The sequence below is a fragment of the Shewanella frigidimarina NCIMB 400 genome (assembly GCF_000014705.1).
In the GTDB taxonomy this organism is placed as follows: Bacteria; Pseudomonadota; Gammaproteobacteria; order Enterobacterales; family Shewanellaceae; genus Shewanella; species Shewanella frigidimarina.
The window spans coordinates 3,056,296-3,517,668 of sequence record NC_008345.1; the positions used below are offsets into that span (position 1 = coordinate 3,056,296).

At 40.6% G+C, this 461,373-nt stretch carries 374 protein-coding genes, 28 tRNA genes, 1 other RNA gene, 6 pseudogenes, 1 riboswitch and 1 other annotated feature (2 of these 411 cut by a window edge); of the genes and pseudogenes, 173 read left to right on the forward strand and 236 right to left on the reverse strand.

Annotated features, from left to right (window positions below; all coding sequences use genetic code 11):
• Positions 1–57: the final stretch of a D-alanine--D-alanine ligase gene (locus SFRI_RS13085; protein WP_011638001.1), read on the forward strand. Its footprint begins 954 nt before the window's first position; only the last 57 of its 1,011 coding nucleotides appear in the window; its start codon lies off the left edge, out of view; it ends in the stop codon at positions 55–57.
• Between the two features lie 80 nt (positions 58–137).
• Here the strand turns inward: SFRI_RS13085 and SFRI_RS13090 are convergent, their stop codons facing one another.
• The 7 genes from SFRI_RS13090 to SFRI_RS13120 form a co-directional block, all read right to left on the reverse strand.
• Positions 138–737 carry a cytochrome c3 family protein gene (locus tag SFRI_RS13090; protein ID WP_011638002.1) on the reverse strand — a complete coding sequence of 200 codons (600 nt, stop codon included), beginning with the start codon at positions 735–737 and terminating at the stop codon, positions 138–140.
• A gap of 8 nt (positions 738–745) precedes the next feature.
• Positions 746–1,216 (reverse strand): nitrate reductase cytochrome c-type subunit, encoded by a 471-nt coding sequence (locus SFRI_RS13095; RefSeq protein ID WP_011638003.1) that lies wholly within the window; start codon positions 1,214–1,216, stop codon positions 746–748.
• Positions 1,217–1,227: 11 nt separating this feature from the next.
• Positions 1,228–3,717, reverse strand: coding sequence for a nitrate reductase catalytic subunit NapA (napA, locus tag SFRI_RS13100; RefSeq protein ID WP_011638004.1), 2,490 nt, complete (start codon positions 3,715–3,717; stop codon positions 1,228–1,230).
• 2 nt (positions 3,718–3,719) lie between these two features.
• Positions 3,720–3,977 (reverse strand): chaperone NapD, encoded by a 258-nt coding sequence (locus tag SFRI_RS13105; protein WP_011638005.1) that lies wholly within the window; start codon positions 3,975–3,977, stop codon positions 3,720–3,722.
• Positions 3,978–4,010: 33 nt separating this feature from the next.
• A complete protein-coding gene (locus tag SFRI_RS13110) occupies positions 4,011–4,169 on the reverse strand; it encodes a periplasmic nitrate reductase, NapE protein (protein WP_011638006.1) in 159 nt (52 codons plus the stop codon).
• Between the two features lie 392 nt (positions 4,170–4,561).
• On the reverse strand, positions 4,562–5,470 hold the full coding sequence (locus SFRI_RS13115) for a class I SAM-dependent methyltransferase (RefSeq protein WP_011638007.1): 909 nt from the start codon (positions 5,468–5,470) through the stop codon (positions 4,562–4,564).
• A 40-nt stretch (positions 5,471–5,510) separates the two neighbouring features.
• On the reverse strand, positions 5,511–6,725 hold the full coding sequence (locus SFRI_RS13120; RefSeq protein WP_011638008.1) for an AI-2E family transporter: 1,215 nt from the start codon (positions 6,723–6,725) through the stop codon (positions 5,511–5,513).
• 158 nt (positions 6,726–6,883) lie between these two features.
• On the opposite strand from SFRI_RS13120, the gene folX reads away from it, so the two are divergent.
• Together folX and SFRI_RS13130 are read left to right on the forward strand one after the other, a co-directional pair.
• The gene (gene folX, locus SFRI_RS13125) at positions 6,884–7,252 is read left to right on the forward strand and encodes a dihydroneopterin triphosphate 2'-epimerase (protein WP_011638009.1); all 369 of its coding nucleotides are present in this window, start codon (positions 6,884–6,886) and stop codon (positions 7,250–7,252) included.
• 81 nt (positions 7,253–7,333) lie between these two features.
• Positions 7,334–8,233, forward strand: a complete 900-nt coding sequence (locus SFRI_RS13130) for a TIGR01777 family oxidoreductase (protein WP_011638010.1) — start codon at positions 7,334–7,336, stop codon at positions 8,231–8,233.
• Positions 8,234–8,291: 58 nt separating this feature from the next.
• On the opposite strand, the gene SFRI_RS13135 is transcribed toward SFRI_RS13130, so the two are convergent.
• Positions 8,292–9,191, reverse strand: a complete 900-nt coding sequence (locus SFRI_RS13135; protein ID WP_011638011.1) for a LysR family transcriptional regulator — start codon at positions 9,189–9,191, stop codon at positions 8,292–8,294.
• Between the two features lie 315 nt (positions 9,192–9,506).
• On the opposite strand from SFRI_RS13135, the gene SFRI_RS13140 reads away from it, so the two are divergent.
• A complete protein-coding gene (locus SFRI_RS13140) occupies positions 9,507–10,010 on the forward strand; it encodes a lactoylglutathione lyase family protein (RefSeq protein WP_011638012.1) in 504 nt (167 codons plus the stop codon).
• Positions 10,011–10,099: 89 nt separating this feature from the next.
• Here SFRI_RS13140 and SFRI_RS13145 read toward each other — a convergent pair whose 3' ends face one another.
• Complete coding sequence (locus SFRI_RS13145; RefSeq protein WP_011638013.1) at positions 10,100–10,789, reverse strand: pseudouridine synthase; 690 nt, start codon at positions 10,787–10,789, stop codon at positions 10,100–10,102.
• A 148-nt stretch (positions 10,790–10,937) separates the two neighbouring features.
• Positions 10,938–11,801 carry a DUF4010 domain-containing protein gene (locus SFRI_RS13150; RefSeq protein WP_011638014.1) on the reverse strand — a complete coding sequence of 288 codons (864 nt, stop codon included), beginning with the start codon at positions 11,799–11,801 and terminating at the stop codon, positions 10,938–10,940.
• A 439-nt stretch (positions 11,802–12,240) separates the two neighbouring features.
• On the opposite strand from SFRI_RS13150, the gene SFRI_RS13155 reads away from it, so the two are divergent.
• Positions 12,241–12,495, forward strand: a complete 255-nt coding sequence (locus tag SFRI_RS13155) for a TIGR03643 family protein (RefSeq protein ID WP_011638015.1) — start codon at positions 12,241–12,243, stop codon at positions 12,493–12,495.
• Between the two features lie 66 nt (positions 12,496–12,561).
• On the opposite strand, the gene SFRI_RS13160 is transcribed toward SFRI_RS13155, so the two are convergent.
• Entirely contained in the window at positions 12,562–15,045 is a 2,484-nt protein-coding gene (locus SFRI_RS13160; protein ID WP_011638016.1) for an ABC transporter permease, read from the reverse strand.
• Positions 15,045–15,794: an ABC transporter ATP-binding protein gene (locus tag SFRI_RS13165; RefSeq protein WP_011638017.1), complete on the reverse strand. Its 750-nt coding sequence runs from the start codon at positions 15,792–15,794 to the stop codon at positions 15,045–15,047. The genes SFRI_RS13160 and SFRI_RS13165 overlap by 1 nt, the downstream gene beginning before the upstream one ends.
• 61 nt (positions 15,795–15,855) lie before the next feature.
• Between SFRI_RS13165 and SFRI_RS13170 the strand changes: the two genes are divergently transcribed.
• Positions 15,856–16,413: an arylesterase gene (locus SFRI_RS13170; protein WP_041413097.1), complete on the forward strand. Its 558-nt coding sequence runs from the start codon at positions 15,856–15,858 to the stop codon at positions 16,411–16,413.
• Positions 16,414–16,588: 175 nt separating this feature from the next.
• A complete protein-coding gene (locus tag SFRI_RS13175; protein ID WP_011638019.1) occupies positions 16,589–17,656 on the forward strand; it encodes a DUF3083 family protein in 1,068 nt (355 codons plus the stop codon).
• Positions 17,657–17,743: 87 nt separating this feature from the next.
• On the opposite strand, the gene sohB is transcribed toward SFRI_RS13175, so the two are convergent.
• Together sohB and SFRI_RS13185 are read right to left on the reverse strand one after the other, a co-directional pair.
• Entirely contained in the window at positions 17,744–18,754 is a 1,011-nt protein-coding gene (gene sohB, locus SFRI_RS13180) for a protease SohB (RefSeq protein WP_011638020.1), read from the reverse strand.
• Positions 18,755–18,876: 122 nt separating this feature from the next.
• The gene (locus SFRI_RS13185; protein WP_011638021.1) at positions 18,877–21,366 is read right to left on the reverse strand and encodes a VolA/Pla-1 family phospholipase; all 2,490 of its coding nucleotides are present in this window, start codon (positions 21,364–21,366) and stop codon (positions 18,877–18,879) included.
• 259 nt (positions 21,367–21,625) lie between these two features.
• On the opposite strand from SFRI_RS13185, the gene SFRI_RS13190 reads away from it, so the two are divergent.
• The gene (locus tag SFRI_RS13190; RefSeq protein ID WP_011638022.1) at positions 21,626–22,363 is read left to right on the forward strand and encodes a YciK family oxidoreductase; all 738 of its coding nucleotides are present in this window, start codon (positions 21,626–21,628) and stop codon (positions 22,361–22,363) included.
• Between the two features lie 89 nt (positions 22,364–22,452).
• On the opposite strand, the gene SFRI_RS13195 is transcribed toward SFRI_RS13190, so the two are convergent.
• The 6 genes from SFRI_RS13195 to pspA form a co-directional block, all read right to left on the reverse strand.
• Entirely contained in the window at positions 22,453–22,791 is a 339-nt protein-coding gene (locus SFRI_RS13195) for a ComEA family DNA-binding protein (protein WP_011638023.1), read from the reverse strand.
• Positions 22,792–22,931: 140 nt separating this feature from the next.
• On the reverse strand, positions 22,932–24,023 hold the full coding sequence (locus tag SFRI_RS13200) for a TIGR01620 family protein (RefSeq protein ID WP_011638024.1): 1,092 nt from the start codon (positions 24,021–24,023) through the stop codon (positions 22,932–22,934).
• Positions 24,024–24,058: 35 nt separating this feature from the next.
• Positions 24,059–25,501: a YcjX family GTP-binding protein gene (locus tag SFRI_RS13205; protein ID WP_011638025.1), complete on the reverse strand. Its 1,443-nt coding sequence runs from the start codon at positions 25,499–25,501 to the stop codon at positions 24,059–24,061.
• 53 nt (positions 25,502–25,554) lie between these two features.
• Positions 25,555–25,950 carry an envelope stress response membrane protein PspC gene (gene pspC, locus SFRI_RS13210; protein WP_011638026.1) on the reverse strand — a complete coding sequence of 132 codons (396 nt, stop codon included), beginning with the start codon at positions 25,948–25,950 and terminating at the stop codon, positions 25,555–25,557.
• Positions 25,937–26,176 carry an envelope stress response membrane protein PspB gene (pspB, locus tag SFRI_RS13215; protein WP_086019761.1) on the reverse strand — a complete coding sequence of 80 codons (240 nt, stop codon included), beginning with the start codon at positions 26,174–26,176 and terminating at the stop codon, positions 25,937–25,939. Before pspB ends, pspC begins: the two co-directional genes overlap by 14 nt.
• Before the next feature lie 19 nt (positions 26,177–26,195).
• Entirely contained in the window at positions 26,196–26,879 is a 684-nt protein-coding gene (gene pspA / locus SFRI_RS13220) for a phage shock protein PspA (RefSeq protein ID WP_011638028.1), read from the reverse strand.
• Positions 26,880–27,071: 192 nt separating this feature from the next.
• Between pspA and pspF the strand changes: the two genes are divergently transcribed.
• The 7 genes from pspF to fabV all read left to right on the forward strand — a co-directional run bounded on the left by pspF (position 27,072) and on the right by fabV (position 34,854).
• The gene (pspF, locus tag SFRI_RS13225) at positions 27,072–28,151 is read left to right on the forward strand and encodes a phage shock protein operon transcriptional activator (RefSeq protein ID WP_011638029.1); all 1,080 of its coding nucleotides are present in this window, start codon (positions 27,072–27,074) and stop codon (positions 28,149–28,151) included.
• An 83-nt stretch (positions 28,152–28,234) separates the two neighbouring features.
• On the forward strand, positions 28,235–29,860 hold the full coding sequence (locus tag SFRI_RS13230; RefSeq protein ID WP_011638030.1) for an ABC transporter substrate-binding protein: 1,626 nt from the start codon (positions 28,235–28,237) through the stop codon (positions 29,858–29,860).
• On the forward strand, positions 29,861–30,892 hold the full coding sequence (locus SFRI_RS13235; RefSeq protein WP_011638031.1) for an ABC transporter permease subunit: 1,032 nt from the start codon (positions 29,861–29,863) through the stop codon (positions 30,890–30,892). It begins immediately after the preceding gene.
• Positions 30,879–31,769 carry an ABC transporter permease subunit gene (locus SFRI_RS13240; RefSeq protein WP_011638032.1) on the forward strand — a complete coding sequence of 297 codons (891 nt, stop codon included), beginning with the start codon at positions 30,879–30,881 and terminating at the stop codon, positions 31,767–31,769. Before SFRI_RS13235 ends, SFRI_RS13240 begins: the two co-directional genes overlap by 14 nt.
• A 3-nt stretch (positions 31,770–31,772) precedes the next feature.
• A complete protein-coding gene (locus SFRI_RS13245) occupies positions 31,773–32,780 on the forward strand; it encodes an oligopeptide/dipeptide ABC transporter ATP-binding protein (protein ID WP_011638033.1) in 1,008 nt (335 codons plus the stop codon).
• Positions 32,761–33,546, forward strand: coding sequence for a peptide ABC transporter ATP-binding protein (locus SFRI_RS13250; RefSeq protein WP_011638034.1), 786 nt, complete (start codon positions 32,761–32,763; stop codon positions 33,544–33,546). Before SFRI_RS13245 ends, SFRI_RS13250 begins: the two co-directional genes overlap by 20 nt.
• 105 nt (positions 33,547–33,651) lie before the next feature.
• The gene (gene fabV / locus SFRI_RS13255; RefSeq protein WP_011638035.1) at positions 33,652–34,854 is read left to right on the forward strand and encodes an enoyl-ACP reductase FabV; all 1,203 of its coding nucleotides are present in this window, start codon (positions 33,652–33,654) and stop codon (positions 34,852–34,854) included.
• A 171-nt stretch (positions 34,855–35,025) separates the two neighbouring features.
• Here fabV and SFRI_RS13260 read toward each other — a convergent pair whose 3' ends face one another.
• Positions 35,026–36,792, reverse strand: coding sequence for a flavocytochrome c (locus tag SFRI_RS13260; protein WP_011638036.1), 1,767 nt, complete (start codon positions 36,790–36,792; stop codon positions 35,026–35,028).
• Positions 36,793–37,062: 270 nt separating this feature from the next.
• Here SFRI_RS13260 and SFRI_RS13265 point away from each other — a divergent pair, with 270 nt between their 5' ends.
• From SFRI_RS13265 to SFRI_RS13275, 3 genes are all read left to right on the forward strand, one after another.
• Positions 37,063–38,118: a porin gene (locus tag SFRI_RS13265; RefSeq protein WP_011638037.1), complete on the forward strand. Its 1,056-nt coding sequence runs from the start codon at positions 37,063–37,065 to the stop codon at positions 38,116–38,118.
• 212 nt (positions 38,119–38,330) lie between these two features.
• Complete coding sequence (locus SFRI_RS13270) at positions 38,331–39,212, forward strand: LysR family transcriptional regulator (RefSeq protein WP_011638038.1); 882 nt, start codon at positions 38,331–38,333, stop codon at positions 39,210–39,212.
• Between the two features lie 96 nt (positions 39,213–39,308).
• Complete coding sequence (locus SFRI_RS13275) at positions 39,309–40,541, forward strand: DUF819 family protein (RefSeq protein WP_011638039.1); 1,233 nt, start codon at positions 39,309–39,311, stop codon at positions 40,539–40,541.
• A gap of 127 nt (positions 40,542–40,668) precedes the next feature.
• On the opposite strand, the gene SFRI_RS13280 is transcribed toward SFRI_RS13275, so the two are convergent.
• The 11 genes from SFRI_RS13280 to SFRI_RS13330 form a co-directional block, all read right to left on the reverse strand.
• Entirely contained in the window at positions 40,669–41,574 is a 906-nt protein-coding gene (locus tag SFRI_RS13280) for an AraC family transcriptional regulator (protein ID WP_011638040.1), read from the reverse strand.
• Positions 41,575–41,697: 123 nt separating this feature from the next.
• Positions 41,698–42,312: a pentapeptide repeat-containing protein gene (locus SFRI_RS13285; protein WP_011638041.1), complete on the reverse strand. Its 615-nt coding sequence runs from the start codon at positions 42,310–42,312 to the stop codon at positions 41,698–41,700.
• An 80-nt stretch (positions 42,313–42,392) separates the two neighbouring features.
• The gene (locus SFRI_RS13290; protein WP_011638042.1) at positions 42,393–44,270 is read right to left on the reverse strand and encodes a SurA N-terminal domain-containing protein; all 1,878 of its coding nucleotides are present in this window, start codon (positions 44,268–44,270) and stop codon (positions 42,393–42,395) included.
• 216 nt (positions 44,271–44,486) lie between these two features.
• A complete protein-coding gene (gene hupB, locus SFRI_RS13295; protein WP_011638043.1) occupies positions 44,487–44,762 on the reverse strand; it encodes a nucleoid-associated protein HU-beta in 276 nt (91 codons plus the stop codon).
• A gap of 261 nt (positions 44,763–45,023) precedes the next feature.
• Entirely contained in the window at positions 45,024–47,375 is a 2,352-nt protein-coding gene (lon, locus tag SFRI_RS13300) for an endopeptidase La (RefSeq protein WP_011638044.1), read from the reverse strand.
• Between the two features lie 131 nt (positions 47,376–47,506).
• Complete coding sequence (gene clpX, locus SFRI_RS13305) at positions 47,507–48,787, reverse strand: ATP-dependent protease ATP-binding subunit ClpX (protein ID WP_011638045.1); 1,281 nt, start codon at positions 48,785–48,787, stop codon at positions 47,507–47,509.
• Positions 48,788–48,917: 130 nt separating this feature from the next.
• Complete coding sequence (clpP, locus tag SFRI_RS13310; RefSeq protein ID WP_011638046.1) at positions 48,918–49,529, reverse strand: ATP-dependent Clp endopeptidase proteolytic subunit ClpP; 612 nt, start codon at positions 49,527–49,529, stop codon at positions 48,918–48,920.
• A gap of 90 nt (positions 49,530–49,619) precedes the next feature.
• Positions 49,620–50,924 carry a trigger factor gene (tig, locus tag SFRI_RS13315; RefSeq protein ID WP_011638047.1) on the reverse strand — a complete coding sequence of 435 codons (1,305 nt, stop codon included), beginning with the start codon at positions 50,922–50,924 and terminating at the stop codon, positions 49,620–49,622.
• Between the two features lie 394 nt (positions 50,925–51,318).
• Positions 51,319–51,394: transfer RNA gene (locus SFRI_RS13320), tRNA-His, on the reverse strand.
• A gap of 8 nt (positions 51,395–51,402) precedes the next feature.
• Positions 51,403–51,479: transfer RNA gene (locus tag SFRI_RS13325), tRNA-Arg, on the reverse strand.
• A gap of 85 nt (positions 51,480–51,564) precedes the next feature.
• Positions 51,565–51,641 (reverse strand) — tRNA-Pro (locus tag SFRI_RS13330).
• Between the two features lie 291 nt (positions 51,642–51,932).
• On the opposite strand from SFRI_RS13330, the gene folD reads away from it, so the two are divergent.
• A complete protein-coding gene (gene folD, locus SFRI_RS13335) occupies positions 51,933–52,787 on the forward strand; it encodes a bifunctional methylenetetrahydrofolate dehydrogenase/methenyltetrahydrofolate cyclohydrolase FolD (protein ID WP_011638048.1) in 855 nt (284 codons plus the stop codon).
• Between the two features lie 99 nt (positions 52,788–52,886).
• Here folD and cysS read toward each other — a convergent pair whose 3' ends face one another.
• Complete coding sequence (gene cysS, locus SFRI_RS13340) at positions 52,887–54,269, reverse strand: cysteine--tRNA ligase (RefSeq protein ID WP_011638049.1); 1,383 nt, start codon at positions 54,267–54,269, stop codon at positions 52,887–52,889.
• 143 nt (positions 54,270–54,412) lie between these two features.
• Between cysS and SFRI_RS13345 the strand changes: the two genes are divergently transcribed.
• Positions 54,413–54,907: a peptidylprolyl isomerase gene (locus SFRI_RS13345; RefSeq protein WP_011638050.1), complete on the forward strand. Its 495-nt coding sequence runs from the start codon at positions 54,413–54,415 to the stop codon at positions 54,905–54,907.
• A 2-nt stretch (positions 54,908–54,909) separates the two neighbouring features.
• Positions 54,910–55,635 carry a UDP-2,3-diacylglucosamine diphosphatase gene (locus SFRI_RS13350; protein ID WP_011638051.1) on the forward strand — a complete coding sequence of 242 codons (726 nt, stop codon included), beginning with the start codon at positions 54,910–54,912 and terminating at the stop codon, positions 55,633–55,635.
• Between the two features lie 65 nt (positions 55,636–55,700).
• On the opposite strand, the gene miaE (SFRI_RS13355) is transcribed toward SFRI_RS13350, so the two are convergent.
• Positions 55,701–56,369, reverse strand: coding sequence for a tRNA isopentenyl-2-thiomethyl-A-37 hydroxylase MiaE (gene miaE, locus SFRI_RS13355; RefSeq protein WP_011638052.1), 669 nt, complete (start codon positions 56,367–56,369; stop codon positions 55,701–55,703).
• Positions 56,370–56,490: 121 nt separating this feature from the next.
• Here miaE (SFRI_RS13355) and SFRI_RS21040 point away from each other — a divergent pair, with 121 nt between their 5' ends.
• Positions 56,491–58,044, forward strand: a complete 1,554-nt coding sequence (locus tag SFRI_RS21040; protein WP_011638053.1) for a DUF3987 domain-containing protein — start codon at positions 56,491–56,493, stop codon at positions 58,042–58,044.
• Between the two features lie 282 nt (positions 58,045–58,326).
• On the opposite strand, the gene SFRI_RS13370 is transcribed toward SFRI_RS21040, so the two are convergent.
• From SFRI_RS13370 to SFRI_RS13390, 5 genes are read right to left on the reverse strand one after another with little or no spacing between them, the layout of a single operon-like run.
• Positions 58,327–59,316, reverse strand: coding sequence for a hypothetical protein (locus SFRI_RS13370; RefSeq protein ID WP_011638054.1), 990 nt, complete (start codon positions 59,314–59,316; stop codon positions 58,327–58,329).
• 9 nt (positions 59,317–59,325) lie between these two features.
• On the reverse strand, positions 59,326–62,589 hold the full coding sequence (locus SFRI_RS13375; RefSeq protein WP_011638055.1) for a type I restriction endonuclease subunit R: 3,264 nt from the start codon (positions 62,587–62,589) through the stop codon (positions 59,326–59,328).
• A gap of 9 nt (positions 62,590–62,598) precedes the next feature.
• Positions 62,599–63,744: an FRG domain-containing protein gene (locus SFRI_RS13380; RefSeq protein ID WP_011638056.1), complete on the reverse strand. Its 1,146-nt coding sequence runs from the start codon at positions 63,742–63,744 to the stop codon at positions 62,599–62,601.
• Positions 63,745–65,133 carry a restriction endonuclease subunit S gene (locus SFRI_RS13385; RefSeq protein WP_011638057.1) on the reverse strand — a complete coding sequence of 463 codons (1,389 nt, stop codon included), beginning with the start codon at positions 65,131–65,133 and terminating at the stop codon, positions 63,745–63,747. It lies immediately after the preceding gene.
• Complete coding sequence (locus tag SFRI_RS13390) at positions 65,133–67,184, reverse strand: type I restriction-modification system subunit M (protein ID WP_011638058.1); 2,052 nt, start codon at positions 67,182–67,184, stop codon at positions 65,133–65,135. Before SFRI_RS13390 ends, SFRI_RS13385 begins: the two co-directional genes overlap by 1 nt.
• Before the next feature lie 239 nt (positions 67,185–67,423).
• Between SFRI_RS13390 and SFRI_RS13395 the strand changes: the two genes are divergently transcribed.
• The gene (locus tag SFRI_RS13395) at positions 67,424–67,912 is read left to right on the forward strand and encodes a hypothetical protein (protein WP_011638059.1); all 489 of its coding nucleotides are present in this window, start codon (positions 67,424–67,426) and stop codon (positions 67,910–67,912) included.
• A 2-nt stretch (positions 67,913–67,914) separates the two neighbouring features.
• On the forward strand, positions 67,915–68,766 hold the full coding sequence (mobV, locus tag SFRI_RS13400) for a MobV family relaxase (RefSeq protein ID WP_011638060.1): 852 nt from the start codon (positions 67,915–67,917) through the stop codon (positions 68,764–68,766).
• A 120-nt stretch (positions 68,767–68,886) separates the two neighbouring features.
• Here mobV and miaE (SFRI_RS13405) read toward each other — a convergent pair whose 3' ends face one another.
• The 3 genes and pseudogenes from miaE (SFRI_RS13405) to miaE (SFRI_RS21300) all read right to left on the reverse strand — a co-directional run.
• On the reverse strand, positions 68,887–69,648 hold the full coding sequence (gene miaE, locus SFRI_RS13405; protein WP_011638061.1) for a tRNA isopentenyl-2-thiomethyl-A-37 hydroxylase MiaE: 762 nt from the start codon (positions 69,646–69,648) through the stop codon (positions 68,887–68,889).
• 1 nt (position 69,649) lies between these two features.
• Positions 69,650–71,410, reverse strand: coding sequence for a recombinase family protein (locus SFRI_RS13410; protein WP_049763544.1), 1,761 nt, complete (start codon positions 71,408–71,410; stop codon positions 69,650–69,652).
• 46 nt (positions 71,411–71,456) lie between these two features.
• A pseudogene (miaE, locus tag SFRI_RS21300) lies at positions 71,457–71,582 on the reverse strand (tRNA isopentenyl-2-thiomethyl-A-37 hydroxylase MiaE); the annotation flags it as partial.
• A 359-nt stretch (positions 71,583–71,941) separates the two neighbouring features.
• Between miaE (SFRI_RS21300) and SFRI_RS13415 the strand changes: the two are divergent.
• The gene (locus SFRI_RS13415) at positions 71,942–72,538 is read left to right on the forward strand and encodes a Yip1 family protein (RefSeq protein WP_011638064.1); all 597 of its coding nucleotides are present in this window, start codon (positions 71,942–71,944) and stop codon (positions 72,536–72,538) included.
• Positions 72,539–72,606: 68 nt separating this feature from the next.
• Here SFRI_RS13415 and glnS read toward each other — a convergent pair whose 3' ends face one another.
• The 15 genes from glnS to SFRI_RS13490 all read right to left on the reverse strand — a co-directional run bounded on the left by glnS (position 72,607) and on the right by SFRI_RS13490 (position 92,522).
• On the reverse strand, positions 72,607–74,277 hold the full coding sequence (gene glnS / locus SFRI_RS13420) for a glutamine--tRNA ligase (protein ID WP_011638065.1): 1,671 nt from the start codon (positions 74,275–74,277) through the stop codon (positions 72,607–72,609).
• Positions 74,278–74,435: 158 nt separating this feature from the next.
• On the reverse strand, positions 74,436–76,748 hold the full coding sequence (gene feoB, locus SFRI_RS13425; protein ID WP_011638066.1) for a Fe(2+) transporter permease subunit FeoB: 2,313 nt from the start codon (positions 76,746–76,748) through the stop codon (positions 74,436–74,438).
• Positions 76,741–76,980, reverse strand: a complete 240-nt coding sequence (locus tag SFRI_RS13430; RefSeq protein ID WP_011638067.1) for a FeoA family protein — start codon at positions 76,978–76,980, stop codon at positions 76,741–76,743. Before SFRI_RS13430 ends, feoB begins: the two co-directional genes overlap by 8 nt.
• 200 nt (positions 76,981–77,180) lie before the next feature.
• Positions 77,181–77,717: a GNAT family N-acetyltransferase gene (locus SFRI_RS13435; protein ID WP_011638068.1), complete on the reverse strand. Its 537-nt coding sequence runs from the start codon at positions 77,715–77,717 to the stop codon at positions 77,181–77,183.
• A 69-nt stretch (positions 77,718–77,786) separates the two neighbouring features.
• Positions 77,787–78,065 carry a peptidylprolyl isomerase gene (locus SFRI_RS13440; RefSeq protein ID WP_011638069.1) on the reverse strand — a complete coding sequence of 93 codons (279 nt, stop codon included), beginning with the start codon at positions 78,063–78,065 and terminating at the stop codon, positions 77,787–77,789.
• Between the two features lie 93 nt (positions 78,066–78,158).
• Complete coding sequence (locus tag SFRI_RS13445; RefSeq protein WP_011638070.1) at positions 78,159–79,988, reverse strand: DUF885 domain-containing protein; 1,830 nt, start codon at positions 79,986–79,988, stop codon at positions 78,159–78,161.
• A gap of 576 nt (positions 79,989–80,564) precedes the next feature.
• Positions 80,565–81,812 (reverse strand): tetratricopeptide repeat protein, encoded by a 1,248-nt coding sequence (locus SFRI_RS13450; protein WP_011638071.1) that lies wholly within the window; start codon positions 81,810–81,812, stop codon positions 80,565–80,567.
• Positions 81,812–82,432 carry an energy transducer TonB gene (locus SFRI_RS13455; protein WP_011638072.1) on the reverse strand — a complete coding sequence of 207 codons (621 nt, stop codon included), beginning with the start codon at positions 82,430–82,432 and terminating at the stop codon, positions 81,812–81,814. Before SFRI_RS13455 ends, SFRI_RS13450 begins: the two co-directional genes overlap by 1 nt.
• Position 82,433: 1 nt before the next feature.
• A complete protein-coding gene (locus SFRI_RS13460) occupies positions 82,434–82,838 on the reverse strand; it encodes an ExbD/TolR family protein (protein WP_011638073.1) in 405 nt (134 codons plus the stop codon).
• A 13-nt stretch (positions 82,839–82,851) separates the two neighbouring features.
• Positions 82,852–83,379 (reverse strand): MotA/TolQ/ExbB proton channel family protein, encoded by a 528-nt coding sequence (locus tag SFRI_RS13465; RefSeq protein ID WP_011638074.1) that lies wholly within the window; start codon positions 83,377–83,379, stop codon positions 82,852–82,854.
• Positions 83,379–84,734 (reverse strand): MotA/TolQ/ExbB proton channel family protein, encoded by a 1,356-nt coding sequence (locus tag SFRI_RS13470; protein WP_011638075.1) that lies wholly within the window; start codon positions 84,732–84,734, stop codon positions 83,379–83,381. Before SFRI_RS13470 ends, SFRI_RS13465 begins: the two co-directional genes overlap by 1 nt.
• Positions 84,734–85,516 (reverse strand): DUF3450 domain-containing protein, encoded by a 783-nt coding sequence (locus SFRI_RS13475; RefSeq protein ID WP_011638076.1) that lies wholly within the window; start codon positions 85,514–85,516, stop codon positions 84,734–84,736. Before SFRI_RS13475 ends, SFRI_RS13470 begins: the two co-directional genes overlap by 1 nt.
• 384 nt (positions 85,517–85,900) lie before the next feature.
• Positions 85,901–86,860 carry a class I SAM-dependent methyltransferase gene (locus SFRI_RS13480; RefSeq protein WP_011638077.1) on the reverse strand — a complete coding sequence of 320 codons (960 nt, stop codon included), beginning with the start codon at positions 86,858–86,860 and terminating at the stop codon, positions 85,901–85,903.
• 99 nt (positions 86,861–86,959) lie between these two features.
• Entirely contained in the window at positions 86,960–89,566 is a 2,607-nt protein-coding gene (locus tag SFRI_RS13485) for a TonB-dependent receptor domain-containing protein (RefSeq protein ID WP_011638078.1), read from the reverse strand.
• Between the two features lie 577 nt (positions 89,567–90,143).
• Positions 90,144–92,522: a DNA polymerase II gene (locus SFRI_RS13490; RefSeq protein ID WP_011638079.1), complete on the reverse strand. Its 2,379-nt coding sequence runs from the start codon at positions 92,520–92,522 to the stop codon at positions 90,144–90,146.
• Between the two features lie 135 nt (positions 92,523–92,657).
• Between SFRI_RS13490 and dinG the strand changes: the two genes are divergently transcribed.
• The 6 genes from dinG (at position 92,658) to SFRI_RS13520 (ending at position 98,230) form a co-directional block, all read left to right on the forward strand.
• Complete coding sequence (dinG, locus tag SFRI_RS13495) at positions 92,658–94,733, forward strand: ATP-dependent DNA helicase DinG (protein ID WP_011638080.1); 2,076 nt, start codon at positions 92,658–92,660, stop codon at positions 94,731–94,733.
• An 8-nt stretch (positions 94,734–94,741) separates the two neighbouring features.
• Complete coding sequence (locus SFRI_RS13500) at positions 94,742–95,515, forward strand: TSUP family transporter (RefSeq protein WP_011638081.1); 774 nt, start codon at positions 94,742–94,744, stop codon at positions 95,513–95,515.
• The gene (locus tag SFRI_RS13505) at positions 95,512–96,174 is read left to right on the forward strand and encodes a primosomal replication protein (RefSeq protein WP_011638082.1); all 663 of its coding nucleotides are present in this window, start codon (positions 95,512–95,514) and stop codon (positions 96,172–96,174) included. Before SFRI_RS13500 ends, SFRI_RS13505 begins: the two co-directional genes overlap by 4 nt.
• Positions 96,175–96,183: 9 nt before the next feature.
• Positions 96,184–96,906, forward strand: a complete 723-nt coding sequence (locus SFRI_RS13510) for a DUF2057 domain-containing protein (RefSeq protein WP_011638083.1) — start codon at positions 96,184–96,186, stop codon at positions 96,904–96,906.
• Complete coding sequence (locus tag SFRI_RS13515; protein WP_011638084.1) at positions 96,906–97,829, forward strand: histone deacetylase family protein; 924 nt, start codon at positions 96,906–96,908, stop codon at positions 97,827–97,829. Before SFRI_RS13510 ends, SFRI_RS13515 begins: the two co-directional genes overlap by 1 nt.
• Before the next feature lie 98 nt (positions 97,830–97,927).
• Complete coding sequence (locus tag SFRI_RS13520; protein ID WP_011638085.1) at positions 97,928–98,230, forward strand: late competence development ComFB family protein; 303 nt, start codon at positions 97,928–97,930, stop codon at positions 98,228–98,230.
• Between the two features lie 168 nt (positions 98,231–98,398).
• On the opposite strand, the gene ffs is transcribed toward SFRI_RS13520, so the two are convergent.
• Positions 98,399–98,495, reverse strand: an RNA gene (ffs, locus tag SFRI_RS21130) — signal recognition particle sRNA small type.
• A gap of 619 nt (positions 98,496–99,114) precedes the next feature.
• Here ffs and SFRI_RS13525 point away from each other — a divergent pair.
• The 8 genes from SFRI_RS13525 (at position 99,115) to panP (ending at position 112,800) form a co-directional block, all read left to right on the forward strand.
• The gene (locus tag SFRI_RS13525) at positions 99,115–101,289 is read left to right on the forward strand and encodes an OmcA/MtrC family decaheme c-type cytochrome (RefSeq protein WP_011638086.1); all 2,175 of its coding nucleotides are present in this window, start codon (positions 99,115–99,117) and stop codon (positions 101,287–101,289) included.
• Positions 101,290–101,576: 287 nt separating this feature from the next.
• Positions 101,577–103,538 (forward strand): OmcA/MtrC family decaheme c-type cytochrome, encoded by a 1,962-nt coding sequence (locus SFRI_RS13530; RefSeq protein WP_011638087.1) that lies wholly within the window; start codon positions 101,577–101,579, stop codon positions 103,536–103,538.
• Between the two features lie 97 nt (positions 103,539–103,635).
• Positions 103,636–104,625, forward strand: a complete 990-nt coding sequence (locus SFRI_RS13535) for a DmsE family decaheme c-type cytochrome (protein WP_011638088.1) — start codon at positions 103,636–103,638, stop codon at positions 104,623–104,625.
• Between the two features lie 12 nt (positions 104,626–104,637).
• Complete coding sequence (locus SFRI_RS13540; protein ID WP_011638089.1) at positions 104,638–106,725, forward strand: MtrB/PioB family decaheme-associated outer membrane protein; 2,088 nt, start codon at positions 104,638–104,640, stop codon at positions 106,723–106,725.
• Between the two features lie 368 nt (positions 106,726–107,093).
• Positions 107,094–108,251, forward strand: a complete 1,158-nt coding sequence (locus tag SFRI_RS13545; protein WP_041413104.1) for a sugar diacid recognition domain-containing protein — start codon at positions 107,094–107,096, stop codon at positions 108,249–108,251.
• A 129-nt stretch (positions 108,252–108,380) separates the two neighbouring features.
• The gene (locus SFRI_RS13550; RefSeq protein WP_011638091.1) at positions 108,381–109,739 is read left to right on the forward strand and encodes a GntP family permease; all 1,359 of its coding nucleotides are present in this window, start codon (positions 108,381–108,383) and stop codon (positions 109,737–109,739) included.
• Between the two features lie 20 nt (positions 109,740–109,759).
• Positions 109,760–110,929 (forward strand): glycerate kinase, encoded by a 1,170-nt coding sequence (locus SFRI_RS13555; RefSeq protein ID WP_011638092.1) that lies wholly within the window; start codon positions 109,760–109,762, stop codon positions 110,927–110,929.
• Between the two features lie 230 nt (positions 110,930–111,159).
• Positions 111,160–112,800, forward strand: a complete 1,641-nt coding sequence (gene panP, locus SFRI_RS13560; protein ID WP_011638093.1) for a pyridoxal-dependent aspartate 1-decarboxylase PanP — start codon at positions 111,160–111,162, stop codon at positions 112,798–112,800.
• A 720-nt stretch (positions 112,801–113,520) separates the two neighbouring features.
• On the opposite strand, the gene SFRI_RS13565 is transcribed toward panP, so the two are convergent.
• Positions 113,521–114,564, reverse strand: coding sequence for an IS110-like element ISShfr3 family transposase (locus SFRI_RS13565; RefSeq protein ID WP_011635888.1), 1,044 nt, complete (start codon positions 114,562–114,564; stop codon positions 113,521–113,523).
• 296 nt (positions 114,565–114,860) lie between these two features.
• Here SFRI_RS13565 and SFRI_RS21305 point away from each other — a divergent pair, with 296 nt between their 5' ends.
• A complete protein-coding gene (locus SFRI_RS21305; protein ID WP_279625715.1) occupies positions 114,861–115,070 on the forward strand; it encodes a phage integrase N-terminal SAM-like domain-containing protein in 210 nt (69 codons plus the stop codon).
• Positions 115,071–115,088: 18 nt separating this feature from the next.
• On the opposite strand, the gene SFRI_RS13570 is transcribed toward SFRI_RS21305, so the two are convergent.
• The 14 genes and pseudogenes from SFRI_RS13570 to SFRI_RS13650 form a co-directional block, all read right to left on the reverse strand.
• Entirely contained in the window at positions 115,089–116,756 is a 1,668-nt protein-coding gene (locus SFRI_RS13570) for a hypothetical protein (protein ID WP_011638095.1), read from the reverse strand.
• Positions 116,757–116,808: 52 nt separating this feature from the next.
• Entirely contained in the window at positions 116,809–117,012 is a 204-nt protein-coding gene (locus tag SFRI_RS21900; RefSeq protein WP_049763545.1) for a helix-turn-helix domain-containing protein, read from the reverse strand.
• An 858-nt stretch (positions 117,013–117,870) separates the two neighbouring features.
• A tRNA-Leu gene (locus SFRI_RS13585) sits at positions 117,871–117,956 on the reverse strand.
• Positions 117,957–118,005: 49 nt separating this feature from the next.
• Positions 118,006–118,079: transfer RNA gene (locus SFRI_RS13590), tRNA-Cys, on the reverse strand.
• Positions 118,080–118,120: 41 nt separating this feature from the next.
• Positions 118,121–118,196: transfer RNA gene (locus SFRI_RS13595), tRNA-Gly, on the reverse strand.
• A 316-nt stretch (positions 118,197–118,512) separates the two neighbouring features.
• Positions 118,513–119,061 carry a CDP-diacylglycerol--glycerol-3-phosphate 3-phosphatidyltransferase gene (gene pgsA, locus SFRI_RS13600; RefSeq protein ID WP_011638096.1) on the reverse strand — a complete coding sequence of 183 codons (549 nt, stop codon included), beginning with the start codon at positions 119,059–119,061 and terminating at the stop codon, positions 118,513–118,515.
• Positions 119,062–119,105: 44 nt separating this feature from the next.
• A complete protein-coding gene (gene uvrC, locus SFRI_RS13605) occupies positions 119,106–120,938 on the reverse strand; it encodes an excinuclease ABC subunit UvrC (protein WP_011638097.1) in 1,833 nt (610 codons plus the stop codon).
• Positions 120,939–120,982: 44 nt separating this feature from the next.
• Complete coding sequence (uvrY, locus tag SFRI_RS13610; protein WP_011638098.1) at positions 120,983–121,627, reverse strand: UvrY/SirA/GacA family response regulator transcription factor; 645 nt, start codon at positions 121,625–121,627, stop codon at positions 120,983–120,985.
• Positions 121,628–121,877: 250 nt separating this feature from the next.
• Positions 121,878–122,297: a secondary thiamine-phosphate synthase enzyme YjbQ gene (locus tag SFRI_RS13615; RefSeq protein ID WP_011638099.1), complete on the reverse strand. Its 420-nt coding sequence runs from the start codon at positions 122,295–122,297 to the stop codon at positions 121,878–121,880.
• Between the two features lie 510 nt (positions 122,298–122,807).
• Positions 122,808–124,643, reverse strand: coding sequence for a PKD domain-containing protein (locus SFRI_RS13625; RefSeq protein WP_011638100.1), 1,836 nt, complete (start codon positions 124,641–124,643; stop codon positions 122,808–122,810).
• A gap of 421 nt (positions 124,644–125,064) precedes the next feature.
• The gene (gene ptsG / locus SFRI_RS13630) at positions 125,065–126,816 is read right to left on the reverse strand and encodes a PTS glucose transporter subunit IIBC (protein ID WP_011638101.1); all 1,752 of its coding nucleotides are present in this window, start codon (positions 126,814–126,816) and stop codon (positions 125,065–125,067) included.
• A 37-nt stretch (positions 126,817–126,853) separates the two neighbouring features.
• Positions 126,854–127,915: pseudogene (gene ptsP / locus SFRI_RS13635) on the reverse strand (phosphoenolpyruvate--protein phosphotransferase); the annotation flags it as partial.
• 201 nt (positions 127,916–128,116) lie between these two features.
• Complete coding sequence (locus SFRI_RS13640) at positions 128,117–130,261, reverse strand: putative bifunctional diguanylate cyclase/phosphodiesterase (RefSeq protein ID WP_011638103.1); 2,145 nt, start codon at positions 130,259–130,261, stop codon at positions 128,117–128,119.
• A 1,152-nt stretch (positions 130,262–131,413) separates the two neighbouring features.
• Positions 131,414–131,503 (reverse strand) — tRNA-Ser (locus SFRI_RS13650).
• A 275-nt stretch (positions 131,504–131,778) separates the two neighbouring features.
• Here SFRI_RS13650 and SFRI_RS13655 point away from each other — a divergent pair.
• Positions 131,779–133,518: an AAA family ATPase gene (locus SFRI_RS13655; RefSeq protein WP_041413633.1), complete on the forward strand. Its 1,740-nt coding sequence runs from the start codon at positions 131,779–131,781 to the stop codon at positions 133,516–133,518.
• Positions 133,519–133,593: 75 nt separating this feature from the next.
• The gene (gene fabA / locus SFRI_RS13660; protein WP_011638105.1) at positions 133,594–134,109 is read left to right on the forward strand and encodes a bifunctional 3-hydroxydecanoyl-ACP dehydratase/trans-2-decenoyl-ACP isomerase; all 516 of its coding nucleotides are present in this window, start codon (positions 133,594–133,596) and stop codon (positions 134,107–134,109) included.
• A gap of 96 nt (positions 134,110–134,205) precedes the next feature.
• Here the strand turns inward: fabA and rmf are convergent, their stop codons facing one another.
• From rmf to rlmKL, 5 genes are all read right to left on the reverse strand, one after another.
• The gene (gene rmf / locus SFRI_RS13665; RefSeq protein ID WP_011638106.1) at positions 134,206–134,382 is read right to left on the reverse strand and encodes a ribosome modulation factor; all 177 of its coding nucleotides are present in this window, start codon (positions 134,380–134,382) and stop codon (positions 134,206–134,208) included.
• 251 nt (positions 134,383–134,633) lie between these two features.
• Positions 134,634–136,523 (reverse strand): DUF3466 family protein, encoded by a 1,890-nt coding sequence (locus SFRI_RS13670; RefSeq protein ID WP_011638107.1) that lies wholly within the window; start codon positions 136,521–136,523, stop codon positions 134,634–134,636.
• A gap of 25 nt (positions 136,524–136,548) precedes the next feature.
• Positions 136,549–138,465 (reverse strand): ABC transporter ATP-binding protein, encoded by a 1,917-nt coding sequence (locus SFRI_RS13675; protein ID WP_011638108.1) that lies wholly within the window; start codon positions 138,463–138,465, stop codon positions 136,549–136,551.
• A gap of 1 nt (position 138,466) precedes the next feature.
• Positions 138,467–138,703, reverse strand: coding sequence for a glutaredoxin family protein (locus SFRI_RS13680; protein ID WP_011638109.1), 237 nt, complete (start codon positions 138,701–138,703; stop codon positions 138,467–138,469).
• Positions 138,690–140,828: a bifunctional 23S rRNA (guanine(2069)-N(7))-methyltransferase RlmK/23S rRNA (guanine(2445)-N(2))-methyltransferase RlmL gene (rlmKL, locus tag SFRI_RS13685; protein ID WP_011638110.1), complete on the reverse strand. Its 2,139-nt coding sequence runs from the start codon at positions 140,826–140,828 to the stop codon at positions 138,690–138,692. Before rlmKL ends, SFRI_RS13680 begins: the two co-directional genes overlap by 14 nt.
• A gap of 295 nt (positions 140,829–141,123) precedes the next feature.
• Here rlmKL and SFRI_RS13690 point away from each other — a divergent pair.
• The 6 genes and pseudogenes from SFRI_RS13690 to SFRI_RS13710 all read left to right on the forward strand — a co-directional run bounded on the left by SFRI_RS13690 (position 141,124) and on the right by SFRI_RS13710 (position 141,969).
• Positions 141,124–141,199: transfer RNA gene (locus tag SFRI_RS13690), tRNA-Met, on the forward strand.
• Between the two features lie 45 nt (positions 141,200–141,244).
• Positions 141,245–141,320, forward strand: a tRNA-Met gene (locus SFRI_RS13695).
• Positions 141,321–141,365: 45 nt separating this feature from the next.
• Positions 141,366–141,441 (forward strand) — tRNA-Met (locus tag SFRI_RS13700).
• A 46-nt stretch (positions 141,442–141,487) separates the two neighbouring features.
• Positions 141,488–141,563: transfer RNA gene (locus SFRI_RS13705), tRNA-Met, on the forward strand.
• A gap of 46 nt (positions 141,564–141,609) precedes the next feature.
• A pseudogene (locus SFRI_RS21545) lies at positions 141,610–141,705 on the forward strand.
• A 188-nt stretch (positions 141,706–141,893) separates the two neighbouring features.
• Positions 141,894–141,969, forward strand: a tRNA-Met gene (locus SFRI_RS13710).
• A gap of 390 nt (positions 141,970–142,359) precedes the next feature.
• Here the strand turns inward: SFRI_RS13710 and SFRI_RS13715 are convergent.
• The 7 genes from SFRI_RS13715 to prmB form a co-directional block, all read right to left on the reverse strand.
• Positions 142,360–142,722: a rhodanese-like domain-containing protein gene (locus SFRI_RS13715; RefSeq protein ID WP_011638111.1), complete on the reverse strand. Its 363-nt coding sequence runs from the start codon at positions 142,720–142,722 to the stop codon at positions 142,360–142,362.
• A gap of 381 nt (positions 142,723–143,103) precedes the next feature.
• Complete coding sequence (locus SFRI_RS13720) at positions 143,104–143,646, reverse strand: RNA methyltransferase (protein WP_011638112.1); 543 nt, start codon at positions 143,644–143,646, stop codon at positions 143,104–143,106.
• A 23-nt stretch (positions 143,647–143,669) separates the two neighbouring features.
• Positions 143,670–143,948 carry a YfcL family protein gene (locus SFRI_RS13725; protein WP_011638113.1) on the reverse strand — a complete coding sequence of 93 codons (279 nt, stop codon included), beginning with the start codon at positions 143,946–143,948 and terminating at the stop codon, positions 143,670–143,672.
• Between the two features lie 3 nt (positions 143,949–143,951).
• A complete protein-coding gene (locus SFRI_RS13730; RefSeq protein WP_011638114.1) occupies positions 143,952–145,103 on the reverse strand; it encodes an ATP-NAD kinase family protein in 1,152 nt (383 codons plus the stop codon).
• A 70-nt stretch (positions 145,104–145,173) separates the two neighbouring features.
• Positions 145,174–146,346, reverse strand: a complete 1,173-nt coding sequence (locus SFRI_RS13735) for an MFS transporter (protein WP_011638115.1) — start codon at positions 146,344–146,346, stop codon at positions 145,174–145,176.
• Positions 146,346–147,440: a chorismate synthase gene (aroC, locus tag SFRI_RS13740; RefSeq protein WP_011638116.1), complete on the reverse strand. Its 1,095-nt coding sequence runs from the start codon at positions 147,438–147,440 to the stop codon at positions 146,346–146,348. Before aroC ends, SFRI_RS13735 begins: the two co-directional genes overlap by 1 nt.
• A 56-nt stretch (positions 147,441–147,496) precedes the next feature.
• Complete coding sequence (gene prmB / locus SFRI_RS13745) at positions 147,497–148,441, reverse strand: 50S ribosomal protein L3 N(5)-glutamine methyltransferase (protein WP_011638117.1); 945 nt, start codon at positions 148,439–148,441, stop codon at positions 147,497–147,499.
• Positions 148,442–148,520: 79 nt separating this feature from the next.
• On the opposite strand from prmB, the gene smrB reads away from it, so the two are divergent.
• The gene (smrB, locus tag SFRI_RS13750; protein ID WP_011638118.1) at positions 148,521–149,048 is read left to right on the forward strand and encodes an endonuclease SmrB; all 528 of its coding nucleotides are present in this window, start codon (positions 148,521–148,523) and stop codon (positions 149,046–149,048) included.
• Between the two features lie 92 nt (positions 149,049–149,140).
• On the opposite strand, the gene sixA is transcribed toward smrB, so the two are convergent.
• Positions 149,141–149,614 (reverse strand): phosphohistidine phosphatase SixA, encoded by a 474-nt coding sequence (gene sixA, locus SFRI_RS13755; RefSeq protein ID WP_011638119.1) that lies wholly within the window; start codon positions 149,612–149,614, stop codon positions 149,141–149,143.
• Between the two features lie 188 nt (positions 149,615–149,802).
• Here sixA and SFRI_RS13760 point away from each other — a divergent pair, with 188 nt between their 5' ends.
• From SFRI_RS13760 to SFRI_RS21045, 3 genes are all read left to right on the forward strand, one after another.
• The gene (locus SFRI_RS13760; protein WP_011638120.1) at positions 149,803–152,592 is read left to right on the forward strand and encodes an insulinase family protein; all 2,790 of its coding nucleotides are present in this window, start codon (positions 149,803–149,805) and stop codon (positions 152,590–152,592) included.
• A 247-nt stretch (positions 152,593–152,839) separates the two neighbouring features.
• Positions 152,840–157,195, forward strand: coding sequence for an EAL domain-containing protein (locus SFRI_RS13765; RefSeq protein ID WP_011638121.1), 4,356 nt, complete (start codon positions 152,840–152,842; stop codon positions 157,193–157,195).
• A 22-nt stretch (positions 157,196–157,217) separates the two neighbouring features.
• Positions 157,218–158,099 (forward strand): hypothetical protein, encoded by an 882-nt coding sequence (locus SFRI_RS21045; RefSeq protein WP_011638122.1) that lies wholly within the window; start codon positions 157,218–157,220, stop codon positions 158,097–158,099.
• 763 nt (positions 158,100–158,862) lie between these two features.
• Here the strand turns inward: SFRI_RS21045 and fadJ are convergent.
• Positions 158,863–160,989: a fatty acid oxidation complex subunit alpha FadJ gene (fadJ, locus tag SFRI_RS13780; RefSeq protein ID WP_041413635.1), complete on the reverse strand. Its 2,127-nt coding sequence runs from the start codon at positions 160,987–160,989 to the stop codon at positions 158,863–158,865.
• Positions 160,990–160,994: 5 nt separating this feature from the next.
• Positions 160,995–162,305 (reverse strand): acetyl-CoA C-acyltransferase FadI, encoded by a 1,311-nt coding sequence (gene fadI / locus SFRI_RS13785; protein WP_011638126.1) that lies wholly within the window; start codon positions 162,303–162,305, stop codon positions 160,995–160,997.
• A gap of 249 nt (positions 162,306–162,554) precedes the next feature.
• Here fadI and SFRI_RS13790 point away from each other — a divergent pair, with 249 nt between their 5' ends.
• From SFRI_RS13790 to SFRI_RS13860, 15 genes are all read left to right on the forward strand, one after another.
• Positions 162,555–163,511: an AAA family ATPase gene (locus SFRI_RS13790; RefSeq protein ID WP_011638127.1), complete on the forward strand. Its 957-nt coding sequence runs from the start codon at positions 162,555–162,557 to the stop codon at positions 163,509–163,511.
• A 41-nt stretch (positions 163,512–163,552) separates the two neighbouring features.
• Complete coding sequence (locus SFRI_RS13795) at positions 163,553–164,488, forward strand: DUF58 domain-containing protein (RefSeq protein ID WP_011638128.1); 936 nt, start codon at positions 163,553–163,555, stop codon at positions 164,486–164,488.
• Positions 164,489–165,037, forward strand: a complete 549-nt coding sequence (locus tag SFRI_RS13800) for a DUF4381 domain-containing protein (RefSeq protein ID WP_011638129.1) — start codon at positions 164,489–164,491, stop codon at positions 165,035–165,037.
• A complete protein-coding gene (locus SFRI_RS13805) occupies positions 165,031–166,035 on the forward strand; it encodes a vWA domain-containing protein (protein ID WP_011638130.1) in 1,005 nt (334 codons plus the stop codon). Before SFRI_RS13800 ends, SFRI_RS13805 begins: the two co-directional genes overlap by 7 nt.
• Positions 166,035–168,140, forward strand: a complete 2,106-nt coding sequence (locus tag SFRI_RS13810) for a VWA domain-containing protein (protein WP_011638131.1) — start codon at positions 166,035–166,037, stop codon at positions 168,138–168,140. The genes SFRI_RS13805 and SFRI_RS13810 overlap by 1 nt, the downstream gene beginning before the upstream one ends.
• Positions 168,134–169,768, forward strand: a complete 1,635-nt coding sequence (locus tag SFRI_RS13815) for a BatD family protein (protein ID WP_011638132.1) — start codon at positions 168,134–168,136, stop codon at positions 169,766–169,768. Before SFRI_RS13810 ends, SFRI_RS13815 begins: the two co-directional genes overlap by 7 nt.
• A 101-nt stretch (positions 169,769–169,869) precedes the next feature.
• Positions 169,870–170,433 carry a sigma-70 family RNA polymerase sigma factor gene (locus tag SFRI_RS13820; protein WP_011638133.1) on the forward strand — a complete coding sequence of 188 codons (564 nt, stop codon included), beginning with the start codon at positions 169,870–169,872 and terminating at the stop codon, positions 170,431–170,433.
• Positions 170,426–171,133: a DUF3379 domain-containing protein gene (locus tag SFRI_RS13825; protein WP_011638134.1), complete on the forward strand. Its 708-nt coding sequence runs from the start codon at positions 170,426–170,428 to the stop codon at positions 171,131–171,133. The genes SFRI_RS13820 and SFRI_RS13825 overlap by 8 nt, the downstream gene beginning before the upstream one ends.
• 134 nt (positions 171,134–171,267) lie before the next feature.
• Positions 171,268–172,728 (forward strand): sodium/proline symporter PutP, encoded by a 1,461-nt coding sequence (gene putP / locus SFRI_RS13830; RefSeq protein ID WP_011638135.1) that lies wholly within the window; start codon positions 171,268–171,270, stop codon positions 172,726–172,728.
• A 421-nt stretch (positions 172,729–173,149) separates the two neighbouring features.
• Complete coding sequence (locus SFRI_RS13835; protein WP_011638136.1) at positions 173,150–174,433, forward strand: OmpP1/FadL family transporter; 1,284 nt, start codon at positions 173,150–173,152, stop codon at positions 174,431–174,433.
• A 200-nt stretch (positions 174,434–174,633) separates the two neighbouring features.
• Positions 174,634–175,695, forward strand: coding sequence for an efflux RND transporter periplasmic adaptor subunit (locus tag SFRI_RS13840; protein WP_011638137.1), 1,062 nt, complete (start codon positions 174,634–174,636; stop codon positions 175,693–175,695).
• A gap of 5 nt (positions 175,696–175,700) precedes the next feature.
• Complete coding sequence (locus SFRI_RS13845) at positions 175,701–178,961, forward strand: efflux RND transporter permease subunit (protein ID WP_011638138.1); 3,261 nt, start codon at positions 175,701–175,703, stop codon at positions 178,959–178,961.
• A gap of 44 nt (positions 178,962–179,005) precedes the next feature.
• Positions 179,006–179,218 carry a YgaP family membrane protein gene (locus SFRI_RS13850; RefSeq protein ID WP_011638139.1) on the forward strand — a complete coding sequence of 71 codons (213 nt, stop codon included), beginning with the start codon at positions 179,006–179,008 and terminating at the stop codon, positions 179,216–179,218.
• 13 nt (positions 179,219–179,231) lie between these two features.
• Positions 179,232–179,609 (forward strand): rhodanese-like domain-containing protein, encoded by a 378-nt coding sequence (locus SFRI_RS13855; RefSeq protein WP_011638140.1) that lies wholly within the window; start codon positions 179,232–179,234, stop codon positions 179,607–179,609.
• 475 nt (positions 179,610–180,084) lie between these two features.
• Positions 180,085–182,529: a S8 family serine peptidase gene (locus SFRI_RS13860; protein ID WP_041413117.1), complete on the forward strand. Its 2,445-nt coding sequence runs from the start codon at positions 180,085–180,087 to the stop codon at positions 182,527–182,529.
• Between the two features lie 81 nt (positions 182,530–182,610).
• Here SFRI_RS13860 and SFRI_RS13865 read toward each other — a convergent pair whose 3' ends face one another.
• The 5 genes from SFRI_RS13865 to SFRI_RS13885 all read right to left on the reverse strand — a co-directional run bounded on the left by SFRI_RS13865 (position 182,611) and on the right by SFRI_RS13885 (position 186,049).
• Complete coding sequence (locus SFRI_RS13865) at positions 182,611–183,213, reverse strand: CBS domain-containing protein (RefSeq protein ID WP_207892977.1); 603 nt, start codon at positions 183,211–183,213, stop codon at positions 182,611–182,613.
• Between the two features lie 232 nt (positions 183,214–183,445).
• Entirely contained in the window at positions 183,446–183,982 is a 537-nt protein-coding gene (locus SFRI_RS13870) for a YaeQ family protein (RefSeq protein ID WP_011638143.1), read from the reverse strand.
• A 79-nt stretch (positions 183,983–184,061) separates the two neighbouring features.
• Complete coding sequence (locus SFRI_RS13875; protein ID WP_011638144.1) at positions 184,062–184,973, reverse strand: precorrin-2 dehydrogenase/sirohydrochlorin ferrochelatase family protein; 912 nt, start codon at positions 184,971–184,973, stop codon at positions 184,062–184,064.
• An 8-nt stretch (positions 184,974–184,981) separates the two neighbouring features.
• A complete protein-coding gene (locus tag SFRI_RS13880; RefSeq protein ID WP_011638145.1) occupies positions 184,982–185,341 on the reverse strand; it encodes a rhodanese-like domain-containing protein in 360 nt (119 codons plus the stop codon).
• Positions 185,342–185,728: 387 nt separating this feature from the next.
• Positions 185,729–186,049: a putative signal transducing protein gene (locus tag SFRI_RS13885; protein ID WP_011638146.1), complete on the reverse strand. Its 321-nt coding sequence runs from the start codon at positions 186,047–186,049 to the stop codon at positions 185,729–185,731.
• Positions 186,050–186,255: 206 nt separating this feature from the next.
• Here SFRI_RS13885 and SFRI_RS13890 point away from each other — a divergent pair, with 206 nt between their 5' ends.
• Entirely contained in the window at positions 186,256–186,657 is a 402-nt protein-coding gene (locus tag SFRI_RS13890; RefSeq protein ID WP_011638147.1) for a DUF3224 domain-containing protein, read from the forward strand.
• Positions 186,650–186,862 carry a hypothetical protein gene (locus SFRI_RS21550; protein ID WP_145991533.1) on the forward strand — a complete coding sequence of 71 codons (213 nt, stop codon included), beginning with the start codon at positions 186,650–186,652 and terminating at the stop codon, positions 186,860–186,862. The genes SFRI_RS13890 and SFRI_RS21550 overlap by 8 nt, the downstream gene beginning before the upstream one ends.
• Positions 186,863–186,924: 62 nt before the next feature.
• Here the strand turns inward: SFRI_RS21550 and secF are convergent, their stop codons facing one another.
• From secF to SFRI_RS13920, 6 genes are all read right to left on the reverse strand, one after another.
• The gene (gene secF / locus SFRI_RS13895; protein WP_011638148.1) at positions 186,925–187,872 is read right to left on the reverse strand and encodes a protein translocase subunit SecF; all 948 of its coding nucleotides are present in this window, start codon (positions 187,870–187,872) and stop codon (positions 186,925–186,927) included.
• 14 nt (positions 187,873–187,886) lie between these two features.
• Complete coding sequence (gene secD / locus SFRI_RS13900) at positions 187,887–189,737, reverse strand: protein translocase subunit SecD (RefSeq protein WP_011638149.1); 1,851 nt, start codon at positions 189,735–189,737, stop codon at positions 187,887–187,889.
• 17 nt (positions 189,738–189,754) lie between these two features.
• Positions 189,755–190,087: a preprotein translocase subunit YajC gene (gene yajC, locus SFRI_RS13905; protein ID WP_011638150.1), complete on the reverse strand. Its 333-nt coding sequence runs from the start codon at positions 190,085–190,087 to the stop codon at positions 189,755–189,757.
• A gap of 25 nt (positions 190,088–190,112) precedes the next feature.
• Positions 190,113–191,237 (reverse strand): tRNA guanosine(34) transglycosylase Tgt, encoded by a 1,125-nt coding sequence (tgt, locus tag SFRI_RS13910; protein WP_011638151.1) that lies wholly within the window; start codon positions 191,235–191,237, stop codon positions 190,113–190,115.
• A 142-nt stretch (positions 191,238–191,379) separates the two neighbouring features.
• Entirely contained in the window at positions 191,380–192,420 is a 1,041-nt protein-coding gene (gene queA / locus SFRI_RS13915; RefSeq protein ID WP_011638152.1) for a tRNA preQ1(34) S-adenosylmethionine ribosyltransferase-isomerase QueA, read from the reverse strand.
• A gap of 68 nt (positions 192,421–192,488) precedes the next feature.
• Positions 192,489–192,677 (reverse strand): hypothetical protein, encoded by a 189-nt coding sequence (locus SFRI_RS13920; protein WP_041413120.1) that lies wholly within the window; start codon positions 192,675–192,677, stop codon positions 192,489–192,491.
• A gap of 194 nt (positions 192,678–192,871) precedes the next feature.
• Here SFRI_RS13920 and SFRI_RS13925 point away from each other — a divergent pair, with 194 nt between their 5' ends.
• From SFRI_RS13925 to SFRI_RS13935, 3 genes are all read left to right on the forward strand, one after another.
• Complete coding sequence (locus SFRI_RS13925) at positions 192,872–193,468, forward strand: acyl carrier protein phosphodiesterase (RefSeq protein WP_011638153.1); 597 nt, start codon at positions 192,872–192,874, stop codon at positions 193,466–193,468.
• A gap of 29 nt (positions 193,469–193,497) precedes the next feature.
• On the forward strand, positions 193,498–194,079 hold the full coding sequence (locus tag SFRI_RS13930) for a protein disulfide oxidoreductase (protein ID WP_011638154.1): 582 nt from the start codon (positions 193,498–193,500) through the stop codon (positions 194,077–194,079).
• Between the two features lie 151 nt (positions 194,080–194,230).
• Positions 194,231–194,884, forward strand: a complete 654-nt coding sequence (locus tag SFRI_RS13935) for a pseudouridine synthase (protein WP_011638155.1) — start codon at positions 194,231–194,233, stop codon at positions 194,882–194,884.
• Positions 194,885–195,341: 457 nt separating this feature from the next.
• On the opposite strand, the gene sstT is transcribed toward SFRI_RS13935, so the two are convergent.
• The 6 genes from sstT to SFRI_RS13965 form a co-directional block, all read right to left on the reverse strand.
• A complete protein-coding gene (gene sstT / locus SFRI_RS13940) occupies positions 195,342–196,583 on the reverse strand; it encodes a serine/threonine transporter SstT (RefSeq protein ID WP_011638156.1) in 1,242 nt (413 codons plus the stop codon).
• Positions 196,584–197,087: 504 nt separating this feature from the next.
• On the reverse strand, positions 197,088–197,990 hold the full coding sequence (locus SFRI_RS13945; protein WP_011638157.1) for a chemotaxis protein CheV: 903 nt from the start codon (positions 197,988–197,990) through the stop codon (positions 197,088–197,090).
• A gap of 498 nt (positions 197,991–198,488) precedes the next feature.
• The gene (locus SFRI_RS13950; RefSeq protein WP_011638158.1) at positions 198,489–198,968 is read right to left on the reverse strand and encodes a protein-tyrosine phosphatase family protein; all 480 of its coding nucleotides are present in this window, start codon (positions 198,966–198,968) and stop codon (positions 198,489–198,491) included.
• Positions 198,969–198,979: 11 nt separating this feature from the next.
• On the reverse strand, positions 198,980–200,266 hold the full coding sequence (locus tag SFRI_RS13955; RefSeq protein WP_011638159.1) for a DEAD/DEAH box helicase: 1,287 nt from the start codon (positions 200,264–200,266) through the stop codon (positions 198,980–198,982).
• Positions 200,267–200,338: 72 nt separating this feature from the next.
• Entirely contained in the window at positions 200,339–200,890 is a 552-nt protein-coding gene (locus SFRI_RS13960; protein WP_011638160.1) for a methylated-DNA--[protein]-cysteine S-methyltransferase, read from the reverse strand.
• 4 nt (positions 200,891–200,894) lie between these two features.
• Positions 200,895–202,430 carry an AlkA N-terminal domain-containing protein gene (locus tag SFRI_RS13965; RefSeq protein WP_011638161.1) on the reverse strand — a complete coding sequence of 512 codons (1,536 nt, stop codon included), beginning with the start codon at positions 202,428–202,430 and terminating at the stop codon, positions 200,895–200,897.
• 212 nt (positions 202,431–202,642) lie between these two features.
• Between SFRI_RS13965 and SFRI_RS13970 the strand changes: the two genes are divergently transcribed.
• A complete protein-coding gene (locus SFRI_RS13970; RefSeq protein ID WP_011638162.1) occupies positions 202,643–204,472 on the forward strand; it encodes an ABC transporter ATP-binding protein in 1,830 nt (609 codons plus the stop codon).
• 232 nt (positions 204,473–204,704) lie between these two features.
• On the opposite strand, the gene SFRI_RS13975 is transcribed toward SFRI_RS13970, so the two are convergent.
• From SFRI_RS13975 to SFRI_RS14000, 6 genes are all read right to left on the reverse strand, one after another.
• Positions 204,705–204,780, reverse strand: a tRNA-Val gene (locus SFRI_RS13975).
• 34 nt (positions 204,781–204,814) lie between these two features.
• Positions 204,815–204,890, reverse strand: a tRNA-Val gene (locus tag SFRI_RS13980).
• A gap of 27 nt (positions 204,891–204,917) precedes the next feature.
• A tRNA-Val gene (locus tag SFRI_RS13985) sits at positions 204,918–204,993 on the reverse strand.
• A 41-nt stretch (positions 204,994–205,034) separates the two neighbouring features.
• Positions 205,035–205,110: transfer RNA gene (locus tag SFRI_RS13990), tRNA-Val, on the reverse strand.
• A 32-nt stretch (positions 205,111–205,142) separates the two neighbouring features.
• Positions 205,143–205,218, reverse strand: a tRNA-Val gene (locus SFRI_RS13995).
• A gap of 39 nt (positions 205,219–205,257) precedes the next feature.
• A tRNA-Val gene (locus SFRI_RS14000) sits at positions 205,258–205,333 on the reverse strand.
• Positions 205,334–205,589: 256 nt separating this feature from the next.
• On the opposite strand from SFRI_RS14000, the gene gltX reads away from it, so the two are divergent.
• The 14 genes from gltX to SFRI_RS14070 all read left to right on the forward strand — a co-directional run bounded on the left by gltX (position 205,590) and on the right by SFRI_RS14070 (position 215,679).
• Entirely contained in the window at positions 205,590–206,999 is a 1,410-nt protein-coding gene (gene gltX, locus SFRI_RS14005; protein WP_011638163.1) for a glutamate--tRNA ligase, read from the forward strand.
• Positions 207,000–207,103: 104 nt separating this feature from the next.
• Positions 207,104–207,179, forward strand: a tRNA-Ala gene (locus tag SFRI_RS14010).
• A gap of 278 nt (positions 207,180–207,457) precedes the next feature.
• Positions 207,458–207,533: transfer RNA gene (locus SFRI_RS14015), tRNA-Glu, on the forward strand.
• Positions 207,534–207,665: 132 nt separating this feature from the next.
• Positions 207,666–207,741 (forward strand) — tRNA-Glu (locus SFRI_RS14020).
• A gap of 310 nt (positions 207,742–208,051) precedes the next feature.
• A tRNA-Glu gene (locus SFRI_RS14025) sits at positions 208,052–208,127 on the forward strand.
• A 132-nt stretch (positions 208,128–208,259) separates the two neighbouring features.
• A tRNA-Glu gene (locus tag SFRI_RS14030) sits at positions 208,260–208,335 on the forward strand.
• Between the two features lie 131 nt (positions 208,336–208,466).
• A tRNA-Glu gene (locus SFRI_RS14035) sits at positions 208,467–208,542 on the forward strand.
• Positions 208,543–208,674: 132 nt separating this feature from the next.
• A tRNA-Glu gene (locus SFRI_RS14040) sits at positions 208,675–208,750 on the forward strand.
• A 36-nt stretch (positions 208,751–208,786) separates the two neighbouring features.
• Positions 208,787–208,862: transfer RNA gene (locus SFRI_RS14045), tRNA-Ala, on the forward strand.
• Between the two features lie 402 nt (positions 208,863–209,264).
• The gene (locus tag SFRI_RS14050) at positions 209,265–210,284 is read left to right on the forward strand and encodes a TRAP transporter substrate-binding protein (protein ID WP_011638164.1); all 1,020 of its coding nucleotides are present in this window, start codon (positions 209,265–209,267) and stop codon (positions 210,282–210,284) included.
• A gap of 65 nt (positions 210,285–210,349) precedes the next feature.
• Positions 210,350–211,009, forward strand: a complete 660-nt coding sequence (locus SFRI_RS14055; RefSeq protein ID WP_041413121.1) for a TRAP transporter small permease — start codon at positions 210,350–210,352, stop codon at positions 211,007–211,009.
• Positions 211,009–212,406: a TRAP transporter large permease gene (locus tag SFRI_RS14060; protein ID WP_011638166.1), complete on the forward strand. Its 1,398-nt coding sequence runs from the start codon at positions 211,009–211,011 to the stop codon at positions 212,404–212,406. Before SFRI_RS14055 ends, SFRI_RS14060 begins: the two co-directional genes overlap by 1 nt.
• 100 nt (positions 212,407–212,506) lie before the next feature.
• Positions 212,507–214,303: a sensor histidine kinase gene (locus SFRI_RS14065; RefSeq protein ID WP_011638167.1), complete on the forward strand. Its 1,797-nt coding sequence runs from the start codon at positions 212,507–212,509 to the stop codon at positions 214,301–214,303.
• Between the two features lie 2 nt (positions 214,304–214,305).
• A complete protein-coding gene (locus SFRI_RS14070) occupies positions 214,306–215,679 on the forward strand; it encodes a sigma-54-dependent transcriptional regulator (protein ID WP_011638168.1) in 1,374 nt (457 codons plus the stop codon).
• On the opposite strand, the gene SFRI_RS14075 is transcribed toward SFRI_RS14070, so the two are convergent.
• From SFRI_RS14075 to tesB, 3 genes are all read right to left on the reverse strand, one after another.
• Complete coding sequence (locus SFRI_RS14075) at positions 215,676–216,911, reverse strand: MFS transporter (protein WP_011638169.1); 1,236 nt, start codon at positions 216,909–216,911, stop codon at positions 215,676–215,678. The two genes, SFRI_RS14070 and SFRI_RS14075, sit on opposite strands and share 4 nt — an antisense overlap.
• A gap of 102 nt (positions 216,912–217,013) precedes the next feature.
• Positions 217,014–217,415, reverse strand: coding sequence for a YbaY family lipoprotein (locus SFRI_RS14080; protein ID WP_011638170.1), 402 nt, complete (start codon positions 217,413–217,415; stop codon positions 217,014–217,016).
• A 9-nt stretch (positions 217,416–217,424) separates the two neighbouring features.
• Entirely contained in the window at positions 217,425–218,285 is an 861-nt protein-coding gene (gene tesB / locus SFRI_RS14085) for an acyl-CoA thioesterase II (RefSeq protein WP_011638171.1), read from the reverse strand.
• A gap of 207 nt (positions 218,286–218,492) precedes the next feature.
• Between tesB and SFRI_RS14090 the strand changes: the two genes are divergently transcribed.
• Positions 218,493–219,386: a 1,4-dihydroxy-2-naphthoate polyprenyltransferase gene (locus SFRI_RS14090; protein WP_011638172.1), complete on the forward strand. Its 894-nt coding sequence runs from the start codon at positions 218,493–218,495 to the stop codon at positions 219,384–219,386.
• A gap of 70 nt (positions 219,387–219,456) precedes the next feature.
• Here SFRI_RS14090 and gndA read toward each other — a convergent pair whose 3' ends face one another.
• Together gndA and SFRI_RS14100 are read right to left on the reverse strand one after the other, a co-directional pair.
• On the reverse strand, positions 219,457–220,986 hold the full coding sequence (gene gndA, locus SFRI_RS14095; protein ID WP_011638173.1) for an NADP-dependent phosphogluconate dehydrogenase: 1,530 nt from the start codon (positions 220,984–220,986) through the stop codon (positions 219,457–219,459).
• Positions 220,987–221,239: 253 nt separating this feature from the next.
• A complete protein-coding gene (locus SFRI_RS14100) occupies positions 221,240–223,156 on the reverse strand; it encodes a propionyl-CoA synthetase (RefSeq protein WP_011638174.1) in 1,917 nt (638 codons plus the stop codon).
• A gap of 318 nt (positions 223,157–223,474) precedes the next feature.
• Here SFRI_RS14100 and SFRI_RS14105 point away from each other — a divergent pair, with 318 nt between their 5' ends.
• The 8 genes from SFRI_RS14105 to SFRI_RS14140 all read left to right on the forward strand — a co-directional run bounded on the left by SFRI_RS14105 (position 223,475) and on the right by SFRI_RS14140 (position 232,092).
• Positions 223,475–223,885: a MerR family transcriptional regulator gene (locus tag SFRI_RS14105; protein WP_011638175.1), complete on the forward strand. Its 411-nt coding sequence runs from the start codon at positions 223,475–223,477 to the stop codon at positions 223,883–223,885.
• A gap of 125 nt (positions 223,886–224,010) precedes the next feature.
• A complete protein-coding gene (locus SFRI_RS14110) occupies positions 224,011–225,180 on the forward strand; it encodes an isovaleryl-CoA dehydrogenase (protein WP_011638176.1) in 1,170 nt (389 codons plus the stop codon).
• 88 nt (positions 225,181–225,268) lie between these two features.
• A complete protein-coding gene (locus SFRI_RS14115) occupies positions 225,269–226,876 on the forward strand; it encodes a carboxyl transferase domain-containing protein (protein ID WP_011638177.1) in 1,608 nt (535 codons plus the stop codon).
• A 38-nt stretch (positions 226,877–226,914) separates the two neighbouring features.
• On the forward strand, positions 226,915–227,727 hold the full coding sequence (locus SFRI_RS14120) for an enoyl-CoA hydratase-related protein (protein WP_011638178.1): 813 nt from the start codon (positions 226,915–226,917) through the stop codon (positions 227,725–227,727).
• A 2-nt stretch (positions 227,728–227,729) separates the two neighbouring features.
• Positions 227,730–229,760, forward strand: a complete 2,031-nt coding sequence (locus SFRI_RS14125; protein ID WP_011638179.1) for an acetyl/propionyl/methylcrotonyl-CoA carboxylase subunit alpha — start codon at positions 227,730–227,732, stop codon at positions 229,758–229,760.
• Positions 229,761–230,651 carry a hydroxymethylglutaryl-CoA lyase gene (locus SFRI_RS14130; protein WP_011638180.1) on the forward strand — a complete coding sequence of 297 codons (891 nt, stop codon included), beginning with the start codon at positions 229,761–229,763 and terminating at the stop codon, positions 230,649–230,651.
• Positions 230,652–230,717: 66 nt separating this feature from the next.
• A complete protein-coding gene (locus SFRI_RS14135) occupies positions 230,718–231,422 on the forward strand; it encodes a CoA transferase subunit A (RefSeq protein WP_011638181.1) in 705 nt (234 codons plus the stop codon).
• A gap of 13 nt (positions 231,423–231,435) precedes the next feature.
• The gene (locus SFRI_RS14140; RefSeq protein ID WP_011638182.1) at positions 231,436–232,092 is read left to right on the forward strand and encodes a 3-oxoacid CoA-transferase subunit B; all 657 of its coding nucleotides are present in this window, start codon (positions 231,436–231,438) and stop codon (positions 232,090–232,092) included.
• A 138-nt stretch (positions 232,093–232,230) separates the two neighbouring features.
• Here SFRI_RS14140 and SFRI_RS14145 read toward each other — a convergent pair whose 3' ends face one another.
• Entirely contained in the window at positions 232,231–233,112 is an 882-nt protein-coding gene (locus tag SFRI_RS14145; protein WP_011638183.1) for a universal stress protein UspA, read from the reverse strand.
• A 1,231-nt stretch (positions 233,113–234,343) separates the two neighbouring features.
• Here SFRI_RS14145 and SFRI_RS14150 point away from each other — a divergent pair.
• From SFRI_RS14150 to SFRI_RS14205, 10 genes are all read left to right on the forward strand, one after another.
• Positions 234,344–234,895, forward strand: coding sequence for a Na+/H+ antiporter subunit E (locus tag SFRI_RS14150; RefSeq protein ID WP_011638184.1), 552 nt, complete (start codon positions 234,344–234,346; stop codon positions 234,893–234,895).
• 244 nt (positions 234,896–235,139) lie between these two features.
• Positions 235,140–235,352, forward strand: coding sequence for an MrpF/PhaF family protein (locus SFRI_RS14160; RefSeq protein ID WP_244262831.1), 213 nt, complete (start codon positions 235,140–235,142; stop codon positions 235,350–235,352).
• Complete coding sequence (gene mnhG, locus SFRI_RS14165; protein WP_011638186.1) at positions 235,339–235,638, forward strand: monovalent cation/H(+) antiporter subunit G; 300 nt, start codon at positions 235,339–235,341, stop codon at positions 235,636–235,638. Before SFRI_RS14160 ends, mnhG begins: the two co-directional genes overlap by 14 nt.
• Positions 235,626–235,958 carry a Na(+)/H(+) antiporter subunit B gene (locus tag SFRI_RS14170; RefSeq protein WP_011638187.1) on the forward strand — a complete coding sequence of 111 codons (333 nt, stop codon included), beginning with the start codon at positions 235,626–235,628 and terminating at the stop codon, positions 235,956–235,958. Before mnhG ends, SFRI_RS14170 begins: the two co-directional genes overlap by 13 nt.
• 173 nt (positions 235,959–236,131) lie before the next feature.
• The gene (mbhE, locus tag SFRI_RS14180; protein WP_011638188.1) at positions 236,132–236,788 is read left to right on the forward strand and encodes a hydrogen gas-evolving membrane-bound hydrogenase subunit E; all 657 of its coding nucleotides are present in this window, start codon (positions 236,132–236,134) and stop codon (positions 236,786–236,788) included.
• A complete protein-coding gene (locus tag SFRI_RS14185) occupies positions 236,788–237,096 on the forward strand; it encodes a Na+/H+ antiporter subunit C (RefSeq protein WP_011638189.1) in 309 nt (102 codons plus the stop codon). Before mbhE ends, SFRI_RS14185 begins: the two co-directional genes overlap by 1 nt.
• 289 nt (positions 237,097–237,385) lie before the next feature.
• Positions 237,386–238,834, forward strand: a complete 1,449-nt coding sequence (locus SFRI_RS14190) for a complex I subunit 5 family protein (RefSeq protein WP_011638190.1) — start codon at positions 237,386–237,388, stop codon at positions 238,832–238,834.
• Entirely contained in the window at positions 238,831–240,324 is a 1,494-nt protein-coding gene (locus SFRI_RS14195) for a complex I subunit 5 family protein (RefSeq protein WP_011638191.1), read from the forward strand. Before SFRI_RS14190 ends, SFRI_RS14195 begins: the two co-directional genes overlap by 4 nt.
• Positions 240,324–241,625, forward strand: coding sequence for a proton-conducting transporter transmembrane domain-containing protein (locus SFRI_RS14200; protein WP_011638192.1), 1,302 nt, complete (start codon positions 240,324–240,326; stop codon positions 241,623–241,625). The genes SFRI_RS14195 and SFRI_RS14200 overlap by 1 nt, the downstream gene beginning before the upstream one ends.
• 530 nt (positions 241,626–242,155) lie before the next feature.
• On the forward strand, positions 242,156–243,946 hold the full coding sequence (locus SFRI_RS14205) for an acyl-CoA dehydrogenase C-terminal domain-containing protein (RefSeq protein ID WP_011638193.1): 1,791 nt from the start codon (positions 242,156–242,158) through the stop codon (positions 243,944–243,946).
• 74 nt (positions 243,947–244,020) lie between these two features.
• Here SFRI_RS14205 and SFRI_RS14210 read toward each other — a convergent pair whose 3' ends face one another.
• The 4 genes from SFRI_RS14210 to SFRI_RS14225 all read right to left on the reverse strand — a co-directional run bounded on the left by SFRI_RS14210 (position 244,021) and on the right by SFRI_RS14225 (position 248,691).
• Positions 244,021–244,599, reverse strand: coding sequence for a thymidine kinase (locus SFRI_RS14210; protein WP_011638194.1), 579 nt, complete (start codon positions 244,597–244,599; stop codon positions 244,021–244,023).
• A gap of 159 nt (positions 244,600–244,758) precedes the next feature.
• Complete coding sequence (locus SFRI_RS14215) at positions 244,759–246,318, reverse strand: Na+/H+ antiporter NhaC family protein (protein ID WP_041413127.1); 1,560 nt, start codon at positions 246,316–246,318, stop codon at positions 244,759–244,761.
• Positions 246,319–246,398: 80 nt separating this feature from the next.
• Positions 246,399–246,615, reverse strand: a riboswitch (Lysine riboswitch).
• A 401-nt stretch (positions 246,616–247,016) separates the two neighbouring features.
• The gene (locus SFRI_RS14220; RefSeq protein WP_011638196.1) at positions 247,017–247,940 is read right to left on the reverse strand and encodes an electron transfer flavoprotein subunit alpha/FixB family protein; all 924 of its coding nucleotides are present in this window, start codon (positions 247,938–247,940) and stop codon (positions 247,017–247,019) included.
• Between the two features lies 1 nt (position 247,941).
• Positions 247,942–248,691, reverse strand: a complete 750-nt coding sequence (locus SFRI_RS14225; protein WP_011638197.1) for an electron transfer flavoprotein subunit beta/FixA family protein — start codon at positions 248,689–248,691, stop codon at positions 247,942–247,944.
• A 435-nt stretch (positions 248,692–249,126) separates the two neighbouring features.
• Between SFRI_RS14225 and SFRI_RS14230 the strand changes: the two genes are divergently transcribed.
• The 5 genes from SFRI_RS14230 to SFRI_RS14250 all read left to right on the forward strand — a co-directional run bounded on the left by SFRI_RS14230 (position 249,127) and on the right by SFRI_RS14250 (position 253,446).
• On the forward strand, positions 249,127–249,537 hold the full coding sequence (locus tag SFRI_RS14230; protein WP_011638198.1) for an H-NS histone family protein: 411 nt from the start codon (positions 249,127–249,129) through the stop codon (positions 249,535–249,537).
• Positions 249,538–249,699: 162 nt separating this feature from the next.
• Positions 249,700–250,095 (forward strand): Rcs stress response system protein RcsF, encoded by a 396-nt coding sequence (gene rcsF / locus SFRI_RS14235; protein ID WP_011638199.1) that lies wholly within the window; start codon positions 249,700–249,702, stop codon positions 250,093–250,095.
• Between the two features lie 152 nt (positions 250,096–250,247).
• A complete protein-coding gene (gene tsaA, locus SFRI_RS14240) occupies positions 250,248–250,997 on the forward strand; it encodes a tRNA (N6-threonylcarbamoyladenosine(37)-N6)-methyltransferase TrmO (RefSeq protein WP_041413643.1) in 750 nt (249 codons plus the stop codon).
• Positions 250,998–251,001: 4 nt separating this feature from the next.
• The gene (locus SFRI_RS14245) at positions 251,002–251,616 is read left to right on the forward strand and encodes an acyltransferase (protein WP_011638201.1); all 615 of its coding nucleotides are present in this window, start codon (positions 251,002–251,004) and stop codon (positions 251,614–251,616) included.
• 114 nt (positions 251,617–251,730) lie between these two features.
• Positions 251,731–253,446, forward strand: coding sequence for a proline--tRNA ligase (locus tag SFRI_RS14250; RefSeq protein WP_011638202.1), 1,716 nt, complete (start codon positions 251,731–251,733; stop codon positions 253,444–253,446).
• Positions 253,447–253,511: 65 nt separating this feature from the next.
• On the opposite strand, the gene SFRI_RS14255 is transcribed toward SFRI_RS14250, so the two are convergent.
• A complete protein-coding gene (locus SFRI_RS14255) occupies positions 253,512–254,876 on the reverse strand; it encodes a sensor histidine kinase (protein ID WP_041413644.1) in 1,365 nt (454 codons plus the stop codon).
• Positions 254,877–254,886: 10 nt separating this feature from the next.
• On the reverse strand, positions 254,887–256,449 hold the full coding sequence (locus SFRI_RS14260; RefSeq protein WP_011638204.1) for a response regulator: 1,563 nt from the start codon (positions 256,447–256,449) through the stop codon (positions 254,887–254,889).
• Between the two features lie 357 nt (positions 256,450–256,806).
• Between SFRI_RS14260 and SFRI_RS14265 the strand changes: the two genes are divergently transcribed.
• From SFRI_RS14265 to SFRI_RS14295, 7 genes are all read left to right on the forward strand, one after another.
• Positions 256,807–257,940, forward strand: a complete 1,134-nt coding sequence (locus SFRI_RS14265) for a patatin-like phospholipase family protein (protein WP_011638205.1) — start codon at positions 256,807–256,809, stop codon at positions 257,938–257,940.
• Positions 257,941–258,241: 301 nt separating this feature from the next.
• Positions 258,242–258,673 (forward strand): copper resistance protein NlpE, encoded by a 432-nt coding sequence (locus tag SFRI_RS14270; RefSeq protein WP_011638206.1) that lies wholly within the window; start codon positions 258,242–258,244, stop codon positions 258,671–258,673.
• Positions 258,674–258,746: 73 nt separating this feature from the next.
• Positions 258,747–259,634, forward strand: coding sequence for a glucose-1-phosphate thymidylyltransferase RfbA (rfbA, locus tag SFRI_RS14275; RefSeq protein WP_011638207.1), 888 nt, complete (start codon positions 258,747–258,749; stop codon positions 259,632–259,634).
• A complete protein-coding gene (gene rfbC, locus SFRI_RS14280; protein WP_011638208.1) occupies positions 259,621–260,190 on the forward strand; it encodes a dTDP-4-dehydrorhamnose 3,5-epimerase in 570 nt (189 codons plus the stop codon). The genes rfbA (SFRI_RS14275) and rfbC (SFRI_RS14280) overlap by 14 nt, the downstream gene beginning before the upstream one ends.
• Positions 260,187–261,218 carry a dTDP-glucose 4,6-dehydratase gene (rfbB, locus tag SFRI_RS14285; protein ID WP_011638209.1) on the forward strand — a complete coding sequence of 344 codons (1,032 nt, stop codon included), beginning with the start codon at positions 260,187–260,189 and terminating at the stop codon, positions 261,216–261,218. The genes rfbC (SFRI_RS14280) and rfbB (SFRI_RS14285) overlap by 4 nt, the downstream gene beginning before the upstream one ends.
• A complete protein-coding gene (gene rfbD / locus SFRI_RS14290) occupies positions 261,215–262,117 on the forward strand; it encodes a dTDP-4-dehydrorhamnose reductase (protein WP_011638210.1) in 903 nt (300 codons plus the stop codon). Before rfbB (SFRI_RS14285) ends, rfbD (SFRI_RS14290) begins: the two co-directional genes overlap by 4 nt.
• 154 nt (positions 262,118–262,271) lie before the next feature.
• Positions 262,272–262,433, forward strand: coding sequence for a hypothetical protein (locus SFRI_RS14295; RefSeq protein WP_041413129.1), 162 nt, complete (start codon positions 262,272–262,274; stop codon positions 262,431–262,433).
• Positions 262,434–262,587: 154 nt separating this feature from the next.
• On the opposite strand, the gene SFRI_RS14300 is transcribed toward SFRI_RS14295, so the two are convergent.
• Positions 262,588–263,985 carry a magnesium transporter gene (locus SFRI_RS14300; RefSeq protein ID WP_011638212.1) on the reverse strand — a complete coding sequence of 466 codons (1,398 nt, stop codon included), beginning with the start codon at positions 263,983–263,985 and terminating at the stop codon, positions 262,588–262,590.
• Positions 263,986–264,135: 150 nt separating this feature from the next.
• Here SFRI_RS14300 and SFRI_RS14305 point away from each other — a divergent pair, with 150 nt between their 5' ends.
• Positions 264,136–264,621: a glutathione peroxidase gene (locus tag SFRI_RS14305; RefSeq protein WP_011638213.1), complete on the forward strand. Its 486-nt coding sequence runs from the start codon at positions 264,136–264,138 to the stop codon at positions 264,619–264,621.
• A gap of 2,360 nt (positions 264,622–266,981) precedes the next feature.
• On the opposite strand, the gene SFRI_RS14310 is transcribed toward SFRI_RS14305, so the two are convergent.
• From SFRI_RS14310 to SFRI_RS14330, 5 genes are all read right to left on the reverse strand, one after another.
• Positions 266,982–268,763, reverse strand: coding sequence for a M1 family metallopeptidase (locus SFRI_RS14310; protein WP_011638214.1), 1,782 nt, complete (start codon positions 268,761–268,763; stop codon positions 266,982–266,984).
• A gap of 562 nt (positions 268,764–269,325) precedes the next feature.
• Positions 269,326–270,297, reverse strand: coding sequence for a PstS family phosphate ABC transporter substrate-binding protein (locus tag SFRI_RS14315; protein WP_011638215.1), 972 nt, complete (start codon positions 270,295–270,297; stop codon positions 269,326–269,328).
• A 475-nt stretch (positions 270,298–270,772) separates the two neighbouring features.
• Positions 270,773–272,068: a phosphate regulon sensor histidine kinase PhoR gene (gene phoR / locus SFRI_RS14320; RefSeq protein WP_011638216.1), complete on the reverse strand. Its 1,296-nt coding sequence runs from the start codon at positions 272,066–272,068 to the stop codon at positions 270,773–270,775.
• Positions 272,069–272,244: 176 nt separating this feature from the next.
• A complete protein-coding gene (phoB, locus tag SFRI_RS14325; RefSeq protein WP_011638217.1) occupies positions 272,245–272,934 on the reverse strand; it encodes a phosphate regulon transcriptional regulator PhoB in 690 nt (229 codons plus the stop codon).
• 570 nt (positions 272,935–273,504) lie between these two features.
• Complete coding sequence (locus SFRI_RS14330) at positions 273,505–274,449, reverse strand: porin (RefSeq protein WP_011638218.1); 945 nt, start codon at positions 274,447–274,449, stop codon at positions 273,505–273,507.
• A 316-nt stretch (positions 274,450–274,765) separates the two neighbouring features.
• Here SFRI_RS14330 and rdgC point away from each other — a divergent pair, with 316 nt between their 5' ends.
• Both rdgC and SFRI_RS14340 read left to right on the forward strand, forming a co-directional pair.
• Positions 274,766–275,677, forward strand: coding sequence for a recombination-associated protein RdgC (gene rdgC / locus SFRI_RS14335; protein ID WP_011638219.1), 912 nt, complete (start codon positions 274,766–274,768; stop codon positions 275,675–275,677).
• 17 nt (positions 275,678–275,694) lie between these two features.
• Positions 275,695–276,252 carry a glutathione S-transferase family protein gene (locus SFRI_RS14340; RefSeq protein WP_011638220.1) on the forward strand — a complete coding sequence of 186 codons (558 nt, stop codon included), beginning with the start codon at positions 275,695–275,697 and terminating at the stop codon, positions 276,250–276,252.
• 90 nt (positions 276,253–276,342) lie between these two features.
• On the opposite strand, the gene SFRI_RS14345 is transcribed toward SFRI_RS14340, so the two are convergent.
• Positions 276,343–278,169, reverse strand: coding sequence for a M61 family metallopeptidase (locus SFRI_RS14345; protein WP_011638221.1), 1,827 nt, complete (start codon positions 278,167–278,169; stop codon positions 276,343–276,345).
• A gap of 201 nt (positions 278,170–278,370) precedes the next feature.
• Here SFRI_RS14345 and SFRI_RS14350 point away from each other — a divergent pair, with 201 nt between their 5' ends.
• From SFRI_RS14350 to SFRI_RS14370, 5 genes are all read left to right on the forward strand, one after another.
• Positions 278,371–280,527 (forward strand): tetratricopeptide repeat protein, encoded by a 2,157-nt coding sequence (locus SFRI_RS14350; RefSeq protein ID WP_011638222.1) that lies wholly within the window; start codon positions 278,371–278,373, stop codon positions 280,525–280,527.
• 201 nt (positions 280,528–280,728) lie between these two features.
• Complete coding sequence (locus SFRI_RS14355) at positions 280,729–282,285, forward strand: sensor domain-containing diguanylate cyclase (protein WP_041413131.1); 1,557 nt, start codon at positions 280,729–280,731, stop codon at positions 282,283–282,285.
• A 62-nt stretch (positions 282,286–282,347) separates the two neighbouring features.
• Positions 282,348–283,712 carry a nucleotide 5'-monophosphate nucleosidase PpnN gene (gene ppnN, locus SFRI_RS14360; protein WP_011638224.1) on the forward strand — a complete coding sequence of 455 codons (1,365 nt, stop codon included), beginning with the start codon at positions 282,348–282,350 and terminating at the stop codon, positions 283,710–283,712.
• Positions 283,705–284,472 (forward strand): flap endonuclease Xni, encoded by a 768-nt coding sequence (gene xni, locus SFRI_RS14365; protein WP_011638225.1) that lies wholly within the window; start codon positions 283,705–283,707, stop codon positions 284,470–284,472. The genes ppnN and xni overlap by 8 nt, the downstream gene beginning before the upstream one ends.
• Positions 284,473–284,719: 247 nt before the next feature.
• Positions 284,720–285,118 (forward strand): DUF3192 domain-containing protein, encoded by a 399-nt coding sequence (locus SFRI_RS14370; RefSeq protein ID WP_011638226.1) that lies wholly within the window; start codon positions 284,720–284,722, stop codon positions 285,116–285,118.
• Between the two features lie 95 nt (positions 285,119–285,213).
• Here the strand turns inward: SFRI_RS14370 and SFRI_RS14375 are convergent, their stop codons facing one another.
• Positions 285,214–288,081, reverse strand: coding sequence for a S9 family peptidase (locus tag SFRI_RS14375; RefSeq protein WP_011638227.1), 2,868 nt, complete (start codon positions 288,079–288,081; stop codon positions 285,214–285,216).
• Between the two features lie 439 nt (positions 288,082–288,520).
• Here SFRI_RS14375 and SFRI_RS14380 point away from each other — a divergent pair, with 439 nt between their 5' ends.
• On the forward strand, positions 288,521–289,531 hold the full coding sequence (locus SFRI_RS14380; RefSeq protein ID WP_011638228.1) for an isocitrate dehydrogenase: 1,011 nt from the start codon (positions 288,521–288,523) through the stop codon (positions 289,529–289,531).
• Positions 289,532–289,633: 102 nt separating this feature from the next.
• On the opposite strand, the gene rlmM is transcribed toward SFRI_RS14380, so the two are convergent.
• From rlmM to SFRI_RS14400, 4 genes are all read right to left on the reverse strand, one after another.
• The gene (rlmM, locus tag SFRI_RS14385; RefSeq protein WP_011638229.1) at positions 289,634–290,722 is read right to left on the reverse strand and encodes a 23S rRNA (cytidine(2498)-2'-O)-methyltransferase RlmM; all 1,089 of its coding nucleotides are present in this window, start codon (positions 290,720–290,722) and stop codon (positions 289,634–289,636) included.
• 96 nt (positions 290,723–290,818) lie between these two features.
• Positions 290,819–291,199 (reverse strand): DUF423 domain-containing protein, encoded by a 381-nt coding sequence (locus SFRI_RS14390; protein ID WP_011638230.1) that lies wholly within the window; start codon positions 291,197–291,199, stop codon positions 290,819–290,821.
• A 175-nt stretch (positions 291,200–291,374) separates the two neighbouring features.
• Positions 291,375–292,085 carry an alpha/beta family hydrolase gene (locus tag SFRI_RS14395; protein WP_011638231.1) on the reverse strand — a complete coding sequence of 237 codons (711 nt, stop codon included), beginning with the start codon at positions 292,083–292,085 and terminating at the stop codon, positions 291,375–291,377.
• Entirely contained in the window at positions 292,066–292,977 is a 912-nt protein-coding gene (locus SFRI_RS14400; protein WP_011638232.1) for a transcriptional regulator GcvA, read from the reverse strand. The genes SFRI_RS14395 and SFRI_RS14400 overlap by 20 nt, the downstream gene beginning before the upstream one ends.
• 179 nt (positions 292,978–293,156) lie before the next feature.
• Between SFRI_RS14400 and SFRI_RS14405 the strand changes: the two genes are divergently transcribed.
• The gene (locus SFRI_RS14405) at positions 293,157–293,381 is read left to right on the forward strand and encodes a hypothetical protein (protein ID WP_011638233.1); all 225 of its coding nucleotides are present in this window, start codon (positions 293,157–293,159) and stop codon (positions 293,379–293,381) included.
• Positions 293,382–293,572: 191 nt separating this feature from the next.
• On the opposite strand, the gene thiI is transcribed toward SFRI_RS14405, so the two are convergent.
• From thiI to pomA, 3 genes are all read right to left on the reverse strand, one after another.
• On the reverse strand, positions 293,573–295,027 hold the full coding sequence (gene thiI / locus SFRI_RS14410; RefSeq protein ID WP_011638234.1) for a tRNA uracil 4-sulfurtransferase ThiI: 1,455 nt from the start codon (positions 295,025–295,027) through the stop codon (positions 293,573–293,575).
• A 362-nt stretch (positions 295,028–295,389) separates the two neighbouring features.
• Positions 295,390–296,316, reverse strand: coding sequence for a flagellar motor protein MotB (locus SFRI_RS14415; RefSeq protein WP_011638235.1), 927 nt, complete (start codon positions 296,314–296,316; stop codon positions 295,390–295,392).
• 3 nt (positions 296,317–296,319) lie between these two features.
• Positions 296,320–297,087: a flagellar motor protein PomA gene (pomA, locus tag SFRI_RS14420; protein WP_011638236.1), complete on the reverse strand. Its 768-nt coding sequence runs from the start codon at positions 297,085–297,087 to the stop codon at positions 296,320–296,322.
• A gap of 339 nt (positions 297,088–297,426) precedes the next feature.
• On the opposite strand from pomA, the gene xseB reads away from it, so the two are divergent.
• From xseB to dxs, 3 genes are read left to right on the forward strand one after another with little or no spacing between them, the layout of a single operon-like run.
• The gene (gene xseB, locus SFRI_RS14425) at positions 297,427–297,663 is read left to right on the forward strand and encodes an exodeoxyribonuclease VII small subunit (protein ID WP_011638237.1); all 237 of its coding nucleotides are present in this window, start codon (positions 297,427–297,429) and stop codon (positions 297,661–297,663) included.
• Between the two features lie 39 nt (positions 297,664–297,702).
• Positions 297,703–298,584 (forward strand): (2E,6E)-farnesyl diphosphate synthase, encoded by an 882-nt coding sequence (ispA, locus tag SFRI_RS14430; protein ID WP_011638238.1) that lies wholly within the window; start codon positions 297,703–297,705, stop codon positions 298,582–298,584.
• Between the two features lie 22 nt (positions 298,585–298,606).
• Entirely contained in the window at positions 298,607–300,472 is a 1,866-nt protein-coding gene (dxs, locus tag SFRI_RS14435; protein WP_011638239.1) for a 1-deoxy-D-xylulose-5-phosphate synthase, read from the forward strand.
• Between the two features lie 182 nt (positions 300,473–300,654).
• Here the strand turns inward: dxs and grpE are convergent, their stop codons facing one another.
• A complete protein-coding gene (grpE, locus tag SFRI_RS14440; RefSeq protein WP_011638240.1) occupies positions 300,655–301,260 on the reverse strand; it encodes a nucleotide exchange factor GrpE in 606 nt (201 codons plus the stop codon).
• Positions 301,261–301,423: 163 nt separating this feature from the next.
• On the opposite strand from grpE, the gene nadK reads away from it, so the two are divergent.
• The 3 genes from nadK to SFRI_RS14455 all read left to right on the forward strand — a co-directional run bounded on the left by nadK (position 301,424) and on the right by SFRI_RS14455 (position 307,181).
• Positions 301,424–302,302, forward strand: coding sequence for an NAD(+) kinase (gene nadK / locus SFRI_RS14445; protein WP_041413134.1), 879 nt, complete (start codon positions 301,424–301,426; stop codon positions 302,300–302,302).
• A gap of 330 nt (positions 302,303–302,632) precedes the next feature.
• A complete protein-coding gene (locus SFRI_RS14450; protein ID WP_011638242.1) occupies positions 302,633–304,285 on the forward strand; it encodes an L-lactate permease in 1,653 nt (550 codons plus the stop codon).
• 91 nt (positions 304,286–304,376) lie between these two features.
• Positions 304,377–307,181: an FAD-binding and (Fe-S)-binding domain-containing protein gene (locus tag SFRI_RS14455; RefSeq protein ID WP_011638243.1), complete on the forward strand. Its 2,805-nt coding sequence runs from the start codon at positions 304,377–304,379 to the stop codon at positions 307,179–307,181.
• A 183-nt stretch (positions 307,182–307,364) separates the two neighbouring features.
• Here SFRI_RS14455 and SFRI_RS14460 read toward each other — a convergent pair whose 3' ends face one another.
• The 3 genes from SFRI_RS14460 to SFRI_RS14470 form a co-directional block, all read right to left on the reverse strand.
• Positions 307,365–308,453 (reverse strand): CobW family GTP-binding protein, encoded by a 1,089-nt coding sequence (locus SFRI_RS14460; RefSeq protein WP_011638244.1) that lies wholly within the window; start codon positions 308,451–308,453, stop codon positions 307,365–307,367.
• Positions 308,450–309,721: a DEAD/DEAH box helicase gene (locus SFRI_RS14465; RefSeq protein ID WP_011638245.1), complete on the reverse strand. Its 1,272-nt coding sequence runs from the start codon at positions 309,719–309,721 to the stop codon at positions 308,450–308,452. Before SFRI_RS14465 ends, SFRI_RS14460 begins: the two co-directional genes overlap by 4 nt.
• A gap of 141 nt (positions 309,722–309,862) precedes the next feature.
• Positions 309,863–312,925, reverse strand: a complete 3,063-nt coding sequence (locus tag SFRI_RS14470; protein ID WP_011638246.1) for an EAL domain-containing protein — start codon at positions 312,923–312,925, stop codon at positions 309,863–309,865.
• A 403-nt stretch (positions 312,926–313,328) separates the two neighbouring features.
• Between SFRI_RS14470 and yiaY the strand changes: the two genes are divergently transcribed.
• Both yiaY and SFRI_RS14480 read left to right on the forward strand, forming a co-directional pair.
• Positions 313,329–314,477, forward strand: a complete 1,149-nt coding sequence (gene yiaY / locus SFRI_RS14475) for an L-threonine dehydrogenase (RefSeq protein WP_011638247.1) — start codon at positions 313,329–313,331, stop codon at positions 314,475–314,477.
• 268 nt (positions 314,478–314,745) lie between these two features.
• Complete coding sequence (locus SFRI_RS14480) at positions 314,746–315,111, forward strand: hypothetical protein (RefSeq protein WP_011638248.1); 366 nt, start codon at positions 314,746–314,748, stop codon at positions 315,109–315,111.
• A gap of 140 nt (positions 315,112–315,251) precedes the next feature.
• Here the strand turns inward: SFRI_RS14480 and SFRI_RS14485 are convergent, their stop codons facing one another.
• The 5 genes from SFRI_RS14485 to SFRI_RS14505 all read right to left on the reverse strand — a co-directional run bounded on the left by SFRI_RS14485 (position 315,252) and on the right by SFRI_RS14505 (position 319,080).
• Positions 315,252–315,620: an acyl-CoA thioesterase gene (locus tag SFRI_RS14485; protein ID WP_011638249.1), complete on the reverse strand. Its 369-nt coding sequence runs from the start codon at positions 315,618–315,620 to the stop codon at positions 315,252–315,254.
• A gap of 236 nt (positions 315,621–315,856) precedes the next feature.
• Positions 315,857–316,867 carry a low-specificity L-threonine aldolase gene (ltaE, locus tag SFRI_RS14490; protein WP_011638250.1) on the reverse strand — a complete coding sequence of 337 codons (1,011 nt, stop codon included), beginning with the start codon at positions 316,865–316,867 and terminating at the stop codon, positions 315,857–315,859.
• A 46-nt stretch (positions 316,868–316,913) separates the two neighbouring features.
• Positions 316,914–317,507 carry a thiol peroxidase gene (tpx, locus tag SFRI_RS14495; protein ID WP_011638251.1) on the reverse strand — a complete coding sequence of 198 codons (594 nt, stop codon included), beginning with the start codon at positions 317,505–317,507 and terminating at the stop codon, positions 316,914–316,916.
• 66 nt (positions 317,508–317,573) lie between these two features.
• The gene (locus SFRI_RS14500; RefSeq protein WP_011638252.1) at positions 317,574–318,407 is read right to left on the reverse strand and encodes a mechanosensitive ion channel family protein; all 834 of its coding nucleotides are present in this window, start codon (positions 318,405–318,407) and stop codon (positions 317,574–317,576) included.
• A 25-nt stretch (positions 318,408–318,432) separates the two neighbouring features.
• Positions 318,433–319,080 (reverse strand): OmpA family protein, encoded by a 648-nt coding sequence (locus SFRI_RS14505; RefSeq protein WP_011638253.1) that lies wholly within the window; start codon positions 319,078–319,080, stop codon positions 318,433–318,435.
• Between the two features lie 533 nt (positions 319,081–319,613).
• Here SFRI_RS14505 and SFRI_RS14510 point away from each other — a divergent pair.
• A pseudogene (locus tag SFRI_RS14510) lies at positions 319,614–321,126 on the forward strand (peptide MFS transporter).
• Positions 321,127–321,503: 377 nt separating this feature from the next.
• Here the strand turns inward: SFRI_RS14510 and SFRI_RS14515 are convergent.
• Positions 321,504–322,625, reverse strand: coding sequence for a response regulator (locus SFRI_RS14515; RefSeq protein WP_011638254.1), 1,122 nt, complete (start codon positions 322,623–322,625; stop codon positions 321,504–321,506).
• Between the two features lie 46 nt (positions 322,626–322,671).
• A complete protein-coding gene (locus SFRI_RS14520; protein ID WP_425271586.1) occupies positions 322,672–323,406 on the reverse strand; it encodes an MlaA family lipoprotein in 735 nt (244 codons plus the stop codon).
• Between the two features lie 388 nt (positions 323,407–323,794).
• Between SFRI_RS14520 and SFRI_RS14525 the strand changes: the two genes are divergently transcribed.
• Positions 323,795–325,924, forward strand: a complete 2,130-nt coding sequence (locus SFRI_RS14525) for a hypothetical protein (protein ID WP_011638256.1) — start codon at positions 323,795–323,797, stop codon at positions 325,922–325,924.
• A gap of 11 nt (positions 325,925–325,935) precedes the next feature.
• Positions 325,936–326,247 carry an EscU/YscU/HrcU family type III secretion system export apparatus switch protein gene (locus SFRI_RS14530; protein WP_041413136.1) on the forward strand — a complete coding sequence of 104 codons (312 nt, stop codon included), beginning with the start codon at positions 325,936–325,938 and terminating at the stop codon, positions 326,245–326,247.
• A gap of 42 nt (positions 326,248–326,289) precedes the next feature.
• Here SFRI_RS14530 and SFRI_RS14535 read toward each other — a convergent pair whose 3' ends face one another.
• Entirely contained in the window at positions 326,290–326,631 is a 342-nt protein-coding gene (locus tag SFRI_RS14535; RefSeq protein ID WP_011638258.1) for a hypothetical protein, read from the reverse strand.
• A gap of 785 nt (positions 326,632–327,416) precedes the next feature.
• Between SFRI_RS14535 and SFRI_RS14540 the strand changes: the two genes are divergently transcribed.
• Positions 327,417–328,385 carry a DUF3187 family protein gene (locus SFRI_RS14540; RefSeq protein WP_011638259.1) on the forward strand — a complete coding sequence of 323 codons (969 nt, stop codon included), beginning with the start codon at positions 327,417–327,419 and terminating at the stop codon, positions 328,383–328,385.
• 142 nt (positions 328,386–328,527) lie between these two features.
• Here SFRI_RS14540 and SFRI_RS14545 read toward each other — a convergent pair whose 3' ends face one another.
• The 4 genes from SFRI_RS14545 to SFRI_RS14560 form a co-directional block, all read right to left on the reverse strand.
• Positions 328,528–329,475: a diguanylate cyclase gene (locus tag SFRI_RS14545; RefSeq protein ID WP_011638260.1), complete on the reverse strand. Its 948-nt coding sequence runs from the start codon at positions 329,473–329,475 to the stop codon at positions 328,528–328,530.
• A 3-nt stretch (positions 329,476–329,478) separates the two neighbouring features.
• Positions 329,479–334,377 carry a PAS domain S-box protein gene (locus SFRI_RS14550; protein WP_011638261.1) on the reverse strand — a complete coding sequence of 1,633 codons (4,899 nt, stop codon included), beginning with the start codon at positions 334,375–334,377 and terminating at the stop codon, positions 329,479–329,481.
• Positions 334,378–334,923: 546 nt separating this feature from the next.
• Complete coding sequence (locus SFRI_RS14555) at positions 334,924–336,066, reverse strand: L-dopachrome tautomerase-related protein (protein WP_011638262.1); 1,143 nt, start codon at positions 336,064–336,066, stop codon at positions 334,924–334,926.
• Between the two features lie 11 nt (positions 336,067–336,077).
• Positions 336,078–336,722: a peroxiredoxin-like family protein gene (locus tag SFRI_RS14560; protein ID WP_011638263.1), complete on the reverse strand. Its 645-nt coding sequence runs from the start codon at positions 336,720–336,722 to the stop codon at positions 336,078–336,080.
• A gap of 127 nt (positions 336,723–336,849) precedes the next feature.
• Between SFRI_RS14560 and SFRI_RS14565 the strand changes: the two genes are divergently transcribed.
• Entirely contained in the window at positions 336,850–337,416 is a 567-nt protein-coding gene (locus SFRI_RS14565; RefSeq protein WP_011638264.1) for a TetR/AcrR family transcriptional regulator, read from the forward strand.
• A 442-nt stretch (positions 337,417–337,858) separates the two neighbouring features.
• On the opposite strand, the gene SFRI_RS14570 is transcribed toward SFRI_RS14565, so the two are convergent.
• Both SFRI_RS14570 and SFRI_RS14575 read right to left on the reverse strand, forming a co-directional pair.
• Positions 337,859–340,327, reverse strand: a complete 2,469-nt coding sequence (locus SFRI_RS14570) for an alpha/beta hydrolase family protein (RefSeq protein ID WP_011638265.1) — start codon at positions 340,325–340,327, stop codon at positions 337,859–337,861.
• A gap of 261 nt (positions 340,328–340,588) precedes the next feature.
• Positions 340,589–342,664, reverse strand: coding sequence for a TonB-dependent receptor plug domain-containing protein (locus tag SFRI_RS14575; RefSeq protein WP_011638266.1), 2,076 nt, complete (start codon positions 342,662–342,664; stop codon positions 340,589–340,591).
• 76 nt (positions 342,665–342,740) lie between these two features.
• On the opposite strand from SFRI_RS14575, the gene SFRI_RS14580 reads away from it, so the two are divergent.
• The 3 genes from SFRI_RS14580 (at position 342,741) to SFRI_RS14590 (ending at position 345,834) form a co-directional block, all read left to right on the forward strand.
• Positions 342,741–343,130 (forward strand): Cd(II)/Pb(II)-responsive transcriptional regulator, encoded by a 390-nt coding sequence (locus tag SFRI_RS14580; protein WP_011638267.1) that lies wholly within the window; start codon positions 342,741–342,743, stop codon positions 343,128–343,130.
• A gap of 625 nt (positions 343,131–343,755) precedes the next feature.
• Positions 343,756–345,321, forward strand: coding sequence for an MBL fold metallo-hydrolase RNA specificity domain-containing protein (locus SFRI_RS14585; protein WP_011638268.1), 1,566 nt, complete (start codon positions 343,756–343,758; stop codon positions 345,319–345,321).
• Between the two features lie 129 nt (positions 345,322–345,450).
• The gene (locus SFRI_RS14590; RefSeq protein ID WP_011638269.1) at positions 345,451–345,834 is read left to right on the forward strand and encodes a four helix bundle protein; all 384 of its coding nucleotides are present in this window, start codon (positions 345,451–345,453) and stop codon (positions 345,832–345,834) included.
• 298 nt (positions 345,835–346,132) lie between these two features.
• Here the strand turns inward: SFRI_RS14590 and glmM are convergent, their stop codons facing one another.
• The 34 genes and pseudogenes from glmM to SFRI_RS14760 form a co-directional block, all read right to left on the reverse strand.
• Positions 346,133–347,485, reverse strand: coding sequence for a phosphoglucosamine mutase (gene glmM / locus SFRI_RS14595; RefSeq protein WP_011638270.1), 1,353 nt, complete (start codon positions 347,483–347,485; stop codon positions 346,133–346,135).
• 378 nt (positions 347,486–347,863) lie between these two features.
• Positions 347,864–348,751, reverse strand: coding sequence for a UTP--glucose-1-phosphate uridylyltransferase GalU (gene galU, locus SFRI_RS14600; RefSeq protein WP_011638271.1), 888 nt, complete (start codon positions 348,749–348,751; stop codon positions 347,864–347,866).
• 66 nt (positions 348,752–348,817) lie between these two features.
• On the reverse strand, positions 348,818–349,891 hold the full coding sequence (gene wecA, locus SFRI_RS14605) for a UDP-N-acetylglucosamine--undecaprenyl-phosphate N-acetylglucosaminephosphotransferase (RefSeq protein WP_011638272.1): 1,074 nt from the start codon (positions 349,889–349,891) through the stop codon (positions 348,818–348,820).
• A gap of 133 nt (positions 349,892–350,024) precedes the next feature.
• Entirely contained in the window at positions 350,025–351,104 is a 1,080-nt protein-coding gene (wecA, locus tag SFRI_RS14610) for a UDP-N-acetylglucosamine--undecaprenyl-phosphate N-acetylglucosaminephosphotransferase (RefSeq protein WP_011638273.1), read from the reverse strand.
• A gap of 515 nt (positions 351,105–351,619) precedes the next feature.
• A complete protein-coding gene (locus SFRI_RS14615; protein WP_011638274.1) occupies positions 351,620–352,675 on the reverse strand; it encodes a DUF1972 domain-containing protein in 1,056 nt (351 codons plus the stop codon).
• Positions 352,672–353,220 (reverse strand): dTDP-4-dehydrorhamnose 3,5-epimerase, encoded by a 549-nt coding sequence (rfbC, locus tag SFRI_RS14620; RefSeq protein WP_011638275.1) that lies wholly within the window; start codon positions 353,218–353,220, stop codon positions 352,672–352,674. Before rfbC (SFRI_RS14620) ends, SFRI_RS14615 begins: the two co-directional genes overlap by 4 nt.
• A complete protein-coding gene (rfbD, locus tag SFRI_RS14625) occupies positions 353,221–354,096 on the reverse strand; it encodes a dTDP-4-dehydrorhamnose reductase (protein ID WP_011638276.1) in 876 nt (291 codons plus the stop codon).
• A 2-nt stretch (positions 354,097–354,098) separates the two neighbouring features.
• The gene (rfbA, locus tag SFRI_RS14630; RefSeq protein WP_011638277.1) at positions 354,099–354,968 is read right to left on the reverse strand and encodes a glucose-1-phosphate thymidylyltransferase RfbA; all 870 of its coding nucleotides are present in this window, start codon (positions 354,966–354,968) and stop codon (positions 354,099–354,101) included.
• Positions 354,968–356,062: a dTDP-glucose 4,6-dehydratase gene (gene rfbB / locus SFRI_RS14635; protein ID WP_041413140.1), complete on the reverse strand. Its 1,095-nt coding sequence runs from the start codon at positions 356,060–356,062 to the stop codon at positions 354,968–354,970. Before rfbB (SFRI_RS14635) ends, rfbA (SFRI_RS14630) begins: the two co-directional genes overlap by 1 nt.
• A 24-nt stretch (positions 356,063–356,086) precedes the next feature.
• Positions 356,087–356,902 carry a motility associated factor glycosyltransferase family protein gene (locus SFRI_RS14640; RefSeq protein WP_011638279.1) on the reverse strand — a complete coding sequence of 272 codons (816 nt, stop codon included), beginning with the start codon at positions 356,900–356,902 and terminating at the stop codon, positions 356,087–356,089.
• The gene (locus tag SFRI_RS14645; protein WP_011638280.1) at positions 356,899–357,762 is read right to left on the reverse strand and encodes a glycosyltransferase; all 864 of its coding nucleotides are present in this window, start codon (positions 357,760–357,762) and stop codon (positions 356,899–356,901) included. Before SFRI_RS14645 ends, SFRI_RS14640 begins: the two co-directional genes overlap by 4 nt.
• Complete coding sequence (locus SFRI_RS14650; RefSeq protein ID WP_011638281.1) at positions 357,749–358,924, reverse strand: hypothetical protein; 1,176 nt, start codon at positions 358,922–358,924, stop codon at positions 357,749–357,751. Before SFRI_RS14650 ends, SFRI_RS14645 begins: the two co-directional genes overlap by 14 nt.
• 33 nt (positions 358,925–358,957) lie before the next feature.
• A complete protein-coding gene (locus tag SFRI_RS14655; protein ID WP_011638282.1) occupies positions 358,958–360,175 on the reverse strand; it encodes an oligosaccharide flippase family protein in 1,218 nt (405 codons plus the stop codon).
• Between the two features lie 79 nt (positions 360,176–360,254).
• Complete coding sequence (locus SFRI_RS21050) at positions 360,255–362,027, reverse strand: HAD-IIIC family phosphatase (protein ID WP_011638283.1); 1,773 nt, start codon at positions 362,025–362,027, stop codon at positions 360,255–360,257.
• The gene (locus tag SFRI_RS14665; protein ID WP_011638284.1) at positions 362,028–362,789 is read right to left on the reverse strand and encodes an SDR family NAD(P)-dependent oxidoreductase; all 762 of its coding nucleotides are present in this window, start codon (positions 362,787–362,789) and stop codon (positions 362,028–362,030) included.
• A gap of 13 nt (positions 362,790–362,802) precedes the next feature.
• Positions 362,803–363,744: a phosphoglycerate dehydrogenase gene (locus SFRI_RS14670; protein WP_041413142.1), complete on the reverse strand. Its 942-nt coding sequence runs from the start codon at positions 363,742–363,744 to the stop codon at positions 362,803–362,805.
• 9 nt (positions 363,745–363,753) lie between these two features.
• Positions 363,754–364,452, reverse strand: coding sequence for an acylneuraminate cytidylyltransferase family protein (locus tag SFRI_RS14675; protein ID WP_011638286.1), 699 nt, complete (start codon positions 364,450–364,452; stop codon positions 363,754–363,756).
• Entirely contained in the window at positions 364,409–365,353 is a 945-nt protein-coding gene (locus SFRI_RS14680; protein ID WP_011638287.1) for a glycosyltransferase family 2 protein, read from the reverse strand. Before SFRI_RS14680 ends, SFRI_RS14675 begins: the two co-directional genes overlap by 44 nt.
• A 5-nt stretch (positions 365,354–365,358) precedes the next feature.
• The gene (locus tag SFRI_RS21055) at positions 365,359–366,228 is read right to left on the reverse strand and encodes an SMP-30/gluconolactonase/LRE family protein (RefSeq protein WP_011638288.1); all 870 of its coding nucleotides are present in this window, start codon (positions 366,226–366,228) and stop codon (positions 365,359–365,361) included.
• A 359-nt stretch (positions 366,229–366,587) separates the two neighbouring features.
• Positions 366,588–367,568 (reverse strand): Wzz/FepE/Etk N-terminal domain-containing protein, encoded by a 981-nt coding sequence (locus tag SFRI_RS14690; protein ID WP_011638289.1) that lies wholly within the window; start codon positions 367,566–367,568, stop codon positions 366,588–366,590.
• A 183-nt stretch (positions 367,569–367,751) separates the two neighbouring features.
• A complete protein-coding gene (locus SFRI_RS14695; protein ID WP_011638290.1) occupies positions 367,752–368,129 on the reverse strand; it encodes a four helix bundle protein in 378 nt (125 codons plus the stop codon).
• 158 nt (positions 368,130–368,287) lie between these two features.
• Entirely contained in the window at positions 368,288–371,020 is a 2,733-nt protein-coding gene (locus SFRI_RS14700) for an SLBB domain-containing protein (protein WP_011638291.1), read from the reverse strand.
• Between the two features lie 539 nt (positions 371,021–371,559).
• Positions 371,560–372,072 carry a transcription/translation regulatory transformer protein RfaH gene (rfaH, locus tag SFRI_RS14705; RefSeq protein ID WP_011638292.1) on the reverse strand — a complete coding sequence of 171 codons (513 nt, stop codon included), beginning with the start codon at positions 372,070–372,072 and terminating at the stop codon, positions 371,560–371,562.
• A 590-nt stretch (positions 372,073–372,662) separates the two neighbouring features.
• Entirely contained in the window at positions 372,663–373,220 is a 558-nt protein-coding gene (locus tag SFRI_RS14710; protein ID WP_011638293.1) for a DUF4136 domain-containing protein, read from the reverse strand.
• A 318-nt stretch (positions 373,221–373,538) separates the two neighbouring features.
• A complete protein-coding gene (locus SFRI_RS14715) occupies positions 373,539–375,284 on the reverse strand; it encodes a sugar phosphorylase (RefSeq protein WP_011638294.1) in 1,746 nt (581 codons plus the stop codon).
• A 26-nt stretch (positions 375,285–375,310) separates the two neighbouring features.
• Positions 375,311–376,531 carry a glycosyltransferase family protein gene (locus SFRI_RS14720; RefSeq protein WP_011638295.1) on the reverse strand — a complete coding sequence of 407 codons (1,221 nt, stop codon included), beginning with the start codon at positions 376,529–376,531 and terminating at the stop codon, positions 375,311–375,313.
• Between the two features lies 1 nt (position 376,532).
• Positions 376,533–377,393 carry an HAD-IIB family hydrolase gene (locus SFRI_RS14725; protein WP_011638296.1) on the reverse strand — a complete coding sequence of 287 codons (861 nt, stop codon included), beginning with the start codon at positions 377,391–377,393 and terminating at the stop codon, positions 376,533–376,535.
• 1,260 nt (positions 377,394–378,653) lie between these two features.
• Positions 378,654–379,073: a Holliday junction resolvase RuvX gene (gene ruvX / locus SFRI_RS14730; protein WP_011638297.1), complete on the reverse strand. Its 420-nt coding sequence runs from the start codon at positions 379,071–379,073 to the stop codon at positions 378,654–378,656.
• Positions 379,074–379,252: 179 nt separating this feature from the next.
• The gene (locus SFRI_RS14735; protein WP_011638298.1) at positions 379,253–379,813 is read right to left on the reverse strand and encodes a YqgE/AlgH family protein; all 561 of its coding nucleotides are present in this window, start codon (positions 379,811–379,813) and stop codon (positions 379,253–379,255) included.
• 33 nt (positions 379,814–379,846) lie between these two features.
• Positions 379,847–380,176, reverse strand: coding sequence for a stress response translation initiation inhibitor YciH (yciH, locus tag SFRI_RS14740; protein ID WP_011638299.1), 330 nt, complete (start codon positions 380,174–380,176; stop codon positions 379,847–379,849).
• 254 nt (positions 380,177–380,430) lie between these two features.
• Positions 380,431–381,444, reverse strand: a complete 1,014-nt coding sequence (gene hemH / locus SFRI_RS14745) for a ferrochelatase (RefSeq protein ID WP_011638300.1) — start codon at positions 381,442–381,444, stop codon at positions 380,431–380,433.
• A 252-nt stretch (positions 381,445–381,696) separates the two neighbouring features.
• Complete coding sequence (locus tag SFRI_RS14750; RefSeq protein ID WP_011638301.1) at positions 381,697–382,230, reverse strand: glutathione peroxidase; 534 nt, start codon at positions 382,228–382,230, stop codon at positions 381,697–381,699.
• 128 nt (positions 382,231–382,358) lie between these two features.
• Complete coding sequence (locus SFRI_RS14755) at positions 382,359–383,462, reverse strand: hypothetical protein (RefSeq protein WP_011638302.1); 1,104 nt, start codon at positions 383,460–383,462, stop codon at positions 382,359–382,361.
• A 238-nt stretch (positions 383,463–383,700) separates the two neighbouring features.
• Positions 383,701–384,423 (reverse strand): annotated as a pseudogene (locus tag SFRI_RS14760) (ATPase, T2SS/T4P/T4SS family); the annotation flags it as partial.
• Positions 384,424–384,485: 62 nt separating this feature from the next.
• Between SFRI_RS14760 and SFRI_RS14770 the strand changes: the two are divergent.
• Positions 384,486–385,573, forward strand: a protein-coding gene (locus tag SFRI_RS14770) for an IS3-like element ISShfr8 family transposase (RefSeq protein ID WP_086019764.1) whose coding sequence is annotated in 2 segments (ribosomal slippage) — positions 384,486–384,747 and positions 384,747–385,573 — 1,089 coding nt in all. Because the reading frame shifts where the segments join, the coding sequence is not laid out codon by codon here.
• Here SFRI_RS14770 and SFRI_RS14775 read toward each other — a convergent pair.
• Positions 385,574–386,017 (reverse strand): annotated as a pseudogene (locus tag SFRI_RS14775) (pilus assembly protein PilU); the annotation flags it as partial.
• A 12-nt stretch (positions 386,018–386,029) separates the two neighbouring features.
• Positions 386,030–387,067: a type IV pilus twitching motility protein PilT gene (locus tag SFRI_RS14780; RefSeq protein WP_011638307.1), complete on the reverse strand. Its 1,038-nt coding sequence runs from the start codon at positions 387,065–387,067 to the stop codon at positions 386,030–386,032.
• 27 nt (positions 387,068–387,094) lie between these two features.
• Here SFRI_RS14780 and SFRI_RS14785 point away from each other — a divergent pair, with 27 nt between their 5' ends.
• The 8 genes from SFRI_RS14785 to SFRI_RS14820 all read left to right on the forward strand — a co-directional run bounded on the left by SFRI_RS14785 (position 387,095) and on the right by SFRI_RS14820 (position 394,663).
• Positions 387,095–387,781 carry a YggS family pyridoxal phosphate-dependent enzyme gene (locus tag SFRI_RS14785; RefSeq protein WP_011638308.1) on the forward strand — a complete coding sequence of 229 codons (687 nt, stop codon included), beginning with the start codon at positions 387,095–387,097 and terminating at the stop codon, positions 387,779–387,781.
• Between the two features lie 303 nt (positions 387,782–388,084).
• Positions 388,085–388,903: a pyrroline-5-carboxylate reductase gene (proC, locus tag SFRI_RS14790; protein ID WP_011638309.1), complete on the forward strand. Its 819-nt coding sequence runs from the start codon at positions 388,085–388,087 to the stop codon at positions 388,901–388,903.
• 235 nt (positions 388,904–389,138) lie between these two features.
• Positions 389,139–389,687 carry a YggT family protein gene (locus SFRI_RS14795; RefSeq protein ID WP_011638310.1) on the forward strand — a complete coding sequence of 183 codons (549 nt, stop codon included), beginning with the start codon at positions 389,139–389,141 and terminating at the stop codon, positions 389,685–389,687.
• A 20-nt stretch (positions 389,688–389,707) separates the two neighbouring features.
• Positions 389,708–390,022 (forward strand): DUF167 family protein YggU, encoded by a 315-nt coding sequence (yggU, locus tag SFRI_RS14800; RefSeq protein WP_011638311.1) that lies wholly within the window; start codon positions 389,708–389,710, stop codon positions 390,020–390,022.
• Positions 390,023–390,096: 74 nt separating this feature from the next.
• Positions 390,097–390,519 carry a DUF4426 domain-containing protein gene (locus tag SFRI_RS14805; protein WP_165872337.1) on the forward strand — a complete coding sequence of 141 codons (423 nt, stop codon included), beginning with the start codon at positions 390,097–390,099 and terminating at the stop codon, positions 390,517–390,519.
• A gap of 268 nt (positions 390,520–390,787) precedes the next feature.
• Complete coding sequence (gene rdgB / locus SFRI_RS14810) at positions 390,788–391,462, forward strand: RdgB/HAM1 family non-canonical purine NTP pyrophosphatase (RefSeq protein WP_011638313.1); 675 nt, start codon at positions 390,788–390,790, stop codon at positions 391,460–391,462.
• Positions 391,463–392,602 (forward strand): radical SAM family heme chaperone HemW, encoded by a 1,140-nt coding sequence (gene hemW, locus SFRI_RS14815; protein WP_011638314.1) that lies wholly within the window; start codon positions 391,463–391,465, stop codon positions 392,600–392,602. It abuts the gene before it with no gap.
• 204 nt (positions 392,603–392,806) lie between these two features.
• The gene (locus SFRI_RS14820) at positions 392,807–394,663 is read left to right on the forward strand and encodes a DUF885 domain-containing protein (protein WP_011638315.1); all 1,857 of its coding nucleotides are present in this window, start codon (positions 392,807–392,809) and stop codon (positions 394,661–394,663) included.
• A gap of 455 nt (positions 394,664–395,118) precedes the next feature.
• On the opposite strand, the gene SFRI_RS14825 is transcribed toward SFRI_RS14820, so the two are convergent.
• From SFRI_RS14825 to trmB, 5 genes are all read right to left on the reverse strand, one after another.
• Positions 395,119–396,060: a LysR family transcriptional regulator gene (locus tag SFRI_RS14825; protein WP_011638316.1), complete on the reverse strand. Its 942-nt coding sequence runs from the start codon at positions 396,058–396,060 to the stop codon at positions 395,119–395,121.
• Between the two features lie 410 nt (positions 396,061–396,470).
• On the reverse strand, positions 396,471–397,283 hold the full coding sequence (locus tag SFRI_RS14830) for a YggN family protein (protein WP_011638317.1): 813 nt from the start codon (positions 397,281–397,283) through the stop codon (positions 396,471–396,473).
• A 227-nt stretch (positions 397,284–397,510) separates the two neighbouring features.
• Entirely contained in the window at positions 397,511–398,425 is a 915-nt protein-coding gene (gene glsB / locus SFRI_RS14835) for a glutaminase B (RefSeq protein ID WP_011638318.1), read from the reverse strand.
• Between the two features lie 6 nt (positions 398,426–398,431).
• On the reverse strand, positions 398,432–398,758 hold the full coding sequence (locus tag SFRI_RS14840; RefSeq protein WP_011638319.1) for a YggL family protein: 327 nt from the start codon (positions 398,756–398,758) through the stop codon (positions 398,432–398,434).
• Positions 398,759–398,793: 35 nt separating this feature from the next.
• On the reverse strand, positions 398,794–399,510 hold the full coding sequence (gene trmB, locus SFRI_RS14845) for a tRNA (guanosine(46)-N7)-methyltransferase TrmB (protein WP_011638320.1): 717 nt from the start codon (positions 399,508–399,510) through the stop codon (positions 398,794–398,796).
• Between the two features lie 249 nt (positions 399,511–399,759).
• Here trmB and mutY point away from each other — a divergent pair, with 249 nt between their 5' ends.
• Together mutY and SFRI_RS14855 are read left to right on the forward strand one after the other, a co-directional pair.
• Positions 399,760–400,833: an A/G-specific adenine glycosylase gene (gene mutY, locus SFRI_RS14850; protein ID WP_011638321.1), complete on the forward strand. Its 1,074-nt coding sequence runs from the start codon at positions 399,760–399,762 to the stop codon at positions 400,831–400,833.
• Positions 400,834–400,867: 34 nt separating this feature from the next.
• Complete coding sequence (locus tag SFRI_RS14855) at positions 400,868–401,146, forward strand: oxidative damage protection protein (protein ID WP_011638322.1); 279 nt, start codon at positions 400,868–400,870, stop codon at positions 401,144–401,146.
• 90 nt (positions 401,147–401,236) lie between these two features.
• On the opposite strand, the gene SFRI_RS14860 is transcribed toward SFRI_RS14855, so the two are convergent.
• On the reverse strand, positions 401,237–401,812 hold the full coding sequence (locus SFRI_RS14860) for a YceI family protein (RefSeq protein WP_011638323.1): 576 nt from the start codon (positions 401,810–401,812) through the stop codon (positions 401,237–401,239).
• A gap of 103 nt (positions 401,813–401,915) precedes the next feature.
• Entirely contained in the window at positions 401,916–402,473 is a 558-nt protein-coding gene (locus SFRI_RS14865; protein ID WP_011638324.1) for a cytochrome b, read from the reverse strand.
• Positions 402,474–403,448: 975 nt separating this feature from the next.
• On the opposite strand from SFRI_RS14865, the gene SFRI_RS14870 reads away from it, so the two are divergent.
• Together SFRI_RS14870 and SFRI_RS14875 are read left to right on the forward strand one after the other, a co-directional pair.
• A tRNA-Phe gene (locus tag SFRI_RS14870) sits at positions 403,449–403,524 on the forward strand.
• 6 nt (positions 403,525–403,530) lie between these two features.
• Positions 403,531–403,606 (forward strand) — tRNA-Thr (locus SFRI_RS14875).
• 147 nt (positions 403,607–403,753) lie between these two features.
• On the opposite strand, the gene SFRI_RS14880 is transcribed toward SFRI_RS14875, so the two are convergent.
• The 3 genes from SFRI_RS14880 to SFRI_RS14890 all read right to left on the reverse strand — a co-directional run bounded on the left by SFRI_RS14880 (position 403,754) and on the right by SFRI_RS14890 (position 406,399).
• Positions 403,754–404,455 (reverse strand): SapC family protein, encoded by a 702-nt coding sequence (locus tag SFRI_RS14880; protein WP_011638325.1) that lies wholly within the window; start codon positions 404,453–404,455, stop codon positions 403,754–403,756.
• Between the two features lie 240 nt (positions 404,456–404,695).
• On the reverse strand, positions 404,696–405,982 hold the full coding sequence (locus SFRI_RS14885) for an NAD(P)/FAD-dependent oxidoreductase (protein ID WP_011638326.1): 1,287 nt from the start codon (positions 405,980–405,982) through the stop codon (positions 404,696–404,698).
• A 78-nt stretch (positions 405,983–406,060) separates the two neighbouring features.
• The gene (locus tag SFRI_RS14890) at positions 406,061–406,399 is read right to left on the reverse strand and encodes a P-II family nitrogen regulator (RefSeq protein ID WP_011638327.1); all 339 of its coding nucleotides are present in this window, start codon (positions 406,397–406,399) and stop codon (positions 406,061–406,063) included.
• A 424-nt stretch (positions 406,400–406,823) separates the two neighbouring features.
• On the opposite strand from SFRI_RS14890, the gene SFRI_RS14895 reads away from it, so the two are divergent.
• Positions 406,824–407,345, forward strand: a complete 522-nt coding sequence (locus SFRI_RS14895) for a GspH/FimT family pseudopilin (RefSeq protein ID WP_011638328.1) — start codon at positions 406,824–406,826, stop codon at positions 407,343–407,345.
• 498 nt (positions 407,346–407,843) lie between these two features.
• Positions 407,844–408,356, forward strand: a complete 513-nt coding sequence (locus tag SFRI_RS14900; protein ID WP_011638329.1) for a GspH/FimT family pseudopilin — start codon at positions 407,844–407,846, stop codon at positions 408,354–408,356.
• Positions 408,357–408,375: 19 nt separating this feature from the next.
• Here the strand turns inward: SFRI_RS14900 and SFRI_RS14905 are convergent, their stop codons facing one another.
• The 11 genes from SFRI_RS14905 to murJ form a co-directional block, all read right to left on the reverse strand.
• Entirely contained in the window at positions 408,376–408,792 is a 417-nt protein-coding gene (locus SFRI_RS14905; protein WP_011638330.1) for a type IV pilin protein, read from the reverse strand.
• Positions 408,793–408,794: 2 nt separating this feature from the next.
• A complete protein-coding gene (locus SFRI_RS14910) occupies positions 408,795–412,409 on the reverse strand; it encodes a pilus assembly protein (RefSeq protein WP_011638331.1) in 3,615 nt (1,204 codons plus the stop codon).
• 1 nt (position 412,410) lies between these two features.
• The gene (locus SFRI_RS14915) at positions 412,411–412,863 is read right to left on the reverse strand and encodes a pilus assembly PilX family protein (protein WP_011638332.1); all 453 of its coding nucleotides are present in this window, start codon (positions 412,861–412,863) and stop codon (positions 412,411–412,413) included.
• A 33-nt stretch (positions 412,864–412,896) separates the two neighbouring features.
• Complete coding sequence (locus tag SFRI_RS14920) at positions 412,897–413,919, reverse strand: PilW family protein (protein ID WP_011638333.1); 1,023 nt, start codon at positions 413,917–413,919, stop codon at positions 412,897–412,899.
• Positions 413,919–414,467, reverse strand: coding sequence for a type IV pilus modification protein PilV (pilV, locus tag SFRI_RS14925; RefSeq protein ID WP_011638334.1), 549 nt, complete (start codon positions 414,465–414,467; stop codon positions 413,919–413,921). The genes SFRI_RS14920 and pilV overlap by 1 nt, the downstream gene beginning before the upstream one ends.
• Positions 414,468–414,751: 284 nt before the next feature.
• A complete protein-coding gene (gene ispH / locus SFRI_RS14930) occupies positions 414,752–415,681 on the reverse strand; it encodes a 4-hydroxy-3-methylbut-2-enyl diphosphate reductase (RefSeq protein WP_180957059.1) in 930 nt (309 codons plus the stop codon).
• 42 nt (positions 415,682–415,723) lie between these two features.
• Complete coding sequence (gene fkpB, locus SFRI_RS14935) at positions 415,724–416,167, reverse strand: FKBP-type peptidyl-prolyl cis-trans isomerase (protein ID WP_011638336.1); 444 nt, start codon at positions 416,165–416,167, stop codon at positions 415,724–415,726.
• A gap of 2 nt (positions 416,168–416,169) precedes the next feature.
• Positions 416,170–416,673, reverse strand: a complete 504-nt coding sequence (gene lspA, locus SFRI_RS14940) for a signal peptidase II (RefSeq protein ID WP_041413659.1) — start codon at positions 416,671–416,673, stop codon at positions 416,170–416,172.
• A gap of 22 nt (positions 416,674–416,695) precedes the next feature.
• Positions 416,696–419,518, reverse strand: a complete 2,823-nt coding sequence (ileS, locus tag SFRI_RS14945) for an isoleucine--tRNA ligase (protein ID WP_041413147.1) — start codon at positions 419,516–419,518, stop codon at positions 416,696–416,698.
• Positions 419,519–419,551: 33 nt separating this feature from the next.
• Entirely contained in the window at positions 419,552–420,487 is a 936-nt protein-coding gene (gene ribF / locus SFRI_RS14950) for a bifunctional riboflavin kinase/FAD synthetase (protein WP_011638339.1), read from the reverse strand.
• A gap of 136 nt (positions 420,488–420,623) precedes the next feature.
• Positions 420,624–422,183, reverse strand: coding sequence for a murein biosynthesis integral membrane protein MurJ (gene murJ, locus SFRI_RS14955; RefSeq protein WP_041413149.1), 1,560 nt, complete (start codon positions 422,181–422,183; stop codon positions 420,624–420,626).
• 258 nt (positions 422,184–422,441) lie between these two features.
• On the opposite strand from murJ, the gene rpsT reads away from it, so the two are divergent.
• The gene (gene rpsT, locus SFRI_RS14960) at positions 422,442–422,708 is read left to right on the forward strand and encodes a 30S ribosomal protein S20 (protein WP_011638341.1); all 267 of its coding nucleotides are present in this window, start codon (positions 422,442–422,444) and stop codon (positions 422,706–422,708) included.
• 675 nt (positions 422,709–423,383) lie between these two features.
• Here rpsT and SFRI_RS14965 read toward each other — a convergent pair.
• Complete coding sequence (locus SFRI_RS14965) at positions 423,384–423,680, reverse strand: ArsR/SmtB family transcription factor (RefSeq protein ID WP_011638342.1); 297 nt, start codon at positions 423,678–423,680, stop codon at positions 423,384–423,386.
• Positions 423,681–423,812: 132 nt separating this feature from the next.
• Here SFRI_RS14965 and SFRI_RS14970 point away from each other — a divergent pair, with 132 nt between their 5' ends.
• Complete coding sequence (locus SFRI_RS14970) at positions 423,813–425,258, forward strand: M20/M25/M40 family metallo-hydrolase (RefSeq protein ID WP_011638343.1); 1,446 nt, start codon at positions 423,813–423,815, stop codon at positions 425,256–425,258.
• Positions 425,259–425,349: 91 nt separating this feature from the next.
• Here the strand turns inward: SFRI_RS14970 and yaaA are convergent, their stop codons facing one another.
• The gene (yaaA, locus tag SFRI_RS14975; RefSeq protein ID WP_011638344.1) at positions 425,350–426,126 is read right to left on the reverse strand and encodes a peroxide stress protein YaaA; all 777 of its coding nucleotides are present in this window, start codon (positions 426,124–426,126) and stop codon (positions 425,350–425,352) included.
• Positions 426,127–426,227: 101 nt separating this feature from the next.
• A complete protein-coding gene (locus SFRI_RS14980; protein ID WP_041413660.1) occupies positions 426,228–427,664 on the reverse strand; it encodes an alanine/glycine:cation symporter family protein in 1,437 nt (478 codons plus the stop codon).
• Positions 427,665–428,187: 523 nt separating this feature from the next.
• On the opposite strand from SFRI_RS14980, the gene SFRI_RS14985 reads away from it, so the two are divergent.
• From SFRI_RS14985 to SFRI_RS15005, 5 genes are all read left to right on the forward strand, one after another.
• Positions 428,188–430,554 (forward strand): phosphoketolase family protein, encoded by a 2,367-nt coding sequence (locus SFRI_RS14985; RefSeq protein WP_011638346.1) that lies wholly within the window; start codon positions 428,188–428,190, stop codon positions 430,552–430,554.
• Between the two features lie 395 nt (positions 430,555–430,949).
• Positions 430,950–432,068, forward strand: a complete 1,119-nt coding sequence (locus SFRI_RS14990; RefSeq protein WP_041413151.1) for an OmpA family protein — start codon at positions 430,950–430,952, stop codon at positions 432,066–432,068.
• A gap of 296 nt (positions 432,069–432,364) precedes the next feature.
• Positions 432,365–433,318 carry a transaldolase gene (gene tal / locus SFRI_RS14995; protein ID WP_011638348.1) on the forward strand — a complete coding sequence of 318 codons (954 nt, stop codon included), beginning with the start codon at positions 432,365–432,367 and terminating at the stop codon, positions 433,316–433,318.
• Positions 433,319–433,333: 15 nt separating this feature from the next.
• Positions 433,334–434,971, forward strand: coding sequence for a glucose-6-phosphate isomerase (gene pgi / locus SFRI_RS15000; protein WP_011638349.1), 1,638 nt, complete (start codon positions 433,334–433,336; stop codon positions 434,969–434,971).
• A gap of 179 nt (positions 434,972–435,150) precedes the next feature.
• Positions 435,151–435,336 (forward strand): DUF3545 family protein, encoded by a 186-nt coding sequence (locus SFRI_RS15005; RefSeq protein ID WP_011638350.1) that lies wholly within the window; start codon positions 435,151–435,153, stop codon positions 435,334–435,336.
• A gap of 127 nt (positions 435,337–435,463) precedes the next feature.
• Here the strand turns inward: SFRI_RS15005 and SFRI_RS15010 are convergent, their stop codons facing one another.
• The 4 genes from SFRI_RS15010 to thrA form a co-directional block, all read right to left on the reverse strand.
• Positions 435,464–436,006: a hemerythrin domain-containing protein gene (locus SFRI_RS15010; RefSeq protein WP_011638351.1), complete on the reverse strand. Its 543-nt coding sequence runs from the start codon at positions 436,004–436,006 to the stop codon at positions 435,464–435,466.
• Between the two features lie 184 nt (positions 436,007–436,190).
• Positions 436,191–437,474 (reverse strand): threonine synthase, encoded by a 1,284-nt coding sequence (gene thrC / locus SFRI_RS15015; protein WP_011638352.1) that lies wholly within the window; start codon positions 437,472–437,474, stop codon positions 436,191–436,193.
• A 46-nt stretch (positions 437,475–437,520) separates the two neighbouring features.
• Complete coding sequence (gene thrB, locus SFRI_RS15020; protein WP_011638353.1) at positions 437,521–438,480, reverse strand: homoserine kinase; 960 nt, start codon at positions 438,478–438,480, stop codon at positions 437,521–437,523.
• The gene (gene thrA / locus SFRI_RS15025) at positions 438,477–440,942 is read right to left on the reverse strand and encodes a bifunctional aspartate kinase/homoserine dehydrogenase I (RefSeq protein WP_011638354.1); all 2,466 of its coding nucleotides are present in this window, start codon (positions 440,940–440,942) and stop codon (positions 438,477–438,479) included. The genes thrB and thrA overlap by 4 nt, the downstream gene beginning before the upstream one ends.
• 726 nt (positions 440,943–441,668) lie before the next feature.
• Between thrA and slyD the strand changes: the two genes are divergently transcribed.
• Together slyD and SFRI_RS15035 are read left to right on the forward strand one after the other, a co-directional pair.
• Positions 441,669–442,235: a peptidylprolyl isomerase gene (gene slyD, locus SFRI_RS15030; RefSeq protein WP_011638355.1), complete on the forward strand. Its 567-nt coding sequence runs from the start codon at positions 441,669–441,671 to the stop codon at positions 442,233–442,235.
• A 246-nt stretch (positions 442,236–442,481) separates the two neighbouring features.
• Positions 442,482–442,859, forward strand: a complete 378-nt coding sequence (locus SFRI_RS15035) for a hypothetical protein (RefSeq protein ID WP_011638356.1) — start codon at positions 442,482–442,484, stop codon at positions 442,857–442,859.
• 253 nt (positions 442,860–443,112) lie between these two features.
• Here SFRI_RS15035 and trpR read toward each other — a convergent pair whose 3' ends face one another.
• Positions 443,113–443,391, reverse strand: a complete 279-nt coding sequence (gene trpR, locus SFRI_RS15040) for a trp operon repressor (protein ID WP_011638357.1) — start codon at positions 443,389–443,391, stop codon at positions 443,113–443,115.
• A gap of 314 nt (positions 443,392–443,705) precedes the next feature.
• On the opposite strand from trpR, the gene SFRI_RS15045 reads away from it, so the two are divergent.
• Positions 443,706–444,155 carry a c-type cytochrome gene (locus SFRI_RS15045; protein WP_011638358.1) on the forward strand — a complete coding sequence of 150 codons (450 nt, stop codon included), beginning with the start codon at positions 443,706–443,708 and terminating at the stop codon, positions 444,153–444,155.
• Positions 444,156–444,289: 134 nt separating this feature from the next.
• Here SFRI_RS15045 and SFRI_RS15050 read toward each other — a convergent pair whose 3' ends face one another.
• Positions 444,290–444,955 (reverse strand): cytochrome b/b6 domain-containing protein, encoded by a 666-nt coding sequence (locus SFRI_RS15050; protein ID WP_011638359.1) that lies wholly within the window; start codon positions 444,953–444,955, stop codon positions 444,290–444,292.
• A gap of 438 nt (positions 444,956–445,393) precedes the next feature.
• Between SFRI_RS15050 and hpf the strand changes: the two genes are divergently transcribed.
• Together hpf and pheA are read left to right on the forward strand one after the other, a co-directional pair.
• The gene (gene hpf / locus SFRI_RS15055) at positions 445,394–445,747 is read left to right on the forward strand and encodes a ribosome hibernation-promoting factor, HPF/YfiA family (RefSeq protein WP_011638360.1); all 354 of its coding nucleotides are present in this window, start codon (positions 445,394–445,396) and stop codon (positions 445,745–445,747) included.
• A 123-nt stretch (positions 445,748–445,870) separates the two neighbouring features.
• Positions 445,871–445,992: a sequence feature (Phe leader region), on the forward strand.
• 58 nt (positions 445,993–446,050) lie between these two features.
• Positions 446,051–447,997, forward strand: a complete 1,947-nt coding sequence (gene pheA / locus SFRI_RS15060) for a prephenate dehydratase (RefSeq protein WP_011638361.1) — start codon at positions 446,051–446,053, stop codon at positions 447,995–447,997.
• Positions 447,998–448,104: 107 nt separating this feature from the next.
• On the opposite strand, the gene SFRI_RS15065 is transcribed toward pheA, so the two are convergent.
• From SFRI_RS15065 to ffh, 8 genes are all read right to left on the reverse strand, one after another.
• Entirely contained in the window at positions 448,105–448,449 is a 345-nt protein-coding gene (locus SFRI_RS15065) for a hypothetical protein (protein WP_011638362.1), read from the reverse strand.
• A gap of 130 nt (positions 448,450–448,579) precedes the next feature.
• A complete protein-coding gene (gene tyrA, locus SFRI_RS15070; protein WP_041413153.1) occupies positions 448,580–449,719 on the reverse strand; it encodes a bifunctional chorismate mutase/prephenate dehydrogenase in 1,140 nt (379 codons plus the stop codon).
• Between the two features lie 11 nt (positions 449,720–449,730).
• Positions 449,731–450,822, reverse strand: a complete 1,092-nt coding sequence (locus SFRI_RS15075; RefSeq protein WP_011638364.1) for a 3-deoxy-7-phosphoheptulonate synthase — start codon at positions 450,820–450,822, stop codon at positions 449,731–449,733.
• A gap of 504 nt (positions 450,823–451,326) precedes the next feature.
• Positions 451,327–451,680, reverse strand: a complete 354-nt coding sequence (gene rplS, locus SFRI_RS15080) for a 50S ribosomal protein L19 (RefSeq protein ID WP_011638365.1) — start codon at positions 451,678–451,680, stop codon at positions 451,327–451,329.
• Positions 451,681–451,713: 33 nt separating this feature from the next.
• Positions 451,714–452,460: a tRNA (guanosine(37)-N1)-methyltransferase TrmD gene (gene trmD, locus SFRI_RS15085; RefSeq protein ID WP_011638366.1), complete on the reverse strand. Its 747-nt coding sequence runs from the start codon at positions 452,458–452,460 to the stop codon at positions 451,714–451,716.
• Positions 452,461–452,475: 15 nt separating this feature from the next.
• The gene (gene rimM / locus SFRI_RS15090) at positions 452,476–453,006 is read right to left on the reverse strand and encodes a ribosome maturation factor RimM (RefSeq protein WP_011638367.1); all 531 of its coding nucleotides are present in this window, start codon (positions 453,004–453,006) and stop codon (positions 452,476–452,478) included.
• A gap of 21 nt (positions 453,007–453,027) precedes the next feature.
• Positions 453,028–453,279, reverse strand: a complete 252-nt coding sequence (rpsP, locus tag SFRI_RS15095) for a 30S ribosomal protein S16 (protein ID WP_011638368.1) — start codon at positions 453,277–453,279, stop codon at positions 453,028–453,030.
• Between the two features lie 229 nt (positions 453,280–453,508).
• The gene (gene ffh / locus SFRI_RS15100) at positions 453,509–454,882 is read right to left on the reverse strand and encodes a signal recognition particle protein (protein ID WP_011638369.1); all 1,374 of its coding nucleotides are present in this window, start codon (positions 454,880–454,882) and stop codon (positions 453,509–453,511) included.
• 282 nt (positions 454,883–455,164) lie between these two features.
• On the opposite strand from ffh, the gene SFRI_RS15105 reads away from it, so the two are divergent.
• Together SFRI_RS15105 and SFRI_RS15110 are read left to right on the forward strand one after the other, a co-directional pair.
• Positions 455,165–455,953: a cytochrome C assembly family protein gene (locus SFRI_RS15105; protein ID WP_011638370.1), complete on the forward strand. Its 789-nt coding sequence runs from the start codon at positions 455,165–455,167 to the stop codon at positions 455,951–455,953.
• A 152-nt stretch (positions 455,954–456,105) separates the two neighbouring features.
• A complete protein-coding gene (locus tag SFRI_RS15110) occupies positions 456,106–457,386 on the forward strand; it encodes an HlyC/CorC family transporter (protein ID WP_011638371.1) in 1,281 nt (426 codons plus the stop codon).
• Between the two features lie 61 nt (positions 457,387–457,447).
• Here SFRI_RS15110 and SFRI_RS15115 read toward each other — a convergent pair whose 3' ends face one another.
• The 6 genes from SFRI_RS15115 to rnc all read right to left on the reverse strand — a co-directional run.
• The gene (locus tag SFRI_RS15115; RefSeq protein ID WP_011638372.1) at positions 457,448–457,972 is read right to left on the reverse strand and encodes an Mpo1 family 2-hydroxy fatty acid dioxygenase; all 525 of its coding nucleotides are present in this window, start codon (positions 457,970–457,972) and stop codon (positions 457,448–457,450) included.
• A gap of 305 nt (positions 457,973–458,277) precedes the next feature.
• Positions 458,278–458,658, reverse strand: coding sequence for a holo-ACP synthase (gene acpS, locus SFRI_RS15120; protein WP_011638373.1), 381 nt, complete (start codon positions 458,656–458,658; stop codon positions 458,278–458,280).
• Complete coding sequence (gene pdxJ / locus SFRI_RS15125; protein WP_041413155.1) at positions 458,658–459,395, reverse strand: pyridoxine 5'-phosphate synthase; 738 nt, start codon at positions 459,393–459,395, stop codon at positions 458,658–458,660. The genes acpS and pdxJ overlap by 1 nt, the downstream gene beginning before the upstream one ends.
• A gap of 109 nt (positions 459,396–459,504) precedes the next feature.
• The gene (gene recO, locus SFRI_RS15130) at positions 459,505–460,218 is read right to left on the reverse strand and encodes a DNA repair protein RecO (RefSeq protein ID WP_041413156.1); all 714 of its coding nucleotides are present in this window, start codon (positions 460,216–460,218) and stop codon (positions 459,505–459,507) included.
• A 45-nt stretch (positions 460,219–460,263) separates the two neighbouring features.
• Positions 460,264–461,268: a GTPase Era gene (gene era, locus SFRI_RS15135; protein ID WP_011638376.1), complete on the reverse strand. Its 1,005-nt coding sequence runs from the start codon at positions 461,266–461,268 to the stop codon at positions 460,264–460,266.
• On the reverse strand, positions 461,265–461,373 hold the final stretch of the coding sequence (gene rnc, locus SFRI_RS15140; RefSeq protein ID WP_011638377.1) for a ribonuclease III. The gene runs 572 nt beyond the window's last position; only the last 109 of its 681 coding nucleotides appear in the window; the start codon falls outside the window, past its right edge; the stop codon is at positions 461,265–461,267. Before rnc ends, era begins: the two co-directional genes overlap by 4 nt.

The following is a 461,373-nucleotide window of genomic DNA, read 5'->3' on the forward strand; positions in this document are numbered from 1 at the left end:
CATAATTTCACTGAATATTTAATTGATGTGATTGGACAACAGGTTGATTTAACGTAATCAATTTTAGTACAAAATGCATAAAACAAAAGGCCAGCAAATTTGCTGGCCTTTTCTATACACTTACAATGTTAAACAGTTTAGAACCCTTCTACGCCCGCCATATCAGGTAATTGGTGTGCAATACCTTTATGACAATCGATACAGGTTTTTTCGCCGCTAGCCAGTGACGTTGAATGCATTTGTGATGCACGCTTAGACTGGCGAGTAAAATCCATATAGTCGAAGTTATGACAGTTACGGCACTCTAAAGAATCGTTAGCTTTGAGTCGGTTCCATTCGTTTTCAGCCAAATGGCGACGCTTTGCTTCAAACTTTTCACGAGTATTAATGGTGCCGAATATTTTGCCCCACACTTCTTTAGATGCTTGCATTTTACGGGCAATTTTGTCAGTCCAGTTGTGTGGCACATGGCAATCAGGACAGGTTGCACGCACACCACTTCGATTAGTGAAGTGAATGGTGGTTTGCAGCTCCTGATAAACGTTGTTTTCCATTTCATGACAACCAATACAGAATTGCTCACGGTTAGTCAGTTCCAGCGCGGTGTTGAATCCGCCCCAGAAAATAACCCCTGCGATGAATCCACCAATGGTTAAGAAGCCAAGGCTGTAATGGACACTCGGACGACACAGCACTTTCCACACTATTTTTAGTTGCTCAAACAATTTTGCAATCATAGTGACTCCTAGTGCTTAACTGGGGCTTTCGCCTTCATTAAGTGATCAATATCGACAAAGTCATTTTCAACTAATAACTTGGCATCTAACTGCGGTGCATGACACTGAGTACAGAAATAACGACGTGGTGATAAATCAGCCAAGAAATTATTATCACGGTCCATATAGTGAGTCACGCTCACCATTGGAGCCTGTGAATGACCAGTACTGGTACGGGCATGACACTGGATACACTTGTTCACTTTAAGATCGATTTGATAACCATCAATCTTGTGCGGGATCACCGGTGGCTGCATTGGGTAATTACGTACCTGCTTAACATCGGTATTGATCACCGCTTGCATTGCAGGCGGTGTCGGTTCTACGTTAATTGGCGCTAAACGTAATGTGTCGATTTTGTCTTCAGGTACACTGGTAGCCATTACACTTACAGAGAAACCTAATAACGCGATAATCGATAATAATTTACCTGTTTTCATGGTCTGTCTCCTTAAGCCTTAACAATCTTTACAGCACATTTTTTATAGTCAGTTTGTTTTGACAAAGGATCTGTCGCATCTAACGTCACTTTATTAATGAGCTGACTAGCATCAAACCAAGGCACAAACACTAAGCCAACAGGCGGCTTATTACGTCCACGCGTTTCAACTCGGGTTTTAATTTCACCACGACGAGAGACGATTCTAATTTCATCACCACGGCGTAAACCGCGCTTTTTAGCATCTTCTGGGTGCATAAAACACACTGCATCAGGGAAGGCTTTATAAAGCTCAGGTACACGCTGTGTCATAGAACCAGAGTGCCAATGTTCAAGCACACGACCTGTTGATAACCAAATATCAAACTCTTCATCTGGTGATTCAGCTGCTGGCTCGTAAGGCAATGCGAAGATAACCGCACGACCATCTGGCTTACCATAGAACTCAAAGTCTTTACCGGCTTTAACGTATGGATCTGACCCTTCACGGAAACGCCATTTGGTTTCTTTGCCATTAACAACAGGCCAACGTAAACCGTGTTCTTTATGGTATACATCAAAGTCTGCTAAATCATGGCCATGACCACGACCAAAGGTAGCGTACTCTTCGAATAAACCTTTTTGAACGTAAAAACCAAAATGCTTAGCTTCGTCATTTAAGTACTTAGGATCGGCATCACTTAACGGGAACTTCTCAACGTTGCCATTTTGATAAAGTACTTCATATAAGGTTTTACCTTTAAATGAAGGATTAGCAGCTAACACATCGGCTGGCCAAACTTCGTCGGTAGTGAAACGCTTAGAGAATTCCATTAACTGCCATAAGTCTGAACGTGACTCGCCTGGCGCAGTAACCATTTGGTGCCAAAATTGAGTACGGCGCTCTGCATTACCATAAGCACCTTCTTTTTCTACCCACATAGCTGTTGGTAAAATCAAATCGGCAGCTTGAGTCGTCACGGTTGGGTAAGCGTCTGACACTACGATGAAGTTTTCTGGATTACGGTAACCCGGTAAACCTTCTTCGTTAATATTGGCGCCAGCTTGGATATTGTTGTTCACTTGAACCCAGTAGCAATTTAGGTCGCCATCTTTTAAGCGACGGTTTTGCTCTACCGCATGGTAGCCAGGTTTAGGAGGAATAATACCACTCGGAATACGCCAAATTTCTTCAGCATGTTTTCTGTGCTCAGGGTTAGTCACCACCATGTCAGCAGGTAAGCGATGTGAGAATGTACCCACTTCACGTGCTGTACCACAAGCAGAAGGTTGACCCGTTAATGAGAATGGGCTGTTACCTGGAGTAGAAATTTTACCGACTAACAAGTGAATGTTATAAATCAGGTTATTACACCACACACCACGAGTATGTTGGTTAAAGCCCATGGTCCAGAATGAAGTCACTTTACGATCTGGATCAGCATAAAGCTCTGCCAACTCGATAAGCTTATGTTCTGGTACACCAGACAACTTACTGACAGATTCAACATCATAATCAGCCACAAATTTAGCAAATTCGTCAAAATCAATCGGTGTAGAGTCACCTGCTGTCGCAACGTTTTTAGCTTTCATTTCTAATGGATGCGTTGGACGTAAACCATAGCCAATATCAGTGGTTCCCTTGCGGAAGTTAACATGCTTTTTGATGAAATCTTTATTCACTTTGCCATTTTGGATAATGTAATTGGCAATAAAGTTAAGCATCGCCAAATCAGTTTGTGGCGTGAATACAATCGGTAAATCAGCAAGGTCAAATGAACGATGTTCAAAGGTCGACAACACAGCAACTTTAACGTGTGGAGCACTTAAACGACGATCGGTTACACGAGTCCACAAAATTGGGTGCATTTCTGCCATGTTTGAGCCCCAAAGCACAAACGCATCAGCCGCTTCCATATCGTCATAACAACCCATTGGTTCATCAATGCCGAAGGTACGCATAAAGCCACCTACCGCAGATGCCATACAATGACGTGCGTTTGGATCGATGTTGTTTGAACCAAAGCCAGCTTTCATTAACTTAACGGCTGCATAACCTTCCCATACGGTCCACTGACCAGAACCAAACATACCAACTGCAGTTGGGCCTTTGGCTTTTATGGTCGCTTTCCAACGTTCGGCCATAGTGTCGAACGCTTTTTCCCATGTAATAGGAGTGAATTCGCCATGCTTGTCATATTTACCATCAGTCATACGCAACATTGGCGTTTGCAGACGATCACGACCATACATAATTTTAGAAAGGAAATAGCCCTTAATGCAGTTTAAGCCGCGGTTAACTTCACTTTTGGCATCACCATGAGTTGCAACAACTTTACCGTCACGGGTGGCAACCATAACTGAACAACCTGTACCGCAAAAACGACAAGGTGCTTTGTTCCATTCTAATTTGGTTTGTTCTGAGCTAGTGATCAGGTTGCTTGCACTTGTAGGTAGTGCTAATCCTGCAACACTTGCCGCTGCGATAGCGGCATTTGCTTTCATAAAATCGCGTCTATTCATTTTCATACTTCACCTTCTTCAAGCTCTTCACTTTGGTGATACACCATGGTGGCAGTCAACACACCCGGAATGGCATTAATTGTTGATATATCATCCATCAACGATCGTTGGCTCGGACCTTCAACGACAACAACTAACTTAACGTCATTATTAGCTGACAACTCAGCATTTTTGATGGCCATAATTTTTTGTCTTACTTCAGCCATTTGCTCAGGGTGTACTTGGACAATTAGGCTGGTTACGTGAAGTTCATTGCTCATACATCGTTCTCACATTGTTTATTATTTTTAGGATTAGCCTGCGCCTGGAGGCCCAGTTAAAATTTGGCTAAACCAGATAGTAAAACCTAGTGCGCTAACCAGTAAGACAGATAAAATTGGGGCTAGAAATACAGTCAAAAAGATAAAAATCTTTAGCTCTAAACCCTTTTTACTTTCAGTTTCATTACTCATGGACCCTCCAAGAGTGGGGATAAAAACAACAAATCATCATCGCTTCATTGCTTCTTTATTACGACTCGGGTGAATTTTATCGTTAATGCAGTAACAATCTATATACTCACAAATTGGTAAAACGAGGTTAATATGATCTAGATCATCAATTTAAATAAATCATTAGCTAGATCAGGCTTATCAAGCATAAATACCGATTAAATAAAGGATTATTTAACGGCTTTTTGAGCAGTATTCTCTTTGATTGGTATCAAGTATAAGACACTAAAAACAACTTGCACGACCAAGATGTTATTAAGGGGTTAATCATGATATATGCCTTGGCATTTTTTACAGCCATAAAAAAACCGACAGCCACATGACTGTCGGTTTAGGTGTAACTCGTGAACAAATTAGCTCATGCGGTAACGTAATACTTTTAATGATTTCTGTTCATCAATATCAGCAAATACGGACGGATTAGCAATTCGCTCAACATAAGATAATTGTGGCGCGGTATTAGCCACTTGTTGCATTAAAAAATCACAACCAAGTTCAGGGGCATTTAAGCACAGCAACACTTCACCTTGCGGGGCAAGCAAATCCGGCAGACGTTTCAATAAGCGCTCATAATCTTTAGTGGCCACAAAACTGCCACGTTGATTACTGGGTGGATCGGCCACAATCAAATCATACGGTCCAAGCTTAGTTAACTTGCCCCAAGATTTAAAAATATCGTGGCCTAAATAACGCGCACCTGCGGGTAAGTCATTTAATACATGGTTTTGCTTACCAATGCTTAACGCGCCTTTACTCATGTCCATGTTGACCACTTCATCTGCGCCGCCTTGCAAAGCCACTACCGAAAATCCGCAAGTATAAGCAAATAGATTTAGCACTTTCTTATGTTTTGCATGTTGTTTCACCCATGCTCGGCCATTGGCCATATCTAAGAATAAACCGTGGTTTTGTCCGCGTAATAAATGAACTAAAAAACGCGCGTCATTTTCAGTTACTATATGCTGTTCTGGTACTTCGCCATGCAATAACTCACTGAATGTTTGGCCACCGTGACGGTATTGGTACACCAAATTAAGTGTTTCAGTTGGTCGTTGTTGCTGCCAAAGGGCCTTTATTGCAATCACTAATTCATCCAGTTGTTCGGTTTCGAGCATCTTAAAACTGGTGAGCAATAATACTGGCTTATACCAATCTAAACACAGGTGTTCATCGCCCGCGAATAATCCGCCACGGCCATGAAATAAACGGCAAACATCATCACCGAACGTCAAATTTGGAACTATTTGTAAAAAACCTTTCATACACTCTCTTAACTCAATAAACTAAATACAATCAATAGGGTTATGCATTGGTGGTTGATGACTTAGCTTTAGCGTCACTGTCCACGCTATGGTCATTATCAACGTCACTACTGACTCCACTATCAACGTCATTATTAACCTTTTCGTCATCGTCATTTGTGTGTTCATCTTCAGCTGCAATTTCGGCTTCTGCTTTAACACTATTAGCGGATTCATTAAATGAGTCATCACTATCATCCGACAACAAAATTGCCAGCCAATTGCCCGAGTCGCTCGATTCAAGACCAATCTTAACAATCATGGTTAAGGGTACCGACAGCAACATGCCGACAGAGCCAAGCAGCCAACCCCAAAAAATCAATGATAAAAAAACCACTAAGGTAGACAAGCCTAAACCACGCCCCATAAAACGGGGTTCAACCATGTTACCCATCACCATATTGGTACCCACATACAATAAACCGGTAATACCTGCAGCCCCTGGGCCCATTTGGATAAAAGCCAATAACACAGCAGGAATTGCGGCAATAATAGAACCAATATTAGGAATATAATTAAACAGAAAAGCGATGACTGCCCATAACAAAGCATAGTCAACGCCAATGATTGTCAAACCGATACCAACAACCACTGCTGTTGCTAAACTGACAAGGGTTTTAATCACCATATATTGATTAACCGACTGCAAGAATTTGTCGATTTGCTTTAAACGCTTATCTGGAGCATCAAGGGCTAAATGAAACTTTCTAGGCATTGATTGCGCTTCAAATAACATAAATACGATAGTCAAAATAATCAGGAATAAATTAGCCATCACATTGCCAACACCAGACAACATATTGGTGGTCATGGATAACGCCATGCCGGGGTCAAAATAATCGAGTACTTTTTGTTGAGAAATCTGGATATTAAAATCTTGCAGTTTTTCAAGGATCCACGCAAATTGTTCAATCAATTGCTCCCGATACTTGGGCATTTCTTTGGAAAACTCAGTTACCGAACTGCCCACTAAACTGGCCAGCCACAAGCCCATTAACACAATAAATCCCATCATTAAGATGATCGATAACCATTTAGGAATACGGTAGCGCGTCATCAACACAATAGCAGGATTACAAATAACCGCTAAAAATGCAGATAATACAAACGGCACCACTATTGGGCTGGCCGTTTTAATTCCAGCCAAAATAATCACTACGCAAGCCATCACCACAAAACTTCGTACAGCCATGGGCGATTGTTGTAATCCATTCATAGAACTAAAAATCCTTATTATTGCTTATTAAAATGATTCTATATGCTAAGCTAAACTCAGTAACATATTGCAAACTAAGTTAAAATTCATTGTCGATTCATATATCAATTGATGACAATATTGGCTTACAACTACTTTTAGGGATCCACTCACTCAATATGAAACCAGAAACCGCTATTATACGCATTAAAAACTTACGTTTACGCACCTATATCGGCATTAAAGAAGATGAAATCAATAACCAACAAGATGTCATCATCAATGTGGTTATCCATTATTGTGCCGACAAAGCGCGAAACAGCAACAATGTCGCTGATGCGTTGAATTATCGCACCATTACTAAAAAAATCATTGCCTTGATTGAAAATAATCGTTTTTCTTTACTGGAAAACCTAACAAACCAAACTCTTGCCATTGCTAGCGAACATGATTGGGTTGAATTTGCCAGTGTTGAAATAGATAAACCCCATGCACTGCGCTTTGCAGACTCAGTGTCGATGGAATTATGCTATCAAAAACCGCAATAACAGACATGTTACGTGCAGTATTTGTGATCATTTTTTAAGGTTACCATCGTATATTGTTCTAATGAGTAAAGGGGAGCTTAGATGAAAATATTAATCACAGGTGCAACAGGGTTTGTTGGCCGACGCTTAGTTAAATCGCTTAGTGAGCATCAACTGATCATATTGACGCGAAATATTAATAACGCTAAAAATAATCTTGGTAGCCATCATCAATATTGGCAAACCCTTACTGATAAATCAGACCTTAACGATATTGATGCAGTGATCAACCTTGCCGGCGAACCGATAGTCAATAAACGTTGGAGTAACAAGCAGAAAAAACTGATATGCGACAGCCGTTGGGACATCACGGCAGCGTTAACTCAGCTTATTAGTAAAAGTACCACGCCACCGCATACGTTTATTAGTGCCTCAGCAGTAGGTTACTATGGCCGACAAGACCAAAATCCAGTTGATGAAACGAGTGGTTTTCATGCAGAATTTAGCCATGATATATGCCAAAAATGGGAAGATCTCGCACTTCAAGCCCAGTCACAACAGACCCGAGTGTGTATTACTCGCATAGGTATTGTGCTTGGGAAGAATGGCGGCGCATTAGCAAAAATGTTACCTCCATTCAAACTTGGTTTAGGCGGTCCAATAGGCAGTGGCGAGCAAGGTATGAGTTGGATCCATGTTGATGATTTAATTTCATTGATGGCCTACTTACTCAGCAACACAGATTTACAAGGCATTTTTAATGCTACCGCACCTCAGCCTGTTAGCAATGCCAAATTTGCTAAAGCATTAGGTAATGCGTTAAACCGTCCGGCCAAAATAACCACACCACCATTGGCTCTAAGACTAGCAATGGGTGAAATGTCAGAGTTGCTTACTACCGGTCAATTTGTGTTACCTAAACGAACTTTAGCAGCTGGCTTTGAGTTTAAATACTCTGATATCAACAGCGCATTAGATCATATTACTCACTCAGCGAACTGACTCAAAGTGCTAGCTCAAAGTACTAAGTCACTGAGCTAAGTCACCTGGCTAATGGGCATCACTTAACCAACTGTTTAATTTTGTCGATTATCGGTCCATAGCGACGCGCAAGTGGTCGGTGTTTTTTGTAAATAATGAACAATGGCTCACTGACCACCACATTGTTGGCTTGCTCGGTGGTAAAAGATGCTACGCGGATATGCTGTTGTTGGCCAAAATGGTCAACAGCAAATTGTGGTAGTACAGCAAATGCCAGCCCTTTAGCCACTGGCACAAGAATTTGGTTCAACTGATTAACGTAACTGCGAATGGGCACCTGCAATGCCAACGCTTGTTTTTTAGTAAAATACTGGCCGACTATTTGCGACCAATAATGCATCGCATCAGGGTGGCTCACCATTCCAAGCTCCATGAGCTGTTCAAATGTAACCGATTGATGTAAGTACGACTGAGGTAACACCAGACACAGAGACTGCGCAGCTAATGGAGTCACCACCAGCTCATCCATATTAATCGGCTGCGTAATTATACCCACATCAATGGTATTGGTCATAACACTGTCAATAATGCGTTTATTAGGCGCCGCTTCCAGATAGATTTGTAATTGACTATATGGCAACTGATAGTCAATAAGGTGAGGATATAAAAGCAACGCCATCGATCCCGAACACGCTAAACGGCAATCGCCGACATGCTCATCATCAACCGCTAATTGCGACAAAACTTGCTGTTGCTGCTGCTGCCAAACTAATGCTTGTTGATACAACACTATTCCAGCTTCAGTTAGCTCAAAGCTTTTTCCAATTCTAATGAGTAAATCAACACCCACTTGCTGCTCGAGCTTTTTAATGTGCTGACTCACGCCAGGTTGCGTCATAAAAAGTTGCTCTGCAGTATGAGTAAAATGCCCAACTTCGACGAGTTTAATAAATGTTGTTAACCATTGTTGATTTAACATGTCACGCCTCTACTCTGCCCCAAATATTGATTTCTCACCCATGACACAATCACGGATGGCTTTAATCTGAATGTTATTCACCTGAATGCTATTAACTTAAGTGCTGTTAATTTAAGGACTATTAACCGAAACGATAAAACTACAACGCTATCATAACAATTCTTAATATTATAGCGACACGATTAATAACTAAAAATTATCATTATGAGTATTTTTGATAATTTAACATTCATGTCTGAACTTCCTATACTGACATTATCAACTCGGAATGACGAGCTACATGGCAACACACAAATTCAGTGTAAAGAGGTTAAAATGAGTAATACATATCCACGCAGTTTTTCCCACATCGGTATCTCGGTTCCAGACTTAGACGCCGCCGTTAAATTTTATACCGAAGTATTAGGCTGGTATTTAATTATGCAGCCTACAGAAATAGTTGAAGAAGACACGCCTATCGGCGAAATGTGTACTGACGTATTTGGTGCAGGTTGGGGATCATTCCGTATCGCTCACCTTTCAACTGGTGACCGAATCGGTGTCGAATTATTCCAATTTACCAATCAGGAAAATCCAAAGGATAATTTTGAATACTGGAAAACAGGCATCTTCCATTTTTGCGTGCAAGACCCAAATGTTGAAGAACTCGCTGAAAAAATTGTTGCTGCTGGCGGTAAAAAACGCATGAAAGCACCACGTTATTACTACCCAGGTGAAAAGCCATATCGCATGATCTACATGGAAGACCCATTTGGTAATATTCTAGAAATCTATAGCCACAGCTACGAGCTACATTATGCTAGCGGTGCTTATAATTAACCTGTGTTAATTAGCCAACATAAGTTGCGCTTAATGCTGCTAGGTTGCGCCTCAGAACGATACTAACACTGTCGTTCTGCGGCGATCTTTTATGTATAAAAAGACTGAACTTCATCTACACTTAAATAACGCCACTCCCCTTCGGCTACATCGACACTCACAGCACCAATACTTTCACGATGCAGTGACACCACTTTATTGCCCACCGCAGCAAACATTCTTTTTACTTGATGAAACTTACCTTCAGTTAAGGTCAGTAATACTTCTTGTGGTGTGATAATTTGCAACTGTGCCGGTAATGTCAGCTCTTGCTCCCCTTGCAAAGCAATGCCTTGTAAAAAAGACTCTCCGGCATCTGCTGCTATCGGCTTAGCTAATTTAACCCGGTAAACTTTATGGCATTGTCCAGACGGGGACGTGATAGCAAATGTCCAACGGCCATCATCGGTAATAAGCACTAACCCAGTTGTATTGGCATCTAACCTTCCGGCAATATGCAACTCAGATGGTCGTTCGACGTCAATTAATGAGAATAGCGACGGATAGACACCATCGACATTAGAACAAAGAGTATTGGCAGGTTTATTGATTAACATATAACGAAACGCTCGAGCTGCAAGCTTTTGACCGTTTAAGCTGATGTCATTATTTTCATGAACTTGAACAGCTTCATTCCTGACAACCACACCATTAACGAACACCTCACCATTATGAATTAGCTGGATCGCGTCATACTTTACTAGCTCAGTACTTTTACAAATAAATCGATCAAGACGCATAAATAACCTTAACTTGGGATAATCATTTATTATTGGCTACTTAAGCGGATATTATGCTTTGTCTCGTCAAATATGCAGTCAATGGTGGAGGGTATTATGTCACAGACGTAAAGTGCGCTTTGTTTTATTATGGAGAATCGCAAACACATTACTCAAGTAAAAAAGAGTAAAAAAACGTAGCACCGACACTTAACGCAAACCCCACAAACATCATCGCAATAAAAAACCATTTGTGAGAAAAATTGCTTCCTTTAAATACCAAGTACGATTTACTGATGGTGTTACCGAGTAAAATTAACAACAATAAATTGATTAAATCAATATCCTTTGGATTCATAGACCATTCGGTCATCACCGATACAAGAATGGCATGAGCTTCAAAAAATGATACCAGTAAAGTACTGATCCCTCGCGAGAGACCGAGTTCACTGCCGATAAAATGCATGGCATATACAAGTCCGAGAATAAAAATAGATAGCTTAGCAACATTTTTCCAATTTATCGGATGATCAATTAATAACTCAATATCAACTGTTGGTTGCCCTGATTGGTTACTTAAAAAAAGTAAATTGGAGTGAAACTGCGCATATATTATCGCCGTAATAAAAAACAATAATTGCGTGACAAAGGGAATATAAAAAATAAAGGGTAATTGGTCTGCCAAAAAAAAGATAATAAATAGGCATTCCAGTAACATAGAACATAAAGCAAACAACAATGTCAGTAGCAAGTCACGCTCACTTGTTGATGCAAATTTTTTATCATTCAATATTTGTAAAAAAACAGCCGTGCTGGAAATAAATCCCCCCAGAAAACCCTGTAACTGGAAGCGACTGCGCTTTGCTAGCAAGTGAAAACTAAAAAAGCTGAATAACTCTAGACAGGCAACCAAAGGAACAATTTTTAATAGAGGGACGTAGGCTGCCACCACGAACAAAGCCGCCAACATGGTCATGTCAAACCATATATGTTTGTCTTTAAAATGATATGAGAGTGGTGTCTTATGTTCCATCGACAATATTTGCCTCTACAACTATGTATCGTGGTGGACTAAATTATGAATCTTCAGCACTTACACTTTGTCACAAAATTAGCCCTACACTCCACGAGATCGGTTCGGAGCACTATTCAATATAACTTAACTATACAGTAAACCAACTTAAAAACGATTAAGAGATAAAACAAGTGCTTGCCCTGCTGAGTAATCCGAAGCTAATGTGACTTGGTATATTTTATAACACTGTTTGGCGGGTGAAATAATATTAAACCTACCGCACTCATCATCGATAATGAGCAACAACCTAGTAATGTCAGCATCTAACTGTCCGCTAATATGCTGTTCAGATAATCATTCAACATCCAATACGCTAAACACATATTCTAAATTGATTAATCTAAATTCTGATAACTCACGTACTAAGGTGCAAACCCAATAAATATTATCAAACGCCATGCTATCACCGCACGAGACTTCAAGGATTATTGAAATGGCATGGGAAGACCGAACGCCATTTGAAGCTATTGAACATCTTTACGGTTTAAATGAATCGAATGTGATTAAACTTATGCGCAATTCACTTAAATCCAGTAGTTTTAAATTATGGCGTGCACGAGTCAGTGGCCGTAAAACTAAACACCTTAAATTACGACCTGAAGGTACTGATAGAGCGTATTGTCCAACCCAATATAAAATGCGATCAAAGTAGCCATATCAACTAATGTAAAAAAGGGAGATGACTAAGCATCTCCCTTTTATACTTTTAGCCGGTGTTTTAACCCGCTTTTAGCATCTCACTGCAAGACATATTCAATAACTGTCGACAACGCCAAACACCTAAAATAGCCACAATTACCGCCCCTGCGACTGGAGTAATCGCCCACCACGGCCAATGCATATATACAACCAGCTCAAACACTTGAGTTTTTAACATGTATAAAGCAAATTCTGCCACAATCACCGCTAATAAACCGGCAATTGCACCAAGCAAAGCAAACTCAATTCCAGTAGAAGCACGAAGTAACCAACCCGATGCGCCAAAAGTTCGCAACACCGCGAGTTCTCGTTGTCGAGTCGCCATGCCAGCTTCCGTTTGCGCAATCAACACCAAAGCACTGGCCAACAACACTAATGCCAACACCAATGACAATGACAACGACACTTGATCGATAATTTGTCGCAACTGCTCAACCATCGCCCCAACATCAATAATCGATATTGTTGGAAATTGTTGGATTAGTTGTAATACCACTTGATTGGCGCTCAGTAAGCTACCATCCGCCGCTAATTGCGCATCATTAAGGTGAAAACTGGCCATCGAAGTATAGGCAAATGGCGCCAACGCTTCAGGGGTGAATATCATGTAAAAGTTAGGTTGTAGGGTTTCCCACTGGACCTGTCTAATACTGGCAACCTTCACCGAAAATGATTGATTATCGATGCTATAAGTGAGCTTGTCGCCAAGTATAATTCCTAGCCTATCAGCGACACCGGACTCAACCGAAACATCATCAGCAGCTTGATTAAACTTGCCCTCAAGCAACTTATTATTTGGCGGTAAAGTATCTCGATAGGTCAAGTTTAGTTCGCGAGAAATCCCCACTCGCCCTTCAGCACCGTTTTCAGCTTGTTTACCTGAAATCAATTCTTCGTCATTTATATGAGTGAGTCGACCGCGCACCACAGGATAAATATCAGTCGCGTTAATATGATTTAGGCTTAAAAAGTCGTTTAACGGCTTAGCATCCTCAGGGGCAATATTAACTAGAAAGTAGTTAGGTGCATTTTCTGGTAACTGCTTTTGCCATTCATTGAGTAAATCTTGACGCAAAGCCAAGATGGTTAGCAATAATACCAATGCACTGCTAAATCCAACCAATTGCACAGCATTTTGACGAGCTCGACGACGCAGACCGGCTAGTGCTAATTGAAAAGGATTGGTGGTTTTCATGCCAATGCCATGACCAAAACGGATCATCACAAAGCCCAGCACACTGAGTAAAAAACCTAACAATAATACTGCAAGTACCACTGTCATCGTCAATGCTAAACTTCTTGAATACAAATACCCCAACAAGGCCATTGCGGCCAAGCTTAATAGTAAATGGAGCCACATGCCCAGCTGCAAGCCTTCTAATTGGCGCTGCAATACTCTTAATGGCGGAATGGCTAACAGCCGCATTAACGGATAAGCAGAAAACATAAATGCACTGATCAGTCCCGTGCTTACACCTAATAAAACAGGGCGTAAATACGGTGGAGAATAAGCTGCTATTTCTGGTGGTAAAAATGCCGTAATGCCAATGTCGAGCAATAACCCGCCCAGTAACCCCAGTACAATACCCAACAAGGTCACTAACGACAAATGCAGTCCGAATAACACCCGAATTTGCTTGCCTGAAGCGCCAAAGGTTTTCAGCATGGCCACAACATCATAATGGCGTTGGCAGTAACGCTGTGCTGCAATACCAATGGCAGCGCACGCCAAGGCAATCCCAAGTAAACTGGCTAGCAGTAAAAAACGCTCCGCACGTTGCACAGCTGAAGCTATCGGGGAATCTCCCGATTGCACATCGACCCAACGTTGACTGTTATTGAGCAAAGGTTTAGCTTGCAGTTCAAATGCGGTTAATTGCTCTGCATTACCAGTAAATTGGTATAAATACGTCACCCGACTACCGGGTTGAATAATACCCGTCGCCGCCACATCATCTAAACGGATGAGTAATACTGGTGAAGACGCAAACGGATTAAACCCCGCATCCGGTAAACGACTAATCTCTTCGGTTAGCGATAACTCACTATTACCCAATTCAATGCTTTTAGGGTAGCCAAGCAAACCACCTAAGCGATTTTCAAACCATGCTTGTCCCTTGCTTGGTAATGCTCGAGTGACACCGTTACTCAGCTCTATATCGCCTTTTAACGGATAGCCCTCACCTACTGCTTTAACGGTCACTAATTGAAATTTATCGCCCGAATACACCATCGAGTTAAATTGCATGTTAGTGACGTGGGCAAGGCCTAACTCATCGGCAACAGTAAGGACTTGTGAATCAAGTTCAACCGGAGAGTCAATAATACGGTCAGCGGCAATAAAGTTAGAGGCTTCGCCATTAATGGCCACTTGTAAACGCTCACTAACCCGCGCTAGCCCGGTAACGGACAACACCGCTAACGTAATAGCCAACACGATAAGAATTAATTGCCCTTGAGCGAGTTCACGTTTAAACAATCTCCACGCAATTTGCCACTCCATTAGTTAACCTCCTCAGCATGTTCCGCGCTCACATGGGCAGCCTTCAGATTATCTGCGTATGGTTCAGATAAATGACCATTCTCCATCACTAATTGGCGTGCGCAACGTTTTGCTAAATGCAAATCATGAGTCACTAACACCAACGTGGTGTCACTTTCTTGGTTTAACGCAAACAACATATCAGCAATTTTATCGCCATTTACACTGTCTAAGTTGCCTGTTGGTTCATCTGCAAACAGCACTTTGGGTTCACAAATAAAAGCTCTGGCAATCGCCACACGTTGCTGCTCACCACCCGATAATTGTTTAGGTAAATGATTTAATCGATGAGATAAACCAACGCGATTAAGCATGGTTTGGGCTTTCTGCTTGGCATCTTTCACCCCAGCAAGCTCTGCGGGTAGCATAACGTTTTCAAGCGCGGTTAAGGTATCAACCAACATAAATGACTGAAAAATAAAACTGACTTTTTGCTTACGAAGCGCTGCTTTTTGCTCTTCATTTAATCCAGATAATGCCACGCCATCTAACACTATCTCACCAGAGGTAGGAGTATCTAATGCTGCAAGTAACCCCAATAGTGTCGACTTACCTGAACCTGATGGCCCCAAAATGGCGATACTGTCTCCTTGCTTGACTTCTATATTAATGCCGTTGAGGATAGTCAACTCTCCCTCTTGGGTCACGACAGTTTTATTGAGGTTAGTTACAGTAATGGCACTGGTATTTCGATCGATATTATTAGACATACAATCCTTCTTATATTCGTCACTTAAACGCGTGCTTACCAGCGTGTTTATACTGATAGTTATGAGTGTACCAACCTATGCTGCCACGATTTTGATATTAGGTGATAGCTTAAGTGCAGGTTATGGCATGCCAGAAGATCAGGGATGGGTACAATTGTTACGTAACCAGTTGCCTCAACATCAGGTAATTAATGGTTCTGTTAGTGGTGAAACAACGGCGGGAGGATTGCGTAGACTCCCGAGTTTACTGGCCTCAAGCAAACCTGATCTGATTGTCATTGAACTAGGTGGTAACGACGGACTGCGAGGTTTTCCGCCTAATAAACTGAAATCAAATCTTACAAAAATCATTACCCTATCGCAGCAACAAGGCGCCAAAGTGTTATTAACTGAGATTATGGTACCACCGAATTACGGCCCTAGGTATGCCAAATCTTTTACTCAGATTTACCATCAACTGGCCGAACAATATACAATTAAGTTGATCCCTTTTTTCATGCAAGATATTGCCACCGACAAAGCACTTATGCAGCGCGATGGAATTCATCCAAATGAACAAGCTCAAGACACTATTACGCTGTTAATGTTACCTTGGATCACACAAGCTTTATCCGAGTAAATACTTAAATTTGAACAAGTTTTGTTCAACATGTTAAAAACATTTTAATAAAGTGATCGAAAGTCATTTTAATTTAAGCATCAATGTTTAAAATGGACACTCAGCAAGCGCATTAAATAAGCATAAACATATAACGATAAACTTTAGACAACAACAAAGGCAATAAGGAAATAATATGTCCGTCAGTCGTCAAAAAAAAGTATACCTGCCAACAGCAACACGTAAAAATCAATACATTACCATTGGTTTTCCGTTAACTGATGAATATCTTAATGCATACAGTGATTTAGAAACTTGTTATGATGAGTTTAGTAAACTTGTCTATCAACTAGCCGAAAAACAAGAATTGTACAACGTTCACGTTGTCACCACTGATAAATTACCTATGGTCCGCTATCACAGTGAGGCTTATTGCTTAACCACAGACGAGCAATTACGTTTTTTCTATAACCCTGCACACCATGAAGCTAACCGTTTACACAGCGTTGCAGGCTTTAGAGCTAGAAAACTTAGAATTGTATTTTTAGCCACAGGCAATGACCTTCGCAGTAATTCGGCGGAATTTCACTCGCATGTGAAAAAATTTATAGCTGAATTAAAACCATTATTACCTGTTAAAAATGTGCCAATTAAAGTCCGTGACCACCAGCATATTTCTTATGACTTCTTTGCCAAAGCCAAAGGACTAAAAGAAACCTACGGTTATAAATTACGTGCTGTTGATAGTCGCTATCACCGACGTCATTGCGAGCTTCCAGAAAATGTCAGCACGCTCAATTATGTCACCATTAACATTCCAGTTGATCGTCGTATCAAGAAGCAGTTACTTGCAAATGATACCACCGACTTTACCAGTGTTTATCAAAAGGTATGTGACAAATTTATCGAAGCGACAAAAAGCAAACAGCTTAATCGTGTTGCAGTAGTTGCTAATGGTAAAATACCGCTAGTACGTAACAGTAAGTATGAGCAATTAACCAGTACAAATGAGTTTCAGATGGTCGGGTTTGATCCTCATGCCGAATCACCTGAGCCAATTTGTCACTGGGATGCGAACAAGCTTGTAGACGTTTTCCGATTTGTGATTGTCGCAGGTAAAAGTGATGAAACAGATGAAGGTTATGGTCGGTTTATGAATCAAGTTGAAGAAGCTATACGTGTATTTACCAATGAGTTCGACATTGATAAAGAACACGCCGATGTCATTTTACGTTTCCATCAACACATCAGTTACAAAGCTTAGTCACTCATAAGCTTTGCAATATAAAAAACGACAGCCAAGGCTGTCGTTTTTTTCTTTAATCAATTGCGTTGTACTGCTGTTACTGTACTACACCGATTGATTACGCTCCGCAAAACGATTCATCATAGTGGTCACTGATAGTGAAACGCCATGAGCAATTTTATCCGCTAGCTTTTTCTTCATTTGATATTGAATTTTAATCACTTGATGGGTATTCACCAAGTCTAAAATTACATCATCGCTGGTAGAAACCGCATCAATAAGCCCTAAATCAATTGCTTGTTGGCCATACCAATGTTCACCAGTGGCGACTTTAGCAATGTCCATATTAGGACGATAACGGCCGACAAACTCTTTAAAAAGCACGTGAGTTTCTTCTAATTCCTGTTGAAACTTAGCTCTGCCTTCATCAGTGTTTTCACCAAAAACGGTTAAGGTACGTTTAAAGTCACCAGCAGTGTGCTGCTCATAATCAATATCATGATTTTTTAGCAGACGATTAAAGTTGGGGATTTGCGCAATCACCCCAATTGAGCCCACTATCGCAAACGGTGCGGCGTAAACCTTATTAGCCACACACGCCATCATATAACCACCACTTGCAGCCACTTTATCTACGCAAATAGATAACGGGATATTGGCTTGACGCAAACGGTCTAACTGGCTTGAAGCGAGGCCATATCCATGAACCATGCCGCCACCACTTTCAACATTGACCAACACTTGGTCGTCTTTATCTGCGATGGTTATAATTGCGGTCACTTCTTGGCGTAATGACGAGACTTCATTGGCATCTATACTGCCTTTAAAATCGATAACGAATACTTTGCCTTTGGTTAAGTTTTGTTTCTCAGCAGCTTTTTCGGCTGCTTTTACTTGCTTTTCATAGGCTTTAAATTGCTTTTTAGGCAGTAACTCTTCTTTCAACTGATGCTTTAACTGCATAAGTTCATCTGAAATATCAGTCAGTCTTAGCTCACCTTTATCAGATTTATTTTTCATGCTAGCCGCCAGCACAAATATTACTACCGCTAGAATAGCGACAACAATGGTTACCGCTTTTGCTAAAAATAGGCCGTATTCATATAAAAATTCCAAAACTCGCTCCATACAGGGATGACAATCTCGCGGTATTTTAACAGTAATAACTAATAAGTAGACAATAAAAAACCCAGCTAATTGCTGGGTTTTTTAAGATATTGCGCACTAATTAGTAAGCATTAGTTACAGCTTTGGATCACATCGCTATTAGTCACAACAATCGTTGCTTGTCCTAATCCCGTTGATTTTGCAAAACCTGCAACTTGAGACTGTATTTCAACAGTCGCGGCAGCAGCCATACCGTCGGTAACGCCATCTACTTCACCAGGGCTAACAATCGAACTATGATGACCTTTAGAGAAGCGTACAGCACCAGAACCTGGTGTAGTTGTATCTACACATCCTAGCGCCAGCGAGGCAATTAACGGTTCAGTACCCGATAATGGGAAACCTTCAACGCTGTTAGGTAATGTTTGGTCACCTAAGTTACCTGCACCGTCGCCAACTATTTCAACTAAATGCACAGGTAAACCAGTAGCAGCTAATTTTTCGCCATGGTTAATTGGGTCAGCAGAATCGACTGCTGTTTGCACTGCAAAAGCAAATGTCGGTATAAATTCAGCATACACAGCTTGAACTAAAGCAGCATACTCGGCGCTACCTTCCTCATAACCTGCAGTATTTGCAGCAGTAACGAGAGCGGCAAACGTACTAGAGGCTGTGACATTGGCAAATAACTGTGGACCAAATGCAGCAGAACCCGCAAATGCTCCAGCTAAACCACCAGCAGGTGCGACTAACGATGCTGCATTAATTGCATAAGCGTTAGGCAAAGCATCACCCGTCATAGGATTAACTAATCCAGTACTGGCATAAGTAGAGAACGTAGTGCCCACAATGCCACCTAAACTCAAACCTTGAGCACTGATTTTAGACACATCAAATACTTGAGGTTGATTTGCCGCAGCGAGTTGTTGCGCCATTCCAGTCAATAATAATCTTAAACCTAAATGGTCTAAAGTTGCTTGACGGAAATTGTCACGCACAGTTAATGTGCTGGCAATGTTAACAAACACTAATGGATTACCATTCGTGAACGCATCAGGTGTACCTACTACAGGACCAAATGCAGGGGCTGTTGCAGAGATTTCATAAGTGCCGTCTTTGTCTAAGTCAAATGAACGAGCACCGTGCAATGGCATATCAATCGCAATAGTAGCAACACCAGCTGCTGCGTATGTACCAGCATAAGCTAGTGCCATTTCTTTACCACCACCTAAACCATGCATTGCAATTGTTGTTGGCCAACCACTTGTTGGAGGGACAAAAGTTCCACCTTGCGCAGCGGTAAATGCTGCAAGCTTAGCCGCATTCGGTAAGGTAATTTGAACTGAAACAGTTTCATAACCTTTGATAGCCGGAATAGGGTTAAACTTGGTTAAATGTTTTGTTTTATCTGCAGCAGTACCATCGTCAAGTTTCCACTGTTTACCTGCAAGCAATGCAGGATTACCCAATGCTGCTTGAGGATCTACACCGTTATCAGATGCTTGTGCAAAAAAGTTAGCTTGGCTTAATGTACCAGCCTGTAAAGCTAGCAATACCGACACAGGGCTGTCACCTTGAGCAAACCAACGGCCATTAGGTGCTGTTGGAGCACCATCGACGATTGGGATCACACAGCCAGCTGATGAACAATCACCGTAGATTGGCAGTTTAATTTTGGCAGTATAAAGATCTGCCATATCGGCGACTACATAGGCTGCACCCGATGCTGGCGTTAACCCAGCAGCCTGAGCAACTGTGAATCCTGTTGGCGTAGGAGCTTGCACAAATGAAGGTGTGTAAGCAGGATTAGAAGCCATCAATAATTTAGTGGTTTCATACACATCAGCGACTGACTGAGTGGTGAATAAACCAGAAAAACTAATCGATTCAGGGTCAACGCCATGTGTTGCAGCAACACCTTTTTCATAACTGTTGACCAGATACTGCAGCATTTTTTGTTGTTCTGTTTCAAGCTGCTGAGTTTCAAAATCTAACTTTAACAGACCATAGGTTGTTGACGGAGCAATACCACGGCCTAACGAGTCTTGAATAAGATCGGTAGTCACATAGATATAAGACTGGCCAGCCTTTAATGGTTTAATCGGTACTATGGCAACTTTATTGCCTGATGCTTTTGATACGAAGTCAACGCCAAATTGAAGCTCTTCACCTACTTTACAGGCTGAAACTGAAGGTGCTGATTTACACTCAGCATCACTTGATAATGCTCCGCCGACAGTCGCTTCAAACATGCGTACTGCACCTGGTTGAAATACCGAGGCGGCATCCAACGTTAATGCATTGCCCTGTAAATCATTAGCAAGTTCGACAGTGATTGAAATAGGAGAACTCGTTGACCAGCCGTCTAATGCGCCTAATGCCAGCTGAGGGTTAACATAATCTACGCCATCCTCACCGGGTATATTTAATGTGCCATCGGTTGTGCCACTAAAAAGTAAATCGTTTGGTAATGGTAATTTGCTATTAGCCGGATCAAACTGCATATGTGAAACAGGTACTAACGGCTCAGCATTATCTACTGCTTCGTTAAAACTGTCACCACCACATGCTGTCAAGCCAAGAGCAGATGTTATTGCAACACCCAAAATGAGTCTTTTCATCTTTTTTCCCCAAATCTTGTTTTAATAATTTTGTTTTCCCCAAGAATTGGTCACAATAGTCCTATCATGCGACCATAAGGACTTATGTTAGTCCTTAACTATTCTCAAGTTAACGTAAAATTATTGAGTTAGCTACAAGTTTGTTACATGCAAATGACCTATTCACATACAATTATTAATCATTTGTTTCAAACGGTCGTTTATTTTTTATCCGGTACTAGATTTGACGGGCGATTGCGCTAAGAGGAAATAATCAATCATGTTGGAATATCAAGCTGCAAAAGATTTACTCAATAACAAAACAATCTTGGTTACGGGCGCTGGAGACGGTATTGGTCGTGCAGCATCAATCGAATTTGCCAAACACGGCGCAACGGTAATTTTACTCGGTAAAACCGTTAAAAAACTCGAAAATGTATACGATGAAATTGTTAATGCCGGTTATCCAAAGCCAGCCATTGTGCCGTTAGATATGAAAGGCGCGACCGAACAGAATTATATTGATATGGCAGACACCATTGCCGAACAGTTTGGTCATTTAGATGGTTTATTGCATAACGCATCTCAGTTGGGGGCATTAGGTCCATTTGAGCATATTGATTTAACCTCGCTTGAAACCATTTTAAAGGTTAATGTCACGGCTCAAGCCATCATGACCAAGTCATTATTGCCTATTATGCGTAAAGCCGAGCATGCTTCAATTGTGTTTACTTCAAGCGGTGTTGGACGTAAAGGTCGTGCTTATTGGGGACCTTATGCATTTTCTAAATTTGCCACCGAAGGCATGATGCAAGTATTAGCTGATGAGTGTGATAATACCTCTGTAAGGGTTAATAGTATTAACCCAGGTGCGACTCGTACAGAAATGCGAGCAAAAGCTTATCCAGCTGAAGATCCACAAACACTAAAAACAGCTGAGCAAATTATGCCGACTTATTTATTCTTAATGGGTAATGAATCTATCGACACCAATGGCCAAGCACTTAATGCACAATAGTTAACCTGTATTAGTTAACCTGTATTTGGGCTCGCTGAAATAAAAAACGGAAGCAATAGCTTCCGTTTTTGTATTAATAAGCGTCTCAATTAGAAGCTCATATTCTCGGTATTCTGGCTAACTAACTTTTCACCAATTCCTGTCACCATGGTTAACTGTTTCAGATCGGTAAATTTGCCGTTTTTGGTTCGATAGTCAACAATCGCTTTTGCTTTGGCTTGCCCAATACCTTTCAGTGCTTGTAATTCCACAGCGCTGGCTTTATTGATATTGACCTTTTGCATAGCCGTTGACTTTTTCTCAATCGATTTTGTGACTTTCTTTGTAGGCTCTGCCATTGCTTTTGCCGCTTCTGCAGCAAAAGAATTACTGCTGAGTAAACAACATAAACACGTAATTAATGCAGTTAATGTCAATGATAACTTCATGAAAATCTCCTTTCTTCCTTAGTTTGCTGGTATGCATCCTGCTCCATTACCAAGCTCGAAAGATTCAGAACGCTATACGATTTCCGAATCGGAGGCTAACTGTAGTCAACAAAATCGAATTGTACAAAAAAAATACTATTTTATTCGCTACTATCAACAGTCTGACTTTGTTTCGGTTTACTTTTAGACATCATTGACGAAGTAAACTGCTTTAATTCACCGAGTAAATGTTGATGAACGTGGGATAATTTAGGCTTGTTGTGTTTGTTAAATGCGATCGGCCGACACAAGCTCATGGCTTGATACCCTAACCTTGCAGTAAGTAAACCACCGCCAAGCCCTTGTGCAATTCGAGCAGACACCTTGCCGGTCATTTCTACTGATAATAATTGGGTACCTAAATCGGTAATCACCTCGGTACTGCCAGCATAAATAATATTCGTCACAATACTACGAATCAGTTTTATGCGGCTCCAGTAACCCAGCTCCACAGCATAAATGACAGCGACTTCATTAATCATTTTTTGATTTCGCCACAAGATAATCGCCATATCCAGTGCAGCTAATGGGCTTGCTGCTAATAATAATGCCGACTCAGCAGCAAAGCGGTTAACGCGTTTCTTCGCCAGTAAATCGCGCTCGGATAGCACAATATCTTCAAATAACAACACGATTTCTGCATCATTATGTTCATGGCTACAGGCTTGTAAATATTGTTGTTTAGCCTGATTATTTGGGTATTTGGCTAATATTGGTGCCAAAAACGTTTTGGCTTCGCCCATTTGCATGCTTTGGGATAATCGCTCAGCTGTGCTTTGATGATCACTGACTTGTTTAAGATTAACCAACTTACGCCATTCTTTAACCGTAATGACCGTGGCCCATAAGCTAACAATGGATAACACAGAAGCATAAAAACCAAATAACCACGGACTTTGTTGAAAAGAGTCAATTAACCCCATCACGGTTTGTACGATAACCAATAACACCAAACCAATTACCGATAATAAAGCCAATAACGACCAACGCTTAGCCTTTGCGGGTTTAATGCTGTCGTCCATTGCTGCTGGCAATTCTGATAGCGATTGCTCACAAATAAAGTCAATTTCTTCAAATGATTTAGTCGGCTTAATTGCTTCTTCAGCTGATGGGTTCTCATCTGTCACAATAAGATCTGACTCGGTAAATATTTGCGATTTTTTTATCGGCGAATTACGTGTAGGTTCATTCATAACTAATGCTCACATTTATTCTCAAAATAAAACCATTAAGACAATTTATCGCCTAATAGAAACTCCAAGAGATGGTCGAGACGAATGTGTTCGAATTGCGGATTATTATCATGGATATGGCTCAAATTGGGCGGTAGGAAAGCACTAAAGCTAAACCCTTGTTGTTGCCAAAACTCTGCATCGGGTAATGATGTGGGCACATCTCCTGGATATACGGTGACTTGCTTACCATCAAGCCCAGTGCCTTTTACCACTTCTTGTTGAACACCCTCTATATTAACCATCCCGTGTTGAGTGGCCTTAATCGCACTTATCGCCATGGTTTCAACTTCACTGCCTTCAAAGTTGGCATAATGCTGGCTTTGTTGCAGCATTGCGGTTAACAAACTAAGCACATGGCTTTGCTGATCACGGGTCACTCTGTCTACTTGGCTGGCAGCAAAAAGCACTTTGTCTATCCGCGGTGAAAATAAACGTTTAATTAAGCTCGACTGGCCAAACTGAAAACTTTCCATAATGCTGTTTAATGCGCGCCCCATGTCATTAAACTGTGCCTGACCATGATTAAGTGCGTTTAAACAATCAACCAACACTAGTTGGCGATCAAATCGAGAAAAGTAGTCGCGGTAAAATGGCTTAACAACTTGTGATACGTACTGTTCATAACGGCGCTTAAGGACATGATAATTTGAATCGCTTGGACTTGCTGATAACTCTGAATGCTGAATTGGGCTTAAGGTAAGCAATGGGAAAAATGTCAATAACGGGGTATTTTCGTATTCGCCCGGTAACAACATACGCCCTGGTTGAGCGTGATAAAATCCCTGCTGTCTAACCAAGTCGACCAATAAAGTTTGGTACAAATCAGCAATGTACTTAAGTTGCTGCTCATCAGCTAATTGGCTTAACTCTAACGTCTCTACAGCTTGGGTAAATGCGCTAAATAAGGGAGAGTTACGTAAACATGTCACATTAACCTGTTGTGATAAACACCATTGAGTAAAATCTTGTTTAAGCATCGGTAAATCAAGTAACCACTCACCTGGATAATCAACAATATCTACGTACAAGGTTGCGGTATCAGTTAGCTTTGCTAACAAACCTTGCTGAGGCTGATACTTAATCGCTAAACGTAATTCGGTAATGTTTTTGGTTGAAGCAGGCCAATACGGAGGCGACGAACATAATGCATTCATTGCGCCTTGATAATCAAAACTGGCAATGTCTAAATCGGGTTGCATGGCGCGGTTGACAGCAATTAGTCGACCTTCGCGAGCCACTTGCCATAATGGTAAAGGATTGTGCTTGGCACCTTTGCCAGCATGCAATAACTGGTTTACTAAGCCACTAATAAAAGCGGTTTTACCTGCACCAGATAACCCTGTGACGGCTAATCTAACATGACGATCGGTACTGCGATTAACAATAGACTGAGCCGTTTGGCTGACTTTAAACAAGGAACGATCTAAAAATCTCATGATGGCTGATGGCTCCCCAAAAAACACGGGCGGATAACCGCCCATTAGAAGGATTAAAGACTATTGATTTGGCGTTTAAGATCAAAGTTGTCTGAGGTGACATGTTCTTCGAGTCGTCTTAAACGGAGTTCTAATCCGTTAAATTGACGATTAACATCAAACAACGCTTGCTTTGCAGGTTCACCTGCTTGCCAAATTTTCTTTTTAATTTCAATATCTTTGTGATGTTCTTTGTTGTCTAAGTTTTGTGGTTTGATGTCTAATATCATCCATAAGGCAATATAAACAACAAACACAATCCCTGTTCCACCGAGTAAGAATATCGACACAGCAATGACTCGCACTAGCCATGTTTCAAAGTTAAAGTAATCTGCTATACCTGAACACACCCCAGCCACTTTACCATTTTTTGGGTTGCGGTATAGAGTACGACCATTAGATGGGACCATGTTTCGCTCTCCATTCTGGTGATTCAGTATCTAGAATCGCTTCTAATGTTTCAATGCGACCGCTCATTTTTTCAGCTTTCGCAATGAGACCATTAAGCTGGTTAAATTCTTCCTCGGTGAGCCCCTGGCTCACTTGTCGCTTACTGCGATAATGAAGAACCAACCAGATAGGTGCCACAACAACCATAAAGATGATAATTGGTGCAATAAGAAGATCCATATCCATAACTCACCTCTGAATAAATTTACGCTTTAGATTTAGGTTGTGCTTTCGCACTCATTTTTGCTTTTAATGCTGCTAATTCATCATTCACAGAATCTTCTGCTTCTAATGCTGCAAACTCGTCAGCTAGAACGTTCTTTTTACCTAAATCATATGATTCTACTTGTGCTTCAAGTCCTTCAACTCGGCGCTCGTATTGTTCAAACTTCATCATTGCATCATCGATTTTGCTTGAATCAAGCTGCTTTTTGACTTCTAAACGTGAAGTGGCAGTTTGCTTACGCATTATGATGGTTTTTTGACGAGCACGAGCATCATTCAATTTTTCTTGAAGTTGAGCGATTTCATCTTTTAAACGAGCGACATGCTCTTCAACAACTTGCAGTTCCATTTCAAGTGTTTGCAATAAACCCACTGTTTTTTGCTTTTCACTCAACGCGGCTTTGGCTAAGTCTTCACGATCTTTGGATAACGCTAACTCAGCTTTATTCTGCCAATCTTGAACTTGCTCTTGAACACGAGCAATCCGACGAAGTAATTCTTTTTTCTCTGCCAATACTTTAGCGGAGGTTGAACGTACTTCAACAAGTGTGTCTTCCATTTCTTGAATGATAAGACGGACCATTTTTTCTGGATCTTCGGCTTTATCAAGTATTGCGCTGATATTAGAATTAACGATATCTGCGAAGCGAGAGAAAATTCCCATAATGTGTTCCTCAAAATTAACGTGGATGTCGCAGTTGGTATTACACATTACGTGCCAACATTTACAAATGCAACAACATCATAGGCTTAAACAAATATTTAACTTTTGCTTTCTTTTAACACTCAAGCCATTTATTATGATTTTCACCAATTATTAGTCTAATTCACTAACAATTTTGCGAGTAAGCTAACTGTGAGCAAACAATTCCAGCAAGACAATCTCATCGGCCAATCTAATGCACTACTTGAAGTATTAGAACATGTGTCTAAAGTCGCGCCATTATCTAAGCCGGTGCTCATTATTGGTGAGCGTGGTACGGGTAAAGAATTAATTGCCGAACGACTTCATTACTTATCCCCTCGTTGGGATCAAAGTTTTATTAAACTCAATTGTTCTTCATTAAGTGAAAACTTACTCGAAAGTGAACTCTTTGGCCATGAGTCAGGTGCATTTACGGGTGCAAAAGGACGACACGAAGGCCGTTTTGAGCGTGCCGATGGTGGAACACTGTTTTTAGATGAGTTAGCCAACACTTCCGGGTTGATCCAAGAAAAGCTATTACGTGTTATCGAATATGGTGAATTTGAACGAGTGGGTGGCAGTAAAACGGTTCAATCTGATGTTCGACTTATTTGTGCTGCTAATGAAGATTTACCTACTTTGGCTGATAATGGTGAATTTCGAGCTGATTTACTCGACCGTTTAGCCTTTGATGTGATCACCTTGCCACCATTAAGACATAGAACCGAAGACATTATGCCACTAGCTGAACATTTTGCGATTAGCATGGCAAGACAACTATCGCTGGAATATTTCAGTGGTTTTAGCCCGCTGGCAGTAGAACAATTAATGATGCACAGTTGGCCAGGAAATATCCGAGAATTAAAAAATGTCGTCGAGCGAAGTGTTTACCGCGAAGGGGCTGATGGCCAAGAAATTGATCATATTATTTTAGATCCTTTTGCATCACCCTATCGTCCTGTAAATCGTGTCAAAACCCGTGAGCGTCAATCAACTCCAATTGAACACGCTCCAGCATCTGTGACTGAATCGACTGAGTTAAATGTTAAAACGGAAACATCAGTCGTGCTTAACAGCATCGAATTCCCGATTGATTTTAAAGAATACACCGAAAACAGTGAAATAGAATTATTGCAACGAGCATTAGCTGAAGGCCAATATAATCAGAAAAAAACAGCCGATTTGTTAGGCTTAAGCTATCATCAGCTTCGAGGTATTTTGAAAAAGTACAACTTACTCGACAAGAGCTGAATCTAGCTAGGATATGCTCATTGCCCCAATGCAATGAACACTGTTAAAATACCCACTCAAAGTCGATAAAAAATGATCACTCTATGCCTGTTATAGTAAAACGCTGGTATCAGCAGATGTCTTTATGTCTCTCCAGTATCGTGCTGGCTGCATGCGGACAAGTGCAATTGCCTTCTGGCCTGGTGTATTGCAGCGAAGGTAACCCTGAAAGCTTTAACCCTCAACTTGTTACTTCAGGTACCACTATTGATGCCACTTCACATCAAATTTACAGTAGACTCGTTAATTACAGCCAAGAAAAAGCCGAGATCACACCTGGATTGGCCACATCATGGCAGGTGTCCGATGATGGTTTAAGCTATGTTTTTACTTTACGTGAACATGTGAGTTTTCATAAAACTCGCCATTTTACTCCCGCAAGAGACTTTAATGCCGATGATGTGTTGTTTTCATTTAATCGGATTATTGATCCATTACACCCATATCATCTAGTCAGCAGAACCGGTTATCCTTTTTTTCAAAGTATTGGTTTTGCTGATTTAATTGGCTACATTGAAAAAGTAAACGACTACCAGGTTATCTTTCATTTAACTCGAAAAGACGCTTCTTTTTTATCTAATTTGGCTACTGATTTTGCCGTTGTATTATCGGCAGAATATGGTTATCAACTGTTAGCCCAAGGCACTCCTGAAGATATCGATTACTACGCAGTAGGCACAGGACCTTTTCAGCTCAGCCAGTATGTGAAAAACGAATATATTCGCTTTAAAAAGAATCCTGTCTATTGGGGCCCTACGGTTGAAATTGATCAATTAGTATTTGATATCACCCCAAGAAGCACAGCACGAATTGCTAAATTAATTACCGGAGACTGCAGCGTGTCTGCATTACCCAAAGCTGGTGAGTTGGCAGTGCTTGACCAACATAAAGATATTATTATCGATGCTAAACCTGGACTAAACGTAGCATTTTGGGCATTTAACACTCAAAAACCGCCATTAGATGATGTTCGTGTAAGACGAGCACTTGCGCATGCTATTGATAAAAATAATATTCTAGACGTGGTATATAACGATACCGCTGTGGAGGCGACAGGTGTTTTACCTCCGGCATCTTGGGCTTACAGCAAAAACTTATCTCCAAATGAATATAACCCAGAAAAAGCCAAAGTATTACTGCACCAAGCAGGTGTATCTAACTTATCCATTAATGTGTGGGCCATGCCTGTTGCACGAATTTATAATCCGAGTGCATTGAAAACAGCGGAGCTCATTCAGGCCGATTTAGCCCGTATTGGCGTAAAACTGAATATCATTAGCTATGATTGGAGTGTATTCACCCAAAAGCTAGCCAGTTCGAATTATGATTCAGTGTTGATTGGTTGGAATGCGGATAATAGCGATCCAGATAACTTTTTTACTCCATTGTTAAGCTGCGCCGCATTAGCCTCTAACAATAATCGCTCTCGCTGGTGCAACAAAGACTTTGAACACCTGCTAACCCAAGCTCAGAGTGTATCGACTCAACCTGAACGCAAAGCATTTTATCAATCAGCAGAAGCTATTATTAGCGATCAAGTTCCGCTAGTAACAATCGCACATGCCAAAAAAGTGGTGTTGAAGAAAAGCAATATTACCGCCATGCAAATTAGGCCTTATGGCGGTATTTCCTTCGCCAAAACAACTCAAGCAATAGAGGGAACTGAATAAATGTGGCGTTATCTTTTTAGTCGCATAACCCTGTTTATGGCCACATCTCTAGTCATGGTGGCCGTACTCTTTATGGCGTCGGGACAGTTTCCTGTCAGTAAAGCGTATTCACTATCAGGGGTTCAATATCCAACGCTTGAACAACAACAGCAAATAGAGCAAGACTATCAACTGCATGATAACCAATTACTGCAGTTTACTGCCTACTTGCGCCAACGCTTATCGGGTAACTTTGGTATTTCCAGTAACTCGCAGCAAGAGGTTCTAGAAGAGCTTGAAGCAGTACTACCTGCGTCTTTTGAATTATCATTGTTTTCAGGTTTTATAGCTGTGTTTTTTGGTGTACCCATTGGCGTGCTAGCCGCATTAGGTAATAACAAAGCACTGCAACGCAGTATTTTAGCCATCACCTTAACAGGCTATTCTATTCCGGTATTTTGGCTCGGCTTGACCTTATCTATGTGGTTTGGGGTGAATCTTGGCTGGCTGCCCATTTCAGGTCAAATCAATTTACTTTATGAAATTGAACCTGTGACAGGTTTCATGCTGGTCGACACTTTATTATCCGATTCTAGTTATCGCATTCCGGCGTTTCATGATGCTTTATTACACTTAATATTACCGGCCGTCACCTTAGCAGTGCTTCCTTTTACATTGGTCGTAAGGATCACTCGGCAAGCCATTTTAAATGTGATGAATCAGACTTATATTCGTGCAGCTGAAGCTCGCGGTTTACACACGGCTAAAATACTACTTCGTCATGTACTGCCCAACGCCTTAATCCCGGTAATAAAAAGTATTGGTTTAATGCTGGGATCATTCGCCAGCTATGGCATTGTGGTTGAAGTGATATTTTCGTGGCCTGGGGTTGGCAGTTGGTTAGTATCAGGCATTTACCAGCGTGACTATACTGTTATTCAAGCGGGCATCTTAGCTGTGTCATTATTAATTATTTTCTTAAGCATATTGATTGATTTACTGCATACCGCAATCAACCCAATGAGCAGAAAGGAATTGTATGCCTCGAATTAAAATATACCAAGAAGACCATATAGCCTCGCCTATGTGGCGAATGTGGCAAACATTTTCTGCGAACCCATTTGCGGTGATCGGTCTATGGGCGGTGATTTTTTTATTAATATTAACTATTTTCGCCCCGTTTATAGCGCCTTATTCAGCAGAGATGCAAGACCAACAAGTATTACTTTTACCGCCATCATGGGATCCCGCAGGTACTGTAGAACACTTCCTTGGAACAGACGATCTAGGACGAGATATTTTTAGTCGTATCTTACACGGCGTACAATTAACCTTTGGCATGTCATTATTAATTGTTGCTGCATCGCTGATATTTGGCTTTGTTATTGGTTCTCTTTCAGGAATGATGCACGGCATAAAGTCGAGTGTGTTAAGCCACTTGCTCGATGCATTATTGTCTATCCCATCGTTATTAATGGCTATTCTGGTCGTCGCCGTTATGGGGCCTGGGCTTAATAATGTGTTTTGGGGCGTCGGGATTGCGATGGTTCCACAATTTGTTCGAGCTATCCATCTAGCGGTTCATGAAGAGCTGCAAAAAGAGTATGTTACAGCGGCAAAATTAGATGGTGCCAACTCGTTGCAAGTTTTTTGGTATGTCATTATGCCCAACGTATGGGATGTGGTGATTATTCAGGTCACTATGGCAATATCGGCAGCAATTCTCGATATTGCCGCACTCGGTTTTTTAAACCTTGGTGCTCAAGCACCGAGTCCAGAATGGGGCGCCATGGTCGCACAAGGGCTTGATAATTTACTGCTTGCGCCTTGGACCGTTACTATTCCAGGTGTCGCGATTTTGTTTACCGTATTATCGGTCAACTTGGTCGGCGATGGTTTACGTTCAGCCCTAGCACCGATAAGAAATTAACCTATGCCTTTACTCGATATTCGTAATCTCACCATTGAATTAGATACACCTGAGGGCACAGTAAAAGTGCTCGAAAAAGTCAGTTTGACTATCAATCCCGGTGAAATCCATGGACTTGTTGGCGAATCAGGTTCTGGGCGCAGTTTATTGGCCAAAGCGATTCTAGGGGTGCTAGGTCCTAATTGGCATATTATTGCTGACCGTATGATGTGGGACGGAAAAAACTTATTAGAAATGAGTTCCAAGCAACGACGCTGCCTGATGGGTAGTGAAATGGCGATGATTTTCCAAGACCCATCTGGCAGTTTAGACCCGGTAAAAACCATTGGCAGTCAATTGATTGAAGCGATGGTGCCCAACAAAAACATTCCTTTTTGGCGACGTGGAAAAGCAACTTATTTAAACGCGCAGAAATGGCTTCACAAGGTCGGTATAAAAAAACCAAAACAGCTGATGAAATGCTATCCATGGGAGTTGTCTGAGGGCGAATGTCAAAAAGTGATGATTGCGATGGCTGTGGCAAATCATCCTAAACTGCTGATTGCCGATGAGCCAACTAACTCAATGGAGCTCAACACCCAAGCGCAAATTTTCAGACTATTATCGCAACTCAATCAACTGCAAAACGTATCTATTTTATTGGTTAGCCATGAATTAGAAACCATGGTGCACTGGTGTGATAACTTAACGATTTTGTACAGTGGTCAGGTTATGGAATCAGGGCCTGTTAGCGAAATGGTAGCAATGCCGTATCACCCTTACACTCGCGCGTTATTAAAAAACCTACCCGATCATACTGAAAAAATGCGCCACAAAGCTAATTTACCCACACTGCAAGGCTCTTCGCCGTCGTTGCAGCATTTACCTGCCGGTTGTCGACTTGGCCCACGTTGCCCAGAAGCTCAACGCCAATGTGTAAAACAGCCTAATCTTGAACATATCAAAGACCGCTATTTTGCCTGCCATTTCCCTTACCAAAGTGAGCAAGAAGATGACGATGCCATTGCTTAAAGTAACCGATTTAAGTAAACAATACTTAACCGGTTATAAGCATTTTAAACCTCAATATTATCAGGCACTCTCTCCGGTTTCATTTGAACTCGGTCGCGGTGAAACCTTGGCTATTGTGGGCTCTGTGGGATCCGGTAAAAGTACCCTAGCCCGCATTTTAGTAGGTGCTGAACAACGAAGTGGTGGCGACATATTTTTTGAAGGTGAAGCCTTAGAAACGCGTAATTTAAAACAACGTTGTCGGTTAATCCGGATGATTTTCCAAGATCCTACAACTTCACTTAATCCACGTTTATCGATTGGTAACTTGCTTAAAGAGCCATTACGCTTTAATACTCAATTGAGTTCGACTGAACGAAAAACATTGGTGATTGAAACTCTAAGAAAAGTCGGTTTATTACCCGAACACGCTGAATTTTATCCGCACATGATTTCCGAAGGCCAAAAACAGCGTGTCGCTGTTGCACGTGCCTTGATGCTTAACCCTAAAATTATTATTGCAGATGAAGCACTAACAGCATTAGATTTATCTGTCCGGTCTCAGATTATTAATCTGCTATTAAAACTGCAAAAAGAGATGGGGTTATCGTATATTTTTGTATCACATAATCTGAATATTATCCGCCATGTTAGCGATAAAATTATGGTGTTGCAAAATGGTCATATGGTCGAGAAATCAACTACTGAGGCCTTATTTACTTCACCACAACATGAATACACCCAACGACTCATTCAAGAACAAAGTCAATTTATGCAAAAGCGCTAAACTGCTCCAACCACTGTGGTTTTGAGGGCGTTTTAGAAAAAATCAGTGCCATTTGGCCGTCGAACTATTTATCCTAGAGCCAATGTTAAAGGAAGAAGCTTAAATATGATTATTAAACCTAAAATTCGTGGCTTTATTTGTACCACTACTCATCCAGTAGGTTGTGAAGCCAACGTTAAAGAACAAATCGAACTCATTAAAGCCAAAGGCAAAATTGCTAATGGGCCTAAAAAAGTATTAGTGGTCGGTTCTTCAAGTGGCTATGGCCTTTCATCGCGTATCACCTCAGCATTTGGTAGCGACGCTGCCACTATTGGTGTATTTTTCGAAAAACCAAGCTCCGAAACCAAACCTGGTACAGCAGGTTGGTACAACACTGCGGCATTTGATAAGTTTGCTAAAGCAGAAGGCTTGTATTCAAAAAGCATTAATTGCGATGCATTCAGCCATCAAGCAAAGCAACAAGTTATTGAGCTTATCAAGCAAGATTTAGGTCAAATCGACATGGTGGTTTACTCACTGGCTTCTCCAGTACGTAAAATGCCCGACACCGGTGAAGTTATCCGTTCATCACTTAAACCAATTGGCCAAACGTACACTGCAACGGCTGTTGATACCAACAAAAATACCATTATCGACACTTCGGTAGAGCCCGCTACTGAGCAAGAAATTGCCGATACCGTTACGGTAATGGGTGGTCAAGATTGGGAATTATGGATGAGTGCGCTAAGTGAAGCTGGCGTATTAGCAGACAATTGCAAAACGGTTGCTTATAGCTATATTGGTACCGAATTGACTTGGCCTATTTATTGGCATGGCGCTTTAGGCAAAGCCAAAATGGATTTAGACCGTGCAGCTCATGCCCTTGACAGCAAATTATTCGCTACGGGTGGCTCAGCTAACGTTGCAGTGTTAAAAAGTGTTGTGACACAAGCGAGCTCAGCCATTCCAGTAATGCCTCTTTATATCGCCATGGTATTTAAGAAAATGCGTCAAGAAGGCTTGCATGAAGGCTGTATTGAACAAATATACCGCTTATTCAGTGAACGCCTATACCGTGTTGATGGCCAAGCACCAGCCGTTGATAGCGAAAATCGTTTACGCCTTGATGACTGGGAACTTCGCGAAGAAATCCAGCAGCATTGTCGTGATTTATGGCCACTAGTGACCACTGAAAACTTAAGCGAATTAACCGATTACAACGAATATAAAGAAGAGTTTTTAAAACTATTCGGTTTTGGTATTGATGGTATCGATTACGAAGCCGAAGTTGATCCTAATGTGACATTTGATGTTATTGAGCTATAAGCTCAGTTTCAACAGCTGTTAACGTAAAGCCATAATGCACTGCATTATGGCTTTTTTGTTACCCATAATTTTTAACTGGTGAACTCATTTCAATTTGGAATAACTAAAAAAAAGGACTAAGCAATTATGCTTAGTCCAAAAGTAACACAAGGAATAAAAGATGAATTGTGACTATTTATCTAGAGCATGCTTGGCTGCGTTATCTCCTGCAATTCGACCGAAGACCACGGTATCTGCTATTGCATTACCGCCCAAACGGTTGTAACCATGAACACCACCAGTCACTTCACCTGCGGCAAACAAACCGTCAATTGGCTTACTTTGAAGGTCAAGTACAGACGCTGTTGTGTTAATCGCGACACCACCCATAGTGTGATGAATACCAGGAGCAACTTTAACGGCATAGTAAGGACTTTGGGTCATGTTCAATGGCATATCAGCACGACCAAACGCAGTGTCTTTACCAGATGCTACATAACCATTGTAGTCAGAGACTGTTTTAGCTAAATCAGCGACTTTCATACCGGTGCTCTTCGCTAACTGTTCAACAGTATCGCCTTTGTAAAGCATTTCTAAATGGTCATAACCGCGTACCATTTTGGCTTTTTTGTATAACTGGTTATCAAAAATAATCCAAGCAAACTGGCCAGGTTGTTTTAAGATAGCATCAGATGCTTTGTCACGAGTTGTTAACTCGCTAATAAAGCGATTACCGTCTTTGTTTACCATCACAGCGCCCACACCACGGACGGTTTCTGAAATCAGAATACGGCTGTCTTTACCCACTGTTGGGTGAGCTTGAACCCAGTCGATATCGGTCATGCTGGCACCAATTTCTTTTGCCATCAATACACCATCACCAGTGGCGGTAATGTTGTTCGAACTGGTCATGTCTTTCATTGTTGGACGGTAATAAGCAATCATTTCTTTATTCATGCCATAACCACCCGTTGCTAGCACAACAGATTTAGCACCAATCATGTAATAGCCAGTATGTTTACCATGAACCACGGCGCCGACAACACTATGATCGTCATTAACCACTAACTTAACTACACGAGAGTTTAGTCGTGTATCAATACCCTGTTCTTTGGCCGCTTTGCGTAAAGTATCAATAATTTCTGGCCCAGAGCTTTTACCTCCATGTGGACGATGAGTACGGTCGACACGAGCACCACCTGAGCGTTTTAAGTCATCTAAGTTTGCACCTAAAGACTCTAACCATTGCACACCATCAGCAGACTGTTCAGCAAGAATAGTCACCAGTTTTATATCATTCTGTTGACGGCCGCCTTTCATGGCATCTTCGATAAACCATTCAACTTTATCTTCAACACCATGAGCTGTTTGCTGCTTAGTTCCAACAGCATTCATACCACCAGCTGAAATCATAGAATTACCACCACTGAACGGTGCTTTATCCACCAAAATAACATTAGCACCGGCTTTTTTAGCGGCTAATGATGCGTTAAAACCTGCACTACCCGCACCGACTACTAATACTTGCGTTGTTTCACTTGGGCCTGCAGCAATCGCTTTTTGAATTTTGTCTTGATCCCATCCGTCGTCCCAAGATTTTTTCTTCTTGGCATCAGAAAATGGCATCGGCTTGATATCAAATGAATGACACTCATTACAGTAAAATTTTGGTTCTTCATGGCCTTTATGGCAACTAGTACAGTTAATGTCACCTAAATGTGAATTGTGTGGGTCAAACTGTAATTTGTCATTAGCCAGTTCAGCGTACTCTCCGTGGCATGATTTACACTGAGCATTTTCATGAGTTTCGCTATCAGTAACCTTGATAGGTTTGGCGTGACAAGATTGACAACTGCCCATGTCAGCATGGAATGACCCCATATCGGGGGTTTTAGCCATTGCAGTACCAGAGGAAAGCACAACCAATGCCATCGCTGATACCAGATATTTTAGTTTCATTTGTTCATTCCTTTCTTATTTGAGTATTAACTTGCTTTTGTTAAGCGAAATATTACTCACAAAGAGATAGTGAAACTTAGATGCATATCAAACTTGTCTTTTGGTTAAGTTATTGTGAAGACCTGTTCAGACTTTCTTAAAACGCTCTAAATACTTGAGTGCTGTGACCCACGTTAATTTTCCCAATTCAGTTAGTCATTAACATTCATTTATGCTTTCACCCCAATACAGAAAGCAACTAATTTGAATAACATAAACTGATGAGAAGATATGAGCATGAACACAAATAAAAACCTAATTTCCATAGCATTATTGTCTACACTGTCAATTACATCACTAAATGCATTAGCTGATTCACCCACTGCTTATGGCCGTTTAGATATGACTCTAACTAATTCGGAACACGGTTTTACTACTCAAAATAGAAAAGAAGGTACCGTACTTGAAAACAACTTTAGTCACATAGGGGTTAAAGGAAGCGAAAAAATCAATGACAATTTCCAACTAATTTATAAGATGGAAGTACAAGTAAACGGTGCAACAAATGAGGGTGACGACAAGTTATTTAGCGCCAGAAACACCTATTTAGGAGTAGAATCTTCAGCGGGTACTATTTTAATAGGCCGTAATGACACAGTAATGAAGACTTCAAAAGGTTCAGTTGAAGCATTTGCACTCACAAACGCAGCCTATAATCGTATGATTGCAGGCCAGGACAGAAAAGCTGACGGTATAACTTACTACTCGTCAACCATTGCAGGCTTATTTACTGTTAATGGTACTTATTTAATGGATGACAACTATGAAGAAAGTGATGAAACACAATATGCATTAAGTGTTGTCGCAGGCGATAAAAATCTCAGTAAAAACCGCTATTACTTAGCGGGAGCCTACAATACCATCGGTGGTGTTGATGCCTATCGTGGTGTTGGACAAATCAAAATGGGTCAATTTAAAGTGGGTGGTCTTTATCAGCATTCTGAAAGCCAAAGTTATGACCGAAAAGAAGGTGATTCTTACTTTGTCACAGTTGCTTATGATTTAAATGGTGTAAATTTAAAAGTTGAATACGGTAGAGATGAAGCCGGTTTTGGCAAATACTTCAAATACAATTCAGCAGTAGCTTCATCTACCGATTACAAACAAGCCACTGATGTAGGCATTACTTCATTAGTGTTTGGTGCCGATTACCAGTTATCAAAATCAACCATGCTTCAGGCCCACTACGCTATGTATGACGGTGAATATCAAATAGCTAAATCTGGTACCGTAATCGACCTCGAAGACGATAACATTGCCACTGTAGGCGTACGATTTAACTTCTAAATCTACAGACTACAGGCTCGATAACATAATCCCAACCAAGCCAAGTTAGGTTGTATTAATACAACCTAACTTGGTTTCTCTATGTTAAAAACATTAATAAGCACATTGAGATATTTGTTCTTGTTAACGTTTTTAACATTTAAACATGTCCTTTTGTGCGGGCTTCCATTTGGCACGATATACTCTATAAAACAGCCATCATTGATCTGCTTATGCGAATAACCTTAAAGCAATTATCTATTTTTAAAGCAATTCATACCTGCGGCCAAATTTCAAAAGCTGCAATAGAACTACACATGTCGGTGCCAGCGGTGAGCATGGCCTTGCGTGATTTAGAGGACTCTCTGGGCAGCCGTCTTTTTGAACGAAGCAGCACAGGGTTAACCATTAATGATAATGGCGAAGTCATGTTGCCTTATGCCAATGAAATGTTATCTAAAGGCATGGAATTAGAACATGCTTTTGCTCAGGGTAGCCCTATTAGAGGCAGCATAAAAGTGGGTTGCAGTAAAACTGCTGGCAACTATGTTTTATCACGTAAAATTCCAATGTTTAAACAACAACACCCTTCTGTTGATATTAAACTGTTCATTAATAACAGCCTCAGCATTGAGAAAATGGTCGCTGAAAAAGAGCTCGACCTTGGATTTGTTGATGCTAAACCTGGACATAAAAATCTACTGCAAGAGCCTTGGTTACAAGACCGATTATGTATTATCACAGGCAAAAATAACCCACTCGTTACCGAAATAATTACACCAGAGTTATTATCTGAACAACTTTGGGTTATGGATGAAACGATTTCGGTATCGCGGATCCGTAATACTCAGTTACTTAAAAGCGCCAATATCAGTATTAAGCAAGAGTTATCCATGAACACTATGGGGGCAATAAAAAGAGCAATAGGTACAGGTGTCGGTATCAGCGTATTGCCCTTGTTAGCGGTAGAAGAAGAAGTCGCTAGAGGAGAGTTAATCGAGCTATCGTTAACAGACTGGGACTACTCGCGTCGTTACTGGGCAATATACCGAAGTGGTCATCCCCTAAGCTCGCTCGCGCGTGAGTTTTTAGAATTTAGCCGGCCGACAACATAGCTAAATGGAAACGATTAACTCGCTATAGGTCTTCAAGCATATGAGATCTTCAGTAATATTGATTTATGACATTAGGTACCACATGAGAATAATACATTGATAAATCAGGATCCTGTTATTTTAGGATTATTAGCACTTACCTTAGGGCTAATTTTCTATAGTAGCGAACTACCAGGCAGACCATGGAAAACCTTATACCGCTTTGTACCTGTAATGGTGATGTGCTACGTAGTGCCCTCTTTATTTAACACTTTTCATATTGTGGATATGGCAAATAGCCAACTCAGTTTTATTGCCTCTCGTTATATTATGCCAGCCTGTTTAACATTGCTGATTATCAGTGTTGATATTAAATCGATGTTATTGCTCGGTCCAAAAATAATCATATTATTCTTCATCGGTACTTTGGGGATTATTTTAGGTGCGCCACTGACGTTATATCTCTTTTCAATCATTTCCCCCGAGCAGCTTAGCTGGGATGGTAATGGCTCAACTTGGCGTGCCATGGTTACGTTAGCTGGCAATTGGGTTGGTGGTACTGCAAATCAATTTGCCATGAAAGAAATCTACGATGTTGAAGATAATATGTTTGCCATTATGATATCCGTTAATGTGGTGTTCTCAGCGCTTTGGATGGCATTTTTACTCATGTGTGCTCCCCATGCCGACAAAATAGATATCAAAATTGGAGCGGATGTAAAAGGTATCCGTTTGTTAGTCGATGGGATCCATTTACGTAATACAAAACCAGCATTACTACCGAATCTTAAAGGTTATGTATTTATTTTTGCTGTTGCTTTTGGTGTGACAGGCTTAGCCCATTGGGGGGCTGACGAGCTAGTCCCCTTTTTCGGCCAGCATTATCCAGAGTCTGGAAAATGGAGTTTTACCTCGCACTTTTTTTGGATAGTAATAATAGTAACCAGCACCAGCATTGGGTTGTCATACACAAAAATAAAACATTTGGAACAACTGGGTGCCTCTAAAATTTCTACGGTATTATTGTATTTCCTTATTGCCACCATGGGATTAAAAATGGACTTAACCATGATTAATGACTTTCCCATTTACTTTGCAATTGGGTTTGTTTGGTTAATGATACATGCACTATTGGTGATTATTGCAGGTGTACTCATGAAAGCTCCAGTGGCGTACATGGCCATAAGCAGCCAATGCTGTATTGGCGGAGCAGCATCATCTCCAGTTGTGGCTATGGCTTTTAATCGTCACTTAGCCCCCGTTGCGGTTATTTTTTCTGTTTTTGGGTATGCTTGGGCAAATTACATGGTGTGGATTTGCGCTGAAATGATGAAACACATAAGACCATAACTGCGAGACAACACAAGCGCTAAAAACCTTTATATTTCTGCAGATAAATACCACTACAGCTTTTTATCTCGATGATTAATTACCGATTACTGGCCATAATAAGCACATCCTAGCTTTCAGCTTGCCATTAGATTATCGGTAAATAAATTAATACTTGCTGGATGTTGAGTGGCGATCCAGATTGTTTCTCAACGGAGGTGCTTCGACCAATGTCGAGTCGTTCTAAAAATAACGGGTAATTGCGTAGAGTAACATCATTTGCATTAACCCAATCGCGATACAGGTAGTCTATTGCCGCTGTAAGACCTATATCATCACCACTGTATTTAATCATCGCACATCGTCCCTGAGGGATTGATTTGAGCATAATCTGACTCGACTCAGATACTAAAGCTTGTGTCTCGGCATTTAATGATACTCCTATATCAATCCGATATTGAGTTTTAGCAGATAACTCCGGGCTTGAGTAAAGCAGATTAAAGGTTCTGCAATTTGTAGGAGATAAAGCAAATTGTCGACGCCATTCAATAAATCGCGCAATGGTTTGAGGTAATAAAGCTGGATCACCATGATGTTCCATCACCGCTAATGACTGCGCATCAAACGATACAATATCAACAGAATAAGATTGCTCACTTTGCTGACTAACATCGGCTTGAAAGGATTTAAGCGGTTGTTGCTTCGCAAAGAAATTGCCCCAATCAGGTGCTTGCTGAAACGATTCAGGGCTTTGACCTATACTGCGAGTAAACGATTCGATAAAGTGTTGCTCGTTACGATACGCCAATTTAGCCGCTATTGTGGCCAGAGAAACTTGCTTGCCAAAACCTAATAAGTGGGCAGCTTCTAGACTTTTGAGCAATTCAACATAAGCGTCAATAGACATATGGTACAGCGCTGTAAACAATAGGTCGAAATGACATCGTGGGATGTGGGCAATCTCGGCCAACACTTGTAGGTCAAAAGGTTCATTTAAGTGTTGATCTAAATAGGCTAATGCACGCTCAAATGCCTGATCAAGTCTGTGGCTCATGCCCTCTCCTTTTGGATTAAATTGTTACGATTGATTATTTATTATAACTAAACCAATGTAAATTAACGATTTGTATACATGCAATAAAACACACTTTTTGTGCTAACAATGTGGCAATATACACTAGTCGACTAATTGAATATCCAAACCTTCTAGTAAACTTAAGGCTTCGAACCGACTGAATTTGGCTTGCTTAACGTTATTAGCAGTAATATCGATTTGATAATTCAACGCATCAGTAAAATTCGCCTTAGTTAAATTTGTATGACTAAATTGGCTTAAATTAAAGTCGGTCAAACGCAAATCTGCTTTGCTTAAATTAGTTTCTCTAAAGTCGACATCATGGGCGCGGCAACCAACAAGTGAAAGCTCGGGTAAATGCAGAGCATAAAAATTACTGCCATCGAGCAAACTTCTTTCAAACTTAATCGTGGTTTGAGTCATAAACTGTGGCCACTGAGCTTTAGTCCAATCAATACCTATGGCTTTACAGTCGCTAAAAGTAACGTCATCAAACTCTGTAGCAACCACTGACATTACACTTAAATTACATTGGCTAAAAACACACTCAATAAAATGGCAATGATAGAAATCACTTTGACTAAAATCACATTGGTTAAAATGGCAGCGCTCAAAAGTAATATGTTTGAACTGTAATGCCACGACTTTGATCGAATCGAATAAGTCATCGCCGTAGTGTGATAACACAAACAATTCACTAGTTGTCTTATGACTCATAACTTATATTCCTTTATAAACAAAAAGACCTAGACGTGAGCCTAGGTCTTTTTTGTATTTCATCTACTGCGACGACTTAATTAGTCGGCCACTGGATACTCAATTTCAGCATCAGCTTTAAGTGAGGCAACCACGGCACGATAATCAGCTTCGCTGTATTGAGGTGCTATACGCTGTTTAAGCGTATTGATTAGGTTGTCATTAATGCCTTCAGCTTTATTAACTTTATCCACAACAATAACCGCATAACCCGTCGCTAATGCTGCAGTATCAATTGTGACACTATTTTCAGCAGGAGCAGCAATCTTGAAGGCTTTGTTGGTGATAGCTTGGTCAATATCCTGATTAAAGCGACCTAATTTAGCTAACGTCGTCAATGAAGCACCTGTTAGCTTGTCATTTCCCGCTTTTAACTGAGCCATATATTCAGCAGCTTTGTCGCGAGCACCGTCATTCGCTTTATCTTGCTTCAAACGCTCAACAATACCTGCTTTGACTTCATCAAAGCTCATGACGCCAGCTGTTTGATGCTTTTTCATGCGGATAACCACTACATGGTTTGGCGCAAGTTCAATCACATCGCTGTTCAAACCACTTGCTAACACTTGGTCAGAAAATGCAGCTTTGATAAACTCAGGATTGTTAAATTTAGCTGGTACGTCATCACGCGAGAATAACTGCGTTGATTGTACTTTTGCATTAACTGCTTGCGCAGTTTCAGCTAAAGTATCAGGGATTTCGTAACTGGTATCAGCTAACTTAGTTTGTAAGCTATAAAACACATCTAAGGCTTTCTTTTCTTGTAGCTGAGCAACAATTTTCGCTTTAACATTTTCAAAAGCGGTTGCTTGGCTAGCTTGTAAATCAAGCAGCTTAATAATGTGGTAACCAAATTCACTTTTCACAATTGACGAGACTTGATCTTTTTGCAGTCCAAAAAGTGCTTCATCAAATGCAGGATCCATTACACCTTGTTCAAACCAATCTAACTTACCACCCTGTTGGGCACTAAGTTGATCATCAGAATCAGCTTTTGCTACATCAGCAAAATCTTCACCCGCTGTTAACTTGGCTTCAATGGCGTCAGCTTTAGCTTTATCTGCACTGTCATCATCAGTTGCGGCGACAAAAATATGCGCAGCAAGGCGTTTTTCAGCCGTTTGATATTGTGCTTTATTCTCTTCGTAATAAGTTTTCACTTCTTCATCAGAGGTTTCGCTGCTTTTAGCCATGTCAGCAACATTCAGTTCAACATACTCAAGGCTGACTTTTTCAGGACTCATGTATTGCGAAATATTAGCATCATAATAGCTTTGAGCTTCTTCGTCTGCGACTGACACTGTTGATAAAAACGGTGTTGAGTCGACGACTAAGTAGCGAATATCACGGGTTTGGCCTTGAACTTCTGCAAGCTGTTTAGCTTCGCCATCAAGAACAAACTCACTACCAACAAGCGCGTTTAATAACTGACGACGAGTCATATCTACACGCATCATGTTTCTAAAACTTGTGGTTTGATAACCTAGTTGACGCAGTACCGCAAGGTAGCGTTCATTATCAAATTGACCGTCAGTTTGAAATGCAGGCTCTTCGATAATCGCTTTCTTGATTTGCTCATCTGATACACGTAGGCCCAATTTGTTGGCTGCCTGGTCGATGAGTTTATCGGCAATTAAACGGTCCAATACACCTTGCTTAATTCCGTTCATGTAAGAGTCGTCAGCCGCTAATGCAGTAAACATTTCGCCTAGCTGTTGCTCAATACGCGAGCGTTCATTTTGAAAAGCCTGTTCAAGTTCGTTGGCGCCAATTTCGTCACCATTAACAACTGCAGCAGGTACACCCGTGTTAGAGCCTAAATAACTGCTCACACCGGCAAAAGCAAAAGAAAGTATCACAAGTACTAGAATTGTTTTAGCAACAATCCCCTGTGATCCTTCACGAATTTTTTCTAACATCTGAATTCTCGCTTGTTGCGATTAATAAAATAAAAAGGCGCATCACCTTGTGGATGCGCCTTATTGTAAATTATATGGAGTTATCAGACGCTACCACGGGTATGACCCAATACTCCCAATATGTATTATGCCTTGCATAACAATATTGCTTTTCGTAAAAAGCACCGCCTAAGCAGTGCTTGTATTACGAATGCCTTACAAAGGCCACGTTATTAACTACGAGTTAACAGCGTCTTTTAGCGCTTTGCCAGCTTTGAACGCTGGAATGTTCGCAGCAGCAATTTTAATTTCTTTACCCGTTTGTGGGTTACGGCCAGTACGTTCAGCACGTTGACGTACTTCAAATGTACCAAAACCAACTAGAGAAATCTTATCGCCATCTTTAAGACCTTCTGTCACAGCAGCGATAAAAGAATCTAGTGCGCGGCCTGCAGCAGCTTTAGAAATATCAGCACCAGATGCGATTTTCTCGATTAGTTCAGATTTGTTCATGTCATCCCCTTGAATGTTATTGTCGCGCCGCAACCAAATCTATGTTTAGAGCGGTCTGCGGAGGCTTTATTTTATAAGCTTGATAACACACCAAACTTAGTACGAAAACCAAAAAATGAAATTGGATACTGCTCAACGCCAGATGCCCCAAGGGCTTGGTGCGTCTGACTATCCACAAACCTAGGCTACCACAGGTCAGCGTTTTGTTAAGCCCCTTTTTTCATTTTTTTCATGCTCTACAGCAATTTTTTAACTAACAAGCTATTTTTTAACCACTTCAAAGCCTTCAACTGGTCGCTCAAGCGCCAATTTCAACACTTCATCTATCCAACGCACTGGATGAATGATTAAATCAGCAATCACATTTGCAGGAATCTCTTCCAGATCGCGTTCATTTTCTTGAGGAATTAATACATGTTTAATTCCACCGCGATGGGCTGCTAATAGCTTCTCTTTCAAACCACCAATGGGTAATACTTCACCACGTAAAGTAATTTCACCGGTCATTGCCACATCACTGCGCACAGGGTTACCCGTTAAGCTAGACACTAACGCAGTACACATTGCTGCGCCGGCTGAAGGACCGTCTTTTGGCGTAGCACCTTCTGGCACATGCACATGGATATCTCGTTTCTCATAAAAATCATTGTTAATACCAAGATTTTCAGCACGAGCACGTACCACTGTCATTGCAGCTTGAATCGATTCTTTCATCACATCGCCCAGCGAACCGGTATAGGTCAGTTTACCTTTACCTGCGACTGAGGTGGCTTCGATTGTTAATAAATCGCCGCCTACTTGAGTCCATGCAAGACCGGTCACTTGACCGATTTGGTTATTTGATTCGGCTTTGCCAAAATCAAAACGTTGCACACCAAGGAATGACTTTAAATTTTCCTGGTTAACTTCAACCACTTTGACCGTTTTATCAAGCAGGATATGCTTAACCACTTTACGACAAATCTTCGACAATTCACGTTCTAATGAACGCACGCCCGCTTCACGAGTGTAATAGCGAATAATGCCTAAAATAGCGCTGTCATCAACCTTGATTTCTTTTTCTTTAAGACCGTTACGTTCAATTTGCTTAGTCAGTAAATGCTTCTTAGCAATATTGAGTTTTTCATCTTCGGTATAACCCGATAAACGAATAACTTCCATACGGTCAAGTAAAGGGCCTGGAATATCCATTGAGTTTGACGTAGCAACGAACATCACATCTGATAAGTCATAATCAACTTCAAGATAATGATCGTTAAAGGTCGCATTCTGTTCAGGATCGAGTACTTCTAATAATGCTGATGATGGGTCACCACGCATATCAGAACTCATCTTGTCGATTTCATCGAGCAAGAACAATGGGTTTTTAACGCCCACTTTAGCCATCTTTTGAATGACTTTACCTGGCATAGAACCTATATAAGTACGACGATGACCACGAATTTCCGCTTCATCACGTACGCCGCCTAATGCAACACGAACATATTTACGGCCCGTTGCTTTAGCAATCGACTGGCCCAATGAGGTTTTACCTACACCTGGAGGTCCTACTAAACACAAAATAGGCCCTTTAAGCTGCTTAACTCGGCTTTGAACCGCTAAATACTCAAGAATACGTTCTTTGACTTTTTCAAGCCCATGATGATCGGTGTCGAGTACTTCTTGCGCTTTGGCCAAATCACGCTTTATTTTAGAGCGTTGTTTCCAAGGTACCGCTGTCATCCAGTCTACATAGCTGCGCACAACCGTGGCTTCTGCTGACATAGGCGACATCATTTTGAGTTTGTTTAACTCAGCAGTGGCTTTTTCTTTGGCGTCGCTTGGCATGCCAGCTTCTTCAATCTTACGCGCCAACACTTCAAATTCGTCATGACTTTCGTCAATATCGCCTAGCTCTTTTTGAATGGCTTTCATTTGCTCATTCAAATAGTATTCGCGCTGACTTTTTTCCATCTGTTTTTTAACACGAGTACGGATTCGTTTTTCGACATGAAGCAAGTCAATTTCCGATTCCATCATCGCCATTAAATATTCCAGACGCTCACCGACATTGATCATCTCAAGGACAGATTGTTTGTCTTCAAGCTTCAATGGCATATGTGCAGCCATGGTATCTGCCAAACGAGCTGCTTCATCAATGCCCGACAATGAAGTTAATACTTCAGGTGGGATTTTTTTATTTAACTTGATGTAGCCTTCAAATTGACCAATAGCACTGCGAACCAACACCTCTTCTTCTTTTTCACTTAACTCTTGTGATTCGAGGTATTCAGCTGTGGCGGCAAAGAATTCTTCTTCTTGGGTGTATTTCTTGATTTTGGCACGCTGGCCACCTTCAACTAATACTTTTACCGTGCCATCAGGTAATTTAAGCAATTGTAAAATAGAGGCAACGGTACCAATATCGAAAATATCGTCTTTGGTAGGTTCGTCAAGATCAGCATCTCGCTGAGCGACTAATAAAATTTGCTTGTCTTGTTCCATTGCCGATTCTAGGCAACGAATAGATTTTTCCCGTCCCACGAATAGCGGAATTACCATATGCGGGTAAACTACCACATCTCGCAGTGGTAATACGGGGAGTTCGATATGCGCTTCACGCTCTTTAGTCATGGCTCGATTCCGTTTAATGAAATTGACTTATTACTGAGTATATTGGGGTGATGTTATCAGTTTCAATGGCTAATACGAAAAAAGGAGCCCAATGGACTCCTTATTTTTCAACTTCCTGACTATCAGTGCAATTATTGCTCGCCTGAAGCAGCCTGTGTCTCAGTGTTTTCATAAATCAAAATAGGGGCTGACTCGCCTTTCACTACTGATTCATCAACAACAGCTTTAATCACGCCTTGTGTCGACGGAATATCATACATTGTATCAAGCAAGATGCTTTCAACAATAGAACGTAATCCGCGAGCACCGGTTTTACGTGACATTGCTTTTTGAGCGATGGCTTGTAATGCATCATCACGGAATTCAAGTTCGACATCTTCCATCTCAAATAATGCACTATATTGCTTAGTTAATGCGTTTTTAGGTTCAGATAGAATTTGTACTAATGCAGCTTCATCTAACTCAGTTAGCGTAGCAACAACAGGTAAACGACCAATAAACTCAGGGATTAAACCAAACTTCACTAAATCACCAGGCTCTACTTGGCTAAGAATTTGTGAAATAGTCGCTTTATCCGCTTCGCCTTTTACTTCTGCACCAAAGCCAATTCCGGTTCCAGTGTGTGCACGTTGCTCAATGACTTTTTCAAGTCCAGCAAACGCACCACCACAGATGAACAGAATTTTAGAGGTATCCACTTGCAAGAATTCTTGTTGTGGATGCTTACGTCCGCCCTGTGGCGGAACAGAAGCAACGGTGCCTTCAATTAACTTAAGCAGCGCCTGCTGAACACCTTCACCCGATACATCACGAGTAATTGAAGGATTGTCAGATTTACGACTGATTTTGTCAATTTCATCAATATAGACGATACCGCGTTCCGCTTTCTCAACGTCGTAATCACATTTTTGCAGTAGCTTCTGAATGATGTTTTCAACATCTTCACCCACATAACCTGCTTCGGTTAGTGTGGTTGCATCTGCCATAGCAAAAGGAACATTAAGTGAGCGAGCCAACGTTTCAGCCAATAGAGTTTTACCACTACCGGTTGGGCCTAATAGTAAAATGTTACTTTTACCTAGCTCTACACCATCTTTGATAGCGCCATTACGTAAACGCTTATAATGATTGTATACCGCTACGGCTAACACTTTCTTAGCCTGATCCTGACCGATTACGTAGTCATCAAGATGCTTGCGTAACTCATGCGGTGTCGGCAATTTGTCTTCATCACGTTTAGGTGAAATCTCTTTGATTTCTTCACGGATAATGTCATTACATAAATCAACACATTCGTCACATACATAAACTGATGGACCAGCAATGAGTTTTCTGACTTCATGCTGACTTTTTCCGCAAAAAGAGCAGTACAGCAGTTTGCCGCTGTCACCGTTATTTTTGTTATCGCCCATTATTCTACCTCTGTTTACAACTTAGGTTGAACCTAAGCCCTGCTTGTAGATACTTATCATAACCACATTGATGACTGAACGCCTTTCAATACAGAATACCTGAAAGTATCTAGAAAATCAGCTACCAGTTTTAGCCGCGACTAGTGAGTAATGAATCGACAATACCATACTCAACAGCTTGAGTAGCACTCATGAAGTTATCACGGTCGGTATCGCGTTCAATAATATCTAAAGGCTGGCCAGTATGTTCCGCTAACATTTGGTTTAATTTATTTTTAATACCAAGAATTTCTTTTGCATGAATTGCTATGTCTGATGCTTGACCTTGGAAGCCACCTAATGGCTGATGGATCATCACACGAGAGTTAGGTAAGCAATGACGTTTACCTTTAGCACCACCAGCTAGCAAAAATGCGCCCATACTCGCAGCTTGACCCATACATACGGTACTCACATTAGGCTTAATGAACTGCATTGTGTCATAAATAGCCATGCCAGCTGTGACAGAGCCACCAGGTGAGTTAATGTACAAATATATATCTTTATCTGGGCTTTCAGACTCAAGGAATAATAATTGAGCAACAATGAGGTTAGCCATGTGTTCTTCTACCTGGCCAACTAAAAAGATCACTCGCTCTTTTAATAGGCGAGAGTAGATATCATAAGAACGTTCACCTTTCGCTGTTTGTTCAACAACCATTGGAACAAGAGCGTTGAGTACTGATTCTGGTGCATTATGCATTATTCATTTCCCTAAAATAAAAATGGCCCGCATGAGGAACCTCATACGAGCCATTATAAATGGCGAACGACCTGTTAAGTCAAGCTTAGCTTACGCTCGTCCGGTAGCCTTGTTCATAAATTCTTCAAAAGCAACGTCTTTAACGGTTACTTTTGATGATTTTAACAATGCTTCCACCGCTTGCTCTTCAAGCGCTACGTTGCGCATGTTTTGCATGAGTTCTTTGTTTGAGTTGTAGTATGAAACAACTTCAGATGGATCTTCATACGCTGAAGCCATAGATTCGATCAATGTATTAACACGATCATCTTCTGCTTTTAGCTCGTTTGTCTTGATCACTTCGCCTAATAGCAAACCAATTTTAACACGACGCTCAGCTTGTTCAGTGAAAAGTTCAGCCGGAAGTTCAGGCATATTTTCAGTTTGACCACCAAAACGCTGCATAGCTTGTTGACGAAGCACATTCACTTCACCCTCAACAAGTGCTTTAGGAATAGCGATATCGTTTGCTGCTAGTAAACCCGTAATAACCTGCTCTTTCACATTCGCTTTTAACGCCTGCTCAAGTTCACGAGTCATGTTTTTACGGATTTCAGCTTTAAGTGCATCTAAGCCACCTTCAGCAATACCAAACAATGACGCAAATTCATCATTCACTTCTGGTAGGTTAGCCGCTTGAACTTCAGTCAACGTAATAACGAACTTAGCCGCTTTACCTTTCAAGTTTTCAGCATGGTAATCTTCAGGGAAAGTCACTTCGATTTCGAATTCATCACCTGTTTTATGCCCTACGATACCGGTTTCAAAACCAGGGATCATACGGTTGCTGCCTAATTGAAGTTCGAAATCATCAGCTTTTCCGCCTTCGAATTCTTCGCCATCAATAGAACCAATAAAGTTCATTTTAACTTTATCGTCAGCAACTGCTGCACGTTCAACAGGTGCAAAAGTTGCATGTTGTTTACGTAATGTTTCAATCATAACATCAACGTCAGCATCATTAACTTCAGCTTTAGGCTGTTCAACTGCAATGCTATCTAAACCCGTTAGGACAACTTCTGGGTAGATTTCAAATGTTGCAACGAATTCAAAAGAATCACCTTCAGTTGAACCAGGAGTAAATACTGGCGCACCTGCAGGGTTTAACTTTTCAGCTACGATAGCTTCAATAAAGTTGCGTTGCATCACTTCACCAGTGATGTCTTGACGAATGGCTTTGCCATAACGCTTGTTGATTTCGCCGATAGGCACTTTACCTGGGCGGAAACCTGGAAGACGAGCACGCTTAGCTTCGCGCAATACATTGTCTTTAACCAATTTCTCGATTTGCTCAGCAGGTACAGAAATAGTTAGGCGACGCTCTAGGCCTTGAGTTGTTTCAACAGAAACTTGCATTGTTTTACCTCGAAATATGTCTGACGTTCTTTGTAATGGTCGACAACTCAACCATTCGATATTCGTTTCTTGACCATGAATTTAGCTCTGATACCCAGCACAGCGATATTATTGATGCTGAAGACGCTGTTGGTACAGATAGCTTATTTTTGATATTTATCAAGACGCGACATTATAGCTACCGTTTTTAACAGAGTCGAGCCTGAAAAGGTCGATTTACATGATAAAAAAGCCGACTTATGTTCAATTTTGATGTGTTTGCACGTTTAATGTGCGAAATGAGTTTTTGACTTACGCTCAAAAAGCTTAGCAGCAAAACAATTATCGTGACTAAACCAAACCTATCACACCCATTAAAGGGTATTTATACGATAATTTGATTTAATCAGAAAAATGGGGTGACTGATGGGGCTCGAACCCACGACAACCGGAATCACAATCCGGGACTCTACCAACTGAGCTACAATCACCATTGAAATGGTACACCCGGCAGGATTCGAACCTGCGACCACCCGCTTAGAAGGCGGGTGCTCTATCCAACTGAGCTACGGGCGCATGGTTACAGTTAGATACTGCATCCTGTCTGGCTGAACAAGTTTACTTGTTCTGTTACTCACTGCAAGAGCAAATAACATTAATTTGGTCGGTGATAGAGGATTCGAACCTCTGACCCTCTCGTCCCAAACGAGATGCGCTACCGGGCTGCGCTAATCACCGAAAATCTTACGTTGTTTTCGAAACACATATTATCTATAAACAATAACGATGTTGTCCCGAGAACGGAGCGCATATTAACGAGTCACTTTGCTATCGTCAACGATTTTTTTAACCCTAAATGCTATATGTCGAATTTAACAGCAAAAATCGTGATTAGCATCATAGCGCGAATAGTTTATTCACTGTATTTTCCACGTCTAGCAAATGACACCCTTCAATACGCCTGCTAGAATAACGGCCGATCGACAATTGACTTCAACACCTGCGTCACTCAAAGGAAACTCTACAGCCATGACTGCTCAAATTATTGACGGTAAAGCCATTGCACAATCTATTCGCACCACACTAAAACAAAAAGTAACACAACGTAGACAAGCTGGATTTCGCGCACCAGGACTTGCGGTTATTTTAGTGGGCAGTGATGCCGCATCTCAAGTCTATGTTGGTAGTAAACGCAAAGCTTGTGAGGAAGTCGGTTTTGAATCTCAATCTTTTGACCTAGACACCGAGACAACCGAAGCAGAGCTATTAGCGCTAATCGATGAGTGCAATGCCAATCCAAGCATTGATGGGATTTTAGTACAACTGCCTTTGCCCGCTCATATTGATGATTCAAAAGTCATTGAACGTATTCGCCCAGATAAAGATGTTGATGGTTTTCATCCCTATAATGTTGGCCGTTTAGCTCAACGCATCCCAGTGCTCCGCTCTTGTACGCCGATGGGTATTATGACGTTGATCAAATCAACCGGTATAGATACCTATGGTCTTGATGCTACTGTGGTAGGTGCGTCGAATATTGTTGGCCGCCCAATGACACTAGAATTATTATTAGCCGGTTGCACAACAACAACCTGTCATCGTTTTACCAAAAACTTAGAACAAAAAGTACGTCAAGCAGATTTATTAGTCGTTGCCGTTGGCAAACCTGGATTTATTCCTGGTGACTGGATCAAACCGGGCGCGATTGTTATTGATGTTGGTATCAATCGTTTGGAGAACGGCAGTTTAGTGGGTGATGTTGAATTTAATGTTGCCGCTGAAAAGGCTGCATTTATTACGCCGGTTCCTGGTGGAGTTGGCCCAATGACGATAGCAAGTTTATTAGAGAACACCCTATACGCATGCGAGCAGTATCATAGTTAACTAAAATCACTGTTAATTAAATCTCAGATAAGCGAACCTTGCTGATTAGTAACAAAAAAGCCTGCTATTGCAGGCTTTTGTTTTTATACTTGAAGTAAACTACTTTTTACGCCATGTCGTGCCGCTAGGGCCGCCATCTTCTAACTCAACGCCTAACTCGTTTAAGCGATCGCGGGCCACATCCGCTGCTGGCCAATCTTTTTCAGTACGGGCACGGTTACGCTCAACGATAAGCGCTTCAATTTCTGCCACTTCATCGTCACTGCCCTCCCCCTTAAAGAAAGCTTCTGGCGTCTGGCTGATAAGGCCAAGCACATCTGCTAATTGCTTCAAGCTGACACCTAATGCCGATGCCTCTGCCATATCGGTTGTTTTAAGACGATTGATTTCACGTACCATCTCAAATAACACGGAATAGGCTTCAGGAGTATTAAAGTCATCATCCATTGCCGACTTAAACTTGGCTACAAACGCTTCAGCAGGCGCAGCATCAACTGTTAAGTCTAAACCTTTAAGCGCAGTGTATAAACGCTCTAGCGCTGCACGAGCTTGCTTTAAATTGTCTTCAGAATAATTTAACTGACTACGATAATGACCAGATAATAAGAAGTAACGTACAGTTTCAGCATCATAATGCTTAAGCACATCTCGAATGGTAAAAAAATTGTCCAGTGATTTAGACATTTTTTCACGGTCAACCATCACCATTCCGGTGTGCATCCAGTAATTAACATACGGGGTATCGTGAGCACAGCAAGACTGTGCAATTTCATTTTCATGATGTGGAAACTGTAAATCAGACCCGCCACCATGAATGTCAAAGTGTAAACCTAGATGTTTACTGTTCATGGCTGAACACTCAATGTGCCAACCTGGGCGACCTGGTCCCCAAGGTGATTCCCACGTTGGTTCACCCGGTTTAGACATTTTCCATAACACAAAATCCATAGGATTGCGTTTAGCATTATCTATCTCAACGCGAGCACCGGCTTGAAGCTGGTCTAGGTTTTGACCTGACAACTGTCCGTACTCAGGGAATGATGCAACGCTAAATAATACATCCCCATTACTGGCTACGTAAGCATGATCGCGATCGAGTAAACGCTGAACCATATCGATAATTTCTTCAATATGTAACGTTGCTCGAGGCTCAAAATCTGGACGTTTCATGTTCAAGGCATCAAAATCTTGGTGCATTTCGGCGATCAAACGCTCAGTTAGCGACTCACAAGATTCGTTGTTTTCAGCCGCCCGTTTGATAATTTTGTCATCAACATCGGTAATGTTGCGCTGAAAATTCACCTCATAACCGATATAACGTAAATAACGCACTATCATGTCAAACGAAACAAAGGTACGCCCATGACCAATATGACATAAATCGTAAATGGTTACGCCACAGACGTACATTCCGATTTTACCTGGATTTATTGGTTTAAATTCTTGTTTATCACGGCTAATACTATTGTAAATCTTTAACATCGATTGTTCTCTTTTACACTAATTTATAACGGGAAATGTTATCGCTGAGTCTAACATGATGTCACCTGTTTTGAACACTGCACTTTATGCGGCAGTTAAGATAAGTTAGAATCGCGCAAATTATTATTTTCAAGTGAGACAACATGATTACTTTACATACCAATATGGGCGATATTACTTTACAGCTAAATGAAGAAAAAGCGCCAATTACAGCGGCTAACTTTATGCAGTATGTTGAAGATGGTTTTTTCGAGGGTACTATTTTTCACCGTGTTATTGACGGTTTTATGATCCAAGGTGGTGGTTTCACTGAAGATATGAGCCAGAAAAGTGTTAAAGCATCAATCAAAAATGAAGCCAACAATGGTTTATCTAACCGTAAAGGCACAGTTGCCATGGCGCGTACTTCTGATCCGCACTCAGCAACAGCACAGTTTTTCGTTAACGTAAAAGACAATACTTTCCTTGATTTTAAATCAGAAACTTCACAGGGCTGGGGTTATTGTGTATTTGGTGAAGTGGTTGAAGGCTTAGACATTATTGAAACAATCAAAAATGTTGCCACTGGTAATAATGGTATGCATCAAGATGTACCATTAGAAGCCATTGTGATCAAAAGCGTTAGCGTTAAAGCGTAATTTTGAAGAAAACAATCTTTGTAGGCGATTTGCACTTAAGTGCAGATCGCCCAGATATTACTCAAGCCTTCATCTATTTCCTAAACCATGGTTTAGACAATACTGAAGCGCTTTATATCATCGGCGATCTATTCGAAGTTTGGATGGGTGATGATATTGCAGAATCCTTTACCATTGCCATCGCAGAAGCAATCAAAACAGTATCGAATTCAATACCTGTATATTTTACTCATGGTAATCGTGACTTTATGGTTGACAAACAATTTTGCCTACGAGCGGGCATGAAAATATTGCCCGAAGTGTATTGTATCAACTTGTACGGTGTTAACACTGTGATTTTACACGGTGATAGCCTTTGTACCCTTGATATTGCTTATCAGCGATTCAGACGCTTTCGAAGTCTTGATATAGTGCGTTGGGTTTACTCCCACCTACCTAAAAAGACACGCTTAAACATTGCGGCAAAAATTCGTCAAAAAAGTGTTCAAGGTAATCAACAAAAACATTACGAAATCATGGATGTTGAGTCAAGTGCTGTTACTGCGCTATTGGCAAGTACTGGTTGTCAAAGAATGATCCATGGTCATACTCATCGCCCAGCTATTCATCAACTCACCGCACAAGAACAACGTGTTGTGGTCGGTGATTGGTATACTCAGGGCAGCGTGCTAAACGTCAGCGAGAAAGGTTGCGAGTTAGTAACATTGCCCTTTTCTGAAACAAACTAGGCTCACTAAACAGTATCAACGTTGATATCATCAGTGAGTCTTGGTTTATATCGCGCACTTGTTGGTTATTGTGGCGGTAAACCGCTGTGAAAACGAAACTCGCTATCTTCTGTCAAAATTAATTCCATTTCTTTGTTGCGAAAATAATCAATCCGTTCACTGATATCTTCACCTGCAATATCCTCAGCAAGAGCCAAATAGTCTTGAAAATGTCGAGCTTCTGAACGAAGTAATGAAGTATAAAACTTGGCGAGCTCATCATCTAAGTGCGGCGCAAGTTTGGCAAATCGTTCACATGAACGCGCTTCAATAAACGCACCAATTATTAACTTATCAATTAACGTAAGTGGCTCATGAGTCCGCATATGAATAATTAACTGTTTGGCGTAACGACCAGCACGAATATTACTGTAATCGATGCCACGCGCAGTCATAATTTGTAAAACTTGTTCAAAGTGATGAAACTCTTCTTTAATCAAACGCACCATTTTACTCATTAAATCAGTGCTATTAGTGAGACTTTTATTGGCCAATAATTCACTAGTGATGTCATTCTTTTTGCTATCTCGAGTTAAAAATTCGTGAGCATTTCGGTCTTGTTGATAAACGAAATCTTCATAAGGCTTTGCCCAGGTCTTTAATAGATGTGAACTACTTTTATCAATCGCATATTTGCGGATCATTAACATTGCAGTTTGTGCAGCTTTAAGTTCATATAGTGAATAGATGTGCATATATAACTAAAAGAAATAACATAGACTCTATAGGTATTACTGGGTCGGTCGGAAATTTTTCAAATCGGATAGCATCATTTGGGCTCAATGGATGAGCTAAATTCTAAATAAGGATATTGTTATGCAAAGCATCAAAAACTTTTTGTCGACAAAACTCGCACCTAAAAAGAAACAACAAGAACAAGTGCAAGTGCAAGAACAAGTGCAAGAACAAGTGCAAGAACAAGTGCAAGAACAAGTGCAAGAACAAGTGCAAGAACAAGTGCAAGAACAAGTGCAAGTGCAAGTGCAAGAACAAGTGCAAGTGCAAGTGCAAGAACAAGTGCAAGAACAAGTGCAAGAACAAGTGCAAGAACAAGTGCAAGTGCAAGAACAAGATTCCTGGCCTGATCCTGTCGAAATAAAAAAACACCACACTATCGTTGACTTATTCACTAAAGAATATCTGCCGCCATGCATTCAAGAGTTTGTATTCTCAACAGCAAAACGTCTCAATAATGCACCCGCAGAATTCGTAGCGGTTTCTTGTTTGGTTTCAGCGGCATCATTAATCGGCGGTAGCGCTGTGATTCAACCGAAGCGTGAAGACACAGCTTGGATTTTAATTCCGACGCTCTGGGGAGCATTAGTCGGTGGCCCTTCTGTGATGAAAACGCCTGCGATGGAAGCAGGAGTGTCGCTGATTCCGAAAATTGATAAGACTGAAAACGATGTAAAGCGAACCATCGTGGTAAATGATGTAACACCAGAAAGCTTGGCTATTAATCTAGCAAGTAATCCTAATGGCATAATGTTAAGCAGAGATGAACTTGCAGGCTGGCTAATAAATTTAGATAAAGAAGAAAGAGCAGCAGAACGCGCATTTTATCTTCAAGCATTTAATGGTTCTGGTAGCTTTGTTCAAGATAGAGTTTCACGAGATAGAATTGAAGTAGAGCCTTTGATTGTATCCGTTTTAGGCGGTATTCAACCTAGTTTGCTAATGCCTTTACTGACTGCTAGAAATGAAGGTCGATCTAACGATGGCTTATTTGAACGCATGCAGCTAATGGTTTTCCCAGATTATAAACCAGAATATGTAGATATTGCTCCGGATCAAGTAGTACAAACTAAAACTAAAAGCATTTTCAGTTTCTTAAGTACATTTAGTGAGAACAACCACAATAAACGCTTCACGTTCAATAATGAAGCTCATGATCTCTGGCGAGAATATGCTCAAAAAACAATTTGCAGAGCGCATTCTTCTGAAGATGGATTGATTCAAGGCCTGCTTGGGAAATATCCAGCTCTTTGCGCTAAATTAGCACTGATATTTCATCTAATGTCTCAAACAGATCATGATAACGTAATTTTTATCATTGATGCTGAGCATGTTCGTCGCTCTATCTTGTGGATGTCATTACTTGAATCGCACTATCAGCGGCTCATGCATTTTACAAGTAATGTCAATATAGACACTGCTACAAATGCACTAATAGAGAAGCTAGCACATTTACCAGAAACTTTTAACAAGCGAGATTTGGCAAGAAAGTGTTGGAAAAATCTAGGGACTGAAAAAGATCGCGAAATAGCATTAGAACGCTTAGTTGAACATGGATATCTACGAGTATCAAAAGTGAGTCCTAATAACCGACTGAAGACGACTTATACCATTCACCCCTCATTCAGAGCTTAGTACTATATAAAATCACTGACATTACTGACACTAATTGACTTTTGTCAGTAATGTCAGTGATTATCTTCGGGTCGCCCCATCTTCTAAACCTACTTGCCTCATCAGCATATCGGATAGACATACAGAGCCCTATGGCTTTATTCATGACCACTACACTCGGCCCTTTCATCAAGACATCAACCCAGCAAAGCCTTCTGCTTCGCTTGACAGTACCTTCATTGACATTTGACCATGTACGCCTATGCTACTACATTCCGTGTTCTGCTCTGATTTACAGCTAATTCAATTTAGCTTACCTGAGATTCTAATGTTGAAAGGGTTCATTTCATCGCTTACAAAATCATCAAACCAAACCTCTAAATCTGATACCAGTTTTTTACCAGAAACAGCGGTATCTTTCGCTTTAACATTGAACTCAGATGGTGATATCTGCTTATCGATCGGGGAACTTCTGACAAGATTGTGAACTGCAAAGTTTCTAAGCTGTCGCCATTCATCAATTCTTTTAGACAGTGTATCAGGCAAGATTGTTGAAGATAACTCAACAAGTTTATTTAAGGTCTTCGATTTTGCTTTTTCGCCCCGAAGATACAGCACCATCGACAACCGATCAGAGATAATACTCTCAGCAAGAGTAATAGCTTCAAGATAAAACTCTTGTTCAATTGCCCTGCCAATCCGATTATTAGCGTACTTATGAAGTTCATCCTTTTCTTTCAAGCTTGCGGATAAGCTACCAAACTCTACATCAAAGTGCTTTGATAGGTGCAGCTCCATCAGCATTTCACGTAATGATGTAACTTGCTTCATTAGACTCCGAAACTGCGCAAAAAATGTATGCAAGTAAGTAAAGGTAAAAATATCTTCTCTTTTTAGCCAATAAGCGAAGTAAGGAGCTTCAACATCGCATGTCACCTTTAAGCACCTATTACCGATCTCAAAAATAAAATCATGAATAAAGATGGTTATTGGTGCGATATGTAGCAGAATGGTTTTCCCCTCTGGATAAAACCACCTTTTCTCCTCATTCATATCCAGTATTGGAGCTTCAAAAATATGACCCTGTTCTGTTGCACAAGGAACAGCAAGCTCAAGAAGCAGATCCATAATCTCATTAGGGTGAATATTTTCATAACCATCACGACTCAAGCAATCATAAAGCCAATAGCTAAAGCCATACACATCAAGGTTAGGCCCATGAAATAAAGGGCATGATTTCAGCCCCTCAATCTGTTGCGCTTGTTCTTCTTGGGTTAAGACATCTTTCTTCATTATTTATCCCTATACACCCAAATCTGCTTCATTAACAGACTTAGCCAGCCCTTTCATCAACACATCAAACATCAGCCCTGCAAAGCCTTTCGCAACAGCTTCATTAGAAAGTAGTTTCATTGCCATATCGTTATGAACGTCCATACTTTCAATAACTGCATTGTTGATTGAATTAGGGAACTCTCCCAGCATTGCTTGTTCTTTGGTATTGCTGCGAAGCTGATCCATTACCGTTTCATTTTCAGAAATCTTTCCTGCTATGGTATTAGCGTAATTGAGCATATCGTTTTCTGATAAACCATCTTCAATGAACAAGTCATTCATTCTCTCGATGATTTCGTTTAACAATTCAGTTTTTGGGTCTTTAGGTGTAGCTCCAGACCCTTCTTTACTCGGTGCTAAATAAGACTGCGGCTCTTCACCAATCTTATGACCCAAATGCAAATCAGCTTCTCGTTGCTCATGTAACCGATAATGAGTCATCACAACATCACTGAGGTCAATATCATCATCAATTACATCAAAGCGTAAAAGGGGATGTAAGTGTTTCGCAAAGATGCTTAGTTTTTCTAGCTCATAATCATTAAAATCAACAATCTGAGAACTAAACTCATAGTATCGATAGAACGATATCAAATCCTTCTTAAACACCTCCAAAACATCTCTAGCTTCTTTGGCGTGTTTAACACTGTTCTCAGCAAACTTAATTGCTTTATCATTACGATCTAATTTAGCTTTAGATAAGTCCGCTTGTGCTATTTGCAATACATGGCTAGCTTCTTTGTAGCGCACACTAAAACGCTCTACCGGTGCTTTGCACAGATTAGCCAGTTTTGCTTGATTAGCTTGTTTGCTGTTATAGGCGGTCACAAAAGCTTCTACCTCAAACCATTGGTAGATCCCAACATCAGCTAGCTTTTCCATAATCTCGTAGACGATATTAGGATCAGATACCCCAGACAACTCAGCCGTTTGAAAGTACACTTTAAACTCTTTCAGTACGTCTTCAGGATCGTTCACAAAATCCAATACGAAGGTCATATCTTTGCCTTTATAGGTACGATTTAACCTAGAAAGTGTTTGGATACACTCCACGCCTTTTAATGGCTTATCGACATACATAGCGACTAACTTTGGTTGATCAAAACCCGTCTGAAATTTATTTGCCACTAGCATCACTTGATAGTCATTAGTGTCAAACGCTTTACGCATATCCCGCCCACGCAGGTTCGGGTTCATATTGTTTTCAGTAAATGGTTGATCATTCCCTTGTAACAGAGAGTAGTCAGGATCATTTACCTCGCCAGAGAACGCCACCATCGCATTGATATTTTCGTAGCCTTTAGTATGTACGTACTTCTCAAACGCCAATTTATACCGTACCGCCTCTAAACGACTACTAGTGACTACCATTGCTTTTGCTTCGCCGCCGAGCAGATGCTTAATTTTGCTATTGAAGTGTTCAACAATAGTTTCAACTTTTTGAGCAATATTATATGGATGTAGCCTGACCCATTTTGCCATTTTTGAAGATGCTTTTTTACTGTCAACTTCATGATCACTTTCGGGCTGACCGTGTGCCAATTGATAGGCAACTCGGTAACTGGTGTAATTTTGTAATACATCGAGGATAAAGCCTTCTTCAATCGCTTGGCGCATAGAATAGACGTGAAATGGTAATGGTTTATTGCCATCACTAGCAGGTGCATCTAAGTCAGGTTTTCTACCAAATAACTCAAGAGTTTTAGCTTTAGGGGTCGCAGTAAAAGCAAAGTAACTGATATTTTTTGAGCCTTTACGGGCTTCAAGAGAAAGCCGCAGCATATCTTCACTGTCTAACTCTTCATCCCCTTCTAATTGCTCCGTCATAAGGACTTCACGCAATTTTCGTGCGGTTGTACCAGTTTGGCTAGAATGCGCTTCATCGGCAATTACAGCAAAGCTTCGACCAGCAAGAGTTGAGTCTTTACGGATTGCTTCTAATACGTGCGGAAAGGTCTGTATGGTGACGATAATGATTGATGTACTGGCCTTTAACTCTCCCGCTAATTGGCTGGACTTAGAGCCTTGAGCCTCTTCACGATTAACACGAGCAATCATGCCTTCATTGTGATCAAACTGATAGATAGTATCTTGTAGCTGACTATCAAGCACTGTTCGGTCAGTAATGACAATCACTGAGTCAAACACCTTATCACCGACTTTTTTACCAAGCTCAGGATGATCGATTTCAATCGATGGTGAAGTGTAATGCTTTGAAGCTAGTTGATGTGCTAGCCAAGCAATTGAATTAGACTTACCTGAACCCGCACTGTGTTGAATAAGGTATTTCTGCCCCGTCCCTTCAATATCGACGGTATTTAACAGCTTAGAAACCACTGCCCATTGATGATAACGAGGGAAAATAAGGGTTTCTTTGACCTTGATTGAACCGTCTAGATGCTCTTCATCTTTTACTTCAAGGTGAATATAACGGCTCAATATAAGTAGCAGATTGTCTTTTTGGAAAATCTCGTTCCAAAGGTAAGAAGTTGCATATTCATTAGGATCTTCAGGAATATCATTGCCCTGACCACCTTCAGCTGTGCCTTGATCAAACGGTAAAAAGAAGGTTTTTTTACCTGCCAAACGAGTGGTCATTGCTACATTGTATTGGCTTACCGCAAAGTGAACTAATGCACCACGTTTGAAGGTTAATAATGGTTCTGGTTTTTTAGTTATAGGGTCTTTAGGTTGCCTGTCCTTCATATACTGAACTTTGGCATTAGTGATTGACTGCTTAAACTCTGATTTAAGCTCACAGGTCGCCACAGGAATACCGTTGACGAATAAGGTTAAATCTAATCGACCGTCGTAGCCATTTGGTGAATAAACCAGCTCAGGAACAACCTTGAGAATGTTTTTGTCATAACGAGCACTTGCATCAGGGTTTAGGTCATGATCAGGCTTAAAACTACATAGGGTAAATTTAGCCCCACGGTCTTTTACCTGATTTCGCAATACCCATAATGTGCCTTTATTTTGTAAATCACGTTCTAATGATTTAAGTAATGCATCAGCTGTAGCGGTAGGATTACGCTCAGTATCTGGAAAGTGTTGTGCCAGCTTATCCCATTGTTCAGGCTGTGTAGCCTTAACAAAATCAATTACATCTTCAGGATACAAGGCCAACTGTTTGTTGTATTTACTCGACTCACCCAATAACCATCCTTGAGATTGCATTTGACTTAGGATGTCGCTTTGAAATATCGACTCTTTAGATATATTCATCATTTCATATCCTTATGATAACTCTTCAAGCTTATGTTTCAATTTACTGAAAATATTTTTCGCAAATTTATCTGCACTGTCTTCTTCTACCAATAGCTTTAATGCAATTTCATTGTAATTCTCTTGGCTTTCAATTATCGCCTTTTGTAATAACTCGGGATATAATCCCAACATGGCACGGTCTGCTGAGTTATGTTGTATTTGTTCTAACAGGTCAGTATTAAGAACAAGGCTATTTAGAATAAATTCTTGATAAGCGACTGATATTTCATTCCCTAACTTTTCTTCTTCAATCTCTTCAACAACGAGAGATTTTATCTTGACTTCTTTTTTCAAAAAACGAGCAACATTATCAATTTCTGGAAATAATGTTGCCTCTGAAATTGAAAGTGTTGCCAGCTCCCTAAGTAGGGTTTCTTTTGAGCTTTTGGGGATATCAATATGCTTAATGTCAGGACGATACTTGTCAGATATACGAATTGAATCAGTTTTATTTTTACCCATACCAAATAAAAAGAAAGCCCCACTTTGCTTTACAATTCTACGGTTGTCTAACTTAGGTTTTACGCAGATAACAGAATGAAGATGTGCTTCTTTAATATAGGGTTTAAAGTAAGGCTTTTCAGCTTGAATTGAATGTAAGAAGCGCTCTCTGTCTTCCTCGTCAGTAAAATTAAAGCTAGTATTAACCCGAGCTAAATTACTTATTACTGAGACAGTGTCGCTGTTGTAATATTTAATTTCTTCATTAGGCACTTGATAAACTAGTACCTGACCATTCTTGGCATTCTTATCTTTAGTGGATTCTGGAATTAAGGTACAACAAGCAAAATAAAGGGCAACTAAAGGGTTACTTGTAATATCTAGCAGTCGAGTAGGTAAACCGTAGTGCTGCATTTTAACTAAAAAATCAAAAGTGGATGTGCAATCCTTAAACTCTTCAGGGCATTGAGTAACTAAATTATGGAAAAGCTCACCTTCACTTTCAATATAGCGACTTTTCTTCGGATCATCATTTTGATTTCGAAATATTGTAGGAAATGGAGTATAGATATCGGAAGCATGACCACGATAAAATAATGTGTGGTCATCTTTAACTTTTATCTCTGAACATGCTGTTATAAAGTGAGCAAGAGTTCTTATCGTCTTTACTGCCATTTAGGATGTACTCCAGTCAAGCACATCAATTTTACCTGTTAATACTGCTGAGATAAGGGCTGTTTTGCGTTCTTTAGAAAGCTCTATCAATTTTATTGCTTTATTGATCAATATAGAGAAAGATTCATCTCGTTGTTGGATAAAGCTGGCTATTTCACTTTGTTCTTTTTGGGGAGGGGATAAGAAAGGTAAATTGTTTAGCTGTCCAAGTGATAGGGCTGGTTGCGCTGTAACGTTTACTCCATCATCCATCGCCCCTTCTTGTTTTAAATGAGTTAATAATTGATGACAATAAAGAACATCCATGGTTTTTTCATTGATTTTAAGGCTTAAACAGTTCCCTGAAACCACTGCCTTGTGGGGTAAACATGGTAAAATTGAATTCATACCATATCTTGCCCCTATCTTCGCAAGGATAATTGCCCCTTCTTTGGTTTCACTTCTGCTTATAGTTTCAAAGTGAGCAACAGATATTGTTTTTAATTTTGAAGTATCTAACATACCAGTTGTAGCAAAATTACTCTCTATGACATAAACATCACCATCATCCACGAAATGTTCTGATTTCAGATTACTTCCAAATGGGCCGTCAACAAATGAACCTTTTTCTTTCCCTTTAATATGCTTTAAACAGCAAACTACCCAATGTTCAGGCACTTCACCTAACCACACAACACCAGAGTTTTTCATTGGTGAGTCAGGGTTTAACCCCTTTGTAACTGCATGAGAAATCACCGCTTGACGTTTTTCTTTTAATAGCTCAATCAGCTTTTCTTGCTTGGCGATTAAGTCGTCGATCTTGGCCGTTTCGTGATCGAGAAAACACAGTATTTGAGTCTGCTCTTCAATAGAAGGTAAAGGAAACTCTAATTCTTTTACTATGCTTGAGTTCAGGCCAAGCATTATAGAACCTTTGCCTTGTTTACTTATTTGATCCTTAATCTCCTGAGCTTCATCAACTAACAATCTAAACAGTTCGGGTAGTATTTTACTGTTAGTTCTAAGTTTAAGTAGGTGTGAGTCTATAATCCCGAGATCTGCGTTTTCAGGTACAACTTGGCACTTACCACTTGTACCCATCATTGTTATAAGAATATCTCCCGCTTCAGCTGTGTATACTTTCATATCTTTGTATTTTGTTTGTGATATGAATCGTTTACCAAGAGTAAAATCTCTTTTAATTATATTCTCTTGGCCATAAACCCTAATGCCTTTCTCGACCATATCCTCAAGTTTCAAAGCACTACCAAATGGACCAATTTTTATCCCTTCTGAGCCATTTTTAAGTAAAAATTTTACTTTCAGGACTTGCCATGTTGACGGCAGGAGCTTTAACCACTCAACACCAGAGTCTTTGTACTCGGAATAAGCTTTATAACGTCCTGTCATTACGAATGCACCTCGTTCAATAACTGCATAATTTCAGTCGATACAATATCAAGATCGGCATCAATATCTTCTAATTCTCTTGGTGATGCGTATTCATAGAAATGACGATTGAACGGTATTTCATAACCCACTATTCCAACTTCATGATCTTTGGGATCAGTCTTAGTTTTATCAATCCACGCATTAGGAACATGCGGAATAACTTCACGATCAAAGTATTTATAAATTGATTCGGTAAGTGGCACGTTCTCAAAATCACGTAAATCTGGATTTGCTTCTACTCTTCCTTTTGCTTTGCAAAGTTGTGCATCATCATCGTGTTCACCTAAGTGTTTAACTATCAGTTTTTGTTGCACAGAAGACAATTTTATCCCATTGAGTTTTTTCATTAATTCTTTTAGAAAGGCATCACGAGAAAGTAATTTATCTTCTGTAAACCCAGCAAGTGAATCGATAACTGAATATTGAACAGCCTGATCTAATTTATCCCACGCATTATCCGCTTGTAATGCTGCAACTCGAGTCTGATCTTTAGGGTAAATAGCTAATTGCAGTGGTCGTTCAACGGTTATACGACGATAACCAAAAACATGATAGTCAAATATTTTGCTAAAATCATTTTCTATAAACTGACCATAGGTTTTAACGATGGTTTCAATGCCATCTTCCGTGAGTTCTTTGCGCTTACTGCCAAGTGACTTACGCATTGGGGCATAAAATATGTTTTCTACAACTTCATCTGACTCACCACCACCACTACGACCACGGCCACCTGTTTTAGCGCGTTCTTTTGATGCATTGATAAGCTGCACCTTACCTTTACGAGCACCGTTATGGCTTGCTCCTTTGTTTGAAGAGAGGATCCAGACATAGGTTGAAATACCTGTGTTGTAGAACATATCTGAAGGTAACGCCACGATCGCTTCAAGTAGGTCATTTTCTAGAATGTAACGTCTAATTTCACTTTCACCGCTACCTGCACCACCTGTGAAGAGTGGCGAACCATTCAAGATAATACCGATGCGTGAACCGCCTTCATGCTTAGGACGCATTTTGCTCACAAGGTGCATCAAAAACAGTAATGAGCCGTCAGAAACTCTTGGTAGACCTGCACCAAAACGACCTTCAAAACCTTTGTCTGTGTATTCGGTGTTAATAAATTTCTGAATCTTTTTCCAATCAACGCCAAAAGGTGGGTTTGACAGCATATAGTCAAACTTATCGTTACGGAGCAAATCGTTAGAGAGAGTATTACCTAACTTAATGTTATCGACCTTTTGCCCTTTAATCAGCATATCCGCTTTACAGATAGCGTAAGACTCAGGGTTTAACTCTTGACCAAAAGCTGACAGTGATGCTTTTTCATTAAGCTCGTGGAGATATTCCATACCCGATGATAAGAAGCCGCCTGTACCTGCTGTTGGATCATAGATAGAGCGCACCAAGCCCGCTTGAGTCAGCACATCATCATCGTTACTGAAAACCAATGAAGTGGTTAAACGAACTATGTCTCTAGGGGTAAAGTGCTCACCAGCCGTTTCGTTAGAGCTTTCAGCAAAGCGTCTGATTAACTCTTCAAACACTAAACCCATACCGTAATTACTAATATTTTCAGGCGATAATGGCGCATTAGCGAATTGTTTAGCGACTTTATAAAGTAGGTCTGCTTCGGCTAATTTGTCGATGGTATTGAAAAAATCAAAGTGCTCAAAAATTTCACGCGCATTTGGGCTGAATGATTGAATATAGCTTTCTAAGTTACTTGCGATGCCCATTTCACCAAGACGATGTAAGTCCATTTTAGACGTGTTGTAAAAACTTAATTGGGCAGTATGAGTAAGTAATTTATCTTGAGCCTCCAAGGGCATAGCTTTAACTGCTTCATATTTAGCAAGTACATCAGGTTTAGTGGCTTCAAGAACACATTCTAAGCGCCTTAGAAGTGTGAAAGGGAGAATAATACGGCCATATTGCGATTGCTTAAAATCACCGCGCAGAATGTCTGCTACAGACCAGAGAAGCGCTGCTGTTTGAGAGAAGTTGTTTGTCATATATAGCCCTATTTTATTTTTTGTTGTCCGTAACGAAGCTCTTATAGCATTCCTCGGATTATGCCATGAAATCATGGGGGAACACTAAATTACTTTATTACATACATGACTGATTTTGATTAACAAATGGCATAAGTGTTGTTACTAAAATTTTTTTTAACGGTCGAGGGCCGATATTGAAAAAATACGTTACTATAAATTTAAAGGGAATTATTCAATTCAAAAAAAAGGAATGTAGTATGAATTACCTAACTGAAAAACAACTAAAAACTTTAACAGCAACTGTAGAAACTGTTGAATATCTCGACAAAGAAATTGATGCTAAAATTTCACAATGTCAGCTAAAAGTCAGTAGCTATTTGCTGCTTTTTTTAAATTCTACAAAAGATCTAGGCATACCAGCTCATTCTTGTGAGCAAGTAGATCTTGTCACGCTAATGGGATCTGGCTCATTTTCGATTACTGTACCCCTCGAATTCGCAAATTATTTCACAAACCCCAACACATCTAACAATGAAGAGTCTGAGTTTGCATTTCCGCTAAAAACTCGCGAAGTTAAAGCAAGAATGCTTGTCTTTCAAGAAAACCCACTCTCGAAACACATATATGCAGAAGTAACTTTGACTGAGGTTATCACTGAAAAAACTGTAGTTAATGATTCTCAAGAAAGTGTAGCTACAACAAATACAACGATCCCTTTTCGATTTGATAAACCAAAATGGAGATAACCATGAGTGAGCATTTCGGAATTCTTCGCGTTAAAAAGCTAAAATCAAAAGCTGAAATTGCGGCGATGTCTGAACATTGGCGACGAACAAAGAACACCCCGAATGCGAACCCGAATAAGAAAAGACTAAACCGAGTGATAATGGGCGCTGAAGACCCCTATCAACGCTTTTGTGAGGAGATTGAACAGCGTGAGATAACTAAGTTCAGAAAGAATGGTGTGTTCGCTTTAGAGCTTGTCCTAGCTTTTTCACCGAGCTACCTTAAAGATCTGGAAACGGGTCGATATCGACATGATGCAAAACAGCGATTGAATCAATGGGTGCTTCTCACTCGAAACTGGCTAAAAGCGAAATTTGGCGATCGAATATTATCAATGCATCTTCATGGTGATGAAAGCTCCTATCACTGCCATGTTTGTTTACATGTGTTTGAATTGAAAACACGTAAGTCCGGAAAAATCGAATGGGGGATGAATGCAAGAGCGATCACAGGAGGCGCTGAAAAGCTGCGAGAGCTACAGGACTCATATGCTATAGCTCTAGAGCCAACAGGTCTTAAACGTGGCGTCAGGGGTTCTAAAGCAACACATAAAAAGGTATCTAGTTTCTATGGTGCTTTGAATGAAGCACAGACATTAAGCAGTAATTTAAATATTCCCTCACCACCCCAGAAACCAATAGAGTTTAAAAAATGGCAAGATAACTTGAGTAAAGTTATCGCAAATCTACAAAATCAGCAGGATTTTAAAGTAGAAAAACTCGAAGCTATGGTAGATGAGTTGTCTGCGACTAATGCAAAACTACAACAGCGATTAGAGCGATATGAAAGAAGCTACAACAGACCTTCTCGATGATTTTGTATACACATTTTCGAATATTTATATGAGAATGTGTACACAAACGAACATAACAATTTTTAGCGAAGCGTTAAGAAAATTGTGTAGTGAGTACCGAATTTTTCGCTGACATCTGAGTTATCTGGGCGTGCCAGAGTGGAATTTAAAATCATCGTCGAAATTTAAGATAAGTTCAGATTCCCGATCACCAAAATATTTCACACGTTCAGAAATATCACGACCAGCAATATCTTCTGCAAGAGCGAGATAATCTTGAAAATGGCGAGCTTCAGAACGAAGTAACGAAATATAAAAGTCACCTAATCGTTTATCTACATGAGTAGCCAGCTTAGCGAACCGTTCACATGAGCGTGCCTCTATGTAAGCACCACATATCAGCTTATCAATCAAAGTCTCGGGTTCATGGGTAGTAATGTGAGTTAATAAGCCTTTTGCATAACGACTGGCTCTAATGTTCTCAAATGGAATGTTAAACGCTTCCATCACTTCTAACACCTGGCAAAAGTGATGGAGTTCTTCTTTAATGAGCAATACCATTTTATCAATTAAGTCTTGACCATATGCCGTTCCCGATTTGGGTAGCATTGCTTTAGATAAGTTATTTTTTTTTATTAATTCACGCCAGTTGGTTTCAGTACGATAGATATAATCAACGAAAGGCTGTAACCAGCTTAACAAGGCATCCCCGCTTTCTTTATCAACAGCATACTTGCGTATCAAGAGCATCGCAGACTGAGCTGCTTTCAATTCACATGTCAAGTGATCCAGCAGTATTACTTTTAGGTTTTGCGGCTTTATAGCTTCATTAACCCACGCATCAGGTGTTTCGCATTGTAAAAATTTCTTGATGGGAGTTAATAAGTGTTCATCTAGTTTCATATTATTCTTTTTTCATTTTCTCAAGCAAATTTTTAGATAAAGCTTCGACCGGATTGAGTTCATCGTCTAGATTATCAGTGTCAGTAAATTGATCAATCATGTCAAACATTACGTCTTGAAATGAATGCTCTTTTTTACTCAGCGGCTTACTTCGAAATAATGAGTCAGCAGTCACGCCGTCTGAAATAACGACGAGACTTTTGCCCTGAGGAAAATCTTGAGTATCATAAATTCTACATCTGTAGCCCGCTATGACATCATTTACAATATTGTATCCAGAACTTGAGTAATTCTGGCTATTTCTGTCAAACTTTATGTACTCAATTGACACTGTTTTAGAGTCATCAACATCTGGTGAAAAAGAAATAATTCTGTTTTTTAACACCATTTTAACGCCTAGTTTTAACAAGGTTAAATTGTAAGAATCAGAATCTCTTGTGAGTTCCAGAGCTTCTTTAGATATTCTGAAAGACCGATTTATTGCTACGTCATGTCTAATTTGCTCAAGCTCAGAAGTTAATGACTTTACTTCTTCTTCTAGCTCAAGTTGTTTTCTTGTTATAAAGTTACCGTTTTTTCCTTCATTAACGATCTCTAGGTAAAGAACATCAAGATCTTTCGAAGCTTTATTCTTTTTATTGATGTCTGCAACTATCTCATTAGCGCGGAGATTATTTTTCTCTTGTTTCTTTCTATTCGATAACATGACTAAGAGTAGTGGTTCTACAGTGTGGTAAAAAAAATAATCAGCAATTATATAAGGAAATGTAGCTGCTGAATCGCAATTACTCCCACCTGACCTCTGTTTATTGCTACACCGCAAAAGTGGTAATGAATTGCTTGATTGTTGGATACTCATGCCTGAACCACAATGACCACAGGTAATGAGTCCGCGCAATGGCCAGCGCCTATCGGCTTTTACAGATTTATAAAGACGTTTACTGTGTATCTCTTGTGCACTAAAAAAGGTTGCATCATCAATAACAGGTTCATACAATCTTTTACCGTACACCTCACCAATACACTTTCTATTTAAGATAATTCTAATGAACTTAGTAGGGTTAACATTCTTGAGCGGTTTTGCACCAGGGAAAAGCTTTTTTAACTCTCTTTCAATTCTTACTTGGCCGAATCCATCCAGATATAGCTCAAAAATCTTTTTTACTAAACTTTCATATTCGTTTAATTTACCATTTTTATCTAACCAAAATGGCATTCGCATTTTAGGAGGAATATCATTATCTTCTGCGTTAAAGGCTCGTCGAGTCCAAGACGACTTTACTTTTTCAGAGCGCCACTTCGAATCGCTATGGGCTTTGTCTATCTCAATAATTAACCGCAGTCTCGTAGACATATCATCACGCATCGCAGGTGAATAAACGGCCTTATCTCTCGCGGTTACGATGGTTACATCATGATCCCAAATTCTATCAAGCAACCTCCCCGTTTCAGAAATATTCATTCGTGAAAGGCGTGAAAAATGCTCTACTAAGATAATAGACCCTGGTGGAATAGCCTTGCTTTCAATAGCCGCAACAAGTCGCCCCAACGAACCTGACTCGAGATGTTTTCCGGAAAAGGCAGAAACACCAGCATCAATAAAAGGCGAATTATCTATTTCAGTCTCTATACAGTGCGGATGATTTTTGAGCCAGTCTCTCTGAGCCTCACCCTGCCGAAAAAGCGAGCTATTGCCATCTTGCCCAATAGAGCTGAATCTTTGATAAAGATATACCAGCCCTGATAAAACTTCTTCTTGCATGATATTCTCATAGCTTTTAAATACATGATGTGCACATACTACCATAAAGCTCACAGTTGCAATGATCAATCAGTAATGCAGTGAGTTGTTCGGGTTGTTTAGCTTGTTCGACCCAACGGTTTGGCGTCTCACAACCTAAAAAGTCGTAAATAGGGACAAGTAATTGCTGCATAAAATGGATAATCCTTTCAAAAATCTATGTTCATTTTACCTTTAGAGCGATCTTTTCTGAAGCCAAAAACATAATACAACTTGACGAAAGTCTAATTATGTTCAATAAATAAGCTGAGCATCTAATTTAACGATTTAATAACAGATGCCATCGATCACCTTAAATGATGATTCTAAATTGGGATAGAGTCATAACTTAACAACATAGATGTTGGCAATGGAACCCTCTCAGTGTTATGCCAACACCATTCCCCTGTTGATAAGTAGATGTGGACTGATTAAGGCGATTGGTAAAAAGCTGTAGTCAGTTCGTCGTTGTTTGGCGAGCTAGGTCAAAAATGCTAAACAAGGATAACTATAATGGTATTGAATCACTTAATGGGACTTTACACTCATCCAAAAAAAGAGTGGCACACAATTGAAAAGAATCACGAAGCGCTAAAGAGCAGCTTGAGTCATGTATTGCTTATCGCACTGATCCCTGCAATTTGTGCTTATTTTGCGACAGCACACATTGGTTGGCATCCCGGAGCCGGAGAGCTTCTGTTTCTAACATCAAAAAGCGCACTATTCATGTCTGTTGGAATGTATTTCGGCTTGATTATTGGCGTTATGGCTCTTGCTTATCTAGCATATTGGATGGGCAAAACATTTGATGCTGATCCAACTTACACTCAAGCTCTCGAATTAGCGTCCTATACTGCAACCCCATTATTTATGGTTGGTTTAGCGGCACTCTACCCCGTGTTATGGTTCATTATGATAGTCGGTTTGATTGGCTTGTCTTATTCCGTTTATCTACTGTATGCAGGTGTTCCTATTATTATGAATATCCCTGAAGAAAAGGGTTTTATTTACGCTAGCTCAGTGGTTACTGCAGGTCTTGTACTATTAGTGGCACTGATGGCAAGTAGTGTCATTTTATGGAGTATTGGCTTCGGGCCGATGATGCAATAATTTATTGATTATTGAAAAATAAAACAAAAAAGGCGCATTTAGCGCCTTTTTGTTATTCATAATGCTGATTACGCAAAGGTATCTCTTAACGGTACCGTTAAGTTAAACACTAAATGTTCAGCGCTTGAATCTTTACTGTCTGCACAGAAATAGCCTTCTCGCTCAAATTGAAACGCTTTCTCAGCCGGAGCATTGACTAAACCAGGTTCAACGAGTCCCTTCACTACTGTGAGTGAATTGGGATTTAGCACTTCATCAACAGTTTCAAAAGCAGCAGGATTTTCACTGGTAAATAAACGGTCATACAAACGAAACTCAGCAGGTTTCGCTGTTGAGGCTTCAACCCAATGAATAACCCCTTTAACTTTACGTCCATCAGCAGGGTTTTTACCTAAAGTATCTGCATCGTAAGTACAATAGACTGTAGTAATATTACCATCGGCATCTTTGTCACAACGTTCAGCTTTGATAATATAAGCATTACGTAAACGGACTTCTTTACCTAAAACAAGTCGTTTAAAGTGCTTATTAGCTTCCTCTTTAAAATCATCAACATCAATGAATAACTCTCGTCCAAACGTCAGTTCACGCGTGCCCATGGCTTCATTATTTGGATGAGCAGGTGCTGTAATAGTTTCAGGCTGTGCATCTGGGTAGTTTTCAATAACAACTTTAATCGGTCTTAATACTGCCATTGCACGAGGTGCATGTTCATTTAATTCTTCGCGAATACACGCATCTAACATGCCGACTTCAATTAAGTTTTCTTGCTTGGTAACACCAATACGTAAGCAGAACTCGCGAATAGAAGCTGATGTGTAACCACGACGACGTAACCCAGCGATAGTTGGCATACGGGGATCGTCCCAGCCATCAACCAATTTACGTGTGACTAAATCGTTTAGTTTACGCTTAGACATCAAAGTGTATTCAAGATTTAAGCGTGAAAACTCATATTGACGAGTGCGATTTGGCGCTTGGAAATCATTTAAATGATCTAATACCCAGTCATATAAACGACGGTTATCTTGAAACTCTAAAGTACATATCGAATGAGTGATATTCTCAATAGCATCAGAGATACAATGAGTAAAATCGTACATTGGGTAAATGCACCACTTGTCGCCTGTTTGATGATGATGAGCAAATCGGATACGATAAATAATAGGATCGCGCATACACATAAAGGGTGATGCCATATCAATTTTGGCACGCAGAGCACATTCACCTTCTTTGAACTCTCCCTTACGCATTTTTTCAAATAACGCGAGATTTTCTTCAACACTGGTGTCACGGTATGGGCTGTTTTTACCCGGCTCTTTTAATGAACCGCGGTACTCTCTGGTTTGTTCGCCATTTAAGAAGCAAACGTACGCTAAGCCTTTGGTAATGAGCTCAACTGCATATTGATGTAGTTGATCAAAATAGTTTGATGAATAACGGATATCGCCAGACCATTCAAAGCCTAACCAACGCACGTCTTCCTGAATAGACTTAACATAATTGATGTCTTCTTTTTCAGGGTTTGTATCATCAAAACGTAAGTTACATTGACCTTGGTAATCTTTTGCAATACCAAAATTTAAGCAAATAGATTTAGCATGGCCAATATGTAAATACCCGTTAGGTTCTGGTGGAAAACGTGTATGTACTTGGCTGTGCTTACCGCTTTTTAGGTCTTCGTCTATGATATTACGAATGAAGTTACTTGGACGTACTTCGGTGTCCACATGACTCATGGAATTCCTCTTGGCGCACAATGGCAATATGAATAAAAATAGATGATCCTACAGATCTTATGTAGTTACAACTGCTAGTACCGAAAAAGTTAGCTTGTTAAAGCAAATAAACCCAGCAAAGCTGGGTTTATTGTTTAATTCAAACATATTTCAGTTAACTATTCCGTGACAATTCGTATTCCAGGAATAATTTGTTGTGCTTTGCGACCTTTCTTATTTAACCAGAAATAAAACACAACCAAAGCCATGACAAAGAAACTGATCCAACTAGCAGACTGTACCGGATGCTGATTAAATGTAGCCCCTTGGTAAACCACTGTTGCTGAACCATAAGCTAATGAAAATGTCCAAATTGCAGCAAAACGGGCCCACTTCGCACCAAATTCATGAACCAAGGCCCCCATTGCTGCTACACAAGGTGTATAAAGCAAGATGAACAACAAGTATGAGAATGCGGCTATCTGGCTTTTAAAGCCTGTTTGAAGCGCACTGAAGGTAGATGTATCAACAGATAACTCCATTGCTGCTTCATCTAAATCTGTGATACCTGCAATCGCAATTGATAATGGGTCACCAGGTTCAATACCTAATAAGTTTGTTGGAATTGTCGCTAAGCCGACTTTAACACTGTCCCAAATAGACAATAACTCTTCATCATCACCTGCTGAGGTGCTATATAAACTGTTTAATGTACCGACTACGGCTTCTTTAGCAAAAATACCGGTAATAATACCAACAGTTGCAGCCCAATTGTCTTGTTCTATTCCCATAGGAGAAAACAGCGGTGTGATTTGTTGGCTAGCAACACTGAGCAAAGACTCTTTACTGTCTTCATGGCCAAAAGATCCATCTGTGCCAATTGCATTAACAAAGTTAAGCAGTGTCACCACAATAATGATGGTTTTACCAGCGCCCATAATAAAGCTTTTAGTTCGTTTTGTTGTACGTGAAAATACTGCTTTGCTTTTAGGCATTTCGTAGCTTGGCAATTCCATAACAACGGCACTGCTTGTTCCTGGTAATACTGTTTTACGCAGTAACAAACCGGTGCCAATCGCGGCAAAAATACCAATAATATACAATAAAAACACCAAGTTTTGGCCTGATTGAGGGAAAAATGCCGCTGCAAATAACGCATAAACAGGCAGTCGAGCACTACAAGACATGAAAGGCGCCATCATTCCAGTAACGATACGTTCACGCTCGCTGCCTAATGTTCTGGTAGCCATGATGGCAGGAACCGAACAGCCAAAGCCAACAATCATCGGCACAAAAGCTTTACCTGGCAAGCCAATACGACGCATCAAGCCGTCGACAACAAACGCTGCCCGAGCCATATATCCAGATGCTTCAAGTACTGAAAGAGCAAGAAATAATGCAGCAACAACAGGAATAAACGTCGCGACTGTTTGGATACCTTGCCCTACACCGCCAGCTAAAATAGTCACAAGCCAATCAGGCGATCCCATTGACGACAGTAAGACACCAAAATGGTCAACAAAAATAGCCCCTGCAGTAATATCGAAGAAATCGATAAAAGAATTACCCACGTTAATACTGAATAAAAACATTAGGTACATAACAAATAAGAAAATAGGGATACCCAATACCGGGTGTAACACTACTTTATCAAGCCTATCTGTGGCGCTTATATGTTTCCCTTGATTTACTGATGCTTCAAACACCTGCTGTACAAAATCGTAACGGGTTGTGGCGATCATAATATCGATGTCTTCGCCTGCTTGTTCGACTCGTAAAGTACATTGCTTTACCGTGTCATGTAATTGTACTTCACTCGTACCACAGCCATTTCCATGGCTATTTGCTAAAATAGCAAGCGCTTGCCCACGGCTTAACGCCGTGAGGCCTTGGCTATCATTTTGCATCTGTAATGCGGTTACACTGGCTTCAATATCGGTATGATACTGGAGCATTAACGATTTTGTTGAGTCACCTTTTTCCAATAGTGACATTAACTCTGCCTGTAGTTGTTCTACATCGGCTTTACTTCGTGAACAAATAGCAACAACAGGACAACCTAAACGTGCTGACATGTCGTCAACATTAATGTTGATCCCAAGTTTTTTAGCAGCATCGATTTTGTTAATAACAACAATAATCGGAATACCTAACTCACGTAATTGGGTGGTTAAATATAGATGACGTTCGACATTTGTGGCATCAACTAGGTTGATGATTGCATCCACTTGTTGATTAGAAAGATAAGCCTGAGCAATCTGCTCGTCCAATGAACAATCGCAGCTATTACCTGCAGGGAGTAAATCGTAGATGCCAGGGAGATCGGTGAGAAAAATATCAGTCCCTGAATAATTTAGCTTACCGGTTTTCTTTTCGACGGTAACACCCGACCAATTGCCAACCTGCTGGCTAGCACCAGTAAGTGCATTAAAAAGAGTCGATTTACCTGCATTGGGATTACCCACGGTGACACAGTGAAATTGTTTAGTCATTTTTGAGCACTACCTCGATGATATCGGCTAAATCACAACGCATACATAATTTACTTCCACGTAAATCTAATTCAACACCTGACCCCATAGGAGCTCGTCGTATAAAATGAAAACGGGTGTTGGGTGTAATGCCCATGGATAACAATTTACGTTTAACAGTTTGCGGTAACGTTAATTGACCGATTTCAGAGATAATCGCCTGATCACCTGGCTTAAGTTCACTCAGCTTCATGTAACACTACCTTCAACAACATTAATAACGTTAAAAATTTTATCGGAACTAAACAAGTTAAACTCAAATCTAGATCAAAGTTTCACTTGTTAACGAGAATAGTTTTCAGTTGTATTACGTATTATGTGACAAATGCCCGTTAGAATATAGTGCAACTAAGATTTTATTTTTATTTTGAAGTAAAATTGGCTCAATAATGATTATGTTCTCTGGGCGGTCAACAACCCCATATAACAATCATCGGACCATTTACCATCAACACAGTTATTCTGTTTTAGTGTCCCTTCCAGAACAAAGCCCACCTTCTCTAATACTTTTCGCGAAGCAGTATTTTCATGAGCGCAAATACCAATGTATTTATGCATACTGAATTGTAGTGCCCCCCAATCGGTTACCGCGAGCAAGCTTTCACTGGCAAACCCTAATCCTTGCTGTTCTGGCGCAATTAAATAACCTACTTCAGCCCGCCTTAGCTGTGCATCATCACATCTAAAACCAATAAGTCCTACGGCCTGACTATTATCAATTCGCTCAATAACAAGCGTTAACCAATCTCCTGACTCAAAAAGCCATACCGCTTTACGCTGCTCAAATTTAGCGACTATATCTGATTCAGGTTCAATACTTCGAATATATTGATTAACATCTTTATCAAGATGTAAGCGAAGAAAAAAATCCCAATCCCTGCTCAGTAAATTTCGTAATTTAAGCCGATCACTATAAAGATTTATATCCATATACCCTCTTTTTAATACATAAAAATGGCAGCCTAAGCTGCCATTTTTATGTCACTCACTCAATATTGACTAGCCGCGACTAGTCACTTCAAGTAAATGAAAACCAAATTGTGTTTTTACTGGCCCTTGAACAACATTTAATGGTGCACTAAATACCACATCGTCAAATTCTTTAACCATCATTCCTGGTCCAAAAGAACCTAGTTCACCACCTTGTGCACCAGACGGACAAGAAGAATTTGCCTTGGCTACGTCAGCGAAATCAGCACCAGCTTCGATTTGTTGCTTGAGTGATTCACATTGTTCTTGAGTGCTTACGAGTAAGTGTCTAGCAGTTGCTTGTACCATAATTTGGCTCCTAAAATATAATAAAATAAAAATGTAACACTAACATAACGACAGAACGATGACATACTTAAGTCATCGTTCCTTTTACGGTATTTATTTTGCTAATTCAGCTTTTATCCAATCAGCGATTTTATTTTCCATCACCGCCATTGGTAACGACCCTGACGTGAGCAACTGATCATGAAAACCCTTTAAGTCAAATTTATCACCCAAAGCTTTCTCTGCATCTGCACGTAAGCGCAAAATAGTTAACTGGCCAACTTTATAAGATAGCGCTTGACCAGGTATAGCCATGTAACGCTCTACTTCTGCAACAATATCGGACTCCGCCATTGGAGAATTATCTTTCATGTATTGAATAGCTTGTTCGCGACTCCAGCCTTTCGCATGAAGTCCAGTGTCAACGACTAACCGCATCGCTCTTAACATTTCATCTGATAACTTACCGAAGTACTGATAAGGATCATTAAATACGCCCATCTCAATGCCTAAATACTCTGCATACAACGCCCAACCTTCTTCAAACGCAGTGTAACCCTGGAAGCGCTGAAACTGTGGGACGTCAGTTAACTCTTGTTTAATCGCAATCTGAAAATGATGACCTGGAGCGGCTTCGTGCAATGATAGGGTTGTCATGCCCCATTTAGGTTGTGCTTTTAAGTTGTAAGTATTGATATAAAATACACCTGGGCGTGAACCGTCCACAGCAGGTGATTCATACGATGCACCAGCGGCAGATTTCTCACGAAAACTCTCTACGGGCTTAACAATGTAATCCGCTTTAGGCATTACATTAAAATACTGAGATAATACTTGATTTATATGATCTTTAATTGCCATATAACCATCAATCAAATCTTGTCTGTCAGTAAAAAAGTACTGTGGTTCTGAAGATAAGGAGGCAAAAAATGCGGTTAAATCACCTTTAAAACCAACTTGCTCTCTCACCTTGTCCATCTCGGATAAAATACGTGCAACCTCAGACAAACCAATTTGATGTATTTCATCCACTGATAAAGTTGTTGTTGTGTGGCTATTAGCTAAGTGTTGATACCAATCTTTACCATTTGGCAGTCCCCACCAACCATCAGAAGCTCGTGAACTGGGTAAATACACATTTTTTACATAGTCACGTAACTGAGTCAATGCCGGTAATAGCTCAGAATCAATAAGTTGAGAGTATTCTTTGGTTAATTGTGCTTTTTGTTCAGCTGTAAAACTTTCAGGCAGTAAATTAATTGGGGAATAAAAAAAACTGCTCTGTGCATCAGTAACAAGTTGGGCATCCAACTGAGGAATAATCCGCTCGACAAGCACTCGTGGTAATACAACTTTACTTGCAATACCTTCATCCATACGTTGCTGTGCAAGTTTAGTCCAGTTAATAAACCCACGTAAGCGACCTAACCAATTTTGATAATCTTCAACAGTCTTAAATGGTTGAGCACTTTCTCCACTACCCAACTGGACCATTGTGAATACTGTGCTATAAAATTGGTTAATAGGTAAAAAGTACTCAGGATAAGTTTCTCCAATAAGCTCCATGTTACGATCATAAATAAACATGTCGTAACTGAGTTTAAGTGATGCAGGAAGTTTATCAACATCAATTGTTTTAGCTTGACTAAAATAATGGCTATTTAAATCATGACGAGCCTTTAAATACTCCTCAGTTAATGCACCACCGAATTGGTCGTTATAGTCATTGACTCCCACAAAGGTGGCGTAAATCGGCTCAAGCTTTAATTGATCATTAAAAAAATTATCGACCATTGCCAAATACTGCTCTGAGGCAGACTGAGGCATCACGGCAGCACTAGATTCGGCGGTGGTTTCAGGCGCAGATGAGACAGTAGTGGCTTCAGAACAACCTTGAGCGGCCAATAATAAGGACACAGTCAATGCTAGCAATGTTTTATTCATTTTTATTATTCCTTAACACAATTTCACTCACGCCTTATTAGCGTGTCGATTTATCTCAGTGTAACTATCAAATATGATTCTGTTATTACTCTTATGAGGACCATGCTATTAGGGTCCATTACCAAGTAATTGTATGCTAATTAGAAGTGGAGTTACCTCACAACCCAATCAATGCTTATCTATACCTGACGTAAATTCAATTGCACAACATAAGCTCTCACTCATACAGCCCGCCTATTTCGATTTAAATGTATAAGGAACACTTAAATCGAGTTAGCTCGTTCTGGATAGCTGATTTGCTAATATGCGATATCATTAAATGTGCCACATGACAAAGCAGACATAATCATTTTACTTATTGTATCTTTGCATTGCGGTTCATGAAACTAAACTTTAACAAATACACACTATCTAACAATTTATTGATTTAGAACATCAGTCAATACGTTTAATTTACGAAATCGAAGCCATTAATAAGACAAAATATTTAACATAGATAAAGAAAAAAATGTATTAGTAGTTTTCTTGTGCAAATAAAAAAGCCCCTAAAAAGGGGCTTTTTAAATCAAGCTTAAGTTAAAGCGTTACGTTGTGAATACGAGCTTTTTCTTTGATGTAAGAAATATAGCTCTTAGCACTACGTTCAGTCTTTTTATCATTAGCAGCAAGAACAGCTCGGTTATAAGCAGACTTGTACTTTTTAAGGCTCAAGTATGCTAAAGCTAGCTCAAATTGAGCTTCACCCGGGTTATCAATACCTGCATCAAGTGCTTTTTTAAGCACAGGAATAGCATCATTGTATTTTTGTTCTAAAGCAAGAATACGACCTTGTTTTAAATACAATTCACCCTTATTGCTAATGGCAGCTGCTTTACCGTAAAAGTAAGCAGCTTCTTTTAGCTCTTTAGCATTATGATAAAAACCAGCGAGTGTAGTTAAACTCTTCTCGTTTTCTGCAACTAAACCAGACTTCATGTGCTTTTCAAAAATGGTAGCAGCTTTGTAAGGCGAACCTTTTTGCGCTAACAATTGAGACAAACGAGTAATATTACTGTCAGTCTCTAAAAAGCCATTTTTATATGCTAAATCATATGTTGCAAGTGATTTATCATAGTCTTCAGTCATCAAGTAAAACTGAGCTAACTGAACCCAGAGACGTTTGTCGTCTTGGAACAAAGGCACCATAGTTTCTAATACTTTTACGGCTTCTTTGTACTTTTTCTGGTTAAAGTAAGCGGTTAACTTCATCTGATACAGACCTTTATCAGGCGATTCAGCTAAAGATAAACCTTTGTCAGCGACTTGTAGTACTTTATTCCAATCTTTTAACTCAGTGTAGGCAATACCAATTCGACGATACATTTGAGCATCTGCCTTACAGGTAAAATCCATCCACTTGTAATAATATGGAATCGCTTCTTTAAACTTTTTCTCTTGTAGTAACAAATCAGCATACAAACGCATTGTTGCAGCATGATCTGTACCACCAAGAATGTCAGCATCAACAGCAGTCTTCAAATATTTGATTGCTGTCTTCATCTGACCTTTTTCGGCATAGAAGTTACCTAACATACGATCGACATACGCTTTGTCGAAGTCGTTTTTAGCATTAGCCTCAAGCAATATTGCAATTGCTTGGTCTAAATTTCCTTCAGTATATGCTCCAAAAGATTTTTGTACTTTTTTTGCAGCGCTTTCGCCAACGGCACGAGATTGACGCTTGTCAATCTCACACTTTTCCGCAGCAACTACAGTGTTAGACAATAATGCACTTCCACAGACGGAAAGTAATAACGCTGTAGCGATACTAGTAACTTTACGCATTATCTACCTCCCTTCTCTAGTGTGAAGTCAAGTTGTACTGTCATACCACTTTGTCTTAATGGCTTGCCATCGACAATTTTCGGCTTGTATTTCCATTTTTTCAATGCGCGAATCGCTTCACGATCGAATAAACGCTTAGGTTCAGCTTTGATAACAGAAACGTCATCAACACCACCTAGTTCGTTAATTGTAAAGGTAAGTTGAACCCAACCCTCTTTACCATCACGAGCTGCAGCAATTGGATACTGAGGCTCAATACGAACAATAGGAGTAGCATCACCATCACGAGTCATCATGTTACCAAGCTTGAAACCTGTACTTGGTCCACCAGATTCGATCCCACCCATATTGAACGCCATATTAGTGTCAATATTAGATGATGAATCAGGCGGAGTAGTATCCGGCTTCGGTGGCTGCTCCGGTGGTGGAGGTGGCTTAGGTGTAACCCTTGGTTTTTTCTGTGCCTTCGAATCCTGTTTATCCATCGTAATTTCAATAACAGGGGATTCCGCTGATTCGCCGTTGCGTTGTGCGCCGCCGCCGACCAGGAAAGCCATGAAAGCAAACAGCCCAAAAGTCACTGCAGCACCAATGATTATTGATACGAGTGCTCTTAGCATATTACTCATTCCCCGCTGATACTGAAATTTTATCGATACCTGCAGCTTTAACGTTATCAAGCACTTTTACGACTAAACCATGTAAAGCGTCTTTGTCTGCTTGGATCAGTACAGCTGCTTCAGGTGCTTCCGCCAACATACGTTCTACGTTTGCAGTTACACGTTCGATATCAACCTGACGATTTTCCATCATAATGACACCAGTTTTGCTGATACCAATAAAGATGTTCGCCGAAGGTTTAGACGTAGCCTGTGACGCTTTAGGCTTGTTGTAGTCTAAGCCTGATGGCTTAACAAACGATGTTGTTACAATAAAGAAGATCAGCATGATAAACACGATGTCTAGCATCGGGGTCATATCAATTTGCGCTTCCTCTTCCATAGTGGAATGCTTCTTACGTGCCATGTTCAATCTCTCTCTAGTGGTGAGGCATGCTGTCTTTTAGCTTTTCTAAACTGATTCTCATTTTTGAGTCTAAACGTGTGCTAAAGAAAACACCCGATAGAGCTGCAACCATTCCTGCCATTGTCGGCATTGTGGCCATTGAGATACCAGCGGCCATTAAACGAGCATTACTCGTCCCCTGAACTGCCATCACATCGAATACTGAAATCATACCGGTTACAGTACCTAATAGACCAATCATTGGACAAATGGCTACTAAGGTTTTGATTAACAGCATACGTGCATTCAAATCTTGCTTCGCTTGGGATACCCAAGCTTCACGGATACGGTGAGCATGCCAAGAAGTTGTTTCTTCTCTTGCTTCCCATGAGGCGATAACGGCTTGATGTTGTTTTGGTGATATCCAATTTAGATACCAATAACGTTCAAGCATTAACACCCACATTAGGAATAGCACAGCTGCAACCAGCCAGAGGACATCGCCTCCGGAGGCCATGAAGCCCCTGACGGAATCCCATACGTCCATCAGGATTAGCATCATTAGTCAGCCCTCTTCTCAGCATGTTCTGCAATGATACCGGCACTTTGTTCTTCAAGAACTTGAACAATAGACTTACTACGAGCAACTACAATTGCATGTAATAACATTAGAGGCAATGCAGCAATTAGACCTTGAACGGTAGTAATAAGCGCCATAGAAATACCACCAGCCATCAATTTAGGGTCACCAGTACCGAACAATTGAATAGATTGGAAGGTTGCGATCATACCGGTAACTGTACCCAATAGACCCATCATAGGAGCAATAGCAGCGATAACTTTGATGATTGAAATACGAGCTTCTAAAGCAGGCGTTTCTTTTAAGATTGCTTCATCAAGTTTTAGCTCAAGTGTTTCAACATCAACATCTTTATTTGACTGGTATACTTTTAGGATACGACCTAAAGCGTTGTTACCAGGATTTTCGATGTTTTTACGTTGGCTATTAACTTTAGCGCCAATAATAGTTAGAGTCACTAAACGCTCAATAGCAATTAATGCACCTAAAGCTAACAAGGCAAGAATGATGTAACCAATTGTTCCACCGGCTTCTAAACGATCTTCTAAACTAGCTTTGTTAGTAAAGATGTTTAGTAGCACGCCACGAGCTGGATCTATATAGAAAGGAGCAACACCTGAAGTAGTATTTTCCCACGATCCAACTGCGCTAACCTGATAACCTTCTGGTTGCTGTGATAACTGTTGAATTAAACCAAGTTCAGGTTTGTAAACAACGTATTTACCTTCAGCAGTTAAGTTGAAAGGACCTACACGGTGAATTGCAGTATTTACTACGTTGCCGTCGATAGCAGTAACATCACCATCGAATTTAACAACTTTACCTGACTCAACCATTTCAAATAACTGTGCTTCCCAAAATTGTTCTAACTCTTCAATTTTAGGCAGTGATTTACGTGCACCCAATTCAGCAATAAAGGTATCACGACCAGGAAACTGAGCACTGATGTTAGACGCAGCTAACTTACCAGCGAAATCACCGGCTTCACCTTTAACAACACCAAACATTTCACCCAAGTCACCTTGAGCAGTTTTTAAATCTTCTTCTAACTGAGCAATTTTACGCTCGTTATCCAAGAATGCTTGGTTCAAATCTTTACCGCGTTGCTTTTCAGCAGACAAGGCATTTTTTTCACGCTTAAGTAATTCAGCTTTATCGCCACGTTCCGCTTGAAACTCTCTTTCACGCTTAGCGTTTGTCTTACCTTCGTTAGCTCGGTCGGCTTTAACTTGCTGTAACAGTTGACCGATAGTTTTTGGTGCATCTGCAGCAGAAACCATACCAGCTGTTAAAGAGAAAGTTGCAGCCACTAGCACTGATGTAATTAACTTCTTCATTATTGTGCAGTCTCCGCAGCAGGGATTGGTAATGCGAATAGGTCAAGAGCGCCTTGCTTACGAGCAATGCGGATACCTTTTGTAATATCACGTAGGTAGCTATCGTCTAACTTATTCCAAGACTTCGCATCTGCGTCGTACATCCATGCTATTTTCTGATCCAAGCTTTGTGCATAAAGTGCAACTCGGCCTAAATTGAAGAAATCAACGAGTACTTCTTTACCATCTAAATTTAACTTACCAGTATGAACCGATACAAAGCTACCGTACTCACGCTCAATGCTATAAGCATCAAGGATTAGACGGTATTTTTCTGCCAATGTGACTTCTGCAGTATCAAGGATATCTTTTAAATTTTTAACACGATTCTGACGAGTTTCAATGTTAAATGGTAAATCTAAATTTACGAACTGCTCTAAAGCGTCAACCATTTTAAACATTAATGGCACAACACCCTGGCGAAGTTTATCTACGCCGTTGATATCAGTTTGAATTAAATCAAGTGAATTTTGTTGATCAGCTACCAAGCCTGCAACGTAATCATTGTATGACTTCAATGATTCACGTTCATCAGCAACGCTGCCATACTCAAAAAGCATGTCTTGTGCTTGGTCAAAATATTTGTCGACTTTCTGTTGCGACGCAGCTGAAGCAGCATTAAGGCTGCTATCGGCTTTTTGAACGTCAGCTAGAGGATCTGCAACAACGAAGTTGCTGCCAGCTAAAGCCAGAGCGCCAACAAGTGCAGTAGCGATTTTTGTTCTATTGCTTACCTTGGACATAGTTCCCAACCAATTTGAAGTGAATTAAAAAGTTCAACTTTGCAAAATAACCATGATCTAAAATTGTTAATCAATGTTACTTCAACTAAGCACGTCTTTTTCTTGTGATTGTTAGTTTTTCTTCCCTTTTCTACGCCTATTAAAGCGTAGACCCGTTGGCATCATTTCACAAAATGTTGACCTATGTCAACATTTGCAAAGTTTAAAAACTTGTGGAAAGAGCAGTTAGAGGCGTTAATGTTGTCGAAAGGTTAATAAATAAACGTCTTCAACATAAATGTATCATAATTTAATGCTAAGCTAAAAAAAATAATTCTTTTTATTCAATGCGTTATAAAAAGATGTCAATCCTATAATACTCTCTATTTAGCTTATTCATCATTACTAAATAAATTTTGAACCATGTAAATACCAACCTAAGACTTCATTTTGTTCATTTTTTAATACTTTGAGTTCATTTAAAACCATATTGTTTTGGTGGAATTTAGCTATAAATGTTGCCAATTTAGTTTCATCAAATGCAGCATTAACCAACTCTGTTAATCGTAGTTTTAACGTATCCATTTGTATTGTAATAAATTCAATAAATTCTAACTTTTTTGTAACAGGCCAAAATAATCCAGCTTTAAAAAATTGAGCAACGAAACGCATTAAATCACAATCTTGGGCTGCAGCCTCATCAAACATGACTAACAATTTAATCAAGTCATTAATTTCCGCTCTAATCTGTTCACATTGAAGGTCTTTCTTAATTCGCTCAACATCTTCTTGATTGCTGACATTGCCCATGGCATTTGCCATTTTACCTAAACAATTAATTAATAAATTGACTTCATCTTTATCAATTAACGTCAAAATTCTTCTATTTCGATTAAGGATCATTGAACGATTATGATGACAAACAATGACAAACTGACCATCATCCTTTAATACTCTAGTCGCTTCTTCGAGTGACTGCTCAATATTTGAATACTCAAAACCAAATTGAGATATATAAAGATCAACAGAGTTAGATTCAAAAGGAAGCTGTTCGCAGCGTGTGTTAGACATTAAAGCGATGTCTATATTTTGATTATTGTTACTTACTGAGTTGGCTAAAGTAACCTCAGCTAAATCAACACCGATAACCTTACCCGTTAGATCAACTTTTGATAACCCATCACGTAATAACAGCGGTAACGAACCATTACCCGTGCCAACATCGACGACCAAAAAATTTTCCGTAAGCCCATCGAACACCGGTTCCCATACATTTTTCAATACACCTTCATAATTACCTGATAATGCTTCACCGAATGACGTTGTGTGTCCTTGCTGCCAATATTCACTCCAGTGACTATTCATGTAAACTCCTCAATTAATCACATCATATTGTTATAATACACCAAGTAAAAAGGCTCCCGAAGGAGCCTTTCTTATATCTAATTAATGACTAATTAGTATTTAGAACTTAAGAGTATAACTTGCACGATACTCACGACCGTAGTTGTTATATAGATCAGCGTTCTCAAACTTTCCATCAGGAGAAAGAACAGGATCTTCATCAGTTAGGTTGTTGATACCTAATAAAATTGAACCATAATTACCAGCATCATAAACATAACTAATGTTATGAATTAACCATGAATCTAACTCACCTTTAGAAGCATCATCTTCAAAATAGAATGTAGATGAAGTGTAATTCATGTTCCAAGATAGACTATGATCACCCATGCGGTAATTTGTTGTGAATACAGACTTGTAATCTGGCTGACCATTCCAACCAGAAGTATCACGTGACTCAGCACCACCATCAACTTCTTCGGTATAATCAAGAACAAAACTATTTGTCCAGTTAAAGCCTATGTCACCGATATTGGTTTCAAATTTTGCGTTTAACGCAACATCGATACCTGAAATTTCTAAGGTATTAGCATTGCTATAACCAGTACCGACTTCAGATGCAGCACCAATTGCTTGACCTGCACTTGCTGGATCACGTTTTACATAGAATGTATTACTAGGAGCCAACGTACCTTCATAAATACCAGTCATAACACTTGTAATTGAGCGTTGAGCAATTACATCGTCAATATTAAGGTTAAAATAATCAACTTTTAAGCCGATATCATCAACGATATCCCATGCTACACCGAAGTTAACATATTGAGACGTTTCTGGGCCAAGTTCTTTGTTTGCACTAATATATGTATCAAACTGTCTTTCAGAACAAGGTGTACCAGTTGCTTCACAATATGGTTTATCAATACCATCTTCAGCACTGAATGTAGTTGCTGCAAATAGTTGATCCAATGCTGGAGCACGGAAAGCTTCTGAATATGATGCACGTACAACAACATTTTCAAGTGCTTGCCAGCGTATAGCTGCTTTAGGTGCGATATTATCACCAAAGTCACTGTAATCATCGTAACGAGCCGCTAAGTTTAATTCAATGTCATCTGTTATCGGTAATACCGCTTCGTAAAACATTGCCCACACTTGACGGTCGCCTGCTGCAGAGTTACCAGCACTACCACCGATTAAACCAGCTTCTGACTGTGCGTCATACACTTCACTATACTGTTGGTCAAAATATTCTAAACCTACATAATGTGCTACAGAACCACCTGGTAATTCAAACGCATCAAAACCAATACCAGCGTTATATTGATCAAATATCGCACTACCTTGAGTTAAAGTGGTGGCTTTCATGTTATTGATGCCAGCTTCAGAACCCAAATCAATACCATTTGCTTCGTTATAAGCAAGACCTGAATAACTTAAGTAATACTCACCGATAGATTTGTTATCGGCAATGTTGTGGTGGTAGTAAACTTCCCACTCTGCATCATTAAGCGCACTGATTGTACCACGTAAACCAGTTAGGTAATCTTGGTTGTAATCATCTACGTTCCCATCACGAGTACCGATACCAACCCAACGGAAATAACCTTTTGCTTCTACATCAAATGGGTTATGTGGGTTATCTGCTGCCATGTTATTCCAATTCGCTGCAGGAGGTGCATAACGACCAAATGAATTGCTTTGTGTAACCATTACTCGGCCAAACCATTCTAAGTCTTCAGCGATTTCATAGTTAGCATCAACATATACCGTATTGCGATCTGTAGAGGCTTTGTTATATGACACATTACCATATGCATACATACACAAATCTGAACCAGCACCAAATTGATCATCACCACGTACTTGTTTAAATACATTGTCACCATATTCAGCAGCTAAATCACCACAAAGCGGAGATGGCTGATAAATGCCATCAGGACCTTTTACGCTTGCGCCATAATAACTCCAGCCATCAGTCTCAGAATATGCTTGAATAACGCCATCACCATTTAAGTCTTCCATCCATGGTGCAGTAAAGTCACGGTCTGCATCAGAAATGCCTTTTCGGTCTTGATGATCAAATGCAAAAGTAATGTTACCTTTATCCATTTGATAGCCAGCAACAACCGAGAATTCTTTACTCGTTAAGCCGCCGTCACGGTCACGTGAACCACCACCGACATTGAACTCAATACCTTGATAGTTCTTTTTCATGATGATGTTAACAACACCAGCAATCGCGTCAGAACCATAAGTTGAAGATGCACCATCAGTTAGAATTTCGATACGTTCAACTGCAGCCATTGGAATAGCGTTCAAGTTAGCAGATGCACCACCTAGCGTTGGTGAACCTGGGAAACGCTTACCGTCAATAAGTACTAGAGTACGGCTTGAGCCTGCACCACGTAGGTTAATAGTTGCTTGAGATTGTGCAGAACTACCTGAACGCTCAGAGAATGAACCGAAAGAGTTCAAGTTACTGTTACGAAGTGCGTCAGCAACTGTAAAGTTACCTTCCATCTTCATATCTTCAGTTGTAATGGTCGTTATTGGTGAAGCACCTTCAAGGTCAGAACGCTTAATACGCGAACCGGTAACCTCAATACGCTCTACTTTTGCGCCATCTTCATCAGCAGCAAAAACTGCTGGCGAAGCAAATGCGGCTGCTGCTGCACCACTGATCAGTGCTAAGCGCACCGACTTAGCTAATACGTTCTTATGCATTGTCTATCTCCCTGGACTTTTTATGTCTTTCTTATAATTAATGCTAACTACCTTTTTAGGTGTTAGTTCAATGAGGGGATGCAACAAAAAACAATCACAACCTCTCAACTACAGTTGCAATAAAATCACATTTGAAACAACTAATCAACATTCGAGAGGTCGTAAGCGCAAAAGTTAATCAAATGTAACAAGTTAAACTGTTAATAAATATGAACGGGGTGTTTTTTTTATCATTATAAACAATAAGTTAAATTTATTTGGTTATTGCAAAAATTACATATTAAGCCTAAAGAAAAAAGTTAACTGTCTGTTTAAAATAGCGATTTCCCTTAAGAAGGTACTTTTTTATCACTTCTAGTAAACATAAAAATGTTAAGTGACGATAAATAAGGCTATGTAAGCAATTGCTTAACATTAATCGTCTAGATAAATCTTCGTTGATAGAGTGAGTCAGATTTGTGCTTCATCAAACCATGCTTGATGTCTTTACTGACTTAATTAAGGAAGGATACGAATAAAACACCATTTATGTTAGTTGACATTGGAAAACTTAAAGTTGAAGGTTTAGTGAGTTAATTTAAAGCAATAGGAGTTGATTATTTACTAGTGAGTCAAAGCTATGACCACACAGTTGTAGAATGGGCTCAGCTATGGGTTTGATTTGTTTACAAATATAGTATTCATAATCAATATTTTGTGGTTTTGCTTCTATGGTTTGTGCACCAGTGAGCGTCATTATATATCGTATCTGTTGTCCCTTACGGGTAACGCTTACGTCTCCGAGTAGTTCGGCAAGCTGTTTCGCGGCTTTAACATGGGGTGACGACTTTGCGGTATAATCTTCAACATTGCGTCTTAATCGCTTTTTAAAGATAAGTTCATTGTCTCGAGCACCACACTTAATTGCCGCAAGCTCATTACTCAAAAAATCAATGACATCCTCGCCCTTGAAAAATAATTCATATAAATGGTACTGCATCCTTCTTGCAATAGGGCTCCAATCACTTCTCACCTGCTCCATACCTTTAAAAGTCAGAGTTAATTGTTGCTGATCATTTGACACCGCGCCGACATAACGCTTTTTACTGCCTTCATCTGAGCCCCTTAAGGTAGGCATAATAAATTGTTCAAAGTGGGTTTCAAATTCCAACTCAAGATAACTGTCTAATTGATATTCTTCTACACACCATTCAAGCCAACGTTGGGTTATTGATACTGATAGGTGTTTACCAACCGCTTGGATATCTTTAATCCCATGATTATCCCCTAACCAGACAAAGGTAGAGTCGGTATCACCGTAAATCACTTGATAACCGCACTCTTCTATCCATTGCTTTGTGAGTTTCATAATTTGATGACCGCGCATGGTAATCGAACTGGCTAACTTAGCATCATGAAATACACAACCTCTTGAGCCTAGTACGCCATACAATGAGTTCATAATAATTTTTATCGCTTGTGATAACGGCGCATTTCTATCTCGTTTGGCCAGTTCTCTTTGCTCTGCAAGGCTGGCAACTAATGCAGGCAAAATAGGTGATTTTCGACTAAATTGAGCACCTAAATATCCAGCCACTGTCGTTGCATCACCTTTTACTTCCCTAGCGTAAAGCCCCTCAACTAAGCCTTTAGGATCGATAAGGAATGTTCTAATAATCGACGGATATAGACTTTTAAAATCTAATACTAAAACATCTTTATAATAACCTGGTATAGAAGACATAACATATCCACCAGGGCTTTCTAAGCCTTGGCTAGCGGGTTGTGCAGGTGCTACAAAACCACTTCGATGTAAGTGAGGCAGATACAAATGATAAAATGCCGCAATCGATGCACCCACTCGGCCAAACTCCAAACCCGTTAACTTAGCGCGTTCAATAGCAAAATCTAACAACTGTGTTTTTTCAAAAATATCCCACACTAGCCGGCAGTCTGTAATATTATAAAAAGCCAATGCATTTTTATCTTGTTCAAATAAATGGGTAATTTCTTGGCCACGATTTTCTACATGATCAATGGCTTTACCTTCAGATAATAATTGCCGTGATACAGACTCTAACGAAAAACTATCAAACTGATAAAATGCCGCTTTAAGCCAATCAATACCATCCAACACCACGCGCCCAGGTAAAGAGAGTGTTTCAGGCCTATATTTATCGGCAACTTTCCAGCTCAGTTCGGTATGTCCTCTACCAATTAATAATGGAATTTGATGTAAAACACAGCGTTTGAACAACAAGGCTAAATCAAAGGTCACTACTGCCCAACCGATAATAATATCGGGATCATAGTCGCTAAACCACGCTATTAAATGATGTATCAGTTCAACCTCATTTTGTACCCAAACGATAAAATCATGACATTCTGCTTGCGGTTCGCCCACCATAAACACACATTGATAATCGGCACCATATAAACCAACCGAATAAAGTTCCCCAGTAAAACTACACTCAAAATCCAGTGAAACCATTTTTAATGGGATATCGACTAGTTCGTTGCTGGGCATTTTTCTAGCCCGATTAATCGATAACAAAGGAATAGTTGAAGTTGGATTACGCTCTTGATAATGCCCTGAGCATTCAATATCTAAGGCGATAAACCGTTCAATTAGGTAGCGTTGCTCAGGCCTAATATCGGCTTCAAATAAGGTAATACCGATATCACTAGCAATACGACCAAGTAATTTCAATTGAGTATTTGATTTAAGATACAGCGCACTGATAGGTTCATGTGCAAAACTCAGCAATGATATTGTCTCAGCCTTAAGAGCAAAGCCGACTTTTTGACTTAATTGATCCACATCTTGCTGACGACAGAAACAGATCACTTCACTGTGATATAGTTCAGCTAATACAGGTCCTTCAGCGGTTTTGATATAATATTGAAGGACTAATTGTCCATGCCGATAAATAGCATGGCGAGTTAATACTCGTCCCTTCACATGGGTATTAGTCATTGGATAATCTGTTGGCTTCACAACGGGTTTGAATTCCTGCACAAGTTTACTCAATTTGATTTATTACTTCGTGGCATGCTAATTCACTGTTATTATGTACAGCATAATTCAGTCTATGTAGAAATCATACTTCCTATGCTACCGGATAACATAAAAAGTCAAATTCGCACCATTTACAAAGAAATTGCAGCCTCTATGCCGCAATTTCGTTCTCGTCGCGAACAAAACTATATGGTAGCTGAAATATCCAAAACCTTAGCGGGTGAGTATGACAAAGACCGTCGTATCATTGTGGTAGAAGCAGGTACTGGTATTGGTAAATCCTTGTCTTATATCTTAGGTGCAATCCCTTTAGCCATCTCGAGTAAAAAGAAAGTCTGTATTGCTACTGCAACCGTGGCACTTCAAGAACAATTACTCCATAAAGATCTACCTCATTTTTTACAACAATCAGGTATTGAGTTTAAATTTGGTTTGGTAAAAGGTCGTCAGCGCTACGTATGTTTAGCCAAACTTGAAGCCATGATCGGGGCACAAGACAGCTCGCAAATAGCCATGTGGCAAACTAAACCCGACCAAAGTCAAATTAACGAATTACAAAAATTGCATCAAGATTTTCATCAAAAACGCTGGAATGGTGAAATTGATACCTTAAAGCACCCTATCCCTGATTTTTTGTGGCAGCAAATTTGCTGTGATAAGCACAGCTGTCACCGTCAAGTATCGGCGCACCATAATTGCCCGTTTCATAAAGCCCGTGAAGATGTCGACACTTGGGATGTACTCATTGTTAACCACAGTCTGCTATTTGCCGATTTAGAACTTGGCGGCGGCGTCATTTTACCAGAACCAGAAGACATGTTTTATGTTATCGACGAAGCTCATCACTTACCTATTGTCGCCAGAGATTTCTCCAGTGCTCAAGCCACACTTCGTGGCGCATGCGATTGGTTAGAAAAAGCATCGAAAACTTGTTCTAAGTTACAAAATCAACTAAAAACCACTCATATCATTGCTCCTGTACAAGCAATGCTTGATCACACCACAGAGTTAACCAATTTACTGACTCAGGTTGCTCATTTTTGTGATACCCAACCGCAGTTATTCGCTAACCCTGAATCCAGACTTCGTTTTGAACATGGCCAATTGCCTCAATCATTATTAATACAGGCAGAAAATCTTGCCACGGCATCAGGTTCAGCGGTAAAGCAATTTAACAAAGTGGTATCAGTATTAACTGAAGCAATAAAAGATGGTGAAGTGCCTAAACACCAGTCAGAAGGGTTGTTATCAGAAACTGGATTCATTTTACAACGGCTGGATAATTTACATAAGTTGTGGAAAATGATGGCCAAAGAAGACAGTAAAAAAGGCGCGCCGATGGCACGTTGGGCTGAATTAATTACAGGTAAACAACAAGATTATTTATTTTGTTCATCACCTATAGAAGTAGGCTTTATGCTGGAATCTATGTTATGGCAAAAAGCCGCTGGAGTGGTGTTATGCAGCGCAACGCTTCGAGCCTTAAACAGCTTCAACCATTTTGCTCATCAAGTAGGACTGTCAATGAATGATGGCAGCCGATTTTTAGCGTTATTATCCCCTTTCGATTACGAAAATAATGCGACTTTATTTATACCTCAAATGGTGTGCGAACCTACTGACGATAATTACACCACCGAACTAGCACAACATATTGTGACACTCATCGATGGTGAAATGGCCACATTAGTGCTGTTTGCTTCATATTGGCAAATGGATAAAGTGGTTGAGCTAGTTGAAGGTAAAATCCCTAAAGATCAGCTTTTTGTTCAAGGCGCTATTCCGCGTCAACAGATATTAGAACAACACAAAAAACGCTGTGATGACGGTCTACCCAGTGTCATTTTCGGTACTGGCAGTTTTTCTGAGGGGCTTGATTTACCAGGTGATTACTTAACAAACCTAATCATAACCAAACTGCCGTTTGCCGTCCCAACCTCACCAGTAGAACAAGCTCACGCAGAATACTTAAAAGTAAAAGGTGGTAATCCTTTTTTACAGCTGACAATTCCTGACGCTTCACGTAAATTAGTCCAAAGTTGTGGCCGACTGTTACGAAAAGAGCAAGATTATGGTCGAGTGACCATTTTAGACCGTCGTTTGGTCACTAAACGTTATGGCAAATCATTAATTGATGCCCTTCCTCCTTTTAGACGTGTTATTGAATAGGTATTGAGTTGGATTTATTATTAGACCCTAGCCATTGGGCTATATTAGCGGTCATCGGTATACTTGCTGGTTTTATTGATGCCATTGTTGGCGGTGGCGGACTTCTGTCTATTCCAGCATTACTAACGGTTGGAATTCCACCACATTTAGCACTAGGAACCAATAAGTTAGCAGCATGTTTTGGTTCTCTTACATCGAGCTATACTTTTTATAAACAACATCTATTTAGCCCTGCATTATGGAAAGCATGTTTTTTTGCCACGCTGGTCGGGTCTATTGCAGGTTGTGGTTTAGTATTTCTAATTGACCCACTATGGCTAGACAAAATACTACCACTACTGATCATTAGCATTGCGATTTATACCTTATTTAGCCCCAAAGCGATGGGGGACAAAAATACCATCGTTCCAAAATATCGCTCACCCAAATACAAGCAGATTAGCCAAGGTTTTATTTTGGGCGGATACGATGGATTTGCAGGGCCAGGAATTGGTGCTTTTTGGACAGTATCGTCTATCTCGCTGCATAAACTGCCTCTATTACACAGCTGTGGATTAGCTCGAGTGATGACCGCGGTAAGTAATATCACAGCGCTCATTATCTTTGCATCAATGGGACAAGTGCAATGGATACTCGGCTTATGGATGGGAATATGCATGATGGCAGGTTCATTTATTGGTGCAAAAAGTGCAATTAGATTTGGGATACCTTTTATTAAGCCAATATTCATTATTATGGTATTGTCGATAGCAGTCCATCTTACGTGGAGTGCATGGGCATGAACACCCAACAATTGGTCTCGATGTTAAAACAACAGCTCGCGAAACTTGAACAAGACGCATTAATACACGACCAGAATTTAGCGCCTTCACAACGGCAGTCTTTACAAGAAATCGAACGCTTTAACAGTCAACTATTTGCCCAACAAGGAGCCCAACTTAGCCCTTGTATCACCCAGTTACGTCAAGACATTAAACAACTCGAAAAACAGCTTTATCTTAAGTTGGGTGGTAATGTTATCCAACTCAGTTGCGATCGTATTCAAGACCGATTTAGTGCGTTACGCAGAGCATTACTGACCACTCACATCAATCTTAAATCTGAACAACAGCGCAAAGCCAGTAACCGTGCCCGATATGCAAAAAAACAACAACAAGCAATACAAGACAGTGGATTTGGTTGGATAGCCAGCAATGTGATGCAAAACAGCCATCAACTCTACGCTGAACTCAATAAACATTTAAATTGGGCAAAAAAAATAGAGCAAAAAATACAACAAATGGAAGCATCTCTTGAATTCTGTCATAGTGATGACAAAATAAAACTGCAAAATGATATTCTTTCTATGCACCGTCGGTTAGGAAAGTGTAAACAAGCAACCAGTTATATTGAAGAGCGTATTCAACTTTTTGAACGACCTCGCCAAAGTTACCCACGTTAAGGAGCAACAATGAAATCTTTATTTACCACAAGTGCGCTTTTGGCATTTTTAACATCATCGTCAGTATTAGCAGCTAATTTAACCATTCCAATGTCATTTGAGTACCTAGCACTTGATGGTGCAGAAGTTGAAACCAGTATGTTCAGCCATCAATCAGATTTAGCGTTAACCAATGGTGTCCATAAAATTGCTGTTCGTTATCATGATGTGATTGATGATTCCTTTAGTGACAGTCAATCTTTTGTAAAATCAACGCCTTTAATTGTGACGTTAACGGTTGATGGCGATCATCAATATCTATTACAACCCGCTGATGGCGACATCATTAAGAATCCAAAAGCATTCGCAAAAAAACCACAAATCAGCATTAAACGCCAAGATAATGCTGCGGTAACTTACAATGTAGAACAAACTAATTTTACTGAGAACTCATTTATAACTAGTCTGTTTAACAATAAAAACCAGCATGATATTGAAACCTTATCAGCTTCAGCTACGGGTGACGGCAGTCAACCGATACAAGCATTAGCAGTCAAATCAGATATTGAATCTGCTACGATGAGTGCAACTGTGCCAGCAGCAGTGCCAGCAGCAGTGCCAGCAGCAGTGCCAGCAGCAACGGCTCAAAAGCCGACTCCAGCACAAGCAGAACAAATGCTCCAATATTGGTGGTTACAAGCCGATGACAAAACCCGTAAAGAATTTATGGGCTGGGCAATAAAACAACTGTAATGTCTCTATCGATCCCTTTTGTTTACCACGCCAGCTATTCACAGCTGGCGTTACCTAGCACCCATCGTTTTCCAACCACTAAATATCACAATTTATACCAGCACGCGCTCAAACAACAATTATTGTTTGAGCAATATCGCCATACGCCTACACCGATATCGAAAGATACGCTCTATACAGTGCATTGCCCGCAATATGTCGAACAATTTATCAATGGTGCCTTAGACCATAAAGCCCAAAGACGTATTGGTTTTCCATGGAGTCAAGAGTTAGTTACCCGCACTTTACACGCTGTAAATGGCACCCGTTTGTGCGCTGAATTGGCGCTTGACCATGGAATCGCGGTTCACTTAACTGGTGGTTATCATCATGCGCACTATGATTTTGGCAGTGGTTTTTGCATTTTTAATGACTTGGTTATCGCAGCGAGATCAGCCATTGACTCAGGAAGAGCAGACAAAGTACTTATTTTTGATTGTGATGTTCATCAAGGTGATGGAACAGCGACACTCACCCAAGGCAACCCAGACATCATTAGCTGCTCTATCCACTGTGCGCAAAATTTCCCATCCCGAAAGCAACAATCTGATCACGATATTGCTCTGGATAAAGGTTGTACCGACAAACAATATCTTGAACATATACAACAAATATTACCTTACCTGATTCGCATCCATCAGCCAGATCTGATCATCTATGACGCAGGGGTCGACATTCATCAACATGATGACCTTGGATATTTCAGCATTTCGAATCTAGGTATTCTCGCTAGAGATAAACAGGTAATATCAATAGCAAAAATGCATGGCATCCCACTTGCAGCAGTAATAGGGGGAGGCTATAGTCGTAGTGAAGCAGAATTAACAATCCGACATAGCCAATTGTTAGTTGCGGCCAATGAATTATGGGCATCACAGTATTAGGCAATACAAAACCAACAATAATGCACCACTAAATTAAACAACCATCTCGGCATTTAAGCTGATGTCGATAAACTAAACTGTCTCAATGGAGCGTAATAATGCAATTAGAGATCCGAAACTATTATGAAGTTCTATTAATGGAAATGCTGCGAGATGAAGGCTTAATGGAAGAATTGCCAGAAGAATACTTAGCGGATTTATGCTGCGTCACATTGAATCAGTTACCCGTGAGGTACATTCGCCATTTAGTTGACACGTATTTTTTCGAAAATTATCAAGAATTAAAACAGATGAAAACTGAGATCAGTGAAGCACTTGAACGTTCAAGGCAATTCCTCAAAGCAAACTTGCAAAAACGCTTAAAGGAAGAAGCTGAGCTCGCAGCCGAACAACAACAGTAATTTAATCAGCATTAGCTGATATTTTACGGGATATTGAATGAATATATGTTAAATCAGTATTAGCTATGTTCATTTAATGAATAGTTCATTCATATAACATGGATGTGTTTTGATTTGATTTGAATTTTGAATTAATACGGTGAAATCATACGGGGAATATTGGAGGTTCCCCTAGAGCCACACCCCGGCACACGAGTCACTTGCTGCGGTTGCTCCCTTCCAGGCCTGGCCGAGTTCACAAGTTATCGTTGCGGGGGGACCCTAGGGTCACCATTGACTTCTGAATCATAAAATACAAAGCTTATGTGTCAGAACGGGGCGATTATCCCCTAACCCATTGGCTGGATCAAGCCTTTATCCTAATAAGTTTTCAATCCTCTACCTAACTGCGCAATACTTAACCTTAACGGGGAATACTAGATGGAATAAGGGGTGGGATAACAGATAGGTTAATCAACATAAATCGAACTATTCACAAGTAATGTATGCCAAACACACTATTTTATGTTGTCAATAATACAAATTCAGACGTGAATCATTAATCTATTGAAAAAAAATACATAGCCAGATGAAATAGAAAACAGCCTTTAGATAATCGTTTATAACATCGAGCACAAATGCTGGTGCAAGTTAACATCACATGTCGTATTCGAGAATATGCTAATAACAGTATTAACATCTTGGAACTGTCCTATTTATCCCAGTAATACAGGCAGATCTTCATCAAGCAACGTTACCCATAAAGGAATAGTCAGATCTTAGTCACAACTCTAGACATAATTCAATGAGTAAGTGGCCAAGGTTAGCTAACATTAGATTTGAATAAAATCCGCACACTTATAACCAGTAGTGAATGCGAGATAACAAAAAAATGCAGGGAATACATGATGAATACAATAACAGTTAGTCCCGCTGCAAAAGCGGTATTGAGTGCAGGGCTTATTGCTCTAGCATTATCGGGTTGTGGAGGCAGTGATGGTACCAATGGCGAAGATGGGCCAGATGGTATTATTGGTGTAAACATAGATGCGACATCAACCCTAAAAGCGACCTTTACCGATGCAACCGTAGTCGACGGAAAAGTCAGTGTTGGCTTTATCCTTAAAAATGCCAATGGTGTTGCGGTATTGGGACTAACAAAAGATCATGACCTTCGTTTTGGTATTGCGCAATTAACCCCAGTTACCGAAATGGTCGGAACTGATGGCGCTACAGTTGAAGTAGATCGTGGTTATCAATGGCAGTCTTATATCAATACAACAAAACAACCTAATGCAAGTTGGATCCCTGATGGTGAAACCAATATCGCTCCTTCTGCACAATTTCAGGCTGAAGTTGAGGCTGCATCAAAATGTGCTGACTGCTTAGTCGATAATCTAGATGGTTCATACTCGTACACCTTTCAAACCAATATTGCTCAAGTCACAGAGCCGTTAAGCATCACTTATCAAGCCGATGACACCCAGCGCATTACATTGGAGTTAAAACAGCCATTAATCACAGCCAATGCTCATTACGATTTTCAACCTTCAACTGGCTTAACCGAAGATATTGCAACGCGCGACGTCGTCTCGATCAATGCTTGTTATACCTGCCACCAACCAGAAAGCTTAGCATTGCACGGCGGTCGTCGAATCGATCTTGAAAACTGTGCATCATGTCATACAGCAACATCTGGTGATCCTGAAACCGGTAACAGTGTTGATTTTACCTACATGATCCATGCTATTCATAAAGGCCAAGACCGCGTAACCAGCACAGCTGACGGCAATGTTGCCGCACCTTATAAAGTGATTGGCTATGGCGGTGGAATACACGATTACGGTAACGTGATGTATCCGCAAAAACCTGCTGCCGATTGTAGTGCATGTCACGTAGAGGGCACGAACGCTCCCAAAGATGCCGCCCTGTTTAATGCTAATAAAAGTGATACGGCTTGTATTGCATGTCACACAGAATTAGCGTCTCAACAACATGTTGGTGTCGGCACAAATTGTACTTCATGCCATGTTGAAGAAGGCTATGGTCGCAGTGCAAAAGAAGCTCATGGTGATGTCATGAAAGCCTATAACGAAACACAAGCAATGAGCGCCGTATTCAGTGACGTAATTGTCACTGCAGATGGAAAATTCAGTACTACGGTTAAATTTACCGATGCTTCAGCTAATGTTATTGCAGCGGAATTTATCGACCAAGGTAGCCGCATCGTTATGGCGTGGGACAGCGACAAAAACTATCCTGCGTATCAAGATGCCAGTTACAGTAATCGTCGTATTAAATTAAGTGAAGGTACTGCCAACACAGATAATAGCTGGACCTTAGTTTGGGATAAGATCACCTTACCAACAGATTATGTGGGTAAAACATTTGAGCTATGGTCAGCAGTTACAGCCTGTTTTAACCATGGTGGTTACGGCAGACCGGAAGTTAAACTAACGGCTTGTAGTACTGATGATGTCCAAAAAGTGGAAATTAAAAGTAGCCCATTCCATTTGGTTATGGCTGCAAGTGCAATAGACACTAGCCAAACCACTGCTACACGTAGAAACATTATCAACACAGAAAGCTGCCAAGGTTGCCATAACCAAGAGGTGTATCACTATGACAATGGTGTCAATTGCCAAACCTGTCATACCGCTGATAAGACCCTTAGGAGTGATGACACTTACCCTGGTGGCAAAAAATCGACCAGCTTTGCCTTTAAAGCACACAGCGCTGAAGGTCATTACCTCAAATATGCCGGTGTTGAATCTGGAACCGTGTTGAAAACCGATTGTAAAACCTGTCATACCGCTGATGGGATCCAACTTGGTAGAGCCACTGACAGAGTATGGCGTTATGGCGATATCGAGACTGGCGCTGATGTATGGATGTCATCAGATACTGGAGCATGTTTAAGTTGTCATCAAAAGTATCGTACTGATGCCACCGTGTCACATATTGAATCTAACGGCGGTATAGTCGATGGAATAAGTGAGGAAGATGCTCGTAATCGTACATCGGAAATATGTTCTACCTGTCATACCGTAGATCGCGTCACTAAAACACATGGTTTTTAAGCTACACAAATAAACAACCTTGGCGTTTTATCCATCAAAGACCTTAGTTTTTAACTAAGGTCTTTTTGTTATCCGAACAATCTTCCCCCGCCAAACTCCGTATTTTATATACCTCTTTATTAATAGGCTGATCATCATCACACAATTACGTTCGTTTTAAAGACGAGTTGCTGTTTGTAAAGTAATCTTAGTGTTGGGAAAATTAATTCCAACATCAACTTAACTGAATAAGATAATTGCAGAACATACTGCCAGTGAGTTAGATGGATGACCTTTGCAGGGAAAATATGATGAATAAAAAATACACAAAAATGGCATTGTTACTTGCTATGTCAGCATCAATGACACTGGTTGGTTGTGGCGGAGGCGATGATGGTGAAGCTGGTAATCCAGGTAATCCTGGTGGCGAGCCTGCTGAAGCGATTAAGACACTAAACTTAGATATCACTAAAGTCACTTATCAAGACAGCAAACCGACTATTGAAGTATTTGCGACCAATGAAAAAGATCTCCCTGTAGCAGGTCTTAAAGACTTTGAAATTAAAAAAGTCGTCCAACTCATTCCAGCTGGCGCAAGCGGTGCAGGTAATTCAGCCCAATGGCAATTTATTGGCTCCGAAAAAGCTTTTACCGACCATGGTAACGGCAATTACAGTTTCACAGTCAATGTTGAAGGGTTTAATCCTGAGCTAACCCAACGTTATAATGTAATTGCAAGTGCATCAACCTTGCAAGACGGCGTTACCGGAGTGCCGCGTACTGAAATTACCGAAGATTTTGACGGTGAAGGATTCGAGGCTAAATACACTAAAAACATCGTTAACACCGCCACTTGTAATACCTGTCATGCAGAAGGTGAAAGCATTTATCATAGCTACACTGATTTAGAAACCTGTACATCATGTCATACCAATGAATTGGCTATTGAAAAAGGCAAGGTTCAAGATGAGTTCAGTCACTTAATTCATAATGTTCATAACAATGCCAAAATGTATGGACGCAACTTAGACAAGAGTGCAGAAACAGCGCATGCGATAGTGCAAGATAATTGCACCACTTGTCATGTTAATTCAGAACAACTGAGTGAATCGAACAACTGGTCTCGTATTCCAACCATGGAAGCCTGTTCAAGTTGTCATACCGACATTGACTTTAAAACGGGTCAAGGTCATCCGCAACAAGTCGATAATTCAAATTGTATAGCTTGTCATAATGCAAGTTGGACAGAAGAGTTGCACACAACATCGTATACTCAGAAAAAAACATTTATCGATTTATACGGAATGACAGCAACATTAACGGCTAATAAATCAAGCGCTGAAGACAAATCAGCGACCCTATCGGTAACAATTTTAGATGCTAATGGTACGGCCATTGACGCAACAAGCTTAATCAGCAAAATTCAACGCGTTGAAACCATTACGAACGTCGGACCTAACTTCCCAATTATGGGATATAACCCTAGCCCAGGCAGCGGTTTAGCAAAAATCAGTAAAGACTTTATCAAAGCGGGTCTGTTACAAGCAGATGTAATCATTGAATCAGGTAACTTGGTCTATAACATTGCATCTCTGCCATTTGGTGCTGGCGATACAGATACTGCCTTTAGCTTTATTGGTCTTGAAATGTGTAACGATGGTATTCAAGCCATTGATTGTGTCGATGGCGTAGCAACTACCAGTATGAAAGCCGAATTCACAGTAGGTACTTTCTCTGGTAATGCGCCTAGCTATCGTCACACTGACTCGGTCAATTTTGGTTCATGTGATAATTGCCATGGCGACACCTTCGAGTTACATAAAGGACACCATGCTGGTTTTGTGATGTCAGAACAATTAGCTCGTGAACTTAATGGTGAAGTTACCATAGGTTTAGATGGTTGTGTGGCTTGTCATACGCCAGATGGCACTTATGCTTCTGGTGCTAATCAAGGTGCCATTGAAATGAAATTGCACAGTGTTCATGGTGAACAAGGCATTATCAAAGACTGTACTCAGTGTCACAGCGACTTTAATCTTGATGCATTCAAAGTTAAAGGTGCACTTGCTACGTCGCAAGGCCTTTATACAACACCTATCACTGCAACGTGCGCATCTTGTCATGGATTTGACACGATTTCGCAGCATGCACAAAGTCAAGGTGCGGTTGTTAATGGTAGCTATCAAGAAGCCAATGATGCTGCGCAGTTAGAAACCTGTTTCTTCTGCCATGCACCTACCATTGAAAACCACACACAAGTGAAGCTTTAATTTGTCCATTGAGAGAGAAGCCCTGTTTCTCTCTCATGCTATGGCTTACGTAATCAACTTGTTGATCATCAAAATGGACAAATTAGGAAGTCTACTTATGAAGACCACACATTCAATAAATACCTTATTTTTAGCCCTGCTCTGCCTTACTGCATCGACGCTGTTTATGTCGAGTCATGTACAGGCGGCAAAGTGGGATGCCAGCATGACACCGGCAGAAGTTGAAGCAACACTCGATAAAAAATTCGCCGAGGGGAAATACTCACCAAAGGGTGCCGACACTTGTTTAATGTGTCATAAAAAATCAGAAAAGGTCATGGACTTATTCAAAGGTGCTCATGGCGCAATTGATTCATCAAAAAGTCCAATGGCTGGATTACAGTGCGAAGCGTGTCATGGTCCACTAGGTTCACATAATCGTGGTGGTAAAGAGCCAATGATTACCTTTGGCCCAACTTCAACACTCGCTGCAGACAAGCAAAACAGTGTGTGCATGAGCTGTCATCTCGACGACAAACGCGTGGCATGGGACAGTAGTCATCACGCCAATGCCGATGTGGCATGTGCATCTTGTCATAGCATACATGCTGAACATGACCCAGTACTGTCAAAGCAAACAGAAGTCGAAGTATGTACCACTTGTCACACCAGACAAAAAGCAGACATGAACAAGCGCACCAGTCATCCAATGAAATGGAATCAAATGACCTGTAGCGACTGCCATAATCCACATGGCAGTTTGAGCGATTCAGATCTTGTTCAGCCAACAGTCAATGAAACGTGTTATTCATGTCACGCTGAGAAACGCGGCCCAAAGCTGTGGGAGCATGCACCCGTCACCGAAAATTGCGTCAATTGCCATAATCCACACGGTTCTGTGAACGATGCAATGCTCAAAACTCGTGCGCCACAACTGTGTCAGCAATGTCATGCGAGTGACAATCACACAAGCAACGCTTATCTAGGTAACACTGATATGGGTTCAACAGTAAATGGTAATGCCTTTACTGGTGGTCGTAGCTGCTTAAATTGTCATAGTCAGGTGCATGGTTCTAACCATCCGTCTGGTAAGTTACTGCAGCGCTAAGGAGATTATATTATGAATACTAAATTGAACCTCATTACCTTAGCGTTACTCACTAGTACCAGCTTTAGCCTGATGGCTGATGGTTATGGCCTAGCCAATGCTAAAACCGACAACATTAAATATGATGCTTGGAATTGTAAGGCTTGTGCTGTCGAAACTGGTACCACTGGAAATGTCGGTGTCGGTATTGGTTACAACAGCGAAGACGATATTAACTCAGCTAACGCCTTTAATAGCAGTAATCAAACTGCTGGCAAAATTGATGCCGATATAAAGTATCGCGGTAACAATGGCTACCAAGCAAAAGTCGTCGCAAATAATATCGGCATGAACAATGGCCGTATGGAAATAGATGTCGGTAAACTTGGATTGTATCGTCTTAATCTAGGCTATCGCTCCATTGCGACGTATCAAAGCAACAATGCATTAAGCCCTTATCAGAATATCGGCAGCGATAATCTTACTTTAGCGGATAATTGGGTAACGGCAGGTTCAAGCTCAGATATGCCAATGCTTTATAGCAGTTTAACCCCATTTGAATTGTCGCTTAAACGTGAACGTGCCGGTCTTGGGTTTGAATATCAAACAGAATCACTGTTCACAACCTACGTTAATTTTCAACGTGAAGAGAAAACCGGAACCAAAGTTGCTTCTGGCAGTTTCTTCAACCAATCAATGATGTTGGCAGAGCCTGTTGATTACACGACAGACATCTTAAACGCTGGGATTAAACTCCGTGGTGATAACTGGTTTACTAGCATAAACTACAATGGTTCAGTGTTTAGCAATAACAATCAACAGCTTGGCTTTGACAGTGCCTTTAACCCTACGTTTGGGGCGCAAAGTCGTGGTTACATGGCGCTAGACCCAGATAACGAGGCCCATACTATTTCACTAATGGGCCAATATAATGATTCCATTACCAGCTTAAGTGGTCGTTTGCTCTTGGGCCAAATGACTCAAGATCAGCAATTAACTAGCATAGGTTATGGTTATTCATTACCGGCAGATTCTATAGATGCGAAAGTTGATATCACCGGCATGACACTTAAAGCGGTGACCAAGCTGAACCGAGCATGGCGTCTCACTGGCAGTTATGATTATAACGACAGAGAAAACAACACCCAAATCGAACAATGGACCCAAATTAGTATTAACGATGTTACTGGCAAAGTGCGGTACAACACCCCATACGATCTCACTACCCATAACGCTAAATTATCAACTGACTATCGAATCAATCATGGTTTAAAACTCGATGCGGGTTATGATTTCAAACGAGATGAACGCAGTAATCAAGGTAGAGAAACCACTGACGATAATAACGTCTGGGCACGTTTACGGGTCAATAGTTTTGACATGTGGGATATGTGGCTTAAAGGTAGTTTGAGCAAGAGAGATGGTTCAGAATATAAAGCATCAGAATCGTCATCTGCAGAACAAAATCCGTTGCTACGTCGATACTATTTGGCCGACCGTGACCGCACTCAAATAGAGGCGCGCTTTAACCATAGTCCACTTGATAACTTGAACGTCGATTTTGGGGTTCGCTATGCATTGGATGACTATACAAATACGCAAATAGGCTTAACTGAATCAAAAGACACAAACTACGATATTAATCTGAGCTACATGATTAATGACGATATGAATGTTAATACATTTTATAATCATCAAATCATCAAGTCCGCTCAATCTGGCAGTGCCAATTTAAGTATAGCGACTTGGCAAGCCGATATTGAAGACACTGTCGATGTTGTTGGCGCAGGCTTAAGCTACAACAATTTAATGGACAGTCGTTTGCGCTTAGGTTTGGATTATACCTACTCAGACTCAGACAGTAATACCCAAGTAAGACAAGGTATTAGTGGCGATTACGGTGACTATTTTGCCAAAGTGCATAACATTAATGTGTATGCACAATATCAAGCCACCGAAAAAATGGCCTTGCGTATAGACTACAAAATGGAAAAATATCTTGATAATGATGACGCCAATGATATTGAGCCAGATACCATTTGGAATGTCATGAGTTTTGGCAATTTACAGCATGACTACACGGCACACATGATCATGCTCAACGTAAATTATAGTCTGTAAGTGAATTAACCGTTATATAACGGAGCCGTTCACAAAAAAATGACGCCAACCTTATCTAGGTTGGCGTTTTTATATCATTTGATTTAATGACGTTTGGACACAAAAACAGTCGCTAACATCCTATTGTATAAAAAACTTGCAATCACACCAGATTTAACATTATATTAACAATGTGAATAGCTTGTGATTGAAGTTTGGGCAAAAGGATGTTGCCCCCCATTTTACATTGTTCATCCTACAACCCTATTGCCTGTTCAAGACTCCCTCTTACTTTTTAACCTCTAATGCATTTAAGCATTAACCTCCTCCCAATACTTAGCCAACATCAGGTATCATTCAATACCGATATTTATTGCCTAGAGAAATTCATGTTTCAAATTGATACGCTAATTGCTGCTAAAATTGTCGACCGAACCATGAAAATTATTGGGCATAATATCAATGTCATGAATGCTCAGGCGGTGATATTAGGTTCAGGCGATATCGATCGAATTGGCACTGTACATGAAGGCGCACTATTAGCTATCAGCCAAAATCGCAATGTTGAAATAAGCCAAGCCATCGCTTCAAACTTACATGGCGTCAAACCTGGGCTAAATTTACCATTACATTACCATGGCCAAGTGGTTGGCGTTATCGGTATCACTGGCGAGCCAGACACATTAAGCCACTATGGTGAACTGCTTAAGATGACAGCAGAGATGATTGTCGAGCAAGCAAACTTGCAAGAGCAATTACAGTGGCAAAATCGTCAAACAGAGGAGTTTATTTCGCAACTCATTCATGCCAATGAACAAGACTTACCTTCTTTACAACAATGGGCATTGCAATTGGGTATCGATTTAAGCGTGCCGAGAGTGGCTGCCATCATTGAACTCGATAGTAATAACCCACTATATCAACAAGACAATCAAGCATTAAAACAAGTACTGTATTTATTACAAAATCCTGTACGCGATAACTTAATTGCGATGACATCACTCACTCAATTAGTGATTTTAAAACCGGCTTTTTTAGATGGTAAGCAATTTGACCCAGAGCTTGAAAATCAACGCATCAACAAATTGCTCAAACGCTTACCCGCCAATATGCAGCTTAGCCTGCATATTTCATTAGGGCATTATTTCGGTGGTGAACTCGGTATTAGTTACTCTTATCGTACCGCTAAAGAAACGTTAGATATTGGCAAAAAATTACATCCAACAAAAACCAAATATTTATACCAAGACTACAGCTTACAAGTGCTGTTATCAGGACTGCGGCACCACTGGCGAGGTAATGCGCTTGCCGGGCCGTACCTAAAACTCATTGAAGTCGACAATAACCAGCAATTACAAAAAACACTTGCCGCTTATCTAGATCACATGGGAGATATCCAAGCCTGCGCTAACAGTTTGTTTATCCATCGAAACACACTGCGTTATCGACTAGATAAAATTCAAACGATTACCAACATTGACCTACGCAGTTTTAATGGATTACTGAGTTTATATTTAGGCCAGTTAATTCACCAACCCAGCACCTAGTTGTGCGTGTGCACAAATTTAGTGTCAGCTTGCTTATTTATTGGTGCAAACGCACAGAGTAATTTATGGGTAATGGTTTACTATGATGAATACTAAACCACCCCTACAATAATAAATAACGAGTACTCTATGGGACTAATATTGATCTTACTCGGCGTAATAGCCTTTATCGTCATCGCCACCTCTAAATTTAAACTCCACCCTTTTTTAACCCTCATTTTAGCGTCGTTCCTCACCGCATTTGCCTATGGCTTACCCAGCAATGAAATCGCCAAAACCATCACTGGCGGTTTCGGTGGTATTTTAGGTTATATCGGCTTAGTCATTGTGCTCGGTACCATTATCGGTACCATTCTCGAAAAAAGTGGTGCAGCCATTACCATGGCAGATGTAGTGATTAAACTGTTTGGTCAACGGTTCCCAACGTTAACCATGTCAATGATTGGTTACTTAGTGTCGATCCCTGTTTTTTGTGATTCAGGTTTTGTGATTTTAAATTCATTAAAACAGTCAATGGCAAACCGGATGAAAGTGTCTCAAGTTGCCATGAGCGTCGCCCTAGCAACTGGGTTATACGCAACTCATACCTTTGTGCCGCCAACCCCAGGTCCTATTGCTGCGGCGGGTAACCTGGGTCTTGAATCTCAACTTGGACTCGTTATTGCTGTCGGTGTGTTTGTTGCTGCCATTGCCGCTTTTGCCGGTATGTTGTGGGCCAATCGTTTTGCCAATGAGCAACCTGACGGCGAAGGCGCCGATGAACTAAATCTACAACAAGAAGATTTTGATGATCTAAAGAAAACCTATGGCGAATTACCTAGTCCTACCAAAGCATTTGCGCCTATTTTTGTGCCTATCATTTTAATCTGCTTAGGCTCGGTGGCTAACTTCCCTTCAAAACCACTAGGTGAACAAGGCTTATTCGATTTATTAGTATTCTTGGGCCAACCTGTTAACGCCTTAATGATCGGCTTATTTTTATCATTATCACTATTAAAAAGTAACCAAAAAATCAAAGAGTTTAGCGATCGTATCAGCCAAGGTTTAGTGGTATCAGCGCCTATTTTATTAATCACTGGGGCTGGCGGCGCATTTGGTGCGGTATTAAAAGCCACCGAGATTGGCGCATTTTTAGGTAGCAGTTTATCCGCTTTAGGTGTGGGCATTTTTATGCCATTTATCGTGGCAGCCGCACTCAAATCAGCACAAGGTTCATCTACCGTGGCATTAGTCGCTACCTCAGCGTTAGTGGCACCATTACTAGGCGATATTGGTTTAGCCTCAGAAATGGGCCGAGTGCTAACTGTAATGGCAATTGGTGCGGGTGCGATGACAGTCTCACATGCAAACGATAGCTTCTTCTGGGTGGTGACTCAATTTAGCCGCATGAGCGTCAAACAAGCGTATCGAGCTCAAACAATGGCGACTTTAGTCCAAGGTGTCACGGCGATGATTACCGTTTATCTACTGAGTTTATTTTTACTGTAAATTATTAATCAGAGTCTTATATGAAAATCGTTATTGCACCAGATTCATTTAAAGAAAGCTTAAGCGCACTTGAAGTAGCTAATGCCATCGAAGATGGATTTAAGCAGGTATTCCCAAACGCGCAATATTGTAAGGTGCCAATGGCCGACGGCGGCGAAGGTACTGTGCAAGCGATGGTCGATGCCACCCAAGGACAGATTATTAATCTTACTGTCACTGGGCCTTTAGGTTTACCTGTAAACGCATTTTATGGCGTGTTAGGACAACTAGATGAGGATGGAAACCAAACTGCAATAATCGAAATGGCTGCGGCATCAGGTTTACACCTGGTGCCATCCACTCAACGTAATCCTTTATTAACCACCAGTTTTGGTACTGGTGAGTTGATTGCCGATGCATTAGACAGAGGCATAAGACACATCATTTTAGGCCTAGGTGGCAGTGCAACTAATGATGCCGGCGCAGGCATGATGCAGGCCTTAGGCGTAAAACTCAGTGATATAACTAATACTCCATTACCTTTGGGGGGTGCAGCCCTAGCCACATTACATTACATCAACATGCAATTATGCCATCCAGCCATTAAGGAGTGCGTGATTGAAGTGGCGTGCGATGTCGATAATCCGTTATGTGGACCGCGAGGCGCCAGTGCTATTTTTGGTCCACAAAAAGGCGCTACAACCGAGATGGTTGAGCAACTTGACCTCGCTTTGGGGCATTTTGCTCATGTCATTAACCAACACCTTAACCAACCAATTGATGGACACTGTCAATTGCACCCAGGGGCTGGTGCTGCTGGCGGTATGGGGTTTGGCGTAATGACAATGTTAAATGCAACCTTAAAACCTGGGGTCGATATTGTCACAAAAAGCGTTAAGCTGGCACAACATTGTCTTAATGCTGATCTCATTATCACCGGTGAAGGTCGAATGGACGGTCAAACCGTATTTGGTAAAACCCCCATGGGAGTATTGAATGTTGCCAAACAACAGAATATTCCGGTAATTGGCATTTCAGGATGCCTTGGTGAAAATGCAGATGTTATTTTAGCCGAAGGTATGCACGCTATTTTCCCTATCATTCCTGCGTTGCAGCCCTTAGAGCAAGTATTGTCTGAAGCTCAGGTTAATCTAACCAATACCGCGCGCAACATTGCTGCAATCATGTCACTTTCATTTGCGAGTAAGTAATCTTATCCAACACAAATGCCTTACCACATTTGTGTTGGATTATTCATATCAACATCTTTCATCTTCTGAATAACCGCAGCTAATCCGTAGTAATAACACGATAAATGCTTGAAGCGGAACCAGCCATACAGTAAAGTTAGCACCCTCATTTCGTCCTGAAGGTGCAGCGTTAATCGTAAAGCACCCGTCAATGCTATCAGGATGAAGTTTTCATCATTACGGCAAGCAAAATGACCTCGAAAATCACCCGTCAAGCAAACGCTTCAGAAGACAGTTTACTGCGTATTTTTACCGCCCCTGAAGATTCAACCTCGACGTTGAGCATTATTGAGCAAAAGCTATCTCAAGACCTCGCGGGTTTTTTAGGTAATAGCATCGCCGCACTGGAAAAACCACTGTCAGAAATTGAAACCGACTTTAGCGCCTATCAGATCCCAACAGAACCCAAGTTCGTTTCTGATTATGCCGACGAAATAATGCAAAACCTAGTCGCTCATTCAGTCCATACTTCAGCACCCAGTTTTATTGGACACATGACCTCGGCCTTGCCTTATTTTGTGTTACCACTGTCAAAAATGATGGTCGGGCTAAACCAAAATTTAGTCAAAATTGAAACATCCAAAGCCTTTACTCCATTAGAACGCCAAGTGTTAGGCATGATGCATAATTTGGTGTATCAGCAATCTGATGATTTCTATCATCAATGGATGCACAGCGCTAACCACTCACTCGGGGCATTTTGCTCAGGTGGCACCGTTGCTAATATCACCGCACTGTGGATTGCCCGAAACCGGCTGCTACAACCACGCGGCGATTTTAAAGGCGTCACCCGCGAAGGAATGACGAAAGCATTGCGCTTTTATGGCTATGATGACCTTGCTATTTTAGTGTCAGATCGCGGTCATTACTCTTTGGGTAAAACTGCCGACTTGCTGGGTATTGGCCGAGATAACATCATTAGCATCCCAACAGATGAACATCATAAAGTCGATGTTGCCGCCATGCGAGATGCAGCAGAAAAGCTGGCACAACAAAATATTAAAGTGATGGCCATTGTCGGTATCGCTGGCACAACAGAAACAGGCAATGTGGATCCCTTAACTGAATTAGCAGCGTTAGCCAGCGAGCTAAATTGCCATTTTCATGTCGACGCTGCCTGGGGCGGCGCGAGTTTATTATCTAAAAAATATAGCCACTTATTGAAAGGCATCGAATTAGCTGACTCCGTCACTATCGATGCTCATAAGCAAATGTATGTTCCAATGGGCGCTGGTATGGTGCTATTTAAAGATCCTGAACTGGCTAAAGCCATAGTGCACCATGCTGAATATATTCTACGGGTAGGTTCAAAAGACTTAGGCAGTCAAACGCTGGAAGGTTCGCGCCCAGGGATGGCAATGCTAGTGCATGCTTGTCTTCAGATTATTGGCCGTGATGGCTATGAAATTCTCATTAATAACAGCCTAGAAAAAGCCCGTTACTTTGGATCAATCATCGACCAACATGCTGACTTTGAGTTAGTCACAGCACCGGAGTTATGTTTACTGACCTATCGCTATGTACCAAAATCGGTGCAAGCTATACTCACTACAGCTCTAGCCAACCAAGACAGCGCTTTAGTTGCATCAATCAATGAACTACTCGATGGACTGACACAATTTATTCAAAAGCATCAACGCGAACAAGGTAAATCGTTTGTGTCACGCACACGTATTAAACCGGCAAAATACTTACGCCAACCAACGACAGTATTTCGTGTGGTACTGGCCAATCCGTTGACCAGTCATCAAATATTGCATGATGTACTGACAGAACAAGTTGAGATAGCCGCATTAGACAGCGAATACTTACCCCAGTTGTTGGCGTTGTAGAGCACAGACTCATCAATAACTTCGATGTTTATAGCTTGTTAGCTACCTTCTCGTCATCCCGGCAGTGTTTTTAAGCCGGGATCCAGATGTTTTCATTGTACTTTTGTACTCATGGCCTACGGCCACTAACGTCGTGGCGCTTCGCCCACACCAGACCAAGAGGAAACCAACGGCGGTTCCCTCTTGGAACTCCCAGCCGCCCCGCAACATTTTCGCTATTTATAAAACAAGAGCTGCGAAAAGTCGCCATGGGGTCAGATTTAACTTTGACCTACATTTGCAGACTGCTTCGGCCTTATTCGAAAATGCTATCGCTTCCGATAGGCCATATATGGACGCTCCCGGTGAGTCAAGATAATACTCTGCTTACCCAAAGCTTTTTGGCCTTAGTTTTCTATTCTATTGCTTCACACTTGTCATTGTTTTTGATGCGGCTCATTTACCGCTAGAAGCGGTTGAACTGCCATATATACGGGCTTAACAGTCAAGCTGCGCCCCTAATGAAATCCGTACCACTGCGCCTATCAATTGAAACATCCATGCGGATTAGGTTTACACTATCCTTGGCCTATTCAGGCTAGCACTGGTTGGACTGAGCCATTTATTCATCGTTAACAACAACCTTGGTGAGTGTTTAATGTGCTATCTTGCGGCTATTATCATCCAGTCGGGTTTATTACCCTTGGCCAGCCCGAGCTCAGCAAGATAGCGACAACAGTGTTAACAAGTACCATGGTTTACACCTTGATTTGCAGCATATTGCGGAACATAAGGCACTTGTTTTTGTAATAAAATCCATATTAGTCTGGCGAGTCTATGGGCGGTGGCAACCACCGTACTGCAGATGCTTTTTCGGCTTCTTAACTGCATTATCCAAAGGTTTAAATCATCTTGTTTTTTACTAGCGTGGCTGACGACTGCTCTGGCACCATGAATAAGTTGCTTGCGTAAATAGCCATTGCCTCGTTTGGTAATACTGCCATTAACACTTCTATGGCCAGAGGCAAATTGTTTAGGAGTTAACCCCAGCCACACACCCAACTCTTTAGCGGTATTAAAAGCCTGGCCTCGGCCAATTGATGCGACAAATGCTGAAGCGATGATGGGGCCGACACCTGGAATACTCAGTAATATTTTGCCATTAGGGTCACGCTCAATAAGCTTTTTTATCAAGGTATTAATTCTGTCTAAACGTGTATTTACACTTTGATATTCACCCCAGAAGTCATTTGCCATCAGCTTGATTATGGGACGTTGTGATGCATCATTAATGATGTCCCAAATGGCCACTTCAAACGCTTTATAGCCTTGGGCAAAACAAATGCCAAAATCAACTAAGACACCTCTAATTTGGTTAGTACAGGCGGTTTTCTCCTTTACTAATCGCTCCCTGATACGGTGCAACATCAATATCTCTTGCTGCTCTTCGGTTTTCACTGGCACGAAACGAATGTTAGGCCTAAAGCTGGCTTCATAAATCGCCATAGTGTCATTGTTATCATTTTTACTGCCTCGCACGAACGGGGTGACATGTTGGGCAGGAATGAGCTTAACGTTATGCCCCATAGCGAGAAACTTACGCCCCCAGTAATGGGATGAATAACAAGCCTCGAAGACCACATCGCAATTGGGTTGTTGCAGCATAAATTCGGTCAGTTGAGTGCGATTTAAACGCTTATTGAAGACTTGTTTTGCATGACAATCCATCCCAAGGACTTGAAATACATTCTTGGCCAAATCAATCGAAATAGTGGTAACTTTCATGGTGGACGCTCCTTAAGTAACTGTGTGGTTCAACATCAGTTTGGCGCATTAGGGAGCGTCCATCTCATCATCCATGGCCAACGAAAGCTAGCCTGACGTCCTGTCAGGCTCACGCTATTTTCTTCAACGGCCTCAAGTGCAGAGTTGAATTTAGGCATTTTCAAGCAGTGACTAGCTCGTTTTTGGACAAAAATCATTTAGAGTCAGAGTTCTAATCCGCTCACTTCGGATAACTATAGTTTGGGTAAGTGAGCATTTCGTTCCTCGAAAACGGGTTTGTTCAACACCCAAATAAAGTGTCATCTGCGCGACACTTATTCGCCGCATACTCGTCAACTGTGCGACGAATTACCAAGTTTTTTGACCGTTTCCCCGACACTCTAACCATTGATGATTTAATGCATTACTTCAGCCAACTTATCGGTAATGTTTCTTGGATCACCATAAAACTTGACCGCTGTGGCCTTCAGTTTTTCTATAAACATAGTCTGCACCTTAATCTATGAATCACACCTAACTAATCCTTAGAGGTTTTTAAGCGGGTCCCATACAATTTGCGCCCTCTCAATATGTTTTTGCAAAACAAGTTTGTCACCTAGTGACGCAAGGAAGCGTTGGTCAAGGTCAAAGTGCACTCCATAGATTTCCTTACACATATATTCTACTGCAGACAGGCAAGTGACATGATCGACACTCCTCAATTTGATTATTAGTTCAAAGACAGTATCGAATACAGTTGTACTAAATTGAACGTAATCTGAGTCGCTTAGGTTGGATTGTTCGCTGTGTTGACCACAATCCATTGACCACATCAATTGGCCCACAGCGTAAGTCAAAAAGTGCACTGTCGTTGGTCTCATAAGACTCAAGTGATGTTTATTTTCGACGTTAGGGTCATTTTTCTGCAGCCAGTCATGAACCCTAACTAGTTCTTTCATCACACTGAAATCGTTATGCTTCTTTCCTGTGATATTGCTTTTTAGATTGACTTTACCTTGCTCTTTTAAGTGAGTAACTAATATACAACATAGGTTTCGAATCACATGGTACTCTTCAGGAGCTATTCTATCCGATTTTAGTACGATTTTGGCCAGTGTTTCGGCCAGGGCTACCCATCTTGGGTCGAAAGTACCACTAGGCAAATTCAGCTCGCTTTCAATCAGTCGAGGAATATTTAACGTATCCTGTGTGTTGATGATCCAGTTACCGTTATTGGCTATCTTCACCTCACAATAATCAATGTTATGCTCAAAACATTTTCGTGCCAGTAGCCCGTTTGTATAAATATTCTTTAGCACCGTGGTTTGTATCAGATCCGCGAGTTCTTGGTTGTGGTTCTTGTAGGATAGGGTTTGTTTCGAAAGGCCATGAAGAATGGAGTCAAATCTTGTGCTAAATGATTTCAGCTTCTCTTCGATCTGGACTAAATTCTGTCCCAGATAAAACTGCATGTATGCAGTTAATTGTACAGCTTTAAACAGGCAATCAAAGGCAAAGGGAAGGATCATAATGCGTCGAGATTGTGTTGCATCACCGTCACCCTTACCTTGATCGATTTCGAAGTAGAACATTTTTACCAAAGCGCTATTCTCCCTCGCCTTGGTATCATCCAGCATATTGAAGTCTACGACGTTGTCCATACTGGCTTTATGCATTCGCTCCGGTTCAACATAACGGATCAGCTCACGCCATCTGGGATTGATGATAGATAGTTTGTAGGACAAGACCAGAAGTTTATATAACTGTGATTTAGCCTTTTTCTTTAACCACTCTACTTTGTCCTCAGTAATAGGGAGCAGGTCCAATATGTATTTAATCTCACGATCAGTGTTATACGAATCTCTATCGCTAGTCGCTTTCGCATACGTAGAGTGAAGGTACTCAAGCAGTTCGCCTTCTTTTAACTCAGTAGAGCGCAATTCAAGCGAGTTCGATGCTTCATACCGACTTGGGAATAGGGCCACTAAATATCTATCAAATGATGTTCTACATTGATGCAGGTTTGCCGTTGTCTCTTTATCAAAATCAGTCACATAGTACGGCGGCTCTTCACCGCGCAACAAATGCTCATACAACACCCGGTACAACGGTGAGAACAACTCAGGTGCAGTAAAGTAGTTCGAGTCCGATTTGGTTAAATACCATTCAAGACTCTGTCGTCTCAGTGCTTCTTTAATTTGGGATTTACTCATAGCGCCTTTCCTCGAAGAACGGGCAGTGGCAAGCCACTGCCAAACAGGTTTGCTAAGCCGAGAATGTTGGTCCGCGGCCCCGATGTGCACTGATGCGGTTGTAAACAGATTGGTTGCTAAGGCCAAATTTTTTGGCGATTGCAGGTACGCTATACCCCTTTTCGTATAGGTATTGCATTAAACGATCTTGCTCGACCCGGGACAGACCTTCTACGAATATTGCTTCTAGGACGTCGTCATTCATAGTTCGAAACATGTGATTCTCCTTCTGCGTTGATGTTTCAAACACTATCCTAGTGATTAGGAATAAAGCATTACATAGACAGTTTTCCCCGAAAACAAATAGTTTTATATAAACAGTTAGTTATGAGCATCCATGTTACGAATTACTGATAATAAAATGAGAGTAACCGCATTGTCATGTGTAAGGAACAACATTGTTTCCGCAATATCTGTAGCCTTAGGGGGCCGGTGTTGCTCAAGGAAACCAAGGGGAGTCGCAGACTTCTCGTCGCCAAGGATTGTAACGCTAAATGATAAAGGGGCATAAATGATTTGCATACCTTGCTTGCAATTGGCGTGATTCAACTCTGAACTTGAGGACGTTGAAGAAAATAGCGTGAAGCTCACATGGATGTGAGCTTAGCTTTCGCGGTACAGGATGTACCATCGGAAGCGTTAGCATTTTCGAATAAGACCGAAGAAGGATTCAAACGAGGCCAAAAGCTAGATTAATTTCCGTCGCGACCTTTTCGCTGTTCAGAAAATGTTGACCACATCAGAACGCTGAGGGTTTGCAAAGGGGTACAAGCGCTTTACCCATTTGCTCTGGTGTGGGTGAAGCGCCACGACGTTAGTGGCCACAGGCCATGTCAAACAGTTTCACTATGTTAAGGGTTAAGCCAGAGAACCTACTGACTTTCCGAATTACCCGCTCTTATAGCCGCGTAGCGAACTAGCAGGACGAAGTCCGCCTAGTCTCTAGGCTTGTTCGCTTTTATCGCTCTCAGCGTTGTAATCGTTTGTTACCATTGACGATCAAATTTCAGACATAAAAAAGCCCCAACTATTGTTGAGGCTTTTTTACACCACTCTCTATTACTAGAGATTATAATGGTACCCGAGGCCGGACTTGAACCGGCACGCTTATTCAGCGAGGGATTTTAAATCCCTTGTGTCTACCGATTCCACCACTCGGGCAAAGTGTTGTTTTAACCGTTACTTAAAGTAACCATTAAACGCAATTTTGTGGAGGCGCGACCCGGAGTCGAACCGAGATAGACGGATTTGCAATCCGTAGCATAGCCATTCTGCCATCGCGCCATCTTTAACCAAATTCAAATCCATCGGATAAGATAAGAAATTGGAGCGACATATCGGGTTCGAACCGATGACCTATACCTTGGCAAGGTATCGCTCTACCAACTGAGCTAATGTCGCTTATTCAATCGTTTCAACGCTTTATTAAATCTGCGAGAAAGGTATCGTCTTTCAACCTATCCAACTGAGCTAATGTCACGTATTCAATCTTTTCAATGCTTTATTAAATCTGCTAGAAAGGTATCGTTTTCCAACCTATCCAACTGAGCTAATGTCGCATTAATCGTGTTAGTTAACATAAAACCCTAAGGCTTGTTGCTGACTCATCACTTGTCTACGGGGAGGCATTCTACCGAATTAACCTCGTGTGTCAATTATTGATTTACGCAATTTTGACTGTTTGCGCACTAAATAATCTTATTGAACTATTATTATGCTATTCTGCCGTTAAATCTTTCCAAGCTGCTGAAATGTAACTCATCATCGACCAGAACGTCAGTGCTGCGGCAATATAAAACAAGCCATAAGCGACATCTGTTAGCCAAGGTGTAGGTTTCCAAATCAATCCAATAATGGCGATCATTTGCGTGGCAGTTTTATATTTACCAATCCAAGACACGGCAACTACGCCACGTTTGCCTATTTCGGCCATCCATTCACGCAGGGCTGAAATAACAATTTCGCGACCAATCATAAATAACGCCGCTAAGGTTAAGTACACATTGTCATTTTGTTGAACCAACAGCACTAATGCTGTCGACACCATGACTTTATCTGCTACTGGATCTAAAAAAGCGCCAAATCGGGTTAGTTGACCAAGTTTACGGGCAGCATAACCGTCTAACCAATCAGTCAAAGCGGCCAACCAGAAAATAAATGCCGAAACAAATGGTGCCCATGGATATGGTAAATAGAATACCGCTATAAATACGGGTAACAAAGCAATACGGAATAATGTCAGTGCAATAGGTAAGTTAAACGGCATAAAAAGACCAATTTGTCAGAAGCAGCGCCAATCTTGCCTTAATTTTAGCCCCCTCGCAATGCATCATGAATTGTTTGTGCCATTTCTAAGCTAATTCCGGGTACTTTTGTCAATTCAGCCACGCTAGCGCCCTTCACTTCTTGAATTCCGCCTAAATGTTGCAACAAAGCTTTACGTCTTTTAGGGCCCACACCTGCGATGGATTCTAGGGTAGAAGTATTGCGAGTTTTTTGACGTTTATTACGGTGTCCGGTAATCGCAAAGCGATGTGACTCATCGCGAATGTGTAACATCAAATGAAATGCAGGTGAGTCACTGGCAACCTCGAACGTTTGCTCACTACCACCAACGGTAAACGTTTCGAGCCCTGCTTTACGGCCTTCACCTTTAGTTACGCAAATGAGCAATGGCGGATGATCAATGTTGACACACTTTTCATCGACAATTGTTTGCGCCACTCTTAACTGGCCAATACCGCCATCAATGAAGACTAAATCAGGTACTTTGCCATTGTTATCGATTTTATCAAATCGACGGCTTATAGCTTGTTCCATCGCGGCATAATCATCACCACCAGTAATACCGGTAATGTTGTAACGGCGATAATCAGCTTTATGTGGCCCTTCACGATTGAACACCACACACGATGCGACTGTGCTTTCGCCCATGGTGTGACTAATATCAAAGCATTCCATCCGCTTAATCGGTTCATTAAGCTCAAGTGCTTCTTCAAGTAATTGAAAGCGTTGTTCTACGGTATTTTTATGCGATAACTTAGTAGCGACGGCATTACTGGCATTGGTCATGGCAAGGCGTAAAAAATTTGCTCTGTCGCCTCTTACTTGCGTTTTTAACTCAAACTTTTTATCTAATGCGTGTTCTATCGACGCTTGTAATTCTGTTATACCGTCAAAGTGATGACTGAGGATGACTTCTTTTGGAATCGTGCGCTGAATATCGGCATTTAGGTAAAACTGGCCCAAGAATGATGACAACACTTCTTCAATTTCAGTTTCTGCTGGTACGGAAGGATAATAGCTGCGACTGCCAAAAATTTTACCATCACGAATAAACAGTAGATGAAAACAGGCAATACCAGAGGCGTAATCGACGCCGATGACATCCATATCACCTTTATGATTTGACACTTCCTGCTGCTCTGCTACGCGCCTTAATGCGGTAATTTGGTCACGATACTGCGCAGCTCGCTCGTATTCCATATCAATTGCAGCGGTTTCCATTTTGGCCACCAGCTGTGATATGACTTGTTTATCTTTTCCGCGTAAAAATAAACCGGCTAATTTGACCTGTTCGCTGTATTCATCATCACTGACAATCCCCACGCAAGGCGCACTGCAGCGATCTAATTGATACTGTAAACAAGGGCGAGATCTGGATTTATAATATAAGTCATCGCATTGACGGATTGGAAACAGCTTTTGTATTAAATGCAAACTTTCACGTACTGCGCCACCATTAGGATATGGGCCAAAATAATGGCCTTTTTCACGTTTGGGCCCACGATGATAAGCAAGCCGAGGGTGCTTATGGCCGCTCAACAGAATATATGGATAAGATTTATCATCACGCAGTAGCACGTTGTATTTGGGCATGTACTGTTTGATGTAATCATTTTCGAGTAATAACGCGTCAGTTTCGCTATGCGTAACGGTCACATCAATATGATCGATATGCGAAACTAGCGCCTGAGTTTTAACATTGGCGATGTTAACTCTAAAATACGAGCTTAAACGTTTTTTGAGATCTTTAGCTTTACCAACATAAATAACCTGTTGGTGCTTATCGTACATTCGATAAACACCAGGTGCTGAGGTAACATTTTTTAAAAAGGATTTGGCGTTAAAACCACTTGGCATGATTAAAGCTACTTAATGCGTTGCGAGGAATACATTATTCCTGACTAGAATGAACCTGTATCGAGCATTTTGTAACGGATAGCTAAACGGGTCAACTCAACGTCACCGCCGATCCCCAGTTTCGCAAATAGTCGATAACGATAACTGTTGACGGTTTTAGGGCTTAAATTTAATTTTTCAGAAATATCATTAACCTTTTCACCATTGGTTATCATCATCATGATTTGCAATTCACGTTCAGACAAACTGCTAAATGGATTCTCGTCAGAGTGGTTAAATTGGCTTAGCGCCATTTGTTGCGCAATTTCTGGCGACAAATAACGTTGACCACGAGCCACTTGAGTAATGGCTCGTAATACTTCTGGTGATGTGGAACCTTTAGTTAAGTAACCAGAAGCACCAGCCTGCATCACTTTGGTCGGAAAAGGGTCTTCTGTTTGTACGGTTAACACAATAATTTTAGCGTCTGGCTGATAGCGTAAAATCTTACGGGTGGCTTCTAATCCCCCCATACCAGGCATATTCATGTCCATTAAAATGACATCAGCTTCATTCTGTCGAGACCACTGTACGGCTGTTTCTCCATCAGGTGCTTCACCGATGACTTTAATACCGCGTTCATCTTCCAAAATGCGACGAATACCCGTTCTCACGAGTTCATGGTCGTCAACCAAATATACAGATATCACGTAAACCCACCTATTATTATGCGTAATTCATTTTGAATTTTAGGGCCGTTTTTATATATAAAACATTTATATGCAAAATCTTATCGCAAAAAAATACTGGTAACATTGCATATTTTCACACATCTCATTTATCTGCTTGAATTTAGCATCTTTACATTTACTGACACAAGCAAAGTAAATTATTAACGTGAAGAGCGAACATAAAACAGGCAGCTTTGTTACCTTAGCATTGCAATTTAACCATTTTAAATCATTCACCTTGCAAGGTGATAATAATAGTACGCGCCGAAGTATGGTCGCGATGTTCACATAAATATAAACCTTGCCAAATACCCAAGTTCAAACGTCCATTGGTAATCGGAATAGACTGGCTAGAACCAATCAAGGTCGACTTGATATGAGCAGGCATATCATCCGCGCCTTCATAAGTATGCTGAAAGTATGGTGCACCTTCTGGTGCAAGTACATTAAAATGTCGCTCCAAATCACCACGGACCGTAGGATCAGCATTTTCGTTTATCGCAAGCGATGCAGAAGTATGCTGAATAAATACATGCAATAAGCCAACATTGATACCTCTTAGCTCTGGCAGCCGCGCTATCACTTCATCAGTAATTAAATGAAATCCACGCTGCTTCGGATTAAGTGTCATCTCTCGTTGTAACCACATCAAATAAATCCTTCTTTAAACGACATTTGCAGGTAGATCAGCAATTATGTAGCTTATCATCGACAATACTTTTGGCGGAATGATAGTAAATTATACACCTGATTAGGGTTACGTTTGAATCATCTTGCATTGATTTTCACGCAATTTACCTACCCTTTACCGAACAAGCGCCCAATAAATAGTAACATCAATATTTACCACTAAAACAGATGTTTTGAGCCTTAACTCTAAAAGTGGAGTAAGCGTCACGATTGTGAGTGATTGTATTTCAATACACAGCAGCATAGAGCGGGTACGCCCAAGTGCTGAATACAATAAAAACAATATGATAATAATAAATTTAAAATCAGCTACCAATAACGCCAAAAGCAACGGCATAAATATACTGTCACAAGTTTATAGCACTGACATATATACAAAAAAATTGCACCAACGGCAAATAATAAAGCCCTTACATCTTTATTGATGTAAGGGCTTCAAAATCTGATTAATGCATTAGCAAAATGATTGCTACGTACATGCTCCCCAAGTAATACCATCCTTACTGCACTGCTTAATATTAGTATTATTACTTTGCTCAGTTAACTGGGTCCAACTAATCATCCCAGTACTTGCATCATAGTTTTTCTCGGTGGTTACCCTATGTTCTTGAGAGTCGTCAGTTTTACGTTTGTACCAGCTAAAGTCAGCATCCTGTAAACCAGTATCATCTGTAAATGTATAACCATAATCAGTTAATAAAGTGACTAACTCTGTGGTTGAATATTCTGCAGAACGGTCTTGTAAATTAACCCAATCATTAAGCGTTGCAAACGCCCCATTAGTTTTAAATTGTGAAAACTGCATAAGATAATTAATATTGTTTTCGCTATAATCAACGTAATAAACACGCTCATAAGCTTGAGTAAAAATATCGGCCGTGAATTGACACTCACCAGTATCTGTTGAGTAGGTATTGCTTAGTGTAAATTGTACCGGTACGAGTTCGACGTCATGAGTAACCATAATACTTTCGTTATTAAAACAAGTCTCTAACTGACCATTAGCGGTATTTCGCTCATCATAACTAGCGATGTACCTGCCATTATCACCCCATGAAAATGCGTTATTATGACGGCGATAATAGACATATAGAACGGCATCAGTTACGTCGCCATTATCATCGCTTATCATTCTTGCCGACTCTGAGAAAAATTGACTATCGTCAGGGTAGAAAACAACGATATCTCGGTACCAGACATTTTCAGTAAGCTGTTCTGCTGCAGGTGCTTTATCTAGATAATGAATAACTCGGATATAACTCGCGTCCTTGTAGGCATCATTAGTTAACAGTTCAGCTTTCTTCTTCAAACTTAAGCTTAACCCCGTCACATAACGGCGCGCCGTCTGTTGCAATGCTTGATTCCCATTTTCAATAAAGTCGCTGAATAGATCATCAATCGATATGTTAGATTTTCGAGTAAAATCATCAATGGCTTCATTAATAAGCGAAGCATAATTCAGTTGGCTTTGAGGATTGTCAATGAGCTGTTGACAACTAGCTTGAAGAACCTCGGCATTTCTATCCATTGCGTTTGTACTGTTAACCGTAGGAGATGAAGATAACATGTCCCAAACTGCCGACGTTAATGGCGTAATATATGCGGCTTGTTCAGGATTAAACTGTCCATAAAGCGGAGGATAAATAAGTTGATAAGCAGAGGTAACCACGCCTTCGGTTTCATCAATTGCGCCAACAGGAACATCTACTCTTACCGGTACTAAAGTGGCACAAACTTGTTGCTCGGCATTATATTTCAACGAATACTCTCCGCCGGCATCGGTGACATCATTTGGCTCATCTTCATCAAACACACCGTTATTGTTAATATCTAACCATACCGTAGCACCCATTAAATACCCATCAATCACTCTCCCCTGATGCCCTTGTTGTAAAGGGATAGGTAATACAGTTAGTCGGGTTTCAACGCTGTTTGTTGCACCTTCATTATCGGTAACAGTCAGTTGGAAACTAAATTCGGTATCTTGTTGTACTTCAGGTGCAATAAAGCCTGTTACAGATTGCGTAGCATCAGAAAGCGCAACCGTGGGCGCGCCATTGTCAATTTGTAGCCATTGATAGCTTTGGATTTGGCCATCGGAATCCACGCTGGCACTGCCATTTAATTGTACTTCGGTCAAAGAAATTACTGATGAAAGAGAGGCAATGTTAGCAACCGGAATAATATTTTCCGGCGGAGGCGGGGGCGGTGTCAATGGGGCTTGATCTGAGCTACTGTCATTTCCACCACCACATGCTGTTAAACCCAGTAATGTGGTTAATGTTACTATCCTATGTAATTTCACTGTATATCCTTATCTTTTTTTGATTTTAAATTATTAGTGATTAGTGAATCAAATTGTTGCAAATATGAGTATTTTTAGTTAACAACAAAGAATACTATCACCAAGGTTTATTTTCGACAACAAAAAATGAAAATGAAAACAAAGGTTAACTAACATAAAAACATATACTTAAGTTTTTTCATTATGTCGAGGATGAATCGAGACCTTATAAGCATCAACTTTAGGCACAAAATGATGAACATATTAAAATCATTAAAAAGCCCCATCATTTCTGATGAGGCTTATTCTTTTCAACGCTAATCGGACACTTTCCTAAAAAGCCTTTCCAACTTCAATTGTTAGCTATTCAGCATGTGGTAAATACTGTCATCCTATATTGTAATACTCATATATCTGACTGCATCACCTCTTCTTAACAGCTTCAGTCGGCAAAAGTCTCATTTAACACGCTGGCTAGTCCTGCTGTATTCATACTAAAAATTAAATGAACCAAGTTCGGATTTAAAACCAACATAGCTTCAATGCCATGGGCTTGAAGGGCGGTACTGTCTAATAGACTGGCATCTTTCACTTCTAAGCGTAAACGATTATCAGCAATAGCACGACATGAACTCACGTCACCCAATAGTGGCAGGATGGCTTGAGCTTGCTCGCGATCCTTTGCTGAAATGTTAACCGTTGCTGTTGCTATTACAGGCGTGGGAGTAGCGGAAAGATAACCACCCGACGCGAGCATTTCATCAATTTCGGTACGTGACACTTCGGCGATAGTCCCCACAATGGCTTGTACTGCATTCCCCGAAATCAATACGCCACTGGCGCCTAACTGCTTCAATCTAGCCTGATCCACTTTACTGGTATCGTGCACATCCATCCGTAAGCGGGTAATACAAGAATCCACATTGACCAGATTCTCTGGTCCGCCGAAGGCTTCGATAAAGTTACGCGCTCTTTCTGTCCCTTCTGATGAAACGATCTCTAATTCGACATCCATCCGCCCTGGCGTTTTCAAGTCGAACTTCAAAATTAAGAATCTGAACACTACGTAATACAACGCCGCATAAATGAGACCTAGCACCACCAGTAGCCAGATTTTTTGCGAATTCCCCGAAAGAACAAGAAAATCGATTAAGCCATGAGAGAAAGAAGTTCCATGAACCACACCCAGCATATTGACAAGCACATAAGCAAAACCAGCCATCAGCGCGTGTACAACATAAAGTAAAGGTGCAGCAAATAAAAATGCAAACTCGATAGGTTCAGTAATTCCGGTTAAGAATGCAGTTAACGCTGCCGAAATCATGATACTACCGACCATGACACGATTTTCTGGACGGGCAGTATGCCAAATCGCCATTGCAGCGGCAGGTAAACCAAACATTTTAAACAGATAGCCTCCTGCAAGTTGACCGAAGCCATTACCCGCAGCTCGACTCGCATCGTCCGCTTGCAAATAACACGTCAATACACCTGTTGCAGGTTTACCTAAACTGTCAACACAATTGCCCGCTTCGAAGAAGAAAGGCACATTCCATACATGGTGTAAACCAGCTGGAATTAACGAACGCTCAACCACACCATAAATACCAAAGGCTAATGTTGGGTTTTGATATGCCGCCCAATGGGAAAATACAGCAATAGCATTGCCTATCGGAGGCCAAATGAACGATAAGATGACTCCCGCAAAAATCGCTCCAAAACCAGTAATAATAGGCACACTTCGTTTACCTGAGAAGAATCCGAGATATGAAGGCAATTGAATTTTAAAGAAACGGTTAAAGGTCGCTGCAGCAATAGCACCGGCAATCATACCGCCAAACACGCCCACATCGGTACCCGGTTCAAGTACGCCGATGGTTTTAACCATGATGGCATATCCCACTAAGGCCGCCATAGCAGCCACACCATCATTTTTAGCAAATCCTAACGCGATACCTATCGCGAATAGCAATCCCATATTGCTAAAAATGGCTTCGCCCGCTTGTACCATTAACACATTGACGATATCGGGGAGCACACTAAAACCCGCGCTCCCAACGCCTAATAAGATACCCGCTACGGGTAATACGGAAACCGGCAACATGACCGATTTGCCCACTTTTTGTAAAACCGAAAATGCGCCACTCATCATAGCCTTCTTCGGTTTAGCTGCTGTTATTGTTTTAGATGTCATAATACAACCTTAGAAATTTTAATAGATTACCAAGTGATCAACGTTTTTCAATATCGCCTTTAACGGCAAGTAACGTATTAGGATCTCGCATTAATGCTCGAACATCTTTGGCATCTGCACAGCTCATCGCTTTAGCAGCGATAAGCTGACACGCTTGCTGATTTAAATGGCGCACTTGATGCTTCACTTCTGGAATGGAAGGCACACTCACAGACAGTTCATCAATACCTAAGCCGACCAAAATAGGCACAGCATCTTTTTCGCCGGCCAATCCACCACAAATGCCAGCCCATTTACCTTTGGCATGCGCGGCCTTAACCGTCATATCGATCAGGCGTAATACAGCAGGATGCAATCCATCAGCAATGGCGGCTAACTTAGGATGTCCACGATCAATCGCTAAGGTATATTGAGTCAAATCATTAGTACCAATGGAGAAAAAGTCGACATGTTCGGCCAACACATCTGCCATTACGGCTGCCGATGGCACTTCAATCATGATGCCAATTTGGATCCCACTAATATCGATAGCCAGTTTTTCGGCTTCTTCTTTAACGACTTGTTTGGCCAACTTAAGCTCAAACAAAGACGCTACCATAGGGAACATAATGCGTAAGTTTCCTGCATCAGCCGCTTTCAATAGTGCGCGAACTTGTTGTCGTAATACTGCTGGCTTATCTAAACCAACACGGATACCACGTTCACCGAGGAATGGATTATCTTCTTTAGGCAAAGGTAAATAGGCTAACGGCTTATCTCCTCCTACATCTAACGTACGTACAACTAAAGGACGCTGTCCTAACGTTTGCAGTACCGCACGATAGACTTGTTCCTGATCATCCTCAGAAGGTGCAACTGATTGGTCTTGATAAAGGAATTCAGAACGCAATAAACCAACCGCTTCACCTCCCATTTCAACTAATTTCTGGGCATCACTGACTTTAGCGATATTGCCGGCAATTTCAAATCGCACTCCATCTAAGGTAACGGCTGTCTCATCTTTGTGCGCGAAAGCCAATGCTTTCTGCTGCTCAGCGGCATTTTTAATCACATCAAGTTGCGCCATTTCAGCTTCAGTTGGCGACAATAATAGATAACCTTTTGCTGTATTGTAGTGGCATAGTTATTTTGGCCACCTAAATAGAGTTGATATTCTTATCTCGTACATGACTTTAGGTGAACACATGAAATCGATAACCTACTACTTTATAAGCGCTGATGACGGTTACAGTTGTTGAAAAATAGCTTTCATATGCTTTCACACAAAGATCAACATACACTAAAGACTAACTCATAAAGCTCATTTACAAATCCAAGGAGGAGACGCATTCCATAAATTAATCCACTCAGGGATTGAACTTGCTGGCATTGGTCTTGCTATACCGAAACCTTGTGCTAATTGACATCCCATTTTAAGTAATTGCCGACCATGCTCTTGGGTTTCAACCCCCTCTGCTATCACAGAACGACCGAAGGTCTTCGATAATTCAATGACACTTTTTACAATGGCTTGATCATCCATATCATCTAACATGTCAATGACAAAAGATTGATCTATTTTTATAACATCAGTCTTTAACTTTCTCAAATAGCTTAAAGATGAAAACCCCGTACCAAAATCATCTAACGAAAAACGTATCCCTAACTGTTTACATTGACTAATAACCTCAGCGATGTGCTGAGTATCTTTAATAATACTGGATTCTAAAATTTCAAATTCAAGCTGACCCGCTTGAAAACTAGTGTTGAGAAATAAGATTTCATTTAATTGTTTAATGAAATCTTCATGCTGAAGTTGTAATGGACTGACATTGACACTGATAGGTATAACTATTCCTAAGCGTCGCCATTCATTATGCTGCTTTATTGCTTGGTCAATTACCCATTTACCTAACTCAATTGCTAGAGGTTCTTCTTCAATGTAGGGCAAAAAGCGAAATGGTGACAAAAGACCTTCTGTCGGATGTTGCCAACGAATAAGGGCCTCTAAACCTATGATTTCATTACTTTCCATATTGATTTTTGGTTGGTAGAATAACAAAAACTCATTGTTATTAAATCCATTGATTATGTATTCTAACTCTCGATACTGGAGTTTTATCGCTACATCATTTTCAAAGTCAAATTCATGAATGCAATTCTTTCCCTGCTCTTTAGCCCTATACATAGCCTGATCAGCATGACGAATAAGTATGTCTGCGTGACTATTATCCTGCGGGAAAAACGTCACTCCAATACTCACCGTTATAGAAAGACGCTTATTTTCAATAATAAATATTTCTGTAATTGAAGAAAGTATTCGCTGTAATATTTCTGATGCTTCTTGATGACTGTCTAAATCATCAAGAATCAAAACAAACTCATCGCCACCAAACCTGGCAAGAGTATCATCCTCTCGTATTGCAGTTTTAAACCTATTTGCAATAAGGCAAAGGAACTCATCTCCTATATCATGACCGTAAGCATCATTTACCTCTTTAAAGCCATCCAAGTCTAGGAAGGCTATAGCTATTTGTTTGCTATTACGCTGCGCTTTGATAAGCGCTTGCTGCATTCGATCAGCTAACAAATTTCTGTTTGGCAAATGTGTAAGTGGATCATAATTCGCTGCAAACTTTAACTTCTCATTTACTTCTTTTAATACCTGATTACTTTTTTCAAGTTTGCGTTGATTATTTTTTTCGTCGGTAATGTCTTGAAATATACCACTTAATTTTTCAGCAACACCATCGACATATGTAACATGACAGGTCGTTCTAACGTCAATCTTTTGTCCTTTCGTGGTATAAGTTTCAAGCTCTAAGTCATACTCTTCGCCAAGTTGAATAGCAGCATCAAGCGCTTCTTGGAATAATTTTTTGGAATCGGGTAATAAATAACTTACCCCCATTTCAACGGTAGGAATATATTCTTGCGGAGTTGTTTCATAAATTCGGTAAGTTTCATCTGTCCAAATCAAGTCACCGTTATGCAAGTTGAGTTGCCAGCCACCTAGCTTGCCTATCTCTTGAGATTCTCTCAATAACTCGGTTGTGGTTGCAAGTAGTTCTTCCTGCCTCTTACGAAAGGTTATTTCTTGGTGCATGCCAATCATTCGTGTCGGTTTGCCTTCAACATCCCATGCAATAGCTTTACCTGTAGACAATACCCAAACATAATGACCGCTTTTGTGTTTTAAACGAACTTCTAACTCACAAAGTTCGCTTTGGCCTTGACAGTGGTAATCATAATTTTTAATTGCCTTAGGCAAATCATCTGGGTGTAATACATCTAGCCAAGTTTGGTAATCAACAGGCATTAACTCCGATAAGGTATACCCTATAATCTCAGCCCAACGTTCATTACAAACAAGACCATCATTTTCAACACGCCAATCCCAGACGCCAACATTAGTCGCATCTAAAACTAACTCATTAACCTCTTGGCTTATCGTATTCTTGTGCATGGCCTTTATACTGTTTGGGAAAAATTATGGATTTAACCAGCTTTTGTAAATAAGAACTTTTGCCTTTTAATTAACCACAAAAGTCTACTTATTACTGTTTTTTAACTTCAATACCAAAACAGTCTTAACGAACAGATATTCTTTAATATAAGGTAAGCTTGATTAAGTATCAAAGCAAATCACTTAGTTAATGAGCGAAAAAACATTTTAATAAAACGACAAACAGGATGAGATTAGAGCTTCAAATTTTTACACTATATCCAAAATAAAAACGGTAGAACAAGACTGTGCCACCCATCCTCTGAACAACTAACATAGCTCATTGTCATTGCTTTGGCGGTAGCTCTGCTCGATGTATTCAACTCATCAACTTCAATCGACACATCCAAAAACTAGCTTTGAATTAGTGGCTTATCGGTCACCTACGGAATTCAGCACAGTTGAAAAACTTGATAGCAATCAAATATGAGAATGTGTTGTGTTTTTGGGAGGGGATACTTAAGCGCACAGCCTGCGCTGGCAATTTGTGGTGCCTTGTCGTCGTTTTCGGTATAAATGCTCACAATATTCACTTGATGCAGGTAAAGCTCAAAATTGTTAATGAGGATGAATAGCTTGCTTTTCATAAAGAGGAGCCTTGGGAGCTCAAAATCCTATCTTGCGCCCCAATAAATAAGCCTTATATTTGTCGGTTTGGCATTTGGTCTTGAATCTTGAGGAGGGATAGCTTTCTTTTATAAAGAGGAACCCTATAGTCCAAAGTCCTATCTTTCGCCCAAATAAAAAGGCCTTATATTTGTTGGTTTGGCATTTGGCCTTAAATCTTGAGGAGGGATAGCTTTCTTTTATAAAGAGGAACCCGGGGTTCAGAGCCCTATCTTTCGACCAAATAAAAAGGCCTTATCTTTGTCGGTTTGGCATTTGGCCTTAAATCTTGAGGAGGGATAGCTTTCTTTTATAAAGAGGAACCCTATAGTTCAAAGTCCTATCTTTCGCCCAAATAAAAAGGCCTTATATTTGTCGGTTTGACATTTGGCCTTAAATCTTGAGGAGGGATAGCTTGCTTTTAATAAAGAGGAACCCGGGGTTCAGATCTCTATCTTTCGCCCAATAAAAAGGCCCGCTATAAATAGCGGGCCTTTTTATTGAATGTGGCGGAGGGATAGGGATTTGAACCCTAGAACGGGATAAACCGTTGCCGGTTTTCAAGACCGGTGCATTCGACCACTCTGCCATCCCTCCGAACGGGCTGAATAATATAAGTAACTCGTTTGCTTGTAAACCATAAAGTTAAAAAAAACACCTGAGTGCATAGCATTTAATCAGCATGCTCATATTTCTGTCATCATTGAGACTTTTTTAATCAACACAAAACGCATTGGCGACTCTTTTATAGACTTGAATCACTTCAACAGCATCCAGGTAACCTAGAAGAGTTGAATCTGCTAAGGCTTTTGTGGTGCTTTATGCTAATATCATCTCATTATTTTCCGTTGTCGCAGCTAAATTACCACTATATGAATTCAACGCTACTGCCTAGTGCCAAACTCGCTCCTCAATATCATTTACCTGATGCATCGACTTCAGTTTCTTTTCCAAGCCATATACTACTTGGCCAAGAACGAGTGGTTGAAACATTCAAATTAATGAGCAAAACAAATTCGCAACATTTATTTCTTGCTGATTTTTTAGGGGTAGATAGATCACTATTTATTGATGCGTTGGTAACTCAAGCTAACACGCCTTCAAGTCATTACCTTGTTGCAACTAAAAAACAGCAAGAAGATACGGACATTCAGTTTAAGTGGCAACAAACACTCCCGCCTGAACATGTCGGCATTATTGCTAAACAAGAATCACTGTCCTGTTATTTACAAGGGACAATTCGCCGTGCTGATTTACTTGGCAGAATGCTTAAAACGGATAAATCCAGTGTTTATAAACCCGGTGCACTAGCGAAAAATCATTTCGTGTTTATTTGCTTAGCGTCATTATGGCAGCGTGAAAGCCTGTGGGATTTGTTGATGCAAATCATCCACGATGGCTTTTATCGTATCAATAATGAGTTAACCCCTATTCCACTGAATTGTAAGATTGTTCTTGTGGGCTCTGGTTTATCGTATAGCCAGCTTAGAGTTGAAGACCGAAACTTTAATCGCCATTTTCCATTGCTAGCTGAAATGAGCAATGAAGTTGATCTAACGCAGCATCCTGAATCGTCTTATGTGCAATGGTTGAACGTACTTGCCCAAGCAGAATCTGTTGAATTAGAACCATCAAGCTTATTACCATTATTTTGGTATAGCTCTCGTTTGGTTGAGCATCAACAACGCTTAAGTTTAAGTATGTTGGAGTTTAGGCAACTATTAGGTCAAGCAAAAGTGTATTCAGGTCAAGCTACATTGAATGCTGCAGCAATAGCTAAAGCACTGGAAAAATTAAAATTTCGCCACAATAGCTCTGAAATATATTCAGCTCAAAGTTTTGATGATAATTTCATCAATCTGCCAACTAAAGGCGCTATGGTAGGCCAAATTAATGCCCTTACAGTTATTGATACAGGCGATTATACCTATGGTGAGCCTGCCCGTATTACCTCATCAGTGCATTATGGTGATGGCGAAGTGGCAGATATTGAACGTAAATCAGAGTTGGGGGGCAATATTCATGCAAAAGGCATGATGATCCTATCTGCTTGCTTGTACCGAATTTTTGGTCGTGATGCGCCTCTTCATTTAAATGCAAATATTGTGTTTGAACAGTCTTACCAAGAAATTGATGGTGATAGTGCTTCACTCGCCGAGTATTGTTGTTTAATGTCTGCAATAGCAGAACACCCCATTATCCAAAGTTTAGCTGTTACAGGCGCATTAGATCAGTTTGGCAATGTACAAGCGATTGGTGGTGTAAATGAGAAAATTGAAGGTTTCTTTAATTTATGTCAACGCCGCGGTTTAACGGGTGAACAAGGTGTTATTATGCCCAAGGCTAATGTATTACAGCTAAATCTTGAACCTGCTGTAATTGAAGCCATTGATAAAGGGTTATTTCATATCCATGCAATTGAACATATGGATCAAGCAGTTGAACTGCTGATGCAAATGCCTGCTGGAGTCGCTAATGAAGATAACGACTTTGCACCAGACACGCTTTACGGATTAGTACAACAACGTTTAGATAAATTAGCCGGTCAAGATGATGACGACGTGGAACTGAACTTTTTTGCTAAATTGTTAGCTAGATTACACATTATTTAGTGATCGGAGTTGTTTAGCTTACACGTGTTCGCTATCTTGTTAGTATTATCAGTCAATTAAGTGGTATCGATTTAAATGGAAAAAGCTAATAGTTTCACTAAAGAGCAACTTGTCGCATGTGGTCATGGCAATCTTTTAGGCCCAAATAGACCACGTTTACCTGTAGACAATATGTTGATGATTGACCGTATCATTACCATTAATGAAGATGGTGGTGCATTTGGTAAAGGTGAAATTATTGCCGAACTCGATATCACACCGGATCTATGGTTTTTTGATTGCCACTTTATTAGTGATCCTGTAATGCCTGGTTGTTTAGGTTTGGATGCTATGTGGCAACTTGTTGGTTTCTTCCTAGGCTGGGAAGGCGCTGAAGGTAAAGGTCGTGCATTAGGTGTGGGTGAAGTGAAATTTACCGGCCAAGTATTACCTGATGCAAAGAAAGTGACTTACAAGCTTAATATTAAACGTAAAATACACCGTAAATTGGTTATGGGTATAGCAGATGCCACTATGGAAGTTGATGGTCGTCAAATATACTCAGCAACTGATTTAAAAGTAGGTATTTTCAGTGATACATCAACTTTCTAGTTAAAACTACGTTACCTCAAAATACGTTGAACATGTTGCTCAATGCCCTCCGATCTGCATCGCGAGGGCATTTTATTAACTGTTACTTATTAAGTACTACTTGTTAAATAAGCCATTAAGACGACCGTCAATACCTTCACGCCATCCACCTAACCATTGAGACCGTGAATCCAGATTCGAATGGGGACAAACCTCCTTAGAACGCCCTCCTACTCCGGCTTGAAATCCTTTTGAAAATGCTCTGTCTAAACGATCTCTCTTCTGTCTTTTCATGCATGCGTCCTCTTCAGTGACAGGCTTCTGTTTGACATGATAAAGCTGAAGCCTTGCATATAGAAATAGATCGTTTTTTAGTCAAAATCAACCCAAAAAACCATCATTTTAATGATCTTTTATTAAGGTATTGAGAATTAGGTTAAAAAAAATCGAGGAATATTTCCTCGATTTATTTATGGTTCTAGACTACCCCCTGTTTGGGGTGCTAGATGACTGTGGCTACACTGAGTCTTTAATGACAGTTGAGCCTATTTTTTTACTCGGCGACGCAACCATAATAATGGCAGAGTGAATAACCAAGCAAAACTGGCTGCACCTTTACGCTCATAAGCCTCTTCTTCAACTGTGTCTGAAGTAGTACATGCTTCACCAGCGGTTGGTTTCAAAATAACCATTCGCGGCAAATATGCAGTTACTGGAGCACCGTTTCCGTCTAGTTCAAATAGCGGTAGGTTATTTTCACCGACAAGCACATTACCAGTAGTTGCATCGGTTTGATATTGTGGCTTACGAATAAATGCAGTCCCTACAATCGTACCGTCTTCATTAATGCTATTGGCTTCTACAACTTGAATATCGGTGTTATAAGTTAATATTTCACCAGTACCATCTTGAATACTCACTTGATGACGAGCCCACTCTCCATCAGTATTCTGTACATAGCCTTTAGAACCACAGGTAAGGAGATCGTTTAAATTAGAAAATTCGCTAGTACTATTTTCAAATAAGAAACCCACTTTTGGACGAGGCTTTTCTTTGTCGTAAGTTGATTCAACATAACCGACAACTTGTCCTTTATTGTTGATATCTTTAGGTTTGCTACTTAAATCTGACAATGTGGTTTGGAAGTCATTCGGCGTAACAATCCCTTGTTCTGGATTGTTAGTGTCTAATGTGAAGAATTTATCACGCAAATAGCCACCAATATATTTACGATAACTGCCGACTAAAATACCATTATCATTAATATCATATGCGATAGAGCTAGTGACTTCATTCTCCATATCTACCCAATTATATTGATATTCACCACTGACATTCTTTTTCCAGTAAGCCGCATCAAAATATAATTTATCGGTGTCACCGTTACGATAAACATGTGACCGGCCAGCGACATCATCATTGCCGTTAACACCTAATGCTTGGGCGGTGTAAATTAACGTTGAGTCAGTTGCAGGGGTTAAGCCTAACGGTAATTCAGTACGCTCAGGTACACCGGCATCGTCTATGTTATTTAAATCCCATACTAAAGCGCGTGTTTGATAAATAATATAACGACGGCTGTTAGTGTCTGGATACTGAGAATCTTGAACACAAATAGCGAGCGGCGTAGGATTATCTGCATCAGTGTCTTCTGCGCTTTTAATACAGCTATCTACACGGTCAACACTCGATGACGACAGCGCAGTACTACCATAACCAACAACAAGGTTATTTTCATTTACATCGGCAGCAACAGACGAACCACCTAACTCAACGGTAGCAGCACTAGTATCAGCATCTTGTTCACGAACATAGGTTGTGTAAGGAGGTACTAATGAAAATTCGACATCATCTTTTACTGCAATGGCACGAAGTTCAAAGTCACGATAATACCAAAGCTCTTGTGTTGTGCTTGTACCTTCATAAGCCAAGGTCTTTTGCTCACCAGTATAAGCACCTACTTTGGTGCCATTACTGTTAAGACCATAGAAGAAAGTATCAATTGAATTAACAACAAGTTCACCATCACTGTCTACGTCAGTAGGATTAGTCGTGCCGGCTAAGCTATAAAATGAAGGCTTCCAAGCACCTTCAGCGGCATTCGCACTAGTCGTGACGGTGAAGTTATTTGCTTCTATTGGTGTTAATACTGAATAGGTAATTTCTTCTGCATCAGAAATACCATCTTCAACATCAATGATGCCGCCTTCAATGTCTTCGGTGCTAAGTTTCTTTTTACCTTTTGAAATACCGACAACTTCATCTTGACTGTTCACCGCCATGGCATAGCCATTACGTGTACCGTCAATAGTGCCATTTAGGTCGAAATCTTCAATATTAACAATTTCATATACTGGCGCAGCTTGAACTGTTCCAATCACACTTAATACACCTATCGCAACAAGGGATAAGGCTTTATCAAACTTTAACTTCATGTAACTATTCCTGTTTTATTATGCTTTACTTCAGTGACTCAAGCTCTTCCCATCGCTCGAAGCAAACTTCTAAATTCTGTTCTTTTTCTGCCAACAACTGCAGTGCTTTATTGACCAAATCCTGCGGTTGATTATAAAAATCAGCACCCGCTATGGTTTGCTGCAATTGGGCAATATCTTGCTCGAGCTGTTCCATTTGGCTCGGAAGCGTATCTAATTCTTTTTGCAATTTATAAGACAGTTTTTTGACTGCTTTTTCAGGGATACTGACAGGCTTTGTTTCAACCACTGCGGTAGGTTGGACAACATTAGTTGCAACAGGTTCCTCAGAATAAAACTTTGCACCTTGAGCAACAGCATCTTGGTAACCACCAACATACTCAGCCCATTGTCCATTGCCCGCAAACCACCAACTGCTAGTAACGGTATTGTCGATAAATGCTCTATCGTGGCTCACGATAAGTAATGTACCAGCAAAATCAGCAAGTAGTGACTCTAACAACTCTAACGTCTCAATATCAAGATCGTTTGTTGGTTCATCGAGAATAATTAAATTGGCAGGGCGTAATAATAATCTCGCCAATAACAAACGGTTCTTTTCACCACCAGAAAGTGCTTTTACCGGAGTACGAGCACGCATTGGCGAGAATAAGAAATCTTGTAGATAGCTTAGAATATGGCGATCTTGGCCATTAATGGTGACGGTACTTTTACCCTCACCAACGTTTTCTTCTACTGTTTTTTCTGGATCAAGCGCTTCACGATACTGGTCAAAATAGGCAACGTCTAGCTTAGTACCGACTTTAATTTCGCCAGATTGAGGCTGTAGTTTTTCAATTAACAATTTGATTAGCGTTGATTTACCGCAACCATTTGGGCCAATTAACGCTATGCGGTCACCACGTATAACAGTAGTACTGAAATCTTTAACTAAGTTTTTATCAGGTAAATTATAATTAACATTTTTAATATCAAATACTAACTTACCAGAACGTTCGTTATCAGATACCGACATTTTGGCGTTACCTTGACGGTTTAAGCGTTCACTACGTTCGGTACGTAGTGCTTTCAACGCTCGAACACGTCCTTCATTTCGAGTACGACGTGCTTTAACACCTTGACGGATCCAGGTTTCTTCGTCGGCAAGTTTCTTATCAAAATGAGCGTTTTTCTCAGCTTCAACTCGTAACCATTCTTGCTTACCATCTAAATAAGCTTGGTAGTTACCTGGAAATGAGATCACGACACCACGATCTAAATCGACGATACGCGTTGCCATTCTTTGAATAAAACCACGGTCATGGCTGACAAATACTATGGCGCCTTTAAAGCTTAATAAAAATTGCTCTAACCACTCAATAGTATCGATATCTAAATGGTTTGTAGGTTCGTCAAGTAACAATAAATCAGGATTAACAACAAGTGCACGAGCTAACGCCACTTTACGCTGCCAACCACCAGACAATTCATTTAATGGCTTATCAGGATCAAGGCCTAACAATTGACAGTTTTGGATAATGCGTGAATCTAATTGCCAGCCGTCATTGTGATCTAATACTTCTTGAAGACGCTGCATTTGATTCAGCATACGATCCATTTGCTCAGGATTTGCATCTGCAACATCATGAGATAATTGATGATACTGTTCTAACGCTTCACCAATTTCTTTCAAACCCGCCGCGATATAAGAGTAAACCGATCCAGTTTCTGCTTTAGGAGGGTCTTGCTGTAAACGGCTAACGTTAACGTCATTTGCAATATTAAACTCACCATCATCAAGTAATACATCACCTGATAATACTTTCATTAAACTTGATTTACCGGCGCCATTACGCCCGACGATACATACGCGCTCACCAGGTTCAATGGTAAAGTCTGCATTTAACAGCAAAGGAATGTAACCGTAGGCTAACGAGCCATTATTAATCCGTACCAGACTCAATCTAAACTCCTAAAAATTCTTGTAATTGTGCGGCATCGAAAGGCCAGAATAACTCACGTTCGCCCTGTACAAATACAGGAATGCTCATGCCATAACGCTCAGCAAGTGATGCGTTATCACAAATATCGATGTGCTGATAATTTATTGCGGTTTGGTCAACCAATACTTGTGCTATATCACACAGATGGCAACCCTCTGTGTGATATAGCACATAAGCGACTGAACTATTTTTTTGCATGTGTCAGTAGCCACACATTATGGATATGTGGATTACGTTTATAATCCAGCGGTAAACATAAATGGTCGATATTAGTCACGTCGATACCAGCTTGGTTCAACGCTTCGATATCCATTTTAAATTTACGTTTGTTATTTGAGAAAATAAGCTCGCCATTTGGAGAAAGCAACTTAATTAACCCGCCCAACATCTCTGCATGGTCGCGTTGCACATCCCAACTGTCTTCCATACGTTTTGAATTTGAAAACGTCGGAGGGTCGATAAAAATGAGTTCATATTTTTGATGACTATTATCTTTTATCCACTGCAAACAGTCTGCCTGAATAAAATCGTATTTAGCACCAGACAAACCATTTAAGGCAAAGTTTTCTTTGGCCCAATTGATGTAGGTATTAGACATGTCGATGGTGGTAACTGATTTAGCTCCGCCAATCGCAGCATGGACTGATGCAGACCCCGTGTAAGCGAATAAATTGAGGACATTTTTGCCTTTAGCTTTATCGCCAACCAATTTACGTGTAACACGGTGATCGAGAAACAAACCAGTATCGAGATAACCGGTTAAGTTAAGTTTAAATTTAGCACCATATTCTTCAGTGATAACTTCTACTTTACGTTCGTCAATTTTTTGATACTGGTTAGCACCCTTCTGACGTTCACGAGTTTTCAAGGTGATACGATCAGGATGAATCCCTAAGGCACCTGGCAACGCTAATAGCACATCACTAATACGGCGTTTGGTCACCGCTTCAGGAATAGTTGCTGGAGCTGAATATTCTTGAATAACAACATAATCGACGTATCTATCAATGGCGACGTTGTATTCAGGTAAATCAGCATCATATAAACGATAACTGTCTATGCGCTCTTTTTTAGCCCATTTCTCAAACTGTTTAACATTCTTTTTAATACGATTCGCAAATGCTGGCGCAATGTCGATAATATCAACACCTTCAGGCAATTCAGGCACGTCGCGGCGGGTACTGTTGGCGTGTAAGGTATAAATGTTAAAAGCACATTCTAATGCGCCGTTGAACATTTTCATCTGCTTATCAGCTTTTAGTTTAAGCGATGATATAAGTTCAACATCACTGCACAACATAGCTATTTTCCAGCCACCAAACTCTTTTTTAAACTTATCACCGAGTTGGTAATAAAGTTGTAAAAGCTCGGTCACATTACCCAAACGCTCACCGTAAGGCGGGTTAGAAATCAAAAAGCCTTCACTTACAGGAGGTGTTACATCGAGCGCATCTGACACACTAAATTCAATTAATTCAGCAACACCAGCATTCTCAGCATTACGCTTAGCGATAGAAATCAGGTGAGGTTCGATGTCTGAACCGTAAAATTTAAGCTTACAACGCGTTTTGCCCAATGTTGCACGCGCTTGAGCTTCGTCAAAAATAACCTGCCACATTGCTTTATTGTGACTCTGCCAATTTTCGAAACCAAATTTCTCACGTTTTAGTCCAGGCGCAATATCAGCAGCCATTAATGCCGCTTCTATTAGTACCGTGCCACTACCGCAAAATGGGTCAAGCACAGTAATAGGATTAGCTTGCCAACCACTGCGTACCAACATATTGGCAGCGAGATTTTCTTTTAATGGTGCTTCGCCCGTAGTTGAACGGTATCCACGTTGGTGTAAAGAAGCGCCTGAGAAATTCATCGAAATAGTCAGTTGACCATTACGATAATGGGCATCAATTTTAAAATCTGGATTGACACGTTCTACATCGGGACGAGGAGTACCATCATCACGAAAACGGTCAACAACAGCATCTTTAATTTTCAGCGCACCAAATTGAGTGTTATTAATGAAACCACCCGTGCCGTGAAAATCAATACTGAAGGTTTTTTTATGGGAAAAATGCGATGGCCAATCAATGCAGTATGCTGCGTTATAAAGTTGCTCAGCAGAATCACAAGCTCCTTTATAGATGACTAATACGATACGGCTCGCTAAACGAGTCCATAATGTAATGCGATAAGCCAGCTCTAATGAAGCAGAAAAATATACTCCAGCAACACTTTCTTTAACATCGGTTGCTCCGAACTCTTTAAGTTCAGAAGCAAGGCTATATTCGAAACCCTTTGGGGCTGCAGCAAAAAAATTAAACATGTATTAGTCAGTCATCGGTTACGCAAAATTCAGTGCAGCATTATACCTGCTCAAACACATAACCCCAACGACTTATCGAAATGGACGGTTAAAATCCCTTATTTTTGGGTTAATTTGGCAATATCGTACGATAAAGCAGTGACTCGCTTATTTTACCAGCAAACAAATAGCTATCGCCTAGATTTTACTTGCAAATATAAACGGGGATCGCTATAGTTCGCCCCGCTTTGAAGCAGACCGTTAAACACGCTAACTAGTAAGTTTAATAAGATGAATTAAAGCAGCGTCAATCGGACGCGGGATGGAGCAGTTGGTAGCTCGTCGGGCTCATAACCCGAAGGTCGTAGGTTCAAGTCCTACTCCCGCAACCATTTCTTTAATCAATAGAATAAAAATAATTGATAGCGTTTTTCGGACGCGGGATGGAGCAGTTGGTAGCTCGTCGGGCTCATAACCCGAAGGTCGTAGGTTCAAGTCCTACTCCCGCAACCATTTCTTTAGTCAATAGAATAAAAATAATTGATAGCGTTTTTCGGACGCGGGATGGAGCAGTTGGTAGCTCGTCGGGCTCATAACCCGAAGGTCGTAGGTTCAAGTCCTACTCCCGCAACCATTTCTTTAGTCAATAGAATAAAAATAATTGATAGTGTTTTATCGGACGCGGGATGGAGCAGTTGGTAGCTCGTCGGGCTCATAACCCGAAGGTCGTAGGTTCAAGTCCTACTCCCGCAACCATTTCTTTAGTCAATAGAATAAAAATAATTGATAGCGTTTTATCGGACGCAGGATAGAGCAGTTGATAACTTGTCGAGCTCAGCTTTTTATAAATAAAGAGTCGAAGGTCGTAGTTTTTTATCAAGTCCTACTCCCGCAACCATTTCTTTAGTCAATAGAATAAAAATAATTGGTAGCGTTTTATCGGACGCAGGATAGAGCAGTAGATAACTTGTCGGGCTTAGCTTTTTATAAATAAAGAGTCGAAGGTCGTAGTTTTTTATCAAGTCCTACTCCCGCAACCATTTCTTTAATCAATAGAATAAAAATAATTGATAGCGTTTTATCGGACGCGGGATGGAGCAGTTGGTAGCTCGTCGGGCTCATAACCCGAAGGTCGTAGGTTCAAGTCCTACTCCCGCAACCATTTTATATTCGTAATGTCTTCTTTTACCTAAAATCTCATCATAAAATCAATTTCTTACTCGTTGGACTCAGCTTTTATAAACAAAGAGTCGAAGGTCGTAGATTTTTATCAAGTCCTACTCCCGTAACCATTTTCTATTGTTATACCTTTCCTTGTAATTTCCCTGCTTTAATTATCTGCACCTAGAACTATATCTTTATCGTGCCCCTATTTTTATATTTTAACCTCAATCTCACATCTTAATTAATTTGTATAGCTCGTCCAGAGAGTATGAAATGATTAGTGTCACTCGCCGGACTCAAAAAATAAAAACTGTTATGAGCCCAGACGACATTTATATCCCCAGCCCCCAAAATATTAACGTCATCAGTTGAGTCTCTTTCTAGTGCGTTATTTTGATGTTGGTAGCGATAATTTCCACCAACTCAGCATCCCACCTTCAAGTTGATATACATCAGTAAATCCAAACTGTTTAAGTTTTCTAACCCCAGGGATACTGCGATGTGCAGAGAGACATATCACGACAGTTGTTATCTCTGGTGATAATTCAAGCTGCTTTATCGCATCAATAGAAAGCGACGTGATAGGCAGATTTATCGAGCCTTCTATATGTGACCTGTCCCATTCCATTTTTGAGCGCACATCAATAATCTGAACATCATTTTTCTGGAGTCTTTTATATACGCCTTGAGCATGCATTTCAGGTACCTTACCAAACGGTAACCATTGACACATTTTGGTTAATATCGACATCTATGAATTCCTAACATTGATTTTTAATGTGTTTGCCTAACAAAGCTTGATTCAGAAGCGGTCATTGCCAAGCCATAAAGCTAAATATTGGCTAGTTAACTTTTTATGGAAAACATCATCATGAATGGCGATTGCCTTTCCTATCTCTAATGTCTACCACACAAGTCGTTTCATCAAGCTTTGATCCACTATTTATATTACCGACTTGAAATCTGACATTAAACAACAATCAAGAAACAGCAGCATTATATTAACTATGCGATCATGCAGCACTGGCTTGCTGTATTTACAGTCACTGTTGTCGACGATTTTGCGCTACAACACATCAATAAAAATGCCAGATGATTTCTCATCCGGCATTCTTTTGTATGCTTAAAAAAGTTACTTCAACCAGTGTTTCACTTTAGTGCGATTATTATTGTCTCGGCTTTGCTTAATCAATTCATCATCGGCTTTAAGTTGGCTCGTTTTAGCTAAACGGTCATAAAGCAAAACATTCACAGATGCGGCTAAATTCATACACCCGACAGTAGGTACATACACAACATCATCAGCAGCATCAATTAATTGCTGTGGAATGGTGCCATCTTCCGGACCGAAAATATAAAAGGCATTATCTGGATGAATAAATAAAGGCAACGGCGTCGCCCCAACAACAAGATCAACACATATTATCGTTGCGCCATCAGGCACACTATCAAGTAGTGACTCAACGCCAACTAAAGGGATACGCTTGGCTGCATCTTTAGTGTCCACATCGTATTGGGCATCACCCGACTTAGCCGCTAATTCGTAGCGTTTGCCTGTATAGCAAACATTATCGACATTGTAACAACCTGCAGCTCGCATAATGCCGCCAACATTGACCGGCGTTTTTGGGTTAACTAAACCAATAGTAACTTGCTGAAAAGGAGAATTTACCATAAAAGCTGTTTATCTATTCCAAGTTATGCCGCTTGAGCGACAATACGTTGACGTAACTGCTGCCATGCAGCTTCCACTAATGAAAAATCATGTTCATCTAATTCTTCATTTGCCAACGCAAGGCATTTAACCAACTTTTGGTCAAGCGCGGCTAAATCTTGTTCAGGTTCGACTTCTAGCTCGGCTAATACAACGGCTACATGGCCTTGTAAATAACCACAAGCAAACAATGCATCATCGTCGCTGTGAGTAACACTGTCTTCAATCCAAGACTCTAATGCAGCATCGTACTGTTCTAACATGTTCTAATTCTCCACTAAATCTGGGTTGGCTACTTTATACATCACGTAATCATGGTAACCCGTGACTATTTTGTAATAGCCAGTAAGCGCTTTATCTAATTCAGGGTCGCCACTATCCACAATTAATGGTCTACCTTCAAGTGCTTTTAGTTTAGTTTTTGTGGCTAGGATTAAAATATTGTCTTTTTCTAGCTGCCGGATCAGTTCCGGTGACAACTGCTGATTGCCACGACCCAATATATGCCCTTGCCCACCGATTAAGGTAATCACTAATTTGACACTAGAATACCTTTTTTTATCGGCGATAAATGCGAGTAATTGTTGTGCGGTAACATCCTTAGCAATCACGCTTTTATGCTGAATAACATCGACACCAAGCAAAGTATTTTCTAAACCAAGGTCCTCCATTACTGCCGCTACTGTGCTACCTGAACCCATGATATAAAGCTCATCGTCCATCGATTCAATCACATCTGCGGCAATATCGGCCAACACTAATTCATCAACTTCTTTACCACCCATTTTCACTGCTTGTATATATCGTGGCGCAGCAGGAACCGTCATTTCACCAAATCGTTTCGCTTTTACAATCCCCTGCCTAAACGCGATCTCATCGATATCCATGACATCGGCAGACATTAAGCTCACTAACTCACCTTTGAGTAACATACTGACAACTAGCCCTGAAGCGTGAGGGGTTATGCCATAAACACCCGAGTGAATTTTAACACCGGCTGGCACGCCTAACACTGGAAATGAATCATCAACCACGGCATAAATATCACGGGCAGTACCATCACCACCAGCAAACAGTAACAAATCTAATTGATGACCGAGTAAGCATTTCACCGCTTGTTGAGTGTCTATTGCAGTTGTTTCAGTTGAAGTGGTTTCTAACGCGGTATATATATCTTGAGTCGAAAAGCCCATTTGACGACATAAGCTACCGCCCATATCACCAGATGCAGTAATAATATCGATTTGTTTGATGAAAGGTAAAATCACATTCAGAGCTTGTTGCATTCGTATCTGTGCTTTGGGAATAGCCCCTTTTGCAATAGCTTCTACGGCAACACCATCAGAACCTTTTAAAGCAACACTGCCTCCGAGTCCAGCTAATGGATTAATGATTACACCTAAGCGAAAACGTTTCACACTAACTCCTTGCTGATAGCATAACTTCTGTGTCAAAAATGAAAAGTAAATAAATTATCTATTGAACCAATTATGGATTAGTCGCTGGTTGGCCATTAATATTGGGGATAAGCAATACCGCTATCATAGACAAAAATGCACAAGCGGCAGCAAAGATCCACACCCACATAGTGCTACTACCATCACCCCAAATCATGCCACTAATCCACGTGCCTAATGCGCCACCCACACCAAAGCTGACACTGGCATATAGTGCTTGACCAGTACTTCGATGGCTGATGGAAAAATGACGATGAATAAAGTGGATTGATGCTGCATGGACTAAACCAAAAGTGAAAGCATGCAATAGTTGGCTGATAACCAATAAGGAAACCTGTTCAACACCAAAAGCCAATAGTAACCAACGAACGGCGGTTAACAGAATGCTCACCACAAGCAATACTCGAATACCATATTGACGAATAAGACGTGATGAATAAAAGAAAATAATAATTTCGGCTAGCACACCCAAAGCAACTAACATTCCAGCGATGGTCTCAGAGTAACCAACCTGCTTTAGATACAATACAAAAAAACCATAAAATGGTCCGACACTCATCTGCAGTAACATTGCAGACAACATAAACCACACTAATGATTTATCAAATGTCAGTTTAGGACGCTCAGCTTTATTGACTACAACACTGCGATTAGCAGGCAGAGGTAATGAGCAAGCAAACAAACCTAAAAACAATATCATTCCCATATAAGGCAACACTTCAGGACCCCAGTGATCAATCGCTAATCCACCACTTATCACCAAAATAATATAGCCAACACTGCCCCAACTCCGAATGGCACCATAACGTTCTGCTTTATCACCCAAAGTTTCTAACGTAATCACTTCTAACTGAGCAAGAATGGAATTCCAAAAGAAAGTATATATGGCCAAACTAACCGCAAGGTACATGAAGCTACCATCAAAGAAAAAACTGATGTAGGTAATCGCAGCAGCAAAGGAGCCAAGTTTTATCAATTCTGAACGCATACCGGTGCGATCGGCTACAGCCGCCCATACATTAGGCGCGACAATTCGAGTGGCCATTAAAATGGCCAACAAAAAACCTATCTCTTGGGCATTGAAACCTCGGCTATCAAAGAAAACCCCCAAATAGGGAACCATGATGCCAAGAATAGAAAAGAAAAAGAAATAACAGGCACTGAGCCAGCGTAAATCTGGTTCAGCGCGTTTCAATGAGGACATTATCGCATTCCGATAACGGGTGTTTGACTAGTAACATCTTGGTTTTGCGCACGATGTCTTAATAAGTGATCCATCAATACAATTGCTAACATCGCTTCAGCAATAGGCACTGCGCGAATACCCACGCAAGGATCATGACGACCTTTGGTGATCATATCGATTGTTTCGCCCTGCACAGTCATACTTTGACCTGGTACGCTAATGCTCGAAGTAGGTTTTAGCGCAATATGGGCCACAACAGGTTGACCAGATGAAATACCACCCAATACACCACCAGCATGATTAGATGCAAAACCTTGTGGTGACATTAAATCACGACCTTGCGAACCTTTTTGCGTAACAACACCAAAACCATCACCAATTTCAACGCCTTTAACTGCATTGATGCCCATTAACGCATGCGCTATGTCGGCATCAAGACGATCAAATACTGGTTCGCCTAATCCCACCGGAACACCAGTAGCTGCAACGGTAATTTTGGCGCCTATTGAGTCACCAGACTTACGTAAACCACGCATGTACTCATCTAACGCTTCTAGTTTACTCGCATCAGGGAAGAAAAATGCATTTTGCTCAATTTGAGTTAAATCAATAGTGTCAGCGCTAATAGGTCCTAACTGAGCAAGGTATCCATGAATTTCAATGCCGTGAACTTGCTTGAGATATTTTTTTGCTACCGCACCAGCGGCAACTCGCATTGCCGTTTCGCGTGCAGACGAGCGCCCGCCGCCACGGTAATCACGCATGCCATACTTTTGTTGGTAGGTATAATCTGCATGACCAGGGCGAAACGTGTCTTTAATATCTGAATAGTCTTGGCTACGTTGATCGGTATTCTCAATCAACAAACCAATAGAGGTGCCCGTGGTTTTACCTTCAAACACTCCTGACAAAATTCTTACTTCATCAGCTTCACGGCGTGCCGTTGTGTAACGTGACGTGCCAGGACGACGTCGGTCTAAATCATGCTGCATATCTTCAACAGTTAACTCCAGTCCAGGAGGACAACCATCAATGATACAACCTAGAGCAACACCATGGCTTTCACCAAATGTTGTAACTACAAAATTTTGACCAATACTATTTCCTGACATGCGCGTTAACTACCTCTATTAATTATTCACTTCATTGAGTGCGATTCTTGTCGTTATTATTCACTATCTTTATAGATGGCGAAAAGTGATTCATTTTCAACTAGCTGATCACGGGTTAATACAAACACGCCATCACCGCCAAATTCAAAATCAACCCAAGTAAACGGCATATCAGGATATTGCTCAATCAAATGAACCATTGAATTACCAACTTCAACAACCAGTAAACCCGTTTCTGTTAAATAATCAGCTGCATTGGCTAAGATACGCTTGGTTAAGTCTAAGCCATCATTGCCAGATGCTAACCCAATAGCAGGTTCGTGATGATACTCATCAGGCATATCACCAATATCTTGTGCATCTACATATGGAGGGTTAGACACAATTAAGTCGTAATGCTGGCCTTTGGGAATCGCCGAGAATAAATCGGATTGCATCGGGAAAACACGATCCAACACGCCCAAAGACTCAATATTAATCTGCGCGACTTCAAGTGCGTCCTCACTAATATCTAATGCATCAACTTCGGCATCTTCAAACGCATAAGCACAAGCAATGGCAATACAGGCACTACCGGTACATAAATCCAAAATGCGATTAACCGGTTTGTTGTATAACCAAGGGCTAAATTGATTATTAATCATTTCGGCAATCGGCGAACGCGGTACAAGTACGCGTTCATCTACATAAAATTCAAGCCCTGCAAATTTGGCTTTATTGGTCAAATACGGTACTGGTAAACGTTCACGTACACGGCGAATAATCAATTCAACGATTTTATGTTTTTCGCTGCTGGTTAAATTACTTAAAATAACCTGCTGACCGATATCTTCTGGTAAGTGTAGAGCATCAAAAACCAATGCAATGGCTTCGTCCCAAGCATTATCCGTTCCGTGACCATAATAAATATTGGCATCATTAAAACGGCTGACAGCCCAACGTAACATATCAGCTATAGTACGTAACTCAGTGACAGCTTCATCTACAAAGATCTTATCCAAAACACACTCCTTAAAAATTGTTCTGCGCTATTGTAACTGATGTCTATTAAGATGACCTAGAATTCAATACAATACGCCCATGAAAGACGATAATTATCCAGACTTATCGCTGTTTAGTGCATTAATCGAAGGTATCAAACCGCTAAGGCAAGATACTCACCACTTTAAACAGCCTGTCAAAGCCAAACAACAGTTCGAAATAAAAGAACAGCAGCTCCATGCTGATAGCTATTTTTCGGATACATATCAGCCGCTTCTGCCGGTTGATGGCCCTATGCGTTGGATTAATACCAACACAGATAAGCATGAATTAAAGCGCTTAAGACGTGGTGACTATTCTCCTGACCTGTTGCTTGATTTACACGGTATGCGTCAAGCAGAAGCCAAACTTGAATTAGCCGCACTTATCCAAGCATGCGTTAAGCAAAACACGATTTGTTGCTGCGTGATGCACGGCTACGGAATGGGGATTTTAAAACAACAAACACCAATGTGGTTAGCGCAACACCCTAACGTAAAAGCATTTCACCAAGCGCCAAAAGAATGGGGCGGCGATGCAGCGTTATTGGTATTAATTGATATTGGTGAGCTGCCTCACCGACGTTAATTCGAGGAAATAAGCGCGGGCAGTAACAAGGTAACAAGGTAAGTAATCACTTACCTTTTTATAAACTGGTGTTATTCAACACGCTATTGCTATTACACAACAACTTGATGTGGTGCCGTCATTGCGACAAAACTCGCATTCTGGGTATGTTTGTCTATTTGAGCCACAGCAGAAGTAGCAAACAAAGGAGGCTCAACCCCCGCCACAAGCTCGCTAACCATAAAACCTAAAATAGGCATATGTGCAATAACCAATACCTTATCTGCTTTATATTGATCGGCATAAGCCAACACAACATCTATCGCCATTTTGGCATCACCCGAGGGAGTCACATCATCAAGCACTAACCACTTACGGGGTTCCGATAAATGTTTACTGACTTCTTGCCACGTTTGCTGCGCACGTAAATAAGGACTCACAATCACCAAATCAAAATGGCTGACCTGTTTTGCTAACCAATTGGCCATATAACCAGTTTGAATACGGCCTGTATCAGTTAACTTTCGTTCCCTATCTGACAGTGCATCAAAACTCGCTTCACCATGGCGCATCAAAAATAGCTGCATACTTCTCTCGTGATGTTTTTATTATCATTCTTAACCAATTGTAGCGTTAATCAGCACAACAACAAACCTAGAATTGGGTATATTTAGATAAACTTTAGTCGATAATTGAATAAAACAGGCTAAGGTAATTTGCTAAAAAGTAATAACAAGATCAATATATAACAAGTTATCTTTTCTGGAGTCTCCTCTTGCCTGAATTTCCAGCTGTTTATAAAAGCCAAAATGACCATCGCCAATACCAATATCGAGTGTTGAACAATCAACTTCGAGTGTTATTGGTTGAAGACATGCAATCAAATCAAGCCGCCGCATCGATGGCTGTGAGTGTTGGTCATTTTGACGATCCGGTTGAACGGCCTGGTATGGCGCACTTCCTTGAGCACATGTTATTTTTAGGCACCGAGAAGTATCCAGATTCAGGTGAATACCACGCTTATATTAATCAACATGGTGGCAGTAATAATGCTTGGACAGGCACAGAACAAACTAACTTTTTCTATAGTATTAATGCTGAATCCTTAGAAGGTTCATTAGACCGATTCAGCCAATTTTTCATTGCCCCAAAGTTTGACTTAGAGTTAGTTGATCGTGAAAGGCAGGCAATCGAATCTGAATTTAGCTTAAAGTTAAAAGATGATATTCGCCGTGTTTACCAGGTTCAAAAAGAAACCGTTAATCCAAAACATCCATTTTCAAAGTTCTCTGTCGGTAACCAAACAACCTTAGCGGGTAAACAAGCAGACATTCGGGATGAATTACTGGCTTTTTATCAACAACATTACAGTGCCAATATCATGACATTGTGTGTTGTCGCCCCACGCCCTATTGCAGAGCTAGACACCATCGTAAAAAAATATTTCTCAAATATTATTAATAGAAATGTAAGTAAACACTATCCTCAAGAAGCAATGATAACGAAGGACCAACGACAAAAGCATATACAAATTGTACCTTTGAAAGATCAAAAGCGAGTCAGTATTTGTTTTTCTCTGCCAGAGATAGATCAATTTTATAAGCGTAAACCACTCACCTTTATCAGCCATTTGCTCGGTAATGAAAGTCCGGGGAGTTTACTGTCCTATTTAAAAGTGCAGGGACTCGCTAATAACTTATCTGCTGGCGGTGGGGTTAATGGTTACAATTTCAAAGATTATTCAATCAGCATACAATTAACCGACAAAGGATTTGCAGAGCTTGATGAAGTGGTAACTTGTGTATTTGAATACATTGAACTGATTAAGCTGCGAGGTGTACAAGCCTGGCGTTACCAAGAGCGAGCCAATTTACTTGACACAGCGTTTCGATTCCAAGAACAAATCAAAACCTTGGATTTAGCGAGTCATCTCAGCATCAACATGCACCATTACGATATTGAAGACATTATTTATGGCGACTATCGCATGGATGAAATGCTTGAAGATGAAACAATACAGCTACTGTCTATGATGTCGACAACCAATATGCGCTTACTTACAGTAGCAAAAGAATCGCAAGTCGATACTCAGGCTAAATGGTACGACACTCCATATCAAGTGAGATCATTACAACCTCAACAAATAGCAAAATGGTCTTCCGTGACGGTAAGAGATTCACTTCAACTTCCGGAAAGAAATCCGTTTATTGTCGCAAACCCGCAAGCTCGGGCAGACAAAAGCGATACTCCTGTACCCACTATTGTTGCAGAAGGTGAAGGTTACCGTATTTGGCATAAAAAAGATGATGAATTCAATGTTCCTAAAGGACATTTATACTTATCGTTAGACTCAGATCAAGCGAGCTCAACCCCTAAACAAGCAGCATTAACAAGGCTGTACGTTGAAATGCTTATCGATTATCTGACAGAACCAACATACCAAGCAGAGGTTGCTGGCCTTAACTACAATATTTACCCCCACCAAGGCGGCATTACCCTGCATTTAACCGGTTTTACAGGTAACCAAGAAAAACTCCTCACTCTGATTATTAACAAAGCCCGAGAGCGAAACTTTACCGAACAGCGCTTTAACATGATTAAAAATCAGATATTGCGCAGTTGGAATAATGTTGCTCAAGCTAAACCAATATCACAATTATTTACTAGTTTAACGGTGTCGCTGCAAAAAAGAAGTTTTGAGCCAGCAAGAATGGCTGAAGAACTTACGCTACTAACACTTGATGATTTGCATAATCATGTCAGCGCATTTTACAAAAAGGTTTACCTCGAAGGTTTGGTATACGGAGATTGGCTGGTTGAAGAAGCGCAACAACTCGGCAAGCGTTTGCAGCATCTATTGTCATTAGTCACTAAACCAAGTGCAGAATCCTCCCGTGAACTTATTAACCTCGATAAAAGAGGTTCATTACTTCGCGAAAAAGCCATTTCCCATCAAGATAGTGCGATTATTGTTTATTATCAATCTCGGATGGCAACACCAGAACGTGTGGCGTTATTCAGTTTATTAAACCATACAATGTCATCTACCTTTTTTCATGAGTTACGCACTAAACAACAATTAGGCTACATGGTTGGGACAGGTTATTTACCGTTAAACCGACATCCTGGGATGATTTTTTATGTGCAGTCCCCTACTACAGGTCCAAGACAACTGCTCGAAGCAATCGACGAGTTCATTGCCGACTTTAATTATGCCGTTATGCAAATAACCAATGAACAATGGGAAAGCACTAAGCAAGGTATGATAAGTCAAATTATGGAACACGATACCAACCTAAAAACACGCAGCCAACGTTATTGGGTGAGCTTAGGAAACCGCGATTATGGATTTAATCAACGTGAAATGGTCGTAGCGGAAGTCGAAAAGCTCACCAGAGCTCACTTGATAAAGTTTATGGTGGCTCACATGCGCAGCAGAGATTGTGACCGCTTAGTATTGTTTAACAGTGGTGAACAACATCGCAGTCAAACAAGCTTACGTTCAGATAACATGATAGTCGACTTAAAAACCTTCAAACACCAAGCTGATAAATTTCAATTTTAATCAGTATCGACGTTTAAAGGTCTAAATAATATAAAGCTAAATGAATCATAATTTGGTTAACAAAATGTCTCAACCAAAGTTAACAGTACAAGCGACCAAATAAAACCTTGGTATTACATAACTAATTGATTAAAAAATAACTATAAACAAATTTTACAGCGATAATTGTGTAATATTCTATCAATCACACCTTTTTTGTTAACATGCTTTTGACAAAGGCCCCGCTTTCTGAAAAAGTAGACAATTCATGAACTTCTTTGCGGCATCAAAAGAGAATAAGTATAAATCTATGCCTAAAATTTTACTCTTTATCTGTGTTTATTTTATTTTTAGTTTTGGCGCTACGGCCATTGAAGCTGATGACACTGAATCAAATTTCGATCTACTACTAAACTACACTAATTATGGTGTTGCTGATGGTCTATCTCAGGACACAGTAACGGCCATAGTAGAAGATCCAGAGGGTTACGTTTGGGTTGGTACTATCAATGGATTAAATCGTTTCGACGGTAATGAATTCAAGCAATTCTATGCCGATGATAATGCAAAATCTCTACCCAGCTCTTTTATTCGTAATTTACTTATCGATGACAATGGTGTTCTGCAAATCGGGACTGATAAAGGTCTCGTGCAATTTGATAAAGAAACAGAATCATTCTCCAGAAACAGTATCTCAGCTCAAATTGGTGAACAAGCCATTTGGTCAATATCAAAACAAGATGGTGAAATGTTTATTGGTTTGAATGGTAAATTTATATCTTATGGAAAAAATAATGACCAGAATTACATTTTTGAAGATATAAAATTAAAAGAAATAAAAAATGTCATTAAATTAGATGATATTTTTTACATTAGAAATTATGAAGGTGATATTTTTAAAAAAAACATCACCACTCTTAAAAAAGTACTAAGTAAATCTAATGACATTATTTCTTTCCGCAACAACATAATTGCAGCAACAGATCAAGGTTTGTTCGTTCTCAATGAAGAAATAAAAAAAATATCTGAATTAACACTAACTGATTTATCAACTAACTCTTCTAACAAAAATAATATCATCGGACTATATGAAAACAAAATATTTAATATTGAAATTATCAACAGTCAAATAAAATGGACGTCTATCGGTGAAATCCAAGTTGAAGGTGAAAAATTTATAAAATCATTCATATCCATCAATAAAGAAAACTTTTACATTTCTAACTATAATGATGGATTTATAAAAATATCACCCGAAAATAATTATGTTAAAAAAATAAAAGGCACCCCAGATAACATATGGTCAACATCAAAATATAAAAACAATATATATTTAGTTAATGATGATAGTAATATATATATTTATGATGAAAATGTAATCTTAAAAAACATAATTAACACATCACTACCTCACGGACCCAAATCGATATTGTTGATCAATGAAATAGCATTTATAGGTACTAAATCTGGTTTATATGTAATAAATATAGAAAATGGTATCGAAAGAAAAATAAATAATGATTTAATAGTTAGTATAAAATATAGTAAAAGTGAAAATAAAATCTACAGCTCAAATTTTAAAGGTGAAATACAGGTACTGTCACCAACTGGTGAGATTACAGAGGAAATAAATACGAACTTCAGTTATCCGATCTATGACATGATTAAAATAGGCTCTAAGTTATGGATAGCATCTCAAGCAGGCTTACTTTTATGGGAAAATAATAATATAACAAAAGTTTTCCATGATGATATAGTCTTTAATATTGTCGTTAATAAAAACAAAATCTATTTTGGTACTCGAAGTGCTATTTACTCGATGGACAGTAATACAACCACCAAACCCAAAGTGATATTCAATAGAAAAAAACTCATATATTCAATGGCTTTTATAGACAACATACTTGTTGCATCGTCAAATAGAGAAGTTTATATTATTGATACAGAAACAAGTATCGCTCACACTCTTAATATTGAAAATGGTGTTTTAAAAGACTATAACACTCAGTCATTATTAGTAATGAATAAGTCTGTATTATTTGGCGGACCTGATGGACTGAGTCTAGTAGAACCTAAGAAAATATTAACTGCAATATCTAAAAACTCTCCTGACAAAATAAAATTTACTGACTTCCTTTTATTTAATAGCCCCGTCGACATTGGTTCGAAAACCCTGAATAAACCTATAAATAATCTAGACGAAATCACATTAAAACATTCAGACTATCCATTTACAATCAAATTTAATATTTTAGGAAAGAATAATAATGACTTTGAATTTTTTTATTACTTAGAAGACTTGGAAAAAAACTGGTTATCAACGAAAGGAAATAACAGTGTAACTTATACAAATTTATCAGCTGGAAAATATACTTTTAAATTATATTCTGAAAATAGGCTGTCAGGTAAAAAAACTGATGTTAAAAGTATAAAAATATTAGTTACACCTCCTTGGTGGTTATCTTTAGAAGCAAAGTTGGTATATGGACTATTTATATTATCCCTTATAATTTTATCTTTTAAAGTAATCATTCGTCGACGAGAAATCCAAAAACAAATAGCCCAAAGTGAAGAAAGATTAAAACTGTCTTTATGGGGCAGTGGCGATGAAATGTGGGACTGGGATATTGAAAGTGGCAAAATCTACCGTTCTAATATCTGGGGCTCTTTAGACTTCCCTCAAGACGGTCGTCGCTCGGGTAATCCTGATGAAGAAAGTAATATCCACCCTCTCGATAGAGATCGTGTGACAAGGGCGCTAAATGATCATTTCAATGCCATTACCGATCACTTCGAAATAGCTTATCGCGTTAAAGCACGTAATCAACAGTGGGTTTGGATTTTAGACAGAGCCAAGATAGTTGAACGCGATCAAAAAGATGTCCCGCTTCGAATGACGGGCACCATTAAAGACATCAATAATATTAAGCAAGCAGAAGAACAACTTCGTTTATTCGCTAGAGCAATTGAAAATATTTCTGAAGGGATGTTTATTCTCAATGAGAAATATCAGTTTGTTGAAGTCAATAATGCCTGTTGCGAACTAGCAGCTTCAACAAAAGAAAAATTTGCGAATGAAATACTCCATTTCAGTCGTTATCCCGCCAGTTATTCTGAACAAATAAGAAACTTGTTAAAGCAGCAAGGTCGTTGGAGCGGCGAAATTGAAGCGAGTAAAGGTAAAGATAGCTATTTCTTAATGGAACTGACCATTGACGCTATATACAATGAACAAGGTGAAACCAGTCATTATGTTGGCGTATTTTCCGATATCACCCGTCGTAAGCAGCAAGAAGAAGAGCTCAGAAAACTCACCAATAATGACTTACTTACTGGTTTACCCAATAGGTCTAGTTTGCAAGTGACACTGAGTAACTTGGTTAAAAAAGATGTTCATCACACCCTAATGGTGCTTGATTTAGATAATTTCAAACGTATTAATGACTCATTAGGCCATCAAATTGGTGATGACTTATTAATTGGTGTTGCAGAACGTATTAAGTTAGCAATTCCAAAACATGCCAGCTTATACCGTCTAGGCGGTGATGAATTCGCTTTACTCGTCGATCAACACCCAGACATAGGGTCATGTGCAGCCATTGCTACACAAGTAATAAATTGTCTAAAACCAGCTTTCACTCTTAATAATGACTCACTCGTACTCGGTATTAGTATCGGCATAGTGCTTTATCCTGAAGATGAACAAAACGAGCAAGCATTGTTACGCAAAGCGGATATTGCTATGTATCACGCTAAATCTGGTGGTGGTAACCGTTATCAGTTCTATTCAGAGTCATTAAACCAAAATGCTTTACGTCAACTCGAAATAGAAAGCTTAATCAGAGAAGCACTCAAAGACGATTTGTTTGAAGTTTATTATCAACCCAAAATCGACGTTAAGAAAGATCGTCTTAACGGAATGGAAGCATTAGTGAGATTAAATCATCCTAAATTAGGCCTGATTGGACCGAATGAATTTATCCCCCTTGCCGAAGAAAATGGTTTGATCGTTGAAATTGGTGATGTCGTCTTGCGAAAAGCGTGTTTTGCTGCGCAGAAATGGCTTGAGCTAGGATTGTTTAGTGGTCGTGTTGCTGTCAATTTATCGTCAAGACAATTTGCTCTGCCCGATTTACAGCAACGAATAGAGTCAATTTTACGACTGACAAAATTACCGGCTAAACACTTAGAGCTTGAAATCACTGAAGGGACTGTCATTAAAGATCCCGAACAAGCCATTAAAGTGATGCAACAATTGGCGAAAATGGGCGTAAGCCTTGCTCTTGACGACTTTGGGACAGGTTATTCCTCTTTATCGTATCTAAAACGATTCCCCATTAATTGCTTAAAAATTGATAAAACTTTCGTAGATGACATAGATAAATCTGACCGAGATCTGAAAATGGTCGATTCTATTATTACTATAGCCCACAATATGGGACTGACAGTGGTAGGTGAAGGCGTAGAACAAACCGCACAACTCAATATATTAAAAGCACTTAATTGTGAGGAAATTCAAGGTTATATTTATAGCAAGCCTATTAGAGAAGCTGACTTTGAGTTAATGCTCACTGCAGACAAAGTTAAATTTGAAGCATTAAACAGTACCTTAATGAAAAAATAAATATTTACCTCTTATATTTGGCATGACAAATGCTAATACAAGTTCAGTTGTCAAAATAATATTGTTATTTAACCCTGAGCTTCAATTACTAAATATAAGAGAGATTAAAATGATTAAAGGAATGATTACAGTAGCAGTTTTATCGGCATTATCTATCGGTAGCGTTACTATGGCAAATGGAGATGAGAATCAGATAACCGGTATTCCAGCAATCAAAGTTCTGGATACTCAAACAGCCGGTATTCCAGCAATCAAAGTTCTAGACTCTCAAACAGCTGGCATTCCAGCAATCAAAGTTCTGGATACTCAAACAGCCGGCATTCCAGCAATCAAAGTTCTGGATACTCAAACAGCCGGCATTCCAGCAATCAAAGTTCTGGATACTCAAACAGCCGGCATTCCAGCAATCAAAGTTCTGGATACTCAAACAGCCGGCATTCCAGCAATCAAAGTTCTGGACAGTCAAACAGCCGGTATTCCAGCAATCAAAGTTCTGGACAGTCAAACAGCCGGTATTCCAGCAATCAAAGTTCTAGACTCTCAAACTGCCGGCATTCCAGCAATCAAAGTTCTGGACAGTCAAACTGCCGGTATTCCAGCAATTAAAGTTCTGGACAGTCAAACTGCCGGTATTCCAGCAATTAAAGTTCTGGACAGTCAAACTGCCGGTATTCCAGCAATTAAAGTTCTGGACAGTCAAACTGCCGGTATTCCAGCAATTAAAGTTCTGGACAGTCAAACTGCCGGTATTCCAGCAATTAAAGTTCTGGACAGTCAAACTGCCGGTATTCCAGCAATTAAAGTTCTGGACAGTCAAACTGCCGGTATTCCAGCAATTAAAGTTCTGGACAGTCAAACTGCCGGTATTCCAGCAATCAAAGTCTTAGACACCCAAACAGCTTAAGGAGTGCCCTATGTTTACTTCTCTAAAAATAGCACTTGGTTTAGCAAAACCAGCTCGTAAAAAAGTAAAATTGCCTGAAGGTTTAAATCACCTTGAAGTTATCCAAGCCAGAGCTTGGTGGAAGTAATTTGTTAGATACTGATGATTAACCATCAGCCATAAAAAAAGGAGCATAAGCTCCTTTTTTGTTGTTTTGAATTTGAATTTGAATTTTGATATAGCAAACTAAAATGAATTTAGCCTTCTATTCTAAAACGGCCATGTCGCCGTACTTTCATATCAGCCAAGCGTTTGTGAGTACTAAACAATGGGTAAGTCAGTGGACCTAATATACAACCGACACATCCCCACCGCTTTACTGCTAATCCATGCTTATAAGCTGCGAAACCAAATAAAAAACCACTACTAATACTCAATAAAACAAGCATGAATAACCAACTGAACTGCATTATCGTTGACTCCAAATAACTCAGCTAACGTAATCCCTACCTATACATCATTACGACTCATCTTTGACTCGCAACTAATCATGTTAACGCCATAAGATCGAAACTATTACAGTTTAATAGCGAAATATCATCCTCATCGTTTACGCTGTCATCCTTAACTTACCATACTAAACAACGGGTATTATACCGTAAGGAAGTATATAGCTGATTAAAAATCAGGCAAAAGTATACCTTCATTAAATAAAAAAGCGGCAATATATTGCCGCTTTTTTACAACTTGATAACTAAAAGGTTATCAATAATAAACACTAGGGTTACTTTTTATAAAATTGGCTGCCATCGCTAGCCATTTTGACTAACGTATCGCACGGTGCGAAACGGTCTCCGTACAGTGATTGATAACCTTGTAAAGTCGCGACTAAATTACTTGCACCTAAGGTGTCGATATAACGGAATGGACCACCTAAGAATGGCGGAAAGCCGATACCGAATATAGCACCGATGTCACCATCTCTTGCCGAGGCAATAATGCCCTCTTCAAGACAACGAACAGCCTCATTGAGCATCTGAATCGTACAACGCTCTGCCACACCTTTTGCTTCTTTATCTGAAGCGATTAAGATATCGAGAACCTTGTAAACGGATTCATCAACCAATTTGGCTTTTTTAGCTTTAGGTCCGTATTGATAGAAACCTTTGCCATTTTTACGACCCTTACGGTCATCGGCCAATAACTTGTCAAAAGCTGCAGGCGCTTTAAAACGATCGCCAAGTTCTTTTTCTAAAATCGGCGAAATTTTAGCACCGACGTCAATGCCCACTTCATCAAGCAAAGTCATCGGTCCCACAGGGAAACCAAACTTCACTAATGCGCGATCTAGATGCTCAATACGCTGACCTTCTAGTAATAATTGCGCAGCTTCGTTCATATACAGGGCAAGAATACGGTTAACATAAAAACCAGCACCGTCTTGAACCACAATAGGTGTCTTACCTTGCTTGCGTGCAAACGCCACTGTGGTAGCAATCGTTTCTGGTGATGTGGTTTTATGGGCAATCACTTCAACTAATGGCATTTTTTCTACCGGAGAGAAGTAATGTAAACCAATCACATTTTCAGGACGACTTGCCGCAGCAGCAATCTGACCAATAGGTAATGAAGACGTATTAGAAGCAAAAATGGTGTTCTCACCACATTCACGCTCAACATCTTGAACCATTTTATGTTTAAGCGCTAAATCTTCAAATACCGCTTCAACAACGATATCGGCATCTTTAATGCCAGTATATTCTGTCGTCGTTGTCATTAATGCCATAATATTGTCACGCGCTATAGGTGTCATATGACGACGCTTAACGCCTTTATCTAGCAGCTTGTAAGCATATGATAGTGCGTTACTTAATCCCTGCTCTGAAATGTCTTTTACACGCGCTGGAATTTTAGCTTTAGTGGTTGTTACAGACGCAATACCACCGCCCATTAAGCCACCGCCTAATACCATTACTTTTTTAACTTTACGTGGCACAGCGCCTTCAGCACCAGTTTCTTTTTTCATTTCTGTGGTGGCAAAAAACAAGCTACGTAATGCTGCCGACTCTTTCGACATCACCAAATTAGCAAAATGAGTCGCTTCAACCTCAAGCCCTTTCACCATGCCTTTATTCATACCTTGACGAACACAATCGATGATTTTAGCCGGTGCAGGATAATTACCTTGGGTTTTCTTTAATACTTGCTTACGCGCTTGATCAAAAATAATATCGCGAGTAAACGAAGTTGATTCTAAAAATTGATTAATTTTAGATTGCACGACAGGCTTTGCGGCCTGTTTACCTTTTTTCGCTAGCTCAACCGCAGTTTCAAGCAAAATTGAGTTAGGCACAACATCATTCACTAAACCCATTTTTAACGCTTGCTTAGGACGAATTTGTTTACCCGTTAACATCATATCAAGAGCAGTTGTAATACCCACTAAACGAGGCAAACGTTGAGTACCGCCACCACCAGGCAATAAACCCAGTTGCACTTCTGGCACACCTAGCATGGTTTTTTTATCGTCACTGCATACGCGTAAATGACACGCTAGCGCTAACTCTAAACCACCACCTAAACAAGCACCGTTGATCGCGGCAACAACTGGAATAGATAATCCTTCAAGCTCAGCAAAAACCACATGCCCTTGTTGTGACAATGTTTTGGCTTGCTCTTCATTCTTACAAGCAGCTAACATGGTAATGTCGGCACCGGCAACAAACGAATCTGCTTTACCTGAAATAACAACGAGACCTTTGATACTGCTGTCAGCTTTGATTTCAGTTAATATTTCACTGATTTCAGGGCCAAATTGCTCTTTTAAGGTGTTCATGGTTTCGCCAGGAACGTCCATTGTTAAAATGGCAATACCATCGTCACGACGAGCTAAATTAAATGTTTTTTCCATGCTCATTACTCCACCTCCAAAATCATTGCTGCACCTAAACCACCTGCAGCACAAGCAGTTGCTAAACCAGTACCACCACCACGACGCTTAAGTTCATTACACACTTGGGTAATCAAACGCGTACCGGTTGCTGCAAAAGGATGACCATAAGCCAAAGAGCCACCCAGTACGTTAAACTTACTCATGTCGATTTCGCCAATTGCGCGGTTACGACCTAATTTTTCTTCAGCAAACTTTTTAGAACCAAACATCTGCATATTTGCCAATGTTTGTGCAGCAAATGCTTCGTGCATTTCAATCAGCGTTAAATCTTCTAATTCCATTCCAGCACGTTTCAATGCTAATGGCGTAGCATACGAAGGCCCCATTAACATGTCTTGCCATACATCGATAGCCGTAAACGCATAACTCTTGATGTAACCAATAGGTTGATAACCTAGAGCTTTAGCGCGACCTTCACTCATTAAAATAATGGCTGAAGCACCATCAGTTAATGGCGTACTGTTGGCGGCAGTAACGGTACCGTGCTTGCGATCAAATGCGGGACGTAACTTGGCGTAAGACTCTAATACAGAGTTTTCACGGATATTGTTGTCACGGTCAATGAATTGTTTATATGGCGGAATATGAGCTGTCATGACTTCATTGCGAAGATGACCTGAGTTCCATGTTTCGGTCGCCAATGTATGCGAACGGTGTGCTAACGCATCTTGATCTGCACGGCTAATATTGTATGTCTTAGCCATTTGTTCGGCGGTTTGCCCCATAGACAAACCGGTTGAATACTCAGCAACCGCAGGCGGTACTGGCATTAAGTCTTTCAAGCCTAAACGACGTGCAATCGCAAATTTCTGCTTAAAAGTACGTGCTTTATTTAAATCGACTAAAGCATGTGCAAGCTTTTTGGATACCCCAATAGGTAATACTGAAGACGAATCTGAACCACCCGCTAGGCCGATTTCAATATTGCCGGTCATAATTGATTCAGCTACGTTAACCGCCGACTGAAAACTGGTTGCACAGGCGCGGGTAACAGAATAAGCATCTGTTGATACATTCATTCCAGTGCCAAGTACAATTTCACGGGCAATATTGGGTGCCGCAGGCATTTGTACAACTTGGCCGTAAACAAGTTGTTCAATTAACTGAGGGTCGATTTCAGAGCGAGACAGCAACTCATTAACCACCATTTTGCCCATATCTAGCGCGGATACGCCATGAAAGGCTGTTGCTTGTTTTGCAAATGGTGTTCTTAAACCGGCAACAATCGCAATGCGCTCACCCCGGGAATTTGTTACTTGTTGTCTATCACTCATGTGTCACCCTCTATTATTGTTAGCTTATCTCGGCACCGCCGGTAAGTTTCTATTTTTGCCAGACAATCTGGTCAGACCATCAAAGTGTGATCTGATTCTAACTTTTTATTGAATAGTTTTAAACAGGCGTTTACAACTATCTACTTCATAAAGAGTTAAATTGTGTTAATCCTACTAGCCAAAAACCAATAGAATTCATAACATAGGGTGTAATAATCCCAATGCCAACTAAATAAATTGAGTACAGCTATGCCGTTAAGTCGTTTCCACTCACTACGCACCTATTTAGATAATGTTGTCTTAGGTCAACCCGTATTAACTGAAAACTTGCTGATAGCACTTATCGCAAACGGACATTTATTGGTTGAAGGTCCTCCTGGTTTAGCCAAAACCCGTGCAGTGAAAGCATTATGTGATGGAGTGGAAGGCGAGTTTCATCGTATTCAATTCACTCCCGATTTACTGCCAGCCGATTTAACCGGTACTGATATTTATCGTCAGCAAACGGGGACATTCGAATTTGAAGCAGGGCCAATTTTCCATAATCTAATCCTAGCAGATGAAATTAACCGTGCCCCAGCTAAGGTTCAGTCAGCGCTTTTAGAAGCAATGGCTGAAGGCCAAGTTACCGTGGGTAAAAATAGTTATCCTTTACCGCCACTATTTTTAGTGATGGCAACACAGAATCCGCTAGAAAACGAAGGGACTTACCCACTGCCAGAGGCGCAATTAGATCGTTTTTTAATGCACTTAAACCTCGATTATCCTAGCGCAGAAACCGAAGTCGAAATCTTACGACAATCGCGTAAAGAGGCCAAAACACATCAGTTGCCCACGATAGACCCCGTCGCACAAGCCGATGTGTTTGCAGCAAGAGATCAGGCATTAGATATTTACTTAGCTGAACCGTTGGAGAAATACATCGTTGAAATTGTGATGGCGACTCGACAACCTGCTCGCTACAGTGCTGATTTAGCTAAATGGCTTGAATATGGTGTAAGTCCTCGGGCCACGATTTCATTAGAACGCTGCGCCAGAGCGCGTGCTTGGTTATATGAGCGCGACTTTGTATCACCAGAAGACATTCAAGCTGTTGCGCCTAATGTGTTACGTCACCGTTTGTTACTCAGTTATCAAGCGCAAGCGGAAGGTGTTACGGCAGATCAGGTGATTGATCACATTCTTAGTCAAGTTGCCGTACCGTAAATGTTGCAGCGCCAGCACCTATTATTAAGCATGATTAGATTATGATGAACCCAACTAATTCATTACCACTTTACAGTGATGGTGTGAGCTTGAATGAGCAAGAGCTTATTGCTTGCCAAAGCTTATCCCGTGCCATACCCGATCGCCAATCACGGGCGAAAGCGGCATTGTCTGGTCACCGAAGCAGCCAAATAAAAGGCCGCGGTATGGAGTTTGCTGAAGTGCGTCATTATCAAAATGGAGATGACGTTCGTACTATTGACTGGCGAGTTACTGCTCGAACAGGTGTTGCGCATACTAAGTTGTTTGTTGAAGAACGCGAACGCCCTATCCTGCTATTAATAGACTTGAGCCACAGCTTATACTTTGGCTCCCAGCTACTATTACAATCGGTGCAAGTGGCTCATTTAGCCACCACGTTAGGTTGGAATGCCATTAACCATGGCGATAGGCTCGGGGCATTAATTGCCAGTGAAAGCACTCACTTGGAGCTAAAACCACGTAGTCGCCGTCAAGGTATTTTACAGTTAACCTCAGGATTAATTGATGTCCATCAACAACAATTAAACCAAATAAATCAATTATCACCCGATCCCGGCCATATGTTTAAAGCCTGCCAACGACTACAGCGTATTGCTAAGCCAGGGTCACTTATTTGGATTATTACTGACGGCCAGCATATCAACCAGCAATGTTTAGCGCCTTTAACCGAGTTGTCGCGTCACTGTGATATTGGTGCCTTTGTGGTAACAGATCCATTAAGACAGGGAACCTTAGCGTTACCCAAACAATTTTCTCTACCCGTACGAGATGGCCAACAACAACTGACCCTAACACGTCAAAGTTATGAAGCCTGGTTAAGTACCCAGCAACAGCAGTTGCAGCAATTCGTCTCATTAATGAATATGATAAAAGTACAACCTAAATTCATCGATGCCGCTAAACCGCTCAGTGCACAATTGGATATTTTACGTTAAATGACCACAGCTAATTTACCAACACAGCCATTGCCGATTGATGCCAAAGCCTCCGCTTTAGCGCAAATGCAAGATATTGTATTACCAGAGCCAATTAGTGCAGTGCCTATCGCACCTGGATATTGGATAATTGCAGCAATATTAATAACCTTAGCAATCTGGTTAGTTAAGCGTTTATATAAACAACATCAATATCATGCACCACGAAAAATAGCGCTGACGTTACTAGATAGCTATGATATTGAAGATGATACTTTTGCAGCACAGGTTAACAGCTTACTCAAACGCACCGCACTTACCTATTTACCGCGTGAACACCTCGCTAAACTCAACGGTCAGCCTTGGTTTGATTGGTTAGATACTCGCCTCGCCTCTGGCCAGCAACATAAAATTGGTCAACTATTAGTTAAGCGACATCAAGCAAGTGGTTTAGATCAAACCGAAAAAGCCCAATTAAAATCTTTAGCAAAAGCCTGGCTAAGCAATAAACGTCCTTTTAGTGATGCAACGTTATCATCCAACAATTCACATCTGGAGGCCAAATGCTAGCATTTTACTGGCCATGGTTATTAATCTTACTGCCGCTTCCGTTGTTGATAAAACGCATCAACATACATAATGTCGGCGGACATTTACAGCTACCCGGCATCGCGACAACGGTTACAGCGTCCAGCTCAGTAAACCGAAAAAGCAGCAGAAAACGTTACTGGCTAATGTGGATATTGTTGTTGTTAGCAATAGCTCGACCACAGTGGCTTGGCGATCCCATAGAATTACCGGCAAAAGGCCGTGATTTAATGATTGCGGTGGATTTATCCGGCAGTATGCAAATTGAAGACATGGTAATAAATGGACAAACTGTTAACAGGTTTACCCTAATACAACATGTACTTAGTGACTTTATCGAACGTCGTAAAGGTGACAGACTCGGACTTATTTTATTTGCTGATCATGCTTATTTACAAGCACCACTCACTTTAGACCGCCGCTCAGTTGCCACATTTTTAGATGATGCACAGATAGGTTTAGTCGGCAAGCAAACCGCTATCGGTGAAGCTATTGCCCTGGCGGTTAAGCGCTTTGATAAAGTTGACGAAAGTAACCGAGTACTCATTCTGTTAACGGATGGCTCTAATAATGCGGGTAATATTGAACCAGAAGTCGCCGCTCAAATTGCCGCGAAACGAAACATCACCATTTACACTATTGGGGTTGGAGCCGAAATATTAGAACGCCGAACTATTTTTGGTAAAGAACGAATTAATCCATCAATGGACTTAGACGAAGACCAACTCAAAAAATTAGCTGCCATGACTAAAGGCCGTTATTTTAGAGCGCGAAATAGTGAAGAGTTAGCCAGCATTTATCAAGAAATAGACAAGTTAGAACCGGTGAGTCGAGATCAATTGAGTTATCGTCCCAAAAGTGAGTTATTTTATTGGCCATTATTAATGTCATTATTGCTCAGTTTTCTAATCAGTTTGCAACAACAATGGCCTGCTCAGTTATTGGCTAAAACCAACCAGACTAAAGAGGCGAATCAATAATGATCCATTTTATTCGCCCTGAATGGCTATTGGGGTTCATTCCAGTATTGATATTAAGTGCATTATTTTGGCGTAAACATAGCCAACAATCAGCATGGAAGCAGTATATCGCCCCACATTTAAGTCAGTTGCTTATCAGCCAAACTGTTGAGAAAAGTCATCAGCCCAAATGGCTATTAATTGTCTGTTGGATCATCGCCGTTATTGCGCTTTCAGGGCCGGCATTAAACAAACAAAATCTGCCGGTATTTGCTACCGAACAAGGTCGAGTACTCATTATGGATATGTCTCAGTCCATGTATGCCACCGACTTAAGTCCAAATCGTTTGTCCTACGCTAAATTTAGAGCGACCGACTTATTAAATGAATTAAAAGAAGGCGAAACAGGGTTGATTGCCTATGCTGGTGATGCTTATACCATTAGCCCGTTAACACGCGACAGTGATACCATTTTAAACTTACTGCCAACATTATCACCCGATATTATGCCCACTAAAGGATCTAACTTAGCAGCGGCGTTATCTCTAGCAGAAAAACTATTGGCTCAAGGTGGCCATGTCAGTGGCGATATTATTGTTATGACAGATGGCATTTCTGCACAACAATTTAATCAAGCAAGCAGTGCACTTAACAGCCGTTACCGTTTATCGATCATGGCTTTTGGCAGTAAACAAGGTGCGCCAATTCGCTTAGCTGATGGTCAATTACTGCGTGATAGTAGTAATGAAGTTGTCGTCGCTAAAACCGATTACGGTCTATTACAAAAACTAACCCAACAACATCAAGGGATCCTAGTACCGGCCCAAACCGATGGCAGCGATGTGTCCACTCTAACCAACTGGCTGGCAACTGATGGTAAGGCAACAGAAACTGAGCTTGCTGGCGAGACTTGGCAAGATCTGGGTCCATATTTAGCCATGTTATTAATTATCCCGATGTTAATGAGTTTCAGACAAGGATTATTAACCCTCATGCTTAGCCCTAGCTTACTACTCGCTACTGCAATGACTTTGAGTCTAGCCAACAGTCAGCCAGCACAAGCCTCTGTGTGGCAGGGCTTATGGAAGACTAAAGACCAACAGGCACAGTCAGCATTTGAACAAGGTGAATTTTCACAAGCAGCGGAAACATTCGAAAACCCTCAATGGCAAGCATCGGCACAATACAAAGCCGGTAATTATCAACAAGCACTCGAAGGATTTGAGCAAGATAGCAGCGCCCAAGGTTTATATAACCAAGGTAATGCCCTGATGCAACTGGAAGATTATCAAGAGGCTATTAAGCGTTATCAACAAGCCATTGCGGCTCAATCACAGTTTACTGAGGCAGAACAGAATTTAGCCTTAGCCCAGCAATTGCTTGAACAACAAAAAGAGTCATCAGATCAACAATCTGATAAATCAGAGCAAGATCCATCTAAATCAAATGATGACAACTCTACACCAGAACAATCTTCTGATAAAAATGAATCTCAACAAGCAGATTCCGACGAATCACAGTCTGGTCAACAGGAAAGCCAACAAGGTCAACAAGACCAATCTGGCCAACAAAACCAACAGCAGAACTCTGAAAACCAATCAGACAATAAAAATGATCGTTCATCTGATAATAATAAACCGCAATCACAAAGTGATCAGCCATCAGACCGCGATGAACAAAAAGATGATAAACAATCCGAATCGTCACAAAACGAACCACAACAGCAAAATGATCAGCAACAAAATAGCTCAGATCAACAATCATCAACCTCTGAAGATAACAACACTTCACAACAAGATGATTCAACGCAAGATTCTCCAGCTAGTAACGAATCTAGCATGCAGGCCAGTGCGACTGAAAATGGAGAACAACAAGACGCTGGCAACCAAAAAATGGGAGCTGCACCGTCTTCAATAGAGCCAAATACAGAAGACATGAAAGATAGTAAACCATCAGAAATGATCTCGGCTTCACAAATAAATCAAGATGATTTACCTGCAGATATGCAACGTGCTCTTCGCGCCATAAATGAAGATCCACAAGTATTAATCCGCAATAAAATGCAGCTTGAATATCAAAAACGTCGTCAAAATAGTCAACCGCCTAAGGAAAATGAACAGTGGTAATCAGAACTTTTTTTAGCCTATTGCTATTCATCATTGCAGCACCGGTATTTGCACTTAGCCAAGTACAAGCTACCATCGACCGAAACCCAATTGTTACAGGCGAATATTTCGTACTCGATATTATTGCCGATGATGATCTAAATGCGGGTGCATTAGATACCTCTGTATTACTCGATGACTTTATTGTTGGAAGAACCAGTGTTGGCCGTAGCACTAAAATGGTTAATTTTGACACCACCAAAGAAACTCGTTGGCAGGTATTATTGTCACCTAAGTCAGCAGGCAACGTCACCATACCAGCGTTTAACATCAAAGGGATTAGCTCAAACCCAATTACCTTAAAAGTTATTCCACAAGGTTCACCTGCCGACGAAGTACAAAACGTATTTATTAAAATCAACAATAATGCCTCTGAAGCTTATGTCGGCCAATTAATCACTTATAAAGTGAAGCTATACCTTGCAGTAGAATTACAACGTGGAGTGTTAAGTGCACCCGTTATTGAAGGGGCGCAAATCAAGCAAATCGGCGAAGACAAAGATGGCAGTGAGATCATTGATGGCCGTCGCTTTAGAGTGATTGAACGCACTTACGGTATTATTGCCGATCTGCCAGGGGAGTTAGTTATCAATGGCGCCAGTTTCTCAGGCGATGTACTTGTTGAAGCGCCTAGACGCGGGGGTATGTTTGGCTTTAATGAAAGTCGGCCAATGCAAACAGAAGCTGAAAGAGAAGTGATCCAAATTAATCCAACACCGCCAAGCTACCAAGGAAAATGGTTAGTCAGCGATATTGCAGTATTAAAAGAGACGTGGCCAGACGATATCAGCGAATTTGAAGTTGGCAGCCCAATTACCCGCACAATTAGTCTGATTGCATCAAATACCGATGACACTAGTTTACCCGACATCGATATTCCACTGGCCGACGGCTTAAAAGCCTATCCAGAAAAACCGTTAAGACAAACTTTTGTCCGCGATAATCAAGTGGTATCACAATACAGTATCACTACTGCTATTGTGCCAACAAAACCAGGCACTTACACTCTACCAGAGATAAATGTACCTTGGTGGAACCCACATCTTAAAAAGCAACAATTTGCCACATTACCCGCCCGCACGATTAACGTGGTAGGCAGCACAACGGCTACGACAGATATTCCACCTGCAGATACTTTTAGTGCCGTTCAAGACAGCGGATATTGGCCGTTACTGAGTGCGGTTCTGGCGGTATTATGGCTCATCACTTTAGTCTTATGGCGTAAAGCAGCATCGATAAACCGCACGTTGCCGCAATCTAATCAAGACAATAAAAACCTCAAAACACCTAGAAAAACAGCAACTACCGGACTCAATGCAATTATTCATGCATGCGATCGTAACGACAGCAGTGCTGCTATTATTGCGGTACAAGCCTACTTTAGCGAGCGTTTAGGCAAATTGATGACCTTGACTCAAATTAGCGGTTTATCAGAACAATTGGCGTTTGCAATGAATAAGCTACAAGCAGACAAATACAGCAATAAGCCACAAGCGATTGATAAAAAATCGCTAATGGATGCTATTTTGGCTTATCAACAACCCCCTCTCGACAATAAAAAATCAATAATCGCGGAGCTAAATCCATAGCATTAGAAGGCTAAATAGTAGGTGGATTCTGCTATTTAGCTTGCTATTAATCCTCCTCCTTTTTAAGCTGTTACATATTATTAACTCAAAAAAGTTAAAAAATGTTTGATTCATTGCGAAAGAAAAAGTCCGAACCCGCGGTCTTATCTGAGATGCTAACAAAACAACGACGATACGATAGCCTTGTCAGGGCTCTTCACACTGACATATTTCGCTACGCCTTTTGGTTATGTGGTGATAAGCATGTTGCTGAAGATATTACTCAAGAAACGTTCTTAAGGGCGTGGCGTTCATTGGACTCATTAAATGACGAAAAAGCGGCTAAAGCCTGGCTAATTACCATTTTAAGACGGGAAAATGCCAGACGTTTTGAGCGTAAACAATTTGACTATAGCGACGTAGAACAAGATTTACTTGAAGATGTACTATCGACAAGTCATGAAGAAGATACCGAGCAGTATTGGTTACGTCGTCAAATAGGTAAACTCGATATCGAATATCGAGAGCCTTTGTTATTGCAGCTGATTGGCGGGTTTAGCGGTGAAGAGATTGCCACGATGCTCGAACTCAATCGAAATACGGTAATGACCCGTTTATTTAGAGCCAGAAACCAGTTAAAAGACGCTCTCGAAGCACCAGAGGTAAGAGGTCAATCAAATGGATGATCTACAGTTCCGTCGCCATGCATACGGTGACCCCAATAATCAAGCCGACGATTTTTTAGCTCATTTAGCTGAAAATGAAGACGATGCTAAATTTGTCAAAGATCTACAAGCATTTGACCATAAACTCACTCAAGCACTCAATATTAGTGTGCCTGATGGACTTGCTGATAAGTTAATTTTACGACAGCAATTGAGTCAGCATCAAAAGAGTAAAAAACAGACCCGTTACTTAATGGCCATGGCCGCTTCAGTTGCCTTTATTGTGGGAGTTAGCTTTAGTCTATTACGTTTCACGCCAGTAAACTTAGGTGAAAACTCGTTGGCTCATGTTCACCATGAAACCAAAGCATTAGTGATGGAACAGGATATTGGTTTTAACGACGTAAACTTTAAACTCGCCAGTTTAGAAGGATTAAGTGATTCGAAATTTATCCAACAACCAGGCCGTGTTTTTTACACTTCTTATTGCGACTTCCAAGGTGTTAAATCATTGCATTTAGTGATGGCCGACGAGAACGGAAACAAAGTCACGTTATTTATTGTGCCAGTCGAAAGTCGTATTGTGTTAGAAGAAGCTTTTGCTGATAACCAATATAAAGGCCAAAGTTTTCAAACAGCCGACGCCTATATGGTGTTAGTGGGCGAACCCGCTTCTGACCTTGAATTTGTCAAAAAAGAAGTTGAAAACACCTTTATCTAATTTATAAATTAATGATTAAAAATCCGCTACTTCATTGGAATAGCGGATTTTTTTTCATTTTAAAAAATCAAAGTGTGAACTAGATCGAACTTCTGCTAGCATATCGACCATAAAAATAATCACTTGGAAGCAATATGGAAATTCAAACACCAATCATCATTACCTTTATTGGATACCTTGCCTTAATGATGGGCATTGGTTACTGGGCTTATCGTAAAACAGACACGGTTGATGATTACATTCTCGGTGGTCGCAAAATGGGGCCCGCAGTAACAGCGTTAAGTGTTGGCGCATCAGATATGTCTGGTTGGTTGTTATTAGGCTTACCTGGTGCGGTGTATTTAAGTGGTTTAGGTGAAGCCTGGATTGGATTTGGATTAGTTTTTGGTGCGTGGCTTAATTGGTTATTTGTTGCAAAACGACTGCGAATTTATACCCAAGTTGCTAATAATTCTTTGACGTTACCCGATTTTTTTGAAAACCGTTTTAATGACTCTCATGGACTATTAAAATTGGTTTCGGCATTAACGATCCTGATCTTTTTCACTTTCTATGCTTCTTCAGGCATGGTGGGTGGCGCGATATTATTTGAAAAAGTATTCGGCCTCGATTACAACCTCGCCTTACTGATCGGTTCATTCATTATTGTGTCTTATACCTTCGTAGGTGGATTCTTTGCCGTCAGCTGGACCGATTTTTTCCAAGGCTGCTTAATGTTAATTGCATTATTAATTGTACCCATTGCAATTTTCAGCCAACCCGACACTCAAGCAAGTTTTGAACAAATTGATCCTGTCATGTTGTCATTTATAAACGAAAATACTACCGTCATTGGACTCGTGTCTCTCTTGGCGTGGGGATTAGGCTATTTCGGTCAACCGCATATTTTGTCTCGTTTTATGGCTATCGGCAGCCCAAAAGATTTAGTACTGTCCCGTCGAATAGCCATGAGCTGGATGATAGTGTCGTTAGTCGGCGCCTTAGCCACTGGTATCGCCGGTAGCCTTTATTTTGCTGCTGAGCCACTTGAGAACTCAGAAACCGTATTTATTCATTTAGCCCATGCCGCTTTTAATCCATGGATTGGTGGTTTGCTGATTGCAGCTATTTTGTCTGCCATCATGAGTACTATTGATTCACAATTACTGGTTTGTTCTAGTGTCATCACGGAAGACTTTTACCTTAAATGGTTACGTCCACAAGCCAGTAGCAAAGAACTGATGTTAGTAGGCCGTATTGGCGTTATTGCCATTGCCCTAGTCGCAGGCGTTGTTGCGCTTAATCCTGAAAGCAGCGTGTTAGGACTCGTCAGTTATGCATGGGCTGGGTTTGGCGCTGCGTTTGGTCCCGTGGTGTTATTGTCACTATTTTGGCAAGGTTATAGCCGTAATGGTGCAATATCAACCATTCTAGTGGGTGCTTTAACCGTTGTCGTTTGGAAACAACTGACTGGCGGTATTTTTGAATTATATGAAATCGTCCCTGGATTTGTTTTCGCAATATTCGTGGGGGTCATCGTCAGTAAAATATCACCACCAACACCGAAAACTATCGGCGACTTTGCTGATTTCCGTGAATCTTTAAAAACACAATAAACTCAAATAAAAGGCTATGTTTGTCATTTTAATAGCTCAACCGCTGTAATTGTAGAGGTTGAGCTATTAATCTTATAATCGAATTTAAAACAATCGAGTGTTAAAACAATCGCATTACCTCACAAGCTTCGATAATCCTCATGTTGTTAGTGTCTTAAATCCACTATGAATAAACTTTAACTTAAACTAACTGCACAGTAATGGTTGTCTAGAACTGCTGATAAATTTACATATACTGCCATGCTATCAAACACCTACTTCACCATTAAAAACAAGAATTAACTTAATGTTAACAACAACTAACATCTGGTCGGAGTTGTTACATTAGTCACACTTACCTAATATGCCTAAAATTTTGGCCGTCAAATGCTTGAAGTGAATAAACTTTGTGCAAAACGGTAATAATAAATGAGACATAATAATGAATAAATTCCACAAGACCCTCATTGCTACCGCGGTAGGCTTACTCAGTGCACAAGCATCCGCTGCTGGTTTTCAGTTAAACAGCCAATCTGCTACTGGTATTGGTCGTGCAATGGCGGGTGATGCCGTTATTGCTGACAACGCATCGGTTCTATCTCGTAACCCTGCAGCTATGGCTCTTTTTGATGAAACAGCGCTCTCTTTAGGTGTTGTTTATGCAGATATTGATGTATCAGTATCTGATGTAGAAGGCAATTTTGCCGGACAAGACGTTGCTTTTGGTAGTGAGCATAAGGCTGCAGAAGCAAAAGTTATCCCCAATTTTTATTACATCAATCCAATTAACGACAAAATGGCGTTTGGTGTTGCGGTATTTAGTAACTACGGCACTGGCACCGATTTAGGTGACTTGGCAAACAGAACCCCTACCATTAGTGGCAATGCTGTACCTCTTCCGCCTCCAGTAGATTTATTAGGTAACACAGAAGTTGTTACTATCAACTTCAATACCAGTATGTCTTACCGTGTGAATGATCAGTTTAGTTTTGGTTTTGGTGTTGATGCCGTTTACGGTAGTGGAACCCTGACACGTACTAGCGATAACCCACAAATTGGCAGCCTAGTAGATGTTGATGCTGATGGTTGGGCTTTAGGTGGGATTGTTGGTGTTGTGTATGAAGTTAATCCAGATAATCGCTTTGGTTTAAGTTACCGTATTAGTCCAAAACTTACCGCCAAAGGTGATGTAAATTATCTTTACACTGAATACAATGAAATTGATATTCCTATCGCTGATATTGCTCAGTTTGCCGGTTTCCACCAACTAACGGATAAGTTTGCTGTGCATTACACAGCACAGTGGACCAATTGGAGTGCATTCGACAAAATCGTGGTTAAAGATGGTGCCAATGGTGTCGACCAAGCAGATTTAAAAGAATACCACTGGAAAGATTCGTGGTTCTTAAGCCTAGGCGCTACTTATAACCTCACTCAAGACTGGACTTTACGCGCAGGTGTCGCAACCGATCAGGGCGTAGTTAATCAGCATTCATCATTATCAATACCTGATTCTGATCGTACTTGGTACACCGCGGGTGTGAGTTACGATTTAAATGCAAAATCAAGCGTTGATTTAGGTATCGCTTTTGTACGCGGAGAAGATGTTACTGTACTAGAAAATAGTAACCTTCTTGCTCAAGTGCCTGGCTACAACAGTGAGATTTCAGCACAAACGCGTTCAAATGCTGTTTACTACTCAGTACAATATAACTACAGTTTTTAATTAGCAGTATTTACCCTTTTTTAGTCCGCTCACCACGGGCTAAAAGTTTCCAACCAAGCCGCCTTTTATTGTTAATTGGCGGTTTTTTTATGCCATTTATATCATAGGGTTCTAATCTATACGATTTTACAATATATCGGTTGCTTAACAGTGCAAAGTCCATTAGAATTTTCTTATAGACTTCAACTTAGGCTATCACTATGTCTCGCTTATCTAATAATTTATTCTTCGGCACCATTCTCGCAACAACAGTACTAGCCACAATAGTATCTTATACAGCGCAAGCCTCTGATGTTGCAACATTAAAACTAGTATATTCGGAACAATATCAGCCGCGTATTTATGATGCAAAAATTGAAGCTATTAAAGCGGCAACAATTTCTGCACAAACCTCAGGGCGGATCATTAATATTCATTTTGATGTAAATGACCTCGTCCCACAGGGCGCTGCATTATTGGAGATTACCAATAAAGAGCAAGGTGCAGGATACGCGGGGGCAGAAGCTGATCTAGCTAAAGCTGAGGCGCTAAACAGTGAAGCACAAGCACAATATCTTCGTTATAAAACATTATTTCCCAAGGGCGCCATATCAAAAGGTGCGATGGATGAAGCCACTGCCAAAGCAAAATCCAGCAAACAAGCAGTCAGTGCCGCTCAAGCACAGTTAATAAAGGCTAAAGAAAGTTTAAATTACACTGTAGTAAGCGCACCTTTTAGTGGCCGAATGACCCAACGATTTATCGAACAAGGTGAAACCATATCTTACGGCCAAGCGTTGTTCTCTGGCTACGACACTCAACACCTTAGAGCTGTATTTCAAATTCCTCAGCAAGATGTGGCTCAGGTGCAAAAACAAGAACAAGTAAGCGTTCAATTGTTCAATGGCGATAAAATCATTTCTAATGATATTAACGTCTATCAATTTGCCGATCCGTTAACTCATCAACATCAAGTTAGAGTAAACATTGATGCTAGTAACATTGAAGACGTCATAGTAGGTCAATGGATAAAAGTCATCGTTAACTTCCCTAGTCGAACGAGTTTAATGATCCCATTATCGGCCATACATCAAGTCAGTGACTTAACGTCGGTATATCGTCAAATGGCAGACAAAATAGTGCTTAACCAAGTACGTATCGGCCGAGTAGACCATCAGAATAATACCGCAGAGGTCTTATCTGGTTTAATGGAAGGCGATGAAATTGTTATCGACGCTGGACGTTATTTAATACAGTCCTCAGCAACAAAAGGTCAGGAGTAAACCTGATGACAACACCTAATGAAACCGTAAAACTTGGCCTTTCAGGCTCAATAGCAAAAGCATTTCAACACAGTGCCATTACCCCATTACTGGCTATTCTTGGTTTGTTACTTGGTCTTTTCGCGGTAATTATTACCCCAAAAGAAGAAGAACCTCAAATTGATGTCACTTTTGCAGATGTGTTTATTCCCTACCCTGGAGCCACACCAACGGAAGTTGAAAACCAGGTCACCTTGCCTGCAGAACGGATTATTTCTGAAATAAAAGGCATTGATACCCTGTACTCATTTTCTCAGCCGGATGGCGCGCTCATTATTGCAATTTTTGACGTTGGGGTGCCACGAGATGAAGCTGTGGTTAATTTATATAATCAACTGTATTCAAACAGTGATAAGTTTAACCATGCTGCAGGCATTGGAGAACCATTAATCAAACCTAGAGGTATTGATGACGTACCAATTGTAGGATTGACGCTCTGGTCTCAAGACCCAAACATCACCGCAGAGCAGCTTACCTTGGTCGCATCAGGCCTAGAAACCGAACTAAAACGGATACCTGGTACTCGAGAGATTTATAGTCAAGGTGGCCACGAGATGGTGTTAAATGTGCGCATTGATCCTGTCAAAATGAACAGTTTCGGCGTAACGTTCAACGATATTAATGCCACGTTGCAAGATAATAATCAAATGTCTACGGTCGGCTCCATGACCCAGTTTAATCAAGAAATTAAACTGCAAGCTGGGCAGTTTTTACGTTCGTTTGATGATGTTAATAATCTGCTGATTAAAGTCAATCAACCGGAGTCTATAACGGATAGAAGTCCATTTCCCCGTGCAGTTTATTTATCTGATGTCGCCGATGTTAGTCTTAAAAGTGATATTCCGAAACAACACGTTTGGCACGTAACAGACAAAGGAACTTACCCTGCTATAACAATCGCTATTGGTAAACAGGCGGGGCAAAATGCCGTCGACATAGCTAATGCCGTATTAGCTAAAATAGATGCTGTCGATAACGTTTTAATTCCCGATAATGTCAATGTCGCTATCTCTCGCAACTACGGTAAAACAGCTGGAGATAAATCTAATACGCTTATTTTTAAATTGATTTTTGCCACATCAGCGGTTGTGCTACTGGTATTTTTCACCATGGGGCTTCGTGAGTCTGCCGTAGTTGGTGTTGCCATTATCATCACTCTCGCAATTACCTTATTTGCATCTTGGGCGTGGGGATTTACCCTAAACCGGATTTCATTGTTTGCACTTATTTTCTCCATTGGCATCTTGGTCGATGACGCCATCGTAGTAGTAGAGAATATTCATCGGCATATGGCCATGAGTAATAAACCTATAAGCGAGCTTATTCCTCATGCCGTAGATGAAGTCGGCGGACCAACCATATTAGCCACTTTCACCGTTATAGCTGCCCTGCTACCAATGGCATTCGTATCCGGACTAATGGGTCCATACATGAGCCCAATTCCGATTAATGCCAGTATGGGAATGATTATTTCGTTATTAATCGCGTTTATTATGACCCCGTGGTTGAGCCGAATATTGTTAAAGCCACATAAAAAGTCACATAGCTCGACCAATATAGCGACTGACACAGGCATAGCGGTAGAAGAAGACAATCGATTAACTCGTCTTTTTACCCGAATAATGAGTCCTTTTTTACTCGGAGAACATGCGCCAAAAGCACGAAAAGGCTTAGCTTTGGGGATCGTATTATTGATAGCCTTCGCTGTCGCCCTACCAGTGATGCAAGCAGTGGTCTTAAAAATGCTGCCTTTTGATAATAAGTCTGAGTTTCAAGTAATGGTCGACATGCCTGAAGGCACACCTGTGGAGCAAACTCAAAGAGTACTGCAAGATCTTAGTCAATATCTTACCTCTGTTGAAGAAATAGAACATTTACAGTTGTATGCAGGCACTCATGCACCTATGAATTTTAATGGTTTAGTTCGACATTATTTTTTACGCAGCAGCCAAGAGCTCGGTGAAATCCAGGTCAATCTAGTGGATAAAAAGCATCGCGATCGTGACAGTCATACGATTGCATCTTCTGTGCGCGAGCCGTTGCAACAAATTGGCCTACGTTATCAAGCCAATATCAAGATTGTTGAGGTGCCACCTGGCCCGCCTGTGTGGTCACCCATCGTTGCTGAGGTTTATGCGCCTAACACCGAGTTACGTGAACAAGCAGCAAATGACTTATTGCAACGTTTTAGAGATACCGAATACGTTGTTGATATGGATATATATTTGCCTGCGCAACAACAAAAGTGGCAAGTCATCATTGATCGAAATAAAGCCAGCTTAATGGGTGTTTCTTACGCCAGTATTGTCGATGCGATCAGCACTGCTGTTGACGGTAAGGATGTCAGTTACTTGCATCAAGCACAGCTAGCTCATCCCACACCGATTAGATTACAACTTGATGAAGCCGCTAAAGTAGACCTAAAGCAAGTACTGTTATTACGCCTACCTACTCAGTCGGGTGAAACTGTAGCACTGGCAGAATTAGTTAAGGTCCAACAACAAGTCATTAATGCACCCATTATTCATAAAAATATGGTGCCAATGATCATGGTTATTGCCGACATGGCAGGGCCAACTGGCAGTCCGCTGTATGGCATGTTCGATATGGTCAGCCAAATTAATCAGCAAAATGAGCAAGGTGACTCAGGTTATCCAATTCAACAAAATTTGGTTAATCAGCCTGATGGATTAACCGACGTGTCGATTCTGTGGGACGGTGAATGGAAAATCACATATGAAACCTTCCGCGATATGGGCATTGCTTATGCCGTTGGCATGATTGCAATTTACTTACTTGTAGTCGGTCAGTTTAAATCTTATATCGTGCCGTTAATCATCATGGCGCCCATTCCGTTGACCATCATAGGTGTTATGCCTGGGCACGCTTTATTAGGCGCTCAATTCACGGCTCCGTCTATGATAGGCATGATAGCGCTGGCAGGCATTATTGTCCGAAATTCAATTTTGCTGGTCGATTTCATTAATCAACAAATAGCCGCAGGAGTTCCCTTAGAGCAGGCGGTTATCCATTCAGGCGCAGTACGAGCAAAGCCAATTATGTTGACAGCATTAGCGGCAATAATAGGGGCATTATTCATTATTGATGACCCTATTTTTAACGGATTAGCCATCAGTTTAATATTTGGTATTTTTATCTCAACCATTTTAACCTTGGTGGTGATTCCGGTGTTGTATTTTTCAGTAATGAAACATAAGCATCTGTAAAAACATTATTTATTCACTGGGCTACGCCCAATAAGGAGCTAAACATGTCAGTAGAACGAAGTATTATGGCCTTTGCTGGCTTTATGGTTTTATTATCTCTTGTGTTAACCGCAACAGTTAGCCCGCATTTTGTCTGGCTTACTGTATTTGTAGGCGCTAATCTATTTCAGAGTGCTTTTACAGGCTTTTGTCCTGCAGCGATGATAATGAAAAAATTAGGCGTCAAAACTGCAGCTGAAATAGCCTTAAATAAATAACAAGGAAATTATCGTGTTTAAAAAATCTATGCCGTTGTCTGTTCAATCTATTTTGGCGCTATTGGTCTTATTCGCGGCATCTCTTATGCCGACTTGGGCTGCAGAGCAAGAGCCTAGCGTTGCTTGGGAAAAAATAGACCGCGGTGTCACGTTAATTGATGTGCGCACTGCTGAAGAGTTTGCTGCTGGACATATTGACGGTGCTATTAATATTCCATTTGAAAATATCGTCTCAGAGTTGGCAAAGCGCAATATCACTAAAGACTCCGAAATAGTCCTTTACTGCCGCAGCGGTAACCGTAGTGGTATGGCGCAGGAATCATTAGTTAAGCAGGGTTACAGCAACACCTATAATGCGGGTGGTTTTGATAGCTTAATATCAGCACGATAACCTCTCTAACAATCTAAAACCACAGGCCTATAACTGTGGTTTTATTAAACATATCCAATAGTTTATCGTATTGATATCTTCCTCATATCAATACGATAAACGTTGCTACTTTCAGCCCCCTATATTTTGTCTGCAAAAATATCTTTACACATAATATTAGATAATTATTTATTAGCATAAAGCGGATCCGTTTATGCACTTTCTAGTTAAGCGCTTTCATTAAGTTAACTCCATTAAAGCTCGAAAGATACCCTTCTACCAGTTCGAGATCTGGTTGAATTTTAATTCAAAAATTATAGGTAAAAATTCAAATTAATTCGTTCTATAAGACCTGTTACTTGACAACAAACATTAACAACTTGTTTACACAAGGCTGAAATGTGGTTACCTTTTAGACAGATAGGCAAAATAGCTTATCAGTAAAACATAATTATAAAAGACATTACGTCCCACCCTGATTAACATGGAAGATAATATGAAAAAGCATAAAAACCCAACGGTCGTGCTTAGCATGACAGCACTCGCTTTGGCCATTTCAACTCAAGTAAACGCAGCACCAGCCCCTTCTCAACTCTCTGCAACGAATCAACAAATTGAACAACAATCACCTTTACCTAAACGATATATCGTTAAGTTCAGAAATGATAATGCTGCACAGATACTCAATAGCAGTTCCGCTGTACAAAATGTAAATGCTGAAACGGACAACAGTATGGCTTACGAGCCTCCTTCAAACGAAGTATTTACTCAATTTAGAGCCTTGAATAGCGTAAAAGCACGAGAAATGAAGCGCGTAGGTCGCAGTAATAGTTACTCGGTAAAGCTCGACTCGTCTTCTATTAAAGCATTACGTTTGCGTCAAGATGTTGAATACGTGGAAGAGGATTTACCCCGTAGACTGCTAGCAGAGACAACACCTTGGGGACAAACCTTTGTAGGTGCGACTGTGTTAAGCGACAGCCAAGCAGGTAACCGTACTATCTGTATTATTGATTCTGGTTATGACCGCAGCCACAATGATTTAAGTGGTAACAATGCAACCGGGACCAATAATTCAGGCACCGGTAACTGGTATCAACCAGGTAATAATAATGCCCATGGTACTCACGTAGCAGGTACCATTGCCGCAATAGCAAATAACGAAGGTGTGGTCGGGGTTATGCCTAACCAGAATGCCAATATTCATGTTGTAAAAGTGTTTAACGAAGCAGGATGGGGCTACTCATCATCGTTAGTCGCTGCGATTGATACGTGTGTTACTTCAGGTGGTGCAAACGTAGTCACAATGAGTTTAGGTGGCAGTGGTTCAACCACAACTGAGCGTAATGCATTAAATACTCATTATAACAATGGGGTGTTATTAATTGCAGCTGCTGGTAATGCTGGCGACAGTAGTTATAGCTACCCAGCATCTTATGATAGCGTAATGTCTGTTGCCGCGGTTGACAGCAATCTTGATCATGCTGCTTTTTCACAATATACAGACCAAGTTGAAATTTCAGGTCCTGGCGAGGCAATTCTATCAACGGTTACCGTTGGCGAAGGTCGTTTAGCAGATATAACTATTGGCGGTCAGTCTTACTTTAACAATGGTGTAGTGCCGCACAATCGTTTAACCCCATCTGGTACTAGCTACACTGCTGCACCGATTAACGCAAGTGCAACTGGAACCTTAGCGGAATGTACTGTAAACGGAACCAGTTTTAATTGCGGTAGCATGACCAATAAAATCTGTCTTGTTGAGCGTGTAGGTAACCAGGGTTCAAGTTACCCTGAAATAAACGCGGTTAAAGCCTGTAAAACAGCTGGTGCCAAAGGAGTCATTGTTTACAGTAACACTGCGCTACCAGGGCTACAAAATCCATTCGTCGTTGATGCTAACAGTGAAATTCTGATCCCTTCTATGTCTGTTGACCGAGCAACAGGGCTTGCACTTAAAGCCAAGTTGGGTCAATCAACCACTGTGAGTAATCAAGGCAATCGAGATTATGAATATTACAATGGCACCTCAATGGCAACACCACATGTGTCGGGCGTAGCAACATTAGTGTGGAGTTACCACCCAGAATGTAGCGCCAGCCAAGTACGTGCTGCATTAAATGCCACAGCAGATGACTTAAGCGTTGCCGGTCGTGATAACCAAACAGGTTACGGGATGGTTAATGCAACAGCAGCAAAGGCTTACCTAGACGAATCATGTAATGGTCCAACCGATCCAGGTACAGGCTCTGGTGACAGCGTACTTGAAAAGGGCGTGGCAAAAACGGGCTTAGCTGGCGCTAAAAACGATGAATTATATTTCTCGTTAGACGTTCCTGCAGGCGCGACAGACTTAAGCTTCACTATGAGTGGTGGCACTGGCGATGCTGACTTATATGTGCAGTATGGCGCATCACCTACCAGCAGCAGTTACGACTGTCGTCCATGGAAAGGTGGTAATGCAGAGTCTTGCCCAATTGCGACGCCTCAATCTGGTACTTACTATGTAATGCTACAAGGTTATAGTGCATTTAGTGGTGTAAATTTAGTGGCTAACTACACCGCTGGTAGCACTGGAGGCAGCAACACAGGCGGCCCAGCAAGCTACAACAATACCGGTAATTATACAATTCCAGACAACAACACTAGTGGTATTACTAGCCCTATTACTGTTAGCCGCACTGGTGATTCAGGAACGGTATCGGTGTCAATTGGGATTATTCATACTTATATTGGTGATTTAAAAATCCAGTTAGTTAGCCCTACCGGCCAAACGGTTGTACTGCATAACAACACTGGTGGTGGTACCGATAATCTAACCCAGACTTACACCGCTAATATGGCAGGTGTCGAATCAAGTGGTGTATGGACATTAAAAGCTGTTGATAATGCGAGACAAGATACTGGATATATTGATACTTGGAGCTTAAGCTTCCAGTAATATTATTTAGTTGATTACAAAAATAGCCACATTATGTGGCTATTTTATTTCTGATGGATTAACTTTTTAACAGTTAACAGACTAATAGTGAGGTTGTGTTGTTTGCAACACGGCAGGCTGCTGAATATTGGCAATCACTTCAAATATAGATGCAAATGAGTTTGGCGTACTCACATCGACAGCTAGCTTTAATCGACGAGCAATATCATTAGCAGATAACACACCACGGATGGCATGATTTGAACGGTCAACCACTAAGCAATGTTGCTGTCCTGCTGATTGTAATGTCTCAATAACATCACCAATACGAGCATAACTTAAATCTTCAAAATCAATCGCTTTCAGATCCTCTTTAGGGATCATAAAATCTGCAACACTTAAATGATCACGCTGATGCCCAGCGGCAACACGTTTCAATATCTCTTGATTATGTAAAGACTCAAAGCTGATTAGGCCAATAAACCGATCTTTATCATCTATTACTAATTTAAGACGTACATGCGACTTCTGCATTAAGTGCTCGACCTTAACTGCCGACGTACTCGATTCTATCACCATAGGAGTCACTTTCTTAAAATCAGTAAACACGTTTAATGCTGAGGATAACACTGAGATATCTTCATGAGCTTCTGGTGAAGTTAGTTCATCAATTTTTTCTACTGGGTATAGGGCTAATTTCTTCACAATAACATCCTTAATCAACAACCATCGCGAAACGTGAAACATCATATTTATTAATTAGTTATAATTTATTGTGATGCTCACTACATGATTTGATTATCTGCCTGTGATTTTATTAGTACAAGACCCATTTGATTAAACTTAATTAATTTCTACAAAATTAAGGTTAAATTCACTTTACTGTGATCGTAATTATGATAGATGTTGTGATTGTAGCCAAACAACCTGAACGCTACTACTTTAACGTTTCTGGCTCTATTAACACGCTATTATTTGCATCTGATAACCACACTTGCCCTTCGCTAAGACTAACTTGTAACGCCATATTACGATTAACAAAAACTTCCATTTGTTTCACCGCATCTTCAGGAAAATTAATCACAGTTAAATTTTCATAGCGAGCAAACGCTTGCTGATTCTGCTGCCACCAAATTGGTACACTTCGGCCGCCATAAGTATAAAGAATAACCTGTTTTGACCGACCACATGCTTTTCTAAGCCACTTCTCATCAGCTTGGCCAAACTCAACCCAAAGATCGATTTCACCACTGAGGTTTTTATCCCAAAGTTCCGCTTCATCATCAACACATAAACCTTTACTGAACACTAACGTTTCTGATGCATTAATGGCAAATGCCAGTAAACGCACCATCATCCGCGTATCGGTTTCGGACGGATGTTGGGCTAAGGTAAACTGATGATCGGCATAATAATGACGGTCCATATCTGCAATCTGCAACGAAACTTTAAAAACGGTAGCTTTAGCGGCCATAAAAGGCTCCTACGAGGATAAAAAAAACCGAGTCTACTACAAAGTAGACTCGGCATAATAGAACATCGTACATCTTGGGTTAAATAGCACCAGGGCGTAGATGTTTTGCCATTGGAAAATGCGCGCTGAACTGGGCGACTTTAGCAGCAGAAGACACGATTAACATACGAGCTCCGTGTTCATATTGATGAGTGATATCACTTAGTAATGGCACAGCTTCTCTATTTGCATCTCGCCTTAATAATTCATTAATGTCACTATCAAGTGCACCATCACTGTAAACCACGTCTAATGTCTGTAACAACGACATGGCGGCAATAGGGAGCAAATGTGCCGGCGTATCCTCCATTAACAAAAGAATCTCACCTTTAACACTAAAGTCTTCAAAAGCCTCAAGGTAGCGTTGTTCTGTTAATGTATCGAATTTATCTTGGTTCGTGGTAAAAAATCGTTCCCAAAATAAACGTCTATCTTTACCTGCTAATAATTTATGTTGTACTTCCTCGCGCTTACTGGCAACAAAATCAAATAAAGGCGCTAATGATGACGGTAGCATGGTTTCGAGACGTGAACGGATAGTTCGAGCGAAAACAGGTGCGGCACCAGCTGTACTGATCGCAACCACTAACCTGCCTCGATCTACTATCGAAGGCGTAATAAATCGACAAAATTTAGGATTATCGACCACATTCACCCAAATCCCCCGCTCCGTGGCCAACTGTGCAAAATCCATATTCAATTGCTCATCGGCAGTGGCAAGGTAAATGATATCGACATTGGCAATATCATCTGCACAGACTTCACGACGAGACAGCTGGATCCGACCTTGTGCATAATAGTTTTCAATATCATTGGCAACCGTTGGTGCGATTACATGAATATGAGCATCAGTACGAGACAACAGATCGAGTTTACGTGTGGCAACCTCACCAGCCCCCACCAATAAAACCTGTAAACCTTGAGTATCAACAAACAAAGGGAAATATTGCATTAATCTACTCAGTCTTCAACGATAGGGAATTGATGTTGTATCCAAGCACGGTATCCGCCAATCATTGAGGCTACTTGCGTATAACCCATGAGCTGTAAATTATAGGCAGATAATGCAGCACGTTGACCCGCTCCACAATAAAGTAATATTGGGGTGCTTTTATCAGGAAAGCGATGCTCTATATCACGCTCAATAATGCCACGACTGAGGTGTTTTGCATCAGGTAAATGCCCTTGTAACCACTCGTTATCTTCTCGCACATCGATTAATTGCCATTGATCTTGTTGTTGATATTGCTCAATGGTTAATAAGTTGACATGAGGCATAACAGAATCGACCAAACTGGCAAATGCTGGAGAGGGTTGCATAGTGTTTCCTTAAGTTAGTTAAGTCACTCATTTGTGACAAATTAGCACTACATACGTCATAAACCTAAAAGTAGTTTAATCATAGAGTCTATTGGATTTTTGAAAACAATTTTGCAGCAGTTTGTGGCAATTTACTACAAAGAGGGGTTTATGATGGTGTCATTTATAGATGAATAAGCGCTAACTGCGTCACAATAAGCCACAAATGGACACTAGTGGCTCAGTTAAACGGGACGCTTATTTATAAGCTAGGTGCAATATTGCAAAACATAAATCGGCTTAGGGACTTTGCCCCAAAAATTTACGTCGTGATTAACCCCGTTTATCTGCAACAACATTTGGTGGTAAAGATGGACTTCAACGCTAAAAACCATCTTATACTCAGGCTTATTCGTTATGCATTTCACTTCTTTGCGAACTACATTGCCAACACAATTCGAAACTGCCTTCGTTTATTTCATGGCATTGGACACATTGCCATTGAGGCTGTTCAATATCGAGTGCATCCAGTAACGTTTGCGCAGCGGCAAGTTGATTATCTGCTACCCATAACTCAACCGTTTGCATTTCAATCGGCAAACCGCCTACGCCACCAATGAGTGCTTCACCTTTAAGATCAACTTCGATCCCACTCGTTTCCAGTAGCCCTTTCCATGTGTGAGCCTGCAGTAAATTACCACCGGCCAATAATACTTTTCGTTGTTCCATGCGTTATCCTACTGCATTGCTCTTGCTGGCAAATTTGTTTCATCCTACTGCCTCTACCAAAATCTGTCGAGTCTTGTTTGTGAATTGGACATTTGCCACAGACATGGTTAAGTTAACTTTATATAAGGGCCTGTTGATCTTTCAAGCACGATAAGTCAACTGGTCCTAGCGATTAGAACTTATTAACATCATAAATAGGGCTCTGCATGACAAAAATAGTCTTAAAAGGTGTATTTCAAATCACCGCTTGGAATGAATCGGCTTATGCTGAACACGACAATAACAACAAACAAACCATTGTCGAAGTTACCCAAACGTATTCAGGTGATATTAATGGTTCTGCTCAAATTCGCTATGTAATGTCATATCAAAATGGGGAGGCTGCGGTATTTGTTGGAATGGAGCACTTAACCATAAACACACCAGAGATATCCGGCACCATAGTATTACAACATAATGGCGTCTTTTCACAAGGTGTTGCCCAAAGCCAATTCAATGTAATAGCTGACTCAGGTACCGATAACTTGAAGCAATTTATCGGTCATGGTGAGTTTACATCAACCGAAAACGGCCAAGCAGATTACCTCATCACTTTACATCATGACTAAGATAACCATTTCTCGTATAGAGACGAATATCGGTACATTTAGAGTATCTGGCACTATGGCGTTAACTTCACTGATGTTTATCAGTGTTGATATACTCGGCAGTGATGGATGGGAAGCTCTGATAGTTGATCCACAAACTCAATGGCATAAAACGTTAATGGCTGCCTGTGAAGTGCATTTAGCAGAACAAAAGATCATAACTTAGGCATAAAAAGAAACCCCAGCAAGCTGGGGTTTCTTTTTAGCGATTAAGATTAATAATATTTATTAAGGCATCATTGAAGGCTGATCTGCACCTTCTTTCTCAATCTCTACCGGTAACATATGTTCACGATTGATACCCAATTTAATGGCTAAATAACTTGCCACGTAAATCGATGAGTATGTACCCACAAAAATACCGAGTAATAATGCAGTCGCAAAACCATGGATCATTGTGCCGCCTTTTAAAAACAGCGCAATAACGGTAATTAATGTAGTACCTGTGGTAATAACAGTACGACTCATGGTCTGAGTGATTGAGGTATTCACAATCTCTACAGGAGTGCCTTTGCGCATTTTAAGGAAGTTTTCACGGATACGGTCATACACTACGATGGTATCGTTAAGTGAGTAACCCACAACCGTCAATAAACCTGCCAATACGGTCAAGTCAAACTCAAGCTGTAATACCGAAAAGACCCCTAAGGTCACAATAACGTCATGGGCTAGCGCCGCTACAGAACCTGCAGCTAAACGCCATTCAAAACGAAATGATACATAGATAAGAATACAGATTAAGGCAACAATAACTGCTAAGCCCCCCTGCTCTGCTAATTCCTTACCTACTTGTGGCCCAACAAACTCAACACGCTTTTGAATCACGCCTGAATCAATTGACTGCGCAGCAGTTAATACTGCTGCAACCTGGACATCACTTTTTAACTCATTTCTTACCGGTAAACGAACTAAAATGTCGCGGCTTGAACCAAAGTTCTGTACCACGGCTCCTTCAGCTTCATCAGTCGTCATGGTTGCACGTAGAGCATTTAAGTCAACAGGAGCAGAAAACTCCATTTCAACAACCGTACCGCCGGTAAAGTCTAAGCCCCAGTTAATGCCTTGTACGCCTAACGATACAAAAGAAGCAATAACTAAGATCAACGACATTACACTAATAGGAAATGCATGACGAAGGAAGTCGACTGTATTCTTTACTGAAAATATCTGAAACATGTTCAACTTCTCCCTTAGATAGACAATGACTTAACGCGCTTACCACCCCAAACCGCATTCACGATTGAGCGTGTGCCAACAATGGCTGTAAACATCGAAGTCGCGATACCTATCATTAAGGTAACAGCAAAGCCTTTCACCGCACCGGTACCGACAGCAAACAAGATTAACGCTGTCATAAAGGTAGTGATGTTAGCATCTGCAATGGTTGAAAAAGCATTACCATAACCTTCATGGATAGCTTGTTGCACGCTGCGGCCGCCAAGAAGTTCTTCACGGATACGTTCAAAAATAAGTACGTTACCGTCAACCGCCATGCCCACCGTTAATACCATGCCCGCAATACCTGGTAAGGTTAATACCGCACCTGGGATCATAGACATCACACCAACAACCATAATTAGGTTTGCCAGCAATGCAAGGTTGGCAATAAAACCAAATGCACGGTAATAAACCATCATAAATACAAGAACAACAACCATGCCCCAAATCATCGCTTGAACACCGTTTTGGATGTTTTCAGCACCTAGGCTTGGGCCAATAGTTCTTTCTTCCACAATGGTCACTGGCGCAATCAACGCACCTGCACGTAATAATAACGCTAGGCTTTGTGCTTCAGTGTGCTCAAGACCGGTAATCACAAAATTACGGCCTAAACGAGCCTGAATCGTCGCAACTGAAATAACCTCTTCAATACGAGTCATTTTCACTGTGCCATCAGGATTACGTGTACCACTGTCTTTATATTCGATAAATAATGTTGCCATTGGTTTACCGATATTGTCTTTGGTCACGTTAGAGAAAATCGAGCCGCCTTTTGCGTCAAGATTAATCGCTACCTGTGGACGACTGTATTCATCAAAAGTAGGTTGTGCACCAGTGATATGATCACCCGTTAGCATCACTTCTTTTTTCAATACTGCAATCCCGCCTTCACGGCGTTGGTACACTTCTGCGCCTGCAGGAACACGACCATTTGCAGCTGCGCTTACGTCAGCCTTATCATCAACCATACGAAATTCAATTGATGCCGTAGCACCTAAAATTTCTTTTGCTCGAGCAGTGTCTTGTACACCTGGCAGTTCAACAATAATGCGCTCGGCGCCTTGACGTTGTACTACTGGCTCAGCAACACCCAGCTCGTTAACACGGTTACGAATAGTGGTAATGTTTTGCTGCAGTGCTTCTTCCTTAATTTGCTTAAGGTAAGCATCACTCATGGTGGCAAGAAGCATAAACTCATTACCGCTACTCGCATCGGTATAGGTCATGTCATTGCTGCGGGTTTTTAAATAAGTCTCTGCTTGGTCAACCGTTTCAGCATCTCGAAACTTAATCGCAATCCCTTTAGGGGTTTTACGAATACCAGCATAACGAATTTTCTCTTCACGAAGCTGGCTACGGAAATCAGCTATCTTAGCTTCTTCCATTTTACGAATAGCTTCGCCCATATCCACTTCCATTAGGAAGTGAACACCACCACGTAAATCTAAACCTAATTTCATCGGTGACCCACCAACAGCTTCAAGCCATTCAGGGGTTGCCGGAGCTAAGTTTAGCGCAACGGTATATTTCTGGCCAAGCAGTTCAGCGATAGCTTCTTTAGCGACTAACTGTTGCTCAGGATTTTGCACTCGGACTAATAACTGACCATTTTCTAGCTCGGCACGCTTTACCGCAATACCCTGACTATCTAATAAATCAACCACAGTCGTTTGTGTCGATGCAGTAACTTCTGCGCCGCGAGTCGCGACAATCTGCACTGCATGATCTTCACCAAACAAATTTGGAATTGCATAAAAACTACCAATGGCAATGACAAGCATCACCATGATGTTTTTCCACATTGGGTATTTATTTAACACACCATAGCCCTCTTGGCTTATAACGACTGGATAGAACCTTTAGGCAATACCGCTGCGATGTAATCCTTTTTAATCGTGATTTGGTTGTTATCATTAATCGCTAATAACACATAATCACTTTCTTCACCAATTTTGGTCACTTTACCGAGAATGCCACCGCTGGTTAACACTTCATCACCTTTTGAAATCGACGCCATTAGGTTTTTGTGCTCTTTCACACGCTTTGACTGTGGACGGAAAATCATGAAGTAAAAGATTAATCCAAACATGACTAGCATGAAAATTAACTGCATGGTTTCGCCACCGGCTACACCACTGATTGGGCTTGCATATGCATTTGAAATAAACATAGTTCTCTCTTCTTATTAGCTAAAATTAAACGATTAACTCAGGTACTTCACGACCAAAACTGGTATAGAACTCCTTAACAAAGGCGTCTAATGTACCTGTCTCAATTGCGCCGCGCAAACCTTCCATCAACATTTGGTAATAACGTAAATTATGGATAGTGTTTAAACGCGCACCTAGAATTTCATTACAACGATCTAAATGGTATAAATAAGCACGTGAATAGTTTTTACAAGTGTAACAATCACACTTAGGATCTAATGTTGCAGTGTCATCACGGTGACGTGCATTACGAATTTTAATCACACCTTCACTGGTAAATAAATGGCCATTACGGGCATTACGTGTTGGCATAACACAGTCAAACATATCCACACCACGACGAACGCCTTCGACTAAATCTTCAGGTTTGCCCACGCCCATTAAATAACGCGGCTTGTCAGCAGGAATTTGCGGACAAACATGTTCTAAAATACGGTGCATGTCTGCTTTAGGCTCGCCAACAGCTAAACCACCTACTGCATAACCATCAAAACCTATGTCTAAAAGACCCTTTACACTTTCGTCGCGTAAATCTTCAAACACACCACCTTGAATAATGCCAAACAAAGAGTTCGGGTTTTCTAAGCGGTCAAACTCATCACGTGAACGCTTAGCCCAACGCAGTGACATTTGCATCGACTTACGTGCTTCATCATGAGTTGCTGGATACGGGGTACATTCATCAAAAATCATCACCACATCAGATCCTAAAGAATCCTGAATCTGCATTGATTTTTCTGGGTCCAAGAAAATCTTTTCACCATTTATCGGTGAACGAAAATGCACACCCTCTTCAGTGATTTTACGAATATCACCTAAACTAAACACTTGGAATCCACCCGAGTCCGTTAAAATAGGACGTTGCCAATTCATAAAGTCGTGCAAATCACCGTGTTTACGCATGATCTCTTCGCCAGGACGTAACCATAAATGAAAGGTGTTGCCCAATAAAATGTCGGCACCGGTAGCGCGTACTTCTTCAGGCGTCATACCTTTTACCGTACCGTAAGTCCCCACAGGCATAAATGCTGGCGTTTCTACAGTACCGCGGTCAAAAATAAGACGTCCGCGACGTGCACGACCATCAGTTGTATCTAATTCAAATTTCATAAATCACCTTGCCAGATAAACAGTCTGACTCGTTTAGTTTCTATAGTAATGTGGGCAAATTTTAATGCTTCAAGGTTACTGGTACATTAAATCAAAAAAACGCCCACTATTGTGGGCGAGTATTTTAAATCAAATTCATTGCCTACGGGGCTTTTTTCGTCACAAACATCGCATCGCCATAGCTAAAAAAGCGATATTTTTGCGTAATTGCATGTTGATAAGCCTTCATGACCGCTTCATAACCGGCAAAAGCACTCAACAGCATAATTAATGTTGATTCTGGCAAATGAAAATTAGTGACCATGGCATCAACAACTTTAAATTGAAAACCTGGGTAAATAAAGATATCGGTATCACCACTAAAGGCTTCAAGCGGACTATCTCCACTTGCACGCGCTGCACTTTCTAATGAACGTACTGAGGTTGTGCCTACGGCAACAACACGATTTCCAGCCGCTTTAGTTTGCGCAATTAGATCAACAACCTCTTGTGACACATTGGCCCATTCTGAATGCATCTTGTGTTCAAGCACATTATCCACTCGTACAGGCTGGAATGTACCGGCACCGACATGTAAAGTAACAAAGGCAATATTAACCCCTTTGGCTTTTAAATCGGCTAACATGGCATCATCAAAGTGTAACCCTGCTGTCGGCGCAGCTACAGCGCCTGGCGTTTGGTTATACACTGTTTGATAACGTTCTTTATCAGTATCTTCATCTGGACGATCAATGTAAGGAGGCAATGGCATGTGACCGACGTCTTCAAGCACTTCTAATATGGTTTTATCAGACTGTAACTCAAGCTCAAACAATGCATCGTGACGAGCCAACATTTTCATTTGGTAGCCGCCATCTAAGTCGATAAGCGTATCCACTTTAGGAGATTTTGAACTGCGAACGTGGGCTAAAATGCGTTTATCGTCGAGCATGCGTTCAACGAGAATTTCGAGCTTGCCGCCAGTCGACTTTTGACCAAATAAACGTGCTGGTATAACTCGGGTGTTATTAAACACCATCAAGTCTCCAGGATTGATTAGATTGAATAAATCAGTAAATTTTTTGTCTGCAAGCTCACTGTTTTCGCCACTTAACGTGAGTAAACGCGAAGCATTGCGTTGTGCTGTCGGATAGCGAGCAATCAGCTCATCAGGTAGGTCGAATGAAAAATCTGCAACACGCATAGTATGATCTCAACAGTAAAAACGGCCGCTAGTCTATGGCGACTGCGGGTTAAGATCAAGTTTGGTGATTATTTTGTCGGCTTTTGTTCTATCGACTCGGTGTCGCTATCGTCCAATTCAAGAGTATCTGACTTGGCAGAGTCAAAGGTTTCGTCCGATTTGTATGAATGCTCTTCATAACGCATGTCGATGTGTACTTTATTTCTTTTGGCAGCAGCAGGCCTACCCAATAATTTTTTAATCCAGTCTTTCATCATCCTTGATCCCTAAATTAATCCTATAACCTTTTAAAAGCAGTTACATATACGCATTACAACAATACGAAGTTCAATACTCCATGACATTTATCTATAAAACGTTATGATTAACTCCACTCACTCGCCATCTTGTAACGCTTTGTTACAAACGGCTAGTATCATACTGTAAAATAATAAAATTAGAAGTACAATTTATGAACTTTTTAGCTCACTTACATTTAGCCGACATCAGCGATACTCACCTAGTAGCTAATTTGTCGGGTGATTTCGCAAAAGGTAACATAGAGCAACATCCAAAACATCTACAACAAGGGATATGGCTTCATCGCCAGATAGACCAAATTACTGACAGTCATGAAATTATTATTGACCTACTAAAGTTGTTCCCTAAAACCTCACGTCGTGTTGCTCCGATACTAGTGGACTTAGTATTTGATCATTACTTAGCATTTTATTGGGAAGAGTATCATCATCAGCCATTAGATGAATTTTGCCAAAAAGCATACCACCAGCTTAGTACTACACTTGAACTACCTCCGACGTTACAGGCCATTGCGCCACAAATTATCCAGCAAGATTGGCTAAGTAGTTACCAAACAAGGCAAGGATTAGATCAAGCGATTAAAGGCGTCAGTCGTCGTTTATCAAAACCAGAACTTTTTGACCATGCCATTAAAGATATCGATAAGATTTATATTGATATCGAGATTGCATTTAGAACCTTTTATCCGCAGTTAATGGCCTATAGTAGGCTTTATAGTCGTAAGACTCCGGCAGCATATTTACCTTAATACAGGGTATTTATAGGAATTAATGTAGTATGCCGTCATGGTTACTTAATCTAAAATACACACTCAAAACCAAACGATTTTGGCTAACGAGTCTACGCGATATCATCGTTATTGCGGTGGTGTTGTTCGCTATCGCGAATTATCTACAGCGAGATATGCGAACAGGCGTAGCTATGCCAATTAACGCGTATACTATCGCCAATAAACCAATATCATTATTTACTGCACCATCAATTAACGCCCAGCAACATATTAGAGAGAACAGTACCCAACATAAACCCACCTTGGTCTATTTTTGGGGCACTTGGTGTCCGGTGTGTAAAGTGACATCTCCTATGGTGAACTCAGTTAGTCTGAATCCAGATTATCAGGTTGTTTCCATTGCAGTAGCTTCAGGTTCTGACGACGACATCAGCACCTTTATGCAACATCATCATTATCATTTTGATGTCATCAATCAGCATCAAACAATGTTATTAAGCCAACAATGGGGCGCCATGGCATTGCCTGCTATTTATATCGTTGATGCTGAAAACAATATTCGCTTTGTTACCTCTGGCGTAACAAGCAGTTGGGGAATGTCATTACGGTTGTGGCTAGCGACCTGGTAAAGCGGCGATAACCAAACAGTATTATTCAGCCGAATAATTGGTTTTTGGTTATCAGTAAAACTTTGTTAGTATCCGCAACAAGAGTACTCGCGAGATTAACGTTTCGCCACATCAATACCTGAATCAGACACAATTAGAGAGACAATTTATAATGCACATCTTTACTTATCAACCACCATCAATTCCGTGGTTGGACATACGCTATAAAGACCGTGACATTATCGTCATCAATAAGCCTTCAGGCCTATTATCAAATCCAGGACGTTCACCAGACACACACGATACGGCCATAACCCGTTTGCAACGATGTTATCCTGAAGCGATTTTGATCCATCGTTTAGATTGTGATACTTCTGGGATCATGATTTTTGCTCGTACTAAAAAAGCAGAATCACATTTAAAAATTCAGTTTCAAAATCGACAAGCTAAAAAGGTGTACATTGCCGAAGTGATTGGCCATGTGGATGAACAGCAAGGTAAAGTGAACTTTGCGCTAGGAGCTAACCCTGATTCACCACCATTCCAAATGCTTACTGATTCGGGTAAAGCAGCATTAACCTATTTTAGTGTGTTGGAGCATCGTGCTTATTCAACTTTGATGGAATTAAAACCTCATACTGGCCGGACTCATCAGCTTAGGGTTCATATGTTGGCGCTTGGACATACCATTTTAGGCGATGAATTCTATGGCGATGAATCAACAATTAATGCCAGTAAACGGTTAAACTTGCATGCGCAATCGCTCACAATTACCCATCCTTATAGCCAAGTCGAGATGACGTTTTTTAGCCAGCATCCATTTTAATGCCGTCATTACTTAACCTGAACTCGGGATAAGGGATGAACTTAGCTATTTAAAATCAGCATGTTAACCCAACTCACTTTCAAGCTTGTCATTTGTTATGCTAATAAGGCGAATTGACGCGTCAATAGCTAGCCTATTGTAAGTCGATTCAACACAGTTAGCAGGACAAAGGGCTGTTTGAAAGGCGTTTATTATCCCGAGCTCAGGTTACTTATGCTCAATTAGACAAAAAAATGCCGACACAATCGCGTCGGCATTTTTTAATGAATATACATAACCTCAATTCGAGTTATGAGATGGGATAAGTAAGGTAAAATGGCAATATTTGGCCTATTTCATATCAAACTTGTCATTTGTTTTGCTAATAAAGCGTATTGACGCATCGATACAACACAGTTAGCGGGATAAAGACTATTTGATAACTGTTTATTATCCCGAACTGAAGTTACATACAATATTAACTCACTTGAGCGGCTTGCTTGGCCTCTTTAGCTTCAGCAGCTTCACATGCTGCTGCAGTAAAGATAACATCTGTAGAGCTATTTAGTGCTGTTTCGGCTGAATCTTGAATCACACCAATAATAAAACCAACTGCCACAACTTGCATGGCAACATCATTAGAAATCCCAAACAAACTACACGCTAATGGGATTAATAATAATGAACCACCGGCAACACCTGAAGCACCACAAGCAGAAACCGACGCTATCACGCTCAATAACAGAGCTGTCATAAAGTCCACTTGAATACCCAAAGTATGAGCTGCTGCTAATGTTAATACCGTAATGGTAATCGCAGCACCGCCCATATTAATGGTGGCACCTAATGGAATAGACACTGAATAAGTGTCTTTATGCAGTTTTAATTCTTCACACAAAGCCATGTTGACCGGAATATTGGCCGCACTTGAACGGGTGAAAAAGGCTGTTACACCACTTTCACGTAAACACTTAAATACTAATGGATAAGGATTACGCTTAATTTTGACATAAACGATAATAGGGTTAATCACCAAAGCAATGAATAACATAGATCCCACAAGTACCATCAATAATTGGCCGTAACCCGCTAGAGCGTCGAAACCTGTTTCAGCAAATGTGGCCGCAACTAAACCAAAAATACCGATAGGCGCTAAACGAATCACAAAGCGAACAATATTTGACACCGCATCACTGACATCTGAGAGCATTCGTTTAGTGCTGTCGCTGGCATGATGCATGGTTATTCCAAGACCAGCCCCCCACACCAAAATACCAATGTAATTGCCCGTTAATAGTGCGTTAACTGGGTTATCGACAATTTTGAACAATAAGGTATTGATAACTTCACTAATCCCTTGAGGAGGATTGGTGCCCTCTATCCCAGTGGTTAGCAATAAAGTGGTTGGAAACGCAAAACTGAATAATACTGCGGTTAATGCAGCAACAAATGTACCCAGAAGATATAGCCCAATGATAGGACGCATATTGGTTTGGCTATTTTTCTTTTGATTGGCAATCGATGATGCAACCAAAACAAAAACCAGGATTGGCGCAATAGCTTTTAAAGCACCCACAAAAAGTGAGCCCAAAAAAGCCACATTGTTGGCACCTGTTGTTGAAATACTTGCCAGAATCACGCCCAAAATGATTCCGCTGATAATTTGTAGCACGAGGCTACCGTTAGCGATACGAGCTAACAGTGATGTTTTTTGATTCATTGCTTAACCTATGATTATTATATTTATGACTTTTTATGATCAAGGTTTTGCTTATCTTTAGAAAAGGAAACATCACAATACTCGTCATATCCACGTATTCATCACCTTACAACTCATAGTGATACAATATCTAGGTTACGACTCTCATGACATCTCGATAATATCAATGCTATTACTGAAAACACCCAGCTCTTCTTACTCATTGAGCGTAATTAACTCACACCACTCAATTTGCACACTTCAATCAATCCGTTTTCAGGGATAGCACTCCCTCATTAAAGTTAAGCATTACCTTGTGCCCAGCGAATATACTGAACACTGTAAAAGCCTTGTAGCTATATATCAGGATGCCATGCAATAAGTCTAGTGTTGATGCCAAATGAGTAAAAAAATTCAATCATTGCTCATAAAGAAAGCACTAATTTGACGGTTACAGTTTACTTGCTGTTAAATTGTTAACGATGTTAAAAGCTGAAAATACCATAAACAAAACAACAGCAATCATCAAGCAGGCTGCAGTGCTTGAGCACCTCTAAGCATCGCTTCAATCAACTCTTTAGCATCAAACTTTGTTAATGCCTCATTGGCTCCGACTTGTTTAGCTTGGCTAACACTGATTTCGCTGGATAAGGACGTATGTAAAATAATGTACGCGTGTTCAATCGCTGGATTATTTTTAACCTCAAAGGCTAATTCGTATCCATCAAGTCCTGGCATTTCAATATCACTCACCAGTAAATCAATAGGCTTTCGTTCTTCCGCGGCTTGTTGCATCATCTGCAGTGCATCACGACCATCTGCCGTCACTTGATAAGCAATGTTAATCGAATCTAATGCATCAGATAATTGCTTGCGGGCAACTTTCGAATCATCCACCAGTAAAATACGTAACGGAGTTAATTTCTCACGTTGTACATCGGTTAATATCGCTCGATTATTAATCGGATCATCCGGGAATATTTTCGACAGTAATAACTCAACATCTAATAACTGAACGAGCTGATCATTAAAACGGGTTACACCTGTTAAAAATGCATTTTTGCCTAAGTTACCTGAAGGTGCTTCAATATTACGCCAATTACATTCAATGATTTTATCGATTGAGCGCACAAGAAAACCTATCACCATTCTCTGACAATCAGTAATAATGATGTAGCTGTCTTTAAGCTCTGCTTCGGTAACGGGCCTATAACCAATACCTGCAGCCATATCGATAATAGGAATAGTCATACCCCGAATGGTTGCAGCCCCCAAAATGGCTGGGTGAGAGTGCGGGATTTTAGTTAAAGGAGTAAACGGCACGAGTTCACGAATTTTTAAAGTACCTAAAGCAAACACTTGTGTTTGATTTAGCTTAAAAAGCAATAAACCCTGCGATTGATTCGCTTTGCTCATTTTCGGACTCATCATTACCCCTTCATCTAAAGACTGAAACCTATTTCACTATAGCATTTATCGTCAGTCTTTAGACTAGCTTAAGTGGTCTATTTTATCTGCAAACATCATTACAAATCACAAAATTAGCTATTCATCCGATAAGAGCCAACTCGATAAATCATTTCGATTACAATTACGTTTCAATAAATAGTGAATATTTGAGGAGAAGACTCTGGTTGATAACAAGAAATAGCAAACTACATTAATACCTTTCCGACAACAACCAGTCGATATTTTATACAAAAAAATTCAACGATTAAATCGCTCTTAGCCTTCTTAACGCAATTTATAAAAGCTAGGGAGAAAAACTTAATCGGCTATATACACATATAAGCTAGAACAGAGTGCAAGTTAGAACCGAATACAACCCAATAAAAACAACAAAGGGAAACAATGATAATTAAATCAGCTACTGATTTAATTATCATTGTTTCCCTCATTATTATGATGCTTTAAATTGACATAAAATCAGTTCGAAGCAGATTGCAGCTCGTAAAGTACATCATAAACAAATTGATCCCAACCCTCGGCATCGAACGCTAAGCCACTGGCATTGCGAACTTGACTAACTGCATGCAAAGGCGCCGCACCATTTTCCATCATATAATAAGCCATCACCATTTCTGTACGATTAATCCCAGAGCGACAATGGAGTAACACTGGTAACTGATCGGCTTCACATTCACGAATAAATGTTAAAACCTGAGGGAGTATTTCAGCACAAATGGCTAGGTCATGCGATTTAGGTGGAATATTATCAGGTAAATTAAACACTTTATGACGAAGACCTAATTCAGCCATAGCGTCGGTATCACAACCTTCAGCATTATTTAATGATGCGATTGCACCGAAACCAGCCTGCTTAAACTCAGCTAAATCCCACGCATCTTTGTTTGGACCACTACGGCCTGCAATTTGTCCATCAACTAACCAAAAAATATGTTTCATATTACCTACTACTAATCTGGTTTTTTAGCCCAAATATCAACATTAACTGAGGACAACTTCTTACGTTTTTTCTTGCCGCTACCTTCTGGCTTAGCCATTGGCTTAGGTTGTTCCAGTACGCTTTCAGGCACTACATCATCAGCCTCAAATCCGTTAACTTGTTCACGTTCAAGGCGAATTTGATTCTTTTTCTCAATAACAGAGAAGTGATGATACTCATCATGCGACAACAAGGTCAACGCTAAACCGACCTCTCCCGCACGTCCGCTGCGACCAATTCGATGCATATAATCTGCTGGACTGCGCGGTAAGTCAAAATTTATTACTACAGGTAATTTTTCAATATCAAGGCCACGAGCAGCAATATCTGTTGCAATGAGCACTTGAATATCACCCGCCTTAAAACCTTCCAATACACGACTTCTCGCGCCTTGGGCTTTATCACCGTGAAACACCTCTGCAGTGATACCACGTTTAGCCAGTTTTTGAGCTAAATGATTGCAACTATTTTTAGCGCCAACAAAAATCAACACTTGGCGCCATTGATGCTGTTGTAGTAAATGTGCAAGTAAAGCGGTCTTTTTTTCACGATTAACCGTCATTACCCGTTGTACTAACGTACTCGCCTCAGCGCTTTGTAATTGTATCTCAAGCGGGTTAACGAGCAACGCTTGCGTTAGTTGGCGAACTTCATCTGGGAAAGTCGCTGAAAACAATAACGTTTGTTTTTGCTTAGGAAGTAAATTGAGTACTTGAGTCAGCTCTTCAGTAAAACCAAGGCTTAACATTCGATCTGCTTCATCAAGTACTAGCGTTGTCACTTGGGACAGCTTTAATGCATTTGACGATACTAAATCGAGTAAACGACCTGGCGTCGCGACGACTACATCCGCACCGCCACGCAATGCTAGCATCTGAGTATTAACAGATACACCGCCAAATGCAGCAACCACTTTAATGTCGCCATTTAAATGAACCGCATAAGATTTAAAGCTGTCGGCAACTTGCTTAGCAAGTTCTCGCGTTGGTACCAAGACTAACGCACTAACAAAATTACCTTTGGCAGATGTTGCTGCCCGACGACTCACCAATTGATGTAATATCGGCAATGCAAAAGCCGCTGTTTTACCTGAGCCAGTATTGGCACCTGCCAGTAAGTCTTTACCAGTTAATGTGCTAGGAATGGTTTCAGCTTGGATTGGTGTAGGCTGAAGGTATTTAAGCTCGGTTAATCTAGCCAACAATGGAGTATGCAGGCCAAATTCAGCGAAAGTCGTAGCTAAAGAAGCTTGGGTCATGTATCAAATGCGCTCAAGAAAATGGTTATCAATCGCACATTTTAACGTACTTTGGCACAGCAGTCAGATAAATTAGTTAATTTCTTCAATCCCTTCCAAGTCCAGTAGCCACTGCTTCATATCGAGCCCATAAGCATAACCGGTTAACTTACCGCCTTTACCTATCACCCGATGACACGGAACGATAATAGCAATTGGGTTTGCACCATTTGCAGCCCCAACAGCCCTGACAGCTTTAGGTCGCCCAATAGTATTGGCGATATCACTGTAACTGCAGCGCTGGCCGAATGTTAATTGACTCAGAGCATGCCAAACCTCATGTTGAAAAACAGTCCCCTTAGGCGCTAGAGGAACACTAAAATGTTGCCTTTGATTAGCGAAGTACTCTGTTAATTGAATGACTGTTGTATCAATGTGCTGTTGGGCTTGTACCACTAAATCTTGAGTCGTCTCAGTCGTGCCTTGTTGGAATCTAAACTGAGTTTGAATCTCTACAAGCGAGCTCGTTTGGGCAAGGTCTTCAACCTGCAGATGGGTTAATCCATGCTCAGATGCTTTAAGCGAGAGTAAACCAACAGGACTTGTGACTAAAGCATGGCACTTCGGCGAAGTAAAATGGGTCATAATATTATCCGTTTTTTGCAGCGACAGGATCGTTATCCCAAAGCTGGAAGGTTAAGTAACTGCCCCAAGGTGATGCTTGTGTTGCAATGTCGGCAGCAATGCTTATGTACGATTTAGGGGTTTCAATGGGTATACCCGATTGCTCATATAATGCATGAAGACGATTTTTGATAACTAAATCAGAACTCAAAAACACATCAGGATCACTCAAACCTCGCATATTCGCATAAGCAACAGTCCATGGACCAATACCTTTTACAGACAACCAATCGTCAGGTGTTGAGTCAGCATGCTGATGCACAAATTGCCCCAAGGCATTTAAGGCTAATTTTCGAGCTCCTGGCATTTTAAGTTCATCTAATGAAGCGTTAGCAATAGCTTGTGCCGTAGGAAATAACTGCCAAGTCTTACCATCGATGAACAGCGTTTCACCATAAGATTCAACCAATAAATTTAATAGTTTAGTGGCTTGCACTACACTGACTTGTTGCCCTAATACGGCACGGCAAGCGGCCTCAAAAACGCTGCCAGCCGCTGGTATACGTAAACCACTATCAATTTTGGCGCCTAATTTAATGATGGGAGATAAAGCTTGCTGAATGACTTCCATGTCAGCATCTAAATCAAACATACGGCGTAATTGCAGAGTAATATAATGCAAGGACTTAATATCATTAGCATCAGCTAAGTAAATACTCACATCAAGTTGGGGTTTATCGGCATTTGGTGAAATGTAAAAAACACCTTCTACGCCATTAAACGAAAAGGTTCGGCCATACCGTCCCGAAATATCATCAATGACTTCCATATTATCAACTTGACGAAATGCATAAAAAGCCAACATCTTCGCCCAATTAAAGGGGGGACGGTAAGATAATGCTAATGTTATTGGTTTAATGTTAGTGCTCACTTGATTATCTTTATAAGGATGAGTTACATCAGTTGAATGTCGGCTCTTTTGGCGTAATTCGCTAGGTGTTAACAATAGTTCTTGCTTAAAAATTTCATTAAACCGCCTGATACTATTAAAGCCAGCAGCCATGGCGACCTCGGTCATTGATAATTGTGTTTGGTGTAATAACTGCTTAGCAAACATCAATTGCTGATATAACGCAAAACGTTTAGGCGAAGTCCCCAAACCTTGGTTAAAGAGTTTATTTAAATACCGACTGGTAATGCCTAACTTATCAGCTAATTTAACGATCGTCCCTGCATTCTCACCAGTTAAATAGCCTTGCTCAATTAACGTAATCGCTCGCATTAACGTAGTTTGAGTACCTAACCACGCAAATGAACTTGGCGCACTATCTGGCCGGCATCGAAGACAAGGCCTAAGTCCGACATTAGCCGCTTTAATCGCAGAATCAAAGTAACGGACATTTTTTTCATAGGGTGCAGGAGCGGGACAAATTGATCGGCAATAAATACCAGTAGTGATAACTCCGGTAAAAAATTGACCATCAAAGCGAGCATCACGACTAAGCCTTGCTTGCTGGCAGATCTGTGCTGCAATATTACAATCACTGTTAATCTGGACCATTCGTCTATTTAGCCTTATATCACTCAATGGAAAACTGAACTATTTTCTGCTTATAGCGTATTTAAGAGATTACTTTACCGAAATACAACAACCACGACTAGCGGAAAACGGAACTCAATCGTTTCGTATATGGTAACAATTTAACCCATTACATTTGGCCTTTTTGCGTTATCCTAGTCAGCAGAATTTTCACCATTAAGTTAGAGCATTAGATGTTTAAATTTTTTGAATCATTGACCCAAGCTTTACCGCAAGAAGAACCGACTCAGCCACCCAATACTTTGTACGCATTTTGTCGTCATTATACCCGCGGGTTTGGTTTGCCTTTAATTATCATGTCAGTACTAACAGCCATAATGGCAATGTTGGAAGTGTCACTGTTTGGCTTTATGGGACAACTGGTAGATTGGTTAGTCACCAAAAATCCACAAACATTGTGGCAAGATGAAAGCACTACCTTGATTACCATGTCAGTGATTGTCTTAGTCGTAATACCGCTGGTTGTCTGGTTACATGCTTCTATCGTGCACCAAACGCTTTTGGGTAACTACCCCATGGCTATTCGTTGGCAAGCACATCGCTATTTACTCAAGCAGAGTATTTCATTTTATCAAGATGACTTTGCAGGACGGATCGCCACAAAGGTAATGCAAACTTCGCTTGCTGTACGTGAAACGGTTATGAAATTACTGGATGTACTGATGTATATTTTAGTGTATTTCACCTCTATGTTGGTCATGATTGCCACTGCTGACGTACGTTTAATGCTACCCATGCTCGTTTGGTTAGCAGCTTATGTGTTGATCCAATGGAAACTCGTTCCAAAGCTGAAAGCGATATCGACAGAACAAGCCGATGCTCGCTCGACAATGACGGGCCGCATTGTCGACAGTTACACCAACATATCAACCGTAAAGCTGTTCTCGCATACGACTCAGGAAGCTGACTACGCCCAAGATAGTATGACGCGTTTCTTAAAAACCGTTTATGGCCAAATGCGTCTGGTAACGATCATTAATGTTTTAGTGCAAATCATCAATTACTTATTAGCGTTCACCATTGCGGCTGTGTCTATTTGGTTATGGGCAGACAATGCGATTACGGTTGGTGCCATTGCGATTGCGGTGAGTTTAGCATTGCGTTTAAATGGCATGTCACAATGGATCATGTGGGAAATCAGTTCACTATTTGAAAATATTGGTACCGTTACCGATGGTATGAATACGTTATCAAAACCCATTGCTATCCAAGATAAATTGGATGCAAAAGACATTGTTGTTGACCATGGAAAAATCGATTTCAACCAGGTTTGCTTTCACTATGGTGAAAAAACTGGCGTTATTGAGCAACTAAACCTGAATATTAAAGCAGGTGAGAAAGTCGGCTTAGTGGGACGGTCTGGTGCAGGGAAATCGACTTTAGTAAACTTATTGATGCGTTTTCATGATATTGAAAAAGGCCAAATACTGATTGATGATCAACCTATAACGGATATTACCCAAGACTCATTACGGGCAAATATTGGTATGGTGACTCAGGATACGTCGTTATTACACCGTTCGATCCGTGAAAACATTCTGTATGGTGATCCACATGCCAGTGATGAAAAATTAATGGCCGCGATAACTCAAGCACAAGCTGCAGAGTTTATTGACAATTTAACGGACCCCTTTGGCAACAAAGGGCTTGATGCCCAAGTAGGTGAGCGCGGCGTTAAGCTGTCTGGTGGTCAACGCCAACGGATCGCCATTGCAAGAGTATTACTTAAGAATGCGCCAATTCTATTGCTTGATGAAGCCACTTCAGCATTAGATTCTGAAGTCGAAGCAGCGATTCAAGAGTCGTTGTATGAATTGATGGAAGGTAAAACAGTGATTGCGATAGCGCATCGACTTTCAACGATTGCAGCTATGGATAGACTCATTGTATTAGATAAAGGCTGTGTTGTTGAACAAGGTACTCATCAAGAGCTAATTAATGCCAATGGGATTTACGCACAACTGTGGGCCCATCAAACTGGCGGATTTTTAGGGTTAGATTAATCGAAAGTTGAGCAATTAGCATTAGCCACTCAAATTTGAGTGGCTTTTTTATGCATAGCTATAAAAAATAAGCACAAAAAAGTGAGAGTATCACATTAGATTTTTTGGATTGCTTGGATTGCTTGGATTGCTTGGATTGCTTGGATTGCTTGGATTGCTTGGATTGCTTGGATTGCTTGGATTGCTTGGATTGCTTGGAGGCATATCAGAGGGATAATACAGAAATAAAATATGGTGGTCGCTACTGGGCTCGAACCAGTGACCCCCTCCTTGTAAGGGAGGTGCTCTCCCAGCTGAGCTAAGCGACCTGGGATAAAACGTAAATGTAAGCTTAAATTGATATGGTGGTCGCTACTGGGCTCGAACCAGTGACCCCCTCCTTGTAAGGGAGGTGCTCTCCCAGCTGAGCTAAGCGACCTGGGAATATCAATCTTTTTGTAAAATATGGTGGTCGCTACTGGGCTCGAACCAGTGACCCCCTCCTTGTAAGGGAGGTGCTCTCCCAGCTGAGCTAAGCGACCTGGGATATTTTACTTTTGAGTCCACCACTCTATTTGAGAAATGGTGGTCGCTACTGGGCTCGAACCAGTGACCCCCTCCTTGTAAGGGAGGTGCTCTCCCAGCTGAGCTAAGCGACCTGGGACTCTACACAACAGTTTAGTTAATTATATGGTGGTCGCTACTGGGCTCGAACCAGTGACCCCCTCCTTGTAAGGGAGGTGCTCTCCCAGCTGAGCTAAGCGACCTGGGATATAATTAACAGTTATAATCCATAAATAAAAATATGGTGGTCGATACTGGGCTCGAACCAGTGACCCCCTCCTTGTAAGGGAGGTGCTCTCCCAGCTGAGCTAATCGACCTCGCTGTGTGGGGCCGTATTATAGGGGGCAAGCAAAACCTGTCAACGCTTTTTATTTAAAATAATGTCAGTCGGACTAAAATTGTTCGCTTTGATGCTTTGTTGAACAAGGGATTGTGATCAAAAATAAAGAAAATCCAAAAACCTCCCTAGGTTTGAAAGTCCGCCATTTCAACTGCTGGGTTTGACTGTTAGAATAGCGGCACATTTTTTTGTTTGTCTTTTTTAGACGTTTATAAATAGGTTAGTGTCCGATTATGACTACTAAGACGCGTTTTGCTCCAAGTCCAACTGGTTTTCTTCATGTAGGTGGTGCTCGTACAGCACTTTATTCATGGTTGCACGCACGTGCTAACAATGGTGAATTTGTACTTCGTATTGAAGACACTGATATTGAACGTTCAACTCAAGAAGCATGTGATGCCATTCTTGACGGTATGAACTGGTTAGGTTTGACTTGGGATGAAGGTCCTTATTACCAAACTAAACGTTTTGATCGTTACAATGAAATTATTGAGCAAATGCTAGACAAAGGCACTGCATACAAATGCTATTGCTCGCGTGAACGCATTGAGAGCATGCGTGAAGACCAAGCTGCGCAAGGTTTACAACAGAAATACGACGGTTGTTGTCGTAACCTTGCGCCTCGTGACACTGACGAACCTTTTGTCATTCGCTTTAAAAACCCAATTGAAGGCAGTGTTATATTTGATGATCACGTTCGTGGTCGAATCGAAATTTCTAACGATATGCTTGATGATTTAATCATTAAGCGTACCGATGGTGTACCAACCTATAATTTCTGTGTTGTAGTAGATGACTGGGACATGGGTATTACCTGCGTTGTACGCGGTGAAGATCATATCAATAATACGCCACGCCAAATCAACATACTTAAAGCATTAGGCGCACCGATCCCTGAATATGCCCATGTGTCGATGATTCTAGGTGACGATGGCGCCAAGCTATCTAAACGTCATGGTGCTGTGGGCGTTATGCAATACCGTGATGACGGGTATCTACCAGAAGCACTATTAAACTATCTTGTTCGCTTAGGTTGGTCTCATGGCGATCAAGAAATATTTTCAATGGAAGAGTTGAAAACGCTGTTTAAGTTAGATGATATCAATAAAGCTGCTTCAGCTTTTAATACTGATAAGCTTATTTGGTTAAACCAACATTATATCAAGTCTCTCGATCCTGTTTATGTCGCATCACATTTACAATGGCATATGGATGATCAGAAAATTGATACTAGCAATGGTCCAGCGTTAACTGAAATTGTTACAGCATTATCAGAACGAGCGAAAACATTAAAAGAATTAGCCGCTTCAAGCCGTTACTTCTATGAAGATTTTGATAACTTCGATGAAGCACAAGCTAAGAAGCATCTACGTGGCGTGGCACTAGAGCCTTTAACATTGTTCAATCAAAAGTTATCTGAACTAAATGATTGGAGCGTAGAGAATATTCACAACGTTATTGAAGCCACAGCGACAGAACTTGATGTCGGCATGGGTAAAGTAGGTATGCCTTTACGCGTTGCGGTTACTGGCGCAGGACAGTCTCCTGCATTAGATTTAACCTTGTTCTTAATCGGAAAAGAAAGATCTGCACAAAGAATATCCAAAGCGATTGAATTTGTAGCAGATAGAATAAATTCCTAAAAAACGAGTTGACACTTTTGGGTATGCTGCATAGAATGCGCCTCGCAGTTGAGACATGATGTTAGATTTTTTCTAGTAGCATATTCAAAAGCATTAAGTAAGACGGGGTTATAGCTCAGCTGGGAGAGCGCTTCGCTGGCAGTGAAGAGGTCCACGGTTCGATCCCGTGTAGCTCCACCACTTACTTAACAATCTTTAAGTAGATAATTAGCATTGATGTTTAGCCTACAGACACCAATGAGTATTCACTCGATGCAGAGTATAACGTATCAAATGTGTCCCATTCGTCTAGAAATAGAGCTTAGGACATCGCTCACTTTGGTTTATAAAGAGTCGGCGGTAACAGGGGTTCGAATCTTAGGATTTTGTTCTTCATTATAGGTGGTAACTAGCACTGGTGTTTAGCCTACAGACATCAATGAGTATTCACTCGATACAGAGTATAACGTATCAAATGTGTCCCATTCGTCTAGAGGCCTAGGACACCGCCCTTTCACGGCGGTAACAGGGGTTCGAATCCCCTATGGGATACCATATTTAAGATGGTTGAACATGATTCGAAACTGTTGTTTTAGAAAAAGTGTTTGATGATCTATATAGCACTGGTGTTTAGCCTACAGACACTAATGAGTATTCACTCGATGCAGAGTATAACGTATCAAATGTGTCCCATTCGTCTAGAGGCCTAGGACACCGCCCTTTCACGGCGGTAACAGGGGTTCGAATCCCCTATGGGATACCATATTTAAGATGGTTGAACATGATTCGAAACTGTTGTTTTAGAAAATGTGTTTGATGATCTATATAGCACTGATGTTTAGCCTACAGACACCAATGAGTATTCACTCGATACAGAGTATAACGTATCAAATGTGTCCCATTCGTCTAGAAATAGAACTTAGGACATCGCCCACTTTGGTTTATAAAGAGTCGGCGGTAACAGAGGTTCGAATCTTAGAGTTTTGTTCTTCATTATAGGTAATTAGCACTGGTGTTTAGCCTACAGACACCAATGAGTATTCACTCGGTACAGAGTATAACGTATCAAATGTGTCCCATTCGTCTAGAGGCCTAGGACACCGCCCTTTCACGGCGGTAACAGGGGTTCGAATCCCCTATGGGATACCATATTTAAGATGGTTGAACATGATTCGAAACTGTTGTTTTAGAAAAAGTGTTTAATGATCTATATAGCACTGGTGTTTAGCCTACAGACACCAATGAGTATTCACTCGATACAGAGTATAACGTATCAAATGTGTCCCATTCGTCTAGAGGCCTAGGACACCGCCCTTTCACGGCGGTAACAGGGGTTCGAATCCCCTATGGGATACCATATTTAAGATGGTTGAACATGATTCGAAACTGTTGTTTTAGAAAAGTGTTTAATGATCTATATAGCACCAATGTTTAGCCTACAGACATTAGTGAGTATTCACTCGATACAGAGTATAACGTATCAAATGTGTCCCATTCGTCTAGAGGCCTAGGACACCGCCCTTTCACGGCGGTAACAGGGGTTCGAATCCCCTATGGGATACCATATTTAAGATGGTTGAACATGATTCGAAACTATTGTTTTAGAAAATGTGTTTGATGATCTATATAGCACTGGTGTTTAGCCTACAGACACCAATGAGTATTCACTCGATACAGAGTATAACGTATCAAATGTGTCCCATTCGTCTAGAGGCCTAGGACACCGCCCTTTCACGGCGGTAACAGGGGTTCGAATCCCCTATGGGATACCATATTTTTCAAATTTTAGTTTTAGTCAGCTAGAATTTGGGGCTATAGCTCAGCTGGGAGAGCGCTTCGCTGGCAGTGAAGAGGTCCACGGTTCGATCCCGTGTAGCTCCACCAATTATTTGGTATTTAATGCATATATTGCATTAATAGATTAACCACCGGAAGGTGGTTTTTTTATGTCTAATTTTTATATATCCCTCCTTTTAATTAAGTCCATATAAACTCATATTCCTCAGCCAGCAATAAATACCACCCTCATATCACGATCAGTGAAAATGTGTGACATCCCACCCATAAGGATTTTTTTACTGTGTGACAATCCACACATAAAATCACTCTCCTGTTTCCTTATTAAATTAAAGTTAATATTTTTCATTGAGTTACAAATAATTAACATTCTGGCCTAATGCTTGCTATGTTTTATCTATCCTCATAAAGCGTTTATGGCGTACTTGTTCTGGGACAAGTCACCACCTTGAGGAAAATATAACACTAAAAAAAAGGAAGTTAATTATCATGAAAAAATCGACCAGTACCTTTACACATCCACTCAAGTCAATTGCTAAACTAGCGACTATTGCTACTATTCTTGCCGCGAGCTTTAATGTTTTTGCTGAACCTGTAGAAATTAAATTTTCGCATGTTGTTGCGGAAAATACTCCAAAAGGACAAATGGCACTTAAGTTTAAAGAATTAATTGAGCAACGTTTACCAGGTGAATATGTTGTTAACGTATTTCCTAACTCACAGTTATTTGGGGATAACAATGAGCTAGCAGCACTTCTGCTAAACGATGTGCAATTTGTGGCACCATCATTATCTAAGTTTGAGCGCTTTACCAAAAAACTACAGATTTTCGATTTACCTTTCTTGTTTGAAGATATGGCCGCAGTTGATCGTTTTCAGCAATCAGATTCAGGCCAAAAATTATTAAACGCGATGAACCGTAAAGGCCTTGTTGGTCTAGGTTATCTTCACAACGGTATGAAGCAGTTTTCTGCGAACGATCCTTTGGCATTACCAAAAGATGCGAATGGCAAAAAGTTCCGTATTATGGCATCTGACGTTATTGCAGCTCAGTTTGATGCTGTTGGTGCTATTCCAGTTAAAAAGCCCTTCTCTGAAGTGTTTACTCTGCTACAAACACGCGCTATTGATGGTCAAGAAAACACTTGGTCAAATACCTATTCAATGAAATTTTATGAGGTGCAAAGTCACATCACAGAAAGTAATCATGGCGTTTTAGATTATATGGTAGTGACCTCAAATACCTTCTGGAAAGGTCTACCAGCTGATAAACGTGCCATCTTTAAATCATCACTTGATGAAGCGATTGCTCTTGGTAATAAAATTGCTTCAGAAAAAGATAACCAAGATAGACAAGCGATTATTGATTCTAAGCGTTCAGAACTAGTCACGTTAACGCCTGCTGCACGCCAGCAATGGGTTAACGCAATGAAACCAGTTTGGGCTAAGTTTGAAGATCAAATTGGTAAAGACATGATTGATGCAGCACAAGCAGCTAATACTAAATAGTCTCAACACTTGACGTGGTACTGATGCATTATTGCATCAGTACCACCTTTTTTTATTCAAGGAGTATGACCGTGATTTCAAGACTATTTGGTTATTTTGAAGAAGGGTTCCTTAATTTATTAATTACATTAATGACGTTGCTGGTTTTTGGCGAAGTTATTGCCCGTTTCTTTTTTAATACCGGTTTTTTATGGATCCAAGAACTGACCCTTACTCTTTGTGGTTGGTTTGTACTATTTGGCATGTCCTATGGCGTGAAAGTAGGAGCACATATTGGTGTTGATGCGTTTGTGTCTAAGCTATCTGGTAAGCCACAGAAAGCGGTCGCTATCTTTGCGTGCCTGTGTTGCATTATTTACTGCGGAATGTTTTTAAAAGGAGCTTGGGACTACCTAAGCCAAATGTACCAAATTGGTATTCCAATGGAAGACATCGACTTTCCTGCATGGTTTATTCATCAATTGGATCCAGATTTTGCTTGGGAAACATTGCGCATCGATATAGAAGATGGCGCTGTTCCTATTTGGTTATCTCAAAGTATTTTAATTATCGGATTTTCAATGCTCACATGGCGTTTTATAGAATTATTTATCGCTATTTTGCGCAATAAAGCTGTTGGTTTCCAACTGGCCGATGAAGCAAAAGACAGCATGCATTTAATCGATGAAGCTGCGCTATCCACATCATCAGAACAACTAGAAAAAAATGATAAGGAAGCGAAATAATGACTATAGCAACTCTATTTATAGCTTTATTTATTTGCATGATGATTGGTATGCCTATTGCTATCGCATTAGGTTTTTCAAGCATGCTAACTATTTTGTTATATTCAAATGATTCGCTCGCTTCAATAGTTTTAAAACTGTATGAGTCGACTTCAGAACACTACACTTTATTGGCAATTCCATTCTTTATTCTATCATCGGCATTTTTGTCTACTGGTGGCGTAGCAAGACGTATTATTGACTTTGCAATGGACAGCGTAGGTCATATACGCGGTGGTCTTGCTATGGCATCGGTGATGGCTTGTATGCTGTTTGCCGCGGTATCTGGTTCATCACCTGCAACAGTGGCTGCTATTGGCTCTATTGTTATTGTTGGTATGGTACGCGCAGGTTATCCAGAAAAATTTGCAGCAGGCGTTATCACTACTTCAGGTACCTTAGGCATTTTAATTCCACCATCGATTGTAATGCTGGTTTATGCGGCTGCGACAGAAGTGTCTGCCGCTAGAATGTTTATGGCTGGTTTAATTCCAGGCTTAATGATGGGTTGTATTTTAATGTTAGCAATCTACATTGTTGCACGAATTAAAAAACTGCCTTCGCGCCCTTTCCCTGGAATAAAAGCACTAAGCATATCAAGTGCTAAAGCAATGGGTGGATTAGCACTCATTCTTATTGTACTGGGTTCAATCTACGGTGGTGTTGCCAGTCCAACTGAAGCAGCTGCGGTAGCTTGTGTGTATGCTTACTTTATTGCAGTATTTGGCTATCGGGATATTGGACCACTCAAGAATGTTGCTTGGCGAAATAAACAAGAGTCTTTAATCGGCGCCTCATTACGCAATATAGGACACATGTTGCTTGCCGTTATTAAAACGCCAACCGACAAAGAAATCCGTCATGTAGTACGTGATGGCGCTAAAGTTAGCATTATGTTGTTGTTCATTATTGCTAATGCCATGCTGTTTGCTCACGTATTAACCACCGAGCGTATTCCACATATTATTGCCGAAACGATTGTCGGATTTGGATTACCCGCATGGGGTTTTTTGATCATCGTCAACTTATTGTTATTAGCTGCGGGTAACTTTATGGAACCTTCAGCTATTCTGTTGATTATGGCGCCAATATTATTCCCTATCGCAACCCAGTTAGGTATCGATCCTATTCACTTAGGCATCATTATGGTGGTCAATATGGAGATAGGCATGCTCACACCGCCTGTAGGGCTCAATCTGTTTGTCACTGCAGGAATAACAGGAAAAAGTATGGGGTGGGTAATTCAATCGTGCCTGCCTTGGCTGGTATTGTTACTCGGTTTCTTGATGTTGATTACCTATATTCCTCAAATTTCACTATTTTTACCTGAGTATATAGACAAATTAAACGGCTATTAGCTTGATAATTCGCGTATTATAGACGAGCCTTAATTTATTAAGGCTCGTTTTTTTACACATGCTCAATAATCATCATAACTATTACCGATTGGGAATATGCATGCTTTCATTCTCGACTACCAAAAAACGTAAAATTGTACTGAGCATCATGCTCATCATCGGGTTATTACTGACCCTAAAAGTTACGTATTGGTATTTACTTGAACAGGGCACAAAGTCCATTGCTGAACAATCTGAAAAACAAATCAATGAACTGGTAATTTTTATTGATAACGCCCTTTCACACTACGAAAATATTCCAGCAGTGCTCGCGCAAAATCCCATCTTAGAGCAAGGGTTACTTGATCAACGCAATCCTCAAACAATCGAAAAACTTAACGCTTATTTATCTGAATTACAGCAAGTTACAGAGTCGTCAGATATTTACCTTACTGATGCGCTCGGAGTTGCTATTGCCGCCAGCAATTGGGATGTACCCAACTCTTTTATAAATCATGATTATTCATTTAGGCCCTACTTTATTGATGCTATATCAGGAAAGTCTGGACGATATTATGCAGTCGGTACCTCATCCAATAAGCGCGGATTCTACTTTGCTAATCCGGTATATCACAAGGGAGTGGTATTGGGTGTAGTGGTTGTGAAAGTTGATATAAGTTTGATTGAACAACAAAGTAGTGGCATTGCCATCGCAAGCCAATATGAGTTTATGATTAGCGATCCTGACAATATAGTGTTTCTTTCAAGCATTAATAGTTGGCGATTTAATTCATTAACGCCGCTAACACAGGCAAAACGTTTTGCACTTAATTCATCAAAACGCTATGCAAACCGACCCATTGGTGAGCTTAGCATTACCCCTAATTTTGCCTTAGGTGAGTCAAGCACGACTCAGGTATACCAAATCTCGTCTTCTGAAGGCAAAGAGAAGTATTTAGAACGCCACCAGTTAATGCCTAATGCTAACTGGAATGTACATATTCTAGCCCCCATGAAACCGTTATATGAGTCTTTACCGCCTATTATGTTGCTAGCGGCGACACTTTACTTATTACTGGCTTTGTTTATTATTTACAGCTTAGAACGAAGAAAAAACTTTCTTCGGATGCGTCAAGCCCAAAACCTATTAGAACAACGCGTGAAAGAACGCACATTAGAGTTAGAACAAGCCAACACTCAATTAAAAGACACTCAAGACGAGCTCATCCAAGCGGCAAAACTCACGGTCATAGGCAGTCTTTCCGCCAGCATAAACCATGAACTCAATCAACCGCTGGCCGCTCTGCGCAGCTATGCACAAAACACTCAAACCTTTATTGGCCGTAATATGATTGAAGATGCCAGTAGCAATATCAAAATCATGATAGAACTAACTGATCGGCTTGCAGATATTATTGGTCAGTTTAAAAGCTTTACACGTAAATCTCAGGGTAAAGACAACGCTACTGAAATTAATCAATCAATTGAGCAAGCACTTACCATTGTTCAACCTGAAATGGATAAACAAGGCGTTAAGTTGTCGCTTAAATTATTAACGGGCAAATGCCAAATATGGGGTGACAGCGTCAGATTACAACAAGTACTGGTTAACCTTATTAGCAATGCTATCGTTGCTATGCATCAATCCACTGAGCGACAATTGCAAATCAAAGTCTATTGCGACAGTAAGGTCAATATAAGTATCCAAGACAGTGGTCCTGGTGTAAGAGAAAGCCAGATGAACAAAATTTTTGAACCTTACTATACCACCAGTGAGCGTCAAGGATTGGGCTTAGGGTTGTCCATCTCGCAGCGGATTATTGAGTCAATGCAAGGTTCTATTACTGTCGAGAACGCCATACCCGGTGGGGCTATTTTTCATATCATTTTGCCACTTTATTTACGCGAGGAAGTGTAAACGTGACTCAAATACAAGACATCAATAATTATCAAGTCATTATTGTTGATGATGAACCTCATATCGGTATCGTATTACAGCAATTATTTAAACTAGAGAATATCAGCGCGCTGGCGATTACGAACCCGCAATATATAGCTAACCAAATAACCGCTAACTGGCCAGGCATAGTGATTTCTGATGTCAATATGCCGCAACTCGATGGCTTGAGTTTATTGCAACAACTGAAAAAACAAGACAATGACTTACCTGTAGTACTATTAACGGGTTTTGGTGATATCGCCATGGCGGTAGACGCACTCAAAAAAGGTGCTTACGACTTTATCGAAAAACCATTTAACAACGAACATATACTCGATGTGACCAAACGTGCATTAGATAAACGTGCGCTAACACTTGAGAACCGTAAACTTAAACGCGAACTTGAATCGCACATAGCACCTGGCCCACGTATTTTAGGCAGTAGTCCTGGTGTAATGAAAATGCGCCACCTTATTGACCAAGTGCTAGACACACCGGCAGATATCATGATTGAAGGTGAAACAGGCGCAGGTAAAGAACTTGTCGCCCGATATCTGCATGACCACAGCTATCGTAACAAAGCCAATTTTGTCGCCATTAATTGCGGTGCAATCCCTGAAAACCTCATTGAAAGTGAACTCTTTGGTGCTGAATCGGGTGCTTTCACTGGCATAGACAAACGCCGGATTGGTAAGTTTGAATATGCTAATGGTGGCACGCTACTTCTAGATGAAATAGAAAGCACTCCTATGGCTTTACAGGTTAAATTACTGCGAGTGTTGGAAGATCGTAAAGTCGAACGATTAGGATCAAATACACCGATAAATTTAGACATAAGAGTTATTGCCGCAACAAAATTAAACTTGCAACAACTGTGTGAAGAAGGGAAATTCAGACAAGATTTATTGTACCGACTTAACCTGGTGACCATTGTCATCCCTCCACTACGAGATCGCCGAGAAGACATTCCATTACTGTTTTTACATTTTGCCAGAATTGCTTCTGCTCGTTACCATAAAGCACTCATTGCATTAAATCCCCAGCAAACCATGGTGCTAACCTCTCACGACTGGCCAGGCAATGTACGCGAGTTGCGCAACTTAGCAGAGCGTTATGTATTACTGGGTGCAGAAGCCGCTTTTGCGGGCAATTTAGACAGCCACACGACTATGCACACTAGCATGTCACTTCAACAACGAGTTGAGTTCTTTGAGAGGATGTTGATTGAAGAAGCTTTAAGCCATAACAAAGGCAGTATTAAGCTAACAATGGAGCAGCTCGAATTACCGCGTAAGACCTTGTACGACAAAATGCGCAAGTTTGACTTAGACCGTAAACAATTTATCGAGAGCTAACTCGCTTTGGATACATCAATAACCTGTTGTTGATGTATCCCTAAACGCCATATAGCCACTAAAAGCAGTGTCAAAAGGCTCATCGATCCGACAACCACTCCATTCCATTCTGCTTCGTGCCAAAATAGCATTAAATAAGGCCCTCCCAGAGATGCACCAAGATAGTAGCAACATAAATACAGCGATGTTGCCTTAGCACGATGACTGGTTGCACGGATAGCAACAAACGAATTGCAACAGCTATGAGTTAAGAAAAATCCGCAAGCACTGATCAAAAAGCCCACCACAATAGCAGTCAATGTATCCACTAAGGTCAACAACGTGCCAGCGACCATCAAGCATAACGCCACCCTAAATAATGGCATCGAGCCATAGCGCATAATCCATTTTGCCGACAAATAAGAAGCGAAGGTGCCACTTGAATAACATAGAAAAATCAAGGTTGCATTAAAGCGACTTAAACCATAAGGTTCAGCCATAATATGCAATTGAATAAAGCTAAATTGATTAACCATCATCATAAATGCTAAGCCACCAATGGCATAAGCAAGGCGCATCTGCGAGTCTGACAAATGGAACATAAAGCCATCGATGTCTTGCTTTACTTTATGCATCAAAGAGACTTTTTGCTTTACCACTGGGGGCTTAATTTCTTTACGCGGCAATAAATACGTTACCAATGCCACTCCCATTAACGTTACCAAAAATATCAACCCCATAGACGACTGCCACGATAAATTTTGGGCCATTAACCCACCGAAAATTCGTCCTGCGATGCCGCCCATACTGTTGGCCATAATGTATACGGCAGCAGCTTTTAGCATAAAGGAAGGAGCCAATTGCTCTTTAAAATAGGCCATCGAAATCGCAGGAACAGCAGCAAGCAAAATACCTTGAAGTAAACGAACCCAAAGTAAGTCATCAAAAGTCTGAGCAAAAATCAACAATATATTAGATGCAGCAAGTAACCATAAACTCACCACAATAGGGGCCAACCGTCCTATCCGGTCAGATAAAACCGCATAAAAAAGTAATGAAAAAGCTAAGGTAAAACTGGTAACCGATAACACCAAAGTAGCTTGTGCGCCAGACACATCAAAATGTTCCGCTATAGACGGCAGCATGCCTTGTACTGTGTACAAATTAATGTAAATCACCATAGAAGCGATGCACAAGGCCCAAATTAAACGAGTTTGCGCATGCGAACGATAAGTCTGAGATAACTCTGTCATAAACAACCTAAACAGCACATTAGGGTAGAAAACAGATTATTACCCGCCAAATAAATAGATCAATGACGGGCATAAGAGTTTGTGAACTAGATTACGAAGTGGTTATTTAACGCGTTTCATTAACACTTGAGTGGTAAATTGACCGTTACTGATCACACGGAACTTATCATACGTTTGAAAAATAGCATTTCCTTGATAAGTGATCATTGCCACAACACCGTAATCAACACCGCTTTTGACTAACTCAGCAGGTAAGGTGAATTTAAATGGAACGGGTGCTCTGGCTATATCAAAGTTTTTTTGAGAAATAATCGCCCCCGGAGTATTGAAATCAATCAATGCGATGTTAATTTTACACCCCTGTGGTAAAGCAATTTTTTCTATATAGCCGGCATAGCCATTTACAATAACAGGTTTTTCAGGCTCAATCGTCACACAACCATTCAGCATAATGGCGATCAAAGTGACAACCGCGAATTGTATCCCTTTCTTAATTATTAACATGTTAGCGTCCTACTTGGTCATTCTGATTAAACCTTCCTGTGTGGCAGAAGCCACAAGACGTCCTTGCTGATCAAAAAACTGCCCTTTTACAAATCCACGTCCACCGCCTGCATTGGGGCTATCAATACAGTACAAGAGCCATTCTCCCATATTAAATGGCCGATGGAACCACATGGCATGATCAATAGTGGCCATACGCATACCTGGAGTTAAAAAAGACACCCCATGGGGCTGAGTTGCTGTGGCTAAAAAATTAAAATCCGATGCGTAAGCGAGTAAATACTCTTGAATACTGTGATCCGATGGTACTTGTCCATTGGCACGTAGCCATACATACCCTTTTGCCTCTGTGGTGTTTGGCGCGATAGGATGAACTGGGTTAACTAAACGCATTTCAATCGGAGAGTCTGCCATAAATTTTTCGAGCATTTTCGCAGGTACTTTATCACGCATGGTCACTGCAAGTTCTTGCTGATTCAATAAACCTTCAGGTCCGGGCACATCAGGCATGACATCTTGATGATTAAAGCCTTCTTCAACCGTTTGGAACGAACAGGTCATATAAAAAATAGGTCGACCTTTCTGAATCGCTTTCACTCTACGCGCACTAAAGCTTCCTCCGTCGCGCATATTTTCAACATCGTAAATAATCGGTAGCTTTTCGTCACCGGCACGTAAAAAGTATGAGTGTAAAGAATGTACATGACGGTCTTCACTAACCGTTTGTTTTGCAGCACTTAACGCTTGCCCCATCACCTGGCCACCAAACACGTGCCCGAAGCCTAAATCTTGACTCTGGCCGCGAAACAGACCTAACTCAATCTTCTCAAGTGACAACAATGACAATAAATCGTTTAATACCTGACTCATAACACCTTCTCTACAACTTGGATTAACGTTAAGGTTACCTCAGTTAAGCTGATGTTTTCTAGCTTATTCTATGGTAATAGCTGAATTAAAGTCATCTTGTGACAAATCACAAAATAGTGATGCAACGCAAATATTCATATCTGCAGCCTTATTGAATATTTGGTATGCTATTAGACATAACTAATCAACAGTGCGTCTCACAATATTATGCAACCTAGCTCAATGCAATCATGGTTTATGGCTATCCGTCCTCGTACGTTACCGGCGGCAATCGGTCCATTATTAATTGGAAACATGCTCGCGATTGGGCTCGAACAATTTAGCTTACTCATCGCCTTCACCTCAATGCTATGTGCGGTATTATTGCAAATTTCAGTTAATCTCGCTAATGACTACTTTGACTTTAAGAATGGTATCGACACCGAAGAGCGTCTCGGTCCAATAAGAGTCACTCAAAGCGGCATACTTGCGCCTTCATCAGTACGAAACGCCATGATCGGTTGCCTTATTACATCACTATTAGTGGGTTCATTACTGATCGTTCACGGTGGCTGGCCCATTGCCATTCTTGCAGCAGCCTCTATATTGGGCGCGTTGTGTTATAGCGGAGGCCCCTACCCACTTGCGTCACATGGATTAGGTGAAATTGCTGCATTTGTATTTTTCGGCTTAGTCGCCGTTGTTGGCAGTTACTATTTACAAGCAGGCACCACCACCATGACAGCGTGGTTACTAGGCTGTGCTATTGGCTTTTTTAATGCGGCCATCATGCTAGTCAACAATACTAGAGACATTTCTACCGACACTAAAGCAGGTAAAAATACCCTTGCGGTACGAATTGGTGAAGCACAAGCTAAAGTGTTGTACCAAAGTTTTGTCTATTTACCATTTGGTATCATTATCGCGGGATTCCTGCTCGGGTCACTCGATGGATTACCTGTATTATTATCGGGAACATCATTAATCATTGCGCGTAATCTCAGCCGCGAATTTTACGATAACTCAGGTGAAGCATTAAATCCGATCCTTGGACAAACAGCTAAATTGACGATGATTTTTAGCGTCTTATTTAGCATTGGATTGTACTTTTCGCTGACCTAACCATTTTCCTTAACTAAATAAAAAAGGCGCTTCATTGTAAAATGAAGCGCCTTTTTTAACGTAAGCGTAATTACACCTTAGACAAAGTGCGTTGTTTTGCACTCCAATCTAAATGGTATTTCTCACCAGCGGGCTTATCGGTGCGCTCAAAAGTATGTGAACCGAAAAAGTCGCGCTGACCTTGTAATAAATTAGCGGGTAATGTCTCACAGCGGTAACTGTCGTAATAGGCAATAGCCGAACTAATACAAGGTGCAGGAATGCCTTGCATAACAGAGGCTGCAACCGTTTTACGCCAGTTAAGGTGTTTTTTCGACAATGTCTGACTAAAAGTGTCGGCCATTAATAAGTTTGCTAGGTTTGCATCTTCTTGATAAGCCTTAGTAATAGACTGCAAGAATGTCGCTCGAATAATACAACCCGCTCGCCAAATTTTAGCAATTTCAGCAAAATCTAAAGACCAATTTTGCTCTTTAGCATTCATCGCCATCAACTGGAAACCTTGAGCATAACAGCACACTTTAGCGCAATATAATGCATCTTCAAGGTTAGCAATAAACTCAGCTTTTTCAGCATCACTAAAACTGACTGGTGCAGGTCCTGCTAACTTCGAGCTTAGCTGCATACGCAAGTTTTTCTGAGTACTCACAGCGCGTGCATAAACAGCTTCTGCAATCGTTGGCGCTGGGCAACCAATTTGCAAGCTGCTCACTGCAGTCCATAAACCAGTGCCTTTTTGGCCTGCTTTATCTAAAATCATTTCAACTAACGGCTTGCCAGTTAAGGGATCGTCTTGTTGTAAGACTTCAGCACTAATCCCCATAAGGTAACTGTTAAGAATACCTTTATTCCAACCATTGAACACATCACCGATGTCATGGGCAGACATGCCTAAGCCGTCACTGAGTAACTGGTAAGCTTCGCAAATAAGTTGCATATCCGCATATTCAATGCCGTTATGAACCATTTTAACGTAATGACCAGAACCAGCAGGACCAATATAAGTCGCACATGGCTCACCTTCGGTTACTGGATTGCCAGGCTCAAAACGCTCAATCGGTAAACCTGTTACAGAATCCACTTTAGCAGCAATGGCTTTCCAAATTGGTTCGACATAACGCCATGCTTTTTCATCTCCACTAGGCATTAGCGATGGACCAAAACGTGCACCTACTTCGCCACCAGACACAGCAGAGCTAAAGAAAACAAACTTATCTTTATAACGTGCTTCGCGTTCTACCGTATCGGTCCAAAGGCTGTTACCCGTATCAATAACGATATCATTGGCTTCAATACCAGCTTCGATTAACGATTTACACACACCGTCAACAGGCCCACCAGCAGGCACAGATAAAACAATCACTCGAGGTTCAACTAATTTAGCCAGCATTTCTGTAAGATTATTACATGACTGCATGCGCGGTGCCGTACCTGCTTTGCGCTCACTTTCTTCTTGAGCCACAGCGGCGTTGACTTTTGGAGTATCTAAATCGAAAACTGCAACATGGTAGCCGTTGTCAGCAATGTTTAATGCGAGGTTCTTGCCCATAACACCAAGGCCGATAACGCCGACGTGAGATTGTTGGGTGTGGTTATTCATAGTGTATGTTTCCACAGGTCACAGAGATTAATCGCGTAGTGCGAATCCATTTGGGTGGCAATTATAGCGATTCTTGTAACTAAATTACCAGTCACAAAACGCGGAAACGCTGTTTTTTACAATGTATGCTCAATCTGTTTATTAGGAGGTAACATCTTGTCACAATAGAAAAAACCATAAAAACACTGGTTTTTTATGGTTTCGATTAAAAATCACCGCGTCTTATACTACGGTTAATTAGTGAAGAGTAACATCATGTTAACTCAGTAGTTAGTGCATTAGCATAACCCATTCTAGTCAGCGCATTGCGAACAATATCCAAGGTTTGTGGGTCTTCAATCGTTGCTGGCATGGTGTACTCTTGATTGTCAGCAATTTTACGCATTGTGGCGCGTAATATTTTTCCAGAGCGAGTTTTAGGCAACTTTTGCACAGCACTGACTAGCCTAAATGAAGCCACTGGGCCAATTTCATGACGTACCAAGGCAAGTAACTCTTTATAAAGAGCTTCATCTGACAAGGTAACGCCATTTTTAAGCACGACTAATCCAAGAGGCACCTGGCCTTTTAGTTTATCTTGCACACCAATTACCGCAGCCTCGGCCACCGCTTCATGCTGACATAAAACTTCTTCAAATCGACCCGTAGATAAACGGTGTCCGGCAACATTTATGATGTCGTCAATTCGGCTCATAATGTATAAATAACCATCTTCATCGACATAACCCGCATCTCCAGTTAAGTAATAACCAGGATACATAGACAAGTAACTGTCGATATAGCGTTTATCATTTTGCCACAAAGTCGTTAATGTGCCTGGTGGTAAAGGTTGCTTTATCACCACATTACCACTTTCATTAGGAGCCACTTGTTGCCCCATCGCATCAAGAATCTCCACTTGGTATCCAGGTACTGCGCGCGCAGGCGATCCGGCTTTAATCTCTATCGGATCGGTGCCCATCAAATTTGCCGCGACTGGCCAACCGGTTTCGGTTTGCCACCAATGATCAATTACAGGTTTACCTAACTGCTGCTGACTCCAATTTAAGGTGTCAGGATCGCAACGCTCCCCCGCTAAATACATTTGCTTCAGACAAGTTAAATCAAATTGTTTAATAAACTCGCCGTCAGGATCTTCTCGTTTTATGGCACGAATAGCGGTGGGGGCGGTAAAAAAGCTACGAACATTTTTTTGTTCGATAATACGCCAAAATGCACCCGCATCAGGCGTACCAATAGGCTTACCTTCGTACATTATGGTCGTCGCACCCACAAGCAATGGCCCATAAACAATATATGAATGCCCTACCACCCAGCCAACATCAGATGCCGCCCAAAAAACATCGCCAACACCAATGTCATAAATGTGTTTCATCGACCATGCTAATGCGACTGCATGGCCACCATTATCACGTACTACACCTTTAGGTTGACCAGTGGTACCAGAGGTATATAAAACATATAAAGGATCGGTCGCATCGAGCGACACGCAATCAGCGTCAGGCGCACCCACCAGTGAATTGTACCAATCCAGATCTCTTGGTGACTGTAGTTGTGCTTGATATTCAGTACGATTTAAAATAATGCAGTGATCGACTTGATGTTGTGCTTGAGATAATGCGTCATCGAGTAAAGGCTTGTACGGTACGACACCAGAAGGCTCAATACCGCATGAAGCAGACAGAATTAACTTGGGTTTTGCATCGTTAATACGCGTAGAAAGCTCATTGGCGGCAAAACCACCAAATACCACAGAATGAATTGCACCAATCCGTGCACATGCCAGCATGGCATAGGCGGTTTCTGGCACCATTGGCATATAAATAACCACTCGGTCGCCTTTTTCGACGCCAAGAGACACCATCAATCCAGCCAAGCGTTTAACTTGAGCCAACACAGATTGATAGCTAATAGAGTATTCGTTGTGCGTCACAGGACTAATATAGTGAATTGCAGTTTGCTCGCCTCGCCCAGCTAATACATGGCGATCAACGGCATTGAAGCAGGTGTTCATCTTACCATCAGCAAACCAACGATAAAACGGTTTGTCGCTGTCATCTAATACCTTTTTTGGCGCAACATCCCAATGAATGGATTTTGCCGCTTGTTGCCAAAATACTTCAGGCTCGGCTATCGATTGTGCGTGCATTGATAGTCCTAACTCAGCCATATTGTTCTCCGTTAATCAGCATTTATTAAATTGATTATGAGCAGAATTTATCAAATAGCCCTATTAGACCAAGGGATAATAGCGTTACATAATGCGAGAAATACCTTTAATTTCAATCGAGTGTTTAACTTAAGCAGTACAAATGACAAATATAAAAAAATACAAAACAGAACAGACGGTTAAGGTATAATTATGGTATAAGTGGCAAGCAAAATTAACACAATATCCACAGTTTAAAAGCTGAAACAACCGCACCAAACTTTACCTTTACGTAAACTTCATATATCTTGCATCAAAAGAAACACTTTTGGTGACATGATGAGCACAACCCACATTCCTCAATCAACATATTCAATCAGTGACTTATCAAAAGAATTTGATATCACCACCCGCAGTATTCGTTTTTACGAAGACCAAGGCTTGATTAAACCTAAGCGTCGCGGGCAAACCCGAATTTACAGCCTGAAAGACCGAGTGCGCTTAAAACTTATTTTACGCGGCAAACGCCTTGGTTTTTCGTTAGCAGAAACACGACGTTTATTTGAACTTTACGACGCGGATAAAAGCAGCTCAACTCAACTACAAACTATGCTTGATTTAGTGAACGAGAAAAAATCAGCTCTTCAACAACAAATGGACGACATTAAAGTCGTGCTAATGGAGCTAAATTCAGCCGAACAACAGTGCAAAGCGGCATTAGCCGACAATTCGACTAAGAAAGCCAAATAACAACAAAAAATAACTGGCTGACTCAATTCAGCCAATAGCTTTGCCCCACTGCCAAAAACGCAACCATAAAGCGTTGGCAGCAAATGTTTTACCAGACCATAAAAAATTCAACAGGACACATGAAAATGAGCGATTTATATACCAGTTTAAACTTCGGTTTAGGTGAAGATGTTGACATGTTACGTGACGCCGTTCGTGGTTTTGCCGCCAACGAAATTGCCCCCATGGCCGCCCAAGTCGATATCGACAATGAGTTCCCTAATCAGTTATGGCCAGTACTTGGCGAGATGGGTTTATTAGGTGTTACTGTTGATGAGCAATATGGCGGCGCTAACATGGGCTATCTTGCTCACGTTGTCGCAATGGAAGAAATCTCCCGCGCATCAGCCTCTATTGGGTTAAGTTATGGTGCTCACTCAAACTTATGTGTGAACCAAATTAACCGTAACGGTAATGACGCTCAAAAAGCTAAATACTTACCTAAACTAGTCAGTGGCGAACACATTGGTGCACTTGCCATGAGCGAACCCAATGCCGGTTCTGATGTAGTGTCAATGAAACTGCATGCTCGCAAAGAAGGCGATCGTTACATCCTTAACGGCAATAAAATGTGGATCACTAACGGGCCTGATGCCCATACCTATGTTATTTACGCCAAGACCGACTTAGAAAAAGGCGCTCATGGCATTACCGCATTTATCGTTGAGCGTGGATCGAAAGGATTTAGCCAAGCACAAAAACTCGACAAGCTAGGTATGCGCGGTTCGAACACCTGTGAATTGGTGTTTGAAGACTGTGAAGTGCCAGAAGAAAACATCTTAGGCGGCCTCAATAATGGCGTAAAAGTGTTAATGAGTGGCCTTGATTATGAACGTGTAGTGTTGTCTGGTGGCCCATTGGGCATTATGTCTGCTTGTATGGACATAGTGGTGCCATACATTCATGAACGCGAACAGTTTGGTAAGTCAATTGGTCAATTCCAACTAGTGCAAGGCAAGTTAGCCGATATGTACACGGGTATGAACGCTGCCCGCGCTTATGTTTACAGTGTGGCTAAATCTTGTGACCGTGGTGAAACCACTCGTAAAGATGCCGCTGGCGCTATTTTGTACAGTGCAGAACTTGCCACTAAAATGGCCTTAGATGCCATTCAATTACTGGGCGGAAATGGCTATGTGAATGAATACGCAACTGGCCGTTTATTACGTGATGCTAAGCTTTACGAAATTGGTGCAGGCACCTCAGAAATTCGCCGTATGTTAATTGGTCGTGAGCTGTTTAACGAATCAAAATAACCAGTACTTGCATCACGAAGGCGACATATCAAGCGTGTCATGTCGCCTTTATCAAGCCCCTATTTTTTGCTTCATTAAGGATATAGAAATGACGCAACTGAGCAGCCGTATCAATCCTCGCAGTGACGAATTTAAAGCCAAGTCAGACAGCATGACGTTATTGGTCGATGATCTTCAACAAAAACTAAAAAAAATTGAACAAGGTGGCGGCCCTGTCGCATTAGAACGCCATTTATCTCGTGGTAAATTATTGCCACGCCAGCGCGTTGAAAAGCTGCTCGACCCGGGTTCACCCTTCTTAGAAATATCGCAATTTGCCGCTTACGAAGTCTATGACGAAGAAGTTCCAGCCGCTGGTGTCATTGCTGGTATCGGCCGCGTCAGTGGTGTTGAGTGCATGATTATCGCCAACGACGCCACCGTAAAAGGCGGTACTTACTACCCGATTACCGTTAAAAAGCATTTACGTGCGCAAGACATCGCCAGCCGTTGTCACTTACCGTGCATCTACTTAGTCGATTCTGGTGGCGCGAATTTACCTCGCCAAGATGAAGTATTTCCAGATCGCGATCATTTCGGCAGAATTTTTTATAACCAAGCGCAAATGTCAGCCAAAGGTATTCCGCAAATTGCTGTCGTCATGGGCTTGTGTACCGCAGGCGGCGCCTACGTTCCTGCAATGGCCGATGAGTCTATTATTGTTAAAGATCAAGGCACCATCTTTTTAGCCGGACCTCCATTAGTGAAAGCAGCGACAGGTGAAGAAGTCAGTGCAGAAGAACTTGGCGGTGCAGAAGTTCACACTAAAATATCGGGTGTTGCCGATCATTTAGCGCAAAATGACGACCACGCGCTTGAACTCGCTCGCCGTGCAGTACTGCGTCTTAATCATCAAAAAGAAATCAAAAGCTTATTAAGCCCAGTCAAACCACCTAAGTTCGATATCCATGAATTGTACGGCATTGTCGGTACCGATCTTAAAAAGCCGTTTGATGTAAAAGAAGTCATTGCCCGAGTGGTTGATGACTCTGACTTTGACGAATTTAAAGCCAACTACGGGGCAACCCTAGTGTGTGGTTTTGCGCGTATTCACGGTTACCCAGTTGGTATTGTGGCCAATAACGGCATTTTGTTTTCTGAGTCGGCGCAAAAAGGCGCTCATTTCATTGAACTGTGTTGCCAACGTAAAATTCCGCTGTTATTCCTGCAAAATATTACCGGCTTTATGGTGGGTAAAAAGTACGAACACGAAGGCATTGCTAAACATGGCGCCAAAATGGTAACCGCAGTGTCTTGTGCCAACGTGCCTAAATTTACCGTGATCATCGGTGGCAGTTATGGCGCGGGTAACTACGGCATGTGTGGGCGCGCATTCGAACCGACCATGATGTGGATGTGGCCTAACGCGCGTATTTCGGTAATGGGTGGCGAACAGGCTGCTGGTGTATTAGCCACAGTGCGCCGCGATGGTTTAGCTCGCAAAGGGGTTGAATGGTCAGCAGAAGATGAGCAAGCCTTCCGTAAACCCATTGTTGATCAATACGAAAAAGAAGGTCATCCGTATCATGCCAGTGCCCGACTTTGGGATGATGGCATTATTGATCCGGCACAAACGCGTGACGTGGTCGGCTTAGCCTTATCGGCAGCATTAAATGCTCCTATTGAAGATACCCGCTTTGGGGTGTTCCGCATGTAATTGTGCGGTTAATTCAGCTAATTAAGGAGTAATAAATAATGTTTTCAAACCAATATAAGTTCATTGAATGCCGCCTAGAACAAGGGGTGGCAGAGCTCATTTTAAACCGAGTTGAAGTACATAATGCCTTTGATGAAGTGATGATCAGCGAGATGATCCAGGCTATCGAACACTTTGCCAAAGACAGTCAATGCAATATGTTGATATTACGTGCTAATGGCAAAAATTTTAGTGCTGGCGCCGACCTCAATTGGATGCGCAAACAAGCACTGATGGACTTTGACCAAAACCTGACTGATGCCCACCAGCTTGCCAAGCTGATGCATGTGTTAGACAAGTTTCCAAAGCCAACTATTGCCTTAGTACAAGGCGCAGCCTTTGGTGGTGCATTAGGGCTGATTTGCTGCTGCGATATTGCCATTGCCAACACTCGCGCCAGTTTTTGTTTAAGCGAAGTGAAGCTAGGGCTTATCCCTGCTGTGATAAGTCCGTATGTGATTCGAGCCATGGGTAATCGCCAATCACGCCGCTTTATGCTGACCGCTGAACGCTTTAGTGCTGACGTAGCCTTAACTCATCAAGTCATTCACGAAGTTAACGACGACTTAGATGCTGCTGCGGCCCCCTTCATCGCAGCATTTAATGCCAATAGCCCTCAGGGCATGGCATGGGCAAAGAATCTCGTATCGCATTTAGAAAACGGCGTGATTGACGACGCTACGCTCAATTTTACCAGCGAGCAAATTGCTCGTATTCGTGTATCAGATGAAGGTCAAGAAGGCCTTAATGCTTTCTTTGAAAAACGCACGCCTACATGGCAAGCCGCTAAACCTGATCCACAAGGAGCCTAATAATGTTTACCAAATTACTGATTGCTAACCGTGGTGAAATTGCTTGCCGTATTATTAAAACGGCTCAAACCATGGGTGTTCGCACCATCGCCCTTTATTCCGATGCCGACAAAGATGCGCGTCATGTGGCAATGGCGGATGAATCGTTTTACCTAGGCGGCAGCGCCCCTGCCGACTCATATTTAAAAGCTGATTTAATTATTGAGATAGCTAAAAAATCGGGTGCGGAAGCCATTCACCCTGGTTACGGTTTTTTATCAGAAAATGCCGAGTTTGCCCGTAAATGTGAGCAAAATGGCATCGCCTTTGTCGGACCTGGTAGCGATGCGATTGATGCCATGGGCAGCAAAAGTGCCGCCAAAGAAATCATGTCAAAAGCCAATGTGCCCTTAGTGCCGGGTTATCATGGCGACGATCAAACGGATGCTACGTTAATAGCAGAAGCCAAAGCGGTTGGCTTCCCGTTACTGATTAAAGCTGCCTACGGTGGTGGTGGTAAAGGAATGCGCATCGTTGAAAACGACGGTGAAATTCTTGAAGCTATTAAATCCGCACGCCGTGAAGCCAGCTCGTCATTTGGCAATGACAAACTGTTAATGGAACGCTACTTACGTCAACCACGTCATGTTGAAGTGCAAGTGTTTGCCGACACTCAAGGCAACGCTATTTACTTATCTGACCGTGACTGCTCAATTCAACGTCGCCATCAAAAAGTGGTTGAAGAAGCACCAGCCCCCGGTTTGTCAGACGAACTACGAGCTCAAATGGGGAACGCCGCCGTTGCTGCCGCCAAAGCCATTGATTATGTTGGCGCGGGCACCGTTGAGTTTTTACTCGATACCGATAATAGCTTCTACTTCATGGAAATGAACACCCGTTTGCAAGTAGAGCATCCGGTTACCGAAATGGTGACTGGCCAAGACTTAGTAAAATGGCAGCTAGTTGTCGCCAGTGGTGGTGAATTACCGCTACGCCAAGATGAAGTGCGTATTCATGGTCATTCATTTGAAGTGCGAATTTACGCTGAAGATCCGCAAAACGAATTTTTACCTGCCAGCGGTAAGCTCAATTTTTTACGTGAACCAGAACAAAATCGTCACGTGCGTATCGATTCAGGTATTCGTGAAAACGATGTCATCAGTAACTTTTATGACCCGATGATCGCCAAGCTGATTGTATGGGATGAGTCGCGCCCTCGCGCACTGCAACGTTTAGTACACGCACTTGAGTCATACCAAATCAGTGGCCTTAAACATAACATCGAGTTTTTAGCCAACATTGCTGAACACCCAGCTTTTGCTGCGGCAGATTTCTGTACTGACTTTATTGAGCGTTATGGCGACACCTTAATTGGTGACGCTGCTATTGAAGCAGATACCGCGTTAGCACTAGCAGGACTTTTTCAAGTACTGTCACGTAAACAAGCAGCAAAAGCGTTGGCCATAAACAGCGCAGACCCGTATTCACCTTGGGGCCTCGTGAGCGGCTTTAGACTCAACAGTTCAAGCGTGCATCGTGTGTCGTTATTAACTGACGTATCCGCCGAAGTGCAACAGCATGACTTGTTGCTTACCGCCGTTGGCGAGCAATATCAATTGTGTTTACACGACCAAGTGTTGACGTTAGCGGGTGAGCTGAAAGCTGACTTACTTTTAGCTGAGATTAATGGCCATAAGAGCAAAATTCCTGTTAGCCATCAAGGCGACGACTTTACGCTATTTTTACCTTCTGGCAGTTATCACTTTAAAGCCATATTGGCTCAAGTGATTGAAGAAGTGATTAACCATGCTGATAAGCTTAAAGCACCAATGAATGGCACTGTTGTGACTCATTTAGTGGAAGTGGGCGAACAAGTCAAAGCGGGCCAAGGTTTATTAGTGATGGAAGCCATGAAAATGGAATACACCATCGAAGCGCCGTTTGATGGCGTGGTGAGTGAGTTTTATTTCCAAAGCGGTGAGCTTGTCAGTGACGGTGCACAACTATTAAACGTTGAACCATTAGCCTCTGAAGCTAACGTCGAGGAAGCGTAAATGTTACCGACTAAAGTGAGCATTTTTGACGTTGGCGCGCGTGACGGTTTACAAAACGAAGTGCCAGTGACCACTGCAGACAAACTCGCGCTAATCACACAACTTGGTGATGCAGGTATTAAGCGTATTGAAGCAGGCAGCTTTGTGTCACCTAAGTGGGTGCCACAAATGGCCGATTCTGATGCCGTATTGCAGCAACTCAAACGACAAGCTGGTGTGGTTTACAGTGCATTAACCCCTAACCTAAAAGGGTTTGAACTAGCCCTCGCTGCAGGTGCGGATGAAGTGGCTATTTTTGGCGCAGCATCAGAAAGTTTTAGTCAAAAAAATATTAATTGCTCTATTGATGAGTCAATCGAGCGCTTTATTCCGTTAATGGAAGCAGCCAAAAAACATGGGATTGCAGTGCGTGGCTACGTGTCTTGTGTGCTGGGTTGTCCGTACGAAGGCGACATTGATGTGAGAGAAGTCGCGAGAGTATCTGAGATCCTTTATAAAATGGGTTGTTACGAAATCTCATTAGGCGACACCATCGGCGTTGGCACTCCCAATAAAGCGCGGCAGATGGTTGAGGCTGTCGCTAAAGTGGTTCCTGCTGATAAGTTAGCTTTGCATTTTCACGACACATACGGCCAAGCGTTAGCCAACATACTTGCCTGCCTTGAAACCGGTATCAGCGTGTTTGATGCTTCAGTTGCTGGTCTTGGTGGTTGTCCATATGCAAAAGGTGCGTCGGGCAATCTCGCCACAGAAGATTTGGTGTATATGCTTCATGGCATGGGGATTGATACCGGTATTGACCTCGCTAAGCTTGCACTGGCGGGCGATACAATTAGCCGCGTGTTGGGGCGCGCTAATGGGTCTAAAGTGGCAAATGCAATCAGAACATAATCACATATACTCACTGGGGTGAGGCAAAACACTCCCCCTTGTGAACATAACAATAAGGACAACAAGATGGCAGGATTCAATAAAGTCGTCCACAGCTATGACGAAGCACTAGCAGGACTGAATGACAACATGACCATTATGGTCGGCGGGTTTGGTTTGTGTGGTATCCCTGAAGGCTTAATTAACCACATGGTTAAAATTGGCGTTAAAGGCTTAACGGCCATATCAAACAACGCCGGCGTTGATGACTTTGGCTTAGGGCTATTACTAAAGCAGCATCAAATTGCCACCATGATTGCATCATATGTTGGAGAAAATGCCACCTTTGAACAGCAAATGTTGTCAGGTGAACTCAATGTTATTTTAACCCCGCAAGGCACATTGGCTGAAAAAATTCGTGCTGGCGGCGCGGGTATTCCGGCATTTTTCACCGCGACAGGTTACGGAACGCCGATTGCTGACGGAAAAGAAACCCGTGAAATTAAAGGTCGTCATTACGTATTAGAAGAATCATTAACGGCAGATTTTGCCTTAGTTCGCGCCTGGAAAGCCGACACCATGGGTAATTTGGTGTTTCGCAAAACCGCCGCTAACTTCAATCCAATGATGGCCACCGCAGGTAAAATTACCGTGGTTGAAGCTGAAGAGATTGTTGAACCAGGTGAGTTAGATCCAAACCATATTCATACACCGGGTATATATGTTGATCGCGTTATCAAAGCCAGCTTTGAGAAACGAATTGAGCAACGTACCGTCAAAGCTGCGAAATAAGGGAGACAACACCATGGCACTGACCAGAGAACAACTCGCCCAGCGCGTAGCAAAAGAATTACAAGACGGTTTTTACGTTAATTTAGGAATTGGGATCCCTACCCTTGTGGCTAACTATATTCCTCAAGGCATGCAAGTGATGCTGCAATCTGAAAACGGTTTACTCGGCATGGGCGAGTTTCCGACAGAAGAAAACATTGATGCCGACCTTATCAACGCCGGCAAACAAACGGTTACCGCAGTGGCTGGCGCGTCATTCTTTTCATCAGCAGAAAGCTTTGCGATGATCCGTGGCGGCCACGTAGATCTCACCGTGTTAGGCGCATTTGAAGTTGATGTTAACGGCTCTATCGCCTCATGGATGATCCCAGGAAAACTGATTAAAGGCATGGGCGGTGCAATGGATTTAGTCGCTGGCGCTGATAATATTATTGTCACCATGATGCATGCAGACAAATACGGTAATTCAAAATTATTATCAAAATGTGAACTGCCATTAACCGGTTATGGTTGCATTAAACGTGTAATGACAGATTTGGCCTTTATGGAAATTAAAGATGGCGCATTCCATTTACTTGAACGTGCCCCTGGCGTGTCTGTTGAAGAGATCGTCACAAAAACAGCCGGTAAGCTAGTGGTGCCTGAGCATGTGCCTGAAATGACCTTTTAATTAATCTTAAACGGTTAATATAACAAAGCCCGCCACTCTGGATATACTCAGTGATGCGGGCTTTTTGTATTTTTTAAAATGACAACTAACTAAAAGTACCTATCGCTTCGTTGGTGTGACCGTTAATTTGCAGAAAACCTACAAGGTTAAAGGCGCAAGCAATTGATCATCTGCTGGAATAATCAATACGTTACTGCGCATGCGCTCTAAAACCAACTCGGCAGTATTGCCTATAATCCGTCCTAATAATCCTTCTCGCTGCCGAGCACCAATCACAAAATATTTACTCTTCAATCTGCAGGCTAGCTCAAACAAGCACAGCTCAGGCTCACCAGCAATAATATGGATACACTCAGGATCCATATTAAATTTAGCAATCTGTTTTTGATGATCTTTATATGCCTTTTTAACAAGAGCATGTGTATCAATCAAATCCATATCTCGTAATATTTTGGGTACCCTAAGCACAAAAGCTAAATGTAATTTGGTCCCTGTAGCTTCTGCAAGTTGCTTACCATATGCCACCACTACGCTATTGAGCTGTTGTTTAATTGGATCATGAGTAGCAAGATCGACAGCCATCAACGTTGCGTTGCCCTTAGTGAGTGGATTACTGGTTAATAATAATAACGGGATCCGCGTATGGCGTATCAACTGCCAGTCAGTGGGTAAATAATGGTCGGCATGATGTACAGCCTTCACCATAAGATCAAACCCATGACGAATAGAATGATGACAGGCATGTTCAAATAAATATTTGCTCCACACCATGTGTACCGGAATATCTTCACCTTTAAGATCCACGAGATGCTGCTTTAATTCAGCTTCTCGTTGATCCATTAACTGTTTTTGAGCAACGCTGACTAAACGAGGGTTATAACTTTCAGGACCACTAAAATAAGCATAAGAATAAGCAAAGACTTCCGCATTTTTGTTCAATTGCTTTGCCAGTTGCAAACCGCTGGCTACTGCGTCGGTATGCGCCTGTTCCATTTGTGCAATAATAAACACTTTGTCCATTTAAATCTCCTTATACAAGCCAATTTTTACTGTGCAAAACGCTTGAAAACAAATCAATTTACTCCATTAAACAAACATCTATCGGTAAGCTTAACAAAGCTGATGAGTAGGCTTCCCCAACTAATTATCTCGCTAATACTCCACTAGCAAAAATGAAGTTAAAAAACTGAGCAAAACATGAGCAAGGAACTATTTTTAGATTAGCCAATAGCGTAAGTTTGTGCTCAAGTATCGGTACAAAAGTTGATCGAAATCAACTTTCGTAAAGCAATATGAATCGATTATATATTAACCAACTTAGCGCAGAGATATGGCAATAGACAACTTTTTTATGTCACTCATTCTGGTTGCAGGTAGAGTTTTGGATGAACTTTGTGACCGACAGAGAGGCCAATCGCAGTAGGAGAAGCTACTGCGAGATTAATACTCCAATGGAATGCTTTTTTGAAGCCTGAAGTAAAAAAGGATTCCGATATGTGGTTGTTCCAGTTTTTCGGAAGCCGATAAAAAGGTCAAAATTACAGTACCTGATATTACAGTGATACTACGCTACTCAATATAATGATGGGCTGATGCCAAATTAATCTAAATGTTTATATTGGAATGCTCCTAAAACCTTGGCCAATAATTGTTGACCACTACCTTTGGTTCTTCCCTTTAAGACACGGTGATGTTCTCAAATGGTGGTATTAAAAAAATGTGTTCAGGTGATAACTAACACTATGAATATATAAACTTTTTAGTTTTCACCACATTGAATAAAAATAATTTTTGATGATGCAGTAAGCAATTAAATACCATAATATTCGTTACTCGAAGTTATAAATAAATTGGTCTAGCTGGACAGGGATTCTCTGAAGTGCACTAGGTTCCATTACATAAATGTAGGTAAATATTGCTTCTATCAATAACTAGAAGTAACTAAATTAAAAAGCTTTCTGGTCATTTAATTATGTAAATAGCACTAGCAACGTTCACTTTTGGTGGAGTCCAATTGTACCTATTCAGAAATACTACGAACTATACGGGATCACCATCTACACTTTGTGTGGAGAACGATAAATAATTGCGCCACCACGAATAATCGAGCATTTTACAAAGCATATTTAGTAAATTAGCAGTTCATAGATTGGCTGCTGTCGCTGGTTAGGAGAAGTAAGGGTTGCTCCTGATAATGATGCCGTATATGGATGTAAACACTGTATAACGAAATGATTCTAGGGGATAAAGGATGAGTAGATTATCAAGTAAAAGCTGGTTGAACGATTTGATGAATATTCATTTTCGAATAGCATGGTTTCGTGTGGTTGCTTTTGCCTTTATGTGGGTAATGCTTACTGAGGGGTCAGTAAACTCATGGTTGGTTGGCGCTCCGACAGTGCTCGTTGCTACGTTGATAAGTATGGTACTGGTATCTCCTTTTTCCTGCTCGGTGATTCACTCTGTACGCTTCGTGCCTTTTTTTATTTGGAACTCACTTCGTGGTGGTGCCAATGTAGCGTGGTGCGCATTAAATCCAAAAATTCCCATAGCCCCGGGCCTAATTGATTTTCCATTACGTCTGCCACCAGGAATATCCCGTGTATTTATGGCTAATACGGTCAGTCTGCTACCTGGTACATTGAGTGTCAATTTGGGGAAAAACCATTTAAAAGTTCATGTGCTTGATACACGAAAAAATGTGTTGTCGGAACTAATGACGTTAGAAAAAATAGTTGCCAAAATGTTCAATATCTCTTTGCACGATGGAAAAGGAGATGAATGCAATGAAAATATTTTATGAAAGGGTTTGCCTGCTGGAAACAACGAAGTTGGCGTGCAAGAGCTGGAATGTATTAGATGTATATGGCTTTATTATGGGGAATACTGCGGAATCAATCCTGAATCAGATTAATTGCTTCCTAAACGCAATCAAACCACTAGGCCTTAAAACGCCTGCTAAATTGGACGATTAAATCCGTATGCAAACTCTATATGTCTCACTGGCTTTGTTCCTTTTACTGAACCTCATTGTTGGAGTGTGGAGGGTGTTACGCGGCCCCACGGCAGCTGATCGCATGTTAACGGCACAGTTATTTGGCACCACATCAGTGGCGGTAATGTTATTACTGGCTCAAGCGACAGACAAACCAGCTCTTCATGATGTGGCATTAGTATTCGCCTTACTTGCTGCGGTAACCGCGGTAACCTTTGTCCGGCGAGTCTGGGGCGATAAGGAGACAAAGCATGACACTCATTAATGTCCTATCCAGCATCCTACTCTTCACTGGGGGCGCCTTCTTCTTAGCAGGCACTCTGGGCTTATTGCGATTTCCAGATGTATACACTCGCTTGCATGCTTTGACCAAAGCCGACAACGTGGGTCTGGGTCTGGTGGTCGCAGGATTAGCAGTTCAGGCACAAAGCTGGGGCACTGTGGGGAAATTGCTACTTATCTGGGCTTTTGTGATGCTTGCCAGTGCAACCACTTCCCATTTGATTGCAAGACGTGCATTGCAGCGAGGTATCAAGCCTTGGAAACGTTAAGCCTCCTTTACTGGGGGTTTGATAGCCTGTTAGTAACCGGCTTATTTTACCTAGCCTGGCAAGCTCTCGCCAGCCCAGATATGTTCAAATCGATTGTGCTGTTTATCAGTTTCGGATTATTAATGGCTTTAGCTTGGGTAAGGCTCAATGCTCCTGATATCGCTCTGGCTGAGGCGGCTATTGGTGCAGGCCTGACTGGCGCCCTGTTACTGGCCGCGTATGCGCGGCTAAAGGATCCCCGTGTTGATGAGTCTAACAGTGAGGAAGCGCAGCCAATTATTCCGCATAAATCGATTGAAGGTGATACAAATGATGAGTAAAAAGATACTTGGATACTCGAATCAGTATGAACCTGATGCTAATAATATGTCATTGATAGATATTGGCAGCATTATGACTCCCCTTCCCCTCGTCAGAGATTTCTGTGTGGTTTCCTTTTATAAGCTGCTACCCAGCCAACGTCAGGTGGCAGCTCAAAATCAGGAGAGATGATATGGATACAAGACCTTGGTTATTGTTGCCACTATTGCTGGTGCTCGGTGTTGTACTCAGTTATGCCGTATTGTCTATACCTGATCCTGCGCAAGAGCTGCCAACAATGCTGACCGACAACATGACGATAAGTGGCGCACACAATCCTGTGAGTGCGGTGCTGCTAAACTTTCGTGGTTACGATACTTTGCTGGAGATGGGAGTCTTACTGGCAGCTCTACTTGGCGTATGGTCTCTGGACGAAATGCCCACTTATCGCGGATCAGCCCCGGACCAGATTCTGGACATCATGTCTCGTCAGCTGATTCCCGTGTTTATTTTGGTGGCCGGTTACTTAGTGTGGGCAGGAGCTGATGCACCGGGGGGAGCTTTTCAGGCCGGTGCTTTACTGGGTGCGGCAGGTGTACTGCTACGGCTTTGCGGATGGCGGGTAAACAATCGTTACTCAGGCCTTCCGTTGAGAGTGCTATTAGTCTTGGGTCTAGCTATGTTTGTCATGGTAGGTACGGGGGCGTTGCTGATCGGAAGTGAATTTTTGCGATACCCTCCTACTGTGGCCAGTGAGCTGATGTTGATTATCGAATCTGCAGCTACCCTCTCCATTGGCGCAACATTGGCAGCGCTCTTCCTCGGTGGACGGCCAAAGGGAGAAGAATAATGAGCAATATTTACCTCTATGCACTGCTTGGCGTGGGTTTGTTCATTTTAGGTATATATTCCTTAATCGTTTACGCTAATTTGTTGCGCAAAATACTGGCTATCAATGTGATGTGCACCGGGGTGTTTCTGGTTTTGGTATCGTTGGCTTCCCGTAATCATAATGTCCAACCAGATCCTGTACCTCATGCCATGGTCATTACCGGTATCGTGGTGGCCGTATCAGCCACTGCGTTGGCGCTCATTTTGATGTTAAAAATAAATAAGGCAATTGGGAAAAGCGAATTCCCCGACAAAGATTGTGAATGAGACCTCGGAACCCAGAACAGAGAAAATATAGGCCATTTCATATTGTCTCAATGATTGAGTGCCGTAAAAACTAAATAACCAAAAATGACAACATAGCAAGAAAGGACTACCAAACTAAATTAGCGGAATATTTATGCTTCACCCCGGCGCCCTATTCAATGACATAGCCTTGTTTGCAACTGGCTAAGTGAATAAGCGCCGATGAGTGATAATGCAAACAGCGTGCGTGTAAAGAGCTCTTCACTAATATTGGGCAGGCACTGAATACTAAAAAGGACAAGATTGCTGCATGGAGTTAATTTTGGAGCAAATCCCGTGGATTGTGATGCCGATCATCTTCCCCTTGATAGGGAGTATGGCTTGCTTCCTGTTTCCGGCAAAAGCGAAGTCACTGGGTCTGCTGACTTCCTTGGTTGTTTTGGCATGTGTCACTAGGCTCGGCTGGCAACTCAAAGCACTAGGATCGCTGCGCTACCCTATGGGTGGTTGGGGGGCGCCATTGGGCATCGACCTTTACGCAGATGGTCTGAGTCTACTAATGCTATTGATGGCGGCACTGGTAGGTTTAGGTATCAGCATCTATTCCAGCAGTTATTTCAGTCGCGACAAAGCGAGGCATTTTTGGCCGTTGTGGTTATTCCTGTGCGGGGCGCTCAATGCATTGTTTCTGTCAGCAGATATCTTCAATCTCTATGTCACACTGGAATTACTGGGATTAACGGCAGTGGCCCTTGTGGCATTAGCAGGTGGCGCCGACGCCTTGATTGCAGCAATGCGTTATCTATTGGTAAGCCTACTGGGCTCCTTGTTCTATCTGTTGGGCGTTGCCCTTATCTACCACAGTGTTGGTAGTCTGGACATTGCAATACTAGCACAACGAGTAGAACCGTCACCTGCGATGTGGGCGGCGGTGGGATTGATAAGTACCGGCCTACTGCTCAAAACAGCGCTTTTCCCAATGCATTTTTGGTTACCGCCCGCCCATGCTTCAGCCCCAGCCCCCGTGAGTGCGCTTATGTCCGCATTGGTGGTCAAAGCTTCCTTCTATATTCTGCTACGCATGTGGCTGGAGTTCTTTCAAACGCAGGGGGGGGCATTTGCTAATTTTCTCGGACTGCTCGGCGCCGCGGCCGTCCTTTGGGGCGGAATTCAAGCACTGCGCCAAACACGGCTAAAATTACTTATTGCCTACTCGACAGTATCGCAACTGGGCTATCTGTTTTTGGCTTTTCCGTTGGGGACGAGCATTGCCTGGAAGGGAGCACTATATATGTTATTTTCCCATGCTATGGCTAAGGCGGCGATGTTCATGGCGGCGGGTAATATTCAGTTTTTTGCGGGACATGACCGCATAGCGGAGCTCGGCTCAATAACCCAACGTCTGCCACTGACATTGACGGCATTCGCCCTAGCTGGTATCAGCCTTATGGGGCTACCGCCAAGTGGAGGGTTCATTGGCAAGTGGTTATTACTGCAGGCATCAATAGAATCCGGACAGTGGTGGTGGGGAATTATTCTGCTCCTTGGTGGATTTCTGGCCACTGGCTATGTATTCAAAGTCATTGCTCATGTGTTTACTCATGACGAACCAACAAGCCGAACGGTAACACTACCGGCCACGATGGAGTGGAGCGCTTTAGGGTTGGCTTTAATAGCAGTGCTCTTGGGCTTGTTCACATACTGGCCGTTGGCAATGTTAGAAATGGGTTCCCCCTTTGGCACAGGACATAGCGGATGAATTGGAGTACGGCTCTGCCCTTGTTGATCCTCGCCAGCTCTTTCTTGCCGGGGCTGATAATTTTCTGCTTGCCCGAGGATCGTGTCGTCACCCGCACAATGCTTAATCTGGCAGGTGCGCTATTTAAGATTGTGCTGGTCGGGGGAATGTTTTGGGGCATATTACATGGCTATCATTTTGAGGCTCGTCTAACCCTCTTACCAGGACTCGATTTGGTTCTGCGTTCTGGCCCATTGGCGATGCTTTTCGTGACACTTTCTTCCGGACTGTGGCTGGTCACTACCGTTTATGCCGTTGGATATCTGGAGGGTTCACCTCATCGCAGCCGCTTTTTTGGCTTCTTCAGTCTGTGTGTTACTGCCACGACAGGTGTTGCCCTTGCGGGGAATTTGATTACCTTCCTGCTGTTTTATGAACTACTTACTCTTTGCACTTACCCACTGATCGTACACCGCGGAACCGAAATCGCACGCCAGGCCGGCAGAAATTACCTTATCTACACTATCATCGGGGGCGCATTGCTACTGCTATCTTCTGTGTGGTTGTATACGCTTGCCGGCACTCTGGAGTTCACCGACCGCGGCTTTTTGTCCGGGCTTGATGCCTCTTTGCACCCAACACTGATGATAATCTTCTGCTTGTTGATTGCCGGATTGGGGGTAAAAGCGGCTTTGGTCCCCCTACATGGCTGGTTACCTCAGGCCATGGTTGCCCCAGCGCCTGTAAGTGCGCTGCTGCACGCCGTGGCAGTGGTGAAGGCGGGCGCATTCGGCATAATACGGGTTGTTTACGATGTGTATGGCATTGAGTTTGCCAACAGTTTGGGGCTAACCTTACCCCTAGCAATACTGGCTGCTGTAACCATAATTTATGGCTCGCTGCGCGCCTTATTTCAGGACGAACTTAAACGTCGACTCGCATTTTCTACAGTCAGCCAAGTGTCCTATATAGTGCTAGGCATAGCGCTTGCCAGTCCTATCGCGACGCTGGGAGGACTGATCCACCTGGTGCATCAGGGAGTGCAAAAAATCACCCTTTTTATGTGCGCAGGTAACCTCGCCGAGACCCTAGGGATTCATAAAATCAGCGAGATGAACGGGGTCGGACGTCGGATGCCTTGGACCATGGCGGCATTCACCATTGGTGCCTTCGGTATGATAGGTGCCCCGCCGCTCGCAGGTTTTTTTAGCAAATGGTATCTAGGACTGGGGGCATTGGACGCAGGACAAGGCTGGGTGATATATGTTCTGGCGGTAAGTAGTGCCCTCAATGCCGCCTACTTTTTACCCATATTGTATACTGCTTGGTTTAAGGCCCCTCCCGATAGCTGGCCGGCCGAACGATCTTTTGGAAACAAAGAGACGGCTTGGACATTACTTGTCCCCCCCATAGTTACTGCACTGTTGACATTGGCTTTGGGGCTTTTGGCATTTGCACCGTTTAACCTATTGGAATGGACTCGATTAATTGTGAGTCGAGGATTTGCCTAATGAACGCCATAGTGAGTGTATCCCTACTTTTATCAGCACTAGGCCTGCCGCTGCTGTTGGCGTTCCCTGCACTGCATACTCACCTACCCAGACCGATACATATGGCGCTGTTGCCAGCTGCTACGCTTGTGTTTATTCCTGTGGATTTTGCTATTGAACTGCCCTGGTTTTGGCTGGGCGCTGGGTTGGGTATAGACGCGCTATCCCGTTGGTGGCTGGCTATGTCGGTGGTGGTGTGGGGCGTTGGAGCAGCCTTTGTGCCTACTCCAGCCAAATGTGACGGCTATAATCCACAGACTAGCTTACTGCTATTATTTCTAGTGGGGCAGATTGGCGCAGTGCTGGCAACGGATATGATTGTCTTCTTCAGCTTTACGACTCTGATGAGCTACGCGTGTATTGGCCTCTTGCTTACTCATGGTGACGAAACTACTCGCCGCGCTGGGCGGATATATCTGGTGCTACTGATCCTAGCAGACATCCTGCTATTCGAGGCCGTGATGATGGCCACCGCAACAACAGAATATCTGGACTTCGCTACCCTAACCAAAGCAATGACGCTATCAGAGTCATCATCTTTTTATCTGTCGATGGTAATTGTCGGTATCGCCCTCAAGGTAGGAGTGTGGCCATTACATCGATGGCTATCTTTGTCTTATTACTCGGTTCGGCCGGCGATGGCGCTGCTGTTGTGGCTAGGCCCCGTCGCCACGGGCTTGCTTTGTGGCCTGCGTTGGTTGCCGTTAGGTGAACTTGCCGCACCCATGGCTGGAGCTGTGCTGCTAGTGATCGGCTTTGCGACAATCTTTTATGCCATGCTGTCAGTTTCGCGGGTTCAATGGAAACAGCGACTTATCTGTGTTTTCTTCATTGCGACGGGAAGCTTTGTTATAGGCTTGGGGACGGGGCTGATCAAACCTGCCCTATGGAATCAATATGGAGACTCAGCCCATGTCTTCATTGCCTCTCTAGGATGGGGACTGGCATTGATGACCGCAGGGCTAGAATGGTTCAAGAGTGGAAAGGAAACATCCGGTTCGAGCAATGAGAACCTGACGGAATTGTCTGTAGAGCGTTGGTTTGATGCCTTCATTCGTTGGGGAGGGGGGATGGGAAACGAGACTTTGCCAGAACTTCGCTCTTCATGGTTTGCCAGATGTAAGGGACTCTGGCAAAAGCGAGGATGGCAGAACACGTTCGGCACCGGTGAATACTTTTTGCAGCGTTGGTCAATTGCGACCACTCTATTTATACTCTTAGTTATTGTGACTCTGGTTCTTTTGCTGCTGGATGCTATGTAGACTCAGTAAGACAAGTTACTTAATAGAACATAATAAAATTGGATTAGAAGCTGAAGTATCCCTACGAATTTAATAACTAGCTTGTGGATCCTTGATTAAATCTTGCATCATCTTAACTCCTGCTAACCAGTGAGATTTCTGCAGTTTCAAAGACTTATATTTTTAGGGTCTTAAGCTTCAAAATAATTTTGATAGATTAATTTATCACATCTGCTATTCCGAGTTGAAATTATACAAACCGGACAAAAACGATTACGTATTCGTTAGTAAAGCAAAAAATTTCATCAATACTGAACTTTCCAAAGGTGATTACTGTATTAACACAGAAGTTAACAGCACACATATTTCAGAGTAAACATATCGATACGTTGAACACATAGTATTAAGTTTACGTTTACGTAAAAATAATACTGAGTTTTTACTCGAAATTGGGTATGGTTAGACAAACCAACTATCTGATTGGACCAGTAACAAGCTGCATCTTGTTGCCGAGACCAAACTAAAATACAACATAACCAAGGAATGATCTTATGCCTATTTACCAAGCCCCTCTTCGCGATTATCAATTCATTCTGTCTGAACTGCTTAATGTCTATAAACAAACTGATTTACGCGGTTTTGATGAAATAGATGCGGATCTCACTGATGCAATTTTGCAAGGTGTTGCCGATTTCAGCACCGACATCATGTTGCCACTCAATGCCAGCGGTGACTTAGAAGGTTGTAAACTGGTTGATGGTAAGGTCATTACCCCTATTGGGTTCAAGCAAGCTTATAAACAATACGTACAAGATGGTTGGGCAACATTAACCTGTGATCCTGAATTTGGTGGCCAAGGTTTACCTGAAGTTATCGGTACATTCGCAACCGAAATGAAAACCGCCACTAATATGGCGTTTGCCATGTATCCAGGCTTAACCCATGGCGCTTATTCAGCCATTCATGTTCACGGCAGTGATGCGCTAAAGCAAAAGTACTTAGCAAAACTGGTCAGTGGCGAGTGGACTGGTACCATGAACTTAACCGAGTCTCATGCGGGTACAGATTTAGCCTTATTACGTACTAAAGCGGTTCCTGCGGGTGACGATGTATTTGCCATTAGCGGCGAAAAAATCTTTATCTCGTCTGGCGATCACGATCTCGCCGACAACATCATTCATTTAGTATTAGCGCGTTTACCTGATGCACCGGAAGGTGTTAAAGGTATTTCACTATTTGCTGTACCTAAGTTTTTAGTCAATGCCGATGGTAGCTTAGGCGAAGCTAACAAGCTTAGCGCAACAGGTCTTGAGCATAAGATGGGTATTCATGGTAACTCAACATGTGTGATGCATTTTGACGGCGCCATAGGTGAGCTTGTTGGTGCAGCACATCAAGGTCTAAAAGCCATGTTTACCATGATGAACCAAGCACGTTTAGGTGTGGGTATTCAAGGTTTAGGCGTATCAGATATTGCTTATCAAAATGCTCTCGTTTATGCCAAAGAGCGTATTCAAGGCCGTGCATTAAGTGGCGTTAAGCAGCCTGAACAAGCTGCTGACTCATTATTAGTCCATGGCGATGTACGTCGTATGCTGTTATCACAAAAGTCGTTCAATGAAGGTACACGTGCGTTAATGGGTCAACAAGCACTGTGGCTTGACCAAGTAGAACGTCATACCGATCCAGAAAAAGCCAAACAAGCTAATGCACTTGCGGCATTATTTACACCAATTGTTAAAGGCTTTGTCACCGACCAAGGCTTTAAAGCGTGTGTTGATGCCCAGCAAATCTATGGTGGTCATGGTTATATTAATGAATGGGGTATGGAACAGTTTGTACGTGATATCCGTATTGCAATGATTTACGAAGGCACAAATGGAGTGCAAGCACTCGATTTAGTCGGCCGCAAATTACTTGCCGACAAAGGTGCAGCATTAACCCTGTGGTCAGTTATGGTGAAGGAATTAATTCAGCAAAACGTTGGTAATGACGCAATGAAACCTTATCTTGCAGGCTTAATGGATGCAGCTGGCGATCTTGAAAAAGCCACCGGTTTTATTGTGCAGTCAGCCAGTAAGAATCCTGATCTTATTGGTGCAGCGTCAATGGCCTATATGCAGTTGTTTGGTATTACAGCGCTAGCGTGGATGTGGACTCGCGTTGCGGCAACATCATTAGCCGCATTAGAAGCAGGTACTGAAGAGACTGGTTTTTACCAAGCTAAACTTAAAACCGCACAATTCTTTATGAGCTATTGGGGCAGCCAAACCCGCAGTTTACGCAAACAAATTGAATCTAGTAGCGCTGATATTGTTGATTTCGCAGAAGCTGATTTTTAATAAATAATGACACACAAAAAAGCCGCATCAATTAACTTGAAGCGGCTTTTTTATTCAGTCTGATTAGGTTTGACTTAATCCCACAAAAACTCACGAAAATGCTTACGACAAACCGACTCGTAACTTTCATTACCGCCAATGGCAACCTGCTCGCCTTCACGCATTGGTTTACCATCATGATCAAGACGCACGACCATGTTTGCTTTACGGCCACAATGACAAATCGTTTTAAGCTCAACTAATTTGTCGGCCCAAGCTAATAAATATTGACTGCCTGGAAATAGTTCGCCTTGAAAATCATTACGAAGGCCATAACACAATACTGGAATATCAAGATTATCAACAACGTGTGTAATCTGCCTCACCTGTTCTTTACTTAAAAACTGACTTTCATCAATCAATACGCAGTGAATTTTTTGCTCATCATTCGACGTCGAAATTAACTCTATTAAATTATCAGTGCTACCGAACACCTGCGCATCGGTTTCGATGCCGATACGTGATGACACTTTGCCGACACCATAACGATTATCTATCGATGCCGTCATCACTAACGTGTGCATACCGCGCTCACGATAATTATAAGAAGACTGCAGTAATGAAGTTGATTTACCGGCATTCATCGCCGAATAATAAAAGTACAGTTGCGCCAAAATGAAGTGTCCTAACGGTTAATCACATAATACCAGTCATATTACCTTTTTTAACTTAGTAACAACAAACAAAAATGCCGTATTCATCATGAATACGGCATTTCCATCACAGCTTAAATAGAACATTCACCTACATACGCTAGAGCTTAGTTCAAGTGATCACTTTTTAGCCCAAAAATGTAATACAACAACACTAATGACAAACAACATGCTACAGCAAACTAACCCAGCGATTAATGAGCCAGTAAAACCTAATACGGTGTAACCGACCAAGCTAATTAAAGCAGCAATTAAGGCATACGGCAGTTGAGTAACAACGTGATCAATATGATGGCAACTGGCACCGGTTGACGACAATATGGTGGTGTCAGAAATGGGCGAACAATGATCGCCAAATACCGCACCAGATAACACCGCAGCCAACATTGGCAACATCATCGTGCTATCACTTCCCATCGCCATGTCTGCGGCAATAGGCAACATAATCCCAAACGTGCCCCAACTTGTGCCAGTCGAAAATGCGGTAATACCCGCTAACAAGAATAACACTGCAGGTAGTAAGGCAAATGGAATATTGTCAGTGGCTAAACTTGCCATATATTTACCGGTTTCAAGCTGACCAATCACACTCGAAATTGTCCATGCAAAAAGCAATATGTAAATGGCTGGTAACATAGAACGAGCACCAACCGACATTCCTTTGAGTAACATAGACAAATCAACTTTTTGCTGAATCGCAAGAATAAGTGTTGCAATAAGACCAATTACAGAGCCAAAAAATAGTGACGAGCTAACATCGGTATTCTCAAATGCACCGAGTACATTAAACGGTAAGTCTTTGGTTGCTAGCACATCGGCGCCACTTGAAACCATAAAATACACTGTCGCGAACACCAATACCGCGATAGGTAAAAACAAGCCAATCACTTTACCGGTATCGGCTTCAGGTAAATCTGTGACTGCGCCAGGTGGTTGACCTTTTGACTCATCAAACAAATTACCACGCAGCGCATTTAATTCATGCTGACGCATTGGACCTACATCTAAGCTAAACGTTGCTACACACAGTAATAATAATAACGAAAAAATGGCATAAAAGTTCATTGGGATCATTTGAATAAAGACACTCAAATGGCCAGAATCGGTAAATCCATGGGCAGTTAAAATACCGCCAATTAATGCGATAATGTATGCCCCCCAGCTAGACACGGGAGAAATAACACACACTGGTGCGGCGGTGGAATCAAGAATATAAGCCAATTTGGCACGCGAAATATGGTAGCGGTCAGTAATTGGACGTGAAATCGAGCCGACGACTAAACTGTTAAAGTAATCATCAATAAACACAACGCAGCCTAAAAACATGGTCATTAACTTGGCATCACGTTTATTACGAATACGCAATTTAGCCCAATCAGCAAAAGCACGGGCTGAGCCGCTAACAGTGATTAATGCAGTGATCATGCCCAGCACAATCAAAAAGCCTAGAATGTACACATTCCAACTATTCAGCGCTGCGTCTTTCCAAACTAACTGGCTAGCGGTATTTAAGATATATTCGCCGCTACTAACCAATGAGAAATCAGTCAGTAATAAGGCGCCGAAAACAATGCCAACCCCTAAAGAGAGCAATACTTTACGAGTTAAAATGGCCAGAGTAATAGCCACAAGTGGTGGCAAAACAGAAAGTGCCGAATCGGCATAACTTATTATCATAATTTAATTATTTCTTCGTTGGATACGAATGGAGAAAAAACTAGAAATAAGGCTAAACATACACAGAAAGTGTATGCGTTAACTTAACTAGTAGCACTCCACAGCAATATCCATTTAATATGAATATCATTCTTTTTATCAAGTTGATAAAAACACTATGACAGTGCAGTCCCTTTCGAGAACTGCCCCAACAAATGAAGCTGATAACCCCATTTATTTCGGCATTGCATCCTTTTATGTCGAATTATTGGCATCACCCAATTCAACATGACTTTTATGCAACGCACCTCTACTTTTGTTGTTTGTACATAAAGCTCATGACAAACAACGCGAACATACAATCATAAATCGCATATTCTGCGCCAGTAAAAAGCACTAAACAGAACCACAAATAACAACAACGCCAATTTAAACAACAATTGAACAGCATTAGTTTAACGTTTTTAAATCAAATGCACACTAATGTAATGGACACAAAAACGGCAACCGCATCAAACCGTCGATATTTGAACTGAATTTTTTAACGTTATCATCAAACTCAGTACTAAAACTAAGACTAAATCCAAGACTAGCCCAATAAAAAAGGTTTCTACCGTATAGGTAGAAACCTTTTAATCGAATAACAAAACGTATAATAGTGCTTTAAAGTCGATTGAAAAAACTAACTTAATCAACTTCCCACCTAACGAGTTAACGTCAGATTAAACGAGGTTATTCAATGCCGGTACCGCTTCAAATAAGTCGGCAACCAAACCATAATCCGCTACTTGAAAAATAGGGGCTTCAGGGTCTTTGTTAATGGCCACAATCACTTTTGAATCTTTCATACCAGCAAGATGCTGAATCGCGCCAGAAATACCCACTGCAATGTACAAGTTAGGGGCGACAATCTTACCTGTTTGGCCTACTTGCAAGTCGTTAGGTACAAACCCTGCGTCAACCGCTGCACGTGATGCACCTACTGCTGCGCCTAACTTATCGGCGAGTTGTTCTAAAATAGCAAAGTTTTCACCGCTGCCCATACCACGACCACCAGACACAATAATGCCTGCATTGCCGAGTTCAGGACGGGCAGATTCAGTGAGTGACTGAGAAACAAATTCAGTTTTTGAATCTATTGCTTGGCTTAAGTTGACGACTTCAGCACTGCCTGTTGATGCTACAACATCAAATGCACTAGAGCGCACTGTCATGACTTTTTTAGCATCTAAGCTTTGCACAGTCGCAAGTGCATTCCCCGCATAAATAGGACGTACAAAAGTGTCACTGCTTACAACTTCAATCACTTCAGATATCTGAGCAACGTCTAATAATGCTGCTACGCGAGGCAATGTATCTTTACCTATACTGGTTGCCGCCGCTAAAATATGTTCGTAATCAGCCGCAATTTCAACAACTAATTTTGATACGTTTTCAGCTAATTGAGCGCCATATTGAGCGGCATCTGCCACTAATACTTTACTCACACCCGCTAGACTTTGTGCCACACTCACCGCGGCAGAACAATCTGCACCAACAACCAGTACATGAATATCACCACCAATGGCTGCTGCAGCGCTAACCACTTTCGCCGTATCAGTTTTCAAACTGACATTATCGTGTTCTGCTAATACTAAAATGGTCATATTAGATCACCTTCGCTTCATTTTTTAACTTATCAACTAACTCTTCAACAGAAGACACCATGATGCCCGCTTTACGATCAACAGGAGGTGTGACGCTAAGTACTGTTTGATGCGCTCTTAAGCTCACACCAAGATCAGCCACAGCCATAATCTCTAATGGTTTGCGTTTAGCTTTCATAATATTAGGTAATGAAGCATAACGAGGTTCGTTCAAACGTAAGTCTACCGTCACAATCGCAGGCAAAGGCATTTTCAGCGTTTGTAGTCCGCCATCGATTTCACGAGTAACCGTAATCATGTCACCATCAATTTTGACTTTTGATGCAAATGTCGCTTGTGGCATATCAGTTAATGCTGCGAGCATTTGACCCGTTTGGTTATTGTCGCCGTCAATTGACTGCTTACCAAAAATAACGAGTTGTGCTTGCTCTTTTTCTTGCACTGCCTTTAACAGCTTAGCAATCGAAAGAGGCACTAACTCTTCATCGGTCTCAATATGAATCGCTCGGTCGGCACCCAGTGCCATTGCGGTTCTTAATTGTTCTTGCACCGCTTTAGGGCCAACACTTACCACTACAACTTCAGTGGCAATGCCAGCTTCTTTGAGGCGAACAGCTTCTTCTACCGCTATTTCGCAAAATGGGTTTAACGCCATTTTAAGGTTGGTCGTATCAACATTTGTGTTATCAGCTTTTACCCTGACTTTCACATTGGCATCAACTACGCGTTTAACAGGCACCAATACTTTCATAGGTTTTCCTTCCTACACCTTCAATGTATATGGACAACACACTGGCGTTCGCCAATGCAAGATGGGTTAACTTTACGTCCTGTTAACGTTAACGTCAATCAAAGTCAAACGACTGTTTACATATTTTTTGTTATTGTGGTGGCAATCAAACTAAACAAGTAGTGGATCATTAATTACTTAATGGGAATGCTTAATTAAAATTAATTGCATAATTAGATGATTTTATTTGATTCAATGCCAAATAGTTTCTATTATTATAACTATATTCAGTATTGATTAAGCTGTGTTAGTAATAATCAGAGAATTAATCTGACTTATATTAATAATAACGACCAAAATAAACAATATGAAGTACTGAAACTTACACGGAACGTTGATACTTTTTATCTCTTATAACTTTTATTTTATAAATAAATCATTAGGAAACTATACAACATGAGTGACTTTTTAGACATATTAACCCACGGCCGTCGTTTTAAAGCTGCAGTAAAAGAATTGTCTCTTGATGATTTACGTGAAACAGCGGCGAAATTAGAAAAAATCATTACCGAACGTCAAGAAGAAGAGAAATTAGAACTTGAAGCCAATGCAGAGCGTAACGCTCGTATTGCTGAAATTCTTGCTCAAATTGAAAACAGTGGTTTATCAATTGAAGATTTAGGTGACGTGACGTCTTCTGTTAAAACAGCTAAAACCAAACGTGCACCACGTCCACCAAAATATCAAATCACTGTTGATGGTGAATTAATTCAATGGACTGGCCAAGGTCGTATGCCTACCGTATTCAAACAACAAGTTGATAGCGGCAAAAATATGAGCGAATTCTTAATTCCTGGTATGGAATAATTATTCTGATTAAGGGTTAACCACACCGTTATCCTTTAAAATAAAAAAGAGCTTACTTCGGTAAGCTCTTTTTTTTATAGCATTTGAGCGCTTTATCATCGGCAAGAGAAAAGGTAAACTAACCGTCGTTGATCCATTCCCCATTAATAGAAGGCTACGGCTATGAATTTCCCTCTTAAATATGCATTTATTGCCTCAGGTATAGCACTATTATTGAGCGCTTGTGCGAGTGATTATACGTTCAAAAGTAATTTAGACAGTAAAGCGATCAATGATTATTTTAAAGTCGGTGATGTAACGTTATATGAAGGTAGTGATCAACCTAAAGGAACGTTTGAAACTTTAGGTTTAGTTGAAGGCGAAGCCTGCCAAGAAACCAAACAAGATGCACCACCACAAATGGCCGTAGCACGAACCAATGCCAGAAGAGCTGCTGCAGATATGGGCGCAAATGGTTTTGTGGTTAAAAGCTGTTTTATGATTACTGAAGCAGACAATAGTTGTTTTAGCCGTGCACTTTGTGTCGGTCAAGCCATTAAAACTCCTACAGAAAAATAACAACTCAATATATTATATTGACTGCCCATAAATGATGAGTGCTCATATAACACTCATCAACATTTTCTATATTTGATTTATAACTCCCTTTGTTTGCTTAATTCAGGTATCGCATGACACAAAGCAACGATCGACACAGTCAAACAGATCTAATGAATCATAAATCTAGCGTTCCGTTTAGCAGCCAATTAAATGCTGTTGCAATATGCAGAACACCTTACAAACAAAAGTTTGGTATTCCTCGTCAGCCAGGTTTAGTTAATGCGGTAGGTTATATAGAGTTTGAACCTGCGTTTAATCACATTGATGCCGTTAGAGGAATAGAGCAATATTCACACTTATGGTTATTATTCTGTTTCCATGAAAATCTGGCTCAAGGTTGGAAAACCACCGTTCGCCCTCCCCGTTTAGGCGGCAATGAAAAATTAGGTGTCTTTGCAACTCGTTCAACATTTCGACCAAATGGAATCGGTCAGTCCGTTGTTAAATTGCACGGAGTGGTTAATCGTAAAGGTAAAGTGTGCTTAGTAATATCTGGAATGGATTTATTAGACGGCACGCCGATTGTCGATATCAAACCTTATATTCCGTTCTCAGATGTTATTATTGATGCGCAGGGTGGTATTGCCCAAGATGCACCGATATTAATTCCACTTACTTATACACCGTTAGCGACAGAGCAAATAGATCACTACAGCCAACAAGAGCAGTACCAAGATTTAGCCGCGCTTATTGAAGGGGTATTGTCGCAAGATCCTCGTCCTGCATACAAAAAAGCCAAAAACGATCCCAAACTTTATCAAGTGGCATTATACGACTTAGATATCTTTTGGCATATCACAGCTCAAGGTATTGAAGTGTTAGAACTCAAGCCGACAAAAGTTGAACTGTTGAAGGATTAAATTAATGGCAGACATAGATTATCAAGCACAACATAAGAAACGCTTATCATGGATGCCATGGCTGTATTTTTCACTTAAACCAAAGCATTTATCATGGGCAAAACCTTGGCAAGATGACATTCAACAACGGTTATGTCAGCTTGAAACCATTCATATAGGTGAACAGTGTTTTATTGCCCCACAAGCTCAGCTTTTTGCCGAACCGGGTCGTGATATCTCTATAGGTAACCAATGCATGATTGCCGCGGATGTGTTTATGCATGGTCCAATCACCCTAGGCAATGAAGTGGCCATTAACCATGGCTGTAGTATAGACGGGGGCCGAAATGGTATCAAAATTGGCAACCAAACTCGTATTGCTAACAACGTCACGATTTATGCCTTTAACCATGGCATGTCACCCAGCGAACCCATTTATAAACAACCCGCGACATCAAAAGGTGTAGTGATAGGCCAAGATGTATGGATTGGCGCTCAGGCGGGCATTGTTGACGGTGTCACCATTGGAGATTGTGCGGTGATTGGCATGGGCTGCATTGTCACAAAAGATGTACCCAATTTTGCTATTGTTGCTGGTAATCCAGCCCGAGTTATTGGCGACCGACGCGATAAAAAATAGCCAGCTACCATTTAAGTATCACAAAGCCTTCTTTTGAGTCGAATTAGCAGGTGACATCATTGATTCAGGTGCTAAAATGATGCTAATTCATAGCAACTATTTTGGACATCGGGAATGCGAGTTAGCAAGTACCTGCTTTCAACACAAAAAGAAACCCCTGCTAATGCAGAGGTGATTAGTCATCAGTTAATGTTACGAGCCGGTATGATCCGTCGTAATGCTTCAGGTCTCTACACTTGGCTTCCATCTGGTTTACGTGTTTTACGTAAAGTTGAAGCCATTGTTCGTGAAGAAATGAACAAAACAGGTGCGATCGAAATATTAATGCCGTTAGTCCAGCCTGCAGATCTATGGGTTGAAACGGGTCGTTGGGATAAGTTTGGTCCTGAGTTATTACGTTTCCAAGACCGTAATAATCGTGACTTCGTATTGGGGCCAACCCATGAAGAAGTGATCACCGATTTAGTCCGTAAAGAATTAAGTTCTTACAAGCAACTACCGCTAACACTTTACCAAGTACAAACTAAGTTCCGTGATGAAGTTCGCCCTCGCTTCGGCGTCATGCGCGCGCGCGAATTCTTGATGAAAGATGCCTATTCTTTCCATTTAGATCAAGAAACCATGGATAACACTTACCACGCTATGCATACCGCATACAGCAATATTCTGACTCGTATGGGCTTATCATTCCGTCCAGTACTGGCTGATACTGGTTCTATCGGTGGTAGCATGTCGCATGAATTCCATGTGCTGGCTAACAGTGGTGAAGATTTAATCGCTTATTCAACGGGTAGCGATTATGCCGCTAACATTGAAAAAGCCGAATCACCAATGCCAACTCACACTCTTGCTGCACCGACTGAAGCAATGACGTTAGTGGATACGCCTAACGCCAAAACGATTGCTGAGTTAGTTGAGCAATTTAATGTAGTCATCACTAAAACGGTTAAAACCTTAATCGTAAAAGGTGCTACTGACGAAGTGCCATTAGTTGCATTAGTTATCCGTGGCGATCACGAACTTAACGAAATTAAAGCCGACAAGCTTGAATTAGTCGCATCACCATTTGAATTTGCTTCAGAAACAGAAATTCGTGCTGCAGTTGGAGCAGGTCCTGGTTCTATAGGACCTGTTGGCTTAACGATGCCAATTATTGTTGATCATAGTGTCACTGTGATGAGCGATTTTGCCGCGGGTGCTAACGCTGAAGATAAGCATTATTTTGGTATTAACTGGGACCGCGACTTGCCTCTAGCGACTGCTGCGGATATCCGTAATGTGGTCGAAGGTGAACCAACGCCTGATGGCTTAGGTACGTATGCCATGGCTCGTGGTATTGAAGTCGGCCATATCTTCCAGTTGGGAACAAGTTATTCTAAATCAATGAATGCCACTGTGTTAGACGAAAACGGTAAAGCCCAAGTGTTATTGATGGGTTGTTACGGCGTTGGCGTGAGTCGTATTGTGGCTGCTGCTATTGAGCAAAACAACGATGACCGTGGCATTACCTGGCCTGAAGCTATTGCACCGTTTACTGTAGGCATTTTGCCAATGAATATGCATAAGTCACATCGTGTAGCTGACATTGCCGAAAAACTTTACCAAGACCTGGCTGATGCTGGTGTTGAAGTATTGATGGATGATCGTAAAGAGCGTCCTGGGGTTATGTTTGCCGACATGGAGCTCATTGGCTTGCCGCATGTTGTCGTGATTGGCGATCGCAATATTGATGCTGGTGTATTTGAATATAAAAACCGTCGCACGGGTGAGAAACAAGATATTCCATTCGATGAGATTGTGGCGTTTTTAACAAATGCTGCTAAAGGCTAGTTATTAACGATATAACCTGAAACAACGCACTTTAGAGTGCGTTTTTTTATCGCTGCAAAACACTTTTATGTAATATTTTTGATATAAATATCGATTTCAAGGCCTTGATTCAACTCTGAAATAATCTCAAGCCTACCGCCTAATTTTTGCGTTACTAGATTATACACAATAGACATGCCTAACCCTGTGCCACCAATATTGCGTGCAGTAGTAAAAAAAGGTTCAAATATTCTACGCTTTACTTCAGGGCTCAAGCCTTTACCATTATCTTTGTAAAACATCTTTATTTCATCACCACAGTAATTTGCGCCTAATATAATTCGCTTTTGTCCTACAAAATCAGCAGGAAATGCATGTCGAAAACAATTGGACACCAAATTAGTAAAGATTTGTGCTATAGCACCAGGATAAGATTCAACAACCAAGTCTGGTTCTATTTGAATATCAAGTTCGATACCTTGCTTACGGGTTAATGGCCTAAGAGGGGAAGATATTTGCTCCAAATATTCAGTTAAATTAACCTGCTCTTTTTCTAAAATAAGCTGGTCAGCTGCTGTGCGTTTAAAGTTATGAACTAACTCTGCGGCACGCGATAAATTACGTTCAATTAAATGTAATCCGTCAGTTAGTGTATGGATAAACTCTTCAAAGTCTTGTTGTTCTAATTCACCCGCGGCGAATAAGGTTTTGAGTTTAGTTAACTCATCGATACAGTGACTGGTTGATGTCACCGAAATACCTAATGGAGTATTCACTTCATGTGCAACACCAGCAACAAGATTACCTAAGGCGGCAAGCTTTTCGCTCTCTATTAAACTGGCTTGTGTCGCTTGTAAGTTATTTATCGCATTTTTTAACTCCGCAGTTCGCTTTTCAACTTCTGCTTCTAAGGCAACATTATTCAATTCAAGTTCATTTTGATAAGCTTTGACCTTTTTCGCATTGACAGCCCTACCATACAAATCAGCCAAAGAGCTCACAAATGATTGCTCATCACGGCTCCAATGCCTAATTCCCCCCTTATGCTCGCAACAGACAATTCCGATCATTTTACCAGCATGTCTTATTGGGCTGTCTAACATGGCTGTGATTGCATTGGGACGCAAATAAATATCTTTAAACTCACAGGTCGCAGGATCTGTCATCGCATCACTGGCAGCAATTGTTCTTTCTGTATCTAGGGCGCGAAAATACCCCGGAAATTCTAAGCGAGTTAGCGTGATATTATTTTGCTTAGTTTGATTATCAACTAATAAAAAACAACCGATTGATTGGTTATCTTCGGTTAACAGCCATATACCCGCCCTATCAATGTCAAGTCCGCGACAAACTGAATCGATAATCAATTTTGAAGCCGAATCTAAGTCGCCGGTATCAATCAATTCAGACTGGCTGACAGCCAGTAATACTTGCTCTAAATTCTGATTCATAATCTTTGGCTTAATGTGTGCTTTGTGCAGGTTCATCTGGCATTTGCTGCTGTATCTCAACAAACTTATCAAGCAAGATTAAACTGGCATCACACATCAAAGGATCAAATTGCTTACCTGACTGCTCAATTAAATAATCTCTTACTTTTTCAGCTGACCAGGCGTCTTTATAACTGCGTTTTGACAAAAGTGCATCAATCACATCGACAATAGCCATAATGCGACCTTCAATAGGTATAGCATCAGCAACTAACCCACGAGGATAGCCATTACCGTCCCATCGTTCATGGTGTGTATAGGCAATACGAGCACCCATTTTGGCTATGATACGATTTGATGCCGCAAGTAAGTTGTAGCCTTTTTCTGCATGGGTTTTCATTATCTCCCACTCGCTATCGGTCAACTTACCGGGTTTATGTAAAATGCTTTCAGGAATACCTATTTTACCCACATCATGCAAAGGGGCGGCATAGCGCATGGTTTCAACAAAATCATCGTTCATACCAATATAGTTAGCCAGCATTTCACTCATCACCGCCACACGCCTTACATGAGCACCGGTTTCTTTACTGCGCTGCTCAATCGCATCACCAATAATTAAGATCAGTTCGCGTTGTGTTTGTTGGACGTTTTCTTTGCTTGAAAGGTTTTCAAAGGTCAGACTGACATTAGCGGCAAACAATTCAAGGATCCTGACTTGCAACGGTGTTAATGCGCTGTCGTGTTGGAGGTATAAAATACTGGTTACATCTTGGCCAAATTTATAAAAGCCTACATAAATATTATCGTGAACTATCGACTTCTCTAAACTAATGGCTTCAATAATATACTCTTTTACTTCACCCGGAAGTGATTGGACATTTTCTATTTCAGAGTAACTGACCATATTGCCAGTCGCTGCTAATAGGTTCATATGAGTATCTTGGTAGAGATCTTTACGAAAACTGGTTAAATAGAGCGCTGAACTATTTAAATTAAGTAATTGCAATGTTTGCTCAAGAACGGCACTGCCAAAATTATGAAGAGTATGGCTTAATAGCACTGAAGAAGAAGCTTGGATGACTTTCTCCATCCCAAGCTGACTTTGTTCAATGGTTTTAATATCACGGTATGAACGCAAGGAAGCATAAACACACGATTTAAGTTTGGTAGCGGTTAATTCAGTTTTTGCTTTGTAGTCATTGATATCAAACTCTCTGATCACCCTTTCTTCAGGAGCACAGCCCGGCTGGCCAGTGCGAAGAATAATCCTTGTACTGTGATTATTTAACTCACCTCGAATACGTTCAATTAAGTCGAGCCCCGCGTGATCGTTTTCCATCACAACATCGATAAATGCAAGCGCGATATCAGGCTCATCACGTAGTAAAATGAATCCTTCTTCAGCGCTAAAACTTGAATAAAAAGCGAGTTTTCTCCCTTCTAACTCAAAATGACTCAATGCGAACTTAGTCACATCATGTATGCCTGGTTCATCATCAATGATGGCAATCTTCCAAGGAGAAAGTTGCTTTGCTTTATTTACTGTATCGTTATCAACCGATACTGCTGATGTTGTCTTAAACAGAGCCACATGCCATCCTTAAAATTGGATTATCAACCGAGTGTTAATTAACAAAAAATTAACACGTAACCATCGAAACATCAAAAATTTATGATGTGCTCATTCCTGATCCACATCATTTAAGTAAATATAGACATACGAGAAAAAAACCAGTTTAGATCTTATTATCTATCTCGATTTACTTTGTACAGGGGCGATCATATCCATGTTCTACTGTTCATTTTTAAGAGGTTTACGCCTAGAATAAATAGAATATTGATAAAGTATAGACAATAAATAACATAGTCGACTTATTGGTAGCTGGTGTATAACACAAAAAGAATTCATACTAGAATCAAGCATGCTTAACAGATTAAAGGATCGAGATTGCCAGTATCAACAGCATTAGTACTAGGAGGTGGTGGGGCCAGGGCTGCATATCAAATTGGCGTATTAAAAGCGCTAGTGCAGTTTTACCCGCGCAATCATAATGTCCCATTTGATATTATTTGTGGTACATCTGCTGGTGCCATTAATGCAATATCGATAGCAACCCATGCATCTTGCTTCCATTTAGCCATAAAAAAACTGGATTGGGTGTGGCGTCATTTTGAAACCCATAAAGTCTATCGCACGTCTATCCCTCAAGTGTTGAGACATTTGGGACGAATGGCTATCAAAGGTCTTCAAGATGACAAAGTCAATACTGATGCAGGTAGCCTGCTGGATAATCAACCCTTACGAGAGTTGCTGAATAATCTTATCGATTTTAAAAGAATTGATCGTAATATTGGTAATGATGCACTCAAAGCTATCAGTATCGACTCCTCATGCTACAACAATTCACGTTCATATACTTTCTATCAAGGTAACGAACACATTGATGATTGGCAACGTGCTAGACGAGTCGGTATTCGCAGTTTATTAAATACTGAGCACTTACTTGCAAGCTCAGCTATTCCGATGGTATTCCCATCAATTAAACTTAATCAAGCCTATTATGGTGATGGGTCTGTCCATCAATTATCACCACTATCAAGCCCAATCCACCTTGGCGCTAATAAAATATTTGTGATTAATTTAGACAGCCCACACAAACACTTTCCCATCGAGTTTGAATATCACCCTAAAACAGCAACAATCGCCGGACATTTATTAGATACCATTTTTTCGGATACATTGAACAGCGATTTAGAGCGTCTGCAACGGGTCAACAACACCTTATCAATGATATCCCCACAAGACCGTGAAACCTTGAACTTACGCCATATCGATACTTTAGTGATGAAACCAAGTCAAGATTTAAGCCGAATTGCGGAACGGTTTTATGATGACATGCCTTTTGCAATCAAAACTTTATTGAAATTATTTGGTATTAACAGACAGTCTGACTCAAGTATTGTGTCGTACTTATTATTCGAAAAAAGCTATACCACCACCTTGATTGATTTAGGCTATCAAGATGCAATGGATAGAATTGATGAAATAAAACAATTTTTCGATATACAGACTAAAGTTTAACCATTAAGACTTAAAATCTATGATATACCTATATATTAACATCGGAAATTAACATCGGAAATTAGCATCGGAAATTAGCATCGGGATCAATAGGTAATAAAAGCGCAAGAGCGCTTTGCTTATCTATACTAAAATCATCATCGTCATACAAGTTTAACTTGAGTCAAATAGACATGCTTTACATAGTCACTTCCATAAAAGTGGATATTATTTTAAATTGTTAATCATTAACTTGAGACACAGAACATCAAAACTGCCGAGCGTTACATGCGCGACAATTTTGTATCTAAAAGGATTTTAGATGAAAAATTTATGGATAATGATCGCATTAATAATCGTCGGTTGCGGCCAACAAGACATCTCAACTATAGATACCACTTCAAGTAGTAAAACAACTTTGCAATGGCAAGGTGTATATCATGGTGTATTCCCTTGTCCGAGTTGTGATGGGATGGATACCACTCTTGAACTAACCCAACCGAACCAATATACCATCCACACAATTCGTTTAGGCACTGATCCCAATCCTTATCGTGGTAGTGGAACATTCAAATGGGATCAAAGCGGTAATATTATCATTTTAGATCGTGGGCATATTTATCAAGTCTATTCCGATCATTTATATTTGTTAGATGTAAAATTTAGGCGAATTAAAGGCCCAGACGCAGATCGATACAGGGTCGATAAAATCGAAGGACTAGGCCAGCAAATATCCCCCCCCAACGCTGAATAACATCAATAACAAACCTGCTTAATTGATCTTAGCTGTGCTAAAATTATTTTATTGGTCACTTAAAGAAAGTTTGATGAGAAAAGGCATTTTATTAGCTGGAGGTTCAGGCACTCGGCTATACCCTATCACCCAAGTGGTTTGTAAACAGCTATTACCCATTTACGATAAACCGATGGTTTATTATCCTTTGTGCACTCTTATGCAAGCTGGTATTACTGATATTTTGCTTATTTGTGCCCCTTCAGATTTAGCTCTTTTCAAAGCACTTTTGCACAATGGCCATCAATGGGGTATTAACATTGAATTTGCAACACAAGCAAAGCCTGAAGGGCTTGCACAAGCACTTATTATTGCCGACCCCTTTTTAGCTGGCAGTCCTTGTGCAATGATTTTAGGGGATAATTTATTTTACGGACACCAATTGCAACATATATTGCAAGCCGCAAATGAAATGTCTTGCGCAACCGTATTTGGCTACCATGTTGCTAACCCTCAAGCATATGGTGTCATTGAGTTCAGTGAAAATAATCACGTCATATCGATTACAGAAAAACCAACAGAACCTAAATCTCATTTTGCGATGCCTGGACTGTATTTTTTTGACAGCCATGCCAGCGAGTACGCAAAAACAGTCACCCCATCTCTACGAGGTGAACTTGAAATAGTCGACGTAATTAATCAATATTTAGAACTCGATAACCTGAATGTTAAAATATTAAGCCGAGGTACAGCTTGGTTAGACACTGGCACACCAGATGCGATAGCAGAAGCAACTCAGTACATAGCTGCCATAGAAAAACGTCAAGGATTAAAAGTTTCTTGTCCTGAAGAAATAGCGTATTCAATGGGATTGATCGATCATTTTCAACTCAAAATTCTGGCTGAACCACTCCTAAAGAGTGGCTATGGTGAGTATCTACTGTCTTTATTAGATAAGAACTTTCCTGATGAAATATATTAACACTCACCTCGAAGGCGTGATGATTTTTAGTCCACGTAAGTTCATTGATGAACGCGGTTTTTTTATGGAAACATTACGTCAAAATAGCTTTAGTGATGCATTTATCCAAAACAAAATGGATGTCCCTCTGCTCGTTCAAGAGAATCAATCTCGCTCGGTGAACAATGTTTTACGCGGACTGCATTTTCAGCAGCACTTTCCTCAGGGTAAATTAATCCGTGTGGCCAGAGGTACTATCTTTGACGTTGCTGTCGATATTCGTCAAGAGTCTAAAACATTTGGCCAGTGGATAGGTCAGGAAATTTCCGACGAAAATGGCTATCAAATGTGGATCCCGGCAGGATTTGCACACGGCTTTTACGTATTGTCTGACATCGCTGATATTATTTATAAATGTTCACAATATTATCAACCAGACGATGAGCAAACCATCGCATGGAATGACCCTATGCTCAATATACAATGGCCTTTAAAACAGCACCCTGCTCCTATCGTCTCAGACAAAGATAATCCGACCATAAACCCTAAGATAATCTCATTTGGTCTCATGAAATGACATATAAAAACGGACAAGCACTCACAATCTTGATTACTGGTGGTTGTGGGTTTATTGGTTCTGCATTAATCCGATTTATCCTAGGCTTTACGAATCACAGCGTCATTAATATCGATAAACTGACATATGCCGCTAATCCTCAAAGCCTTAAGATGATAAATAAAAGTGAACGATATCATTTCATCGAAGGTGATATCTGTAATGGCACATTATTAACAGAAGTGTTTAATCGGTTTCAACCCGATGCCGTGATGCATTTGGCGGCGGAGACTCATGTTGATCGATCCATTTCAGGCCCAGCTGAATTTATTCAAACCAATATAGTAGGCACGTATCAACTACTAGAAGCCAGCAGGCAATTTTATAATGGCTTATCTAGCGATAAGGCTAGGCAATTTCGTTTTCACCATATTTCGACAGATGAAGTGTTCGGAGATTTACCCGATACCGGATATTTCAATGAACAAAGCGCCTACTCCCCAAGTTCGCCATATTCCGCAAGTAAGGCATCAAGTGATCACCTAGTGAAAGCTTGGCATCGAACCTATGGTTTACCAACTTTGATCAGTTATTGCTCAAATAATTATGGCCCATACCAACATCCTGAAAAACTTATCCCGCTCACCATTACCCGCGCCCTTGCGGGTAAAATAATTCCTATTTATGGTAATGGCCAACAAGTTCGAGACTGGCTTTATGTTGATGATCACGTTGAAGCGTTAATCACAATATTAACCTTAGGTAACGTGGGTGAAACTTATACTGTTGGCGGTAATAATGAGCAAACTAATATTCAGGTTGTGGCATCAATTTGCCAACAACTAACCCAATTAGTGCCGAATCATCAGTTGGCAAGTAGCAATGGTTTTTCCTCACTCATTCAACATATTACTGATAGACCAGGACACGATCGCCGCTATGCTATTGATGCGAGTAAATTGACTACTACATTGCATTGGACACCAAAACATAACTTCTCGGATGGTTTACGCCAAACCGTTCAGTGGTATTTGGCTCACTATCAATGAAAATATTAACGTTTGGTCAAACCGGTCAACTCGCCAGAGCCTTAAAACGTGTTCAGCCCAAAACTGCAGAACTAATCCAACTCAGCCATCAACAAGTTGATATTACTCAGCCACAACTCATTGATGAAGCGTTAGCTTTTTATCGGCCCGATATCATCATCAACTGCGCGGCTTATACTGATGTAGAAAAAGCACAAATAAACCCAGTCGCAGCAATGCAAATCAATGCATTGGCCGTTGAGTATATGGCAAAAGCAGCCAGTAATTATGGAATCAAACTAATTCAATTGTCGACTGATTATGTATTCGATGGTCGCTCATCGACACCTTATTCTGTGACACAAAAACCATCAACCATTAATGCTTATGGGCAGTCAAAATTACTCGCCGAAGAGACATTATTGAGCTATCAATCTGCTCTATTTTGTATTGTGCGAACTTCTTGGCTTTACCATCACAGCGGCAATAATTTTGTTACCACTATGCTAAAGTTAATGACGCAGTCACATAATCAACAAACGATAGGATCAAGCGCAGACAACCCCATCAAAGTTGTTAACGACCAAACGGGCAGCCCGACAATGGTTGACGATTTTGCACGTTTTCTGTGGAAACTGTGTTCACAAAAACAATGGTCAGCGATTTACCATTGGAGTAATGCAGGTAAGTGTACTTGGTATGAGTTTGCTCAAGAGATCAAAACACAAGGAATAGCGTTAGGCTTATTACCTCAGTCAATTTATTTACAACCTATTACATCAGAACAATATGCTTCTATCGTTAATAGACCCGCTTTCAGTGTGTTAGACACCCGCTTATCACACACACTCGCCATACCAAAACCTTGGCAACAACAATTAGCTCAATGCCTTAATGAGCTGGTGCTGAGTAAAGTTTGATTGTTTACAGTAAAAAATGAATTGTCATATCAGTGTCATCTTTACGTGCAATAATTTTTACCATCAAGGATGAAATATTTCGCTTTAGCTTGTCATTAACTTTAGGTAAAAAGAGGCTGTACCAACAGAGGTACAGTTATCTGGAATGTTGAAAATGTCACACTCATTTGAATTTGATGAAGATGATGCGCCATGGGGCGATAACATCAAGGGAAAACCAAAATCGAAAAAAGTTAAGCAACGCCGCCGTGATACTAAGCGCCGTTACTTTGACGATAATGCAGAAATGGAGTTCGCGCCTGCTAAGTGGAAATAATTTAACAGGATTTTCTCATCAAGTTTAAAAAGCAAGTTGTCTGCAACTTGCTTTTTTGTTGAAATAAAAATGGCCTTGACGAATTCAAGACCATTTAAATAAAACTTTGGACGATGCTAAATCAGTCGTTTACGATGTAACAAGTATTGCCACTTTACAGATAAAATATGGTGGCTAATCCCAAGAAAGTAAAAAAGCCTACAACGTCGGTTACGGTGGTCAAAATAACCGAACCAGATAACGCCGCATCTTGATTAAAGCGCTGTAAGATCATCGGCACCATCACACCAGCAATAGCAGCAACAGCCATATTAACTAAAATAGCACAGGCAATAACTACGCCCATTATCGTATCGTTAAACCACCATCCGGCAATAATACCGATGACAATTGACCACAACATACCATTTAGCGCACCGATACCGAGTTCGTTTTTCATCAACGACATCACGTTACCAGCAGAAATCTGACCCATTGCCATACCGCGGATCATTAACGTTAACGACTGGCTACCTGCAATGCCCCCCATTGAAGCCACAATTGGCATCAATACCGCTAACGCGACGACTTGCGACAATACATTTTCGAATAATCCGATGGTAGCAGATGCTAAAAATGCTGTGAGTAAGTTAATCCCTAGCCACACGGCACGACGCTTTGCTCCCACCACAATTGGGGCGAATAAATCGTCGTGTTCATCCATACCAGCAGTTGCCATTAATTGTGCTTCGTAATGTTCACGCACCAATGCTGTAGCTGTTCGCAGTGTCATTCGGCCAATTAATATACCGTCTTCATCGACTACCGGTAATTCAAGTTCGCGGCTATGTTCAATGGCTTCGGCAGCTTCGATCAAAGATGAATCAGCAGATATTACTCGGCTGTCATCCCATTTTAACACCTGCAATTGAGTATCAAGATCCGCAGTTCTGAAAACGTCATAACGACGCACTGTACCTAAATATTTATCGTTTTGATCGACTAAAAAAAGATGGTCATTACAATCTAAGTCAATACGACGAAAAAAGCGTTGTCCTTGTGCTACGGTAGATGTAAGACTTAATGCCAACATCTGGTGATCAGCATAACGACCGATTTCATTTTCAGAATATTGGTCATATAGTTCGAAATGCTTACGCTGACGTTCACCCATCTGTGCTAATGCACGATCGGTAATGTTGTCAGGTAATGAATCACTCCATTCAATAAGGTCTTCAGGACTTAATTGAGAAAAGAGTAAGTCTAATTCCTCATCAGGCATTTTCTTAACAATGCCTAAACGAGGATCGGCGCGCATTAAGTTTAGAACGTCTACACGCTCTTCAACATCGACTTGCTGCCAACGTTCATAACGTTCATCAAGCGGTAACGATTCTAATAATAAAGCAATTGTGCCTGGTTCTGCTTCAGTCAAGATTTCACTGAACACTTCGGCCTGTTCATCACCTTCGGCTTCAGTTAACAAATGTACCACGTGACTGACATCAGCCTGTGGTTGTGAACTGGTGTCGATTTCATCTTCAGAACTAAGTTCGTTCTTTAATTCACTCATCAGCCCGCCCTTAATTCTTGATAGTAAAATATGCGCAACTATATTGAAATTGGTATTGATAAGCAAACAGATAAATTAGGTTGCTAACAACTTAATTGCCAGCTAAGCACTTTCCCATTATAGTTTACCTTTCATATAAAGGAGCATCACATGACCGCAGCAATTTACCCTATTTCCGTAAAAGACATTCAAGGCAATGATGTTGTTATGGAGAGTTTTAAAGATAACGTTTTGCTTATTGTTAATACTGCAAGTAAATGTGGCTTCACTCCACAATACAAAGCACTTGAAACACTATATCAACAGTATAAAGATCGCGGTTTAGTTATTTTAGGTTTTCCTTGTAATCAATTCGGCAAACAAGAACAAGGTAATGAAGATGAGATCAGTCAATTTTGCGAACTAAACTTTGGCGTGACATTCCCATTATTTAGTAAAATTGAAGTCAATGGCAGTAACAGCCATCCGTTATATCAACATCTTAAAAAGTCTGCCAAAGGCCTTTTAGGTAGTGAGTCGATAAAATGGAACTTCACTAAGTTTTTAGTCGATAAACAAGGAAACGTGATTGAACGATATGCACCAACCACAAAACCAGAAGATCTCAACGCTGTCATTGAAAAACTGCTTGGATAACCATAACGTCTATAGCGTAATTGAGTACCGAGAATCAATGAAAGTGGGTTTGGGTAATTGATGTCATGTTAATCACCCAGTTTTTTACCCACAGCTTAGTACGAGACGATATTCATCAATAGCAGTACGTAAACGACATAAATTCATTACAAAAGTGCAAGTTTTAAGTCACTGATAAATAATCAGTATAAAATTAATATCCATATTTTGATAAAAATATACATTTATATTGAACTTTTAAACCATTAGGTACTCAAACTTAATAACAGTGATATTCACTTTTGTTCATCATCTCCCTGGGACTTCTAGCGCGGTCCCCTTGATCGCTAAGTCGATCGATAGGCAATCATTTGATTGCCTTTTTTTATGTCTGTTGATTGCACAACTCAACTAAAATGAGTTGCATGATCTAACTGAGGTCTAGCCTAGTGATGTGTTTTCTATGTAGAGAACTCAACATGGGATAATTACCGACTATCACACAGAGCTTTGCCTCCTAACTTGAGTGTATTGGCTTGCACTCAACACGTTAGTAATGTGTTAATGCGCCCTACTAGCGTAAATTGATAAGTAGCATAAATAGATAAGTAGCAAAAATAGGCAAGTTTGATATTACCAACATGAAATAAAACCATTCTCATCAATTTACCTCAGCTGTTATCAAGAGTTGGAGCTGACTAGCACTGCGCATATTTATCACCTCACCTAAACAAGTGATACCGTTTAACTGACAGTAAGTAAGCTAATGAGTTTCGCTAAGTCGATTTCGATATTGAGAGCCCGAAATTTTTCTGTAAAACCAGTACTTAGGATCTCGAAACAACAGATGTGATGTCATGATTAACATCGTTCACATAGCACAATATTCGGTCACCAAAGAAGAATTAAACCCACCGATTATTTATTTTTAAATTTATTGCATTATTTAATGAACTTTTCTAATTAGCGTTAGTCAGAATATAGGTAACAAGTAAGAACATTTACTCGCTAGGCGTCTTCCTCCAACGTTTTAGTGTGTATCCAAAGGTTTGATTACTGACTTTTGTATTTACTTGTCGCGACAGTTTTATGTTCATCATCATCCCTATTTGGGGAGTATTAACACGCTAGCGCACTGTTAATCACAACCCACAAAGAACGACTTAGGCAACCAAATTGGTTGCCCTTTTTTTATGTTCATTTTGTGTTTTACACAAATAAAACCAAAATCATTATCATCAATATTTACCGCGACCATATGCATAACTAATAACTTACTTGAGCTCCCCTCAGAACTAAACTAACAGTAAACAACTAATTTAAATAATTAATCCCAAAAAATTAAAAAATTTACAGTATCTATTTCCAGTTCACTTCAATGCTATTTTAGCTTTCAAAAACCTCGCTAGCCCTTCGAAAACATCAGCAAATAAATCAAAAAATCTACTCTGACAAAATAAATGAAAAAAAATTATTTTATTTGTGAACTTTCCTGATTACGCTCGGTCTTATTTATTGTACGAAAAAGATGTAGCTTGAAGTAAGTGCAGCATAATGAGTTAATCTCCTCTCCCGGAGATAAATGATTACACTGCTTAGTGATTTATCCTACTTACCTCAAACTTCAGTTAGGATTGATTTACTGCTATACCGTTTTAATGTTCATTGTTCATCATCATCCCTATTTGGGAAGTATTAACACGCTAGCGCACCGTTAATCGCTCCCCACAAAGAACGACTTAGGCAACCAAATTGGTTGCCCTTTTTTTTGGATTAATTTTGTACTTTTACATTGATAAAACCAAAAAGCCTCATCAGCGACATTTACCACGGCCATATGCATAACCAATAACTTACTTGAGTTCACCTCTGAACTTAAATCAACATAAGCACCTAATTACAAACGTTTTAATAATCGATATTATCGAATCCAGGTTAACTCTAACGTTATTTCTAATTTAAAAAATGCATCCTTCCTCCAAAAATATCGACCGGATAGCTAAAAAAAGTGACTATCACAAAAATAAATTAAAAAAAGTCATTTTCTTTGTGAACTTTCCTGATATCACCCGGTCTTATTTATTGTAAGAACAAGTATGTAATGATTAAAATGTAGTTTGAAGTAAGTGCAGTATGATGAGTTAGCCTTCTCCCCCGGAGTTAATTGATTACACTGCTTAGTGATTTATCCTTCTTACCTCAAACTTCAGTTAGGATTGAGTTACTGCTACACCGTTTTAATGTTCATCATCATCCCCATTGGGAAGTGTTAACACGCTAGCGCACTGTTAATGACAACCCGTAAAGAGTTATTTTGGCAGCCAATATGGCTGCCATTTTTTTTGTCTTTTTTGATGTAAAAAGGTCATAACATTTTCTTGTTAAAAATTGAGTAAATTATCTAACTGAATTTGCAATGAAGGATGATAACCAGCACGGGCTTTTGTATAGATTTCAGCCAACTCTTGTTGATAACCAGCAATTTGTAATTCAACAAACAAAGGTCTTACAAATTTACCTCTGCCAATGCGGCATAAATAATCACTTAATGCAGGTAAGACAGGATCATAATGATTACGGATGGCGACGCGATACCAATCACACGCTATTTCTGCATTAGGACTGTTTGTTAATGTAAAAGTCTCATCTAAATCTAATAACGTAACTTGGCTTACCATTAGCGGTAATTGAGTCAGAAAATATTGCCAGTGATGAACTAGCCAATCGCTCACCAACAACTCACTTGCCAAAGCGCCTTTGACGATAGCTTCCACAGCCAAATCAACTTTATCCAAGCTGCTTGATGTAGGGCCTTTAAACCATAGTGGTAATCCTTGCCCGTACACCCACTCATTGAGTTCTGAGAGGGTTAATTTATCGTGATGCTCCACCAGCAATGTCTGTGTTGCATAATCAATGAACGTTTCGGTGGTAATCGCGCGAAACGAAAAATGCTCAACATAACCAAATAGAAAGCGATCAAATGCAGGCCGCCCTAATCGGCTTTCCAGTTCATGAACAAACATCGATGCTTTATCGTAAGTAAACCGATTAAATGCCAGATTAGGATCTTGACCTTGCACATTGGCTGGTAGAGTTTGGTTTGCTAAGGGAGTAGATTCGATTTCTTCTTGCAAACGTCCATACTCGATAACCCATTCAAGTTCTGCCTGCTCTCTGCCATAAATAGCTTCAACAATACGATTGGTAAAATAAGTGGTAAATCCTTCATTAAGCCATAAGTCTCGCCAAGTCGCATTACTGACTAAATTGCCTGTCCATGAATGGGCTAATTCATGAGCAACCGTTGAAACAAGACTTTTATCCCCAGCAATTAGGGTGGGAGTCATAAATGCCAGCATAGGGTTTTCCATGCCACCAAAAGGAAAACTCGGTGGCAATACAATCATGTCATAACGGCCCCAAGCATAGGGTCCTAGTATGGACTCTGCCATTAAGATCATTGATTCGGTATCTTCAAATTCTTTAGCTGCAGCGGCAAGCATATCGGGTTCAGTATAAATACCACTTCGATGTCCAGTGGCTTGAAAGCTTAACTCTCCAACAGCAATGGCTAATAAGTGTGTTGGGATAGGTTTGTTCATGCAAAACTCAAACACACCATTATCTGGCAGTTCTGGTGTATTTTCAGCACTCATTACCGCGCGTAAACCTTGCGGAGCGGTGACGGTCGCATTAAACGTTATGCGTGCTTTTGGGGTATCTTGTAAGGGTATCCAGCTGCGAGCATTAATGGGTTGCGATTGGCTAAACAGATAAGGTAATTTTTTTCCTAGCGTTTGTTCTGGTGTAAGCCATTGCAGCCCCTGTGCTGTTGGTGAGGTACGATAATGGATGACCACCTCAGTTAAGTGCTCCCCTACATCAATAACCAGCTTTTGACCCAATATGGCATTCACATCAGTCACATAATGCGACAACACATTAGCATCGCTGTCAGTGACATCTTCTATGATCAAGTCTCGGCAATCTAGCACTAATGAAAGTGCAGCCATTTTTCGGGTAAACTGTAACCGGGCAACGCCATTAAGTTGCTGTAAGTCAAAATTAACCACAATATTAAGTTCAAGATGATGCACGCATAAAGCATCAGTATTGGCACTTGAATGGTAATCGTGTTGTACGTCCCATTTTGAAGTCACAAAAAATCCTTACCGAGAGAATAAAACATGAAATTTAGCAAAGATAATAGCATTTGCATCTAAAAATATGCTGTAAAAAGTCGCATTAAAACCTCATCACTCAGAGTTGCCACGCTTATCAATTCAAAGCATATTGATTCATTAAGCAGCAAAGTGGGCTCTGCGCAATGCCAAGCGTCGCTTTATACTGCTTTAAACTTAATGGGTCCTATCGAAAAATAGCTTCACATTTAATTTTTACCAGTGTATTGATATCCGAATTTTCGACTCAAATTTATTTTTAAATAAAAATAAGCACTTTTTTTTACCTCCAAGGGAACTAACTTAAAAATGACTAGTCTGAATATATGAACCGAATTTGCATTACTTTATTTACAGCTAGTAGCGTTTTTTTGTTCATCATCATTCTCCTATTTGATAGTAGTAACAATCTATCGACAGTATTGCCCTTAGCAATAGCAGCAACCTCTTAGTTAGGTTGCTTTTTTTTATCTTTTTTTCAACGCAAGAAAACAAAAAAGGCCTCAAAGAGGCCTTTTTAAGTTTACAGAAAGTTCGCTAATTAAAGCTTGATACCCACTTTCTCTAAATCTTTAGTAATCACAGATGTTGGTAATGGCACGTAACCATCTTTCTCAACAATTTGTTGACCTTGCTTAGACAATACGAAGCGTAAGAATTCACGGTCCATTGGCGATAGGTCTTTGTTAGGGTGCTTGTTTACATAAACATATAAGTAACGAGAAAGCGGGTAAGTACCGTCAGCAGCATTAGCAGCCGTCGCTTCGATAAACTTATCGCCTTTCTTAGAGATAGCGACTGCTTTTACACCAGCAGTTTTGTAACCAATACCTGAATAACCAATGGCATTCAATGACTGTGATACAGACTGAACGACTGAAGCAGAACCAGGTTGCTCATTTACGTTTGGACGGAAATCGCCTTTACATAACGCTTTTTCTTTAAAGTAACCGTATGTACCAGACACTGAGTTACGACCGTAAAGCTGAACGTCTTTTGCAGCCCAGTTACCATCTAAACCGGCATCACCCCAACGGTTGATTTCTTTACCGCCACACTTATGTGTAGAAGAAAAAATCGCATCAATTTGTTCAATGCTTAAGCCTGTTATTGGGTTATCTTTGTGTACGAATACGGCTAGTGCATCAATTGCAACACGTACTGCCGTTGGCTGGTAGCCATAATGTTTTTCAAACGCTTCAACTTCATTAGGCTTCATCTTGCGGCTCATTGGGCCGAACTGAGAAGTTCCTTCAGTTAACGCTGGTGGCGCAGTAGAAGAACCTGCAGCTTGAATTTGGATATTAACGTTAGGGTAAATATGTTTGAACTCTTCAGCCCATAACGTCATCATATTTGCTAATGTGTCAGAACCGACCGAAGACAAGTTACCAGAAACACCGCTGGTTTTTTCATATATTGGTAAAGTAGGATCAATAGCAGCCATAGATGCTGCTGAGAATACGCCAGCGGCTGTAAGAGTAATCGCGCCGACAAGTTTGTTCAGTTTCATTTTAATGCTCCAGAATTAAGCGTACTAAGTTTTTAAAACGTAGTCAGTATCGACCTCATTGATGACAAGTCTATGACATTGACATGACAGTTGTGTGACACCAGCAGTAAAACTGACTTATTTGACAAAACAAATAAAAAGACACTTAACATCAACCACTTACCAAAGATAGATGATAAAAGGTTAATTTATACAATAGATAAATAACCACTAAACACATTATAAACAAGATAATTACTGCTTAAAATTATAGCAATAACGCTATATTATGACATTCATAATAATGGTTGAATTTAAGCAATTTATGCCTTACCAGCGATTGATTCAATCGCTATCCCCCTAAGACTAATTACATTAACATTCCTTAGTTGTTTTGAACTGATTAGGTCATTATTATTAGTTATTTGAATTAAGGTGCAGCAACAAAAAAACAGCACGAATGCTGCTTTTTAAGGATTGCACATCTAGATGCTATCTATTGCCGAACTAACAAGTGCGATGGAATAACAAAACTGAAGATACTGCCTTTGCCATACTCACTCGTCACCTTAAGCTCACTGTGATGATGGTTTAAAGCATGTTTTACTATCGCTAACCCTAAACCACTGCCACCAGTTTTACTTGAACGCGCATTATCTACTCGATAAAAGCGTTCAGTTAAGCGGTTAATATGTTGTGGAGCGATACCCACCCCAGTATCTGCCACCGAAAACAACGCTCCGGTTGCAACACTTTGCCAATTAACCGAAATCGTTCCACCAGGGCTGGTATAACGTATTGCATTTGAAATCAAGTTGGAGCAAGCACTGCGTAATTGCAATTCATTGCCATGGGTATTCAAACCCGGTTCGCAATTAAACACTAATGTATAGTCGGTGCCAGCAAGGGCTTTGGCCTCTTCTTTAAGAATTTCCATCATCAATGACATATTGACCGTTTGCGATAAATCAATATCCACAGCATCTTCAATGCGCGACAGGGCCAACAATTGCTCAACCATCGACTGCATTCGAGTCGTCTGTTGCTGCATCAACGATAGTGGTTTGTGATTAGGAGAGTCTGCGTCTTCCATGGTTTGCATAATTTCTAAATACCCCTGCAATACTGTCAGTGGGGTCTTAAGTTCATGGGAAACGTTAGCCACAAAATCTTTGCGCATACCTTCTAACTGATGAATTCGAGTGACATCTCGAGCAATTAACAACAATTGTCGATCGCCATAGCTCATTACTCGAATTTCAAGTAATCGCTTATCTGACACCGGAGAAGGGATTTCTAATGGTTCTTTGTATTGTGCTTTCTTTATATAAGTCGAAAAATCAGGATGGCGAATAAGGTTATCAATTCTCTGACCATTATCTTGAGGCCAAACAAAGCCTAAGATTAATTGAGCGAGCTTGTTACACCATAAGATATTATGTTCTGCATCAAGTACTACTGCCGCATCTGGTAAGGCCTCAGCGCCTTGACGAAAACGAGCTAATAAAGTCGCTAACTGACCCACTCGACGGCGATTCTTGCCCTGCAGGCGATATATTCCATTGAATACCCCCTCCCAGCTTCCACGCCCTTGAGGAGGCGTAAGCTTTTTATCTTTCCATAACCAGAAGTTTAAACGAGTAAGTTGACGATAATGCCACACAAGTAATGCAATCGAGCCTAATAGCATTACGATAACAACTTGATTGAATAAAGCGCCGATAAGCATAAATAAAACAAGCAATAAAGCTAACCGGAAAAATAAACGATATCCAGAGTACGAGATAAACATAGGCTACCTAAATACGAAAGTAACGCCGCCAACACATTCAGTGCCGTTACTGATTATTAGGGCTAACGAGGAACCACAAGATAGCCTAAATCGACTATTATGGCTAGACAGCGAAAAAAACAGTTTTTAAAAAGCCCTGCTTAATATAGCAGAACTTTTCAAGCAGCCAATACGAATTACATTCTGGTTGAAAATCGATAACCAGCACCACGAACAGTTTGGATCAATTTATCATGTCCACCCTCTTCTACGGCTTTTCGTAAACGTCTGATGTGCACATCGACAGTTCGATCTTCAACATACACATTGGTGCCCCAAACGTTATCGAGTAACTGCTCACGGCTGTAAACTCGCTCAGGATGAGTCATAAAGAAATGCAACAAGCGAAACTCTGTCGGTCCCATATCGAGCACGGCGTCACCAACGGTCACTCTGTGACTCACAGGGTCGAGTTGTAATCCTTGCACATCAATGGTTTCTTCTAATCGCGTAGGTGCGCTTCTGCGTAAAACGGCTTTAATTCGTGCGACGAGTTCTTTAGGTGAAAAAGGTTTAGTTATATAGTCATCAGCGCCCACTTCAAGGCCTTTGACTTTATCTTCCTCCTCCCCACGTGCTGTCAGCATAATAATGGGGATCTGACGAGTAAATTCATCTTGCTTTAAACGTTTAGCTAATTGGATGCCACTACCACCAGGGAACATCCAATCCAATAAAATTAAGTCAGGGTATGGCTCTTTAAGCAACTCAATTGCTGAATCAAAATCTTCAGCTGCAGCTGTCGTAAAACCATGTTGATCCATCACAAATGTCAGCATCTCACGGATTGCTGATTCATCTTCTACTATTAATATCCTAGCTGTCATATTGGGTTTCTACGTTAATTTGCCACGAGACTATTATTGGACACTTTTGTTACAGATTTATGATCTAACAGCTAATACTGGCATTAAATACGCCTTTTTGTCATAAAAAATTCATTGCTGTTAATGTGATGTAACTTCAAAACAAGCAGCAAGCCGTGATTAAATAACCTGCTAACCCGGTAATTTAGCGTATTCCATTGGCCATAGTGCCAATAAAACGGGTAAATAAAGCTTATCATCACAAAAGAATAACGGTGAAATAAAGGCTAAAAGATATTATTTATAGGGCACTTTAATACCACTGTGAGGTTCAGTAATCTCAACTCAAGCTAATAAGTGGATCACTAATTCCCTTTACTCCGCTATCAGCGCAGCACCAGCTTACAACAGGTATTCCATTACACACCAATACGTTTGTGAGCAATACATAGACTTATTTGAGGTTTCAGACACAAAATAACATCGTTACTATCGACTCCTCTGCTATTTTATTCCAGTGGTGAAGATTAAACAAAAAAAAGGGCCTAAGCCCTTTTTTGGTTATAACCTAAATCCACATACTCATTCAGATTAAAATTTGTGCTCTAAACCTACACCGATATAACTATCATCTTGATCATTTGAATCAAATGAGTTGGCAGTGTAGAAAGCAAACAACTTAGTAGGCTTACCTAATTTGTAATCAGCGCCGACAGACCATGAATTACCTTTATTTTCCATGTCTTGGTATTGGGCTTTTAAGGTCACATCATTGATTCCATAAGCCGTGCTTAATACGAAGCCATCATCTTTGATACCACTGTCTAGTTTTTCTTGTTGCTGGTACATACCGCCAATGACTAGACCTGCTATTTTGCCCTGAACCGTGGCGCGAGCAGTGTCGTAACCTTTTACTTTTGAATCATAGGCAATCGCTGCATAGATTGGTGTGCTTTTTAGGCCTGCATCACCGTACATAACAGCCATACTCACACCATCTTCACCAGTAGTGTTGTCACCAACAACTTGGTCTGAATCGCCAGATGCAACATAAGTCACACCTGCTTGGAAATCACCAAACATTGGCGTGTAGTAAGTGGCAGTTTGTGCCATGCGGTTTTCACCTTTAAACATGGTCTTCATATCGCCAGCAAGGTCGTTGAACTGATCGACTTTACCTTGTGAAACTTTTAACATCGTGTCGTTACGACCAACAGATACGGCACCAAAGTTACCTTTTAAACCAACAAACTGGTTACGGGCTTTAAAGTTTTCTTTAGTATCGTCACCGGTATCGACTTCATACTCGATAGTGTAGAAAGCTTCAAGCTTCTGACTTAATTCGAACTCACCAGTCACACCAAAGCGTGATGCATTACTTTGAATAGTCGTTTCAGTTTCATCGTTAACATCATTTGATTGTGCTGTTACATTTAACTTGCCGTAAACTTGAAGAGGATCTGCGGCGTATGCACTTGAAGCTACTGAGACTGCCATTGCAGAGGCTAATAGAGTTTTACAAAAAACGTTCATCATTTCATCCTTTCGACGCTAAATTCGTCATGGTTATTGGTTTGGAACGAGCGGAATTCTGCCTCTAAAATGTTTCAGAAATATTTCACTACTTGATTAATGACTTATATTCGTCGACATTCCAACGCTGAAAATATTCGAAACCTAGCTATAACAGTAGTTTCAGGATGTTAAATTCAATTGTGACAATTTGATGAATTCTGATTTGTACGATTGCAATTAGCCTTGCAGAACACTTTTTTTGGAGGTTTACCGCTTCGCTTCTATCCCGTAAACTTAGCTTATTGTCTTTTTCTTCTTTAATTAATGAGAGCCTTCTATGTGGTTTAAAAATCTCACCTTGTATCGTTTCAACAAACCTTTCACAACCGACACTGAAACATTAGAAAATGCCTTAGCAGATTTCACCTTCTCCCCTTGTTCAAGCCAAGATATCAGTAAATTTGGTTTCTCAAATGCCCTAGGTAAAAAAGGCCAGGCATTAGTACACAGCGCTGAAAACCGTCACTTACTCTGTGTCACGAAAGAAGAAAAAATTCTTCCAGGTCAAGTGATCAAAGAAGCGCTAGATGAAAAAGTGGCAGAGATTGAAGAGTTAGAAAATCGTAAAGTCACTAAAAAAGAAAAAGACACCATTAAAGACGAAATCACCACAACATTATTACCTCGTGCATTTTCTCGTCGTAGCCAAACTCATGCTCTTATCATGCCTGAGCTAGAGATGATTTTAGTCGATAGTTCTAGTGCAACTAAAGCAGAAGAACTATTAGCGTTATTGCGCAAAGCCTTAGGCAGCTTACCGGTTATCCCGCTAAGTTATGCCACACCAATCGAGTCAACGCTAACGCAATGGTTACAAGCAGGTGAAGCGCCTGCACCTTTTGAAATGCAGGATGAAGCTGAACTTAAATCAGACTCTGATGAAGGCGGTATTGTTCGCTTCAAACAACAAGTGCTGCAAGAAGATGAAGTACTTGCCCATATTGCAACGGGTAAGCAAGTGCACAAATTGGCATTACATTTTGGCCAGTCAATTGCCTTTTTGATGCAGTCTGATGCCAGTATTAAACGACTTAAGTTTTCTGAAGAGTTTAGAGCAGGTAATGATGAAGTTGGTACTGAAGATCCATTAGCACGTTTAGACGCTGATTTTGCCTTAATGGGCAGTGAGTTAGTGGCTTTCGTCAATGCGGTAAATCAAGCATTTGGTCCTTTAGAGCAGAGCGTCTAATACCATAAGGGTAACCCATGAAACTTTACGGTAGCTTTACGTCTCCTTTTGTTCGGCATTGCCGAATAGCCTTATTGGAATCAACATTAGATTATCAATTTATTGAAACAGATCAGGCTAGCAGCGCAAAGCTATCCCCAACTAAACGTGTACCTTTTTTACACGATGGTGAGCTATCGTTAACGGATTCAAGCGCTATCTTGCGCTACATCCGTCACAAGTCATCAAAAACGTACCTTGATACCGTGGTAGAACTAGATCAGTTTTGCATGATCAATACTGCGCTAGACAGTTCAATTAACTTGTTTTTCTTATCTCGTGATGGCGTTGATATTGAGCGTTTTGATTACACAATCAGACAAGCCCAACGCATTAACGCAACACTAGCTGAATTTGAAAAATTCGAACTACCGCTATACGGACCGTTTAATGATGTGCAATTGCGCTTAGGTTGTTATTTAAGTTGGGCGGTTTTCCGCCAACGGATTGATATCGAAGATTATCCAAAACTGAAAATATTTTTAGCCACAATAGAAAAAGAGCCATTTTTTATCGAAACGGCTCCACCGGTGTAATCCTTGGCATAAAAATGCCCTGTTATCAGGGCATTTTATTTTCTTCAATGCTGGTATCTCAGTGCTCAGAGCACTGTGACCCTAGTTGATTTAGTCAGTAGTGTTAATCCACTCACCCTCGTCATTAAACGGCCATTCAACCCCCAACCACGCTTTATAAAACGCTTTGTGCGCATCAGTCACCTTATCCACAGGCGCAATTGATAAGTCACCTTTGGGTTGTTCCGTTAGGAGTAAACTCACTTCTTTTAAACGCTCATCCCTGAATATGCTTAGTTTAATCGTATCACCAACATTAAAATCATTAAGACGTTTAGTTAAACCATCCGCGGTAACCTTTAAACCATTAACCGCAACAATTTCATCTCCGGCAGCAACACCCGCATTCCAAGCTGGGCCATTTTTTAGCACACTTGCAATGATTAAATCGTTATATAAGCCAGACAACATCATTCCGGCATCTACTTCTGTTTTAGGAGATTGACCATAAGTCGTGATCAAACCAGCATGTGCCAACAAGTCATCAAAAGGTAAACTAAATGGTTGGTTTACATATTCAGTCCACCACGACTGGTAATCTTTACCAGAAAGGTTTTTTAAAATAGATTGCACGTCCGCGACGTTATAACTTAATGGAATTTTGTATTGTTGATAAAGCGCTTTATGGACATCTCTATATGAATGAGCAAGTTGCGTATCGCTTAGCAAACTAAAATCAAGTGCCATTGAAGCCAAGTAACCTTCAGAGTAAATATTCACACTGTGATTAACCGCATAATCGCCCCAAGTGCTACTCCACTGGCCTAAACTGGCTTCTGCTACAGATTGGACTTCACGACCTGGGTTATGTTGATTAAGCACAATTCGTTGGCTTAAATCGTCAAAAAACTCTTTGGCTGTTATCACTCCAGCGCGTAACAACAACTGATTTTGGAAATAACTGGTGGAGCCTTCAGCCATCCACAGTAAATCGGTCATATTTTCCGACTGATAATCATACGGAACCAGCCCTTGAGGTCTGTAAGCTTTAACATTCCAGGTATGAATAAACTCGTGCGAAGCGGTACTAATAAAACGCAAATAATCTTCGCGTTCACGGAAATTAAATCGTGGTAGTTGGATAATGGTAGAGTTGAGATGTTCTGTTGCGCCACGAGCACCACTGGTTGCATGCACCATGTAAACATATCGCTTAAACGGGTAATCAGGCCAAATAGCCGATGCCTGGCCACTGATTTTAGTGAGATCTGCGACAATTTTTTGAGTATCGTAATTGCCTTCGCCCCAAAAAACCACGTCGTAATCACGACCATCAGCCTCAAAGCTGACATGCTGGTTTATGCCGGTTTCTATCGGCGAATCAACTAACACATCATAATTGGCCGCTTTAAATGAATGTGATGTGTTGCCCTTATCCATGCCAGAATAGCTTTTCCAACCTTCTGGTACTTCCATGTTGACAGTAACAGGTTGTTGACGAAATTCAGGGCTATACATAAAGACACCACTGGCATCTAAAAAAGCATGACTACTATCAATGTGACGTAAACGCTCACCAAGCTCATTGGCATGCAATTGATATGTCACCTTCACCGATGTAGGTTTAGTTAAGGCGATTTGCCATTCACCGCTGGCGGTACGCTTCCAAGGTAATGACTTCCCTTTGCTGTCGGTCGCATGAAACAATCTTACTCCATCTGCAACCGGTAATACTTGATAACGACCCGTTCGCCATACCGGTAAATTAACCGTTAATACGTCCGAATCCGATTGAGGAAATGAAACACTCACTTGAGCTAAATGGTGTGTAGGTTGATTAATATCGATATGGTAATCGACATCTGCAAGTGCTGGCATTGCCCAACTCATCGAAAAAATGACACTGCTGGTTAAAATTGCAAGAGAAGTAGGTTTCACTCTAGGTTCCTTCTGGTATGATTCTATTGTTTTTATTTTAAATTCCGAACAATTATAACGATCTAGACTCATTAACACAGTGGCAATTTGCAACTTAGTGAAAAACACTCTCTACGAACATCAGATCAACGTACGTTTATTTATTCATATCACGTGAAATGAAGCCCACGTTAACTAACACTATAAAAGGTATTTCTGACTATGCTGCGTTGCTTTTCTTTGGTCATATTATGTTCGATACTATTAAGTTCAATGGTTTCGGCAAGGGATATTGAGCAGCAAGAAATATTGTTCAAAGAAAATCCACAAAAGCTTTATACAAAGCTAATGAGGGCCACCGAGTTCCCGTTACAATTTTCAAATAATGTGGAGTTTGAGCAAGCCGCTAATGAATTAAGTTACCCTCCAAATGAACTCCATCGTGATTTAGAGCTATTAGCTAGGCTCAATTTAGAAGCAAAACTGACATCGCCAACTAAATATCAAGATGCCGAATTGCTCATAACACAATTAGACGCGATAGCATCAACAACACTTGAACAAGCTGTCGTCATTATGCTTAAAGCGCGGATTAAAGGGCGTCAAAACCAAGAATATAATCAGGTAATAGTTGAATATAATGATGCGCTGAATATGGTAAACACAGATGTCAGTCTAGAAAGCACGCTGTTTAAATCAACGCTTCATGAACAACTCAGCATGTTACATTCACTGCTCCTTCAACCTACTCCAGCATTTTCTCACTTAAATCGTTACCGCGATATTGCTTACCAATTACACAATAATTATTTTATCTCCGATGCCGAAACCCAGTTAGGTCGTTATTACAATCTTAATGGCGATCAAGCCAAGTCACTACAGCATTATAGTGAAGCATTTCGTTTAGCTAATAGCCTAGACTACCCAGGAATTAAAGCACATACACAACTTAATCTTGCGCGTACATACCGAGATTTAGAACAATGGGATGATGCACTAAAATATGCTCATAATGCGGCCGAAATACTTCAAGCGATAGGCCAAGATGTCTACTTAGCCGAGACCTTAACGGTTATCGCAATGATTTACGCAGGCCAAGATCAATGGAATAAAAGCATTGACTATTATTTAAATGTCCAGCAAGTCAATGAGCGTATGGGAAATGAAATAGCCATAGGACTCACCTACAACAACTTAGGCGAAGCTTACTTCAAATTAAATAATATCCAAGCAGCATTGAACGTAATGCAACGTGCAAATGATATATTTAGGGCTCGAAAAGTAGAACATTACTTAGTACACAACGAACTACTATTTGCCCAAATAAATACTAGTGAAGGCATGTGGAATGAGGCGATTGATCATGCGAGTAAGGCTATTGAACTGGCTAAAAAGAAACATTTAAATGATGTGCAAACAGAAGCATTAGGCTATTTATCTACCGCATATCGAAAAACTAACAATCCCAACGCAGCACTTGCAACAGTCGATGCCATTGTTGAACTGATCAATACATCGCAAGAAAAATCCGAACAAACAAATGATTTCTCTGAACTCACTGAACAAAAACTAAAATTCGAGCTGGGTTTATTGCAAAATAAACTACAACAACAAACTGCGAAAAATAAATACAATCAATTTATCATTTTAGTATTAATTCTCGGTTTTAGTATTGCGATTATCGTGTTGATATTTATCTACAGAAAATTTCAGCAACGAAATACTTTATACCTTAACGCCCAACGTTTAAATACCATAGACCCAATAACACAAGCACAAGGTTACAGGGCGTTTATTCAACGGATAAGCACACTAAAACACACAGAATCTAAAACGCTTGCGTTAGTGAATATTAATAAATTAAACAATATTGATATTCAGCTTGGCCTCACTGAGTCTGTAGCATTAATGCAACATTTTAATAGCCAGTTCTGTAAACATTTAGATACTGAAGTGTTTATCATTCGTTCAGGATTAATTGCATGTTATTTCGATAAGCAATATGACGCCGAAAATATCTTACATGCTGTCATTGAGTGTCTTAAACAATTACAAGAGACCCAATTTACCATTCCTAACTTTGCTAGCCTATCCGCGGTTCAACATGCCAGTATTGGCCACATTAATTTACCATTACTGGGCAACCCAGATGCCAGCATCAGTGCAGAATTACAATTTGAAACATTGCAATTCGCACTAGCTGCAGCAATGGAGATAACAGAGCAACCCGCTTATGTTTCATTGCGACCACTTAATTTTGCACCAGCGGCTGTTTTTATGCGCCCACTATATTTAAATCTGACTCAAGCACTTAATCGCGGCATCATTCGTGCGGAAAGTAATCGTAACACCCAAGATATCAACTGGCCGAAAAACTAATCGTTTAATAAATATGCAATTGTAGCCAGTTATGAGATTTTGTATGGTAATTGGATTTGCTGCACAACATTATTGAGATAACATTACTATAATGTTAATCGATGATAGGTTAGTTACTATAAATTCCATTTGCTGTCTAAATTAATATCCCAATCACGGCAATAGATGCCTTTAGTTGAAAATGAGAGCAGGCACTGCAAAATGAAAGAGTCAAATACAGCGATAACTCAAATTTCGTTGATGAAGCAAAAGCTCCATGCAGCTAAACTTGCTCTGGAAGAGATTAATACCGATCGCAATGATAAATTGAAAACATTAATTCAATTTATCACTCATCTGAGTCTTGCTTGTAAAGGGCAAAATTTAGAACTCGATAATAAACTGGCTAAATTGCGCCATCATATGCACGATTTTGAGCAAATTGACGAAGCACTACCAGAACTCGTCGATATCGAAAGATTATTAAAATCTCAATATAACCATACAATGACTCGTTTAGAAGACAGTCGTAATGGGCTCAATCGAGTGATCCGTCAGATCCAACGAATTAACTCTGCTCCAGATAAATTAAAAAAAGAAATCACCTACTTTAAGCAAGAATTAGGCAAACCATTCCATACAGTATGGGAATATATCCCTAAAGTAGAAAAACTGATTTTTTTCTACGAAGAAATTTTAAAACATGAATTTGCAGATGCCGACAATTACGAGATCTTGCCTCACCATGTTCAGCTAGCTAAAGAGCTTGCAGCTAAAATTGCTGAAATTGAATTTAGAAAAGATCAACGCGACCAAATTCTAGTTATAAAAGAAGTGTTACTTGGTGATATCAGCTTAAATAACTTACTGGAATCTTACCAATCGATATTGAGCCTGCTGTTAGAGAATATTGCTCGCGAAAAAACCGCATCACAAGACTTTTTATTTGCCCTCAATGATGCTCTGACTATCGTTCGCGATGTGGTCAATAACACCCATAACAATAACCAACGTTGTGAGCAACTTAAAGGCCAATTAAATAAAGAAATAAATTTACGCGTCAATAACGCCGACGAGTTAGTGGTAGATGCCTATGATCTTAGCCAATTAAAGATTCAACTGACAGTGCAGTTATCTTCGCTTCGCGATTCACTGTCTCGTAAAGAGGCATTAGAACAACGTGAGCAAACCATCTTACGTAAATCTATAGAGTCAATGCGTAAAGAGCTCAATTCAATGAGCCAGGAAGCGAATAGTTACAAAGAAAAGCTATTTGAACATCAAAAGCTCAACCTTCTCGATCCGCTTACCCAATTGGCAAACCGTACGGCATTAGAAGATCGCATGGAGCAAGAATATCGCAACCATGTCCGCTTTAAAACGCCATTGTGGATAGCCATTACAGACATAGACCACTTTAAAAATATTAACGATAACTTTGGCCACAGTACCGGTGATAAAACCCTGCAAGTCATCGCTATGGCATTAAAAAATTCATTACGTGATAGTGAGTTTGTCGCTCGTTATGGCGGTGAGGAATTTGTATTACTATTACCTGATGTTACTGATGAGCATATCTCTCAATTATTGAATCGCGTAAGAGAGAAAATCAAAAATATTCCGTTTAAGTTTAAAAATCAGAGAATTACAGTTACATTATCTATAGGTGCTGCACAAGTCATGGAAAACGAAACGCTTGAAGAAGCTTTCGAAAGAGCCGATGCTGCATTATACCAAGCAAAAAACAACGGCAGAGACCGAGTCGTAATTGATATCTAGCCCATCCCAAGACGATTTTCTTTGGACTCGGCATCAAATACTCGAGTCCAAAGGAGTTGCTTATGATAGTAAAAATTAGTCCACGTGGTAGTCTAGATCAGCTTTCTCAATTAGAAGTCGAGCGCCTAAAACAAGGCGCAAAAAGTGACCTTTACCAATTATATCGAAATTGCTCACTCGCAGTGTTAGCTTCAGGGCTTATCAGCGACAGTTCTGAAGAACTGTTTACTCGCTATGAATCTTTTAGCCTTAATATTTTACAGCGCGAAAGAGGCATACAAATTGAACTCATCAACCCTCCTCTACAAGCCTTCGTCGACGGTGAAATCATTGTCGGTATTCAAGAACATTTGTTTGCAGTTCTCCGCGATATTATATACATCAGCAACAAGTACGAAAATTTAAAGCATATTGACTTAAGCAATGCTAGCCACATTACCAATGTTGTGTTTGATATTTTACGCAATGCTCAAGCTATCTCGCCAATGAAAGATCCTAATGTAGTCGTTTGTTGGGGAGGACACAGCATCAATGCAGTTGAATACCAATATACCCGTGATGTCGGCTACCAACTAGGGCTTCGTAGATTAGATATTTGCACCGGTTGCGGCCCTGGCGCAATGGAAGGCCCAATGAAAGGCGCAGCAATAGCCCACGCAAAACAACGTGTTCATAATGCCCGTTATATAGGTTTAACCGAACCCAGTATTATTGCAGCAGAACCACCCAACCAAATTGTTAATGAATTAGTTATTTTACCCGATATAGAAAAACGCCTAGAAGCCTTTGTCCGTTTAGGCCATGGTATTGTCATTTTCCCTGGCGGAGCCGGAACGGCTGAAGAATTACTCTACTTTTTAGGTATTTTATTAAATAAAGACAATTGCCATGCATCCTTTCCACTAGTGTTAACTGGACCAGCTGAAAGTGCAGAGTATTTTACCGTTATCGATGAGTTTATCGGGGCGACATTAGGCGCAGAAGCACAGAGTAAGTATCAAATCATTATTGATGATCCAGCCAAAGTGGCGCAAATAATGAAGCAAGGAATGGAAGAGGTAAAAATCTACCGTAAAGAAAAATGCGATGCTTACCAGTATCAATGGTCTCTCAAAATTGAACCCGAATTTCAATTACCCTTTGCGCCGACCCATGAAGTTATGGCAAATTTAAATCTCTATTTTCAAGAAAACAAGGCAGAGCTTGCCGCTAACTTACGTAAAGCGTTTTCAGGTATTGTCGCTGGTAATGTAAAAGGCGACACCATCAAGTTGATTCAAGAGTTTGGTCCCTTTAAGATTGAAGGTGATGCTAAGCTTATGCTCATGATGGATAAGCTATTAAACGCTTTTGTTAAACAACAACGAATGAAACTGCCAGGAAGCGCTTACGTGCCCTGCTACGACATAATAAAAACAAATGAATAAACTACTCATAATTGACGGACTCAACCTCGTACGCCGCATTCATGCGGTGTTACCTGATGAAAACGATATTGCCAGCGTTCAAGAGCGCGTTTTAGCTGCATCTAAAAAAATGTTGCTGCAACATCAACCAACCCATTGCATGGTCGTTTGGGATGGCAATGAGCCATCCTGGCGCAAAACACTGTACAGCGATTACAAGAAAGGTCGTAAACCCATGCCAACGGCATTAAGTGATGGCTTGGTAAATATCAAAGCCACACTTGCAGAACACGATATCAACTCCTTTGACGCTCAATCTGAAGCCGATGATGTTATCGCCACCATTGCGATGAAAATGATCAGCAATAAGGGAGAAGTTATTATCGTGTCAACCGACAAAGGCTTTAGCCAGTTACCAACTAAAAACCTCACCTTGTGGGATCATTTTAATCAACAGGTTTTTGATGTTGAACAATATGAAAAGAAACTGGGAATAGAGCAATACCAAATGCTCGACTTTATTGCACTAGCAGGTGACAGCGGCAATAAAATACCCGGAATTATGGGGATAGGCCCAAAATCTGCAGCTGATTTACTCAATAAATTTAGAACGCTGGCTAATTTATATCGCTCTTTAGATAACCTTGGCGCCAAGCAAGCACTTAAATTAGCCGAAGGAAAAGAGATAGCCAGAATTAGTTATAAATTAGCCCAGTTACAATGCGATATTCCACTGAATATTAATTTGAAACAATTTAGGATCAATCCGATAACAAACTAATGTCATAATAAGCTAACTGCCACTCTGGATAAAGGATGGGCTATAGCGTTAAAACGAATGTATTTAGAGTCTGCTATATCACTATTGCCACGGATGTTGCCAAGGGTTTTACATCATAATAGTAGGTTTATGGTAAGCCGATACAATGCAGATAGCGGAACTAAATACTAGATGATAACCGTTTATTATCCAGAGTTGAGCTTACATACAGTCAACGACATTAATACCATAATGGATTATCCAGATTATGAACAATAAAGTGACATATATCATCGGTGGAATTTTCACTGCCTATTTACTGTTTGTTGCCGTGGTGATTTTTGTTTATGAACCACAGCCAGAAGACAGAGCTTGGGATGATCGCCAGGCGTTCAATTTACAAAAAATGAGCGAAGTCAGCTTTGGTCAAAGCCTTGATGAGATCAGAACATTATTAGGCAGTGCAGATTTTGTCGAAGCCAAAACCGGCATAGATGGACAATATCAAGTGATGTATTACCGTACCCACCATATAAAATCAGACGGTGAAACCACTAAAGAAGAGTGCACGCCATTGTTATTCAGAGATAATCTGCTGATTGCATGGGGACAAGACACTGAAGATCAATATTTTGCTGTGCCAATAACCCATCAAGATCCGCAATAACTCGTTCTATATCGGTGGTATCAATAATAAAAAACGCCCTATCTGTATCAGCATAGGGCGTTTTTTTGTTCATTTAGATAAACATTGATAGCGGTTTAATCTACTTTTTTATATTCCTGATAAGCTTCACCTTGGCGAAGCCAATTAGGGGCTTGCTCACCTTTCAAGTAATGATCGAAGTACTGCTTCATCTTAATGGTATAATCAAGTTTATTGGGATACTTTTTCAAATGATGTGGCTCATCTTCATATTGTAAAAACACCACATCCTTCCCTGCTCGACGCATTGCTAGATACAACTCAACTCCCTGCTCCCAAGGCACTGCATCATCTTTATCACCAAACATAATCATCATGGGTGTTTGGATGCGATCAACATAAAAAATAGGCGAGTTTTCAATGTACCTTTGTGGTGCCTTGAACAGACTCTCACCCATTCGACTTTGACCGGTTTCATATTGAAATTGTCTTGCTAACCCTGAACCATGGCGAATACCACTGTAAGCACTGGTCATATTCGACACCGGAGCACCTGTGACTACCGCTTTAAAGATATTGGTTTGGGTTACCGCATAAGCACTCTGATAGCCGCCCCAAGAATGCCCTTGAATACCAACAGCATCAGGATCGGCAACTCCCATCGCTATCAATTTTTGGACGCCAGCGGTCAAGGCTTTAACTGAGGAAATCCCAGGATAACCAATCTCAAAACGAATATCAGGTAAGAAAATCGCATATCCATTATCTGCATACCAAGCAAAGTTAGGTCGATGATTGAGTTTCATATCAGGAAATGCATGCAACCTATCACTCATAAAACGATAGAAATACACTAAGGTTGGATACTGTTTACCGGCTTGGTAATTTGTTGGCTTAATGAGGACTCCATCCATGTTAACCCCGTCACCATCTCGCCAATGTACTAGCTCCGCATTTCCCCATTTAAAGGGTTTACGCTGCTTATCCAGTTGGGTCACCTGTTGGGCGTTCTGTGGTGAGGTATTAGCTGCAATATATAAATCAGGATACAAATCATAGCGCTGTTTCGAAAACACCACTGTCGAGGCTTTATTTGCTCTGGCAAGCAACGTTAATTTACTGTTGCTTTCGGTTAAGCGCTTCACACCCGCTATGCCAATTTGAGCGCTAAAAAATCCGTCTGCTTTTGATAGATGACTATAACCTTGCAATAGTACAGTTTCAGCATCATTCACTACCGCGGGTAACAATTCATCCTTCACTAAGCCAACTAGTCTGAATTGAGTTTTCTGCTTTCGCCCCTCGCCATTGGTTAACATAAACCCTTGGTTAGATGTGGTACTAAACTGCCATACATCATATTTATCATAAACGGTTATCGCACTATCATCGGCTAACCAAGGACCAAATCCGTAACCGGGTGCAGCACTGGGATAGTCATGGTCTTCATCAGCAAAAGGTGTCGTAATACTAGCAGTCAAATTAACTCGACGTTGAGATGCAATATCTAACAGAAATACGTTACCTTGCTGATAATAAGCCAGAAACTTAGCACTCGGTGACAGTGTAGGCATTGCATCACTGGGTTGCTGAGTTAACACAGGAATTTTACTACCGTTGTTTACATCAACCAAATACACATCACGATAAAAGCCTGCCCAGGTGATCATTTTTTGATATGGCACATCAGAACTGGCCAATAGAAAACGTGCTTGTTCACCGTAAGTGACATCTGGCACTATTTTATCGGCTAACTGGACTAACTTATTTGAATCTAAGTGTAAAACAGCTAAATAAGTGCGTTTTAATTCTTGCTCATATTCTTTGACTTCTTGAGGCTTAATTTTGGCATCATCGCCATGCCAAATACGTAACTGCTTTTTTGCCGTGATAATATTTGGATTAAAGACATCATTGGCATTTTGATAATCAGCTAATTCAGCTTGCTGTGCGACTTTGGGGACTCGACCAACATACAAACGTTGGCCGTCTTTTGAAAACTGTAAGCTTGAGTACTGGTTATATGTCCAACCTTCAGACTGAGCAAATTGCCGTTGTTTATTCTGCTCTACATCAATAAGCAACATATCATGCTCACGGCCATAGCGTGTCGAACTCGCGGCACCTTTCGTCACGGCAACATATTGACCATCATCGCTGATCGCTAATGCTTCAATATGTTCATCGCGACTACCATAAAGCTGACGCTGTTTTTGGTCATCCAATGTCACCAATACAACTTGGTGTAGTTGATTTTCACCTTGATTGACGACTGCAACAAAATGCTTCCCAGTTTTATCAAAAGCGAATTGTGTCACATCAGATAGCTGCGAGTGTTGATTGGTAGCCAAATTAATTAACCGAATATCAGCACCTTTATCTGCCTCCTCAATTTCAGCATGAGTCTCATCTTCAGACTTAGCCATTTTTTTAGCGGCAATAGATTCAGAGCTAATAGATTCAGAAACTTTAGACTCTGAAGCAATGGATTCAACAGCCATAGATTCCGATAATTCAGATTTCGTATCGGTAGATTCAGGCTTGCTAACCTTAAATTTCACCACTAAAAAATGACCATTGTCGCTAAACAAGGCGGAATCTACATTCTCAAACGTCTGTTGTTTACCACTTTGAGTATTCAGTAAGACCACTTCATGAGGTAAATCGGCTTTCTTCTCGGTTTCTCGTTCAAATAAGCTCGCTTCAATAGTCGCCAACACAAATTTTCCATCAGCACTGACATTAACATCGGTGCCATTAGCAATTTCATACTGTTTATTGTTCTCACTAAAACGGATTAATGCACGACTATCGCCTCTATCAGGAGTAGCCTGTACTGCAATCACTTTGCCATCATCAGAAATAACAGGCTGTTGTAGGGTTTCAAAATGCATAATGTCATCAAGGGACAGTGCACGTTGCGGGGCCGCATGGGCACTAAATGACAGGCAGACTGCCAATGGAATTAAATTGAATAATTTCACAGTTTTCCTCTAATGGTAACGTTAATTGATTATTGTTATAGATCACCGCAATAGATCATCGTGTTGGATTATCTCAATATTGACCAGTTAACATTAAGCCAACCAGCAAAAGGCACTACATGCGACCAAAGTCGTCTTTATAAAAAATGCTTACAGAATAAGCTAATGCTGCCAATAAAACATTGAACCGCCGATAAATCTTCAGCATTAAGGTACTTTACAAGTAAACGATTTGTAACAAAGGTTCATAGTAAAACAATCAAATTAGAATTGACTTAAAAATAACGGAAATAATGTGATAATACTCACTATTTTCTGTAAATAAACATTAAAAGTCGTTAAAATACGCCGCAGAAAAACGACGCTTTTTATCGTCACCTAGCCGTGTCATATATGCGGTCTATCAATTGCAGTAACCACAACCGTGGAAGGACTATTCATGTCAAAACGTACAATAACCGTGATCCCAGGTGATGGGATTGGCCCAAGCATTATCGATTCAGCATTAAAAATCCTCGATAAAGCAGGATGTAACTTTGAATATGAATTTGCTGATGCAGGGTTAACGGCGTTAGAAAAACACGGTGAATTAGTACCGCAACGTACTTTAGACCTTATCGAGAAAAATCGCATTACGCTTAAAGGACCATTAACCACACCTGTCGGTGAAGGTTTTACCTCTATTAATGTGAGCTTACGTAAAAAGTTCAGCCTTTATGCTAACGTGCGCCCGGTGATTTCATTTAAGGGAACCCAAGCGCGTTACGAGAACATTGATATTATTACCGTCCGTGAAAACACTGAAGGTATGTACTCAGGCTTAGGCCAAAAAATCTCTGACGATGGTCAAACAGCCGAAGCAACCAGTATCATTACTCGTCAAGGTGCAGAGCAAATCACCACGTTCGCATACGAACTTGCACGTAAAGAAAATCGTAAAAAAGTGACTATCGTTCATAAAGCTAACATCATGAAATCAACTTCAGGTTTATTCTTGAAAGTGGCACGTGAAGTGAGCCTGCGTTACCCAGACATCACCACCGAAGAAATGATTGTTGATGCCACTTGTATGAAACTGGTTATGAATCCTGAAAACTTTGATGTTATCGTGACCACTAACCTATTTGGCGACATTTTGTCTGACTTATGTGCCGGTCTTGTAGGCGGTTTAGGCATGGCTCCAGGTGCAAACATCGGTCGCGATGCTGCTATATTTGAAGCGGTACACGGCAGTGCACCAGATATCGCAGGTAAAAACTTAGCTAACCCGACCTCGGTAATTTTAGCGTCGATTCAAATGCTAGAATACCTAGGTATGTCTGATAAAGCTGAGATGATCCGTAGCGCAGTATCGGCTGTTATTGAAGAAGGCGACCGTACGACTCGCGATTTAGGCGGCACTCACGGCACTACCGACTTCACTCAAGCGGTACTCGATCGTCTAGGATAATTCCATATGGTTACGTTAATGACTGAGTTATCTGTCATTAACTAAAAAGCCCCTTATGCAATGTTGCATCAGGGGCTTTTTATTAGCAGTGCAATAGTATTTTTATGCGTAGCTCACACCCTTTTCAGGGAATATCCATAAATGCACGGTCACTTCATCGCGGTCATGATAAAGGTGCTTACACTGCATTTTAAAATCAATTTCATTTTCAGTTAAAATGGCACCAATGGTTTCTAAAATCACGCTAACTTCTTTATAGCGGCTTTTCATGGGTAACTTAAGATTAAAAATAGCTTCTTTAAACCAACCATTAATTGCCCATGCTTCCATTAATTCAGCAACTCGGGCTGGCTTTTCAACCATATCGCACACTAACCAATACACATTTTTACGCGGTGGCTCAAAACGAAAACCATCTGCACGGTAATGCTTCACTTGGCCTGTTTCCATCAATTTTGGATCCATTGGACCGTTATCAACAGCAGCAACCATCATCCCACGGCGAACTAATTGGTAAGTCCAACCACCAGGACAAGCGCCTAAATCAACAGCATTTAACCCACTACGACAACGTGTTTCTTGTTCTTCTTTAGTTAAAAAGGCTCCAAAAGCTTCGTCTAACTTAAGGCTTGAACGACTAGGCGCATCTGCAGCCATTCTTAACCGAGGAATACCCATAAAATGTGGCGAACTATTGTGGCTTAACGAATAACCCGCATACGCTTTGCCAGGCCCGATAAAACACACATGAATAATTGGACGGCGGTCACTCTCAGCGTTAAGCAATGCGCCGCTCTTTTTTAAACCTTGACGTAACGGCACTGTCAATTTGCGACAAAATGCAGATAATTCTTTTGCTTCATTGGTGTCAGGCGTTTCAACGCGTAGCTCACCACATTTTGACAGTGCGGCCAATGAAGCCACAATAGGCCCTACTCGATCTTGTTCAGGCAAATCACTCAACAACTCACCAGCGGCAAACATCTGACGCGCAAAAACTAATGAACTAAGCGCCAATTCCTTAACTAACGTATCGGCACCATTATCGTCAAAACATTGATAGATCACATAGGCATCGTTGATGTTGGTTTTAACAAAACCACCCACATTTAATTCAGTTGCCCGTTGTTGAATTTCTGCCGCACAGTCTTTTTCATAGCCTGAGCGACAAAATAGGAATAGGTTTTTCATTTGGAGCCTTAGCGTAAGGATATTCGCATAATAGCGAGACAATAATCTCGCTATTATACTCAAAAATGCTCAAGGTGGGAGAATTTAGCTAAGGCATTATTCTGCTGATTTTGCATGCCAAATCGCCGCAGCAAATAACAACCACCCCACTAAGAAGCATAACCCGCCCATAGGCGTAATTGGGCCAATCCATTTAGCCCCCGTAAAGGCATAAAGGTATAGCGAACCAGAAAACAATATTATCCCGGCAATAAAGCTATAAGCAGCCCAGTTGATCAACTTAGATGGGATCCAATGAGCAGAAAAAGCCAACGCAATCAATCCGAAGGTATGATAAAACTGATAATCGACCCCGAGTTTAAAAATACTCACTAATTCCGGTGGTGCGATAGTTTTAAGCCCATGAGCAGCAAAAGCACCCAGTGCTACAGCCATAAAACCACTTAATGTGGCAAACAATAATAGACCTTTATTCATTTTACTTAACCTCATACAACATAAATCGACAATGCATCATACTATTGAAGCAAGCTGATTTTCGTGACTTAAACCATCACCGTTAGTATTCATGTAGTGTTAATATTGATGCTAGGGTTGATCAAGCTATCAGCAAAGTAGACGCCGCATATGCGTAAAACATAGCGTTACAGCATTAACCTAATCGGGTAATAAACTGACTAATATTCTCGATGGCATGATCAAGATTGCCCTCAAGGGTATAACCAGAAGATTTTCGCGGTTGCAAACTATGGTCACCATCACCAATCCAACAGACTTCTGCATGTTCACCCAAAGCCCAATTGGGTACTTGTTGAAGATCGCCAAATTTATCTCGCTCACCTTGAACAATCAACATCGGAATTGAATTGTGCTGAATAGGCGCAAGTCGTGGTTCTCCACCTTTGAGGGGAATAAAAGGGTAGCCTAAACACACAATTGCACTAATTTTATTGGCAACATCTTTAACAAGAGGTTGTTGTAATTGATGGTCTGAGCTGGTCAATATTGCCGACATACGGCCACCCATTGACTTGCCCATTAAGATTATTCGCTGACAATTAATAAGACCCAGCGTCATTTTTTGTTGAATATCTAGCAGCACCTGTTCATAGTGCGCGAGTAATTTAGGTGCTCGATCAGGCGGACGGCGTTTACCATCTTGCATATTGGCCTGCATATACAAGAAATTAAATCGGTACACTTGATAGCCTTGAGCGATTAACTTATCGGTCATCGAAGTCATATATTGATGATGCATATTCGCCCCAGCACCATGAGCAAAAACAATCAAAGTGTCACTTTTAGGACCTTGCAAAAGAAAATCATCAGCTAACACTGGCGTATTATCCGGTAAGCAACTCACTACGCGACTCCTCTGCAAACATATCAACCATCCACTCTCTAAAAGCTGAAATTTTACCTATTTCAGAATGATTTTGCTGACACACTAAATAATAAGCATCTTTGCTCACCAGCACCTCAGAAAACGGGCACACTAAGCGCCCTGCTTTGATATCAGGTCTTGCTAGTACGCTATATCCTAATGCCACACCTTGGCCATGCGCAGCTGCTTGTAGTACCAATGAAGAATGGCTAAATATAGGCCCTTGATTGACATTGATGTCAGTTACGCCACATTGCCTAAACCATGCCTGCCAATCTTGACGGCTGGAATCATGTAATAAAGTGTGGAGTTTTAAATCACTAGGCTGAATTAATGGCTTAGGACCATTGAGTAATAATGGCGAACATACGGGAATCAGCACTTCATTACGCAGTTTATCAGCACGTAGTCCAGGCCAATTACCTTGACCGTAATAAATAGCCACATCGACATCATCCGTTAACGAACTGGCATCACTGTCTACCGCTTTAATACGCACATCAATATCAGGATTTTTTTCGCTAAATTTAGCTAAACGAGGCACTAACCATTGAATAGCAAAACTCGGAGACATGCTCACCGTTAACGATCCCACCGCGCTTCGGGCAAGCAGGCGATTAGTCGCCTCGCCGAGCTCAATAAAAATGTCTTTAATGTCCAGAAAATAGCTTTGGCCTTCTTCTGTTAACAATAATGATCTATTTTTACGCCTAAACAGTTTTAGCCCTAAAAAATCTTCTAATGCTTTAATTTGATGACTCACTGCAGCCTGAGTGACAAACAACTCTTCTGCGGCGCGGGTAAAGCTCAAATGTCGTGCTGCAGCTTCAAATGCTTTAACTGCATTCAAAGGAGGTAATCGTCTAGACATAGTGATCAATCTCTCGTTTTTTAATTAGTTTTTCTAATGATTATCGTTATTTTTTGTCGTTTGTAAAGAACACTGTGTTTGGTTAAATTAGCATCATTGAAAATACAGTTGGACAATCTCTACGATGTTACTGGGATAGTCCGGCAAATGTGACTTATTAGCCTGGAGGCTCACCCCCAATGTTCAACCTAAACACTATTTTTGCAGTCGCGTTAACATCCATAATGGGTTTATCTTCTGCTCAAGCGACTGAACTAGAACCTATCGATATGATCGATTTACATGCTGAATTATCGCAAAGCATTGAAGCGATGCAAATTGATATCAATTATGATGTTAACAGCATTTTAGTTGCTGACAATGATGAACAACAAAAAACTTCAGAAGCGGTTCAAGCTAATTAGAGTCAGTTCATCTTAAGCACGTTACTGAGACAATAAAAAACCGCATTAAATGCGGTTTTTTATTGTCTATGATTCGTCGCACTCAAAACGTATTACTGCTCCAGCTCACCGCTTCAACCAACACGAAAGAGGATAAGTCACCCAAATAGCTCCAAGTCACAACACCGCAAAGACGGTGTCGTTTCGAAGACTTAAGGACGATACACTTTAACGTTAGTATAACCTTGCTCTACAAGATATAAGGCTTGCAGCTTACTCATCACACCACGGTCACAATACAATAAATACGTTTTAGACTTATCTAAATCGGCAAATTGGGTCGCTAACTTAAAGAATGGAATCGCTTTAACCATTACATTATCAATTAATAATGGGCTACGCTCTTCTTCTTCAGGAGCACGAACATCAATGATTATTTCACCTGAAGCCACGTCTTTAACCGTTTCAGTTTCGGTCACTTGTTGGTTCATTTCAGCTTCAATATCACGAATATCCATTACCACAGCAGATGCTACTACACGGTCGATTAAATCTTCAGAGAATTTCAGCTCTTCTGCTTCAACCTTAGATAATACCGCTTTAACTGTAGGTTTTTGTGAAATCACACCACAATACTCGGGAATAGACTTCGCAAAATCTTCAGTGCCAATAATACGGCTCTGATTAATAATATCTTGTTTATCCATTGCGATAAGCGGGCGTAAAATCAATAAATCGGTACTGCGATCGATAACATTTAGATTAGTCAGTGTTTGACTAGATACTTGACCTAAGCTCTCACCTGTTACTAACGCTTGAATACCGTATTTGTCAGCAATACGTGTCGCTGCACGCATCATTACACGTTTAAGTACCACACCCATTTGACCGTTATCAATACGCTCTAAAATCTCTTCAACCACGGGCTCGAATGGCACTGACACAAAACGTACTTTGTGAGACTCACCGTACTTTTTCCACAGGTGATACGCGACTTGCTTAACGCCAATTTCGTGCTGAGCGCCACCTAAATTAAAGAAACAGTAATGGGTACGAGCGCCTTTTTTAATAAACTGAAAACTCGACACACCAGAATCGAAACCACCCGAAATAAGTGACAACACATCTTCTTGTGTCGCCATAGGAAAACCGCCCAAACCTTGAATGCGACGTTCAACCATGTAAAGCTTATCTTGATTGATTTCAAGATTAACGGTTACGTCAGGGTCTTTAAGTTTTACCCCTAGCGCCTCAGTGTGTTGATTTAATCCACCACCGACATAACGCTCAACATCAATTGAATTAAAGTCATGATTACCAGAACGTTTTACGCGGACACAAAAAGTTTTACCGGCAATTTCATCACGGTATTTAGGCAAAGCTTGCTGATAAATATGATCGATCGAATCAAAACTGTACTCACTCACTTGCACCACATGAGCAATACCTGGAATACAAGCTAGTCGATCTGCAAAAACGTCACACAATTCAGGTTTATCGCTCGGTACTTGCACGATGATACGATCGTATAACCGTTGTACTTTTGCACCTTCATCCACATTTTTAAGCACATTACGTATATTAGTTTCAAGCATTTTGGTAAAGCGCATTCTTACCGACTTGCTCTTCATCATAATTTCAGGGTACAGCTTTACAATAAACTTCATGGGGCGTCCACAGGTATAACCATCACAATAGAACTACACTCGGTGTTACTCGGTAAAGAGATAGTAATACATTGATAATAAATAAAAAAACAGCAAAGCTCTGTCTACTCGGTTAGCTTAAGCCATCAAGCGCAGAGTAAAGCGTATGCAATAATTTGCGGATTATACCAAAGGATGCCTATTAACCAAACACATTCACTTTGTTTATCTGTGATTCGTCATAGCTCGAGACATAGTTGATAGTGTTCGGCTTGTGAATAGCGATAGTTAAAAGCCATTTTATGACTAAAAACCATATTGCTAGAACAAAAAAACGCAACCTCGTTAATCTACAGAGATTGCGCTTAACATTTGATGGCAAACTATTTAGTCACTATTATTTCATTCGACTCTTTAGCTTTACCTTGCTCGATAGAGATTTCTACACGACGGTTCCGAGCTTGATTTTCATTGGAATCATTGGCGACTAATGGTCGGTTAGATGCCTCTCCAACTACTTTCATCCTGGATTCATCAAAACCAGAGACTCTTCTTAACTCATGAGCCACAGCAACAGCTCTTTGACTTGAAAGTTCCCAGTTTGAGCTGTAAAGCTCATTATTGATATCTGCACCATCAGTGTGACCTGACACAGTAATAATGCCGGGGACATCTTTTAATAACTCACCAATAGAGCGCACAATCGGTTTGAACTTAGGTTGTAAAAAACCTGATCCAGAAGCAAACGAGCCTTTCTCACGAATACGAATAATAATTTGTTGGCCTAAAGATTCAATTTCAATGGCACCATCAACAATTTCTTCATTGAGTTTTTCAGCCATTTTTTTAACTTGATCATTAATGTTTTCTTGCGAAGAGGCTGCGTCTTTTTTAACAGCTTCAGCTTCTTGTTGCGCTGTTGCGGCTGCATTGCCACCACGTTGCTCACCGCTTTGCTTTTGAGTACCACCAGCACTGTCTTCTTCACCCGCCTGATATTCTATCGTCGGCTGAGTCATTTCATTGGTTTGTTGATTAATGATCTCAATGGGCGTGGGATCGGGGCGACCAGGGCGGAATTCAAGCGCAATAACAGACGTCCCCTTAGGAATGTCTTTCACTTCAACTTTATTTTGCACCCCGAACGCATACTTCATAGAGCCAGCAATTTGTTTAAACTTCATCACGTCCATTTCAGAGAACGCTAGCAACAACACGAAGAAACACATCAGCAACGACATTAAGTCTGCAAATGTGGCCAGCCACATAGGGGCGCCAGCGGGTGGACAATCACACTTGGCCTTAGCCATGAGTTACTCTCCGTCCGTTGTATCAATTTTTCGCAGACTTTCAGCTAAATAATTCTTCAAAAATCCTTCAATAACTCGTGGGTTCTGCCCATCTTGAATCGCTAAAACCGCATCCATAATTAAATTACGATTAAGCAATTCTTCGTTCATTCGTAATGATAATTTATCCGCCATCGGGATGGCGATCATGTTGGCAATCACCGCACCATAGAGAGTCGTTAACAATGCCACTGCCATTGAAGGGCCAATGGATTTGGGGTCATCCATGTTAGATAGCATCGCCACTAAACCAACCAAAGTACCAATCATGCCCATTGCAGGTGCCACATCGCCCATGGCTTTAAAAATACCCACCCCGGTTTTGTGACGCTCTTCAGTTAATGCAATGTCTTTTTCTAATGCGTTGCGCACCACATCACCGTCATGGCCATCAACTAACATATCAACGGCTTTTTGCATAAAGGTGTTGGTAATAACCGCTTCTTCTAATGCTAAAAAACCGCCTTTACGGGCAGCATCAGCCATGGTGACAGCTTGTTCTATCAAGTCTTCAGGTTTATCTAATTTAAACATGAAGGCTTTCATACCAATCTTTATTGCACCTAAAAATTGCTTTAGGTTAAATTTCATCATCACCACAAATAAAGAGCCTGCCACAACAATCAAAATTGACGGTACATCGATAAATAATCCGATACCACCACTGGTGATCATTGCACCAATAATAAATGCAAAAGCACCGATAATACCTATTAGGGTAGCTAAATCCACAACCTCTCCTCAATCGCAGTCATTACGCTGCTTATTTGTGCTACTTCCACCGTGCTGTTAGCGCACGTTATACGACCCGAATAATCCGTCAGCATTTTGTGTTGATAACAATGCCCATCGTTATGTATTACAGCAAAAGTTTCAATACTATTTTTCGCTAGTAATGTTAAATCATGACTTGTTATCGGACAAACTTGGCTCAAGTTTAGCTTGTTTTTGTACATTCTAAACAAAATTCAATAACAAAGCGTGCTGTTGAGCAAATAACCAGCGACTGTATTTGACCGATACGCTGGGCTGATATACCTTGTCACACGCTGAATGAAAGGAATATAACTCGTGGCTAAAAAACCTGAAAATCTCAGTTTTGAACAATCATTAACTGAACTTGAAACCATTGTTGCTCATTTGGAGCAAGGTGAAGTGTCGCTGGATGATGCACTTAAACAGTTTGAGCGCGGCATTAAGTTAGTTCGTCAAAGCCAAGCCAAACTTGAGCAAGCACAGCAAAAAGTCTCTATCTTATTAAATGAAGATGATGCCGAATTAGCGTCGTTCACTGTAGAAAGTGAATAATCGTCAACATAGTGTGTATTGAATAATAGGTATTGATACGTGTTAGCTGAAGCAATAACAACATACCAAAATCGCGTTAATGGAATTCTTAACCAACATTTAACGCTGCTCGATGACGCTGCACCAGATTTAAAAGCAGCGATGCTGCATGGCGCGCTATTGGGCGGGAAACGCATAAGACCATTTTTGGTCTACAGTGTAGGTGACATGTTAGGCGTTAACATTAATGCACTTGATAAAGCCGCTGCTGCCATTGAGTGTATTCATGCCTATTCGTTAATACACGATGACTTACCGGCAATGGATAACGATGCTCTTCGTCGTGGCCAACCTACTGTGCATATTGCATTTGACGAAGCCACCGCTATTTTAGCCGGTGATGCATTGCAAACATTGGCTTTTGAAATTATCACAGCCCCTTGTAATGACTTACATCCGAAGCAACAACTGGCGATGGTCAGAGTACTCGCGAAAGCATCAGGCTATCAGGGTATGTGCGGTGGGCAAGCGATTGATTTGAGTGCTACAGATCACAGTATAAATTTAGACCGATTAACCGAATTACATAATAAAAAAACCGGAGCGTTAATCAGTTGTGCGGTTGAGCTTGCCTTAATTGCTGCTGACGTACCCGATGAGCATTACAAATTAATGATGAAATATGCCCATACGCTTGGGCTAGCTTTTCAAGTGCAAGATGATATTTTAGATATTACCGCTAGCACCGAAGAGCTAGGCAAACCACAAGGCAGCGATCAGCAATCGAATAAAAGCACTTTCCCGAAACTATTAGGTCTCGATGGTGCCAAAGCCTGTGCAGAACAACTAATACAAGATGCACTATCAGCGCTGACTAAATTACCATACAATAGCCAGTTAATTGCAGACTTCGCCCACTACATTATTGAGCGAAGATTATAATAAAGAGTCAGACAATCTCGCTATGAGCTTCGATATTTCTAAATTTCCAGTACTAGCGAAAGCTAATACACCAGAAGAATTAAGGAAGTTACCTCAAGGTTTACTTCCACAAGTGTCTGATGAACTCAGACAGTTCTTACTTCAGTCTGTTGCTATTTCTAGCGGACATTTTGCTTCTGGCCTAGGCACAGTTGAATTAACTGTGGCACTTCATTATGTCTACAATACCCCTTTTGATCAGTTAGTTTGGGATGTAGGGCATCAAGCTTATCCACATAAAATCCTTACCGATCGTCGTGAACAGATGCACACCATTCGACAAAAGAATGGCTTACATCCTTTCCCATGGCGTGAAGAAAGCCCATACGATACGTTTAGCGTGGGTCACTCTGGTACCTCTGTTAGTGCCGCATTAGGCATGGCGATTGCGGCAGGGAAAGAAGGTGTTGGTCGAAAAGTGGTTGCTGTGATTGGTGATGGTGCCATGACAGGGGGAATGGTATTTGAAGCCCTCAATCATGCTGGCGACTTGCACAATGATATGCTCGTGGTACTGAATGACAATGAAATGTCGATTTCTGAAAATGTTGGCGCACTGAATAATCATTTGGCGCAACTGATGTCAGGTCGTTTTTATACCACCATTCGAGAAAACAGTAAAAAGGTCCTTAAAGGGATGCCTGTCATTAAAGAAATGGCTAAGCGTACTGAAGAACACCTTAAAGGCATGGTTGTACCTGCAACGCTTTTTGAAGAGTTAGGGTTTAATTATATTGGCCCAATAGATGGCCATGATGTTGATTCGCTCGTTGAAACCATGCGTAATATGCGCAACCTCAAGGGTCCACAGATACTGCATATCATGACCAAAAAAGGTCGTGGTTACGAACCTGCTGAAAAAGATCCTATCGGTTGGCACGCGGTGCCTAAGTTTGATCCCAGCCAGTTTAAGAAACCGACAACTAAACCAGGTTTGCCTACGTTTTCACAAGTATTTGGTAAATGGTTATGCGACATGGCCGCAACAGACGACAAGTTAGTCGCTATTACGCCCGCTATGCGTGAAGGCTCAGGTATGGTTGAATTTTCACAACGATTCCCAAGCCAATATTTTGATGCTGCCATTGCCGAACAGCATGCAGTTACATTAGCAGCAGGTTTTGCCTGTGCAGGACTAAAGCCTGTAGTCGCTATTTATTCAACTTTTTTACAGCGCGGATACGATCAACTTATCCATGATGTGGCTTTACAACGTTTACCAGTATTATTCGCCATTGACCGTGGTGGCATTGTTGGTGCAGATGGCCCAACTCATCAAGGTGCATTCGATTTAAGCTTTATGCGCTGTATTCCGAATATGATTATTATGGCGCCATCAGATGAAAATGAATGTCGCCAAATGCTCTATACCGGTTATTGCTATCAAGATGGGCCGACTGCAGTACGTTACCCTCGTGGTTTTGCTACAGGGGCAGAACAAATTGACACCATGACGATGATACCCATTGGTAAAGGGGTGTTAACCCGTCAAGGTCAAAAAATTGCCATTGTAAACTTTGGTACCACACTAGAGGCTGCTACCGATGCAGCTGAAAAACTGGATGCAACCATTGCCGATATGCGCTTTGTTAAGCCACTAGATTTAGGCTTGCTTGAACAACTTGCCAATAGCCATGATGTTATCGTTACCGTTGAAGAAAACGCGATTATGGGCGGTGCAGGCTCAGGAGTGATTGAAGCATTACACAAAATGCGGATTGTGAAACCTGTGTTACAGATTGGTTTACCTGATGAGTTTATTAAACACGGTGCACCTGATGAAATCACCGCAGAGTTGCAACTTGATGCCCAGGGTATTTTGGCGCAAATCCAAGCCTTTATGGCTTAATATTTAGCTATTCCTACTAGCAGATGATCAAAAAAGGACTGAAAATTCAGTCCTTTTTTGTGGCTAACGTTCTAGTTATCATAGTGTCGATAACTAGATGAATAACACTATGTCAATAGCACTACAATGCTATTGACTACAACGCTAGAGTCAACAAGCGAGTATTGAGATTAACGTTATCGTTAAGCTTCAACATCCACACTGCCACCGCCTTGAGATACCATCACCATCGCTGGACGCAGTAAGCGGTCATTCAATAAATAACCTTTTTGCATTACCATCATCACAGTGTTCGCAGGATACTCAGCACTTGGCTGCATGCCAATAGCTTGATGATGTTCAGGGTTAAATGCTTGGCCTTGTGGATTAACTTGAGTCACACCAAACTTCTCAACCGAAGTTAAAAAGCCTTTCATGGTCAATTCGACACCCTCATAAATCGCTTTAGTCGCTTCATCTTCAGGGTTAGTTCCCTGTAAGGCGCGTTCCATATTATCGATTACAGGTAATAGTTCGTTAGCAAACTTTTCCAAGGCAAACTTACGTGCTTGCTCGACATCTTTTGCCGCGCGAGTACGAATGTTCTGTGTTTCTGCCGCTGCGCGCATTTCAACATCTTTACGCTCAGCTAACGCAGTTTCAGACTCAGCCAATAGTTGCTCTAGTTCTTCAATTCGAAAATTTGCTTGGGTTAATTCATCCATCAAACTTGCCTCATCAACTACGATTTCAGGAGTTACCGCTTCTTCCACTTGATCTTGCGATGTGTTGTTCGATTCGTTGCTCATTTTCACTCCAGCTAAAAAATGCGTTATTTCGTATTCTACGACAATAAATAAAGTGGCCATTTACTGATAATTTAACAGCAAATCTCACACTTTTAATAAGTTTGAGTATATTATGGGGATCAATTCTTATGTTTCAAGGCCTAAAGGCATAACAAACTCGAATATGACTAAAATGTTCCAGACTATCGGTCTCATCGGTAAACCACATCATCAAGGGACTAACCTCACGTTAACTCGTTTGCATCATTGGTTAAGCATGCAGGGCTTTAAGGTGATCGTTGAAGGACGTGTCTCTGCAGAGCTAGGAGCAGATGTGTGCTCAATGGACCTACTTGAAATGGGTGAGCATTGTGACTTAGCCATCGTAGTGGGTGGTGATGGCAATATGCTAGGTGCAGCCCGAGTATTGGCTCGTTTCAATGTTGCAGTGATTGGTGTAAACCGGGGTAACTTAGGCTTTTTAACCGATTTACCTCCCGATAACTTCGAAGAGGCCTTGTCTAAAGTTCTCAGCGGTGAATTTGAAACTGAGCATCGTTTTTTATTGGAGGCTGAAGTTCACCGCCACGGTAAAATTACTGCCAGTAATACAGCCGTCAATGAAGCAGTACTTCACCCTGGAAAAATTGCTCATATGATCCAGTTTGAGGTTTATATAGACGAACAGTTTATGTATAGCCAACGCGCTGATGGCATGATCGTGTCCACGCCGACAGGTTCAACAGCTTATTCTTTGTCCGCTGGCGGTTCAATATTAACCCCTAATCTGCAAGCACTTATTTTAGTGCCCATGTTTCCTCATACCTTGTCTTGCAGACCCATTGTAGTCGATGCCTGTAGCACCATTAAATTAGTGGTATCACCTGAAAATGGCGAAAACCTTGAAGTCAGCTGTGATGGTCATGTCCATTTAGCCGTATTACCCGGTGATGAAATTTTTATTCGCCGTTCAAATGAACGCCTAAGACTCATCCATCCAAAAGGTCATAATTATTTTCACGTATTACGTAACAAATTAGGTTGGGGAAGTAAACTTTTCTAACAGTTTGAGCTCGGTCACAACCCTATCACTTTTCTAGTGAGCCCCTTCACATTACCAAATGCTAATTAATTATATTGTAAGCCAATCGATAACTCGCTTGGTTTTACTTTATATGAACTGCCACATCCCTAAAAAACGTGACCTCAAACACGCACTAAAAACCTCGCATCAGACTCGCTTCACAGTTCTGTCGGCTAATGCACTTTCTCGTGTGTTAGATGATCTCGATCAACACTTTTAACACTTAAATAACGTCTATTACGCCCTAGTTAGCCAAATGCTAACAAATAATAACAATTTAGTACCCACTTATAGTGATACGAGGTATGCATGACAATATTACAAATACTAGCAAGCTTAACCCCCATTATTAGCGTAATGGTATTCTTAGTGCTTATGCGCTTACCAGCGTCTAAAGCAATGCCCATATCCATGGTCGCTACAGGCCTTGTAGCAATGTTTATTTGGCAAATGGATACGCAACTTCTTGCGGCATCTGTAGTTGAAGGTCTTCTCGCTGCGTTAACACCGCTGACCATTATTTTTGGCGCGGTATTTTTGTTAAATACCCTTAAATATTCTGGCGCCATGGACACGATTCGTTCTGGCTTTACCAACATCAGTGCAGATGCACGTGTTCAGGTGATTATTATTTGCTGGTTGTTTGGCTCGTTTATTGAAGGTTCTGCAGGCTTCGGTACTCCAGCAGCCATCGGCGCACCGCTACTAGTATTATTAGGTATCCCACCCATTGCTGCTGCCGTAGTGGCCTTGATTGCTGATTCAACATCCGTGTCATTTGGTGCAATTGGTTTACCAGTGCTATTTGGGATGGAACAAGGCTTAACGGAAGGCGGCGTAAACATGGCAGCAGCTCAAATTGCTGAACATGGTGGCACCTTCGCAGGTTACGCACAGTACATTGCTAAACACATGATCACCATAGATTTAATGACAGGTACATTAATTCCGTTAGTGATGGTTTGTGTATTAACAGGCTTTTTTGGTCGCAACAAGTCAATTAAAGAAGGTTTACAAGTTTGGAAATTTGCAATATTTGCAGGTTTTGCCTTTACCATTCCAGCATGGTTAATTAACTATTTTGCTGGTCCTGAATTCCCTTCTGTTATCGGCGCACTTGTGGGTATGGCGTTAGTCATCCCTGTTGCGAGAAAAGGCTGGTTACTGCCATCAACACCTTGGTGTGACTTTACCGAAAACGACAATAAATCAGAAGAAGAGCTCGCGATTAATCAAACACCGGTTAAATTCTCACAAATTGCCGCTTGGTCTCCATACATCATTATGGCTGCGCTATTAGTCTTATCTCGTGTCGTTGCTCCATTTAAAAGCTGGTTACTCGGCTTTAACATCAGCTGGACAGGTTTATTAGGCACAGAGCTTAAAGCTGGCTTTGCTACATTATATGCACCGGGGATCTTCTTTGTTGTTGTATGTTTATTCGGTTTTATCTTATTTAAAATGAAACCAACTGCGATGAAGCAATCAATAACCGTTTCTTGTCGCTCAATGTTACCAACAATCATTTCACTAGGTGCATCAGTACCTATGGTGAAAATATTCCTAAATTCAGGAGAAAATGGTGCAGGTCTAGCTTCAATGCCTGTTGCATTAGCAGACCTACTGGCCAATAGCATGGGTTCAGTTTGGGCTTGGGTTTCACCTATTGTCGGTATTTTTGGTGCATTCCTATCGGGTTCTGCGACATTCTCAAACATGATGTTCTCAGGCTTGCAGTATTCAGTTGCAGATAATATCGGCATGAATCACGCCATCGCGTTAGCGTTGCAAGGCATTGGAGCCAATGCGGGCAACATGATGTGTGTAATGAACGTCGTGGCTGCTGCTACTGTGGTAGGTATGGCTGGTCGTGAATCTGAAATTATTCGTAAAACAATGCCTATCGCACTGGGTTATGCCCTAGTTGCAGGCACTATTGCTGTTATCTGGGGTGGATTCTAATTAACGATAAAGTTACTTATATTCTAACGATAACAATACAACAGCAGGCACAAAATGCCTGCCGTTCATTCGAGTGTAAAGAGAGCATGTTATGACTATTAATTATCAAGTAGTGATGGATACGTTAACGTCACAGCTCGGCAGTCACGCCGTATCTAATGATCCAGTGCGTCGTTTTGCTTGGTCAACTGATGCCAGTTACTTTCGTATCGTACCTGAAATTGTGGTACACGCAGATACTCCAGAACAAGTTAAAATAACCCTTAATATCGCCAGAGCACATAATGTGCCCGTAACCTTTCGTGCTGCCGGTACCAGTTTATCTGGCCAAGCTATTGGTGATGGCATTTTACTTATTTTGGGTCATGATGGTTTTAGAAACATTGAAATTAGTGAAGATAGAAATTCAATCACTCTAGGTGCTGCGGTCATTGGTTCAGATGCCAACATGGCATTAAAACCTTACAATAAAAAAATTGGTCCCGATCCTGCCACACTAGCCTCTGCGCAAATAGCCGGTATGGTGGCAAATAATGCATCAGGCATGTGTTGTGGCACCGCACAGAACAGCTATCAAACCATTAAATCAGTTAAATTAATGCTTGCCGATGGTACTGAACTTGACACAGGTTGCCCGCATTCAAAAGCGGCATTTGGTACGTCGCATCCTATGTTGCTCACAGCATTAACCGATTTGGCACAATTGACGCAGAATAACCCAACACTGTCAGCTCGGATCCATAAAAAGTTCTCAATTAAAAACACCACGGGTTACAGCATTAATGCATTAGTGGATTTTAGCGATCCATTTGACATCATTAATCACTTAATTGTGGGCTCAGAAGGCACACTTGCGTTTGTCAATGAAGTCACTTATAACACGGTTGAAGAAGCGCAATTTAAAGCTTCTGCCATGGCGGTGTTCTTCAATATGGAAGATGCTGCCAGCGCAATACCACCGATTAAAGGTGATAGTGTGGCCGCAGCAGAATTACTTGATTGGGCATCAATTAAATCGGTTACCGGTAAAACTGGTATGCCTGAATGGCTGAGTGATTTACCAGAAGGTTCAGCCATTTTACTCATTGAGTGTCGTGCTAATGACCCAGAAACGTTAGCGCAATACACTCAAGATGTGATCACAAAAATCGCTCACATTGATACTGAACGTCCTATTGAATTCAGCAATGATCCCGCTGTATTTGGAAAATATTGGGCCATGCGTTCTGGTTTGTTCCCGATTATTGGCGGTGCTAGACCTAAAGGTACATCCGTTATTATTGAAGATGTTGCATTTGAATTACAGCATTTGGCCAGTGCAGCGGCAGACTTAACCGCATTATTCCATAAACACGGTTACCCTGAAGGGGTTATTTATGGCCATGCTTTAGCGGGTAACTTCCACTTTATTATCACGCCAACATTTGCCTCACAAGATGACATCAATCGTTTCCAAGACTTTATGCAAGATGTCGCTGAAATGGTGATCAATAAGTACGATGGTTCTATGAAAGCAGAACATGGTACTGGTCGAGCTGTAGCCCCCTTTGTCGAAATGGAATGGGGCACTGACGCTTATACGTTAATGAAGCAAATCAAACAGATTTTCGACCCAAGTAAATTGTTAAATCCTGGGGTAATCCTCAATGATGACACGCTAGTACATGTAAAAAACATCAAACCTTGTCCAGTGGTAGATGACTTTGTCGACAAATGTATTGAATGTGGATTTTGTGAGAAAACTTGTCCTACATCGGCGCTAAATTTCTCTCCTCGTCAACGTATTGCGGTACTACGAGAAATTGAACGCTTAGAACAATCGGGTGATAAAAAAGCCGCCGCAGAAATGCGTGCTAGCTCTAAATACGATGTTATTGATACCTGTGCAGCATGTCAGCTATGTACTATTGCTTGCCCTGTTGATAACAGCATGGGTCAGTTAGTGCGCAAATTACGTACACCTTACATCACCACTACAGAACAAAAAGTACTCGACTTCCAGGCCAAGCATTTTGGTGCAGTAAACCAAGTGATCAGCACAGGTTTTGACATCTTAGGTATTTTGCACAAAGTGACTGGTGATGGTATCACCAACTCGTTGATGAAAGCGGGTCGTTTGATTACGAAAGAAGTGCCATATTGGAATCCAGACTTCCCTAAAGGTGGCAAAGTGGCTAAGCCATCAGCCCACAAACCGGGTCAGCAAACGGTTTTATACTTCCCTGCTTGTGGTGGCAGAACCTTTGGCCCAACACCAAAGGATCCTGACAACCGCACTCTGCCAGAAGTGGTCATCACTTTACTTGAACGTGCTGGCTACAATGTAATTATTCCAGAGAATACCCGTCATTTATGTTGTGGACAGATGTGGGAATCAAAAGGTGATTTTAAAAACGCTGATGCTAAGCGTGATGAACTGATTGAAGCACTGAGTAAATTGTCTGAAAATGGCAAAGTACCTGTGGTGGTTGATGCACTATCTTGTACTTATCGCACATTAACGGGTAATCCTAAGGTCAAAATAACTGACTTAGTCGAGTTTATGCACGACGAATTGTTACCTAATATGGCTATCACCAAGAAATCGAACGTCACCTTACACCAAGGCTGTAGTGCCCGTAAGATGAAATTAGAACCTAAGCAACAAGCTATTGCTGATGCATGTGCTAATCATGTAGTGTTGCCAGCAGGCATTAGTTGTTGTGGTTATGCGGGTGAGAAAGGGCTTTATAAACCTGAAATTAATGCCAGCGCACTGCGTAACATTAAGAAACTCATTCCGGCAGAAACGAAAGAAGGCTACTACGCTAACAGAATGTGTGAAGTGGGCTTAACCCAACACAGTGGTATTTCATACCGCCATTTAGCGTATTTACTAGAAGAATGTACTCGTTAAACTAACGGGCCATCACAGTAAATAGCGTAAATAATAAGGGCATTGATATCATATCAATGCCCTTAATTTTTGTTTGCATACTTAACACTAATTCTCATATTCAACGTTAATTATTGGACTCAACGAATTGTCCTATCCAATCGAATTGTCCTATCAAAACGAGCAGTCCAACTCAGACTAAGCCTATAAACACGCCAGTAACTGTTGCTGTAATCGTTGATGTTCAAGTGGCATATCACTAATAATTTCAACCCGAGTATCTAACGCATCATCAAGCTCATTAAGCATCAACTTATCATCCACCATATTGACACTCAACACCCCATCATAGGTGATAACAATAGCTTTTAATCTCAGCACATTTTCCATTTTAACCGTGTCTACCCACGCCATGAATTGCTCAAAATGAAAACAATGTTCTGCTGAAAATACCCAACCACTACTGTAACAGCCTTCACCCTGGTTAGTTTTGTGAATAAACCCCGCTGGAGAAAATTCAGGAGTATCGATATCGCTCAATGGTGGTTCGTTAGACAGCCAGTTATCCATAAGCGTTTTCCGCCCTAATAGCCGTTGTCCCGCTTGCACCGTTTGATACTTTGTCGGGGTATTTAAGCGCAATATTAACTGTTGGATTAGGTCAACATCAGTAAAATGATTATCGACATTAATAAGTGGTGTCTGTTGTAAATGTAACGTGCTGAGGAATTGCTGTAACTGTACATGATCTGTTTCAGTGTAATGCTGTGTTTTGTTGGCCAACAGCACATCCGCCATTTGTAATTGCTGCGCAAACGTATCATGATTTTGATAGCGCGGATCGCTGACTTTACGCGCATCAACCAGACATACACTACTTTGCAAAGTAATAACATTTCGATAATATTCAGATGTTAATAACTTCACGATTTCGGCAGGATGTCCAAGCCCAGTAGGCTCTATCAATAACCGGTCCGGTTTAGTCTGCTGAATAAGCTGATTTATCGCGACTTGAGTTGGTAAGCCAGAGACACAACACAGGCAACCACCTGGCACTTCTTTTATGACAATACTGGCAGGTTTTGCTGGTGTAGCATCAGGATGACTACTTTCATTACCAGCAGCGGTAGCATTTAACAACCCGCCATCAATACCTATTTCGCCGAACTCATTTACCAACACGGCCCACACTTCGCCTTTAGGTTTATGAGCTAATAACTGGCTAATGAGCGTGGTTTTACCCACGCCCAGAAAACCAGTAATAATATTGGTGTTAATCGGTTTGGTGATCATTTTTTCGCTTTAGCGTATTTGCCCTTTCGAGTAGGCTTCACATCAGTTTGCGATGGCTTACCACGTTTGTACTTAAGTACCTTTTTCGGTTTCTCTGCCGCAACATCGCGATATCGAGCAGGTAATGGCGCCCCTTCCTCGTATCCTGTCGGCACCAATATCGGCAATGATTGTTCAATAAGTTGTTCAATCGCGCCAAGCAACTCTAGCTCTTGTGGACTCACCAGAGAAATCGCTTCACCGCCTAATCCAGCACGACCAGTACGCCCGATTCTGTGAATGTAATCTTCGCACTCTTCAGGTAATTCAAAGTTAATGACTCTTGGCAGAGCTTGGATATCAAGCCCTCGAGCGGCCAAATCGGTAGCGATTAACACGCGTAATTGACCGGTTTTAAACTCTTCCAACGCACGATTTCGAGCCCCTTGGCTTTTATCACCGTGAAATACCGATGACTTAATGCCGTCTAAGCTTAATTCACGGTATAAATGATCTGCTGTTTCTTTGCGGCTGGTGAATACCATAACTTGCTGCCAGTTATGCTTACCAATTAATTCAGATAACAGTTCGGCTTTACGGCGGGTATCCACTTGGTACACTTGCTGGACAACATTAGCGGCTGTAGTTTGGGTTTCAACATGAACGTATTCAGGGTTGTTTAGCATTTTAGCGGCAAGGGTTTTAACGTCTTCAGAAAAAGTAGCAGAAAACATCATAGTTTGGTGTTGTCTGGCGATTAAACGCTTCACTTTTTCAATATCTTTAACAAAACCAAGATCAAGCATGCGATCAGCTTCATCAATCACTAGGTGGGTAACAAAAGATAAATCCAATTCATGCTGGCCAATAATGTCAAACAATCGTCCTGGCGTTGCCACTAAAATATCTATGCCTTGCTCTAATGCCTTACGCTGAGGATTGATACTCGCGCCACCATAAACGGCTAAGCTGGTCAGATTGATAAACTGGCTGTACTTAACTAAATTTTGCTCAATCTGAATCGCTAACTCACGAGTCGGAGTCATAATTAATGCGCGTAAACGATTTGCTGGCAATAAGTCTGAATGATCTTGATTCATCAAATGGCTTAGTAAAGGTAACGCAAAAGCAGCTGTTTTTCCGGTACCGGTTTCGGCACTGGCCAACACATCTCGGCCATCTAGCGCTAGTGGGATCACAGCTTGTTGGACAGGAGTAGCAGTTTGATACCCAGATTGATTAACCGCATCTAATAATAATGGCGGTAACCCTAGCGACGTAAATGACATAACTGACCCAATAACACAAATAAAAATAGGTCGCTATTGTATACTAATCTAAACATCATTAACTATTACATTAGTAATGGCATTAGCCATATCATCACGATGGATCATGCAGGATTTGAATTAAGAGTCACTGCATGAGCGTTATATCTGCTGACTAGCCTGCAATGGTATTGCTTTCTCCACTAAATACTTTTGTTCAAAATCATCACGGCACAAGGCATGCGAAAATAAATATCCTTGGCCATAATCACAGCCAGCAAACGCCAATAAACGCCGTTGACTTTCGGTTTCAATACCTTCAGCAATGACTTTGATGCCGAGTTTATGCGCCATTGCGATAATGGCTTCACACAAACACATATCATTATTTTTGGCAGCCAAACGACCCACAAAAGATTTGTCTATCTTAAGGTAATCAACATTATATTTGGTTAAATAAGGTAAGGATGAATAACCAGTACCAAAATCGTCAAGCGACAATTGCATACCAGCATTACCATAAGCCTGTAATTTAGCCTCAACATTAGGTTCAATGTCATGCAGTAAACTTTCAGTGATCTCAATACAAATGCTATTGGTTGGCAGCGCGAGCAAAGACATCTGTTTAAACCAATTCTCAACATCGGTCGACTCGTCTTTAAACTGTACAGGTGACATATTAATACTAATTTGAATATGATGATTAAATTGTGTCTTCCATTTAGCGGCTTGTTCGCAGGCTTGATAAAAAGCCCAATTACCAATGTCGATTATCATCCCTGTCTCTTCAGCAATAGAGATAAAATCTGCAGGTGGGATTAACCCCATGGTTGGATGGTTCCAACGTATTAACGCTTCAACCTTGATGATCTGCTGACGGCTTAAATCCACAATAGGCTGATAATACAACTCAAATTGCTGCTGGATAATCGCCACTTTAAGGTCTTGAATCAACGACATTCGCTTTTGTGCATTGTCTTGCATTGCGGAGGTAAAATAATTAAACCGATTACGACCATGGGATTTTGCCGAATACATGGCTTGATCGGCATTCTTTAATAATGCTTCGGTTGTTTTGGCATCGTCTGGAAATAAAGTAATACCAATACTGCCACTAATATAGGCCGTTTGATCACCTAATAAATAAGGCTCGGAAAGTCTTTTAAGTATTTGTTGTGCAACACGTTCGACTCCATGAGTATCTTCAAGGTTAGTTAACACTATGGTAAATTCATCACCACCAAGACGGGCAACAACATCGGTTTCGCGCACGCAATTTTTTAGACGTTCCGCCGTCTCAATTAACAATACATCCCCCATATCATGGCCCAACGTGTCGTTAATCTCTTTAAAATAATCCAGGTCTAAAAACATCAATGCAAAGTGATTATGCTGTCGGTCAGAATGAAATACTTCTTGATTCAAAAATGTTAACAACATCCTACGATTTGGCAAACCGGTGAGTGCATCATAATTAGCCTGGCGCCATATCAACTCTTCAGTTTGCTTTTTCTCGGTAATATCGGAAAATAACGCAACAAATCGCGCACCCTGCGACTTTGTTCGGATGATTGAATTAATGGTTAATAAGATAAGGTAATTTTCACCATTTTTACGGCGCATCCACACTTCACCATGCCAATGTCCCTGCTGACTAAGCTGTTGGCTTAATTGTTGATAAAAATGTTGGGGTTGAAGATCTGTTTCAAACATACGTAAATGCTGATCTTGTATGTCTTGTTGACTGAATCCAGTGATAAAAGAAAATGCAGGATTTGAATCAATGATAATGCCCTTTGCAGTAAACACACTCATGGCTTCACTGGAGTTTTGATATACAGATGCTGCAATACTTAGCGAATCTTCAACCTGCTTGATATCAGTAATATCGCTATGAGTGCCACACACTCTAAGCGGTTTACCTTTATCATCAACATCAACGACCCTTCCAGTTTGCAAAATCCATCGACTGTCGCCGTCCATGTTAGTTAATTGATATTCTACACGTTGGCTTATGCAGCGGCCTTTTACAATTTCATTAATGCTGCGAAGAAACTTAAATTTATCTTTTAGCTGTATCGCATTTATCCATAGTTTAGGGTGTAGATTAAGCTCTTCCATTGAACAACCTAAAATGTCAGCACTGTATCGATTAGTACTAATACGATTGTGTTGTACATCCCAGTCCCACACTCCTAGCTCACTGCTATCAAGTACTAGCGCAAGCTGTTCGTTACTTTGTAATAAATCTTGCTCGGCTTGTTTCTGATGAGTGATATCGAGAAAACCGGCAATCACCAGAAAAGTATTGTCTTGAACATGACGGCGGCAGGCAATAGTCACATGGGTATAAATGACCGAACCATCTTTAGCAATAAAACGCTTATCAATTTCGTATTCATTGAGTTCGCCTTTAACCATTTTCTCAAATAATAATAAATCTTTATTCAAATCATCTGGGTGTGTTAATTCAGCCCACGTTAACGCCTTTAATTCATTTTCGCTGTAACCGAACATTCGACATAAATAGGGGTTAACTCTCAACCAATGCTTAGTTTTAGTGGTAATAGAAATACCAATGTTGCCAATATCAAATTGATTGTTAAAAAGAAAATCCTCTTGTAATTTGACTTGTATATCGCGCCCACGAAACACTATTTTGGCAAGTAAATGACCGATGATCATAGTCAATAAAGGTAACACCATCATAATAGGAAGTGACACGGTACGCAGAGCATCTAACGCTTGATCAAACGGCAATAAAAATAGCCATAATAGCAATAGGGAATGAACAATAACGCCAAGAAGGTAAAATTCACGATAACTAATTTGATCCAATTCATGCCGACGATATCGACGCCATATTAATCCGATTAGTGCACTACTGCTTAACGCACATATACCAACCCATACTGCAACCCCGCCCAAATGATAACGATAAAGCGCCATGATAATCGTTGCGACAAGAGTTGGAATTCCGCCAAAAAATAGACCACTTAAACAGAGTACGACCGTGCGAGCATCAAACAATATGTCCTGTTGATGAACCAAGGGATCCATCATAATAACAACGCCAATAGTGCCAATAACAGCACCCATTAAAAATTGCCATAAAAAAGGCGCCACCTTACGTTGATGCGTAGGAGAGAGTGAGTAAACATAAACTAGCGCGAGTAATAGCGCTGCATTTTCTAAAATTGAGAAAAAAACATTTAGACTAAACATCTATACATTTCCCTTATTCATCCTTAACAAGCACAGTAGCATCCAAGCTATCTCTATTTAGTATAGTAGAAGTAAACTAACACTATGATTTTTCGTCTTTATACCGTAAAGCATTCTATATATAAAGAGCATAATATTCATCAGAAATATCGGTAATATTATTTGAAAAAAAATAGCGATCCTAACCCGCGCTACAAAATGCTCAATAATCGACCAGCCATAGTGTCGATGTAAAACAATACCCCCTAGATCACAATTACTTGAAAAGTGTCGCATTGGTAATAAAACAACCTATTGATTGTGACTTATTCGACGTTAACGAGCTTCACGTCACATAATACCTGCAACGTTATTGGTATGTTTACTACAGAGAAAACTTAATTTTATAAAAAGGACAATTCATATGGCGACTAAATTCTTTATTCCAAGCGTTAACATTCTGGGTCAAGGCAGCGTAGATGAAGCGATTAAAGACATCAACGCATTTGGATTTACCAAAGCACTCATCGTCACCGACAAACCATTAGTAAGTATTGGTTTAGTTGCAAAGGTTGCAAGTAAACTCAATGCCAATGGTATTGAAGTGGTTATTTTTGATGGCGTTCAACCTAACCCAACAACAGGTAATGTTGCAGCAGGTCTTGAGCTATTAAAAGCCAATCAGTGCGATGTAATAATTTCTTTAGGCGGCGGCTCACCACACGATTGTGCAAAAGGAATCGCGCTTGTTGCGACCAACGGCGGTAATATTAAAGATTACGAAGGTGTGGATGTATCAACTAAAGCACAAATGCCTTTAGTCGCAATTAACACAACCGCTGGCACGGCAAGTGAAATGACCCGTTTTTGTATTATTACCGATGAAGTACGCCACATTAAAATGGCCATTGTCGATAAAAATACCACACCAATTCTATCAGTGAACGATCCTGAACTGATGCTAGAAAAGCCAGCATCACTGACTGCTGCAACTGGAATGGACGCATTAACACACGCAATTGAAGCTTATGTTTCTATTGCAGCGAATCCTATTACCGATGCGTGCGCAATTAAAGCCATCGAACTGATCCAAGCTAATTTAATTAATGCTGTCAAAAAGGGTGATGACATCCAAGCCAGAGAAAACATGGCTTATGCACAATTTTTAGCAGGCATGGCCTTCAATAACGCTAGCCTTGGTTATGTGCATGCTATGGCACATCAACTTGGTGGTTTTTATGACTTACCGCACGGGGTTTGTAACGCCTTATTGCTACCCCATGTACAAACCTATAATGCTCAAGTCGTGCCAGCACGCTTAGCTGATGTAGCAAAAGCTATGGGTGTAGATACTGCAGCAATGACTGATGAGCAAGGCGCTAAAGCGGCCATTGACGCCATTAAGCTATTATCAAAAGCGGTTAACATTCCCGCTAATTTAACTGAATTAGGCGTAAAAGCAGAAGACATTCCAACCTTAGCAGACAATGCTCTAAAGGATGCTTGTGGCTTTACTAACCCTAAGCAGGCAACACACCAAGAGATCTGCCAAATTTTCACTAACGCTTTATAACTAACTTCTGCGAGGGATATTAAGCAATTATCAAAAAGTAATTAACTTAATTTGAGCTTAATTCATTTTGTAGCACAGCATAAAGCCCGTATTTGATTACGGGCTTTTTTTATCTGCCGTTTAATGTAAAAAACCAACAATGACAACAGCTTATTTTTAATTTAGTAAAAAGTGATGCTTAGATCTAAGTTCTTGAAATAAGGATTGACCAATATAAAAAATAAGGTCTATAGTGAAAACACTTAGATAGCGAATAGGTAGGTAAACAATGACAGCAATCACTCATATATATAATTACACCGTTCGATGCCCGCACTATAAAGAAAACGAACAAGTTGCAACATGGCTCAACCATATCGAAGTAAACCAATCTTGTGAAATTGCACTAGACCGTATCACTAAATGGCACAACCTCTCTGGTACTAAATCATTTGAACTAGACGATTTTGTGGTTCGAAAGGCCGATAATGAAGAAGCTTATTTTGCTATGCAAAGTAGCCGCCTTAAGCATGATGGCCATGCCCTTGTCACGTTTAAAATCTTTTTAGACAACTGCTGCCAAGATGCTTCTCCGAATCAAATAATGGAGCATTTAATCGATGATTATCAACAGCGTATCGCTAAAGTCGAATAATACATCAAGTCTATTTACCATCAACATTAAGGAGCTATCATAGCTCCTTATTTTTTGCGGTTTTATGTTGAATGGCTATAATTTATTGCCCTTTCGCAACCTACGCTTACCAGAATTCCCCCATAATAATATCAATACAATTAAGCCGCATTGGCTCGCATGCCATGCGGGATAGGTAATCCATTTTCATTCACGTTGACAAATACCATCTTATCGATAAAAGCAATTGGCGCATGATTGATTTTATTACGTATTTTACAACGAACGGTGACTGAACTTTGGCCTAAGCTGACGAGTTCAAATCCAAACTCAATGATGTCACCCGTTTGCGCCGGTGCCATAAAATTAATTTCCGAAATCACTTTGGCAATATGGAATTGGCTGCGCATTTGGCAACTGGCAAAAATAGTGGCTTCCTCATTAACCCAACTTAATAACTGACCACAACATAAGCTTTGAGTGCTATTAAGATGAATAGGCATGATGATATGACGTGAGAAATATTTCATAGTGACCTCATTATCTGACTTATTAATTTTGCGTTGTTAAACGCATACCTCAAAATAAGTAGCAACGATTAAGCCAAGTATTTTTAACATTAAAAATCAGCAAGATAAATATAACGCTTAATAGAATCGTTATCAGAATGCCCAAAATAAATGCATCTTCGCACCAAAAAAGAAAAAGCCACACTGAGTGTGGCTTTTAAAATAAGTATTAACAGATAATGGTTAATGAATAGCTGTTAACGAATAATTTGCTTCAACGCATTCACAAAAACACTGATGTCATTCGCACTAATATTGTTATGAGTAACCAAGCGCAACTGGCGGCTCGGACTGATGATAATGCCTTTATCAGCCAGCTTGGCAGTAAGTACTCTAGGATCTATATGTTCTGCGATTGTAGCGAAAACCATATTGGTCTGTACCAAACTCACATCGACAGTTAACTCATTCATTTCAGCCAACAACAAAGCCAAGGTTTTTGCATTATGATGATCATCTGCTAAACGGTCGACCTGCTCAGTTAATGCTAATTTAGCCGCAGCAGCGATAATACCCGCTTGACGCATTCCACCACCGAGCATTTTACGCCATCGCGTCGCTTTACCAATTAACCGCTCATCACCTAACAGAATAGACCCTATAGGCGCGCACAAGCCTTTTGATAAACAAATCGATACAGAGTCAAAGTATTGGGTTATATCGGCAATAGCTATGCCCTGTGCAACCGCAGCATTCGCAACCCGGGCACCATCTAAATGGATTTTAAGCCCACGATTAAAGGCAAGACTTTGTGCTTGAGCTAAATAATCTTGGTTTAACACCTTGCCGCCAATGGTATTTTCTAAGCTCAATAACCGTGTTCGAGCAAAGTGCACGTCATCAGACTTAATCGCAGCTTCAATATCACTTAATAAAATACTGCCATCAGCTTGATTATTCAAAGGCTGAGGTTGAATGCTGCCTAATACCGCTGCCCCGCCACCTTCAAACTTATAATTATGAGCTTGTTGGCCACAAAGATACTCATCTCCACGCTCACAATGAGACATCAACGCCAATAAATTAGCTTGTGTACCAGAACTGACAAACAAAGCTCCATCAAAGCCAAACATCTCTGCTGCCATATCTTGTAAATTATTGACGGTCGGGTCATCACCATAAACATCATCACCCACCTCCGCTCTCGACATGGCTAAACGCATTGCTTCTGTCGGCTGAGTCACCGTATCACTTCGAAAATCAATCATGCTGCATCTCTATCCTCTCTCGCTCAACTTTATCGAAGCTAAGCAACTACTTCGCCGCTGATGATATTTCTGTTAATGCCGCTAAGGCAGCATCGTAGTCTGGATGTTCACTTACTTCAGTCACTAATTCTTGATATTTCAATATGCCTTGAGGATCTATAATAAAAATTGAACGCGCTAATAAACCACGGTCTTTAATTAACAAGCCATACTTTTCGCCAAAATCACGCCATACAGAGTCAGACAACACTTTAATTTTATCCACATTTTCGGTTTGGCAAAAACGCTTCTGAGCAAACGGTAAATCTTCGCTAATGGTTAACATAACCACATCAGCATCATATTGAGTAAACTCTTTATTAAATCGCTTGGTCTGTAATGCACACACACCAGTGTCTAAACTCGGCACTGCGCTAATCAACACAGTTTTACCTTTAAAATCACTCAGGCTTACCGGATTAAACCTTTCATCTACCACAGTAAATAATGGCGCAACCGTATTAATCTTCGGTATGTGTCCTTCTAAAGCAACAGGATTACCGCCCATGGTAATCATGGTTTTTTCGCCGGCAAAACTGGGGGCGCTCATAACAGATGAAGATAATAATGTGATAGCTGCAAAGGTTGAAAATAGCTTCATGAAAAACTCCTTGTATAAAAAAACCAGCAAATGCTGGTTTTTTAAAATATTAAGTTGCCTGCAAGATTATTTTGCTGGAACTTCTTTCACATGTAAATCCATTTGTGGGAATGGAATTTCAATCTCAGCAGCATCTAATGCATTCTTGATTTGCTCAAGTAATTCAAAACGCGCAGTCCAATAGTCTGGTGTTTTAACCCACGGACGTACGACAAAGTTAATTGAACAATCAGCAAGCTCAGCTAGACCAATAGTATAACCAGGATCTTTTAACACAAACTGGTTGTTATCTAAAATATCCGCTAATACCTTCTTAGTTTTAGCAATGTCAGCTGTATACGAAACACCAATAGTTAAATCGATACGACGCTTTTCTAGTGCTGAGTAGTTAGTGATAGTGCCATTCATAATCGCTGAGTTAGGCGCGATAATCATTTTGTTGTCACCAGTACGTAAACGTGTTGAGAAAATCGTAATCTCATCAACGACACCGGCAACACCAGCGGCTTCAATAAAGTCACCTACGCGGCATGGACGGAAAAGCACCATCAATACGCCTGATGCAAAGTTCGAAAGTGAACCTTGTAACGCTAAACCAACAGCTAAACCCGCGGCACCGATAACAGCAACTAGTGACGCTGTTTGCACGCCAACTTGACCAAGCGTGGCGACAATAGTAAATACAAAGACCAACATCCACGCTAAGTTTGCCACAAACGAAACGACTGTTGCGTCCACTTTACGATTAGTCAGTAATTTGGTTGTTATGCGTTTTGCTACACCGGAAAAATACTTACCGATGAGAAAAATAACAATAGCAGCTAGCGCTTTAAGACCATAAGTCATCAAAAACTCAGGTGCCTGCTCCACTAAAGCATCTAAACCTTCTATATGTTCCATTTCTTTCTCCATTTTAATAGCAGTCTTATTCTGCCGATATAATAAATTCTACTCGTCGATTACGCTGACGCCCTTCTATAGTGGCATTATCCGCGACCGGATTTTTGTTACTCATGCCAACGATCTCAATTGACGTCGGTTGAAATTGGTACTCATTTACGAGTAAATCTTTAATGGTGGCTGCACGTTTAAGTGATAGTGAGCGGTTAACAGCATCACTACCAATATTATCAGTGTGTCCCTCTAAACGAATAGCCACTTGAGGATGTTGCTCAATGTATTGCTGCACCCTAACCAAGGTTGGTCGCTGAGTTAACAGCACTACTGATTTATCAAAATCAAAATACACAGGTTGAAGAATAGACCCAAAACAATCTACTGCCACAGAAACATCTCGTTGTTGACGACATTGTTCAGCAATAAGAGCCGAATTATTTGTTACTGTCGCGCCTAATTCGGCGTCATCAAACTCAGCATCATCTTCGGCATCCTCATCAACAATCAATAACTCAGTATCAATACAACCATTTGCCATAACAACGCTATTAGCAGGTGTATCATTACAAGCATCTTTTTTATCTGGCACACCGTCAAAATCTGTATCAACCCAGGCATGGGCCGTGCAGATAAAACAGCCGATTAAGATCAATGTCACCGCTCGAACAAAAGTCATAAATACCCCTTCGACATGACATCGAAATTTGTTAATGAATCGTATTTTAACTGTTTATGACTTAAATTAAAAGACAACACTTTATAATCAACACCTTGCACAATCATGCTTAACTAAAGTCTCACCAAAGCGTGATATAGGTATCGGCACCATGCCTGAAAACCTTATTAACCCCCGGCCAACTTAGCAACAAAAACAAAGCAAATCGCTAACATTGCTGGTAGTTGATTGTTTGTATTGACACATTTTATAACAAGCTTAACCTCTCTGTTCCCCGCATTAACATTGACTTTATCGGCATGAAAAGGGTATATAAGGTTAGCTTTTTGATGTTTGGTTAACATTCAGCGTCAAACTGACATTATTTATTATAAAAAATAAACAATAAAGTTGCTCAGTACTGCGTAATCACGGTCAAACACTCGATATTTCAGGTGTTAGTTGATAAAGCAGTCATAGACAACTCTTGCAAACAATTATTTCTGTGACGATATTTTCTCACAGGCAATCACAAGCTTAAGGTGGAAGACTTAATGAGTGACGCAAAACCACAAGGTACATTGTTTGGACACCCTAAGGGGCTGTTCTTACTTTTTACAACAGAACTATGGGAACGCTTTAGCTATTACGCAATGCGTGCAATTTTAGTACTTTATTTGGTAGATAAAGTCCAAAGCAATGAAGCAGGTGGTGGTTTAGGCTGGAGCCAAGCAGACGCATTATCACTATATGGTACTTTTACCGGTTTAGTTTACTTAACACCATTAATTGGTGGCTGGCTAGCTAGCTGATAACGTATTGGGTCAACGTAAAGCCATTTATATTGGTGGCTTCTTAATGGCAGCGGGTCAATTTACGCTTGCAGCACCACATAGTTGGATGCCGGGTTTAGAAACCATGATGTTTTATATTGGTTTAGGGACGTTAATTATAGGTAACGGTCTATTTAAACCAAATATCTCCACTATGGTAGGTGATTTATACCCTGCTGGTGATCATCGTCGTGACGGTGCATTCACCATATTTTACATGGGTATCAACTTGGGTGCAGCTTTGTCAGGCTTTATCGTAGCTTGGGCTTACACTTCATTTGGTCATGAAGTTGTAATTGGTGGTGAAGAAGTATTTATCAACAACTGGCAAGCAGGTTTCTTCTGCGCCGGTGTTGGTATGATTTTATCGTTAATTATTCAGTTTTTCTTTGCGCAAAAATTACTTGGTGACATCGGTGTCGAACCGGCAGCTAAAGTAGAACAAAGAAAAAATGCAGCTAAAGGTGAAACCAGAAGTGAACCGCTAACGAAGATTGAACGTGACCGTATTAAAGTCATTATGGTAATGGGATTATTCACCATTATTTTCTGGGCTGGCTTCGAACAAGCAGGCGGATTAATGAACTTGTTCACTAACAATTTCACTGACCGTATGATTGGTTCGTGGGAAGTACCTACCACTTACTTCCAATCACTCAATGCTATTTTTATTGTTGTTTTTGCTCCAGTGATTGCCTCTATTTGGATCCGCTTAGGTAAAAACGAACCTAACTCACCCGTTAAATTTGCGTTAGGTTTATTCTTACTGGCCATCGGTTTCTTATTCATGATGGGCGCAGTATTCGAAATGGGCGGCGACGCTTCAGTTAAATCAAGCATGTGGTGGTTAGTAGGAGCTTACTTCTTCCACACCATGGGTGAATTATGTTTATCACCTATTGGTTTATCTATGGTAACTAAACTGGCTCCACTGCGTATCGCATCATTAATGATGGGTGCATGGTTCCTATTTATTGCTGCAGCAAACAAAATTGGCGGCCTAGTAGGTTCGTTAATTGGTCATGGCGGAGAAGTCGAAGAACAACTCGCAAACGCAATGGCAATTTTTGCTGGGATCGGTATTACCGCTGTCGTCTCAGGTATCATTTTATACCTAATGTCAGATAAATTAGTTGACTGGATGCACGGTGCAGAAAACAAAAATGATACTGAAGAAGAAGTTTTAGAAGAAGAAATTGCAGTCACGGCCGAACACGAAGGAATTCAACGTTAATTGGTTTTGATGTAATTGTTATTCTTAATAAAATCCCCTCCAAGTTTCACTTGTGAGGGGATTTTTTATATACCCACATCATCCTGCTTGGATCGCTTCGCTGCTAGAGCAGACTTCGTCCTGCTAGGATCGCTTCGCTACTAGAACGGACTGCGTCCTGCTAAAGTCACTTCACTGCTAGAACAGACTGTGTCCTGCTAGAGTCGCTTCGCTACTAGAACGGACTGCGTCCTGCTAAAGTCACTTCGCTACTAGAACGGACTTCGTCCTGCTAGGATCGCTTCGCTATGCTGTTTGCTTTTATAGCCTCTAGCCGCGAAGCGTCCTAGCAGCGCAGCGCTCTAGGTTTCTAGTGTCTAGATAGCCTCTAACAATGATCAGCGACACGCTAACTGCATAAAGCCACCCGCTTTAATATCAGATTGATAAACAAGCCCTGTAAAGCGGTTCTCAAGCAGTTGTTGTTTATGCTCATAAAAATGTGTACCAATACAAATCTGTTCATCCCGTAATAAGGTTCTAGTTTGCATACTAGGCTTATCCCACCCTGAACTGCCAAGAGGTGCTGATTCGGGCAATGCAAGAGGAGTGAGTTCATTACCGTTACGTAAATAACACCTTAGTCCTTTACCTGATTGTCCGATTGATAATTGGTAGCTGCTTAAATCGAGGCACACATAAATAATATCGGTATTAATATGTAACCCAGACTTCACCATACGTTGATGAAGATACGACAGCATATTATTAGGTTCGATTAAGGTATTGCTTAAACCATTTCTAAACAGCTTAAGTTTCTGATTAATAAAACTGCGCAATAAGACACAGCCAAAAGCAGCGCTATTATCCTCAGGTGAAAAGTGTGCCATATACATCACTAAATGATGCTCCCCCACCATAGTAGAGTCGATGAAGTAAGCACTAACATCATTATTTTTAAATAAACTGTAATTGATTTCGGCTTTAGGATAATAGATATGCGAAGCAGGAAATAACTGCTGCTGAACACTTTTGGCCGCTTGAGCATTTTGCTCAAGTAAACATAAGTTATCAGTTAGCTCTTGATAAGATAACTCATTCATTTCTTGTAAATGCGATTGCCCAGAAACATTCATCGGCGTAGCGGCTGACATCATCGCTTGAATGATTGCCTGCTCAATAATGAATAAATCAGCAATAGGTTTAGTCAGATAATCACTGGCACCGATGCGCAATGCTTCAACAACATCAGACATTACATCATTACCAGAAATAACAATAGCGGGTATAGCAGGATTAATATCCTGCATCTGTTTAAGCATCGACAAACCATGAAGGCCAGGCATGCTTAAGTCTGCAATAACAATATCAAAAATAGCATCGGAAAAAAGGGCTATACCTTCATCTCCATTACATGCTTGTTGAACCCGAGCACCTTGTCCCTGCAAAAAATCAGCAACGACATGGCGAAATATCGGGTCGTCTTCAACAAAGAGGATCTCGACATCAGTAAGCGCCATACAACAACCTCGCAAACTACACTGCCGAGGTGCCTGTATGCCTCGACTATTCTAGTTCATCTAAATATTCGTCAAGTAACTCATCGTCCGCTTGACTAGATGGCACATCACCATCAAAAACTTTGTAATCCATATGCTGCAAATAGGCATCTTTTACAAAAGCATAAGGATCAAGAGCATTGTCTAATAATCTTTCTTGATCAATGGCTTTAGAACGTGCATCTAAGCCCTTTAAGCCCCATTTTAATACTGACTGCCATATCGTTAACTCTGATAAAGGAAAGTATAGACCATCCACCCAATCAGAGGCGATTTCTCTTGTCACAATTGGGCCATAAAACGGCGCCATAAAATAAGGACCATTTGGTGTACCGTAATAACCTAACACTTCGTTAAAATCATCTTGTTTACGGTGCATCCCCATCATGTCAGCAACATCGACTAAACCCAGTAAACCGATGGTAGTATTAACCGTAAAACGACCTCCTGCATTAGCAGCCCACCCCCACTTTCCTTGTAAGGTATTATTCACCAGAGAGCTAGGTTCCTCTAGGTTATAAACAAAATTATTAACCCCCGTTCTGACAGGATTAGGAACATAGTCTTTATAACCATGAGCAACCGGGCGAATAACATACCTATCTAAAAACAGATAGTTAAAGTCCCACATTGTGCGGTTAACTTCTTCAAATGGATCGCGAGGATCATTATATTTAATTTCAACCGCAGGTCGTGATGATGTGGTAACTTGAGGTGCTTCGGTTTCGGCATACGCGGGCATGCTAACTGCAACAAACACCTGAAGTAATATCCATTTATACTTCATATAATTCTCTTTAAAATGACAAAAGGTACTACTCAACAAACTGCTATTTTTGTCTTTTTATTAAAGCAATTTTTGTTCAAGTCGATATAATTTAGCAAGCAAGTGTAAGGCTGTTATCATTCACTATTTAGCAATCAGACCTTACTCATACGTCTTTGTTACCAGCAATCATTCACTATAATGGTAATAAAACCCAATATGTTGTCCCAATAAAGGTAACAGGGAGCTAAGGATACTGTGCCATTTGACAATATCAATCAAAAAATTGTAAATAAAGTTGATATTGTTCACTGACAAGTAGATTGATTTCAATAGACAAACATGTTCGTTTGATAGGATTTCTATGGCTGTACCAACAACGCTCCCTCAAAAACCGGTCAATACCGTCACAATCAAACCTGTCGATGTCAGTCCGCAGGCGGTGACTGAGCGTAAACAAACTCAAACCGATAGTACTTCTTTGCCAGCAAAAACCTCAAATGAAAAATCCGTTGTATCCAACTCGTCGACCACAAAATCAGATTTAGCAGCAGTATTATTGCCTGTAAAAGTGGGGCAACCACCAGCAAGCGCACAACTCGACATCAGTATTGAAAATCAACAGTATCAACTTAACAAGACCGCTGAACTGCAAAAGTTATTACAACAGACAGCGCAAGTCGTTATAGCAAGCGATCAAGCTAAGCTTGTGGCTCGTGCCGTTTCCAGCGTAAATTTACCCGTAGCCCAAGCAGAAGTCATCAACAGCCAAAGTACCTCGCCTGCAATTCCAACGGCCACACCACCCGCCCAAACGGTGGCGACTCAATTAGTGCTTTTGGCACAACCTATTCAACTTGCCTTACCACAAGGTCTCGAGGAACTAGCAAAACAAAATGGTGTTTCAACACAACAGCTCGCATCATTGGCAGCCAGAGTTCAAGGTTATCCTCTGCCAACTGCAATTATAGACCAAGGGAAATTGACCTTTTCTGGTGGCACAAGCATTCAATTATCGCCCAATACCGCGTTAAACTCAGGCCAATATCTAGCTAAGGTCGTGGTACAACATCAGCAATTGCAACTTACACTCACGCCAGTCATTGCAGAAATAAGCGTTAATTTAACGAAACTTCCGGCACCACCTCAAGCGGCCCAGACACTTGAATCAGCAAACATCATCATAACTAAAAATGAACCAGCACAAATTCTCAGTCAATTTCTAAAAAAGCTAGAGTCTACACCACTGTCAATCATTGATAATGCGGTAAAAGGAAGCGATGTCCAACAAAAAACGCCTAATGAATTAACGCCGTCTTCGGCCAAAGTCGGCCAAGACAGTACTGCAGTAAAAACCTTGACTCCGGTAACACAACAGCAAAGATCATCCGGACTATCACCAGAATCGAATCTCGCTAAAACTGGCAGCAATATGGAACAGCAAGCCAATCTAGCCAAAAGCGCTGTTAACAACACTGTAGAGCAAACAGCATTACCAACTAAATCAGTAGCGGAACAAAATACTCCCAAAGCAAACACCACTTCTACGATAGACAATAGCGCAAAAAACAATCCACCAAACAACCCTGCATCAAACAACAACGCATCAAACAAAATGAACAGTGACAGTGACCCAGCACCAATAGAAGTGCTGAATAAAGCGTTATCAAAAGCAGGCGCGATGCCAATCAAACAGCAGTTAAGCCAACAAATTCCACATAATCTAGCCAGCGAACTGTTTAAGCATCTACCACAAATTAGCCCACATCCATTAAGTGCATTGAGTGATCCGGCATTACTCAGCAGTGAGCTATACAGTTTAGCTGCGCTTAATCTTGCACACACTCAGCTAGGTCACTCAACTAGCGCACAGCCCTCACCACTGTTTTCAGGTAGTGCTATCACAACCTTATTCCAATTATTATTAGGGGTGAAAACAAAATCAACAGGCTCAGGGATCAGCGATAAACTTCAAGCGCACCTTGCGCAGTTGCAACAACGAACCTTGAGTAAACTCAGTGCGAATTCAGGTCTATTAGCAGCATTAGATAAGCTAGGAGGCGCAGACTCTTTGGCACAATTGGCTAACAGTATTGCGCTGTATCAACATGCGAGCACCGATCCCAATCAAGCCATGACTTGGTACTTTGCTCTACCATATTCAATTAACCAACGCGATGAACAATTTGAAGGTAAATTTGAACAAGAAAATGATTCAGACAAAGATAAAAAAGCAGGATGGAAACTACAACTCAAATTTAATTTAGCCCAAGGATCATTATTGATTTGTGCTCATAAGCAAGCAGAGGTGCTTGATATCCAATTTAAAGGCAACAATCAAATGCTACTTACAAAAGTAGAACGCTTTAACCAAGCACTGTCAGATAAAATTACTCAAATTGGTTTTACACCAGGTAAGCTCACAACGCAGTTAGCCCAAATTCCAGCGACGTTATTACCTGGCGATCACTATTTAGTCAAAACAAGAGCTTAATAGAGAACATGATGAAAGATGACTCGAAAAAAATACAGCAAGCAGTCGCACTCAGTTTTGATGGTAAAAGTGCCCCAAAAATTACTGCTACTGGTAAGGACTTAGTTGCCGAGGAGATGATATTAATCGCTAAGGAAGCGGGTATCCATATCCATCAGGACCCACACTTAAGTGAATTTTTGCAGCTATTAGAATTAGGTGATGAAGTACCGAAAGAGTTGTATCTATTAATCGCTGAATTGATTGCATTTGTGTATATGTTGGATGGGAAGTTCCCTGAACAATGGGATAATCTTCATCAAAAAATTGTCGCTCAAGCTTAACTCCTTTCAGCTACAAAATTGTCAAACCTAGATCATCTAATGTTAATGTTGTAAAAATTGGTAAATCAAGCTCGCTGTTATCATTATGCCACCGACTCCCAGTCCACCGAGACACAGTCCAGCCAAACGGTCTTGATCAAAATCAAGCCAGTCATTAAATGCTGCATAATAACGCAGCGAGATCCCATACAATACAATGAGGACTAAAGAGATAAAACTATACAAATAGTGTTCTGGGTAGGCAAACGTCAGCAACGGAATAAATGCCAACAGGTAATCACAACCCTTTTGCTGTACGTCAGTTCGATACACAATATACGCATCAATACACATTTGAATTGGAATATATATGGCTAGTAAACCTAACAACCAAATGAGATCCATCACAACCTCTGTATCGGACTGTAAGGAACTGAAACGCTAATATTGCAGAAAACTATCGTGATATAAATACTCTCAAAAAAATCAATCTCACTTAAAATCATATCATCAATAACAATGTCATAAATGACAATAATAAAAGCTACAACAGAGCAAATTAATCGATGAAGTATTGCGGATATATGGGGGATATAAAAAATGTCGAAAAACAATAACTGAGTAAATCAAAAAGAAAGTTGTTTCATTACAAATCCATTTTATTAATGCATATCCATTACACATTTTGGTGAAAATATCGCTTAAAAAATACAACTAAAAAACACTGTGTAAACCGATAACTGAACATCACAAATAACACACTAAACAAACAATACCTAAATATAGCAGCAACATGAGAACAGCAACTAGAATTTATAGCAAAGTAATAGATTAAAATATCAAACCAATATTAACACTGTTGTATAAATTTATAATCAACAATAAATTTACATGTTGCTATTAGATAACAATCAAGACCTTACAAACACAATAACAGCTCAAATATTCAGCGATATTGGCTGGCTTAATCTTTAAAAAAGTGAATACTGTTGTTAGCATAGGAGTGGTTATATAACTGAACGTCATAACGTGTTCCTTTTTGGATATTTAAATTATGTTTTCATACCATCATAATGCGCACTGCCCTATCAATTAAAATGACTAAATATTGGCTGACACGAGTATTAATTTTATCTTTGTAATTTGCAGACACTGATAAATTAACTGGACAGTAAACTCAGGGAATTGTAATGAAGACCAACCTTAAACTGATATCCGTTGTGAGTATGTCTTTCATCTTGCCTGCACAAGCGCAAGTAGTCAGCTTTGATGATTACGGACCGTTACAAGTATATGCACAATCACCGATGCAATCTCTCAATCTTAGCCCATTGTTACGTTCTGGCTTTTCGTTACCCCAAGGTCAAAAAGAATGGTACATCACAGCAAACGCTGCCAGCGTCTGGTCCGAATCCGATGAGTTATTGGCTGATTACTACCAAAATGCAATTAGCAGCGGCTTAAAATGGCAAATTACAGAGAATTTACTGTTTGATGCTAATTACACTTGGCAATTTAGTGGTGACAACCATTTAGATTCATTAACAATGTGGTTCCACGATGCTTTTGGATTTGACCAAAATGGTCGTAACCAGCAAGCTAAACACCAAAGTCAAATGCGTTCAGAAAAATACGATATTGATGTTGAAAACTTTAATGGTGAAACTCTCAATAATGCATTTACAGCATATTTAGGTTATCAATTACTGCAAAATGAACACCATGGTATTTCGGTTGGAGGCACGCTGTACTACAAATCTGTCGATTCAGGCCCATTTGCTGATGAAAGCTTCCAGCAAAGCGTGCAAATTAATTACGGCTATCACAATGGCAATCACCATGTGAACTCTACTCTAGGGATCAGTTTCCTACACAATAAAGCGCCGCTATCGCAAAATAGTTTCGAATCTCATTACCTAACGTTGGGGCTGGGTTACGAATATCGTACCGGTCGGCACGGTTGGTTAGCTGAATACCATCGTTATGATGGCATGGTAAGTTGGGATGAGAACTTCTCAGAGGCGTCTAATGAAGCGTTATTGGGTTATCGCTATTACTTTAATAGCAGCGCCATCGAATTCACTATGGTTGAGAACTTTTTAAACATGGATAACAGTGCTGATATAGCTTATGTATTAGGTTATCGGCATAAATTTTAGATCCTAGGTTCCAGAGCGCTGCGCTTCTAGGGCGGACTTCGTCTTGCTAGGGACAGCTGCGCTGTTACAATAGAAAATGGATAGCAAGCGATGAAAAGCGATATCAAGCGAGCTAGATTCCAGTGCGTAGCGCTCTAGCTACCTAGGTATTTTCTTCAACTAAACAACCTAACACTCTATTTCTGCCACGATCCTTTGCTAAGTACAATTGTTTATCTGCCGCTTCAACTAAGATTTTATTGGGCATATCATACATTGGCACTACAGTTGAAACCCCTGCACTTACAGTAACAAATTTAGAAATTGGTGAGTTTATATGAGCTATTTTCAATGACACTATACTGTCAACAATTTGCTGAGCCACATAAGTGCCACCAATTAAATCGGTGTTAGGTAATACACAAATAAACTCTTCACCGCCATAACGCGCAACTAAGTCATAAGGGCGGTTAACGGTGTCTTGTATCTTCTGCGCAACAACACGTAAACATGTATCACCCTCAGTGTGGCCGTAGGTGTCATTAAAATGCTTAAAGAAATCGATATCCAATAAAATAATGGTCAATGGCTGTTTTTCACGTGCGCATTGTAACCAGGTAACGGGTAGCACTTGATCAAACTTACGCCGATTAGCCAAACCTGTTAATCCATCTAACAAAGCAATAGAGCGTAATAAATCAGTTTGAGATTTAGCCATCATCTGATTTTTAATGCGTGCTTTGGTAATAACTGGATTAATGGGTTTATGAATAAAATCAACCGCGCCTAACTGAAATCCCTTAACCTCTTTATCTTCATCAAAATGACCTGACACAAAAATAACGGCGACATCTTCTGTATCGGGGTCTTTTTTCAAATGCGCACACACATCAAATCCATTAAGCATTGGCATTTCAATATCTAACAACACGATATCTGGTTTGACTTTTTTACACATATCAATAGCTTGATGACCATCGCGAGCCATATAAATGTCGTAATCCGTTTGCAATAGTTGATGCAATATTTTGATGTTCACAACTTGATCATCAACTAACAGTATTTTACCTCTAATTGGCGCAACACCAGAAATATACTCATCTATGAACACGCATCACTCCTTAATTATCGATGTTAATGTATCGACAGCATCCAAGAACTCAAGTTGGCTCACTTGGTTTTTTAATCTTAACCACTGCTTATCTGGCACCACGTCGCTTAACAGGCGATCAAGGTACTCAATGGCATCTAAATTTTGTTCAACCAATAATTCCATTAATCGGTTGATTTTATCGGGTTCTATACTTTGTATCGGCAATATTGCATTATTATCCAGCGTGTTAGTTGTTAATACTGCACTTTCATCTGGAAAAAGAGTATCTAACATATGCAGGCTATCATTAATTTGACCTTGCATTTGGCTTAAACAAGCAACTGAATCAACATTAACAGCGTTTTTTATATTTTGCTCTAGTTTGGCCGCAAAAGCTGCCAGTCGCTTAGCACCAATATTGCTAGAGGTGCCTTTAATTGTGTGAGCAATACTACTGATAGCACTGTTATCTTGTAGTGCAAATGCTTGAGTAAGTAATGACAATTGCTCTGCCATTTCTGATGCAAAATGATGTTTCACATCAATGAAAAATGCAAGCTCTCCACCAAAACGACGCAAAATAGAATCAGAATTTTCGATAATCGCTTCATCATCACCATCATCAATCACCTCTGGTAATGCAATAGGCGAATTATTGACAGTTGAATGATAATAAGCGCTATTATCTTGGCCCAACAGACTAAGCATACAAGGTAACAAAAGAGTCATGTCTATCGGCTTACCAATATGATCATCCATACCAGCCTCTAAGCATAATGTTTTATCAGCAAGTGATGCATTAGCCGTCATCGCTAAAATAGGTAAATCATTAAATCGGCCATCGGCACGAATAAGGTGCGTAGCCTCAAGTCCATCCATTACTGGCATTTGCATGTCCATAATGACAATATCAAATTGATTATTTGACTTAGTAACCCAATCAACCCCCTCAATACCGTCTTTAGCCAATGTCACTACCGCGCCTTGTAGGCGTAATAATTCATCAATAACTTGGCGGTTAAGCTGATTATCTTCAACCACCAACACCCTGACACCTTTTAAGACTAAATGAGTTATTTTTCTAGATTGCACAGGCTGAACTAAACCATTTATGGCTCGGTAAACGGCCTCAAGCATTAAGTTGGCAGTAACAGGTTTGGTCAACATACTCACAAAAGGTTGCTGGCGATATTGTTTAGTTTGTTCCATCACCTCAGCACCATATGCTGTCAGCATAATAATGGCTGGAGCCTTACCTGCCGGAAACATCGCTTGAATATGATTGGCAGTTTCTAAGCCATTCATATCGGGCATGCGCCAATCCATAATAATCACATCATAGTGACTGCTGGCATTTAAGCTTTGCTCTATAAGATTGATAGCCTGTTTACTATTATGAGCTTCATTAACATAAGCACCATGGGCCATTAAGGTTTTAGATAAAATTTTACGACTCATTTTACTGTCATCAACAATCAGAATATTCTTACCCAGTAAATCGATATCTAGATCATTATTCTTCACTTCAACAATATTAAACGTCAACTCAAACCAAAAACGACTTCCCTCACCGACATGGCTCGATAATGATAATTCTCCCCCCATCAACTCAACTAAACTTTTAGTGATTGCTAATCCCAACCCTGTACCGCCGAATCGTCTTGACGTTGAAGACTCTGCTTGAACAAAACCTTGGAAAATTTTGCTGCTTTGTTCAGGGCTAATTCCGATACCAGAATCAGTAATCGAAATAGTTAAATTCACTTGATTCGCAGTACACTCATTACACTGTACCCCAACAATAACATGACCTTCAGAGGTGAATTTAATCGCATTACCCGCAAGATTTAACAACACCTGTCGCAAACGAAGTTCATCACCTTCAATCAAATATGGAATGGCAGGATCTAAATCAAAAATGACTTCTAAATGTTGACTGTGTACGTTGGCCGCTAACATCACCGCTAATTCGCGCATTAACGTTTCGAGTTGAAACGGATGCAAATCAAGTTCTAACTTACCAGCATCAATTTTAGAAAAGTCTAGAATATCATTTAATAGCCCTAATAATGACTTCGCAGCATTCTCCGCTTTAGTGACATAATCAGCTTGTTGGCGGCTCATATCAGAATGCTGAATAAGTTGTAGCATGCCTAGCACAGCATTCATTGGAGTACGAATTTCATGACTCATATTGGCTAAAAATGCTGATTTAGCCGCACTCGCAGCATCTGCGGCTTGTTTAGCTAAACGCAAAGTTTGTTCTAACTCGCGTTGCTCTGTGATGTCACGGTTAATCCCAACCACCCGCACAGGTTTGCCTGTTTTGTCATAACTAATTTGGGCTCCGGCATGAATGTAGCGAATTTGATTCGAGCTGGTAATGATCCTGAAAGTCGGTTCATAAGGAATATTCAAGTCAATGGCTTGCTGTAAGGCAAGTTCTGCCATTTCAATATCATCTGGATGAACCCTTTTTTGCCAATGCTGGTAATTTAAGCCCTTTTCTGTAAGCGCTAATGGGTAATCGTACATTGCAAACATACGATCGTTCCATTGTAAGTTGTCGGTGTCTAAATCTAAATTCCAAATACCTAACTCAGCAACTTCAGCTGCTTTACTTAGTTGATTACTGGCCGACACTAACTCTTCTTGCTGCTTGAGCATTTGATCAATGTTCACCGCAACACCTAAATATCCTACAATCTCTCCACTTTGATCGCGCATAGCCGAAACCGACAACGACACTTGGCATTGAGATAAATCTTTACGGATATACGTCCAGGTACGCGTTTCAGGCCCTTGCGTTCTTGGCTTATACACAAACACATCAAAAGCACTAATATCTTCGCCAAACTCCTCGGTTAACTCTTTACTGCGTTGACGGATCTCTGATGGTAGATGCAATATTGCAGGACTTTGCTTACCCACAATCTCCTCGGCTTGATACCCAAGCAATAGCTGAGCACCACGATTGAAAATGTTAATAATACCGTCATTATCGGTTGAAATAATCGCAATTTCCGTTGCCGCGGCAAGCACGTTAGTGAGTAAAGACGCGAGTTTATTCTTTTCTAACTGGCTATTTTTACGTTCAGTAATATCAATCCTCAATGCGATGCAGCGAACAAGATTACCGTTTTCATCCATCACCGGGGTAATTACCGTATCAAGCCATTTAATATTGCCCTGTTTATCACGGTTACAAATTTCCTCATGCCAAGTCTCGCCTGCGTGAATGGTTTGCCACATCTGTTTCCAAAAGGCACGATCATGTTCATTGGATTTTAAAATCGAATGTTTCTTACCAATCATTTGCTCGCGAGTGAACCCTGATGTTTGACAGAAATTATCATTTACCACCAAGATAACGCCATTTTTATCGGTTTCAGAATAAAGTAGCTGCTGGTTAATATTATCAAGTAAGGTTTTATTTTCTGACAGGGCTTGTTGTAACGCTTGAGTTCGCTCGGTAACCTTACGTTCAAGGCTGGCATTTATGTTTAAAATTTGCTTTTCAGCATTCAGCTGTACCGTAATATCTCGAATGGTCTGACTTACACCGATAATTTTGCCAAACTCATTATAAATAGCCAGTGAGGTCATCGATGTTGACAGTAGTTCATTGTCTTTTCGTTTATGTTGGCTAACAAAATTTAGTAACGATTTACCATTTAGTACCTGATTAAATTTCTCATTTTCAGCATCATAGCCATCGTTTGGTACAATAAACGTTGTTTTCTTGAGGCCTATCACCTCATGTTTTTCATAACCAAACATCATTACCGCACCATCATTCCAACTGGTAATAACACCATCACAGTCAAAACTAATAATCGCATCAAGCGAATGCTCTAAAATATTGGCACGTCTTTCATTATCTTCCATAATGATACGCTTACGACCTAATGCGTAGCCATAAAAACCAATAAGCCCACCCAATAACAAGCTCACAATCGCACCATAACTAAACACAATTTTGGGTGAGCTTAAATGCAAACCGCTGACAAACTCAGGGTAAGCCACTAGCGACACTTGCCATTTACGTCCAAATATTTCACGATCTAATGTAACAACAAAAGATGTTAATGGATTAACCTCATCAACATGTGTTTCATAAAACATGACATTATTTTGAGCATCGGTCACATCATTGACCAATAGTTTAGTGGTTTTACGGGATAAATTAATCTGTTCAAAAACTTCATTGGCAACGAGTGGCGCATAACTCCAACCAAAAGCTTGTTGCTCCCTTAACGCCGGGGTTGCTGGAGTCAGTCCAGTACGGTAAATGGGCATTAAAATAAGAAAGGCTTGTAACGGATGACCAGTCGCCTGCACTAACGTGATTGGACCGGTTAAGCGTGTCTCACCCGTTAAATATGCTTGTTGTGCGGCATTTTTGCGGTTTTGTTCAGAGGCAATATCTAAACCGACAGCGGCGAGATTACGCTCAACGGGTTCGATATAGTCAATCACGTACCGTTCATCATCATGGGGAGTAAGTTGACGCACACTGAAATCGGGCCAATCATCAAGTTTAGCTTTGGCAACAAAACTCGCTTCATCGTTGGCTGGTACACGGCGGATATAACCAAACCCTCGCGCACCGGGGAACTCACTTTCAAAATCGCGAGTTAAGCTATATTTTTTAAAAAAATCACGAGAAATATTATCTTCACCAACGGTATAAATAACCCCTCGAGCACCTCTTAAACCATATTGATACAATACGATACGATCAATAATATTGTTAGCAACTTGCTCTGTCACCGTTTTAAGAGATTGAGTAATGATAGTGTTATTTTGATTATTAACACTTAAAGCAGTAATAAAACTGATGACTAAGCCACAAGAAAATACTCCAATACCCAATTTAAGCGCATTTTTATAGCTAGATAGTCTGGTCATTTTTATCATTAGTTAAGAGTCACAGACATTAACTTTGGACGACAAATGCTTTTTTTACAAGCTAGACATTGAAAAATATAGTGTTTCCGAAATTGATTACGAATCTAGACTGCTACGCGGATAGTGCGCTGCGCTTTTAGGGCGGACTACGTCCTGCTAAGGACAGCAGAGCTGTAAAGCTTAGACGCTAGGTTTTAGTGCGCTACGCTTCTAGGACGGACTACGTCCTGCTAGGGACAGCTGCGCTGTTAAGATGTTATAGAACCGAGTCAGCTAGAATCTAGTCATCTAGGCTTGTGCTTTTATAGCATCTAGCAGCGTAGCGCTCTAGTCACCTAGGCTTTGCTTTTATAGCATCTAGCAGCGTAGCGCTCTAGTCACCTAGGCTTTGCTTTTATAGCATCTAGCAGCGTAGCGCTCTAGTCACCTAGGCTTTGCTTTTATAGCATCTAGCAGCGTAGCGCTCTAGTCATCTAGGCTTTGCTTTTATAGCATCTAGCGATCTAGTCATCTAGTCATCTAGTCATCTAGCTTCTAATTCCAAGCTATCCCGCTCTAACGCCCAACTGTCGTTTCGGTTAATGCGTCAAACTCAATGATATAATAGTGGCCATCACTTTTGTCTTGCTGGTTATTAACCGCTGGAGACTGGTGAAATTTATTTACTGTAACTAACAACTTACCATCGGCCGTAGTTGAAAAACCGTCAGACCAACTGAACTTGTCACTATCTTGATGCAAAATATGATATTGACGATCTGTGTCGATATAACCGACAGCATTATTGCTTATATCAGTAACATAAATGTTGCCGCCATTATCAATGGTTATGCCGTCGCTGACAGGCTTATTAGCATAAAACTCCACTTTGCTGCGTAACATATTGGCCGATAAATTAGCATCTAGTAGATATTGAGTGTGCACCCGATATAACTTCTCACCACTTAATGCACCAAAATAAACCCACTCGTTATTAGGGTCTATGGTCAGTGAATCAACCCCAATACGAATAGGCTGGCCACCGATAGATAAAGTATTGCCATTAATCACCGTATCAACATTTTCAGGACGGGTATAAACGCTGCCATCTAATACTCGTCTTGCTGTGCCACTCGTTAAATCAACCACAATTAATGCCGCATTACTGCCACCAGCAGGATCGGTGATATATACCGTTTCATGTTGCCTATCAACCGCAAGATCATTTAAAAATGAATTACTAGGCAATACTGGTGCCGCTAAAGAAATCATTTTATATAAACGGTTTTGTTGAGTGTCCCAACCGATAAGTCGCCCGACACCGTCAGTAGAAGCAGTTTCAAGCATCCATAAAATACCCTGTTCATCAATTACCACGCCCAAAACAGGATTAAGATTTTGATTAAATTCTGTATTGGGGTAATCGACGATAGATCCATCTTTTTTAAGCTCGACAATTCTCGAATCAACACCGTAAAAATGATGATTACTCATGAAAACTCGCCCAGTAGATGACACGGCCACATTACCAGGGGGATGTTGGCTGTCTAACTCGCGGAACACTGAATAATCTGCAGCAAATACAGTACTGGTAAATAAACTACCCAATAACACTAAAGACGCAATCACTCGCGTTTTAGATAACAACACTATTTTAGGTAGTATGTTCATTCTAGATGCCATAGCGGTTGTAGATTCAAATAAACTTTTAAACATCATAAATTAGATCCCTACAGCGCTTTTAATGAGCTAATGATATCTTCAGGATCAAGACGGTAAGTATAATCAGCATCAACAAATGCTTTCACAATGGTGCCGTCTTTTGCAACCACAAAGGTCGCCGCTAATGGAAAATTAAATTGATCCGCACCATTATGTTTTTCTACTTCTACACCAAATTTCTTATAAAGATCACGAATAGAATCGGGTAACGAAAAGACTAAACCAAGCGCTTTGGCATACTCTGCATTCACATCTGACAAGACATCAAATTCAAGTTCATTTTTCTCTGCGGTTGAAAGTGACATATCAGGCAACTCAGGCGTAATAGCCACAAACGTTGCCCCTAACTGTTTAAACTCAGCTAGATGTTGCTGATAGGCGCGCAGCGCTAAATTACAATATGGACACCAACTACCACGATAAAATGTCACCACAACCGGTCCATTAACTAACAACTCGGATAAATGACGGGTAACGCCCAATGGATTGGTTAACGAAAACGCAGCCAGTTTATCACCCGCTTTAGGTGCGCTATCGATAATGCCGGATAACTTCAGGTTTAACGTCGCATCCGACATGATCGCCAATACCTCAGGAGGTAAATTGGCAGCGTTGGCATCTCGTTTTTCAGTCAGCTGGGTGGATAATGACATAATAGCGTCTCATTTTATCTTGAATATTCATTCAAGATAATCAAATCATAACAACAACGCAAGCAGTTTTTGAACAATCATTCAAGAAGTGCTATTATAGCGTCAGTAACGATTGAGGATCGATGTCATGGCAAAGAAAAATTTTGAACGAGCGGACGTATTAGATAAGGTCATCACCCTATTTTGGCAAAATGGCTATGCCGCATCAAGCATTCAGCAAATCACTAAAGCCACTGGATTAAAACCAGGTAGCTTATATTATGAATTCGATAGTAAAGAAGGCTTATTCCAAGCAGCCTTAGCACGCTATGCCACCTTTTCGATTGAGGCTATTCATCAACTAATGCAACAGGCTGACGATGTCAAAGCAGGTATTAGACAGATCCTCGACAACATTGTTGAGCAATCAAAGTCTTGTGATTACTGCGGTTGCTTCTTAATCAAAACTCAACTTGAACTCGCCTCTCAAGGTAACGAGCTATACAAATTTGCTTCATCACAATTAACTGAGATTGAGCATGTATATCAACATTACCTGAGCCAATTATATGAGGCTGAAACAGCTAAAGCCTATGCAGCTCAACTGATGACCGTCACATTCGGCATCCGAATCTATGGCTATCAGTCAGAATCAGCAGCAACCCAAATCAACACTATCAACGCGCTACTGCCATGGCTAAAAGTTGAGTGCTAAGCTTATACGTTACCCAGTATATTGATAGTTCCCCCCCTGCTGTCACGGGACTGAATGTGGACAGTTTAACCTCGTTGTTATTGATGATAACAGCGGTATCTTGGTGCAACAGTTTACCTATGTAAGTGGTCGCTCAACGTCAAACTTTCCAATGACCACATTATTTTGATTAGGTCCTTTTGCGCACGTTCCCCAAACGAAAAAAAACAGCCTCGCATTGCGAGGCTGTTTGGGCTTAAATAACCTCAACTCGGGTTAAGAAGTGGGATATGTAAGGCAAAATGACAACATTCAGCCTATTTCATATTAAACCTGTCATTTGTTTTGCTAATAAGGCGCATCGACGCGTCAATAGCTAACCAATTACAAGCCAAAGCAACACAGTTAGCGAGACAAATGGCTGTTTGATAAATGTTTATTATCCCGAGTTGAGGTTAAGTAACTACTCTTCTTTTGTCTCAGGATAGATACTGTTCCACCACTGTGGCTCATCTTTTAACTTCATATCGAACCATGCCATAGTGGTATTCCACCAATCAAAGCGGGCTTGGCGGGTATTGATGTGATGGTCTTGGTCGTTAAACTCAACCAACTCAACTTCTTTACCTAATAGTTTAAGCGCGGTGTACATGTAATGGCTTTCACCTACTGGTACGTTGGTGTCAGCATTACCGTGAATAAGCAATAACGGTGTGGTAATTTTATCTGCATGGTATAGCGGGCTTTGCTCTATATAGAGCTCTGGATTATTCCACGGAAAACTGCCGCGACTGGCCACGCCAGAATAACCATAACCCCACCAGCCATGGCCCCAGTAAGACGATAAATTACTGATCCCCGCATGCGACATTGACGCCGCAAAAATATCGGTTTTTGTCGCCAAATACATGGTCATGAAACCACCATAAGATGCGCCCATATTTCCCACACGTTTAGCATCAACTGATGGGTACGCATTTAAGAAGGCTTTAGTACCCTCAATAATATCGTCAGCGCTGTACTTGCCCCAGGCATTAACATGACGGCCACTAAAGGCTTGGCCATATCCGGTTGCACCGTTTGGTTGCACAACATACACAACATAACCTTGGGCTGCCCATAAATTAAATGGCCAACGCCCGGTAAAGTGACGCCCTACAGGTGAGGTACCGCCATAGTAATACACTAATGCGGGATACTTTTTACGGGCATCAAAATCGGCAGGTAAATAAACACGGCCATCAATGTTATGCCCATGAGTATTAGTAAAATCAAAATCTTCAATTTTACCTAAACGCGTGTTGGCATAGCTAAGTTGTTGACTATCAAACAGCAACTGTTTACGGCTTGAATTAACCTTCATTTTATAGGCTTTTTGCGGCGCAGTGGCTGAGGTACCTGCAAATACTAATGTTGGAGTAGATTGCTCAATGGCAACACTAAAGCCGTCTATCATATCCACACCGGTGTCTATTCGATTAAAGTGTTTTTTGCTTTTATCAAATAAATACAAAGGTGCACGGTCGCCTTCGGTTACCGTCACAATTAAATCATCATTTTCAAGCTTGGTGATGCTGCCTATGGAAGGATCAAACTCTTTACTGAGTGCACTGACATTGCCTTTAGCATCACGCCAATATAACTGACCATCATAATCGTTCACTTCAAGGTTAGGATCTTGTATTCCTCTGCCGTCCATAAAACGCGGCCCAGCGGTAATATACATACCGTCATCAGCATATAGTGCACTATTAAAACTGCGATATTCACCCATCATGGTTTCGCTTAAATCAGCTAACGTCAGCTCAATAAGCTGTGTTACACCATGGGCGGGCTGTGCATAATCCACAGGCGAGCGCGTTAACAATAGTTTGCCTTTATCTGCATTACTGTCTAACAAAGAACTGCTGACTTTGTTGTCTGTCAGTTGACGAATAAAGCCCGAGGCAACATCAACTTGATAAAGTTGACTGTTGTTACGCCAATAACTCCAGCGGTCTTCTAATGCTTGAAAACGCTTAGAGGTGGCTTTTTCATCGGCTTTAAAAGGCTTTTCCCAGCTAAATAACACCGTGCCACCTAACCACTGTAAACCAGACACATTGTCCATATCAGTTGCGACAACGTTAATACTCAAATCAGCAACATTTAATAATTGAATTTTTTTGTTAGCCACAAAGACGAGCTGTGAAGAGTCGCTTGACCAAACCGCACTGCTTGGGCGGTTATCTTGCCAGCGGTACATCACGCTGTTGTCCGATAATTTACGTAACTCGGTCACTTGAATCGGCGTATCGCCTTGGCTAGCTTGGTATTCAATGGTCGATTGTAGTAAATACTTGCCATTAGGTGACAAGGTTAAGCCACTGATCACTTTTGAGTCAAATAACTGCTCCGCAGATACTCGCTGTGTTTTTTGTGAAGTAAAGTCGAGATTATCAACTTCACTTTTGCCCTGCCAATCAAGGCTAAATTCGCTATCTTGCGCTTGGCCATCGGCCAATACCACAAGGTGATAGTCACCATTTGTCAGCTCAAGTTCGACTTTATCGGCAGATTTAACCAGTTGCCCATTCAAATACACTTGAGGATTTTCAAGCCCTTTAACGGTTAATGTGCCTTGGGTAAAACGATCTGTCGACATTGTCACTTGATAGACTAACCAGCCCTCGCCTTCAACCTTAGTTGATGCAGCTTGCCAAGACAGTGGTTGATTAAATACCGTCACCTTACTGGCGTGATTAGCCTGGCTGAGCTGAGCAACCAAATTAGCACGCAGCGCATCTGCATGGGCACTTTTCGATAATGGCGCTGCTGAGACTTGATTTACTGAGCCTATTCGCTGAATGTACTTAGCGTCAATTTCTGCCCCGTGTGCCATGCCCGATATTGCAATGGCTAAACTGGTCAACACCAGAGAAAACGTTTTCATTACCTGTCCTTATTGTTGCTTTTTTTATTGATTCTTTATGCAAGTGTGACAAAACTGACCGATAAATGCATATTTTTTGTGTATCAATAATTGTCGCCCTTTGTATATGCGAATAATTGATTAACAAGGATAAGTGAATTAGCGAGAGGGAGTGAATTAAAGAAGCAATACAGTGAAAATGGAAATGAAATAGAAACCGCCAGTATTAGACTGACGGTTTATCTTTTTTGTGATGGGTCAACTTACACGAGTAAAACGCGATTAATGACCAAATTTAACTCTTACACCTGCGTTAGCAATAAAGCCATCGTTACGTGACCAAATATCGGTAGTCCATTGGCCGCTAGGCGATCTATTAGGCAGTAACATTGGATGTTCATCGGTTTGTTTTACATCGAGTAAGTTTTCTAAGTTAATAAACCAACTGACTCTGCCAACAGTAATTTCTCCCATTAAACCAAGATGCCAATAAGGGTTGGTTTCATCAATATAAGGGTTATCGTTAACGTTTTGGGTGCCGGTATAATAAGCTTCAAAACCAGCTCTAAAGTTGCCATGTTGCTCCCACATAGCAACAAAACCACCAGAATGACGTGGTGTTAAGGCAATGGCTCTTCTGCCGTCCCCGTCGGGTGAAGCTTCAGTTGCGTCTAAATACAAGTAACTTGCGGTCAACTTAACATCGCCTAAATAGTAACGCAGCAACACTTCAGAACCACGGATCTGACTTTCACCAGATGCATTAACTAACCTAACTGCGTCTAAGGTGCCATCGTTATTGGCAGAGAAAGCCTCTAATCCAGTGACGTTATCCACATTTGAGCCAAACAAGGTCAAACTCGTTTCCACATCATCAAAGGTATAACTCACATCAAGCGATGCCGTTTTAGCGCGCTCTTCTTGTAAGTTGTCAATCGGCGCTAATCTTGATAATCCGGCGGCCTCAATCTCTTCAACAAACGGCGTAGGGGCAAAGTACCCCTCCCCATAAGAGCCTCTTATGGTTAAGTCACTTGGGCGATAAAGCACCGACACTCTTGGGCTAAATTGAGTACCATATTCGCTGTGATCATCAATGCGCGCACTGTAAGATGTGGTGATTTGGTCTGTCAGCTCATAATCAAGTTGAGCAAATGCACCCGGCACTTTATAAGAATAATCAAACTCAGGGAAAGTGTCAGAGGCAAAGATTTCAGACTGATAGGCTAAACCAACAACCCAATCACTGTTATCGGTATAACCTGCGATGCTATTTTCAAGTAAATAACTCTCGTGTTGGTCTTCTTCTATATCGGCACCATAAACATGCACATGATCTTGTACCATCGCCGATGCGCGAGTATTAAACGTCAATGACTCTAATAACGGCATACTAAACACTAGGCCGCCATCAAGCCTATCGGAATCCTGCGATTGCTCAAACGAAGTACCATCAGCGACCATGTTATCACCTAAAGTACCGCCAGTACGCTGCTCGGTCATAAACCCGCTAGTCACATACAGTGTTTGCCCTTCTTGCCCTTCCCAAAATAATCGAGGACGCACTGTGTATCGCTCATAACCTGCCAGATCGATCCAGCCGTCTTTATCAATATCTTGCTTGTCTTGATAATGAGCCCCTGCCGTCACCGACCCTTTTACATTCTCGCTCAATGGCGACTCAAAATAGGTGGTCACATCCTGACCATCGCGCGTGGTTGCATTGACCAACACTTCACCACTGAGTTCATCACCAGGCGTTCGAGACACAAGGTTAATTACCCCGCCGAGTGCAGACCCACCATAAAGTGATGATGCCGAGCCTTTAATAATTTCAACGCGACTTAAATCAGTCGGCGGCACTTGCAACAACCCTATCGACCCAGCTTGGTTACCGTACAACGGTAAACCATCGGCCAGTAATTGGGTATAACGACCATACAAGCCTTGTAGGCGAATATTGGCACTGCCTAACGCCGGTGAAGTTGTTTGTAATCTTACCCCACCCGTTTCAGCCACCAGCATTGAAATATTACCTGGTCTCATCGCCGCTTTTTCTTCAATCTCTTCGCGATTAATCACCTCGACTCGAATAGGTTGTTCATCGGCAATTCGCCCAGAACGAGTGGCTTGTATGACAATGGTTTCCATCTCTTCTTCATGTTCGTGTTCATCAACATCCGCTTTTGGGGCATCATGCTCAGAATGTTCAGGATTTTCACTGTGGCTCTTACTGTCATTCTCACTGTGGTTTGCACTCTGCCCAGACGTATTTATCGAGTCATCCACCACACTGGCTTCACTCACCCCAATAACACCTAGCGACAAAATTAATGACGCCGCGGAATAACTCAACATACAACTTCCTTTTAACAACACATTATCGAAAAATGATATGCTTAAGCTTAAAGGTTACAGCCACTGGAAGGTCAATATGAAAATAAGTGAATTGGCATCAATTGCCCAGGTATCGGTTAAAACCATCCGATATTATGAGCAGATTGGATTACTCTCTCCGCCAATCCGTACCAGTAATGGCTATCGTCATTACCAAGAAAAAGACATCGAGACATTAGTATTTATAAGACGATGCAGAGAATTAAACATCGGACTCGATGACATCAAGCGTTTGGTTGATACACAACAAGACCCGAAATCGTCGTGCGCATTAGTCGACAACATCATTGCCGAACAGCTTGCTCGCATCCAACAAACCCAGCGAGAACTGGCATTACTAGAACAATCATTAGCCGCACTCGCGAGCTGCTGTAAAAGCCATCAGATCAAAGATTGCAGTATTTTACAGACGCTGAAATCGGCTTAGGTAAAGCGTTGAAAGGCTATAAAAACGGTAACAAGCGGTGACAAGCGATGGCTGGCGATGACAAGCCTAACCGCTAGAATCTAGTTCGCTTGATATCGCTTTTAATCTCTTTTTCATCGCTCTATGTCGCTTTTAATCTCTTTCATCGCTCGATATCTATATCCTCGCCCGCTACCGCTTGTTATCGCTTATTCGCCTGCTACCGTTTGTTATCTATTTTCTCAGCAGCGAAGCTGTCCTTAGCAGGACGCAGCCCGCCCTAGAAACACAGCGCACTAAAATCTAGTTCGCTTGATATCGCTTTTAATCTCTTTCATCGCTCGATATCTATTTCAATCGCTTGATACCGCTTGTTATCTATTTCCTCGCTCGCTATCGTTTGTTACCGCTTGTTACCGCTTGTTATCGCTTGTTATCGCTTATTCGCCTGCTACCGCTTGTTATCTATTTTCTCAGCAGCAAAGCTGTCCTTAGCAGGACGCAGTCCGCCCTAGAAGCGCAGCGCACTATCCGCGTAGCGGCCTAGAACCTCGCAAAATCTTAAAACCACTGCTAAGTTAACTAACCGTACTTAATACAATTCTCGTTAAATACAATTCTCGCTAAATACAATTAAAGGACTAACATGCAAATCATCCACCATGGAGCGGTAAACGGTGTCACAGGATCATGTCATCAACTGGATGTGAATAATTACAATAATAACAGTCATAACCACGGAAACGGCAACAACATCAGCAGTTATCTTATCGATTGCGGGCTATTTCAAGGTGCAGAAACGGCAGGAAAAAGTTCAGCAGACCAACTGCAAATCACCTTTGACATTCAACATATTAAAGCGCTTATTATTACCCATTGCCATATCGACCATGTTGGGCGAATTCCCTACTTACTGGCAGCAGGATTCAATCAACCGATTTATGCAACAACCGCTACAGCAGCACTATTACCACTGGTAATCGAAGACGCGTTAAAAGTGGGTGTGACGCGCGACCCTAAATTGATCCAGGCTTGTATCAATCGACTTAAAAAACTGCTTGTCCCAGTCGATTACGGTCAGTGGATAACGCTACCGATAAACATACCAACAGCTATATCTTCGACAGAAAGTGCCACAGAAATGGACTCTGCATCATCAATAGAGAAAACAACAACCGAACCGGCAACTATATCATCGACTGAAAATACCGAAGATATCTCAAAAGAAACAATCGTCACTCCAGCTATTTATCACAAAGCAAAACTAAAATTCAAACCCGCTGGGCATATACTCGGGTCTGCCTATGTTGAAATAGACTTAAGCGGTCCTAGCGGTAACCATCGAGTTGTTTTTTCGGGTGATTTAGGCGCAACCTACGCACCGTTACTTGCCAGTCCAAAAAGTCCTTACAGAGCAGATACCTTAGTCATTGAATCCACTTACGGCGATAAAAACCATCAAGGTCGTAAAGAACGCAGCAAGCAACTCAAAAATATCATCGAAAGCGCCGTAAAAGATAATGGCGTGGTACTCATTCCTGCATTTAGCATCGGCAGAACCCAAGAGCTATTATACGAATTCGAACACATCATTCATCGCAATAAACACAACCCTGTATGGGAAAACATCGACATTATCGTCGACTCTCCCATGGCAGCTAACTTCACCCAAAAGTATCGTCAGTTCAAAACACTCTGGGACAACGAAGCCAAAGGTAAACTAGCCCAGGGACGCCACCCACTCTACTTCAACCAACTCATCACCATAGACAGCCACCAGGACCATCTTTCAGTAATCAACTACCTCGACTCAACCCACAAACCCGCCATCATCATCGCCGCATCCGGCATGTGCACCGGCGGAAGAATCACCAACTATCTCGCCCGCTTCTTACCCATCCCCACCACAGACATACTGTTTGTCGGCTATCAAGCACAAGGCACTACAGGCCGAGACATACAAACCTACGGCCCACAAGGCGGATACGTTTACATCAACGAACTCAAGATTGATATCAAAGCCGCCATCCACACCATCAGCGGTTACTCCGCCCACGCAGACCAACACAACCTCATCAACTTCGTCAAACGCATGCACCACAAACCCAGCCACATCAGAATCGTCCACGGCGACAATGAAGCCAAACAAGCATTAGCAAAGGAATATAGAAAAATGCTGCCAGAGGCAGAAATCGTTATCGGTAAAGAATGATAAAGCCTAGAACGCTACGCTGCTAGTACGCTACGCGGCTAGATTCTATAAAAGCAAACAGCGCACATCCGCATAGCGGCCTAGAAGGACGGTTAGTCAGCCCTAGAAGATAAAATAAATGGAGAACACATGAGATTTGAACTATTAGATGTATGGAAAAGAGCATCCAGATTATCTTGTGAAATTTATAAATTAGCGGATAAAGTTAATAACTGGGGCTTCAAGGATCAGATAACTCGTTCAGGCTTATCTGTCCCATCGAATATTGCGGAAGGTGAAGAAAGAGATACAACAAAAGAAAAAATAAGATTTTTATACTATGCCAAAGGCTCACTTGGTGAATTAGTCACCCAGCTATATATAGGAGTGGAAGCAGGATTCTTAGACAAAAAGGCATCATTAATTTTAGTCAACGAAGCAAAAGAATTAGCTAAAATAATAGGAACCATGATCAAAAATAAACAGTCGAAGATTGAAAATGATAGAAATCTGAGAACAGAGCCTAGAGTCTAGAGCGCTACGCTGCTATAAAATCTTAACAGCGAAGCTGTCCCTAACAGGACAATGTCCGCCCTAGAAGCATAGCGCACTAGATTCTAGCATCTAAGCTTAACAGCGCAGCTGTCCTTAGCAGGACAACGTCCGCCCTAGAAGCGAAGCGCACTAGATGCTAGCATCTAAGCTTAACAGCGCAGCTGTCCCTAGCAGGACAATGTCCGCCCTAGAAGCATAGCGCACTAGATTCTAGCATCTAAGCTTAACAGCGCAGCTGTCCTTAGCAGGACAACGTCCGCCCTAGAAGCGAAGCGCACTAGAAACTAGTGACTACTTTAGCTATGTGCTCTGCTTGTGCTTGTGACATTTCAGGATCAGTTGATTCAACCATTACGCGGATAAGGGGTTCGGTGCCAGACTTACGTAATAATACTCTGCCGTTTTCGGCAAGTACTGCTTCAGCTTCGATTACAGCTTGTTTTACTGCTGCAGAAGCTAAGATTTCATCAGCGTTATTAGCGGTTAGCCGAACATTGAGCAGTACTTGAGGTAACTTTTTCATACACGATACTATCTCAGCTAATGACTGGCCAGACTGTAATACTGCTTGTAATACTAATAAAGACGCTACAACAGCATCACCAGTTGATGCATGGTCAAGGTGCAGTATGTGACCAGAACCTTCGCCGCCTATGCGCCATCCAGTCTGTTTTAATTGTTCAACCACATAACGGTCGCCCACTTTGGCGCGTTTAAACGGAATATCCATTTCTTTTAATGCAATCTCAAGACCAAGGTTAGACATTAATGTGCCAACGACACCGCCTGTCATTGTGCCTTGCTGTTTGGCCGACTTAGCTAAAATATACAAAATTTGATCGCCGTCCACTACATGGCCATTATGGTCAACAAACATCACCCGGTCAGCGTCACCGTCCATCGCAATGCCTAAATCAGCTTCATGCACCATAACTGCTGTTTGCAAACTGTCTAAATGGGTCGCACCGCAATGATCATTAATATTAGTGCCATTAGGCTTATCATTAATGCTAATCACCTCAGCACCTAACTCACGATATACATTGGGCGCAATATGATACGCCGCACCGTTAGCACTATCGACGACAATTTTAAGGCCAGCTAAGGTTAAATCTTTAGCAAATACGCCTTTGCAAAACTCAATGTAACGGCCCGCAGCATCAGTAATACGACGGACTTTACCTAACAATTCAGATGAAACACATTCCATCGCATTGTGATTCAAGGCTTGGTCGAGTAAAGCTTCAATTTCAAGCTCTTGCTGATCATTAAGCTTGGTGCCCGAATTCGAGAAAAACTTAATACCATTATCATAAAAAGGATTATGTGACGCACTAATCACTACACCAGCATCGGCACGGAATGTAGAGGCTAAATACGCCACAGCTGGCGTTGGCATAGGGCCAATTAATGCTACGTTCACACCCGCAGCAGATAAACCTGCTTCAATAGCTGATTCGAGCATATAACCGCTGCTACGAGTATCTTTACCAATCAATACTTCTTGAGTACCGGTTGAGGCTAATACTTTGCCCGCAGCCCAACCTAACTTCATGGCAAAATCAGGCGTAATAGGAAACGTCCCCACCCTTCCACGAACACCATCGGTGCCAAAATACTTACGAGACATAAAAACTCCAAAATTAAAAATTAAGTACCTAGGGCGTGACTTCGTCACTGCTAGGTTCTAGGACGGACTTCGTCCTGCTAGATTCTAGGAGCTCGCTGGCTCGCCAGAGAGCGGACGGCGTCCTGCTAGGAACAGCTTCGTTGCGCTTCTAAGGACAGCTTAGCTGCTAAGATTGAGTCGCTGCGCGACTATGTTGTTGATTGTATAGCATCTAGCAGCAAAGCGTCCTCGAAGACCGAAGGTCGTCCTAGCAGCCGCAGGCGCCCTATTCTTAACATCTAGCCGCGTAGCGTCCTAGCAGCGCAGCGCTCTAGGCTTTTAGGCTATAGCAAAAAACCAACTACAAAGAGTTGGTTTTGGTGTTAAAAAGATGAATTTTTACTGTTCGAGCAGAATTTTTTCAATGCTTTTTTTGAAATCTGCGCCTAATTTAGCATCGCGTAAGCCATATTCAACAAAAGCGTTCATATATCCCAGTTTATCGCCACAATCATGCGACTTACCGGTCATGTTGAATGCTTCAACAGTATCTTGTTCAATCAGCATATCAATCGCGTCAGTTAACTGAATTTCATCACCTGCTCCAGCAGGTGTTTTAGCCAGTAATCGCCAGATCTTTTCAGATAATACATAGCGGCCAACAACCGCGAGATTAGACGGAGCATCACCAACATCAGGTTTTTCAACCATCCTTTTGATTTTAGCTGAATCACCAGGTGTTATCTCAACACCATTACAATCGGCAATCCCGTATTTGTTAACGTCACATTCAGGTACAGGCGCAACCATGATCTGGCTAGCAAATGTCGCTTTGTAACGCGCGATCATCGCGGCTAAGTTTTCTGTTTTTTGATCTGCAGTGTATTCATCTAGAATAACGTCCGGTAATACCACTGCAAACGGGTTATTACCAATACACGGGTAAGCACACAATACGGCATGCCCCAACCCTTTGGCCTCACCTTGACGCACATGCATTATAGTCACATCTTTAGGACAAATCGCTTGGACTTCTTCAAGCAGTTGACGCTTTACTCGCTTTTCAAGCGTCGACTCAAGCTCATAGGATTTATCAAAGTGGTTTTCAATCGCATTCTTACTGGCATGAGTGACTAAGACAATTTCTTTCACACCGGCAGCCACACACTCATTAACAATGTATTGAATTAATGGTTTATCAACTAAAGGCAACATCTCTTTCGGAATGGCTTTGGTTGCCGGCAACATGCGGGTACCAAGACCAGCAACAGGAATAACTACTTTCATTTAAAATCCTTAGACAAAACTATTCTCAAACATTGGCAGAATAAATGTTGTAGCAAAATAAACAATTTAGTCGCTACGCTTTAACCAAGTAATAATTTGCCAAACGTGAGCGAGAGCCCAGTTATAAGAGACAAATAACACAATAAATAAGCTAAACATTACCCACTCGGGAACCTGATAAAACTCACCAGCCATACCACATAATGCTAATAATAAAGACAACAGAGTAATTCTAACAAGCGTCTGTTTACGATTGTAACCAGCTCGTTCAAAGATATGATGCAGATGATCACGATCAGGCTTAAAAGGTGAGAATCCTTTTCGGATCCTTCTGTACATGATGGCTGTCATATCCATTAATGGTATCGCGATAAGGTACAAAGCTGTCACAGGAGAGAAAACAATGTTACTCGATCTCCCGCCAAGATGGACATTGTACGATTGAGTCCCTAAGACTAACAACCACACAACAGTTAACCCTATTAGCATGCTACCCGCATCACCCATAAATATTTTTTGTACAGAAACAAAAGGCCAACGAAGATTAAAAAATAAATAAGCGAGAATTGCAGCATCAAATAGTAAAGGAAGTAAAAACCAATCATTGCCAGCTCGATAAAATAGTACTGATAAAGATGTAAAAGTGACAAGACTCAGCATCCCCGCAAGCCCATCTATGCCATCAACCATATTAAAAGCATTAATCGAGCCAATCACGGCAATAACAGTAACTAAAACACCAATATAACCCAGTTTAAACTCAAAAAAGTAAAAGATATTACCAAGTGTTGTTAAGTAAAAACCTGCACCAAAAATCAGAATTGATGCAGTGATGACTTGAGCGACAAGTCGTAAACGTACAGAGAGATCATATCTATCGTCTAAAACCCCAATGAAAAGTATCAGCGAAGATGAAATAAGATATAAATTAAGGGTTTGACTGTTTTGAATAAACAGGCTGGAGGCAAATAACACACTAGAGAAAATAGCTATACCACCAATAAGAGGTATAGCACCATCATGACACTTACGCTCATTTGGCAAATCTAACAAACCAACCTTTGCTGCTATAGGCTTAAACACTAAAATAGCAGCAAAACATAACAAAAAAGCAGTTATAAACGGAACTAAATAGTCCATCGTCTCATCCTTAAGTACTTACAATAAAAAATGTAATACAAAAAATATAAAATATAAGCAGTGAGTATAACACTAGCATCATCATGACAATAATTAACTTTATCCTTAGAAGATAAAATAAAAGCTATGTATGTCAATTGTGTGACGGTAAAGTAAAACGGAAATATTTATGCAAAAAAGCGGTTATACGCCAAATGTTTGCAATAACAGAGAAATAAATAGCAAAAGTAACTAAAAATGAAAAAAACATAATCGATTCAGACACATTATATAACTCTGACAAAATGCCCACGCCAGCCATAATTGATGCTAAAAGACAAATAACCAGTAATGACAGACTTGATGACAAACCAATACGTTGACAAATATGGTGTAGATGCTCTCGGTCTGGTTTAAAAGGCGATTGACCTTTCTTCAACCTTCTGGTCATGATGCAAACCATGTCCATCAGCGGTAATGCAATAAACCACAGCGCAGTCACAGGGCGAATAACAAGCACATTTTCGCCTTGGCTAGCTTCAATCAGTAACCAAATAGCAGTAAAACCGATGAACATACTGCCAGCATCCCCCATGAACACCTTGAATCGACGACCAAACGGAAAGCCTAAGTTCAGCATGATATAGGGGAGCATCGCACCAACGAACAGCATGCAGTAAAGCGCTAAATAGTCCTTTCCGGCAAGGTAAAACATTAAACCAAGGGCAGAGAATGTAACTGAAGCAAGACCGCCTAATAATCCATCGATGCCATCAACCATATTAAAGGCATTGATTGCCCCGATTACCGCAAAAATGGTGACAATATAACTTATGTAAGTTGGAATGACTAAGGCTGAATCACTGAACATAGCACCAAGGTAATGCAAACTTTTATAACCTATCAAGATCATCGCAAGTGAAATCCCCGCCTGCACCACCAAGCGTAATTTAAAACTTAAATCGTACCGATCATCTAACGCACCCAAGACAATGAGCACGGTTGAACATGCAACATAAAGTAGCAAATTGTTTGTGATAGGAAAAAGCACAAACAAGGCAATCATTAACGTGCAGTAAATTGAAATACCGCCAACGAGTGGGATCTGACCCACATGGTGTTTACGTTCATTGGGCTTATCAACCAATCCAACGCGTTTAGCCAATTTCCTGAAAACAAACAGACTGATAAAAGAAAGGCAGAAAACGAAAATGATTGAAGTGCTAATGGACATATATCACTCTGGCTAATGGAGAATTGAGCACATAAAAAATACCGGATGATTGTGCTGACTATAAAAATATAAATCATGTTTGATTGAAAATAAAAGATGTAATTTGAGTAAAAACATGGGTGAGGACAAGACAAAAAATGTCTCAGAACTGACTCACCCATTATGTATCGAATTGAATAATAAAGTGATATAACTTTAGCCTAAAAGTGCCGACTATTGATAATCCAAGCTCACAAATTAAAATACTTTCGTTTAGGTACAAAGATACTTGCGATAACCAGCTTTAATTAAATCAATAGAATAATAAAGCTACACTAGCCTTTACACTCAGGGCAACCCCATGAGTACTTACTTTTTGAGCTCTACGTTTGACCTGCAAGCAAAAGAACAAGAAACCATCTTAGCTATGAAGATTTAACGAACTACGGCAGCTCGTTAAATGATCTGACTTTGTTCAATAAACGTTCGCAATCTCGCCCTACCTTTACACCTCATTCAAGTTGAAAAGCCTTACATTATAGGTAAGTTTCTTCGTACATATGATTAATAACTTTCCATGTATAACGCCGATCAGCAATCTGTTTCATGTCTGTAGAAATAACAGCTAACTCATCTTTAGTCACCTCTGTCAGTTTGTCATTTAATTCTTTTGATGAAGAAAAATATACAGCTTTGTCTTCGGTAGTGTACCGATTAAAATTACAATCAAAAGCAAAAATAGTTTTTTCGAAATGCATAGCCTCGACTAAAGAAGGATTTGTACCTCCAGCTGAGTGACCATGAACGTAACCTTTACACTCACTTCTTAACTTAAATAGCTGATTAACATCGTAGATAGGATCGACAATATCAATGTTAGGTTGATCAGAGAACTCCCTTTTTAGTTTTCTGCCAAATTCGCTAGAATTCCAATTCCCGACAAACTTTAGCTTATGCTGACTCTTTGAAAATGCATTTAAGATCATTTGGACATTATTTTCTGGCTCAATACGACACAAAGACAAGTAGTAATCTTGTTCTGGACCAACATGTTTTCCTTCGATGATCGCATGATCTCCACCATAGGCGATAACGACATTATCTTTTGAATATTCAGCATTAACGTAATCACCAATAGCTTTATTATCGGTTATAACAACATCAGAGAACTTGACGGCCATATATTCTGAAAATTTTAGGAATTTTTTTGCCCATTTGCTCCATTTATCACGTTTCCACTCCAAACCGTCTATATTGGTAACAATTTTTGATTTAGACAAAAGACGATAAACAGGAAGAAAAAGACAACCAGAAACCCCTAGAACAAGTGTAACGTCAGGCTTCTTGAATATGCAAAAAATAAGCGATATTATGTCGTAAAATATGCTTTGAACACCATTTGCGTTAAGAGGGATATAGCTTAATTGAGCACCATTATAGTGCGATCTTTTATTGGTATATGACTTACTAGAACAAAAAACATCGTATTCGATTTTATTACTTGTATAACTAGTCAAGTTTTCAACTAATGATTCAAAACCACCATAACATGCTGGAATTCCAACAGTCCCAACGACAGCAACTTTGATCATATTAAACCAACCATATCTATGATTTTTATTCCAAACTTATCTTTTTCAGATAATAGTGGTGTATTACTAATTGGCCATTTAATACCTATATCACTGTCATTCCAGGCAATGGATAGTTCAGCCTTAGGATTATAATAATCAGTACACTTATATACAAATTCAGCTTCTTCGCTCGTTACATAGAAACCATGGGCAAAACCTTCAGGCACCCATAACTGACGTTTATTTTCTGCAGATAAATACACACCGACCCATTGGCCAAATGTAGGAGACCCCTTTCTTATATCAACAGCAACATCAAATACTTCACCAGACACCACACGTACTAATTTACCTTGGGTATTTTTAGTCTGATAATGCAAACCACGTAAAATCCCTTTCTTGGATTTAGAGTGATTATCCTGAACAAACTTTGTAGGTTTACCCGTTACAAGTTCTTCAAATTTTTGCTGACTCCACGTTTCCATAAAGAAACCCCGTTCATCCCCAAAGACTGCTGGTTCGATGATTTTAACGTCCGCAATGATTGTATCAATGACTTTCATTTATGAATACTCTTTAATTCGTACTAACGCTGCTTGCCAGTCGCTCTGTTCAATACCAAATGCATTATGGATCTTGTCGCAATTTAAACGTGAGTTTGCAGGACGTTTCGCTGGAGTTGGATAGTCTAGTGTTGTTATTGGATTAACTTGAATTGGCTGGACATGTAAGTCTTGTTCTAGTGCTATTTCAAATATTTTTTTAGCAAAAATATACCAACTTACATGGGGAAAACCAGAGAAATGATAAATACCATAAGCTTTACTTTCTCGCACTACCTGTTTTGAGATTGTGAGTATGGCCTTTGCTATATCACCCGCATAAGTAGGGCCACCAAACTGATCACCGACAACGCCTAAAGACTCTCTCGTTTTAGCAAGGCGCAGCATGGTTTTAACGAAGTTATTACCGCGCTCACCAAAGACCCATGCTGTTCTTAATATAATATGTTTAGGGCATGCCTGAGCAACCGCGTGTTCACCTGCTAACTTACTTCGACCATACTCACCCTGAGGGGCTGTCACATCTGACTCAGTATAGCTCTCAGCACTATTGCCATCGAAGACATAATCGGTCGAAATATGAAGGATTGCGGCATTTATTTTGTTTGCCGCATACGCAAGATTTTGTGGTCCGTATCTGTTGATAGCGAAGGCTAATTCACTTTCTTGTTCAGCTTTATCTACAGCGGTATAAGCGGCAGCATTAATAATGATATTAGGCTGAAACTCGGTAACTATTTTATCAACTTGGATTGAGTCGGTGATATCGAGCTCTTCACGGTCTAATGCTAAAAAAGTTAGCCCCGTCTGTGCTTCGAGTAGATCGACTAAACAACGACCTACTTGGCCATTTTTGCCTGTTATTAATATTTTCATACTTAAGATCCGTTAGCTAAAAGCTCCAAGTATTGACCATAGTTGTTCTTCATCATTGGCTTGGACAATTCAGCGAGCTGTTCTGAGCTCAACCAACCATTACGCCACGCGATCTCTTCTAAGCAAGCCACTTTTAGGCCTTGTACATGTTCTATCGTTTGTACAAAAGAAGACGCTTCATGCAAGCTTTCGTGTGTACCGGTATCTAACCAGGCAAAACCTCGACCGAGTAACTCCACATTCAAGTTACCTTGGTTCAAATACATTTCATTTAACGTGGTGATTTCTAATTCGCCGCGATGTGACGGCTTAACTTGCTTTGCCATTTCGACAACATTGTTGTCGTAGAAATATAAGCCTGTAACAGCATAACTTGATTTTGGCTTCGTTGGTTTTTCTTCTATAGATACGGCTTTCATATCTTTATCAAACTCAACCACACCAAATCTTTCAGGATCTTTGACTTGATAACCAAATACTGTAGCACCGTCTTCTCTATTCACCGCATTCTTCAGGGTTTTACTAAAGGATTGACCATAAAAAATATTATCCCCCAAGACTAAACACACACTGTCTTTACCGATAAATTTTTCACCGATCAAAAATGCTTGCGCTAGGCCATCTGGTGAATGCTGTACTGCATACGTTAGATTGATCCCAAAATCAGAACCATCACCTAGTAAACGACGAAATGATTCGTTATCTTCTGACGTTGTGATAATCAATATATCCCTAATCCCCGCTAGCATAAGCGTAGATAAAGGATAATAAATCATTGGCTTGTCGTAAATTGGCAATAGTTGTTTTGAAACACCACGAGTTAAAGGGTACAACCGTGTACCAGATCCTCCAGCAAGAACGATTCCTTTCATCACTTAGTTACCTTATTCACAACTATCGACTCATTTGACACACCTAAACGTTCTCTGGCGTAGGAGCCATCAAGCACACGACACCACCATTGCTTATTATCTAAGTACCATTCGACTGTTTTACGAATACCAGATTCGAATGATTCTTCAGGCTTCCAACCCAATTTTTGATCAATTTTTGATGCATCAATTGCATAACGAAAATCATGACCAGGTCGGTCCGTTACATAAGTAATCAAATCCGAATACTGAGTTATACCATTCGGTTTATTCGGAACTAACTCTTCTAGTAAAGAACAAATCGTTTTCACAACTTCAATATTCGATTTTTCATTATGACCACCAATATTGTATGTTTCGCCTACAACACCTTCAGTTACCACCCTATATAAAGCACGAGCATGATCTTCTACAAATAACCAATCACGAATTTGCATACCATCGCCGTAAACAGGTAAAGGCTTACCGTCTAAGGCATTTAAAATCATTAACGGGATGAGTTTTTCTGGAAAATGATAAGGACCATAATTATTAGAGCAATTGGTCACGATAGTCGGCAAACCATACGTACGTAACCAAGCACGAACCAAATGATCAGAAGATGCTTTTGATGCAGAGTAAGGGCTTGATGGTTCATACGATGTCTCTTCCGTAAACAAATCATCAGTTCCTTCCAAATCCCCATATACTTCATCAGTTGAGATATGATGAAAACGGAATGCAGACTTTCGATCCTTAGTCAAAGTGTTCCAATAGGCTCGCGTTGCTTCCAGAAGAGTATATGTGCCAACGATATTAGTTTCGATGAAAGCGGCAGGACCATCTATAGAACGATCAACATGAGTTTCTGCAGCCAGATGCATCACTGCATCTGGTTTATACTCAGTGAATATTCGAGCTAGCGCTCGACTGTCACAGATATTGACCTGCTTAAAAGAATAACGTTCGTTGTCTGATACTTCTGACAAAGACTCTAAGTTACCAGCATAAGTTAATGCATCAACGTTAATGACGCTATGCTCTGTATTCAGAATTATATTCCGAATAACTGCTGAACCGATAAAACCGGCACCACCTGTAATTAAAAATAACATTAAAACCATCTCGCTAATGTTTGATTATTTAAACAAGCTGTAATAGTCAGCTCTATCGAAAACTTCTAAGCTGCCACCAACTGTGGCATTGTAAACTTGTCTTTCTTGCGATTCATATACTAGCTTAAAATACGAATAGGTTCTTTCTACTCTATCTAAATGCGGATCATGCCACTTCTTTCCTTTACCAAAATAATCTGGATGAAAATGATTAGGATCGTCTGAATTAGAAGTAATCTCTTCACCAGCGACATCAGCGTCACTTGGAATTTGATAAGAATGATCCATTCCAATTAAATATATTTCACTAAACCCCAAATAATATGCAATTTGTAAGTTGATCATTGTTACACTCTGACCACAATACAACTTGTCATTCATATCAGTTGAAAATCTTGGTATTGCAAAGTAAGGGCTGGTTTTGTTGTAATATCCTTTGTCCATTCGAAAAAACCAACAATTTTTCTTATTTTTAACTTGATTTTTGTAATCTATTGGAAAAAACTTATACTGTGCTTCGAAAGTATTAATTTTATCGACATTATCCAACATTACATGACGGTCTTCAACAACATAAAAAGTAGGTCTAAATCCTTCACTTTCTGTTTTGTAGAAAATACCATTTACAGCAAACGAATACTCATTCTTCAAAAGGGATAAATCATGTTTATTTAATGATGGACCATTACCGACAATAAAAGCTCGCTCACCTTTGAATTTATCTTTTAATTTACTAAAATCGCTGCAACCATAAGAAAAACCTTTATCATAAAGGCTGTATAAGGACTTATTGTTGTAAATCAATGACTTTACATGCTCTTTTACTCGATTTGAATTCACTTTAAAAACCTTCTAATTACAGCCTTAGGCTTAAACATTGATGCTATCATCAAAAATAAATAACGCTTCATACCCTTAGTGAAAAGATATTTACGATAACAATTCCTAACGAGGTATTCCTTTATAATTATATAACGATTCGTTTTTCGTCCCCAAATTAGGTATCTTAATTTAAAAGTTTTTTCGATTGTAGTGTATGGCATATTATTTGATACACTTCCAGAATGAATTCTAACTTGAGTCAAAGACTCTTCTAGGTTTCTGAATTTGAATCCTCGCTTTAACAGACGCGAAAATATATCATATTCCTCTGCAGGCACATACTCTTGCCTATAAGACTCTGCTTCTAAGCAAGATCTTCTAAATATAACAGCGCCATGACATACACCATGATTACCTTCATGGTATCTAGATAAAATATCCGAATGTGTTAATGGAAACTTAGAATAATTAATTTCTTTATGATCATCATCTAAAAAATAACTAACATTACTACCTAAAACATCAGTATCATGATTCGAAATAAAATCAAATTGTTTTTCAAGTCGATTAAATCCTAAAATATCATCAGGATCAATTCTAACTACAAACTCAGATATAATAAATTTACAACCTTCGTTTAAAGCATTTGCAAATCCTATATTCTTAGCTAGTTTCACAATGATTATTTGTGGTAGCTTAGAAACCCAGCGCTCTACAGTTGCTAGAGATTGGTCTGTAGATTTGTCGTCTACAAAGATAATTCGCTTCGGCCATACCGTAGATTGATATATGCTATTAAAAAAATCGTCCAAATAGTTTTCATTATTAAAATTAGCAGTAAGAATATCCACTGATATAGTTTTTTTATTTAACTTCATTCTCAAACCTTTTTTCAATATAAGCTACTCGTCTCGCATATGTCGCTAGCACTAGAAAGACAAATAAAACAAAAGCATCAAATTTAATTACATCTTCAATCATAAAATTATGAAAGCAAAAATAGAGCAATAAAAGCAACGTAAACTTAAATTTAACATCTTTGATTTTCTTTATTTGCATAAAACATGAAAAAAATAAAAATATAAAAATATAAAATGCGCAATAAGCTATACGATTACCTATAGATAAAAATGTATTATGATAATTTAACAAAGGCATTTTGGGATCTGTATACAACAATGAATTCCCCCAAGGCTCCAAATTCATGTGTTCCCAGCCTTTTGCAAAAAATAACAACCTAGAAACATCAGTCATCCCTTCAGCAGAAAACCTAGATGATGAAAAAACATCAGAAAATAAGAACATTGGTGATACAACCAATGCTATAGCGAAGAGCAAAAATGATAATATAAATAAATATGTAGTTTTTTTCTTCGTAACACTAAAGTGATATATTAAATAACCACATAGAATAATAAAAGTAAATAATGCCGGTGATCTTGATTGTGTTAACAAGCCTAAAATTATTAATGATAATAAACCGAATAAATATATTTTTTTCAGACCCAGATTTATCATTGCTGTAACAATGATAACAACACAAAAGTTAATATATAAATTTAAATGCGTAACACCTAAAGAGAAATCAAAAAAACGACCAAAGAATAAATACTCTCTAGCCATATAACCTCTTCTCTCACCAATAAATAGAGCTAAATCGGAAGGGGCTGCAATCAAAAAGGTATATAGTACAACTACAAGTGAAGAAATAAAAAAACATATAGCAATAGGTTTTACTTTACTATCATTCCTAGCCAACCAATCACCTAGAATATAAGATACCATAACCAATGGGACAAACAATATATTTCTAGCCCACTCTATGAATAATATTTGATGCTGTAATGTATAAGCAATTAATAGGATTATAATAATAAACGAAAAAAATATGTAATTTAGAAGTTTAATTCTAATTGCTGCAAAAGCAACCATCAAAAAAATAGGAATACTAAAAACAGCAATAGGAGTCCAAGAATAACTTACAACAACCACAAAAATGAACAATTGAAAAGCAATTAGTTCTAAGTTTAAAATCTTCAAAATAGTATTTCACTCAAAGTATAAAAAAAGTAGTCATCCACCTATCCTCAGTGCCAATTCCTTTTTAGACTTGAGAATGATTAAGAGTAACACCATAATATTAGCAATCAAAGAAACTAAAACCATACCTACGACGCCAAAAATTTCGACAAAGAAAAAGTTAACTATAACTTGGAGTGAAAAAGCAGCCAATATAACCTTGGCCATATATCCTCCTTTTCCCCAGTAATATAGAACATTACTAAGAATAAGAATGAATGATTGAATGAGGAAAGGAAAAATTAGCAATTTCAAATACAAAACACTATTAAAATATTCTGCATCATAAACCCTAAGAATAAACTCGCTAGCAACAAAGTATATTACCACCGATAATAAAATCAAGAACAAAATAGCAGGAATTAAAAATAACTTAATTCTTTTATAATTACTACTTTTTAAGCAAGTATTAATTTCAGGCACCAATACTAAATTGATTACACTTGCAGCAATAAGTAAAGCCGAAGAAAATTGAAACGCAAGAGAGTATTGTCCTAAAACTGCGGTACCAACTTGACGTTCAATAATCCAGCGGTCAGCACCAAGTTTTAACCACCACCCTAAAGCTTGAGGTAAAAAAAGCAAAGCGATTATAAATGTTGCCTTAAATGAGTCAAACCTAAAAGTTAATCGATGGAAAGACAAAAATAATAATGTTCGTATATGACCAAATAAAATGCAACTAATTAATACCTGTAAAAAGCTTGCGAATAACAAACCATATAACCAACTTAAGTAACCATAATCAAGGGCAACAAAAACTAAAGTAAACAAAGATAAACTTACGGTAAAAACAATATTAGAAGCTACGTATCTGGAGGCACTTTTTTCGCATTGATAAATTGCCAATTGAAAAACAGATATACATCTGAGAAATGATGCTAAGACCAATAGAGTCAATACATATGTATAGCCAGAACTTGCAAAAATAGATGCTGTTAAAAGAAATAAAGCTAATAATAGGCAAATAATAAGGTGTTCACGTTTAGTTGCTAAAAATCTTACCCTATTCAATTTGAAAAAATCGATTCTTGTTGTTGCTTGAATATTGAATGAAATCAATATAAAAAACAACTCGTAAACAACAAAAATTAAACTATATCGACCAAAATCCTCAACGGAAAGATATTTAGCCACATAAAGCGTTGTAAAAAAAGGGGCCAATTTAGCGATCCCCTCACTAACGGCATACTTTATCAGATTGGCTAACATATATACTCAAAGTTTATAAGATCAAATGGATTTTTAAAACCATTTATTTCGTGTTTATACTTCTTGAAATACATAGAATTCAACCAACTTGTAACTTGAGTTTATTTCTAATTCTAAGGCCAAATCGTTTAAATACGGCATAGTATTTATTCGATGACTTTAATGTATCATTAGGGCTCAAACTACATATTTCTTTAGCAACTTCTGAATATATAGGCTTAATATAATGTCTAATATTATCCGTCAATTGAGTTTCACTAGATACAAACTTCCTTACATCGATTAATTGAACGTTTTCATAACTGTCATTTAATTTTTCCAGCATAGAATTCATTTCTCTATGCCTAATGTGCATATCTAACTCCCATTCTCTTACTCTATGATTGATATTAACTTCTGCTCCAGTTAAAAACATAAAGTGCTTGTTTGGGAACATAGATATCAATTTTTCAAGATTATCATAAAAATCTGTAGGCTTAATAGCTCCCTTAAAAGTATAGTTATCTTTAAAAAAGTCGAAAAAAGTTGAGCTAGCCCCGATCAAGTGAGGAGGAAGTTTATTAAAATTATTTACATCAGTCCAATCAATAGAAAAAGAATCGAAAGGAATCAATAAGTTAGACAACTTCGATTTATATAATCCACGACTATAATCATTTAATGGACTATATATAAGCACATCCCAATTGTTGCTATATAATTTCTTATTCCCTTTAAAACCCTCATATATATCTAGAGAGTTTAATTCTTTTAATTCATCTTCGGTTAATTCATTTATTAAAAAAGTTGTATGTTCACCGTGGACACTTATATTTTTATTATTTACAAAATTAAACAGAGTATCTACGTTCTTTCCTGATAGATAATGAACGACTTGATCTAAGTCACATCCTCCAACAATCAAATAGCTTCGTCCATCCCTTTTTACAACCTGATTACTAAACTTATTTTCATTTAATGTGATATAAGCCACATCACTACTTTCATCAACCTTAGAAGCCACGTCACCTATAACATTTAATTTAGGACAACCTAAATATTTATATAGCCAATTCTCAATACCCATGTTCATAGTTCTACAAGAAAATAGAAAATGTATTAGTTCATTATCTTTCATCAAATAGAAGCCAGAAATACCGTAATCACCGTACTTATCAATGACGTTAATGACGCCTGAAGAAACATTATCACTGTTTAATTGTAAAAAAAGTTCACTTTTAGTTACTCTATTTTTTGTATAATTTAACTGATTGGTTCTTTCTATCAGTTCCAAAACTCTATCTATGTTATCATCTATATTATCAATAACATTAACTCTAATTTGTGACTCCACTAGAAAATCAAAGTTAGATAAATTTCTATCTTTTAAAATTTCCCTTTTACTCTCTAAAATTTTATATTGCGATAAACGACTTAACTCATTATCATCTTTACCTAATAAGTATTTACTACTCAAAAGCGTTTCTATAATATCGGGTTCACAAGCAGATATATTTGGGTTTTCAAATATTACTTCATTGATATTTCCAGTATTATCATCTATGAATAATACATTTTCTGCCCGTAATGCCATATCTTTAATTATCGACTGGACTGCTTTCCCCTTAGGATCCCAGCCTATCTCCGCAAATACAAAGTAATCCCAAAGCCCTTTCGCTGTTAAAAAACTTTGTATTTCTTCACGGTTGTTTTTAGAACATATACTGTTAACGATCCCTCTTTTGGTTAACTCAATAACTAGATCGTGATGGGCTTGTTGATAAACAATTCCTTCTTCTGAAAAGGTTCCTTTCCAAAAAGTTTCATCTAAATCCCAAATAACAAGTTTTATATTATTTTTTATAGTATTCATTTATATTGGATCACTTAAACAGCCCTGTATGCCACCGCTTGCACTAATGCAAGCCCCTTGAACGAAACCAGCATTATCAGAAGTTAAAAAAACAGCAAGCTTTGCAATTTCACTGGGGGTACCAACACGACCAAGCGGATGAAACATCTCCAACCGTTTGTATAGTTCATCTTTTCCATAAAAACCAGCTTTGAGCATATCAGTAGCAATTGCAGCTGGCTCTATAGCATTTATTCTTACTCGATTACCTATATCTAATACCATATTGCGAGTCATAGAGCTTAACGCCGCTTTAGTAGTAGCGTAGGCAACAAATTGTTTTTTAGTTTGTGTTGCGTGGATACTACTGATATTGACTATTGATCCAGAATTACGATCTAAATCATCAATAAATAGCTGAGTCAAAAAGAAAGGTGCAGACAAATTAACGTTAAAGCTTGTATTCCATTGTTGTCTTGAAATAAAGCGCGTGTCGGCGAGAATTTGCACTGCGGCATTATTAATTAAGCTCGTAATACCTACACCATCAGTAACTGCGTTTACTTTTTTATAGAACTCCGCAGCATATGCTTCATCTAGAACAAAACTTTCCAAATCAAGCTGTAAAAAACAAACATTATCAAAGTTATCATTACAAATTTTTAAGTCTGTTGCCAAGACACTATAGCCGTCATTGGTAAATTCTTTAACTAAGGCTTTGCCAATTCCACCTAAAGCACCTGTAATCAATGCCCACTTCTTATTTGTAAATTTCTGCTGCATTGGGGTTCTCTAACTATCGTTGCGAATTCAAAAATTCCGCAATATATGAAATGGCTTGATGCGTTGCTCGCCTTACACCTTCTTTCGTATTACTCCCATTGTGAGAGCCAAAAATACATTGTGGCATTTCACGTAACGGCGAGCTTGCTGGCAAAGGTTCGACTTCGAAAACATCTAATCCAGCCGCTGCAACATGACCACACTGTAAAGCATCAATTAATGCTGCTTCATCTATTAGTGGTCCTCGCGCAACGTTTACAACCATTACACCTTGCTTTAACTTGCTTATCACATCTGCATTAAGCATATGATAATTATGTTTATTTAAAGCACAAGTAAATACTAAAAAGTCAAGTTCTTCAACACCTCTAGGGAATTCATGTCTTGTTACATATTTATAACCTTTATCACCTTCAACGCCAGGGTCAAAAACAGTAACATCTACGTCAAATCCGCCCAAACGTTTAACCAGACTTTCGCCAATATCACCGAAGCCAACAACTCCGACTTTTTTGCCAGCGACACTCATACCAGCAGGTTTTGGCCAGCCAAAATTATTTCTTATTTCACGATCGATAAAGTAAGTTTTCCTAGCTAAACCTAATAATAACGCGATCCCAACATCAGCGACTTCGCCTCCAAACATATTTGGGGTATTAGTAATAGGAATTCCTAAGTCTTTACACGCTTGGAAATCTACGTTGTCTATACCGATCCCCCACTTAACAGCTGCTTTAAGTCGACCTCGAATACCCACCTCAAATACCTGTTTAGTTGCAGGATCATCGCCAATGATCCAGCCATCATACTCGGGCAATAACGTCATTAATTCTTGTTCCGATAAAACCTGTGTTGTTTTAGCAGCAACAAGGTCTAAACCTAACAATTTAGCTGGCTCAACAAATTCTTCGAACATGCCTAACATTGGCGGACACGTAACTAATACTTTTTTCATATTCATGCCTTATAGTTTTACAAACCCTTTTTCTAACATATAATGCGTCATCACTACGGCTTGATCCCAATCATCTGGAGTGTCAATATCCGAACACTCCATTGCTGGTGAAACCATCATTGAAGGCTTTGCCCCAATGCGAGCATTTGTTTTGGCAAAACTTTCTCGGTTAAATAAATACAAGTTAGAGTTTTCTTCAAACCAAGGTTCTAAATCTTGAGTTGGAATTAAGTTATCCGGATCATGATTTATCGGTTCACACTTCGCAGTATAAAATCGAGTTTGTATTTTATTAACAGTAAACAGTGAGTCAGCAGAAGCAGAAGCTAGCTCTTCATTATATTGGTTAATGGCTTGCTTAATTGTGTTAGAAGATAATAATGGGTTGGTAGTATGAGTCATAAGATAAATATCTGCCTCGACATTTTCTACATCATCTGCTAATACACGATTCATGGAAACTTCGTCACCACAGATCTCTTTTTTTCGATCTCTAATTAATATTCTATCCGTACCTACCAAGCCATTCTCAGCCAAAATATCTCTTGCATCCGTATTGATGACAATTTGATCTATATCCTCTACAGCTAACAAACTATCTAAAATCCAACGAAAAAGTGGTTTACCACAAAAATCTCTAAAGTTTTTACCTTTAACTCTTGTGCTATTGGCCTTCATTGGTAGCAACACTACTATTTTTTTTTTCATGATATCTCTCTTTTTCCAAGTCTTTTGGATAAAAATAATTGAGCTTTTTCTGTTTTGATAATTTTCTCACCTCATGGTTACCTATGTAGGTACCCCAATAATGATTAAATCGAAATAAAAATATATCTTTGATATTAGATAGAAAGGTTTTCTGACGTATAGCTTCAGCACTATCACTCATCACACCTGAAATATAATAACGGATAAAATCACTTAATGAGAAATGCACATCAGGCATGATATCTTTTAATGCGTATGCTTCACGTTCATAACGAGTACGAACTTGTCGCCAAGTTTCATCATGTATATGGTATACTGGCGCAGATGCAACGTATGCAACTGCACCACCATCATCCACTAATTGTTTAGCAAAATGCATATCTTCAAGACCTGTGAGTTTTTCACAAAATCGATACTTTAACCAGGCTTGTCGTGTTACTGCTGCATTGGCATTATTACAAAAGTAGCCTTGTTGTGGGATTTTATTATACTCAGGAAACCATTTATTAAAATGACATTGCTCTGAAAACTTAGTACTATCGCGACCAATTTGTCGGCCGTAACTATAATCAGCTCTACTATCAACAAACGGACGACAGAGCTCATCCAACCACTCGTCTGATGCTGGAATACAGTGACCACTTACGAAAATAAAGAAGTCGCCCTTAGCAAATTCACACCCCATATTAAGTGAACGACCAAAGGTAAACTCAGATTTGTTAATATGCGTAATACGTGCTCCGTACTCTTTGGCAATGCTCAATGTTTTATCCGTTGAGCCCGAATCAATTACCACAATTTCTAAATCGACAATGATACACTTTTGTTGTCTAATTGCTGTTAGTAATTCTTTAAGATACCGCTCTTCATTTAACGTCCTAATGACGATACTTGCTAACATAATTATTAGTCCATTTCAAAGATCGGGATAGATCGCCCTTCAACGTCCAGCTCTAATAAAAAAATACTCCCAGACAACGGAAATTGTTTAATCTGTCTTGCATTCATTCCCTCTGTGGCTGAGGTAATCAATAAATGCTTATTTTCTGGCCCACCAAAACAGCAACTACTTGGTTGTAATACTGGTAAAGAAACATCAGTTACTACAGCACCAGACGCCTGATAACATCGTACACGCCCCGCCGCCCATTGCGCATTCCAAATCTGTCCGAATACATCAATAGCTCCACCATCATGGGCGGCATTCGTTGATGATAAATCATCAAATACGATTTTATTATGCCACTCTAGCACACCGTTATGGTATGGAACGTCATACATTAACTGCAGTAAAGAGTCACTAATGAGGACTCTATTAACCGTTACCCAACAAAACGTATTAGCAATGTGGATTTGATTTAATAATTGGCATTTAATATTAAGCCGTTGGTCAATAACATAAATACTACCAGGAAACTTCAGGGGTGAGGTTTTATGCATGGTACTGAACCATAATAAGCCATTATCGCAAACACCACCATCATTGGTTCTGAACCCTTCTGGTACCGGTAGAGTACACAACAGGGTTTGCAAACCACTTTCAAGATCAAGCTCTATCATCTGATATTGCGCTATCACCAAAACACAACCATTAGGCTGCTCTACAATAATTGAGGGCATCAAAGAGAAACGATGTACCGACGGCTGTTGTTCTCGGTCATGATGGGGTAATTCGAATAACTGTTTATTAATAATATCTAACCATAACCAGCTTTGACGTTGATTATGCCAGATTGGTGCTTCCCCTAAGGTCATACTAGAATTAATTATTGTCATCACAAACCTTCAACAACTATAATTTAAAAAATACAAATAACTAAAAAAATAAGCATGTAACGAACAAATTTTCTTAAGAAGGTAATTTAGGCCAGAAATTAAAAGCTATTAATGGGATCTATCTACGATAAGAATGTTAATTTTATTACTAACAAAAATCTTTTTAATTTAACTACAATACAAATAGTGGTTACACAAAAATGATATAAATTTTGAGGTTCCACTTTCATCCATTTTGAGAAATCTGAATCTTCGCTATAATATATAAACATATATTTTTGTTATTTAAAACAGTCATAATAGTAAGTAAATAGTTGAGCCAAGAGCGCTTCGCTGCTAGAAACTATAATAAAAGAGTCTTAATTCTCTTTTTTAACAAAATATCTAATTAATACCAACATGACACCTAGCATGCCACCTAGCATAGTGCCTAATACACAGATTAATGCTCGTTTTGGCTTTGATTTTTCTTCTTGTACTAATGCAGGATCGATGGTTTTAAATACGTACTCATCGCGAACTTCGGCAAACATAATAGTTTTAGCTTGCTCTTCAATTAACTTGTACAAAATTGAACGAATATCAGCAACATTAGTTTGTTCGATTTGAGATTTTAAAAATGTTGTACTGCGTGTCGCTTCTGCAACATCGCGGTCTTTCATTTCTTTATTAATGTCTTGGACTAACCAATTAACCCATTGTTGGGCTATTTGTGGCGATAAATACTCTAAAGACACAGTAACCATCCCCGTCTCTTTATCAGCATTAACGGCAAAAATTTTACTGAATTCTTTGTAAGCTTCTTGCATTGATGGCTCAGGTTTATATGGTAGCTCAACCTCTCGTACCCACTCACTATTGGCTACGTTATATACATTTTCATCATAACTAATGATGTTATCTACCATATCCCACTTTTCAGCCGCCATTAGGTCAGGCAAAATGTGATGTTTTTGTATAAAATTACTGGTAAATTGACGAGACTTCATCACCTCAATAGCCATTTGGGTTTTATCAACACCACCGCCACCATCTAGGTTGATGCCAGCCATGCTTGCTAAACCACCAAACTGTCCTGCAAGTGCAGCTAGTCCTCCACCACTTTGCTCTGATTCTGCAGGCGCTAATAGCGCTTCTGACTTATAGATATTTGGCTGGTTGATGGCAAAAATAACCGCTCCGATTGCAAACACTGCAGTGATAGCGATGATGAGCAATTTTCCTTTCCAAATAACGGCAAAAAGCTCGCGTAAATCGATTTCGTCGTTTTCAACGCTGCCCATTGGTTGTGTTGATGCAAAGTTTGCGTCATAAGTAGCTTGTAGGTTTTGTTTAGTCATATGTCTTATTTTTCTTGAAAGTAGAGCGCTACGCTTCTAGGTTCTAGGACGCTTCGCTGCTATACAAGCAAAGCAAAAGCCTAGATTCTAGGACGCTTCGCGGCTAGTTCGCTGCGCTGCTATAAGGTCAAAAGATGTCAGCTTCGCTTCTATAAAAAACAGAAAGCATGCCGCTTCGTTAAATTAATCTATTGTGTAATCGGCATTATCTTCTTTAATCTGTGCTTGTTTTTGTTTGATAAGAGCACCTAATATTTTGGCTAACTCTTTGGCTTCTTTTACCATCGACATAGCTATTTGTTTATCAAGGTAGTTGATTTCTGCTCCGATATATAACTGAGTCACAAGCTCACCTAGAGACCCTTTTGCGTAATACAGAAACCTTATCTTTTCTTTTAGGGTTTCACGTTCCTCTCCCTCCGCGATGTTTGAGGGAACAGATAATCCTGAACGTGTAATTTGATCTTTGAAGCCCCAGTTACTGACTGACTCAGTCAACCGATAAATTTCACAAGACAATCTAGAAGCTCTTTTCCACACATCCAATTGCTCGAAACGCATATCAGTTCCTTCTGAAGTTGAGTATCTTGTATCTAGAATCTAGAGCGCTTCGCTGCTAGAGCGGCCTACGGCCTGCTATAAAACCCTAGAAGCGTAGCGTCCTAGCAGGACGTAGTCCGCCCTCTGGCGAGCCTGCGAGTTTCTAGAACCTTCAGTTCTTAGATCCCTGAAACAGCAGCAAATGCGACTGCAGTGTTATATATAATTTGTGTTACTTGCGACCATAGGGTTAAGTTATCTTTGTACTCAGTGTCTAGCGGTACAATAACCGTGTCGCCAGCAGTAATTTGTGAGTCGGTATTAAACCAAATACTTTGAGTTGGCATCATCACCGAACCATCAGCTTTGATGACATAAACTCGGTCTTCATCACCGCGCTCTCTTGGCCCACCAGACATAACCAAATAATCGTCTAAGGTTAAGCCATCTTTAAATCTATGAGTTGAAGGATGTTGAACCTCGCCCATAACCGCGACAGTTTGCTTAATGGTTGGCACGTAAAGTACGTCGCTGTCTTCAAGTTGAACATCAGCTTCTTTAATGCCCAATTTAAGCGCGTTTAAATCAATCACTAATCTGCCAACTGCTTTTATGTTTTCTAAATCGGTTAGCATTAATTGTGCATCAGAATAACTAATGCTTAAGCCATCTTTTGATACTCCACGAGTGGCGATGTCTCGGCGAAGTTGGTCTGCTAACTTTTTAATTTCGATCTGCTCTTGCATTCGCACTGATTCACGTACAAATACAGCAGCAGAGGGATAAGCATACTCAGTATATCCACCAGCTCTAGCGATCACATCTGATAACGTCTCACCACGTCTGATGTTATAAGTACCAGGGAATTTAACTTCACCTTTAACTTCGATAACCTTTCTTTCTTGCCATTCTGGAGTGGTGAGAATAGTGACCATATCGCGACCTTTTAGCTCGATATTGTCTTCTTGATTCCCGTTGATTGCCGCGTAAAGATTAATTTGTTTGTGGATGATATCCGATATTGTAGATGTTGTATGAGTACGAGTCAGTTCTGCACGTTCAACATAAGCACCTTCTAACAAGCCACCAGCAGCCTTAACCAAGTCAGTTACTTTGGCAGAGTTTGTTAACGGATATACACCTGGGTGACGAATTTTACCTGCAATAGCAACAATCATAATGCCATGCTGTGAATTACCTTGCTGAGTTAATTTAGTCACTATCGGGTAAAGTAGTTCTTTACGTGACATAACGTTACTCAGTTTGATTAAGTCACGGTCTTCGAATAGATTCGATAGCATTTTAGCGACTTCACTGCTAACCAGTGTTTGCTCTTCTGATGCTTGCCCATTTAATGCAACACCGGCTATCTGATTGGTATATTTGCTAGCTACGGTATTGTCTAACGTTTCAAATCCAGCTTTAAATAGATCGGCATCCAGTAGTGAGTCACCTTTTAATGATTCAACTTTACTGACACGCTTTTTAACTAATGAATTCAGTTCAAAACGATTTTGAGTATCGTCACTGAAATTAAATATCATTATTTTATCACGAGGCTGCAAAGCAATATTTTGAATAGAATTAGGTGATGTAATAGCTTCACCAGGAGCAAACTGTAATGTTTCTATGTCGCCATGTTTGTTGATTTCGCGAACAACTAAACCATAGTCTAAGTCAGCAGATAATAATAAGTCGCCCCAAATTGAAGGCAACACATCGCTAATGCGTTGTTGCTTCCACTGGTATTTACCTGGGCGGACTACTGCACCAACGATAGTAATAGCATCTTCATATTGATTAGAAGCATTTTTAACCCGGATATAATCTCCAGCTTTTGCTAAGGTGTTATTGCCACTTACGGAGGTTAAATCGACATTGATAATGCTTTTTAAACCATTGGCATTATATCGTTCGATACTACTATTTCTAGGATAAGCACCTTGTTTGATACCAGCAGCCATATTGATAACATCTGCAATAGTTTCATTCTTTTTCAGCTCGTAAATCGCGGGGCGTTGCACTTCACCAGCAACACTGACTAAACCACCGATTGATGGGATGAATACTACATCGCCAGAACGAAGATTGATGTCTCCAGAAGCATCGCCTCGGAGCAGTAAATCGTATAAATCAAATGAGCCTATTAGTTTACCGCTTCGCTTAACTTGTACGTTGCGAAGACTACCTATTTCGTTTACACCACCAGCAACAAATAACGCCTGAGTAATGGTTGATAAACTTGATACGGTATAAGAGCCTGGTTTGTAGGCATCACCAGCGATAAAAATGCGAATAGAGCGTAATTCACCCATGGTGATATTTGATTCAATGCCAATCATTTGCTGCTTAATGCGCTTAGACAATTCTTGACGTAAATCTGAAAAGCTTAGCCCAGCGACTGATACAGGGCCTAAATCGGGAATTTGCACCGTGCCATCGCGATTAATGGTTAAACTGTATTCGTTACTCTCTTTTCCGTATAACTGAACTTTAATGACATCACCAGGACCGACCATATAATCACTTGGTACAGGAACATCCGTCACAGGTGCGAAGGTCGTTGGTTCGCCGGAAAACATTTCGTAGCCGAAGCGTTTTAATTCATTTTTATCACTGTCTTGTTTGAAGTCATACTCGTTCTTTTTAGCTGTATCTGATTGTTGACTTGATTGGTTTTGACGAGGTTCAACTACAGTAGGATTTGTTACGCTAACAGAGCTATTGGCACTGCCTGACAACATTGAAGGGTCTAAACCATACTGACGCGCAACTCTTTCCTGTTCTGATTTAGGCAATTGTTTAAACTGCTCTATCATTTGCGGCGTTGGGGTAACGGCATGCGCTTGTGTGGTTAAAATAATAAAGGCCGATAAGCCAGCTAGTAACACGTTTTTGGTTTTATGTAGCACCAGATATCTCCAATATTATTTTTTTATAAGAAGGTTATAGATTCTAGGAACTCGCAGGCTCGCCACTAGTGTCGCTGCGCTACTAGGAACTCGCAAGCTCGCCAGAGAACGGACTTCGTCCTGCTAGGACAGCTTTGCTGTTAAGATTTTATAGCATCTAGAAGCGAAGCGCCCTAGAAGACCGAAGGTCGTCCTAGCAGCGAAGCTCCCTATTTCAGACACGCTACCGCCCATGGATTACGGCTTCCAATATGCCCTTCGCTACGCGAATCTTTAATTTTTTATTGGCTGTGAGCCATAACAACCGCTAATCAAGCGCGGAATTATACTCAAAAATCAGCTTAGATGCTTGAGTAAAACCCTCAGAACGTTTCAAAATTGTTGCAAAATAGCAAAAACTCCATTTAAACGTTCAATATTCAACCTTTACGGTCAGAAACAGCCCTTTAAGTCAGCTTCATTCATTTTATAAATGGACAATATCCTACAAAGACTATCGCTATTATCTGACAGCTTAGTTATTTAGTCATATTAGCTATTTATGTTGTTTGGTCATTATTCGGTACAGCTTGTAAATTCGTCAACTCGACTAAAATCCGTTTTTGTTGTCCCATGATGTTAAATAACACATGGCAACGCTTATCAGGATTATTCTCGTCGAATATTGCTTCAAGGTCTTTAAACGGTCCGTCGACAAATTTGACTTTATCGCCTTTGCCCAACGGTTTTACCTCTTCTGGTACATAACCTTGAACACGCCTTTTTAGCGCTGAAATAATTCTGTCGTCAATGGGAGTCATATCTTCTCGGCAGCCAACAATACGATTCGCACCACGTGTATTGTGGATTTTGCTGACGCTGGTGATGAGAGGATCAAAATAGATAAACAGGTAGCTAGGGAAAAGTGGTGCCGTAACCATTTGTGGTTTATTGCGGACCATTTTTTGTTGGGTGATCATAGGTAAATAACTCTCGACTTCTTGTAAAGCCAAATTTTGCTGTGCACGTACTTCATGACGTGGTTTGCAATACAGTAAATACCAAGATTTCATTATTACTCGCTTGTTTAAATTTGCTCATCAGTTTGAGCAAGTGACATCCCATTCACGGCTTGGAATATTAACAAAATTACTTAGCTTTTTGAATGAGTTTTTAGGCCTTAGTGCCTATAAATACAGCGTTTAAGTCATCATCTGGTTTTATATTAAGCAATAACACCATCATTTATTATCTACATTCAGAAGTAACTAATTGATTTATCGTTCGACATTTACCTAACACCTTTATCGCACGGAACTCTGTTAATCTTACTTTATGTATAATAAAAAGTTCTTAGTAATGCTAATCTGCATACGTTAGCTGTTAAAGATGTTAATAGTACTGTTTCAACATGCGTCAATATCCTGAAAATCTCAACAGATTAAACAACATATTGACGATCTTTTATATCAGTTATTTCACTTCCATTTACGACAATCACAATCTGACTTTATCGATATTTCAATTAATGACTCCATCGATAAATTATTGATAAATGTTAGTCATAAAGGTCAATTTGAGGCGATATAGGTATTTCTAGCCTACATAAAACAAAGCCTCGATAAACGAGGCTTTTATTAGACACTTTATGTTGCCTTAAAGTTTACTTATTTGGTTTGGGCGGATAATTCATCATTACTGTGCCAATTGCTTGATTAATAGTGCTAATTCGCTCTTCTGGGGTACTTTGTTCACGTACGGTATCAGCAACAGTACCACGCCAAATTAACTTACCCGTTTTGTTATCAACTAAGTCGACCATTAATGTACCAACATCGTATTCACGCACGGTGGTTTCACTATGAAGACTGCCGCCTAATCCCCAACGAGGGCCGTAATATGGGTTATAACCGTAGTGACTGTTAAAGGTATCGATATTGATTTTTTTATCGACTTTAGTGATGTAGTTAACTAATAAATCTGCATTTTGTTTGTCGGCTTTGCTGATACCTTTTTGACTTAATTGAGTTTCGATAGCAGCACGGACGCGTTGATCCATCAGTCCGTCTAAATGATAGCCCGCATCGTCATTTTTTTTCTCTACCCATGAATAGGTTTTATATTGATCAAATGATACCGATGGGTCGAAGTCTGAAGTAGATTTCAAGGTACTACATGCGCTCAATGCTAACACTGCCGCAGCGATAATTAGGGTTTTCATACAGGCTCCAAAAACAAGACGTTAATGTTTATTAGCTTATAGAGAGCAAAGGCGTTGTCAAGTTAACAAGGTTTTATAAAATAAAGAACGCTAGACTCTAGGACGCTTCGCGGCTAGATGCTATAAAATCAACAGCCTCGTCGCGCAGCGAGTCAATCTTAGCTGCGAAGCTGTTCTAGCAGGACGTAGTCCGTCCTCTGGCGAACCTGCGAGCTGCTAGGACGTTGCGCGGCTAGATGCTATAACATCTTAGCCGCAAAGCGGTCCCTAGAAGCGAAGCGCACTATCCGCGTAGCGGCCTAGCGGACATAGTCCGCCCTAGATACGTACATTACTAATCCACACGGTTTGGTAGGGTTGCAGTTGCATGGTTTGGGTGATGTCTTCTATTGGTTGTCCACTCAATAGGTCTACCCAGTGTTCTGCAATAATAAGATTAAGTTCATTAATGCGAAGATCGGTGATTTGGTCTGATACGTTGCTGATACAAAATATACTTTGTTTACGATTACGACTTTGACGCCAAAAACCAAATAACTGTAACCCTAGATGTAAGGTGAATTGTGTAGCATTGGGATGAAATGCAATTTGCTGCGTTCGGATATTGATTAAATTGGTCAGCTCGGTTAGCACTTGGCTATGATCGCTGTTGGCATCATTTAGTTGTTCCGTTAATTGATTGAGATCCCAACGATGGCGGTTAATGGCGCGATTATGTGAAGTATTGGCCAGCTTTTGATAGTCGTTGCGGGTTCCCAATAAACTATGGATATAAATTCCAGGAATACCTTCGAGCGCTAACATAATGGTATGAGCGCACACAAAACGTTGCATCCCCCACTGGTCTTTACCTTTAGTGGTGCCTTGTAAGGCATCAAACAGGGCAATGTTCATTTCATAAGGTTTTTGCAGGCCATCTTCTGTGGTTCTGGATGATATTTGGCCACCGAACTGCTTCATTGTGTCGACCAGAGTATCAATCTCATCTTCTTCAAGTAAGCCTTCTGCCGGGCGTAAACCAATACCATCGTGAGAAGCTATAAAATTAAAGTAGGTGGTGCCGTCTTGTGCGGGCGGCATACTCATAAGCCAACGCTTTAAGTATAAGCAACTGCCGGTAATAAGACTGTTGATCAGTAAAGGCGGCAATGAGAAGTTATAAATACAATGTGCTTCGTTAGCATTACCAAAGTAAGTTAAGTTTTGGGTGTTAGGAATGTTGGTTTCGGTAATGATGATGACGTCTTGCTGAGCGTGTTCAATTAATGTCCGTAATAGACGGATAACTTCATGGGTTTGCGGTAAGTTAATTGATTTATTACCGACTATTTTCCATAAAAAGGCTACTGCATCGAGGCGAAAAATACTCACACCCGCATCTAAATACTGACGAATGATACGTACAAACTCGATTAATACTTGTGGATTACGAAAATCAAAATCAACTTGATCATGACTAAAGGTACACCACACATGTTGAGTGCCGCTCGGTGTCTCTGTTGGTCTTAATAATGTTGACGTTCTTGGCCGAACCACCGCGCTTAAGTCATCATCTGGCTCGGCAGTAAAAAAGTAGTCATGGCCCACGCCCTCACCTTTGCAAAAGTTCTCAAACCATAAGCTCCGACTAGAGCAATGATTGATCACTAAATCTGACATCAATCGCCGCTTACTGGCAATAGCACTGATATCTGCCCACGACCCAAGGCCTTCGTTAACACTTGAATAGTCGATAACCGAGAAACCATCGTCAGAACTGTAAGGGAAAAACGGTAAAATATGCACAGCATTGATGCAACTTAAATAGCTGTCGATAAATTGAGCCAGCGTGGTGAGTGGCCGCTCACCTTGTTGGATCACACTGTCGCCATAAGTGATCATAATGATGTCTTTTTCAGACCAATGATTTACAAAGGGTTCGGGCACTTGGCAATACTCGGTGATACGCATTATATCGATGAGCTGTGCAGCCAATGCTGGCACACTTATGTCAATGTCGACATCGTTGTAAATACAACTAAGTTGTTGCTGCAGCTTTTGCTGTAATCCATCCATTACTGACATAGGGTGTCCTCTGGTCGATTTTGATGTTAGCTAAACTCAGCATTATCGGCTTCAACAGCAGCTTTAAGCTGCTCGAGCACGTCTGGCATGGCACTCACGACTCGGCTCCATGTTGGCATAAACGGGGTTTCCATTGGATTATCTAAAAAGCGTTGCCCTGCTGTGACAATATTTTGGGCAAACATTTCAACCGCTTTTTCTTCTAAATGTATATCGGTGGTTAAGCCGTTCATTAATGCATCATTATGATAGGTTTCGACATAATCGAGGGCGACACGATAATACGTTGCCTTAAGGGTTCGGAACGATTCAGTGCTAAAAGTATGTCCTTGAGTGGCTAACTTTCGGAAAAAGGCTTTAGTGATATCAATCGACATTTTAGACAAACCCGCGTCTTCATTATCCAATGATAAATCTTGATGTTTATGATCGTAATTATCGGCGATATCAACCTGACAAATACGATTATGGGCATAGTTACGCTGCATTTCTGACAGCACACCAATTTCTAAGCCCCAGTCACTTGGAATACGTAGGTCATTGAGCACGTCTCGTCTAAATGAAAACTCACCCGCTAATGGATAACGAAAACTGTCCATATATTCTAAATATTCGTTGTAACCGACCACTTTTTTAAGTGCTTTAATCAACGGTGTGACTAATAGACGTGACACTCGACCATTAATTTGTCCATTAGAAATACGTGCATAATAACCTTTACTGAATTCATAGTTAAACTGCGGGTTAGCGACCGGATAAAGCAGTCTAGCGAGTAATGATTTTTCATAGGTCACGATGTCACAATCATGCAGTGCAACCGATTCTGTTTTACCCGAAGCCAAAACATAACCCATGCAATACCAGACATTTCGCCCTTTTCCCAGCTCTTTGGGCGCTAAGCCTAACGCTTGCAGTTTTGCATCCAGCGCTTGTAAGCGTGGCCCGTCATTCCATAATATTCGATGATGCTGCGGTAACTCACCAAAAAAGCTTAGCGCGTGTTTGTACTGTTGCAGATCGGCTCTATCTAATCCAATCACAATTTCTGATAAATACGGCACCTGTTTTAATTTACTCACAATATCTTTAAGTGCGGTGCCTTCTAGCTCTGAATACAGAGATGGCAAAATTAATCCTAACGGGCGCGTTTTTGAAAACTTAATTAAATCTTGCTCAAGCTCTTCATGGCTACGTCGGGTTAGATTATGCATTGTGGTGACAATGCCATTTTGATAAAAGTCGGCCATGTTACGCCCCTCCAAATGGTAGTTGGTTTAGCTGCGATTCAGCCGATGAAGACAATAGAGTTTTCTTAATGCATTCAGCCCAACCTTTAGGGCCGCATTCATTGCTTTTAATACTTTGTTTTTGTGGTGTTAATATGGGAAATGGGTGAACAGGTGACTTAATTTGTATTGCAAGGTCTGCTGCTTCGAGCATGGCATTGTCATTACCACTGTCACCGAGTGCAATAGTGGTCACTGGAGCGATATATTGCTTGGAATAGACATCGGCTAACCAATTCATTGCCTTGCCTTTATCACTATCTCCACCAACATGTAGAAAACGTCCACCCTGCAGGGTATTTGCACCAACGCGAGTCATCAACTCAATAAAGGCTTGTTTATTCGCTTCATTGCCTTGCCAAAGTACTGGCTCTGCATAATGCCTAATCAAAGCTAGCTTGGCATTATCTGGCGACAAATCGGTGAGCTCACATAACGCTTCAACCGATAAAGATGAAAAACCAATAAAGTCATCGTTAAATGCTTGTGCATGTTGGTTTAATAATTCAAGCCAGTATTGCCGCGGCTGACAAAACTCTTTTACCCAATAATATCCTTCGGTAAACGTCCCCTCTGGCTGTTGGTCAAAGTAGCCAATTGGGATATAAACAACTGCGCCATTTTCAGATATAAATGGTGAGTTAAAACCGATAGTTTGTTGTAGCTTCTCCATTTCAGCAAAGGTTTTACTGGTATTAGCGATAATAGGAATATGGCGTTCATTCAATGCTTCAATCACTTCGATCGCATCACTAAAGCTATAGTCAAAATGGTCAAGCAAAGTGCCATCGATGTCGGTAAAGATAAGTGGTCGTGTTGTCATATCGTATCCCTTTTCAATCATTGAATGCTGACTATCAAGAACAGTATCAAGCGACACAAAGCGATAGCTAGCGGTAACTAGCGGTGACGAACGATAACAAGCGGTGCCAAGCTATAAAGAACGGTGACAAGCGTAAAGCCTAGAAGCTAATTCGCTGCGCGGCTAGATTTTATAAAAGCTGAAAGCCAACGTTCAGCAGTTTCCACACCATCCGTTTGTTATCGATTATTTATTGCCCTATTAGTAAGTGAACGTTTGCTTGTTACCTTCTTTCATCATTCTATTTGTAAGTGCACCGTTCGCTTGTTATCACCCGTTATCGCTATTTCGCTATCGCTGTAACGCTATTAACTGATTAGGTAGATTCAGGATATGTGCCAAACGTAATAACGTTGCACCTTAATGGCACAAAAAGACTTTAACCATTGATATAGTTGGCTTTATTTTCATAACAAAAACGATGAAGTAAAAAGTATATTGAATAGGATCAAAGGACATGCGCGACAATGAATAAAAATCGCACCATTTTGAGGCAGAAAAGAGGATAGCAAGCGGTAAAGAGTGGTAACGAGCGATAAAAAGCGATAGAACCTAGATGCTAGAACGCTACGCTGCTAGATTCTATAAAATCTTAACAGCGAAGCAGTCCTTAGAAGCGAAGCGCACTATCTGCGTAGCGACCTAGCACTTAGGCTCTAGATGTCTGGAAAGATACTGGAATCTGGTGACTAAATCTTAGCAGCGAAGCTGTTCCTAGAAGCGCAGCGCTCTATCCGCGTAGCGGCCTAGTACTTAGAATCTAGATCACTAGGGCGCTACGCTGCTAGATGCTATAAAAGCTAAAAGACCTAGTAACTCGAACGGTACTGGAATCTGGTGACTAAATATTAGCAGCGAAGCTGTTCCTAGAAGCGAAGCGCACTATCTGCGTAGCGGCCTAGTACTTAGAATCTAGATCACTAGAGCGCTACGCTGCTAGATGCTATAAAAGCTAAAAGACCTAGTAACTCGAACGGTACTGGAATGTGGTGACTAAATATTAGCAGCGAAGCTGTTCCTAGAAGCGAAGCGCTCTATCCGCGTAGCGGCCTAGTACTTAGAATCTAGATCACTAGAGCGCTACGCTGCTAGATGCTATAAAAGCTAAAAGACCTAGTAACTCGAACGGTACTGGAATCTGGTGACTAAATCTTAGCAGCGAAGCTGTTCCTAGAAGCGAAGCGCACTATCCGCGTAGCGGCCTAGAATCTCGGCATTAAGTTAGAATTGGTTTTCGAAATAGCTTTCAATAATTAACACAGCTGACACAGCATCAACTTGACCTTTGGTTAACGCTTTAAAACCACCTAATTCGAATAAACGGGCTTTAGCATCTGCAGTGGTCAAACGTTCGTCTTGGGTGGCAATTTTAACGCCAAAACGACCATTAATTCGATTAGCGAATTTTCGAGCTCGTTGAGTCATCTCTTGCTCGGTGCCGTCCATGTTTAACGGTAAGCCGACAACAACGAGATCTGGTTGCCATTCTTTTAATAATTTATCGATATCATCCCAATTAGGGATCCCATCAACCGCTTTAATTGATAATAAAGGCGTGGCACTTGCTGTAATGGCTTGACCTATAGCGACACCAATACTTTTGGTGCCGTAGTCGAACCCTAAAACGGTTTGTGGTTGCATGTATATCTCTTGGTTTAATTTTTAGAGGACGCTTTAAAAGCAACAGCCTAGAGCGCTTCGCGGCTAGATACTATAAAATCTTAGCAGCGAAGCTGTCCCTAGCAGGACACAGTCCGCCCTAGAAGCGCAGCGCACTATCCGCATAGCGGCCTAGAATCTTAACAGCGTAGCGACCTATTTTAAGCATGACCGACTTGGCTAGACATTTGCCAAATATCAAACCCGAGCTGTTGGGTAGCCATGAGCCACATTTGTTCAGGTTCAACATTAAATAGTAACTCTGGTGTGGCTTTGATTGTTAACCAGGTGTTGTCGGCAATTTCTTGTTCAAGCTGATCTTTACTCCAGCCGGAATAACCTAGTGCAACCACAAAATTTTCAGGCGATTTGTCAGAACCAATTGAGGCTAATATATCTCGAGAAGACGTTAGCATAGTATCTTCGCTAATTTCGGTACTGTTGACCCAATGTTGTTGAGGCGTATGTAACACAAAACCACGTTCGGGTGCCACTGGGCCGCCAATGAGCACTTGACTATCGAGGGAGAATACAAACTCTGGCGATAAATAGAGTTCCATTTGCTCAAGCAGATCTTCAACCTCTACACCGATTGGACGATTAACCATTAGTCCCATGGCACCTTTTTGATCATGCTCACAAATGTATATCACCGAGCGCTCGAAAAATGTGTCATCTAATGATGGCATCGCAATTAAAAAGTGGTCTTTTAAGCTATCCATATGTTATCCCCAATAGTGTTTTAGCGTTTTGTATTATCCACCCGCTAATTTCACAGTGAAATTCAACTTTTCTAATATGGATTTTATTTGTTCGCGATTTTCAGTTTGTACTTCAATGCAGAAGTCTTTCACTGTACCACCACAGCCGCATTGTTTCTTCAATTTTTGCGCTAGGTCTTTTAAGGCTTTTTCATCTAACTCGAGCCCTTTGATCACACTTACGCCCTTACCTTTACGACCTTTACTGTCTTTATGGATCCGCACTATACCGTCGCCAGTTGGTACTTCAACTTGCGGCTTAGGCTGATCAATACGACCTTTATCAGTGCTATAAACTAATGCGATATTGGGATCTATTCTCATATTATTTCTTTAGCAATAAAACATTATTTGAGTTTAACAAATCATAAAAGCGGAGGCGAGGATATAAAGCTAAAAGCCTGGGTACGCAACAGCCTAGAGCGCTGCGCTGCTAGGACGCTACGCGGCTAGATTCTATAAAATCAACAGACCAGCCGCGTTACGGCCTAGGATCTTAGCAGCGAAGCTGTCCCTAGCAGGACGCAGTCCGTCCTAGAAGCGAAGCGCCCTAGCAGTGACGGAGTCACGCCCTATAATTATAGAAAAGGTTTAACAAGATTTGCCATCATATTGATGTGGTCGTCGTTGTCATTTAGGCATTCGATATATCTGAAGTTCTTTCCGCCAGCATTTTCAAATACATGACGATTTTCACCTTTTATTTCTTCTAAGGTTTCTAGACAATCGGCGCTAAATGCTGGGCAAATTACGGCAATGTCAGTAATACCTTTAGCCGGTAGGCTACCAATTGTTGCATCGGTATAAGGTTGTAACCATTTAGCCTTGCCAAAACGAGATTGGAATGTGGCTACATAATCGTCTTCACTAAAGCCTAACTTCTCTACCACTAATCGAGTTGTTTTCATGCAGAAGCAGTAATAAGGATCGCCTAAATGCAGGTTACGCTCTGGCATACCATGAAAAGACATCACCAGTTTTTGTGGTTTACCGTGTAGATCAAAATCTTTTTGAATAGATGCAGCAAGCGCGTCTATAAAATCGACGTTGTCATGATAGGTATTGATGAAATGCAGAGCAGGAATATAACGCCATTTCATTAGCTCTTTGGCCAATGCATCAAACGCAGAACCGGTTGTTGGAGCTGCATATTGTGGGTACAAAGGCAAAACGACTAAGTTATCGACACCTTGTTTGTGCATAGCTTGTAAAGTGCTCGACGTTGATGGAGAACCATAACGCATCGCTAAATGTACACTTGCATCGTACCCTTGGGCTTGTAGATGTTTGGCTAGTTTGGCTTGTTGATGTTGGCTGATAGCCAGTAAAGGTGAACCCTCTTCGGTCCAGACTTGTTGATATAAGGCAGCCGATTTAGCAGGTCGAATACGCAAAATAATGCCGTGAAGAATAATCATCCATATCAGTTTTGGAATTTCGACTACTCTAGGATCAGCCAAAAATTCAGCTAAATAGATGCGAACAGCTGATGCAGTTGGTGCATCTGGTGTACCTAGATTCAATAGTAATACACCGGTTTTGCCACGAGCTTTATGGCCGGTGTCTTTATCTAGCCCTGAAAATCTAGCCAAAGTATCTTCTCCGTTATTGGTATGGATTTACAAATACAGCTCACTTTGAGTAACGCGGAGCGTAAGTTAAAATTGTATCGCATTCATTTAAAACAAAAAGAGCGCTAGGTATCGATTTTATCATCAAATTACCCGGTACTCGGCAAATATTTATTTACGCTAGCTAACTCATTTGGGTGTTTCTATTAAGTCACTTTACTTATTAGTAGCTGTATTTAGTCGCTAGGTTAAATAACTCAACTTAACTAACGATTACAAAACTGATTCAATCGCATTTTTCAATTCTTCGCTATCGGGTTTCACACGCGAACTAAATTGCTGCACGGTTTGACCGTCAGGCGAAACAACATACTTATAGAAATTCCATTTAGGTGCGGCACTTTTATCGTCCAAGTATTTAAATACGGAGTTAGCTTCATCGCCTCTAACAGGTGATGTTGCCACCATAGTAAATGTAACACCATAATTAATAAAACAAACATCGGCAGTTTTTGCTTCGTCTTTTTCTTCTTGGAAAAAATCATCTGACGGAAAGCCAATCACCACTAAACCTTTATCGGCATATTGTTTGTGTAATGCTTCAAGAGCTTCGAATTGAGGCGTAAAACCACAGTGCGATGCGGTATTAACGATTAATACTGCTTTGCCTTGGGTGAGTTCGCATAAATTTACGTTTTCTGTTGAGTGTAATTTACGAGCTTCAACATTGAGATAATCAGGACAATTTGCAGCAACAGTACTAAAACTTAATGCCATTAAGCCAATTGCCGTTATGTATTTAATCATTGTTAATTTGTCCTTTACTCAAAGTTTATAAGAATAGATAAAAATAGGCACCGATAAACGAATTTATCGATGCCTAATTAGGTATCACAGGACTGTACGTAGTACTGCTTTATTCAGATCAAAAGTGATTAGAAGTAAAAACCGATATTGATGTTCAAACGTGAATGCCATGATGTATCACCGTTATTGATACCAACGCCTGCACCATCAACAAACCACATATTTTTACCGGCAATCCAATCTACATAAGAATAAAATTTACCTGCAGTGATGGCTACACCAGTCACATTCTGGATAGAATCATCAAGACCTTGACCCGATGCCATCACTTGGCTGTAATCGTTGTAAAAATTCAAATTAGTGATTGGTCCCCAATCAACGTCAACCGATTTAGCAATGTTAACGGTAGCAACATCGGCTTCAGCAGCAATTTCAAATGGATATTGAAATGCACTTAGCGCAATACGTTCACTGTTGTCTATATCATAGTCATAATGAATATATTGTAATTGTAATTGCCATTTTTTCCAGTCAAGTTGCCAATGCGCTGCAGCGGCAAGACCATTGGTGTCTTCACCCACTACGGTAGCTGCATCAGCCATAAAATCTAATTGGCTGTATTGTAATGAACCACCTAACTTATGAGTGACTTCACCAGAAGTAAATTCTCGCTCAACTCGAGCGTTGATTTGTCCTGCCTCTTCATATGGTGAATCGGCTGTTGTGGCCGCATCAAATGAGTAACGATCATAATTAGAACCGTCGCCAATTTCGTCATTAACAAAATAAGCTAAATCGTAACGCCAACCATCTTGTTCATTTTTGTAATGGATACCGGCATCATAATCATCTTCAAAGCCAAGATAATAAGTTGCGCCGAACCAAAATGAATGGGCAGCATAAGGCAATAAACCAAATGGCACTTGGGTTACACCCACTTGCACTGATTGGGCTTCATCAAATTGATAACCCATGTAGGCATGATGAACTACGTCCATGTTTTCATACCAACGATACTGAGCTGAGGCAAAAAGGCCATCTTTGCTCTTATAGTTAACGTCAGCACGGAACAGTTCAAACTCAAGCTTGGAGTTGTTGTCGTAATCTTTCCAACCGTAGTTTACGCGTACTGCACCGCCGATATCGACTTCATCTGTGACTGGTACTGCTGAGGCCGCGAATGGGAACAAGATTAGCGAAGATAAGACGGTGAATTTTTGCCATAACTGCATGAAACATCCTTGAAATAACAATGTTATAAAGCGTGATAAAAATGAGTAACGTATAATATGTTTAGTTACTAGATAAATGTTTTAATGTACCCGAGTCATCGCATTCTCTACAACAACAGCAGTAATTATAACAATCATAACGGTCATTATAACAAAAAAGGCCGTAAGATGTCGCTTACGGCCTCTCATAAAAAATGGGTCGATTGATAATCCACTCATTTACTGGCTCAAATCATCACTAATCCATGTCGAGAGTAATGCCTTCCATTGACCCTGAAGAAGCTGCTTCGTTATTTCGCAATTTAATCATTAAACGTAAATCATTAGGCGAATCGGCATGATGTAATGCATCGGCGTAACTAATCTCACCCTCTACATATAAATCTAGCAATGCTTGGTCAAAAGTCTGCATCCCTTGCTCGCGTGACTTACCCATGGTTTCTTTAAGTAAATGCAACTCATTTTTAGCAATCAAACTGGCCACTCGGGGAGTATTGATTAACACTTCAATGGCAGCGCGACGACCAGTTCCGTCAGATTTAGGAATAAGCTGTTGCGCTACAATGCCACGTAAATTTAACGACAAATCAAATAGCAACTGGTTGTGTTTGCTTTCCGGTACTAAATGCATAATGCGATCGAGAGCCTGGTTAGCATTGTTTGCGTGTAAGGTTGCCATACATAAATGACCCGTTTCGGCAAATGACAACGCAAATTCCATGGTTTCTTGAGTACGAATTTCACCAATCAGAATGACATCTGGCGCTTGACGCAGTGAACTTTTAAGTGCGGCATCAAATGAGTCGGTATCAATACCCACTTCACGCTGAGTAACTATACTTTTACGATGGTTATGTACAAACTCAACAGGGTCTTCAATGGTCAGAATATGTCCGCGAGCATGAGCATTTCGATATCCCACCAGCGCTGCCAACGAAGTCGATTTACCTGGGTAATCCCCCCTAAAAATAGTAGATTTCAAAAGTAGAATTTTCTCGTAATATATACGCAGGGAGATTCTGCATGAAAACATCAAAATTTAGCGACAGCCAAATCCTAGCAATCCTTAAACAAGCCGAAGCTGGCACCCCAGTTCCGGGGCTTTGCCGTGAGCATGGCATGAGCTCTGCGACCTTCTACAAATGGCGCGCCAAATTCGGTGGCATGGACGCTTCTATGATGGCGCGATTGAAGGAGTTAGAGGCTGAGAATTCACGACTCAAAAAAATGTATGCCGAAGAGCGACTCAAAGCTGAAATACTCAAAGAGGCCATCGAAAAAAAGTGGTAAAGCCGTCGCGGCGGCGGGAGCTGGCGCAAAAGGCGGTGCAAGATAAAGCCATTTCGATCGCATTTGCGTGTGCCTTGTTTGGACTCAGTGAGAGCTGTTATCGCTATCAGGCAAAACTCAGTGATGAAAACGCTGCAATAGCCGACTGGTTACAGCAACTGACATCAACCCATCGGAGTTGGGGGGTTGGGCTATGTTATTACTTTTTACGTAACGTGAAACGCTACCGATGGAACCATAAGCGGGTGTATAGGATTTACCGAGAATTGGAGCTAAATCTACGAATTAAGCCGAAGAAACGCTTGAAGCGTGATAAACCGGACGCATTGGCGGTGCCAGAGGCAATCAATGAATGTTGGTCCATGGACTTTATGCACGACCAACTGGAAGATGGTCGCAGCATTAGGTTATTGAACGTAATTGATGATTACAACCGTGAAGGCTTGGCGATAGAGGTCGACTTCTCCTTACCTGCGGAGCGTGTGGTGAGAACATTGGATCAAATCATCGAATGGCGTGGAAAACCAAAACAGATACGCAGTGATAATGGTCCAGAGTATATAAGTGCGGTACTGGCTGCCTGGGCTGAAAAACACAATGTAGAACTGAAATTTATTCAGCCTGGCAATCCACAGCAGAATGCCTATGTAGAACGCTATAATCGGACTGTGCGATACGAATGGCTGAGCCAATATCTTTGGAATAGTATTGCCGAGGTACAGGAACATGCGACACAATGGCTATGGTTTTATAACAATGAAAGACCCAATACAGCAATTGGTGGTGTCCCACCAAAGCAAAAACTGGCACTAGTGGCCTAAGTCTCTACTTTTGATCTCAGCTAAAAATGGGGAGATTACCCCTGTACCAGTCCCACCCACCATGATGATAAGACCACGCTTACTCATGACCAAATCTTTCAAAATAGGGGGCAGTTTTAAATCATCGACTTCTGGAATTTGAGTTTCGATACGGCGCATAACACAACCGGCTGATTCACGTTGCCAAAAGGCACTGACGCGAAAACGCCCTAAATCTTTAGCCGCAAATGCAAAGTTGCACTCGCTTGTTTCATGAAACTCTTTCTTTTGGACATCACTCATTAACGACTCAACAAACACTAACGACTGCTCTGGTGTTAATCGATTTTCGGATAGTTGACGTAGCTCTCCGTCAATTTTGGCACTGGGTGGAAAACCAGCAGTGATAAATAAATCTGACGCCTTTTTTTCCACCATCATATTTAAAAACGGACGAACATCCATGATCCCAGTTCCTTAGAAATTAGCTTGTTTATTCGAACTCTTCTGCATCGCATCTTCACGGGTAATTAACCCACGATTGACTAAGTTTTGCAGACATTGATCCAGAGTTTGCATACCGTGAGACATACCCGTTTGAATAGCTGAATACATTTGTGCAACTTTATCTTCACGAATAAGATTTCGAATCGCTGGTGTACCCATCATAATTTCATGAGCGGCCACTCGGCCACCGCCTATTTTCTTGATCAATGTTTGTGAAATAACCGCCTGAAGTGACTCAGACAGCATGGTGCGAACCATGCTCTTTTCACCTTCTGGGAATACATCGACCACACGGTCAATGGTTTTTGCGGCTGAGGTGGTATGCAAAGTACCAAATACTAAGTGACCCGTTTCAGCGGCGGTCATGGCTAAACGAATGGTTTCAAGGTCGCGCATTTCACCCACAAGAATAACATCTGGATCTTCACGTAGTGCACTTCTTAGGGCTGCATTAAAGCTGTGTGTGTGTTTGTGTACTTCACGCTGGTTGATTAAGCATTGTTTGTTCTGATGAACGAATTCTATCGGGTCTTCAATGGTTAAAATATGGTCATGTCGATTTTCATTAACATAATCGACCATCGCAGCCAATGTGGTTGATTTACCCGAACCGGTAGGCCCGGTTACTAATACTAATCCACGTGGATAACTGGCGATTTTTTTAAATATTTCTGGTGCGCCAAGTTGCTCAAGAGACAAGATTTCAGAAGGAATGGTACGGAATACCGCGCCAGCGCCACGGGACTGATTAAATGCGTTAACACGAAAACGCGCCAGATTAGGCACTTCGAATGAAAAATCGATTTCTAGATGTTCTTCATAGTCTTTACGTTGTTTATCATTCATGATGTCATACACGAGACTATGAACGCCTTGATGATCTAACGCAGGTAAATTAATTTTCCTTACCTCACCGTCAACGCGGATCATAGGAGAAACGCCTGCTGAAAGATGTAGATCTGATGCTTTGTGTTTTACACTAAAGGCGAGTAATTCAGTGATTTCCATTGTAGAGACATCCAGTTAACCAACATTATGACAACAATAGCAGACAGAATATCAATCGCCCAGAGTAGAATTAATCAAGCGGCGCAAAAGTGTTCACGTTCATCGGCCGAAATAAGCCTACTTGCTGTGAGCAAAACCAAACCCATTAGTGACATAGTTGCAGCTTATCAAGCGGGGCAACGTCTATTTGGCGAAAACTATGTCCAGGAAGGCGAAACTAAGATTAATGCCTTACAGGCAGATTATCCTGATATTGAGTGGCATTTTATTGGCCCGCTGCAATCGAATAAAACCAAAATTGTTGCCGAACATTTTGATTGGATGCATACCTTAAGCCGCGCTAAAATAGCCCAACGTTTACATGAGCAACGTCCAATTAACAAGCAGCCATTAAACGTGTGCATTCAAGTTAATATTAGCCAGGAACAATCTAAGTCGGGCGTTAATGCTGAAGATGTCGCCATGTTAGCACTTACTATCTCCTCCTTAAGCAACCTTAAGTTACGCGGATTAATGGCTATCCCAACGGCAACTGATGACATACAACTTCAACAACAAGAATTTAGCCAATTGAAGCAAATTTTTGACCAACTTAAGCAGCAATATCCTAGCGTTGACACTCTATCAATGGGCATGAGCGGCGACATGGACATCGCCATCGCTAATGGCTCAACCATGGTACGCATCGGCAGTGCGATCTTTGGTGAAAGATAAAATCAACAGCCTAGAGCGCTACGCTGCTAGAAGCTATAAAATCTATAGCAACAGCCTAGAACGCTTCGCTGCTAGGTCGCTTCGCGGCTAGATGCTATAAAATCAACAGCCTACTCGCGAAGTGACTAAATCAAGCAGCGAAGCGGTCCCTAGAAGCGTAGCGATCCTAGCAGTGACGAAGTCACGCCCTAGATCCTAGCAGGACGTACGTAGCGACCCTAGAAGCGTAGCGTCCTAGGGCTGAATTAGGTAACATACACAGTAATTGGACATAAATTCACTCTTTTATTGGATACAGACTTAATGACTCAAGCAAAAGTATGTTTTATCGGTGCGGGCAATATGACTCGTAGCATTATTAGTGGCTTAGTTAAGCATGGCTATCCTAGTGACCTTATTCACGCAACCAATCCAAGCAAAGGTAAGTTAGATGCGTTGCAGCAAGATTTTTCGATTCAAGTTTCTCACGATAATCATGCAGCCGCACAAGCTGCCGATGTAATCGTGCTAAGTGTAAAACCTCAATTAATGGCGGCCGTTTGTGAAGACTTAAGTTCACTCGATTTAGCCAATAAGTTAATCATCACTATCGCTGCAGGTATTCCAGCGTCTCGTTATCAAGACTACTTTAAACAACCGATAAAACTTATTCGCACTATGCCTAATACTCCAACTCAAATTGGCTATGGTATGACTGGTATTTATGCCGATGACAGTATTTCTGCCGAGCATAAAGCAATTTGCGAAACCTTAATGCAAAGCGGCGGTAAAGTGGTTTGGGTTGATAAAGAACCGGAATTAGATCAAGTAATAGCACTTGCTGGTAGCTCTCCTGCTTATTTTTTCTTGTTTATCGAGTCTATGATCGCCTCTGGCGTCAACATGGGTATGGCTGAAGACAAAGCAAGACTCCTTGCTGAGCAAGCAGCATTGGGTGCTGCGCAGATGGTGATACAAAACCAACAGTTATCGGTAACCGAATTACGTCAAAATGTAATGTCAAAAGGCGGTACTACGGCTAGAGCAGTTGAAACATTCCAACAAGGCGGGTTAGTTGAATTGGTTGATAAAGCGATGACAAACTGTGTTGCTAGAGCCCAAGAAATGGCTAAAACATTCTAACGTTATGAGATGAACGATTATTTAACTTATGATTAATCCCTTTGGTGTAAAATAGTTGCGTAAAACTGAACTTATAAACACCAAATTTGAGTGATAATCCGTTATATTGGTCACTCAGTAAATCGTATCGTTAAATATTAGCGCAGTTAATTTTAGTACTAATTTACACTCAAATCTGCGCTCTAATTTAAGTACAATATTAAGCACTAAATCACATCAACGTAAGGCAACATACATGAATGCAATGAGTTTTTTAGTCAACACTCTGTTTGACTTATACCTAATGGTCGTCATTCTTCGTTTTTGGCTACAGCTTGCAAGAGCGGATTTTTATAATCCATTTAGCCAATTTGTGGTTAAAGCGACACAACCGATTATCGCACCAATGCGTCGACTATTACCCTCTGTAGGACGTTTTGATACTTCATCAATGGTACTGGCACTGATTGTCGTGTTGGTCAAAATGTTAGTGCTTACTTTCATTGCAGGGGCAACTGTAGACATTGTTACTTTATTATTATTCTCAGTGATCTCAGTAGTAAAACAAGCTGGCGTGTTACTTTTTTGGATGTTACTTATCCGCGCAGTATTGAGCTGGTTTAACCAAGGTTATAACCCAATTGTGATGGTGATGACCCAATTAACAGAACCTATTTTAGCCCCAGTGCGCAAAGTACTGCCTGCTATTGGTGGCTTGGATTTATCTGTATTAGTGGTATTTATTGCGATGAATTTCATTAACATGTTGTGCGCGCAATATATTCCTTTTTGGTCAATTATTTAGATTTAGAACAAACCTAACTAATGAATCCAGTAAGCTATATTAACGATGAGCAGCAAGGTGACTTGCTGCTTTTTGTTTATGTGCAACCCAAAGCCAGCCGCGATCAAATTGTCGGTTTGTACGGTAACGAATTAAAAATAGCCATCACAGCACCACCTATTGATGGTAAAGCAAATGCTTATCTGTCTAAATATCTTGCAAAAGCCTGTAAAGTAGCCAAAAGTCAGGTTCATATCATTAAAGGTGAACAAGGTCGTCATAAACAAATTAGAATAAGCCAACCTCAGGTTATTCCGCCAGAAATAGCCGCCCTTTTGTCACCGTTTTCTCTATAATAATGTTATTGCTCACGCCCATTAAGGACAAAATTATGTTTCATTCTCAGCGCTTATCTCGCTCATTATTACACATGTTATTGTTGTCACTCATAACCATCACCAGTATTGGCTATGCTCATGCAGAGCAAAAACTACAAGTTGGTCATTTTGATATTCATTACATGGCGCTCAGTAGCACCTTTATTACTCCTGAAATAGCCAAAACCTACGGAATTGAACGTAGCAGTTACAATGGATTGGTGAACATTACCGTGCTCAATACTAATCTAGAAGGGAACCCTGCTATCCCTGTTGAAATATCAGGTATAGCTAATAACTTACTAGATGCCCGCATAACGCTTGATTTTAAAGAGATCCGTGAAGGAAATTCTATCTATTACATAGCAGAAGTGCCATATCGTGATGACCAAGAGGTCAATTTCACAATTGCCATTAAATACGGCAACCAGCTAAACACCTCATTGAAATTCAAACAAAAGTTCTATGTAGATTAAATCATCGATAAAAAGCCTAGAGCGCTGCGCTGCTAGAACGCTTCGCGGCTAGATCCTATAAAATCAATAGCCTAGTCGCCCAACGACTCAATCTTAGCAGCGAATCAGTCCTTAGCAGTGACGAAGTCATGCCCTAGAAGCGAAGCGCACTATCCGCGTAGCGGCCTAGGATCTTAGCAGTGACGAAGTCACGTCCTAGAAGCAAAGCGCACTATCCGCGTAGCGGCCTAGCTACTCCCATAGCCTATCGCGGGGTAGTTAGAGTATAATGACGGCAAATTTACCCTCATCTAAAAAACTTATGCATACCTTAGCCAAACAACAAATTGTTCTTGCCAGTGGCAACAAAGGCAAACTTGCCGAATTTGATCAAATGCTGACAGCATTTAATATTGAAGTATTACCACAGAATCAATTTAACGTGACAGAGGTTGCAGAGACAGGCACTACATTTGTAGAAAACGCCATTATTAAAGCTCGCCATGCCGCTGAAATAACGGGTAAGGCTGCAATTGCAGATGACTCAGGCATTGAAGTTGATGCACTACAAGGCCAACCAGGGATTTACTCGGCACGCTATTCTGGTCCTGGTGCAACTGAAACTAGCAACTACCTCAAGCTACTTGATGCATTGCAAGGTGAAACACTTCGAAGTGCCCGTTTCCAATGTGTACTTGTGTATATGCGTCACGCAAAAGATCCCACGCCAATAATTTGCCAGGCTTCATGGGAAGGAACAATAAACCATGTCCCACAAGGCGAACAAGGCCATGGATATGACCCAGTGTTTATTCCACAAGGTTTTGATTGCTCGGCAGCTGAGTTAACTCGTGAGCAGAAAAATGCCCATAGTCATCGAGGCAAAGCACTTGAGTTATTAGTGAGTGCCATGAAAGCCCAAGGTATTATTTTATCGAACAATACTTCTGGCGGTCATCAATAAATGACATTGCAACTACCACCTCTTAGCTTGTATATCCATATTCCTTGGTGCGTGCAAAAATGCCCTTATTGCGATTTTAACTCTCATGGCCAAAATGGTGAGTTACCACAGCAACAATATGTCGATGCGTTACTGGACGATTTAAAACAAGACTTGGCTTATGTTCAAGGTAGAAAGGTGCATACCATCTTTATCGGCGGTGGCACGCCATCGTTATTTGACGCTAGCCAAATTCAACGCATACTTGAAGGCGCACAAGCATTAATCCCTTTTGAAGATAATATTGAAATCACCATGGAAGCCAATCCAGGTACATTAGAGCACGACGACTTTAGTGCCTATCGTGCTGCGGGTGTCACGCGCTTATCTATTGGGGTGCAAAGTTTTTCAAAAGAAAAACTTAATCTGCTAGGACGTATCCACAATGAAGATGAAGCTAAAGTGGCGGCTGAAAAAGCCAAACAAGCAGATTATTTAAGTTTTAATCTCGACTTAATGCACGGTTTACCAAACCAAAGCTTTGACGAAGCCATGCATGATATCGACACAGCAACAGCTTTAGCCCCACCGCATCTTTCTTGGTATCAACTCACCATTGAACCCAACACCTTGTTTCATTCAAAACCGCCACAATTACCAGATGATGAGAACCTGTGGCAAATTTACGAGCAAGGTCAGCAGCGCTTAGCGGCATTAGGTTATGAGCAATACGAAATATCGGCCTATGCCAAACCGGGATACCAATGTCGCCATAATCTTAATTACTGGCAGTTTGGCGACTACCTTGGCATCGGTTGCGGTGCCCACGGTAAGATCACTCTCCCCGACTCAAATCGGATTGTGCGCACCGTAAAAATAAAACACCCTAAGGGCTACCTCGCTGCGGATAAATATACCTTTGAAACGACAGATGTCGTTGAAGAAGACCGTCCATTAGAATACTTAATGAACCGCCTAAGATTGATGACTCCAATCCCTAAAACCGAATTTGAGCAACGTACAGGTCAATCGGCCGAGGTGGTAAAGCTGGGAATGCAAAAATCAATTGAACGGGGATTATTGACAGAAACCAAAACACATTGGCAATTGACCTCTAAAGGCCACATGTTTGTAAATGATTTGCTGTCTCAATTTATTTAACTTAATCAGCCGATTTAAAAAAAACAATATGACTCGCAGTTTACTTTTTAATCCGGAAACTGCGAGCCAATAATCAGAAAATCGGCTCCTACCACTACATTCCACTTACCTTAAATACACACTTTCTAACATTTCTATTCACACTTTTAGACAAAGCTTGATTAGGATATGCGCCTATAACTTAGGTACTTTGGGAAGATATCAATGTCTATTAAAACTAAAACAACTCTCGTTGCTGTCGCGTTATCAAGTTTATTAAGCGCTTCAGCCATTGCGAACTTGCACAACATGCCGCAATTGAGCCAACAAGAAAGTACAGCGACATCAAGCCAACAAACCGAGTCAGAAAAAGCCAACGCATTGTTTGAAGCCATTTTTATGGAAAATGTGATGGCAAATCCAGTCAATCAAACTTACCTTGGTATAAAACAAGATTACGGCAAGTGGAATGACTTGTCTGACGCTGCTGCCGATGCAGATTTAGCCCGCAGTAAACAGCAACTCACAAGATTGACGAGCCTTGATGCCAACAAACTAAATGAACAAGCGGCCCTCAGTTATGAACTGTTAAAAGCTGGCTTAGAACACAGTATTAGCGATGATAAATGGCGTTATCACACTTATCCGATTAACCAAATGTATGGAGTCCATTCTGTAGTGGCTTCATTTCTGATTAATCAACATCAGGTTACCGATGAAAGTGATGCTAAAGCCTATATTAGCCGTTTGAACGCCATACCAACACTACTGGCACAATTAGAAACCTCGTTAGAAATTCGCGCTAAAAAACATATCATTGCACCAAAATTTGTATTCCCATACGTAATTTCTGATAGTAAAAACATTATCACTGGCGCCCCATTTACAGATACAGGAAAAGACAGTGCATTATGGGCTGATGCGACACGTAAAGTAAATAAACTCGATATAACTAATGACAGTAAAAAAGCATTACTAGCTGAAGTTAAGCGAGCTCTACTGACTAAGGTAAAACCTGCCTATGAGCAATTAATAACCTATACCAAGTCACTTGAAGCTCGCGCCGATACTCGAGATGGAGCTTGGAAACTGCCTGATGGAGAAGCGTTTTACAATAACGCTCTAGCACGTACCACCACAACCGACATGACCGCAGACACGATACACGATCTTGGCTTATCAGAAGTTAAGCGAATTCATGATGAAATGCGGATCATTATGAAAAAGGTACACTTTGCCGGCAGCTTACAAGAGTTTTTTGTGTTCATGCGCGATGATAAACAATTTTATTACCCAGAAACTGATGAAGGCAAAACGGCATATCTGGCTCAAGCAAAATCACTGATCGATACTATGGAGTCTCGTTTAGACGAAGTGTTTACTATTAAGCCTAAAGCCGAATTAGTAGTACGAAAGGTAGAAGCGTTTAGAGAAAAGTCTGCTGGTAAAGCATTTTACGACCAACCTGCACCAGATGGTTCTCGCCCAGGAAGCTATTACGCTAATTTATACAAAATGGAAGCGATGCCAAAGTATCAAATGGAAGCACTTGCTTACCATGAAGGCATTCCAGGGCATCACATGCAAATTGCTATTGCACAAGAACTGCAAGGTATTCCAAAATTCCGTAAATTTGGTGGTTACACGGCTTATATTGAAGGTTGGGGACTTTATTCAGAATATTTCCCGAAAGAAATGGGCTTATATGCCGACCCATACTCTGACTTTGGCCGTTTATCGATGGAGCTATGGCGCGCATGCCGTTTAGTGGTTGATACGGGGATACACGCAAAAAAATGGACTCGTGAACAGGCTATTACCTATTATGTTGAGAATACTCCCAACGCTGAATCTGATGCGATAAAAATGGTTGAACGCCATATTGTTATGCCATCACAAGCGACAGCGTATAAAGTGGGAATGATTAAAATACTACAACTACGTGAGCAGGCTAAAAAGGCACTAGGAGCTAAGTTTGATATTCGCGAATTTCATACTGTAATTCTTAAAAATGGTCCATTGCCATTAGACATACTTGAAGAGCAAGTAAACAAGTGGATTAAACAGGTTCAATCACGGTAATTTTCAATAACTAATCCACTCGAACTAACATAAAACGGCAACCTGAGGTTGCCGTTTTTTTGTCAAATTTCACAAAAAAATAACCCCAGAACAAAGTCTGGGGTAAACCAAATAAATTAGGATGATGGTTTTAAGGTTGGCATTATTTTAGTTCGAAAACCATTGCCAACACTGATTCAAAATTTGCTACCTTGCCGATTTGTACGCCCAACTGAAAAGGGGTCATTTCTCAGAAAAACGCAGGGTTCAAATCACTTCGAATCAACTAACTACCATTGTATTGATATCAGAACAGAGTTCAACTAGTTAACAAATGTAAATCGCTAAACCCTTGATTAGCAACTTACTAATAAACTAATCAATCAACTCCTTAAGCAATTTAAAATCAAACACTTAAAACAAAGCCGCAAGGTAAGTCGCGGCTTTGTTTTAAAATAGAAACAATGTTTCCACTTTTACTTACGAAGTTTATACAAATGGTCGAACTTAGCATCCCAATAAGGTGGGCTACTAATGTGCGTTTTAATAAAATCAATAAACGCACTGACTTTGGGAGCTAGATGCTTACGACGAGGATACACAGCTTGTAATGGAAGGTTGTGAGTCAACTGCCAATCAGGTAACAAAGGTACCAATGTCCCTTGAGCGATTTCATCTTCCATTAAGTAACTGGCTAAATATACAATGCCTAAACCACTCACTGCGGCCGATTTCAATGCTGGTGCATTATCGACACGGAAATTGCCTGACACACCAATTTCGCAATAGTCTTCGCCCTTTTTAAATTGCCACATACTGTGCTCATGCCACTCGCCTTGATACACCAAGCAATTGTGCTCAACTAACTGTTCAGGTCGGCTAATGTTACCATGTTGCGCAATATAACCCGGTGAGGCGACTAATAAGAACTGACATTTCATTAACGGTCTTGCCACCATACCCAGCGGCAATTGCTCAGACATGGTTAACAGTAGATCTAAGCCTTCACTGACAACATCGACCTTATGATCAAGTAAGCTAACTTGTAGTTCAAGCTCTGGATGTCTTGCCATAAATGCTGGTAAAGCAGGAATAATATGCATGGTGCCAAATGATTGCGATATCCCAACTTTTAATACACCACGAGTTGCATCATTTAAATTGTGAACACTTGAAACTGCCTGCTCTGCATCACGAAGGAGCTCTTCGCCTTGGAGATACAATAAATTGCCGGCTTCAGTAAGGCTTAAACTGCGGGTTGTTCGCTGAATAAGCTGCACGCCAAGTTTATGTTCAAGATCTGCAACTTGAGTACTTACTTTAGATTTAGAAATGCCAAGACGTCTGGCTGCAGCACTAAAACTTCCTGCACGTGCAACATGAGTAAAAATTGCGATAGGTTCTAACAGTTCTAACATGAAAGTCGCCTTAAGCTGGTTACGACATTAATAAAAATTCCAGATATCTGTTAGCCATTGCTGGTAACTAAACCTTGTTAAGCGTCAATATCAACATTCAGATATTATGATTGATGCTATTAAATGAGCATCAAAACAAACTAATACCGTTAATCAACACCAACAAATGAAGATTCTGAAATATAACCACATCTAAAGTAGAGTGTAATTTTGTAATAATTGTCACGAGTATAACAAAAAAAGCTTCTATGGCTCTATATTTATAATTGACAATTTTTTTATCAGAACAAAGCAACACTAGCTATAGCGGTAAAGCAGCTAGAATTGGCACAAAAAAAAAGCCCCTGTGTCTTCAAAAAGAGCACAGGGGAAGGTCAGGTGTCCGGGAAGACAGGTTGAACAAAATAAATTTACTCTTTTAGTTCGCCTAACTTAGCTAATGTATAAGGTGCAAGTTCTGGTATGTCTTTACGAACTTGGCTTTCTAACACTAATAATCCTTCAAAATTATCACAAATTTTATCAGCTCGTTGTTCAAGGCCTTGTGATTGCGATTCAAGCTGTTGCTCGATGTCTTTACCGACATTATCCATTTTTTGTGAAAAGGTATTCATTTTCTCTTCAAATGAACCACCTTCAGAAGACATAATCTGACTACCTAATGTCATCATTAATGATCCCATTGAGTTGGTGACCATTTGTTCTATCTCTTGCTCAAACTCTTCATTAAATGCATGTTCAATTGAAGACTCTGTTGAACCTAAATAAAACTTATCGCCTTGCTGATACGCCATGGTGTCAATGCGTTTTTGTATCCCCGTCATGAGCTTATCAATTTGGCTACCAGTGGCATCGCCAAATATTGGAGTTAATGCCATATTAACCGCCTGAGATGCCATTACTACAACATCACCGACCAAATCAATTACCTCTGGAACCTGACGAGATAGTTCATCAGAATATTGAGTGAGCAATGTTTGTTGCTTAGCGTTTAAGGTAACCTTTTTACCGTCTACATACAGTTGATCCAGTTCAACGCGATATTTCTCGGATCCATTATCACTAATCTGCAATTTTTTTGGTTCAACGGTAACGTCATAGTTTAATGTCACATTGCACTTTTCATCATTAATTGACATTTTTGCCATAGCTGGAGTCAACGCCCCTGCAGTGAATAACATGCTGGTTAACGCTACACCACAAATCAACTTCTGTTTGGTCATGATAAAAATCCTTTTGCTATACGAATATCAATAATAAGGTCGAATATGAGTGTTATAAAGCACAAGCTATGCCAACAAAGTTAACTCGATGATTTTTAATAGATAAAACAAATATAGAGTTAATGAGTTAACTGATGGATGGGTGATAGCGGAAGTGTATTCGTAAAATAAACCAAAAAGTAGTCTATTTTACGAATCTCAATAATAATTAATTTAGAGGGGTTAAATCAAAAAATGGAACGGCCTAACTTTTGGCTTAACTGTTCTAACATAGCCGTACCGGCCAAGGAGTTTCCATTGATATCCAATTCAGGAGACCATACACAAATAGACATATCACCAGGGATTACGGCAATAATGCCTCCACCCACGCCACTTTTACCTGGCATTCCCACTCGATAAGCAAACTCTCCTGCGCCATCGTATAATCCAGATGTCGCGAGTAAAGCATTGAGTTGCCTAGTTTGCACTGGGGACACTAAACTGTCGCCATCAAGCGTTTTACCGCGGTTAGCCAAATAGAACATCGCACGGGATAAATCAGCGCAATTCATTCTTAATGCACAGTAATGAAAATAGCTTTTAAGCACGGTATTGACGTCGCCCTCAAAATTACCAAATGACTTCATTAAATAGGCAATAGATGCATTACGAGCACTGAACTGGAACTCAGAATCCGCCACGACTTTATCGTAAGATAATGTCGCGTTTTGACTCAATTGACGTACCACTTCGAGCATTCGATGTTTAGGCGCCCCTAAACGAGCTTGCAACAAGTCGGCAATAACAAGTGCACCTGCATTAATAAAAGGGTTTCGAGGTTTTCCACGCTCTAATTCGACCTGTACCAGCGAGTTAAATGAATGTCCTGAGGGTTCTTTACCCACACGACTCCAAATTTCATCTTCGGTATATAAATTAAGTGCCAGAGTAAGGCTAAAGACTTTTGAAATACTTTGAATTGAAAACGGTTCGAGGTAATCACCCGCACCAATTGTTTGACCATCAACGGTGGTAACTGCAATCCCTATTTTGTTAGGGTCAACGCAGGCAAGAGCAGGAATATATCCTGCAACCTTGCCTTTACCCAATAGCGATCTTACTTTATCGACAGCTTCTTGAAGTAATAATTGCTCAGGCAATTTAGCTTAACCCCACCAGATATCGTACAAATCACTGACTTCGAGGTTAGATACAGGCTTGTCTTTCCAGAATGCATTCACTGCAGCGGTATCTTCATCAGTACATTTACCGATAGCTTGGGTAGCAATAATACCTTCCCATTGCTTGTGTCCACCACCGTGGAAACCTAATTGACGAGGTTCAATGACTTCAACAAGAAATTGATCAACTAAGTTATCAATATCTGCCTCAGAAACAGACTCATCAAAAGTCCAGTTGATTTCAAAGCCTAATTCTTGAAACTCATCAACTCGTAATTTTTTACGTAAACGACGACTACGATTTTGCGCCATGGTGTATTCTCCGATTGCTGAAAGTGTAGTTGTGATTAAGCAGTACGCTCAAACATGATATCCCATACGCCGTGACCGAGTCTGTGGCCTCTTGCCTCAAACTTGGTAAGTGGACGATGCTCTGGACGTTCGACAACTGTACCAGTTGTTGATTGATTTTTATAACCTTCTGCGGCATTCATTATTTCTAACATATGCTCGCTGTAATTCTCCCAATCGGTTGCCATGTGAAACACACCACCAATTTTAAGCTTACGGCGGATAAGTTGTACAAACTCGGCTTGCACAATCCGGCGCTTATGATGACGTTTTTTATGCCATGGATCAGGGAAAAACAATTGAACGCGCTCAAGTGAACCATCAACAATGCTGTGCTCTAGCACTTCCATTGCATCGTGATGATATACACGTAAGTTAGTCACTTCAGCAGCACCGGCCTCAGAAAGACACGTACCAATGCCTGGCTTATGCACTTCTATGCCAATAAAGTTTTGTTCTGGGGCAGCTTTTGCCATTTGCACTAATGATGCACCCATACCAAAACCGATTTCTAATACGGTATCAGCATCGCGACCAAACACTTGAGTTAACTCCAACGCTTGTGGAGTATAATCAAGTCCCATTGCTGGCCAATGTGCTTCAATTGCTTGAGATTGACCTTTGGTTAAACGGCCTTCGCGTAAAACAAAACTTCTGATTTTACGAATATACTTACCGTCTTCGTTAAATTCAGCTGTGGTAACGTCGCTCATCTTTGCCTCATTGTCTGCGTACTTTATTGTGCTGTTATAACTAATAATTAACTAAAACAGTGCCAAAATATTATTCCAACACTATTTAACAGCACATTACGCATTGCTATCTGTAATAGATCGTTTTTAAACTCAGTTGGGCATTATACCTAAACTCATTGCACATGTTTACGCTAATTTAGTGCAAACGTGTGATTTTAAATAGCAGGGCCACTTGTGTAATAAAATGGCTATAGCTACACTGCGCCCATGAAAAATTTGACTCCATTTTCTGAGCGTATCATCGCTTGGTATGACCTTCATGGTCGTAAATCGCTGCCATGGCAGATCAATAAAACACCTTATCGAGTTTGGGTGTCGGAGATCATGCTCCAGCAAACTCAAGTCGCGACGGTTATTCCTTATTATGAAAAGTTTATGGCGCGTTTCCCTAGCGTTATAGATCTTGCTAATGCTCATCAAGATGAAGTGCTACATTTATGGACTGGCCTAGGTTATTACGCTAGAGCGCGTAATCTACATAAAGCGGCTCAGCATATTCGTGATGCTTTAAATGGACAATTTCCCACACAGTTTGATGATGTGGTTGCGTTATCTGGAATAGGTAAATCGACTGCTGGCGCAGTGTTATCCTTATCGCTCGGTCAACACCACTCAATTTTAGACGGTAATGTAAAACGAGTTTTGGCACGACATGGTGCTATTGAAGGTTGGCCGGGACAAAAACACGTTGAACAACAATTGTGGCAATTAACCGATGCGTTAACACCAGCCAAAAACGTTGAAAAATTTAACCAAGCTATGATGGATATTGGTTCAAGTGTTTGTACCCGCAGTAAACCTAATTGTGCTGCCTGCCCTGTAGCAATTGATTGTGTGGCTCAACAGACAGGTCATCAAAGTTTATATCCTGGTAAAAAACCTAAAAAAGTAACGCCAGAAAAATCAGCGTTTATGGTGGTTTTAGTCGATAACAGCGAAGATTCAGTAAAAGTTCAGCTTATTCAGCGTCCACCAGCTGGTATATGGGGAGGATTATGGTGTTTTCCACAATTTGAACATCAAGCAGAATTAGATAATTATTTAACGCTGCATAATTTGACAGAATCAGAGCAAGGGCTTGCAGGGTTTAGGCATACATTTAGTCACTTCCACCTTGATATTCAACCAGTGCTAGTTGAACTATCTGTCGATCAAGCAACAGGCATCATGGAACAAACCTCGGCTCTCTGGTATAACATAGAGCAACCTGCGAAAGTCGGGTTGGCAGCCGCTACAGAACGTATTTTGGCTAATTTAGCCGTACTTTTCGCGACACATTAGTTTTTAATGTAATTAAAGTTAGTAAGGAATCATCATGGCTCGCACAGTTCACTGTCAACACCTAAACAAATCAGCTGACGGCTTAGATTTTCAGCTTTACCCAGGCGAATTAGGTAAGCGCATTTTTGACAATATTGGTAAAGAAGCTTGGGGCTTATGGCAAAAGAAACAAACAATGCTCATTAATGAGAAAAAGCTCAATATGATGAATGTTGATGACCGCAAGTTTCTTGAAGAGCAAATGACTAATTTTTTATTTGAAGGTAAAGACGTTGAAATCGAAGGCTATGTTCCACCAGCTGAAGATGAATAACACAACAACATAATCAATAACTGTATTAAACAACAAAGCCGCTTAACTTAGCGGCTTTGTTTTTTGGTTGTTAATCACAAATTCAACAGATTATTGTTTAACGCCTTCCACAACTAATGCTAATTCAACGTTTGCAGAAGCTGGACCTAAATCCATTTTGACACCAAAATCTTTCATTGCAAAAGTGGTTTTGCCACTAAAGCCTGCACGGTATCCACCCCATGGATCTTTACCTTCACCAATAGCAACGGCATCAATGCTTAACGGCTTAGTCACACCATTTAAAGTAAAGTCACCATTAATTACAAACTGGTTATTTCCTTTATCAACAATTGATGTTGATGAAAAAGAGGCTTCTGGAAATTTACTGGTATTTAAAAAGTCTGCGCTGCGTAAATGCTTGTCTCGCTCGGCATGATTAGAATCAACACTGTTAGTATTAATTTTAACATTCACTTTAGCATCTGCGACTTTGTCAGCATCAAAACTGAAGTCGCCAGAAAACTCATTAAAGCGCCCCACTACAAAGCTATAACCCAAATGGCTTACACTAAATTGAATCGATGCATGTGCACCTTGAGTGTCGATAACATAGTCGGCAGCATTAACAGCAACAGGTAACATAAACGTTGCACCGATTACTGCTGCTATAAGGTGTTTTTTCATGGTTTTTTATTCCTTTAAGTTAATAAGTATATAAACAGATAAATAAGTAGCGTGGTATCTATCGAGAGTCATTATTAATACACTCGATTGTTAAATAATTCGATTACTTGCCAATACGGTTTGGCATAAGCATTCTTTTAAGGGTGTTGTCTTTATCAATAACATGATGCTTAATCGCACCTGCTGCATGCAAAACAACCAAGCCGATTAAGCTATAGGCAAGGTATTGATGTATAAACCCCGCTATATCAGCTTGATCGTCAATAAAGGCATTAGGAAATGGCACGGCAAACCAGTCAAAAATCCAAATATCTCGGCCATCAGCTGTCGAAATCATAATTCCTGAGCACATAATGAGTAGCATTAACGTATATAGAATAATATGTGCCCACTTCGCCAAACGCTTTTCCCATGACTGATGATTCGATATCGGATTAGGAGTGTGTGATATCGTTCGCCAAACTAATCTTAATAGCGTTAAACCAAGTAACAGCAGACCGATACTTTTATGCAGATGCGGCGCAGTTTGGTACCAACTACTATAATAGGTAAGATCCACCATCCAATAACCCGCACTAAATAGGCCAATAACTGCGATTGCGGACAACCAATGGATTAAAATAGTCACCAAGCCATAGCCAGCTGGAGTATTCTTTAACATGCCTTACTTTCCTCTAAAGAAGTTACAACATTCTAACGTTAGTTTTGGGAAAGAAAATCAGTAAAAATAGCCGAAATCGTTCTATAAAATAGAAGTGATGAGAGTTAGATAACGTTAACTACACAATGTAATTAAGTAATGACTAATTCGACGTACACCAATTGTAGCCACTAATTATTAAATATCATCTAGGCCCTGTTGGTCTTTCATCGTTAAAATTCGTTCTAAATAAACGGTTTGTTTATTTATATATCAGGCTGCAAATATTAGAGACTAAGCCTCTAACTACGCTTATGTCTTGTAACCAACATATTCTATAAAGATTAAAAAGACCTTAACCCGAGCCTTTCGGCTAGCGTTTGTGACGTCTATAACTAGGTTATCGCCCGCGCATGTGAAATCACTACTCCGGATAAACTCTCCCTTTTATAAAATCGTCACAAATATCCGCGCTATTCGTCTTTAAAGTTCAATCGATTTTAAGCTTGCCGTACAGAGTCGGTTCTATTGTGCTAAATAGATGCCTTGGTTACTCAGTTAACGTTAACTAAGATAATTCACTTGACCGAAAGTTCACTCATTTACATGTAAATGGGCATTTATCTGCGCAGAAACTCGATCTTACTGATAACACTAAGACGCCAATTATATGTTGAAAATAAAATTAGACTAATGTTGAGCAAAAAACAGACGGGGAATTCAATTACCGAGCTACTCTTTAGTTATTTTATTTAATCATCAGTAAGCTTCTACGACTTTATTCTTATCGATTAACGCTTAGAAACCACTTTTAGAGTTAAAAATCGATAAAAAACCACCAGTTTGCACATTAACTAGCCGAACGAGTAAAAACATTTGAAAAACCACTTGCACGATAAAAACCATCACTATACTATGTGCGCACTCCAGACGAGACAGGCATTGATTACCAAGTTAATACCTAGTCTGCAGTAATTAACTAACGCTTAGTTAGTTGCCCGAATAGCTCAGTCGGTAGAGCAGAGGATTGAAAATCCTCGTGTCCCTGGTTCGATTCCGGGTTCGGGCACCATATTTAGCCGGCATAGCTCAGTTGGTAGAGCAACTGACTTGTAATCAGTAGGTCCCGAGTTCGACTCTTGGTGCCGGCACCATAAAAACAAAAAAGCCACTCAATGAGTGGCTTTTTTGCATCTGCAGTATAAGTCGAATCAAATATCTGGATTCAGATATTTGATTTAGCTTCTATAAACAAAACAGGCACTCAATTGAGTGCCTGTTTTGTTTAAAAAGCCCGGAGACTATCTACCGAGTACTTCAACCCGAGCTAAACGATTAACTTGGTTTAATGACCCCAAGTGACCATAAATCGGCCCTAGTAAACCGCGCTTTTTAAGTTCGATAAACTCTTCGTCGCTTAATGCATTTAATTTAGCTTCATCAATAAGGTATAAACCATTGATATTGCGTTTCTCTCCGGCGACATCAACAGTAAGAGTCTGATTAATCAGCAGCCCTTTTTCATCTAAAAAACCTAAAATACCGCGAGTAGCTTGATCTTGTTCATAATGGCTAATCAACGCTTGCTTACGCGCTTCTAAAAACGGGGTTTCTTTACCATCTTCAAACAATGCTTGGCCGTCTGTTTTAGTCACTTCTTTGGCATCTTCGCGAATACCAATCCAGACTTTATCTTTAACGTCTGGGTTAACCACTAAACCAAGAGGATAGTCACGAACAACTGCGGGTATATACAAACCTTGCCACTTACCGTCTTTTACACTTAGATTCTGACCAGGTTTTAGGCCTAACATTGCAACTGATTGAAATTCGTTGGTATCACTGTTTTTAACAAATACGATTGGATACTCAGTGGCAGCACGATTAATTTCATGCAAAGTAACCGGCACGATGTGCTGCTCCGCCACGTGTGAAAAGTCACTTGGAGTCAGTTTTAAATCACCATGCTTGGTTTGTTCTAATAATGTAATCTGGTTGGGCATCTTGGCTCCTTGAAGCACTGATTATCTTCTATGGTATAAGTACAACATCATTGTCATACGTTACGTTAACAAATAATTAATAACTGAAACTACCAAGTTAAATCTTAAATTCAAGTAGATTTAAGTTAAATTGTGTCAATAAACGTCAAATGGCCAATTCTTGTGCAAAATAGGCTTTGTGTTTAATAAAGCCTATTCGTTTATGTTGATAGTCGCTCAACTCTCTATGTGATCACTCGTCTAATGTAACTTGAGCTTTGGACGTTGCCAGCGCAGTAATTTTTGGGCAATACGATATACAGATGCCGAGAACCAGCCATACAAGCTAGCTAAGTGACGCTGATACAGAGAAATGTACATCAAACGTGCAACATGTCCTTCAACAAAAAAATCGCCTGAACGTAGGCTTCCCATTAAGTTGCCAACCGCCGAAAATCGACTCAGTGATACCAGTGATCCATAGTCTTTATAAACGAAAGGCTTTTCTGGCTGCTGTTTCATCTTCAAACAAATATTGGCATAAAGGCGATCGGCCATTTGGGCTGCAGCTTGGGCTCTTGGTGGTACCGGCTTACCTGATGGTAAAATTAATTGAGCACAGTCGCCTAAAGCGTAAATATCATCGATGCCTTTTACACGCATACAATCATCTACATCAATTTGATTACGGGGAGTAACGGGAAGTTGAGTGAAGTTTTCAAATACTTTCGGGCCTTTGACACCTGCTGCCCACACCTTGATATTTGCTTTAATCGTCTCGCCTGTCGCAGTAACAAAGCCTTCTTTGGTCACTTCTTTAACCTGCACACCTAAATGCAATTTAACGCCTAACTTTGACAATACCGTTTGTGCTCTTGTACTCACTTGCTCTGGCAATTGAGGCAAGATTTTGGTTGATGCTTCAATTAAATTTATATCTAAATGATCTTTAGATATATTTTGATAACCGTACTCTCTTACTGATTCAATAACATGATGGAGTTCAGCGGCAAGCTCGACACCTGTAGCACCCGCGCCAACAATGCCGATACCTAATTGATCTTGGGTTTCATTAAGCTGTAACAGTGCATCCATTAGCTTATGATGAAACAGATTAGCACTGTCTAGACTGTCTAAAAAAATGCAGTGTTTTTCGGCTCCGGGTGTATTAAAGCTATTTGATACCCCCCCTAATGCTAGAACAAGAGTATCGTATTCAATATTGCGTGCGGCAATGATCATCTCGCCTTCATCGTTAAACACTGGAGCAAGTTGGATTGTTTTAGTACTCGGATCACATTGCTCAATGGCACCACGAATATAGCGGTAACCGTTTTTTAATCCGTGATCTCGATATTGTAGGCCTTCGATTGATTGATCTATAACACCAACCGCGACTTCATGTAATTTAGGTTTCCAGATGTGAACGGTATTCTTATCAATCAAACTGATATCGATTAACGGATTTTTACCAAATTTGCGGCCCAACTTTGAAGCCAATGCCAGCCCTGCTGCCCCACCACCCACAATAACAATTCGTTGAACCATACATTACCTCAAAATTACCTTATACCAATAACTTCGTCACACTGTGTTTATAGTTATAAAAAAAGGCCCTTATGGGCCTTATACTGCTTCTTCATTTTCTTCGCCGGTACGAATACGAATCACGCGTTCAATATCAGTTACAAATATTTTACCGTCACCAATTTTACCTGTTCTGGCTATATCAACGATAACATCAATCGCACGTTCCAGAATGTCATCTTGGATTACTAATTCAATTTTTACCTTAGGTAAAAAATCAACCATATATTCTGCACCACGATAAAGCTCTGTGTGACCTTTCTGACGTCCAAAGCCTTTAACCTCTGATACTGTCATACCAGTAATGCCAATTTCAGCAAGTGACTCACGCACATCATCAAGTTTAAACGGTTTAATAATCGCTTCGACTTTTTTCATTAAATACTCCTGTCATCGGCTAAGTTTTTGATTAACCTCAACTCGGGATAAGAGATGGGATAAATCGATAAGAAAATGGTTTGTTTCAAGTCTGCAATATCTAACTGGCCATTTGTTTTACTAACAAGCAATATTTACGCGTGAATATGGTGCCTATTACAATTCAATCCACGACAATAAGCAGGACAAAAGCAATTTAATAACCATTTATAATCCCATACTGAAGTTGATTAAGCACATGTCATCATTGCAATTTATATACTCGCTAACATCATCCAAATATCTTACTTGAAAGCGAAGCTAATTGTCGCGGCTATTTTACGTATTTATGAAAAGATATTTCTCAGCGAAGCAGTTGGTTATTTTCTATACTATCTTAATGTTACTGCAGGACGCAGCAGACCACGTTTAAGGATGAACAAGTATGACAAATTTTAACCGAGTTAAAGGCTTTGGTCTTATTGAAGTTATCGTTGTGACACTCATTGTAATGTTAATGTCACTTATTGCAATTCCATCATTCAAATCTGTTAATGAACAAGTCAGAGCAAAAAGCAATATAATAACTATTCAGCAATCGATGCAGTTTGCACGCAATATGGCTATCAATTACGGAAGAAGAGTGACGGTTTGTAATCTCGAGGATAACAATTGCACTAAGCAATGGCATAAGGGATATACAGTTTTTCTCGATGGTTCACAAAAAAATGAACTATCTGCTGATGATGTTATTTTACTTCAAATACCTTCTTTTAATGCAAATGACACGGTTTACTATAATAGAACATCAGTAAGGTTCCAACCTGATGGTCTAGCGTCAGGAACCAATGGTACATTTAGGTACTGTCCTAATTCAATTGATAGCCCTTACTCGAAAGCAGTAATAATTAATCAATCTGGCAGAGTACGCTTTTCAAAGAAAAAGGTAACATGTAAAAAAAGGTAACGTCTTATTTACCTAATTGTAGACGAATAAATCCGCATTAGTGGAACCACTACCACAATAGCCCTTCTATAAAAAATATATTGTCAAATGACTTTATACAGACCTTTTCATCGCTTATTATTAATAATAATTTATGCTCTACTATGTTTTCCCGTTGCTTATCCGATATGAAAAAGTTGATATTTTTCTAAACGTTTTCTGTGAATAACTGTCAGAAAACAGTCTCCACGCATGGTTCCTCAGAGCAAGCGTTGTAGCATGTCATAAACAAAATATATGATTAGGCACGACTGTGGAGTAAAGTCATATTGGCTATAGCCATTTGATGCTTTATTGATCTATGCCATCTTTACTTTCAAGAACAAACGATTAATGTTGAAAGTGAATTGGTTTAGACTGAAAACAATTAAACAACAAAAAACATGGTATTATTTAACTAAAACATCGGAAAATCAGGCTTATTCCACTAATAATGACTATGTGCAACAAGGATGAATCATGAGAAGAACTAGCGGATTTACTCTTATTGAGTTGATGGTAACAGTAGCCGTTTCGGCAATTTTGTTGGCTGTCGCTGCGCCTTCGTTTACTTCGTTATACAATAATACCCGCGCGGCTTCTGCAATCGGAAATATCGAAAGTTCTATGGCATTCGCAAGAAGCCAAGCTGTTAATTTTGGTAGAAAAGTATCTGTTTGTCCAGGAAATGGGAGTAGTTGTTCGGGGAGTTGGAATAATGGCTACATTATTTTTATTGATGATAATGGAGATAAAACTGCCGACAATGGAACTGAAGTGTTAAAGAGGATACAAGGTTTTAACTCTAAAGATTTTATTAAAGCATCGTCTACACTAATAACGTTTGGTATGGATGGAATGCTAAGTAGCACAAGCTCAATAAGTATTCACTATTGTCCGTCTAAGAAAAATAGTGAATACTCTAAAGGCATTAGCATCAGCCCATCGGGGAAAATAGCAGCCATCAACACTGATGTAAATTGCAATTCATAGCGGTAAAAAACAACTAACTTTACCAGCAGTCACTTGGTGTTTTCACCCCATCTGAAGTTATCTCTATTGATGCACACTCTGTATCTCGAGTAGCTTGGACACCAATAGCTTTAGCCTCTATAGTATATCTATTAGCATTAGCTACAGTTGCATCTATTTTATAAAATCCATTCTCGACAACAAAATTACCATTACCATCAACAGAAAAACCAAGTTTTTTCATATTTTTAGTGAACGTTTTATGATCTAAATAATATTGTTCTTGCCTGTTGGCCACATTCATCAAACCAGCTAGCGCGTCAGCCCTAGCTCCCTTCGCAACAAATTTAGTATACGAAGGATATGCAATAGAAGCTAAAATCCCTACAATGACGACGGTAATCATTACCTCTATTAAGGTAAAACCAGAGTATGCTTTAGTGATTGTTACTTTCATTTTTAATTCTCTTTCATATGATAATAGATCTGATTAACGCCTAAGCCACCACCGACACATTTGTTATCGCCAGCAGCACAACCATCATCACCCAAAAGATCTTTTTTGATCATATCATTTGCGGCATCGCCAATTCCGATTAAATACATATAGCTACTATCATCACCATTTTTAGGAATTACTAAGGTTGGAGTATCAGGAACCTGTTCGCTCATTTTAAAATAGTCTTGTGAGTTGCTGTAAACTTTCCCTCCTTTATGGAGATCTCGGCCGCGAAGACGTCCTTCACCTGGAACCAAACATGCATTTTCAGTTGCTCCGGTCTGAGGCACATAGGATGTAAAAAATACTTTTCCCTGCACAATTGTTGCGGCGGATAAAGATTTTTCACCAGCATCTGCGAAACGATAATACCAACCTCGCTTTAGGCCAAATGTGATTAATGCTGTTTCTTCGGTTGGGGACTCCGTAGTTACATCATATAAATCTGAAATAGTTAATGTATCTGGAACAGTATTCCCAGCAGCAGAGCTATAAGATTTAGAAATAATATTCCTATCTTGGAATACAAAAAACTTATCATTTCTACTTTTATTCAAAGGATTGGCTCTATGTCCACTCCCTACAACAACTGCATCGTAAGGGATGCTTTGGTATTGTTTTGAAGTGACACTATTATTGTTTATATCTGTATAAGTATGTTCAGCTACATTACTAAAAGCTGTTTGAGCTATTACTGGCTCAGAATAGAAACGAATATCAGATGTAAGATCCCCTCCTCCCATGCTCGCAAAATGATACGCACTCCATGGGTTTTGGGTGTCTGTCGGTAACCCCGGTAAATCTAAACGCCACACATTAGCACCAGTATCTGTTGCGTAAATGCGATCGGTTAATTGATCATTGTTACTATCTAATACTGCCACTTTGCTCGGAATACTATCAACAATGCCAGGCATAGTGGTATCTGAGCCTGAGGCACTAAAGCTATGGAGTTTAGATCCTGTTGCTGCATCTAAAATATATATACCTGCCCCTGTAGTGTCATTAGTACCTACACTGGCTCCGTCTTTGGTATTTGGATTATATCCGGCACCAATAACTAATACAGGTTTTGCTTTCCCGGTTGAATCTTTCCATCCAGATATTTTAGTGATTACAGGTTCAGACCAGGATTGTCCTAATAATGGATAATTACTGTTGTTTTTAACCCATAATAGAGTTGGTGCAGCATCTTTATTGGTTACATCTAAAGCGTAATAAGAAGTTCCACCTCTTCTCATTCCCATAAATATCCATGCTTTATTGACTTTACCATCAGCATCATATTCGAGATAAGGGACAGGTGAACCATCCATTCCATAGACAGAATGCACACCAGTTTGAGGGTTATCCCTTAAGCTTTTAATATTAGGTAATAATTCATGAGGAATAAAAGCCCATGATTCAGATACAGCACTGACACTTTCACCATTAACCTCTGACTCAATATCTTTAAACATATGAACAAAGCCATGGTTCGTTCCCATAATAATTCTTATATCAGGTGAAGTCGTTGTGCCATAATTTATGACCAGAGGTCTTGAATGAAGTGGATCGCCTAATATGTCCTGTCTAAGATAGGGGACTGTTGTTAAACCATATTTTTCATTATCAACATTCTGACCTTTTATCCAAGCTAAGGTGTCTTCGATACTATTTTGATCAACATTTAAGAAATTTGCCAATTGTACATCTGTTAAATTACCTTTAATTTTTGCATTGCTCTTTGTTAAAGCAACCAGCGGGCCAGAATCACTAGTATTTGTAAGTACCTTTCTTGTGGCGAGCCCAGAAGCATATTGGTAGTTATATCGCAACGCAGCAGCGACACCACCGTCATTAACATCATACCCTTCATAGTCTCCAGCGGCACAATCGGAATCGGTAGCCCATAATGAACATGCATCTTTAGCAATACGTCCATCACTAGAAAATGCTTTGATATTATTTTTGTCTAATACCTCTCCTGAAGAGCTAATCTTGAATTTTTTAAGGTTACCAGACCAGCGCGGCCCTTTGCCTGGTAAAAACATAGCAAAATAAGCAGAATTCCCCGTTTGGGTTTTATCAAGCACGACTGAAGGAGAAGAAAAGCTAGAACTGTCTAATTCGATAGCGGCAATAGCGCTAATTAAAGATGCTTGTAATTCGGCGGGGTCTAATGCTGAATAATATTTACCCCCACCTAATGCTGCTGTCGATATCAATATATCAACTGGTGCATCGGCGCTAAAACCGATTGTATAAGTGTTAACAACTTGGTCACCTTCTGAGTTTGGATTAACATCATTTGTTGCTAACCAATGAGCAAGGGGGGGTAACAAACTATAATTATCGTTTCCTAGACTTTCACTCCCAGGAACATCCGCATCTGTGGTTGTTGATGCAAGTCCTAATAGTGATTTTACTTTCCCCTGCGCATCAGTGTCACTAGTTGGGGCGCCATCAGTAATGTAGATTATCGATGCATTCGAGCCACATTTTTTACCTATAAATGGACTTATATAGCCATCTACTGATTCCGCGGTAGCATCATAACCAGGGTTATATTGAGCAGGATTTACTGGTGTTGACTCCTCTATCCACCCATTCCACTTTTTAACCCACTTCCATGTTTTATTTAGAGGGGTTGCAGCTACTGAATCATAAGTATCATGCCCATACTCTAATGGTTTGCCATGTAGATATAATGCTGCTTCATACAAGGTTTCACACAATGGTGTATTATTGCTTTTTATTGCGATGGTGTTCTTGACGATAGAAGCTAACGCTTTCTTATTATTAATATTACCAGTGTTAATTTTTGATACGACTCGCCCACCATCTTTATTTTCTGAAGAGCGATTGCTACCGCTAGCATTATAATTAAATAACATTAGACCAAGATCAACACCTGGTGTATTTACAATCACTTCATTTAATACACGTTTGGCTACTGTAATTCTGTCCGTATTAGTTGCTGCCGGCTTATTGTAATACCATTGCACATACTGCTGGGTAAACAATGTGATTGGTTCTCCGAGACCAAAATCGGTTAACTTGGCATTGTTGAGCGCGTTTCCATCATTTTTATAGGCATCACTTAAATCATCTACAGGGTAACCAGCACCAACACCACTTGCATTGGTAGTATCTCCCACAGCAATATCTTCATAACAATCTACTTTGGTAATATTGCTTCCATCACTTACAGGAAACTCTTGCCATTTACTGCCTTTATATTCGCGAAAATACCCCGTATAAATACCGAATTTTTGTAAAAATTCAACCGAAGAGTGACAACCATTTTTACTGTAAGTAATAAAATTAGTACTGTTGGCAGTTGGCACTGTACTTGAACTAGTTGAATAATACAGCTTGGTGCCTGAAGTAAGATTAGGCTGAACGAGAAAAGGGCTTGCGCTCATCGTGTTACCCATACTACCTGAAGTGTCTAATATAATGAGCACTTGAGGATTATCATCACTGCGCACAGATGACTCTAAAACATATAATTCGGTATCATCTGCAACAGCATTAGCTACAAAGCCCAATACAGAAAATAACATAATAAAAATCGGATACTTACTGAACATTTTAATTCTCCTTGAGCACTTCTTGCTCAACACCCATTGTCACAGACAGCTCTCCGTAACCACCTCGTCCGTAATTAACTGTGCTAGAAATTTCGACTCTTCGACAGTTAATTAAATTTGCAGCATTAGCCTTTTCAGTTCTTTGACAACTTACATCGATACCTGGATTATCTAGAGGCATAAGCGTAATATCTTGGCTACCGCTCAATTCCGCCACAGTTCTCTTTGGATCGGTAGTGGTACTAAATTGATACACCACACTTTTTGAAATAACAGTATTGAGTCCACCCAGAGCAAGCGATGTAGCAGCTAACCTATCACTACCAGCACCAGACATTCTTAAGGACTGTGTAGAACTAACCGCCAAAGCAACACCGATTATCGTCATTAATACTAAAACGATTAGAGAGAAAAACAGCACTATTCCTTGTTGATATTTATACGTCTTGATCATTTTCACACCTAAATTTGGTTTGACAACCTTACATTAATTTCTAATCAATACAGGATTCTCTAACACCACCGTTGTGGACAGCACCTTTCGTCGATAATGTTTATAATCAGTGTCGTTACTCTTATTTGGATTGACTGAACCCGATATTTCTTTATCACCTAATGTGTAGGTCACATCATTTTCATAACTACGATCAATCTGAATAGATCGAACCAATACGTACATTCTTAAAGCAACTAGACGTTGAAAACCTTGATTATCCCACATAAAAGTTGACACATTTTTCGCGGGTATAAAGGTATCTGGTGTCGAGTCGCCATCATTATCAAAACCATATAAAAAGTGGATATTCTCTATACCTTCAACAAGTTGCTCTTCGTTTGACATGCCACCTGAAATATTAAGACTCCGGCGTTTTAATACAGGGATACCTGAATCAGTTTCCACAAAATAGACTCTATGTTGATATTTCCACATACGACTATTTAATTTTACTGGCGGTGTAGCTACACTGCCATTAAAGAATTCAATTTCGTTAGCAGTAACTGAAGCATAATAACTGTTTGCATCTAACTGAGCGGCTAACACGGAAGGTCCAACAAGCCTCTTCACCTGTATAATGTCCGTTTTGCTGTCTGGAGTGAGAGGCGCACCACACACCATAGTTAACGAATTAGTATATTCATTTCCCCATAGCCTTCGAAAATGAGCAGGGACATTTTGAGGAAAAGTTGCATTATTAACCCCCTCACCAACACAGTCCGATGTTAAAACTGTCGTTGAGTTACTAGAATTAACATTCACAATAAGTTCTGTGCCAGTTATATCAGCAAAAAAACCCAGCTGACTGATATCTCTTTCCATAATAGCCAGAGCTATACGCCCATTCTCTTGTAGCTGATTGAATTGACCGGTAGTTGTCACATTGCTTGACGACATATTAAACATAGTGAAGATACCCGCGGTTAAAAATAACCCCACAAGCATGGCTATCATTAATTCAACTAAAGACATTCCACGATGTTTTATAGATAATTTATTCATCATATGGCTCATTAAAATATTGCCGTTTTAACTTCAAAAATTCTTCGCGTTGCACCAGAAGAATCACATGATTTTACTTCATCAGAATAATTCTCATTAGTACCATTAAACTTACGAACACTCTTCCATGTCATGACTATTACAACATCATTTGAATTAACATAAACACATGCTGTTGGTGTAGGTAAACCTCCAATACTGCCATCACTATCAACTTCAGAATCGCCAATAAAAGCACTCTGCCACTCATATAAATCCCACGCTCTCAATTCAGTATTAGAACAGCGATAAACTCCAGAGCATTCTGTGGGTTTTGTTAATGATTCTCCACTATAGTGAGTACCGGAGGACGATCCATAATTGCTTAATTCACTTACATTTAGACGCATACGATTGATTATATCATTAGCAAAATACGAGGCTTGGGTTTGCTGAAAAGACTCAAAACTGCCCTGTTTTGACATAATATGCAGATTAAAAATCCCAATGAGGCCTATCACTAGAATAACCAGTGATACCATTACTTCAATTAAGGAAAATCCATTCCTTTTACATGGCATGAGCGTCAAACTCCCTAAGAAAACCAAGAGTAAATACTCTCGATCTTAAATATCTTTACTTAAACTTGAACTATCATCTAGCATCTAGCATCTAGCATCTAGCATCTAGCATCTAGCATCTAGCATAGATAATAGCTGACTTAAATGTAATCAGATAGTATCTATCTTGTATGATTAATAGGTCAACACAATTTATCAGTATTATACTCGGTTTATTTTGTAAGCACAAAAAACCCGCAGCTTAAATTAAGCTGCGGGTTATTATTTTTAGATCATTGAAATTATTAACGTAATTCAGCAGGAACCGCAAATACAGTGTCTTCTTTACGGCCTTCAACTTCAGTAATAATACTTGGGGCAAGTTTAGCTATTGCGTTAACAACTTGTTGTACTAAAACCTCTGGGGCTGAAGCCCCTGCAGTTACAGCGACTTTCTTCACACCATCAAACCACATAGCCTCCACGTCAGCGGCGGTATCAACGAGATAAGATTGCGTACCCGTTTTCTCAGCCAGTTCACGTAAACGATTTGAGTTAGAGCTATTTTTAGAACCAACAACAATCAATAAATCAACTTCGGAAGACATACTGCGTACAGCATCTTGTCGATTTTGCGTCGCGTAGCAAATATCATCTTTACGCGGCCCCTCAATTGAAGGAAAGCGCTTTTGCAATGCAGTAATAATATCTAAGGTATCATCAACAGAAAGCGTTGTTTGAGTGACAAAACATAAGTTGTCTGGGTTATTAACCTGAAGATTATTAACATCCTCTGGAGACTCAATAAGATAAACACCACCTTTAGGATTATCATATTGTCCCATGGTGCCTTCAACTTCTGGATGGCCTTCATGACCAATCAAAATGCACTCGATACCTTTGCGACTTGCACGAGTCACTTGTAAATGTACTTTTGTCACTAACGGACATGTCGCATCAAAGACTTTTAAACCACGGTTTTTAGCTTCTTTGCGCACAGCTTGTGATACACCGTGCGCACTAAAAATAACAATGCTGTTGTCTGGTACTTGGTCAAGTTCATCAATAAAAAGAGCACCACGCTGTTTTAGATTTTCAACCACATATCGGTTATGTACCACTTCATGGCGTACATAAATTGGAGGTTCAAATAACTCTAAAGCACGCTCAACAATACTGATAGCGCGATCTACCCCGGCACAGAAACCCCGAGGATTGGCCAGTAAAATACTCAGTTCTGGAGACGTCGGATCAACTTTTAGCATGTGATACCTTTTTTACTCAGTTATGACACTGACAACTTCAAGTTCAAATGTAAGTGTGCGTCCTGCGAGGGGATGGTTTAAATCGACGGTAATTGAATCACCAGCAGTATCGCGAACGATACCCGGTATTTCACTCCCACCAGGCCCCGCAAAACTGACAATCACGCCGTCTTCAAGCTTCATATCTGCAGGAAAGCGGCTTCTGTCCATATAATGAATCGCATCAGGATTTGACTCACCAAAAGCGTCTTTTGCCGCTAAGGTAAATATGTGCTTATCACCTTCTTTCAAGTCTTTCAGTTCGTCTTCAAAAGCCGGACTTAGGCTACCGTCACCAATATTTAAACGTGAAGGTTTACCAGATGATTTTGTACTGTCGGCTGTGGAGCCGTCTTCCAGTACTATATTCATATGACATATTAATGAATGACTGTCTTGCTTACTTAAATCTGTCACAGTTAATCTTGCTCCTTCGATGGCTTTGCGTCGGGTCTAAATGATTCCCAAATGATCAATACCGCACCAATAAAGATGCCTGCATCGGCAATATTAAATGCAGGATAATGACTGGTATTCCAGTAAAAATCGACAAAGTCGATTACAAAACCATGCATTAAACGATCAACCAAATTACCTAATGCGCCGCCTATGACTAAGGTAAAGGCTAAATTACTGCGCCATAACGAATAAGATTGCTTGCGCAACCATATTGTTAACAAGGTACTAAAACCGACCGCAATAATGGTAAACAACCAACGTTGCCACCCACCAGCTTCACTTAAAAAACTGAATGCTGCACCGTAATTTCGCACGTAAGTGAAATTAAAAAACGGCAAAAGCTGTATAGACTCATACAATTCAAAATTGCTCAGGACCCATTGTTTAGATAGCTGATCGGCTAAAAACACCAATGCAGCTACCCAATACCAACGCAAGCCACTGTCTTTCCAAGTTAATGGCACAGTACTCATTATCAATGTTTCCTTAAGCGAATTCGCGTTGTTCGCCTTCACCTTCAATATTGGTCACACAGCGTTGACACAATGTTGGGTGAGCTTCAATGGTGCCAACCTCTTCACGATAGTGCCAGCAACGCTCACACTTCTCGGCGCTACTTTTGGCAACCACTAGTTTAAGCGAACTTAGTTCAGTTTCGATGGCATCGCTACCGGCTTGTGACATATCCGCAACAGCTGCTTTAGAGGTAATAAGGATAAATCGTAACTCATCACCGACTTTAGCTAACTCAGCCGCTAAATCGGCATCAGCGAACAATGTCACTTCAGCTTCTAGTGAACCACCAATACGTTTATCACGACGCGCTTGTTCGAGTACTTTGTTAACTTCATTACGAACAGTTAATAGTTTCTCCCAATAATCATCGCTTAAATCACTTTCAAGAGTGACGGCTTCTAAGCCTTGATACCATTCTTGGGTAAACACATACTTTTCACGTTTACCTGGTAATAATTGCCACACTTCATCAGCGGTAAAGCTTAAAATTGGCGTCATCCAGCGAACCATCGCCTCGGCAATATGATAAAGCGCAGATTGACAGCTACGACGTGCATGCCCTTCTTGCTTAGCGGTGTACTGGCGATCTTTAATAATATCAAGATAGAAACTGCCTAACTCTACAGAACAGAACTGCATGAGCTTTTGAGTCACTAAATGGAAATTATATTGATCGTACGCTTCGATGATTTCTTGTTGCAGCACTGCTGCACGACGAACAACCCAACGATCTAACGCGACCATGTCTTCAGATGCGATCATGTCCGTTTCTGGGTTAAAGCCATTCAAGTTAGCAAGCAAGAAACGCGCAGTATTACGAATACGACGATATGCATCAGCACTACGATTTAAAATCTCGTCAGATACGGTCATTTCGCCACTATAATCCGTTGCTGCAACCCATAGACGTAAAATGTCAGCACCAAGCTTATTGATTACTTGTAATGGAGCAATCACGTTACCAACAGATTTTGACATCTTGCGGCCTTTACCATCAACGGTAAAACCATGCGTCAATACTTGCTTATAAGGTGCTTTACCATTCATAGCGGTTGAAATCATCAATGATGACATAAACCAACCACGATGCTGATCGCTTCCTTCTAGGTACAAATCAATGTCATGTCCATGAAACTCTGGACGCGCTGCAACCACTGATGAAAATGATGAACCGGAGTCATACCATACGTCTAAAGTATCTGTCACTTTACGGTACTGATCTGCCTCATCACCTAACAATTCACTTGCCTCTAAATCCCACCAAGCTTGGATGCCTTGTTGTTCAATGCGATGCGCTACGCGTTCCATCAATGAAACACTGTCTGGATGTAACTCATCCGTTTCACGATGAACAAATAACGTAATCGGTACGCCCCACGTACGCTGACGTGAAATACACCAGTCTGGACGGTTTTCAACCATTTTTTCAATTCGGCTTTGGCCCCAATCTGGGATCCACTTGGTTTGTTCGATTTCTTTTAACGCTTGTGAACGCAAGCCATGGTTATCCATAGAGATAAACCATTGTGGCGTTGCACGGAAAATAATTGGCGTTTTGTGGCGCCAGCAATGCGGATAGCTATGGCGGATAGCAACATGCAGTAGTAGTGCGCCCTTTTCTTCTAACAGCGCAACCACGTTGGCGTTAGCTTTAAAAACGTGTTGGCCAGCAAAAAATTCAGTGTCTGGCTTATAAACACCATTGTCGCCAACAGGGTTAGCCACTTCTAAACCGTACTTTTGACCAACAACAAAGTCGTCCTGACCGTGGCCCGGTGCAGTATGAACAATACCGGTACCTGCATCAGTCGTAACATGGTCGCCTAAAATAGCTGGCACATCAAAAGCATAGAATGGATGATTAAAGCGCATTAACTCAAGCTCGGCGCCTTTCACTTCGCCTAAAATAGTGTGCGACTCCGCGCCATAACGCTCAAGACATGACTCAACCAGAACTTGAGCTAATATCAAGGTGGTGGTTTTACCCTCTTTCACAAATTCAACCAAGCTATAATCTAGCTCAGGACTCAGTGATAGTGCGCGGTTAGCAGGCATGGTCCACGGCGTGGTAGTCCAAATTGCCATCGCTACCGGTTTAGTATAATTCTCAACGCCAAATTTAGCGGCAACAGCTGAGCTATCAACTGCAAAAAAAGCCACATCGATGGCAGGAGATGTTTTATCTTCGTATTCTACTTCTGCCTCAGCAAGTGCTGAACCACAGTCGGTACACCAATGCACAGGTTTAACACCTTTGTGCAAATGACCACTTTCAATCACTTTTGCCAATGAACGGACAATATTCGCTTCGGTTGAAAAATCCATTGTTAGGTAAGGATTTTGCCAATCACCTAATACACCTAAACGGATAAAGTCTTCTCGTTGACCATCAACTTGAATAGCCGCATATTTACGGCATTCTTCACGGAACTCTGCCGCAGAAATTTTAACGCCTGGCTTACCGACTTTTTGCTCAACTTTAAGCTCAATCGGTAATCCATGACAATCCCAGCCTGGAATATAAGGCGCGTCAAAACCTGACATGGTTTTAGACTTAATAATGATGTCTTTAAGAATTTTGTTTACCGAATGACCTATATGAATGCTGCCATTGGCGTATGGAGGGCCATCATGAAGAATGAAAGGTTTACGGCCAGTACGGCTTTCACGGATCTGCTGATACAGCCCGTCTTGCGTCCAGCTATTTAACATTTCTGGCTCGCGATTTGCCAAATTACCGCGCATCGGAAACTCTGTTTCCGGCAAATTCAAAGTAAATTTATAGTCGCTCATTGATCCCATACCATTATTTAAAGCTGATTCATTTCAGCTAGCATCGTTGCTAAATAAAGCGCGAGCTTCATTTGCATCATTTAAAATCTGTTTTTTTAGCGCGTCCAATGACTCAAAAGGTTGTTCATCACGGATCTTTGCTACTAATTCCACTTCCACTCGTTTGCCGTATAAATCACCGCTAAAATCAAACAAATGGACTTCTAATCTGCAAGTTTGACCATTTACAGTGGGTCTAAAACCCACATTAGCCACACCATCATAAATATCGCTGCCATCCCAGTACAAGCGAACCGCGAATACCCCTCTGACAGGTACAACGTGTCGTTTTAAGGCAATATTTGCTGTTGGAAAACCGATTGTACGGCCTAATTTTTGTCCGTGAGCAACCTTACCACTTAAAATGAAAGGATGACCCAATAAACGTCTTGCTTGTTCTAAGTGTCCTAACGCCAGCTGTTCTCTCACTGCTGTAGAGCTTACTCGCAACGAACCAACAACAAAGCTTTGTGTACTGACTACAGTAAAGCCAAATTCTTTACCCGCAGCAACGAGCATATCGAAGTTGCCTAAGCGACCTTTACCAAAACAAAAATCATCTCCAACTACGAGATATTTAACGCCGAGCTTTTTAACCAATAACTCTTCAATAAACGCTTCAGCAGGTTGATTAGCAAAGGCTTCAGTAAAGTTGATGCAAAGTAGCTGATCAATTTTAAGCTCATCTAACAATCTAATTTTATCGCGTAGAAGACTAAGCCGCGCTGGCGCATCAGTACCACGAAAACGTTCTTGCGGTTGCGGTTCAAAGGTCATTAACATTGCAGGCAGTTGAAAATGATGCGCTTTACTCACTAAGCTGCTGATCACCTGTGCATGGCCACGATGGACACCATCAAAATTCCCAATGGTCAAAACGCAACCATGATGAGAAGGTAAAATATTGTGTATACCGCGGATTAATTCCATTACGCTCAATACTGCCTATTGCAAATCGGCAGATTATATACCCAAACCAATGTTAGATGCGAGTTTCAACCTCAGATTATTACACCGGATTTTGGATAACTTGCTGATATACCCTTAGTCATTCACATAGGATAAATTATCCCTGACGTTTAATTTTCCAAGGCCGTACACCCAATGCAAGTAAACTTAATAAATAAATAACCGCGCCACCAACAATTAGCTCAATCAACATAAACATACGTTCAAAGGTCTGCCATTCGAGCCATATACTTTGTTGCGGCATAAAATAAACAATGCCAATGGCCATTAAGGTGGTAGAAATGATGACTTTAAACGAGAAAAATAACGTCTGTCGGCTCATTTGATAGACGCCCGCTTTATGCAAACCTCGATATAATAAACCCGCATTTAATAGCGCAGACATTGATGTCGCGATGGCTAAACCCACGTAGCCAAATGGAATGGCAAAGATAAGGTTGAACACCATATTGCTGACCATGGCAATAATGCCATATTTAACCGGAGTTTTAGTGTCTTGGCGCGAATAGTATCCAGGAGCTAATACTTTAATCATCATGAAACTTAATAAACCGCAGCCATAAGCAACCAAACTATACGAAGCCATTTCAACGTCATTTAAGCTAAATGCGCCACGCATAAACAACACCATCAGCATTGGTTTAGCGAGAATAATCAGTCCTAACATAGCTGGAGTGCCTAACAGTAAAATGGCTTTAACTCCCCAGTCCATAGTTTGATTAAAGCCACTGCCTTGGGCATTAACATGCTTTTGCGATAATGCAGGCAAAATTACCGTCGCAATGGCAATGCCAAATAATCCTAAAGGGAACTCCAATAGGCGGTCAGCGTAATACAGCCAACTTATCGATCCCGTCATCAGGAAACTGGCTATAAAAGTGTCGAACAATAAATTAATTTGTGAAACAGACACACCAAATAACGCAGGGATCATTAAGGTCCTAATTTTTACCACCCCTGGGTGATTCCATCCCCACGTAGGCCTAACGAGTGCTTTCTCACGAATTAAGAAAGGTATTTGGAATAGAAACTGAATCAGTCCACCAAAAAACACACCCCAAGCCAAACCAATTTCCGGGTTTTCAAGTGTATGTGCATACCATAAAGCCACAGCAATAATCGCAACATTCAAAAATACCGGCGTAAAGGCTGAAACCGCAAAGCGCCCGCGAGTATTAAGTATCGATCCTGCTAGGGCTGTGAAAGTGATAAACCATAAATATGGGAAGGTAATTTTTAACATCACTGAAGCCAGTTCAAACTTTTCAGCATTCGGCCCATCATTTAACCAATCAACAAACCAGCCGCCACCAAAAAGGGCTGCTAATACCGGAGAACCAATAACACCAACCAAAGTAACAATTGTCACCAGTACACCTAAAGTACCAGCGACTTTACTTAATAACTCGCGAGTATCTTCTGGGGTCATTTTTTCTTGGTACTCAGTCAGTACCGGCACAAATGCCTGCGCAAAAGCACCTTCAGCAAATAAACGCCTTAAGAAGTTAGGTATTTTATTTGCAAAAAAGAACACATCAGCACTGCTGCCTGCTCCCATTAGATTTGCTATCACCACATCACGCACTAAACCTAACACTCGAGACATCAGCGTCATAACACTAACAATTAAGCCTGATTTAAATAATTTTTTGCTCAAACAGCCCCCGGACACTCAATCACTTGTAAGACAATTAATGGGTTTTATAACAAATATTCGATTATAACTCTGTCACACAGACTCAAGAGCTGGTAGAATGCGCCACATATTACACGAGTTGGGTTGAAGAAAGGCACGCTAGATTGGATTAATTTATCTTTATGATAAATATTCAGTTGCAGTCGTTGACAAGACGATAAAAAGCAGGCATATTCCTCGGCCTTAAAAGTATCAAATCCAGTTTTTAGGAGTTGCACCTTGGCTAATAGCAAGTCTGCAAAGAAGCGCGCGCTTCAGTCTGAAAAGCGTCGCCAGCATAACGCTAGTCGTCGCTCTATGTTACGTACATACGTTAAAAGAGTTATCGCGGCTATCAAAAGCGGTGACCATAAAGCGGCTACAGAAGCGTTCGCTATTGCACAACCAATTGTTGACCGTATGGCGACTAAAGGTCTTATTCATAAGAATAAAGCCGGTCGTCAGAAGGCTCGCTTAAATGCAAAAATCAAAGCTATCGCAGCTTAAGTTTTTGTAGATTAAGATTCAAAAAACCGGCTCAGGCCGGTTTTTTTATCACTAAATTTTACCTACCTAGCCTTCTCTTAACGGCTTTAGCCCCTAGAACCAACCTCAACAGCTTAGTATCAACATAATAATGTCAAAATTATTAATAATATGACCCTGAAAAATATCCTGATTAAAGCAAACTACTCTTGAGAACGTTTATAACGTTTTATTAATACAAATAAACCTGAACTCGGAATAGCAAAAGACACTCAAACAGCCATTTGTCTTCCTAACGGCGTTTAATAAACATGCCGACCCAATTATTAACATATAAGGAGTTCCTCTTGTTAATAACACAAATGACAAGTTTGATAGCGGTAGTGGCTAATATTAAGTTCTTTATCATTGTCCTTTTATCTCTTATCCCATGTTCGGGTTAATAAGAATGACGACAAATTAAGAAAGAGTAAAAAGCAGGATGGAAGTTTTCAATAATTTCAGCAGAAAATAATCAATTTTGATGGTAGGGGATGGTATTGACCATATTGATACATTGTAGGTTTGTGGTGTGAAGTGTCTGTTTGATTGCGATCAGTCTGCGACATGCTGCATTTATTAAACTTACAGAACTAAACGTCTTAACTTAAGACATCATCAATGAGATGCATCCGTTAAGACGTTTGCGGAGTCAATTTAATAACAATACATATTATTTAATACTTGAATTAACTCTTTTACCTCATTACTTTTTAATGAATAAAAAACGGTTTGTGCTTCTTTCCTGGTACAGACTAGATTGTCTTTACGAAGCCATGCCAAATGTTGAGATAAAGCCGATTGACTCAAACCCAACTTTTTATTCATTTCACCAACACACATTTCACCTTCATTAAGAAGATGACACAAAATAAACAATCTACGTTCATTTGCTAATGCTTTTAGCAATACGACCGCATGATCTGCTTGCTGCTGCATTTTTTCTATATTCATCACGCGCTCTTCTCCTCATCTAACCCCGCTCTAATATAGCGTTCCCTTACAAATAGAGTCGGGACATAAAGCACACTTTTTGGTAGATTGTTGTAAAAAATGAGACTTAGCTAAAATAATCAAAGGAAACTCATGAAAAACTATCAAAGAGCCTCTCTCGTCGGTGCCATTTTTGCCGCACTTATTGGCTGCCAAACAACGTCACCAACCAAATCAACAGCACCTCAATTAGTGATTAATGATTCTGATGATGCAAAAATTAGCCAACAATTAGCCAAACAGGCTTTATCGTCTCGTTTAAGTTATGACATAGTCGAATCACTCACTGTTGAAGTTGGGCCAAGATTAGCTGGCACGGATAAAGATATAGTCGCGGTAGATTGGGCTATGGAAAAATTGTGGTTGCTCGGATTTGATAAAGTGTACAAGGAGTCGGTTCAAGTTCCCGCATGGTCAAGAGGCAGTGCACACGCAAGTATCGTAGCGCCTTATGAGCAGCCATTAGTCGTTACCGCCTTAGGTGGTAGCGTGGCAACGCCTGTTAACGGTATTCAAGCATTAATTGTACGCTTTGACAGCTTAGAAGAGCTATCTAATGCATCACCAGGACGCATCGAAGGCAAAGTTGTATTCATCGACCACAAAACTGAACGCCATATTACAGGTAAAGGTTATGGCGAATCCGTAGGCGGCCGTTCTCGAGGAGCCATAGTTGCTGCACAAAAAGGAGCGGTAGCCATCGTTATCCGCTCTATTGGTACGGATCATGACAGAATGGCCCATACTGGTATGATGCGATATGAAGAAGGGACACCTAAAATTCCTGCGGCAGCAATGTCGAATCCAGACGCCGATTTAATTAATGCGATGTTAAAGCGCGATCCTAACATCACGTTATCATTAAATATGACCTCCGAAAATCTAGGCATAGCCACATCTTATAATGTCATTGCAGAAGTCACAGGCAGCAGTAAGCCTGACGAAATAGTCCTTATCGGTGCTCATCTAGATTCATGGGATGAAGGTACAGGTGCAATTGATGATGGCGCTGGTGTGGCGATTGTCACCACCGCAGCTAAACTTATCCAAGACTTACCACAAAAGCCAGCACGTACTATTAGAGTGGTATTATACGCTGCAGAAGAAGTCGGTTTAGTCGGCGGTAAAGCCTATGCAGCACAACATGCTGATGAATTAGATAAGCATTATATTGCCGCAGAATCTGATTTTGGCGCAGGACCAGTATACAAGATTGATTTTAACGTTAATGCCGCTACATTTGAGCAAGTCAAACAAGAACATTCTGCGATGACGTTAAACGGCGTCGAGCTAGGAAATAATGAAGCGTCTGGTGGCCCAGATGTTTCAATTCTTCCAGCCTTAGGTGTTCCAGTAGCGTCGTTAAATCAAGATGGTACAGACTATTTTGATTATCACCATACACCTAACGACACCTTGGATAAAATTGATCCCAAGAAACTAGCCCAGAGTGCTGCAGCTTATGCACAATTTGCGTATATGATGGCGCAATCAGAAATTGACTTAAGGCCTGTTACTCAGCAAAAAGAACAACACTAGTTGGTTTCTTCCAATCGAGTTTAAAAATCAGACACTAAAAAGCCCTTATTTAAGGGCTTTTTAGTGAGCAAATTTATTATTTTAGAGAACGTTACTTTTGTTCGTCTCGTAAAAATACTGGCGCTGTGGGTGTCGATTGCGCTTCGTTATAATAATAACCTTCAAGATCGAATGCTGTTAATTGTTCAACACTGGTAGGTTTAGTATCAACTATATAACGAGCCATCAATCCACGCGCTTTTTTGGCGTAAAAGCTAATCACTTTAAACTGACCTTTTTTGCAGTCTTTAAAGACTGGCGTAATCAACTGTCCTTCAAGTTGCTTAACGTTGACCGATTTGAAGTATTCATTCGAGGCTAAATTGACAATGATATCGTCACCCTGCTCTTTCAACGCCTTATTCACTTCAGCAGTGATAGTCTCGCCCCAAAAAGCATATAAGTTACGGCCCTGTGGGTTTGTCAGTTTAGTACCCATTTCTAACCGGTACGGTTGAATTAAATCTAATGGTTTAAGCAAACCATACAAACCAGACAAAATACGCAAATGCTTTTGACTAGAAGCCATTTGTGATTCAGATAAATGATCGGCATCAAATCCTGTGTAGACATCGCCTCGAAACGCGAAAATAGCCTGTTTGGCATTATCAAGGGTAAACGGTGGTTGCCAGTCAGCAAAACGCGCAGCATTCAGTCCGGCAATTTTATCGCTTACTTTCATTAAACTGGCAATATCCATTGGTGTTAATTCACGGCATACATCAATCAATGTTTGGCTTTGTTTAAGTAAACACGGTTGAGTATGGGTATTAGTGATAGGTGGATTTTCGAAATCTAATGTTTTCGCAGGTGAAACTAAAACCAGCATAAGTACGCTCCGGATAAAATCATAATGTCATCATACTGAACTGATATAAAAAAACCATGCTGTAGTAGCATGGTTTTTTCGATTACCTTAATAGGTAAATATTATTTTTTGACCGGCTCTGCTGAGTTAGGCCAAATTTTTTCTTCTAATTGATCGGCTAATTCCGGAAACTTACTGGTGTCAAATACCGGATCAATACCGGCGTCTATCTGTTCACGGTAATCATTAATCACTCTAACCGCTAGACCAGACAACAAGACTAATGCCACTAAGTTAACAATGGCCATTAGCCCCATCGACACATCAGCTAAATCCCAAACCAAACTAATTTTAGCAAGAGAACCAAACATCACCATACCCAAAACCACTAAACGGAATATAGGTAAGGCTTTTTTACTATTGCCTGACAAGAACATGACATTAGTTTCGGCATATGAATAGTTGGCAATAATAGACGTAAAGCAAAAGAGTAAAATAGCAAAAGCAATAAATGCCCCGCCCCAATCACCTACATGACTGGTTAATGCACTAATAGTTTTAGCAATACCATCAGAGCTAGAGGCTGCATCACCGGATAATAAAATAATCGCTGCTGTTGCGGTACAAATAACAATTGTATCAACAAACACGCCCATCATTTGCACAAAACCTTGCGATGCTGGGTGGTTAGGGTTTGGTGATGCACTTGCCGCAACGTTAGCGGCACTTCCCATACCTGCTTCGTTTGAAAACAATCCTCGGGCAATACCAGCTTGCATTGCTTGTGAAACACTAAATGCAACACCACCTGCAGCGGCTTCTTGCCAACCAAATGCACTGTTAATAACTAACATGAATATGTCGGGTAACTTTTCAATATTCATACCCACAACGACAAAAGCAATAGCAATATAAGCAATAGCCATCACAGGCACAATTAACTCAGACGCTTTAGCAACCTTCTTAAGGCCTCCTACGATGACAAAGGCACTGCAAATAACAATGCCGATTCCAACATAGACGGGCTCAAAGCCAAACACTTGCGTCATCGCACCAGTTATAGTGTTAGCTTGAACAGCATTAAATACTAAACCAAAAGCTAGAATTAAAAAGATTGAGAAAAGCACGCCCATCCAACGTTGACCGAGACCTTTCTCCATATAATAAGCAGGCCCACCTCGGTACTGACCATCACCATCTTTCACTTTATAGACTTGCGCAAGTGTCGACTCAATCATTGCGGTTGCCATACCGAGAACCGCAATAGCCCACATCCAGAACACAGCACCGGGTCCTGCTGTACCAATAGCAACGGCCACACCGGCCATATTACCGGCGCCTACACGCGCAGCCATGCTAGTACAAAAAACTTGAAATGATGATAAGCCATGCTTACCTGGGCGACGGCTAATAGCCAATACTTTAATGCCATGAACAAAGTGAGTGACTTGAATAAAACCGAGACGAATGGTGAAAAATAATCCCGCACCTACCAGCCCATAAACTAATAGCTTGCCCCAAAGCAGGCTATTCATGAAATTAATAATCGTTTCTAACATTGCCATATTGTCTAATCTTCCCCGTTATAAGGTTATTTTTCTGTATCAGGCTATTGCGCTGAATGTTAAATCACATAATGGACTGACCAGGCACTTCATATGCAAGCTGCTATGTGTCAAACGGTAAAACCAATAAAAGTGCCAAATAAAGGCGCCATTATAAAAGCTAATGATGGTGGATTAATAGGTATAGATCATCAAGGGCAGTGAATGCTAAAACAACGTTACCTACCAGATACATCGCCTAAGTAAATAACACTTTGAAGCAACACAAATAAAACAAAAAAACAACAAGTGATATCCATCACACTTTATCACTTCTATTATTAATGCTCTATGCTTAAAGCATTGGCAAATCGTTATTAAATTTCAAGTAATTATCGACATACTGGCCAAAATTGCGATCTAAACTAAAAGTGACTCGTCAAAAATTAGATAAAGGCCACATTATTGTAATTAAATTACAGATACAGTGTTCTCAAAGAAAGTTAAATAATTATTTTCACTTTTAATCGAGGTCACAATGACTAACTCAAATGAAATAACTGCACTAAAAAAATACGTACGAGCGACTAACTTCTTGGCGACATCGCAAATTTACCTGAAGCAAAACGTACTTTTTAAGCGTCCTTTACAACATACTGACATCAAGCCTCGTTTACTTGGTCACTGGGGAACATGTCCTGGTATCAACTTTGTTTACGCTAACGTCAACCGTCTTATTGTTAAGCATAAGCGTGAATTCATTTACCTTGTTGGTCCTGGCCACGGTTTCCCAGCAGTACAGGCTAACTTATTTGTAGAAGGTTCATTAAGCCATTTCTACCCAGAGACCATACCTTATACAGAAACGGGTATCGAAGATATCTGTAAAAAATTCTCAGCTGCTTATGGTTATCCATCACATGCAAACCCTGAAGCACCAGGTCAAATACTAGAAGGTGGTGAGCTTGGTTATTCACTTTCAGTTGCTTGGGGCTCTGTATTAGATAACCCAAATCTTATTGCCGCCTGTTTAATTGGTGACGGTGAAGCAGAAACAGGTCCATTAGCTGCATCTTGGTATGCCAACCGTTTAGTCTCACCAGATAACAACGGTGCAGTGCTACCAATCGTACATATTAACGGTTACAAAATTTCCGGCCCTACTCGTATGGGTCGTATGAGCCATGAAGAGCTAGATTTAGAATTCCGTGGTCTTGGTTATCACCCAATCATCGTTGACGATGAAATGGAAACCGATATTTTTGAACAGATGACTGCAGCAATGGACTTGTCATATGACATGATCAATGACATTCAACGTCGCGCACGTTCAGGCGAAGATGTCGTTAAACCACGCTGGCCAGTTATTTTAATGAGAACAGCAAAAGGTTGGACTGGTACCACTGAATATGATGGCAAAAAACTAGCAGGTAACTGCGAATCTCATCAAGTTATTGTGAGCAACTGCGCCAAAGATAAAGGCCATCTTGAAGCACTTGATAAGTGGTTGGCTAGCTACAAGTTTGACGAATTAGTGCAAACCACTGAAAGCGGTGAATTGATATTTGATAAAGACATTATGTCTTTGATGCCACCAAAAGAATTATGTTGTGGTCGTCAACGTCTAAGTTACGGCGGTGAAGTGGTACGTGCTTTAGCAAATCCAGATTTAAACAAATTGGGTTACGGTTCAGAAACAGCTCGTGGTCAACGTGGTTTCTCAATGTTGAAAATGGGTGAGTGGATGCGTGATGCATTCAAACTAAATCGCGATCAACGTAACTTACGAATCTTCAGCCCTGATGAAACATACTCAAACCAACTACAAGCTGTGTTTGAAGAAACCGACCGCGCATGGCAGTGGCCAATCGAAAGCTGGGACCAAGATATGTCTCGCGATGGCCGCGTGATTGAACTGCTATCTGAAAATTTACTTTTCGGTATGCTACACGGTTACACAGTAACAGGTCGTCACGGTATGTTCCCTACCTACGAGGCTTTCTCACAAGTAGTGTCATCAATGGCGGATCAATACTGTAAATATGTTCATGCAAGCCAAGGCATTCATTTCCGTAAGCCTATCCCTGCATGTAACGTCGTATTGTCTTCATTATTAGAACGTCAAGATCACAACGGCTATTCTCACCAGAATCCGTCTTTCCTAGGCGCTATGTTAGAGAAGCACCCAAACATTATCTCTGCTTATTTACCAGCAGATGCTAACAGCACCTTGGTTTACACTGAACGTGCTTATGCTGATCGCGATAAACTGAACATTATCGTTGCTGGTAAGAAGTCTCTTCCACAGTGGTTATCACTGGATGAAGCCCGTAAGCAAGCAAAAGATGGCATCATGGTGTGGGATTTCGCCTCTGATGAAAACCCAGATGTAGTACTTGCAGGTTGTGGTGACTATGCAACGCAAGAATGTATGGCTTCATTGGTATTAATTCGTGAGATTTTACCAAGAGTTCGTATCCGTTTTGTGAGTGTGTCAGAACTTCACAGCAGCGGCCTAGGTAGCCTTAAGTTCCAAAGCAAGCCTTGGATGATGGATGAAGTCTTCACTGAAGATAAAGGCGTGGTATTTAACTACCATGGCTACCCAAACACCATCAAAAAGCTAGTGTTTGATTATAAAGGTAACCGTCGCTTCCGCATCAAAGGTTATGAAGAAGAAGGTTCAACTACAACTCCATTTGATATGGGCGTGCGTAACGGTACTTCTCGTTACCACCTAGTGATTGATATGGCATACAAGTTATTCCAACAAGGCGTAATTGATGAATCACAACATGTGACCATCACTACCGACATGTTACAACGCTTGGTAGACCATAAAAACTATATCAAAGCAAACGGCGTCGACCCTGAAGAGATCGAAAACTGGGTGTGGACTCGTTAAGTAAAGCTACTTTACACAATAAAAAATACGCCTTCAGGGCGTATTTTTGTTTTTATCGTTACCCAAAGTATCCATTTAGGGCAGATTAAACTAACTTATTAAAAATAATGATGATATTCACAATTCGTTTTCAATCATTTATAAAATAGAACAAACATACTTAACTCATGTTTTGATTCATTATTTCAAAGAAATAGAATTTCAACCTAAGTGCTATCGACTCTTCCATTACCAAAAATTAATCCTTTTTACTATGGAAAAACATCTAATTACCAACCATAATTGCGCCGCTGACTAAAATACAAAGAAACACCACATTAAGCGTCAGTAATGCATGACAATAACAACTCCGTTACATGCATATTTGGTGGAGTAAAATAACAATGGACGTAAATATGATGAAGAACACATTAAAAGTAGTATTACTCACCTCTATGTTGCCTTTCGCTGCATCAGCTGCACAAGAATTAACACCTTGGTACGTTGGTGGTGGTTTAGGCGTAAACAACTATGAACCTAGCTGTGACCAAAAAACCATGAAAGTATGTGGTGAAGATGACCCATATGCTTGGGATGTTTTTGGTGGTTATTTATTTAACGAATATGTTGGTATTGAACTAGGCTACCGTGACCTTGGTCGTGCTGAGTGGACTGATTATTCTAACAAGCGCAATGATGTTGGTGCTCGTGGAATGTCATTAGGTTTTGTTGGTTTTTACCCACTTGCAGACAAGTGGAGCTTATCAGCTGAAGCTGGTGCGTTTAACTACCTAATCTCGAACAAAAAAGAATACAACACTGAATATTACAGTGATAGCGGTATTGCACCATACTTAGGTGCTGGTATTGGTTATAACTTTACTGACAATTTAAAGTTACAAGCTAAATACCGTCGTTATGAAAATCTTGACGAAGAAAAGTGGAATACACTTTCAATGGAAAGTAACTATTGGGGTCTTGAGCTAAGCTACCGTTTTGGTACTAGTGCTCCAGCTCCAGTTGCTGCTCCAGTTGTTGTTGCACCAGTTGTTGTTCCACTTGGTGATGATGATAAAGATGGCGTAACAAACAACATCGACAAATGTCCAGACACACCATCAACTCACAAAGTTGATGCTACTGGTTGTAGCGTTTATGAAAACGTTACAACTAAGTATGACTTAGGTGGTATTTTATTTGCTAATGATTCAGCTGAAATCCGTGCTGGTTCGTTTGCTGATTTAGAAAAACTTGCTGACCACTTAACTAAATACCCACAACACACTGTATCTGTTCAAGGCCATGCGTCTAACGTAGGTAAAGCAGAATACAACATGAAGCTTTCTGAGCGTCGTGCGGTAGCAGTTGCAAGTGCACTAAACAAAAAATATGGCATTAGCATCAGCCGTATCAGTTCTGTTGGTTACGGTGTAACTAAACCAGTTATGCAAGGTAGCTCAGCTGAAGCTAACCGTGTTAACCGTCGTATCGAAGCTATCGTGACGGGTACTGAAAAGCGCGTAGTATTACGTTAATTGTAATATAGATACGCTATACTTTAGAAGTCGCTGCTTGCAGCGACTTTTTTATTTTAAGAACAACGTAAAAACCAGTACACCAGTGACTAACACTGACGTTGCGGTATTAGAATTGGAAGTATGTTCCGTATAATCTGACCGATTCTGTCCATTTAGCAACAATAATGGCTTTAAATAAGCGAAAATAACGGATAATTTCGTAATTTTTTTACAAATAAAGTTGGAATAATCCCTAAAATCGCTTCTAATAAAGGCATTGATCTATATTCATTGCTTAACGAGAGGAAATTTCCATGGCCAATGCACTCGCGCAACTCAAATCATTCACGACCATCGTTGCTGATACCGGCGACATAGAAGCTATTAAACGTTACCAGCCTGAAGATGCAACAACCAACCCATCACTCATTTTAAAAGCCTCGCAGATCCCTGAATATGCTTTTCTTATCGAGAATGCTATCGAATGGGCTAAAACCCAAAGCCACAGTATTGAACAACAGATTGAAGATGCAGGTGACAAGCTTGCTGTGAATATTGGCGTAGAAATTTTAAAGCTAGTGCCAGGTCGTATCTCAACAGAAGTCGATGCTCGCTTATCATTTGACAAGCAACGCTCAATCGACAAAGCGCACAAGCTAATCAAATTATATAAAGATGCCGGAATTGATAAATCACGTATTTTGATCAAATTAGCTTCTACTTGGGAAGGTATTTGCGCAGCAAAAGAACTTGAACAAGAAGGCATCAACTGTAATCTAACATTGCTATTCAGCTTTGCTCAAGCAAGAGCTTGTGCAGAAGCTGGCGTATACCTTATTTCGCCTTTTGTGGGTCGCATCTTAGATTGGTATAAAAAAGACACCGGTCAAGATTACACTGCAGAAACCGATCCTGGTGTTGTCTCTGTTACTGAGATTTACAACTACTACAAGCAGAACGGTTATAACACAGTTGTTATGGGTGCAAGTTTCAGAAATATCGGTGAGATTATCGAATTAGCCGGTTGTGATCGTCTAACGATTGGACCAGCATTGTTAGAAGAATTAGCCAATACTGATGTAGAAATTATCCAGAAATTGGTTGCAACGCCAGCAACACAGTCTGCTCCAGCTGCGTTAACTGAAGAACAATTCCGCTGGGTATTTAACGAAGACCCAATGGCAGTTGATAAGTTAGCAGAAGGCATTCGTAATTTTGCCATCGATCAAGGCAAACTAGAAGTTATGCTAAAAACAAAATTAAGCTAGTTGGAGGCTTTACTCGTGACTACACTGACACAAAGCACGACTTGGAAGGCGCTACAAACCCATTCAAGTCAACTACCTCACATGCGCGAATTATTTGCCCAAAACCCACAACGTTTTGAGCAAATGAGCGTTGCGGCTTGTGGTCTGTTTTTAGATTACTCTAAAAACCGTGTGAACGATGAAACACTTAAGCTGCTATTCTCTCTCGCTAAAGAAGCAAAACTGAGTGAAAAAATTACTGCAATGTTTAATGGTGATGTGATTAACAACACCGAACAGCGCTCAGTATTGCACACTGCATTACGCAGTAAAGCAACTCAAACGATTATTGCTGAAGGAGCGAATATCGTTCCTGAAGTGCAACAAACATTAGCTAAAATGGCTAAGTTTGTTGGCTCAGTGCAATCAGGCGAGTGGAAAGGTTATACCGGTAAAGCGATTACAGATATCGTCAGTATCGGCATTGGAGGTTCATTTCTTGGACCTAAAATTGTTTCACAAGCGCTTAGACCATATTGGCAAGAAGGACTTAATTGCCATTTTGTTGCCAACGTAGATGCGACATCTATTTGTGAAAAATTAAAAAACCTCAATGCTGAGACCACATTGTTTGTGATGTCGTCAAAATCATTCAGTACTCAAGAGACTCTAACCAACACCCTTAGCGCTAAAGATTGGTTTTTAGGCCAGGGTGCAAGCCAACAAGATGTGGCTAAACACTTTGTTGCAGTAACATCTAATGTAACAAAAGCCACTGAGTTTGGTATGGACGCAAACAACATATTCCCAATGTGGGATTGGGTTGGCGGACGCTACTCATTATGGTCAGCCATTGGTTTACCTATTGCGCTACTTGTTGGTATGGATAACTTTACGGCCTTGTTAGATGGCGCGCATCAAATGGATCAACATTTTGCTGATACGCCTATCGAACAAAACATGCCAGTCATCATGGCTATGTTGTCAGTATTGTATGGTAATTTTCATGGTGCTCAATCACATGTCATTTTAACCTACGATCATTACTTACGTGGTCTTCCAGCTTATTTCCAACAACTCGACATGGAAAGTAATGGTAAATCAGTGACTCTCGATGGTACTGACGTCGATTACAGCACCGGTCCCGTTATTTGGGGCGGTGAAGGCACTAACGGTCAACATGCATACCACCAGTTACTACATCAAGGCACTGCACTTATTCCTGCTGACTTTATTATGCCGCTGCAAAGTCATAATCCGTTGGGTGAACATCATGACCAACTTGCATCAAACTGCTTTGGACAAACCCAAGCCTTAATGCAAGGTCGTACCTACGATGAAGCACTTGCTGAGCTAAGTAATAGCAAGCTTGATGAGCAACAAAAGCCGCTTATAGCCAAACATAAAGTAATGGTTGGTAATAAGCCAAGTAATACCTTATTGATGGATAAGCTAACGCCAACAACATTAGGTGCGTTAATCGCGCTATATGAGCACAGAACCTTTGTTCAGGGTGCTATATGGCAGATAAACTCATTTGATCAATGGGGTGTAGAGCTAGGTAAGCAATTAGGCAATGATGTGCTTGAACGAATTGGTGCAGACCACGATGCTACCGATTTAGATGGATCGAGCAATGCATTAGTGAACCTATACCGTAAAGGTAAGCTATAAAACAAAAACTAGCCTTGAATAAAAACCTCAGCTTGCTGAGGTTTTTTTATGCGTTTTTGATATCGAATTCACTAAATTGTGATTTATTAGTAACGTAAATGCAACACAACTATTGCACCCTATAGCTGAAATATGGTACTTATTTGTGCAGAGACATCATAATAACAAGGGAGGTTACCATGGATCGATTAGACTATGGTGGTGCGCTAGACGAAGTTGTTGAAAGACCAACCCGTTCAAAAAGCTCGTCAAAAAAACGCAAATGGCGTGAAATTGAAGCCATTAAGGATAAGCAGCGTTTACTCAAGGAATTGCAAGATATTGATGATTCATTCGATTTCGACGTTAATACACTAGTGCTTTAATTAGATCCCATCACACTTAACCGTAAAATCGATTAGAAGAGCGCATAATGCGCTCTTTTTGTTTGCCAAGATTTATAGCTTGCCTATGCAATGCACATCATAGCCCTCTAGCCCAAGGGCAATAACATCATTTATTATCTGCATGTTCAATATAGGTCCGTAAATCTTCAAAAATCGTTTTATCATTATCATTAAATAACGGATCTTCAATTAACCGATTTTGACATAATACGGTTATTTTTTGCCAATCGTTATTATCTAATGCCTTAACAAAATTCGGAAAGACTTCTCGTTCTTCATACTGCATATGCAATTGTTGTAGTTCAATATACTCTTTAAGATCATTAATCAGCTTGTCGCGCGAGATAACCACATCCGAAAGAATCATATTCAAGCTATAAACTAAAGCACCCGATGCCTCAGCCAAACGATGATGTTCATTATAAAGTTGGCCACAATTCGCTAAACCCGTTTTATTACTGTAATAATCGAAAATAATATCTTCCAACGGGTGATGACTATGCTCAGCATAGCCTTGCATATACTCAACGATATCCCTAACCAGATTAAAATTAACTCCGTTACCTTCAGCCAATCGAGTCAATTTATTCGAAAGGATATTCAACAAAATGGCAATATGCTTATGATCGCGCATTAAACGTTGCAACATAACCTTCTCCCGTCATCTATCTACAAAACACCAATGTATAAATAATAGCCAATAATGAGTCTTTTACTAATCTACACTGGGATAAGCATAATGAGGTATGACCAAGATCATAATATTGGAATATAAAAAAACACCTAATATCAATCCAATTGATATTAGGTGTTAGATATCTGAAACTAAGAGGTTACTTTAGCACAGCAAACATATGCGCTTTAAGCTGCTCAAAGTCAGCATCTAATTCTGCTGATAAAATCGTTTTTTGTGCCACCGCAGCTAATTCAGGAGGTAACGGTAAATTAATGTTCAACTCACGGTCAACCACATCTTTAAACTTAGCAGGATGCGCTGTACCAAGAAACACCCCAGTTTCTTTACTAGTTAACCCAAGCGTTAATGCATGAGCTGCAATCGCCGCATGGGGCTCTGATTGATAACCCAACTGATAAAGTTCTGCTAAGGCGCCAGCGGTGGCATCTTCAGAAAGAGCCACGCCAGTTACCAATGATAACGGCCAGCCCATTTGCTCACAAATCGCTTCTACACGAGGCCAATTGCTTGGCTCTGACACATCCATAGCATTAGACATGGTCGCCACGGTTTTATGTGGTTGCCATTCACCACCAGTGAGATAACGCGGTACCGTGTCATTACTATTGGTTGCAGCAATAAAACGCTTAATTGGTAACCCCATGGCTTTAGCAAATAACCCAGCGGTTAAGTTACCAAAATTACCACTGGGTACAGACATCACAAGCTCATGATGTCCAGCTTGTTTTGCTTGCGCTACCGCTTCAAAGTAATAGCATATCTGAGCTAATAAACGACTAATATTAATCGAATTAGCAGAATTTAACGCTAAGCCGTCACGAACATCACTGTCATCAAAAGCTTGTTTAACCAGATGCTGACAAGCATCAAAGTCAGATGTTACTGCCACGGTATGAATATTTTTACCTAAGGTAGTAAACATCTTTTCTTGCAGTTCACTAATTTTACCTTTGGGGTATAACACCATTACATTGACGTTATCTAGGCCGTAAAATGCATCCGCTACTGCAGCGCCAGTATCACCCGATGTTGCGGTTAAAATAGTCAGTTTTTTATTGCCGGCAAGTAAATCAACGCATTGAGCCATAAACCGTGCGCCAAAATCTTTAAACGCTAATGTCGGACCATGAAAAAGTTCTAAACAAGCACGTTTATCATCAACCTTAACGAGTGGTACATCGAAGGTAAATGCTTTATCAACAAGCTTATCAACATTCTCCTGCCCGAGTTCATCCGCTAACCAAGCACCCAAGACTTTTTTGCTTCGCTCAGCAAAGGGTAATGCCAGTAATGCATCAATATTGGATAGTACTGGAATGGACTTTGGGAAAAACAATCCTCTATCTTTACCTAAACCCAGTTGAAGCGCTTGACTGAAGTTAACTACCTGCGATGGGTGTTTTAAGTTATATAATTCCATTGCGACTGCCTTTTAAATTTCAATATCAATAATGTGAAAGAGAGCGTTACACGCAGCGCGTGCCAAGTTTATCTAATTTACAAACGTGAGCAAAACCACCTTGCTCAGATATATAATGTTGCATCAACCAGTTTTTGGCTTTTTCTGCGGTGGCTAAATCGTCGGTTACACTAAACAATGTGGGGCCGCTGCCAGAAATACCGCTAGTCAGCATGCCTAATTCAGCTAATGCCGCTCGTGCTTCGGTATAACCAGGTATTGCGGATGCACGATAAGGTTCGGCCAAAACATCTTTCAGCATTTCAACTGCCAAAGCAGCGTCTTGCTGATAACTCGCGTGAACAAATGCACTTAAATAACGACCAAAATCGATGGCTACAGACTTATCATATTGCTGCGGCAGCAATTCGCGCATTTTGGCAGTAGATAATGAAATTCCCGGGTAAGCGATAACCCAATACCAATTATCAAAACTTGGAATAGCAGCGCATGCTTTGTTACTGGCATTTAGCATTAGCTGCATGCCGCCTAAATAGCATGGCGCTACATTGTCATAATGCACGCTGCCAGATATCTTCCCTTCAAACTCGCCCATCAATGCTAATAAGGCTTGCTGGTTAAAAGGCTGTCCAAAATGTTCATTTAAGGCATATAACGCAGCGACTACAGAGCTGGCACTAGAGCCTAACCCACTGCCTACTGGAAGGTTTTTCTCTAAACAAACAGTTACACCATCTTGGCGCTGTAATTTATCTAAAAAAAACTCAGCACATTGGTAAACAATATTGTCCTTACCATCACTTGGTAATTTATGTGCCCATTCACCTGTTTGGCTATATTCAACCCCGCTGGCAGCGACGCTAATCATCACTCTATCGCCCAATAATGAGCCGTCAATCGGCGCCAATGCAGCGCCTAGCAAATCAAAGCCAACACCAACATTGCCCATAGACGCAGGAGCATACACAGTAAGCGTGTCTTGGCTTACTTTTAACGTTTGATTCATAACCCAACCTCACGAGTCCAGTTTAAGGTTCTTAATACGTCAGCAAAGGCCCCGGCAGCAGTAACATCGGTACCAGCACCATAGCCTCTTAATACAAAAGGAATTGGTTGATAATAACGGCTATAAAATGCCAGCGCATTCTCGCCACCTTTAACACTGTATAATGGATCAGTTGCATCGACTTCAACAATTCTGACATGGCATTGCCCGTCTTCAATTTGGCCAACATAACGCAGCACTTTACCTTCGGTTTTAGCCGCCGCGACTCGAGCAGAGATAAGGTCATCTAATGAAGCAAGATTCGCCATAAATTGATTAACATCGCCTGAGTCGTCAAAATCAGCAGGCAATACAGATTCAATATTAATGTCTTCAAGCTCTAATGGCAGGCCAACTTCACGAGCAAGAATGAGTACTTTACGAGCGACATCCATACCACTTAAATCATCACGAGGATCGGGTTCAGTAAAACACTTGTCACGCGCAATCGCAGTCGCTTGCGATAAGCTCATACCGTCATCTAACATACCAAAAATGTAGGATAATGACCCAGACAAAATACCATTAAACTTATGTAGCTTATCACCGGCATACATGAGTTTTTTCAAGTTATCGATAACCGGTAAACCAGCACCTACCGTCGTTTCATACAAAAATTGTCGACGCTGAGTTAAAGCCGTTTTACGCAATGCTTGATAGTAAGCATAATCACGAGTATTCGATTTTTTGTTTGGAGTAACAACATGGAAACCGGCATTCATCACATCAAGGTAACGGTCTGACACTAACTCGCTTGATGTACAATCAACCAGTACAGGATTAAGTAATTGCTGCTCTTGCCCCCACTCAAGTAGCTTAGCTAAATCATATGCTTGGCCCTTCTCGGCCAGTAATGACTGCCACTCGCCAAGTTCAATACCTTCACTATTCAACAACATTTGGCTCGAATTAGCGATCCCACATACACGAATACTAATGTGCTGTTCTTTTAACATCGCACTCTGCTGCTTGATTTGATCGAGTAATCCAGCACCCACATTACCGCTACCGACTAAAAACACATCTAAATACTGCTGAACATCGAAAAATGCTTGATGACATGCACCAATGGCATGCTTGGTTTTTTTCTGTTGAATAACGGTAGAAATTGATCGCTCTGATGAACCCTGAGCAATAGCAATGATATTGACACTGGCTTTAGCTAGTGCTGTAAAAAATTTAGCCGCTACGCCCTTATGGGTTTTCATACCATCACCAATCAAAGACACTATCGCCAAATCTTGACGCAATTCAATCGGCTCAAGTAATTCACTTTTTAATTCAAGCTCAAATTCTTGTTCTAGTGCCCATTTAGCTTTGTTTGCTTGAGAGGTAGAGACACAAAAACTGATACTGTATTCAGATGAGCTTTGGGTAATAAGAGAAACCGAGATACCACTGCGAGAGATAACCGCTAAAGTCCTGCTTGCCATGCCGACCATGCCTTTCATTCCTGGGCCGGAGACGTTAAACATGGTTTGATTGTCTAAATTTGAAATCGCTTTAACTTGTAGCCCTGTTTTATCATCATCATTAGACACCAATGTACCGGGAGCTGACGGATTAAAACTGTTTTTGATATAACAAGGGATTTGATATTGAGCAATTGGCGCAATCGTTTTAGGGTGCAATACTTTGGCGCCAAAATATGAGAGTTCCATCGCTTCTTGATAGCTTAATTGTGACAATAATTTAGCGTCGGCCACAACACGTGGATCAGTGTTATAAACTCCATCCACATCAGTCCAAATTTCACAACTAGAAGCGTCTAAACAAGCGGCCAACACTGCAGCAGAATAATCAGAACCATTACGACCTAATGTTACGACTTTGCCTTGAGCATCTGCGGCAGTAAATCCAGGCATCACCCAGACTCGGTATTGATCAAGCGGCAATAAGGTAAAGCGAGGCTTGCTAACCGCAATATCGACTACAGACTCCAACGGCTGACCATGAGCTAAAAATAACGCGACTGGATCTAATTGTGCTGAAGTAATGTCTTTCGCCAACATTACTTGTTCCATTAATGCTGCTGATAAGCGCTCTCCGGTCACCACTAATTCAGCACGAACACTATCAGGGCATTCTCCCAATAACCTGATTCCATACAACTTATCTTTCCAAACCTGCATTTGCGCAGCTAATTTCTCGACCAATAATTTATGTTGAACGGCTGTAATAAGTGAAGTGGCATCAGAAAACAAACCACTAAATACACCATTGATATGGTCTAACACTGGCTGATAGTCTTGTTGATTAACAGCGATATCAACCATTTCTAACAGTGCATTGGTTACTGTTGCAGGAGCAGAAAGTACCGTAGCAACAGATTCTGTCGAAGCCGTATCAGCAATAATGTCTGCCGCCATCGAAAAACGAGACCAGTTCGCCAACGATGTTCCACCAAATTTCATTACTTTCATGTTGCTCTCCTTGCCACTTTAAAGTGACAACATTAAATTAAAATCAAATATCAGAATTAAAAACAAAAAAGCCCGCTTCAGGTGTTAGAAGCGGGCTTTTCATGCAAAATCTTTTAGGGTGTAATCAGCCCGCCCCCACTATGGTAATAGTGGTGGTTGTAATGGTTGTAATTACAACGAGCATGAGGGTAAACATTTGATGATTCTCTTCGTTAGGATAAATGTTAACTGCCGATAATATTTAATTAGATTAAATAGCTGATCCACGTTGGCTAACAGAATTGCTTTTTTAACCTAATGTTGTCAACCCCTCATTACAGTTTATTTACTAGTTATTTTTTAAGTAGAGTTGATTTTTTTAACAATCAAGTTGTTAAAAATCTAAAATCGGTCGCCATAACCATTATTGACTGCCCAATCTAACGTTGACGTAAACGGTGAAAAAATAAGTAAAGCCAAGTAAGTTCAACAAATACAGAATGATACAAGAAGTAGTTTAATACGTACTCATAAAAAGATTACCAATAGATGTACTACCAAGATGATTTATCCGCCTTATCCATTTTCATCACTAATTAGATGATTTATTTTCAACATGAACTCAATAAAACATGCAGCATAAGACAAAATAAAAAAAGCTGTGATTCAATAACCAAAAACTGATGTTAGCCATCGCAGCCTGATATCAAAATACGGTATGATACTCACATCACAATTGGAGGCGATATGAAAATTACAAAACATGCGGCGGTCACTATTCATTACCGCTTATCTGATGAGCAAGGTCTATTAGTAGAAAGTTCATTTGAAAGTGAACCAATGGTTTACTTACATGGCACTGAAAATTTAATTCCTGGACTTGAATCAGTTTTAGAAGGTAAAACTGTTGGTGAGAATATCGAGGCAAAGATCCCTGCGGAACAAGCCTATGGCGAATATCACCCAGGTTTAAAGCAAGAAGTTCCTGTCAGTGCATTTGGTGATGTCGAAGATATCGTTCCAGGTATGCGTTTTATCGCTGAAACTGAAATGGGTCAACGCCCTGTTCAAGTCATTGAAGTGAAAGATGATGTCATCGTTGTTGATGGTAATCACCCTCTAGCGGGTCAGTCACTGCATTTTAGTGTCGAAGTTATCGCTGTAAGAGAAGCTACAGCAGAAGAACTATCTCATGGACATATCCATGCAGAAGGCGGCTGTGGTAGCCATGGACATGATCACGGACACGACCATGAATCATGTGGCACAGAAAAACCTGGCTGTGATGGAAATGGCGGCTGTGGCTGTCGTTAATTCATTATTGATTAAATAGATAAGTTACTCATTCTATCTTTAATGTCTATTTGTCAGTAAAAAGGTTGAAACATCGCAAGGCATTGTCTAGTTACTAGGCAGTGCCTTTTTGTTTAGGTTATAGTTAGCTCGTTAATCACATCAATTAGTCAGATTTATTGTATCGACCGTTAAGGATAACTTGGGGGTACAATCCTCACTAATTGACTCCCAATATAATAATTAATACCTAGCGACGGAGTGCTTATGTTAATTAAACCGCTGTATGAATTACTGCCGTTCACTTACATGCTTGTAGGTAGTGTCAGTATTTTTTTACTCGAACCAAATTATGCACTTATTGCTTCAATTGTAGTGTATTTATATGGTGCACATATTTACAACTTACGCTCCAAGAACCGTAGAACCGACCCCAAACGTAAACGCAAATCAGGATTCATCCCCGAAACAATTTATGGTTTATTACCCTTTATTTACGTGTTGGGTGCTGTGAGCCTTTATCGGTTTTACCCTAGAGATTCCAGCACACTTTTTGCACTGTGTTTAACCACCTATGGTGGATACCTATTTTTAAGACGTTTAAGTTATCGTCACCACAGATTACCGCGAGGAATTAACCAATAGTCAGATTAACTATTGCGGTGAGGATCAAAAAGATTAACTGAACAAAAAACATGAACATTTGATTAGCAGGAATTAATGCTGAACCTAATGTCATTAACATTGATGAATGCCTATTTGATTTTATGAGTAACACTTCAGGCTCGATAGGTAATAAAAACACCTATCGAGTCAATTATATTGGCAATTTATTAGCATTGAATTATCAGCACTGAGGACTGGAATATTGTGTCGATGCACATCGATGGTTAATTGCTTAGCCTAAAATCAATTTTTTAACTAAGTCTCTTTGATGTATTGGCATATTTTTTAAATAATTTGAACACCGCGTAATCGTTGCAATACTCACTTGATGTTCTGCAGCAATTTGTCTCTGGCTCAACTCCCCTGCTAATAACGTTTGAAACACCTGTAAACGTCCAGAAACCGCACTACGTTCTTCTTCAGTTAATAACAAATGAAACAACACCGACAAATCATCTTCATTTGCATGGGTTAATATTTTTTCTACTACTAAATTCCAATTGGCACGCATTGTTTTTCTCTTTTTAGTAATGCCCAGACATTACAAGTGTACCAAGGAACGACGCCGATTAGCAAAATTGCTAGCGATAAACTTGTAATGAAAAATGAAAAATAACTGCGGTATGCTATTGATGAAAGATATCGCAAAGTGCTTATAAAATTGTGTAGAATGATGTGTAATACCCTCATAACTAAGCGCTAAAAACTCGACTAATTATTAGGCTGAACATTTAATGGTTAGCACTTTAGTTAAAATTTAGCTTAATTATGTGGATATCTGTGCTTATGGAACCAGTACCACCCACAAAAAAGTGAAGGATGACGATGAAAAAAATATTACTAACGGTTGCGGCAACCGCAATGATAATCCCTGCTGTGTTTGCGAATAATTTTGAAGAACCTGCAGATGCCATTGAATACCGCCAAGCTGCTTTCGGCTTAATTGCTTATAACTTTGGTGATATGGGCGCGATGCTAAAAGGTAAAAAACCTTTTGATGCAGCAGTATTTAGTACTCGTGCAGACAATGTTGCAGCGCTATCAAAGATACCACATGAAGGTTTTATTGCCGGTTCAGATAAAGGCGATACCGAAGCACTAGCAAAAATTTGGCAGGATAAAGCCGATTTTGATAGCAAAATGACTGCATTTCAAGATAATGCTGCGGCATTAGCTGTTGCAGCTAAATCAAGCGATCAAAATAACATTAAACAAGCTTTTGCTAACACAGGTAAAAGCTGTAAAGGTTGCCACGACGTTTACAAAAAAGACTAATCTATTTTGCTACTGAGTGAATCAGTCTCTAATTTGATTGGTTAGCTATGGCAAGTAAAAGTAGCTCTGCTCAGTAGAAAAATGAAAAAAGCCCATCTTTATGGGCTTTTTTATTGGCTTTAGTTTGCCTGAAATTATAAAAAACTGACCACAGGCTCGAGAAGTAACCACCAAATAGCCGCAAATATGGCTAGCACGATAACTAACGCCATCCAAGGCGAACGCAATGTAGGTGAAGCGACCTGTTCGGTAACTTGTTTATAACCACTGAACATGGCTTTAAGTATATTGTCGCCCTTAAACACATGCACTAATACGGCAATGATATGCACCGCAGCCAAAGCCAGAATTAGATTGAAATTGGTTTTATGCAACCAGGTTAGCCACCCAGCTGTATCTGAGGAAACTAGATATATCAGCGGGCCTTCAGTAAAAATATCATCAGTTGCAAATAAACCCGTTGTTAACTGCAACACAAGTGTTCCCAGCAACACAATCACCATATAACCACCTAATGGGTTATGCCCAAGTGATACAGGTTTAGGTTGGGCTTTCGCGTAAGCGATAACTTTATTAGGTGCAACAAAAAAATGTGTAAACTTAGCGGTGTCACTTCCTATAAAGCCCCAAATTAATCTAAATGTAATCAGTGTCATCAATAGGTACGCCAATATTTGATGCCACTGCATTTCACCTATTTCAGCTGTCCACCACAATCCGCCAACTAAACACACCATAGCCCAATGAAAAAAACGTGTTGGAAAATCCCATACCTTTATTTTTTGTTGTTCTATACTCATTAATAACCTGCTTATTACTATTGTTTACTGACAAATTATAAACTCATCAGTAGTAAATAAAACAAGAAGGTTTACAAACTAATACAAATAAACATGGTTATGTAGCGAAAAGAGACAATGAAAGAACCTTTACTTTACAAAGAGAATAAAGGGGCATGTGTAGAGTATTTGAGAATAAGACCAATCCATACAAAATCGTGTTTTAAATTGTATAAAAAAACTTCAACAAAGCTAATTAAGTATTAACTTATCCATTCAAATATGGGCCTATATTCACAGCATTACAAGCATATTTTAAGCCTTTTTTACTCAAAACGTCTAAGAGATCAAATATGCAGCACTCGACATTTACAGTCAACAAAAGTGTGATGCAGATCACTATTTTTATGGTTAACCTTGGTAATCTGAAGTTAAGCAAACAACAAGAAGGTTCTAAATATGCTGAAAATCACTAGCAAACAACTTGAAGTCACTGCCCTTATCCGTGAACGTATTGAAGGACGATTAGAAAAATTAAGTCGACATGATATTCAATTAATTAACCCGCACATCATTATTACTCAAGAAAAGCAGTTATTTAAAATAGAGGCATCAGTTGGATTACCTAGTGGAGATTTATTCGCCCAGGCAAAAAGTGAAAACCTATACGCAGCAATTACTGCAATGGGACAAAAGCTGGAAAAACAGCTAAATCGCCTGACCCATAAACCCCAGGCTCAACGCCATGTATCATTACCAAATGATACTGAAAGCGAATTTGAGTATGTCTATAAGGAGGAAAACGCCGCTTGATATTATTTCTCTCTCACCAGCGCACCTTCGGGTGCGCTTTCTTTTGTCTATAATCCAGCACTCAAGCCTTGATGAGTAAATTTACATTGACAGTCGCCTGTCAGAGCTTTAGTTTTACTTCATGAACAAAAAAATATTCAGCCTTTTTATTTTCTTTTTTATTCAGCCCACCCCTGGAGGCGGATTTTCTGTGTAAAAACGAAAATGAAAATTCTAAAGCCTCCCAACTGGGAGGCTTTTTTGTCTTATAAACTCTGCCGTATCTAGTCATGCGCCAGTATGTAGCGTCACATTGAGGTCAATATGCAAAAACCACCTGAGTTAAGTCAAACTCGCGAACAGATAACTGCACTGGATAAATCCTTATTAGCGTTACTATCTCAGCGCCGCCAATTGAGCCTAAATGTTGCACGCAGCAAAGAAGTTGATGTTAGACCTATTCGAGATACACAACGAGAGAAAGAGCTACTTGAAAGACTCGTGCAGCAAGGGCGTGACCAAGGACTTGATGCGCACTTTGTGATATCGCTTTATCAAAGCATTATTGAAGACTCAGTGTTATTTCAGCAGACGTATCTTCATGGTAGAGCAAACCCAGACACTCAAAAGCAGCAATATACTGTGGCTTATTTAGGTGCAAGGGGTTCTTACTCTTACTTAGCGGCAAGCCGTTACTGCTCACGCCGTCAGGTGGAAATGCTAGATTTTGGGTGTAAAAGTTTTGATGAAATCGTTAATGCCGTCGAATCAGGTCATGCCGATTATGGCTTTTTACCAATTGAAAATACTTCTTCAGGATCTATCAATGAAGTGTATGACGTACTTCAACATACAACGCTATCGATTGTGGGCGAAACGACTATTGAAGTGAGCCATTGCTTACTCACTAAACCTAACAGTAAACTATCTGATATCAAGACTATTTACGCTCATCCACAACCAATCAGTCAGTGCAGCCGCTATTTGAGTCAGCACCCACATATCAAACTTGAATATTGTTCTAGTAGTGCTGAAGCTATGACAAAAGTTGTCGAGGCAGACAACAACACTGTCGCAGCAATAGGCAGTGCTGAAGGCGGAGCGTTATACCAATTAATTGCAATGGAACAAGGTTTGGCAAACCAAAAAATCAACCAGAGTCGTTTTATCGTTGTCGCTCGAAAAGCTTCTGCGGTGCCTTCTCAGCTGCCAGCAAAAACCACCTTGATCATGGCAACAGGACAGAAACCTGGAGCATTAGTGGAAGCACTACTGGTACTTAAAGCTCATAATTTGAATATGAGTAAGTTAGAATCTCGTCCGATACCAGGGACACCATGGGAGGAGATGTTTTACCTCGATATTGATGGCAACTTAGCGACTACCGAAGTACAACAAGCAATTAAAGAGTTAGAGCGCCTTACACGTTTTATCAAAGTATTAGGTTGTTATCCTTGTGAAACTGTTAAACCGACACAATTATCGCAAGCTCAGTTATTGATTGAACCCGGTAGCTCTAAACAAGAGCCAATCAAGACGGTACCCCATAGCCAAGCTAAGCATTCACGCGACTATAAATCACAAGATACTCAATTGTTTTGCCAGCACTTACAAATAGGTGCAGGACAATTTAGCGCATTACAACAAATTAACTTACCGATAGATAATACCGAACTGGCTACGCAAGCAAAGCACATCAAAGAATCAGGCTTTCAAGCTATTGTGCTCAATGATTTAAAACAACAACTCAATGAACAACAATTAAAGCAGCATGCACAGGTCATTGAACAAGCCGGTTTATTATGTGTAATGCAAATAGACCAAGAACAAGAATTTATCATTGCGAGCCAATTAGCAGATATGCTGATATTAAGTGGTAAACAAATGTATAACCCAGACATGTTAACCTTAATTGGTTCCGTCAATTTACCGGTAATATTAGAAAGAAATACCATGGCTAGTATTGATGATTGGCTACAAGCTGCCGATACAGTCCTTAGCCACGGAAATCAACAGCTCGGGCTATGCGAATCAGGTGTACGCAGTTTCACGCACCCAGAGCAGTTAAGCCTCGATTTGGCTGGATTGGTTGAGGTGAAATCTCGCAGCCATTTACCCGTCATCGTTAACACCAGCTTCAGCATTAATGCTGCACTTCTAAATACTCATGCAAATGCCGTTAAGCAACTTAATGCTGATGGAATTATATTGTTACATCAGGATGGAGTATCGCAAGCTGAAATTATTCATGGTTTATACCAAGCAAAGTAACGATTAAATAACCAAGAATGACACACATAAAAATGCCGAGAAAATTCTCGGCATTTTTATGACTCGCAATTGTAAAAGGTAATTAGTTACTCAAGTTTACTCAATAATTATACTGCTAGGCCATCATTTAAACTTATCCAGCCTTTAAAAATACGATAACTGAACCAGCTAACACCCAGTAAATACATAGGTAAACTCAGCCATAATGGGCTAAGCCAATATCCTGCAATAAAAAATGGGCAGAGGCCAATAATACTCATGCGTTGCCAACGTAGATGGCTACCCAATACAGAATCTGGATTGACGTTCTTTTGGATTAAATTAAGCCAAAAACTCAATAATACTGGCACAAAAAATAATGGAAAAGCACTCATTAAACCGTAAAGAAAATGCCCTAAGGAATTATCTTCAACCTGTTGAACAGGTAGCATATTCGATGGCATCATCGACATGGGGTAACCTCCAAAGGTAACTAAGTTTATTGAGCTAACACTGCGTTATTTGGCGACGGTGTTAATTAAACATAAGCTTTGTGTCACTATTTGGCAATATTTAGTTCAATTAATAATGCTTCACTTAACGCTATCCAGCTTTCATATCATTAACAGATTGCAACATGGCGCGGCTTTCATGTTGGAACTGCGGCGCAAAATCACCAAACCATTTAGCGACACGCTGGAACTGCTCCACAAAGGCTTGCCTATTACCCGTTTGCAACATTGTTAATGCATCACGATAATTATCAAGATAATCACTAATAGCGTGTTGACTACCTGGTTGAGCAAAAATTATATCGGCATAAAGCTCCGGATCTTGAGCAAATAAACGACCGACCATGGCTAACTCTAAACGATAAATCGGTGAACTAAACTGTAATAAGTTACCAATATCAGCTTCTTCTTTGCACAAGTTGACACCATACACGAATGTTGAAAAGTGACGCATAGCCTGCACTAGCTGCATCGCTTTATCATGACGCTCTGCTTCAGCTTCAACTATACGAGCCCCCCAAATTTCAATTTGTTGTAGTAACCATTGATACGCTTCTTGATGACGACCATGACACACTACCACCACCTGTTTAGCAAGACTGCCAACATCAGGACCAAACATAGGATGCAGACCTACTACAGGGCCTTTGTGTGCCGCTAACATAGCCGTTAAAGGTGCTTCTTTAATCGAGGTGAGATCAGCTAAAATACAATTTTCAGGTAGCTGCGTTAACTTGTCGCGGATCACTTCGCACGTCACATTTATGGGTACGGTAACAATCACTAATCCTGCACCATCAAAAATGGCGGCGGCATCTTGCCAATCATTTTTATCTATACTTTTAACTTCATAACCAGAAAGAACCAACATTTGGCTAAATAACTGTCCCAGTTTGCCCTGACCACCCACAACGACCACATGACCCAGATCTTGCTTAATCTGCTTAAACCCAACATCTTTTTCATTTAGGTAAGATTCGCGCATAAGTCGACGTAAAATATCTTCGATTAACTGTGGTGAGACATTCATTTTTTGTGCTTCGTCTCGACGTTTAGCTAACATCGATGCTTCACGCTGTGGGGCATAAATAGGTACACCAGCCGCATGTTTTACGGCACCAACTTGCGCCACTAAATCGAGACGTTTACGTAATAAATGCAGTAATTGTTGATCAACGCCATCAATTAAATCACGAAGATGCTCTAAGCCTGCTGTGGTTTTTTCATTCATCTGTTTATCCATTAACCGTTAACAACCTGCAGCGTCTCAAAACGTGTTGGTAATACTGCAGACAACTGGTTAGCGCCTTGTCTTAAAATGGTTTCGGTAGTTTCCCAATCAATGCATGCGTCAGTGACAGAAACACCATACTTTAGCTCTGCTAACGGTTTATCTGAACTCTGATTACCTTCATTGAGGTTACTTTCAAGCATAACACCGATGATAGATTTATTGCCTGCTTCAATTTGGTTAAATACATCTTCGCAAACGTTTTTTTGACGTTGATGATCTTTTGAAGAATTACCGTGACTGCAGTCAACGACTAAACGAGCACTGAGTTTGGCTTTATGAATTTGTGCTTCACTCTGAGCAACACTGTCAGCATCATAGTTAGGCGCTAACCCGCCACGCAAAATAATGTGCCCATCTGGGTTACCAGCTGTTTGCAATAATGAAACTTGACCTTCTTGGTTAATGCCCATAAAGCGGTGGCTGCTGGCAGCTGATTTTAATGCATTAATAGCCACTTCCAACTTACCATCTGTGCCATTTTTAAAACCAACAGGCATCGACAAACCTGAAGCCATTTCTCGATGAGTTTGCGACTCTGTGGTTCTTGCGCCAATTGCAGACCAAGTAACTAATTCGGACAAATATTGTGGACTGATCGGATCCAGCGCTTCTGTCGCGATAGGCAATTCAAGTTCAGCAAGCCAAATCATGAGTTCTCGAGCCATTCGGAGTCCTTTCTCGACATCAAATGACTCATCCATATCAGGGTCATTAATCAACCCTTTCCAGCCGACCGTTGTGCGAGGCTTTTCGAAATACACGCGCATTAAGATGTAGAAGTCATCACTGAGTTCATCATGTAACTTTTTCAGTTTTAATGCATACTCTTTTGCCGCTGCAATATCATGAATAGAGCATGGCCCCGTCACCACAAGCACCCGATTATCACGTTTGTGGACAATATCTGAGACTTGCTTGCGAGCATTTAGAATATATTGATAAGCATGAGTTGATAATGGAAGTTCTTGCTTTAACTCTGCTGGAGTCACTAGCACTTGTTCTGAACTGATGTGCACATTATTAATGGTATCTTGTTGCATACTTATCACTCTCTTTTGACGACAGACCAAAGGTCACTAATAGATTTGATTTTTAGGTATTGGACAATACAATTTGTATTTTTGTAACGCTACACCATTACACCTTAAAAGCAACTATGCCTGTGCAAAGGTTCTAGAGCAAGGCTTATTTACACAAAAGGTAAAAAATTACTTAACCTAAGAGGTATTGAACAAAAAACAAATACGCTTCTTGTACTTTTCAGCTGTTACCGCTCTACTCGCTGTTACCGCTCTACTCGTTGTTACCGCTCTACTCGTTGTTACCGCTCTACTCGTTGTTACCGCTCTACTCGTTGTTACCGCTCTACTCGTTGTTACCGCTCTACTCGCTGTTACCGCTCTACTCGTTGTTATCGCTCTATTCGTTGTTATCGCTCTATTCGTTGTTATCCCTTTATTATTTTTAAAAGCCACACAAACAAAAACCCGCCTTTCGGCGGGTTGTTGTGCGAACACTGCATCTTTATTCTGTATCGGTAACTATTACTTAGTTGCCAATTTTTCACGGATACGTGCAGACTTACCTGAACGCTCACGTAAATAGTACAGTTTAGCACGACGTACACGACCGCGACGCTTAACTTCGATGCTAGCAATTAGCGGGCTGTGCGTCTGGAAAGCACGCTCAACACCTTCGCCATTAGAGATTTTACGTACTGTGAATGCTGAATGCAGACCACGGTTACGCTTAGCAATTACCAAACCTTCAAAAGCCTGAAGACGTTCTTTTTCGCCTTCTTTAACACGTACTTGAACTACTACTGTATCACCAGCACCAAAATCAGGCACATCTGTTTTCATTTGCTCATCGTTGAGCATTTTAATGATGTTGTTCATAATTACTCCATCCTAGTAATAACTGAGCGTTGACTATGCGGACTTGTCCGTTTCATTCACGAACTGCGCTAATAAAGTCGTTTGTTCGTCAGTCAGAGCTAGATTTTCAAATAATTCTGGTCGTCTCAAAAAAGTTCTTCCGATACTTTGTTGTAAACGCCAGAGTCTAATTTTTTCGTGGTCACCGCTTAGCAGCACTGCGGGTACGTCAAGACCATCCAATTGTTCAGGGCGTGTATAATGAGGACAATCCAGTAAACCATCAGAGAAAGAATCTTGCTCTGCTGACGCTTGCTTGCCTAGTACACCAGGTACTAAACGAGCCACTGAATCGATTAAAGTCATTGCCGGTAACTCACCACCCGAAAGTACGTAATCACCGATAGACCATTCTTCATCAACTTCTGTTTGAATTATGCGCTCATCAACACCTTCGTATCGACCACACACTAAAATCAAACACTCTGATTTAGCTAACTCAGTAACGCCATGCTGATCCAGCTTGCGTCCCTGAGGAGATAGATAAATCACTTTTGCCCTATCACCTGCAGCTGCTTTAGCTGCATGGATAGCATCACGCAGAGGTTGCACCATCATTAACATACCGGGCCCACCACCATAAGGTCGGTCGTCCACAGTATTATGTCTATCATGGGTGAAATCTCGAGGATTCCACGTTTGCACCTCTAGCAGGCCGTTTTTCACGGCTCGACCCGTAACCCCAAAGTCTGTAACAGCACGAAACATCTCTGGAAACAGGGTGATTACCCCTAACCACATATGTTGTACCTCGACTTAGAAGTCAGGATCCCAATCCACTAAAATCTGTTTCCCTTGCAAGTCCACCTGTTTGATGAACTGCTCAGGGACAAAGGGGATCATACGTTCCGCTTTGCCGAAGGCATCTTTGGCATTAGCTTTAATCAGCAGCACGTCGTTTGATCCTGTTTCCACGATCTGATCAACAATACCCATGTTATAGCCGTTTATATTGGTCACTTCGCAGCCGATAAGATCACGATGATAGAATTCACTATCATCCAAATCTTTCATTTGCTCAGGCATGATCGCAATTTCACAATTTGTGAGCATTTGCGCATGTTCTCTGGTAGCGACACCTTCTAGTTCAGCCACTACAGCTTTACCTTGAAAACGCCACTGAGCGACCTTAACTTCACGCCAAACGCCTTGTTCTTTTATAAGCCAAGGCGAATAATCGAAAATACCTTCAACAGAATCGGTATAGGAAGTGATTTTTAGCCAACCTTTAATACCATGACTGGAACCTAACTTACCCAGTACAACTAGCTCTTGGTTACTACTCATCTATCTATACCTTATACGCAATTAAGCAACAGCTTTACGCGCGTCTTTAATCAGTTTTGCAACACGCTCAGATGTTGCAGCGCCAGTAGCAACCCAGTGCTCAACACGATCAAGATCTAAACGTAAAGTTTCTTCTTGGCCACGAGCCAATGGATTGAAAAAACCTACACGTTCGATGAAACGACCGTCACGAGCATTGCGGCTATCAGCAACAACGATATTGTAAAATGGACGCTTTTTTGCGCCGCCACGAGCTAAACGAATGGTAACCATGCGTTTTATTCCTCTAATGATTTGCTAGAAGCAAAAATAAAAACTGGAACTCCGTGTTCGCGAAGAGTCCCAGAAAGAAAGCCGGAAGATTTTACCTGACTTTTGAACTATTGCAACCAAATCTGATGATTTTTAGCTCACCCATTTTGTTGCAATAAAGTCAAAAATATAACCTAACCAACTGATTGAATTTAAAAATTACTAGTTTTGCTCTTGAAAGATGCTGTTATTATCTACCAGGAAACTTCATTCCTGGTGGTAACATTCCGCCCATTCCGCGCATCATCTTCTTCATTCCACCCTTGCCAGACATCTTTTTCATCATTTTCTGCATTTGGGTAAATTGCTTCAATAAGCGGTTTACATCTTGAATTTGGGTACCAGAACCGCCAGCGATTCTACGTTTACGAGATCCTTTAATCAAATCTGGATTCTTACGTTCTTTAGACGTCATTGAATTAATAATGGCTTCCATTTGTCCGGTCATTTTACCGTCTTGAACCTGAGCCAATGCTTCTGGTGGTAATTGTCCCACACCAGGAAGCTTCTCAAGCATGTTCATCATTCCGCCCATGTTTTTCATTTGCTGTAATTGCTCACGAAAATCTTCTAGGTCGAAACTGCCGCCAGATTTAACTTTTGAAGCCAGCTTCATCGCTTTGTCTTTATCGACGCCACGTTCAACTTCTTCAATTAAAGACAACACATCACCCATTCCGAGAATACGCGAAGCAATACGGTCTGGATGGAAAGGTTCTAGAGCATCGGTTTTCTCACCAACACCTAAAAATTTAATCGGTTTACCTGTGATACTGCGAATCGATAACGCAGCACCACCGCGAGCATCACCATCAACTTTGGTTAAGATAACACCCGTCAAAGGTAAAGCTTCATTGAATGCTTTAGCCGTATTGGCGGCGTCTTGCCCCGTCATCGCATCAACAACAAATAACGTTTCTACCGGATTGACAGTTGCATGCAGCTGTTTGATTTCATCCATCATGGCTTCATCAACGTGCAGGCGACCTGCTGTATCGACAATCACCACATCAATGAATTTTAATTTTGCATAGTTTATTGCTGCTTTAGCAATATCAACAGGCTTTTGGCTCACGTCAGACGGAAAGAATTCAACCTCGACTTCTGTAGCCAATGTCTCAAGTTGCTTAATCGCTGCTGGACGGTATACGTCAGCACTAACAACAAGGACTGATTTTTTATGACGAGTGCGTAAAAACTTACCTAATTTGGCTACCGAGGTTGTTTTACCCGCGCCTTGAAGACCCGCCATCATGATCACGGCTGGAGGTATTGCCGCTAGGTCGAGGGCTTCATTCGCCTCACCCATGGCTTTTTCAAGCTCATTTTGGACAATTTTAATAAACGCTTGCCCTGGGCTTAAGCTTTTTGACACCTCTTGACCCACAGCGCGTTCTTTTACGCTGTTAACGAAGTCTCTAACAACAGGTAAAGCTACATCCGCCTCAAGCAGCGCCATACGCACTTCACGCAGGGTTTCTTTAATGTTGTCTTCTGTTAAGCGACCACGGCCACTAATGTTTTTTAGTGTGCGTGAAAGTCTGTCAGATAAATTTTCAAACATTGAGCGGCTCTTTTAAGCATATCGATAATTGTGCCCATTATACCCAAGCCACTCTAAATTACGATACTTGCAACACGAAGAACTTAAACACTGGCTCATTTTGAGTAAATAAACTGTAGCTAAAGGCAGGAAACTGTTAAATTTTGGGTCTTAGGTCACTGCCCTATTAGGCCCTGATCATGTTAATCTAATAAAATAATGAAAATGTGATGCTTTGATAGTATTGTTCAACACTCACAGCGCAGTTTTTCAGCATTAATTACTATGATAGGTTGAGTCTCAATGGTTATTTTTTCAGCGGCAGCCATGCTGTTTTATTGTTTAGCTTTGGTTTTAGTAACAAGCCGACTTTTTCATGTTGAAGGGCCTAACCGTAAGGCCGTTATGGTGGCTTCTGGTATTGCCGTCATCATGCACGGTTTTGCGCTTTCGAATGCAGTGTTTACCGTAGATGGACAAAACTTTAGTTTAACCAACGTGATTTCATTGGTTAACTGGATTATTGCATTAACGTTCACTATCACAATGCCTCGACTTAAAGTCATCATTGTTGTTCCCGTTGTGTATGCCTGCTCAATTTTATCAGTAGCACTTCTATGGTTAGTGCCACCGCAGTTTATTACTCACTTTGAAATACACCCTGAGCTCCTAGCGCATGTAGTATTATCACTTATGGCGTATAGCGCCTTGATGATAGCGGCTATGTATGCCATTCAGCTGTTGTTTATCCAGAATAAACTGAAGAAAAAACAGATGATGATGAGCCCTGCTATGCCACCATTAATGACGGTTGAAAAGCAACTTTATCACCTCATCATAATTGGTTTTATCTTACTTAGTTTATCGCTGGTAACAGGATTTGTATTTTTAGATGATATGTTTGGCGACGGTAAAGGCCATAAAGCGATATTGTCCATAATCGCTTGGGTGGTTTACGCCGTGATGTTGTGGCAGCAATATACAGTTGGCTGTAGAATCCGTACCGCAGTGATTTATAGCTTATCGGGTGCAGGCTTACTATCGCTAGCTTATTTTGGCGCTAGAGTTGTTAAAGAATTGATATTAAACTGATTTTAATATTTCTACACTGAATAAGCTTTTCTATTCTGTTGAAAAATAACCAAGATTACTTGACACTAACGGCCAATAATAAATAATGGCCGTTAAATTTATGACAATTTGGCCAATAGGCCAATTTCACACCACTTCATGGGGCCCCTTTTTTGGACGCTATATCTACCAGCGCACTCCTTATTTTTCTTTTGGTTTTAATCGTGATTTCTGCTTATTTTTCTGGTTCAGAAACCGCAATGATGAGCCTCAACCGATACCGCTTACGACATCTTGCGTCCAATGACCACAAAGGTGCCCAGCGTGCCTTAAAGTTATTAGATCGCCCAGATCGACTCATTGGTTTGATTCTCATCGGCAATAACCTGGTTAACATTCTTGCCTCAGCAATTGCGACTATTATCGGTATGCGCTTATTTGGTGATATGGGTGTAGCTATTGCTACCGGTGTTCTGACTATTGTGGTGTTAGTGTTTGCAGAAGTCACACCAAAAACGTTTGCGGCTTTGCACCCTGAACGTATTGCATTCCCGTCGAGTATTTTATTAGGTTGGTTATTAATCTTGCTGTCGCCATTAGTGAAAGCAATCAACTTAATTACCTCCATGTTTTTACGTTTGATGGGTATTAAAACAGTTAAAACAAGTGATGCGTTAAGCCAAGAAGAACTGCGTACCGTTGTGCATGAAGCTGGAGCACTGATCCCACAGCGTCACCAAGAAATGTTATTGTCGATTTTAGATTTAGAAAAAGTCACCGTCGAAGACATTATGATTTCGCGTTCAGATATTTATGCGATTAACGTCAATGACGACTTTAAATTGATAAATAAGCAAGTGATTCAAAGTCCGCATACTCGAGTATTAGTCTATCGCGATAACATCGATGATGCAGTCGGGTTTATCCACTTACGCGATGCATTACGCTTACAATCTAAAGAGCAATTCAGCAAGTCGTCATTATTACGGGCTGTTAAGGAGTTATACTTTATTCCTGAAGGCACACCACTAAACGTTCAATTGACTAATTTCCAGCAAAATAAAGAACGTATAGGCTTGGTTGTTGATGAGTATGGTGATATTCAGGGGTTAGTCACACTCGAAGATATTCTAGAAGAGATTGTCGGTGACTTCACTACCTCGATGCTGACCACAGCAAGTGAAGACATTAATATTCAACAAGATGGTAGTTTCTTAATTGATGCCACGATTAACATTCGTGACCTTAATAAAGAAATGAAATGGAATCTTCCGATTGATGGCCCTAAAACCTTAAATGGCCTTATCATTGAATTTCTGGAAGATATTCCTGCAGCAAACACCAGCTTACGCATTGTTGATTATCAAATAGAAGTTATCGATGTTGCGGATAATATGATTAAAACAGTCAGAGTTTTACCCAGTAATTTAACGTTAATTGATGATAACGAATAGATTTTTACACTTAAAAAAGGCGCTGCAAGCGCCTTTTTTATTGCCATGAATTCGTCATTCATTACAACGCACGACGTTTAGCCTCTAAAGCACGGCGTTTATCACGTGCGATTGGGGTAATTTCTGCGGCTAAGTCTTTCTCCAAACCCAATATAAAATACAACTCTGCCATCAAAAAGAATGGCCCAATCAGAAGCTGATTGAGATCATCCATAAAAGCAGGTTTAGCCTTTTCATATTTATGGCCAATAAACTGAATAACCCAGCCAATAACAAAAATACTAATGGCAATGATAAAGGGATGTGAAGTATGAACAACAAGCTCAGTGGTATATAACACCGGCAGAATGAACAATACTAATCCAAGTGCCAGGCGCATATGAAGTGCCATATAGTAGCCCAATACCACAACAGCTAATATCATCGCAGCACTCACTTGATAATCCTGCCATGCAAAGCGAAGTGTCCCCAGCATCAAAAAAGCCGACCAGATAATCATTGGAACACCGACAAAATGCGTCTTTATGTTTTGTGGGTTTAAATGCACACTTTTATAAGTTGAAAGTTGTTCTACTGCCGATTTCATTTTTGATTCTCTCTAGTTAACCTCAGATCAAAGGAAGGAATGAGGTAGCTAAACTGGTATCAGGACATTCGATCTAATTCATATTTAACGGATCATTGTTGCTTACTATCCGTATTGATTTACCAATAATAATCTAGTGTGATGTCGTGGTATTAGTATAGAAAAAGACTGTTTGATGTCAGTTATCATCTCGTTCTGAGATGAGTTGTTGTTATCTTGTTAATCTACCCCACTTGCGGCAATTTTAAAAGCTCACAAAAAAAGGCGCTAATGCGCCTTTAATACATAGCTTAATATGATTCACATCAACTTTCTAACACCACAGTGGCTACAGCATAATGTTTTTCATCTGCAATACTGATAAAACCATGCTTGCCCGCTAATTGTTCCAGCCGTGCTAGCGCGCCATCGGTAAAACGTACCTGGGGTGCACCATTAGCATCATTGTCGATATGGATATGTTGAAACGACACACCTCGGCCAATTCCTGTGCCTAAGGCTTTTGCTGCAGCTTCTTTGGCGGCAAAACGTTTAGCTAAAAATCGCTCAGGCTGTTTTGATTGCATGTAAGTAGCAAGCTCAGGTTCTGTCAGTACTCGCCTAGCTAATCTGTCTCCTAGGCGCTCTCGCTGCTCACTGATGCGAGCAATCTCAACAATGTCTGTTCCGATCCCTACAATCGCCATTATTCGCCTCTGCGGCCTTCAAGCATCAGTTTCTTCATGTCTCGTACTGCAGTGTCTAAACCATCAATAGCGGCTCGAGCAATTACAGCATGACCAATATTAAGCTCATAAAGCTCAGGAATAGCCGCGATAGCCTTAACATTGTGATAATGCAATCCGTGGCCAGCATTAACCACTAAACCTTTACTGTGTGCATATTGTGCCATTTCAGTAATACGAACTAATTCATCTGCCTGTTCTGCATCGGTGATGGCATCAGCATAACAACCCGTGTGGATCTCAATATATGGTGCGCCAGATAACACTGCGGCATCAATTTGAGTTTTATCAGCATCAATAAACAATGACACTTTAATACCTTCTGCAGCCAAACGAGTGACGGCTGAGCGGATTTTGTCTAACTGACCTGCGACATCAAGACCGCCTTCCGTAGTTAGCTCTTCACGCTTCTCGGGGACTAAACACGCATACGCTGGTTTTATATCACAGGCGATAGCGATCATTTCTTCTGTTACAGCAAACTCGAAGTTCATTCTGGTCTTCAATGTTTTTGCCAATAAATACACATCACGATCTTGAATATGGCGACGGTCTTCACGTAAATGTATCGTGATACCATCGGCACCAGCATGCTCTGCTACAGCGGCGGCGTGCACGGGATCAGGATAATGAGTACCGCGAGCCTGACGCAATGTCGCGATATGATCGATGTTAATGCCTAATAGTATTCCGCTCACATCGAGCTCCTTAAGATAATAAATAACACAATGAGGCACATGATAACCAAAGTTATGCACTAATTTACAAGTGTTTGGCCCATGTGTTGGGTTTAAAAAATATTATATGCTAATCCGCTTTGTTACTGAATAACTGCCTACTTAATAACGGCTTATTACCTAACAATGGTGTGAGTAAATAACGCATTAACCCTTTGGCTTGATTAAACTGTTCAGGTTGCAGGTTTTGTGATGCCAATGCTAGCAACATTGCTCCAGATAAGCAGCCTTTGCCATGAGAAAAAGGGCTTTCTTGAGTTGTTGCTACAGGGATAAAACCACTCTCGGCAATAAACCGATAGTGACAACGGTTATCTAACGAGTCACCTTGGGTGTCATAAGCAAGAGACGGCAATGCACCTAACTCGAGTAACAATGCCATTTCAAAATAACGCAGGTGGCTTGAACAAAACTGTTTCGCTAACGCCAGTAGCGCACGATGATAATCGAGAAAGAGACCTTCAGCTTGGTGATCTACCGATAATAGGCGAACCAATATTTCGTTTAAGTAAAAACCAGAATAAAGACTATTACCGCTCAACGGCATAGCAGGTGCAGCGGATTCAATTTGGGTAATATTTTTCAACCCTAAATTTCTGGCTTCGGACTTGGCACTAAATTGGATAATTAGCGGTTGAAAAGGTTGTAAGATACTTTTAATTGACCGTTTACCAGAACCGACTCGAGTAATGGCATCAACACGTCCAACACCCTCTACTAGCAAATTAACGATCACGCTCGATTCACGAAATTGTCGATGATGAAGCACATAGCCACGTTTCATAGTGGCCATGCCTATAAATACATAATCAGTAACGCTAAAGCCAATTTAGCTTTCGCCATAGCCTAAACTTCTCAATGCACGTTCATCATCAGCCCAACCGGATTTCACTTTCACCCACACTTCAAGAAATACTTTATTCTCAAATAAGGTTTCCATGTCTAGACGAGATTGCGTTGCAATGGTTCGAATTCGCTCACCTTTATTGCCAATTACCATACGTTTTTGGCCTTCACGTTCAACCAGAATTAACGCATTAATTTGATAAACGCCATTTTCCATCATTTTAAACTGTTCAATCTCAACCGTTGCGTCGTAAGGAAGTTCATCCCCAAGGAAGCGCATCAGTTTTTCACGGACAATTTCAGATGCCATAAAGCGTTGTGAGCGATCGGTCACGTAATCTTCAGGGAAATAAAATGGGGCTTCAGGTAATGATTCACGTGCCATATCCAAAATGCGCTGCACATTGGTGCCTTTACTGGCTGATATTGGCAAAATCTCATCAAAATCAAACTTTTTAGCCAATTCAGTTAAATAAGGGAACAATGATTCCTTATCTTTAATGTTATCAACTTTGTTAATAGCTAAAATGATTTTTCGATCATCATTACGATGTTGAATTTTTTGGAGCACCATCTCATCATCGGCAGTCCACGTCATACCATCAACAACAAAAATAACCATAGCAACATCAGCTAATGAACTGGCAGCTGCACGGTTCATCAAACGGTTTATCGCACGCTTTTCTTCAATGTGCAGACCTGGGGTATCAATAAATATAATCTGACTTGGGCCATCTGTATGAATACCCATGATACGGTGACGAGTTGTTTGCGGTTTTTTTGAGGTAATACTCACCTTTTGACCAAGTAACTTGTTCAAAAGTGTTGATTTACCCACATTGGGACGACCGACAATAGCCACCATGCCACAATAAGTTACATCGTATTTGGCTGTGGCGGTTGGTGCTGCTTGGTTCATCCTTGCCAGCAGTTCATCTAAGCTAGGCTCTTGGTTATCACCTGCTGGCAAGTCTGTTTTTTTGGTCATTTATTCAGTAGCTCCAATACCTGAGCAGCGGCAAGCTGTTCAGCTTTTCTTCTTGAACTTGCCACACCAGTGACAACTTTATCTAATTCACTAATTTTACATTCT

What these genes read in the sequence shown, in the direction of transcription:
- SFRI_RS13090 (WP_011638002.1), bottom strand. Translation starts at nt 737, where the DNA reads ATGATTGCAAAATTGTTTGAGCAACTAAAAATAGTGTGGAAAGTGCTG.
- SFRI_RS13095 (WP_011638003.1), bottom strand. Translation starts at nt 1,216, where the DNA reads ATGAAAACAGGTAAATTATTATCGATTATCGCGTTATTAGGTTTCTCT.
- napA (WP_011638004.1), bottom strand. Translation starts at nt 3,717, where the DNA reads ATGAATAGACGCGATTTTATGAAAGCAAATGCCGCTATCGCAGCGGCA.
- SFRI_RS13105 (WP_011638005.1), bottom strand. Translation starts at nt 3,977, where the DNA reads ATGAGCAATGAACTTCACGTAACCAGCCTAATTGTCCAAGTACACCCT.
- SFRI_RS13110 (WP_011638006.1), bottom strand. Translation starts at nt 4,169, where the DNA reads ATGAGTAATGAAACTGAAAGTAAAAAGGGTTTAGAGCTAAAGATTTTT.
- SFRI_RS13115 (WP_011638007.1), bottom strand. Translation starts at nt 5,470, where the DNA reads ATGAAAGGTTTTTTACAAATAGTTCCAAATTTGACGTTCGGTGATGAT.
- SFRI_RS13120 (WP_011638008.1), bottom strand. Translation starts at nt 6,725, where the DNA reads ATGAATGGATTACAACAATCGCCCATGGCTGTACGAAGTTTTGTGGTG.
- folX (WP_011638009.1), top strand. Translation starts at nt 6,884, where the DNA reads ATGAAACCAGAAACCGCTATTATACGCATTAAAAACTTACGTTTACGC.
- SFRI_RS13130 (WP_011638010.1), top strand. Translation starts at nt 7,334, where the DNA reads ATGAAAATATTAATCACAGGTGCAACAGGGTTTGTTGGCCGACGCTTA.
- SFRI_RS13135 (WP_011638011.1), bottom strand. Translation starts at nt 9,191, where the DNA reads ATGTTAAATCAACAATGGTTAACAACATTTATTAAACTCGTCGAAGTT.
- SFRI_RS13140 (WP_011638012.1), top strand. Translation starts at nt 9,507, where the DNA reads ATGAGTAATACATATCCACGCAGTTTTTCCCACATCGGTATCTCGGTT.
- SFRI_RS13145 (WP_011638013.1), bottom strand. Translation starts at nt 10,789, where the DNA reads ATGCGTCTTGATCGATTTATTTGTAAAAGTACTGAGCTAGTAAAGTAT.
- SFRI_RS13150 (WP_011638014.1), bottom strand. Translation starts at nt 11,801, where the DNA reads ATGGAACATAAGACACCACTCTCATATCATTTTAAAGACAAACATATA.
- SFRI_RS13155 (WP_011638015.1), top strand. Translation starts at nt 12,241, where the DNA reads ATGCTATCACCGCACGAGACTTCAAGGATTATTGAAATGGCATGGGAA.
- SFRI_RS13160 (WP_011638016.1), bottom strand. Translation starts at nt 15,045, where the DNA reads ATGGAGTGGCAAATTGCGTGGAGATTGTTTAAACGTGAACTCGCTCAA.
- SFRI_RS13165 (WP_011638017.1), bottom strand. Translation starts at nt 15,794, where the DNA reads ATGTCTAATAATATCGATCGAAATACCAGTGCCATTACTGTAACTAAC.
- SFRI_RS13170 (WP_041413097.1), top strand. Translation starts at nt 15,856, where the DNA reads ATGAGTGTACCAACCTATGCTGCCACGATTTTGATATTAGGTGATAGC.
- SFRI_RS13175 (WP_011638019.1), top strand. Translation starts at nt 16,589, where the DNA reads ATGTCCGTCAGTCGTCAAAAAAAAGTATACCTGCCAACAGCAACACGT.
- SFRI_RS13185 (WP_011638021.1), bottom strand. Translation starts at nt 21,366, where the DNA reads ATGAAAAGACTCATTTTGGGTGTTGCAATAACATCTGCTCTTGGCTTG.
- SFRI_RS13190 (WP_011638022.1), top strand. Translation starts at nt 21,626, where the DNA reads ATGTTGGAATATCAAGCTGCAAAAGATTTACTCAATAACAAAACAATC.
- SFRI_RS13195 (WP_011638023.1), bottom strand. Translation starts at nt 22,791, where the DNA reads ATGAAGTTATCATTGACATTAACTGCATTAATTACGTGTTTATGTTGT.
- SFRI_RS13200 (WP_011638024.1), bottom strand. Translation starts at nt 24,023, where the DNA reads ATGAATGAACCTACACGTAATTCGCCGATAAAAAAATCGCAAATATTT.
- SFRI_RS13205 (WP_011638025.1), bottom strand. Translation starts at nt 25,501, where the DNA reads ATGAGATTTTTAGATCGTTCCTTGTTTAAAGTCAGCCAAACGGCTCAG.
- pspC (WP_011638026.1), bottom strand. Translation starts at nt 25,950, where the DNA reads ATGGTCCCATCTAATGGTCGTACTCTATACCGCAACCCAAAAAATGGT.
- pspB (WP_086019761.1), bottom strand. Translation starts at nt 26,176, where the DNA reads ATGGATATGGATCTTCTTATTGCACCAATTATCATCTTTATGGTTGTT.
- pspA (WP_011638028.1), bottom strand. Translation starts at nt 26,879, where the DNA reads ATGGGAATTTTCTCTCGCTTCGCAGATATCGTTAATTCTAATATCAGC.
- SFRI_RS13230 (WP_011638030.1), top strand. Translation starts at nt 28,235, where the DNA reads ATGCCTGTTATAGTAAAACGCTGGTATCAGCAGATGTCTTTATGTCTC.
- SFRI_RS13235 (WP_011638031.1), top strand. Translation starts at nt 29,861, where the DNA reads ATGTGGCGTTATCTTTTTAGTCGCATAACCCTGTTTATGGCCACATCT.
- SFRI_RS13240 (WP_011638032.1), top strand. Translation starts at nt 30,879, where the DNA reads ATGCCTCGAATTAAAATATACCAAGAAGACCATATAGCCTCGCCTATG.
- SFRI_RS13245 (WP_011638033.1), top strand. Translation starts at nt 31,773, where the DNA reads ATGCCTTTACTCGATATTCGTAATCTCACCATTGAATTAGATACACCT.
- SFRI_RS13250 (WP_011638034.1), top strand. Translation starts at nt 32,761, where the DNA reads ATGACGATGCCATTGCTTAAAGTAACCGATTTAAGTAAACAATACTTA.
- fabV (WP_011638035.1), top strand. Translation starts at nt 33,652, where the DNA reads ATGATTATTAAACCTAAAATTCGTGGCTTTATTTGTACCACTACTCAT.
- SFRI_RS13260 (WP_011638036.1), bottom strand. Translation starts at nt 36,792, where the DNA reads ATGAAACTAAAATATCTGGTATCAGCGATGGCATTGGTTGTGCTTTCC.
- SFRI_RS13265 (WP_011638037.1), top strand. Translation starts at nt 37,063, where the DNA reads ATGAGCATGAACACAAATAAAAACCTAATTTCCATAGCATTATTGTCT.
- SFRI_RS13270 (WP_011638038.1), top strand. Translation starts at nt 38,331, where the DNA reads ATGCGAATAACCTTAAAGCAATTATCTATTTTTAAAGCAATTCATACC.
- SFRI_RS13280 (WP_011638040.1), bottom strand. Translation starts at nt 41,574, where the DNA reads ATGAGCCACAGACTTGATCAGGCATTTGAGCGTGCATTAGCCTATTTA.
- SFRI_RS13285 (WP_011638041.1), bottom strand. Translation starts at nt 42,312, where the DNA reads ATGAGTCATAAGACAACTAGTGAATTGTTTGTGTTATCACACTACGGC.
- SFRI_RS13290 (WP_011638042.1), bottom strand. Translation starts at nt 44,270, where the DNA reads ATGTTAGAAAAAATTCGTGAAGGATCACAGGGGATTGTTGCTAAAACA.
- hupB (WP_011638043.1), bottom strand. Translation starts at nt 44,762, where the DNA reads ATGAACAAATCTGAACTAATCGAGAAAATCGCATCTGGTGCTGATATT.
- lon (WP_011638044.1), bottom strand. Translation starts at nt 47,375, where the DNA reads ATGACTAAAGAGCGTGAAGCGCATATCGAACTCCCCGTATTACCACTG.
- clpX (WP_011638045.1), bottom strand. Translation starts at nt 48,787, where the DNA reads ATGGGCGATAACAAAAATAACGGTGACAGCGGCAAACTGCTGTACTGC.
- clpP (WP_011638046.1), bottom strand. Translation starts at nt 49,529, where the DNA reads ATGCATAATGCACCAGAATCAGTACTCAACGCTCTTGTTCCAATGGTT.
- tig (WP_011638047.1), bottom strand. Translation starts at nt 50,924, where the DNA reads ATGCAAGTTTCTGTTGAAACAACTCAAGGCCTAGAGCGTCGCCTAACT.
- folD (WP_011638048.1), top strand. Translation starts at nt 51,933, where the DNA reads ATGACTGCTCAAATTATTGACGGTAAAGCCATTGCACAATCTATTCGC.
- cysS (WP_011638049.1), bottom strand. Translation starts at nt 54,269, where the DNA reads ATGTTAAAGATTTACAATAGTATTAGCCGTGATAAACAAGAATTTAAA.
- SFRI_RS13345 (WP_011638050.1), top strand. Translation starts at nt 54,413, where the DNA reads ATGATTACTTTACATACCAATATGGGCGATATTACTTTACAGCTAAAT.
- miaE (WP_011638052.1), bottom strand. Translation starts at nt 56,369, where the DNA reads ATGCACATCTATTCACTATATGAACTTAAAGCTGCACAAACTGCAATG.
- SFRI_RS21040 (WP_011638053.1), top strand. Translation starts at nt 56,491, where the DNA reads ATGCAAAGCATCAAAAACTTTTTGTCGACAAAACTCGCACCTAAAAAG.
- SFRI_RS13370 (WP_011638054.1), bottom strand. Translation starts at nt 59,316, where the DNA reads ATGAAGAAAGATGTCTTAACCCAAGAAGAACAAGCGCAACAGATTGAG.
- SFRI_RS13375 (WP_011638055.1), bottom strand. Translation starts at nt 62,589, where the DNA reads ATGATGAATATATCTAAAGAGTCGATATTTCAAAGCGACATCCTAAGT.
- SFRI_RS13380 (WP_011638056.1), bottom strand. Translation starts at nt 63,744, where the DNA reads ATGGCAGTAAAGACGATAAGAACTCTTGCTCACTTTATAACAGCATGT.
- SFRI_RS13385 (WP_011638057.1), bottom strand. Translation starts at nt 65,133, where the DNA reads ATGACAGGACGTTATAAAGCTTATTCCGAGTACAAAGACTCTGGTGTT.
- SFRI_RS13390 (WP_011638058.1), bottom strand. Translation starts at nt 67,184, where the DNA reads ATGACAAACAACTTCTCTCAAACAGCAGCGCTTCTCTGGTCTGTAGCA.
- SFRI_RS13395 (WP_011638059.1), top strand. Translation starts at nt 67,424, where the DNA reads ATGAATTACCTAACTGAAAAACAACTAAAAACTTTAACAGCAACTGTA.
- mobV (WP_011638060.1), top strand. Translation starts at nt 67,915, where the DNA reads ATGAGTGAGCATTTCGGAATTCTTCGCGTTAAAAAGCTAAAATCAAAA.
- miaE (WP_011638061.1), bottom strand. Translation starts at nt 69,648, where the DNA reads ATGAAACTAGATGAACACTTATTAACTCCCATCAAGAAATTTTTACAA.
- SFRI_RS13410 (WP_049763544.1), bottom strand. Translation starts at nt 71,410, where the DNA reads ATGCAAGAAGAAGTTTTATCAGGGCTGGTATATCTTTATCAAAGATTC.
- SFRI_RS13415 (WP_011638064.1), top strand. Translation starts at nt 71,942, where the DNA reads ATGGTATTGAATCACTTAATGGGACTTTACACTCATCCAAAAAAAGAG.
- glnS (WP_011638065.1), bottom strand. Translation starts at nt 74,277, where the DNA reads ATGAGTCATGTGGACACCGAAGTACGTCCAAGTAACTTCATTCGTAAT.
- feoB (WP_011638066.1), bottom strand. Translation starts at nt 76,748, where the DNA reads ATGACTAAACAATTTCACTGTGTCACCGTGGGTAATCCCAATGCAGGT.
- SFRI_RS13430 (WP_011638067.1), bottom strand. Translation starts at nt 76,980, where the DNA reads ATGAAGCTGAGTGAACTTAAGCCAGGTGATCAGGCGATTATCTCTGAA.
- SFRI_RS13435 (WP_011638068.1), bottom strand. Translation starts at nt 77,717, where the DNA reads ATGGATATAAATCTTTATAGTGATCGGCTTAAATTACGAAATTTACTG.
- SFRI_RS13440 (WP_011638069.1), bottom strand. Translation starts at nt 78,065, where the DNA reads ATGGTACAAGCAACTGCTAGACACTTACTCGTAAGCACTCAAGAACAA.
- SFRI_RS13445 (WP_011638070.1), bottom strand. Translation starts at nt 79,988, where the DNA reads ATGAATAAAACATTGCTAGCATTGACTGTGTCCTTATTATTGGCCGCT.
- SFRI_RS13450 (WP_011638071.1), bottom strand. Translation starts at nt 81,812, where the DNA reads ATGCGTAAAGTTACTAGTATCGCTACAGCGTTATTACTTTCCGTCTGT.
- SFRI_RS13455 (WP_011638072.1), bottom strand. Translation starts at nt 82,432, where the DNA reads ATGCTAAGAGCACTCGTATCAATAATCATTGGTGCTGCAGTGACTTTT.
- SFRI_RS13460 (WP_011638073.1), bottom strand. Translation starts at nt 82,838, where the DNA reads ATGGCACGTAAGAAGCATTCCACTATGGAAGAGGAAGCGCAAATTGAT.
- SFRI_RS13465 (WP_011638074.1), bottom strand. Translation starts at nt 83,379, where the DNA reads ATGATGCTAATCCTGATGGACGTATGGGATTCCGTCAGGGGCTTCATG.
- SFRI_RS13470 (WP_011638075.1), bottom strand. Translation starts at nt 84,734, where the DNA reads ATGAAGAAGTTAATTACATCAGTGCTAGTGGCTGCAACTTTCTCTTTA.
- SFRI_RS13475 (WP_011638076.1), bottom strand. Translation starts at nt 85,516, where the DNA reads ATGTCCAAGGTAAGCAATAGAACAAAAATCGCTACTGCACTTGTTGGC.
- SFRI_RS13480 (WP_011638077.1), bottom strand. Translation starts at nt 86,860, where the DNA reads ATGAATAGTCACTGGAGTGAATATTGGCAGCAAGGACACACAACGTCA.
- SFRI_RS13485 (WP_011638078.1), bottom strand. Translation starts at nt 89,566, where the DNA reads ATGCATAAGAACGTATTAGCTAAGTCGGTGCGCTTAGCACTGATCAGT.
- SFRI_RS13490 (WP_011638079.1), bottom strand. Translation starts at nt 92,522, where the DNA reads ATGACTAATACCCATGTGAAGGGACGAGTATTAACTCGCCATGCTATT.
- dinG (WP_011638080.1), top strand. Translation starts at nt 92,658, where the DNA reads ATGCTACCGGATAACATAAAAAGTCAAATTCGCACCATTTACAAAGAA.
- SFRI_RS13505 (WP_011638082.1), top strand. Translation starts at nt 95,512, where the DNA reads ATGAACACCCAACAATTGGTCTCGATGTTAAAACAACAGCTCGCGAAA.
- SFRI_RS13510 (WP_011638083.1), top strand. Translation starts at nt 96,184, where the DNA reads ATGAAATCTTTATTTACCACAAGTGCGCTTTTGGCATTTTTAACATCA.
- SFRI_RS13515 (WP_011638084.1), top strand. Translation starts at nt 96,906, where the DNA reads ATGTCTCTATCGATCCCTTTTGTTTACCACGCCAGCTATTCACAGCTG.
- SFRI_RS13520 (WP_011638085.1), top strand. Translation starts at nt 97,928, where the DNA reads ATGCAATTAGAGATCCGAAACTATTATGAAGTTCTATTAATGGAAATG.
- SFRI_RS13525 (WP_011638086.1), top strand. Translation starts at nt 99,115, where the DNA reads ATGATGAATACAATAACAGTTAGTCCCGCTGCAAAAGCGGTATTGAGT.
- SFRI_RS13530 (WP_011638087.1), top strand. Translation starts at nt 101,577, where the DNA reads ATGATGAATAAAAAATACACAAAAATGGCATTGTTACTTGCTATGTCA.
- SFRI_RS13535 (WP_011638088.1), top strand. Translation starts at nt 103,636, where the DNA reads ATGAAGACCACACATTCAATAAATACCTTATTTTTAGCCCTGCTCTGC.
- SFRI_RS13540 (WP_011638089.1), top strand. Translation starts at nt 104,638, where the DNA reads ATGAATACTAAATTGAACCTCATTACCTTAGCGTTACTCACTAGTACC.
- SFRI_RS13545 (WP_041413104.1), top strand. Translation starts at nt 107,094, where the DNA reads ATGTTTCAAATTGATACGCTAATTGCTGCTAAAATTGTCGACCGAACC.
- SFRI_RS13550 (WP_011638091.1), top strand. Translation starts at nt 108,381, where the DNA reads ATGGGACTAATATTGATCTTACTCGGCGTAATAGCCTTTATCGTCATC.
- SFRI_RS13555 (WP_011638092.1), top strand. Translation starts at nt 109,760, where the DNA reads ATGAAAATCGTTATTGCACCAGATTCATTTAAAGAAAGCTTAAGCGCA.
- panP (WP_011638093.1), top strand. Translation starts at nt 111,160, where the DNA reads ATGACCTCGAAAATCACCCGTCAAGCAAACGCTTCAGAAGACAGTTTA.
- SFRI_RS13565 (WP_011635888.1), bottom strand. Translation starts at nt 114,564, where the DNA reads ATGAAAGTTACCACTATTTCGATTGATTTGGCCAAGAATGTATTTCAA.
- SFRI_RS13570 (WP_011638095.1), bottom strand. Translation starts at nt 116,756, where the DNA reads ATGAGTAAATCCCAAATTAAAGAAGCACTGAGACGACAGAGTCTTGAA.
- SFRI_RS21900 (WP_049763545.1), bottom strand. Translation starts at nt 117,012, where the DNA reads ATGTTTCGAACTATGAATGACGACGTCCTAGAAGCAATATTCGTAGAA.
- pgsA (WP_011638096.1), bottom strand. Translation starts at nt 119,061, where the DNA reads ATGCCGTTTAACTTACCTATTGCACTGACATTATTCCGTATTGCTTTG.
- uvrC (WP_011638097.1), bottom strand. Translation starts at nt 120,938, where the DNA reads ATGCCAAGTGGTTTTAACGCCAAATCCTTTTTAAAAAATGTTACCTCA.
- SFRI_RS13615 (WP_011638099.1), bottom strand. Translation starts at nt 122,297, where the DNA reads ATGTGGTTACAACGAGAGATGACACTTAATCCGAAGCAGCGTGGATTT.
- ptsG (WP_011638101.1), bottom strand. Translation starts at nt 126,816, where the DNA reads ATGACATCTAAAACAATAACAGCAGCTAAACCGAAGAAGGCTATGATG.
- SFRI_RS13640 (WP_011638103.1), bottom strand. Translation starts at nt 130,261, where the DNA reads ATGCACAAGAATACGATAAGCCAAGAGGTTAATGAGTTAGTTTTAGAT.
- SFRI_RS13655 (WP_041413633.1), top strand. Translation starts at nt 131,779, where the DNA reads ATGAATTCAACGCTACTGCCTAGTGCCAAACTCGCTCCTCAATATCAT.
- fabA (WP_011638105.1), top strand. Translation starts at nt 133,594, where the DNA reads ATGGAAAAAGCTAATAGTTTCACTAAAGAGCAACTTGTCGCATGTGGT.
- rmf (WP_011638106.1), bottom strand. Translation starts at nt 134,382, where the DNA reads ATGAAAAGACAGAAGAGAGATCGTTTAGACAGAGCATTTTCAAAAGGA.
- SFRI_RS13670 (WP_011638107.1), bottom strand. Translation starts at nt 136,523, where the DNA reads ATGAAGTTAAAGTTTGATAAAGCCTTATCCCTTGTTGCGATAGGTGTA.
- SFRI_RS13680 (WP_011638109.1), bottom strand. Translation starts at nt 138,703, where the DNA reads ATGCAAAAAAATAGTTCAGTCGCTTATGTGCTATATCACACAGAGGGT.
- rlmKL (WP_011638110.1), bottom strand. Translation starts at nt 140,828, where the DNA reads ATGTTTAATTTTTTTGCTGCAGCCCCAAAGGGTTTCGAATATAGCCTT.
- SFRI_RS13715 (WP_011638111.1), bottom strand. Translation starts at nt 142,722, where the DNA reads ATGTCGATATTAACCAAAATGTGTCAATGGTTACCGTTTGGTAAGGTA.
- SFRI_RS13720 (WP_011638112.1), bottom strand. Translation starts at nt 143,646, where the DNA reads ATGGTAAATTCTCCTTTTCAGCAAGTTACTATTGGTTTAGTTAACCCA.
- SFRI_RS13725 (WP_011638113.1), bottom strand. Translation starts at nt 143,948, where the DNA reads ATGTTAGAACAGTACGATGCTGCATTAGAGTCTTGGATTGAAGACAGT.
- SFRI_RS13735 (WP_011638115.1), bottom strand. Translation starts at nt 146,346, where the DNA reads ATGTCCTCATTGAAACGCGCTGAACCAGATTTACGCTGGCTCAGTGCC.
- aroC (WP_011638116.1), bottom strand. Translation starts at nt 147,440, where the DNA reads ATGTCAGGAAATAGTATTGGTCAAAATTTTGTAGTTACAACATTTGGT.
- smrB (WP_011638118.1), top strand. Translation starts at nt 148,521, where the DNA reads ATGAAAGACGATAATTATCCAGACTTATCGCTGTTTAGTGCATTAATC.
- sixA (WP_011638119.1), bottom strand. Translation starts at nt 149,614, where the DNA reads ATGCAGCTATTTTTGATGCGCCATGGTGAAGCGAGTTTTGATGCACTG.
- SFRI_RS13765 (WP_011638121.1), top strand. Translation starts at nt 152,840, where the DNA reads ATGAACTTCTTTGCGGCATCAAAAGAGAATAAGTATAAATCTATGCCT.
- SFRI_RS21045 (WP_011638122.1), top strand. Translation starts at nt 157,218, where the DNA reads ATGACAAATGCTAATACAAGTTCAGTTGTCAAAATAATATTGTTATTT.
- fadJ (WP_041413635.1), bottom strand. Translation starts at nt 160,989, where the DNA reads ATGGAAAAAACATTTAATTTAGCTCGTCGTGACGATGGTATTGCCATT.
- fadI (WP_011638126.1), bottom strand. Translation starts at nt 162,305, where the DNA reads ATGAGTGATAGACAACAAGTAACAAATTCCCGGGGTGAGCGCATTGCG.
- SFRI_RS13790 (WP_011638127.1), top strand. Translation starts at nt 162,555, where the DNA reads ATGCCGTTAAGTCGTTTCCACTCACTACGCACCTATTTAGATAATGTT.
- SFRI_RS13795 (WP_011638128.1), top strand. Translation starts at nt 163,553, where the DNA reads ATGATGAACCCAACTAATTCATTACCACTTTACAGTGATGGTGTGAGC.
- SFRI_RS13800 (WP_011638129.1), top strand. Translation starts at nt 164,489, where the DNA reads ATGACCACAGCTAATTTACCAACACAGCCATTGCCGATTGATGCCAAA.
- SFRI_RS13805 (WP_011638130.1), top strand. Translation starts at nt 165,031, where the DNA reads ATGCTAGCATTTTACTGGCCATGGTTATTAATCTTACTGCCGCTTCCG.
- SFRI_RS13810 (WP_011638131.1), top strand. Translation starts at nt 166,035, where the DNA reads ATGATCCATTTTATTCGCCCTGAATGGCTATTGGGGTTCATTCCAGTA.
- SFRI_RS13820 (WP_011638133.1), top strand. Translation starts at nt 169,870, where the DNA reads ATGTTTGATTCATTGCGAAAGAAAAAGTCCGAACCCGCGGTCTTATCT.
- SFRI_RS13825 (WP_011638134.1), top strand. Translation starts at nt 170,426, where the DNA reads ATGGATGATCTACAGTTCCGTCGCCATGCATACGGTGACCCCAATAAT.
- putP (WP_011638135.1), top strand. Translation starts at nt 171,268, where the DNA reads ATGGAAATTCAAACACCAATCATCATTACCTTTATTGGATACCTTGCC.
- SFRI_RS13835 (WP_011638136.1), top strand. Translation starts at nt 173,150, where the DNA reads ATGAATAAATTCCACAAGACCCTCATTGCTACCGCGGTAGGCTTACTC.
- SFRI_RS13840 (WP_011638137.1), top strand. Translation starts at nt 174,634, where the DNA reads ATGTCTCGCTTATCTAATAATTTATTCTTCGGCACCATTCTCGCAACA.
- SFRI_RS13845 (WP_011638138.1), top strand. Translation starts at nt 175,701, where the DNA reads ATGACAACACCTAATGAAACCGTAAAACTTGGCCTTTCAGGCTCAATA.
- SFRI_RS13850 (WP_011638139.1), top strand. Translation starts at nt 179,006, where the DNA reads ATGTCAGTAGAACGAAGTATTATGGCCTTTGCTGGCTTTATGGTTTTA.
- SFRI_RS13860 (WP_041413117.1), top strand. Translation starts at nt 180,085, where the DNA reads ATGAAAAAGCATAAAAACCCAACGGTCGTGCTTAGCATGACAGCACTC.
- SFRI_RS13870 (WP_011638143.1), bottom strand. Translation starts at nt 183,982, where the DNA reads ATGGCCGCTAAAGCTACCGTTTTTAAAGTTTCGTTGCAGATTGCAGAT.
- SFRI_RS13875 (WP_011638144.1), bottom strand. Translation starts at nt 184,973, where the DNA reads ATGCAATATTTCCCTTTGTTTGTTGATACTCAAGGTTTACAGGTTTTA.
- SFRI_RS13880 (WP_011638145.1), bottom strand. Translation starts at nt 185,341, where the DNA reads ATGCAACCCTCTCCAGCATTTGCCAGTTTGGTCGATTCTGTTATGCCT.
- SFRI_RS13885 (WP_011638146.1), bottom strand. Translation starts at nt 186,049, where the DNA reads ATGGAACAACGAAAAGTATTATTGGCCGGTGGTAATTTACTGCAGGCT.
- SFRI_RS13890 (WP_011638147.1), top strand. Translation starts at nt 186,256, where the DNA reads ATGACAAAAATAGTCTTAAAAGGTGTATTTCAAATCACCGCTTGGAAT.
- SFRI_RS21550 (WP_145991533.1), top strand. Translation starts at nt 186,650, where the DNA reads ATGACTAAGATAACCATTTCTCGTATAGAGACGAATATCGGTACATTT.
- secF (WP_011638148.1), bottom strand. Translation starts at nt 187,872, where the DNA reads ATGTTTCAGATATTTTCAGTAAAGAATACAGTCGACTTCCTTCGTCAT.
- yajC (WP_011638150.1), bottom strand. Translation starts at nt 190,087, where the DNA reads ATGTTTATTTCAAATGCATATGCAAGCCCAATCAGTGGTGTAGCCGGT.
- tgt (WP_011638151.1), bottom strand. Translation starts at nt 191,237, where the DNA reads ATGAAATTTGAATTAGATACAACTGATGGTCGTGCACGTCGCGGACGT.
- queA (WP_011638152.1), bottom strand. Translation starts at nt 192,420, where the DNA reads ATGCGTGTTGCAGATTTTTCATTCGACCTACCTGATGAGCTGATTGCT.
- SFRI_RS13920 (WP_041413120.1), bottom strand. Translation starts at nt 192,677, where the DNA reads ATGATGAAAGACTGGATTAAAAAATTATTGGGTAGGCCTGCTGCTGCC.
- SFRI_RS13925 (WP_011638153.1), top strand. Translation starts at nt 192,872, where the DNA reads ATGAACTTTTTAGCTCACTTACATTTAGCCGACATCAGCGATACTCAC.
- SFRI_RS13930 (WP_011638154.1), top strand. Translation starts at nt 193,498, where the DNA reads ATGCCGTCATGGTTACTTAATCTAAAATACACACTCAAAACCAAACGA.
- SFRI_RS13935 (WP_011638155.1), top strand. Translation starts at nt 194,231, where the DNA reads ATGCACATCTTTACTTATCAACCACCATCAATTCCGTGGTTGGACATA.
- sstT (WP_011638156.1), bottom strand. Translation starts at nt 196,583, where the DNA reads ATGAATCAAAAAACATCACTGTTAGCTCGTATCGCTAACGGTAGCCTC.
- SFRI_RS13945 (WP_011638157.1), bottom strand. Translation starts at nt 197,990, where the DNA reads ATGAGTCCGAAAATGAGCAAAGCGAATCAATCGCAGGGTTTATTGCTT.
- SFRI_RS13950 (WP_011638158.1), bottom strand. Translation starts at nt 198,968, where the DNA reads ATGAAACATATTTTTTGGTTAGTTGATGGACAAATTGCAGGCCGTAGT.
- SFRI_RS13955 (WP_011638159.1), bottom strand. Translation starts at nt 200,266, where the DNA reads ATGACCCAAGCTTCTTTAGCTACGACTTTCGCTGAATTTGGCCTGCAT.
- SFRI_RS13960 (WP_011638160.1), bottom strand. Translation starts at nt 200,890, where the DNA reads ATGACCCATTTTACTTCGCCGAAGTGCCATGCTTTAGTCACAAGTCCT.
- SFRI_RS13965 (WP_011638161.1), bottom strand. Translation starts at nt 202,430, where the DNA reads ATGGTCCAGATTAACAGTGATTGTAATATTGCAGCACAGATCTGCCAG.
- SFRI_RS13970 (WP_011638162.1), top strand. Translation starts at nt 202,643, where the DNA reads ATGTTTAAATTTTTTGAATCATTGACCCAAGCTTTACCGCAAGAAGAA.
- gltX (WP_011638163.1), top strand. Translation starts at nt 205,590, where the DNA reads ATGACTACTAAGACGCGTTTTGCTCCAAGTCCAACTGGTTTTCTTCAT.
- SFRI_RS14050 (WP_011638164.1), top strand. Translation starts at nt 209,265, where the DNA reads ATGAAAAAATCGACCAGTACCTTTACACATCCACTCAAGTCAATTGCT.
- SFRI_RS14055 (WP_041413121.1), top strand. Translation starts at nt 210,350, where the DNA reads ATGACCGTGATTTCAAGACTATTTGGTTATTTTGAAGAAGGGTTCCTT.
- SFRI_RS14060 (WP_011638166.1), top strand. Translation starts at nt 211,009, where the DNA reads ATGACTATAGCAACTCTATTTATAGCTTTATTTATTTGCATGATGATT.
- SFRI_RS14065 (WP_011638167.1), top strand. Translation starts at nt 212,507, where the DNA reads ATGCTTTCATTCTCGACTACCAAAAAACGTAAAATTGTACTGAGCATC.
- SFRI_RS14075 (WP_011638169.1), bottom strand. Translation starts at nt 216,911, where the DNA reads ATGACAGAGTTATCTCAGACTTATCGTTCGCATGCGCAAACTCGTTTA.
- SFRI_RS14080 (WP_011638170.1), bottom strand. Translation starts at nt 217,415, where the DNA reads ATGTTAATAATTAAGAAAGGGATACAATTCGCGGTTGTCACTTTGATC.
- tesB (WP_011638171.1), bottom strand. Translation starts at nt 218,285, where the DNA reads ATGAGTCAGGTATTAAACGATTTATTGTCATTGTTGTCACTTGAGAAG.
- SFRI_RS14090 (WP_011638172.1), top strand. Translation starts at nt 218,493, where the DNA reads ATGCAACCTAGCTCAATGCAATCATGGTTTATGGCTATCCGTCCTCGT.
- gndA (WP_011638173.1), bottom strand. Translation starts at nt 220,986, where the DNA reads ATGAATAACCACACCCAACAATCTCACGTCGGCGTTATCGGCCTTGGT.
- SFRI_RS14100 (WP_011638174.1), bottom strand. Translation starts at nt 223,156, where the DNA reads ATGGCTGAGTTAGGACTATCAATGCACGCACAATCGATAGCCGAGCCT.
- SFRI_RS14105 (WP_011638175.1), top strand. Translation starts at nt 223,475, where the DNA reads ATGAGCACAACCCACATTCCTCAATCAACATATTCAATCAGTGACTTA.
- SFRI_RS14110 (WP_011638176.1), top strand. Translation starts at nt 224,011, where the DNA reads ATGAGCGATTTATATACCAGTTTAAACTTCGGTTTAGGTGAAGATGTT.
- SFRI_RS14115 (WP_011638177.1), top strand. Translation starts at nt 225,269, where the DNA reads ATGACGCAACTGAGCAGCCGTATCAATCCTCGCAGTGACGAATTTAAA.
- SFRI_RS14120 (WP_011638178.1), top strand. Translation starts at nt 226,915, where the DNA reads ATGTTTTCAAACCAATATAAGTTCATTGAATGCCGCCTAGAACAAGGG.
- SFRI_RS14125 (WP_011638179.1), top strand. Translation starts at nt 227,730, where the DNA reads ATGTTTACCAAATTACTGATTGCTAACCGTGGTGAAATTGCTTGCCGT.
- SFRI_RS14130 (WP_011638180.1), top strand. Translation starts at nt 229,761, where the DNA reads ATGTTACCGACTAAAGTGAGCATTTTTGACGTTGGCGCGCGTGACGGT.
- SFRI_RS14135 (WP_011638181.1), top strand. Translation starts at nt 230,718, where the DNA reads ATGGCAGGATTCAATAAAGTCGTCCACAGCTATGACGAAGCACTAGCA.
- SFRI_RS14140 (WP_011638182.1), top strand. Translation starts at nt 231,436, where the DNA reads ATGGCACTGACCAGAGAACAACTCGCCCAGCGCGTAGCAAAAGAATTA.
- SFRI_RS14145 (WP_011638183.1), bottom strand. Translation starts at nt 233,112, where the DNA reads ATGGACAAAGTGTTTATTATTGCACAAATGGAACAGGCGCATACCGAC.
- SFRI_RS14150 (WP_011638184.1), top strand. Translation starts at nt 234,344, where the DNA reads ATGAGTAGATTATCAAGTAAAAGCTGGTTGAACGATTTGATGAATATT.
- mnhG (WP_011638186.1), top strand. Translation starts at nt 235,339, where the DNA reads ATGACACTCATTAATGTCCTATCCAGCATCCTACTCTTCACTGGGGGC.
- mbhE (WP_011638188.1), top strand. Translation starts at nt 236,132, where the DNA reads ATGGATACAAGACCTTGGTTATTGTTGCCACTATTGCTGGTGCTCGGT.
- SFRI_RS14185 (WP_011638189.1), top strand. Translation starts at nt 236,788, where the DNA reads ATGAGCAATATTTACCTCTATGCACTGCTTGGCGTGGGTTTGTTCATT.
- SFRI_RS14190 (WP_011638190.1), top strand. Translation starts at nt 237,386, where the DNA reads ATGGAGTTAATTTTGGAGCAAATCCCGTGGATTGTGATGCCGATCATC.
- SFRI_RS14195 (WP_011638191.1), top strand. Translation starts at nt 238,831, where the DNA reads ATGAATTGGAGTACGGCTCTGCCCTTGTTGATCCTCGCCAGCTCTTTC.
- SFRI_RS14200 (WP_011638192.1), top strand. Translation starts at nt 240,324, where the DNA reads ATGAACGCCATAGTGAGTGTATCCCTACTTTTATCAGCACTAGGCCTG.
- SFRI_RS14205 (WP_011638193.1), top strand. Translation starts at nt 242,156, where the DNA reads ATGCCTATTTACCAAGCCCCTCTTCGCGATTATCAATTCATTCTGTCT.
- SFRI_RS14220 (WP_011638196.1), bottom strand. Translation starts at nt 247,940, where the DNA reads ATGACCATTTTAGTATTAGCAGAACACGATAATGTCAGTTTGAAAACT.
- SFRI_RS14225 (WP_011638197.1), bottom strand. Translation starts at nt 248,691, where the DNA reads ATGAAAGTATTGGTGCCTGTTAAACGCGTAGTTGATGCCAATGTGAAA.
- SFRI_RS14230 (WP_011638198.1), top strand. Translation starts at nt 249,127, where the DNA reads ATGAGTGACTTTTTAGACATATTAACCCACGGCCGTCGTTTTAAAGCT.
- rcsF (WP_011638199.1), top strand. Translation starts at nt 249,700, where the DNA reads ATGAATTTCCCTCTTAAATATGCATTTATTGCCTCAGGTATAGCACTA.
- tsaA (WP_041413643.1), top strand. Translation starts at nt 250,248, where the DNA reads ATGAATCATAAATCTAGCGTTCCGTTTAGCAGCCAATTAAATGCTGTT.
- SFRI_RS14245 (WP_011638201.1), top strand. Translation starts at nt 251,002, where the DNA reads ATGGCAGACATAGATTATCAAGCACAACATAAGAAACGCTTATCATGG.
- SFRI_RS14250 (WP_011638202.1), top strand. Translation starts at nt 251,731, where the DNA reads ATGCGAGTTAGCAAGTACCTGCTTTCAACACAAAAAGAAACCCCTGCT.
- SFRI_RS14255 (WP_041413644.1), bottom strand. Translation starts at nt 254,876, where the DNA reads ATGAATCAGAATTTAGAGCAAGTATTACTGGCTGTCAGCCAGTCTGAA.
- SFRI_RS14270 (WP_011638206.1), top strand. Translation starts at nt 258,242, where the DNA reads ATGAAAAATTTATGGATAATGATCGCATTAATAATCGTCGGTTGCGGC.
- rfbA (WP_011638207.1), top strand. Translation starts at nt 258,747, where the DNA reads ATGAGAAAAGGCATTTTATTAGCTGGAGGTTCAGGCACTCGGCTATAC.
- rfbC (WP_011638208.1), top strand. Translation starts at nt 259,621, where the DNA reads ATGAAATATATTAACACTCACCTCGAAGGCGTGATGATTTTTAGTCCA.
- rfbB (WP_011638209.1), top strand. Translation starts at nt 260,187, where the DNA reads ATGACATATAAAAACGGACAAGCACTCACAATCTTGATTACTGGTGGT.
- rfbD (WP_011638210.1), top strand. Translation starts at nt 261,215, where the DNA reads ATGAAAATATTAACGTTTGGTCAAACCGGTCAACTCGCCAGAGCCTTA.
- SFRI_RS14295 (WP_041413129.1), top strand. Translation starts at nt 262,272, where the DNA reads ATGTCACACTCATTTGAATTTGATGAAGATGATGCGCCATGGGGCGAT.
- SFRI_RS14300 (WP_011638212.1), bottom strand. Translation starts at nt 263,985, where the DNA reads ATGAGTGAATTAAAGAACGAACTTAGTTCTGAAGATGAAATCGACACC.
- SFRI_RS14305 (WP_011638213.1), top strand. Translation starts at nt 264,136, where the DNA reads ATGACCGCAGCAATTTACCCTATTTCCGTAAAAGACATTCAAGGCAAT.
- SFRI_RS14315 (WP_011638215.1), bottom strand. Translation starts at nt 270,297, where the DNA reads ATGAAACTGAACAAACTTGTCGGCGCGATTACTCTTACAGCCGCTGGC.
- phoR (WP_011638216.1), bottom strand. Translation starts at nt 272,068, where the DNA reads ATGTTTATCTCGTACTCTGGATATCGTTTATTTTTCCGGTTAGCTTTA.
- phoB (WP_011638217.1), bottom strand. Translation starts at nt 272,934, where the DNA reads ATGACAGCTAGGATATTAATAGTAGAAGATGAATCAGCAATCCGTGAG.
- SFRI_RS14330 (WP_011638218.1), bottom strand. Translation starts at nt 274,449, where the DNA reads ATGATGAACGTTTTTTGTAAAACTCTATTAGCCTCTGCAATGGCAGTC.
- rdgC (WP_011638219.1), top strand. Translation starts at nt 274,766, where the DNA reads ATGTGGTTTAAAAATCTCACCTTGTATCGTTTCAACAAACCTTTCACA.
- SFRI_RS14340 (WP_011638220.1), top strand. Translation starts at nt 275,695, where the DNA reads ATGAAACTTTACGGTAGCTTTACGTCTCCTTTTGTTCGGCATTGCCGA.
- SFRI_RS14350 (WP_011638222.1), top strand. Translation starts at nt 278,371, where the DNA reads ATGCTGCGTTGCTTTTCTTTGGTCATATTATGTTCGATACTATTAAGT.
- SFRI_RS14355 (WP_041413131.1), top strand. Translation starts at nt 280,729, where the DNA reads ATGAAAGAGTCAAATACAGCGATAACTCAAATTTCGTTGATGAAGCAA.
- ppnN (WP_011638224.1), top strand. Translation starts at nt 282,348, where the DNA reads ATGATAGTAAAAATTAGTCCACGTGGTAGTCTAGATCAGCTTTCTCAA.
- xni (WP_011638225.1), top strand. Translation starts at nt 283,705, where the DNA reads ATGAATAAACTACTCATAATTGACGGACTCAACCTCGTACGCCGCATT.
- SFRI_RS14370 (WP_011638226.1), top strand. Translation starts at nt 284,720, where the DNA reads ATGAACAATAAAGTGACATATATCATCGGTGGAATTTTCACTGCCTAT.
- SFRI_RS14380 (WP_011638228.1), top strand. Translation starts at nt 288,521, where the DNA reads ATGTCAAAACGTACAATAACCGTGATCCCAGGTGATGGGATTGGCCCA.
- rlmM (WP_011638229.1), bottom strand. Translation starts at nt 290,722, where the DNA reads ATGAAAAACCTATTCCTATTTTGTCGCTCAGGCTATGAAAAAGACTGT.
- SFRI_RS14390 (WP_011638230.1), bottom strand. Translation starts at nt 291,199, where the DNA reads ATGAATAAAGGTCTATTATTGTTTGCCACATTAAGTGGTTTTATGGCT.
- SFRI_RS14400 (WP_011638232.1), bottom strand. Translation starts at nt 292,977, where the DNA reads ATGTCTAGACGATTACCTCCTTTGAATGCAGTTAAAGCATTTGAAGCT.
- SFRI_RS14405 (WP_011638233.1), top strand. Translation starts at nt 293,157, where the DNA reads ATGTTCAACCTAAACACTATTTTTGCAGTCGCGTTAACATCCATAATG.
- thiI (WP_011638234.1), bottom strand. Translation starts at nt 295,027, where the DNA reads ATGAAGTTTATTGTAAAGCTGTACCCTGAAATTATGATGAAGAGCAAG.
- SFRI_RS14415 (WP_011638235.1), bottom strand. Translation starts at nt 296,316, where the DNA reads ATGGCTAAGGCCAAGTGTGATTGTCCACCCGCTGGCGCCCCTATGTGG.
- dxs (WP_011638239.1), top strand. Translation starts at nt 298,607, where the DNA reads ATGAGCTTCGATATTTCTAAATTTCCAGTACTAGCGAAAGCTAATACA.
- grpE (WP_011638240.1), bottom strand. Translation starts at nt 301,260, where the DNA reads ATGAGCAACGAATCGAACAACACATCGCAAGATCAAGTGGAAGAAGCG.
- nadK (WP_041413134.1), top strand. Translation starts at nt 301,424, where the DNA reads ATGACTAAAATGTTCCAGACTATCGGTCTCATCGGTAAACCACATCAT.
- SFRI_RS14450 (WP_011638242.1), top strand. Translation starts at nt 302,633, where the DNA reads ATGACAATATTACAAATACTAGCAAGCTTAACCCCCATTATTAGCGTA.
- SFRI_RS14455 (WP_011638243.1), top strand. Translation starts at nt 304,377, where the DNA reads ATGACTATTAATTATCAAGTAGTGATGGATACGTTAACGTCACAGCTC.
- SFRI_RS14460 (WP_011638244.1), bottom strand. Translation starts at nt 308,453, where the DNA reads ATGATCACCAAACCGATTAACACCAATATTATTACTGGTTTTCTGGGC.
- SFRI_RS14465 (WP_011638245.1), bottom strand. Translation starts at nt 309,721, where the DNA reads ATGTCATTTACGTCGCTAGGGTTACCGCCATTATTATTAGATGCGGTT.
- SFRI_RS14470 (WP_011638246.1), bottom strand. Translation starts at nt 312,925, where the DNA reads ATGTTTAGTCTAAATGTTTTTTTCTCAATTTTAGAAAATGCAGCGCTA.
- yiaY (WP_011638247.1), top strand. Translation starts at nt 313,329, where the DNA reads ATGGCGACTAAATTCTTTATTCCAAGCGTTAACATTCTGGGTCAAGGC.
- SFRI_RS14480 (WP_011638248.1), top strand. Translation starts at nt 314,746, where the DNA reads ATGACAGCAATCACTCATATATATAATTACACCGTTCGATGCCCGCAC.
- SFRI_RS14485 (WP_011638249.1), bottom strand. Translation starts at nt 315,620, where the DNA reads ATGAAATATTTCTCACGTCATATCATCATGCCTATTCATCTTAATAGC.
- ltaE (WP_011638250.1), bottom strand. Translation starts at nt 316,867, where the DNA reads ATGATTGATTTTCGAAGTGATACGGTGACTCAGCCGACAGAAGCAATG.
- tpx (WP_011638251.1), bottom strand. Translation starts at nt 317,507, where the DNA reads ATGAAGCTATTTTCAACCTTTGCAGCTATCACATTATTATCTTCATCT.
- SFRI_RS14500 (WP_011638252.1), bottom strand. Translation starts at nt 318,407, where the DNA reads ATGGAACATATAGAAGGTTTAGATGCTTTAGTGGAGCAGGCACCTGAG.
- SFRI_RS14505 (WP_011638253.1), bottom strand. Translation starts at nt 319,080, where the DNA reads ATGACTTTTGTTCGAGCGGTGACATTGATCTTAATCGGCTGTTTTATC.
- SFRI_RS14515 (WP_011638254.1), bottom strand. Translation starts at nt 322,625, where the DNA reads ATGGCGCTTACTGATGTCGAGATCCTCTTTGTTGAAGACGACCCGATA.
- SFRI_RS14520 (WP_425271586.1), bottom strand. Translation starts at nt 323,406, where the DNA reads ATGCCCGCGTATGCCGAAACCGAAGCACCTCAAGTTACCACATCATCA.
- SFRI_RS14525 (WP_011638256.1), top strand. Translation starts at nt 323,795, where the DNA reads ATGGCTGTACCAACAACGCTCCCTCAAAAACCGGTCAATACCGTCACA.
- SFRI_RS14530 (WP_041413136.1), top strand. Translation starts at nt 325,936, where the DNA reads ATGAAAGATGACTCGAAAAAAATACAGCAAGCAGTCGCACTCAGTTTT.
- SFRI_RS14535 (WP_011638258.1), bottom strand. Translation starts at nt 326,631, where the DNA reads ATGGATCTCATTTGGTTGTTAGGTTTACTAGCCATATATATTCCAATT.
- SFRI_RS14540 (WP_011638259.1), top strand. Translation starts at nt 327,417, where the DNA reads ATGAAGACCAACCTTAAACTGATATCCGTTGTGAGTATGTCTTTCATC.
- SFRI_RS14550 (WP_011638261.1), bottom strand. Translation starts at nt 334,377, where the DNA reads ATGATAAAAATGACCAGACTATCTAGCTATAAAAATGCGCTTAAATTG.
- SFRI_RS14555 (WP_011638262.1), bottom strand. Translation starts at nt 336,066, where the DNA reads ATGATGTTTAAAAGTTTATTTGAATCTACAACCGCTATGGCATCTAGA.
- SFRI_RS14560 (WP_011638263.1), bottom strand. Translation starts at nt 336,722, where the DNA reads ATGTCATTATCCACCCAGCTGACTGAAAAACGAGATGCCAACGCTGCC.
- SFRI_RS14565 (WP_011638264.1), top strand. Translation starts at nt 336,850, where the DNA reads ATGGCAAAGAAAAATTTTGAACGAGCGGACGTATTAGATAAGGTCATC.
- SFRI_RS14570 (WP_011638265.1), bottom strand. Translation starts at nt 340,327, where the DNA reads ATGAAAACGTTTTCTCTGGTGTTGACCAGTTTAGCCATTGCAATATCG.
- SFRI_RS14575 (WP_011638266.1), bottom strand. Translation starts at nt 342,664, where the DNA reads ATGTTGAGTTATTCCGCGGCGTCATTAATTTTGTCGCTAGGTGTTATT.
- SFRI_RS14580 (WP_011638267.1), top strand. Translation starts at nt 342,741, where the DNA reads ATGAAAATAAGTGAATTGGCATCAATTGCCCAGGTATCGGTTAAAACC.
- SFRI_RS14585 (WP_011638268.1), top strand. Translation starts at nt 343,756, where the DNA reads ATGCAAATCATCCACCATGGAGCGGTAAACGGTGTCACAGGATCATGT.
- SFRI_RS14590 (WP_011638269.1), top strand. Translation starts at nt 345,451, where the DNA reads ATGAGATTTGAACTATTAGATGTATGGAAAAGAGCATCCAGATTATCT.
- glmM (WP_011638270.1), bottom strand. Translation starts at nt 347,485, where the DNA reads ATGTCTCGTAAGTATTTTGGCACCGATGGTGTTCGTGGAAGGGTGGGG.
- galU (WP_011638271.1), bottom strand. Translation starts at nt 348,751, where the DNA reads ATGAAAGTAGTTATTCCTGTTGCTGGTCTTGGTACCCGCATGTTGCCG.
- wecA (WP_011638272.1), bottom strand. Translation starts at nt 349,891, where the DNA reads ATGGACTATTTAGTTCCGTTTATAACTGCTTTTTTGTTATGTTTTGCT.
- wecA (WP_011638273.1), bottom strand. Translation starts at nt 351,104, where the DNA reads ATGTCCATTAGCACTTCAATCATTTTCGTTTTCTGCCTTTCTTTTATC.
- SFRI_RS14615 (WP_011638274.1), bottom strand. Translation starts at nt 352,675, where the DNA reads ATGATCAAAGTTGCTGTCGTTGGGACTGTTGGAATTCCAGCATGTTAT.
- rfbC (WP_011638275.1), bottom strand. Translation starts at nt 353,220, where the DNA reads ATGAAAGTCATTGATACAATCATTGCGGACGTTAAAATCATCGAACCA.
- rfbD (WP_011638276.1), bottom strand. Translation starts at nt 354,096, where the DNA reads ATGAAAATATTAATAACAGGCAAAAATGGCCAAGTAGGTCGTTGTTTA.
- rfbA (WP_011638277.1), bottom strand. Translation starts at nt 354,968, where the DNA reads ATGAAAGGAATCGTTCTTGCTGGAGGATCTGGTACACGGTTGTACCCT.
- rfbB (WP_041413140.1), bottom strand. Translation starts at nt 356,062, where the DNA reads ATGTTATTTTTAATTACAGGTGGTGCCGGTTTTATCGGTTCAGCAGTT.
- SFRI_RS14645 (WP_011638280.1), bottom strand. Translation starts at nt 357,762, where the DNA reads ATGAAGTTAAATAAAAAAACTATATCAGTGGATATTCTTACTGCTAAT.
- SFRI_RS14655 (WP_011638282.1), bottom strand. Translation starts at nt 360,175, where the DNA reads ATGTTAGCCAATCTGATAAAGTATGCCGTTAGTGAGGGGATCGCTAAA.
- SFRI_RS21050 (WP_011638283.1), bottom strand. Translation starts at nt 362,027, where the DNA reads ATGAATACTATAAAAAATAATATAAAACTTGTTATTTGGGATTTAGAT.
- SFRI_RS14665 (WP_011638284.1), bottom strand. Translation starts at nt 362,789, where the DNA reads ATGCAGCAGAAATTTACAAATAAGAAGTGGGCATTGATTACAGGTGCT.
- SFRI_RS14670 (WP_041413142.1), bottom strand. Translation starts at nt 363,744, where the DNA reads ATGAAAAAAGTATTAGTTACGTGTCCGCCAATGTTAGGCATGTTCGAA.
- SFRI_RS14675 (WP_011638286.1), bottom strand. Translation starts at nt 364,452, where the DNA reads ATGAAAAAAAAAATAGTAGTGTTGCTACCAATGAAGGCCAATAGCACA.
- SFRI_RS14680 (WP_011638287.1), bottom strand. Translation starts at nt 365,353, where the DNA reads ATGTTAGCAAGTATCGTCATTAGGACGTTAAATGAAGAGCGGTATCTT.
- SFRI_RS21055 (WP_011638288.1), bottom strand. Translation starts at nt 366,228, where the DNA reads ATGACAATAATTAATTCTAGTATGACCTTAGGGGAAGCACCAATCTGG.
- SFRI_RS14690 (WP_011638289.1), bottom strand. Translation starts at nt 367,568, where the DNA reads ATGACTAAACAAAACCTACAAGCTACTTATGACGCAAACTTTGCATCA.
- SFRI_RS14695 (WP_011638290.1), bottom strand. Translation starts at nt 368,129, where the DNA reads ATGCGTTTCGAGCAATTGGATGTGTGGAAAAGAGCTTCTAGATTGTCT.
- rfaH (WP_011638292.1), bottom strand. Translation starts at nt 372,072, where the DNA reads ATGAAATCTTGGTATTTACTGTATTGCAAACCACGTCATGAAGTACGT.
- SFRI_RS14710 (WP_011638293.1), bottom strand. Translation starts at nt 373,220, where the DNA reads ATGAAAACCCTAATTATCGCTGCGGCAGTGTTAGCATTGAGCGCATGT.
- SFRI_RS14715 (WP_011638294.1), bottom strand. Translation starts at nt 375,284, where the DNA reads ATGTCAGTAATGGATGGATTACAGCAAAAGCTGCAGCAACAACTTAGT.
- SFRI_RS14720 (WP_011638295.1), bottom strand. Translation starts at nt 376,531, where the DNA reads ATGGCCGACTTTTATCAAAATGGCATTGTCACCACAATGCATAATCTA.
- SFRI_RS14725 (WP_011638296.1), bottom strand. Translation starts at nt 377,393, where the DNA reads ATGACAACACGACCACTTATCTTTACCGACATCGATGGCACTTTGCTT.
- ruvX (WP_011638297.1), bottom strand. Translation starts at nt 379,073, where the DNA reads ATGCAACCACAAACCGTTTTAGGGTTCGACTACGGCACCAAAAGTATT.
- SFRI_RS14735 (WP_011638298.1), bottom strand. Translation starts at nt 379,813, where the DNA reads ATGGATAGCTTAAAAGACCACTTTTTAATTGCGATGCCATCATTAGAT.
- yciH (WP_011638299.1), bottom strand. Translation starts at nt 380,176, where the DNA reads ATGAGAATAGATCCCAATATCGCATTAGTTTATAGCACTGATAAAGGT.
- SFRI_RS14750 (WP_011638301.1), bottom strand. Translation starts at nt 382,230, where the DNA reads ATGATTAAATACATAACGGCAATTGGCTTAATGGCATTAAGTTTTAGT.
- SFRI_RS14755 (WP_011638302.1), bottom strand. Translation starts at nt 383,462, where the DNA reads ATGCAGTTATGGCAAAAATTCACCGTCTTATCTTCGCTAATCTTGTTC.
- SFRI_RS14780 (WP_011638307.1), bottom strand. Translation starts at nt 387,067, where the DNA reads ATGGAAATCACTGAATTACTCGCCTTTAGTGTAAAACACAAAGCATCA.
- SFRI_RS14785 (WP_011638308.1), top strand. Translation starts at nt 387,095, where the DNA reads ATGACAACAATAGCAGACAGAATATCAATCGCCCAGAGTAGAATTAAT.
- proC (WP_011638309.1), top strand. Translation starts at nt 388,085, where the DNA reads ATGACTCAAGCAAAAGTATGTTTTATCGGTGCGGGCAATATGACTCGT.
- SFRI_RS14795 (WP_011638310.1), top strand. Translation starts at nt 389,139, where the DNA reads ATGAATGCAATGAGTTTTTTAGTCAACACTCTGTTTGACTTATACCTA.
- yggU (WP_011638311.1), top strand. Translation starts at nt 389,708, where the DNA reads ATGAATCCAGTAAGCTATATTAACGATGAGCAGCAAGGTGACTTGCTG.
- SFRI_RS14805 (WP_165872337.1), top strand. Translation starts at nt 390,097, where the DNA reads ATGTTATTGTTGTCACTCATAACCATCACCAGTATTGGCTATGCTCAT.
- rdgB (WP_011638313.1), top strand. Translation starts at nt 390,788, where the DNA reads ATGACGGCAAATTTACCCTCATCTAAAAAACTTATGCATACCTTAGCC.
- hemW (WP_011638314.1), top strand. Translation starts at nt 391,463, where the DNA reads ATGACATTGCAACTACCACCTCTTAGCTTGTATATCCATATTCCTTGG.
- SFRI_RS14820 (WP_011638315.1), top strand. Translation starts at nt 392,807, where the DNA reads ATGTCTATTAAAACTAAAACAACTCTCGTTGCTGTCGCGTTATCAAGT.
- SFRI_RS14825 (WP_011638316.1), bottom strand. Translation starts at nt 396,060, where the DNA reads ATGTTAGAACTGTTAGAACCTATCGCAATTTTTACTCATGTTGCACGT.
- SFRI_RS14830 (WP_011638317.1), bottom strand. Translation starts at nt 397,283, where the DNA reads ATGACCAAACAGAAGTTGATTTGTGGTGTAGCGTTAACCAGCATGTTA.
- SFRI_RS14840 (WP_011638319.1), bottom strand. Translation starts at nt 398,758, where the DNA reads ATGGCGCAAAATCGTAGTCGTCGTTTACGTAAAAAATTACGAGTTGAT.
- trmB (WP_011638320.1), bottom strand. Translation starts at nt 399,510, where the DNA reads ATGAGCGACGTTACCACAGCTGAATTTAACGAAGACGGTAAGTATATT.
- mutY (WP_011638321.1), top strand. Translation starts at nt 399,760, where the DNA reads ATGAAAAATTTGACTCCATTTTCTGAGCGTATCATCGCTTGGTATGAC.
- SFRI_RS14855 (WP_011638322.1), top strand. Translation starts at nt 400,868, where the DNA reads ATGGCTCGCACAGTTCACTGTCAACACCTAAACAAATCAGCTGACGGC.
- SFRI_RS14860 (WP_011638323.1), bottom strand. Translation starts at nt 401,812, where the DNA reads ATGAAAAAACACCTTATAGCAGCAGTAATCGGTGCAACGTTTATGTTA.
- SFRI_RS14865 (WP_011638324.1), bottom strand. Translation starts at nt 402,473, where the DNA reads ATGTTAAAGAATACTCCAGCTGGCTATGGCTTGGTGACTATTTTAATC.
- SFRI_RS14880 (WP_011638325.1), bottom strand. Translation starts at nt 404,455, where the DNA reads ATGCCCAACCAGATTACATTATTAGAACAAACCAAGCATGGTGATTTA.
- SFRI_RS14885 (WP_011638326.1), bottom strand. Translation starts at nt 405,982, where the DNA reads ATGGTTCAACGAATTGTTATTGTGGGTGGTGGGGCAGCAGGGCTGGCA.
- SFRI_RS14890 (WP_011638327.1), bottom strand. Translation starts at nt 406,399, where the DNA reads ATGAAAAAAGTCGAAGCGATTATTAAACCGTTTAAACTTGATGATGTG.
- SFRI_RS14895 (WP_011638328.1), top strand. Translation starts at nt 406,824, where the DNA reads ATGACAAATTTTAACCGAGTTAAAGGCTTTGGTCTTATTGAAGTTATC.
- SFRI_RS14900 (WP_011638329.1), top strand. Translation starts at nt 407,844, where the DNA reads ATGAGAAGAACTAGCGGATTTACTCTTATTGAGTTGATGGTAACAGTA.
- SFRI_RS14905 (WP_011638330.1), bottom strand. Translation starts at nt 408,792, where the DNA reads ATGAAAGTAACAATCACTAAAGCATACTCTGGTTTTACCTTAATAGAG.
- SFRI_RS14910 (WP_011638331.1), bottom strand. Translation starts at nt 412,409, where the DNA reads ATGTTCAGTAAGTATCCGATTTTTATTATGTTATTTTCTGTATTGGGC.
- SFRI_RS14915 (WP_011638332.1), bottom strand. Translation starts at nt 412,863, where the DNA reads ATGATCAAGACGTATAAATATCAACAAGGAATAGTGCTGTTTTTCTCT.
- SFRI_RS14920 (WP_011638333.1), bottom strand. Translation starts at nt 413,919, where the DNA reads ATGAGCCATATGATGAATAAATTATCTATAAAACATCGTGGAATGTCT.
- pilV (WP_011638334.1), bottom strand. Translation starts at nt 414,467, where the DNA reads ATGCCATGTAAAAGGAATGGATTTTCCTTAATTGAAGTAATGGTATCA.
- ileS (WP_041413147.1), bottom strand. Translation starts at nt 419,518, where the DNA reads ATGAGCGACTATAAATTTACTTTGAATTTGCCGGAAACAGAGTTTCCG.
- ribF (WP_011638339.1), bottom strand. Translation starts at nt 420,487, where the DNA reads ATGGAATTAATCCGCGGTATACACAATATTTTACCTTCTCATCATGGT.
- SFRI_RS14965 (WP_011638342.1), bottom strand. Translation starts at nt 423,680, where the DNA reads ATGAATATAGAAAAAATGCAGCAGCAAGCAGATCATGCGGTCGTATTG.
- SFRI_RS14970 (WP_011638343.1), top strand. Translation starts at nt 423,813, where the DNA reads ATGAAAAACTATCAAAGAGCCTCTCTCGTCGGTGCCATTTTTGCCGCA.
- yaaA (WP_011638344.1), bottom strand. Translation starts at nt 426,126, where the DNA reads ATGCTGGTTTTAGTTTCACCTGCGAAAACATTAGATTTCGAAAATCCA.
- SFRI_RS14980 (WP_041413660.1), bottom strand. Translation starts at nt 427,664, where the DNA reads ATGTTAGAAACGATTATTAATTTCATGAATAGCCTGCTTTGGGGCAAG.
- SFRI_RS14985 (WP_011638346.1), top strand. Translation starts at nt 428,188, where the DNA reads ATGACTAACTCAAATGAAATAACTGCACTAAAAAAATACGTACGAGCG.
- SFRI_RS14990 (WP_041413151.1), top strand. Translation starts at nt 430,950, where the DNA reads ATGATGAAGAACACATTAAAAGTAGTATTACTCACCTCTATGTTGCCT.
- tal (WP_011638348.1), top strand. Translation starts at nt 432,365, where the DNA reads ATGGCCAATGCACTCGCGCAACTCAAATCATTCACGACCATCGTTGCT.
- SFRI_RS15005 (WP_011638350.1), top strand. Translation starts at nt 435,151, where the DNA reads ATGGATCGATTAGACTATGGTGGTGCGCTAGACGAAGTTGTTGAAAGA.
- SFRI_RS15010 (WP_011638351.1), bottom strand. Translation starts at nt 436,006, where the DNA reads ATGTTGCAACGTTTAATGCGCGATCATAAGCATATTGCCATTTTGTTG.
- thrC (WP_011638352.1), bottom strand. Translation starts at nt 437,474, where the DNA reads ATGGAATTATATAACTTAAAACACCCATCGCAGGTAGTTAACTTCAGT.
- thrB (WP_011638353.1), bottom strand. Translation starts at nt 438,480, where the DNA reads ATGAATCAAACGTTAAAAGTAAGCCAAGACACGCTTACTGTGTATGCT.
- thrA (WP_011638354.1), bottom strand. Translation starts at nt 440,942, where the DNA reads ATGAAAGTAATGAAATTTGGTGGAACATCGTTGGCGAACTGGTCTCGT.
- slyD (WP_011638355.1), top strand. Translation starts at nt 441,669, where the DNA reads ATGAAAATTACAAAACATGCGGCGGTCACTATTCATTACCGCTTATCT.
- SFRI_RS15035 (WP_011638356.1), top strand. Translation starts at nt 442,482, where the DNA reads ATGTTAATTAAACCGCTGTATGAATTACTGCCGTTCACTTACATGCTT.
- trpR (WP_011638357.1), bottom strand. Translation starts at nt 443,391, where the DNA reads ATGCGTGCCAATTGGAATTTAGTAGTAGAAAAAATATTAACCCATGCA.
- SFRI_RS15045 (WP_011638358.1), top strand. Translation starts at nt 443,706, where the DNA reads ATGAAAAAAATATTACTAACGGTTGCGGCAACCGCAATGATAATCCCT.
- SFRI_RS15050 (WP_011638359.1), bottom strand. Translation starts at nt 444,955, where the DNA reads ATGAGTATAGAACAACAAAAAATAAAGGTATGGGATTTTCCAACACGT.
- hpf (WP_011638360.1), top strand. Translation starts at nt 445,394, where the DNA reads ATGCTGAAAATCACTAGCAAACAACTTGAAGTCACTGCCCTTATCCGT.
- pheA (WP_011638361.1), top strand. Translation starts at nt 446,051, where the DNA reads ATGCAAAAACCACCTGAGTTAAGTCAAACTCGCGAACAGATAACTGCA.
- SFRI_RS15065 (WP_011638362.1), bottom strand. Translation starts at nt 448,449, where the DNA reads ATGTCGATGATGCCATCGAATATGCTACCTGTTCAACAGGTTGAAGAT.
- tyrA (WP_041413153.1), bottom strand. Translation starts at nt 449,719, where the DNA reads ATGAATGAAAAAACCACAGCAGGCTTAGAGCATCTTCGTGATTTAATT.
- SFRI_RS15075 (WP_011638364.1), bottom strand. Translation starts at nt 450,822, where the DNA reads ATGCAACAAGATACCATTAATAATGTGCACATCAGTTCAGAACAAGTG.
- rplS (WP_011638365.1), bottom strand. Translation starts at nt 451,680, where the DNA reads ATGAACAACATCATTAAAATGCTCAACGATGAGCAAATGAAAACAGAT.
- trmD (WP_011638366.1), bottom strand. Translation starts at nt 452,460, where the DNA reads ATGTGGTTAGGGGTAATCACCCTGTTTCCAGAGATGTTTCGTGCTGTT.
- rimM (WP_011638367.1), bottom strand. Translation starts at nt 453,006, where the DNA reads ATGAGTAGTAACCAAGAGCTAGTTGTACTGGGTAAGTTAGGTTCCAGT.
- rpsP (WP_011638368.1), bottom strand. Translation starts at nt 453,279, where the DNA reads ATGGTTACCATTCGTTTAGCTCGTGGCGGCGCAAAAAAGCGTCCATTT.
- ffh (WP_011638369.1), bottom strand. Translation starts at nt 454,882, where the DNA reads ATGTTTGAAAATTTATCTGACAGACTTTCACGCACACTAAAAAACATT.
- SFRI_RS15105 (WP_011638370.1), top strand. Translation starts at nt 455,165, where the DNA reads ATGGTTATTTTTTCAGCGGCAGCCATGCTGTTTTATTGTTTAGCTTTG.
- SFRI_RS15115 (WP_011638372.1), bottom strand. Translation starts at nt 457,972, where the DNA reads ATGAAATCGGCAGTAGAACAACTTTCAACTTATAAAAGTGTGCATTTA.
- acpS (WP_011638373.1), bottom strand. Translation starts at nt 458,658, where the DNA reads ATGGCGATTGTAGGGATCGGAACAGACATTGTTGAGATTGCTCGCATC.
- recO (WP_041413156.1), bottom strand. Translation starts at nt 460,218, where the DNA reads ATGAAACGTGGCTATGTGCTTCATCATCGACAATTTCGTGAATCGAGC.
- era (WP_011638376.1), bottom strand. Translation starts at nt 461,268, where the DNA reads ATGACCAAAAAAACAGACTTGCCAGCAGGTGATAACCAAGAGCCTAGC.